This is a genomic window from Enterococcus sp. LX10 (genome assembly GCF_023539285.1).
Lineage (GTDB): Bacteria > Bacillota > Bacilli > Lactobacillales > Enterococcaceae > Enterococcus > Enterococcus faecalis.
Genome location: NZ_CP092784.1, coordinates 860,172 through 1,321,544, shown reverse-complemented (window position 1 = coordinate 1,321,544; position 461,373 = coordinate 860,172). Strand labels below are relative to the sequence as shown.

The following is a 461,373-nucleotide window of genomic DNA, read 5'->3' as shown; positions in this document are numbered from 1 at the left end:
GCGGTTTTCAATTGAAAGCCATAGTTATTTAATGCTAATTGATTAGCAATCGTTAAAATAGGAAAAGCGGGTAAATGAAAAGATTCATGTAGGACATATTTAAATTCATCATAGACAGAAGTGTAGCCACAATCCACTATTAATCCGCGGACATTCGTTGGTAACTTTTCACCACTTGCCATCATGACAGTAGCCGCTCCCATGGAACCGCCCACTAAAATAATTTCTGCTTCCATATCAATAGCAAGAACTTCACTAATCCAACTTAATAAATCTAACCGATCCAGCCATCCCATCCCAATTTTATTCCCTGAACTTTTCCCGTGTGCACGCAAATCGGGAACTAAAACATTGTAGCCTTCTTCTGCAAAACGTAATGCAGTATATGCCATATCGCGTTTTCCGTTTGAACGATAACCATGCACACAAATCGCCCAACGATGGTTATCTGGATAAGGAGTAAAACACCGTGCATACAATGTTTCATCTTTAATTTTCAACCAACGATCTTCAGCAAAAGACTCTGTCCAAAAAGCTTCGCCTTCTTGTTTTTGTTGTTCTTCTATTTTAGTATATCTTGTTTCTCGTTCTTGAAAATTATCAGGATTTAATAACCGATGCCCTTTTTTATGATACCAAGGGTTGTCTTTAAGCAACGCGATTTTCAAAAAATAATTGGCAATGTAAAAAGAAAAAACAACGCCAATCATTGCAAAAATGATCAGTAACCCGAGGAGCCATTTCATCTGCAAATCACACCCTCTTCTAAAGTATTTCCTTCTTCATTTAATATACTATGGATTTTTCATTTCTGAAAGAAATCACCCTTACATTTTGTTATTTTTTGAAAAAAAAAGCAGCCGGTTCAAAAAGAGACGGCTACTTTTAATCTATCAACAATCCAACGTTGTCATATCTTCATATGTCTCACGACGAGCAACTAATTTTGCTTGTCCATCTTCGACAAAAACCACCGCTGGTCGAGGATTTCGGTTGTAATTACTTGCCATTGAATAACCGTAAGCCCCCGTACTACTAATGGCCAATAAATCCCCTGCTTTAACTTCTGGCAATAAAATATCTCGAAGTAAGACATCTCCTGATTCGCAATATTTACCAACCACTGTGACTTTCTTGACTGAATCATGCCCCTCACGATTCGCTAAAAATCCATCATAAACCGCTTGATACAAAGCAGGCCGTATATTATCACCCATGCCACCATCTACGGAAACAAAATGACGAACACCAGGAACCTCTTTTTGTGCGCCAACTGTATAAATCGTTGTGCCCGCTTCGGCAATTAAACTGCGGCCTGGTTCAATCCAAAGCTCAGGCAGTGGATACCCTAATTGTTCACAATGACCTTTCAAGGAATAAACAATTTTTTCAACAAATGTTGCTGGTGCTAATGGCTCATCTTGCTGCGTGTACTGCACACCAAAACCACCACCCATATTTAAAACATGTGCTGTAAATTGATGGACTTGCCGCCAGTCTTCTAAAATAGTGAACATTTTTTCAACAGCAGCTAAAAAGCCTTCCACAGCAAAAATTTGCGAGCCAATATGGCAATGGACCCCTTGTACATCAAAAGAGGGGTTTGATAAAAGGCGAACGAGCGCTTCTGTTGCCTGGCCACTTGCAACATCAAAACCAAATTTTGAATCTTCTTGGCCTGTCAAAATGTAATCATGTGTTTCTGCATCCACGCCAGGACTCACCCGAAAAAGAACTTTTTGTGTTTGGTTTCGTGTAGCTAATAATTCTTCCAACAAGTCAATTTCGTAAAAATTATCAATGACAATTGTACCTATTTTGTTATCCAAAGCATAACGTAATTCTTCAGGGGTTTTATTATTTCCATGGAACTCAATTTCCGTTGGTTCCATGCCCCCTTTTAAAGCTGTGAATAGTTCTCCACCAGAGACAACATCACAAGCAATATCTTCTTCCTTTAACACTTGATAAATAGCTAAACAACTAAATGCTTTACTTGCATAAACCACTTTATTTTTGATACCTAATTGATTTAACGTTTGTTTAAAACCACGTGCCTGCGCGCGAATATGAGCGACATCATAGACAAATAACGGCGTCCCGAATTTTTGCGCCAACATTACGGTGTCACAACCACCGATTTCTAAATGATTTTCCCGATTCATTTTTGCTGTACCAAATAACATGTTTTCCCGCCCCTTCATTTTGTTTTATTAAAAATCATAGCATAAAACCCAGTAGCTTCCTATAATTTTCCACATTTTTCTCTGACTTTCTCCTGTTGCTTTTTTTCGCCAAATAGCCTACAATAATTGGCATACGAATAAAAAACCTTTATTATCAACACTTTAATCTTTTAAATTAAAATTGGTATATACGAAAAAAGAAAGAAGGCAGATGACTTGGCTACACTGAACCGCGATCAACAAATTGAAGAAATTATTAATTTGGAAGCAATTTTGAATTTACCGAAAGGAACAGAACATTTTGTCAGTGATTTACATGGTGAATTTGAAGCTTTTGACCATATTTTAAGAAATGGTTCTGGGCGAATCCGAGAAAAAGTTCAATTTTTATTTAAACAAGAATTAAATGCCCATCAGATGGACGAGCTTTGTTTTATTATCTACTATCCAGAAGAAAAATTAACACTTTTAGAAAATGAAAGCGCCCTCTCTTATGAATGGTGGCTATTAACGATTCGCCGTCTGGTTGAAATCGTCCGTTCTTCTTCGATGAAGTACACACGTTCTAAAGTTCGCAAAGCCCTTCCTGAAACCTATGGGTATATTCTCGAAGAATTGATTTATCAATATGATGAAACAACAACCAAAAACGGTTACTATCAACAAATTATTGAAAAAATTATTTTACTAGGTGAAGCCAAACGTTTCGTGACAGAATTAGCTTATCTAATCCAACGTCTGATTATCGATCACCTACATGTTATTGGGGATATCTATGACCGGGGGCCAGCACCAGATAAAATTATGGACCGATTAATGTCCTATCACTCCTTGGATATTCAACTAGGCAATCATGATATGATTTGGCTGGCTGCTTATAGTGGTTCACTGGCTTGTTTAGCCAATGTAGTACGTATTTGTGCTCGCTATGGAAATTTAGATTTGTTAGAAGAACGTTATGCTATCGATTTAACCGCCTTAAAAAAATTTAGTTTAGAAACATATAAAGAAAATCCTGCTTTTGCACCCAAGAAAAATCCCTATCGTGCGTTAACTGAAGCTGAAAAACAAGTAGCGATGCGTGTGCAACAAGCCATTGCCATTATTCAAGAAAAACTAGAAGGGCAAATTATTGGTCGACGCCCTGATTTTAACTTGGCACATCGGCTACGCTTAGATAAGATTCAAGGGGAAACTATTACTTTTGACGAATGTCGTTATACATTAATTAACAGCTGTTTCCAAACCGTTTCTGAAGAGCAGCCTTACCAATTAACACGTGAGGAAAAACAGATAATTGATGATTTATTAACGCAATTTCAGTCTTCACCGCGGTTAACAAAACACATGCGCTTTCTAATGGAAAAAGCTTCTCTTTACCTTGTGTATAATCAAAATTTATTGATTCATGGCTGTCTGCCTCTGAATGCGGACGGTACTTTTCAAGCTTATACATTTAAAGGCCACTCCTATTCAGGAAAAGCTTTAGTAGACTTCTTTCAGGAAATGTTAGAACAAGCTTACGCTCAGCCTGCTATTACAGATGACTATGCGACAGATTGTTTATGGTATCTTTGGTGTGGCGAAGGCTCCTCATTATTTGGTAAACGAGCTATGAAAACCTTTGAGCGTTATTTTCTCGCTGAAAAAGAAACACATCATGAAGAAAAGAATCCTTACTACTCTTTGCGTGATACGGTTGAAGTTTGTGAAAGAATCCTAGATGAATTTGAAGTGACTGGTGAAAATCGACATATCATTAATGGCCATACACCAGTTAAACGAACAAAAGGCGAATCGCCAATCAAAGCAAATGGCACGCTTCTCGTAATTGACGGCGGCTTTTCAAAATCTTATCAGACAATTACTGGAATTGCTGGTTATACATTGTTGTACAACTCGTTCGGGTTACAACTGACCGCGCATAAATCTTTTTCTAGTAAAGAAACAGCCATTTTAAATAATCAAGACATTCATTCCATCAAACAAGTCATCGATCGCCCCTTACAGCGGCTATTAGTGAAAGATACCACTATCGGCAAAGAGCTATTAAAGCAATCGCAAGCACTCCAAAAACAAATGAAACAAAACCAGTAGTGCCATTAAAAAGACGCTTGCGCTCTTATCCGAAAAATGATTAAATGGAGGAGTTGAGAAAATATCTATTAGAGAAACGGAAAGGGTTTTACATTGAAGAAACAGCAACTCTCACTTTACGGCACCATTTTCTTTCTTTGCTTTTTCCTAATTGTGGGCTTCTTCTTCTCAAGTCGTGGCGAAGATTATGCCAAAGAATCTGAACAAAAAGTTACAATTGATTCCGCCAAACATGAGAAACATACGAAAGACAAGGAAGAAAATAATTCAGCAAATACAGTATTTTTTGATAAAATAAATGACCTGCTCGTCGCTTCTGTCAAAGAATTTGAAGGAACGGTCGGGATTAGTTATTTAGATTTGGAAACTGGCGAACAACGTTCCGTGAATGGCCAACATGAATTTTATACAGCTAGCACTATTAAAGTGCCACTGACGATGCTAGTCGCCGACACGGTTGCTTCTGGTCAAAAAAAATGGACAGACCTGATTCCCTATAACGCCGAAGAAGATTATGAAGAAGGAACTGGGATCATTGCCTATAATATCCAACCAGAATATCCATTAAAAACGTTACAAGAATATGCCATCACCTATTCTGATAATATCGCTAAAAATATGCTCTATGACACATTGGGAGGTGATGCAAAAGCAAAACGAGAAATGTATCAGCGTTATTTGCACAAGACACCTTCGATTGAAGAGCCACAATTTTCTTCGGAAGATGCGCTTGTTATTCTACAAAAATTATATACTGAAAAAGCAACAAAACCAGATTACCAAGCGATTTATGATTCTATGAAACAAAGTGTTTTCCATGAAAGAATGGAAACTCCCACAACTCAAGGAAAAGTTGCTCATAAAATTGGTTCCTATGATGAATTTATTCATGATATGGGGATTTTAGAAACACCTCACCCCTTTGCTTTAGCAATTTTTACTAAAGGACCTGATAATGCTAAGAGTGCTGCGTTTATTGCTTCAGTGACAGATAAGTTATGGCAATTACAGGTGTCTGAATATCCTAATCAATAACAGTTAAAAAATACCCTTGGTTTATTAAGACGACTTAATAAACCAAGGGTATTTTTATTGTTTGTTATTATTATCCGTTTGTACAGACAACAACTTCGTAAAACGTTCTGCCAACATTTGGTGGGCATCAATTTTTTTGGTTCCTTGTGCTTTTGCTGCAAAACTAGCAAAGTTTAAGCCAGCCCCAAATAGTTGTAACGCACCGTTGCCTAAATCTCCCTTTTTAAGAGCTTCAAGCCCATCTTCGATAAACTGGTTACTTTCATATAAATGACACTCAGGAAGATATTTCACGCCGTGATGATATCGTTTTACATTCAGAATGATTTGCTTCGCGGCTTCTTCTGAAATAGCCGCTCCCAAGTTTAACAGTAGCTCATTGATTGGTTCCACCAAGTGAGCATAGTCACTTTCGTATTTTTGACAATTCAGTGCAATCGCTTTGCGGCGTTCTTCATTTTTCATTTTTTCCACTCCCTTTTTTATTAAAAACGAGCACGAAAGCTACCAACTGGCTTCGCACTCGTTCTTTCTAACCATTAATTTTCTTTGTTCATGCTTTTAATTTTAATTAGACGTGTAATTTCGCCACGTTCATTTTCTTCTAATTTCATTTGAATGTAGTAAATTGTTTCTTCTAATTGTGGAATCGTCATATACTCTAAAGCATTGACACGACGACGCGTTTTTTCAATTTCTTTTGATAATAATTGGCACGTCTTTTCAACATTTGCAAGTGCTAATAATTTCGGTAAAATGCTTGAAATTTTAGCAAAAGCTTGATCAAGCTCGCTGTTTGAATTTACGTAGCCATAATCTAAGGGTGCTTCTTGAACCGATTCATCGTAATCAAAAATCATTTTAGGAACTGGCACACTTAAGATGTTCTGTTCAATAATTTCTAATTCAACTTTTTCTGCTGGAATTGCCACTAACTCTTCAATAAAGGCTTCGTTCAACGTTGCGTTTGCCAATACAAAATTTGATAACGCATCCGTCACTTCTTGTTCAACCTGAATACGTAACTCATTGTTTTCTTTGACTAGCGCAATAAACCGTCGCATCAATTCATCTTGTTTGTCTTTCAGCAACTTATGACCTCTCGTGGCCGTAGTTAACTGTTTTTTCAATCGGGAAAGTTCCATACGGGTTGGATTAACATTTAATCGAGCCATTTTTCTACTTCCCTTCAGTTAAGTATTGATCGAGCATATCCTCTTTAATTCGTTTTAGTTCTGTTCTCGGTAGCATACTTAATAGTTCCCACCCAAGATCTAACGTTTCTTCAATCGAACGGTTTGTATCGAATCCTTGATTGACATATTCTTCTTCAAAACGTTGGGCAAAAGCTGCGTAAATTTTATCGACATCGGAAAGAGCTGATTCTCCTAAAATGACAGCTAATTCTTTGGCTTGTTTCCCTTGTGCATAGGCTGAGAACAATTGATTCATCGTCGCTGCATGATCCCCGCGCGTTTTGCCTTCGCCAGTTCCTTTGTCTTTAAGACGGGAAAGTGATGGCAATACATCAATTGGTGGTTGGATACCGCTCTTATATAGTTCCCGGGACAAGATAATTTGCCCTTCTGTAATATAGCCAGTTAAATCGGGAATTGGATGTGTTTTATCCTCCTCTGGCATTGTTAAAATAGGAATCTGTGTTACGGAACCTTTTGAGCCACGAATTCGTCCTGCCCGTTCATACAACGTTGCTAAGTTCGTGTAAAGATAACCTGGGTAACCACGACGTCCTGGAACTTCACGGCGTGCTGCTGAAATTTCTCGCAACGCTTCGCAATAATTGGTCATATCCGTCATGATAACTAAGACATGCATGCCCTTTTCATAAGCTAAATATTCAGCAGCTGTCAAAGCCATTCTAGGTGTTGCAATCCGTTCAATGGCTGGATCATTCGCTAAGTTCATAAACAAGACTGAACGATCAATTGCGCCTGTTTGACGGAAATCTTCCATAAAATATTCCGCTTCTTCAAAGGTAATCCCAATGGCCGCAAAAACTACGGCAAATTCTTCTTCACTATTTAACACGTTGGCTTGTCTGGCAATTTGTGCTGCTAATTCTTTATGAGGTAAGCCAGATGCTGAAAAAACAGGTAATTTTTGACCACGAACTAAGGTATTTAAATGGTCAATCGCTGAAATCCCTGTTTGGATGAACTCATCGGGATAATCACGAGCGACTGGATTGATAACTTCGCCGTTAATATCTAATTTTTTCTCAGGTAATAATTCTGGTCCATTATCTTTTAAGCGACCTAAGCCGTCAAAAACGCGCCCCATCATATCTGGCGAAACCCCTAATTCTAAAGGATGTCCCAGAAAGCGAACTTTTGAATCACGAATATTGATGTTACTCGTTCCTTCAAATGTTTGGACCATCGCTTTATCTCCATTGATTTCTAAAACTTGCCCTTGGCGAATTTCGCCATTTTGCATGCGTACTTCAATTAATTCTTCGTACTTTACGCCTGCCACTTTTTCAACAATCATCAGAGGACCAACGACTTCATTGATTGTGCGATATTCTTTAATCATTCGTCATTCCTCCTTCAGCAATGATTTCTTTTATCGTTGTTTTAATTTCTGCTTGTAAACGATCCAATTTTTCTAATTCTTCTTCTGGTAAATACTTGCTACGAGCAATGCGATCACGGATTTCAACTGTTCCCGCCATTAACTCAGAGAAATAAGTGCCTAAACTTAAGGCTTTTTGACCTTCTTCACCAAAAGTTAGAATCAATTGCAACATTTTCGCTTGTTTGGTTCGAGAAGTGAACGTATCCACGTCATCAAAAGCATTTTGTTGCAAATAGTCTTCCCGTAATGATTTGGCCGTTTCCAACGTTAAACGGTCTTTATCCGACAAGGAATCAATCCCAACCAAGCGAACAATTTCTTCCAGTTGAGATTCCTCTTGTAAAATCCGCATCCCTTCAGCTACCATAGCGGCCCAGTTTCCTTGCAATTCCAAGTCTAAATATTGCCCTACTTCTGTGGAGTAAAGAGAATAACTTTGCAACCAGTTAATAGAAGGAAAATGACGCTTTTGTGCTAATTGAGAATCTAAGCCCCAGAATACTTTAACAACGCGTAACGTATTTTGGGTGACAGGTTCTGATATGTCCCCACCAGATGGCGAAACCGCACTAATCGCTGTAATGCTTCCTTCACGATGATCTTTTCCTAACGCGATGACTTGTCCTGCTCGTTCATAATATTCAGCTAAACGGCTACCTAAATAGGCTGGATAGCCTTCATCACCAGGCATTTCTTCTAACCGGCCACTCATTTCTCGTAACGCTTCTGCCCAACGAGAAGTAGAATCCGCCATAATTGCGACTGAGTAACCCATATCACGGAAATATTCTGCAATGGTAATCCCTGTATAAATCGAGGCTTCCCGTGCCGCTACCGGCATATTTGACGTATTCGCAATTAAAATCGTCCGATTCATCAAAGACTCACCAGTTGTTGGATCAATTAATTCTGGAAATTCATTTAAAACATCTGTCATTTCATTCCCGCGTTCCCCGCAACCAACGTAAACGACTAAGTCGACATCGGCCCACTTAGCAATTTGGTGCTGAACGACTGTTTTTCCAGCGCCAAATGGTCCTGGAACTGCTGCCGCTCCGCCTTTCGTAATTGGGAAAAAAGTATCAATTACGCGTTGTCCGGTCACCATCGGTACTTTGGGACTTAGTTTTTCTAAAATGGGACGTCCCCGCCGAACGGGCCATTTTTGCATCATGCTAAAACTTTCTGTTCCTTTAGCCGTTTCCACTGAATAAACTGTTTCATCAATGGCAAAATCCCCTGCTTTAATTTCGGCAATCGTTCCTGAAACGCCGAAAGGCACCATAATTTTATGTTGAATAATCGCTGTTTCTTGAACCACACCGACGATGTCACCTGCCGACACTTCTTCACCAACTGCCACAGTCGGTTCAAACGTCCATTTTTTCTCACGATCTAACGCATCAATTTTAACGCCACGGCCTAAAAAGTTACTGTGGGTTACTTCTTGAAATGTATCCAATGGTCGTTGAATACCATCAAACATTTCGGCAATTAAACCTGGGGCTAATTCAACAGATAATGGTTCTCCTGTTGAAATAACTGGTTCTCCTGGTCCAATGCCTGTTGTTTCTTCATATACTTGAATCGAAGCGACGTCGCCTCGCATTTCAATAATCTCTCCGATAACGCCTAAATCTCCTACATGACAAATGTCTTGGATACTAGCATCTGACATGTTTTCAGCTAAAATCAAAGGACCTGAAACTTTGACAATTTTTCCAATTTGCACGCTCATTCTCCTTTGCATTATAAAATATTTTGTCCAATTGCTTTTTCAACATTTTTTTCAATCTCACTTAAACCGATTCCGATTGTACCATTATGACTTGGGATTAAAATAATCGCTGGTGTCACTTGTTCTTTGTATCGTTCAATCGTTTCTTCTGCTAAAGTAGAGGCTTCTTCCGTTATGAAAATGACCCCAAACTTATTTTTTGCCATAGTTTCAATGGCTTCTCTAACTTGCATTTCTGAAATGGCATGATGGACCTCAAAGCCAAACAGTTTAAATGGTAAGATTGAATTTTTGTCTCCAATGACACCAATTTTATACCCCATTGACTTTTCGCATCCTTTCTCGAATTTTTTCATTTGAAAACCCACTATGTTTTCCGACCAAAATTAAACGTAGATTTTTCCATTCAACCTCTTTCGCATTCAAAAAGGCTAGTAATGGGAGCGGCCCAAAAGCAACCGTTCGACCGTTTTCATACATTGAGGTCAGGTAATCATCTTTGAGTTTTTCAAAAGCCAATAAATTTAATTCATTGGTTTCTTTATTGATAATCTTTTCTAATAGTTGTCCGTAATTCGTTGTTCTGACAAATGCTGTAAATTCTACAAGTGACTTTTCCGCATAGGTCAACAGTTCTTTCTTTGAGATACTGCCAGCGCTAGAAAGCACGGTTGATAAAAAGTTACTGTTTTGATGTTGAACAATCCCTCTAGCCATCGTTGATAGATTGGTTAAATCAATAAAAGCGATGACTTCCTTCGTTAACTCTTCATAGCCCAATTCATCCGCTAATTTTCGCTGTTGCTGTAAAAATGCTCGATCATAAAGGATATCAATTGCTTGTGGCAAACCGCCTTCTTCCAGATAGGCAAAAACATCACGGATCACTTCTAATAATGCTGGCTCAAGTTCGGAAGAGTTTTTTGTATGAATGGCACTTTTGACTGTGTTTAGAGAATAACGACCATCCTCTAAATAAAGATAATCAAAATCTTTACCTGTTTGCTCAGCTTTCGTCAAAATTTTCAAGTTATGGAAGGTAAAACGCATCGTATACAACGTTACTACAGCTGGTTCTGGAGCCATTTCATATAACCAGCGATAAAGATTTCCCAGCGCTTCAGAAGAATGGTAGTCAAATTTTTCTTCAAAAGTTTCGGTTAAATAAGGTTGATAAACCGTACTTTTTAACATATTTTTAACGTCTTCAACTGTTTCCGCTTCTAAAAGTTGTTGAAACTGTTGCTCAGAAAGCAGCTCCGTTTCTTTTAAACGAATCAGCGGATTAATTTGATGATACGTTGGTTTTCTCATGCTACGTCCTCCCTTCTTAACTGAAAAGTTTTTCTGCTACTTTAAAGCCTTCTGTTTTTTGAATCTCTTCAACTAATGCTGAAAAGAGAAAATTATAATCCAAACCGTCTTTTGCAACGATAAAGCCACTTTCTTTTGGAACAACTTCCTCTGAAAGCTCCCATTGAACAGTAGCATCAGAAAGAGCGGTCAGCCATTCTTGCGTCACTTTCGTTTGAGAATACTCGCCTAAAAGAATGGTTGCTTTTCCTGTTAATTCAAGTGAGCCTAATTGTGCTTTCATAAATTGTTGAAATTCTTCCGCTGACCATTCACTCATCTTTAAGACCACTTCGTCAAATAATTGGTTAAGATATGCTTGTTTTTTATTTAATGCATCCTGACGAATTTCTAGTGTTTGCCGTTGTTGGCGTTGTTTAAATTCTTTTAATAATTGTTGTTGTCGTTTTTCTATTTCATGTTCTTGCTTCAGCAAAATTTCTTGTTGTGCTGCTTGGAATTCTTGATCGATGCGCGTTTGTTCACTGGTGACATAGGCTTCGACTTCTTGCTTTCCTTGCTGCTTAATTTCACTGATGATTTTTTCAATGGCATCCATCCATCTGCCTCCTCAATTATTTGACGTTCAATACAAGTAAGAAGGAAATTACGAACCCTAAGATGGCATAAGTTTCAACCATGGCAGCATAGATAATTCCTTTTGTTGCATGTTCTGGTTTCTTCGCTAAAATTTGGATCCCCGCAGCGGCTACACGACCTTGGGCAATCCCAGAGAACAATCCAGCAAAGGCAATTGGTAAAGCTGCTACAAAATAGTTCAATCCTTGAACCATACTCATATCGTTTCCTAAGTTAATATAAATTAAGAAAGCAATAACGAAACCGTATAGTCCTTGTGTACCTGGTAATAACTGTAAAATTAACGCTTGACCAAATTTTTCTGGCTGCTCCGTCGTTAAAGCTGCTGCTGCTTCCCCAGTAAAGCCAACCCCTTTGGCTGATCCAATCCCAGCAAAAATTGTCGCCATCGCCATTCCTAATACTGCAAAAACAATTCCACCATTATTATTAATTAAGTAATCCATCATCTCTATTTTCCTCCAATAAATAATTTTCTATTTTTTCTCAACATTGACATACTTTTCTTTTGTTTTTAGCGGATTAAACGCCCGGCCACCGCCTGTGTAAAATTTTCCAAAGAACTCAACATATTGCAAACGTGCGCCATGAACATACGCACCTAATAACGATAAGAATATGTTTAACGCATGTAAAACAATTAACAGCAAGATCCCCACGCTAAAACGGGCAACTGGCGGCATGAACTCAACGAGCATATTAAACGCTGAAGCAATACTTCCCCCAGCAATTCCTAACGCCATCAAACGTGTATAACTAACTAGGTCACCGACATAACCTGTCACACCGTATAGTCCATACAGTCCTTTGGCTAAGCCTTTTAATTTGGCCTTCGATTGAATCATTGGAATCACAATAATTGCAATGGCAGAAAGACTAGCTAAAATCGCACCTGCTGTAAATAAGCCTTCATTTTTAACCACTAATTTACCAACGACTAACAATGCTAAACCAAACAAAATCCCTAACCAAGCGTAACTTTCGTTAATACTATCTAAATAGCGCTTTTGTTTTGATAACTGAATCCCATTAATCATTAAACCGACAACCAATTGGATAAACCCAAAAATAACCGATAAAATAAGAATCGTATTTACATCTTCGGTCGTTGATAAAATCGGAAATGGTGATTTGATTCCAAATATTGTTGGCGGTAATGCTGCACCGAAAAACGAACCGTAAATGAAACCCCAAATAATTGTTGGAAATGATAAAATCAAGAAAAAGTCGGCAAAACGTTTCATGCCTCTCGGTAAAACAAATGCTTTCAACGCAATAATAGACAAGAGTAGCATCAGTAAGCCATAGCCAATATCCGCTACCATCATGCCAAAAAAGACTAGATAAAACGGCATCATCGCAGGTGTCGGATCAACTTCTTCATATTTTGGTAAGCTATACATCTCTGTTAACATTTCAAACGGCTGCACCAATTTATTATTCGCTAGTTTAACCGGTATATCTGTCTCAATTTCCGCCTTCGTAGGATTTTCAAAAGTAAGAGCTATTTCGTCCTTAGGAACTTTTTCTTCAATCGCTGTCAAAATTTCAGCTTTTTCTTCGACTGGAATCCACGTTTGCAAGATGAAAAATGACGAAGCATTTAACAAATGTTGACGTGCTTGTTCTCTTTGGATAACCGCCAATAAGACTTCTTCAGCCAAGCAAAACGTTTCATAGAAATCATGATAAGAAGCCAGTTGTTGCTTTAAGGTTTTTTCTTCTTTTTGTAAAATTTCATATTGTTCTTTGACTTGTTGATATGCCTCTTTAGGCGGAACATCATAACGGTATTGGAGTGGTTCAAAACTATATTGGTTTAATAACTCGGTTACACTCTGCTGATGTTCCTTCAGGTAAACGAGTGTAAAATAACTATGATGCATACTTTGATAAATTTCTTCAAAATAAACCGTTGGCCATTGAGACAAAGCGCTCAAGAAACTGGCTTTATTGGCTAGATTTATCGAACCATGAACGACATAACTACTTTTTAACTGCTGTTTATGCGGTAAAATATCCAGATATTGCCAGCGGCCTAATAATTCTTCTTCAGCTTCTAATCCTTGACGATCTGTTTGAATTTGTTTCAAAGATTCTTGAATATTCTTTAATTCCGTCAAATAGCTTTGTAATGTTTTTTCATCAAAGGTTTGTTCCAACTCTTCTAAGGTATAGACTTTTCTTTTTATCTTTAACCCTTTTCCTGAAGAGCGTGTCAAAAATAAAAGAAGCTCTTGCAATTGTTGTAGCATCGTTTCATATTTACGTAGCTGTTCAGTTGACTGTTCTGCTTGTAAAAAAGAATATTGACTCTTTAAGGCTTGTTCTTCTTCAGGCGAATGAAAAATCCGTTTTACTTCGACAATTTGCAAGCCTTGAATGGCTTGTAGAATTGCTGCTTCTTTTTCGGCAGCGGCAATTATTGTCATTTTTTCCATTTTACTAACTGCCATAAACGTCTTTCACCCTCTCAATAATTGAATCAATGACTTGTTCTTTGTTCGCTTCATAACGTTCGTGAAGCGCTTGTTCAGTGCGCTTTGTTTCATCTAAAAGTTGTTCTTTTTCAAGTTGTAACATCTTTTCTTGCGTTGCTAGTGAATCCGTCAGCACTTTTTCAACAGCTTCTTCACTCTCTTGACGTAGTTCAGCTAAACGTTCTTGCTTCTGTTCTTCATATAAACGACAATTCATCTTAGCTTGTTGCCGATGCTCTTCCACCGCATCCTCCGCTGCCTTGATTTGCTCTAGTACTTCTTGTACCATTGTCTCCACCTCCTTAGTTTTTACACCTTTAGCATATAAGAAAAAGGACTAGCGAAATAGAGATACGCTCAGCCCTTTTGTTTTAGGTATGCAAAAAGGCGCAAACTCAAAAATTGTTCTTCTCACCCCTTGAAGAACTGAATCCTTGAAGCTTTCGCCCAACCATTCTTTATTCAATACTCTACCATCTTAGCAAAGTTTTTCGCAAAATTCAATACTTACCCAAATGAATTAAAATAACAAATTTTCACTTTTATAATAGGTAATAAAAAGGCATTATTTTTTTCGCTTTATAATTATTGATCTTGAATTTTTTTCACATAGATGTGCTATACTTACGTAAACAATTAAATTTATTTGGAGGGATCTCTGATGAATATACGATATATTTCAATCTCTGGTAATACACGCTCATTTGTTCAACATTTAACAGCTTATGCCGAAGAGCAACATCAGCACAACGAAAAAAATCCTACGATTACTTTCAAAGAAATTTCGGAAAATTCTCCGTTAGAAGTAGAAACAGAACCATTTTTTACTTTTGTGCCTACCTATTTAGATGGTGGCGATGGCATCAACAACGGCAATACCGAAATTTTAACAGAAGTCATGCGAGAATATCTTACTTTTGAAAATAATTATCGTTATTGCTCTGGCGTGGTGGGCAGCGGCAATAAAAACTTTAACCACCAATACTGCCTGACAGCTAAACAGTATGCGGAACAATTTAACTTTCCCTTCTTAGCTGACTATGAATTAAGAGGTACTCAAGCGGATATTGAACGAATTTATGCTATTTTAAAGAAAAACCAATAAGCAAGTTTCATTACTAAAAAGCTCACCTATGATAGACTACATTTTGAGGTGATGAAAAATGAGAAATACATGGTTAGCAGAACAACTTCAGTCAATCAGCGAAGAACCCAATTCTTTTATTATCGAGGAAACCATCAAATATATTGAACAATTAGAAGATGATAATGAAAGTCTTCAAGTTGCATTGGAAGGAACTATTTGGAGTCCTAAAAAATGGAACGAACCATTGGAAAAATAATTTAAACAGAAGAAAAGAGCCAGAAACACTTACGTTTCTGGCTCTTTTCTTCTGTTATTTACAAATTATAGGCGTGCATTTAAATCTTTTGCTAATTCTTCAAAACCTGGTTTACCTAATAAAGCGAACATGTTGCGTTTGTAAGCTTCAACACCTGGTTGGTCAAATGGATTAACCCCATTTAAGTAACCTGAGATGCCCACCGCAATTTCGAAGAAGTACATAACATAACCTAATGAATAAGCATCCATTGTTGGCACTTTAACGATCATGTTTGGCACACCACCATCTGTGTGAGCAAGCAACGTACCTTCGAACGCTTTTGTATTGACGAAGTCAATTTCTTTTCCTTGTAAATAGCCTAGGCCATCTAAGTCTTCATTTTGTTCTGGAATTGAAATGCTATGGCGTGGATTTTCAATTTTAACCACTGTTTCAAATAAGTTACGCATACCTTCTTGAACATATTGACCCATGGAATGTAAGTCAGTTGAAAAGTCTGCGGCTGCTGGGAAAATACCTTTGCCATCTTTACCTTCTGATTCACCGTATAATTGTTTCCACCATTCAGAGAAATAGTGCATGCCAGGCTCATAGTTAATTAACATTTCAGTTGTTTTGCCTTTACGATATAAAATATTACGTAACGCAGCATATTGATAGGCTTGGTTTTCTTTTAAGTCGCTCGTTGCGCCGTATTCTTTACGTGCATCATTTGCACCTTCCATTAAACGATCAATATCCGCGCCGCTAACAGCGATTGGTAAAAGACCTACTGGCGTTAAAACAGTGAAACGGCCGCCCACATCATCAGGAATCACAAATGTTTCCCAACCTTCCGCATCAGCTTCAACTTTTACTGCTCCTTTAGCACGGTCAGTTGTCGCATAAATACGTTTATTGGCTTCTTCTTTGCCATATTTATTAATTAATAACTCTTTAAAGACGCGGAAAGCAATCGCTGGTTCTGTCGTAGTTCCAGATTTTGAAATAACGTTGACAGAAAAATCACGATCACCAATCACATTGATTAAATCAGCTAAATAAGTTGAGCTGATGCTATTTCCAGCAAAGAAGATTTGTGGCGCTTTCCGTTCTTCTTTTGATAATAGATTATTAAATGAATGTGTCAAAAATTCAATTGCTGCACGGGCACCTAAATATGAACCACCGATACCAATGACTACTAATACCTCAGAGTCAGATTGAATTTTTGCTGCTGCTTTTTTAATGCGCGCGAATTCTTCTTTGTCATAGTTTTCTGGTAAATCAATCCAGCCAGTAAAATCATTACCAGCTCCTGTACCTTCACGTAATGCTTTGTCCACTGCAGTGACTTGTGTTTGCATGTATTCCAATTCATGGTCAGCAACAAATGGTGCTAATTTGGAATAATCTAATTGAATGTGTGACATTCCTTTTCCTCCTCGAAAGTAAACTTACTACATGTATACTTTACGTGTTTTTAGACATTTTTTCAAGCAAATTCTTTTGGATAGACCAATTGTTTAATTTTAACTATTTAATTAGAGATATTTATTCTCTTAATCAAACAAACCAATAAAAAATGCTAGGAAATCCTAGCATTTTTTGTTATTAAACGAGTCCTTGACTTAGCATCGCTGCCGCTACTTTTTCAAAGCCAGCAATATTCGCACCTAAAACAAAGTTATCTCGTGCCTGATATTCGTTAGCTGTATCACGACAAGTCTCATAAATATTTTGCATAATTTGATCTAGCATACCATCAACTTTTTCAAAGGACCAAGCTAAACGTTCAGCATTTTGGCTCATCTCTAATGCAGAAACCGCAACACCACCTGCATTAGCGGCTTTACCTGGACAATAAATTACAGCTGATTTAGCAAAAACGGCGACTGCTTCTAGTGTACAAGGCATATTTGCGCCTTCTGCCACGACTTTCACTCCGTTTTTCACTAAAATAGCAGCTTGCTTTTCGTTGATTTCATTTTGTGTTGCACATGGTAACGCAATGTCATACGCTGTTTCGAAATCCCAAACAGATTCTTTATCATAATAAGTTGCGCCTTTACGTGTTTCAACATATTTTGAAATGCGTTCACGATTTTTTTCTTTTAGTTCTTTTACTAACGCCACATCAATTCCTTCTGGATCATAGACAAAACCAGACGAATCGGAACATGTGATTACTGTGGCACCTAGCTCAGTTGCTTTTTCCATGGCATAAATTGCGACATTCCCGCTACCAGAAACAGCAACTTTTTTGCCTTCAAACGTATCGTTTTTATCTGCTAATAAATGTTTAACAAAATAAACCGTTCCATAACCCGTCGCTTCTGTTCTTGCTTGGCTTCCCCAGTATCCTAAAGGTTTGCCAGTCAACACTCCTGCATCATAGTTGCGCAAGCGTTTATACATGCCAAACAAATAACCAATTTCACGAGCGCCTACGCCAATATCGCCTGCTGGAACATCTGTACTTGGACCAATATGTTTTTGAAGTTCGGTCATGAAACTTTGACAAAAGCGCATCACTTCAGCATCTGACTTACCTTTTGGATCAAAATCACTACCGCCTTTGCCGCCACCGATTGGCAAACCAGTTAAACTATTTTTAAAAATTTGTTCAAAGGCCAAAAACTTCATCACACTTAAATTCACACTTGGATGAAACCGCAAACCACCTTTGTATGGTCCAATCGCTGAATTATATTGAACACGATAGCCTCTGTTCACATGCCAGTTGCCCTGGTCATCTTGCCACGGCACACGAAATTGAAAAATACGTTCAGGTTCAATCAAGACACCTAAAATATTTGCTTCAATGTATTGAGGATTTTTTTCTAAAAAACCTTCTACGGTTGGTAAAAACTCATCGACTGCTTGTAAATATTCTGTTTGACCTTGGTCTAATTGGTGAATCTTTTCTTGAATATTTTTAACATATTGTTTTGCGTCCATTTAATCATCCTCTCATTGTTATAGGTTTATTTTAACTGAAAATTCAAAAATTACCATAGTCAAACGTTTATTTTTTCCTTAAATCCAGAAAAAATCCCGTAATTATGGTACACTACCTATTGAATTGGAGGAGAACTATGAAGAAATTTGATGTAATTATTGTCGGCGCTGGGACGAGTGGTATGATGGCCACGATTGCGGCCGCAGAAGCAGGCGCTCAAGTATTATTGATTGAAAAAAATCGCCGTGTTGGGAAAAAATTATTAATGACTGGTGGCGGCCGCTGTAATGTAACCAATAATCGGCCCGCAGAAGAAATCATTTCATTTATTCCTGGGAATGGAAAATTTTTATACAGCGCATTTTCACAATTTGATAACTATGATATCATGAACTTTTTTGAATCCAATGGTATTCACTTAAAAGAAGAAGATCACGGACGCATGTTCCCTGTTACAGATAAATCGAAGTCAATTGTTGATGCGCTATTTAACCGCATTAACGAATTAGGAGTCACTGTTTTTACAAAAACACAGGTCACAAAATTACTACGAAAAGACGATCAAATAATTGGCGTTGAAACCGAACTGGAAAAAATTTATGCACCGTGTGTTGTATTAACAACTGGCGGCCGCACTTATCCTTCCACAGGAGCAACTGGTGATGGCTATAAACTAGCCAAAAAAATGGGGCATACCATCAGCCCTCTCTACCCTACCGAATCGCCTATTATTTCTGAAGAACCTTTTATCCTTGATAAAACGTTGCAAGGTCTCTCTTTACAAGATATTAATTTAACTGTTTTGAACCAAAAAGGAAAACCTTTAGTTAATCATCAAATGGATATGCTGTTTACACATTTTGGCATTTCAGGACCTGCCGCGCTCCGCTGTTCTAGTTTTATTAACCAAGAATTAACTCGCAACGGCAATCAACCTGTCACGGTAGCCTTGGATGTGTTTCCGACAAAATCTTTTGAAGAAGTGCTGAAAAATGTTGATTACATGATTGAGGAACAGCCAAATAAAGTGGCAAAAAATGCCTTTCATTCTTTAATACCAGAACGTCTGCTTACTTTTTATCTAGAGAAACTAGCAATTGAAGAAGTGCCTGCCAAACAACTGACAGAAAAGCAACGTCTTTCCTTTGTGGAACTACTGAAAGACTTTCAGTTCACTGTTACGAAAACATTGCCCTTGGAAAAATCTTTTGTCACAGGCGGTGGGATTTCCCTCAAAGAAGTGACCCCTAAAACAATGGAGAGCAAATTAGTCAATGGTTTATTTTTTGCTGGTGAACTTTTAGATATTAATGGCTATACTGGAGGCTACAATGTTACAGCTGCATTTGTCACTGGACATGTTGCTGGCTCCCATGCCGCAGAAATTGCAGAATACACCTATTTACCAATTGAAGAAGTCTAAACAAAAAGTCGCTAAAATAGCGACTTTTTGTCTACTTTTTTTATTTATCAATAATTTTCCCGTTTTCTAAATAAATAGTGCGGGTGGCTATTTTTTCCACAAACGTTTCATCATGCGAGGTGAAAATTACTGTTCCTTGATAGGCACTTATAAATTCTTCAAGTGCTTGGATTGTCTCTAAATCAAGAAAATTGGTGGGTTCATCCAATAAGATGATATTATTTGGTTCTATAAATAATTGAGCCAAAGTAATTTTTATGGCTTCGCCACCACTTAGAGAAGATATCTTTGTCTGTAAATTTTCTTGTTGAAAACCTAGACGATATAAAAGTGAACGCACAATCTTTTCAGAATAATTTGTCCGCTTCAATAAATAAGTCAACAGTGGTTCATCATTTTTTAATCGATAATCTAATTGATGATACGTTCCTAACCGGACTTTGGGAGAAAAGTAAATGGCCGGGTGACGGGCTTCAATTTGTTGAAGGAAGGTACTCTTCCCAGCACCATTTTTTCCACAAAGTGCTATTTTTTCGTTTAAAGGAATTTGAACGTTCACTTGGTTAAGAATTGTTCGATTCTCATAAGCGAAAGTTAAATTTTCAATTCTAATTGGATATGGATTGTATAAAGAGAACTGATTATTAGTAGGAAAAATAATTTTTCGCTCTTGTTTTGCTTGCGCAACATCGGGTAATCTGTCAATTCTGGCATTAATCGCTTTCGCTTGTTTTTGGAGTGCTTTTTGTACGGTATCTTTTTGTTTAGAACCAGCTAAACGACTAGGTTTAATTTGCTTTTGTTTTTGTTTTTTTGAAACATGACTAGATTTTTGCGCTTGTGCTTGTTTCTTTGCGTAAGATTCCTGTAATTTTTTCTTTTCCTTTTGATATTGATGATAGACATTATATTGTGTTTGCTGTTCCAATTCTTTTTGACGACAATACGCATCGTAGTTCCCTAAATATTCTTTGACATGTCCATCCGAAACTTCCCAAATTTTCTCTGCTAATTGATTCAAGAAAAAGCGATCATGACTAACAAACAAAACGGTCCCATAATAATACGTTAAATCTGCCACTAACAACTGACGATGTTCTTTATCTAAATGTGTGGTTGGTTCATCTAAAATAACCCCTGTTGGATACTCTGAAAATAATGTTGCTAAGCGTTTTTGGACTTTTTCGCCACCACTTAGTTTTTGATTTTTCTGATTTAGCAAACAGTTTTTGTCAGTTTTCTCTGATTCATTCGTTATTTCTTCAGCTACTTGTGCCAAGTAATGAAAGTCGTTCAATCTTTGAACTTTTCCTTTATCTGATTGAATCTTACCCATAATTAAATTGAGCAGTGTTGATTTTCCTGCGCCGTTTTTACCAATAATCCCAATTTTTTCATTTTCATATACAAATAATTCATCAATTTCTAGAATTGGTTTTCCCGAAAAGTGAATACTTACTTCTTTCAGATGAATACTTAATTTTTTCATTTCGCCCTCTTCTTTCATTTCTGAAACGAAAGAATCTTGGGTACGCAAAAAAGGATAGCCTAATCGCTATCCTTGTAGTTTCGTATAAAAGTACACACGTCACCCATGAATTTTAATTTCAGACTTTTTGATAAGATTTATTCAATTTATTTTGTCAAAAAGTCAATCCAAATTCTGATAGATGCCAACATACAATTATACCTCCTCGTTTAATTACTCCCACATTAACACCTCTGCTTCCTTTTGTCAATTCTGACCCTAAAATCAGAGAATCGGACTTTAGTAGGATACAATTTTACCGAAACTATGGCAAAATAAAGACGGAGGTGAAAACCATGAAGATTACATTGACACGAAAAACATCAGCTTGGGGCGCGTTACGCTATTTTACATTTTATAAAAATGGTGTGCATCAAGGGAAACTTTTTACTAATGTACCTATTGAAATTGAGGCTGATCCTGGGGATGTTTTAACGTTCTATGAAGGCTGGTTCCAATTTTATCGGCGCATTGAAGTTACTGAAGATACCAAAGAAATCACGATTATCAATTCTAAAAAATTGCAACACGTTTTTTATACCTGTGTCGTCTTATTTTTAATTTTAACGCTATTATTCCTTTCCGCACAGAAACTTTCGACATTTATTATTGCTGAAATTTTAATTTACTCTGGTATTCAGTGGCTGTTCCGGCAACAAACCTATCATTTTACTGTCAAGAAAAAAACGGAACCCTTTGCTTCCTATTCTAAAAAAAGTATCGCACACTAAACGAATCTTTAGCGTGCGATATTTTTTAATTACTTTTCATTAATTCGGCCACATATGTGACTGTTTCTGGTTGTGTTTCTTCAATTTTATTAATCGCATCTGCAAAATTCGGTAAATGTGCTTTGTGGGCAATTAATAATTCGTCCAACAAGGTCTTCGCCATGACGCCGCCAGGAACTAATGGATTAATAGTGAAAGCATGCAATGCTGCGCCGTAATCACCATTGATGGCTGCTCGAATAACCGTTTCTTCCATAGCTTTCATATTTTGAATAATTCCTCGTGCTGCTGGCGGAAAGGCCCCCCAGTTGTAAGGTTCATGGCCATGTGCTGTTACAGGTCCAGATACTTCTACAACACAATCATACGGTAAATCAGTAATTGTCCCATTATTTTCAGTAGAAACAACCATATCCGTTCGTTTATCATTATAAATTGATGCGATCATTTCACAAGCTGCATCGCTATAGTGTGTGCCGCCCCGTTCTTCTAATTCTTTTGGTTTGTAATCTAGTTTGGGATCTTTATACAATTCAAACAGACGACCTTCCGTTTCTTTAACCACTTGTGCTCTTGTTTCGCCCCGTTCATACTCTTCGATGGAATGCTTCAACATCTCATCTTCAATATAATAATAGCGATGATAACCACATGGTAACATTCCTAAATCTTTTAACTGTTCATAATGGAACGGCGCATCAAAAATATTTTTCAAATGACTTCCTTGCTCTTGCTTAGGTCCGTAAATTAAATCAATGAGTTCTTGTGTTCGCTCTTGTCCTTCTTTGTCCCAAACGCGGTGCCAATGGAAATGATTAATTCCAGCAAATTTAAAGAATAAGTCTTCTTCTGGAATTCCCAGCATTTCGGCCGCTTGTTTTCTATGACCAATCGGCACATTACATAAGCCAACTGTTTTTTTCCAACCGCCATGTTTAATTGCGGCTTCCGTAACCATTCCAGCTGGATTGGTAAAATTCACTAACCAAGCATCTGGGCAAAGACGTTTCATATCGTCAATAATAGCTAAAATGACAGGAATCGTTCGAAATGCTTTAAACATTCCTCCCGCGCCATTTGTTTCTTGGCCTAATACTCCATGGGACAAAGGAATCCGTTCATCTTTAATGCGAGCATCTAATAATCCTACACGAAACTGTGTTGAAACAAAATCCGCCCCTTCTAAGGCTGCTTCACGGTCCAATGTTAAATGAACTTCCCAATCTAAACCAGCAGCTTTAATCATGCGCTTCGCCATTGCCCCAACGATTTCCAATTTTTCTTTACCAGCTTCAATATCGACTAACCAAATTTCCTTAATTGGCAGTTCATCTTTTCTTTTAATATATCCTTCAATTAATTCAGGTGTATAACTAGAACCGCCACCAATTGTTGCAATTTTTAATGCTCCTCTTGTCATCCGTCTTCTTCCTCCTTGATTAAATTGTTATCGTTTACATCTTTAGGATAAATTATGGGAATGTTCCCATGTCAAGCACTATTTTCAAAAAAATGTATGCTATACTTCTTATAAGAATACATTCCACTTTGGAGGTAAAAAATGACGTCTATCATTGATGTAGCAAAAGTTGCCGGTGTCTCGAAATCGACTGTTTCTCGCTTAATTTCTGGAAAAGGATATGTGAGTACCGATAGTCAAGAAAAAATTCTCAAAGCAATGAAAGAATTAAATTATACTCCGAATTATGTGGCGCGGAATTTACGAGCAGGTGCCACAAAAACCATTGGCTTTTTAGCCCCTAGTTATTTAGGTTCCTTAGGCATTTTCTTGAATCGCTTTATTTCAATTGCCAAAAATTACAATTATTCCGTAACCTTATTTTTTACAGATGGCGATCAGCAGAAAGAAATTGATGCCTTGAACCAATTAAAATACAAACAATTAGATGGCTTGTTTTTATTGACACGAACAAATGAATGGTCGGTGATTGAGCCTTACAGCGCATATGGTCCTTTAGCAACCTGGCATCGTATCGATTCACCTAATATATACTCTTCCTACATTGATCATTACTCTGGTTACTATCGTTCCTTAGAATATTTACAACAACAAGGATACCAAAAAATCGGTCATGTCCTCGGTAATCCCGAAAATTTAAACACGCAAGCACGAAAACGTGCAATGAAAGATTTTTATGAAAACACTCAGGCACCTTGGCAAGCTGAGTGGCTGATTAATGATCAGTATACTAACCATTCTGGTCGCAAAATTGCCCATTACTGGCAACAATTAACCGAAAAGCCAGAAGCTTTGGCCTTTTATAATGATCACGTAGCAGCTGAGTTTATTTCAGAACTTGAAAATCTAAATTATGCCGTTCCTCGAGATGTCGCTGTCATTGGCTTTGATAATAGTTATGTCAGTGAATTGATGCATATTACGACTGTTGATTATGCCATTCAGTATCAAGCCGAAAACTCATTTATTTACCTATACAACCAATTAAATCAGACGAACATTCCTGAAAAAAAATTAACCGTTCGTCTAGTTGAACGACGAACGGTGCCTAAAAAAAAACCGGCAGATCAGTCACTTTGACTGATTTACCGGGTCCTTTTAGAGTTAAACAAAAATTATTTATGCTTTTGTTCATTTTTTAAAATAGAAATTGACTGTTTTAAGGATTGAATCATGCCGCCTTCGCTGTATACAAGAACGTTTGATTTGTATAAACGAGCAGAGAAGATTGTTAAAATAATTCCAAAGACTGCCAAAATCACTAATGAGACAATTGCTTCCATTGTTGATGCCGTTTCGGTCGCCAAGCGTACTGGCATAATGTATGACGAAATCAGCGGAATAAAGGAAGTCACTTTCACCACGATATTTTGTGGATCATTCGTCCCAAACGTAATGCCGATCATATAACCGATTAAACCAATATACATGATAGGCTGAACTGCTTTTGCTGTATCCTCTGGTTTGGAAACAAGAGAACCACAAAGTGCTGCCAAAACAGCAAAAACGAGAATACCAATAATGAAAAAGCCTAATGTAAAAATAAAGGTTGATGAAAAAATATTTTGTGGTGAAATACCACTTAATAGACTTTTCATAAAATCAAGATTTTTCAATTGAGAATAGCCGAGAACAAACGCCACTCCGTAAATGAAAATTTGTGTTAAAGCTACTAGAATAACCCCAGTTAATTTGCCATAAAAATGGGTTTGCGCTTTTGTACTAGAGAGAATAACTTCCATGATTCTAGTGCCTTTTTCAGAAGCAATCTCTTGGGCAATAATTGAAGAATAACTGCTGATGAAGACAAATAACAAAATTGTTATCCCCATTGCTAACGCCATTTGAATCCCTGTGTTATCTTCTCCTGTTTTTATTTTGCCATTTTCATCAAAACTAATTTTGGCTTTTTTAAATGTTGCTTGTTGATTCAACATGGCAACTTGCTCAGCCGTTAGGTTTAAACGATTGGCATTCGCCATTGTTTGTAATTGGTTTAACATTTGAGGGATTAGCATCTCGGTTGCATTTCCTAAAGAGCGTTCAGAGTAAAGCTGACCAGAAATCTGATTATCTGTAGTGTCCAAAAGTAAATAGGCATCAATTTTCTCGTCTTTTAATTGTTCTTGGGCCTTTTTCTCAGAAGAAACAGCTTTAAAAGAAAAGTCCTCTGTTTTATTCTTTGTCAACTCTTTAACCAGCGCTTGATTTTCCGAAACCAGACCAATGGTAGTATCTCCTGAAAAACCGCTAGCTAGAGAGCCCGCTAAGTAAACAATTCCTACAAGAAGAAATGGCGCTAAAATCATGATTAAGAAAGACAGCGACTTCACATTTTTCTTATAGACATCAGTCGCAATAATCCAAAATTTACTCATCTCGCCCACCTACTTTCATTTTGAAAATTTCTTCCAATGTTGGTGGTTGTTGATTAAACATTGGAATGTAGCCGTTGGCTGTCGCTTTATCAAACAACACTTTGCCCACTTCAGCGTTTTCTAATGTCGCTTCTAAGACGCCATCTTGTCGCAAGTGTGCTTCTTTCACACCTGCTGTAGCAGCAACTTCCTCAACAGATAACGGTGATTCTAAAAATAATTTTGTTCGACCAAATTGTTGTCGAATTTCATGAACCTGACCATCTAAAACCATGCGTCCATTTTTTAACATGACTAAATGGTCACAGATTTTTTCCACATTGTCCATATTATGACTGGAAAAAATGACACAAGAACCTTGATTTTTCAATTCAATAATGCCGTCTTTTAATAATTCTGCATTAACTGGATCCAAGCCACTGAATGGTTCGTCTAAAATAATTAACTTCGGTTCATGAATAAGTGTCGCAATCAATTGAACTTTTTGTTGATTTCCTTTTGATAAAGATTTAACTTTATCCGTTTTTTTGCCTTTAACTTGAAATTTTTCCATCCAAAAGTCAATTTTAGGTTCAATTTCTTTTTTAGTTTTCCCCCGCAATGAAGCGAAATAAATTAGTTGGTCTTCAATCGTAATTTTAGGATATAAACCCCGTTCTTCTGGTAAATAACCAATAATATTGTATTCTTTTTCGTTTAATGGTTGACCATTCCATAAAACCGACCCGCTATCTTGTGTTAAAAAATTTAAAATCAAGCGAAACGTAGTTGTTTTTCCGGCACCATTTTGGCCAATTAATCCTAAAATTTTCCCGTCCGGTATCGTAAAGGATACATGATCAACTGCTTTAAAATCCCCAAAGGTTTTGACTAACTCTTTTACCTCTAACACATAAACGCCCCCTTCACTTTTTCTAAACCGCTGTTTAGTTACTCATATCGTATCTTTCCTGTGTTGGCTTGTCAATCACAATTGTTATGAAAAGATGTTGCACTTTAATCAGACGCTTTATTTTCTGCTAAGCGAAAAAGGCCATCCGTCTCGGCAGAAATATGCACTTCATTTGCGGTCAAGCCTGTGCTTTCATAAAATTTATTTTTAAATTCCTTTGCCGATTTTGATGATTGGCAGGCCCAAATTCGACCTGTACGATTCAGCCACGTACCCAATTCATTTATTAAACGCTCATCAATCAGTAATTGATTTGGTACTTTTTTAAATTTTATTTGATAAACGGGTGTTAGTATTTTCATGATCAGACGTCCTCTCTTTTAAGTTAGTATTAGTATATCACGAAAGAAATCGTTATCATATTTTCTTGAGAGTTCAACTTTTCATGAAAAAATTGAATAAAAAAAAACAGAGCCTGGGACAAAAATCACTTTGGATTTTTGTCCCAGGCTTAAAACCTTATAAACGGCGGGAACAGAACCAACACTAAGCGTTGCTCCGATCTCAATAACTTCTAAGGTGTTTTCTCGACATGCGTCTCGTCACAGTACAGCCTTCAAAAGAGCTACAGCTCTAAGAGTTGCGATGTTTCACTGTGAAGCATGAACAGATGAAATCATCGTACCTACTTGGTGAAGGTTCTTCGGAACTTACAAGGATAAAACTGTGACGAGCCTTTGGCGAGAAAACAATAAGCCGAAATTGACTTTCTCACACAAGTGTTCGGCGTATCTTAATCCTTCCAAGTGTTGAGAATCACGAAGAACGTAGTGATTCGATGATGAACAATACCTACTTCGCAGAGCTCCGATCTCATCAATCTCTAAGTGATAAATCACTAAGAATTGAAGGACTTGGTCTCCAAAAATTAAAGAACACCGGGTCCTTCAATTCTAGCATGTTCCATGCGTAGAAATTGATGCGAACGAAACGGAGTGTAGTGTATCATGCAACATCAACTCGTACCTCGTTGTGTTTTATGACAATTTTCGGAAATTTCTTCTTATTGCTGAGAAACACTATTTGCAAAGCAAATAGATGTTGAACAGTACCTACTTGGTTCTCGGAGCTAAACGTTTCTGTCCCGACCTCTGGCTTGTTTTCATTTATTTTTCTATCTCAGAGGTTGTTTCTTGGTGCAAATGACGATACACATTCTTTGCGACAGTTTCAGGTAACCCAGCTTTTCTTAATTCTTCAACACTGGCTGCCGTAATATTTTTAAGCGATTTAAATTCTTTTAAAAGATTTTTTTTGCGTTTCGGTCCCAAGCCTTCAATGTTATCTAATTTGGAAGCAAAACTATTTTTACTACGTAATTGACGATGAAATGTGATTGCAAAACGATGGACTTCATCTTGGATTCGTTGCAACAAGAAAAATTCTTGTGAGTTTCTTTCCAATGGTACAACTTCTAAGTCTGGACCAAATAAAAGTTCACTCGTTTTGTGCTTGTCGTTCTTGGCTAATCCAGCTACAGGAATATCGACTCCTAGTTGATTGGCTAACACATCTTTGGCAACATCGACTTGACCTTTACCACCATCGATTAAAATTAAATCAGGAAAAGGCAAGCCTTCTTTTAAAACTCGTGAATATCTGCGATAAATGACTTCTCTCATAGAAGCGTAATCATCAGGACCTTGGACGGTTTTTATTTTATATTTTCGATACTCATTTTTAGCTGGCCGTCCGTCAATAAACACAACCATCGCAGAAACAGGGTTTGTTCCCATAATATTTGAGTTATCAAATGCTTCAATTCGAATGGGCGCAGGTATGTTCATCGCATTGCCTAATTTTTCAACTGCGCCAATTGTTCGTTCTTGTTTCCGTACAATCAAATCGAATTTTTCATTTAAAGCAACTGCAGCATTTTTACTGGCTAATTTAACCAGTTTTTTCTTTTCTCCCCGTTGCGGCTGCAAGACTTTCGTAGCTAATAACGCTTCAACGCTTTCTTTATCAATGTCATCAGGAATCAAGACTTCTTTTGGCACAAAATGCTCATTCTCTTGATAAAATTGTCCAATAAAAGTTAAAAATGCTTCACTGGCATCATCATAAAATGGAAAAATCGATACATCACGTTCGATTAATTTTCCTTGTCTGACAAAGAATACTTGGACACACATCCAGCCTTTATCAACAGCATAACCAAACACATCACGATCAATTAAATCTACATTCGTCATTTTTTGGCGGGTCATAACTGTTTCAATCGCTTTAATTTGATCGCGAAATTCTGCAGCTTTTTCAAATTCCATATGTGCAGCTGCATAAGCCATTTTTTCTTGTAAGCGGTCCTGAATTTCTGTATGTCCACCAGAGAGAAACCCTTTAATCTCTTCCACCATATCTTTGTAGACTTGCGGATCCACATCAAAAGCATAGGGACACAGACATTGTCCTAAATGATAATACAAACAAGGTGTTTTTTGCGACGGATTACATTTTCGCAAAGGAAAAAGCCGATCTAACAGTTTCTTTGTTTCATTCGCTGCATTTACATCTGGATATGGCCCGAAATATAACGCTTTGTCTTTTAAAACCTTTCGAGTAATCATTAAACGAGGATATTTTTCGTTTGTGATTTTGATAAAAGGATAGGTTTTATCGTCTTTTAACATGATGTTATATTTGGGATTATTTTTATGGATTAAATTAATTTCTAATAAAAGTGCTTCAATATTCGATTCTGTCACAATATATTCAAAATCATCGATTTCACTGACTAATCGTTCTGTCTTAGTATCATGGCTACCACGAAAATAAGACCGGACACGGTTTTTCAAAATTTTGGCTTTCCCAACATAGATAATCGTGCCGTTTTTATCTTTCATTAAATAACAACCAGGTTGATCAGGAAGCAGTGCTAATTTATTTTTTATTCGTTCGTTCATACGATACTTCCTTTCTAACAAAATACTTCATCTATTATACACCTCTTTTTGTAATTAAACAAAAAAAGCCGCTACTTTATGTACGAAAGAAACAGCCTGAAAAGACAATCGCTAATGATTTCTCTTCAGACTGAATCAGACTATTCGTAATGACTAATCAACGTTTATAAGTGTTTGGCAATCATTGCTTGCAATTGATCTTTTGTATGAACACCGACTGCTTTTTCAACAACTTCGCCATCTTTTTTCAATAGCAATGTTGGGATGCTCATGATTCCAAAACTTGCTGGTGTTGCAGGATTTTCATCCACATCCATTTTGACGATTTTTACTTCGTCTTCATCATATTCTTCAGATAATTGTTCTAAGATGGGTGCTTGCATACGACAAGGGCCACACCAAGTTGCCCAAAAGTCGATTAAGACTAATCCTTCATCTGTTTCTGTTGCAAAATCTTTATCGGTAATTGCTTGTGTCATTTCACAAACCTCCTACTCTTTACTCTTACTACATGCTTAGTATAACACGTCATCTCTAAGATAGCGAGTGTTCTGCTTACTTATTGTAAGTCCTTGTTTATTGGAATTTCACGACAGTCGCACCATTACCGCCTTGGTTTTGTGGCGCAAATTCATAGCTTTTCACACTGCGGTGATTTTTTAAAAATTCCGTTATTCCGGTTCTTAATGCACCTGTTCCTTTACCGTGAACAATGGTTACTTGTGGATAGCCCGCTAGAATCGCAGCATCAATGTATTGGTCAACTTCTGCCAATGCTTCTTCGTAGCGTTTGCCACGTAAGTCTAGTTGTGTGCCAACATGACTGCTTTCTGCAGAACGAACCGTTGTAACTCTTGGTTTTGCTTCTTTTTGTGGAGCGACAGGCGTCATATCCTCTTCAGATACGTTCATTTTTAAAATGCCTAATTGGACTTGCCATTGTCCTTTGCCGTTGTCTTTTAATAATGTCCCTCGTTGGCCGTAAGTATTGACAATTACTTCATCGCCAGCTTTTAATTTTTTCTGTTCTTTCGCCTTCTTCAGCACTTTGTTTTTAGCAAGCTTGGTTTCTTCGTGGTGTAATTGAGAAAGCTGTGTTTTCGCATCAATTAACTGATGTTCTTTGACACCACCTTGTTGGCCACTTTCCAATTGCATTTTGCGAATATCAGAAATAATGGTTTCTGCGTTTTCTTCCGCTTCTGCAATAATTTTATTTGCTTCTTTCCGCGCTTTTTGTAATTCTTTTTCTCGTTCTTCAAAAAATACTTGATAGGCTTCTTTCAGTTCTTTATGCAAAGCGGCCGATTCATCAACATAGTGGCGAGCTTCTAAATATTCAGTTTCGGCCATTTTGCGACGGTTTTCCAAGTCTTCAATCATTTCGTTTAAATCTTGACTTTCACCGTCCATTATTTGTTTTGCAGCTTCAATAATACTATTGTCTAATCCAAGACGTTTCGAAATTTCAAAAGCATTACTTCGGCCAGGCACGCCAATTAATAAACGATAGGTTGGACTCAAGGTATCTACATCAAATTCCATACTGGCATTGATTGTTCCAGCTCGATTATAGCCATACACTTTTAATTCAGGATAATGGGTTGTTGCCATCACATAAGCTCCTTTAGCGCCCAATGAATCTAAAATGGCAATCGCTAAAGCGGCCCCTTCTTGCGGATCTGTCCCAGCACCTAATTCATCAAACAGTACTAAACTTTGATGATCGACTTTCTTTAAGACAGACACGATATTCGTCATATGTGAAGAGAAAGTACTTAAACTTTGTTCAATCGATTGTTCATCCCCGATATCCGCAAATACTTCTGTAAAAATCCCCATTTTACTCTCTTCTTCAACTGGAATAGGTAGTCCAGCTTGGCCCATTAATTGTAAAAGACCTAACGTTTTCAGAGTAATGGTTTTCCCGCCGGTATTAGGCCCTGTAATCACAATTGCTTGATATTCTTCACCAATCACAATGTCATTGGCTACAGCTTTTTCTGGATCCAATAGCGGGTGCCGAGCTTGTTTAAAAACTACATGATTTGCTTGACTAATTTCTGGAACAACTGCTTTTAGTTCTTTTCCTAGTCGCGCCTTAGCATTAATAAAATCAAGTTTACCGATGACATAAGCATTATGCGTAATTTCACGGCGATAAGGGACCAACTCGGCCGACAGTTCTGCCAAGATGCGAGTAATCTCATTTCTTTCGGCAATTTGTTGTTGTCGCAAGCGATTATTCATTTCTAAAATTTGTTTAGGTTCAATAAATAAGGTTTGACCTGAAGCACTTTGATCGTGAACCACGCCACCAAAAATATTTTTATATTCTTGTTTGACTGGAATCACGTAGCGTTCATTTCGCATAGTAACAAGGGCATCACTCAGATAACGTGCGTTTTTCCCACGAATAATACTATCTAGTTCTTCTCGAATGGTCTGCTCACTACGACGAATATTTTGCCGAATTGCCTTTAAGGCTGGCGAAGCTTCATCTGTGACGTAGCCATCATCATCAATGGCTTGTTTGAGTTGGCGATTTAATTCAGGCAAAACTTCTAGTTGCTCTCGCCACATATATAAACGTTCAAAATCCACTTCATTTTCACTTAGCTCATCAAAAAAACGAGTCAGTTCTGAAGTAGTCGACAAGACACGGCCTACTTGTGCTAATTCTACACCATTTAAATCCGCACCAATTTCAATCCGTTTCATGTGTGGTTGGATATTTTCTAATTTAGGAATGGGGATTCCACCACGTAATCGTTGAACTTTTAAACCATCCTGTGTTTCATTTAGCCATGATTGAATTTTATTTTCATCAGCAATCGGTAATAATTCCGAAACTTCGTTTGTCCCCTGAGCTGTCACAATAAATTGCAACAACTGTTGTTTTACTTTATCAAACCCTAATGTTGATAGAATGCGCTGATTCATTTTTCCACCTACTTTTCTAACTTTTTCATTTGTTGAAAAGACTGAGACATAACATAAGAAGTTTCGCTTTGCTCACTTACTTCTTATCTCTATCTCAGTCCCATTCAGCTTTATTTCGTAATTGGTTCAACCCATAATTCATATGCTTGTTTTGTTAGAATTGGGGTATTTTTTACAATGCCTCGTGCCAAGCCACTTGACCGAAACTGATTTTGGACAATATCTGACGGAATCATTGACGCCGTAGCTAACACTAGAAAAAGACCCACGTATAATACAAGAACACTTAATACGCCACCTAATAGTCCATTTACCTGTTTCAAAACTGGAATAAATGTTAATCCATGTAAAAAGATAGCTAAAAAACGAACGACTAACCAGCCTGCAAACAGCAATAATAGAAACGCAACCGCTGAATAAAAGGCTTTGTCTAAGTCTAAAGAAATCTCTTGATTAAAAAAGACAAGCTTTGACGTTGGCGTAACCGATGGATATGGAATATACAATTCTAAATGAGAGGCGACCTCTTTGTAATAGGTTCGAGCAACAAAATATGAAATTAAGTAACCTACCGAATAGAGCACTTGTAAAATCAAGCCTCGTTTAGCTCCTGTATAAAATCCAAAGGCTAAAAGTAATAAAATAAGTATTGTTAACATCTTGTCATCCTTTCAGGAACTACTCCGAAACACCTTTATTTTGAATCTGCTGTTTTCGATTTTCATTCAAAATTTGTTGGGCTTCCACATGATTATGAATTTCTACATCTTCTTGTCCATTCTTTTTCAAAACATCCCGTGCTTCTTCTTCGATAATTTCCATTCGGCGCACACGATTCTCTAATTCAGCCAAACGAATGGTTTTCTGTTTTAAATCTGCTACTTGTTTTTCCAATTTTAAAGCATATTCTTGTTTTTTTAGTTGATCTGAAATTGCATTAATTGCTAATAAAACAGAAGCTTGTTCCGTATCAGTTTGCGGAGAAAGATGTTTAATTTCCGCCAGTTGTTCGTTGACAATTTTTGTGACTAAATCCATATGTTGTTTTGACTCTTGGCCAATAATTGTATACGTATGGTCTGCAATGATTGCTTTATATCGTGTTTTTTCATTTGATGCCATGTTGAGGTTCCCTCCTGTAAATCAATCCATTCTTGCTTATTGTACCATGAAAAAAAAGCGAAGCGCAATTTTCGTACAAATTCTCTCTTATTATATGCCACAAAGCGAAAAATTTAAAGATTTCTTTACAAGAACTCTGGCAATTTAAGAACGAATAGAAATTGTGTAGGAGAAAAAGCGTGGAACAAAAAGTCAAAGTGATTTTTGTCCCACGCTCAAAACCTGATAATCAGCTAAAAATGTTTGTTTCAGCTGTACTTTTTAAGGCTTAGTTAGTATCTTTCATCTTTTCTACACGTAAACAACGCATAGCATTTAAAACAGCGATAATAGTTACACCAACATCAGCAAACACTGCTGCTTGCATTGAAGCCAAGCCTAATGCACCTAGTACCAAAACAATGATTTTAACAGCAATCGCAAAGATAATGTTTTGTTTAACAATTCTCAATGTTTTTCTTGATAATTTAATCGCAGAGGCGATACGACTTGGTTCATCATTCATAATCACCACATCTGCAGCTTCAATTGCCGCGTCACTTCCTAAACCACCCATGGCAATCCCAACATCAGCCCGGGCTAAAACAGGTGCATCATTCATGCCGTCACCAACAAAGGCAACTTTGTTTTTAGGTGAAGATGCTTTTAACAACTCTTCTAAACGATCCACTTTGCCATCTGGTAAAAGTTCTGCATAAACTTTGTCAACACCAACTTCTTTTGCAATAGCTTCTGCAACTTGTTGATTGTCTCCAGTCAGCATAACAGTTTGTTTGACCCCTTCAGCTTTTAATTCTTTTATTGCTGAAATGGCATCTGGTTTCAATTGATCCGCAATCACTAAGTAGCCTGCAAATTGATTATCAATAGCGACAAAAATTAAAGTTCCCGCTTCCTTCACTTCTGGTGCTTCGATACCAAATTGTTTCATTAACTTCGCATTACCGACTAAAACTGTTTTGCCTTCAATTGTGGCTTTGATACCGTGTCCGGCAACCTCTTCAATTGCTGTTGCTGGAACAGTTTCTTTGCCATAGCTTTCTTTAATAGAAATAGCAATAGGATGAGTGGATAATTGTTCTGCTGTTGCTGTTAAACGTAACAACTCTTCTTCAGGTAAAACAACACTAGTTATGTTTTGAACCACAAAATTTCCTTTTGTTAGCGTACCAGTTTTATCAAAAACAATCGTTTCCGTATTCGCTAAAATTTCTAAATAGTTGCTTCCTTTAATTAAAACACCTAGTTTGCTGGCTCCGCCAATTCCACCGAAGAAACTTAAAGGAACAGAAATGACTAAGGCACATGGACAAGAAATAACCAAGAACGTTAATGCCCGATAAACCCATTCATTAATAGAAGTATCAGGGAAAATAAATGGTGGAATCACTGCCAATAAGACAGCTAAAACAACGACAACTGGTGTATAGTAACGAGCAAATTTAGAAATAAAGTTTTCTGCAGGGGCTTTTTTACTGCTAGCATTTTCAACTAAATCTAAAATTTTACTAACTGTTGAATCCCCAAATTTTTTTGTAACATTAATGGTCAAGGCCCCATTTTTATTGATAAAACCACCTAAGATTTCATCGCCGACTTTGACCGTTCTTGGAACGGATTCACCAGTCAACGCAGAGGTATCTACCATACTTGAGCCATCAATAATTTGACCATCTAATGGAACTTTTTCACCTGGTTTCACTAATATTTGTTGCCCAATTTCAATTGTATCTGGAGCGACCGCTTTTATTTGTCCATTTACTAAAAGATTTGCTGAATCCGGACGAATATCCATTAATTTGGCAATTGATTTTCTGGATTGATCAACCGCAGCACTTTGGAACCATTCGCCGACTTGGTAGAACAACATTACTGCCACAGCTTCGGGATATTCCCCAATAAAGAATGCCCCGATCGTTGCCACAGACATTAAAAAATTTTCATCAAACACTTCCCCACGAAAAATATTCGTTACCGCTCGTTTGACAATGTCGCCACCAATTAAGACATAAACGACTAAATAAGATGCCAAAGCAACCCAATTATTACTTGGTTTAATGATAATAAGTGCTAAAAATAAAACAAATGCAATAATGATACGAATTAAGCGATTATTATTTGGATTACGTCCTTCTTCTTCTTTGACATCTTTTAAAGAAATAACTTTGACATCTGGTTCTAACTTACCAATCACTGCACGCGCTTCATTTTCGACTTCTAAATCATGTCCTGATTCAACTTCCAGTGTCATTTTTTCAGCCATGAAGTCCACACGCGCTTTTTCTACTCCGTGAATTTTTTGGACAGATTTTTCAATTTTGTCAGCACAACTTGCACAATCAAGTCCTTCTAGTTTATAACTCTTTTGCATTTAAACACCTTCACTCCCTATATAATAGCGATTATTCCGTTTACATGAATAACCTTTCATGAATATATTATAAATGAAGGTGCAATCATATGTCAACCGCTTCACGTAATCTTTTTCTATTTTATAGACATAATGGCATAATTGCTGTAGGTGGAATGGATAACTGAGTAATAACTTTCGGATTGAGTCTATTGCTGCCTTTCCACCAAATTTTGGTTTGTTGGTGTTGAAACCAAGCACTTTGTTCAAAAGGTGCTGACAATGTTTGTAAGTGATGCACTTCGATTTGATTGGTTGCCTGCGGTTCTGTTGTGAAATCATGGGCCCGAATACCAATAGAATGACAAGAAATAGGAACTTCTTGTGTAACCATTAGTGTTTGTTGCCAACCAATCACTTGGACTCTGTGCGCATCTATGCGTTTAACAGGCCAAATATTTTTACAACCAGTGAGTTTAGCTGCTTCAATCGTTTGAGGTTGGTTAAATAATTGATTTGTTGCACCAAAAAGTGTTTTGCTTTTTGTGATTATCACTAAACTCTGACATAACTTATACAGTTCATCTAAACTATGACTCACGATTAAGGCATGTTGATTTAAATTACTTAATCGCTGTTGAAGTTCAATTTGCAGCTCTTCCTTTAAGGGTGCATCTAATGCGGAAAATGGCTCATCTAATAACAGGTAAGCCGGCTGAGCCGCTAGCATTCGCGCAAAAGCCACTCGTTGTCTTTGTCCTCCAGAAAGTTGACTAGGATATTGTTGTTGGACTTTAGTTAAGTGAAAAGACGCAAGCAATTGAGTGACCAATTGTAAATCTTTTGTCACGCACGTGAGATTTTCTACTACCGACAAATGAGGGAACAACGCATACTGCTGAAACAAAAGACCAATTTTTCGTTGTTGCGGCGACAAATTGATCTTTTTTTCAGCATCGAATAAGACTTGATCATTTAAAACAATCTGACCTTTATCCGCAGTCTCAACACCCGCAATACATTTTAATAACATACTCTTGCCACAACCAGAAGCACCTAAAATTCCTGTTGTTTGCGTCTTTGTTTCAAACTGAATTTGCAAAGTATGACTTTTCAATTCTTTTTGAATATCAACAATTAATCTCATTCCGACCTTCTCCAAGCGCGCTGACTAAAAAATTCCGTAAAAAATAAAATAATCAGGCAAAGTAATAACATAATCACAACATATTGATTGGCTAAGCGCCAATCCCCACTTGCTACAGCAGAGTAGATAGCTAAAGGAAGCGTTCTTGTTTTGCCAGCAATATTCCCTGCTAACATTGTCGTCGCTCCAAATTCGCCTAACCCACGGGCAAAGGCTAACACGCCACCGGCCAAGAGACCGTTCATCGACAAAGGTAGCGCAATTTTTCTAAAATATCGACTTTCCGAAAACCCAAGTGTCTGGGCTACCGCCAACAATTCACTATCCATTTGTTCAAACGCCGTTAAGGCTGAACGATACATTAAAGGAAATGAAACAGAAACGGCAGCAATAACCGTAGCTGGCCATGAAAAAACAACTTGAATGGCAAAAAAATCAAGTAAAAACTGACCCACTGGTTGCTGAACACCAAAAATAGTTAAGAGGAAAAAACCAAAAACAGTCGGCGGTAAAACTAATGGCAACGTAAATAAACTATTCAAAAGAATTTTTAATTTACGATTTTTCAAACGAAAAACAATATACGCAACGCCTGTTCCTAAAACAAAAGTAAATAAAATGGCGATTATTGCTGTCTGAAAAGATAAAAGAATTGGTCGAACATCCATTTTCCCACCTACTTTGTTAACTTAAAGCCAATATTTTCAAAATATTTTCTGCATTGTTGACTCTGTAAAAAATTTAAAAAAGCATCCGCTGATTTTTGTTTCTTAGAGGCGGCAACTTTACCAACTGGATAGATGATTGGCTTTTTCAAAGCAGCTTCAGGCATGGCCGCAACAATCGCTACTTTTGAATTGGTTGCTGCATCTGTCGCATAAACTAAGCCAGCTTCTGCACTTGCATTAGCTACCCATTCAAGGACTTCTGTTACATTCGTGCCAAAGCTTGCGTGTTTTTCTACATAGGACCAAGCACCTAAAGCTTTTAAGCCTTCTTCGGCATATTGACCAGCTGGAACACTCGCAGGATCACCAATTGCTATCATTTGGGCCTTTTTTAAATCAGAAAAATCATGCCACTTTGCTTGATCTTGATTAGGTACGATTAGAACGAGCTGGTTTTCCAATAAAGGAACGACACTTTTCTTATTAATTAGTTTTTCTGCAACCAATGCATTCATTTGTTTTGTCGAAGCCGAGAAAAATACATCGGCTTTTAGGCCTTTTTCAATTTGCATCTGTAATTTTCCAGAACTATCATAGGTTCCAGTTACCTGAATATCTGGATGCTCTTTTTCAAAGGCAGGAATAATTTTCTTCTCCATGACTGATTCTAAGCTAGCTGCTGCCGCAAGGGTTATTTCTTCTTTTTTTGTTGAAACTGTTTCTTTTTGCGGCTGATTTGTACATGCAGCAATTAGGGCAACTAAACTGAATAAACTAAGCAGGAACACAGCCTTTTTTTGTTTAGACATTTGAACGCCTCTTTTCTTTTATAAATACCCGCCATAACTCAAGTCAATAATTTCAGATTTTTTTATCACTTCTTTGGCCATTAATCTTGGTAATAACAAATCAAAAACCGTTTTTTCTGAAAATAAAACACCACCTGGTAAGCCAATGATCGTTTGCTCTCCTTTATAAGCCAGCAAAAACATTGAGCCTGGTAAGACTGGTGTCCCATGGGTTACGATTTCAGCACCTGTCTGCTTAATTGCTAACGGTGTCAAGTCATCAGGATCTACACTCATACCACCTGTACAAACAATCAGATCAAGCCCTTGTGCTAACATCTTTTTGATCGCAACAGTAATTTTTTGCGGCTGATCATCGACAATTTCTTGCTTGACAATCGTAACTAAAGGATACGCGGAGAACTTGGCTTTTAACACAGGGTAAAAAGCATCCTCAACCAATCCTGTGTAAACTTCACTGCCAGTAGTTACAATCCCGACCCGTATTTTTTTGAAAGGTTTCACAGAGATTAGTGGCTCAGACGTGCTGAGCTGGCGTGCCTTCTCTAATTGGCTTTTAGAAATCGTTAGTGGAATCACTCGAAAGGCTGCAACTTTTTCATCTTTCTGAACTTCTATATTGGTAATTTTAGTTGACAAGGCAAGACCTTCAATTTCATTTAAAGCAATTAATTTTTCTCGATTGACTTTTAAAAGACCTCTCGTGCTAGCTTTAGCAACAATTTTTCCTTCATGGACTTCACTCGGCTGACATGAGTCATCTGTTAACAGGTTATACAAAAATGTTGCTGCCTCTTCTTCATGTATTTCTGCTGGATCCAAGGAAACAAACAGATTTTTTTTCCCTAATGATAAAAGAATTGGAATATCTTCTTGAACAACTATATGTCCTTTTTTAAAACACACTTCCTTGGTCTTTCCATAGTCAATTCGCGTAATATCATGACTCAACGGAAGGCCAACTGCCTGTTCTGTTCGAATTGTTTTCATGGTTTATTCCTCATCATGTATGATTTTTTTATTTGTGATTAAATCCAAAGCGTGGGGCAAAACAGGCAACAAAAAATGCAAATGTTCTGTTACACTTTTTGGGCTACCAGGCAAATTAACAATGAGCGTGCGTCCTCTTTGAACAGAAACGCCTCGACTTAACATAGCAAATGGTGTTTTTTCCAAGCTAAGTTGACGCAAGCCCTCACTGATCCCAGGAATGATTCGCTCTGCTACACGTAAGGTAGCTTCTGGGGTCCGATCCCGTTCACTCAACCCTGTGCCGCCTGTCGTTAAAATCAAATCACAGGTCTTAGACCACTCTAGCAATAGCTCTACTAATTGATTTTCTTCATCTGGTAAAATGGTTTGTTTGGTTACCTGGTAGAGCACAGGTAACTGTTCACGAATCAAGGGACCCGATTGGTCGACAGCAAGTCCTTGAAAGCAACGATCACTTAATGTTACAATGCCCACTTTAAACAACGTCTAACTGGTCTCCTTTTTTAATATGACCTTCTGTCACAACAACTGCAAAGATTCCTTCTCTAGGCATGATGCAATCGCCCACTCGCGCATAAATCTGACAGTGTTTATGGCACTCTTTCCCAATTTGAGTAACCACCAATTCGGAATCGCCTATTTTCAATTTCGTTCCAACAGGTAATTGACGTAAATCAATCCCTGAGACGATTATGTTTTCCCCGAAAGCACCATTGCCAACCCGAGCTCCTTTTTCATTGAAAGCCGTTATTTCTTCAAAAGATAACAAACTGACTTGTCGATGCCAATTCCCGCCGTGCGCATCATTTTCTAATCCAAAGCCTTTAATTAAGTTGACTTCAGGAATTTCCTTTTTCTGTGTGCCTCTTCGTGGGCTAATATTTATTGCAATAATTTCTCCTGTTTTCATACTTACCCTCCTATTTGTGACATAAATCGTTGTTCTCCTTGTTGTTCCAAGAAAAGATGTTTTTCAGGCTTACAGGCAATGCCACTCTTGATAATCCCTAACAATTCTGCTGTTTGTTCCTTAGCTAAAGCTTCCTTTAACGAGTAGCCGTCTGCAGAATGCAGGCACGTTTTTAAATGGCCGTCTGCAGTAATTCGGATTCGATTGCACGTCTCGCAAAAACAATGCCCTAATGCACTAATAAAACCTATTTTCCCTTTAAAATCTTTTAAGGCGTAATAACTAGCAGGGCCATTGCCCAATGGTTTTTGGTATGGTTGCAACATTCCATAATGTTTGGTTAAAATGGCTTCTACTTCTTCTTGCTGCTTACCCGGATGCTCCTTTCCTAATCCAATTGGCATCATTTCAATGAAACGAAGATGGACAGTCTCTTTCTTAGCGATTTCAGCCAGTTCTACAATTGTTGCTTCACTTAGCTCTTTCCTAGCTACAGTATTAATTTTGATATTAGGTAGTCCCGCATCAATCGCTTGTTCTAAGCCCGCCAGAACATTCCTTAACTGACCAACTCTTGTTATTTCTCGAAATTCTTCTGGATCCAAAGTGTCTAAGCTAATATTAATGCCGTCCAAGCCCGCCTCTTTTAACCCTTGAGCCTCACGAGCTAACTTCATACCATTAGTTGTTAGGGTTACTTTTTCGATGCCTGAGATTTGCTTTATCCTTTTAATTAAAGAGAGTAAATTCGGTCTAACAAGCGGTTCACCACCTGTTAATTTAACTTTTTTGATGCCTTCTTTCGCTAATATCCTCAGTAAAAAAATAATCTCATCATCTGTTAGAAGCTGCTCTTTTTTTAAAAAGCAAAGACCTGTTGCTGGCATGCAATACGTGCAACGTAAGTCACAACGATCTGTTAAAGACAAACGAACATAATCAATTTCACGGTTAAATGCATCTTTCATGCTGTTCACTCATCACTTTCCTTTGATTTAATTGAAGAACGAATGAAATGACCACTGCGTCCACCATTTTTCTCTAATAAACCAATGTTTGTCATTGTCATTCCTCGATCAATTGCTTTACACATGTCATAAATTGTTAAGAGTCCTGCCTGCACACCTGTTAGCGCTTCCATTTCAACGCCAGTTGAACCCACTGTTTTTGTAAAGCAACGTACTTCTAAACAAGTTTGATTGCGCCAATTAAACTGAATTTCACACTTTGTCAAAGCAACCAAATGACACAAAGGAATCCATTCAAACGTTCGTTTTGCGGCGGTAATCCCAGCGACTCTTGCTACCTGTAATACTTCACCTTTTTTAATCATTTGGGTCTGGATCGCTTCTGCTGTCGCTTCCAACATGTGAATTTCTCCATAAGCGAGGGCTGTTCTTTCAGTGTCATTTTTTTCCGAAATATCAACCATATGCACTTCTCCTTGTGTATTCAAGTGCGTAAATTCCTTACTTTGAACCATTTCTCCACCTCACATTTGACATTTGTTAACGTTTACACAATACTTCTTTTTCAAGTGTATCACTCTTGCATCAAAAAAACAATCTGGCATCCATAATTTTTTTTAGCGAGAAATCGAAGTTAAAAAAGTTAAGCGACAAAAATTACGTGCTTTGCTTAGCCTGACCAGACTTTTGTCTAAGTCTTAAAACTTGATAAGCAATAAGAGGTCGGGACAGAAGTGCTTAACTCCGAGAAATAAGAAGGAATTTCCGAAAATTGTTCTATAATTTTTGGAGAATTTCGGCTTATTTCCGAAGGAGTTGCTTCTGTTCCCGCCGTTTATCAATTTTTAAGCCTGGAACAAAAATCCAAAATGATTTTTGTTCCAGGCTCTTACTTTCATACTAATCTTAGGTCAGGTTGTCATCAAGTTTGCCAATAATAGACTTTTACAAGCGCGCCTTTTTTGAGTAGTACACCAGCTGGTTGTTCTAGCAGGCAATTTGTTTCTAAAGTATTTGATAAATTGGATGAAAGATGACTTTTTGTCACTAAATTTACTGTGCCATCTATTTCTTTCGCTCGGTAAAATCGACGTAGTCTACTGGGGGCTAATTCATGCGCTAAAATTACTGTTCGTTCCTTTAGATTTAACTCAACACAATTAAAAAAAGTAGCTAATAATGTCCAGTAAAAAAGATGTAAATTAACCATTGCCGCAAACGGATTGCCTGAAACGCTTAAAATGAGTGTTTCTTGAAATTGACTTCCCATAACTGGGGTTCCAGGTTTCATATTTACAAAATGAAACAACTCTGTTCCTCCGATACGTTTAATCGCTAAAGGTAAATTGTCCTTTTCACCTACCGAAACACCACCACAAGTAATTAATAAATCAAGTTTTGGTGAAATCTCAATCAGCCTCTTCGCTAATTCTTCAGGGTCATCTGAACAATGGTCTAGGTGGATTACTTCATTACCACTCGCTTTGACAAAAGCTGCTAACATGTAGAGATTACTATTATAAATTTTCCCAACTGACAGCGGTTCTTCCAAAGAAACTAACTCACTACCGGTCGCTAAAATCCCCACTTTCATGCGCTTCAAAACAACAACTTTATCAATCCCTTGCATTGCCAACAAACCAATCATACGACTATTAATCTGTTGATGTTTTGCTAAAATTTTTTGCTGAAAAGCAATATCTTCTCCAATTTCCGCATAGTTTTGGCCCGCAGTGACAGAGCGAAAAATTTTAACATGGTCCTGCCCAAAATCCGTCCATTCTTGTGGCACTACAGCATCAAAATCGGTTGGAATAAAAGCACCTGTCGTTATTTTAATCGCACAGTTATTCGTCTGATTACAATAAAACATGGAATCCCCTGCCACTAAAGAACCAACGACTTTTAAACAACTTGGGCTTTCAGCAGTCGCACCTCGTGTTTCTACTGCACGAACGGCATACCCATCCATCCCGGCACGAGGAAAATGAGGAATCGCTGTCTCTGCAAAAATGGTTTCTCCGCTAATCCGCCCCAAGGAATCAAGCAGCGCCACTTCTTCTGTTTCACATTGACTCTTCATATGTTGGGTCATTTTCTCTCGTGCTTCTTCCAACTCGATCATGTTTTAACCATCCTTTTTTATTTATTCACTGGTTTAATCGCAACGGCACAAACTTTATATTCAGGAATTGTGGCGATATCATCAAATACAGCATTGGTAATTTCGTTAACATTCCCATCTGGAAAGTGGAATGTCATAAAGACTTCTTGCGGAAATACTCGATTTCCGACAGCCGCATAAGTTTCAATTTTGCCACGGCGAGAATGTACTTCCACTTTGTCACCTTCTTGGATTCCCAGAGCTTGTGCATCGACGGCATTTATCTCAATATAAGAGTGATTCGCTATTTGGTTAATCCCTTCCGTTCGTCCTGTCATTGCTCGGGTATTGTAATGGTAAAGCATTCGGCCTGTCGACATTAAATACGGGTACTCTTCATCTGGTAATTCTTGTGCTTGCTTATACGGAATTGCTTTAAATAAACCTTTCCCACGAGCAAAACTGCCCACATGCATAATCGGCGTACCTGGATCTGTCAAGCTCCGACAAGGCCATTGTAAGCTCTCCTTCTCTAAACGTTCATAATTAATTCCACCAAACGAAGGCGTCACAGCTGAAATTTCTTCCATAATTTCTTTTGCAGATTCATACGCACAAGGATAGCCCATCCGTGTCATGACTTCACAAAAAATTTCATAGTCTTCTCGCGCTTGTCCCCTTGGTTCAACAGCTTTGCGGACTCTTTGCACGCGCCGTTCTGTATTTGTAAATGTCCCGTCTTTTTCTGCATAACTGATGCCTGGTAAAACGACATCCGCATAAGCGGCCGTTTCGGTCATAAATAATTCTTGAACGACTAAAAAGTCTAAACTTTCTAAAGCTTGGCGAACATGTCCTGTGTCTGGATCCGTAACAATTGGATCTTCTCCAAAAATATAAAGGCCTTTGACGTTTCCTGCCGTTGCTGCTGGTAAGACTTTAGTAGAAGTTAAACCTGTGTTTCGATTTAACGGCACATGCCAAGCTTTTTCAAATTTGTCGATTACTTCTGGATTATTGACTTTTTGATAGCCTGGGAAATCATAAGGCATACAGCCCATATCACAGGAACCTTGAACATTATTTTGACCTCGCAAAGGATTGACACCACAGCCTGGTTTTCCAACTTTACCAACCAACATTGCCAAATTAGACATACTCATAACACCCTCAGTTCCTGTCGAATGTTCCGTTACGCCTAAACAATAAATGATTGGTGCTTTCTCTGCTTTTGCATACATGCGTGCTGCTTGAATTAGATCTTCTGGATGAATATGACAAATTTCTGCGACTTTTTCCGGCGTATAATCAGCCACCATTTTTTCTAAATCTGAAAATCCTTCTGTCCGTTCTTCAATAAAGTGGCGATCTGCTAAACCTTCTTTCAAAATCACATGCATCATGCCATTAGCAAATGCGACATTCGTTCCCGCCTGAACTTGTAAATGCAGTGCACTATCCTTCACTAAGTTAATTTTCCGCGGGTCAACAACAACAACTTGCGTTCCTCTTTGGATGGCTTGGCGAATTTGCGCACCAATAACTGGATGAGCTTCTTCTGGATTGGAACCTACTAATAAAATCATGTCGACATCTTCAGTGATATCAGCAATAGGATTGGTCATCGCACCAGAGCCTAAGGTTTGGGCTAAACCATGGACCGAAGCCGAATGACAAACACGGGCACAGTTATCAACGTTATTGGTACCAAAAGCAGCACGCACCATTTTTTGAAAGACATAATTATCTTCATTTGTCGCTCTAGAGCACGAAAAACCGGCAAGAGCATCCGCGCCGTTTTCTGCTTTAATTTCGTTAAATTTTGACGAAACAAGCGCTAAGGCTTCTTCCCAAGAAGCAGGTTCAAAAATCCCATTCCGTTTAATTAATGGCTCCGTTAAGCGATCTCCTGACCCAACAAATTTATATGAAGCAAATTTTCCTTTCACACAAAGTAAATTTTTATTAGCTGGTCCATCCAGGGGTTCAACACCCACCAAACGATTATTTTTAACGAGTAAATTCATCTGACAGCCTGTCCCACAATGCGGACAGGTTGTAGGGATTTTCTGGGTTTCCCATTTGCGGTACTCTTTCGTATCTTTTGCTGTTAACGCACCTGTAGGACAGGAAGAGACACAATTGCCACATGATTCACAGATAGATTGATCAAACGGCTGCCCATAACTTGGCATCATTTTTGTTTCAAAGCCACGATTAGCAATACTAAGTACATCTCTTCCCTGCCGCAATTGACAGACACGGACACAACGACGACACATGATACACTTTTCTGGATCATAAGAGAAAAATGGATTACTGGTATCTTCTTGGTGGCAAGGCATTCTTTTCCCCTCGGTAAAGCTAGTGGCATCAATCCCATAATCTAGCGCATACTGTTGTAATTGACAATCCCCGTTTTTTCCACAAGAAAAACATTCTAATTTATGATTACTCAATAATAAATCAAGAATAAAACGTCTGGAATCAGCAACTTTTTCAGAATGCGTTGACACAACCATGTCCTCTTGACAATGTGCCGTACAAGCAGTTGTTAAGCCACCACGTCGGCCGCCTTCCACCTCAACCACGCACATCCGACAAGAACCATCAGGCGCTAATTCTTTTAAATGACAGAGCGTTGGGATTTCAACACCTAGCCCTTTCGCTGCTTCGAGAATGGTAGTCCCTTTAGGCACAGTTACTTCTTGGTTATCAATAGACAACGTAACTGTTTGCGTATGCAACTTTGTTTTCATTTTTACCAACCTCCTTTGCTGGTGGCATAGATTTCTGTTTCAGCAGTCGTTTCAAATTCTTCTGGAAACAAAGCCAATGCACTCTTCATTGAAGTTGCGACGGATTGGCCCAAACCACAAGCTGATAATCGCGTGACATGCGTGAGCATCTTTTCCAATCGTGGCAAATCACTAGCTGTTGCCTCTTTCCGATTGAATTTACTCAATAATTCCAAAATCCTAGTTGTTCCCAATCGACAAGGGGTGCATTTACCACAGGACTCATGAGCAAAAAAGGCCGCCACGTGTACTAAATAGTCCACAACATTGACTGAATCATCCATTACTACAATTGCACCAGAGCCGACAGATAAGTCATGGGTCCATAAATCTTCGTAGGAATACAAACAATCCCTTAACGTTGCGACAGCACCAATTGGACCGGATTGTCCACCGAAGTGAATAAATTTCAATGCTCGACCAGTTGCAGAGCCTCCGCCGTATTGCTCGCCATAAATTATTTCTTCTAATGGTGTTCCAAGGTTGACCTCGTATAAGCCCCGATTTTTAATATGTCCAGACAAACAAATTAGCTTTGTTCCGCCGCCATCGGCAGTACCCATCTCTAAAAAGGCTTGTCCACCTTCTCGTAAAATTACAGGAACACTTGCAAATGATTCAACATTATTCACTAATGTTGGTTGCAAATATAAGCCAACATCTGCTAAGTGTGGTGGTTTGACACGCGGCCGCCCCGTTTTTCCTTCAATTGAATTTAAAAGTGCTGAATTTTCCCCACAAATATAGGCGCCAGCACCAGAAATAATCGTAATATCATAATTAAATCCTTCAATTCCTAAAATGTTTTCCCCTAAAAAGCCAGCTTGTCGTGCATTATCGAGTGCTTCTTGAAATGTTTTTTGGATTCTGCGATATTCTCCTCGCATATAAATATAACCTGCTTTTGCTGAAAATAAATAGCCAGCAATGATCATTCCTTCAATCACACTCAATGGATCTTCAGATAAAAGTACTTTATCCTTAAAGGTCCCTGGTTCGCCTTCATCAGCATTACAAACAATGTACTTTGTGGTTCCTTTTGCATGATAAAGATGGCGCCATTTTTTTCCTAAAGGATAGGCTGCTCCACCGCGACCTCTTAAGTGCGCAATATCCAGTTCGTTTAAAATTTCTTCATCCGATAGTGAAATTGCTCTTTTTAAACCATCAAATCCATCGTATTTACAATATTCAGCAACATCGGTCGCAGATTGCATTTTCCCCATTCTCTCTAATAACATTGGTTGGTTTCTCTTAAGCATTGACTCACCTCCTACAATCCTTCATAGCAATCATTTTGCAAATGTTGAATTAATTGATAAATTTTCTCTTCTGTTAGTTGGCTAAAAACGGTGTCCTTAATTTTAATTACTGGACCTAAATCACAAGCCCCAATACAAGGAATACTGTGATACATAAATAAGCCATCTGGGGTCGGCTGATTCTCTGGCACTTCTAAAATGGTTTCTAAAACCTCTGCAACCATCGCTCCACCAGTATAATGACACGGCGTACTGTTACAAATCTTCAAGACATACTTCGCTTGCGGTTCCGTCTTTAAAATGGCATAGAAACTGACGATTTCATAGACTCGCGCTTCCGTTAAATGTAGATGCTCTGCAACTAATTGAGCTGTTTCCTGATCGATATACCCTTCCTCTGAAGCAAATTGTAATTCAATTAAAATATTTAAAATTCGTTGTGGATCAGCATCGTTTTCTAGAATAATCGCTTCTTTTTCAATTAAGCTTAATGCACACATTCCTTTTTATTCCCCCTTTTTAGTGAAACTTGAAGTTGTTCTCCTTGATAATAGATACGCAATTCTTTTGGTATTTCAGCAGATAGTAAACAAAAATCGGCTTTATCTATGACTTTTTTTGCTGATTCTTTTTGGCGATTCTGGTTATTCATCATAAGAAATAGTCCTGGCTGCACAACATTACGTAATGAATTTGATTCACAAATGATTAATGCTTGGGCCGGCACAGCTTTCAGAAATTGCTGAATGGCTTCCGCCAAATTTTCTTGAAAAACTTTCAATAGAAAAACTTTTTGACAACCTGCAGCTAATAATTTCATGGTATCTTTATTGCCAATCGTCTCTTGCTCTTCTACTAATTCATAACCAGCTGTAATACTGGTACAAATTCCGCATCCTTTTGTGCCTCGTTGACACACCCCTCGTTGACCACTAATCGTAATAATCTTCAAGCCATAAATTGGATAGACTTCTTGGTACTGTTTAATAAGGTCTTCGGCTAATGTCGTTTTGCCACTATTCCGACCAGTAGATCCAATTTGAATCATGTTTGGTACCTCAATTGCCATAGAGCTCCTCCGTCTGAATCGTTTTCTCAACTCTTGGTTTGACAGTTGCTGGTTTTGTCATAAAGATCAATGGTACGGCCATAAAAAGACTGCCCCCTACCGCATTGCCTAAAAATACCCATAGTGTATTTTGCAAATAATCCCACCAACTGATTGTGGTGCTTTGTGAAAAAATTGCCGCTGGAATAATAAATGCATTGGCGACCACGTGTTGAAACCCACAAACAACGAAAACCATGACAGGAAACCATAAGCCAAACATTTTACCTAAATATGATTTTGCCAACGCTCCGAGATAAACCGCTAAACAAACAAAAATATTACAGCCAATCCCTGAAACAAAAGCAACTAGCGGTGGATCAGCAATTTTCGCCTGAGCAACTGCGACTGTTTTATCCAGAAACGCACCTTCAGTTAACCCAACAATATGGCCAAATAAATATGCCACAAGAAATCCGCCTAGACAATTGGTCAATAAAACAACTATCCAGTTATAACAAAGAGCGCCCACTCGAACCTTTTTTTGTAATACGCCTAATGTCATTACCATCATATTGCCTGTTGCTAACTCACCACCAATAAAAGTAAGCGCTATCAATCCAACTGGAAATAAAGCTCCACCCAGAAAGTTGTTAAAACTTCCCCATTCTGTGGGGGCAGTTCCAGTGATACGAATAAACGCCAAGTAACCCAGTGCAATACAAAAACCAGCCATGATGCCTAAAATACAGAGCCGAACAAACGATAATTTCCCTTTCATTTCTGCCTTATCACCTAAGCTTGCAACTATTTCTTCACTACTGAAAAAATCCATTACGATTCCTCCTTTTTATCGATACCACTGAGACAATTCTTCTTTTCGATTGACATTTTTAAGTTGATTCTCTTTTGATAGTTGCACCGTTTTTACAGATAGATGCTCAAATTCTTGCCGAATCTGATAGTTATTTTGCGCAAGCTGTTTTTGAAATGTTGGTAAACAAGAACATCGATAAAAGCCAAATAATGGTTCTTGACGACCTTCAAAATCAAAGATTGTTACTTGATTTTGTCCACGCTTAGAGGCTAACTGATACACAAGTTTAGGAGAAAAAGTTGGTATATCACAGGCAATTACAAACACTTCAGCTTTCTGAGTATAGTTCATTGCTGTCACAATCCCACCTAATGGCCCCTTTCCAAGATACATATCTTGAATGATTGTGCATTTTCTAAACGCCTTAGGAAATTTTTGACTATCATTCGTTACTAAAATAACCTCTTCGAACAGTTCCATTAACTTTTCAGCTGTTTGCAAGATCACGTATTGGCCTTGAATTTTCAATAATGCTTTATCAAATCCCATCCGTGAACTTTTCCCGCCGCATAACAGCACTGCTGTACAATCAGCAATAATTTTCGCCACTCCTTTACCATAATTTTTATTAGTTCAAAAAAATATTTTTTAGTCATGTATTAAGTCTATTATAAGACATCCCTCGTACAAGTCAATTCCTTTTAAAAAAAAGAACGAGAAAAAGAGTCTCTCTTTTTCTCGTTCTACCTTATTCATCTGTTTGACGTTTTATTTCTTCAATCTCAATGCGTAATGATTTTCGTTTCTCAATGGCGACATAAACCAAGCCAATCAAAAAGGGTAACACAAAGCTACCAAATCGATACAGTAAAACAGATGCTACAGCATCAACATTGCCGACCAATGGTTTAAACAACAATAAGTAAACAAATTCAAATGGACCAATGCCAGCAGGTGTCGGAATAACTCCTGAAAGAATAACAGCAAAACTGGTAAAGGACATCACTAATAATAAATCAATATTCGGGTGATTTTCTACTAAAACAATGTAAGGAATAATGTACCAAAATAATAATTTAAATACATTCCATGAAAAGATTCGAAGCAACGCTGAGCGATCTTGTGTAATTGTTTGGACAGCCGCCCGCAAGGAATAGATTTGTAAATTACAATTATCCACCCAATCTCTTAGTTTTGGTCGTTTAAACCAACGATTGGCAAACTTAACCAATAAAACTTGCAACTTTAAGCTACTAGATAAAATAAGTAATGCTGCAATTATTACTAATGTTAAAATAACACCTGCTAAAATGAATGGAATCATCTTAGGCGCATTTTCATAAAACAGGGAAAATTGAATAATCAAACCAATAATTGCTAAAAAAATCACGGCTGCTTTGTACATAATCATATGTAATGCCGTTATCCCCACACTTTTAGAAACAGGAATTCCCTTTTTCTTATAAAAATAAATTTCTGAAAGCAAGGTTCCCGTGCCAAATGAAATAATCCGATAAAATGCTACATAACAAGAAGTAAAAAAACCATCCACTGTCGTAAAGTCTTTGTTAAAATAACGAGCTATTTCCTTGATTGAGCGCCCTTCTGCAAATTGATAAACTACACCAAAAAAAATAACAGCAATCAGCACCAGCCAACTTGTTTCCATCAGTTGAGCAAAAATATCACTTAATGAATTATCCATGACATAAAAGATTACGCCTAAAACGATAATCATTAACAACATATTTAAGCCAATTTTTACTTTTCCTTTCATCGCTTCTCCTTTTTTGTTCTTACTTAAACGTTAGATAGATGCAACTAATCATCGCGATTACGCCAATTGAATAACACAATGCAAAAACTGGTTTTTGGGTTTTATGATGAAATTTCTTTTGTCCCATTAGCCCACCTAAACCGCCACCGACAAGTCCTATCGTCAATAAGCGGCGTTCTGGAATACGCCAGTTCCCACGTTTTGCTTGTTTTTTATCATAACCCATCATACTAAACAATACTAAATTAATGACGAGGAGATAAATGATTACTATCCACTGAAGCATTCTTTCTGGCCTCCTAACTAGTTACTGTACTAGGATACCTTGTTCTGATTCTAATTGCAAAAAAATTTTCAATGACTCATGAAACTACAACAGGAAAGTAAGCTCTCGGTTGCCCGTTTTCTTACTTTCCTATTGAGTGCCTCATTTATTTTGCATTTAATTCAGCAATTTTAATAATCACATTGGTCGCTTTTTCCATGGCTTGTAATGAAACAAATTCAAAACGGCCATGCATATTTTCGCCACCAGCAAAGATATTTGGTGTTGGAATCCCTAAATAAGAAATTTTTGAGCCATCCGTTCCACCGCGAACAGGTTCAATAATTGGTTGAATTGACAATTCTTCCATTGCTTGTTTAGCAATTTCGACAATGGACATATCTTTTTCAATCACTTCTCGCATATTATAGTATTGATCAAATAAATCAACTTTAATTCGTTCTTCATCAAATGGTGCATTCAATGTTTGCTGAATTTCTTTAATTTTAGCTTTACGTGCTTCAAAAATCTCGCGATTGTGATCGCGAATAATATATGTCATTGTAGCTTCTTCTGGCGTTCCAGCAAACGCTGCTAAATGATAAAAGCCTTCTTCACCTTCTGTTTTTTCTGGAACTTCGTCAGCAGGTAAGGCATTATGGAAATCAATTCCTAATTGTAACGCATTAATCATTGTATTTTTTGCTGTTCCTGGATGAACGTTTTTCCCTTGAATTGTAATTTCTGCTTGCGCCGCATTAAACGTTTCAAATTGTAATTCACCTACTGGTCCGCCATCCATTGTATAAGCAAAATCCACGTTAAATTGAGCGACATCAAATTTGTCGGCACCTACACCAATTTCTTCGTCAGGACCGAAAGCCACACGAATGGTGCCATGTTTAATTTCTGGGTGATTAATTAAATATTCCATGGCTGTCATTATTTCCGCAATACCTGATTTATCATCAGCCCCTAATAAAGTGGTACCATCGGTTGTGATAAGTGTTTCACCACGATAATTTTTTAAGTTAGGAAAGTCTTTCGTATTTAAAGTGAATTTGCCTTCTTTATCTAAAGGAATCGTTGATTCTCCGTCATAGTTCTCAACAATTTGCGGAGAAACATTCACTGCATTAAAATCAGCGGTATCCATATGGGCAATAAAGCCGATTGAACGAACGTCTTTCTCCACGTTACTAGGTAACGTAGCAATTACAAAACCATTTGTTTCGTTATAAATAACATCGCTCATTCCTAATTCTTCTAATTCTTTTTTTAAGGTTTGTGCAAAGGCTACTTGTGTTTGTGTTGATGGTGTCGTTGTGCTTGTTGCATCTGAGCGTGTTTCTGTTTTCACATAGCGTAAAAAACGAGGTAATAAATTTTCATACATAAAAGAACACTCCTTTAATCTTCATTTTTTATTTAAAACGAAATGGATTGGTATTCGCTTCTGATTCAAAAATGGATACAGCCCACTCATTTTCTTGTTTCCATTGATTCATTAATTCCACAAGTTTTGGCTTACAAAGCGCTTCAATGTAATGACCAGGATCGATGACTGGTAAATCTTCAGCAATCATGTCATGTGCCGTATGATAGTACACATCACCAGTAATATAGACATCGGCTTGTTTACGTAATGCATCATGATAGAATTTTTCACCACTTCCACCACAAATGGCTACCCGTTGAATCATTTTAGTATCATCTTTTGCAATGACCCGCAAGCCGTCCAATTGGAAAGCTTCCTTGACTTGCTGTACAAAATCAGAGAATCTCACAGGCTTGTCTAATACTCCAACCCGACCTAAACCAAATTCTTTTGATTGATTTTCAATGGTATAAACATCATACGCCGGTTCTTCATAAGGATGCGCTTGTAACATAGCTGCAAGAACTTGTTCCTGCTTAGTTTCAGGGAAAATCACTTCGATTTTTGCTTCTTGGACGACACTTTCTTGACCAATTTCGCCAATCGTGGGATTTGCTCCTTGTGTTGGTGTAAAACGTCCTGTTCCAATTAAAGAGTAACTTGTTTTAGAATAATCACCTTGAGCTCCAGCGCCAGCTAGACCTAAAGCTTCTCTCATTTGCGGAGCTTCATCAATTGGCACAAAAACGGCTAATTTTTTATAAGGAACAGTATGTGTTTTAGTTAAAAAGGTGGTCTGTTTAATTCCCAATAATTCACAAAACCAATCGTTTAAGCCATTGTCAATAATATCCATATTAGTATGCGCTGCGTAAACAGCAATATCGTGTTTTAATAAATCAGCGTACATTTTTTCTTGAAAATTATCTGTGGTTAATCGCTTAACTGGGCGGAAAATAGGTGGGTGTTTCGCAATAATTAAATCAACCTGCTTCTCAATTGCTTCTTCAACGACCTCAGGACGAACATCTAAGGTAACCATCACATTTTCAATTGGTTTATCTAACGTACCAATGTGCAAGCCCACAGGATCTCCCGTTTCAGCTAACCACTCGGGACAATAGTCATTGAAGCATCGAATCAATGTCTTACCGTTCACAGCCATTGGTCAGTACCTCCTCAATTAATTGTTGGTCTTGCTGTAGTTTCGCTTGTTTTTCAATATGTTCTCCACTTGCTCTTGCTAGTTGTGCAAGAACAGTTTTGCGCTGTTTTAATTCTCGTTGCCATTTTTTAGTAAAAACCGGTCCTTGTTTTTTAATTAAAACTGGCCCAAATAGTAATTCTTGGTCCGTATAAGAAACGGATTGCTCTGTTTTTTCGGCTACGATAATTTCATACAATTTACGGTTTTCTTCCACGATTGTTTCATCAATAATACTGTAGTCGTTTACCATTAACCAGCGGCGTAAAGTTGGTTCACCAATATTCGGTTGTAAAACAAGGCGTTCCTTCCCTGTTAAACGATTTTTTTTGCGTCCAGCTTCTAAAATATCTCGGATTAATGTGCCGCCCATTCCACAAATACTAATGACGTCTATTTGATCTTCAGGTTCAATTGCATCTAGCCCGTTCGCTAAACGTACGATAATTTTATCCGTCAAATTGGATTTACTGACTTGGGTTTTGGCAGATTGATAAGGGCCTTCTACCACTTCCCCAGCCACAGCAAAATACAGTTTATTTTCTAACATTAAAGCAACTGGTAAATAAGCATGGTCTGAACCAATGTCTGCTAAGCGACTTCCTCTAGGGATTAAATCACCAACCGTTGCGAGGCGTTTTGATAATTGATTTTCATTCATATTTTTGATTCCTCCGTTGCTTATTATACCATTGTCAATTGAAGATGAAAACTTACACATTCGTGCAATCTACTGTTTTCTCTCCCTAATCACTTATAAAAAAGAACCCCCTTCAAAATCAATTTCATAACTTTGAAAAGGGCTGTCATTATTGCTATAAAGAGCATTCTCCTTATATAAATAATAGGGAAAACATTTTTAATTAGGCATTTGCCAACCAGTTTTCAACTTCTGCTAAGGCATCCGCAATCCCTGCTGGATTTTTCCCACCAGCTTGAGCCATATCAGGACGACCACCGCCGCCACCGCCAACTTTTGGCGCAATTGCTTTGATTAAGTCACCGGCTTTTAGGCCTTTTCCGTTCATGTCTTTTGTCATAGCCGCTAACAAGCTTACTTTTTCATCTTGCGCAGTTGCTAGAACTAGTACATCAGACAATTCTTTTTGTTTCCATTGGTCGGCCAATTGGCGTAATTGATTCATGTCTTTAACATTGACTTGAGCGGCAATATAACGAACACCGTTGACTTCTTTGACATCTTTGAAAATGTCACCAGCTTGTTGGTTCGCTAATTTGCCAGCCAATTGTTCGTTTTCTTTTTGTAGATCACGTAATTGTTGTTGCAATTGCTCTGTTTTCGTAACCACTTCTTTTAATTGAGGTGATTTAACTAATGTAGCAATCTCTTTCAATTGACGTTCTTCTTCTTGTAAAAGTTGATACGCTTCTTTACTCGTCACTGCCTCAATACGGCGTACTCCTGCACCAATCCCAGATTCGGAAACAATTTTGAAAATTCCGATATCTTCTGTATTAGCAACGTGTGTTCCACCACATAATTCGATAGAGTAATCCCCAATATTAACTACACGGACTTCTTTGCCATATTTTTCGCCAAATAACGCCATTGCGCCCATGTTTTTCGCTGTATCAATATCTGTTTCAATTGTGACAACAGGAATAGCTTCCCAGATTTTTTCATTAACGATGGCTTCCATCCGCGCTAGTTCTTCTGATGTAACTTGCCCAAAATGAGTAAAGTCAAAACGTAGATGTCCTGGTGCAACTAATGAGCCTGCTTGGTTGGCATGCTCCCCTAACACATCTTTTAAAGCACGATGCAATAAATGGGTTGCCGTATGGTTTTTCAAAATACGTGTCCGCATCCGTTCGTCCACTTGCAATTGATAAATTTGGCCTTCAGCTAATGGCGCCAAAACTTCTACTTTGTGTAAAAATTGACCATTTGGTGCTTTTTTCACATCCACCACGTTGGCAACGACTTCCCCTGCGGTATTTTTTACATAGCCGCGGTCAGCAATTTGTCCACCCATTTCAGCATAAAATGGTGTTTCAGCAAAAATTAATTCGGCTGTTCCTGCAGATGCTTCATTTACTAGTGCGTCACCTTGAATAATAACAAATAATTCACTATCATGTGTTAATTCTGTATAGCCAACAAATTTACTTTCTACTTTAATATCTGTTAATAAAGCAGATTGAACACCCATTGAAGTTTCTTTACTGCGGGCAGAACGAGCACGTTCACGCTGTGCTTCCATTTCTGTTTCAAACCCAGCATGATCGACTTTCAAGCCTTCATCTTCCGCAACTTCTTCCGTTAATTCTACCGGGAAGCCAAAAGTATCATAAAGTTTGAAGATAATTTTTCCATCTAATGTATCGCCTTTTGCATCTTTAACTTCTTTAATAACCTCATTTAACATGCTCAAACCTTCATTGATGGTTTCATGGAAACGTTCTTCCTCTGTCCGAACCACTTTTTCGATGAAGTCTTTTTGTTGTAATACTTCTGGATAGTAACTTACCATGATTTCGCCAACAACAGGCACTAATTTGTATAAAAAGGCTTCATTAATGCCTAATTTTTTCCCGTGCATTACCGCACGACGTAATAAACGACGTAACACATAGCCACGACCTTCATTTGAAGGAAGCGCACCATCACCAATTGCAAAGGATAATGCACGAATATGGTCAGCAATCACTTTAAAGGAAACATCCGTTTGTGGTGCATCTCCATATTTTACGTTGGTTCCTAAAGCTTCTACCGCATGAATGATTGGCATAAATAAATCAGTTTCAAAATTTGTTGGTGCATCTTGAATGATAGATACAACACGTTCCAAGCCCATGCCCGTATCAATGTTTTTATGTGGTAATGGTTCATACGTATCTTCTGGTGTATGGTTAAATTCAGAGAACACTAAGTTCCAAATTTCTAAATAGCGTTCATTTTCACCACCAGGATAATTTTCTGGATCATCTTCTGGAATATCTAAAAATTCTTCGCCGCGATCATAAAAGATTTCCGTATCTGGACCGCTTGGACCAGCACCGATATCCCAGAAGTTATCTTCTACATCAATAATATGGTCTTCAGATAAACCAACTTCATCACGCCAAATGCGTTTTGCTTCTGTATCTTTCGGATAAACAGTCACATATAATTTTTCTGGGTCAAAAGCAAGCCATTCAGCACCAGTTAAAAATTCCCAGGCCCAGTGAATCGCTTCATTTTTAAAATAATCTCCAATTGAGAAGTTCCCTAACATTTCAAACATTGTATGATGACGAGCCGTTTTCCCAACATTCTCAATATCATTTGTACGAATAGATTTTTGAGCATTCGTAATTCTTGGATTTTCTGGCACAACAGAGCCATCAAAATATTTTTTCAAGGTTGCAACACCAGAGTTAATCCATAATAATGTTGGATCGTTTACTGGTACTAAAGAAGCGCTTGGTTCTACTGAATGTCCTTTAGACTTAAAGAAGTCTAAATACATTTGGCGAACTTGACTACTTGTTAATTCTTTCATTGATTTTCCTACTTTCTATTAATAATTAACTATTTATGTTTTGTACCCTCTTAAGTGGCAGATTGTGAACACAAAAAACACCATTGCAGTCAAGGACGATTGCTCGCGGTACCACCTTGATTGCAATGATGTTGGATCATTACCTCTTAAGCTCTATAACGCAGAGTCGCGTTGATATTTCTATCAAGTCCATCTAAAGGGAGCAAGTAAATTTATCTGATGCCCTTCTCTCAGCAATGAACGGCTTTCTGTGATCCAAATAAGATTCCTCATATCCTTTAGCTTATAGTCAAAAGTATAAGAAAAATCTACCGAAAAGTCAATTGTTTTCGTAGGAATCTTTCCTTACTAAGCTGTTTCAAACAACGTTTGCTCTAAATAAGGCAAAATTTTTTCATTTATTTGATACCCTTTTCCCCAAGAGGTCGTAATAATCTCTTCATTCATACCTGCATCACTAAATTTTTGTTTCACTCGTTTACATACAAAAGACAGCTGCGATTTTGTAGAAGCATCTGGTTCTTTCTGCCAAAGCAAGCGACAAATTTGATCACGATCCAACCCTTCGTGGGCATGCTGATACAAGATTTTTAAAAAGCGTTGCTCGTTTTTTGTAAAGCGAATCTTTTTTACTTGGTCATCAAGTAGCTCGGCTGTTGCTTCGGCAAAACTTTGATCCACCGTGTCAATTTTTTCACGAATCTCTTCCAATGAATCTTTGAGGCCCAACCACCGGATAATGCCTCTTTCCTGCCAAATCTCCGCTTCACGTTTGTTACACATCGATTGTGAACGTCGATAAATCGGCTTCTCTAATGATGAAAGACTTCCTAATAATCTCAAGCAATCGTTCTGAGAAAGTGTTTCGCTTAACACAATTGCATCAAAATAATTAAAAAAAGTTAACTCGTGTTCTACAGTTTCTTCAAAGCAGTTTGTACAAAAGACTTCATAATTTAAATATTGTAATTGCTGCTGAAATGTTTGCTCAACTAAAATGTTCTTTGTTAATACCAAAATCCTTCTCATTTTTTCTTTCCTCCTAGAACTTCTTTCTGTTACCCATAACTAAACGCACCGATCAAAATACGTTACCAAATCGCGTGTTTCCTCCAGCGATTGATTAATAAATACCTTTTTATCTTCATCTCTCTTCGCTCCTTTATTCTTTATTTTAGTGGTTATTTATATTATATTAGAAAATGCATTTTTTTGTGTGTGAAATTTTTTTATCCTCCGTAAAAAAAAATGAATTTCCTTTAATATCAACTAATAAAACCGATTTTTTTACAAAAAAAAGGCCGAAACTTCCTACTTTTTGCTAAAACATGCCAAAAAATCTGTAATTTTATCATTTTTTTCTTGAGAAAACATCAAAATGTTGGTTCTAAACACTAACATTTTGATGTTTTTAACAAAAATCTTTACAATTAATCGGTAAATTTCTCTACTTTTAGCAATAGTCACTTTAAAAAAAGAGTTATTTTAAAAGTGACTTAAATATTTATCATATAAAAAAGTAAGGGACGAGAATCTTAAAGATTCTCGTCCCTTACTTTAAATAATCCACAACGTTTTTAGTTAGAAGAATTCTTTTTTGCTTTTCTAGCAGAACGATCTTTCTGACGACGTTCAATTTTACGTTTTTTCTTATTGCTGTCTTCAATTGCCCAATTAATTTTTTTCTTGTATCCTGGTTTAATTTTTTTCTTTTTCTTTTTCACTAAACCAATTAACGTTGGGTCTAATTCTTCTCGAGATTTTTCTCGTTTTGTTCGACGGTTGCGATCATACGTCTCTACAATCTCACCATTTTTAATTTCTTTTGGTTTGAAAGAAACACCTAACTGCTCAATCTGAGTAATCGCTTCATCATCTGCTGGTGAATATAATGTTATGGCAGTTCCATTCAATCCATTACGTCCTGTGCGGCCAACCCGATGAATAAAGAAGTCCAATTCATGTGGAACTTCTGCATTGATGACATGTGAAACCCCTTCAATATCAATCCCACGTGCGGCTAAATCAGTAGCTACCACATATTGGTAGTCAAGATTTTGAACTTGACGCATCACACGTTTTCTTTCGCGTGGTGTGATGTCTCCATGAATTTTGGCAACTTTTAGGCCCTGATCTTTTAAGTAATCGGTGATTTCATCAACTCTTTGTTTAGTATTTGCAAAAACAATCGCTAAATAAGGATGCCCGATAGTCAATAATTGATAAATTATTTGATTGCTGTTTTTTCCTTTGGTGGAAATCAACCAATTGTCAATTGTTTCTGAAATAACTGCTTTTGGTTTGATATGTTCAATCACTGGATTTTCTAAATATTTTTTTAAAAATGGTCGTAATTTTTCTGGAATGGTTGCAGAAAAAACGAGCATTTGTAATTTTTCTGGCAAACGACCTGCAATTTGATCGACTTCTGCTAAAAAGCCCATATCTAATGTCATGTCTGCTTCATCGACAACAAAGGCAAAAGCCGTATGCACTTTCAAAGCTTGTTCATTCATCATATCTAAAATCCGCCCTGGTGTACCAATCACCACATGAGGTTGCTGATGCTTTAATTTAGTTAATTGACGTTGTTTATCTGTTCCGCCAACAAAATTTGACACGCGAATTTCTGGTTGACTGAAACGAGCCAGTTGCTGCGCTTCTTGATAAATTTGATTGGCTAATTCACGACTAGGCGCAGTAATCACAATTTGCACTTCGTCGATAGTTGGCTTAACTTTATCCATTAATGGAAGTAAAAAAGTATGCGTCTTTCCACTTCCTGTTTGCGATTGTCCAATGACACTTTTCCCTTTCTTAATGATTGGGATTAATTTTTCTTGGACTTCTGTTGGTTCTTCAAACCCTTTTTCTGCGAGTGCTTCGTTGATAAAAGGTTGAAATTGAAATTGTTTAAATGAAGGCACTTGCCTCACCTCTTCTCGTTAAATTCTTTATGCACTTTGGCATTATAACACAAAAACAACTTTTACTCACCTGCTGATTCCTTTGTTTTCGCAACTTCTAATGTACTGACTGTATAAGTATGGCTGGCTTTTTCATAAAACAAACGCCGTTTTTTACGAATCAAGGTTAACAAAACGTTGATCAAAAATAGTAAATATAAAATTAAACAGAACAAATACAGAAGCAGTGACACCATTTGCAACATCCGATTAGAAGAATTCAATAAATCAGCGGCATTAGCTAGATAAATACTAATTAAGCCATATACAAAATACAAATAACCGTAGCGAACAAACAAAGCTTTTAAACGAATTTTTTCATGTCCTGTTTCAACCACCCGAATGCGCACAACTTTTTTCCCTAACGTTTGACCATTTGTCAGTTTCATCATGACGATAAAGACCGCAAACACCATGATAAAGAACCACATCCGATCTGAAAAAATCGGATAATTGGTTGCCCAATTTTTATAAGCTGGAATGAAATTTAGTCCAAAAACGAGCAGGCCTTGCACAAAGCCAATCACCAACCAATCAATCCCCCATGCAAAGAAACGTCTTAACAGGCTAACTGTCTGCCCTTTTTCATAAGAGGTGGCATCAATTTCTTCTCTTGTTGGCAATAAAAAGGTAAAGAGTGGCGTCAACCAATAACCGACCATGCCTCCGACGGTATTATTAATTAAATCATTGACATCCGCCAGGCGATACGAACGTGGATAAATAAAATAAAGGCCAGATAACTGTGTTAATTCAAAAAATAATGACAATAAAAAACTTGCAAGAACTGTTTTTAAAAATGAACATTTGAAATAATACCGTAAATACACACCAAAAGGTAAAACTAATAAAACATTAAACAGTGGTTCTAAAACGGCATGCTGTTTTAATGCTGGCAAATACGTACTAGGATCTTTGAGCGAAAAAACAGTTTCGTTTAAAATCCCTGAAATAAAATGAAAAGGCCGCAGTTCCATTGTTGGTCCTGTGTATTGAGCCACTTCTGCCCGAGATGGCAACGGTAAAATCACCAAGAAATAGGCACATAATAAATAAAAAACAAATGAATACAAAATCATTGCTCGTGTCCAAACAAATGAACCATATTTGCGGTATTCATAGATTAATAATGCCCCAGAAATAAAAAATGCTAGAAACGGGAAAATAATGATTGCCCATTTAATTGGTTCGCTATATACTGCCATAAAAATTCCTCCAAGATAAACAATTTCAAGTATGAATGCCTCAATAACACTATACTTGTTTCTAAAAAAATGTACCAACAATAAATTTTATTTTGCAAATCCTCTCCTTTGCAGTATCATTAAGAAAAAGGAGGACGTTCTCATGTTACAGCCATATTTCGCGTTTGGAGTGCCGCTATTCTTACTTGTGCTCTACTTACTCTTTGCACTGATTCACCGTCAAACAACGATTCATTATTTACGGTTTATTTTGTTACTTATTTCAACATTTCTCATGGTTTTTAGTTTCCAAGTATTGCAAGAATCATGGACCATCAACCCTGAAACGTTAAAAGATGCCGCTTATTCTCCGCAATGGTTATGGATTCCTTTAGGTATCGGGTTAATCCTCACACTTTACAACGCTTGGCACGGCCTTCGTACAATGATAAAATACAAGACCGATAAACATTAGTAAGAGTCTAGGACGATGGTTGTGTCCTAGACTCTTACTGTCTCATCATTCAAATGAAATTTAATTTTTCTTAACAAACTCTGATTTTAACTTCATTGGACCAAAGCCATCTACCTTACAGTCGATGTTATGATCGCCTTCCACTAAACGAATGTTTTTCACTTTTGTGCCTTGTTTAATTGCGCCACTGGCACCTTTAACTTTCAAATCTTTGATTACAGTAACACTGTCACCATCCGCTAAAAGATTGCCATTTGAATCCTTAACTACTAAGCCTTCTTCTGCAACTTCTTCCGTTGGTGACCATTCATGACCGCATTCTGGACAAATAAATAATCCGCGATCTTCATAGGCATATGCCGACCCACATTCAGGGCAGTTTGGTAATTGCTCTGTCATTAACGTTCTCCTTTGTAAAAAATAATTCTTTTTCATTTTACCTTATTTTCTAGTGAATGAAAAGTAGTCCTAATGATTTATCAACAACCGATAACTACTTTCTAATTACTTATTTATTTTTGAGCCCACTCTTGGCAAGCTGCCTGAATTTCTTGGTAAATCACTTCAATTTCAGCTGCATCACGGGCATTAGCGCCACTTGCCAAAGGATGGCCGCCGCCATGATGTTTTTTAGCAATTGTATTAATGATTGGGCCTTTGGAACGTAACCGAACGCGATAATAACCTTCCGGCTGTTCAACAAAGATTGCCCATGAGAGAACATCTTCAATTTTTCCTGGCATTGAAACAATGGCTGCCGTTTCAGAATCGACAATATCATAACTGTTTAAAATACTTTGTGGTAAAACGACACGAGCAGCGCCATTTGCGTCGATTTCTAAATTTTGATAAATATAACCCGCTAATTTAGCAACCTTTAAAGGCATTTGGTCTAACTCACGATTTAAGTCTGCGGCATTAAAGTTAAACGTACGCAATTGCGCAGCGACAGCGAGTGTATGCGCCGAAGTGGAAGGATAAAGAAAACGCCCTGTATCCCCCACAATCCCAGCATACAATAAACGAGCTGCATTATCTGTCATCGTTAATTCTGCTAAATGCTGTTGCCAAAAATCAACAATAATTTCACTACAACTACTTGCATTTGTATTCACCCAAACTAAATCTCCATAAGGTTCATCATTCGGATGATGATCGATTTTAATTAATTGATCGCCTAAAGAAAAACGCGCATCACTAATTCGTGGAGCATTTGCAGTATCTGTTACAATGACTAATGCACCTCGATAGACATCGTCAGTAATAACATCCATTTCAGCTAAAAACTCTAAACCTTCCACTGGTCCGCCTACCTGATAAATATTTTTTTCAGGAAAGCTCGCTCTTAAGAGTTCTGCTAACCCAACCTGTGAGCCAATCGCATCTGGGTCGGGCCTTTGATGTCTATGAATAATAATTGTTTCATATTGTTTAATTGCTGCCATAATTTCTTTTACTACGTCCATTCTTTGTAGCCTCCTACGTTCTCTCCATCACTTGGCAAACAACAATTGCTTTTGCCACAATGACATTTTCTAAATAAACTTCAATATCTAATTTTGCAGAGCGACGACCAATTTCTAAAATCCGTGGACGAATGTCCAATTCACTTTCCAACTGGATTAGCCGCAAATAATGTAGATTCACTTGTTCAATTAGTACATTTCTTTTTTGATTCATCAACATTGTTCGTTGTGTCACGTTAGAAATAATTTCACTTAGGACACCGAACGAGATGGTACCAACACTGTTAACCATTTGGGGCGCAACCGAAAAACGAAAACGGGTTGTTTCTTTGCCATTTTCTTCAACAGGCATCACTTCCCCGGAAATTTGATCTGAAATTGTATCTGCAATTTGTGGTTGTCGTTGCACCAATTGCATGGCTTTCATCACATCTTGGCGAGAAACAATTCCAACAAGCGCTAAATCATCTTCCACCACCGGCATGACTTCTAGACCATCCCAAATCATTTGATGACTGACACTCGCTACACTCATCATCTTTTTCACAACATTGGGATCCTTGGTCATGACTTTATCCACGGTTAAATGTTCACTTTTACCAATGACATCTTTGGCTGTGACAATCCCCACTAAACGTAATTTCTTATTTACTACTGGGAAACGAGAATGATGGGTACTTTCAGATAATGCCTGATAATCTGCAATCGTTTGAGTTGTCAACAAATAATTGGTTTTTTCAAGCGCTGTATAAATATCACTGACGAGTAAAATGTCTTTTTTAATCAGCTGATCACTTAAAGCACGGTTAATCATAGTAGCCACAGTAAATGTATCATATGTGGTTCTCAAGACAGGCATACCCAGACGATCTGCTAACTGCGCAATCTCTTCAGATGTTTCAAATCCACCTGTAATTAAAACGGCTGCCCCATTTTCTAAAGCAAGCTTTTGCACGCCTTGGCGGTTACCAACAATCATTAAGGATCCGGGAGTAATATATCGCGTCATCGCGGTTTCTGTCATCGCACCAATTACAAATTTATTAAGGACTTTGTCTAGACCAGAGCTACCGCCTAACACATCCCCTTCAATAATACGGACCACTTCACCAAATGTTAATTTTTCAATATGTTTTTTTAACTTCCGCTCAATTCGTATCGTACCAACACGTTGAATGGTGGAAACAAGCCCAATATTTTCTGCATCTTTGATGGCCCGATACGCTGTTCCTTCACTAACACTTAAACTTTTGGCAATGCTTCGAACAGAGATTCGATCGCCAATCGGTAATTCTTCAATATGTTTTAAAATTTGATCATGTTTCGTCGCCATAATTTCCTCCTAAACTAGGATCGTCTCTCCTGGGTTTAATACTTTCCCGCCAACTACTTGCTCTACGAATATTGCTGGATTTTGTTGGATAACAGGAAAGGTATTGTAATGAATTGGAATGGTTATTTTGGGATTTAAGTAAGAGACTGCTTCTAGCGCATCCTCTGGTCCCATCGTGTAATTATCGCCAATTGGTAAGAACGCTACATCAATGGATTTGTCTTTTGCAAAAAGGCGCATATCTGAAAACAACGCCGTATCACCAGCGTGATAAATTTTTTTATCTTCTGCTTCTAAAATAATCCCACTTGCTTCGCCCATGTAGGTCATTACGCCGTCTATTTCATAACCGGAACTATGCAAAGCTGGCACAAATTTAACCGAACCAAAAGGAAAGACATAACGCCCACCTAGATTCATTCCATGCGCTTTTACCCCTTGCGACTGCGCATACGTAGCCACTTCAGCTATCGCAATAATTGTTGCCTTGTTGGCTTGAGCAATTGCTAGCATATCGCCAATATGATCGCTGTGTCCGTGAGTGATTAAGATGTAATCAGGGTGTAAGTCTGCAAGTGAAACGTCCGTTAAAGGGTTTCCATTAATAAAAGGATCAAATAAAAGGTTCGTGCCGTCGTTTAGACGAATTTCAATACATGAATGTCCATGTCCTATCAGTTCCATTTGTATTCCTCCTAAGGTATTTTCTACACAATCTTATGATAATTAATCGTCAAATTCATTTTTAAAAGTAGTACAGTTTAGTACAGTTTACTTTCTTTATTGTAACAGAGAATTAGAAATATACAATCGCATTTGCTTATTTTCTTAGCTAGTAAAGAAACAGACGAGAAAAATCATGAATCTTTCTCGTCTGTTTCTTTTTACTTATTTGGTTGTTTTCCGAAAACGTAAAATCGTTAATATAAAGGCCGCCACACATAATAGAAAGGCGACAAAAAAGGTTTCACGCATTCCCACAATAAATATATCTGGGCGATTAGCCAGATACGTGGTTACTCGTTCACCATAGGCTTCGCTCATGCCACGATATAAAATGGTCGTTGACAACGCAATCCCAATGACCATTCCTAAGTTTCTAGCAAAAGAATTCATACTTCCTGCTACACCTAAATCTTGCTTTTCAACACTGCTCATAACCATTGTATTGTTTGGAGACTGGAAAAGTGCATTTCCCAATCCCATAATGGCTGTTGCAATCACATAATACCAGATGGGGGAATTCATATCTAAAAACATATACATTAACGACGTACAGCACAAAAGCAACAATCCGCCAAACGTTAAAATACCTGGGCCAATCTTATCCGTCAAATAGCCACTCAGAGGAGCCCCAACCACCATCAATAACGGAAATACCATCATTAATAGACCAGCATAACTAGCACTTAGTTTGCGTGCATCCTGCAAATAAAATGGAATGACAACATTTACAAAAAAGTTTGAGGCAAAAATTAAAACGGCAGACAATAAACTTAAAGTAAAAATTTTGTTTTTAAAAATTGCGAACTTAATAAGTGGGCTTTTTCTTTTTCGTTCAACCATTATAAATAATCCTAATGCGATTACTGCAATAATGAACAATAAATAGGATTGTAACGAGCCAAACCCGCTCTCTTGTCCGAGGAAAATCCCGCCGAAGAACGTCATAATCGCAATGGCAATACAAGCAAATCCTGGAAAATCGATTTTTTCTTTTGTTTTTGTAATATCTTTTGGTAGAAACTTTTCGCCAATTAAAATTGTAATTAGCCCCACGGGAACATTAATCCAAAAAATATACGACCAAGAAAAGTTTGATAAGATCAATCCACCAATCCCAGGACCAGCAATCGCGCCTAAAGAGACAAAGGCACCTACTGCACCAAGCGCCCGCCCTCTTTCATTTAAAGGGAATACTTCCGTAATAATTCCTGAATTGGTCGCCATGGTCATGCTAGCACCAATACTTTGAACGACTCGCGCAAATAATAGAAAGCTCAGCGATTGATTAAAGCCACAAAGTAACGAACCAATCGTAAAAATAACCGTGCCAATTCGATAAACTTTTATTTTTCCAAAACTGTCGCCAATTTTTCCAAATAATAATAAACAAGCACAGACAACCATTAAATAAATAGATACGACCCATTCCGCTTGATTCATGGGTACGGACATTTCTTTTGAAATAGTCGGTAAAGCAATATTTACAATGCTGGAATCTAATGTAGACATGAAGGTAAACATAGCCACAGAAACTAAGATCCACCAACGATTTTTCTGCACTTCAGAATCCTCTTGGTAACTTTTAATTTTCTCCATTGATTCATCCCCTCTCGCTCCAAAACAGTTTACTTACTAATAATAACTCTATTTCTTCTTTTTTTCATCGGAAATTTTCTAAAAAATCACTCATGAGATGTTCACCTTCTTATTACACGCTCGCAATTGACAACCATTCGCTTTTACGCTAATTTAAAATTAGCAAACGGAAAACGCAAGGAGGACTTGAAATGACCTTAATTTCTCGCATTAAACAACTAGCTCAGTCAAAGCAATTAACCCTCGCCCAATTAGAAAGAAACGTCGGCATTTCCAATGGACAAATTCGTCGTTGGGATACCTCTTCGCCTAAAGTAGAGAATCTTTTAAAAATAGCAGACTATTTTTCGGTTTCCTTGGACTATTTAATGGGCCGCACCCAACAAACAGAGATTAATCATCAGGCACCTATGACAAGCACACAAAAAGAGTTACATATTCACATTACTACGGAAGAGTTAACAGAAGAAGAAATTACTCAGTTAGAGGAAGAAGCAAATCGTTTCTTGCGGTTCCGTAAATTTGAAATGACAAATTCTTAAGTAATACGACAGTCAGCGGCTCTGTGTTGTTTGTACTTATTAATTTATTCGACAACTAGCGTATTCATTGTATAATAAACCAAATAAATGCCAGAAGGAGTCACCTTCTGGCATTTATTTGGTTTATCTTCTTTATTTATCCTTAATTATAAAATAATCGATTCACCATACTCGATAATTTTGTCTAAACTTGTGTTCAATCGTAAACCAATTAGAATTATTCGTTGTTCCCAAATACGTCCATCCATTCGCAGAATAACCATTACGCACATTGATTTTCCCATAAACATATCCATGTAAATTTGGCGCCCAGTTCCCTGTTGCTCGAGTTTGATATTGATGGAAATACCTCACGACCCAACCAACATAAGCTCTGTTTCTTGGGTTAACAGATTGACTACCAATTTCGTTTTGCAATTCAACTAACGCATCATTTTGAATGACTTCTTCTGCCTCTACTGGTGAATTAAACACCAAACTAACACCCAACAAATTTGTTAGAACACAACCATACATAACTTTCTTTTCTATTGTTTCTACTCCTAACATAATATATACTTTCACTATTTATAATTTATACCATCAAATAATCATTCGAAAAACAACCTTTCTCTTTCTTTAATTTAATGTTAACATAATCTATATAACTAATTTCTAATAAAAGGAGGGAAAAATTGAATAATTCAATAGAAATAACCAAGATCTGCGTAGCATTGAACAATAAAAACATCTTGAATAACTTGTCGCTTACATTAAATACGGGATCAATCACATGTATTGTTGCCCCAAATGGTACAGGAAAAACGACTTTTTTTAAATCAATCGTCCAACTTATCCCGCTCGAATCTGGTGAAGTAATAGTTGACAAAACATCAATCAAAAACAGAACTGACTACAATAAAAAAATCTTTTTCATAGAATCCGCGAATCAATTATTTGCAAATCTTACCGTTTACGAGAATATGCAAGTAGCGGCCAAGTTATGGAAACATGATGCTAATTTTGAATCAATCATTAACTTAGTCGGTGTTAACACGTACATAAACAAAAAAATTAAACACCTTTCTGCAGGTATGAAGCAAAAAGCCTTGCTCTCAGTCGCCATCGCTAGTGGTGCGTCTTTTCTGATTTTTGATGAGCCATTAAATGGTCTCGATATTGAAAATGTTGAGTACCTAGCAACCGTCTTTCTTACTTTAAAAGAGCAAGGAAAAACATTACTTTTGTCATCTCATAATATTTTCGAAATAAGCAAGCTTTGTGATGCAATTTATTTTTTAGATAGCGGTATTCTGAAATCAGCGTCACTAGACTATCTACAATTAAAAGAAGAATACTACGAACTATATGCAACGAAAGGTCGTGCCTAAATGATAAAATTTGAACTAATTAAAATTTTTCGAGAGAAAACCACTTATTTTCTGTTTGCATTATTCGTTCTCGTTATTAGCGTTCCTTTTTTTCTAGGAAATGCCAATTTTAATTATGTAAAATATTACGAAGATAATTACTATGCCGGCATAACAACGATTGAAAGTATCAAAGATGACCCAACTGCAACAAAAATCGTTGAAGACATCAAGGAAACAAATGGTTATTTAAAAAAACTCATTGATTCTCTAAAGAAAGGAGATCAAAAAGCGATTGTTGAAAATGAGTATAACTTGGAAAAAAAAACGCTAGAAGGAATTCTAGATGGTAGTTTGCAAGCTAGATCAATTAGTGAACAAAAAAGTATAGTGGCCGTACTGGAGTATTTAAAAAACAATGGGCTAAATAAAACGAGTGATAATCCAAAAAAGATGGGCGTGATCCAATATCTAAATTTGGTTTTTTCTTCTCCTCAATTAATGCAAATTATTTTAATTCTGGTTAGTTTCCAGATTGCTTATTTATTTAATTTAGACTATAAAAAACATAATTTCATTTGGTATTGTGTTTCTCCTAACTCTTATGTACGAACATATTACACCAAACTTTTTGCCATTGTTTTGTCGCTCTTTGCAAACCTACTCAGCGCATTTCTCCTTGTACTTGCATTTGTCTTTCTAAAAAATGGACTGGGTGTGTTTAATTACCCGATTGCCACCAGTTCGAAAAATACGGAAGTCAATTTGATAGCAACAGGTGACTTTGTCGTTAAAACAATCTTCTTTTTTATATTATTTCTAGCATTTCTAGCATTGTTAAGTTTAGTATTCAGCATTCTAACAAGTAATTTAATTCTAAATCTCTCTGTTTTAATTATTCCATTAGTGATCGGACAATACGATGTACTCAATACGTTACTTAACGAGAACTTAAAACCTTACATTCTCTTAAGCTACTTGGATATGCCTCATATTCTATTAGGTGGTGACATTATGAGACCTTTGCGAAATCCATTGTTAACCTATCAAAACGGTATCTTAATAACTCTTCTCACCATTCTCGTACTTGTCATAACCTCTCTAACTATCTTGCTCTGTCCTTCTCAAAAGTTGATAGCAAAAAAAACTAGAACCTAAACAAAAAAAACCACCACGACCGTCGTCTGTGGTGGAAATGAAGGTTGTTATTTACTCTTGGTAGGAGTAAGTATGAAAAAACCAATTCGGGATAATTGGCATAACGTAAGTATAGTAGTTTGTGCCTTTTTTATCATGAGTTTCAGCTATATTTTTTATAAAACTTTTATTAGAACACCATTAACAGTCCTTTATTTAGATTCTTTAAAGCGTTTTCTTTTATTGAACATATTGTTTTAAACATTCGATTTCCTGTGCTACACTTACTTTTAGAAGGGGGATTTTATTATGGCAAATCAAAAAAAAGATAGCTTATCAACATTATTTTCTGAAGAAGTTCATGGACCGTTTGTTACCTTCTTGTTTAACACCCATGTCGCTCACCAAAACGTAGAAAAAGATTCGCTTGTTTTGAAAAATTTTGCAAAAGCGGCAAAAACACGCTTTGAAAAAAAATTTCCTGAGGAAAAATGGGCTGTTTTTCAAGAAAAAATTGACGCACTTCTAGCTGATGCTTCCTTCTGGCGCAACGGCACAGCAAGTGTTTCAATCATCTTATCTCCAGAGAACACCTTTGTTCAACGATTAGATGTGCCCGTTGACGATCAATATTACGTGGACACGATTCCTTATTTACTTGGACTAGTCAAAGACAAACAATTTAACTACCATTATTACCTACTTGCTCTAAATCGCGATTCAATGAAACTTTACAAGGTCGATCATACGACTGTGACTCCTGTTGAATTGCCTAAAGATGCACCAACAGACGTGGTCACAGCTTTAGGTGATGAATTAACGGGTGGTAATTTAAACTTTTCAACTCAAGGTAGTTCTAACGGTTCTAAAGAAGGTGTCGCTTATCATAGCATCAATACTAAAGATAAAGAAGTTGAAATTGATTGGGTGAACTACTATCAAGCAGTCGATACTTTCTTAAAAGATCAACTGGATAATCCTGAAAAATTACCGCTTTATCTTTATGCTTTACCAGAAAACCAAACACTCTTTAAAAAGATTGCTAAAAATCCTTATTATGATTGCTCAATTTCAGTTGCTGCTTCACCTGCACAAGCAACCATTCAAGATATCCGCAGCGCTAGTGAAAAAATAGCTGCAGAGTTAACAGAAAAAGAAACAGCTTCTTATAACAAATTACTAGATCGTAAATTCTTAGATCAATTTACAGATATTTCGCCAGCGGCAGCTGACGGCAAAATTTCCCATCTCTTTATTGCAACGTCACTCTTTGTTACTGAAAACAATGAAATGTCATCTGAAGAGTATGATCGTCGCAAACTTTTAAACACCATTGCTTACCAAGTTATTCAAAACGGCGGTCAAGTTTTTGTTTTAGACCAAAAAGCTGCACCAGATGAAAAGTCTTTAGCGGCTATCCTCCGTTATTAAAAACAGGCAAAAAGCCCATTGTAAGAAAGTGCCTTACAATGGGCTTTTTTTCTGAGACTTATTGAAACAGCACTATAACAGCCTTATCTTCACTTTCTAGTTTTTAAAAAACATCCGATAAAAAAGAAAATAAGGTTATCGCTATACAAAAACCAGTTAGTATGCTATAGTAATAGATGTAGTTTTTGTTCGGTAATATGGGTAGCTGTTTCAAATAAACATCTTCCACATTTTTCACCTTTCAAGTAATTGCAAAATATGAATGTGTTATAACACACATCTAGGAGGATATTTATTATGGAAACAGGTACAGTAAAATGGTTTAACTCAGACAAAGGCTTTGGCTTCATCACTGCAGAAAACGGAAACGATGTATTCGTACATTTCTCAGCTATCCAAGGTGACGGCTTCAAAACTTTAGAAGAAGGTCAAGCAGTAACTTTCGAAATCGAAGAAGGTCAACGTGGCCCTCAAGCAACTAACGTTACTAAAGCTTAATTAAACAATACTGACTCAAAAACCTGACGTTAATCGTCAGGTTTTTTTTATAAAAAAAGAACAAGAAAACTTTCTGAAACTAAGTGCTTCCTCTATTTTTTTTGAAGAGTTTTCGTTATACTGAAGAGGAAAAATGTTTTAAAGGAGTTTATTTATGCAATTTTATGGTGATTTAACCTTTTTAGGTGTTTATTTATTGGGTCTCTTTTTCATTCCCTCGTGGCGGAAAAAGAAAAAAGAACACGATTGGTTGCCGTGGATGTTTGGCTGGACCGTCTTTATGTTCTTCTCATATGTTTTATATTTAGAAATCATTCGTGGCACAGCCTTCTTTTTAATTCCCATTGCTTTTTTTGGCTTGTTTGCGCTCTTCTACTTCAAAGAAAAAAGGCGTTTACTGAATGGAACATTATTTAATATTTTTCTTGTGGTTCTAGCGACTTATTTAGGGATTACTGCGATTCGTACAAACAACTACTTTCTAATCACCTTAGCAATTATTGCCCTGCTGGCAATTTTTATCGCTTTGGCTTTAGGACTCTATGCCTTAATTATTTTCCTTTATTGGAATGCGGTCGTTGTTATGAGAAAAGAAGGTCGGTCTCTAGGGAACTTGTTGACGTTGTTGCTGGCAATTGGCTTAACATTACTATTAATCTATAATTTCTTTTTTCAATCGTTGTTACCAACGTGGCTCTCCTTACCCTTAACTATTGCGCCATTTATTTTGACTTATTTCGCGTTTGTTTTTTATAATTTTTTAACTGTTTCTACGTTGTATCAATTTAATCAGCCAAAATATACACAGGATTATATTGTTGTGTTAGGTTCGGGGTTAATCAATGGTGAGATTGTGCCGCCGTTATTGCAAGCCCGCATCAACAAAGCCATTCAATTTTACAAGGCTCAAAATCGCGCAACGTTAAATCCACCAAAAATCGTCATGTCTGGTGGCCAAGGTCCCGATGAATTACTTCCTGAAAGTGTCGCGATGAAAATGTATGCTTTGACACAAGGTATTCCTGATGATGATATTTTAGTAGAAGCTCATTCAAAAAACACCCTGGAAAATATGCGTTTTTCCAAAGAAACAATGATTGAGGATTTTGGAAATGCTAATTTCCAAGCCATTTTTACTACAAACAATTATCACCTTTTCCGAGCGGGTCTTTTCGCTCGAATGGCTGGCTTAAAAGCTGATGGCATTGGTGCAAAAACCGCTTTTTATTTTTTACCTAACGCGTTTATTCGAGAGTTCATCGCCATTGTAGTGATGTACAAACGTCGCCATATTATTGTTTGCGGCCTAGCTGCCATCGGTATGGTTATGTTATTCTTAACAGGATTGATTATTCAGTAAAGAAGGAGTTTCCCCTATGAGTTTGTATCAAAAATTTATTCAAAATGAACGTTTGCGACGTTTTTGCGTCCTTGCTTTGATTATTTTTGTGCTTTATTTATCCAGAAGCATGATTACAACAATTCTTTTAACATTTATCTTTACCTATTTAGCTGTTCGTTTGGTCCATTTTGTTCAACGCTATATGAAAATCCCGACGATTGTCATCGTTCTCTTAACCTATGCATTGGTTGTTTTTCTAATCTATTTAGCGATTACTAAATATGTTCCCGTTCTAGTTAACCAAACGACTCAAATGATTAATTCTGTAGTTGATTTTTATCAAAGTCCACATACAGATACAAATCAAGTATTGCAATTTATTGATCAATACTTGGAAAAATCTAACTTACTCTCTCAACTCCAGAATGGCGCTTCAATGATTTTACGCTACATTCAAGATATTGGCGCTGTCGGTTTATCATTTGTCATGTCCTTTATTTTAAGTTTCTTCTTTATGATTGAGAAGAAGCAAATGGCTGATTTTTCTAAGTTATTTTTAAAAAGTGATTTTGATTGGTTTTTTCAGGATATCTATTATTTCGCCAACAAGTTCGTTAACACATTTGGTGTCGTAATGGAAGCTCAGTTTTTCATTGCTGTGGTGAATACAGTCATTACTACCTTGGCCTTGGCGATAATCGGCTTTACTCAGTTACCTAGTTTAGCCATTATGATCTTCATTTTGAGCTTAGTCCCAGTTGCTGGTGTGATTATTTCTTGCATTCCGCTAAGTTTCATCGCTTATTCCCAAGGTGGCTTGAACGATGTGATTTATATCTTAGCTTTAATTACAATCGTCCATTTATTTGAATCTTACGTGCTAAATCCTAAATTCATGTCTAGTAAAACAGAGTTACCAATCTTTTATACGTTTGTCATCTTATTAGTTAGTGAGCGTCTCTTTGGTGTATGGGGACTTATTGTAGGAATCCCTGTATTCACTTTCTTCTTAGATGTCTTAAAAGTAAAACCGATTCGTGGCCTGAAACGGCTACCTAATGTGAAAAAAAATAGTTCAGCAGAATAATTTCTGCTGAACTATTTTTTATTGTTTTCTTAAATCATTTAAAATAGCCAAGGCTCGGTCTTGGTTCATCGTTTTTTGACGTTTTAATTGTTGAGCGACTGCCTCAACTTCTTTACCAGTAGCTCCGACCGTCATCGCTAAAGAACGTGCTTGTAGAGCCATGTGTCCTTTTTGAATTCCTTCAGAGACTAAGGCCCGTAACGCCGCTAAATTTTGTGCCAAACCAACAGCCGCTACTACTCGACTTAGTTCTTTTGCATCCGTCACTGCTAACAAATCAGCGGCTGCTTGAGATTTAGGTAAGACTTTTGTGGCACCGCCAACCGTGGCTAAAGCAAGCGGAACTGAAATTTCACCAATTAGTTGTTCGCCATCCAGCGTCCAACTAGTCAAGCCTTGGTAGCGACCTTCCTTCACCGCAAAAGCATGACAAGAAGCGCTAACAGCGCGTGTATCATTTCCTGTAGCTAAAACTACAGCTTCAATGCCATTCATGATTCCTTTGTTATGCGTGACTGCCCGATAAGGATCTAATGAAGCATAGCGTGAAGCTAAAACAATTTTTTCAGCAATTTCCCGGCCATTGCTCCCCTTACTTAAACGTGAAACTGGAATAGCCGTTTTCATCGTAACAACCGACTCCGTGGCATAATTACTTAAAATACTGAATAAAATCTTTTGCTCCGCAAACCATTCACGGAACAACTCGGCCACACCTTCCAACATAGCGTTAACGATATTTGCCCCCATTGCATCCTTAACATCTACTAAAAAGTCGACAGATACAAACGATTCATCAAAAGCACGATATTGCAAATCTCTTAAGCCGCCGCCGCGTTTAACGATAGATGGATAACTTAACTCTGCTTGTTGAAAAATTTCCGCTTCTCTTACTTGTAGTTTATCAATCAACGACTCGGGGTCTGCAACATCGTAAAAAACGATTTGTCCACGCATTAAGCGTTGTTGACTCACTGTTTTAAATCCTTGTGCTATTTTTGCACCATTACTCAAAGCCGCAATCACTGAGGGCTCTTCTGTCGCCATTGGTACCAAATAATCAGTTTCGTCCACTGTTAAATGTAAGCCAACGCCCATCGGCACTTCTGTTTCACTGATTTGATTTTCAATCATATGATTGGCAATCTGCGAAGATAAAGCCGTATTTTCAAATTCTTTTTTTGTATCAGCAGAAATCCGGCCTTCATTAAGAAGAGAAGCTAGGCGTTCCTCAGGACTCATTTGATAAAATCGGCTGTTTTTTTTTTGCTGAGGTCTCTCTAGTAGCATAGCGAGTCCTAAGCCACCGCCGATACATAAAGAAGCCACGCCATATTTCTTTTCTTTTTGATTTAATTGATAACTTAAACTCGTTAATAAACGAGCACCTGTGGCACCAATCGCATGACCTAATGAAATACCACCACCATAAATGTTAACCTTTTCCTCTGGTAAAGCCAGTTCTCTTTGGACCACGATTGAAGTTGCTGCAAATGCTTCGTTGATTTCATACAGATCAATTTCTTCCGTAGTAAGTTGATTCCGTACTAACAGTTTTTGAATGGCTTTAATCGGCGAAATTCCCATATAGGCTGGATCAATACCGACTTCCACACTGTCTCGAATAATAGCTAAATAAGGAAGACCGTTTGCTTCGGCATATTCTTGTGAAGCAATAATCAAAGCAGAAGCCCCATCATTAATGGTTGATGCATTCCCTGCTGTCACAGTACCGTCTTCTTTAAAAACAGTTTTAAGCGTTCCTAGCTTCTCAACGCTCGAATTAGGGCGAATCCCTTCATCTTTCTCCACAAGCGTTCCTGATACTTCTAAGGGGGCTATTTCGTCAGCGAATATCCCTTCTGCTTGTGCTTGAGCTGCTTTTAATTGTGAATGTACAGAAAATTGATCTTGCTCTTCTCTGGTTACATGATACTTTTCGGCCACATTTTCAGCAGTTAAACCCATTGCTTGACCACTAAAGGCATCCGTTAACCCATCGTACATCATACTAGAAAAAGGCGCATCGTAGCTTTCTGTTTCGTAATTAAATCGTTGTAATTTAGGTGCTTGGGACATATTCTCAATCCCGCCAGCAATTAAAACTTCCGCTTCCCCTAATTGAATCAATTGTTTCGCCAAAATAACGGCCTTCATTCCTGATCCGCAGACCTCATTAACCGTCATTGCGGGAATTTCATGAGACAAACCGCTGTTTATTGCTATTTGTCGTGCGGGATTTTGCCCATTTCCAGCTTGTAAAACATTTCCAAAGATTACTTGATCAATTTCTTCAGAAATAGTGGAATGTCTTTTTAAAAGTTGTGTTGTAACATGTGTTCCTAAGTCTACGGCACTTACTTGACTTAAGCTGCCTTTATATTTTCCAATTGGTGTTCGTAATGCATCAATAATAACTACTGTTTTCAACTAAATGCACCTCCATCTTGAAATATATCATAAAATCCCAGAATCACAAGTGCCAATTACTGAATGTTAACAGACTTATAAGATATTTTTTAATAATCTATGAAGTTAATACAAAAATTCCCCATTTTGGTTCATTTCGTGCTATTTTATATAATGAATCTATTTATCGTAAAGGAGTTAAAGAAATGACAATTGGGATTGATAAAATTAGTTTTTTTGTGCCCCCTTATTATATTGATATGACGGCACTGGCTGAAGCCAGAAATGTAGACCCTGGGAAATTTCATATTGGTATTGGGCAAGACCAAATGGCGGTGAACCCAATCAGCCAAGATATTGTGACATTTGCAGCCAATGCCGCAGAAGCCATCTTGACCAAAGAAGATAAAGAGGCCATTGATATGGTGATTGTCGGGACTGAGTCCAGTATCGATGAGTCAAAAGCGGCCGCAGTTGTCTTACATCGTTTAATGGGGATTCAACCTTTCGCTCGCTCTTTCGAAATCAAGGAAGCTTGTTACGGAGCAACAGCAGGCTTACAGTTAGCTAAGAATCACGTCGCCTTACATCCAGATAAAAAAGTCTTGGTTGTCGCGGCAGATATTGCAAAATATGGCTTAAATTCTGGCGGTGAGCCTACACAAGGAGCTGGGGCGGTTGCAATGTTAGTTGCTAGTGAACCGCGCATCTTGGCTTTAAAAGAGGATAATGTGATGCTGACGCAAGATATCTATGACTTTTGGCGTCCAACAGGCCATCCGTATCCTATGGTCGATGGTCCTTTGTCAAACGAAACCTACATCCAATCTTTTGCCCAAGTCTGGGATGAACATAAAAAACGGACCGGTCTTGATTTTGCAGATTATGATGCTTTAGCGTTCCATATTCCTTACACAAAAATGGGCAAAAAAGCCTTATTAGCAAAAATCTCTGACCAAACTGAAGCAGAACAGGAACGAATTTTAGCTCGTTATGAAGAAAGTATCATCTATAGTCGTCGCGTAGGAAACTTGTATACGGGTTCACTTTATCTGGGACTCATTTCCCTTTTAGAAAATGCAACGACTTTAACCGCAGGCAATCAAATTGGGTTATTCAGTTATGGTTCTGGTGCTGTCGCTGAATTTTTCACTGGTGAATTAGTAGCTGGTTATCAAAATCATTTACAAAAAGAAACTCATTTAGCACTGCTGGATAATCGGACAGAACTTTCTATCGCTGAATATGAAGCCATGTTTGCAGAAACTTTAGACACAGACATTGATCAAACGTTAGAAGATGAATTAAAATATAGTATTTCTGCTATTAATAATACCGTTCGTTCTTATCGAAACTAAGTATTTATATCCCCCGATTCAATCAACAAAAGAGCTAGACATTCAAGTTTTTGCTTGAATGTCTAGCTCTTTTTATGAAAGCCAAACTTCTTTGACCCCGTCTGTCACTGCGATACCATCTGTCAAAGCTAAACGTTGTGAATAAGAAACGTAGCCATAATAAACATCAACACCGCCGCCATTGTTCCAAGTAACAGTGATTTTAACATTTGGAGTAATCGATTTTGTAGCTGGTTGGGTCGTCGGGCGATAATTAGTCGTATCATAACTTAAAATAGTGCCCGAAGCTCCACTTATTTCGGCTTTTCCTGTGTAAATTTCGCCATTCGTATTCGTCTGCGTGACCGCTCCATTCGCTTCAATGATCAAACCCGCTTGCTTTTGATCTCCTCGTGGATAATAAAAAAGATACGTGGTTGCCCATTTAGCAAATTCATCTGGAATTGGTTTAAGTGATTCCGTTGGTGCCGGACTCGACTTCGTTTGCTTTTCAACCGCGACTTCTTCTTGTCTTTTTAAGCCTTCATTATTTTGATTATTTAGTTTCTCAACCGTTTCTTTAACGATTGAATAATGAGGTTTCCCTAAATCGCTAACAGGAATCGTAGCTAATTTTTCTTCTGATTCTTTATATTGCCCCTCTGCCGTTAACTTTTTAGCTTCTGTAATAATGGCATCATACTTGGTTTGGTCTACGGAAGAGGATGTGCTTTGTCCCGTAGCTTCGACTTGTTTTGTGACACTGGTTTTTTCCGTGGTCACGTCTGACGAACTTCCACAAGCACTTACAAACATTGAGCTAACGATTAATAAACATCCCACAATCACATGCTTTTTCATCTTTAAATCCCCCATTTGTTTATCTTTGTTATTTTTTGTTACTTAAATTATCCCATAGATGAACAAAAGAAACCATTATTTATAAAAAAGTTTAGCAAGCGCTTCAAGAGAGGCACTTGCTAAACTTTTTTCTCACTGTTATTGATTGATTACTTTGACTAGTTCTTCAAATAATAATGCACTAGATGCTGCGCCTGGATCAATATGACCAATTGCTCGTTCCCCTAAATAAGAGGCACGTCCTTTTTTCGCCACCCAATCTTTTGTTGCTTCAGCAAATTGTTCAATTTTTTCTTCATTAAATTGTTCCGTTCCAATTACTTCAGCAACAGGTGCCCAGATATCAACCATCGTTTTATCTCCTGGTTCAGCTTTGCCACGCATCTGAATCCCAGCTAGACCTTGCTGAACAATTTCTTTTAATTGCTCTGGCGAACTGATGGTTTCCAAATCTTTTGTCGCTTTAGTCATATTCATAAACGCAGTACCATATAAAGGACCAGAAGCTCCGCCAACTTTTGAAATCAAAGCCATGGATAGGACTTTAAATGTCTCCGTGATTGTTGTTGGTACTTTTTTGTCAAACGCAATTTTGTATTCAGCCATACCACGAGCCATGTTGTTACCGTGATCCCCATCACCAATCGGCGTGTCTAATTCACTTAAATAGTCTTTTTTTTCTTCAATAACTTTTGAATAATTGTCTAACCATGTTTGAATGTCTTTTACTGTTAATTCCATCTTTTATCACCCTTACCAAGAAATTGTTGTTACATTGCTTTCTAGCGCTGTTTGCCAGTCTTTTGTCGCCAAGTCAATCATCGTTAAAGATAATCCTTGCATGTCAATAGACGTCATATAGTTACCCACTTTATGGAAGGTCACTTGAACACCTTTATCTTCTAATAATGTTAGCACGTCGTTCATAAATACAAATTGTTCCATTAATGGCGTGCCGCCCATGCCATTGACAAGTACCCCCACTGTTTGTGGTTGTTGCTCATAGCTACTTAATGTTTTTTCAACTAATTCTTTCGCTAACTCTTTCGATGGTTGGATTTTTTCACGACGATAGCCTGGTTCTCCGTGAATCCCTACGCCAAATTCAATTTCATCTTCTGGTAAAGTAAAACCTGGCTTGCCAACTTCAGGCACAGTGGCTGCTTTTAAAGCCACTCCAATTGTTTTCGTGGCTGATACAATCTTTTCTCCTAAAGAAACGAGCTCTTCTAAAGAAGCACCTTGGCGGGCATGATGTCCTAAAATTTTATGGACAAGAACAGTCCCGGCAACGCCGCGTTTTCCAGCGGTATAGGTGCTATCTTCGACAGCAATATCATCATCGACAACGACCATTTCTACATGAATGTCTTCCATATCAGCCATATCTTTGGCCATTTCAAAGTTCAAAATATCGCCTGTATAATTTTTTACGATTAACAGAACACCGGCCCCTTGGTCTGCCGCTTGGATCCCTGTTAAAATTTGATCTGGTGTTGGTGAAGTAAAGACATCACCTAAAACTGCGGCATTTAACATTCCATCACCAACAAACCCAGCATGTGCAGGCTCATGACCACTTCCGCCACCAGATACTAACCCAACTTGTTTGTTTGAGTCGTTGCGAGCAATCACGCGAGAATCTTCGACTTGATGAACAAGGTTTCCATAGCTTTTCACAATTCCTTGGAGCATTTCTTCGACAATTTTACCAGGTTCATTAATAATTTTTTTCATTTAGTTCCACCCTTTCTTACCAGCATTTTGAGCTTCTGCTAAAATTTGCGTCAAATCATCTGAGACACCTGCAGTAATTGCTGCCGCAAAGGCACCTTCAACCAATGGTGCATCGACTAAATGATAATGTTTCTGTTGGTCTTCTTCTAGCATATCAAAAGCTAATTCTGAACTTAAAACGGCACTGCCTAAATCGGCAAAAATTAAAAATTCTCGGTCAGAGTCCGCTTCGTTAATCGTGTCAATGATTTTCATTGGATCTGAACCTAATGAACCATCTGATGTGCCACCAAGTGAATGAATCGTAATTTCTTCACTGGCATTCATCTGTTCAATCATCTCTTTAATACCATCTGTAATCATTTTGCTATGTGAAACGAGTAAAATATCTGCTTTCATGTGGACACTTCCTTAATCTAATTTATGTCTTGTTTTATATTCTTGTCCGACTTTATCTGCAACAATGATTGCATTCGCTACTTCTTCAACGACAATTGGGAATGGCATTGAATGAATTGATTCTTCTGGAATGCAAGCAATTTTGGCTACTTCCAATGCTTCTTCATAAGTGATTTCATCGACACCAATGTCTGAAAGCGTTAATGGTAAACCTACAGAAGCGCTAAAGTCTAAAACAGCTTCTAATTCGTCTTTTGCTGCATCTTCTAATACAAGTTGTGCAATCGTTGCAAAGGCTACTTTTTCACCATGTAAATAACTGTGCGCACCAGGTAAGACTGTCATACCGTTATGAATCGCATGCGCTGCAGCTAAACCGCCACTTTCAAAACCTAAGCCTGAAAGTAAGATATTTGTTTCGATAATCTTATTCAATGATTCAGTAACCACATTTGCATCACAAGCTAATTTCGCTTTTAACCCATCTTCCTGTAGGTTTTCCCAGCAAAGTTTTGCCATGGCCAAAGCTGCATATGTGCCGCTAGCAGCAGGCGTTAAGCCTTCTCTTGAACCCATTGGCAAACTAGCATTAACCCGAGAATATGAATTGTGTGTTGCGCGTGCTTCAAAATATGTGGATAAGGCATCCCCCATTCCAGCAACTAAAAATCTAGTTGGCGCTTTGGCAACCACTTTTGTATCAACCATAACGACGCTTGGACTTTGTTTAAAGTAAGCATAATCATCAAATGAGCCATCTTCATGATATAGTACAGCTGAATGCGAAGTTGGTGCATCTTGAGCCGCAATCGTTGGTACAATAATTAAGTTTTCACCTTCTGCTACGACTTTTGAAGCATCGATTGCTTTACCGCCACCTAAACCAATGATACAGTCTGCTTGTTCTTTTTGTCCAACGTTTTGCAAGCGCTTTGTTTCTTCACGCGTTACTTCTCCACTAAAGCCACCCTCTACGAAGGTAATGTCAAACTTTTTCGCTGTTTCTTCCAATTGTGGACGTACACGATCAACGTCAGCAGGATTTGCAATTAGTAACGCTTTTTTTCCAAAAGTTGAAACGAAGTAACCTAAGTTTAGTAATTCATCTTCCCCTTGAACATATTTCGTTGGTAAAATCAATGCTTTTCTCATGTTGATAGCCTCCTATATTTTGTTTACATTCATAGTATAAAACGCTTTCATCCAAAAAGCATTGAACTTTTGGTATCGTTTTCTTGCAAAAAATGATAGAATTATTTTGTGAAATAATAAAATATTATGATTTTTAAACTTTAGATTGAAGGATTGCCTTATGACTGTAGAATTAAAAAATATTTTAGATTTAGAAAAGTGGGAAAAATTGCAAGAATCATTGGCCTTAAGCACTCGCTTAGCCATTATTTTAGTCGATTATAAAGGTCGACCTGTGACGAAACATAGTCAAGTTCAACCCTTTTGCCAACTGGTACGCCACTCCCCTGAGCTCTCGAAACTTTGTGAAAAATGTGATGCTCGTGGTGGCTTGGAAGCTGTTCGCACTGGTCAGCCTTTTATCTACCGTTGTCACTTTAACATCGTTGATATGGCCATCCCCATTATTGTTGATAACCAGTATGTAGGAGCCATTATGGCTGGTGAAGTTTTGCTCGAAGATCACCAAGAAGAGTTAGAACAGGTTTTAACCATGAATGATGCCTTCATTCAAGAATTTTTAGTAACACACCAAGAGCTGTATCAACAATACCCTGTTTTAGAACTAGCAGACTTAGAAAAGAGCGCGACATTAATCGCTGATCTAAGCCAATATATTATTTCTGAAGCCATCAAAAAAGATTATTTAATCAATACGTACAAACAATCCTTACAGATTAGTTCGCGAAAAGAAGAGCTGGAGCCATTGAATATGATCCAAAAAGATATTCAACAAACTTTATTAACTGCTCAATTAACTCCTTCAAGTGCCTATCAAACTAAAAATAAGCAATTACAACCGGTTTTAGATGCCCTTTGGGAAAACAAATCGCTGCGTTTAAATTTACAAGAACTGGCAGACCTTGTTCATTTGACACCGACGTATTTAAGTCGTTTATTAAAAGAGGAGTTTGGTATTCCCTTTAGTCAATTTTATCGACAATTAAAAATCACATGGGCTAAACAGCTTCTTTCGGAGACAGATAAAACAATTGCCCAAATCAGTGAAGATTTAGGGTTTGTTGAAGATAGCTATTTTGTCCGTATCTTTAAACAAGAAACGGGTGAAACACCCCTTAAATACCGTAAAAGAAAGAACAGAGCATAAAAAAAACAACGACTCCTAGAAGTCGTTGTTTTTTTACACCTTTTGCTCTTGCTGTGGCTAATGCAACAAGTGCAAAAGGCGCATTATATCTGTCGTGCGACAAAGTGATACTATTAAATATGAATTGGTAAACCTAAAGCCAATTCAGCTGTATCCATAGTAATTTCGCCCAATGATGGGTGTGGGTGGATTGTTAAAGCAATGTCTTCTGCATTCATGCCAGATTCAATAGCTAAAGCTAATTCAGAAATCATGTCACTTGCACCGACACCGGCAATTTGTGCACCGATGATGACATTGTCTTCTACAGTTGTAACTAAACGCATAAATCCTTCAGTTTTATCTAAAGAGATTGCACGGCCATTACCAGCAAATGGGAATTTGTAACCTTTTGCTTCGATTCCCGCTTCTTTTGCTTCTGCAACAGTCATACCAACGCTTGCCAATTCTGGATCAGTAAAGGCAACAGCTGGCATTGCTTTGTAATCAACTGCAACTTTCTTACCAGAAATTGCTTCAGCAGCAATTTTTGCTTCGTAGCTTGCTTTATGCGCTAACGCAGCACCTGGTACGATGTCGCCGATTGCGAAGATGTTTTTCACGTTAGTACGTCCTTGGTTATCAACTGGGATTAAACCACGTTCGCCAATTTCAACGCCCGCTTGTTCTAAGCCTAAGTCGTCTGTGTTTGGACGACGTCCAACAGTAACCATTACGTAATCTGCTTCAACACTTTCTTCTTTTCCGTTAACTTCATATTTAACAGTGACGCTATCGCCATTGTCAACAGCTTCTTTAGCCATTGCTGAAGTCACGATTGTTACGTTTTTCTTCTTGAAGTCGTCTGTGACAACTTTAACCATATCTTTTTCATAAGTTGGTAAAATTGATGGGCTACCTTCTAAAATTGTTACTTCTGAACCTAAGTTAGCATAAGCGCCACCTAATTCAGCACCGATGACACCGCCACCGATAATAACGAATTTTTTAGGAACTTCTTTTAAGTTTAAACCACCTGTAGAATCTAACACGCGTCCGCCAAATTTGAATCCTGGGATTTCAATTGGACGAGAACCTGTTGCTACAATAGCATTATTGAATGAGTAAGTTTGTGCTGAGTCTGGGTGAATAACACGCAATGTATTTTCGTCAACGAAGAATGCTTCGCCTTCAATAATTTCTACTTTGTGTTTTTTCAATAACATGCCAACGCCGCCTGTTAATGATTTAACAACTGTGTTATCTTTCCAGTCTTGTGTTTTGGCAAAGTCTAATTCGACTCCTTTAGCTGTTACACCAAAAGTTGAAGAATCTTGTGCTTCTTGGTAATGATGTCCAGCAGCAATTAAAGCTTTTGAAGGAATACATCCAACGTTTAAACAAACGCCTCCGATGTATTCACGTTCGATAATCGCAACTTTTTGACCCATTTCTGCGGCACGAATTGCAGCAACGTATCCTCCAGGTCCAGCTCCGATTACGACTGTATCTAGTTCAATGGCGAAATCTCCTACTACCATTTGTTAATCATCCTTCCATTAATAGTAATTCTGGATCAGCTAATAAGCGTTTAATGTTGTTCATTGCTTTTTGAGCAGTTGCGCCGTCAACGATACGGTGGTCAAAGCTTAATGATAATTTCATCATGCGTCCCACAACGATTTCGCCGTCTGCATTAACAACTGGTTCTTGTGCAATTGTACCAACGCCTAAAATAGCAACTTCAGGGTAGTTGATTACTGGTGTAAACCAGCCGCCACCGACTGAACCAATGTTACTAATTGTGATTGTACCATCACGCATATCTTGTGCAGTTAATTTACCTTCGATAGCCAATGCTGCTTTTTCGTTGATTTCATCAGCGATAGCAAACATGCTCTTCGTATTAGCATTTTTAACATTTGGTACATATAAGCCATGATCTGTATCAGTAGCGATACCAATGTTAAAGTAATTTTTGTAAACAATTTCTTGTGCTGCGTCATCAATTGATGCATTCAAGATTGGGAATTTTTGAACAGTTGAAGTCAATGCTTTTACAACGTATGGTAAGAATGTTAATTTTGTACCATTTGCAGCAGCAACATCTTTAAATTTCTTACGGTGATCCCATAATTTAGAAACTTCTACTTCATCATGTAATGTTACGTGAGGAGCAGTGTGTTTGCTGTTAACCATTGCTTTAGCAATTGCTTTACGTGTTGGTGTCATTTTTTCACGTGTTTCCATTTCGCCTAAATCAGAAGTAAAGGCTTTTGGCGCTGCTTTAGGTGCAGCGGCTTCCGCTTTAGGTGCTGCTTCTGTTGCAGCAGCTTCAGTAGCTGGTGCTGCTTGAGAACCACCAGAGACAAAGGCATCAATATCCGCTTTAATGACACGGCCACCTTTACCAGTTGCAGTTACTTGTGTAATATCAACGTCTTTTTCACGCGCATACTGACGAACAGATGGCATTGCTAAAACGCGTTTGTTTGGATCAGCGGCTGCAACTACGCCTGTTGAAGCGGCTGGAGCTGATGCTTCCGCTTTAGGAGCGTCAGTAGCTGGTGCTGCGGCTGCTGGTGCTGCGGCTGCTGGTGCTGCTGAATTATGACCAGGTGCGTCAATTTCAACTAACACGTCACCCACATTGGCAACTGTTCCTTCTGGTACAACGATATTTTTTACAGTACCTGTTACTGGTGATGGAATTTCTTCTACTGATTTGTCATTTTGTACTTCTAATAATGAATCATCTTCATTAATTGTGTCGCCAGCTTTAACGAACCATTTAACGATTTCGCCTTCGGCAATTCCTTCACCGATATCTGGTAATTTGAATTGGAAAAATCCGCCAGCTGCTTCGGTTGTTGGTACAGCAGCAGGTTGTGCTGGTGTTTGTTCTTGTGCAGGGGCTGCTGGTGCTGCATCGTTATCTTCGTGACCAGGTGCGTCGATTTCGATTAACACGTCACCAACGTTTGCAACTGTTCCTTCTGGTACAACGATATTTTTTACAGTACCTGTTACTGGTGATGGAATTTCTTCCACTGATTTGTCATTTTGTACTTCTAATAACGTATCGTCTTCGTTGATTGTATCGCCAGGTTTTACAAACCATTTAACGATTTCGCCTTCGGCAATCCCTTCACCGATATCCGGTAATTTAAACTGATAAGCCATTTTTTAAGTCTTCCCTTCTTCGTTGGATCTGTCTATTTTCTTAGGAGCAAAACGCGGGGAAACGACTATAGTAGCTGAACATTTCATGCCTATAGCCGTATTCCACCTGTTTAATTCTTCGTTTATCTACTTCGAATAACTATTAAAATTCGACGATTTCTCTAGCTTTTGCTTCGATATCTTTCGCATTTGGTAACCAGATATTTTCTGCTTGTCCGAATGGGAAGATTGTATCTGGAGCAGATACACGTCCGATTGGTGCTTCTAATGATAATACGGCACGTTCAGAAATTTCAGAAACAACCATAGCGCCAACGCCAGCTTGTTTTTGTGCTTCTTGAACGACAACCACACGGCCAGTTTTTTCAACAGAGTTAATAATTGTTTCCACATCTAAAGGAGCCACTGTACGTAAGTCAATGATTTCTGCTGAAATATTGTCTTTCGCTAAGCTATCAGCTGCTTTAATCGCTTCACGAACCATAGCGCCGTAAGTGATGATTGATACGTCTGTTCCTTCACGAGTTACAGCCGCTTTATCTAAAGGCACTTCATAAGCTTCGTCTGGCACTTCCTCACGGAATGAACGGTATAATTTCATGTGCTCTAAGTAGACAACTGGATCGTTGCTGCGAATAGATGAAATTAATAGTCCTTTTGCATCGTAAGGGTTTGATGGAATAACAACACGAACACCTGGTGATTGTGCGATTAATCCTTCTAAGTTATCTGAGTGAAGTTCTGGTGTATGAACACCACCACCAAATGGGGCACGAACAGTAATTGGCATATTACGAGTTCCACCCATACGGTAACGCGTACGAGCCATTTGACCAACGATTTCGTCAAATACTTCAAAAACGAAACCAAAGAATTGGATTTCAGGAACTGGACGGTAACCTTGCAAGGCAAGACCGAAAGCCAATCCACCGATACCAGATTCAGCTAAAGGTGTATCGAAGACGCGGTCTTCACCAAATTTTTCTTGTAAACCTTCAGTTGCACGGAAAACCCCACCGTTGTTACCAACGTCTTCACCGAAGATTAAGACATTTTCGTCTTTCTCTAATTCAAGAGCTAAGGCATCTGTAATTGCTTGGATCATAGTTTTTTGTGCCATTTTTATTTCGACTCCTTCGCTTCATAAAATGCAATTTGTTCTTTAATTGTTTGAGGTTGAACTTCAAACATATTTTTCAAGAAATCAGAAACTTTTTGTTTTGGCGCTTTATCCGCTTCTGCAATCGCTACTTTGATTTCTTCTTTTGTTTTTTCAATAATTTCTTCTTCTTTTGCTTCAGACCATAAGCCTTTATCTGTTAGATATTTACGGAAACGAGTCAATGGATCTTTTTGTACCCATTCGTCATCCATTTCTTTTGAACGGTAACGTGTTGGATCGTCTCCAGATAAAGTATGTGGACCATAACGATAGGTTAATGTTTCAATTAAAACTGGACCGTTTCCTGCAGCTGACCAATCACGTGCTTCTTTTGCAATTGCGTAAACTGCTAATGGATCCATACCATCAACTTGAATACCAGGAATTCCTGCTGCAACAGCTTTTTGAGCTAAAGTTTTAGCCGCTGTTTGTTTTTCACGAGGTGTAGAAATCGCAAAACCATTGTTTTGGATAATGAAGACACCGTTTGCTTGGTAAGCACCAGCAAAGTTAATTGCTTCATAGAAGTCCCCTTGTGAAGAACCGCCGTCACCAGTATAAGTGAAGACAACATTTTCTTTTCCACGTTTTTTCAATCCTAAAGCAACACCAGCTGCTTGGATGTATTGAGCACCGATGATAATTTGTGGTGGTAATGCATTTAAATCTTCCGCGTAGTAGTTCCCTGCTACGTGACCACGAGACCATAAGAAAGCTTCTCTTAATGGTAAACCATGTTGTACTAATTGAGGTACATCACGGTAACCTGGTAATAAGTAGTCTTCTTTTTCCATTGCAAATTGACTTGCCAATTGGCTTGCTTCTTGTCCAGCTGTTGGCGCGAAGAATCCTAAGCGTCCTTGACGGTTTAATGCAGTAGAACGTTGGTCTAACACACGAGACCAAACCATGCGTGTCATTAATTCAACTAATTCCTCATCCGATAAATCAGGTACTAAATCTTCATTCACAATTTTTCCATCTTGATCCAAGATTTGGAAAGTTGGGAAATCAGCGTCGACTTTAGCCATTAGCTCTTTAAAGTCAATAGGTTTTTGTTTCTTAGCCTTTGCCATTTTGTCACACAATCCTCTCTATTACGTTTCTTTAATTTCGACAAAAGTAAAACAGAGTGCGAAACTGTATTACTTTTTATCGACTACACTTAACAAATTATCACTAAATTCGAAAAAGCGCAAGAAAAAAACTCTAATTTCTTCATTTTTTCACAAAAGAGCAAAACCGCATGTTTTTGCGGTTTAGTGATAATTTTCACAAACAAGAAAACGGTTTCTGTTCCACACTTCTTCTGTACTATTTTCCCTCTAACTGTTATATTCTATTTTGAAAATATTATATAACAGTTCTATTAATTCGAGCCCCCCCATCCCCGAGCTGGCTAGTAATCTGATTTCCGAACTTTGCTTTTTCATGAAAATTATCTTGAAAAAACCAAAAAATAAAAACCGTCAGCCGAGTAACCTACTCAGCATGCGGTTTTTTATTTTTTAGAGAACAAAGTTTTTTTCGTTAATTTTTATTTTTTTTGGCTCGTTTTTTTGCCAAATACTTTACCTTAGGTTTTATCACGAACATTCATTGCTTAAAATCACCAAATTTTCGCAAAACGAGTAATACAGCTTAGCAAATTCTTTTCTCTTTCAGTAGATTTTACTAAATCCATTCCTTGGTAATTTTAATATATAAACGTTTAGCTACTTCAACAGTTAACATGTACGCAATGATGATTCCAAAGAACCATGGCCAGTAGTTAGCCGGAAGTTTCACAAAGTCAAAAACCTCTCTTATAGGCGTTGCTACAATCAGGAAACCGAGTAAAATTGCGCCTAAACTACTTAACATCACAGGCATTGACGCACGACTTTGAATGAATGGTATTTTCCGCGTCCGGACCATATGAACAACTAATGTTTGACTAACAAGTCCCACCATAAACCAACCTGTTTGGAATAAATGTTGAGTTGCCAAACTATTGGCGCTAAACACAAACCACATGACAAGATACGTTAGAATATCGAAAATACTACTTACCGGGCCAATACATACTGTAAATTTCGCTAGGCCGTTTGTTTCCCAACGAACAGGGCTTAATAACTCTTCTTCATCGACATTATCCCAAGGAATTGTCAACTGAGCCACATCATAAATCAAATTTTGAATCAAGAGTTGTAAGGAAAGCATTGGTAGGAATGGTAAAAAGGCACTGGCTACTAAAATTGAAAAGACATTCCCAAAATTAGAACTGATAGTAATTTTAATATATTTCATCATATTGCTAAATACTTTTCGTCCTTCAATCACACCAGATTCCAGTACATTTAAACTTTTTTCCAGTAAAATAATCGAACTAGCATCTTTAGTAATATCAGCTGCAGTATCTACTGAAATGCCCACATCAGCTTTTCGTAATGCTGGTGCATCGTTAATCCCATCCCCCATAAAACCAACCGTATGACCTTTTGCTTGTAGCAATTCAATAATTTTAGATTTTTGCATTGGATTTAATTTGGCAAATAAATTAGTTTCTTCTACTTGCGCCCGCAACTCTTCATCTGTCATTGCTTCAATTTGAGAACCTAATAACACATGGGAAACTTCAATGCCTACATCTTTACAGACTTTTTTGGCGACAATGTCATTATCGCCCGTTAGCACTTTCACGTTGACACCATGTTCATGTAAGGAGCGGATAGCGCTGACAGCTGACTCTTTTGCTGGATCAAGAAAACCCATAAACCCAATCAATGTCATCTCTTTTTCATCTTCAACTGAATAAACTGCTTCTTTATGGACATCTTTTTTAACAGCTACCGCTAACACACGCATCCCTTGTTTGTTCATTTGAACATTCACTCGGCGTAGTTCTTCTCGTACAGCAGTGCTTAATGGTACAATTTCGCCATTAATTTGCGCATGCGTGCACACTTCTTCCATTTCTTCCACGGCGCCTTTCGTAATCATCAATTGATGATCATCTGCATTTACGACAACCGTTAAGCGGCGTCTGGAAAAATCAAAAGGAATTTCATCAATTTTAGTGACATTTTTAAACGGCGTTTTCCATTGATGCTCTTCATAAAAATTAATAACGGCAATATCCATTAAATTTTTCCAACCTGTTTGATAAGAAGAATTTAAGTAGGCTAAATTTAGAACCTCGTCACTCAAATCACCTAATGGATTCAAATGTTGAACCAAAACTACACGATCTTCGGTAATCGTTCCAGTCTTATCTGTACAGAGCACATCCATACCACCCAAATTTTGGATAGCCGCTAATTCTTTAACAATGACTTTATGTTTCGATAAGGATAATGCACCCTTGGCTAAGTTACTCGTAACAATCATTGGCAACATTTCTGGTGTCAAACCAACTGCAACGGCAATCGCGAAGAAAAACGCTTCGCCCCAAGCACCTTTAGTTAAACCATTAATCAAGAAAACGATTGGAAACAAAATCATTACCATTCGTAATAAAAACTTACTGACTTTTGCTAAGCCTAAGTCAAAACTGGTTTTTCCTCGTTGTGTTGTAGCATTTTTAGCAATATCACCAAAAAATGTATGCTGCCCAGTTTTTAAAATAATCGCTTTTCCTTGTCCACTCAAGACATCTGTGCCCATAAACACTAGGTCTTGCATATCTAATGCAGAAACCTCTGTTTGTTGACGATCCACACCTGCATCCACAAATTTTTCGACAGGCATGGATTCGCCTGTTAGCGACGATTGATTAACGAATAAATCTTTGGTCCAAATCAACACGGCATCTGCAGGAATCATGTCTCCTGTAGCTAAAGTTACAATGTCTCCTGGAACAATTTCGTCCATTGGAATTTCTTTCGTAATCCCTTCCCGTGTCACTGCAGCGGTGTTTTCAATTAATTCTTTTAAATCCAAACTCGCTTTTTGCGAACGATATTCTTGTATAAAAGCAATCAAGACACTGGCTAAAATCATCACGCCCATCACGATAGCGGCTTCGAAATCTTTCGTTAAAGTTGAAACGACCATCAATAAGGCTAAGACATAGACAAATGGATCTTTGAATGCACTTAAAAATAAAATAATTGCTGGGGTTGGCTTTTGTGCAGAAACTTCGTTTGGTCCAAATTCCTCTAATCTTTTTTCGGCATCTTCATTCGAGAGTCCTTTTTCAGATGTCCGTAATTCCATCATTAATTCCCGTTCAGAAAGCAATGCCAATTTACGTAATTCTTGATCTTTGGTGGCTTTTCTCATATCCATTGTTTTTTTGTTCATCATTTTCTTTTCCTCCAAGGTTGTGGTCACCTCCCGAAAAGAGTGCTAAAATCTTCTCCTTTCGTTGGTGACTGTATTTTGTTTCTCTGTTCACTTCCAGGGTCTTCCATGACAGTCATCCTTTCTTTTTCTTATTTATACTTCCAGTGAATAATTGCTTTTTTGCCAAACACACAAAAAAGGACCTACTCAACAATAGAGTACGTCCCAAAATACCATCTTTAAATAAGATTCTCTATCGTTGAGCTTTAGCACTATAGGGCGTAGATAACATGTATCAGCTACATTATGAATAACCTTCACGATTATTCCTGTTCAACCAACTAAGGGTCTCTCGATCCTTTCGCGGCAGCAGCATTTGTCCAAATAGGAGCCTCACCTAACAATTATTCAGTTTTTATCCACTTCTTATAATAGAGGAGTTTGACATTCTTGTCAAAAGATTTATGACTTTTTTGTTATAAATAAAAAATAACTACTTTAAAGTTTCCTTTATTTCTGCTTTTCGCTCAGGAATAAACCACATGACTAAAACAATCGTATCAATAATCAGAACAGCGATTGGCGCTACCAGTTTGCCTACAATCAACGCAATAATATTCAACACAATCGAAAGCGTTAATTTTGGATAGTGGCCAAACAAACGTTGTACTTCGGATTTGGGCCCATTTGCCTGAATCAATGCCCGCACCACTAGATAATAAGCAACATCAGCTCCTAATACTACTAAACCATATAAAGCTTGTGGCGGCCAAGAAAATGGATGTTCACCTACCCAACCAGTAACAAACGGGAAAAACGTCAACGTCAAAATTAAAAAATTATTCATCCAAAGGACACGTCCATCAATTTTACGGACACTTTGAAATAAATGATGATGATTGTTCCAATAAATTAATAAAGTAACAAAACTAATTAAATAAATAATGATTTTGTGTCCAGATTGGGTCAGAGCAGACCAATCTGCTTTTTCAGGAATTTTTAATTCTAAAATTAATAACGTTAAAATAATCGCAATGACTGCATCTGTAAATGCTTCTACACGTGTTTTCGGCATCATTTCCCCTACTTTCATAAAATTAAATAACTTACCCAAAGTAAGTATAACGCATTTCTGTAAAAATTCAATTATTTATGAAGTCTCTCGGTTGTTGAAGTTCCTAAAAACGAGTGCAAGAGCCCTACTTAAAAGTAAGCCTCTTGCACTCGTTATAGAACAAATCAGTTATTGGAAGACCCCTGCCTGATAAGGTGCTAACTGCATCCGTTTCTTCACCGTAAAATCTTGATTCCCTAATAATTGTTGCCACTTTCTGCCCAGTAATTTATTCGGCAAGTCAAATTGGCACTTTTCTCCACTTAAATTGACAATCACTAACGCTGTTGCCTCAGTTGTTTTTCTTAAAAAAGCAAAAACAGACGGATGATTGGGCGCTAATAGTTCAAACTGTCCATCTGTAAAGACTGGATTGTCTTTCCGCAGCGCAATTAACTTTTTATAATAATTCAACACGGATTGTGCATCCGTTTCTTGGTCAGCCACATTTATTTCTTTGAAATTGGGATGAATTGCTAACCACGGATGCCCCGAGGTGAATGAACTTGCCTCTTGACTCGTCCATTGCATAGGCGTACGCGAATGGTCCCGCGTCCAATGCGCCACTTCTTTTAATGCTTGTTTCGCATCGTAGCCACTTTCTATAAGCAAACGATAATGGTTATGAGAATCTTTAGCATCTAACTCGTCAATCTGTTGAAACGGATAATTAACCATGCCGATTTCCTGTCCTTGATAAATAAACGGCGTTCCTCGCAAGAGCAAGGCGATTGTTCCAATCGCCTTAGCAGAATGAGAGGTTTCATTGCCTAAAATCGAATTGATTCTGGGATTATCATGATTTTCTACATATAATGCATTCCAGCCTTCTGTCCCTAAATGCTTTTGCCAGCGAGCCATTACTTTTTTATAGCCTAAAATATTTAACCGTTCTTCTCCTGGCTTTCCTTCTCGAACATTGTGCTCTAATTCAAAAATCATATTCAGATAGCCCGCATCATTGGTCCATTCCACCGCTTTTTTACTTGAAACGCCACTAGCTTCCCCCACTGTCATGATGTCATACTCAGCAAAAATAGCTTTCAAATCCAGCATATAGTCTTCAATGCCTTTTACATTCATAAAGGGAGCCCATGGATTCGTGGTAATTTTAAAATCCCAAGGTTCTTTTTGGATATGACTAATCGCATCCAATCGGAAACCATCAATTCCCAAATCTAACCACCAGCGAATCATCGCATAAATCTCTTCACGAACTTTAGGATTTTTCCAGTTCAAATCAGGTTGCTCTTTTGCAAACACATGAAAATATGCTTGCTTTGTACCCGCGTCATACGTCCAAGTCGAGCCACCAAAAAAGCTTTGCCATTCATTCGGCATACGTTCTGGTGTCGCATCGGCCCATAAATAATACTCACGATACGGATTATCTAAACTTTTTTTCGCTTCAACAAACCACGGATGTTGATCACTGGTATGATTGACTACCAGATCAAGAATAATCTTCAAACCTAATTGATGCGCTTGATCCAAAAGTTCTTGAAAATCTTCCATCGTACCAAATTCTGGCTGAATCCCTTGATAATCCGCAATATCATAACCATTGTCAACGTTTGGCGAAGTGTAAATCGGATTTAACCATAAAAAATCGACCCCTAGTTCTTTTAAATACGGTAATTTCTCAATAATTCCCTGCAAATCACCAATGCCATCCCCGTTGCTATCTTTAAAACTCCGAGGATAAATTTGATAACCGACAGCATTTTTCCACCATTGTTCCATCTTATTGACTCACTTTCACAACAAATGCTTGCCAAGGCGCTAACGAATAGTCTGCTAAAGCAGTGACATCTGTCGGCATATTTTCAATCATTACTTGTTCTACATGAACGTCTGCAGAAAATGGCTGAACTTTGTCAGAAAAGTTCGTTACAACAAGCCAGCGTTCCTCACCATAGGTACGATAAAAACTGATCACTTCCTCCACTGTTTCCAGCAATTCAAAGTTGCCCCAAACAATTAAAGGATGTTCTTTTCTCAAACGAATCATTTCTTGGTACGTATAGAATAGTGAATTTTTATCTGCCAAAGCAGCAGCGACGTTAATCGTTTGATAATTGGAATTAACATCAATCCAAGGTGTACCAGTCGTAAAGCCCGCATTTTTTTCAGCGGTCCACTGCATAGGCCGGCGTGCATTGTCGCGACCTTTAGTATTAATTTTCAGCAAAATTTCTTCTTTAGAATATCCTTTTTCTAGATACTCATGGTACATGTTAATCGTTTCGATGTCCCGCGCTTCACGAATATCTGTAATCGGCGTATTGGTCATACCAATTTCTTCCCCTTGATAAATATAAGGTGTGCCTTTCATCATGTGCAGTAAAATAGCGAATAACTTACTACTTTCCAACCAATGTTCCTGATCATTTCCCCAACGCGAAATCATTCTCGGTAAATCATGGTTATTCCAAAATAAAGAATTCCAGCCATCATTTCCTAATTCTGTTTGCCATTTTGCAAAAACCTGTTTCAACTTGGCAACTTCCATTGGCTGAAGGTCCCATTTTTCTTTACCTGGTTGTTGATCCAAGCTCATATGTTCAAACTGAAAAATCATAGATAATTCATGACGCTCTGGACTAGAGTACATTTTTGCAATTTCAGGTGTGGCCCCCCATGTTTCACCTACAGTTAACAGCTCTTTGCCTCCAAATGTCGCGGCGTTCATTTCTTGTAAATAACGATGTAAATGAGGTCCATTCGCGGTGATCTCTTCTCCTGGAATTTTACCCACTAAGTCAATTACATCTAAACGGAAACCGCCAATTCCTTTATCAATCCAAAAATTCATCATCTCGTAAACCGACTGACGCATTTGTTGGTTTTCCCAATTTAAATCTGGTTGTTTTTTACTAAACAAATGCAAATAGTATTGCCCACTCGCTTCATCAAACGTCCACGCCGAACCCGAAAAGGCAGATTTCAATCGGTTAGGCACACCGCCATCTGAAGCAGGATCAGCCCATACATAATAGTCTCGGTAGGGGTTCTCCTTGCTTTTTTTCGCTTCAATAAACCAACGATGTTCATCTGACGTATGGTTAACAACTAAATCCATAATAATTTCAATCTTTCGCTTTTTCGCTTCCTCAATTAGACGATCCATATCCGCCATCGTCCCAAACTCTGTCATAATCGCTTCATAATCAGAAATGTCATAACCATTGTCATCATTGGGTGATTGATAAACTGGTGATAACCAAATAGCCCCAATGCCTAACGTTTCCAAATAATCCAATTTTTCAATAATTCCTGGTAAATCTCCAATGCCATCTCCATTGCTATCCTTAAAACTGCGAGGATAAATCTGATAAACCACGACTTCTTGCCACCAATGTTTTTCCATTCTTCTTCACATTCCTTTGCTTAATTATTATGCTTGATATAAAAGAAAACCTTTTGGTAAAACCATTATCTGTTCTGAAGCAATTTCGATAGAAGAACTTAGCAAAACTTCTCGATCAGTTCTATCAACAAATTGTGTCTCTTGGCCAGTATTAAAAGTCCCATAGATCGTCTGTTCCTCCAAACAACAAGCGAGTCTAATCAACCCCGTTTCAAAAGAAGTTCCTGTCCAATCGATTGTTCCACCAGAAAAAACAGCCGCATACTTTTTGCGAAGGGCAATCAATGATTTTACAAATTCCTTCAAATCCAAATCTTGCTGATTTTCCTCCCAAACCATACAACGACGACAATCAGGATCCATATCACCTGTCATACCAATTTCATCACCATAGTAAAGACAAGGGACACCTGGTTGAATATACGTAAACGCTAATACTTGGCGCATCAACTCTTTATCCTCTTTCGTTTCATGCAATAAGCGTGGTGTATCGTGGGAATCTAAAACATTAAACTGCATTTGATTCGTTTGTTGGCGATAGAGCATTAACTGGTTGTTCATTTCAGAAAGCATCTTTTCCAAGGACAGTTCTTGCTTGACAAAGTAGCCCATAATCGCATCTGTGTATGCATAATTCATCACTGCATGAAATTCGTCTCCTTGGAGCCAGCTTTGCGACGAGTGCCAAATTTCTCCTAAAATATAAAAATCTTCTTTTGCGTCATCACATGTTTGCCGGAATTTTTTCCAGAACGCATGATCCACTTCGTTTGCCACATCTAAACGCCAGGCGTCAATATCATATTCCTCAATCCAATAACGAGCAATTTCTAAAAGATAGGCTTGCACTTCTGGATTTGCTGTATTTAATTTAGGCATATGCGGAGTGAATGCAAAAGTATCATAGGTAATGTTGCTTGCTTCTTCAAAATCAGCACTTTCTTCATAGCTAGCTGGAAACTCATTTACGTGGAACCAATCGGCATAAATTGAGTCCTGGCCATTTTTTAACACATCTTGCCATTGAGGCGAAGTGTCCCCCATATGGTTAAAAACGGCGTCCAACATAATCTTGATGCCCCGTCGATGACACTCTTCGACTAAACGCTTAAAGGTAGCGCCATCACCAAAAGCTGGGTCAATTTTTAAATAATCAATCGTATCATATTTGTGATTAGAAAACGCTTCAAAAATCGGGCAAAAATATAAGCCATTAACACCTAAATCTTCAATGTAATCAAGATGATCTAGCACCCCTTGCAAATCCCCACCAAAAAAATCTTGTCGATCTGGTCTTTTAGATCCCCACGGCAACGTCCCTTCAGGATCATTGGCGGGATCACCATTTGCAAAACGCTCTGGAAATATTTGATACCAAACCGTTTCTTTTACCCATTCAGGTGCTTTAAAACGATCGATTTCATGAAAATACGGCATCCGAAAATAATTATTCGCCATCGCTAAATACTTTTCTTCTAAAGGATAAATGCCGTGTTCGCCATAAAACGCCGTCAAGCCATCCGTCCCTACTAAAGTAAAAGCATATGAAAGGCGTTTAAATTTTGCACTTAATGCAATAAACCAGTAATCATATAACTCCGTAGATACTAACTTCTCCATGGTTAACGACTGTTGGTACCACTTTTCTTTTCCTAAAAGATAAGGATCTCCTTGCATTAATTGGACAGAGGCAATGTCGCCTTTTGCCGTACGCAAACGAATATGCATGGTTTCTTCTGTATAAAGATAAGCAAATTCACTTTCTGGACGATGGTAGATTGCAGCAGTGTTCATTTAATTCTCTCCTTTAATTGTCGCTTTTCGTGTATTTTCTAATACTCGAACACATTTTAGCGCAAACGATTGCATTTGTATACCCTTTTTTATTTTTTTATTTAAAATGCTTAATTAGTGGTATACACCACTTTAAATAAACAGCATGTTATTTATAACAAAAAAACTTTTTTAACTTTCTCGATGAAAAACACTTGATTATTTCCGCAATCGGTTGCATAATAAGACTTGTAAAAAATAATTTTTGGAGGGTTCAAAAATGAAAGCGAATTGGAAAAAGATTTTAATGGGCGGTATCCTTTTAAGTGCTTCCGCGGTTTTACTTACTGCCTGTGGTGGTGCAGAAAAAACGAAAGCTGAAAATGAAAGCGGTTCAGCAAATAAAGCAGCTGGTGACGTAAAATTATGGGTTGATACTGAATATATGGGCGTCTTTAAAAAAGTTGTCGCCGATTTTGAAAAAGAAAACCCCGATATTAAAGTTAACTTAACTGCTGGAAATTCGGCAGATGCTAAAAAAGACATTGCAAAAGATCCTAAAGCTGCCGCAGATGTTTTCATGATGCCACATGATCAAATTGGTCAAATGGCAGAAGCTGGTCTGATTTACCCTAACACAAAATATGAAAAAGAAGTCAAAGAAAACAATATCGACTCAGCAGTTGCAGGGGTCACTTGGAAAGACAAAGTCTATGCCTACCCTTATGCCGTAGAGTCACAAGTTCTTTATTATAACAAAGATACGTATTCTCCAGAGGAAATCAAAACTTGGAAGTCTTTAACTGAAAAAGGCAAAATCGGTACCAATTTTGGCGAAGATGGCGCAAATTATATCTTCGGTCCTCTATTTATGAGTAACGGCGATTACTTATATGGTGAAAATGGCGAAGATCCAAAAGGTACCAACTTTAATAACCAACAAGGTATAGAAGTATTACAATGGATTGCCGATCAAAAAAATAATCCTGGTGTGATCCAATCAAATACAGAAGCATTGTCTAATCTAGGTTCTGGCAAAACGGATGCCTTCCTTTCTGGTCCTTGGTCTAAAAACGATGTAGAAAAAGCTCTTGGCGACAAAATGGGGGCCGCTGCCTATCCAACCATTGATTTTGGCAATGGAGAAAAACAAATGAAAGCTTTCTTGGGCGTTCGTAGTTTTGCTGTCAACCAACAAACACAAGCACCATTGGCCGCAATGACATTAGCAAACTATTTAACAAGTGAAAAATCACAAATGACTTACTTCAAAGAAATCGGTTTTGTCCCTTCAAACAAAAAATTACAAACAAACGAAGAAATCACACAAGATACTGTTGCAAAAGCTATCTTAGAAATGGCGCAACCAACTCACTCTGTGGTAATGCCAAAAATCCCAGAAATCGTTTCATTCTGGCCTGCGATGGATGCAGTGATCAATGATACGTACAAAGGCAATATCAAACCTGCGGATTATCAAGCAAAATTAGATAAATTAGTCCAAGACACATCAAAAGAAGCAAAAGAATAAAAAGAGTAAAGAAATGGGACGAGCTTCAATCTGCTGTCCCATTTCCTCTATCTTTTTTATTTAAGTAGAAAGTGAGTGAACGAAGATGTTCAAGAAAAAGAAAGCCCAGACGTCATTTCGAGAGGTCTTTAAAAAAGGCGACTTCGCTACAAAACTATCTTTTTTAGTTATGGGTGCTGCAAACTTCGCCAACAAGCAGTGGTTAAAGGGAATCATCTTTTTAACAGCTGAAATTGGCTTTATCTATTGGTTAATCCGCAATGGTTTCCACGCATTAATGATGCTAGGAACACTAGGGACCCAACAGCAAGGATTAGTATATGATGATTCTTTAGGGATTGAAGTTCTAAAAGAAGGCGATAATTCAATGCTCTTATTATTATTCGGAATTGCAGCAATTTTAGTCTGTTTATCGCTAATCATTTTATATGTAATCAATTTAAAAAGCGCCCGTCACCTATATGAATTAAAGACAGCCGGCAAAAAAATTCCAACAACTATGGATGATTTACGTAGCTTGTTAAACGAACGTTTCCATGCAACTTTAATGACGATTCCCTTACTAGGCGTTCTTTTCTTTACCATCTTGCCGTTGTTATATATGATTTCCATTGCCTTTACCAACTACGACCATAACCATTTGCCACCGAAAAACCTTTTTACTTGGGTTGGATTGGCAAATTTAGGTAATGTAATCACAGGCGATATGGCTTCAACGTTCTTTCCAGTACTTGGCTGGACCTTGATTTGGGCTGTTTTTGCAACCGCAACTTGTTTCTTTTTTGGAATCATTTTAGCCTTGCTTATCAATACAAAAGGCTTAAAATATAAAGCATTTTGGCGGACTATTTTTGTCATCACGATGGCCGTACCTCCGTTTGTTTCACTTTTAATTATGCGAAACCTCTTAAATGGTTCCGGACCTATCAATGCTCTGTTGTTAAACTGGGGCTTAATCGATTCTTCTATCCCCTTCTTAACAGATCCGAATTGGGCAAAATTAACCATTATTGTTGTCAATATGTGGATTGGTATTCCTGCTACGATGTTAATTTCTACAGGGATTATCCAAAATCTCCCTGAAGATCAAATCGAAGCTGCTAGAATTGACGGCGCCAATAAATGGCAAATTTTTAAAAGTATTACGTTTCCACAAATTCTATTTGTGATGACCCCGGCGCTAATTCAACAGTTTATCGGCAACATCAATAACTTCAATGTCATTTATCTATTAACAGGTGGTGGGCCAGCCAATTCTAACTTCTACGGTGCAGGCTCAACTGACCTTTTAGTTACCTGGTTATACAAATTGACTGTCGATACAATGGATTACAATTTAGCCTCTGTGATTGGTATTTTAATCTTCATTCTCTCCGCAGTCTTCAGTTTAATTGCCTATACACGGACGAATTCATTTAAGGAGGCGTAACTTATGGCTAAAGCAAAAAGTTACCAGAAAAAACAACGCACTGCACTTACCAGCGTTTACATCATTTTAACCATTTTAGCAGTTTTTTGGATGTTCCCTATTGTGTGGATTATCTTAACAAGTTTTCGTGGCGAAGGCGGTGCATTTGTTCCCTATATCATTCCCAAGACATTCACTTTAGAAAACTATAAAGTATTATTAACAAATCAGACTGGCAACTTCCCCTTTGTCCGTTGGTTTTTGAACACCTTGTTCGTTTCCATCGCAAGCTGTCTGTTATCAACTTTTATTACAATCGCAATGGCTTATGCGCTGTCACGGTTGCGTTTCCGCTTAAGAAAACCATTTTTAAAAGTGGCGCTCGTTTTAAATATGTTCCCTGGTTTTATGAGTATGATTGCCGTTTACTATATTTTAAAAGCCTTAAATTTAACTGAAAGTTTATTCGCTTTAATTCTGGTTTACTCTGCAGGCTCGGCGCTAGGTTTTTACATCGCCAAAGGGTTCTTCGATACCATTCCGATGGCTTTAGACGAGTCGGCTATGATTGACGGTGCCAACAAGTGGCAAATTTTCACAAAAATTACGTTGCCATTGTCGAAACCAATTATTGTCTATACTTCTTTAACCGCCTTCATGGGCCCTTGGATGGATTTTATTTTCGCAAAAGTTATTATGGGTGATAAAGTTGAAAATTACACCGTTGCGATTGGTCTCTTTTCGATGATGACCAAATCAACAGCTAATTCACTATTCATGGCTTTTACAGCTGGATGTGTGCTAATTGCCATTCCAATTACTATTTTATTTATATTAATGCAACGTTTCTATGTAGAAGGCGTGACTTCTGGCTCTGTCAAAGGCTAGAAAAAACATCGTTTGGTTTATAGCCAAACGATGTTTTTTATTTTTTGGCGTTGTTTTCCTTACACGTTTTTCTTCGTAGCGCTTGATAATTGGACAAAATTTTCATGACCGCCAAAAAGTGTTGATTGACTTCTTGATAATCCTCTAACGAAAGAACACTAAGTGTTTCAGATAGTTGCTGTTTTACTTGATTTTCTTTTTGCTTAAAGAGCTTCTCGCCTTCTTTTGTCGTATAAACATTAACCACGCGGCGATTTTCCTGATTATGGCGACGTTGAACAATCGCTCGTTCTTCTAACCCCGCAATAGAGCGACTCACTTGAACTTTCGACGTTCCTACTTGGTTGGCTAACTCTGTCATACTGATTCCTTCATTCGTTGCCACAATTAATAAAATTAACATGTCTAACTTTGTTAATTTTAGATCCTCCAAGTCTAGGTCTTTAAAAAGCAATTGGCTCATATATGAAAAAATTTCAGTAAAGACACTAATATCTAAATTTGATGAATGCTTCTCTTTATCCATATGTTCTCCCTCGTTTCCCACCTAGTGTATACTAAATTCACTTGATTATCAAATGGTAATGATTGATTTTTGTTAACTATTATGTTACGTTATACACTAACTTAAGGTTGTGTTGTTGATAAATTGGAAGAAGGATGCGAAAAATATGCTAGAACTCAAAGAGATAAAAAAATATTATACTGTCGGCGGAACGACCACTAAAGCTTTAGATGGCGTCTCTGTCGCTTTTCGAAAACAAGAATTTGTAGCCATTCTGGGTCCCAGCGGCTCTGGTAAAACGACGATGTTGAATGTGATTGGCGGATTGGACAATTACGATTCTGGTGACTTAATCATTAACGGCAAATCAACAAAAAATTTTAAAGAAGCCGACTGGGATGCTTATCGGAATAACTCAATTGGTTTTATTTTTCAAAGTTACAACTTAATTAGTCATCAAGGGATTTTGGATAATGTCGAGCTTGGTATGACACTGAGTGGTATTTCAAAAGCAGAAAGACGCCAAAAAGCCGAAGATGCACTCATCCGTGTCGGTTTGAAGGACCATATCCATAAAAAACCTTCCCAATTATCTGGCGGTCAAATGCAACGGGTTGCCATTGCTCGTGCTTTAGCTAATGATCCCGATATTTTACTTTGTGATGAACCAACTGGTGCATTGGATTCAGAAACCAGTCTGCAAATTATGGCACTTATCCAAGAACTTTCGAAAGAAAAATTAGTCATTATGGTGACCCACAACCCTGAATTAGCTCATGAATACGCTGATCGAATTATTGAATTTTCAGATGGCCAAATTCGTCATGACTCGCGTCCTCATATTGAACATGAAAAAAAAGAACCTTTCGAATTGAAACGCACCAAAATGAAATTCACGACTGCGCTGCGTTTGTCTTTTAATAATATCCGCACTAAAAAAGGGCGAACTTTTTTAACCGCCTTTGCTTCAAGTATCGGAATTATCAGTATCGCGATTGTCCTTTCTCTTTCAACAGGATTCCAGAAACAAATTGATAAAACTCAGTCGGAAACGTTAGCGCAATTTCCGATTACCATTTCTAAAATAGCGACAGATCAAGATCCAGAAAGTTTCAATAATCAGGACAAAAAAGGGACCTTCCCGAAAGAAAAAGAAGTGACTGCTAAAATTAGCGATGCGGACCGTGCGCAACACACGAATTTAATTGATCAAAAGTTTATTGACTATGTCAATCACATTGATCCTGAATTAAGTAATAATATCGGCTATACTCGTCTAGTCAATATGAACTTATTAAGAGAAATCAACGGGAAAGCACAAACTGTCAAATTTTCAAACGATGCGCCCGACGGCCAATCAAACGCGATGGCTTCTATGATGGCTGCCCAAACTGGCGTCGGCGTTTCTGCTTTTCCTAAACAACTAGAAAATGGAAAAAACAATTTCTTAAAAGACAATTACTCGTTGCTTGAAGGAAATTATCCAGAAAAAGAAACCGATGTCGTTTTAATCGTCGATAGTAACAATACCACCAATATTAATGCTTTAAAAAATCTTGGCTTTGACGTGAAAGATAATCAAAAGATTGCCTTTTCAGACATTGTTGGCACAAAAATGAAATTAGCCAATAATAATGCATTTTACACCAAATTACCGACAGGCAACTTCATTCCTAACCAAGATTTGCAAGCTGTTTACGATAACCCAGAAAATACTGAATTAACAATTTCAGGGATTTTGCGAATTAAAGATTCTTCAACAATGAATCTATTAGCACCTGGAATTGCTTATAGCGATGCACTTTCAACTAATATGATTGCCAAAAACAAAACCTCTGACATTGTTAAAGCGCAAGAAGCCAGCAATACTAACGTTATGACTAACGAAACATTAGATGCTTCCGCGAAAGAAAACCTGTTGTCTTATTTAGGAGCGAATGAAATTCCTTCAAGTATTATGATTTATCCAAACGATTTCAAATCAAAAGATAAAATTCTTGATTATTTAGATGCTTATAACAAAGGAAAAGATAAAAAAGACCAAATCATCTATTCTGATTTAGCTGGAACAATGACCCGCTTAACAGGTGGTTTAATGGATGCCATCACCTATGTGCTGATTGCATTTGCTGGGATTTCCCTTGTTACAAGTATGATTATGATTGGAATCATCACCTATACTTCTGTCATTGAGCGAACCAAAGAAATCGGTATCCTGAAAGCGTTAGGAGCTCGTAAAAAAGATATTACCCGGGTGTTTGATGCCGAAACTGCTATTTTAGGTGTTGCCTCTGGCATTCTTGGTGTTGTGATTGCTTTTCTCGCAACATTTCCGATTAACGCAGTACTCTATAACCTGACTGATTTAGAAAATGTTGCCACCTTAAATCCAATTCACGGGATTATTTTGATTGTAATTAGCACAATCTTAACCATGATTGGTGGCCATATTCCTGCCCGAATGGCAGCGAAAAAAGATGCGGCAGTTGCTTTACGTGCAGAATAAATAACAAAAAAACAATCCTTTAATTTCTCTTAAAGGATTGTTTTTTATTTGTATTTCTTATAAAACCTCCGTATACTAAGTGATTGTGAATACTTAATAAAAGGAAACGAGGTAATTTCATGTTAAAAAAACCATTTTTACTATTTTTTTCACTTTTAGGAGCTATTTTTATTTTAGCTAGTTGTGGCATAGGAAAAGATGCTGTCACAGATACTAAGTACAAAGTTAGTTTGCAGCAAGCTGCTGAAATCTACGAAAAAGAAGCTGGCAACAGCAAACCATTAGTAAATGTCCAATTTGATACAAAACCAGAAAGTGACTACAGCTATATCTTTACCAACGATACAGAAACACTTTACGTGAATCCTGAAACAGGAAAAGTCACCAAAAATACTGAAGCAAATCAACTTGGCAAAAACGAGACAGCCTTTTCAGCTGCTGAAGTCAAAGAATTAGGCGCTGTTAACGACGTCTTAGCCAAAGCAAAAAAAGAAGTTGGAGGACTTTCTCCACGTATTTTGACTTGGAAGTTAACCAAAAATAACAACAAACTTGTTTATACAGTAGATGTTAAAACGACTACGGCAGATGAAAAAGTTACCTTAGATGCCAATAAATAAGTACAAGCGTATAACTTATCACTAAATAACCAAATCTTAAAATACTCTTCGGGACAGAACCTACGCTTTCGGAAAGCTTAACATTTTCTGAAGCCGATCGTTCTGTCCTAATTTCATTCTTTTAAGCAATAATAATTGTTCGTTACCCCTGCTACCGTTATACTTAGTTTAAAAGAAAAGATGGGAGTATCAATTCATGGTTTATACAGTTGATTTTAAAGAAGTAGCCACTCTTGGTTTAGAAAGTTCACCAGTGGCACCTGCTCTTGCTGGACTAAGAGCGAATGAAGCTCGCTATTTTTGGAATAAATACAAACATCGCTTTACGACCGTCCCTGCCTCTGAAGCTCCAGAAACATTGGCCTGGATTGAAAAAATTTTATTAGAACGAGAATTACATTTCCCTTACAAGCCACTTGAAATTTCTTCTTTCACTTTAGATGGCATAAAAATGGCCTATGTATTTTATGAAAACGGCTTAGCAGTTAACGTGATGTACACATTAGCTGATGAAGGCAAACGCGCCGTTGGGTTTAAACTTTCAGACGGTATGGCAATTCCTGCAGAATTTGAAGGAAAATTCAAATTTGCTCGTCAAAAATCAAAATTAGCTGGAACCATTCGCGGCTCTTATTTTGGCATTAAAGGAACCTATTAAAAAATGCTTTTGCCTTTATTATTAAAGGCAAAAGCATTTTTTTATTTTAATTCTTCAATATAGTTAAATACTTGTTGTCCAGCAATACCGCCTTCACCGACCGCTGTCGTGATTTGACGCAATGTTTTTTCACGGACATCACCAATGGCATAAACACCAGGAATTTTTGTTCTCATTTCTTGGTCTGTTTCAATCCAACCAGCCTCATTCGTAATACCAGCTTTTTTAAATGGTTCTGTTAATGGATCTAGCCCCACGTAAATGAACACGCCGTTTGCTTCAATTTCAGAAACTTCATCTGTTTTGACATTCCGGGCTTTCACACCTGTCACGACCATTTCATTGCCAACAATTTCTTCGACAACTGTATCCCAAACAAAGGAAATCTTTTCATTTGCAAAGGCACGATCTTGAATGATTTTTTGCGCACGCAATTCATCACGACGGTGAACAATCACTACTTCAGAAGCAAATTGCGTTAAATAGATTGCTTCTTCAACTGCAGAATCGCCGCCGCCAACGACTACTAAGCGTTTATTTTTAAAGAAAGCACCATCACAAACGGCACAATAAGAAACACCACGGCCAGCAAATTCTTCTTCGCCTTTTACACCCAATTTTCGGTGTTCACAGCCTGTTGCAATAATTACCGCTTTAGCTTCATAAGATTTGTCATCACAAATCACTTCTTTATAGGATCCGTGGTCTTCAATGCCCATCACAATACCATACGCATTTTCCGTACCAAATTTTTCTACATTTTCATACATTTTATAGGCCAATTCTGGACCCATAATAGAATCAAAGCCTGGGTAATTCTCTACCTCAGCAGTGTTGTTCATTTGCCCACCAGGCGCACCGCGTTCAATCATCAATACAGAAAGATTGGACCGTGATGCATAAAGTGCTGCCGTCATCCCAGCAGGACCGGCACCAATGATAATTACATCATACATTTTATTTCCCCCAAAATTTTAAGTAAGTTTACTTTACTCCTTAAACAATTTCTTGTCTACTTTTCTGCCCTTTTTTGACATTCGGAGTAGGTGTGTCTATTACGTAAGTTATTGTACCATGGTTTTGTGTTTTCTAGGAGGGGGAATGAAGATTAATTTAGCTATTGTATTTAAACCAGAATTCTTCAATTTTTTCTTTGAATGCTATCGTTGGATAATTCCCTCTTAAATCAAAAGTGTGTCTATCACCATCACTAAATTTTATTTGATAATTATAAATAACCTCCCTTTCCATTTGTCTGAAAAGTCCTACATCAATGACCTCCGACCAACTACGCACTATTAGAAATCCCTTTTCATGATATGACAAACCATGACTGTCCATTCTATATAAAATGCCACCATATTTTCTGATATACTTAGTCTCATCAATCCCGGTTTCGATTATCAAAAAAGCAAACATACATATTAATTTAAGTAAGGATAAAGCACTGATTAGTATAGCCACTACTGTTAAAAAAACAAAAAAATTATATTACTTGTCACTGGATTTTTATAGAGTGGAAAGTAAAACCATACCAAGCAACTAAGTGTGACAAAAATAACACCTAGCCCTATACCAATTTTTTTGTACCCATCTGCCTTAGTCAGTCTCACTTCAAATATCTCTTCCTCATTTATAAGCAAACTCAAACTTTTCTCTCCTCTTTCCTTACAACAAAACTCTAATCAGTTCAAAACTATTTAACACCAATCATCAAATCAGTGTATACCTTATTATCTATTACTTGCGGACAATAGAAAATTGGTGAAACAATTGTCAAATCTTCCTGAACAACTATAGTGATTAACTCTTCTAATGCTTTAGAGAATTCAGATAGCTTATCGCCTTTTGCTCTAGTTGCTAACATATTGTTCACCTGAAAATAAGATTGGAAACGATATTCTGCTGGAAGATTCTCTTGCCATTCTTCATTGACAGGTAAAAAAACTTGAATCAGCAATTCTTCTTCACGAATGTCAGAATTCATTGAATAGAAAAAGCTGTCTGATAAAGAATAATCTGCTTCAAAAATTGTTTCCAAAGCATCTTCTAAACAACGACCCATCTCCTCTGAAGTCGTTACATAATAACGACTGATGACATTTTGATAATGTAATGATTGTTTATAGCCAATTGTTTTTCTCATTTTTTCACCTACTCTTTTGTTGGGATTAAAACATCTACCCAATATTCATCATAAACTAAGGTCATTACCAACAATAATTTATCGTCAAATTCAATCTTTTGTTCCAGCAAGTAATCCGTCATTTCCTCAATATTAGCACCAAGTTCATCATCAAAAGGAATTCTTTTACGAACTAGATGATCATAATGAATATTTTCTACAGTAAAAATCTCGCCACTTTCAACTGGCTCATTCACAGGAATATAAAATTTATACGTTTGTTGTTCTTCACTTAATTCAGTTGGTTTTAGTTCAATCATTGTTGGTCCATTTTTATAAAAACCTTCTTCATAAGTTAATTCTTCTGATTGTAAAATTAAATCCACTAATTGATCTGTTGTTGCTCGTTTTTCAATATACACTAAATTGTTCATTTCCAATGATACTTTTTCAATCATCTTTTTCCCTCTTTTCATTAAATTAATTTCCTAAAATCGATCTATTTTTAAATTTTTCAATCCCTACCAATTCCTTTGACTGAATCTTTGAAGGCTGGTTTTAAGCCTCCTTGCGTGCTTGGAGTCAAGTAAAGTCTTTGCCTTTTCTCATATCGTTATCAATGCCAGTTAATTTATCAAACTTACTCAACCATTTCCCGGCTTTTTTGATGACTAAAGTGCCGTCTGACATTCGTTTAATTCTGGAAGAAATATAGTTATTTTTTGGTTCTCTTGTTCTTCATCATTTCAATTGAATTCCCATATACAGATGTATTTTCATTTTTTTCTGATTCTTTTTTCCAATATTGTAATATTCTTGGTATTTGAAAAGTTAAAGCAAATTGCAAGGCTGATACCATTACTACCAATGCTAAATAAAAAAGATTAATATTATCCAATGCAGTAGAAGCCATGGCACCTATTATAGCTAAAATGGATAAACAATTGATATAATAGTTTGCATACTTATCTCTGATATCAAAATTATTATTTTTTAGGGAGAGATACACTAATATACTATTGATGATTATCCCTAATATCCAAAGTAATAAAACCATTAATTCACCAACAATAAATTTTTCAACAGGATTACTTAGTAAGATCGAGAAATATGATACTGTGAGAAGTAGCAACATTACCAATGAGATATACGGAATTATTACTATATACTTTTGTTTTTGATTACTTTTAAATACGACTGTACCCGTTACTATTAATACAACAAAAAATATAAGTATCCCTAATTGAACATTAGCAAAAATTATTGTATGACGATTATATATTTTTTCTTTATTTCCTGACCAATAAGTTAACAAAAAAATTGTGATAAACACTATATAACAAACCAACATTGACGAAAAAGACTTTATAGTATATTTCTTTTTGCTATTTTTTTCATAAAATTTTGGTATAAAATTAGATATTATTTGAACCATCCAGATACTCCTTTTATCATAGAGTTAACTCCTGATTTTATATTTTTTGTTATATTCATTTGTTTATCAGCCCAGTTTAAACCTTGGCTAACTATTATCCCTGCCCCCACAACAGCCCAAACTGGTGCAAATGTAGCTACACCCGCCGATACAGCTCCTATCGCCGCCGTTGTCACTGCTACTTTCCCGACATCCACCAATGCACCACCCACTTTACTTGCGGTAATTTCTTGCCCTTTCAATCCGTCTTTTCTGGCCTGTTTTTCACTCTTGCTTATTCCTTGCACAACCTCCACAGCACCTGCCGCTATGTTTAATCCGGGAATAATTTTTCCTGCACCTTTTGCATTAATTAATGCTTTGGCATCTTTCACAACACCGTTAACGCCAAAAGATAATCCTTTCTTTAACGATTTCCCCATTGATTTTAGAGTTCCCTTTGCGACCCCTTTAATACTTGCTTTACTAAAAGCTTCACCAGATTCTCTTAGAATAGACTTCTTATCTACTAAATCTAATTTGCCTAATAATTTATCTCCTAGTTTAGTAAATTCCTTTGCGGTCCCCGATGCAGTGATACTTAATGACCGATGACCTTTTGGCACATAATCATCAATATCTGCTAATTGATCTAATTTTTTTAGCCAGCCTTTTGCTCGTCTCATTACCAATTTTCCATTTGGCAGACGTTTGATACGACTAGAAATGTATAATTTTTTCATATGGTTTATATATTTTTTTCCTGAAACAACGCCTTTTGCTATCGCATGATTAATTAATTTATCTAGTTCGTCTAACTTTTCTTCTGTTAAATTACCATCCATAGCCATTAAAATTGGATGGTCTTTTTCAAAAGCAAGTCTATCTTTTTCTTCTTCCTGGACTTTTTTATGCGCTTCTTTTATTTCATTTTTAAATGTTTTATCCGTAAATATTTCCAATGATTTGGGATTGCTATAGCTTAATCCTCCGACGTTCGTGATTTGGCTGGATTGTTGGGCTAGTTTGTCTTTGACAGCACTGCCTGCTTTGCGTCCGTTAAAAGTGTCCATGCCTTTCAGCGTTTCCGTCAAAATTTTCTTAGCCTCTTCCATTTTTTTATTAAATTGATTGGATGGTGCGGAAATAGGGACGATATGTGCTACAGAACTGTAGATGTTGCTAATTTTCTTATCTAATTTCGCAAAATTTGATAACGGTGTTGAAAATTTTCCTTTTGCTTCATTTAAGGCATCTGTATCAATGATGGCTGATTCACTATTTTCCTTCACACTAGCTTTAAAATCACTAATTGTTTTTTCCATTTCTTGTGCTATTGTATGTAAAAGATCATAATAATTGGTTAGCATCGGTAGTTGGTAATTACCAATTTCACCATTAATAGCTGTTTTGACTTTTCCAGATAAAGCATCACTTCCTTGGACTGTTTTCCAATCGCTTTTGGCACGATTGATTTCTGCTTGTAGTTTATTTCTGGAAGAAGTAATTTTGTTTTTAGCTTCCATTACTTCACGCATATTAATTTTCATTTGCCCACCTCCTCATTAGACATACGTACACGAATATTTTTCATCTTGCACCAATTGTTTTCTCAAAACTTCAAAAGTAAACTTTTCCTCATATGCATTAGTAGGCCCTTCTGAAATAACTCGTTTTACCATGACCGAGTTAAAATAAATTGGCTCCACCTCTGCTTGTAATCCAAATGGCCATAAAGTTCCTACGTAATCAATCATCATTTGCGTTTCTGGAATGGTTAATTTTCTCCCTTGAACAGAAACAAATAAACCTAATTCATCTGTAGTAAAAAGCGCTTTAACATCTTCGGTTAATAATTCTTCATCTAATTCGACAATGGTTCCAATTGGATAGATTTCTGTAAAAATTGTATCAACGAAACCCATAAATCGTTTAAATTGTGGCACGGTCAATACAACTTGTTTTTTTAACCAAGCAAAAGTGACTCTTTCCTCTTCATAATCAAAACTAATATGAATAATCGCGCCAATTCTTGGTTTATGTTCATAACTTGTGGTTTGATTGAGGAAACTTTGATAAATATTTTGAGCTAATTGGGGTTGACCGCCCAAAATTAAACCGAGTTCGTTTATGGTGTCCTTTGTTATTTCTCCAGTCAGGTTACTACTTTCTATAGTAGCCACCCACAACTCCTTTTGTTGTTGATTCATTTTTCTTCACTCCTTATTGACTAATTTTCATAGTAGCAGCTCCCGCTTTATCATCATTGGCTTTATTTTTTCCGGCAGCAATCATTTTATTGGTGCTTCCTTTTGCAAATTCTTTGTAACTTTCTAGAGAAGAATTGATTTGCTCTATCATTGTTTTGAATTCTGTAAAAGGTCGCGCATTTGTTTGAGAAAAAGATACAGTTTTCATTTTGCCAATTCCTGAAATTGTGCTGTTTGCTTTATTGACAGATTGCATCCATTCCGATAAATTTACACCGCTTTTCATTATTTTTTTCACTCCTTTATTAAGAATCCAAACTCATTGCTATTGATAATAGTGCCGAAATTTGTGAATTTAATGAACTGATTGTCATGGCTTCACGTTGCGCTTCTTCTTGTAAGTTAGACAATTTCCGTTGAAATGTTTGTAAATTTTCTTGATTTTTTGTGGCATATTTTGATAAATCACTATCTACTTTTCTAACTTTTTCATTATACTTATTCCGTCGTGTGCCTTTAAAATTACTTCCAGAAATACTCTTTAACTGACTAGAAACGGTTGATTTCAATTGATGAATACTAAGAATCTCTCGACTTAATTCACGAATTGCTTTTTCTAATTCTCGAATTTTCTGATCAATTTGATTTTTGTTGGCTTGTGCCGTGTTGACCTGACTACTTAAATGACTGGCTTCAGCACGCTTTCCGGCTGCCAGTGCTCTTTTTTGCGCTTTTATTGCTTCATCACTCATGAGGTTCCTCCTTTACCGAATCCCTAAAATCGTTGAAATCACTTGAGCCAATACACCACTAGCGGTATTTAAAAATAGATTAGACGTAAAAATTTTCCGATTCATTTTAATGATTGTCTCAAATTGTTTTGCGTCTTTTTCTTCAACAGCTTTTAGCACTTGCCTGTTGACTTGTTTTGTTTCGTCTTCATTTTTCAATGAAGTGATGACTGCTTTAAAATTAGCTTCAAGTACCGGCCAATCATAAACAGATTGTTCATTTTTTTGATGATTCTGGTTGCCAAATGTCGAATGATGAATAGTACTATCTGTGATATCCCCAACAGTAGTTGACGAATGTTCTTCATGATTATTCGAATGCATTGTATTGCCTTGTTGAATCCCTGTGTTTAGGTTGGCCTGGTTGCCATGAATCACATGGTGATTTCCTTGAATAATTTTTTGTTCCGCAATATTGATTTCTGAATACACATTTTTGTGATTGAATGCTGCTTCAACTGCATTACGGACTTTGTTTAAAAATTCAGCATCTTGAAAATAAAGGGAGTAATTATCTCCAGAATTTAGTTGAAAGATTAAATATTCTTTATTACTTTGATGTCTTTGATAAACCATATAGATATACAATCCTGTCAATCCCATAATAATTAAACTAATCCAACGTAATCCTTCAAACCGAATAGTTCCAAAAGCTAAAACAAAAATGCTTATCGCCATCACAGGAATTCTCATCCGCTTAGTTCCAGCATATATTCTGGAAATGTTACTTAATTGTAAAGTTAGATGATCAAACCTTAAAATGTTATCTTTGATAATAAAATGATTTGTTTCAATTTCTTCTTCGCTCTTTTTCATATCAATTAATTTTGACAATTCATTATTCATAATTCCACTCCTTTTTATTCACTTACTAACTTCACCCGCATTGCTGTTCGACCTTCAAAGAAATGAGATTCATCCAATTCCACGGCAGGTTCATTATAATCACTTTTCGTTTTAACAAAGCTTTGGTCTGCGAGTCTGGTACCAACCATACCTGCTGGGATATTAGCACGTAATAATTTATCGGCATCATTAAAACTGTTTTCCAATAATTTTTGATTGGTTTGGAAAATAAAATACATCGCGACTTGGCTACCTTTTTTCAGTAGGATATTTAGGTTTTCAGCACTAATAAAGGATTTTTCAACAAATTGTTGTGCTTCGGGAATATAAATCAACATTGGTTCATACTCACTAATCATTTGTCGTTGTTCAATTTCCTGTAATAATTCATTGACAAAGCTTCCATATTCAGTTCCTGCGATCACTGTATCAAAGCTATCTGCATAACCGCCAAAACGGTCACTATGGTTAAAGATAATCCGTTCGGCACGCCCTCTAAAATGCTTCATGTCTTCGATAATCACTTTTTCAACAGATTCATTTTGTTGTGGTGTATCATCACCAATCACAAAATAACCATGTTCCGTTGGTTTGAAGCCCACTATGTTAGTCGTTTCTTTATCAAAGGCAATAGGGAACTCCATATTTTCCAGCATTTGTTGAGCGTGTGGATGATTGTATAGATTCGCCATAGCGATTGTTTTCGGTAACATTGGAATTGGTAGCGGTCGTTCACCGCCCCATTTTTGGTTCATCTTTTCAATTTCTTGTTCTAAACGGTTTAAACGAGCGATATCATTTTCCCCTTCTGTTGGTAGATAGATTTGAATTTCTTGCGGCTGTTCTAATTTCACTTGTGCACGTCCCATAATTTCTTGTGGAATCAAAGCTTCTCGTCCAACAACATCACGAATCGCATCTTCTTCTACTAAATACAAACCGATATGTGTTGGGATATTACTTGTCATACTCATTTTAAAGCTATTTGTTCTTAAGACCGCAATAATGGTGTACAAGCCAACACTTGCTCCTTCTCGTAGCAATTGATTTAAAACAGATTCAATTGGATCTTCTAATGGGCTTTCTTTGACTGCATCAAACCCATCTACAATCGTAACAATCACTGGTAATTTCTGTCCTGATTTTTCTTCGTATTGATTTAAACTAGCAACACCGTATTCAGTAAAGGCATCTTTACGCTCTTGAATTTCTTTACGAATTCGTTTTAAGAATTTAACCAATTTTTCCTCTTCTTCTAAACGGACTAAATCAGCAACATGTGGTAATTTTTTCAACGGTAACAACCCATTTGTACCAAAATCAAACAAATTAAATTGAACTTGTTCTGGTGTATTTTTACGAGCAAAGTTCATTACTAGGGTTTGCAAAGCTGTTGATTTACCGAACCCCGGTGAACCATATAAGGCAGTATGATTTAATTCGTGCAAATCAAAATTGAAATTGACTTGTTCTTGTTTTGCTGGAATATCCATAAAACCAAAAGGAACAGAAAGTTCTCGTTGTTCTTGCCATTGCGTTTTAAAAAGTGGTGAAACAATTTCTGTTGCTAATGGAGGTAACCAAGGTTTCTCTGGTAAAACTGCTTGACTTTCTTTCGCATACTTGGCAATTGTTTCAACAATTGCATCTAATTGTGTTAACTCATCCTCTGTTTTAACAGAAATTTCTTCTTCTTCGGAAAGGTCGGCAGTTAATAATTCATATTGTCCCAATTGATTAATTAACCAAATCCGTTCATCTACTTTTTCTTCTCTGGTAGCAAATGGATCATAGTTAGCACCACTCCAAGCCGATTGGAATAATTCGTAAATTTCATTATTCCCTACTTGTAAATAGGCACGACCCGGTTGAGTAATACTAGCAGCGTCTGGGGTTTTAATGATCTCATTGGAATCATTGGCATCGGCAACTTTTAATGCCAATTTAAACCGTGAATTAGACCAAATTTGGTCGTCGACAACGCCACTTGGTTTTTGGGTTGCTAAAATTAAATGCACACCTAGAGAACGACCAATCCGAGCGGTTGAAACTAATTCAGCCATAAAATCCGGTTCATTGGCTTTTAATTCAGCAAATTCATCGCTAATTAAAAATAAATGGGGTAAAGGCTCACTTGGATAGCTTTTCTTTTCTTCTGGATCAGTAATTTCTTTTCCTTGTTTATATAATTTCGTATAACCATTGATGTGGTTAACCCCGTATTCTCCAAATTTTCGTTGTCGTTTTTGTAATTCTGCACGAATACTTTGTAATGCTCTAGCTGAACTAGCTCCATCTAAGTTAGTAATCGAACCCAACAAATGAGGTAATTTTGCAAATAAGTTAGCCATTCCGCCTCCTTTAAAATCAATAGGTAAAAAACCTACATCTTCTGGAGCAAAATTAACAGCTAATGACAACATATAACTTTGAACGATTTCAGACTTACCAGAGCCAGTCGTTCCTGCGACAAGTCCATGCGGTCCATGGGCACGTTCATGTAAGTTCAAGTAAACAATGTCATCTTTGCCACGAACACCAAGAGGAACTGCTAAAGACTTAGAAGTATCGGCTCTTTGCCAACGGTCTGTTACATTTAAATCCTTTATTTCCTTTACATCATATAATTCTAAAAAGTCAATTGCTTCAGGAATAGCATTCTTCTCCACTTCCACATGCTGCAAATTCGCCAAGCGCTGAATCGCATAAGCAAGCGGATAAACAGTCGGTAAATGATTAGGAACGAAGTTTTGGTTCACATATTTATTATTTTGATTAATTAAAGTCGCCGCTTCACTACTTTGATACTCAATCAGTGTAGTTGTCGTTTCTGGTAACATATTTAAAGCATCTTTTCCCCAAATAACTGTCACACCATATTGACTCATATCTTCAGCTAAAAATTCATTTAAGCCATGCCCTGACAACCAGCTTTCCTCTAAAATCGACAGAATATACTGTGGTTGAAAGTGAACTTTTTCATTACCGGCTTCGCGCACTTGTTGACGACGTTTCGTAATCATTTGATAGAAAGAATTTAAAACCATATCCCTTGTTTGAGGATCGTGAACAATCCCACGCAAATTCAGACTGCGGATTTTGACGTGTGGCAACCAACGCCAAGAATGCCAATCTTTCTGATAATCTTCCTCTGGTACTAAAGTAATAAACTCTACGTCACGATAGGAATGTAAAACAGAAACTTGAAATAACAACGTTTGAATGGCTGTCCTTAAAACAGCAGGTGTTCCCGCCAATCCTAAGGTTTGTCCCATTAGTGGTACAACAATCGGCGCCTTTTCTAATTGTTTATATGGCCATACTAATTGTTCTTCAGCTTCTTGACTTAGTGAATCATCTTCCATTGACTGATAATTTGTCGTAAAACTTGAAGAAATTTCACCAACCCCTAAGCGAACTGTCAAAAAATCTTCATTAGTCATCATGCGTTCATATATCCGCGCATGATACTCTTTTGTCATTAAGGCTAATTCGTTCATGGCAGGATTCATATATTCCAAGGCCTCTTTTTGTTCTTGTTGCAAGATACTTAAACGAGCTTTCTCTTGTATTAAATATTGTTCGTAGCTATTTGTCCGTTCGATATTCTTTTGCTTTGTTTCTTTTTTATTGGTGAAATAACTAGAGACTGAAAAACCAGCCGTCAATAAACTCGCTCCGCCCATACTAAGCATCATAATTGGATTGCCCCCACTTAAAAAGCTTGTTGCGCCACTCAAAACTACCATTCCTAAAGGTGGGACAATCGTCCGTAACAGTTCATTTTTCCCTTCTGTTTGTTTGGCTTTTGGGGCAGCAATTTCTATTTGTTTTTTTGGCTCCTTCAAGTGGATCCGTGGACTTCGTCGAAATGACGGGAAATCGACAGGATATTCTGGAATAACCTCCTCTTCTACAATTTGCCAAGGATTCAGGGAATATGTAGCTCCTAGACTTGTTAACTTTAATTGTTTTTCCCGAACTTCAATGATTAAGCCATTGACAACTAATTGATCACCGACTGCAAAAGCATAGCTTCCTTTTTCAACTAAATAATGATTGTAGTAAATCGTATCTTCTCCGGGATAAATCGTTGCTATATATTCCCCAGTTTCTGGTGCTAGTGTAATATTGATGATGGCATCTGTTTCTAATGAAATCGCAGCATTTTTGGCAGAGGCAATTAAAAAATCTTTCTGTGGTTTATTGGTGGTGACAGTAATCAATTCTTCGTGGGGAAAAACAGAAAAATTTTCAGCAGAATCAAAGGTTTCACCATTACAGAATAATTCTTCATTTTCGTAAAAAAATAATTGTTGATTGATTGAAACACTTGGGTTTTTAGCCGTAATTTGACGGTGAAGAAGTTGGGGACCAAAATAAAAAATGTCAAAATAAATCATGCTAGATGTATGAATTTGATCATTCACAGAGACCAATTTTTTAATGATTTTCGTTGTCATCCGTTTTTCCTCCCAAGATTTTCATGTATTTATTAATCGCTTCTTCATATTTTTTTAACAATGCTTGTTTTTTCTCGCCGTTCATTTTGTTATTGGCTTTGGTTGCATCATATAATTTTGTATAGGCATGTAATATATATTGGTTATCGCCTAAATTTTGGGCAATATCTAATGATTTTTCAAAGTCTCCTTTGCCAATATAAATCCAATAAAGTAAGGTATTTTCACTAGATTTTTGAGATAAATTATTTAAAATTGCTGTTTTTTGTTCATTTGATAAATTATCTAGTTGGACAGAACTAACAGCAGCAACATACTTAGCTCCTATCGGTAATTCTTCTGGTGTATCTTCTTTTAATGTTTTCGTAACACTTGCATAGTCATTAGAAATATACTGCGCTTCTGCCAAACTCACTCGCTCTTGGGCTGGTAATTTTTTTAAGACATAAATCACTGTTGTAGTTGCAAAAAGTAGCGTTAAAGCCAATAACACTAAGCTGGCCCATTTAAAGGTTAAATAACTTTTTTTACTCACTAATTTGGTTTCTGCTTCACGCTTGGCTTTTTGACGAATGACTTGTTCACCAATGATTTGCTCAATTTCATTGATTGTTTTCGCCTCTTGTAATTGTTTAGATAGCGTATCTTTCAGGGTGCCATTCCCTTGAATCAATTGTTCATACTCATACTTTGGATGTAAGATTGCTAAAATCAGCGCTCGATATTGTTTAAAAAATTCTCTTTCATCTGCTGAATAAGGCACAATGACCTGCATAAAACCACGATGAGCAATTAATAATTCTTCTCCTAAGATATAGATGTTTTCTGGATGAATAAAGGGTTGGACCGGTGTACCTAAGAAATCAACCAAATAATGAACTCTTTGCGCTAACAATAATCGCTCATATTGATCCATTTTTTTATCGCTTGTAAAATGGATTGCATATATTGATCCTTATGGTATTGAATCACTAACGCTTCTTCCGTTGCTTGTATTATTTTTCCCGATAAAAATCCACGACTTGATTTTAAAAATTGTTGAAACTGTTCTAGTTTTTCTAACTGATATTGATTTGCTTGTAATGTCACTTGAACATATTCTTTTGTTGCTTCTAACGTGATTGTCTCTGAAATATCCTTTAACTCGCTCATCCATGTGTCTCCTTTATAATTTCTTTTACTACTAGTTGGTCGCCATTCCCTAATGGATAATCTGCAATTAATTGATTGTCAGCTAAATGAATTGGTTTATTCAAAACAACCAATTCAAATGATGCTGGCAAACGGATTGGCAACAACTCAAACGATTCGCGTAACAATTCTTTTAAACGTGCAACTGATACCTGATTAGGGATTTGCAAATCAATAATTTGATTCGACACATGTAAGCCGATACCAATCGATGTTCTTTTGTTCATGTTTCTTTCACTCCTTAATTTCCGCTTTGTGCACGATGATATGAAAAACGGTTTCCTAGAAAAACACCAACGAATAAAATAACTATACTTCCTAAAAAAATACCACTGTACAACCAAAAGTTTATGGATATTTCTCGGTGAACCCCAAGAGATTCAACACTTTCAGGAGAAGTGACCGTTGCCGTCTCTTTGAACAGAAAAGGCCTTACCTTTTTATCAACTGCTAATGTTTTTGCATTCTGTTCTGTCCTAAATACATCATTTTTTGCTTCGTTGACAACCCTCGCTTTACTTTGATTGACTTCTTTTTCTCTCTCTGCTTTTATCGGTAAAAACAAATCTGGGATAATGAAATTCACTTCTACGTTTTTTTTCTGCTGATTGTCTTGGTAGAGCACTTGATTATTTATTTTTAAAGTGCCTACTTCTTCTGCTTTTGTTTTTGTTGATGTCAATGACAAATAGAGCATACTAACACTTAGAACAATCACTATTTTTATTATTTTTCTCATGGCTATTCCTCCGGTCGTACAAATAAGTTAAGGACAATACCTAAAACAAGTAAAACGATTAAAATAAGGTAACTAACCCAACTAATTTGTACGCCATTTACTAAAGCAGTAAAGCCATTTTGGATATTTTGAAGCGGCGATAAACGATAGAGCCAATTGCTTAATGAGCCTACCTTTGTTGCAATGCCTAATAAAGGTGTCAACATGAAAAATAACCCCAGCATAGCTCCATAAACATATAAAGTAAGTTTTTTAAATTGGCGTAAACAAGCACAAACCAAAAGGGAACCGCTAGCAAATACTAAGAAACTATAGCTAAACCAAGCGAATCGATTTATTTGAGATACATTGAACACCAGTAGAAGTGAAAAGACACTCCCAAACAAAATAACCGTAATCAAGAGTAATAACAGATTTGGTATATTTTGCCAAACTCTGGTTGGTTCAACCAACGCATCCGCTACAGTAACTGTTCTTTTCTTCATAAAGCCTTGGAAAGTTAGCGCAATAACGAATGTTAGAATACTAACAATCAAGGTAGCGTAATAGGGAATTAAAGAGACTTGTCGTGTTTCGCCAAAGATTCCTTCTCCTTGAATTGGGCTCGCAAGGAAACTAAATACCCGTGGATTATCAGCACCGCCGTCTCTTGTATTAGCCAATACTTTTTCAAATGTTTTGGCATACTCTTCATTTTCTTTGGTTGTTTTCTTTGACTCATCAATTGAATCATTTAAGTTTGCTAAGATATTTTGCGCATGATCTTGAACTTTGGTTGTTGAGGCTTTCAATTCTTTGATAGTCGGGGCAACATCTTTGACTTTGGCTGCTGAATCAGCTGTTGTTAGACTAGTTTCTTTCGTTGTTTGCATTAACGTTTGCATCATTTTAACTAAATTTTCTGTTTCTACATCTAAAGTGGTGGTTTGATTTTCTTCTGGATGTGGATTTCTTTCATCAATTACAGAAGTAGCTCCCACTTTTCCAGCTTCTTGCCAAGTAGCATATGTCGCATTGACTTGTTTTGTTGCTTCATCAAACCATGTATTTAATTTCTCCGCTTCTCGTAATAATTTTTCAGGGACTGTCATTAAATTTAATGTTCCGTAAAGTGTTGTAGGTCGTCCGTCTGCATTTTGATCTGTCTCAGTACCAATTAATTGTTTCAATTGATTAATTTGTTCATCTGTTTCTCGATATAATTGATTTCCTGTTTTTTTATATTCGTCTAATAATTTATCTGTAATCATCATGGTTTGCTCGTTTTCAGTGATATTGTCGTACATCCAGTAAATGGATGTCTCACCCGCTAACTCTTCAATTGTTTTATCCTGATTTTCAGGAGCGGTTAACATTGCTGCATACTCTTGAATAGATAGACTTTGATTAGGCGTACCATATAAAGTCACAATTTGTTGTGATACAGTATCTAAAAGTTGAAATTGCTTCATGATTTCAGGAATATCGGTTACTAATGGTTGGTCCATTGCAATATACACAGCAAACGAACGTACATTTTGAAGCTCATTATTTACCCACCAAGAATAATTGATCTGATTAAATGCTGTTTTTTGTTGTTCTGGTGTCAGTTGCCAAGCCATTGGTAAGTCAATTGTTAAAGAAAGTTTTTCTGGAAGTGAGAGCAAATCATTTGCTGGCTCAGTTACTTTTTCAGATTCTTCTTCGGATTCTTCTGCCAACTCTTCTTGCGTATTTTCTTCGTCCACTTCATCATTCTCAGGAATCTCAGCTTGTATTTTCACTGGTTTGGTAATTGTTAGCTGTGTTGGGGTAATTGCTGAAATATCAATGCTGTAACCTGCACCTGCTAACTGCTGATTCAAAGATGTTTTAATTGTTTGAACTTTTGAATCATCTAAAAGAAATGACAATTCGCCATTTTGTGTATTGGTTTGTCGTAATGAAATAACCGACTCTTGATTTGTCGCTAGTGAAAAAGTTACTTTTTCTTGTGGAATCGCTATAGTATCTTCATGAAGTTGTTTAGGTTCCAAATACATAAAGCGGCTTGAATTGGTGAAATCAAGTTCATGCTGTTCTGCATATCGCTGAATAATTTGTAACTCATCACGGAAAAGATTCCCTTGTTCAACTGAAATCCTATTATTCATTTCTAATTCACTAACGAGTCTTTCTAAACTTACAAAAGAAATTTCACTTAGTGATTCTTCCAATCTTTCCTGATAATTTTTATCTAAGTTAGGTATATTTTCTTTTTCGTTCGTAATTAACTGAATAATCGCTTGCTTAATTTGAGTGTCTGTTGCTATCTCAGGTGTTGCTTCAAGATCATTATAATATGTAGCCGCAATTTGCTTTTTTAACGCAGTTAATTGTTCTACTTGCATATGTAGTTCTGCTATTTCTTTTTGTAGTTCGCTAATGCGATTGCTTTGTGTTTCTTGAAATAATTTAGATTCTGATAAAAAGTCAACATAAATCCCTGAGCTTCCTTGTTCACTTGGTGTATAGAAGGAGCTAAACTGATTGATTACCATTCCATTTAGTTGATCGAATTGTTGTTTGTATACTGTCGTGTCACTTTCCCATTGATTAGTCAATTCTTGTTTTTGTCTCTCAAACTGTTCATTAAATTGTGCAATTGATTTTTTTATTTTTTCATTTGCTTCTTTCGAATACTCGCCCACTGATTTTTTCGTATCTTCCGTTGTTTTACTAGTTGATTCTAAGCTCTGATTATTGCTTTCTAATAAGGTTTGTACTGATTTTACAAACGCTTCTTGCTCGGTTGTAAATAATTTATTGTCCTCATCTAAAATACTAGCCGTACTTAATACTGTCGTATAATTCATGGGAATTTCTTTAAATGGTTGCTGAATTGTTTCTTCTAATTGATTTTGATACAGCAACTGCGTATCAGTAATTTGGTTAACGTTTTGTTGTGCGATAACCAAATTTCCAACAATACTGGAAAAATACATCTGAATTACGCGTTGGTTAAAATCTTTTAAAATAGTATTTACTTTGTCTTGAATTGCTTGATTGGTCAATTCATTTTGCCCGTCTCGCACTTGGTATTCAACAAAAGCCTGTTCTGGACTAACAGCTTGCAGTGACAATAGTTTCTCCGAAAAATCTTGCGGAATAATAATTTGAGCATCGAATTGTCCATTTTCAACACCAGACGTTGCGATATTCCGAGTCGTTGTTTCCCATCGATTAGCTGTATCTTTGTTAATTAATGTGACAAAATCAGAACCTAATGCATAACGTTTTCCTTCAAAACTTGCGCCTTTATCTTCATTAACTAATGCGTACTGCATCTTTGTTGTCTGATCTTTGCTACTTCGAGTCACGTTCTCATCTTTAAACCCTAAATGAATGAAAAAAAGTAATAACAAGAAAGTTGCTCCAATTGCTAAGGCAAAAGGGATACCTTTTTTTATTTTCCCTTCCATTATCTTCTCTCCTTTAGAAAAAGCGCTAGTGCAATTCATTGCGCTAGCGCTTCAATCTTTGATCAATTAAAAGCCAAATGATCCTGCATCTTGACGGTCACGTTCTGCGACAGTATCTGCATATTTGTTTAATTGTTGATTAATACTAATCAATAATTCTTCCATCTGTTTGACATTACCTTCTAATTGATTGTACTGTTCCAGATACGCTTGAAATGCTTGCCCTTTCCATTGTTGTGAGATTTGTTGGTTCATTGAATTCACTTTACGAATTGCATCTTGAATTTGAGACGATGCTTGCGAATATACTTTCGCTTGTGATTTCAGTTGTTCTGGTGTTACAGCAATTGATCCTGCCATAAGTAATCCCTCCACATTTTTTATAGTTTTATTACCTGTTACAAATATTATAACTATATATAAAAAATATAGTCAACAACTATTTAAAAATATACGTATTCGCATAAAAATAAATATAACAATAAAATAAACAAATAAAAACTCTTAAAAACAACATTAAAAACCCGTCCAAATCAATATCCATCAAAATAAAAACAAAAACAACTGATAAACAAAAATTATTCAAAAAATATTTAAATAAAATTTTAAAAAATAAATAAATTCTGTTAAATTGTTATTTTTTAACGTCAGATAAATTAACAAGTAAACATGTATTTTATTAAAAAAACAATTTATTTCTTTAGCAAAAAAAAAATTAAAAGATAGGAAAACTTATCACATTGATAAGTTTTCCTATCTTTTATTCATTCTTTTTCTCTACTTCTCTAAATAAAACTCAAATCGACTTCCTGCATACTGCGTACGAACATATTCAAAAGGTAGTCCGTTTTCAAAATAGGATACTTGGCGCACACGCAGAATCGCATCACCTCGTTTAATCTCTAAGTATTCTGCGATCTGTTCCGATGCTTGAACAGCAGAGATTGTTTGGTTAGAATGGCCAATTTTGTGGCCAGATTTAGCTTCAAGTGTTTTATAAAAAGAGTTCGTGATTTCAGATTTGCCATATTGCGAGACCAATGAATAAGGAATGCTCGCCACCTCAAAACAAATCGGAATGTCATCCGCAAAACGAATTCTTTCCATTCGTAAAATTGAATCTTCTGGACCTAGTTGTAATTTTTCCATCTCACTAGAACTAGGTTTCGCTACAAAATAAGACACCGTCCGACTAGAAGGAACGCGATTTTGAGACAAGGTAATTTCTGTAAAACTAGTGGTACCTGTCATTGTTTCTTGAACTTTCTTACGTGCTACATACGTTCCTGAACCGATTTTTCGTTCTAAAATCCCTTCGTCTGCTAACGTCTGAATGGCTTGGCGTAAGGTCATTCGACTAACATCAAATTTCAAGGCTAATTCTCGCTCAGAGGGCAAACGATCCCCGATACTCCAGACACCTTTTTCAATATCTTCTTTGATTTTATCGTGAATTTGAATATAAATTGGTATATTTTGAACCATTTACGCTTCCTCCTCTTCGTTCATCTCCTCTTCTATTATAACTGGTATAGACCGTATAAACAACCAAAAAATGATAAATAAAAGAGGAATTGGAATTTTTATCAAAGTTGGTCTAGTTGCATGCTTTCTTTTTATAACAAAAACATTTGGCTTAGTCAGTAAAAAGTGACCAAGTCAAATGTTTTTAAACGAATTTCTATTAGTTATTATCTTTTTACATTTTCTTCTTTCAACAACTTGTTCGCTGTGGCCATCATCAAACGGATTCGGTTCAACTGATTGACCAAAGATACCCCTGGATCATAATCCACCGCCGCAATGTTTGCTTGCGGATATTGACGTCGTAGCTCTTTCACGACCCCTTTTCCAACAATATGGTTCGGTAAACATCCAAACGGCTGCATACAAACGATGTTATTCACCTCATGTTTTAAGAGCTCAATCATTTCAGCTGTTAAAAACCAACCTTCACCCGTATGATTGCCAATTGATAAAATTTTACTTGCGTCTGCTGCCATATCATAAATGGAATGAATGCCATCAAAACGGACCGACTTTCTCAATGCCTTATCCATTGGTTTTTCTACCAATTCAATGATTTTTATCGCAAATTCTGCTAAACGTTTGCTTTGTTTTGACATGCCCATATTTTCGTATTTCCAAATTTGATTGTACAAAGAATAGTTCATAAAGCCAACAATATCTGGCACAACTGCTTCAGCACCTTCTTCTTCTAGCAAACGCACAATATCATTATTCGCTGTCGGCGAATATTTCACTAAAATTTCCCCGACCACACCGACTTTTGGTTTTTTTATCTCTTGTAAAGGAATTTCATCAAACGTCCGAATAATTTTTTTCATGAAGTGATTAAATTGTGTCAGCGAACCATTCCGGACATTGGCTTCCACTCTTTTTAGCCAATCTTGGTGCAGTTGATCCACCATTCCTTTTTCTGTTTCATAAGGTCTTGTTCGATAAACTACTCGTTCGAATAAGTCACCATATAAAAAGGCAACTACTAAGCGTTTGATCATTGGCAACGTAAATTTAAATCCTGGATTGGATTCGACCCCTTTATTACCCATCGAAACTGAAACTACAGGAACTTGAGAAAAACCAGCATCATTTAAGGCTTTTCTTAATAATGGAATGTAATTCGTTGCGCGACAACCGCCCCCCGTTTGCGTCATTAAAACACTGACATTATCCAAATCATATTGACCACTTTCCAAAGCTTCGACTAGTTGTCCGATAGAAATAATTGCTGGGTAACATGCATCATTATTGACATATTTTAACCCGACATTCACGGCTTCTTTATCCTGCGCAGGCAAACAGACGACATGATAGCCAGAAGCTTGTAATGCTACATCGACTAATCCAGATTGATGAATCGGGCTAAGCATTGGTAACAGTAAAGTATGTGTTTTTTTCATTTGTTTTGTAAACACTATTTTCTCTGGCTCTTCCATTTGCATATGCGGAACAAACTGTTGCTTCTCCCGCTCATTGACAGCCGCTTTCAAGGAGCGCAACCGAATACGAATTGCGCCCAAATTCGCGCCTTCATCGATTTTGAGGACTGTATAAATTTTGCCAGACCGATCCATGATTTCTTCTACTTGATCGGTTGTCACAGCATCTAAGCCGCAACCAAAGGAATTCAGTTGGACAAGTTCTAAATTTTTCGTCTTAGCCACTACTTTAGCCGCCGCATATAAGCGAGAATGATAGACCCATTGATTCACCACACGTAAATTCTGCACGTCTCCAAGATGCGAGATACTGTCTTCTGTCAAGACATGGAATCCTTCCTGTGTAATGACTTCGGCAATGCCGTGATTAATTTCTGGATCCAAGTGATACGGTCGTCCCGATAAGACAATTCCTCTCTGGCCTTTTTCGGTTAACATGGCTAACGTTTCTTCGCCTTTTTCTTGAATTTCTTTTTTAAAAGCTGCTAATTCTTGATAACCATGATGCAGCGCTGTTTGAATTTCTTCTAGGGAAATCCCTAAATCAGCAAAATTTTCAGCTAAAACTTTGGCAACTGCAGCTTCATTCGCTAAATTAAGATAGGGATTTCGATAATCCACTTGGCCCTCTCTGATGGCATCCACATTATTTCGAATAACATCTGGGTAGCTTTGCACAATTGGACAATTAAAATGATTATCTGCTTCCACTGTTTCTTGCTGTTCAAAAACAACACCAGGATAAAAGATAATTGGCACTTGCGCATCAATTAATGCTTGAATATGTCCATGCGCCATTTTCGCTGGGTAACAAACCGTATCACTTGGAATCGTTTCAAGACCTTGTTCATAGATTTGCTTATTAGAACGTGGCGATAATTCGACCCGAAAGCCCAAGTCAGTAAAAAATGTATGCCACAAAGGATAATTTTCATACATGTTTAGGACTCTAGGGATACCCAAACGCCCACGAACCGCTTTATTTTCCCGCAAAGGTCGGTACTTAAATAACTTACGGTACTTATAATCAACCAAATTCACTTTGCGTTCTTCTCGTTTAATTTTAATTCGCGCACCACGTTCACAGCGATTTCCCGTAATAAATTGGCGCCCATCTGAAAACACTGTGACCGTTAATTGACAATTGTTTTCACACAAGCCGCAATGAGTAAATTCCTTTTCAGAGGTAAATGCCGCTAACTCTTCTAAAGAAAGAAGCGTGGTTTCTTCCCCAATTTCATAAGCGTCCAAAGCAATCAGCGCTGCCCCATAGGCCCCCATCAAACCAGCAATAGAAGGACGAACCACTTCACGACCGCTAATTGTTTCAAAAGCTCTCAAGACCGCTTCATTGTAAAATGTTCCTCCCTGGCAGACAATCTTTTCTCCCAACTCTTCAGGTCGGCGAACCTTAATTACTTTATAAATGGCATTTTTGATGACTGAATAAGATAGTCCAGCAGAAATATCGCCGACAGAGGCCCCTTCTTTTTGAACCTGTTTCACTTTTGAGTTCATAAAAACAGTACACCGAGAACCTAAATCAACAGGCGCTTGCGATTCTAAAGCCGCCAAAGCAAAATCCTTCACATTATATTTTAAAGATTGCGCAAAGGTTTCGATAAAAGAACCGCACCCAGAAGAACAAGCCTCATTTAATTGAATGGAGGAAAGCACGCCATTTTTAATGGTCATCGCTTTCATATCTTGTCCTCCGATATCCAAAATAAAATCCACACCTGGCTGAAAATGGTTGGCTGCTTTGTAATGGGCCATCGTTTCAACTTCACCAATATCGACTTTTAACGCATTTTTTATTAGCTGTTCTCCATATCCTGTAACAGCCGCTTTTCCGATAAAAACTTCTTCAGGCAGTTGTTGATAAAGTGATTTCAGTACTGTCATGGTGGTTTCTAAAGGTTGCCCTTGGTTATTACCATAAAAAGAAAACAACAAATGACCATCTTCATCAATCAATGTGACTTTTGTCGTTGTTGAGCCTGCATCAATCCCTAAAAAGGCCACGCCAGTATGTTGAGATAAAGGTTTCTCCGTTGCTTGGGCTTGCGCGTGTCTTTCTCGAAAATCTGCTAAATCTTCTGCGCTGTTAAATAACGGTGGTAACGTGTCGCTCGGCTGTAAATCAGTAGCCTGGCTGTTCACTAAGCGCTGAATTAATTCTTCCAATGTACATTCGGCTGCATCTTCTGAATAAAGTGCTGCTCCCATTGCTACAAACAGTTGCGGTTGTTCTGGAAAAATAACATCTTCTGGCTGAATTGCTAAGGTTTCAATAAACCGTTTTCTCAATTCTGACATGAAAAATAAAGGTCCCCCTAAAAACGCTACTTTACCTTTAATTTTGCGACCAGCAGCTAACCCGGCGATTGTTTGATTAACTACCGCTTGAAAAATACTCGCCGCGATATCTTCTTTCGCTGCTCCTTCATTGATTAAAGGTTGAACATCCGTTTTAGCAAAAACCCCACAGCGGGAAGCAATCGGATAAATAGTTTGATAATTCTTCGCCAATTCATTCACTCCATTGGCATCCGTTTTAAGTAAAACAGCCATTTGATCGATGAAGGCGCCTGTCCCACCTGCACAACTACCATTCATTCGTTGCTCTAAAGCACCATCAAAAAAAGTGATTTTTGCATCTTCTCCGCCAAGTTCAATAGCAACATCCGTTTCTGGGATTATTGTTTCAACAGTTCGTGTACACGCGATAACCTCTTGAACAAAGGGAATCCCTAATACCTCAGCCAGCCCCATACCACCAGAGCCAGTTATGCTCATTGTCACAGGTTGGTCTGCACCGATCCTTGCTAGCCCTTCTTTTAAAATGCGTTCCGTTGCTGCTTTGACATCTGAAAAATGGCGTTCATATTTTGTAAAAATAGGCTGATTTTGCTTATTTAAAAATACTAATTTTACTGTCGTTGACCCAACATCAATCCCTGCTCTCATAACCATCAATTAAAATACCCCTTCATTTTTCAACAGTTTGTTGATTATTATACAAACTGTTTGTTATAATAGATATACCTATTTTAGAAAGGTTCTAAATGATTTGCAACAAGCAATTTACCCTATTTTGTGAGATAAACAACAAAGTTTCCACGAATGTTGACTATCTCGAAAGGAATTTATGATGGCAAAGAAAACAGACCTTAGAGTACAACGAACCAGAAAAATGATTATTGAAGCTTTTTTTAAACTTGTAGAAACGAAAGGCTACGAAGCGGTGACTATTCAAGATATTGCTGATGAAGCTATGATTAATCGTGCGACTTTTTATGCTCATTTTAAAGACAAACAGCATTTATATGATGCAATCTTCACCTTTACGCTTAGTGCTTTCACCGCTATTCTTGATTCGCAACAACTGGTTAATGGCAACCGTGTCCGCGTGAAGCACATTGAAGAACTTCTGACGCAGCTCTACATTAACATTCAAGAGAACAAATCTTTCTTCTTAACTATCATGGACAATAATTTCAACGAACACTTTCGAAAACGCTTAGCTGAAATTATCGAAGAAAAATATGCGACGATTTTTTCGCAGTTGCGTATTACCGAAAATGATATTGACGTACCGATAGATTTTGTTATTGAATACATGACCTCTATCTTCATCGGTACCCTTCATTGGTGGATTACTAGCGAAACGGATATGACACCCAATCACTTAGCCCAATTAGTTATCAAATTAGTTGGTAATGGTCATTTAACTGTCTTAGGCATCGAATTAGAAAAATAAAAACACCGGAGTAGACAATAATGTTGTCTGCTCCGGTGTTTCTGTTAAAGACGAGTTAGTTTTTTGAACGCCATTTGATATTGTGGGCTGTATTTCTCGAAGAAGTGACTTTAACACCACTTTTGATGTTGCCTTTTTTACGAGGAATTAAGTCAACTTTGACATCATACTTACCATCGCGTGCTAAATCGTAAACATTTTCAACCATTTCTGTAATTTTTTCTTTAAAGTTCATTCTTATCAACTCCAGACTATTCTTTCTTAATACTTTAGCATATTCTTATATAAATGAAAACTTTTCTAGCCTGTACATGAGGAAAATCTTACCTCATTTTTGTTATATAATTATACAAAAAAAGAACATCTCTCTACCAGAAATGTTCTGAAAACTGGGGTAGCTGGATTCGAACCAACGCATGACGGAGTCAAAGTCCGTTGCCTTACCGCTTGGCTATACCCCAAAAAGAAAATGGAGGAAAGTGGATTCGAACCACTGAACCCTAAGGAACGGATTTACAGTCCGTCGCGTTTAGCCACTTCGCTATTCCTCCAAAAAGTCATTGTCGCTGTAACGACCTGACTTAGTTATAATACAATCTTTTCCAGAAAAAAGCAACCCTTTTTTTAAAAAAATTGTTATTTATTTTTTATTCACTTAAATTCCATTGACGAATAATTGTTTCAAAGGCTTCGTCCAGATTTTTTGCTGTACCTTCTTGCTTACCATCAATTTCAATGATGAATTTTTTATCATTTTGCGGAATGACACGACCGATTTCTTTTTTACCAATAAATAATTTGTTCATTAAAACGTTCGCTCCATTGTATTGGGCTTTTTCTTCTTCAACACGTACTTCAATATCTTTATTCTTTTTTGACATCTCTATCCCTCCAAGAACTCTATGTTATCAGAATCTTTGAAACAAAACAAGCACTCGCTATTTCTCTGTCAGATTGTTCGTTTATCGTTTCAATGCAGCATTAAGGAGTAACGAAATGCGATTCGCTACTCCTTAAAGGCTGATTTCTATTCTTTTTCTGAACCTTCTGCTGCATGATAGTTCACGCTATTTGAGGTACCTTTTTTAGAAAAGTTTTCAATTAGCTCTTTCACGTCAAGGCCCGTTGTTTCTTTTAGTGTTTCTTGTGTACCAGCCAACAAGTTTGTTGCATAATTGGTAATACGGTTGGCGCCAGAATTTTCGCCACCTGCGCCTGTATCTACCACTGAAATCTTGTCGATGTTGCCCAATGGTTGTGCTGCTTCTTTCATTAATTGTGGCAACATTTCCATCACCATACTTAACACAGCTGCTTCACCATATTCTTTGAAGGCATCAGCAATCTTTTGTTTGGCTTCGGCTTCCGCTGCACCACGAGCTAAAATAGCTTCGGCTTGCGCTTGACCTGTTAAACGCGTTTTGTTGGCTTCCGCTTCGGCTAATGCTTCAACTTTGAAGCGCTCTGCTTCGGCTTCTGCCACTTCACGTGCTTTTTGAGCAAGAGCTTCTTGTTCACGTGCATAACGATCTGCATCGGCTTTTTTCTTCACTTCTGAGTCGTATTGTTTTTCACGACGCGTAATTTCTTTTTCTTCTAACTCAATTTGTTTTTGACGTTCAACGACTTTGACTTCCATTTCTTGTTCCACCACGTGTTGTTGTGCACGCGCGCTTTCCAAGTTATAGGCTTGGTCTGCTTTGGCTTTGGCAATGTCTTGTTCTTGTTTGTATAACGCTAATTTCAATTCTTTTTCTTTTGAAGCTTCTGCAATTTCTGTTTGACGTTGCAATTCCGCTTGTTGTGATTCTTTTTCTGCTTCCGCTTTTTTGATGCGAGTTTCTTTCAAGGCTTCTGCTTCAGCAATATCTGCATCACGTTTAACTTGAGCGATTCTTGGTTTCCCTAATGAATCCAAGTATCCATTTTTATCACGAACTTCTTTAATTGTGAACGACACAATAACTAAGCCCATTTTAGCTAAGTCAACACTGGCAACTTCTTGTACACTTTGGCTAAATTTATCACGATTTTGGTAAATTTCTTCCACTGTCATTGAACCTAAAATCGAACGTAAATGTCCTTCTAATACTTCACGTGCTTCATTTTCTAATTCTTCCGTTGTTTTTCCTAAAAATTGTTCCGCTGCTGTCGCAATTTCTTCAACTGACGAACCAATTTTAATGATTGATGTCCCATCACACATCACAGGAACCCCTTGTTCTGTGTACACTTCTGGTGTAGAAACATCTAATTTACTTGAAAGCAAACTAATTCGATTTGAACGTTGGAACACTGGTAAGACAAACGCACCACCGCCACGAACGATTTTAATTTTGTTGCCACCTTCGTCTACATGAACATTTTTAGAGCCTAGATAGCTCCCGCTGATAATTAACGCTTCATCAGGTTTGGCTGTCTGATATTTAGAAACAAACACAATTAATAACATTAATAATACTAAAACTGCAATAATAATCGGTAACAAAATCCCCATTTTCTTCTCTCCTACTCTATATTTTTAGACTGCCTTCGTAAGGAATGACATAACAAACCCGTTCTTTCAATTCAATAATCAATACCTCACTACCTCTTGGCGCAGCCACTTCTTGTGGCACATAAAATGCTGCTGGTCGACTTAACGAACCTGTGACACTCTTCAATTGAATCTCGCCCATTCCTTGGACAGGAATTGGGGTAATCACAGTAGCAACACGACCCTCCATGTCTTTTTCCGAAATAGAAATTGTGGCCTCCGAATTTTTCAAAGGGACCAACACATAAAAATTTAGGAAGAAAACAATAATGGTTGAAAGAATACCACTGACAATTAAAATAAGCCAACTATTCACCGCTGTTAATTCTTCCCCAAGGTACCCAAACAGCGAGGTAAAAGCAATCCATGGAATAATCAGCATTGGGTCCACCGGTCCATCAAAATTAAAAACATCCCCAAAAATAATTAGTAAAAAAGCGAGGACCGCGCTCCCCACTAATGCATAAAAATAAACCGTTTCCAATGGTAGACCTTCTAACACTTTTCCCACACTCCTTTCTGTGCTATAACCTAGTAATAGTGTACCAATTTTTAAATAAAAAGAGTAGTAATTTCCAAATAAATCTCAAAAGATACATCTTAAGACCTATTTTTTCTTAATAAAAGAAGCAGCAATAAACGAGCAGTCCTAGAATTATCGAACTTCTACGGACTGCTCGTTTTTAAAATGTGCTATTCATTTGATTTTAACGCTTCAATCATATTGATTTTCTTCAATTTCCGATGCATAATGACCATCACAAACAACGTGAAACACATGGTGATGACTGCGGAATACAGATAACTTGGCCAATGAATAATTGGCGAAAACATAATTAAATCAACTTCAACGGTTGCTAAAATATATTGATGCAAAATTTTCCCAAAGAAGCAGCCAACAATAATACCAATGAACGTTAAAATAATGTTTTCACGGTAAACATAGGTGGTGACTTCACGATCGTAAAACCCTAAAACCTTAATCGTGGAAAGTTCTCGAATCCGTTCAGAAACATTAATGTTGGTTAAATTATATAACACAATTAACGCTAAAGAACCAGAAACAGCAATTAGTACCCAAATGACAATATCAAGGCTTTTCAGCATATCATCAAACGAACCTTTCATCGCAGTTAAAAACGTAATGTTCAACACTTTCGGCTGTTTTGTCAACGCCTCTCCGATTGAGGTTTCTTGTTTTGAGGATAACTTTTTGTCAAAAAGTAGGAATTCTGTATTATACTCCGGCTTCTGTTTCATCATCGTCTGGTAGAGTTTCGGCGTCATATAGACAAAATGACCCGTGTAGTTTTCTGCAATCGCGGCAATTTTCACGTGATAGGTTTGATTATCACTATTTTCTAAATTTAATTGATCTCCGACTTTATAGCCAAATAATTTAGCTAATTTTTCATTAATGATTACACCGTCATCGTTGAGGGAATATTTTTCTCCAGTGACTCGATCATTAAATAACTGAAAATCAGCCATTTTCGAAGGATCTTGTGGCACATAAAGAGTAATATTTTGAGTTGGTGCACCTTGGCCCTTCGTTTTAAAGATTTCTGAATATAACGGAATTGTTTTATTCAAACCATCCAGTTTGCGCAACGTTTCTTGATACTCTTTTGTCTCTTCAGGTGTTGTTTGCTCTTTAAAAGTCACGACTGCTTGGTAATGCCAGATTTTATTAAATTGAATTGTAGCGACATCCACAATTGAATCGCGTAAACCAAAACCAACAATTAACAGCCCCATACAACCAGCTATTCCGATAACGGTCATCAGCATCCGTCGTTTATAGCGGAACAGATTTCTAGCGGTCACTTTTTGAATAAAGCTCATGCGTTGCCATAAAGGGCGGATTCGTTCTAGTAAAATCCGTTGGCCTGCTTTCGGCGCTTTGGGTCTTAGCAAGGTAGCTGGGGTACTTAATAAATCGATTCTTAATGTCACTAAGGCCGCTCCCACAGTACAAGCTAAGGCTACAATAATGCCCCATAAACTGTAATTTAAGTACCACGGTGTAACTAAATCAGGAATATTGTACATTTGACCGTAGGCATCAAAAATTATTTTAGGGAATAGATAATAGCCAACTGCCAATCCTAATAATGCACCCGTTAGGCTAGCAACCGTTGCATAGGTAATAAAAATCGAAGCAATTTCACGATTACGATAACCTAAAGCTTTCAAACTACCAATTTCCATTCTTTTTTCTTCCACCATACGTGTCATGGTAGTTAAGCTGACTAATGCCGCAATTAGGAAAAAGAACAACGGGAATAGCGTGGCTAAAGAAGAAATCCGATCAGCGTTATCTTGATATTCAGAAAATCCTGGATTGTCTTCCCTGGTAAAATAATAATACGTTGGGGCTTTCAAATTGGCTAGCTCTGTTTCTTTTTCAGCCAACAGTTGTTCCTGTTTAGCCAATTCGTCTTTTTGCTTTTCAAGCATCTCAGCTGGAATTCCTAGTTGTTGCTCCAACTGCGCAAGCGCTTGTTTTCCCGTTTCTAGCGCTTGTCGACCTTGGTTAATGTCCGGCTGAGCCGAATCACGTAGGGCGGCAACCTGTTCTTCTGGCCGATTTTTCAGTGCCTCTTTTACCTGATTCAAGGCCTGCTCTCTTTTCTTTTCATAATCAGAGGAATACGTATTTTGATGTTTTAATGAACGAAATAAGATTAGCAATTCTGGATACCGTTGACTGTCAAAGGCTTTTTCCGAAACCACGCCAAAAAAGTTTAACGTTCCAGACCCGACCGTTGTGGTTCCCCTGGATGTATTATCAATATATTCTGGTGAATTGATAAATCCAACAACAGTAAAATGAGTTTGTGTCAGCCCTTTTTCTTTAATCGCTGCATCGTTTAAAGTGATTTTATCACCCATTTTATAGTCATATCTAGTTTTCGCTAATGTATCTAATGCAATTTCATTTGTTTGTTTAGGTAACCGACCGTCAACTACTTGATAGTTAACCGATCCTGCTTGATTTTTTCGATAGCCAAACAATTTTACTGCATTATTTTGCGGCCCAATCGTGGCATCTATTGTATACCGCGGCACAACTGTTTCGACATCTTTTAAAGACTGTAGTGTTGTTAAATCTTTCTTTTCCAGTCCCATTGTAGAAATTATTCGCGCATCTGGAAGCTGCTCTTTCTGGTAATAATTATTCGCGGTTTTAATCATATCTGGGCCAGTAGCTTTCAAACCAACAAAGACCATTACACCAAGGAAAATAATCCCCATAATCGATAAAAACCGTGTAGTAGATTGTCTAATTTCACGTAAGCTTGTTTTAATTAGCGCTGTTTTCTTCATTTTAGGCACCTACCATTCAATTTCAGCAACCAATTTAGGCTGATCATTCACAGTCATTTCACGAACTTTCGCATCATTAATTCGAATTACCCGATCGGCCATTTCTGCAATGGCTGAATTATGGGTAATAATTAAGACGGTCGTTCCTGTTTCACGAGCAGTGTTTTGTAAAATGGTTAAAATTTGTTTCCCTGTTTCATAATCCAGCGCTCCTGTCGGTTCATCACATAAAAGTAACTTGGGCTTTTTAGCAATCGCACGGGCAATGGTTACTCGTTGTTGTTCACCACCAGAAAGTTGCGCTGGAAAATTATCTAAACGTTCCCCTAAACCCACCGATTGTAAAACATTGGTCGAATCCAACGCATCCGCAACGATTTGCGAAGCCAATTCGACATTTTCTTTTGCTGTTAAATTTGGGACTAAATTGTAAAATTGGAAAACAAACCCGACATCATTGCGTCGATAAGTGGTTAATTGTTTCTCTGAAAACTGAGCGATATCTGTGCCATCAATAATAATTTCCCCTTCATCACAGCTGTCCATTCCACCAAGAATATTTAAAACAGTTGATTTTCCAGCACCGCTGGGGCCTAAAATAACCGCTACTTCTCCTTTTTCCACTTCAAAAGAAATGCCGTCATTCGCAGTAATAGTTGTCTCTCCCATTTGGTAACGCTTGTATTCATTTTTGACTTCAATATAGGCCATCCACTATCCCTTCCCTTCTACATTAAAATAGTAACATATCTGAGAAAACAAGTCTTTCAAAGAAAAGCCTTTTTTGATTTTTTAGCAAATTTACGTATAATAGAAAAGATGGTCCACTTAAATTTGGACTATTGCAAGTATAAAATTAGAGGAGCACGTTATGGCAAACAGAAAGAAGAAACCACCATTTAATTCAACCATCATGCTGATTGGCGCATTAATCATTTTAATTTTAGGCGCGGTTGGCGTTAAAGTTCCTGATGCTTTACAAGATTTATTTAATGTTCAACCACAAACAACCACCCCCTCAAGCACACCAGCACCAAAAGGAGATAATCCTGGACCCATTGAAAATGGTAAAGCCACATTTTCAGCAGAGGAATTAAAGGATAGCTCAAACGGCTGGATTACTTATCATTCACTAGATCGTCTAAAACGAGCGACAGGCGCTGATGCGCTATTAAAACCCGCAATGGTCAATACAGGAACTTCCGCTAATAAAGATATTCGACCAGCTGGTTTCATTTCAGGAAAAGCTAATCATTCGCGTGGCCACCTAATCGGCCGTCAAATGGGAGGCAGCGGTGATGATCCACGTAACTTAACCACCTTGTATCAGAATCCTGTCAACACTCCTTATATGACGAAATATGAAAATCAGATTCGGGCAGCTCTTGATCGCGGCGAAACCGTTCGCTATCGCGTGACACCTGTATATAACGGAAACGATTTGTTGGCTGAAAAAATCATCTTAGAAGCCAAAAGCCTTAAAACAAATTCACCCATTGATTTTTCAGTAACTATTTTAAACAAACAATAAGGAGGAACTTTCATTGGATTTTGAACAGCTAAAAGAAACATTACCCGATGCAAAACCACAAACATTTTTGCAAGCAATCCTCTCTCAACCTCAAGAAGAGGATGCTGAATTAACTTTCAGTGAAGAAATTGATGAACAGTTTGTCGAAAATTGTAAATTTTTAGCCTCTCCGGAAACCATTTCTGAAACAGATGTGGAACATTGGCGCGAACAAGAATTTTTAGTTGTCGCCCAAAGTTTAGATGGCGATTATCTAGCAGGCACTCTGGAGCAAACCTTTGTGATTCCTAGCTCCCTTTACAAAGAGGATATTGAGCAATTTGACAAGCAATTAATCGATTTTTTTATTGCCTACGAGAACAAAGAAATCACTTCTGCGATTTTACCAAAAGAATTATAAAAAAAGCTTGCGGATAAATTTCCGCAAGCTTTTTCTTGTGTCTTATGCTCGATAACGTTCAACGCCATCTAAATAAGTAGCTGCTAATTCCATGGTTGGTTCTAATACGATAAAGTCAGCATCACGACCATTTGCAATCATGCCGCATTGATCATCAATTTTACAGCTGATCGCAGGAACTAATGAAGCCATCATAATTGCTTGTGCAGGTGTTGCAATACCCCAATCAACTACATTTTTAATTGCTTCTTTTAGTTTTAAAATACTACCTGCTAAGTTCCCAGTATCCAAACGAGCCGTTCCTTCTGCTACCACAACAGGAAATTCACCTAAATTGTAGTTGCCATCTGGCATACCGCCAGCCATCATGCAGTCTGTAATTAACGCAACGTGATCATTGCCCGCTTTTTCCATCAATACTTCAGCCGCTTGCGGATGTACATGGTGTCCATCACAAATTAATTCAGAGAAAACGTGTTGTAACGTTAACAATGCACCAACCATCCCTGGTTCACGGTGATTTAAGCCACGCATCCCATTATATGCATGAACAAAAACGCTAGCGCCTGCTTCAACTGCCACATCAGCTTCTTCTAAGGTCGCATTACTATGGCCTAAAGCAACAACGACACCTTCATCTGTAACGGTTTCAACAAATTCTTTCACACCATTACGTTCTGGTGCCAACGCAATTTTCTTAATAATTCCGCCTGAAGCTTCTTGCCATTCGTGGAATGTATCAAGGTCTGGATCTCCAAAATAACTTGGATTTTGTGCGCCTTTATGTTCTTCAGTAAAGAAAGGTCCTTCAAAGTAAATCCCTTGAATTTTTGCACCAGGCACTTCTTGGTAGACTTGACCAATCGTACGTGCAACGTCTGTTAAACGTTCTTTACTTGAAGTTAACGTTGTTGGTAAAAATGAAGTTACACCACAAGATAATAAGCCTTCAGACATCACTTTAATGCCTTCTGCATCGTTATCCATTACGTCATGATTCATGTAACCATGAATATGAGTATCCACTAAACCTGGGGCAATCCATTTGCCTTCCTCACGAATAATTTTTACGTCCCCTTGCGGTTCATCTTTTGTATAATTACCAAAGATACCATCCGTAATTTCTAAATAACCAGGTCCTTTAACATCGCTTTTTAAAAAGAACTTGTCTGCAAAGATAAATGTTTTCATCTTCATCCTTCTTTCTTTATTTTACTTACTTCAAAAGTACTCTTAATCAGTACAAAAGTCAAGAAATGGTGTAGACCTTTTAAGCAATTCTGAGGATTTTTTAAAGATTGCCACTTTCCACATTTTTCATTTGTTGTGCTAAGTTTAGATAACGTTCTGCTTCTTCGTGTTTATTCTTTCTCATTAAAACTAAATATTTTAGATTTAATAATTCACTTAAATAATAATAACTATTTTTTTTGCGGGCCCAAGTAATTCCTTGATCCACATAAATTTCGGCATCTTTTTCTGTATAATTTTTGAATAAGAAATCAGCATAATTAAAAAATATTTTCGTTAACTCTGCATTACTGCGTTCATTTGGCAATTGATTAAAATAATGAATACTCAAACTTAAAAATCGTTCTGCTTCTACTCGATTGCCCATGTAACCATAAGTGGCACCTAGACAACTAATTAATTGAATCTCTAAATCAGAAACATTTAATTTATCGGCTTTATAGGTGAAAGATAACCCTTTACGCAAGCTAGCAATAGCTTTTTCATAATCATTTAGAACAAACAATTCACAACTACCTAAATAATAATAATATTTTTGCCAGTCCGTATCTAAATACAATTGTTCTTCAATACGATTTTCCTTTAAATAATTTAATAATAATTGATATTTTTTATGGCGAAAATATTCAGCCATTTTTTCAAATGAATACGTAACAACATGCACATCACCAGATTTGTAACGCATAATCTGATCAACAGTCACACCTAAACGATCACAAAGTTGTTGCATTACGAGGACGTTTGGCAACTCTTCATTGTTTTCAATGCGACTTAAAACACTTTGCGAACAGATGTCTTCTGATAACATTTTCTGTGTCAATTTTCTATTTTTTCTAATTTCTTTAATAACTGCACCTAAAGAATTCATCACAATAGCTCCTATTTATATCGGCCATTTTCCTTGCAAAATGGGGATTTTGTCAAAATATGCGAATTCGCATTATGCTTTTATTGTACTTTATTGCATAATATACTGCAAGAACATTATCTAAGGTTTTCTTAGAAAATAAATAGGTTCATTTTTATTAAAAAGGAGTGTTATTGTATGGCCGAAGAGAAAAAGGTTCACTTCATTTGGGAAAAAACAAATTATTCAGGCTTTGTGGAGAAGGAGTATGAAAATTCTTATCTCATCGTAGTAGCAAATCCTAGTCCTGATATGGAAGAAAAATATACCAACCGAATGATTATTAGTAAAAAAGCATGTGAAACCGCAGAATAGTATTGTTGATAAAACAAGAACTACCAAAAAATAGCTTCGTTAGAGGCTATTTTTTGGTAGTTCTTTTATTTTTGTTTGTAGGTACTTAAAAATTCACGCATTTTATCTGCTGTAGTTTTTAAGTCTTCCATCTTCGGTAAATAAACAATACGGAAGTGATCGGGTTGTTGCCAGTTGAACCCACCACCATGGACTAATAAAATATGATGTTTGTGTAAGAAATCTAAAACAAATTTTTCATCATCATAAATGTCAAATTTGGCCGTATCAATTTTCGGGAAAATATAGAAAGCTGCTTTAGGCTTCACGGCTGATAAACCAGGAATATCATTTATCGCATTGTAAATAAATTCTCGTTGTTCGTAAATTCTGCCACCTGGCAAAAGTAAATCATCGACACTTTGATAGCCACCTAATGCGGTTTGAATGATTTGTTGTGACAACACATTTGAGCATAACCGCATGGAAGCAAGCATATTTAGCCCTTCGATATACCCTTTTACTCGTGATTTATCTCCACTTAACACCATCCAACCGCATCGGAAGCCTGCCACTCGATGTGATTTTGACAAACCATTCAATGTTACGACAAATAAATCAGGTGCTAATGTAGCAATCGGTACATGAACCAAACCGTCCATGACCAAACGATCATAAATTTCATCGGAGTAAATAATTAAATCATTTTGACGTGCCACTTCGACAATTTCTAGTAATAACTCTTTCGGATATAAAGCACCAGTCGGATTATTTGGATTTATAATAACGATTGCTTTTGTATTCGAAGTTATTTTTGATTTTATATCATCAATGTCTGGATACCATTCTGCTTGCTCATCACAAATATAATGAACAGGTGTACCGCCCGCCAAAGAAACAGAAGCAGTCCATAAAGGATAGTCTGGCATTGGCACAAGTACTTCATCGCCGTTATTTAACAAGCCTTGCATACACATGGTAATTAATTCACTCACGCCATTACCAGTGTAAATATCATTAATCGTTACATTAGGAAATTTTTTTAATTGGCAATATTGTTCAATCGCTTTTCTTGCAGAAAAAATACCTTTTGAATCGGAATAACCTTCTGAATCGCGAACATTCACAATCATGTCGCGCACAATTTCATTTGGGGCATCAAAACCAAATGGCGCTGGATTCCCTGTATTTAATTTCAAAATACGTATGCCCTCTTCTTGCATGCGTTCTGCTTCTTCTAAAACAGGACCACGGACATCGTAACTTACGTTATTTAATTTATCGGATTTTTTAAAATTTCTCACACGGACTCCCTCGCTTCACAAATTTATACTCTAAAGTTACGCCAACTATAATGAAAAAGCAATAATAAATATCAGAATTTAATAAAAAATTGATGGTTTTTCCGTAATAAACAAGAGCGTGGGACAAAAATCACTTTGGATTTTTGCTCCACGCTCAAAAACTGATAAACGGCGGGAACAGAAGCAACTCCTTCTTATTTCTCGGAGTTAAACACTTCTGTCCCGACCTCTTGTTATACTAGTTGATGCAGATGATGGGACTCGAACCCACACGGACATCTGTCCACATGACCCTCAATCATGCTTGTCTGCCAATTCCAACACATCTGCATTTTAAGAGCACTTATTTATCCTAAAATAATTACTGGTCTTTGTCAAGATAACAAAGACCAGAATCGTTAGATTTGTTCTTTTTTCACTTGCCAGGACAAACGCCCATGACATTTTCCGCAGACATATCGTGTCGTATCAATTCGTCGTTTTCTGAGGATGACTTCTCCACAAGACTGACATTGGTACTGATGGAAAACTGCTTTTTTCCGTTCTACTAGAGGCGGTGCATAACGGGCACCGCCAGTCTTAGCCAATAACTCTTTAAAGTCCTTATCTTTATGCTGATAGCCTTTGCCAGCTAAATGTAAATGATAGTGACATAACTCATGCTTAATGACTTTTTCCAGTTCCTCTTGTCCATACTTTAAAAAGACAGTTGGATTAAAATCCAGGTGATGCGAAGCTAAATGATAGCGACCGCCCGTAGTTTTTAACCGCCGATTAAATGTAGCTTGATGCAGAAAAGGTTTCTGAAAAAATACGATTGAAATTTTTTCCACTAGCGTTTGAAGCGCTTGATCTGTCATCAAGACTGGTTGAGACTCTTTCATTGTTACTCTTTTCTATCAGCCCGAGGCAACATGGTTAAACTAATACGCCCCTTTTTCAAGTCAACATCTTCTACCCAAACTGTGACTACATCACCCACCGCAACAACATCCGTTGGGTGCTTAACAAATTTAGGACTTAACTTAGAAATGTGGACTAAGCCATCTTGCTTCACACCAATATCGACAAACGCACCAAAGTCAATTACGTTTCGAACAGTCCCTTGCATTTCCATTCCTGGTTTCAAATCTTCCATCGTCAACACGTCTTTACGTAAAAGTGGCGCTGACATCTCATCGCGCATATCACGACCTGGTTGGATTAAACTAGCAATAATATCCGTGAGTGTTTCTGAACCCACTTCTAACTCAGTAGCTAATTGATTCACTGGTAACTGTTTCAATTTTTCGATAGCTTCTGCTGTCCCTAATTCTTTAGAAGCAATCTCTGCTTTTTCTAAAATTGCTTGTGCTACTGGATAACTTTCTGGGTGAATGCCAGTGTTATCTAACACATTTTTGCCATTAGGAATTCGTAAAAAGCCAATTGCTTGTTCAAATGCTTTTGGTCCTAAACGAGGTACTTTTTTGACTTGATTTCGTGCTGTAAAGACACCATTTTCATCACGATAAGTGACTAAGTTTTGCGCCGTTGTTTTATTTAAGCCAGAAATATGTTGTAAAAGTTGAGCACTCGCTGTATTCACATCAACACCAACTTGGTTTACCGCAGTTTCTACAACAAAATCCAATTGCTCGGCAAGACGTTTTTGCGATACGTCATGCTGATATTGACCAACCCCGACTGCTTTGGGATCAATTTTTACTAATTCTGCCAACGGATCTTGTAAACGACGTGCAATGCTGACCGCACTTCGTTCTTCGACTTGTAAATCAGGAAACTCTTTACGAGCTACTTCACTCGCAGAGTAAACGGAAGCCCCTGCTTCATTAACAATCACGTAAAAGACGTCACGCTTCACCGCTTTTAATTGCTCTGCCACAAACAATTCAGATTCACGACTTGCCGTTCCGTTTCCAATAGCTACCATGTCCACTTGATAGTCTTCAATGATCTTTTTAAAGGCTGGACCAGCGGCTTCACGTTTCGCAGCAGTCGCTGGTTTATGTGGATAAATCACTTGAATTGCTAAAACTTTACCCGTTTCATCGACAACTGCTAATTTACAGCCTGTCCGATAAGCCGGGTCAAATCCTAGAACAACTTTTCCTTTAAGTGGTGACTGTAATAATAAATTACGTAAATTTTCACCGAAAATTGCAATCGCTTGTTCATCAGCTTTTTCTGTTAATTCATTGCGGATCTCCCGTTCAATCGCTGGTCCAATAAATCGTTTATAGCTATCTAAATAAGCAGCCTCAATGTATGGAGCAGCAAAACTTGTTGCTTGTTTGCCGATTAGTTGACGTTGGAAATAATCATTAATTTTTGTTTCATCAGCGACAAGCGAAACCTTTAAAATGTCTTCTTTTTCACCACGATTCGTTGCTAAGACACGGTGCGGCACCATTTTGCTAACTGGTTCTGCAAAATCGTAATACATTTCATAGGTCCGCTTTTCGTCTTTTTCTTCATCCTTAACTACGCTAACGTATTGTGCATGTTTAACCATATAATCACGTAACCATGTTCGGTATTTTGGTTCATCGCTAATACGTTCTGCTAAAATTTCATGAGCACCTTGCAAGGCTATCTCGGCGGTTGCAACTTCTTTTTCTTCATTAATAAAAGTAGCCGCTTTGGCTAAGATATCCGCGTTTTCAGGTAAAGAGAGCAACCAATCTGCTAATGGTTCCAACCCTTTTTCTTTCGCGATAGTCGCTTTGGTCCGACGTTTTTGTTTATATGGTCGATACAAATCTTCCACTTGTTGCATTTTTACTGCTTTTTGAATATCTGTTTTGAGTTCTTTTGTTAGTTTTCCTTGCTCTTCAATTAAACGGAGAACTTCTTCTTTCCGCTTTTTCAAGTTTTGTAGATAATGATAACGTTCTTCTATTTCACGGATTTGGACTTCATCTAAACTTCCAGTCATTTCTTTCCGGTAACGGGCAATAAAAGGAACTGTATTTCCTTCATTTAATAAAGTTAAAACCGTTGTTATTTGTTTTGAACGATACGTTGTCAATTCTTTTTGAAGTAGCGCTACTACTTCTTCGTTATAAGCTTCTGCCATTAACTAGATACCTCTTTTCTTATGCATACTTATCTATTTTAGCATATTTTTGCTTCTAAATATAGAAGTGAGGTAACTGATTCGTGCGATTAAGGAATCAAAATTCTGGTTGCCACGCAGGGGTGCGTTTTTGATATTCGATATCTTGGACAATGCCTTTTTCATTAAAAATCACACCATGCACAGAGCCGCCAAAAATAGCACCACCATCTATCCCAATTTTTCCATCACTTTGCCAAAGGTCCGTGGTCTGCATATCACCATGTAACATCGGAGTAATGGTATGCCCAAAAACAATGGTCTTGCCTGTATTATTTTTCCCTTGATGAAAGGGTTCGCGAATCCACAAAAAATCCTTAGGTGCCGTTTGCCGCCAATCTTCCATCGTTAAATCAACCCCAGCATGCACAAATAAGTAATGCTGCCATTCAAAATAAAGTGGTCGTTTTGTTAAAAAATCAATTAACTCTGGATAGCGACTACGGATCATTAAGGCCATTTCTGTTGGTGAGTATTCTGCAGTAGCTCCTGGATGCAAGAGACTTTCAATTGTTTCCTTGCCACCATTGCGAACATATCCTGCAAACCAGTCCTCTGGATTTTGAAGAAACTGCAAAAAATATTCTTCATGATTGCCTCGTAAATAAACAGCGCCGTGTTGCTCGACAAGTTCTTTTCCTTTGAGAAAACAGGCTTTAGAATGCGGACCACGGTCGTTTAAATCACCAATTAAAACTAGCTGATGCTCGACTGGGTCATAGTCTGTGAGTAAGGCATCAAACAAATCTGCTTGTCCATGAATATCACTGATTACATAAACATATGGTTTCATAAATAAGCCCTCCTAACTTGCTTATATTAAGTATACGCTAAATTTTAAAATATTCTCGTAAAATGTTTGGAAATAAAAAAGCTCTTAAAAGTTTACTTTTCAATAAACTTTTAAGAGAGTCAGCTTATTCTGTTAATATCTACGATCTACACCTGCAGATTTACTCTTGTCATAAATACTATCAAACGCTAAAATTCCTAAAGTCAGATAACTAACAGAAATAATAATAAATAATAGATATTCTCCACTAGAAATTGCTTCACCTTGAATCAAGGTTTGACTAATTTTGATTCCTTTAGTAATAGGTAGTAATTGACCTATTTTTTGAAGCCAATTAGGTAATAATCCCAGAGGAAAAATCGCACCTGATAAAATCATTATTCCATATGAAATAATCGACTCAAAAGAAGCTGTTTTAGTAAACTTTAACGTTAGGCCACACAAAAGCATCGTAAACCCAAGAATTCCGAGACTTGCAATAAAAAAAATAGGAACCAAGAGCATATGGAAGCCTAAAGTTAAATTTAAAATCACTTTTAAAATAATAAGTGCTACAAGAACTTTCACTAAATTAACGACACCCCAAATACTCGAACGAATTAAAATTAGTTTTTTCAAACCGATTGGTTGAATCATTAATTGTTCCAAAACACCCATTTGTTTTTCACTAGAAGTTGAAACTGAGGCTTCGCCAATTAAACTACTTAATAAAAACCAATAGACAAATCCAATATAAAAAGAGCTTTCCGACGTGTTTCCGCTCATTAATCCCATACCAATAAAAATAAAAATCGTAATCACTGTACTCACAATTTGGTCAGGGTAATACATTTTAATTTCAAGTAAATATTTACGAAGTTCACCAACGAATGCTTGTAGAATTTTCATGATAAACCTCCCTTAAAATTTCTTCAATGTTTTTCTTACGTTTTTCAAATCTATTAATTTGGTACCCTTGTTTGATTAAATTTTGTAGTTCTAGCTGTGCTGTTTCCTCTCCTTCAAGAATTATTTCTTTTGAGGGTTCTCCTAAAAAATTAAAAACTATTTCATACATATCAGATTCAAATTGTTTTATAAAGGTCGAATAGCTACCATAATATAATTGCTTACCGTTATTTAACAACAAGACTCGATCTGACAAGGTTTCTAAAACATCCGCTTGATGGGAGGTTAAGACAATTGTTTTTTGCTCTTGGTGCGCTAATTCTTCAATAATTTCCATAATTTCTTTATTTGACTGAAAATCTAAACCTAAGGTTGGTTCATCTAAAAATAAAATATCTGTTTCTTTAACTAACGCACAAATAATGGCTAATTTTTGTTGCATACCTCGTGAATAAGCTCCTGCCGGTTTGTGAATAGCTTGTTGCAACTGAAAGCGTTGGACCCATTGATGAACTTTTTGTTTTTCCTTCTTGTATGATTTTCCAGATAAACTTAGAAAATAACGAATATTTTCTATCCCAGATAAAAAAGGGTAGATATTGTCTACTGATTCCAAAACTGCTCCCATTTTGCTATATAGCTGAGCAGAATTATTTTTTTTAATTCCAGCATATTTTACTTCCCCCTTGGTCGCATAGATCATTCCCAACAGAATTTTAATCAAGGTTGATTTACCTGCGCCATTCTTACCAAGAATCACAAAAATTTCTCCTTTATTAATTGCAAAAGATAAATCTTCAAAAATGAGTTCTTGTCCAAATTTTTTAGTGAGGTTCTGACATTTAATCACTTCTTCCATTAAGATACATCCTTTCTGAAAATTCATGCACTAGAGGGATAGAATTACTCTCAAATGAATTTTTGGGGCATTTAAACGTTTTACTGAATCTCTTATAATAGCAACCCCCATCACAAACAGGTAAAAACTTACATTCTATACAGTCCTCTAAAGATTCATTTTTATTAATCTCTTGCGAACGGATAAAATCAAACATGAATTCACCATATTCTCTTACATGTACTTGTTGAAATTGTTTTAAACCTACTGCTTCTATACATGAATAAAGATAACCATTTGCTCCAATAATAAAATTATTTTTTTGAAACATGCTACATCCTAAAAATATATCTCTATAAAATGGTTCGTATGTATATCCCTCTTCCAGTGCTATTTTGTGTACTTCGTACCAATGAGTATCTTCTTTTAAAGTATATTCATACTGTTCATCTTTAGTATCTATGACATCACTAAATATAAGTGGATAGGTAATATTTTGTACTTTTAATTGTTGAATTAATTCAGGAATAGAATCTACATTTTCAGCATTTAGATTACAATTAATTTGAATGTTAATATCTGGATATTTTTCATTTAATAATGCTATGTTCTCCAAAATTTTATCAAAGCTACCACTTCCGTGTTTCGAAACACGAAAATTATCATGTATTAACCTCGGACCATCTAATGTAATCATAAGCTCTTTCAGACCTAAATCGTACAATCTTTGGTATTTTCTCCCCATTATAGTACCGTTAGTAACCATATTGAAATGAGTTCGCTCCCTAGGTACACTCAAAGTTTTCATAATATTTTCAGTTGATTTTGAATGAAGCATGGGTTCCCCTCCGATAAAACAAATATCCACTTGTTCTGGTTGGATGTCGTTTACAGAAACATTTATAAAATTAACAACCTCGTTAACTGTAACTTCTGTCATTACTTCTTTCTCTGAAATAACATTCTGATAACAATAACTACACTTTAAATTACAATCATAATTTAAATGAATGACATATCGTGCAACTTTGTCTGAAAATAAATATGAATTTCTTACAGGATTCAACAGTTCTTCTTTGTCAGATTTACATGTTTTATTCATATAAAACTGATGTTCTAATTCTGGATACATGGAGTCTCTATTTTCGTTATCAATGAGCATATGTTGTTTTGTTAACATATTGTAAAGCGCAGTCTGACTTTTATTTATCCTAGTTTTTACAACATACTTACTAAGTCTTTCCAATTTATTCATCCCTCTCCAACACAGCTTTATATTCATCCCTTATATTATTGTATATTGATATTTTACTTTCATTAAATTCTTGACAAATATCTTTATTGCTAAGCATAGTTTTGAAAAAGCCAAACGTTACTTGCAATGAAGGAAACATACCAAATAAAAAAAGTAATTCCTCAGGGTAATCATGTATTTGCTTGCAGTCATTATATTTTTTTACAAAAAAATTTTTATTGTTTTTCAGTTTTAATGTAGAACTATTTCTGATAAATAGATTAAAGTTTTCAAAATGATATTCATCAGTTTCAAAAGTCATTTCTATGCATATATTTTTATATAAATTATATGTTTTACAAATTTTATTCAATTCTTTCAAATCATTGATATTTTCAATTTTTATGAAATAATTATTTTCAAAAAAGCGAGAATTGTATATGTACTCCAAATAATTTTCTTCTTTATATTTTTTTTGAACTAATATACCATTTGCAACTAGCTTCTCCACTAATTCCAAATCATATTTCACCCAATCATCAATTCTATTCCATAGTTGATAAGGAACTTCAAAAACAGTGAGAGAAAAATAATTTATTATTCTTACAGTTTCTTTTCCTCTTTCTACAAATATATAATTAGATTTTTTCAACATGAGAAGCCCTCATTTCTATTATAGACAAAGTGTCATAAATATTATCACAACTTAATTCATCGCTATAACGTAACACTTCATTACCTTCTTTAGGTATAACAAATAAAGAAAAATTTTCTTTTCTAAAAAATTTTCTTTTCTCCTCCAAACCACCAATTTCTTTGACATTTCCCCTCAAATCAACATCTCCAGTTACTAAAAATGTAAAATCGCTATTTATTAGCTTCATTTTGGTGTGATACTTCTGATAATATAATATTGCCATAAAAATCCCAAGAGACGCCGAAGGTCCATCTTTAAATATATCATTATTAGTAAAATGGATATGAAAGTCTTTTATTTCATTTAAACCAAACTTCTGTTTATTATTTTTAAGCAATGTTTTCGCTATAAATACTGAATCTTTTATTTGCGAACCTACTAACCCTGTAATTACAGTAGTATCTGACTGGGCAATCTGAATTTCAAAATATTCTACAAATCTATCTTCAGAAATTGCAGGAACATAAAACATTTTTAATTCCTCCTTTTAAAAAAAACTCACTATAAAATAAAGATTTTATAGTGAGTTTTTTTATTAAATGTGTATATTTACTTGACGTTGAGTTTTTGCGCAGCAAGAATATACTTTCGAAAGATTACTTACCTCTTTCTTGACTTTACTTTTTGTGTTTTCCATCACTTTCTTTTCTACCATCGAAATTTCTGACATTTTTTTCATTACCCAATCCTCCTAAAAAAATATATTTTAATTAGGTTAAATACCTAATTATTCAATGTATAAACAATCCACCATTCATTTCCCATAATAAATCTCCTTTCTTTGTAACATAATACACAAGAATGATTTAATTAAAAATGACTTTTTTGTTCTTGACTATAAACACAATTTAAGGCATAATTATTTTTTTGTCTTTCTCCCATTCATCTAATATTTTTTCTTTTAATAGGTAATCACTTAATAACTCAGCTATATTTATTGCAGTCAAGTATTTATTATCAGCTTTGCCCAAATTTTTGTTAACAACTACTTCATATTTTCCTTCTAACATTTCCCATATTGCCCAGTTATTTAACCAGTGAGCCTGCTTTCTTATTTGCTTAGAAAATTTGATTATATTGTATAAATCCTCATATCTTTTTTTTCTAAAACAAATACTAGCAACGGAAGTGAAAACTCCATCCAAAATAACAAGCTCTAAATCATACAAGTAATTGATACTACAGATTAATTTTTTTAATATTTTACTAAATTCACCTTCATTCCATCCGTAACTATGGAGCATCTCAAAATATATCTTTGAAAGTAATAATTCGTTAATACCATAAACTTCAGGTTCTATTAATCTTTTAAAATTATTTTTCAAAAGATTTTCCATGTAGTCTACATTTTTAGTTACTACAGTACTTATTATTGAACTTTCTAATTCAATAGTTAGTTGTTCTTCTAACGGAAGATCAAAAAAATACTTTTCATATATTAACTCTAAAATCCCTTCTTTATATTTTAACCTTTCCAAGCTACCTATCACAGGGTACGTTTTAAAAACTTTATGTTTTAATTTTAAATAGTCTCTAGGCAGTTCACTTTTTTGTTCAATTAAATTTACTACAGCCACATTTAATTGCTTCGCTATAAAGTTTAGTACACTAATCGTAGTGTTTGCGTTTTCATTTTCTATTCTAGTTAATTGCCTGACAGAAAGTTTACTTTCATCTTCACAGAGGGATTCTCTAGATAATCCTTTTTTACACCTCAACATCTGGATATTTTTACCAATATCTAGCACCATAATATTCACCCTTTTTTCTCATCGTAATATAACTTTATTCAAATGTAAAGGAAAAATAAACCCAGCAAGCCACGAAATATTCATGACTTACTGGGTTGTCTCTTTTATTTTTTCTTCTTACCGCCAAACGCATCTTTCATTTTATCAAAGAAGCCTTCTTCTTGTTGTTCAGTTACATTTTGTCCGCCAGCTTTTGCAAAAGCTCGTAGGGCATCCTTTTGTTCTTCATTAAGATTTTTTGGTGTTATTAATTTCACTTTCACGTGTTGATCACCATTGCCCCCACCACGTAAACGTGGCGCACCTTTGCCTCTTAAGCGGAAGTTTGTGCCAGTTTGTGTTCCAGCCGGAATTTTTAATTTCACGTCACCATGAACAGTTGGGACAGTTACTTCGTCCCCTAGAGCCGCTTGGACGAAACTTACTGGTAAATCGTAGTAGATTTCTGCGCCATCTCGATCGAAAATATCACTATCTTCAACACGAAAGACTACATATAAATCACCATAAGGTCCACCATTGGTACCCGCTTCTCCTTGGTTAGCTAAGCGCATTTGTTGACCGTCTTCTACTCCAGCAGGCACATTTACTTTGACAGTATGTGCTTTTTTCTCATGACCTGTGCCATGACAAGTTGGACATGGTTCTTTAATTTCTTTCCCTGTGCCATGACACACATCACAAGTTTGACGACTCATCATACGACCTAATGGCGTTTGACGTTCAACATTGATTGTTCCAGAGCCATGACATTTATGACAAGTTTCTGGATGTGTGCCTGGTTTGGCGCCATTACCGCCACAGGTTGCACAAGTATCTTCTCGATTGTACTTAATCTCTTTTTCGACACCGAAAATAGCTTCTTCAAATTTCAATTGAATTGTATATTGTAAATCGGCGCCTTGTCTTGGTGCATTTGGATCAACAGAACGGCCACCGCCGCCGCCAAAGAATGAATCGAAAATATCTTCGAATCCACCAAAACCACTACTACTAAATCCACCGCCACCGAAACCGCCAAAGCCACCAGCGCCGCCACCGTAATTAGGATCAGTTCCTGCATGGCCATATTGGTCATAGGCCGCTTTTTTCTGTGGATCACTTAATACTTCATACGCTTCAGAAACTTCTTTAAATTTTTCTTCCGCATCGGCTTCTTTGTTAATATCTGGATGGTACTTTTTGGAAAGTTTGCGGTATGCTTTTTTAATTTCATCATCTGAAGCACCTTTTGCTAATCCTAGCACTTCATAATAATCTCTTTTCGTCGCCATTGACTTCCCTCCAACTTTCTTCAAACTTTACAATGTGTTTAGAACCAGCCAAATTCATCGATTGCTTTCGGTCTCTCTGGTTGGATTATCTGTCACACCTTGAATCAGTGTTACTAGCTGTGAATAGGTATTTTCAGCTTGTTTAACATCGTTGTAATCATACCACAGTTCTTTCAAAACCTAAATAGTTTCTTGCTAACTTGATTGTGGTTGATTTTCTCACAAAAGACAAGGGACTGGGACATTAGTCATTGTACTAATGATCCAGTCCCTAAAATCAATTGTTATTGATTATTTGTCATCACCATTTACTTCTTCAAAATCAGCATCAACAACATCATCAGCGCCACCTTGAGCAGCTTCAGGATTTTCTTGTGCTTGTTGTTGCGCAGCTTGTTCGTAAAGTTTTACTGTTAAGTTTTGGACGATTTCATTCAATGAATCACGTTTTGCTTTCATTTGTTCGATATCGTTTGCTTCGATGGCTGCTTTTAATTCATCACGCGCATCTTCTGCTTTTTTCACTTCTTCAGCGTCTACTTTGCCTTCTAATTCTTTCAATGTTTTATCAACAGTGAATAATAAAGCATCTGCATCGTTACGTAAGTCAACTTCTTCTTTACGTTGTTTATCTGCTTCAGCGTTTGCTTCAGCATCTTTCACCATACGTTCGATTTCATCATCAGATAAACCTGAAGAAGATTTAATCGTGATTGTTTGTTCTTTTTGAGTGCCTAAGTCTTTCGCACGAACATTTACAATCCCATTTTTATCAATGTCAAAGCTTACTTCAATTTGTGGCACACCACGAGGAGCCGCAGGAATATCTGTTAATTGGAAACGCCCTAATGTTTTATTATCAGCAGCCATTGGACGTTCACCTTGTAAAACGTGAATATCAACAGCTGGTTGATTGTCAGCAGCAGTTGAGAAAACTTGTGATTTACTTGTTGGAATCGTAGTGTTACGATCAATTAATTTTGTAAATACGCCACCCATTGTTTCAATACCTAATGACAACGGTGTTACGTCTAATAAGACAACGTCTTTAACATCACCAGTGATTACGCCACCTTGGATAGCAGCACCCATTGCTACTACTTCGTCAGGGTTAACTGATTTGTTTGGTTCTTTGTTTGTTTCTTTGCGAACAGCTTCAACTACAGCTGGAATACGTGTTGAACCACCAACTAGGATAACTTCGTCGATTTCAGAAGGATTTAATCCAGCATCTTTTAAGGCTTGACGTACTGGTACTTTTGTACGTTCAACTAAATCACTTGTTAATTCATCAAATTTTGCACGAGTTAAGTTCATTTCTAAGTGCAATGGTCCTGCTTCGCCAGCAGTAATAAATGGCAAGCTGATTTGTGTGCTTGTTACACCTGATAAGTCTTTTTTCGCTTTTTCAGCAGCATCTTTCAAACGTTGTAACGCCATTTTATCGTTAGCTAAGTCAATGCCATTTTCTTTTTTAAATTCTGCAACCATGTAGTCAATGATCTTATTATCAAAGTCATCCCCACCTAGGTTGTTATCACCTGCTGTTGATAATACATCGAAAACGCCATCGCCTAATTCAAGGATTGACACGTCGAATGTACCACCACCAAGGTCAAAGACAAGAATTTTTTCATCTTTGTCTGTTTTATCTAAACCATAAGCTAAAGCTGCTGCTGTTGGTTCGTTAACGATCCGTTCTACTTCTAAACCAGCAATTTTACCAGCATCTTTTGTTGCTTGACGTTGTGCATCGTTGAAATATGCTGGAACTGTAATAACTGCTTTTTCAACTTTTTCACCTAAATAGTCTTCAGCAAAACCTTTTAAATATTGTAAGATCATTGCAGAAACTTCTTGTGGTGTATATGATTTTCCTTCAACATCAACTTTGTAGCCAGCTTCACCCATGTGACGTTTAATAGATGAAATCGTGTTAGGATTTGTAACAGCTTGACGTTTTGCTACTTCACCCACTTGAATTTCACCGTTTTTGAATGAAACGACCGAAGGAGTTGTGCGGTTACCTTCTGGGTTTGCAATAATTTTTGCTTCGCCGCCTTCTAGCACTGCGACAGCTGAGTTTGTTGTTCCTAAGTCAATACCAATAATTTTACTCATAGTGAATATCTCCAATCTGTATTAGTTTTCTATAATAATATATTTTTAATTAACGTTTGTTATTGTGCAACAATGACCATTGATGGTCGTAACACACGATCTTGTAATTTGTACCCTTTTTGTAGAACTTCAACAATAGTATCTGCTGGGGTTTCTTCAGAAGCAGGGACTGTTTGAACGGCTTGATGTAAATTTGGATCAAAGGTTTCACCCATTGCTGGGATTTCTTCAATTCCTTCTTCTTTTAAAGCCACAGTAATACTTTCTAGCACCATCGAAATACCTTTTTTCAAGCTTTCGCCTTGTTCATCTGATACTTCAATGGCCATTGCTCGTTCTAAATTATCAATAGATGGTAAAATCTTTTTACCTAAATCTTGTGAGCGGTAACGAACTAATAATTCTCGTTCGTTTTTATTTCGATTGCTCATATTAGCAATTTCGGCTCTTGCCCGCAAGAACTTGTCTTCCATTTCGGAAAGCTCTGCTTTAAGATTTTCAATCTCTGTTGCTTCAACTTCTACTTCAGAAACGCCAGCAGCATCAACAGCTTCCATTTCTTCTTGTAATTCTTCTTGCTTCTCTTCTTTTTTACTCACTTCAGCAACTTCCTTTCTCTTTATGCATCTACTTCTTATCCTAACAAGGTTTGCTTAATTACCTAAAAAACGGTAATAGTCACCTAGTTGTGAAGCTAGCTCATGTCGAAACGTGTCTACCAAACCGAATATTTTTGAATACGGCATACTGGTTGGTCCTAGCAGGGCAATTGTTCCTTTGCCATGTCCTGATACTTCATACGTAGCAGTGATCATGCTCATATCTTCTAAGAGATTGTTGCCAATTTCTGAGCCGATACGAAAAACAATTGGATTTTCTGTTGTTGCAGAACCATTTAATAAATGCGTCAGCTCATCAGAATTTTGCATAAAGGAATAGACAGATTTCAATTGTTCAATATCTTGTTTGATGCCAAAATCTAACAAATTCATGCGACCACCGACAAAGACTTTTTCTTCAAAGGCATGTCCTAACATCTCATCGAATAAGTTCATCATTCCTTCTGGCGTTTGGAAATAGCGATGTAAAATCATCGGAATCTCCGTCCGCAAACGATGATAAACGGTCAACAAAGGTTGTCCAACCAACTTATCATTGATGATTTGTGTCATTTTTTCAAGATCTTGGCTAGAAACAGCGGCAGGAATGGCAAATACTTGGTTTTCAACATTGCCTTTATCTGTCACTATAATAGCAAGGACTTGCCGATCATTCAAAGGAACCATTCGAAAGCCGGTTAATTTCCGTTCTTTCACTTCAGGTCCTAATGAAAAAGCAGTATAACTTGTCAATTCTGATAGAATTTCAGCTGATTGTCGAATAATATCATTAATCTCATGAAATTCTTTTCCAAAAGATTGACGGATCCTTCTAAGTTCGTTCTCTTCTACTTGTGTTGGTTGTAAAAGATGATCCACGTAGTAACGATAACCAGCCATTGAGGGAATCCGCCCTGAAGAAGAATGGGTCTTAGCTAATAAGCCGTATTCTTCTAATGCTTTCATATCATTACGAATTGTGGCAGAACTAGAGGCAATGCCATCCTCCATCAATTTCTTAGAACCGACAGGTAAGCCCGTGTTCGTGTAATTTTGGATGATAAGTCTCAAGATATTTTGTTGTCTTTCTGTAATCATCGTTATTACCACCCTTCATTAGCACTCTTAACATCTAAGTGCTAACTACATATACTAATATAACAAGTCCTTACCTTTTTGTCAAGGGAAATACGCAATTTTTTAGCACTCTTCACACAAGAGTGCTAATCGCTGCAAACCACCTTCAAAAACCATCAATACCAACTTTTGTAATAAAAAAATCATCGAAATGCTTTGTCACACTTCGATGATTTTTTTATTTTTTTACTCTTTTTCACTTAACAAAAATGCTTCAAAAACATTATTCCCCACAAATAGTCCTTTTTTCGTTAAACGTAAGATATCTGCTTCTTCAATTAATAATTCTTCTTTGATTAAGCGTTGAATGACCTCTCCATAAATCGCTTCAATTGGTTCCTGAAATTTTTGTTGGAATTTTTGTTTAGAAATACCTACTTTTTTACGTAAGCCTAAAAATAGCTCCTCTTCTATTTGATTTAGACGAGTTAATTCTTCAGTCTCCACAATTGGCAATTGATTTTCTCGCAAGGGTTTCAAATAATGTTGGATTGGACCGTGATTTTTGTAACGAGTTTGCCCAAGATAGCCGCTGGCACCTGCGCCAAATCCATAGTAGTGGTCATTATTCCAATAAGCCAGATTATGCTGGCTTTCTTTTCCTGTTAAAGCAAAATTACTGACTTCATATTGGTGCCGTCCTTTTTTCTCCATTGCTTCAATCGTTTCGTCAAACATCTGTGCTTCGATTTCTTCTTCAGGCAGCTGTAATCGTCCTTGACGAACCCAGTTCATGAACATTGTTTTATTTTCAAGAATTAATGAATAAAGCGAATAGTGCGGCAAATCCAATGCTAAGGCTCTTGTCAAAGTATCGCGAAAACTTTCCAATGTTTGTCCAGGTAAAGCATAGATTAAGTCAATACTGACATTGGTAAAATTTTCTTTCTCTAAAAATTTCATTGTTTCATAAACATCTGCGGCGGTGTGCTTGCGGCCGATTTTTTTGAGCAAGCGATCATCAAATGTCTGAACGCCCATCGAAAGACGATTGACGCCATAGTTTTTCATGACTTGTAATTTTTCTTGGGTTAAATCACCAGGGTTTGCTTCCACCGTAAATTCATTTCGGTCATCAAATGTTAGCTGTTCGCGAACCCCTTTTAGTAGCACATCTAACTGTTTCGCTGATAATGAAGTTGGCGTGCCTCCGCCAATATAGATGGTTTTCATTTCTTGTTCTGGATACAATGCTTGCGTAAGTTGAATTTCTTTTAATAAACTCTGAATATATTCATCAACTGGTTGACCTTCTAAAAAGACCTTATTAAAATCGCAATAATAACAAATATGCTCACAAAATGGAATATGAATATAGGCCGACCGATCGAACATCGGCGTTGAAGTTGAAAGTTGGTTTGTTTTGGTCATTAGCTCGTTTTATCTCCTTATTACCAAAAAGCTCGTTCTTTTTGGAAAGTCTCTACTAGCCATACTAACTGTAAATGACAAATAAATCCATAAAAAAATTCGCACAGTCACTTAAAACAACCACGAGGAGCTGTCATAAAAACCGACACCTCCTCAACCTTGAAAGAAAAGTAAAAAAATTTTTCTATATATAATAGTACAAATCAGTTACAGTAATTGACCGTAACGTTTGACGTATAAAACTTTAATGAACGCAACCAGTGCCAAATAAGCAACAATTGTCGGGATTAAATACAAGAAATAGCTTGGTGATAAACCGACAAATCCTAGTTCTGCACCGAAAGCGGTAAAGGGTAAAACAGTTCCGAGAACAATCCCTGCTGTAGTGACTAACGTCATAATTCCAGAAGCACTACTTTGAAGGAAAGGCATCTTTTCTGTTCGTAGGAAATGCAAGACGAGCATTTGGGACCATAAGGACTCAATGAACCACCCTGCATGGAAAATACCAATAAAGAGCAATTGATCTGCTCCATTTAATTCAAAGAATGAGCCACCTAGGATAGCCGGACACACAATGAAATACATAAATAAATAGGTAACAATATCAAAAATAGAACTCGTTGGGCCAAACCAACGCATAAAATTACCAATTGATTTTGGTTCCCATTTTTTTGGTTTTTCTACGTATTCTTCATCTACTTTGTCCCAAGGAACTGACATGCACGAAGTATCGTAAATTAGATTTAATAATAGCGATTGAATCGGAGCAATCGGTAAAAATGGTAAAAAGATACTTGCTGGGATCACGGAAAAAACATTGCCAAAATTAGAACTTGCTGTTAATTTGACGTACTTCATCGTGTTCGTAAACACGCGCCGTCCAGATAAAATTCCTTTTTCCAAAACCATTAAATCTTTTCTCAATAAAATTACATCCGCCGATTCTTTCGCCACATCGACAGCTGTATCAACAGAGATTCCCACATCAGCAGCACGCATTGCTCCAGCATCATTTATTCCATCACCTAAAAAGCCAACAGTTTGACCATTTTCAGTTAACGCATTTACAATACGAACTTTTTGGTCAGGCGTAATTTTGGCGAAAATATTATACGCTTGAACGGTTTTTCTTAATTCTTCTTGGTTTAATTGTTGAAGTTCATTTCCTGTAATAATTTTTTCGCCAGCCAGACCAACTTCTTTACAAACAGAATGCGTCACATATTGATTGTCCCCCGTTAATACTTTCACAGCTACATTATGTTGATGCAAGGCGTGAATAGCTGCCGCTGCTGTTTCTTTTGGCGGATCCAAGAAGGCAAGATAACCTTGTAAAATCAACTCTGATTCATCTTTAGTTGTATACTCCCATTCAGCCGCTTCGACTTTTTTATCGGCAATTGCTAGAACGCGCAAACCATCTCGATTTAAAGCTTCAACGTCTTTGGTAATTTTTTGACGTAGCGTCTCTGTTAAGGGCACAATTTCGCCATTTAAAAGTACCTGTGTGCAGACCAAGAGCATTTCTTCAACCGCACCTTTGGTAATTAAGCGTGTTTCTCGCGTTTTAAACTCTTTGATAATCACGCTCATTCGACGTCGATTGAAATCGAAAGGAATTTCATCTACTTTATAAAAATCATCTGATCGTATATCACTTTCTTGCGTCGCCGCTTGAATAACGGCGTTATCCATTAAATTACGCAAACCTGTTTGAAAATAACTGTTTAGAAATGCTAAATCCAAGACTTTTTGATCTTCTTGGCACCCAATATTATAGTGGTATTCTAAAATTACTTTATCTTGTGTTAAGGTACCTGTTTTATCCGTACAAAGTACATCCATCCCGCCAAAATTTTGAATGGCATTGACATTTTTCATAATCGTGCCTTCTTTAGCCATTTCTCGAGAACCTTTGACTAAATTGGTTGTTACAATCATGGGTAACATTTCTGGTGTCAAGCCGACAGCTGTGGCAATCGCGAACATTAATGCTTCCACCCAATCGCCTTTTGTTAACCCATTAATTAGAAAAACAGTTGGCGTAATGACCAACATAAAGCGAATCAGCACCCACGTTGTTTTATTAATTCCTGTTTCAAAACTCGTCTGCTGCTGCTCTTCTCCGTTATCAGAAGCCATCCGTCCGAATAAAGTTTGATTACCAACTTTAATGACAATGCCCAAACCAGTGCCACTAATTACATTTGTTCCTAAAAACAAAAGATTGTCGTATTCTGTATCAATTTGATCACTATCTTTTTGATGAGTCGCGTGTTTTTCAATGGGAAAACTCTCTCCAGTCAAGGATGATTGGGAAACAAATAAGTCCTTAGATTGGATTAAACGTAAATCGGCTGGAATCATATCGCCAGCGGATAGTTGGACTAAGTCGCCACACACAACTTCCTCAATTGGAATTTCCATTTGCTTCTTGTCACGAATGACTGTCGCTGTAACTTTAATCATATTTTGTAATTTTTCAACTGCATTGCTTGATTTGACTGATTGGACAAAACTCATCGTGCCGCTTAAGATGACCATCGCTAACATAATTAACACGCCAGTAACATCTTTTTCCTCTGGCGCAGCATAGACATATTCTGTAAAGAATGAAATCGTGGCTAGTGCTAATAACACCAAAGTAAACGGCGTGATATACGATTTTATAAAAAGTCGCAGCCGTGAAGCTTTTTTTTCATTCATAATTTTGTTGCGGCCATAACGTTCTTGTAATTCCTCAATATCTTGGTGTTTAATGCCATCCCAAGTTGAGCCAAAACGTTGTAAAACTTTTTCTACTTCTGAATGGGCAAACTTTTTGTAACTATAGTCATGGCCCAAGTGACGCATTTTCTTTTCCATTTTCTTTCACCTCATTTATCTGTTGTTGACTTGAATTGACGAGCGGTTCATCTTCCATTTTCCTCACCCTTTCCACAAAAAAAGACACGCTGAAAACTCAACGTGTCAAAGAATAATCGTTCTTATCGTTGAGCTTTAGCACTATACAACGTAAAAAGCGATTGCTTTTAGCTACCTTAAGAAAAGCCTTCATTCGACAGTTCCTGTTCTACCCATTGGCGTCTCTCGACATTTTTGGGCAGTAGCCTATGTTTGTATAGGAGCCTCACCTAACAAATCTTATTTAATTACAACAGCAAGTATAATTCTTCCATGAAAAAATAACGATATAGAAAAAGTTTTTAGTAGATAACTTTTTGTCCATTCAGTAACAAAAAGAAAAATAATCCGCTTATTTACTATGGTTTTCTGGTATGATTCGTATTTATTCATAGAATCATAACTGGTTAAATTAATCTAAAGACCGTCAGATAGCCTTGTCGAGAAGCTCTTCTTCTGCTATTTTTTGTATAGTTAAAGAAACGGCGGTGAGGAAAATGAAATTACAACAACTAGAATATTTTATGGCAGTTTCAAAGTATGCGAGTTTTACTTTAGCTTCTCAAAAGCTCCATACGAGTCAACCTTATTTAAGTACCCAGCTCAAGGAGTTGGAACGTGAATTAGGTGCTTCATTAATTTTAAGAGACAAGAAACATTGTCGGCTTTCTCCAGCAGGCGAAGTCGTCGCCAAGCGAACAGAGATGATTTTTGCACTCATTAAGGAAGCGCAAGAAGAGATTAATGAATTAGTGACCCAAGGATCGACAACGACCATTCGGATTGGAACAAACTTAATTGATATAGATAAAGCATTTGGAGAAGTCTTGTTGTTATTTAATCAATCCTATCCGTATGTAAGTATTGATTTTAAGTATTATTACGATCTTGAAACAGCCTTGGAAACAGATTTAATTGACATTGGGATTGGGATATTTTTGGATACCTCGATTCCATTAGAGAAAGAATTAATTTATACAGAAAGCTATCTCCTTTGTGTCAATAAAAATCATCCTTTAGCCCATGCCGATAGCGTAACGATTGACGAAATTCGTTCTTTACTTTTTGCTGCATATTCCGATCAAGTATATGAAAAAAAAGTGTTTAAACGTTGGGAACGTAAAATCAATTGGGAAAATCGGCAAATCGTCATCGAACTCCCTTCTCTTCATTTAGTCTTAGACATGGTCCAACGAGAAAAAGCCTGTAGCATCCTTCCCTATTCACTCACTGATGAACTAAACAGACGTAACTTAGTTGGTATTCCTCTGGAAGATAGTCCAGAACGAGCCATCTATTTAGTTCAGAATAATCATCACGGACATTGTGAAGCACACCGTTATTTATTCGAACAATTACGTTATTTATTCTAGGAATAGAAAAAGGAGGAATTCCCATGGAACTATTTCGTTTACATTATTTTTTAGAGTTATGCAAAGTGAAACAATTTACTAAAGCAGCCGAAAATTTAGCAATTTCTCAAGCTGCATTAAGTAAGCAAATAAAAATTCTTGAAGCAACGTTAGGCGCTGAACTTTTTAATCGCCAAGGCCAAACTACCACCTTAACACCAGCTGGATTAATTTTAGAAAAATATTGTTGGCGCATCACCAATGAGTTGGTCTCAATTGAAGAAGAGCTAAAAGAAATTAATCATTCTTCCAACCATATTTATGTAGCCACTTATCTCTGTGATTTAGAATATAAATTGAATGACTTACTAATGACAACATTAACGGATCGTTCATCCAACTTACAAGTCCACACTATTATTACAGAAAATATTCTTCAATCCTTGGAAACAATGGATGCAGATTTTGGTATTTCCTTTGCTGACCTACCATTACCTGAACATATTGGTAAAATTGATTTATTTACAGCAAATTATCAATTCATTTTAAGAAACGATCATCCAGCTTTGGCCAAAGCCACGACGGAAGAAATTTTAAAAGAACTAACAATGTACCCCTTCGTCCGTTTAAATACCGAATTTTCCGAGCAAAACAAATTAACCAATTGGCTAGATACTACGTTTTCTAATTTTTCTCCAGAGAAAGTCATTCAAGTGGATACTCTTTCACTTATTACTCACTTGGTGTCTCATTCCGATAGTTTCGCTATTGTCCCCGAATACACAAATATTCAACTTTTAGACAATTCGATTCATACACTGACTTACCAAGAACTACCTAAACGAAACATGGCAGTTTATTATTTAAAAGAACGTTACATGAGTCGACAACTTCAACAACTTTTGGCTGAATGCCAAAAACAATTTCAATAGTAAAAACCAAGACTAGAGCTTGTCGGCAAGCGAGTTCCAGTCTTGGTTTTTATTTGTGTTTTCAGGTAGCGGCTTCTCTTCCTTTGACAAATCCTAAAGAAGTGATAGCCATCACTAACGAAGTGCCTCCTTGACTTAAAAACGGAAGCGGAATACCTTTTAACGGCAACAGTCCAATCACCGCACCGATATTCTCCACCGTTTGAAAAACCAACGAAAAAATGAGGGCGACACAGATGTACATACAAAAACGCGAATTGCTCCGCAAGCCAGCTACTAAAACTTGATAAAACAAGTAAAAATAGAGAAAAACAACGGTGGCACTGCCCACAAAGCCCCAGGCTTCCCCAATAAAAGTAAAAACCATATCAGACTCACGAACAGGAACATACACTTCAATCCCATGTACACCCTTGCCGAATAAACCACCCGAACCGATTGCCAATAAGCCTTGTACTTGTTGATAGGAGATTTTATCGACATAATCATAGGGATGAATCCATGCTAAAATTCGATCCAATTGATATTGTTTAAAATGTAAAAAGAAGAGTACTTTGTGCCCCCACTCTGTAAAGACTAACAGAATCAAGACCACGCCTAACGTTGCTAAAGCGCTGAAAATAATGATTAAAATTTTGCGATCAATTCCTGAAATAACTAAAAGAGATAGGATAATCGTTACGAAAACAAGGGATGTTCCAAAATCTTTTTGTACCGCCATCAAGAAAAAAACAGGGACACTAACCGCAACGATTTTTTTTAGAAGTTGCTTGTCTGAACGCCATTTATCAGACCAGTCTTGTTGCTCGTGTTGGACAATAATTTTTGCCAACATTAAAATAAACGCAATTTTCGCAATTTCTGATGGCTGAAATTTAATAAACCCTAAATCTAACCAGCGCTTTGTGCCCGTCAATAAATACATTCCTTTATCATAGGAAAAATACAAAGCGCTCATCAAGATTAATGAAAACCCATAGAAAAAAGGAGCTACTTTCCAAATAAACTTCTGTGACAGCCGACTAGCTAAAAACATGCCTGCATAGCCAACAAAAATAAAGAAAAGTTGTTTTAATGCTGGCACAGTTCCATCTTTTCCTTCATTAACGGCAATCCAATATTGCACACCAGAAGATAAAAGTGTGAGTAAAAAAATGGGCAATAATAAATCATAATTAAGATGTAAGTTGAATTTTTTTGTATTGACCATTTAACTGCCGCCTTTCGTTTGCAATAATTTTAATGACGATTCCTAATGCCACTGAAAAGATTAAATAGCTTGTCCCACCGTAACTAACAAACGGTAAAGGAATTCCTGTCATTGGAATCAAACCCAAAACGCCACCAATGTTAATCGCCGTTTGAGCTAAAATCAAGGTCCCGACCCCTAACAAAAACAAGCCGTAACAATGATTTTTTATTACACAACTACTCCGCAAAATCGAGGCCGCTAAAAATAACAAAAGAAATAGCAATAGTAAGCCGCCAATCAGACCAAGTTCTTCCACAATCACCGCAAAAATAAAATCGGTTTGACCTTCTGGCAAGCCACCTTTTTTTACCATACCATTGGCTAGTCCGGTGCCCCAAAACCCACCGTTATACATTGCTAAATAGGCCATTGAAGGCTGAAATCCGCGATCATGAAAGGATAAAAACGGATTTTTCAAAACAACTAAGCGGTCATACACATGCGCAAAAAAATGTGGTAAGTACTGGTGATCCCCTAGAAAAATAATTATTTTAGAAAGAAGCGCCGCGCTAGCAACGACAATCCCCGCAGCAATTACACTAAATTTTGCATGAATACTTGCTGAGAAAATCAAGACACTGCCAATAACTAAAATAAGAATAGCCCCGCCAACTTTGGGTTGGATCAAAACTAAAAATGCAACGACCAACACAAACAGCCATTGTTTCCTTAACTGCTTCGTTGTCAAGCCATTTTCTTTTTCACCTAAATAACAGCTCAAATAATAAATAATCGCAAAATTACAAAGTTCTGATGGCTGAAATTGGATTCCAAAGAGAGAAATCCAACGTTGTGCGCCATTCGCTGCTACACCAAAAAAAGGTAGTCGAACCATTAACAGTAATAGTACCGAAACTAAAAGCAGTCCAATCGCAATTTTTTTATTAAATAACACTTCTAGTCGAACTTTGTAAATCACGAACATTAGCACCCAGCTGAGACACATAATAATGCCTTGTTTAATAAACACAGCAGTGGGCTTCACGCCTTGCATCAGCAAGTCATAGCTACTGGCGCTATAAATCATTAACGCGCCAATAATACTTAATATAATAAAGGTCAAAAGAATTTTTGTTAGACCTAAAGTACGTAGATTCATTCTCTCACCTCTATCTTTTTCTAATTAAATCAATCTTACCAGTCTGAATTAGAAAACAAATAGAGAGTTTTTTATAGAACTATTACTAAGCTTACATAACAAAAAGTAGCTAGACTTGGTTCATTTCACCTAGTTTCGCTACTTTTAAAAAAAACATTTATATAATTTTTGTGTGTTGCTCACATTTCTGATAAATTTTTCCAAACTTATCTCTTTCTAAATACTGATAATCTACTAAATACCGTCTCAAAAGTGCATAATCTTCATAGATTTCTCTAAGTCGCTGATTGACTTCTTTTTCCGTATATTCTTTCCCAAATTCAAATTGGTTGGCCACACGTTGAAACACTTGGACTTTTTTCGCATTTTTCTTGGGAATAACCAGCAACTTTCCTTCTTTAAAAAAATTTTCAACCATGTTTATTCTCCTTTTTTGTTTTGACTATTGTTTAGAAAATTGTTGATTCAGTTTTTCTTTCTGTTTATCGGTCCATTTGCCAGCGACTTCATTGACAATTGTTTCAGCAAAATCGCCTACTTTTTCTCCCGTAATATTTTTGATAGGTGTTCCGTTAGCAGCTCCTTCTTCAAACAAATCAAGTAAATCAGTCAACGCATTGAACATATTGGCTCCGCTATGATCTGAAAAATGCCATGCATATTTTTCAATTTCTTGAAATACTTGTCGATACTCTGCTGGTAATGCTGCAATCCGTCGTTTATATTCTTTGTACTCTTTTTTATCCCCAATAACTTTTTTGATCAACGCTTTAAAATCTGACATGCTCTATCCCTCCATTTTTTTCATCTTGTTTACTTGTTTTGAAAGCAACGTCCAACGCTGCCAAAAATCAGCGAGTTCTGCTTCTCCTGATGAGGTTAAGCGATAGAACTTCCGCATTGGTCCTTTTTCTGAAGGCTTTTTTTCAGCTATAACCCATTGATTTTTTTCTAAACGCAGTAAAATCGTATAAACGGTTCCTTCAACAATTTCAGTAAAACCTTGGTCATTTAAAATTTTTGTAATTTCATAACCATATGTTTCTTTCCTTTGGATGATGGCTAAAACTAAACCTTCTAAAATGCCTTTTAGCAACTCTGTCTGCTTCACTGCTTTTCCTCCCCAAACTACTATTTAGTACTATGTACCACTACATAATAATACTGAGTACCGGTTCTGTCAACTACTTTGTAATAAAAAGTAGTAAAGGAGCGTGGGACAAAAATCACTTTGGATTTTTGCTCCACGCTCAAAAACTAATAAACGGCGGGAACAGAAGCAACACTACGCGTTGCTCCGATCTCAACAACTTCTAAGGTGTTTTCTCGACATGCGTCTCGTCACAGTACAGCCTTCAAAAGAGCTACAGCTCTAAGAGTTGCGATGTTTCACTGTGAAGCATGAACAGATGAAATCATCGTACCTACTTGGTGAAGGTCCTTCGGGAATAAGCCGAAATTGTTGAGAATCACGAAGAACGTAGTGATTCGATGATGAACAATACCTACTTCGCAGAGCTCCGATCTCATCAATCTCTAAGTGATAAATCACTAAGAATTGAAGGACTTGGTCTCCAAAAATTATAGAACAATTTTCGGAAATTCCTTCTTATTTCTCGGAGTTAAACACTTCTGTCCCGACCTCCTTATTATTCTTTATTCATTTATTCCGAGGTCTGCTTCAAAGGCTTCTAATTCTGCAAGGTGTGTTTCTGGATAAGCAAAGCATGTTGAAAAATGCCACTCCCCACCACTTGTACCAAAATAACCTGGCAGTAATTCCAAAGCCAATAATGCTTCTGATGTTTCTTTTTCCGGTAACGTAATCTGAAAAGTAGTCGCTGGAACAAAACCGAACTTCTTATAGTAAGTTGGATGGCCCAAGATAATCAATCCGCCGATGCCTAATTCTTTGGCCTTCTGCACAGAATGCTTAATTAACGCGGAGCCTACGCCCGTGTTCTGAACTTCTGGATGGACACTTAGCGGCCCAACGGTCAAAACAGCCTTTTCTGTATGATCAGGTAATCGTAGTTTGGCTTTTGAAGACATAATATGACCCGTTAATTTTCCTTGATCAGTTTCTGAAACTAAGGACAACTCCGGAATAAAGTCGGCACTTTCTCTTAATAAATGCACGATAAAATGTTCTGTGGGACGCCAGTTTTCGGTCAAGTTTAATCCCTTAAACGCTTGATACGTTAAACGTTCTACAGCTTGATACTCTGCAGGTTTTTCTTGACGAATCTTCATTATTTGTCCTCTGATTGTTGGAAATAGTCAGCCGTATCTCGTTCATCTTGTTTTAATTGGTCGATCAAGGCTTCAGCCCCATTGAATTTCACTTGGTCACGTAAATAATGATTCCAACGAACCACCACTTGTTCACCATAGATGTCTTGATGGAAGTCCAAAATATAGACTTCCACGGTTAAATCGCGTCCTTCTCCAAAGGTGTCATTATGACCAATTGAGCCCATGCCGACATACCATTTGCCACCAACTTCGATTTGCACAGCATAGACGCCAATTCTTGGTAAGCGCACGGTGCTTTTCACTTTGACATTAGCGGTCGGGAAACCCAATAAACGGCCCCGAGCATCGCCATGGACAACTGTTCCTTCTGTTTCATAAATATATCCTAACAACTCCGTGACCTCCTCCATTTCGCCGGCTTCCATTTTTTCGCGAATTCTTGTTGAGCTAATTTTGGCACCAGTCATTTCTTCTTTTGGTACTGTCACCACTTCAAAACGGCCTTGCGCATAAGTTGGTAACTGTTTGACTCCAGCGATTTCTTTAGGACCATACGTATAATCAAACCCAGAGACTGCCACTGCACTATTTAAATTAACGATATACTGATCGACAAAATCTTGCGGTTTTAATTGAGCAAACGCTGAAGTAAATTCGACAATATATAAAATATCAACGCCCAAGTTGGCCATTAGGCGTTCTTTTTGTTCCAAGCTAGTTAAATATTTCATATTTTCTGGTAAAACTTTTTGAAAAACGATTGATGGGTGTTGGTTGAAGGTCATCACAGCTAACTTCAAGCCTTTTTCCTCCGCAATCTTTTTGCCTGTTTCAATTACTTTTTGGTGGCCTTTGTGAACACCGTCAAAAAAGCCTAGGACCATCACGACTTCTTCATTAGGAATTTGATTGGGTTCATAGGGATGATGTAGTTGAATAACTTGCATGTGCAAAAACTTCCTTCTTTTTTATTTAATTGTTCCGTAGAACTTTACTTGGTTTCAATAATTTATCATGCGTTGGGTGTGGCATGTATAAACTAACCACTTGATTTTGGTAAAATAAGGCAACTAAGGATTCTGGCATTGCCTTTATTCCTAATTCTTTTTTGTGCAAACGCATGCCATTTTTTACTTTTTGATACAATTCATCTGATAAATCAATTCGTGGGAATTGTTCTACTGCTGTCTCAATGGGCAATAGGCATTGATCGATTGTTTCAGCAGCCATTTGTTTGGCTACTTCTTCTAACGTTAAGCATTGCGCAGCTTGCAAACCGCCACTTGCCGTTCTCGTTAAATCCGACATATGGGCAGGATAGCCTAATTTTTTGCCAGTATCCACTGATAGTGTCCGCACATAGGTTCCTTTGCCACAGACCACTTTAAACCGCCAACTTTGTGTATGAGCGGATTCGTTAAAAATTGGTTCACTAGTGCGTTCAAATGAATAAATCATAGCTTTTCGTTGGGGCCGTTCAACTTCTTCCCCGTTCCGCGCATATTCATATAAACGTTTACCATTGACTTTCACCGCAGAAAACATCGGTGGGATTTGTGTGATTTCACCTGTCATTTCGGCCATTGCTTGATCAATTTGTTCAGTTGACAGAGGTGTTGTAACTGGTTTTTTTTCAACAATTTCGCCACTAACATCTTCGGTTGTCGTAGCAAATCCAAGTGTAATTTCACCTTCATAGGTTTTGCCAGAATCTACCATGTATTCGATCACTTTCGTTCCTTTGCCAACGCAGATGGGTAAGACCCCTTCGACATCTGGATCTAACGTACCACCATGACCAATTTTTTTGGTATGTAAAATTTTTCTCAATTTAAATACGCAGTCATGACTTGTCATGCCACGTTCCTTCCATAACGGTAAAATGCCGTCCATTATAGTTCCTCCAGTTCCGATAATACTAACTTTGTCATTATAGCATAAAAGTACCTAGCTTCGCAGTCTCCATTGCTTATTCCCTTTGGCAAAATCTCTGCTAAATGCAAAAAAAGCCACAAACTCTGATAAAAGCAGAGTTTGTGGCTTTTTTTAGCTAGTAAATGATCCCCATGTATTCTGTGCGTTGCCATCGTTTGGTCCGATTGGCAAATAAATTCTCGCGCCTGTCGTATCTGTTCCACCAATGAAAACATACCCATCTGCAATATAAAACACATCGTAATAAAAGCGAGTATTTTTGGGCCAGATACCATAAATGGGTGCTGACAAACTAGGTTGTCCTGCTCTTAAAACAATGCCTTCGTCCACACCAATTAGAAATGATTTCTTCGTTTGCGGGCGCCAAAGTTCAGCAATGTCGCCGTCGTTCACATAACCTAACAAATGTCCGCTATTTTCAATACGGTAAAGGTTTTGTCGGTCCGGTAATTTCGCTGTAATTGTTCCTACCTGTGTCCAAAGTGCCTCTGCTGATAGATGTTCATTGATTAAAGCATCTGGTGTTGGATAGATTGAAGTGAAACGAATTGCTTGTCCTACTTGATATTTTGGTGCATTAGGTTTACCCGGCTGAACAATGACAGTCTCACCTGTTTCAGAAACGCCCGTTTGTAAATCTTGTGCCAACTGCGCTTTACTAATCCCCCAACGCGCTAAATAACCATAAGGATCTGTATGATCTCCCCACCAATTTTTTGTAATCCAATCATGAGTGACTATTCCATAACCTGTTCCATCGTCCAGCGAAAAATCAGCACCAATGTTCTGAGCTAAATCACGGGCCAAATTAACATAGGCAGCATAATCTTTTTTAAACGTCGCCGCATTATTCGTTCGAGCCAATTCGATTTGCGCATATGCTTTTTGGTTAGCTAAAGCACCTGCGCCATATTGAATTTGACCAGCAGGAGCTAATTGTTTCACTCGTCCACCAGATCCGACAAAATATGAGACATAAGCATTTGACCAATTTCGTTTCATATAGGCTACTTCATTGTCTAAACTGTGTGGTCCTAGGTTCCGCTCGTTTCCTGATTCATGTAAAACAATTAATTCATTGGTTGCAGAGCCTGGAAAATAAGTAAAGTTGATTGGATCCGCTTCGATGGTGTAAGCGCAAGCTGTCATCGGAATCGTTAAACTTAAGCCAATCACTAAAGCAAGTTGAATCATTAATTTTTTAAACATAGCATGCTCCTTTCTTAAAAAAGCCATGAAAGGAAAGTCAAAATAACTTCCCTTTCATGGCTTAACCCTGCAGATAAATGGCGAGACAGAAGTAATTTCTTCGGCAATCAGCCGAAAGTTCTACGTTTGTCCCGACCACTTCTACTTAATCATCTTTATTTTTTAACTGAATAAATAACTCTTTTAACTTTTTCGGCATAGGAATAAAGGTCGCAATGTTTTCAAAAAAAGAAAGTCCTTCGTTCGCAATGTAAAAAATCAGAACCATTTCCCGAATTGGCAAATTGTTCCCCACAACTTTTTCAACACGAACCGCTACGGCAACCACAAATAACATCGTCACTTTTTTCGCAATTCCGAGCATACCAATCCGACTGGACAATTCTTTTGTGGCGATTGCCTTAATCCAACCTGTGATGAAATCGACAATAATTAAAAAGAGGAAGACATCCAACAATTGATCTAATCCGCCTAATAAACGTACGACAATCCCACCGAAAATGCTTAAAAGCATTGTTATTGTGTTGAGATAACGTTCCATAAAAAGTCTCCTAAACTAGTTTGTTATTTTGTCGGAAACGGATCGTCCGTATACCAACTTCCTTGTAGGTAAACATTTCCGGCTCTGCTTGAGGCAAAAATTATCCCTTGATTTCCGATTTCATATAGTGCATTACAATTAGGATACGGAAAAACGTAAGGTGCAACTGAGAGCGGAATATTCCAGACACTAGCACTTATTTTTGAGGACATTTTGTACCCAGTTGGTATGTTAAATACTTTGGGCATGTGGTTATTCAATTTCGTTGGATCACTCAAATTACATCTTACAAATGCATCGACACGATTTCCTACCCTAATTAATACAAATTTCATATTGTCTTTATTAAAGGCCGCCTGATATTTTGCCTCGACTTCACCGACTCCACTAGCTTCATAAATGGCCATTTTAGAAGATTCAAAAGGCACACCATTGACGGTTGGCATAGTTACAAAATTCTTCACCCCAGCAATCTCTTGATCACCTGTTTGTGTCACAGCTTGACCTTTAATCGCTTCCGCAACGTTTTTCGGGTGCATATATTTACTCGTTAAAGTTCCCGCGACTGCTTCGCTGTCTGACGCGAAGCCATAATTTTCTACATTGCCTAGCCCTACTTGTTCAGCGGTTACTTGGTGCGGATTATCCTGATTTTCCACATGGGTATTGAGTTGCTCTGCTTGAACAAAACCACTCTTCGCTAAAACCGCTTGGGCATCAACAGACAGACCAATATGAAGTCCCACGTAATCAACTTCTACGCTGGCTGGCGTCACCCCATTCGATGAATCTGTATAGCTCATTAAATAAATGAACCCTTCATCTGTGATAAAATTCTGATCATTGATTTGAATTGAAAAATCGCCGAACTCTTTTGCTGATTCTTGGATTTGAGTTACCCAATTATCCGTAGTTGGTAAATACGTAGCGATTTTAATCGTTTGATTATTGGGCGCAGCGGCTTTCACACGTTGATTAATCGTAAAAAATTGAACGTTCTGGCGAATAAATGCCACCGCCTCGTCAGTTGTGAATGTTTCAAACATTTGTGGAATTAATTTTTTAGCGGCTTCAACGAGATTGAAGGCCGCTAACTGTTGTGGAATTACACCACTTTGGGTGGAGCCTGTTTTCACACCCTCATCATCACGGCTGGCCATTTTATTGTAGTCCGCTTGGGAAACTTCCTCCCAAACATCTGTTGGCTTCTTAAGAATTTTTGCCGTAAAATCAGTGGAATAACTGTTTGCATTGGTGGCTGTATTGCCGGCCGTTTTACCGTTAAAGTCTAACTTCAATTTGACAGTGGTTGGCTTAGCCAACAAAGAAATGCCATCTGCTTTTGTCATACGGTCATTCAAATCAATTTGAAGACGATTCGCTAAGGTAGCTTGTTTGATGCCTTGTGTATCTGTGCGTGCTTGGACAATTTCTGGATTACTATCACCTGCTTCTGCTACTAATTGATCGAAATCATTTCGCAAAGTATCAAATTCTTGTTTATTATTATTTGCCGTTGAAACTGCATTTCCTGCAATCGTGATTGCTGTTTTGGCATTGTTCATCGCTTGGTTAGCTGTTTCATTTGCTTGATTGCCTGCATCGGTGGCAATTTGTACGGCTTCTTTGCCAGCTTCATCTGCGATGTTTTTCGCTTCAGAAATTCCATTCGTTAACTGGACTTGGTAAGCATCAACTTTCTCAGCTGATGCATTCGACTGATCCAAGATTGCATTGATTTTAAGGCGACCTTGATTCAGGGTATCTAATTCTTCAATATGTTCTACTGACATTTCGTCACACTCCTCTAGTTTTCATTATTTTATTAAAACTGGCCACCCAATTGGGATTGAATATACACACGACAGATGACCGAAGCATCCAACCATAGTGGCTGATGAGAGAAAAATTGAAGCGTGTGATTGCCGCGTTCGATTTTTCCATCTGTTGTTTTTCGTAAATAACTCAAAATGTTTAGCCGTTGTTGTTTCAATGATAGTTGGGGTAATTTTTTGCCATCCACTACCAAATCAATGTTCGTTACAGAATGCGAAGGTCCTTTAGCAGTTGCCTTGAACGTTAATTCTGCGGTGTTTACATAAAGAATGTCCTCGTCAAAGTATAAATTCAGCTCCACTGGCTGTGTCTTGCTAAGTACTCCTTGTATTGAACGATTTAAAAGTGTCGTCGCCCCTTGTGCGTAAGTTTCGCTAATCTCTTGTTTCCGACTGAAAGCTGTCATGGTACTATGAATTGTTTCTTGCAGATTTCCCAACTCTAGCTGAATGTCTTGGGGGGCACCAAAGACATCTTTTTTACTTTCTTTTTTGATACGAAGGTTGACACTCCCAAATTCATTCGTATTAATCATGATAACCGTACCCAACCGCAAACGATCGATTGCCAAAGGTTGATCTGTTAATTTAATTAAATCAGCTGCAGTCACTACCCAAGAAACTTGTGGTTTGGTCCATTCTTCTAACATTCGCAAAGCATTTTCCTTTAATGCCTTGGGATCAGAAAAACGCTGTTCTACCCAAATTGACTCCAATAAACCATAGCGGTCAATTGCGGCCTTGTTCTCTAAATACGGAACCCCTTGATTGACCGAGCGAATATTGACTTTGTTAACACCTTCGCCTGAACCTAATGGATAAATCCGATTGATTAGCATCTTGGGATTACGTTCTATTTCAAATCCTTGCATGTTGTAACCTTCTTGAATTCGCGCAACTGGTTCTGTTGGCGGTTTGACTAATGAAATTTCAAAAGGATAGACCTCTGTATTCCATTGCCAAAGATATTCCTCTTCGAAATCGGCTGGGATGCTAAATAAAGGCTCGACTAGCCCGTTTTCATTCTCCCATTTATAGGTTAATTTCCTTGAAAAATCACATTTTTTTAGGACCCAATGCTTTGTTTTTTGTTTATTCAATAGAAATTGAATGGCCTCTTTCGTTGTTTTGTTTTTAATTTCGTGACAACCAAATAGGACAGTATCGCCTAAGGTACATAATGCTTCTGTGGCAGAGTAGTGAATTTGATTATTGTTCGCATCTTTCTTAATTGTGGTTGGCATCACGCGATATAAACCAATATATTCATTCTCATTGTCGGTCAGTTCCACCCATTGCATTTCTGCAATAAATTCATTTTTAGGATCATCTAGTGGCATGGTAAAATCTAAACTGCCAATTTTATTCTCTATTTTTTCATAACTGACTTGATAGGCATTGTCCAAAATTGCCGTATATGTTCTTTTCAAATCCAGCGCCATTAACATTTAATCACCCTCCTACACAAATCGGTTAGGATAGCGAATCGTCAAGCGGAAGTCGCTATCTTTGGCTTGAATATACAGCGGTTCATTAGGATATAGATAAAAATCGTTCATTGGTCGAATCATCGGTGCACCATTTTTTGTCAGATAAAAATTTTCAGTATCAATGATAATTTCCGAACGATCAAAGTCTCCTAAGTTAATTGTATCGTTCCGTGTTTTAATCCAAACACCACGTCCGGTTCCTGTTAAAATAATGGTCGGTTTGACTTTTAATCCTTCGACCGTAGGATAAATTTCAATTGGCCGAACTTCTTTGCCTAAATCCCCCATCGTGTAAGCCCGATTTTGAAAGGTAATCATAGTTGATCCCCAATAAGCCCCGCCTTCAATTAAAATTGGAAAATCAACTGCACCTGAGCCTGTATTCCCCATTAAGTAATTCGCTTGAAATGTAATGGTTGGCGAACCCCACATCACACTAGTCGCATCACTCCGTGTGTATTTATACGGATCAGAAAGCAATAAAGTAAAGGTGCCTGTTACTTGGTTAACGCCTTCGGGTACATCACTCACTGAAGACTTACTGCCAAACCACAGCATTTCCGGTTCATCGTTAAACCAAATAGAAACGTCTTTTTCCGTAAACAAAGCAACGTTTAAATGATTAAATGCATCTCGAAACGCTTCATTATTCACAGCTGAAAGCCGATATTTGACTGTTAATTCTCGTTCTGGAATCCGCGCATAAACGTGACGTTTACCATCACGAATCCCTAATTGATAGCTTTCAATTTCGCTTGGAACTAATTCTCGTCCTGAAACTGATAATGTTTGATAACCAGGGATGACTTTTTCTAAAAATTGGCCGTTAAAATTCAACGCTTCTGAAGGAAGAGGCGTTGAATGAGTTGCTTGATTGGTATCAACAAATTTATACATATTATCCTCTCCTTCCTAAGCGGTTATTTTGTTTCACTTGTTGTCGTTGTAACTCTGTTGCTAAATAAGGCGCCGTAGTTGCTGCAACAACTTTTCCATCTAACGTTGACTCTACTGTCACAAATAATGGTCGATTGTATGCATCATTTTCTAAACGATGGTCAATCGTTGCCGTGAAGTTTCCTCGACCAGCTAAGTCCAAGGCAAAATCATTTAACAGCGGTAAATCTAAAATAGAAGCCATTGCTCTACTAACGGCTGTTTCGCCTGCATAAATCCCCGTGGCAATCGTGCCGCCGAAATTCAATTTATGCAAATCAGATAAGGGACCTTCTTTTGCTGGTGAAAATGGTAAAAAGTTACGAATTTTACTGACGACCCCATCGATTGCTTCTTTGGCTTTTCCAATTGCGCCTGTAATTCCATCAGCAATCATGCCGACAATATTCGCACCGGCATCGGTGAATTTTGAAAACCAACCTTGGATTGCTTGCCAAGCACCTTCAATTACAGAACCAATGGCAGTTTTTACCTGATCGGCTGCATTGGTAACCCCATTTTTGATATTTTCAACTAACTGTCCGCCCGAAGCTAACAGTTGACCAAAATAAGAACCAATCTTCGTGATCATTTGTGAGATTAATGTTCCTGCTGCGGACAGCAAGGCACCCAATAGACTGAGTACACCATTAATTAAGGCTTGAATCAGTTGAATCCCAGCACTTAACAACTGTGGCAACGCATTGATTAACGCACCCATTAAAGCGGTAATTAGCGTAATTGCTGCAGTAACCAGTTGCGGTAAAATTGAAATAATCCCTTGGATCAAAGCCATTAGCAATTTGACACCTGCGCTGATGATTTGTGGTAAGGCACCAATTAAGGCATTTACCAATGTCAAAATTAAGGTAATAGCTGCTGCAACTAAGGTTGGTAAAATCGAAATAATCCCTTGAATTAACGCCATTAACAATTTGACACCTGCGCTGATAATCTGTGGTAAGGCACCTATCAACGCAGTCACTAACGCTAGAATAATCGTCAGTGCTGATTGAATTAACTGAGGTAAAATCGTCATAATCCCAGTGATTAATGCCATCAAAATTTGTAAACCAGCAGTCAAAATCAACGGTAACATAGTAACAAATGCATTAACTAAGGCCGTGATAATTGAAACACCTGCTGTAACTAGCATTGGTAACGCTGTGACAAAAGCTGTCACTAATGTAGTGATGATATTAATCGCTGCAGTTGTAATTGTTGGCAAGGCGGTGACAATCGCATTAACTAAAGTCATTAATAAGCTCAAACCAACTTCTATCAACATTGGTAAGACTGTTGTAATCCCCTGAATCAACGTAGTAATAATTTGTGTTGCCGCTTCAATTAAGACGGGCAAATTGGCAACGATCGCACCAACAATTAACGTAATTAAACTAGATAACGCGGTTACGATGCTTGGAATAGCTTCTGTTATTTTCCCGAGAATACTGGTTAAGACGGTTGTAAAAAGTTGTATAACTTTCGGTAGATTAGCCGCAAACATTGTTGTAACCGATGTAATCGTGTTACCTAAATTATCAAAGACTTGGGTAATACCACCCGCACTCAAATCACCGGTTTTCATCCAGGCCGTCACGAATGAAACAATCAAGGAAATAATTAGACCAAACGGCCCAGAAATTCCTAATGCAGCCAGTGCAACTTTTGTCAGAACTTTTACCAAAAGACCAACCGCTAAACCAGCTTTGTCAAAGGTACCACCAAATTGCCCTAATAAGTTACTACCTAATTGCAAACCGCTGGCAAAAACGCCCGTTAGCACACGACCAATTGTTGAAAAAATAGTCGCCATTTTCTCTAAGCCTACTGCAAAAAATTGTTTAAAAACTGCCATTACTTGCTGAAAGGCCGGCTGGATCTGTTGTAGCAATCCTACCAATTTGCCAAACGCCGCTGAAACAGCTCCTTGAATGGCACTAGCTAAGCGATTGATACTATTTCTAAATGTTTCATTGGTTTTATAGAAATAAACAAACGCTGCTACAGCTGCTAAAACGGCTGCTACAATTAAAATTAATGGTCCTCCACTTAAGGCACTAAAACTAGCACTTAGTTTTGATAAGCCACCACCTAACTTCCCAATGTTTCCTTGTACAAGAGCCAAACCAGCACTAAACTGTTGAAATTTTTGCTGAGCCATCGTTACCATAATCAGCATGGGCCCAATGGCGGCTAAAATGCCCATAATGGCAACAATAAAAACTTGGACGGGTTTTGGTAATTTGATAAATAAATTCACCAAAGCTGTAATGCCTTTGACGACTGTGATAACCACTTGAACCAAAATTTCCATTCCTGGAGCCATCACGCTTTGAATCACTTGTGCCGCCGCTTCAAATGATTGATTCATCTGAGTCAATGCCCCTTGCAACTCGCCTTGCAATGAATCAGAAATCCCTCCTGCACTGGCCATAATCAGTCCTTGCATTCCTTGAAATTCGCCACTGACCCCAGCACCGACGCCCATAGCTGTTTTTAAAACGTTCAGCATAGGTAAGGAAACGGCACTAGTCATGGCCGTCCCAAAGCTCAGCATATTATTTTGTGCATTAGTAAAGCCATCAGAGGTTTCTTTCCCCACTTTTTTAGCTGCTTCACCAGCTTGTTCAGCAGAATCTGTTAACGCTGTGTTCATTTGATCTGCTGCCTTTGCTGTTTCGTCTCCTGTTTTTTTCACTGTTTCTCCAGATTGTTGCATGACGGTTTTAAATGTGTTCATGACAGTGGCTGACTGATTGACACCCGCACTAATTTTCCCTAAATATCCACTTAATAAGGCATACTCACCGCTCATACTTTTTAATGCTTGTTGGACGCCTGCAAGGCTTTTCTTTGCCTCCGATAACGGCGTTTTTTCTTTGTCATTCTCCATCTACTCTCCTCCCTTCTCGATAGCGGCGTAGACGCTCTGCCACAGTGGCAAGTTGCGTTTTTTTCCGCTCATTTAATTTTGTTCGTTGTGGCTGGTTAGCTGCCAGAACTTCAGCAACTCGTTTTTCATAATCATAAAAACTTTTAAAGCTTTCAAAAACGGGTTTTCCTTTTTTGTTTGTCGCTTGCGCTTTAACATTTAAGTAGGCAAGCTCGTGCCTTTTCCGCTCTTCATCTACTTCTGCTAAATTAAAAGCAATCATTCGTAATTCAAATTCAGACATGGTCATCCGATCCACTTCTTCAAATGAACGACAGCCTAAGTAGCGAAAAGCAGAAAGAGCGATGTCGTGATACACGTCATCGCTCGTTTTAATTAGTTGGTCGCTTGCGCTTCTGCTTTCTTCGCTTCTTTGCTGAACTGATCGATCATTGGTTTTGTAAGAGGTTGCTTTCCCATTTCTTTAAGCAAATCATCTGAAAGTTTTTTGACATCTTGGGTCATTAACCATGCTTCAATTTCCGACTTACCTATTTTTAATTGCCCACTTTGTAAAGCTTCCATGATGTCAACTAAGATTACTGGATTGTATTGGCGTAAATAAATCATTGCTGAACTGATGCCCATGCCGAATTTGGCAGCGCCATTTTCAATTTGGTAACGTTTATCTAATTCGCGAATCGCGCCAATCGTAAATTTCACTTCAATTGTTTTTCCGTTAATCTCTAAATTCATTTTTTATCCTCCTAAAATTCAACACTTTTTTTGATTATGCGCCAGGTTGTGCTGCTTTCTCTGGAACGGTATCTTGGAACGCATATTGTGCTTCCGCAATAATATCTGCTTCTACTGTTGCAAAGCCATCTTGTGGCTTGCCATTAATAGAGGCTTCTGTTTCGATTTCTACTAATTCTTCTACATTGGCTGGTAAACTCCATGAATTTACATAACCTTGGGCATAAATTGCTGGATATTTACCTTCCGCATTTTTTTCACCTTTTAAATCAACGTCCCAAAATTCCATTAAGATGCCATCTTCGACTGCGTCTTTCATGTATAAATTTTCATCATCTCGAGAGGCTAAACCGCTTAACGATAACGTAACTTCTAAACCAGAAACAGCATTCGCAACGCCATCTTTTGTTTGCGTACCGCTCGATTCACGTGAGAATTCCCATTCATGTTCAATTTGAAATAAGGGTTTCATTGCTTTCTTTGTCGCTGCTTCATCCAAGCGACGAACTAATAAAATACGGTCTTTTCCTTGCATAACTTCTCCCATTGATAATTCCTCCTAGTAAAATTGCATGTGTAATGGTAGTACAGCATGCCAAATTGTTTTTTTCATTTGTTTGGTATCTTTTACCATTTGTGCTTTGACTTCTTGATGTTTGATACCCCAATTAAAATGAGCCGTTCGTTTTAAGTTACTAGTTGCCTGCCGTAAAATCGTTCCTTTAATTGTAGAAATTTGTTGTCGTTCAGATAACGCACCATAAACATGCATTATTAATTCAATCTCTCCCAAAATAGCTGATTTAGTTGGCTTAGGTAATTCTTTACTATCACCTAAGTAAACAAATGGCTGATCTGGTAAATCTGTCGGCAGTTCCTCTAGCAACAAAAATCCTGACGTCTGGCAGATTGCAACAAGGGCTTCATATAACTCTTGTTCCGCTTCATTCATTTTTAGCGCCACCTTTCCATTCAAAAAATTCAGGATTGGTTAACAAATTGGCTCTCTTCTAGTCAAAATGAAGGATCTTGAAAGTAGCCGGCATTTTCTGCTCCTTCATAGCTGACACAAGAAAGCAGTCAAAATCATAGAATTCCGTGTCTTCATTTTTTTTGATTGCCTCACGTTTATCTATCTCTTTCGACACTATTAATTTACCATGTTGACACCTGAAAAAATTCCACGCTTTTTCCATGTTTACATCCCTAGTTCATCCGCCACCGCTTCAAAGAAATGATTTCTTAATTTATAGGCTTGGCTTTTACTAATAAATAATTGCTGGGCAAGTCCAATTAATGTTAAAGAGGGCCGTTTTTTCATATATAGTTCTTCAATAATCACGCGCGTTTGTTCATCCGCTTCAGCTAAACAATTTTTGATAATGTCTCGATTTCTCTCTAAATTCCACAGACGACGATCCATAGCTATCGTAATCGCCATTCGTTCGGTCACTACAGAGTGAAGTCCTTGTCCTCTAATACCCGCATTTAAATCTGCTTCTTGATAAGGGTGCCGTAGTTCTTCTTCCCGTTGACGGATATATTCATCTGTTTTATAAAAGTCTGCTAAAATATCTTTGATATAATTAAATGTTGACGTACGCATTGGTTAATCTCCTTTACTTTTATTCATTTAAAAGTGTTAATCGATAAATAAAATAACACTCTTTCGACATTTCTAAGCCATGACGAATCGCTTCATCTGAATAACCGAGCCAAATTAAATAGAGATACTCGCTTTTTGTAAACGATGCGGCCTTGATGGATTGGATGGGTCTTGATTGATCCATCGACCAATTACCGATTGCTTGTCCTAATTCTTGAATTTCCTGCATAATAAGTTTATTTTTTTGACTTGCCCAATCGGGATATTGATTCATTAGTTGTAAGAGTCGTTTTCTTTTTTGTGCTTTTTCGCTTTGTTGCTTTGAAATATCTTTAAATACAACGCTTTTCATTTCAAATAAATCTTTTTTACGTTTTGTTAAATTACTCATGTTTACGGCCTTCTCTTTCACCAATTAGATAACCTAACATCAGTGTCATTGTCCAAAAGATAAACCCAATAATAATTGTTAACATATTTATTTCACACTCCTCATTCGTTTGTCTGTTGTGTCTTTATATTGGAAAACATAACCACTGGCGTGCTTCATTAGACGAGAAATAATGCGTGTTCCATAGGCCTCCACCAGTTGTCTTCCAGAAAAATTAGTAGTAAAAATAGTTGCTTTATTCTGTCTAGCTTCTAAAATTCGGTTTAAGATGTCATTGTTAAAATCCGTACTAACTTTATTTTTAATTCCTAATTCAGCACCTAAATCATCTAAAACCAAAACGTCTGCTTTTTTCATTCTAGTAATATACGCTTGAGCCTTTGCTTGACTTTTGGCCGACTCATTCATGGACATTTTTAGTTTTTCTAATAACTCAGAGTAGCTGACAAATAAACAATACTTTTGATATGCAGAGCGTTCTAAGACTTCAACTAAAATACTGATAGCCAAATGACTTTTACCAACACCAGGTTTCCCTGAAAAAATAACGTGGATTGGCTTTCCTTCAACAATCGCTGAAACTGCTGCTAAGGCCCGTTCTTTTGCTTGTCTTGTTTCTAATTCAGTGGTTTGGTAATTGGTTAAGCGACATTGCCGTAGCGCATCATCAGCAATTAAGGACCCTTGATGAAAAAATTTTTGTGTACGCGCCATAAAACTCTCTTGAGAACGTTGCTGAGTGGCTTCGTGTTCATGTTTTTTTAGCATTTTATACCCACACGACCAACAAGTTGGGGCACAACGTTCTGTGCCATCTTTATTTTTTTGTTGCCAAACATATTGTTCACTGCCACATTCAGGACAACGGTCTTCAACTTTTTCTAACAATTGACTCAATAGTATTTGAAAAGTTTGATCTGTCGCATGCATACTGATTTCCTCCTTTCTTTAAAAACCTAACTCTTGATATTCTTCTGTCATTTGCAGCGCATGCTCCGACACTTGTTTTTTATCATTTACTAGAACTTCATGTACGGATAAATAATTTTGTTGCTCCCAACTTTTCAAAATAGCATTTACATAGCCATAATTCCGTTTATTTCGATCGATGGCAATTCCTAAAGCATGCAAGATTAATTGGCATGCTTCCTCTTGGCTAGCCCCTTTTTGCATAAAATCTTGCAACCAATACTTAAAATCTTGGCTTGTTTTTGAGGCCAGTGTACCAAAGCCGTTTTCCTCATAAAAATGATAAATCATCTTTAAACAATCGTTTTCTGAACTACTACCTTGACTCTGACCTAACTTAGACTGGATTATGCTTTCCTGTGGTAACCGTTGGTAGTCAGCTGGTTGACCACTGACAGACGATTCTGCTTTAAACGTATAAGCTTTGCTATTTTTTTCAACAATCTGATTTTTCTCTTCTTGATACAAGGTTGGTTTGTAACGATCACTGCGAATATAATTATGAATTTTCCAATGTTTGATAACGATCACACCACTTTCAAATACTAGAATAAATTTTTTAACCATTAGCAATTTTAGATCGTCTTCCCCACAACCGACCATTCGCTGCAATTTTTTGGGATTATTGATAAATCCATCATCATCGGCACGCATCGCTAAATGAAAATACAGAGCCTGACTTGATAAGGGCATATCTAAAAACGCATCACTATCAATAATCGTTTTTGCAAACATGCGTCGTTCTGCCAATCCGCTTCTCTCCTTTTAACTAAATTATTGTTACTCTGTCAGTAATTCCATGAGGCCAATCATACCAATCACGATGGCCCCAATTTTTATTGAGACACTGCTTATTAATAAAATAATTGCTAAAAGTAACATATCCGACAACGTTTTTTTATAGTTCCGACTCATTTCTTCACCCTTTCTACAAAGATACGGTTTTCCGAACAAATTGCTTAAAAAAATTTGTTCAGTTAACCGAACATTTGAATGGCTCTATCTTAGCACCAAATATTTTCACTGTCAACTCGTAAGTTCGGTTTTATGAACCGGTGATTTTAATTGCGATTGTTACTTGCCTTCTCTAAACAGGTATAGTATACTTTGAGGCAATAGGAGGTTCGGAAATATGAACATTTTTGCTATCCGTTTAAAAGAGGCTTTAACAGCCAAGAACATCAAACCTAGTGATTTAGCGAAAAAAACTGGCATCGGTAAATCTTCAATCAGCGATTGGCTAGCTGGTCGTTACGAAGCAAAACAAGACAAAGTTTATCGCATTGCAGATGCATTAGACATTAATGAGGCCTGGTTGATGGGGCAAGAAGTTCCCATGGAAAAAAATGCCTCAACTATCGACCGCATTTATAAAAAATTAGAGCCCCAACGACAAGCCATCGTTTATCAATTTGCCGAACAACAATTACACGAACAACAAACGCAAGCAGAAATTCTCTCATTCCCTCGCCGTGACGAAATGACACTGGCTGCCCACGCTGGGGATCCAGAAAAGATATTTTCAAAAGAAGAAATCGAGAAAATTCACGATTACTTGGATGAAATTGATGCCAAATATCAACAATCGATTTCTTCTGACAAAAAAGAGGATTAACTTCCCATCTACTCTTTTTATTAAGTAATGGCAGGTGAATGGTAAAGTGAATGATTATGAAAAACTCGTCAGTTCCATTCAAAAGGATGTGACGGTTTTAGAAATTGATTTATACAATCAAACAGGTTGTTATGGGTTGTATCGAAATGGCAAAATTTATATTGAAAAAACATTGAGTACCCGTCAAAAGAAGAACATTTTAGCCGAGGAATACGGGCATTATCAAACATCCGTTGGCACTATTTTAAATCAAAATTGTACAGAAAATCGGAAGCAAGAGTTGAAAGCTCGCAATGTGGCCTTAGAGCAATTAGTTACATTAGACGATTTAAATCGTTGCTCTGAAGCTGGCTTAAGTAACCATTATTCTTGTGCTGAATTTTTGGAAATCGATGTTGAAACATTAAAAAATGTGATTACGTACTATCGACAAAAGTATGGCGCCACTTATCTTTATAAAGGACGGATTTTTGAATTTAGGGATTATTCTGTGATGGTATTAAATACTGGGTTAACTTAAAAAGCATGGAACAAAATCAATAAGGATTTTGTTCCATGCTTAAAAGTATTCTGGAAAATTCAAGAGCGGTTTTTGTACCAATGGTTAATATGTCCGACGCCAAGCATAAGATTTGGGACAAGTATGAGGACGAATATAAATGACGGCCAAAATCCGATGAACTGAATAATATGTTCCCGCATACTATGTAGTACAAAGAAGAAAAGAAAAAAGTACAGGGAACTCTTGCCTGAACCCATTTCTTTTAAATAACGATCTCCATTTTTATAGAAAACAACAATTCTTTTCATCTTTGCACCTCCATGACTATTTTATCAAGAAATCATGAAAAGAAAAAGCACACCATTCGTCTGGTGTGCTTTTTCTTTTTAATTATTCACCTTGATTCAACTTACGAATCAACTCATCAATGTGATTTCCGTATTGGACAGATTCGTCTCTTTCAAAAATCAACTCTGGTGTTTTATACAAGGTTAACCGTTGTCCTAATTCTTTACGAATCAGTCCTTTGGCTTTGTCTAAGCCTTGTTGAGCTTTTTGTTGTTCGGAAGCTAAATCAGATAACAAGCTGTAATAAATCGTTGCTTGTTGTAAATCACCGGTCACACGAACATCTGTAATAGTGATGCCTTGGACGCGTGGATCTCTGATGCGTTTGTTCAAGATATCATTCACTTCACGCATGATTTCTTGACCTACACGACGGTCACGATAATTTGCCATAGTGTCTTCCTCCAATTACTAAAATTATTGTTTGATTTCTTCCATAATGAAGCCTTCAATCGCATCATCTACACGTAAATCATTGAAGTTTTCAATCATAGCACCACATTCAAAACCAAGTTTGACTTCTTTCACGTCATCTTTAAAGCGTTTCAAGCTTGCTAATTTACCTTCATAAATAACAATACCATCACGAATGACACGCACGCCACTATCGCGGCGAATAAAGCCTTCTGTAACATAACAGCCAGCGATTGTGCCAACTTTAGATACTTTGTACAATTCACGAACCGTCATTTGACCCGTAATTTTTTCTTCAAATTCTGGATCTAATAACCCTTTCATCGCTGTTTCGATTTCTTCTAGGGCTTTATAGATAATACGGTGTAAACGAATATCAACTTCTTCTTGTTCTGCTTGTTGTTTTGCTTGTGGTGTTGGGCGAACGTTAAAGCCGATAATAATCGCATTACTTGCTGCGGCTAAAGTTACGTCGCTTTCATTGATGGCCCCAACTGCCGCGTGAACAATTTTCACACGAACGCCTTCTACATCAATTTTTTGTAAACTTGCTGAAACGGCTTCGGCAGATCCTTGTACGTCTGCTTTGACAATGATATTAACTTCTTTTAATTCGCCTTCTTTTAGGCTTTCAAATAAGTTATCCAATGTCACACGGCTACTTGCTGAACGTTGTTCAAGCAACGCACGTTTAGCCCGTTCTTCCCCTGCTTGACGTGCTGTTTTTTCATCTTCAAAGACCACAAAACGATCACCCGCTTGAGGAACATCATTTAATCCGGTAATTTCCACAGGAGTTGCTGGTCCTGCTTCTTTATCACGGCGGCCCATGTCATTGGTCATCACACGAACACGTCCATAAGTATTACCAACAACGATTGGATCACCAACATGTAAAGTTCCTTGTTGAACGAGTAATGTCGCAACCGGGCCTTTACCTTTATCTAAGCGCGCTTCAATCACTGTTCCAATTGCTTTTTGCGTTGGATCAGCTTTTAAGTCTTCTACTTCAGCAATCAGTAAAATATTTTCCAATAGTTCATCAATGTTTTGATTGAATTTCGCTGAAATATTGACGAAAATCGTATCTCCGCCCCACTCTTCAGGAATTAATTCATGTTCACTTAATTCTTGTTTCACATGATCAGGGTTCGCACCAGGCTTATCAATTTTGTTAACTGCTACAATAATTGGCACTTTTGCCGCTTTGGCATGGTTAATCGCCTCGATTGTTTGTGGCATTACTCCATCGTCCGCTGCAACAACTAAGATGGTAATATCAGTGATGCTGGCACCACGCGCGCGCATACTAGTAAAGGCCGCATGTCCTGGTGTATCTAAGAACGTAATTGGTTTGCCATCAATATCTAACTGATAGGCACCAATATGCTGCGTGATTCCGCCCGCTTCACCTGAAGTCACACGAGAATGACGCAATGTATCTAATAATGTTGTTTTCCCGTGGTCTACGTGTCCCATGATTGTGACAACAGGGGGACGTGTGGTTAAGTTTTCTTCAACAACTGCTTCCGGTTCGAAGAATTTATCAATGTCCGCAATATCAACTTGGACTTTTTCTTGCGGTTCCATGCCATAGTCCACAGCTAATAATTCAATTGTATCTTTATCTAAGGCTTGGTTTTGGTTAACCATGACACCCATCATAAATAATTTTTTGATGATTTCCGCTGGTTCGCGGTGGATTTTTTTCGCAATATCCGCCACATTCATACCTTCTGTATATTCTAAAACATCTGGTAATTCACGGAATTTACGTGCTGGTACTGCTGGCTTCGCTGATTCTTGTTGATGTTTGCCTTTTTTCCCTTTTTTATTGAAACGATTGCGGTTTTGGTTATTAAAGTTATTCCGGTTATTACGATTTTGACCGCCACCAAAATTGTTGTTACGGTTTTGGCCGCCACGGTTTTGGTTGTTCCCGCCATTGTTATTTTGGCTTGTCCGATTTTGATTCGTTGTAGAACCGTTATTGTTTTGGGTATTGCGGTTTTGATTGTTTGTATTTGTTTGATTGCTACGGTTTTGTGTGTTGCTTTGGCCGTGACGATTTTGGTTGTTGTTGTTTCTTTGTTGTCCATTCGTTGATTGGTTTTTTGGACGATTTTGGTTATTTCTTTGTTCACCAGGTTTATTGTTCATTGGTTTCTTATTGGCTGGTTTATTTTGTGTTGTTTGTTGCTTTTGGTTGTTTGTTGCTTTTGATTGAGTATTTACGGTACTTCCTCCTCCGAATGCTTGACGAAGCTTTGTTTCTTGCTCGGAACTAATTGCGCCCATATGGTTTTTAACATCCATACCTAATTGATGCGCTTTATCGACAACGTCTTTGCTTGCTTTATTCATTTCTTTTGCTAGTTCATAAATTCTTTTTTTTCCCATGCAATCACCTTCCTAACCTTTTAGTAATTCCTTGATTTTGGTGGCAAATCCTGCATCAGTTACTCCGATAACCATTCGTGGTCGCCCAATCGCTTGGCTGAGCTCGAATTGACTGAACAGTTCGCTAACAGGAACATTATAATAAGAACTTTTGTCCTTGATTTTCTTTCTAGTATTCTCACTGGCATCTTGTGCAACAAACACAAATTTCGCTTTGTTTGCACGAATATCTTTAAGGGTTAATTCCTCACCTGTGACTAATTTACCGGCGCGCATTGCTAAACCTAAAAGGTTCAAAATTTTGGTTTTATTTTCCATCGCCAAACAACTCTTTGCGGGCTTTTTGATGTGTTACATAATCCAATAGTTCTTGATAAAATTCATCACTTAATTTTGTTTCTAAGACACGATCAAGAATTTTTTTATCCCAAGCTTTTTGGACTTCCGCAGGATCCAAATCAACGTAAGCGCCACGTCCAGGTAATTTACCAGTTGGATCTAAGGCCACTTCACCTTCTTTGGAGCGAGTAATTCTGACTAATTCTTTTTTCGGTTTCATTTCGCCTGAAACAACCGATTTACGCATTGGAATTTTTCTCTTTTTCATTTTTTCACCCTCCAAAAACGTTATTCTTGTTCAGGTAATTCTTCTGTAATTTCTGCTTCAACAACTGCTTCTTCAGTAGCCAAGTTTTCGTAATCATCTGCCGTCATATCTGAATGGATAATTGCTTCATCCATTTCTTCTGCCACTTCGGCAACTTCTTGATTGGCTTGTTGTTCATAAAATTCAGCCATATCAGATTCTGATTTGATATCAATTTTATGGCCCGTTAATTTAGCAGCTAAGCGCGCATTTTGACCACGTTTACCAATTGCTAATGACAATTGATAATCAGGTACAACGACTGTACATGCTTTGCTATTTTCTGGATCAAAAATAACATCTAATACTTGAGCTGGATTCAAGGCATTACTAATATAAATAGCTGGATCTTCGTTCCATTCCACAATATCCATATTTTCGCCTTTTAATTCATTCACAATCGCTTGGACACGTTGGCCTTTTGGACCGACACAGGTACCCACTGGATCAATATTAGGATCTGTTGAACGAACAGCTACTTTTGAACGATCGCCAGCTTCACGAGCGACACTTACGATTTCAACAATTCCATCATAAACTTCTGGAATTTCTTGTTCAAAAAGACGTTTTAATAAATCTGGGTGACTACGGCTTACAAAAACTTGTGGGCCTTTTGATGTGTTTTCAACACGTGATACGTAAACTTTAATCCGATCATGCGGTTGGTAAAATTCATTTGGCATTTGATCTTGTTTTGATAAGACTGCTTCGATTTTACCCAAGTTTACATAAATATAACGACGATCTTGACGTTCAACAATTCCTTGCATGATGTCATTTTCGTATTCGCTAAATTCATTATAAATAATTGTTCTTTCTGCTTCACGGACACGTTGTAAAATTACTTGCTTTGCTGTTTGGGCAGCAATGCGGCCAAAGTCTTTTGGTGTAACTTCAAAACGAATTTTGTCGCCGATTTCATATGCCCCATTTAATGCAACCGCATCTTTTAATGAAACTTCCAATTGTGAATCAAATACTTCTTCTGTTACTTCTTTGACAGCATACACGTGAATATTGCCTTTTTTTGGTTCAAATTCAACTTCGACGTTGCTTGCTTGTCCATAATGTCTTTTATATGCAGAAACTAAAGCTGCTTGTAACGCTTCAATCACCGTATCTTTAGGAATCCCTTTTTCAGCTTCTAATACGTCTAATGCATTTAACATTTCTTTGCTCATTGTTTTTCTTTTCCTCCTATGGATTCGTTAAAGCTGAACGAGTGGTTCTTCTTCCAAGGGAAAAACTTCTCGTTAAAACTTGTCACAGGCCTAGCTAAAAGTAAAACTTTTAGTGGACCCTTTTTTACATTCGAGTCTGTTGATTAAAATTGAATGGCTAAACGAGCTTTTGCGATATTTTTACGTTCAAAAGTCATTTCCTTCACTCTGGTTTTAATTTTTACACTTAATGTTAATTGTTCTGAATCAAGATGGACTAAGGTACCCTCAATCTGTTTTTCTCCATCAACTGCTTGATAAAGAGAAATATGAATGTACTTGCCTACCGCTTGTTCATAATCGCTTTCTTTCTTTAACGGACGTTCTGCTCCCGGAGAAGAAACTTCCAGAAAGTACGCTTGCGGAATTGGATCTGGATCCATTGCATCTAGTTTTTCACTTAATTTTTCGCTGACAAAGGCACATTCCTCAATATCAATGCCACCTTCTTTATCGATAAATACTCGTAAAAACCAATTTTTTCCTTCCTTAACAAACTCTACTTCCACAAGTTCAAAATTTTGTTCTTCTAAGATTGGTGTGACTAACTTTGTTACAGTTTCCACAGCACTACTCAAAATTTTCGCCTCCTTCGAGATTGATGTAACGAACCGTGTCCTGATGACTTTTCCATCAAAAAGAGTGAGCAGAAATCCGCTCACTCCCAACTAGTATCATTACGCTAAAGATAGTATAGCACAGAACCATTCCAAACTCAAATGAACAAGCTAAATCTCTCGAAATTTGCACATTTTGTCTCGATTACTGAAACTATCTAAGCGATTATTTTTTCGTTTTAAAATAGATAGATACTCCTTGAATCAAAAGAAGGCTACCTAAGAAAAGAAACGCGTTTTCTTTTGTTTCTCCTGTTTTTGGCAATTCTTTATTACGAATCGCCTGTTTTTCAATGGTTATCGAAGTAGTTTCTGTGGTTGAATTCGTGGTAGTATCTGTTGTCCCACTCGTTGGTGGCGTGGTACTTTCTATAGGTTTTTCTGGCGTATAGTGATTAGTAAATACTTGACCTCCATCATACTGAATAGTCGCCACGAGATTTCCTAAAAGCGCCTCGACGGTTACTTGAACTTGAAGGTTGTGCGTATCGTAGGAAACACCTGCCTGTTGCGTGTTTACTTCCCGAATGGTGTATTGATAGTTTCCAGGAGTTTCAAAGGTTAATGGTGAAAATTGAATTTTCCCTAAAGTATCGTTACTAACCGTTTCTAGTACTGTGCCTTTCTCATCTAACAATTCAAATTGAAATTCAGCATCCTTCAGTGGTTTTCCTAAAAGAACTTTTCCAGCTAAAAATGAAGCAGCGACTGGTTGATATGAAATCTTATGATTCACAACAGTTTTCAGTGCAACTAAGTTTTTACCAAAGTCTTCAGGCGTTATTGGAATCTTGTTTTGCGAAAGTTGGTAACCGGTAGGTGCTTTGGTTTCTACTAAAGTATAGTTATCTTTTAACAAGCCTTTAACAATCGCTGTTCCGTTTTGATCTGTTGTGATTTTGGCCACTGTTTGATTGGTTGAGTTACGAATGAGTTCAAATTCTGCACCTGCTAAACGCTGGCCCGCTTCATCTTCTTTATGGATTTCAACAACATATTGTTCACCATTAGCTTCTCCACCACCCGTTTGTGAGACACGACTCACTTCGACTTCTTCCACCACCGTTTGATTTTCTGTTAATTTTGCATAATTTGTGAAGGTTTCACCTTTTTCGGGAAGATGATCGATTTTGGTTTTATAGGTGATACGATATTCGTTAGTCCCAATATTGCCAAAATGTACCGAAAAATTACGGTCATCAGGACCATACTGGACAGCCAACTGACCAGTTATATCTTCCTCTGGCGTGAACTGCCAAATAGCATTTCCATCCAGTGTCCATTGTCCTCGTTCAATTTTCATAGTGTCTTTCATATAACTTAAACTTTCTGTTTTTAGCACATCTTCCACTTCTAAATCAGTATACGTTTGCCCTGTTGGATTAATCCGTAGTACATTGTAAATTTCGGTTGGATCGTCTTCAATAAACCACGAATACTTGCTAAATTTTTCGTTAACATCATCGCCTTCACCTTGGTAATCAAGATCGCCAGCAAATATTTTTTCCCCTTCAACCGTGACGTAAATAGGAATCTTGGATTCATTTTCAACATTTTCGAAATCAATCAAACTTGTAAAATATAAAGACCCACTAATATTGGCATGGTTTTCTACGTAATCTGTATACGTTAACGTGACCGTTTTATTTGCTACATCGGTCTGTGCAATTGCAACCACAGCACCTGTATCATCTACTACATTAAAGGTCATATTTTTCTCGAGACGTAGCTCTTCGGGTAAAGTAATCACACTCGTATCCCCACTATTAACGGTATTATCCGGTAAGTTGAACTCAATTCGGAGGTAGATGTCTGTATATTGATTAATGGTCCCAAGTGGGTTTCCCTCTTTATCCGTTAGCTGAATCGCTGTCACAATGTTGCCCACTTGCTTACGCGGTACTACGTTTGGCGTAGCAGAAATTTGATTGGTTTCACTGGTACTAGTTGGTTCCGTTTGCGCATATCCTGTTTCAAGTTTCAGAAAAGGCGTTATCAGCGTCGACAAAAGAATGAAAAACATTCCCCAATAGACAAAACTTCTTTTTTTCATTTTTATTCAATCCTTCCTATCTAAAATAATTGGTTAGGTTTATACTATCAAGGATTAACTAGGTACAAGTGTTTTTATTTTTCCCAACAATAAAAAACAAAAAACACCGAACCAAAATAATTTTGGTTCGGTGTTTTGCTCCTAATGTCTTTTCTTATAAAACCATAATTGAACTTTTTCAGAAATGGTTGATAAATGTTGGAAAGTTGAGTCTGCTGCAAAGAAAAGAATGGCTAAAAGTAACAAGGCTGTTGGCGATACCGAAGTTAACGAGAACAAGTTTTTCATGGAAATACTTGTAAGAACCATTCCGATTAAACAGCCAATCATTACGCGCTTGCGGTAACGATTCATTGGTGAACTAATTTTATAAAGAACCATAAAGCCGACTGAAACTAGCAACAATGTTGCAGTCGTTGAAATGTCCGTTTTTTGAAGTGCAAGAATATCACCACAAATTAGTAAGGCACCGACTACCAACATATCCGTTAACCCACCAGGAATTGCTTTTGATAACACATTGAAAAGAAATTTTCCTTCAATGCGACGATGATTTGGTTCCAAAGCTAGAAATGTCGAAGGAATACCAATTGTAAATAAACTAATCAATGTGACTTGTGTCGGTTGTAAAGGATATGTCACGGCAAAAATCATAGCAAAGACAGACATTAGCAAGGAGAAAATATTTTTTACAAGGAATAAACTTGAAGAGCGTTCAATGTTATTAACTACTTGGCGGCCTTCAAAGACAACCTCCGGCATCGTTGAAAAATCAGAATCCAACAACACAACTTGCGAGGCTTGTGCTGTAGCTTGATTTCCTGAAGCCATGGCAATACTACAATCTGCTTCTTTCATGGCTAAAATATCATTGACTCCATCCCCTGTCATCGCCACTGTATGATCTAATTTTTTCAACAATAGTACAAATTGTTTCTTTTGTTCTGGCGTGACACGACCAAAAACGGTGTATTTTTCTAAAGCTTCTGTCTGGGCTTCCATTGTAGTTAATGTTCGCGCGTCCACATAATTTTCAGCACCAATAATGCCTGCCGCTTGTGCTACATTGGATACTGTTAAAGGATTATCGCCAGAAATGACCTTAATGGCCACATTTTGTTCAGCGAAATATTCAAAAGTTGCTTTGGCTTCTTTACGAATCGGATTCCAAAGAAGAATGTAGCCTAGAGGTTGAACCTCTGCTGCCAACGTTTCCTGAAATTCTCCTAAATACTTTCCAAACACCAATAAGCGATAGCCTTGACTTGTATAATGTTCCACTTCAGATTGATACATTTCATAATTGTCTCTCAAAATCATCTCTGGCGCCCCAAGAATATACGTCGCTTCCGGGAAAGTCACGCTACTAAATTTTTCGACAGACGAAAACGAGGTATAGCTAACGGCTTCCCTCTGATTATTAGTAACAAAAAATTCTTTCATAGCTTTCATCGTATCGTTGTCAGCTGACATTGTTCGACAAAAATCGCCAATTAATTTTTCGACATTGGTTAAGTCTGTACCATCATTTTCGATACTCACCACAGGAACCAACTCTTGGACTTCCATCGTGTTTTCAGTAATTGTTCCTGTTTTATCTACACATAACACATCGACACGTGCTAAGGATTCGATACTTTTCATGTTGTGCAATAAAACGCCGCGCTTCGCTAAGCGCATTGTGCTGGCAGCTAATGCAACGGTTGTTAAAAGGTACAACCCTTCTGGAATCATCCCAATCAAGGCAGCTTCCATGGAGACAATGCTGTCATGAAGCCCTTGATGGTTGATGAAATAACTTTGGAAAAATAGAACACAGCCGATTGGAATAATAATAATCCCTACCCATTTCACCAAACGGTTAATGGAACCGACCATCTCTGATTGTTCCCCTTTTTTAATTGATTTCGCTTCAAGCGTTAATTGATGAACATAGGCCTCAGCGCCAATTTTATCAATTCTTGCATAACAAGAACCTGACACAATAAAGCTACCTGACAAAAGTTGGCTATCTGCTACTTTGGTAATCTCATCAGATTCCCCAGTTAACAAGGATTCATTCACACGGACTTCACCAGATAAGACAATTGCATCCCCAGAAATCTGTTCACCCGATTTAAAGAGCACCACATCATCCAAAACCAGCTCATCTGGCGAAATTTCTTGTTCTTGGCCATCCCTCACAACGGTTACTTTTGTAGCGTTTAGAATATTTAAGCTATCTAATACTTTCTTCGACTTAATTTCTTGGTAAATTCCAATGACCGTATTAATGATTACTACTGGCAAAAAGGTCATATTTTTATAAGATTGTACCAGCATTAATAACACGCCTAGTACCACAAAAATTAAGTTGAAATACGTAAATACGTTATTAATAACAATCTGTTTCGTTGTGATAAACTCTGTATCGACGGCGGCATTGACTAAGCCTTTTCGCTTTCTTTCTTCAACTTGTGCGGCCGTCAAGCCTTGTTTATCTTCTGGATAATAGCGTTCCGCGTTAGCAGTCACTGCTATTGGTTCATTTTCTTGCATTTCTTTTTTTCTTCTCAAACACATCACCCCTTGTTCTAGTCGACTCTTTCATCGTCTCCTTCTCTCCCACAGTATAGCACTGAATAAAAATTTAGATAACAACTAGCGCCCAACTATAGAAAAAAATTATACATTTCCTAAACATTGTCATTTTCAGGAATAAGCTAACGCAAAACCTTTTCATTTACTTGTTTTTCCTTTACTATAGTAAAGAAGAAATATCAAGAAATGAGGAACAATTGATGGCACAGAATCACGTAATTAAAGTTAGTAAAAAAACATTAGCAGAGATGACCACTGTTTATCAACCCAATCGTTTAAATAAAACGGTCCCTTATACTGTCTTTGTGGCCAAGGTTGGCACCACTACTATCACCGCTTATCAATCAGGTAAAGTCATGTTTCAGGGACCTCAAGCTGAAAAAGAGGCCGCTCGTTGGGAAGGAACGAGCACCACACCAAAGAAAAAAGTGTCCCCCCAGACTACAACGCTGCCTGCTGATTTTGGCAACTGGTCTGTGATAGGTTCCGATGAAGTCGGTAATGGTAGCTATTTTGGTCCTGTAACTGTCTGTGCTGCCTATGTTGACAAAAGCATGATTAGCAAACTAAAAGCATTGGGTGTTCGTGATTCCAAAGAATTAACCGACCCACAAATTATTCAATTGTCACATGTCATTAAAGAACTGATTCCTTACAAGTTATTAATCGTTGAACCAAAAAAATACAATGAGATCCAACCAAACTACAATGCTGTACACATGAAAGTCGCTTTGCATAACCAAGCGATTTATCTGTTGCTACAAGAATTGGCTCCCACAAAGCCAGAAGGGATTTTGATTGACCAATTCACCCCTGAAAATAACTATCGGAAATATGTTCGTAATGAAAAAAATCAAGTCACTGAAAAATTGTTCTTCGTCACTAAAGGAGAGCAGTATCATGTTGCCGTTGCTGCCGCCTCTATTATTAGCCGCGCTGCTTTTTTAGAAGAGTTAGACAAAGAATCTGCAGAATTGGGTTTCTCTGTGCCCTCTGGTGCTGGCAGCAAATCAGACCAAGTAGCCGCCCGTATTTTGAAAAAAGGCGGCCTAGACTTATTAGCGAATTACGCGAAGCTGCATTTTGCAAACACCCAAAAAGCCCAAAAGTTACTATAAAATAAACACCAAGCAAAAGTCCCAATGCCGATTAGCGGCGCTGGGACTTTTGCTTGGTGTAAAAAATTATTTTTCAATTTCGATAAACAGGACTTTTAAGTAATTACCTTCTGGAAAATTAGGATTCACTTGAAAGTCTGCCGGTAATTGATACGTGTCCGTAATCTTGTAACGGACATTTTTCTCTTGCAAGGCAGTAATCACCATTTTTTGATATTTGGCCAAGGATAAATTTGCCGCATTGGTTGAGGCAATAAGCGTTCCCTTATCCGTTAAAATATCAATAGAATCTTTCACTAGCTCCCCATAATTTTTAGCAACGGAAAAAACTTTCTTTTTGTTGCGAGCAAAACTTGGCGGATCCAAAATGATCACGTCATAACTCAAGCCTTTACGTGAAGCATATTTAAAGTAGTCAAAAACATCCATGACAATAATCTTTTGCGCGGCAAGATTTAAATGATTGACTTCAAATTGCTCAGTCGTTTTCGGTAAGCTTCGTTTAGCTAAATCCACACTAGTGGTGGCTACGGCACCTCCCATAGCGGCAGCTACTGAAAAAGCACCTGTATAACTAAACATATTTAAGACTGTTTTACCTACTGCAAAACCATCTACTAATCGACCACGAACTTCTTTTTGATCTAAAAAGATGCCTGTCATTAATCCTTCGTTTAAATAGGTAGCAAATTGAACGCCATTTTCAGTGACAAGTAATGGCTCGGGTGCTTGTTCGCCATACAAAAACTGTGATTCGGGTAAATTTTTTGTGGAAAAACGAATCTTTTCGTAGGCACCAATAATGTCAGGGTAAACTGTGCGAAACGCCGTCAAAAGTTCGGCTTTTTTCTGATAAAGGGTTTCATTATACCATGAAAAAACGGCGTAATCTGCATAGCGATCGATGATTAGACCCCCAATGCCATCTCCTTCTCCATTAAATAATCTATAAGCGGTTGTCAGCGAATCCTTTTTAAAAGATGTCCGCTTCTCACGACTTATTTCAAAGAGTTGTTGAAAAAAAGATTGATTAATTGGTCCATGCCATGACAGCAACCAACCAATTCCTTTATTTTGTTCGCCTAAATATCCTTCAGCTAAACACTGGCCTTTACTATCAATCAAAGTAAGCCAATCTGTTGGTAACGGCGCTGGCACTTGTTGCAAATCTTCTTTCTGAATTAAAGGATATCCTTTTTTAAATTTATGTTCTGCTTTTTTAGTTACTTGAAGTTTCATTCTGTACACCTACTTTTCAAAGTCCTATCTAGTATAGCAAAAAAAGGCCCATCTGTCTTTAAAGGATTCAAGCTTCACGTCATTTAACGAACTAAAAAGTTTAAGGAAATAGTAAGTTTTCTTTAACATCACCATTCCTCACTTCGGTAAGAATTGACATAAAATTTGTGAAAGAGTAAAATTAAAGCGATATTGTAAAATACGAAATTTACCTAATTTTACTTTTATAGAATCATCGTTTAGAAAGGACGTTTATTTTGAAAAAATTATTTAAAACAAATATTTTGAACACGCGACTGGGGTTATTCTCGCTAATCGCCATCTTATTGTGGCTAAAAAACCTCTTTGCGTACGCCGTTGATTTCCATTTACGTTTGGAAAATATTAACGAGTATTTCATACTCTTAATTAATCCAATTGCCACAACGGTCTTTTTATTAGCCATCGCTTTGTATGTTCGCCGTAAAAAAGCTTCTTATATTACAATGATGATTATTTACTTCTTGATGAGTTTACTGCTCTTCTCAAATGTCGTGTATTATCGAGAATTTACTGACTTCATCACAGTTAATACGATGCTTGGTGCTGGCAAAGTAGCTAGCGGTCTTGGCGAAAGTGCCTTACGTCTCTTTAGACCTTATGACGTCATTTATTTCTTAGACTTCATTATTATTGGCGTATTATTATTAACGAAAAAAATTAAAACAGATGCGCGTCCAGTCCGCGCACGTGTAGCAGTCTCTGTCACACTCCTTTCTGTTGTCTTTTTCTTATTCAATCTATTTATGGCTGAAACAGAACGTCCCCAATTATTAGGACGTCAATTCTCTCGTGACTATATCGTGAAATTCTTAGGCTTAAATGCCTTTACCGTATACGATGGCATTACAACTTACCAAACAAACCAAGTCCGTGCCGAAGCTAGTGCTAACGATATGAAACAAGTTGAAGATTACGTGAAACAACAATATGCGGCACCCGATGATAGTAAGTTTGGTATTGCAAAAGGCAAAAATGTAATTTATATCCATTTAGAAAGTTTCCAACAATTTTTAGTTAATTACAAATTAAAAGATGAAAATGGCGTAGAACACGAAGTCACACCATTTATCAATAGTCTTTACAATAGTAAAAGTACCTTTAGCTTTGATAACTTCTTCCACCAAGTTGGTCAAGGAAAAACAAGTGATGCCGAAACGTTACTTGAAAATTCACTATTTGGTTTAGACCAAGGTTCACTCTTTACACAAGTTGGTGGGAAAAATACGTTTGAAGCAGCACCCGATATTTTAAAACAAACGCAAGGATACACTAGCGCTGCTTTCCACGGAAATGCCGGTAACTTCTGGAATCGGAATGAAACCTATAAACGTTTAGGCTATGACTATTTCTTTGATGCTAGTTATTATGATGTTAATTCAGATAACTCATTCCAATATGGGTTACACGATAAACCATTCTTTAATCAATCCGTTCAATATTTAGAGCATTTACAACAACCGTTCTATTCTAAATTTATTGCTGTATCCAATCATTATCCTTATTCTCAATTTACAAACGATGAAGCAGGATTCCCAATTGCAAAAACCTCTGACGAAACAATTAATGGTTACTTTGCAACAGCGAATTATTTAGATAAAGCGGTCGAAGAATTCTTTAACTACTTGAAATCTTCAGGTCTCTATGAAAACTCAGTCATTGTTCTTTATGGCGATCACTATGGGGTTTCTAATTCAAGAAACCAAAACTTAGCAGAGTTAGTAGGTAAAACCAAAGCAGATTGGAACGATTTTGACAACGCCAATATGCAACGTGTTCCTTATATGATTCACGTTCCTGGTCAAGAAAATGGCGGTGTGAACCATACGTATGGCGGCCAAGTTGATGCCTTACCAACCCTTCTACACTTGCTTGGTGTCGATACGAAAAACTACATTCAGTTAGGCCAAGATTTATTCTCTAAACAACACAATCAAATCGTTGCTTTCCGCAACGGCAATGTTGTAACACCTAAATATACTATTTTAGGTTCTAGCATTTACGATACTAAAACAGGCACTTTAATTACAGAGCCAACCGAAGAAGTTAAGAAAGAAGTCGCTGATTTAAAAGCCAAAGCGACGAAACAATTAGAAACGTCTGACCAAATTACTAACGGTGACTTGCTTCGTTTCTATACCAATAGCGGCTTAAAACCAGTTAATCCAGAAGACTATGATTACAAGAACCAATTGCAACAACTGGAAGCAATTGAAAAAGAAAAAGGTGAAAAATCAACGAGTGTTTACAGTAAAAACAATAATAAATCAACCGTTGATGAATATCACACTGACAGTTATCAAGGCTATCAAAAAACTGGTAAATAAATCTTCAAAAAGCTTGAGCAATTTGCTCAAGCTTTTTTGCTACTTTTTCATAATTAATTCATATTATTTCACTATACTAAAGATAGTTTAGAGAGGTGAAAGTTGATGAGAAGTGTCCGTTACGCTACAGCTAGTAGTTTTTATCATAAAAAAATCACATTAACCACTGCACTCTTCTTCTTCCTGTTCTCTTTCTTATTGACTGGGCTGTTTAACTTAATTGATTTTGAAAAAGAGTTTTTACGAACGATGCCAGACTTTGTCGATATTGAAAAACAAACTAGTTACCATTACCAACTGATTCAATACTATTGGCACCTCTATCTAGGTAGTGTCATTTTCTTTGGTGTTACTTTTCTTCTGTTGATGTATGTGACATTACGCATAAAAAAGGAAGAAATACATACATGGTATCACATGCACTTTTCAAATATGTATGTCACCAAACAGCTCTTACTAGAGTTGTGTTTACCGGCTCTATTAGGAATTTTCAGTTTTTTACTTTTCACTTTAATGTTTCAAGAAACGTATAATACTGTTCTTTGGGCTGCCCGTGATGCTATTTTACAGTGGTCTCATTTGGAAACTCCAGCATTTTTAGCTAAAAGTACCGACCAGGATGTCACGATTACAAATATCCAGCATTTAGGGATTCAAACGATCCAAGCGTTTTCTTTTGATTTTAAAAGTATGCAGTCGCTTTATACAATCCGTAATTGCTTTGTTAACTGCTTAATCTTGCTTGGCATTCCTCTTGTTTGCGGGACTCCTTTCACGTTGATTTATTTACGTACACATCAGAAATAAGGGAGGGATTTTCTATGAATGTCACACCATCATTCAAAAAAACAACCGAAAAAAAATCCTCATTCGACGCGTTAGCTTTGCGAGAAGTTTATGGAATCATTTATTCTGCTCCAGAACAAGAACTCGCATTGGCCGATTTTTTCCAAACAAACCAATTAACCATTACTAGGCTTTCTTCTAGTGAAACCTTTCTGCCCTACTTGCCATTAGAAGAAAATTTATTTATCGCTAGTACGATCAAAGAACGGGATCGAAAAGTAGTTCTAGCCGAAGCTTTCCAGGTGTTCCAATTAGAACCTGCCTTACTTGGTCGTTCCTTTACTTCTTTTACGACTTTTGAAAAAATTAAAATGCGCATAATACAACTTTTGCTTTCAAAAACAAGTACGTTAGTGATTGATGACATCTTTTCTTCATTAACGATTGGACAACGTCAAGAAATTTTACCTCAATTAAAAATAGCAGTTCAAAAAAGAAACAAGCGCTTGCTATTTCTGACAAAGGATCCACAAATTATTGATAGTCCCTATGTGCACCCCCTGTCTCTACATGCGTTATTAAACTAAAGAAAACGTCTGGCACTGATTGTGACCAGACGTTTTCTTTAGTTTTCAGTGATTTCAACATCAGGAAATGAAATAATAAACGTGGTGCCTTTACCAAGTTCACTCTCAACATTGATTTTTCCTTTATGCAAGCGGACCAATTGTTGAACGATTGGTAAGCCTAATCCTGATTCTCCATATTTCGTATTTTTACGGGATGGATCTACTTTGTAATAACGATCCCAGATATTCAGAATTTGTTCTTCCGTCATGCCAATTCCTGTATCAGAAATACGGACAATGGTTTCTAAATAGCCTTTTTCTAAAGCAATATGAATTTCGCCATTTTCAGTAAATTGGATGGCATTTTGAACAATATTGACAACAACTTGCACGAAACGATCATAATCGGCATACACATCAATTGGTTCGGTGGTGTCTAAATACAATTGATTACCGGCGGCTTCAGCTTTGGCCGTTAGTTGAGTCACAATATTTTCTAAAGCTTCTGTTCCGTTGAACTTCTTCACAACAATTTGAATCTGGTTGGTCCGAATTTTTTCATAATCAAGATTTTCATTGACTAAGCGAATCAAGCGAGCGGTCTCATTTTGCATCAGTTTAATCGCATTCTCTTTTTGATTTTCAGGAATAGCATTATACTGCAATCCCTCTAACAAGCCATTAATAGTTGTTAAAGGCGTCCGCATTTCATGAGAAGCATCCGCCATAAATTGACGACGGCGCTCTTCTTGCCGATTGATTTCTTCTTGTGATTCTTTTAAAGACGCGGCCATTTTATTAAAATCTTCTGCTAGGTCATCAAATTCATCTTTGTCATGAACCGGTAATTGAATATCAAAATTTCCACTAGTAATTTCTTTGGTGGCTTTACGCATCCGATTAATTCGTTTCACTTGGAAAGTCGCAAATAGATAACTTAGTAACAAGGCAATCACACCAGAAAAAATAAAGCCTTTAATCAAGTTTTGTGTCACGTACTGGACACTTCGGTCAACGTTTTTGGCAGGTTGTGTAATAACGAGTGAACCAATAATCACTTTTTTATCAGAAGACTGATTTGATGCATACACCGGTAACATTACATAGGACGAAGTATTTCGGGCCCCATAAATATCAATGTTTTCTGTTGCATAAACACGATTGCCTTTCATGATTTGATCCCAATTTTTATCGATTAAGGAAAAGTCTAATTTTTTTGTGCTATCAACTGGTGGGTACTGCACTTCGCGGTCCTTGTTAATAAACACAAATTGCACATCTTGCTTCTGGAGTACGCGCTCAGTCAACTGAAATGAATAGGATAAAACATCTCGATCCGAAACGCCTGCGACATTAATAAAAAAGTCACGTGTTTCTAAAGCCGATTCTGCATAACCATATAGCTGTTCATAGTTATTTTCTTGCATTGTGCGCTTGGTCAATTGTGTGAAAGACGTTCCGACAATGAGAATAATCAGAGCAATCACACCTATAAAAGCAAGTAATTGTTGATACAAATACTTCATTAAGCAACACCTGAATCGTCGAATTTATACCCTACGCCCCAAACCGTTTGGATGACTTGAGGACCCACTTTTTCAATTTTTTGTCGTAATTTTTTGATATGGGCATCAACTGTCCGTTCATCGCCAAAGTATTGATAGTCCCAAACCAATTCTAGTAGTTGTTCGCGTGAAAAGACTTGGCGTGGTTTTTTTGCTAAAGTGTATAGCAAATCAAATTCTTTAGGTGTTAAGCCTTCAATTAATTGATTATCTAAATATGTTTCTCGTGTTTTCGTATTCATTTTAAAATGATCCGTAATCACATCAAACGTTTCATCTGTATTCTCAGACGTATCATGCGCAGCCTCTGCCACCTCGGCACGACGATGTAGAGCTTTCATCCGTGCAATCAAAGTTAATGGACTAAATGGTTTTGTCACATAATCATCCGCACCCATTTCAAGGCCAATTACTTGGTCACTTTCAGAATCACGAGCAGTCAACATAATAATGGGAACATTGGCTGAAACTTTGCGAATTTCACGACAAACAGCCATCCCATCCATACTAGGTAAGTTTAAGTCTAACGTAATCATGTCCCATTTTTCTGGCGAAGCAAGAAACGTCGCCAATCCTTCTTTGCCATCATCTTTAAAGGTAGCTTCCCACCCTTCATTTAAGAAAAACATTTGCATCATTTCTGAGACGGATTCATTGTCTTCAATCATTAATATATTCATTTCATTCACTCCTTATTCACTTTTCATAAAACTGCTCTATTGTAGTATACTCTAAAATTGAATTTGTACCAACCGATTCTATATTTCTTCAAAAATCCTTTACAGAACCATCAAAAATCACTTTTTTTCCTGCTCTTTTAAAGAAAACGAAGGGAACCCATTGTCTTTTCAGAAAAGTTTGTTAAAATAACAAGCGTAGAGAGGATGTTAGGGTATGGATAAAATGAAAGCTATTGCTTTTTTTGATTTAGATGGAACTTTGTTAGATGGAACCTCGCAAATTACTCCTGAGATTACCGCAGCAGTGGCGGCCTTGAAAGACAATCAAATTTTACCTTTAATTGCGACAGGACGGACCTTGTGTGAGATTCAGCCAATTATGAAAGCCAGTGGCATTGATTCTGCGATTGTAATGAACGGGCAATTTATTCATTATGAAGGAAAAACGATTTATTCAGATGAATTTACAACAGAGGAATGTGTTTCACTGCATGAACATGTCAAACAGCGTGGTCATGAATTGGCTTTTTACAATGAGCGCCGTATTTTTTGTACAGGGCATACTGGCACAGTGAAACAAGCCTATGACTATATTCATTCAGCTGTTCCAGAAATTGATCCCACAGGTTATGAGAATGATGCCGTCAACATGATGTTGGTCTTAAGTCAACATGGCGATGATGATGAATATTACTATGAGCGGTTTCCTGAATTGACCTTTTATCGCAATGGTCCTTTTTCAATAGATATTGTTCGTAAAGGGGTCTCTAAAGGCTCTGGTGTCAAAAATCTTTTTAACACCTTGGGATTAAACGGCATTCCCACTTATGCCTTTGGTGATGGCATCAATGATTTGGCGCTGTTTGAGGCCTGTGATTATGGAATTGCCATGGGTAATGCGCGTGAAGAATTAAAAGAAAAAGCCACCTTTATTTCAACTAAAAATACTGAAAATGGCATTGTTAATGGCTTGAAAAAATTTGATTTACTATAAGAGAAAACTACCTTCTTCTATTGATGTACTTTAGAAGAAGGTAGTTCTTTTGTATGTTCATTTTTCTTTTTCTGCTGTGCACAGAGAGCTACTCCCACTACTTGAATCAGCAAAATCGCTCCCAACAAACAACTTAATACGATGTTTCCTGATAGGATTGTTCTTCTGATTAAAATAATTAATACGACACTGCTAATTCCGTAGAGTAACCATTGGTTGTCCATTTTTATTGACCCCTTTGTTTTTCTATGTTTAGGATAGGATGTTTCCTACTAAAATGCAAGGAAAGATCCTAGATTCTTACAACTAACCCATAATTTTTATTAATTCCTTATTTGTTTTCATTTATTCTTAAGATTCGTTTCATTTTTGTAAAAAATCACACTTTTTTTCTATCTCTGTTTTAAATTGCGTACAGTTCTTAAAAAAAATGATACACTAAAAGTGAACTCGAAATGAAAGGAGCCATTCCTTTGGTTAATAGCGAAAAAAGAAAACAATTAATTATTGATACATGCATTTTAGCTGGAAAAATTATGCTGGAAAGCGGATCTGAAGTATATAGAACCGAAGATACAATTACTCGGATTGCAGCAAATGCTGGCGAGCCAGAGAGCGTTTGTTACACGACGGCTACAGGGATTTTCGTGGGCTTTCGTTCCAGTAATTATACGCAATTAGAAAACATCCCCCAGCGCTCGATTAATTTGGAAAAAGTTAGCCTTGTCAATCAATTATCAAGAGAATTTGCACAAAAAGAGATTACTCTACCAGAGCTTTATCAGCGCTTAACTCTATTAGAAACAGATACCCCCACTTTTTCAATTTCGTTACGCTTGTTAGCAGCTGGGATTGTTAGTTGTACGTTAATGTACATTTTTGGTGGCACTTGGCAAGATTTTATTGCAACTTTTTTTGTTGGCGTGATTGGGTATACCAGTTATCTTTTTACCCAAAAGTTATTCCAAGTTCCTTACCTCGATTCATTCGCAGCCGCTTTTGTCATTGGTTTGTTGGCCTATTTGGCTGTGCATTTTCACTTAGCGGTCAACATTGATAATATTATTATTGGTGCGGTAATGCCGTTAGTTCCAGGTGTGGCGATTACGAACTCTTTTCGCGACATTTTAGCCGGCCACCTCATCAGCGGGACGGCGCGAGGGACAGAAGCTATTTTTATTGCTGGGTCTGTTGGCCTGGGAATTGCCTTGATTTTTAAATTATTTATGTAAGGAGTGTTCAAATGGAACTAATTTTTCATCTTCTCTTTAGTTTTTTAGCGACTGTGACGTTTGGTATTATTACGAACATTCCTCGTAAAGCACTGGTGGCTTGTGGCATTACTGGCATGACAGGCTGGATGATTTATTATGTCTTAACGCAAACTTTTGATGCTAGTCAAACCTTTGCAAACTTTTTAGGAACGGTCGGGTTAGGGATCGCTAGTATCTTTTTTTCTCGTTACAAAAAAATGCCGATGATTATTTTTTATATTCCTAGTTTGGTTCCTTTAGTGCCAGGAGGCCCTGCCTATCAAGCGGTTCGGAGCATTTTGTTAGGAAACATTGATGACGGGTTGCAGTTGATTTTAAAAGTTGTCTTTACTGCTGCAGCTATCGCAGCGGGCTTTATGGTGACATCGTTACTGGAACGAATTGTCAAACGTTTTTTCCCCAAGCGACTCTTCCGATTGGTCAAAAAATAAAAAAAAACAAGCTCAGAAAATGTAGCGACCCCAAAAAGTTAGACTTTTTATAGAGTGGATTTTTCCACTCTATTTTTTATGCAGTTTTTTGATTGAATTGTCGAAATTCTACTGGGCTTTTCCAGTTAAGTTTTTCTTTGATTCGGTGATGATTGTAATAATAAATGTAGTTCTCAATTGCTTCTCTCAATTCATTTTGACTTTGATAGATTTTTCCATAGTACACTTCTTGTTTTAGGATACTGAAGAAATTCTCCATAGGAGAATTATCTAAACAGGTTCCTTTTCGAGACATACTTTGAAAGATATTATTGTCCTTTAATGTTTGTATATAGACATTCATTTGATAAGCCCAGCCTTGATCAGAGTGAAAGGTGCGCCGATAGGGACAATCATTTGTTTGAGAAATTGCTTCTTTCAGACCTTCCATAACTGTTTTACCATTTGGTTGAGTAGAAAGGCTATAGCTTAGAATTTCACTATTATACATATCCATAAATGGATCTAAGTATAGTTTTTTCTGACGAAAGATGCCTGCGTTATCTGCTTCAAAGTACTTAAATTCAGTTGCATCAGTTGTAATTTTTTGATGAGGAACAGAGGTTTTAAATCGGCGACGAATCAAATTTTTAGCGATTTTACCAACGGTTCCTTTATAGGAATTATATTTTCTGGATTTCTTAGTAAAAGCTTTGACTTGTAACTTTAACTTTTGTATTAATCGCTGGACTTTCTTTTTATTCACTTGAAATCCACGTCGTTTCAATTCTTGGGTCATCCTTCTATAGCCATAATGTTGATGTTTTTTACGAATCGCTTGAATTTCTTCTTCAATGATTTGTGTTGAAGCTGTTCTGTCGAGGCGTTTTTGCCAGTACATGTAAGTAGATTTTGGAAACCTTAGGGTTTCCAAAATATCTTTTAATCGAAAGTGTCTTCGGAGACTGTGAATGATTCGTGCGATTCGTTCATTTTTTGTTCGTCCTCTAAACGCAGTCTCCTCAATTCTTTTAAATAGGCATTCTCAATTTTTAACATTCTATTTTCTTTTTCTAGTTTCTCTACTTGAGATCGTTCACTTGGTAATGGTTGGCTTTCCTTTTGTTTCTTCTTAGGCATGGTAGGTGGACGTCCTTTCTGTTTAGAGAGTCCCTCTATACCAAACTTCTGATACGTTCTAAGCCAATTCGCAATCAATGATGGATTGTTCATTTTTAGAAGATTAGCTACTTCTTGATAGGACAACTCTGTTGTTAAATATAACTCTATCGCATCTAGCTTAAATTGAACAGAGTAATTCTTATTTTTTTGACTGCGAAGTAGGCCTTCTTCACCAAGTTCTTTATAGACATTTATCCATTTGCTTATTTGAGAACTATCTTTAAACCCATACTTCTTTGCGAGAAACCTTAGACCTCCTTGACCAGATAAGTAGTCATGAACAAGTTTAAGTTTAAATTCAAAACTGTATTTTGCCATACAAAAAAACCCCCAAAAGTTAGATTTCTAGGTCTAACTTTTGGGGGTCGGCTCAAAACGAGCTTGTTTTTTATTCTACTTCTTCAAAGAACAGCAACAAATCTTGTAGCGTTAATTGTGCTTTTTCAGCAGCGTTTAAATCTTGAACAATTTTACCTTTTTGTAAAACAATTAAACGATTGCCATATCGTAAAGCATCTTCCATTCGATGGGTAATCATCAAACAAGTTAAGTTCCCTTCTTCAATCCGTTGTTCCGTTAAGTGCATCAACTGCTTGGATGTTTTGGGATCTAAGGCAGCAGTATGCTCATCTAAAAGTAATAATTCTGGTTTTGTGATAGTGGCCATTAATAAACTTAAGGCTTGGCGCTGACCGCCAGAAAGGTTACCTGTCGGTGTATCCAGATGATTTTCCAAGCCATTGCCAACTTCTTGACAGATTTTTGTAAACAAGGCGCGTTGCTCATTTATCTTCCGTAATGTTAAGGGACGTTTTTGTCCGCGTTTCATGGCAAGCAATAAATTTTCTGCCACAGTCATTCTTGGTGCTGTCCCCATTTTAGGATCTTGAAAAACACGCGCTAGAGATTTGGCCCGTTTGACTTCAGAAAGATTGGTGCGATTGACTCCTTCAATTAAAAATTGTCCTTCTGTTAGCGTCAAAGTTCCTGCTAAACTATTGAATAGCGTACTCTTGCCTGCGCCATTTCCACCTAAAACAGTAATGAAGTCCCCAGGATAAATGGCTAAGTTCACATGATCCAAAATCACTTTTTTTTCGTTCATCCCATTATCAATGATTTTTGTCGCATTTTTTAATTCAACAACTGGTTTCATTTCGTTCCTCCTTATCAGAAAAGCCGTGTAGTCGTAATGCTTTTTTCAATTGTGGGATCATTAAACAGATTGCTAAAATCACTGCTGAGAAGATTTTCAAATACGTCGTATCAAAGCCTAATTTAATCACTAATAAAATCAATAGTTGATAAATAATACTCCCTACAACAATCGCCATCAGCCGTTCACCAAATGTTAATTCTCCAAACAGTACTTCACCAATAATGAGTGAAGCCAAGCCAATCACAATGACACCGGTTCCTTTACTTACATCCGCATATCCATCATTTTGGGCAATCAAAGCGCCAGATAAGCCAATCAAGCCATTCGATAAAACCAATCCTAAAATTTTCATGCGATCCGTTTGAATGCCAATCGAGCGAGCCATTTCTTCATTGTCACCTGTCGCAATATAGGCTTGTCCTAAACTAGTGTTAAAGAAAAATAACAGTAAAATCATTACCACAGCCAAAACACTAATCCCTAAAAAAATAGTATCATAATAATCTGGTAAGGCCATTTTTTGAAAAACATCTTGAATCTTCGGTTGGTTTAATAAAGACTTATTTGGCGATTTCATCACAAATAAAATCACGGAATTTAAACCAGACATCACTAAAATTCCTGCTAAAATAATTGGAATTTTTCCTTTTGTAAATAGTAAACCAGTCACTAAACCGGCAAGCATTCCTGCTCCGACCCCTAAAAGAGTCGCTACAAATGGTGAAATCCCTGTTGTAATGGCAGTTACACAAACCGCCCCTCCTAACGGAAATGAACCTTCTGTGGTCATATCTGGAAAATTTAAAATACGATAAGTCATAAAAATACCTAGTCCTAACAAGGCCCATAACATTCCTTGTCCAATTGCTGAAACAATCATCGCTTCTCCTACTTTCTTTGATAATTAGTTAATCAATTTCGATTTTTTTGCTAACTCTGCGGGAATCGTAATTCCTAACTTTTGCGCTTGTTTTTCATTGATAATTGCGTCGCCTGTATTAAAGGTATAAATGGGTGTAGTTGCTGGTTGACTTTTTCCAGACAGAACCTCTGCTGCCATTTTGCCGGCTTGTACCCCCAACGCATGTTGATTAATCCCAACAGTTGCTAAACCGCCTTGTTCTACCATTGTATCCACCGAAGGAATAATCGGCGTCTTGGTTCGATTTGCTTCTCCGACTACCGTTTGCATGGCGTTAGCAATCGTATTATCAGTTGGTATATAAATCACATCTGTTTCCTTAGTCATTACTTGAACCGTTTGTGCAATTTCATTACTTGATGGCACAGCATATGTTTTCACTGTCAATCCTTTGGCTTCAGCTGCTTTCTGCGCTTCAGCTACTTGGTATCGAGAGTTTTCTTCTGAGGAAGCATAGAGAATACCTATTTTTTTGGCAGCTGGTACCAATTCTTTTAGTAAATCCATCTGGGCTGACAAAGGTGATTGATCACTAACACCCGTGATGTTACCGCCTGGCTTTTGATTGTCTTTCACCAATCCTGCGCTAACAGGGTCCGTAATGGCGCCTAAAATGATTGGGATTTCTTGGGTAGTGTTGGCTAACGCTTGCGCAGCTGGCGTGGCGATGCCAATTAAAACGTCTGCCTTTTTTTGTACTAATTGTTGACTCATGATTGCTAACTTACTCTGGTCGGCTTGACCATTTTGAAAAATAATTTCTAAGTTTTTGCCTTTGTCATAGCCATTTTCCTTTAACCCTTCCTCAACACCTTTATAAATTTCATCCAATGCGGGGTGACTGACAAACTGCAAAACCCCTACAGTAACTGTTTTTTTCTTTGAATTCGTCACTTTTTGATTCACAAAAAAAGCACCAATTAAATAAATAGCTAATAAAGACACGACAAACGTTAAACGTTTATTTTTCATTTTGCATTCTCCTAACTGCCCTTTTGTTTGGCAACTTTTTCTTTTTAATAATAAAACCATTATCTATAGGGCGTTTCTTCCGTTGAAAGTGAAACTGAGATTCGTAATCCTCTGCTTAGTCAAAATCCTAGGAACACTTTTTTACAAATGTCAGGATTTAGCTGCGACGAGGATCGCAATTTTGGTGAGAATCGCAGGAGTACTTTTTCTACGAATGGGACAACGTTCTCTTCGTTCACCTTGTGCTACTCATCACTCTTGAAGGCCAAACTGCGGCGAGTATGCGCAGCCTGCATCTACTCTGTCACTTTGTGCCAATCGTAGTGCTTGTCAGGATTTAACTGCGACGAGGATCGCAACTTTGGTGAGAATCGCAGGAGCACTTTTCTACGAATGGGACAACGTTCTCTTCGTTCACCTTGTACTACTCATCATCTACTCTGTCACTTCGTGCCAATCGTAGTGATTCGTAGCAAAAAAACAACGACTTATCCTAAGTGTTTAGGAGTGGTCGTTGTTTTTATGCAAAACAAAAACCACATAGATGGGTCCTCTATGTGGTCGTTTTTTCTTCTTGAATATAACCAGCATAGATACACTTTTTAGAATAAGTCTTCTAAAGTTGTATCTATGAAAGAATCATACATACAACTATCTACGCCAGTTTTGCCATGATTGGTGCATTTCTTTTACGTTAGATAATTGTGTCATGTATTTCCCCTCCTAGTTATGTTGTTAAAGGTAGTCTACACTATATTGATTTTGTTCGTCAAGAAAAAGTTTTTATTTTCTTGCATTTCTTTTACTTCTAAAAAACGAGCCACTCTTATGAGAGGCTCGTTTTTCTTTATTTCAGCATATTTACCACTTAATTGTTTCGGTTTCTTTCAATTTTCACGGGAACTTTAACTGCTTGTTTTTGCGATTGAATCAGCCATAAACTTACTAAAATCGTCATTGAAATTACTAATGCCATCGAAAATCCCCTCTTTCTAATTCCTTAAAACTTTCTACAATCTAAGTTTAACATAGCTAGCTATTATTCACCAGTTTCTGGTACTGTATCAGTGCTTTCTGTCGTCGTTTCAGTAGATTGAGCAACGCCAGTCGTGCTGGTCGTCGTCTGTGTTTCAGCGTTCTTTGCTGCTTCTTTTTCAGCTTCTTGGGCTGCCTTTTGTTGGTCTTTCAAAACGCCAGCCATCGGTAATCGATTTAATTCTGGTATTAATTGTGTTTTTAAATCCATAGATTTTTCGACAACCGTCCGTGTCTTTTCTTTGCCATTTTCAAAGAAAACAAGCGTAATCTCATCGCCGCTAACATTGTATTGCTCTTGTGCTTTGCCAGCATTATAAATTAACGGATAGATATACAGCGAACGATGAAATTCATTCATTTTATCTGAATTAAACAGCTTCACCATTTGATCGTATTGCTTGCCAGATGGTTTAGCAAACATGACTGACATGGCTCCTGTTTCTTGGATTTTCTTATCTGCTGTTTTGTAATCTAAGACACTGACTTTCTCTGATTTGATGGGTCCTGCGACTAACGATTCAACTTGAGCAGCTCGAATATTTTTCTGCATCGTTGGAATAAAAATGATTGAGCCAATTATTAATACTAATGCTACAATAGCGGTAATCATTAACAGTTTTCTTTGTCTTAATTCATAAAATGCCTCTTTTAGTTCTTCCATAAAATTATTCAACTTCTAATCGCTCCTCGCTTTTAGTTCTTATCTATTATACTAATCATTTTCTTTCTTGCCTACCCTTGCGCTTTAATTACTAAAAAAACCAGCAAACTTCCCCAGCTTTCTAAGGAAAACCCAACTCCTTTTTAACAAGCTTCTTTCTTAAATTCAAAAACTCCGCTATAATAAAGCTATTAGTCGGAAAGAAACGAGGGATTTATTATGTCATTTGATGGCGTATTTACTCATAGCATGGTTCATGAGTTGACAGAAACACTCGTAAGTGGCCGGATTTCAAAAATCCATCAACCTTATGAAAACGAAGTCGTTTTAGTCATTCGTGCGAAAGGTAAAAACCATAAATTATTATTATCAGCACATCCTAGTTATGCGCGCATACAACTATCTACAATTACCTATAGCAATCCAGAAACACCTCCTAATTTTGTGATGATGTTACGAAAATTTCTGGACGGTGCCATTTTAGAAACGATTCAACAAATAGAAAATGATCGCGTGATTCACTTCACCTTTTCAAAAAGAGATGAACTAGGTGACTTACAAAATATTGTTTTGATTGTTGAATTAATGGGACGTCACAGTACAATCGTTTTAGTTAACCAATCTTCTGGAAAAATCTTAGATGCGATAAAACACATTGGAATGAGCCAAAATAGTTATCGTTCGTTGCTTCCTGGAGCAACTTATATTGAACCGCCAAAACCAATGGGACTTAATCCGCTCACGGCTTCAAAAGAAGAAGTCTTTGCGCTTCTTTCTACAGCTCCTGAATTAAACGGACGCTATTTACAACAGCATTTCCAAGGTCTAGGCAAAGATACAGCAGACGAATTAAGTGCCCGTTTACTTGCACAACCAAATGAAAAAATGGCCATCTGGACGGAATTTTGGTCCTCAGTCACTGAAGCTGTTGTACCGACATTAACCGTCACTGAAAAAAAGGAATATTTTACGCCCATTCCTTATCAATCATTAGCTGGTGAACAAACAACGTATCCGACACTCAGTGAATTACTAGATGCCTTTTATTCTGGTAAAGCAGAGAAAGACCGTGTCAAACAACAAGGCGGCGAACTAATTCGCAAAATTGAAAATGAACTAAAAAGAAATCAAAAGAAACTTAAAAAATTACAGCAAACCTTAGCCGATACAGAAAACGCTGAAAATTACCGTCGCGACGGAGAACTATTAACAACCTTCATGGCACAAGTCCCAAAAGGAGCCACCGAGGTGGAATTACCAAATTATTATGAAGAAAATGCACCGTTGCGTATCTCACTAAATCCTGCACTTTCACCTAATCAAAATGCACAAAAATATTTTCAAAAATATCAAAAATTGAAAAATGCTGTCCGAGTTGTTAAGACACAAATTCAGCAAACGCAACAAGAAATTTCTTATTTAGAGTCAGTTGTGGCACAACTTGAAATTGCGACACCAATGGACATTGAAGTGATTCGTGAAGAACTGATTGAGCAAGGCTATTTAAAACGTAAAAAAAATAAAAAACAAAAACAGCCGAAAAAAAGCCAACCCGATCTTTTTTATGCCACAGATGGCACACCTATTCTCGTTGGAAAAAACAATTTGCAAAATGATCAATTAACTTTACGAACCGCTAAAAAAACTGATTATTGGCTCCATGCCAAAGATATTCCTGGATCTCATGTAATTATTCGTGACGCACATCCTAGCGAAGAAACCCTTACTGAAGCCGCACTTCTAGCAGCTTATTTTTCAAAATATCGACTTTCTTCACAAGTGCCTGTTGACTATGTCCAAGTAAAACATGTGCATAAACCCAATGGAGCAAAACCAGGTTATGTGATTTATGAAAACCAACGAACGTTATATGTGACGCCAACAGAAGAATCGATCAAAAAAATCCAGCAAAATAAGGATTCTACTTCCTAATTATATTAAACTAAAAAACAACGTACTGCCGATTGATCGTACGTTGTTTTTTTGCATTGGCAAAAACATTTATCAAGTGATAAATAACACAAGTAAGCTCAATTAGTTTACAAACTAGCTATTTCTCTCTATACTGACTGTTGGAGGTGAAATTCATGGTCTTTTTACACATTATTTTTGGGATGTTTGCCTTTATTGGCGCTTTAGGTTTAGGTGTCGCCTTCCGCGATAGCTTTACAGAACTTTCAACACCAAAGAAAGCAGCGATTATTTTATCTTACGTAGGTGCGATTGGTTCAACAGTCCTAGGGTTCACATCAGCAACAAAAAATCCATTTGTTTTAGCTGCAACAGTTGTCTTAGTTGTCGCCTTTTCTGTTGCTCTTTTCAAAAAAAGCAGTAAAGAAACAAGCAAATAACAAAACCTTTGAAGAGCGGCATAGCGACAAGCTACCCTCTTCCTTTTACATACTATTTAAAGGAGTGAGGCAAATGTCTCTGACTATTTCTGAAGAAGTAAAACAACGTTTAGCCCCTTTCTTAACTGAAACGAACACCTTCTTGTTGGTAGCAAATGATGGCTCTAATCCTTATTCTTCCGCAGAAGGTTGTTGTATGATTGGCGATCGTTTCATTATCGTTCCTGTTGATCAAGCAGAAGCGCCTTATACCGAAACAATTGCTAATGATTCTTTTCACGTCTATACTTCGACGTATGACCAAATGTTTTTAACAGGGCATTTACAGCTAGTGATTCATCCGAATGCGGGAACCATTACTTTAAAAAATGAAAGTGGCATATTAGATAGTAATGTGGACATTTATCAACACTAAAAAAGCAAACAAAACGTTTACGCGTTTTGTTTGCTTTTTTAGTGTTGAAAGGCTTGAAAGGTAGTAATGATTACGTACATCATGCCCGATGCAATAATCGGACCAGCTGCAATTCCTTTTAAAAAAACGACGCCAAGAATCGTTCCAAAAACTAAGGCCACCGTAATCTCAGGCGATTGATTAATTAAACCTACTCCTTTTGAGGATAAAACAGCCACCAGAATTCCACAAAGTATCCCCAACCATCCCATCGGTGTTTTGAATGATTGGATTAAATCCTTTAAGCCAATTTGTCCTGTAGCAATCGGGACTAAAATAGTAATTGAAATAATTGTGACGCCTAAATTAATGCCTTTATCTGACAACCACGACATGATTTTCGCACTATTTGGTAAAGCCTTTAAAGCAAGCACAACAACTGACGCAATTAATAAACTTTGATTTTTTGCAACAAACGCAATCAAGGCAATCAGTAGTAAAAAAAGCCAACTTTCCACTGGTTGTCCTCCTTTCTGATTTGGTTCTTTCGTTAACCAAACTTTCTTGTCTTTCCTATTTTAGCAAAGAACCTCTTTAATTACCATTCAGCTTCAGTAATTATTGTCTTTTTCACCCGAATCTTGCTTAGAAAAAACGAGTTAAAAATTAATTTTTTCTCATAACAAGCCTTTTTCTCTTTGAAAAATTATTTTATGAAGTATACTAATATTAACTATAAAGTAGTTTACTTGCATTTATACTGGATATTCGATATCCTATTTAAGGCTCTTCAATTGAGCGAGCATCACAAAAGACATTTTAGTAGCAATTCTTGGGGAAGTAGTGCTACTAAGATGTCTTTCCTTTTTTTATTTTCACTAACAACATACGTTTCTTATATTAAAATTCACAACTCTTTATAAATAAAAGCGCCTGCCCCACAGTTGTCTGGACTGTAGGGCAGGCACTTTTCAAGTCATTTAAATACGTTTTAGTTTTCTTTCAAACGATAAACACTTGGACTTGGGTTAAGGAAACCTGCTTCTAAAATTTCGATGTTAGTTAATGCTTGCTCTTTAGTTACTAGTTGCGGTGCACCATTTCTCAACGTTTCATAGACGGCATCATAATAACGACCGTAATCACCTACAGGCGTTTTAATTTGTTTTTTAATCCAGTCGCCATTGCCATTACGGTAGGTCACTTCTCCATAATACATTGGTGAATCTTCTCCAAAGCCTGGTGCATCCGGCATGATTCCGGCTTTTAAATCATTTTCTTGTTGATCTTCGCCATATTTGATGAACGAGCCATTGCTACCATGAACAATAAAACGTGGATACGGACTAGCGACAGAATGATTCGTTTTAACTTTTACTTTTAATTTTGAACCATAATGTAAATCAACGTCAAAATAATTATCGACTGCCTCACTCACTTCATTATTACGAATATCATAAGTGACTTGATCTGGACGCCCGAAAAGAGCAATCATGCGATCCATTAAATGAATGCCTAGTCCGTAAAACGAACCATTTTCTTTAGGTCCTTGTTCCGTGATACTTCCTGGTCGATAATAATCAATATGTGTTTCCACTTCATTGATTTCTCCTAAAAAGCCTTGCTCTACTACTTGCTTCATCGCTAGGTAATCGCCGTCGAAACGTCGATTTTGATAAGGCATCACTACTACCCCTTTTTCTTGCCCTAAAGCAAATAATTCCTCTGCATGTTCTAACGTATCACAAAATGGTTTTTCCACAATCACTGATTTACCAGCTAAAATGGCTTGTTTGGCTAAATCATAATGTGTATGCGCAGGCGTACAGATTGTGATCAATTCAATTTCTGGATCCGTCAATAATTCATTAAGGTCAGTGGTAAAATTTACGCCTTTTTCTTTAAAGGGCGCTGCTGCTTTTTCATTAACATGTAAATCGAAAATCGTTTTCACTTCTAGTGTTTCTCGAATCATTACGTAAGGTAAATGGTAACGGTTGGCACTTTTACCAAATCCAATAAACCCCATTTTTACTGTCATATTTTCCACACTCTTTTCTTATAATTAGATAAGTCCATTTGTTTCAATGACTTTTTGATACCAATAATAACTGTCCTTCGGGATTCTTTCTAAGGAACCTTTTTGTGTTTCATCTTGATCCACATAGACAAAACCATAACGCTTTTGATAGCCGTTAAGCCACGACAGTAAATCGGTGTAACTCCATGTACAATAACCAATAACTGAAACGCCATCCGTAATCGCCTCTTGAATCGCTTGGATATGGCTTCGCAAATAATCAATGCGATACGTATCGTGAATTTGTTTATCTTCTGTTAAGGTATCATATTCGCCTAACCCATTTTCAGTAATTAAAATAGGCACTTGATAGCGACTAGCTAATCGTCGTAAGGCAATTCTCAAACCTTGCGGGTCAATGGCCCAATCCCAATTCGTTCGTTCAACATATGGATTATTTACTTTTTTAAATAAACCCGGTACCCCAGATTCCGTTTCAGAACCCTTTTCACCCGTTGTATTCATCTTCCCTATTCCAACACCATCTAATGGATTAGCAGCAACCGTATCCGTCCGATAATAATTTATACCTAGAAAATCAGGTTTGGCTGAACGTAGTAACGCTAAATCGCCCTCTTTTATCGTTGGGGCCACACCTTGCTCCTGTAAGTAATTTAATGCGGCAATTGGGTATTCTCCCCAAAGATAGACATCTAACCAAAAATGCGACAACAAATCTTCTGCATTTTCTGCCGCTAAAACATTGGCAGGATGCGCATCAACGGCATAAACAGGCGTATAAGCAAAGCTAGGGCCAATTTTGCCAGGCATTTCTAATTCATGAAACGCATTAATCACTGCTGCATTGGCTAAATTAGCAATATGATTGGCCTCATACATCCGTTTATTGTCTGTTACGCCGGGAGGATGCACGGCTAATTGATAACCTAACGAAGTAAACACATTTTGTTCGTTTAAACTAATCCAATAGCGAACTTTGCCACGGAAAGCGTCAAATAAAATTTTCGCATAGGCCACAAAATCAGCAATAATTTTTCTTGATTCCCAGCCACCATATTCTTTTTGCAAAACAGCTGGCAAATCCCAATGATATAAAGTTACCATTGGTTCAATTCCTGCCGCTAATAACTCATCAATTAAATCTGAATAAAATTTCAGTCCCGCTTGATTTATTTGACCACGCCCTTCAGGTAAAATTCGTGTCCATGCAATCGAGAAACGATATGCTTTTAAACCTTGTTGTTTCATTAAAGCCACATCTTCTTTGAAACGATGATAATGATCGACGGCTAAATCGCCAGTTGTCTCTTTGAACGTTTTTCCTGGTAGCCGAACAAATTCATCCCAAACAGATGCGCCTTTGCCGTCTTCATTCCAAGCACCTTCTACTTGATAAGCTGCCGAAGCAGAGCCCCATAAAAAATCTTGCGGAAATGCTTTTAGTTGATGATGTTCCATTGTCATTCCTCCCTCTTTTCTGTGCTGCCTTTTTATTGTAAAAGGTTTTCACAAAAAGTACCAATTAGATCAATAAGTTCTTCTGTTTACTTTTAAAACTATATAGTTTTAAAAAGAATAAGTCAACTACTTTTATTTAAGTACTTGATTATTAAGTGGTTACGTTAAAAATAAATATATAGTTTTAACATGTTAAATTCATGGTATAATGAAAGAAATACTGGTGATAAAGGAGGACTCTGATGCGGACAAATACACGTTATAAAGAAATTTATGCAGCTATAAAACAGGATATTGAAGCAGGTGTTTATCCCATTAATCAAAAGTTACCCCAAGGTCGTCTTCTTGCAGAAAAATATCAGGTCAGCGAACTAACCATTACAAAAGCCTTACATTTGCTTGTGCAAGAAGGTTATGTTGTCAGACGACGTGGCTCGGGCAGCTTTGTTCAAGACTTTCAAAATCGAACCATTACTAAATTTTCTCCGTTAACCGGCACTTACTCAACCTACGATGGAAAAGTTGAATCCGTGGTTTTAGGCTTTGCAACAGAAGTACCTGAGCCTTGGGTGACTGAAAAATTAAGTATTACAGAAGAAGAGTTAGTCTACAAAATTATTCGTTTACGGATTATCGAAGATGTGCCCTCAATTATTGAATATACTTGGATGCCCGTTGCCCTAATTCCGAACTTGACAATGAAAGAATTGAAAGTCTCCATTTATCAATATATTTCGGAACAATTGCATCAAAAAATTCAAAGTGCGCGGGTCAGCATTTCTGGGATTCGTCCTTCTGCGTTGGAAAAAAAATATTTAAACTTAACCGATAATGATTTCCTGATGCGTGCAGAACAAATTGCTTACCTAGGCAACGGGCATATTTTTGAATACTCAATTGCGAATCATATTCCTAGTGAATTCACTTTTGAAACTGTCTTAATTGCAGAAAAATAGGAAACTTTTATGTTGCCATTTCTCATTTCTAACAAAACGATCTCTTTACTTTGAGCCAATACTTTTTGTTAGAAATGTTTTTCTGCTAGTTAAAAATATTTTTCAAATTATATTTCCAAACATGAATTTTGATAAAAGTATTGCTATTTACTAGAAGTACGATTAAAATATTGCTTGTAGCACTCTTTTTAATACAGATACAAGCAATTTATTTTTTACATAGTCAATCAACCAAAGCGAGGACTTTATATGAGGAAACCCTACATTTTAATGAGCTTACTCGTTCTAAGTACCTTATTAAGTGCTTGTTCAACTGTAAGTGGCAGCCCAGCAAGTCAAAGTGCGCCCGCACCTGATGAAGTGTTGGCGACAAGTATTGGGACGTATGAAAATCGAACATTGTTGGTTCCAGATGGGCGTTTAGCCTTAACTGCCTTGCATAAAGGAAAAGATTATCAAGGCAAACCAATGTTTTATGTCCTGTTTGAATTAACCAATACAACCGAAAAAACACAAAATATTCAGCTAATGATTCAAAGTTTTATGGAAGTTAGTCAAACTGTCCACGGAAAAGCCCAAAATTTACAATATGCAGTCTTAACAGATTCACCTTTCCAAGACAAATTAGATCGTTTAGCAGATGAAATCAATCCTGGTGAAACAATCCAAGGCGCTTACCCGTATGAATTTATTAATGAGAACAAGCCGGTCCATTTTAAATTTAGAGATCGCCTTCTCAGTCTGGATGAACCCATTGCATCAGAAGAAATTACCATTACAGAAAAAAGTTTGGTCCGCTAGCTTAGCTAGCATTGGACCAAACTTTTTATTTATTATTCAGATGGAAAAGATTCTCCTTCTATAAAACGTGTGTAAATGTGTTCGCTCTCAGCAGCTTCTCCCCGCATTAAATGAATAATTTTCTCTGCAGCCACCATGCCCCATCGATGTTTAGAATAGGCAATTGTTGCTAATCGCGGTTGCACAAACGCACCTAGTTCAGAATTATCAAAACCAATCATCCGAATATCTTTCCCCATTTGGTAATTTGTTTCTGCAACATATTTATAGACACCGATCGCCATTTCATCATTAAAAGCAAAAACATCGACTGGTTCTGTCTGTGGTTGACTCAAAATTTTTTTAGCAGCCGCATAGCCAGAAGGTTCGGTAAAATCGCCTTGGATAATTTCATAAGGTATCCCAAAACGAGTTAATTCTCGTGTACTAACAGCCAATCTTTCTTGGCTATCATAACCTTTTTCTGGTCCAGAAAGCAGAAGAACCTTTTTTGAACCCACATTGACAAATTGCTCAATTGCCTGCGTGGCACCGCCACGATTATCCAAGAGAACTTGCCGAATATTCCTATGCTCAGTGGTTCGATCAAGGACAACGATCGAATGGCCACGTTCAGCAAACTTTTCAATTTCTTTTGTTGGAAATGTCCAATCTAAAATAATTGCCCCATCCACCATTTTTTCAGGAATGAAAAGATGTGACTTTTTACCGCTGCAGACAATCATCTCATAATCAAACAGTGCTAAGCCTTTCTTAATTCCCTCCAACAATTCACCATAAAAACTACCGCCATAATCGGCCAAATAGACACCAATAATATTAGTTTGACGACGTTTTAATGTGCGAGCGGCCATGTTAGGAACATAGTTTAGCTCTTCAGCAATTGCTTGGATGCGCGTTCGTGTTTCTTCAGTTACCTTTGAACTACCATTCAATGCGTAAGAAACGGTCGAGATTGATACGCCTGCTTTTTTTGCAATATCTTTAATTCCTACCATGGACTACTCTCCTTTCTAATGGTAAATTTCAATAACACTTGCTTCATTTAATAATGAAAGCACCTCGTCTTTTTGAACTTCCATTCCCCCTTCTCGATAAGGGTTTTCTTCAAACTTAAACGGAACTTCTTGACCATCGATAACTATTTTCGCTGACTGATTTGGATAAAATTTATATGTGACAGGTTTATCAAACAATTGGTAAGTTAGTGTTAAACCAGACAATTTTTCTGGTAACATGGGATCAAAAACCACGCTTTGTGCCTTTTGCCGAATCCCTAAAACAGCTGTAATTAATTGATTTAAATAAATTCCCGGCCCGCTTGAATAAATTCGCCAGCCACCTTTTACCCCAATACTTCCATCTTTTAGTTTACCAAAATTTTCTTGTGATTCATACCTTGTTTTAAAATCGCCATCGGAACTACTAAAATAGGCATTGGCTTGACGTAACTCTGCATTGTGAACCACTTCTTTTAATTGAACTGGATTGATTTGCATTAATGCTTGCCAGGTTTTGTCTCGCTGACCAATTTTCGCCATCGCTTCTGTATAGCGAATGTGCGCATGAACATACTGTAAACCAATTTCGCGACCAAAATTAGCCGCCTGTTCTGCTCGTTTAAAATTAGTGCTCACACCGCCTCGATAGTTCGCTGGTTTGTTCATTAAGCGCACGCCATCAGGAAACGTTAATTCTTTTTCAATAATTTCTAAATGATGACTTACTTGTTCCGGTGTTAATAATTCAGCTAACATACTACGAGTCATTGGCAATAATCGATATTGAATCCCTGTTTTTTGGTCATTTGGGTGAATCATTTGTTCAAAAGTTTCTGGCGTTTCCATATAAATAAACCCTGGAATCGTTTCATCCGCCAACATATATTTTTGAAAATCGTTCTTTATTCCTGCGACTAAAATTGTTAAGTGCTGACTATAAGTAGCATCAATTTCCGTAATTAAAGCCGCAAATTTTTTCAACACTTGATACGTTAAGGCAACGGTCCAACTACTAGCCATTTGCTCTTTAAGACGATTATCGTAAGGTTGTAACGTGTCATCCCAATCGCCGTCACCATAACAGGATAGAAAAGTTTCTGGTAAAAAATGTTGTTCAATATAATTTATTTCTTTTTTCAAATGTTCAAATAAAGATGCTGTTTCTTTTGTTTTGTGATTATCTTTGCGACTTGTATAAGGGATTTCCGTAGCTAAGATTGAATAATCTGCGGTTTGTTCCAAATAATCAGTCACTACTTTCAATGGCCAGACGATAATATCGCCATGGCTTTCACTGGCTTTTTGTTCTTCGTATCGGTCAAACATAAACCATTGCGGCCAGTTGCCGTCGTCCTCAAATTGATTTTCAAATAGATGCTGAATAATGGAGGCCACGATCTTAGGCTGTTGCGTCGCAAAGAAAAATTCTGTCGGTCCTTGCGACACATCTCGTGTGCCCCAAGCTGCTCCACCATATTGTTCTAAGCCATGTGGCGACAAATAATGAACGAGCATATTATGAGTATACCAACGAGTTAATTGATTCATTTGCTGCACACTTGAGTCTGTGTGTGTTAACTCAAAATGATGCAACAAGCCATTAATGAATGCCAAATATTGACTTTCTGCTTTTTCAAAATCTAATGGTGAATTGACTAATGATTGGTCCTCTATACTGCCCGTAATAAGTAGTGAAAATTTTTGGGTCTTTTCGATTGCCAAGACTAATAAGTCTGCTTCAGCTCCACCAAATAATGTGCTATCGGTTACTTGAAATGATTTATCAACTGTCAATGCATAGGTTAGTTCTGGGTAATAATTTTCTGTAGCAGAATGATTTCCCGTCACTCGAAGTGTTTTGCCAGTTTGTTCTAATTGATAGGTTGGGACTTCTTCAGGTCCTAATAACAAATGGTTAGAAACAGCCCACATATATGCATCCTTTTGACTGGTCACTTCCAATTGAATCACTCTTGAATCAGGCGAAGTGAAGGTGCGTACTCGAATTGTATCCTTTGGCAACTTATAATACCACGTAGCAGAGTTCAACCCCATTTCAAAAGCAGAAGGCATTGTTAGTAAGCGCCATAAGCCATTCTCTAAAATGTAGATTCGTTGACCAGAGCGTTTCATAACGTTTAAAGCGTTTCGGCTATTACTCATTAATTTGTTCATGGTCGTATTTCCTAAAACTACTTGTGAATTGAAAATGCCATACATATACACTGTCGTACTGAGCAAAGGTTCGTCAACCGTTAAGCCTTTACCACTTAATAAAATGTGGCCATGTGCTCTTTCCATGGCAATTTCTTTTTCTTGAAGAACAACGTGATGGTAATTTTCCGTGAAAAAGGAATACGTCTGACCTGCTACTTTTTCAATTTGTGTCTGAATGGGATAAAGTGCGGCCAACTCTTCTTCTGTTAATGGATTTCCTGTGATAGGTTCTCCTAAAAGTTTCGGAGGAAAGTCCTGTGTTTCTTCTAATGAATCGAATGTCACAGTTTCATAAATAGCTTGTAAGTCTTCTTTCGATAAAAAAGGTTCAGCTAATGCTTGCGGATGTGTTTCTGTTACCGCACCATAAAAAACAAATTCCTTACTTTCATTCGTTAATTGGATGGCTTCCGTTTGTAAAGCGGTGTAAGCAAATTCATATTGATAGACTTCATTTGCTAAATATCTTTTCCCCAATGCTTCTGGTGTGTTTGTTTGTTTAAATGAACGTCCGAAAAATTGATAGCCGTCCGTTGAGTAGCCTACTAATTTTTGAAAACTCCCTTGAATAAGGGCTGGAAACTTCTCATTTTGCGGTTGATTTTGTCTTGATAAAACAACAAGCTCTTCGCCCTCTTGCCAAATGTGATGATCAAGATACTGCGACACATACGCTTCATTTGACTGAACGGCTCCTTTTGTCGCTAAGCCAATATCTTGACCATAAACAATATCTACTAAGCCAGTTCCAGTGACATTAACCCGCCAGAACCATTGATTGCTTGGCCCCAAACGAAAGTCAACTTGGTAACGAACCGCTTCAAATTCGCCCTGCCATGTCAATTGGTTATCTGAAAGATAAAAATCACTTTTACTGTTGGAACCAATCATTGGTCGATAATTAATTGTGTCCCCTGTAATTATCCGCAAATAGAGTTGATTCATACTGCCGTCTAAAGGATTTCCTTCTAATTGATTAATCATCATGCCACAGCTATTCAATTCTTTTAAATCACCTGTCTCTAGAAATGTAGCGACTGTGTCTGCTTGCTTAAGCTTCTTTATCTGCATAACTTATCCTTCCCATCTTATTCATTTAACGTGACTGTTGCGGTTTGTACATCGCGACTATTTCCACCAATCATTACGATAAATTCACCTGCATCACTGGTTACCTGATTGTCTAAATGAACATAGCGCACCATATCCTCTGAAAGAAGAAACTGAACTTCTTTTTCTTCCTTTGGTTCCAGCCAAACTTTTTGGAAATCTTTTAACTCTTTAATTGGGCGAACCACTTGTCCCACCAAATCACGTACATAAAATTGCACGGTTTCCTCTCCAGCGATTGGACTGTCATTTCTTACTAAAACAGAGACCGTGATTGGTTGTTCTTTGGTAAATGTTAATGCACTTAGTTGAATTGGTTGATAAGAGAAATGACTATAACTTAAGCCAAATCCAAAGGGATATTTAGCGTAATTAGAGACATCTAAATATTTAGAAACATATTTTTCTTCTGGTGCTGACTCATAAGGACGCCCCGTATTGTCGACATTGTAAAAAATTGGCACTTGACCAACCGTTTCTGGAAACGACATACTTAAACGACCACTTGGATTGTACTGTCCCCACAAAATTTCTGCTAGCGCATTGCCCCCTTCTGTTCCAGGTTGCCAAGCTTGCACAATTCCTTTTGCAACATCTATCCCTTGTAAATCTAAGGGCCGGCCACTGTAGACCGTGACAACAACATTGGGATTTTTCTCAATAATTTGTGCCACTACTGCTAATTGTTTTTCGGGTAGACGAATATCACTGCGACTGGCAGCTTCCCCACTCATCCAATCTGTTTCGCCTAGTGCCACTACTACTTTATCTGCTTGACTAGCTAACGTTAAAGCCTCTTCAATGGCCGCCGCGGTCGGTTCAAAGTAATCAAAGGGTTCTTGGGCAACTAGGAGATTTGTGGTTAATTTTTTGGCCCCAGCCATGAGGGAAATGGCTTCTTCTTTCTTTCCTTGCCATGACCAAGCCCCTAAAATATCTTGTGATTGGGCCCCTGGGCCGACAAGCGCGATTTTTTCTTGCGGTGTAAAAGGCAAAATATTTTCATTTTTTAAAAGAACCATTGATTTTTGAGCAATCTTTTTAGCTATTTCTCGATGTTCTTTGCTTAAAATCACTTCTGCTTCCGCTTGTTCATCCGCACCACGATAGGGATTTTCAAATAAGCCTAGCTCATTTTTTAGTTTTAAAATTCGCATAACTGCTTCATCAATAAGTGTTTCAGCAATCCGGCCTTCTTCAAGTAATTCTTTTAAATAATCTGGATAACACGTGGTCATCATTTCAATATCTACACCAGCTTTGATAGCCAATTCTGCTGCCTGTTTTTCATCTTTGGCAACACCATGAGGAATTAATTCTTTAATCGCTCCCCAGTCTGAAATCACAACTCCTTCAAAGCCAAATTCATTTCGTAATACGTCTCTAAACAGCCATTGGTTGCCTGTAGCAGGAATCCCATCCACTGTATTGAAGGACGTCATGACAAGTTTTGCACCCGCATCTAATCCAGCTTTATAGCCAGGTAAATACATTTCTCTTAGCTGCCGTTCAGACATATCTACCGTATTATAATCCCGACCAGCTAAGGCACCACCATATGCCGCAAAGTGCTTCACGCACGCGGCTACTCGCCAATTGTCCTCTTTTAAATTTTCTCCTTGGTAACCTCTAACCATTGCAGCAGCTAAGCGACTGTTGAGTAATGGATCTTCACCTGTTGACTCCATGACACGTCCCCAACGTGGATCGCGCACTAAATCAACCATTGGTGAAAAGGTTACATGTAATCCTGAAACAGCAGCTTCTTTTGCTGAAATCTCCGCCATTTTTTCAACCGCTGCTTCATCCCAAGTGCTTCCTAAAGCCAAAGGAATCGGAAAGATGGTTCTGAAACCATGAATAATATCCGCCATTAAAAGTGTTGGAATATTTAATCGATGATTTTGCATATATTCTTTTTGAACACGTTTTGCTTCATTTGCACCAGAAACACCCAATGTTGTCCCCGCCGTATCAATCGTTTCTTGACTTAGTCCTAGCTCTGACATAGGGCCGGTCTTTTCTTCTGCTTTATCTGAATAAAACGCTGCTGCTAATTGTAATAATTGATTAATTTTCTCATCAATTGTCATTTCTTCGACTAATTGAATCAGTTGATTTTCTTTCATACTCTCACCTTTCTTCAATACATACTTCTGCTTCTAAAGGAAAATGGTCGGAGGGAAAACGTCCATCGATACTATCTGTTAAACTTGCGGTTTGCTGTACTTGCCAACCTTTTACATAAATATAATCAATTTCTTCTAATTCCGCCCAAGGTTTTGTATAAGTAAAATTTTGAAATGTTCCTCTTGGTCCATAATGAGTAGCTAAATTTTTGCTATCTTGAAATTTTTTTTGAACAAGTTGATGAACCTCTTCCCCCGACTCTGCATTAAAATCGCCCATTAATAAAGTTGGATACTGTGCAATTTTGTCATGTAACTCCTCTAAGATAACGGTCATTCCTGCTAAACGAGCATGAGCTGAAATATGATCCAAATGAACATTGATGACTAAAAAAGGCGTATTTTGAGTCGTTTCCTTAAATAGTCCCCACAAAGCAATTCTTGGACAGCCAGCTTCAGGATGGATACTTGGCTGCTGAGGTGTTTCAGATAACCAAAAATACCCTGTATCAATAGCCTGAACTTTTTGTTCGTTATAGAGAATCGCTAGTCCTTCTCCTTGACCATCCCCTTCTCTTTCCGCAGAAAGACAGGTGAATGTTGTATACGCCTTTAAATCCCTGACTTGATTCGGTCGTACTTCTTGAATACAACAAAGGCTCCAATCATGAAAATTGATTAACTGACAAACAGCCTCTTTACGAAAAGACCATTGCCAATCTTGGTCATACTCTGTATCTACCCGGACATTATACGTAGCTATTTTCATTTTTAACCTCCTGCAATAGTTGTTGAATTTGACGCATCTCTCGACGGATCTGGGTTGTTTCACCGCCACCATGGCCTTTTTTCCAATACACTCTGACTGCTTTTCTTGCCTTTATCTGATGATAAGAAGGGAAAAAATCTTTCATTGGACATATCGGATCGTGACTCCCAACAGAAGCAAAGACTGGATTTTTAATTTGCGAAACAAAGTGGCGACTATCAAAATAAGGAAGAACCTCGGCAATTTTTTCATGCGCTTGGGGATGCTCTTGTAAGTACTGATGAATAATTTGATACGACCCCGTTCCTTCTGCTACTCGATTTTCTAAACAAGAATGACTTGGAACATCTGCAAAAGTAGCTAAAATCGGGAAGTCGACTAAACTGTTCACCATTAACACTACGCCGCCCCCTTGGGAACCACCACGAAGAATGATTTGGTCCTGATTAATTTCAGTAAAGGTACGCACCACTTCTACGCTACGTAAATGGTCGGCAAACAAGCGGCGTTGGTACCAATCTTCTTTGTCTAGAAATCCTCGTCCCATTGGTGCTTCATGCCAAATTGTTTGATATGGCACGCGATCTTTGGTTAATCCCCCTTGACCTCGATTATCAATGACAAAACAAGCACAACCAATTTGTGTCCAATGAGCAAATTGCCAAGGTTCTTGAATATGATTCATATAGCCTAAACAGTCAATCACTATTGGCTGTTTCCCCGCCGTTTTAGGAAGTAACAAATAGCCAAAGATGCGCTCACCTAGGAAACTTAAAAAGTCGACCTGTTCCACTTGAACATTTTCCAATGGATAGTCAATGACCCGCCGATGGATATCTAGCGGTATTTTTTGAAGTTCTTCCTTGGTCTTTTGCCAAAACTCAAAATACTCATTCATGTTCCACACCTAACACTTTCTGAAAAAACGCAACTTGAAGAAAAGCCGTTGTCCCGAATCCTAACGCAATATATAAAAACAAATTAAGCTTATAGAAAAAAACAAACGTTAAAAGAGGTAAAATAAACAAAATAATCGCATTTGCACTATTACTTAAGACCACATAAACCGTCTCACCTAGTGTCTTTTTAACGGACCAATTAAAAACGGAAAAGAGAAAAAGAAAACTCGTCAAAAATAATGCAACAAAACTTAATAGAAAAATAGCTAAGAAACCTAAACTAGTGGCTATTTTAAATAAACTTGTTACGACAATACCGCCCAGTAAAAAAGCAACGAACAAGACACCTGTTAAAATAAAACCTCGCATGATGTTATTTTTTAATGCTGTCCAAAACGTTCGCAAAACAGGAATATCTTTTTCACGATACAAACGATAGATCGTTCGATACAACGCAATTAAGCCGACACCGCTAAAGATGCCTGTTATACAGGTAATTAAAAAGAGAAAATTAATAATGATCAAGTTGGCAATAAAAGAAAAAATCCGATAATACCAACCTTCATATGCAAATAGCTTATTCATATTAAAAGAGAAAAGCGGATTTCTCGTTGCTTTATCCGCTTTTCTCTCCTCCTCTCTTACTTAAGTTTGTCTCTGTTTTCCGCCATTTTCTCAGATTTTATTTTTTCAATTGCATCCCATTTATTTGATTTTAAGAATGCTTTGTAGTCTTCTAAAGATTTGTCAAAGGCTTTATCATCTTTCGCACGAATCATTGAAATAACGGTTGTATTTAGTTTGGTTTCAATCGCTTCATTCGCACGAGCTTCCGGCGTTCCTGCATCTGGATTAATATTTTCAATTACGAAATGTGGGACTAATTTTCCTTTGCCCCATTCTTGCATTTGCGTTAAAGCACTTTCCATTGGCACTTTTAGTTTATTGACACGGTCGTTGTTAAAGTATAGGAAACGACTAATGCCATATTTTTTGTTATAGGCATCATTGTCTGTTTGTTCTAATTTTTTCACTTCTGGTAAATAATCAATTTTCCCTTGATCATTGTACGCATAAGTAACTCCTTCAACGCCATATTTTGTTAAAATTTGTCCTGGTTCATCAATTAAATATGTGAATAGTTGAGTGACTTTCGCTGGATCTTTCGCATCCTTCGTAATGTAATTACTTAACCAACCTGAAATGCCGGTTTGATTTAATGTTGGTTTTCGGCCAGAAGTACTACTTGGTCCATCAATGGCTATATAACGTGTGCCAGATTTTTTCATAAATTCTGTAAAGTTCCCACCTTGACCACTGGTTCCAGCAACGAGCATGGTTGCATAATTTCCTTGTTTCACTTTTTCATCAAACGTCGCTCCATCATCTGTGAAGCTATCATCACTAATATTGCCTGCTCGGTAAACATCATTAAATGTTTTTAACCATTCTAAGTATTCTTTATCTAAATTTCGATCATAGTATTTCCCATTTTTATCCTCTAAAGGAACACCTAAGAAGTCTTGTAATTTGTCTAAAAATGGTCCTGCACCATCGCCCACTGTGGTGAAGCCCATTGGGGTCATCTCAGGATATTTTTCTTTAATCTGTTGCATGACTTTTTCAAAATTTTCTGGTGTTGAAACGTCTGGCTTGCCTAATGCATTATAGACATCTTCACGAATAACAAAATTATCATTTACTGGGATATTTCCACTTTCATAATCCGCTTTTGTATTAGAGTAATTAGGGTAACCATATGTTTTTCCATCCTCTAAGGCATACCATTTAAACGTATCTTGGTTAACAACTTTCATTAAATAGGGGTCATATTTTTTAGCTAAATCGTTTAAAGAATAGGCCCAAGAATCTGCTTTCAATGCTGCTTGTCCAGTTTTTTCAGTTAATGTCACGATATCAGGCATATCTCCACTTGAAATCATGGCATTTAATTTTGAATCATCGCCGGAAATAAATTCAATATCCACATTTAAATCTTTTTTAATCTGCGCAGTGGTCACATCTTTTCCAAAAGGCAATGCCGTCCAATCTGAGTTAATATACCATTTAATCTTGGTCGGTTCTTTCTTCTTATCTAACTTCCAAGCAGGCGTCTTTTCATCTAATTCATACCGATCCTTAATTGAGACATCTGAGCTAGCTTTCTTTTCCCCACCGCTACATGCCGCTAAACTAACGACCGCCGTTGCCACCAATAAACCGCCTAAAACTTTTTTCATATTGTTCCCTACTTTCTTTATTCTTTTACTGCACCGGCCATCATACCGCCGATAAAGTGTTTTTGTAGTAATGGATAAATGATTAAAATTGGTATCGTTGTAATGACAATTGTTGCCAGCTGAACACCACGTGTCGTTGCCTGCACCACCATATCTGTACTGCCGCTCTCTGTCATGGTACTCAAGTTTGATTGAACAATAATTTCATAAATTTTCATCTGCAATGGATACAGATATTCTTTGGTAATATATAATTTCGTGGTCATAAAGTCATTCCATTGACCAACCCCATTAAATAAAATAATGGTGGCTAATGCCGGTTTTGTTAAAGGTAAAAAGATTTTATAAAAAATTTGAAACTCACTGGCGCCGTCTATTTTGGCGGATTCTTCTAAAGATGGTGGAATTTCTCGGAAAAAGTTCATTAAGATAACTACATCATAATAGCTAAATAAAGCTGGAATGATATATACCCAGAAGGTATCTAAGAGTCCTAATGACTTAATCAAAAGATACGTGGGAATCATGCCCCCACCAAAGTACATTGTAATAACACCCATCGTTGTATAAATGTTACGCCCGACTAGTCTAGATTTACTAAGTCCATAGGCGACAATTGCACAGAACAGCGTATGCGTCGACGCACCGATGACTGTTTTTAAAACAGAAATCAAAAACGCTCGCGGAATGCTACTATCCGAAAAAACTTTCCGATAATTTTCTAGCGTAAATCCTTTCGGCCATAAAACCAAGCCTTTACCGGCTAAACCCGAACTTGACGAAACTGAGGAAACTAAAATATTCCAAATTGGCACGATAATTAATAAAGAAAACAACACAAGAATTAACGTATTGAAAAAGTAAAACCATTTGTTTTCTTTTGATTTTCTTTTAATCACAGCTGTTGCCTCCTTTATAAAATAACCGACCGACCATTGTTCATTTTTCTAGTAATGCGATCTGTAATGACTAATAAAACAATTGAAATAACGGAAATCCCTAAACCAACTGCCGTCGCATAAGAAAAGTCCCCTTGCGTTAGCCCCATACGATAAACAAATGAATTAATTACTTCTGATTTGTTTTGGTTTTGAGCATTCATTAAAACCAACGTTTGATCTAAGTTCGATCCCAATAAACCACTAACATTTAGAATTAAGTTCAACGAAATAATCGGCGCTAATAAGGGCAAAGTAATCGTTCGGATTTGTGTTAATTTGGAAGCACCATCAATTCTCGCCGCTTCATAAAACGTTGGATCAATGCGAGACATGCCAGCAAGATAGAGAATCGTGCCCCAACCTACTTCTTTCCACAAATCAGAAAGAACAGCAATCCACCAATACTTATCAGGATCTAACAAATGATTGACGCCCTGATTCATTAAGCCTAACGACATCATGACTTGGTTGATAAAGCCATTTGTTGAAAGCCACGAAATCAACATCCCGCCTAAAACGATCCAAGAAAAAAAGTGCGGAATATAAGAAATCGTCTGAATCACTTTTTTTAAATGTCCATCTCTCATTTCAAAAATCATTACTGCTAAGATAATCGGAATAGCGAATCCTAAAAAAAGTTTCATTAAACTAATCGCTAAGGTATTACGAACTGCTTCCCAAAAAAAACTATCTTCCATAATGATTCGAAAATTTTCAAGTCCAACCCATGGTGCAGAAGAAACCGTGTCAACAATCGTATAATTTTTAAAAGCAATGATAATTCCATAAATTGGAATGTAGTTAAAGACAATCATGAATGCTACACCCGGAAGTACCATCCAATGCAATTGCCGCTGATCATAAAACTTTTTTAGTTTTTTCATAAGCAGGGTTCCTTTCTTTTTAGTGAAACGTTTCTACAAACAGATTATACATTCACTTCAAACAGTTGTAAACCCTTACATTATGGTTTTATTTAAAAATAACAGCATTAAAAAGCGCTATAGACCATTTATAAAGAAATTATTTTCCCTGCTTCTTTTTCCATAAAAATACTCTTTTATAGATATTTTAAAGCATTTTATAGAAACGTTTCACCAAAATATGAACATCTTTTTCTTAAAAATAATTCTGTTAAATAACAGAAAAAAGTCTGGTCAATCCGACCAGACTTTTTAAATATAGATAGTAAAATGTGTAATTTCAGGGATCACTCCAAAACGGGCATGAATGGCGGTCGTTCCTAAGCCTGTATTAACATATAGTTGCGTTTCTTGGTCCAACTGATACAATCCTCTGGTATACTTTTCTGCTAAAACATTTATGATTGGATAAAAAGGAATCCAAATTTGTCCGCCATGGCTATGTCCTGCTAAAACTAACTGTGTACCCGTACCAATAAATGCATCCGCGACATCTGGTTCATGGGTCATTAATAACGCATAGTCATACGTTTCTCGATAGGATAATGTTTCTGAAACGGAAGGATTTCCTAATAACGAGTCATCTAAACCACCAATAAAAAGACGGCGTCCATCTGCTAGGGTTACTGTTTCTCCTTGGTTTTTCATAACGGTAAAGCCACTGGCCTCCATGACTTCATCATACACCCCAGAAGCACCGCCACCATAATCATGATTTCCCCAAACTGCATATTTTCCAATTGTCGCTTGCAACTGTTTTAATTTTTCAATCATCGGTTCTTTTTGTTGCGGATTTTTGGCATAATTGTCAAATAAATCACCTGTAAAAACGATAATATCTGGTTTTTCACGATTGACTTTTTTTATGACTTTATCTAACCGCTTCGTCTCATAAAATTCTGAAACTTGTATATCCGAAAGTTGCACAACATTCAATGGTTCTCGTTGATTTTTCTTTCCCAAAGTCACCTGATTAACGTGAACTAAATTCGGCTCAATCTTCCACGCATAGATTGGGAGTGCGATAATTAAGAAAAAAAATAAGAGCATTATACTTAAACCAATTTTTTTAACCACATCACTCGCTCCTTTCTTTTCTTTGATTTCCGAAGACTTAGTATAGAGAAAAATCTTCTTAACCACAATCTAAAACAGAGGAAATTAAGGCTTTGTTAAACAACCTAAAGAATTTCCACAATCTCTTATCCTTTTCTTAGCTTTTTTATAAAAAAAGCTAGATAATTTCATCTGTCGATGAAATTATCTAGCTAGAACATTCTTCTCTTAATGATGATGTTTTCGAAACGTTTGATAACCAATTAAGCAAAATAAAATCCCCAATAAAATCATTCCAGTTACTGAAAATAAGCCTGCTAACATCTTTCGCATCCTCTCTGTTGCTAAACTTCCTTATTTGTAGTCACTATTTCTTGTTGTAAAATTGGTTGAAATAGACGACGTTCTGCTAATTTTCTTGCTAAAATTGCTTCACTTTTTTTCGTAAAGATACCTAAGTTATGACGCTTGCCTTTCAAAGAGATATAAGCCAGCCATTTCCCAGAAGCGGTCTGGCTCACTCCTTTGTGTCCGCTGCTATTATTTTTGGGGCGTTTACTTTGCAACTTCCCTGGAATTACACCAGCAACTCTTTGTCGGTAATCCTTCTTTTTACGATGACCGCAGCTTTTGGTATGGCCATTCAACAAATTTTCACAGCGAACCCAGCAAGCTTGTCCGCACGAACACAGACAATACGCTTTCATTGTCTGTTGAATACTTTCGATCCGTACCACGACTAATTCATGATAGTTTTTTTTCAACATTGTTTGATAGCGATGGTGCGCACATTTGGTTCGATACCCACGAATTAGTTGTCTTCTTGAAGCTTCTGTATAGCTCCCACAAGAACAGCGACAGGCCCAAACAATCATCCCTTCTTTTCTTTTTGCCGTTGGTGCTACTACTGTCAACTCACCAAACTTTTGGCCAGTTAAATCTTTATAGTTACCTGCTTGTCTCAATTGACTATCCTTCGTATTCTTGTTCTCGCCACATCTCGATTGGGTCTCTCCCATAGTGCTCATTTTTCTGAGTCTCTCCCTTTCTTAGTTCTCTGACCACCTCAGCAAATACTTGCCAATCTTTTGTTTCCGGCAAATGACGCCATGTCAATTGACGACACCGTACTTTCGAACTATAAAAATCGGACAAATACAAATCGGTTTCTAAGGTTAATTTGTGATCAATCATCACATCCATATAATTGAAAGAAGCAATAATTTTTGCAATAAAGCGGTTATAATCCTCCCCACCAGAAAAATCAACAAATACATGAATCGTTTTTTCAATTGCGCAAAAAGACCGATCATTTAACAAACAAAACATAAAATCATAATATAGATGCACGCGTTCATACATTAAAAATCGTTTTTGATGCAGCGACTCTGTCTTTTGTATAAAACCATCTAAGGCGCGATGAATTTGAGGAAACCGCTCTTCAAAGAAACTGCTCTGCTTGGCGGGAATAAATGCAGCCACTGAAAAGTATAGGCGGTCCCAGCGATAACAAATCAACTTTAATTTTTCTTTTGTTTCCACCGTAATTCGCTTTTCAAAGAAAGGAATAACACTATTCATATGATCAATAAATTCGTCTAACATGGTTAACTTATCTGGAAAAACAATCGGACTATCAATGTATTCATTTAAACTTAAAAAAAGAAAAATATATGAAGTCTCTTTGCCAAAATCCTCTTTAAAAAGAGGGGTTTCGCTTGTATAGATTTTTTCAAACGCATGCTGTAAACAGCTAGGCACATGAACTTCCGTAAAAGAGTCCACTACATGATCAGAAAACACACGAAAACGTTGGATCGTTAAAAGAATAAATAGTTGTGCGCTTTGATTAAGACTAAACGTTCTTTGATACATCAGTTGTAAATCGTTTATAAATCGCTTAATGCCAGGACTATTTTCCAGCAAAATGTTAGGCAGCCTTTCTTGATTACTTCCATAAAAATAATACAAGCATTGAAAACAAAAACTTCGGATATTTTTCTCTTCTCCAACCAAGCCTGTTGACTTTAATTTAATACGCCAATTAGCTAAAATCAGATTTAGTTTATACGAGAAGGCATAAATTTTGCTTTTGCTCATAAAATGAATTTGAGAAAATTCTTGAATCGTGTGCTTTTGATAGAGGCCCACATCAAGAAGCAACTTGGCCATTAGTGATTGATCAAAATAATATTTTCTTAAGGCTTGATAATCAATTTGCGATAATTTTTGCGCACTAATCAGTCCTTTAGCTGGAAAAAGAATTTGACTCCTTGAAGAAATCTGTGTACATTCATAATTTATTTGACGGCACAACGATTCTAACTTTTGAGTGGATAAATCAAAATATCCATAAAATTCTTCTTTTAATAATGGACCTTCACTATTCATAAAAGTTTGATAAATAAGTAATTTATCTCGGAATTCTTGGTCTAATAATTCATCTAACAAAGTAGTCACATTTTCAACTCCAAACTATCACGCCTTAAGTATCTATTTTTTTAACAAGACGTGAGTGTCAATCTTGCTTATTTTTTCCACAAATTTAAAAATGATTCTTTCAATATTTAGGAATCTTCATAGAAAAGTATTATTTTAACCAAAAAAAGCCCCCTTGCGTCACCAAGGAGGCTTTTTTTGTTATTTTTTTACTTTAAATTTAAAGAAAAGCTGATTTGTTTGACTAATTTTCTGTTTCTTTTCTAGCCTATTCGTCAAAAATGATTGAAACTTTTGGTTCGTCTTCTATACTATCTTCCTATAAAGTTCTTACTCTTTTAAGTATCAGCTTCTGTCAATAAAAGTCCTCATTTGGCATTGCTAATCTGAATACAGTATGACTACTTGTTGCCGCTATTTTTTACTGTTATTTTACTCTTTAATTGAAGCGCTAGAAACGCTGTCAACTGTTGGCTTTTCGGTCGCTGACTCTTCTTCATGGACTGATGCACTTGATACACTATCTGCCGTTTCTGGCGCTTCTTTTTTGGAGGCACCACTGACTGCATCGACGTTTTTTCCACCGACTAATTCTTGCCCAGTTTGTTTTAAATACCAATCAACAATTGGTTTAAAGTCTAAAATATACTCATTAATTCCCGCGTAATTTCCATTATCATCATACATCGCTTGATAATTATGCACTACATAGGTATCTGGTCCGTGCATTGGAACATGAACGCGAATAGCATCTGTTTTTCCTGACCGTAATTGTTGAATCACCCATTCTACATTTTTCAATGCTTTTGGCGGATGGCAATTCGCTAATGGATTACCAACTTGTCCTGGTTGCCGTTTAGCAAACATTTCTTCAGCAGCCATTTTTTTATTGTAATATAAAAATTGATTATTACTGTCTGCGTAAGTCAATTCCATTGGCATTGATTTTAAGAAATAATTTAGCTGATCTACGGTTAAAATGCCTCGATCTAATTTTACGTATGTGTCGCCTTCCACAGCCTGAACCGCTTCTGCTGCTTGTTCTACCCAATCATCTGCTGCCATATCAACCCCTTCGATCGTTGTTTCAATGGTTCCTTTTGCATGTAAATCTTCAGGTAAGTCTTTTGGCTTAGCCCCTTCTAATTTTGAAATCACATCAATGAATTCCACGAATTTTTGTAATGTGCTTTCTAAAAATTGACGTGTTCCCTCCGCAATTAAGTTGCCGTTTTCATCAAATGCTTCTTTAGCTTTCCCTAATAAAAACTCGTTTCCAGGCATCACAATCGCATTGACACCAGGTGCATCAAGAATTTGACGGAGATGTAATTGCGCACGTGAGGTTCCTTGATCATAATAAGAGCAACCAACAATCATTACTGGTTTATTTTCCAGCGGATGAATTTTGAAAGATAACCATTCTAACACACTTTTCAAACCGGCAGGAATGGTATGGTTATGTTCGGGAGTCGCAATAATTACGCCGTCTGCTTGTAAAATTTTGCGATTCATATTCTGAATCAAGACACTGTTCGTTTGATCCTTACTTTGATTAAACATTGGAATATCTTTAATTTCTAAAATTTCCAAGTCGAACATTTTATAAAACTCTTTGCCAATATATTGCAGCAGTAACCGATTATAAGAAGAATCAGCGTTTGATCCGACGATCCCAATTAATTTCATTTTATTCACTCCATTTCGTTAAATCGTTTCCCATGAGAAATTTTCTGCTTCTTTTTTGTTTTGCGCATGCGCATGTTTCAGCTGTTCTGTAATTTCAATAAATACACAAAAATCTGCAAACAAACCAGCTAGTTTATCTATTTGTTCTGAATCTTTTAACGCATTGTTTTCATCAAAAGCTTGTAAGGAATGCGCTAATAGAAATTCAGAGCTTGGCATAATTCGTGCTTTCAATTCAGGAGCATCTAAAATTTGACGCAGATGCGCTTGTGCTCTAGAGGAACCTAACGTGCCATAGGATGCACCAGTAATCATAACTGGTTTATCAACAAACGGAAAAATCCCGTAAGATAACCAACTTAGGGCATTCATCAAAGAAGCCGGCACCGCATGGTCATATTCAGGCGTACTGATAATGACGCCATCTGCTGCTTCAATTTTTTCAGCAACCGTTTTAACTATTTCTGGCAAAACTTTGTCTTCTGGCTTGTTAAACATAGGAAAGTCAACAATTTCAACTAGTTCAATGTCAGCCTCCTGCGCAAAATAGTGTTGCATAAATTGCAAAAGTTGACGATTGGTTGATTGCTCTGAGTTCGTTCCTACTAAGCCGATAATTTTTTTCATAATGAGCTGTCCTTTCTTTTTCGGTTCTATGAATGGATAATGTGAAGAGTATCTGCTAACCCACTGCTATATAAAATTTGCTGGTCTTGTGTAATGATGACTCCTTCAATCCCATCTAGTTGATTGAGGATTTCAAGCGCTTCTGGAATTGGATAACCAAATAAACGCGTTGTCCAAATCTCACCATCCACTGAAGCATCCGAGATAATTGTGATGCTGGCCATTTCAGTTTCCAATGGGTAACCGGTCGTCGGATCCAACAAATGGTGATAGACTCGCCCAGCTTCGGTTAAACTTCTTTCATAAATGCCCGACGTCACAACCGATTGATTAGCCACTTCGACAAGTAAGCTGATTGTTTCTCTTGATTCTTGCGGATTGCGAATACCAATTCGCCATTTTTTGTTTTGATGCGTAGAGGGCCCCAACGTCACAATATTGCCGCCCAGATTAATCAAAGCAGACGTCACATGGACTTCTTTCAAATAGGTAATTAGTAAATCAGCGATATAGCCTTTTGCTAAAGCCCCCAGATCTAATTTCATTCCTTCTTCTTCCAAAAAAACCGTTTGTTTTAAGGGATTTAAGTGAATCTTTTCTGGATTAATTTTTTTCAAACAGGCTTTTATCTCCTTTTCTGACGGGACACGGGCATCTTTAAAACCGATTCGCCACGTTTGAACTAACGGGCCAATGGTAACATTCAAATGACTAGCTGGATCACAACTATGTTTTTTCCCTAATGCAATTAATTGATACAACTCTGGATGAACGCTGACTGGTTTTTTCCCAGCTTGTTGATTGACAGCCATCAGTTCCGAAGTTGAATCATTTGCACTAAAGCGTTGTTCATAAGTGATCAATCGTTGATGCACTTCTTCTAGAATTTTTTCAGGTTCTTCATGGTCTACAAATACATCTATTACTGTGCCCATCAAATAAATAGTTTGACTTTGTTGCACCTCAAGACTTCCTCTCCACGAAAGATTGTGTTTTATTTCACATTTATTCACAAATGAATCATACGCCTTTATTTGATGCCAGTCAAGTCGTTTATATATTTTTTTATATAAAATAACGACCTTAAAATTTTCATTTAAGGTCGTAACGTGTCTTGAACTCTTTTAAAAAACGCTTTTTTTATTATATTTTGAAAATAAATATATAATTTTCTATATAAACTAATTATTCTTAGATAAAATTGTTTCTTTCAATGTTTGAATTGCTTCCAACAAGATGCGATTTTTATTGATTTTTGCATACGCGCGGGCATCTTGTAGTAGTTCTAAAATTTGCTCTTGCGGCTTTTCTTCAGCTAAGGCATTTTTTGCAAGCTGGAAAGCTGCTCTTGCCAAGTAATACGTGACGTGATTATCAGAACAGATGGAAATCGCATACTCTAACAAAGCATCACTTGTTTCTAAATCGCCTTTTTCTGCATAAAAAACACCACAGTGAAAGACAACATTTAATACTCGCCAAGTATCTTCCATTGATTGAATAGTATAGAGATAAATTTCCTTGAAGACCTTATTGAAATAAAATTCGGCTTTCTCAATTTCGCCTTCTTTGGCATAGGCCATGCCAATTCCAGTAAAAGCTAACAAACGGTAAATATCGCTCGTGTATTTTTGCTCTTCAAACAGAAGTTTTTCAAAGGTAAATAAGCAATCCATCAACGAAGCATTTTGAAAAATCATGACAAAGCCTTGTAAATAATAATATTCTAATAACAGTTGGGAATCTTTGATTTCATCAAAAGGAATATTTTTTAAAATTGTTTGCAATTGGTCATGTTCGCTGGTAATCAAGAAGAATTCTGCTTCTTCCATTTTTTCAAGAATTTCAGGTTGTTTAATCCCTACGCGCGGGAAGAGCTCTCCCAAAGGTAGCTCTAAACGATTACATAGTTGGATCAATATTTTTAAAGTTGGGACTTGACCATTCTTTTCAAAGCGACTAACCGTAACTTGCGTACAAATCCCTTTAGCCAATTCACTTTGTGACAAACCACGTGCTTTGCGTTTTTCTATAAACCGTTGTATATTCATTGCTTTTCCTCTCATTCTCATCTTCTCAAACTTACTATAATACAACTTACCTTAAAAATATATATAGAAAAAGAAAAATGTTTATAACAAAAAAGAACACAGACAACTCTTTCATTAAAAGTTTGTCTGCGCTCTATTAGAACCTAAATCACTAAACGTCAATCCAGCGTTATTTAATCAATCCGATACGTCATACTTGCTTTGTTTAGAGAGCAGCTCTTTTTTTAGCTTCTTTCACAAACGTATTCATGGCCTGATATAATTTTTCCTTGATTTCTTTGAGATTAGCTTGTTGTAATTCTTTATTGGCAACTAACTGTTGACCGTTCACCCAAACGGCTTCAACATTGCTAGCATTTGCTGAATAAACCAACGCTGAATAGGCATCAAAAATCGGAAACATATTAACTGATTGCGTTTCAATTAATGTTATATCCGCTTTTTTGCCCACTTCCAATGAACCGACTTGCTCCGCCAAACCTAACGTTTTAGCGCCCCCCATCGTTGCCAGATAAACAATTTCTTTCGCAGGAAACAAGGAGCGATCTTGGTGTGCTGTCTTATGAAAATTCGCAACCATGCGCATTTGGGTGAATAAATCTAATGTATTCCCACTACTAGGTCCATCCGTGCCTAAACCGACAATAATCCCTTGATCAAGCATTTGCTTAATCGGCGCTACGCCTTTGGCTGATTTAGTATTCGCACCGATACAATGAGCGACACGCGCTTTTCCATTAGTAGCAGCTAAACTCGCAAGATCTTCATCTGTTGCCAAAATACAATGCGCTAAAATAAACGGCTCGCCCAAATAACCCAGTTCTTCTAAGAAAGCAATTGGTGTTTTTTGATAGGCTTTTTCAAACTCAGCCATTTCATAAGTCATTTCAGCAACGTGCATGGTCACAGGAACTTGGTATCGCCGACTAAGTTCAATAATTTTTGCTAACACTTCTGGTGAGTTGGTATTCGGTGCATGCGGCGCAAGCATAGGCGTAATCAACGGATGTCCTTGCCACTTGCGAATAAAGGTTTCCGCGTAAAAAAGACCGCCTGAAGGTTCCGGACTATCACAAGTGGGCATGTCAATAATCGTTTCTCCGAGCAAAGCGCGAACACTCATTTTTTCGCAACTTTTAGCAATTTCATCTTCAAAATAATACATATCACAAAAGCTCGTAATACCACTCAGTAACATTTCAGCAATTGCATAATCACTACTGCATCCTACTAATTCTTTTGTCATGAATTGTTCTAATGGAAAAAGAAAACGCCGGAGTCGATCTGGCACATCGTCCCCTAACGAACGAAATGGAATCATGCCTACATGGGTATGGGTGTTAATCATCCCAGGCATTAAAATTCCATTTTGACCATCGATTACTTGATTTGCAGCCATTCGCTTTTCATCAAGTGTGGTCATTGGTGCTAATTCCACAATTGTGTCTTCTTCAATCACTAAATAGCCGGCTTTGATTTCTGAAAATTGCTCATCCATTGTTAGTATATGCACATTTTTAATGAGTGTTTTCATGCAAAAGAACTCCATCCTCTGGAAAAACTAATGGATAGAAACGTTGTGACTTCGTATCCATCATCCCAAAATCTGTCACTTTAATGGCTGGCGAGACAGGCAATGATAGTGTGGAAAAGGACATGATTTCATTCATATTTTGATAGCCTAACGCTTGCATAGCTTGTCGGACTTTTTGCAAAGCAGCGCCTAATTGTTCAATCGGTGCTTGCGATAAAATCCCACCAATTGGTAAAGGACAAGTTGCCATCACTTGCTGATCCGAAGCAACCAAATAGCCGCCTTGCATCGCTAATAATTCATTCTGCGCTAATAAAATATCCTCAATCGTATTACCCATCACCATTAAATTATGATGATCATGGGCCCAGGTTGTCGCAATGGCTCCTTTCTCGGAAAGGGGTTGATCCATTAAAGAAAAAGAAATATTGCCATTTTTTCCGTAACGTTCCATCACAATTAATAAGGCACAGTTGGCTTTTTGCCATTGCAACAACCCATTTTCAACAGGAATTTCTTTTGTAATTCGCTCTGTAAATGTGCCAATCTCTTGTTTTTGAATCACATTACAACGAACTGTTTCTTTTGTTGTAGCCACCTTTAAAAGTAAATCTTCTTCTGTTAACTTTTTACATTGGATGGTTTGTTGGTACGCGGCTGGAAACTCTTCGATTTTTTCTGGATAATGGAAGGGCTCGCCTTTTTCAAAAACGACCTTTCCAGATTTATAAACCGTATTAATATCAAAACTTTCTAAGTCATTTAATAACAAAAAGTCAGCTTTTTTACCAGGTGCAATTTCGCCGCGATCATGGAGACCCATTCGTTTGGCCGGCGTATAAGTTGCCATATAAATGGCTTTTTCGATAGGCAACCCTGCTTGAACGGCTTTTTTGACATTTTCATTTAGATGACCTTTTAGCAAATCATCAGCCATCACGTCATCCGTGATAATACTTGCATAATTGTAGAAGTCATTGTCTACTATCACCTGAATGTTTTCAGGAGTGATTGATTTATTTTGAAATTGAATAAAGACGCCCGCTTCAATTTTTTCTTTTAACGTTTTAGGAAATTGATGGGTATGATCTGAAGTGATACCACTATATAGAAAATCTGCTAACTCTTGATCTTCGATTTTAGGACAGTGGCCTTCTAAAGGCATGGTTGGTCGTTGTTTTTGACACAAATCGATAATTTGACGAATTAAAGAATCTGGCTCATAGGAAATCCCTTTAAAATTCATGGCTTCCCCTAAACAAATCACTTTTGGCTCTTTGAGTAATTCTGCTACTTCTGCTAAGCCGATAATCCCACCAGTTGTTTCTAATTCGGGAGTAGTCGAAGGAACCGAGGAAGGAATTGCGTGAAAGATATCTAGTTCTGTTTCAGCGGCCATAAAAGCTTTTAAGCCTTCTAAGCCAAATACGTTAGCCATTTCATGGGCATCGGCAATCACCGTTGTCACACCGTAACGCACTACTGCTTTGGAAAAAATAGTAGGTGTCGTCATGGAACTTTCAATATGCATGTGTGCATCAATTAAGCCGGGAATCATCCATTGATTCTCGGCATTAATTGTTTTTTTGGGCTGCAAATTGACGTTCTCTTCTTCATAAATGTAATAAAATTTATCATTTTTAATCGCAACATTTCGTTGAACGAATGTTTGAGTGACTGTTTGATACAGCCACACATTTTTTAGTAATACATCGACGTTCATTTTGTCCCTCTTTTCTAAAACTATTGATTCATCGTCCGATTCCATTGATCAATCCAATCCGCTAGTTGACTATTAATAAAATTAAAATCGACTGTTTTGGCACGTTCGGCAATGGCACCATATGTTTTATTTTTCGCTTCTTTTTCGCTTAGCGTTACTTGTTGATTTGTAGGTCCTTCATTTAACGAAATCGCTTTGGCCTTTTGTGATTCTTCACTAATCCGTGCGTTAACAAATTTAAAGGCGATTTCTTTGTTTTGTGCTTTTTTAGGAATATTGACTGTATTATAGTTGGCATACGTGCCGCTTTCTGGGACGACATACGTCACGTTTTCTGCTGCGCCTTGAATAATATCAACCGCAAAATCAGCAACCACAGCTGCTTCAATTTCACCAGATTGGAACATATTAGCTAAGTCTGACGATTTTGAATACGTTTTAACAACGTTTGGTTTTAATTCTTTCATCGCTTCAAAAGCGGCCTTCCCGTTATCTTTTGTAATATCTTGACCAGCATGTTCACTAGCAACGTATAACATTAAAGGACCTGCTGTCGTGGCAACGTCTGGAACAGAAATTTTACCTTTCAAGTCAGCTGACCATAAGTCATCCCAGTTCTTAATTTCTTTGCCTAATTTTTCTTTGTTGTAAACAATCCCGATACTGTTTACAGCAATTGGTACGCCAGCACCACTTTCAAAAACCTCTTTTGCTCCCGGCGTTAACTGACTTAAATTAGGTACTTCTTTTTCTGTAATTTTTTCAAATAACCCTTCTTTTCCACCTTGTGCTGCATTTGCTTGTGCTAATTCAATAACATCAATTCCCGCATTGGGATTATTTTTTAATTTCGTAAAGCGGTCTGCGCTATTGCCTACTTCTAAGGTAACTTTCGCTTCATTCTCTTTTTCAAACGGAGCGATAATGTCTTTTTTGACAATATCTTCACTTAATCCGAAAGTTGAAACGACTAAAGCATTACTTCCACCTTTGCTCTCGCTTTTCGTAGTTGCTTCGCTGTTTCCACAAGCAGTCATTAATAACGTTGCAGCGACTAATGTCCCTAAAATTACGCGTTTTTTCATTTTTTAATCTTCCTCCAAAATGGTTTTTATTTTTCTAAAATAACTAATTTCTCAGCTGGAAAAGCCAAGTGAATGGTTTCGTTTGTTTCATATAACTGTTCACTTGTTCCATTAACCAGCAATGTACCTAACGCTGTTTCCACTTCATATTGATAGCTTTTCCCTAAAAATGTTCGGACAGCGACAGTACCTGCGACAGTATTAGTAGCAGCTTCTGAAACAATCTCGATGTCCTCTGGACGAATCGTTGCCACTGTCGTTGTAACATTTGGTTCAGGATTAGTCGTTTTCACTATTTGATCTGTTTGTGTCCGATAATGACCAGCTTCCATTTTTTCAACAGAGAAAAAGTTTTCAAAACCGATAAATTCTGCAACAAACTTAGTACGAGGCAAACGATAAATCGTTTCTGGTGAATCATATTGTTCAATCACGCCATTATTCATAATGGCCACTTTATCTGAAATAGAAAAGCACTCTTCTTGGTCATGTGTGACAAAAACTGTCGTAATGCCTAATTGTTGTTGAATCCGTTTGATTTCAATCCGCATTGCCACACGTAATTTTGCATCTAAATTACTCAACGGTTCATCTAGTAGTAATAGTTTAGGTTCGATAATCAGAGCCCGTGCTAGCGCAACCCGCTGTCTTTGACCACCAGATAATTGTTTTGGATAACGGTCTCCCAAGCTTTCTAAACCACATACTTTTAGCATTTCCGCGACTTTTTGGTCCATGGTTTGTTTGCTTTCTTTGCGTAATTTCAGCCCAAAAGCCACATTTTCTGCAATCGTTAAATGGGGAAATAACGCATAGCTTTGAAAAACCATCCCGAAGTTTCTTTTATGGACAGGAACCTTTGTTAGTTCTTCTTGGTCAACGAAAAACTGTCCGTCGTTTGGCTTAATTAATCCAGCAATCACTCTTAGCGTAGTCGTTTTACCACAACCACTCGGTCCTAATAAAGAAACTAACTCTCCTTTTTCCATTGAAATATTTAAATCTTTTAAAATATCTTGTTTTCCGTCATAGCTGACGCGAATATCTTTTAAATCCACAAAAGTCAAAATTTTCTCCTCTTTCTATCTCGTGCTTCTTCCATGTTTTAGGCAATGGAAGCTAGTCCCAACGTTTTTTCAATTAAAAACATTAAGCCCATTGTTAGTAGCATCAACAATACAGAAATTGCTGAAACAGTTGGATCATAATTGTATTCCATATAACTTAATAAAGAAGTAGGCAGCATCGTCACACCGGGACCTGATAAAAACATCGATACAGGAACATTGTTAAACGAATTGACAAATGCTAACATAAAGGCTGCAAAAATTCCTGAAGACACATTGGGTAAAACAATTTGAATGAAAGCTCGCAATCTTGTACAACCTAATGTCCAAGCTACTTCTTCCATTGAATAATCTAGTTGTTCCATACTTGACCCAACCACTCGAATAATATAAGGCAAACTAATTAAAAAATGCCCCATTAATAATCCTTGAAAGACAGGCAAACCTAATTTAATAACAATATATTGAAATAACGTATACCCGACCACAATTCCTGGAATCACAGTTGGGGATAAGAAAAAGCTTTTAATAAAGTTGCGCCCGCGAACGGAATAACGTGCCAGCGCGTAGGAAGCCGGAATCCCTACTATTAATGCTAAAACAGTCGCTAATACCCCAATCAACAAGCTTAACTTAAAACTGTCCATAAACGTTTCCGATTGTAAGGCTTTGGCGTACCAATCTAAAGTAAATCCTTTAATCGGAAATTGAATCGCTGCGGCTGTTCCAAAAGAAGTCACCACAATCAAACATAATGGTAAAAATAAAAATAGAAAAACTAGAATTGCAATAACAGATAGTCCTTTTTGCTTACGCATGATTTGCTTCTCTCCGATCTACTTTCTTAGCGACCATGTCTAGGCCTTTCATCACAATTAATGTTGTTAAAATCATAATAAATGCAAGAACACTCGCCGATTGCCAATCACCTAAAGTATTAGCCTTTTGATATAAGAAGGTCGACATCATCATTTTTTGGTTACCACCTAACAGCTGTGGCGTCGTATAAGCCGTTAAAGTTCCTGTAAACACTAATATACTTCCTACGATGGTGCCTGGAATTGATAAAGGTAAAACAATTTTCCGAAAAGCCGTCATTGGATTGGCGCCTAGCGTCTCAGCCGCTTCTAGCATTTCTCCTTCAATGTTTTCCATAACCCCAACTAAGGTCATAATCATTGTCGGTAAAAATAAATACACTGAACCGATAATAATTGCAAATTCTGTATACAATAAATTCAGCGGTTGCTCAATTAAGCCTGTTTTTAATAACAACGTATTCACTACACCGTTTTTTCCTAAAATGTTAATCCAAGCAAAACTTCGAATAACTGAGTTGGTTAATAGTGGAAACAAGGTCATAGCCATTAAAAAGCCACGCCATTTTTTGGAAACTCCAGCAATAAAGTATGCCGTTGGAATGCCCAACACGATTGAAATCCCCGTCACAATTAACGAAACTCTTATCGTTCGCCAGAAAATTGAAACATTATAGTCATCTTTAAAAAAAGTAACATACTGATTTAGTGTCAAGCCATGATCAGTAAAAATGGTTGGCAAAATGCTAGTAATTAATGGAATCATTAAGAAAAATAATAATAGTACTAGTCCCGGTGCCACAATTAAATAAGGAACTTTCTTGTTCATTCGTACACTCCTCGTTCGTTTTTTCACTTCATCAGTATACGCAAGGAAAACGTATATTTCAACACATTTTCATCTTTTTGTTCGTTTTTAAACCCGAACGTTCGTATATTTTTTCGGAAAAGGTTATTAAAAAATAAAACACGAACATTAAACAAAAAAACACAAACAAAACTGTTTGTGTTTTTTGTCAACTTTTTTATTTATCACTTAATTTTCTTGGAACGTTTGATCCTTTTCCATCATTTTCACTATAATACCATCTTGATACACCTGATAATATCCGAACAATTCATTCTCTTTCGAGACACTATTCTTTTCAGATCTAATTTGAACAACATAACTTCCTTTATTTGACTGCTTAAACGTATAATGAAACGCCGAGTCATTCGTTGGTATCCCTAAACCATTTTGTAAAAATTCAATCGCTTCCTGTTTAGTATAAGATTCTGCTTCTAATTGCGTTCCTAAATGCGGATTTTTTTGATCGACAAATTGTCTTACTTTGTCATTATTAGCAGACTTTTCTATAACGACTTCCTGTTGTGAATCCCTACTTCCTGAACAGCCAGATAATACAAATAAAATCATCAACAACCCTAAACACTTACTCAAAGTTTTCTCCTCCTCTCCCTTTTCATTAGTGATACCTGATGATTTCTTTTATATTTTAGCATGCTTGATATAACGAATGGTGCTCAAAAAAGACAGAATCAACAAGTAAAAATTGTCGACTCACCTTTCTCAACTAATATTAAAAACTATTTGTCTCAATATTTTCGAATTCCCTGTAAATTACTGATAAATAAAAACAGCTCTTTTTGCGTATACTTATATTATCAGCACCTAAAGGAGGAACTTTCTTGAATAAAAAAAATCTACTCACTTATCAATCAATGACAGTCTTGTTTCTAGTATTCAGTCTCTTTACTTTTGACCCATCGGTTTCTTTTGCCACTCGTTCTGGAAAAACGCCTGTTTCAGTTGAGCTAGAACTTGGAGGGCTGCCTGGCGATGAATCGGTTGACGATACCGTTGATCCTGATTTAGAAAATCCTAACACTAGTTTTGACTTGCTCTTCATTCCGAAAGAATTTACTTTTGAAACCCAAGCGATTTCTGGTGATTTAACAGCAGTTCCTATACGACCTTCTGAAGGTAATACTCATACAATGAGACACTTCGGGATGGGGGATGTTCGCGGAGCCTTAACTGGTTGGCATGTCACTGCTGAAATCCCACACATGCGAAACGAAGCTCATTCTTTACTAGGCATCATTACGTTTCAATTAACAGGCGGCTATGCCCGCTATGACAAAACGTTAAGGCGTTTCTTTATGACAAATACAATGTATGGACTGGATTTTTCAGAAGATCCTGCTGCACCCGACTTCCCGACCAACCCAATTATTATCGGTAACGGTGCGACTTTAATGAGTAACGCTGGTGACAGAAAAGGACAAGGCATGTGGAGTGGCCGCATGACCGATATTTCTCTTGCAATTCAAACCCCTGTTTCACAATTATTTCCTGGCGCATATACAGGTTCGATTATCTGGAATTTAATCTCTGGACCTGCATAAAATAAAGAAACGCTTAGAAAACTAGCGAAATCACTACTCTTCTAAGCGTTTCTTTATATCATAAGGACTATTTGCTCCTTCTATTCGTCTAAACATACTTTACCGCTTTTCGTTTAACGAATCACTTGGCCCCAGCGGTAATCAAACTGATACTCTTGGTTGCCATTATTCAAATTAATTTTGTATAAATAACGCGGGACTTTAATAAACAACGCATCCTCTACTTGAAAAGCTTCAATAGGTACATTTTCTTTAGTTAAAAGCAACGGTGTTTGCCACTCGTATGTTTTTTTCTGCCAATTGTATAAGCCAACTATCGCTTGAATACTTTGTCTTTTCTTGTATGACAGAACATAATAATTTGCTTCATCTTTCTTGCCTAGTAAAACTGGTGCTATTAGTTGCTCTTCTAGTTTTCCTTGCACTGTTGTTCGCTCTTCCGATGACAGCTCTTGACCAATTTGACTCTCATTTGAATCTACCGTCCATTTAGGCGCTTCTTGTGTTTGAAAGACTTCTTTGAAAGTTGGGTCTTGTTTTAACTGCCAATTTTTCAAATCTAATTGATAATATCGATTGTTTAATCCATAAATATAGAGATAGCGATTATCCATAAAACGATAATCAACGAAATCAGAGCTTAAATAGTCTTTTAATTCAGGGAATTTCTTCACTAAATCCGCTTCGGAAAACTGTTTTTTCCCTGTTTTTGTATCGAGTAAGTAAATGGCCTCGTTATCAGCATTATTCAAAACCACATATTGATCCGTTTGACCAATTAAATAATCACGCCAGCCTAAACGTTTACTCCACATTCGTTCGCCCGTCTGACTATTAACAGAAATCACTTGGAACAATGAGTTACTGGTGCTAATGCCATTCGTTCGTCCATTTGGGATAATCATTCGCTCAATTGAAGTTAAGCCTTTCGTTTTTTCAGAATAAAACGTCGCACTTTTCTCTTCAATCGTTACTGAACGAAACATTCCGAAAAAGATTAAACCAGCAAAATGTACCACTGCAAGATAAACCAACAAAATTAACGCATAGGGAACCAGTCTCCTTGTACTCCGCCTTCTTATTAAGGAAATAACCAAAATACCACTAATTACTATAAAAATAATTGCTACAATGATGACAAAAATATCATGATAGAGCCAACCAGATAATTGCCAACTTCTATAAAGTGTGTCCATTACGCCATCCTTTCCAATTGTTATTTGCTTATTATAAAAAGGATACTATTTTTTTTTGAAAAATAACAACAAAAAGCGACGAACAGCAATAAGCCCATTCAAGTTGACTAACTAGGTCAACTTGAATGGGCGTGGAGAAATGTGCCTTGTTATTCAGTTATTCCGCTTCTTCAATTGCAGACAAAGCTTTTGCAATATCAATTTCTTTATTCCGATAATCAGCATCATGAACTGGAAAATGCTGCCGCAATTCTGCTGCTTCCATCCAAGAAACAGTCCCTTGTTTAATGCCAAAATCAAGAATGTGCCCACCAAATTGGTGATCCTCACTGATAAAGTGCAAATGAAATCCTGCAGCAGAAGCACCATGAAATAATTTAGGTGTAAAGAACCCTACAACTGTTCCCTGAATATTCTCCGCTGTAAATTCAGGTTGATTGCGTGCTGCTTCTACAAATGGTGGATATGGTTTTTCTTGTTTAGGTGCCACACGGACATGCATCTTCGCAAAAAGACCGCTAATTTTAATTGCCGCAAAAAAATTAGGACTAATTTTTTCTAAAATTTGTGCTTTAATATTTTCATCGGTTTCCGTTGATACAGGGAATGCGCCATCTTCTTGAAAACGAGTAACTGCGGCATATGGCGTTAATTCTTCGCCTTCTAAAATAGTAATTTCGCCAGTTTGATTCGCATGATACAATATACCGTCCAATAAAATAATTTCGCCATTTGAGCCTTCTAATGTCCCAATTCCAAAATCACCTTGCGTGAGTAACGTACCAATTTCTGCCGTTCCTGCCATCAAACTTTCCATTAAACCGCCTAGCGTACCATGTTGATAAACATATTGTTCGCTCATTTTTCCATCTCCTAATAAAGTTGATCTGGTAACAATGTTTTACCTAATTCTTGATTATCTGAATAATCCACAGGAACATCAATAATCACTGGGCCTTCTGTTTGCATTCCTTCTTCTAAAGCTGCGGCAAATTCTGCTTGTGAATGAACTCGAACCCCTTTGGCTCCAAAAGCTTCAGCATACTTCACAAAATCAACTGGACCAAAATCTACGCCAGAGGATCGATTATATTTCATTTCTTCTTGGAATTTAACCATATCATAACTACCATCATTCCAAATAATATGCACGATATTTTGCTTTAAACGAACCGCTGTTTCTAATTCTTGCGCCGAAAATAGGAAACCGCCGTCCCCAGAAACAGAGATAATTTGTGTATTCGGACGAACCAGCGCAGCCGAGATTGCCCAAGGCAAAGCGACACCTAATGTTTGCATACCGTTACTAAATAATAAATGACGCGGTTCATAACTTCTAAAGTGGCGAGCCATCCAAATGTAGTGACTCCCTACGTCAACAGTAACTGTCATTTCATTCGTGGTTTTTTCTTGAAGCGTTTGAACAATTTCTAATGGATGTAATCGATTTTCAATTGTACTTGTTTTTACTTCTTTAATCGTTAATTTTTCTTGAAGCGTTTCTAAATAATCTTGCGCATCTTCTGTTAATATTGGTTCACTAAATGCTTCTGATAATTTCAAAATATTTTTAGACATATCACCAATTAGCTCTTCTTCCGGTTGCATATATTGATCAATTTCCATTTGAACTTCATCAATAACAATAACGCGCGCATCTTTTTCTGCGTTCCAATTACGTGCTTCATATTCAATGGGGTCATAACCAATCGCAATCACTAAATCACTTCTTTTTAACAAACGGTCCCCAGGTTGGTTTCGAAATAAACCAACACGCCCAAAGAAATGTTCTTCTAATTCTTTTGAAATAATTCCTGCTCCTTGGAACGTTTCCACGACTGGCAAACCAGTTATAGCAACCAATTCACGAATGGCTGCGGTAACTTTTCGTGCAGAGGCCCGCATTCCTAAAAGTAAAACAGGTAATTTCGCTTGCTTGATTCGTTCAGCTAAAGCTACGATTGTTTCTGCTGATGCATGGCCCAGTTTCGGCGCCGACAAAGGCTTAATTGCTTCGCCTGTCACCGGACTATCTGTGACATCTTGTGGGATCGATAAGAATGTTGCGCCTTTTTTCGCTGTTTTGGCGATACGGTAAGCATTGGCAATATTTTCAGATAATGTTTCTGGATCTTGAATTTCTGTACTGAATTTTGTTATTGGACTAAATAATGCAGCATTATTCATGCTTTGGTGAGTTAATTTTGACAAATCGGACCGTTTCACCTGTCCAGCCAATGCTAAAACAGGGTCCCCTTCTGCAGTCGCAGTTACTAACCCAGTTGCTAAATTGCTGGCACCAGGTCCACTAGTTGCAATAACTAAGCCAGGCTCTCCCGTCAAACGACCAATCCCTTGTGCCATAAAGGCAGCGTTTTGTTCATGTCGAGCTAAAATTAATTCTGGGCCTTTGTCAACTAATGCATCAAAAACCCCATCAATTTTTGCACCGGGAATCCCAAAAATATAGGGCACTTCGTGATTGATTAAACTTTCTACTATGATATCTGATCCTTTTTTACTCACTGTTATACCTCCAATTAAAATCTGTACTAATTACAAATACAAAAATACCACTAAAATTCTAATTAATCAACAATGAAACACCTTGAAAACGTGTAATATACTAATTCGCATATTTTAATAGAATTGAGATATTTCAAAAGATTAAGCAAAAATAATGCAAAATACCTTAAAGTTTTATAGTCTTTCAACAATTATTATATACTTCTTCACTAAAAATTAGTAAGATTAACCTATAAGAAAAAAATCACAACCTGTGATAAATTATTGGAGGAAAAATATGTCAAAAGGGAAGAAAATTTTTGCCATTATCTTTGGGATTATCTTGGTTCTATTTCTTGCAGTTGTTGGAATGGGAGCAAAACTTTATTGGGATGTTTCTAAATCAATGGATAAAACCTATGAAACAGTAGAACGATCTAAAAAAAGTCAGGTCAATTTAAACAATAAGGAGCCTTTTTCTGTTTTATTATTAGGGATTGATACAGGCGATGATGGGCGTGTCGAGCAAGGTCGTTCGGATACAACAATTGTTGCAACAGTTAATCCTCGTGACAAGCAAACAACCTTAGTCAGTCTTGCTCGCGATACCTATGTTGATATTCCAGGTCAAGGAAAACAAGATAAATTGAATCACGCCTATGCTTTTGGTGGCGCATCTTTAGCAATGGATACAGTTGAAAACTATTTAAATATACCTATTAATCATTATGTTTCAATTAATATGGCTGGTTTAAAAGAATTAGTCAACGCGGTTGGCGGAATCGAAGTGAACAATAATCTGACTTTTTCCCAAAACGGATATGATTTTACGATTGGTAAAATTTCATTGGATGGTGAACAAGCACTCTCCTATTCAAGAATGCGTTACGAAGATCCTAATGGTGACTACGGCCGCCAAGAACGTCAAAGAAAAGTGATTGAAGGCATCGTCCAAAAAGTCTTAAGTCTTAACAGCGTAAGCAACTATCAAGAAATTTTAACAGCTGTTTCTGATAATATGAAGACAGATTTAAGTTTTGATGACATGAAAAAAATTGCCTTAGATTATCGCAGTGCCTTTGGTAAAGTGAAACAAGACCAACTTCAAGGTACTGGTTTTATGCAAGATGGTGTTTCCTACCAACGTGTGGATGAACAAGAATTAACTCGTGTCCAACAAGAGTTGAAAAATCAATTGAATAACTAAGTAAAAGCATGTATCAGACAATAAAATACGTCTGATACATGCTTTTAAAATCTTAAATCGAACTATCCTTACTCAAAAATCAATTCGTAGTATTTTCCAATGATTTATTCCGTATAACACTAGTATGCTTACTAAACAATAAAATAATTCATTCATCGTTCCTGAACCCATTCCTAAAAATGTTAAAATGTAAAAAGGAGACTGCAAAAGAATGCCCAATCCGATGGTTGATGCTCCAATATTTATTAAAATAGGAACAATCATCACAAAAACTAAATTAAAGGTCGTTAAAGCTACTCCCTTTATATGAAAGAAAAAATAAACCGTTATAGCTAAAAATAAGTAGAACAACGGTAACAATACATAAGAAGCTAATAGAACAGTCAACACTTTCCATGAAATAGCTACTGAAAGAACCATGCCTAAAAGAGCACAAACACCGATTAATAAAAATCCTGCTAACAAGCCCAAACATAGTCCACAAATCAATAGCGAGAACAAATAAAGATGCCGACCTTGCCTTGTTTTAAAATAATAATCACTAATTCGTGAGCCTTGATCGTCAACAACAAAGGACACTACTAAAATCGGTAATAGTAAGCTGTTAATAAAATTCATCGCACTGATATAATCATTTACATCAAACATATCGCCAAAAAAATAATTTAAAAATGGTGGGACTAACCCTAAAATGGCAAACATCATGAGATAGCTAACAGAAAATCGAAAAATTCTGCGCCGAATATCTTGTTTTAAAACAGCTGTTACTTTCATCTCTTACTCCCCTTCTGCTAATGAAAAATAAACGTCCTCTAAATTTAGCGCATGCTTTTTCATTTCTAGTGGAATGACGTCGTTTAAAACCAACTCTTTTAGGAATAATGGATAATCTGCTTCCGAAATTAACCAAAGAGGATGTCTTTGTTCTACGCCATCAAAAAGAGCACTAATTTCACTCACTTTGTCTTCGTTTTCTTCATCAAAGGTAAATTGATAGACTGATACTTCTTTTCCTAAAGTGACTGTTTGAATAATTGCTCCATTTTTAATAAAATACGCTCGATCGCACAACTTATCTAGATCCCCTAAAATATGACTGGAAATGACAATCCCTATATGTAACTCTTTTGCTAAGTGCTTTAGTGTCTGAATGGTCGCTTGTACGCCATCTGGATCTAAACCGTTCATTGGTTCATCTAAAATAAGCAGCTCATTTTTGTTAATTAAAGCTAACGCCATTCCTAAGCGCTGCTTCATACCTAAAGAAAAATCTTTGACTTTCTTTTTCCCGTAATTTTTCATATCAAATAGTGATTCTACATAATCAACTGAATAACTCTCTTTTGAAAGAGCACGAAAATAATTAAGATTTTCTCTTGCTGTTCTATTCGGAAAATATTTAGGTCCATCAATTAAAACACCAATCCGTTCTTGTCCAACGACTTTACCTTGAAAATTAACCATTAACCCACCCATGATTTTCATTGTAGTCGTTTTACCTGCACCATTTGGACCAATTAAACCGACAATTTCACCTGGTTCTACAGTAATTGAAATATTTGTTAGAATTTCTTTTTTATCAATGGTTTTTGAAATATTTTCTAATTGCATTAGCAACACTCCTTAACTACAATTTTTTTCAGCCTTTAGTTCGTAATAGCAAAACAAGCCAATCCCTATTAATTTAACACTAATTACTACCATACCAAATGCAACCATTACTACCCGCTCCTTTCTATACTTTCAATTACTAGCATAGCAAGAAAAATAATCATTTTTTAGTGTAAAAAAATCCGCTATTTGGAAAAAAAATAAAAGAAACAGCGCCGGCAATTATCCTTCAGCGCTGTTTCTAAACTGACTAAAATTTTCTGTTAGCCAATGTTGCTTTTGTAAGTAAACAAAATTAATAGTAGTCGATATGTTATTAATTTAAAATGTAAAGCTCGCAAAAAAGTAGCTTTATTTATCATTGCAGTGGGTTATTTTATAAAGAATTTTCTCTAAATTCCGCCAGTTGCGTTCTGTTGGTATATTTTTCATCAGTAGTAAAGTCGTTCCTTTTGTATCAAAATAATAGTTAGAAATCACTAAATCGACTTCAGATGCATCTACTTCATAATCATAAAAAGCCAAGGGATAAGCTTTACCAAAATAATTTTTTATTTTATTCATCAACCATAATCGATGAGTATGATGTAAATCGTCTGCAATTAAAATCTTAATGGGCGTCAATTTCTTTAACAATAAATCATAATAATCTAAAACATAGTAATAGTTTAAGAAAAGTTGTTCCCAATTTTTTAAAATTTCTTTGACCTCTTTTGTTGCCTGCTCTTGCAAATCTCGATGAAAGTTCTCCATCAGTTGGGCTATTTCCGTATTTTGTCTTTTAATTTCATTAATATAAGACTGATTGAAAAATAAATCAGTATTACCGAAAAAGAATTGACTTCGCTCGTGGAATGCCACAAAGTTAAAAATTAATTCAGAATCTGACAAATCCAATTGAAATTGATAGTCTTTTTGCGTGAGGTTATTTAATAGCAATACAGCTTGGTAAGACGTAGTATGATGCAATTTATGTGCTAATGCATGACTAACTTCATAGCGAGGATTACCATCAATCACTCCAAACGAGTAGATAATTCGATATATAAAATAGATCTCTTCTTCAGGCAGCGATAAGTTACACTTCTTCAGCCACATTTTTACTAAAGGAAAAGCTTTATCAGAATCAGCTACCTGTTTAATTTCATCTAAAAGTTCCACTCTTTTTTGTGGTGCACGTTCTAATACAATTGCTAGCCAATAAGAAAAAATTCGTTTCGGCAAACGTAACAATTCAATATCGTATACCTCTTCAAATTGTTCAATATATTGTTTAATCAACTTTTCAGAAATCGTAAATGGCCAGTCACCTGTACGTGAAGATTGCCAATAAAAATAATAATAAAAAGAACGACTCATGCTTTCTTGATTCTCTAGTTCTAAAGAGAACGTATGAAAGGTCATTTGATATCTTTTAAAATATTTTACTAATAATTTGGCATACCGAAAAACAGTCGAAACACTTGTAAATTGCGCATCTGCATAGTCTTCTAAATTTCTGTCTGGGTATTTGTACATATAATCAATCAAATTGAAATTATAAGATTGACGATAGTAATGCAAGTAAACATTATAGATAGGAAAATTAGCATCTTTATACATATAAAATCGTTGATTATTTTCATTTTTCAGTACAATTTTCCCATTAAATTGTTTAAAAATGTCTGATAATTCTTCTACATACAATAGAATAGATTTTGAAGAAACATTCAGTAAGTCTTTTAAATCTGCAATGGTTCGCCACTTGTTTTTTTCTAAGAGATAGTTAAATAGACGAATTTTCTTTTGAGAAGATTTCGTTAAAAATGTATGCACTTTATCAACCTCCTGTATTTCTAAATTTTTATAAATAACTTAGTCATATTAATTATACGACTTTCTTTTTGCAAGAGGTAAATTTTTGCCCCCAAAAAAACAGGTGCTAAAGAAGTTCCTTAGCACCTGTGCTTGATTTCAATTGATTCAATTGTTAAGTCATGTTTAATGGAAATTTTATCTAGGTTTAAATAGGGGCATCTTCTAAGTTCCAAACTAATTGACCTTGATAGCTACCCGCGACATCGCTTGGAACTAAAGTTAATTCAAATGTATTTGCTAAATTCAACATTTGACTTCCACTGCCACTAGCAATAGTTTGTTCGACGTCATTAATCGGTGTCCGTTTGCCCTCTTTAATAAAGCTTAAACCTTTTGACAATGTTTGATTATTTTGATTTTTCATCATTTGTTGCATTTTAACTTTGACTTTCCATTGACTTTTATCTAACTGGCTTTCATCAGTGATAGCCAGTTCTGCTTCTTGTGGCAACTTGACATAGCTATCTTTTACAGGGATTTCTTGTTGTCCAAAAGAAAGAACGTTAGGTAATTTTAATTGCGGCCCCTTTTCCAGACTGACTATCTTTTTTTCATTATTTGAAACTTGTCCAGTTTCATTCATTGCGTAAAATTCAACTTCTTGGTCAAGCCAATTATCTGGTATCATCATTTTCACTTGATCGCCAACAGTCTCTGGTGCTGTTGGATACTCTTTTACTAATTGTTCCTCTCCACCGAAACGTGCCATTACGCGAATCGTTTTTCCTGCTTCGTGTTTTAAAGAATACGCCACCTCAGCTTCTTTAGTAAAGCGAGAAACCGGTATTGCCTCTCCTGAATTTTTCAATTGAAATTCCAAATTTTTACGATACCGATGAACGATTGTTTGTTCTTCTTGTTTAAACGTTCCTTGATCTTGTTCCACTGGATTTTTAACTGGATAATATCCAGGGATTTCAGGATACTCAGATGATACATCAAATGCTTGTGTTAAAATACCTGGCTGACTCATTGGCTCTTTCAATGGTTGATTATTTTCGTCGACAAAAAGAAGATTCACTTTGCTGTTATAATTCACTTTCAACATGCCTTCGGTCGCTTGATTAAACACTTTATCTCTATTGGTGGCCTTTGTTTGGATTGTATAAGGTAATGTCAGATTTCCTTCTGTATCAATGAAACGATTATCTACTGCTTGGGCATCTTCACGCCATTTCACGGCGACTGTATAAAGTAAAGTCGTGGCAGTTAACCGGCTATCTTGTGGTTGTAAGGCAGTCAATACTAATTCTTCGCCTTGCATCTCTTGTGAGAACAAAGCCGTTACATCTTCACCATTAAAGTTTTGAATGTTGATATTACCTGGCTCGTATTGCTGTGATTGCAAGAGATTTGTTAAGTTAAAACGTACTTCTAAATTACTTAATTTACGATCCTCTGCAACATTCGGCATGATTTGTTGGGCCTTTAATTCACTAACAGGTTGCGGCTTCTCTAACGTTAAAGAATTTGCTAAGGCCCCGCCAAACTCAGGTTTTGCCACAAAGTCTGTACGATAAGGAATTTCTAATGGCTGATTGTTATTCCAATTTCGATAAATAAAGGTTAATTTTTCTTTTGGTCGAGTTAAAATTTGTAGCTGTTGCTTTTGACTATTGATGGCATCGGTTTCCGTTTCGTTATGATAAGTTACCCAATAACCACCACTTTCATCATTCCATGTTCTAGAAAAAATATTGGTTGGATTAGATGAATAGAGTGATTGAAGAGGAAATTGTACGCCAAAATAGTATTTTTTACTCAAGTCATAAGTATTTACTGCTGTTGTTACTTGTATCGGTTGATTTTCTTCGTCAAAAAATTCATATGTCACTTTCACATCTCCAAGGAGAGATAGTGTTAAGAAACGTTCTTTTTCAAAAAAGATTGTTCCCCCCGCTCGATTTGACAAATTTTTCAACAGTGAAACTTTAATGCTGACCTTTTTCCCTTGATACCATCCCACATTACGAATCATGGCACTCCCTGCAGGAGAATTTTCATCAACTGTTAATTGACTACTGTTCACATTGCCTTCAAGTGGAATGACTTCTGTTTCTGCCCCAGATTGCATGACAAAAGTATGGGAAGCTGGCGTATAGACACCTGGCAAGGCCTTAAAGTAACCATAATCAGACAATTTTGTGTGATTTGAAATTTTCTTGACTAACTCAGTTGCTTCACCAATTTGCGGTCCTAAAGCAAACCCAATCAACGTGATTATAAAAACGAATGAGGTTTTAGCAATCTTATTCATCTGCTTTCCATCCTTTCTTTCGTCTTCGAGCCACTACAAACAGGATGATGCTTATAAGAAGTAAACCGATAGTTAGTAATTCCAATTGCTGTTTTTCTCCCGTATTGGGTAAAAGTTGATTGATTAATCCTTTATCAGAGTTAATCGTTTCTCGATTGGGTTGTTTGGCTTCATTAACTGGGGTTATTTTTTCAAAAGGCACTACCTGATCCTTATAATTTTTCTGATAAAATGTTATGCCTACTTCTGAATCTACTTGCTGCGCATGTACACTATTAGCACTTGCTAAAAAAAAGAGTGCTAGCATGAACACAAGATACCCACTTCTTTTTTTCATTTTAAAGCCTCCCTATTTATGATTTATTTTGGCGTAGTTTTAAAATATAAATAAATAACGCCAAAATAATTAAGATACAGCTTCCTATCACAAGATACAGAAGAATATTCGAAGCAGGTCGGGTGACTTTGACTGCCTCCTCATTCAATTTTTCATCTTCACCTTTAATTTCAAACGCTTTTTTCAATGTCCACTTTTTACTGTTTTGATCTTCCAACTGAATCGTCAACTCATATAAACCTTTTTTTAAGGCTTCATCATTCCAACTAATTGGAAGTTCAAATTGACTACGTGGTGCCACAGAAATTTGTTTTGATAACTCACGAATTTTCTCACTTTTTCCTTTTTTAGTAACAAAGGCGTTCATTTTCAATTGGCTCATTAAAACTGGTTCTGTATTTTCAATTGTCGCGAACAGTGTTAAATAACCATTTTCTAAACCTGGTTTCACCTTTGTTAACTGAAATGCTGGTTCCATTTTTTTATTTTCAACAACAAGTTTTGCTCCGATTGTGTAAGCAAATTTATTCGTTAAACTAAATCCTTTTATTTCCTTCTCTTTTCCATCTGTTAATTCATAACAATAAAATCCACCTAAAATCGTTCCTTCAAAACCATTTTTAGGGACATTTAATTGAAATGAAACTTCTTTTGTTTCTTTTCCTTGTAATTCGACTGTTTGTGACGGCGAAATCAATTCTTCAAATGTAGGACTACCTAATAATTTTTTTCCATGTTGCGAATAGTCTAAAGCGCCATTTTTATTGGTCAGCCCATTATTTGCATCGACACGCACTTTAATCGGTTGATCACTTACATTTTTCAAGCGTAATTTAAACTCTTGTGTGCTTCCAGGGGAGACTTTCAAATCGTAATAACTGACGGAAGATTGCTGGGTTTCTGGTAAAATAGCTTCTGCTTCAAAATTAATCTGATTTTCCTCAGCAGAAGCCGGTGCAGACCACAGAACCAACCAGCTAACTAAACTAAGAAAAAAGATGGGAATAAAAGTTCCCCATCTTTTTAAAGTCTTACGCTGGCGCATCAGATAAACCCCATGTAATCGTTGCTGTGTAGGCTTGTGCTTCAACACCTGCACGTGGTACAAAAAGTTTTACATTTTCATTTTTACCTTTTTCCCCTTGGAATAAGGCAGCCCAGGCGCCTGCACCTTTGCCTTTTTCAGCTGACATTACTGGTTGTAGTGAATCATTTAGTGTTAAACTATTTGATGCAATTGTTGGTGCTTCTGATTGGTTACTTTCTGTAGTTACTTGACCATTTGCCAAGGTTAATTGTGCACCTTTTAAGACGTTTTGATTTGTTACACCTTTAAATTCTGATATGGATGCGGATAGTGCCCAGCCTTCTGCACCTCCACGAGTATCATTAACTTGGACAAATGGTTTTTCATTTTGTGCAAAGTAAGTGGCATCCCCTTGTTGGATTTCTTGTTCACCAAAGCTAATACTTGAAGCGTATGGGATTGATAACGCGCCTTCTGCGCCCGTAGCTGGATTTTCATCTGTATCGCCTGTTGGATCAACGACAGGTTTGACATCTTTCCCAGAACCTGCTTTTAAAGTTACATCAGCTTGCGTGTCTTGTAAGTTTGCTTCATTTGCATAAACTGCTTGTCCCGCAATACTTATTGCTAGTGCACTTAATGCAACACTTGCTATAATTTGTTTTTTCATTCTAAAATTCCTCCTAAAATTTCTTGGTCACTTGCGACCTGCTTTTATTTTTACATCATTTTGAAATTTTAGTAAGAGTAAAAAAATTCTTTGTTTTAGAAAAAAAGTAAAAGTGCGTTGTTATTTTTTTGAAAATATACAAAAAGAACGATACTATTTTTCAGCATCGTTCTTGTCTGTTTTTATTAACGTTCTTGTTTCACCGCTTCTAAAGCCGCTGTATTAATAATGTTCCAAGGTTTGTCAAACGCTGGTTGGAAGAAGAAGTCCGCATAGGCTAAGTCTTCAATCGTCATTTTGGCTTGAATCGCTAATGAAATAGCATTAATGTTTGCAGTTAAATCTGCTTTCGACATTAATTGAGCGCCTAAAATTTGTGTTGTTTCAGGATCATACACTAATTTAAACCAAGCTTTTTGTTTGTCTGGATTAAAGTCCATCAAGTAGTCTTCTACTACTGTCACCGCTTTTGTTTCTTTTCCTAATTTTTGAGCCATGACTTCGTTAATCCCTGTTGAAGCAAATTTATATTCAAAGACGGCCAAGCCAGAAGATCCTTGAACACCAGGGAAAGGTTTAACTGGTTCCTCTAGGTTTTTCACAGCAAAGCGACCTTGTTTACGAGCATTCGTTGCTAAAGCAATATTTACTTCTGTGTCTGCAGGATTGTATTTAATTAACGTAGCATCCCCTACTGCAAATACATCTGGCTCACTTGTCCGCATGTATTCATCCGTCTTGATTAGGCCATTCGGATGTAATTCTAAGGTACCTTTTAACCAAGCAGTGTTTGGACGGACGCCAACTGCTACAACGACCAAATCAGCATCGTACGCATTTTTATCTGTAACGACTTTTTGCACACGACCGTCGCCTTCGTAACGTTCAACTGTTTCACCAGTTGCAATGGTAATATTATTAGCTTCCATCTCTTCTGTTAAAACATCTGTAAATTCTTTATCTAGATATACCCCTAATGGACGATCTAAAATGTCAATAACAGTAACCTTTTTACCGGCTTTTGCAAATGCTTCGGCAGCTTCAATCCCAATATAACCACTACCAATCACAACCACATTATTGACTTCTGGATCTACTGTTTTTTGTTTTAATTTAATGGCCCATTGACGACCACGCATCAAGTAAATATTATCCAAATCTTTACCTGGAATATCTAATTCAAATGGGACAGCTCCGGGACTGATGATTAATTTATCATAATTTTCAACACGTTCTTCACCTGACACTAAATCTTTCACTGTCACTTGGTGTTCTTTTGGTTGAATCGCTGTAATTTCAGTATTAGAAAAGACATTCACACCACGACTCTCCATTTTTTCGCCAGTCATATAGCGAACAGAATTAACATCTTTCACTTTTCCTTCTAGGTACAACTGCATGCCACAAGACAAGAATGAGATAAAATCACCTTTCTCATACCATTGAATTTCTGCATCAGGATGAAGATTTAGTAATTCCTCTACCGCTTCATAACCTCCATGTGATGATCCTAAAACAATAACTTTCATCGCTCGTTCCTCCCATATAATATTATTTCTTACATAATAAAGAATATCATATATTCTCAAAAAATAACAAGTAATATCCTCTTTTCCATTCTCAATTAAGTTCTTTAAATGAGAATAAAAAGGAGTATCCGCTGTATTTAGCCTCTTTTCAATTACTTTTTTATTTACTAAAAAATAAAAAATACTAAATTCTCCGATACGATTGATAGGGACGCCCCACTTTTAAATAGCTATTTTTACTTTCTAAAAGGTTATTTTTTTCTAGAAACAACACATATTTGCGAACAGAAACATGTGAAAGCTGACTCGCTTCTGATAATTCTTGAATCGTAAAATAGTCGGTAAATTCGTCTATTTTTTTTAACAATAGTTGTAATGTTGCTTGTGTTAGTCCTTTTTCTAAGGATAGGTTTTGAAGATCTTGTTCATTTTTACGTGCGTTTGTCTGTGAAGAATGAAACAATTGGTCCACTTTTGTTTGCGAAAGCTCCTCCGTTTCCAGCGTGAATTGAGCAGCTTTTTTCTGATAGTTTTCGATACTTTGTTGAAATCGTTCAAAAGAGAAGGGTTTAACTAAATAGTCTAAAACGCCTAAATGTAAGCTTCGTTTAACATTTTCCAACTCGTTGGCAGCCGTAATCAGGATAACTTCTGTGTCAATTTTTTCATCTCTAATTGTTGCCAGATAGGTCAAGCCATTGCCATCTTTTAAATGAACATCTAATAAAACAAGTGCTGGTTGTTTTTCTTTCGTTAGTTGTAGACCTTCAGCAATTGTTGCAACCGTAAAAATAGTAGGTTGGTGAATTAATTTTTCAAGATATTTTTGATGTATATATGCAACCATAGGATCGTCTTCAATAATCAATAGGTTCATTTTCCTCTGCTCCTTCGTAATGAACATTTATGCGAATGACAAGCCAATTGTTTTGTTGGTTTTCCCAAGTCAATGTCGCTTCCGCATTCTCTAATAATCTTGCCAAATAAGAAGTGAAAAACTCTTGTTCAAAGCGTTCCAGTTGTTCTTTTGGATAAGCAAACGAATAAGTCGTCGTCAAACTTCCTGGCTGATAATCAATGGTTTCAATGATCTCTTCTGGTAACAGTTGTTCCATCAGGAAACGATGAATATAACGGTAGATAGCAATCAAATTTTGTGTATCTTCATCTCGTTTATTTGGTGGAATTTCTGGATAAATTTCAATAGCTAATTGTGTTTTAATTTCTGCAAACTTGATTCTTTCCCCACTTAAAAAACCTGCTAAAATAGGATTCCTAACCAAAATAGCTAAGCGCTGTGCAAATTCCTTTTCTGGTTTCAATAAATCGGCCAGATAATGTTTTAGCGCCTCATAATCTTCTAAATCGACTAAGCCATAAATAACATGCATCTTATTCATAAATTCATGTGATTGACTTTGTAATGCCGAAGCATATGTCGTTGTGCTGACAAGCTGTTCTGCGACAATAAACGTTTCCGTCGCATTTTTCAGAAAGATAACATGCCCAATTGTTTTTTTACGGACATTAATCGGGGCGATTGAGACGAAATAATCCTGGCCATTTTGACGATAGAATTGCTCTGTTTTTGAATGTACGACTAATTTTTCAGGAGATAAAACCAATGCTGAAAGTTTCTTTCCTAGTAAATTTTCTTCACTATTTGTTATATTATGATACATTTTAGTCGCCTCAATATTTGCTAATAAAATATTTTGATCGGTATCAATCACAAGGATTGCGTCTTTCGTTTCCTCAAGCATGGCGTTTCGCTCTTCTAATAGACGAGCAATTTCTCTTGGCTCTAAATCGTGAAGTTGTTTTTTTAAATAATAAGAAACCACGATGGCTAATATAAAGCCAAAACCAACACTTAAAAGGACACTCACTGTGTAATCATTTTTTGTTCGTTCAATCAATTGTGAAAGCGAGGTCATTTTAATGCCCATTGCCACAACCCCAATTTGTTTTCCTTGATCATAGACTGGGACAAAACCTCGTAATGATTCTCCTAAACTCCCTTGACTAACAGACAAATGTTCCTCCCCTTTTAATGCTCGCACTTCATCGCCACCTTCAAAATGCTTACCTATTTTTTGGCGATCAGGATGTGTTAAACGAATCCCCTGCATATTCATAATCACGATAAAATCCAACTGATGGATTTCACCTAAACGAACCGTATACGCTTCCAATTCATCTGAATAGTGATCATTCTTTAAGGCTTCAATAACATTCGGTTCAATAGCCAACTGTTCCCCGACGGCTAAAAGTGCTTGCTCTTGGTTTTTACGAACTTCTTTAATTGTTTGGACCGTCGTTACTCCGTAAAAGAAAGTAATCATAATAATTAATGTTGCAATAAAAATCACTGATAAGAAGCACCATAATTTCCCGCCACGCTTCATTCCATCCCTCTTTTCTCTTCAAATAAAGTATAGCATAGGAAGATTTGGTTAAAAAACTTTTCTTTAGTTAAATTAATTAAATAATCTACTCCACAGAAAACGTTTACATTATGATGAATATAGATTAAAGTTATAGGAGGAAATAGCATGGAAAAGAAATTGCACGCAACAGCTGCTAACGAAACAGATTGGCGCAACAAATTAACCAAAACGAGGATTGGTTCGGTTACGTTACCTGTTTATCTTGTAACAGCTAGCATTATTCTTGTTACGGCTCTATTAGAACAACTACCAGTCAATATGTTAGGTGGTTTTGCCGTAATTTTAACAATGGGTTGGTTACTTGGAACAATTGGTGGAAATATTCCTATTTTGAAACATTTTGGCGGTCCCGCAATTTTATCTTTATTAGTACCATCTATTATGGTCTTTTTCAATTTACTCAACCAAAATGTCTTAGACTCAACAGATATTTTAATGAAACAAGCAAACTTTCTCTATTTCTATATTGCATGTTTGGTCTGTGGAAGTATCCTTGGAATGAACCGCAAAATTTTAGTCCAAGGTTTAATGCGCATGATTGTCCCGATGGCATTAGGAATGATTTTAGCAATGGGTGTTGGGACCCTTGTTGGAACGCTGTTAGGTCTCGGTTGGAAACATAGCCTTTTCTATATCGTCACTCCTGTTTTAGCTGGTGGAATCGGTGAAGGTATTCTTCCTTTATCCCTTGGTTATAGTGCCATTACTGGATTGCCAAGTGAACAATTAGTGGGGCAATTAATTCCCGCAACCATTATTGGTAATTTTTTTGCTATTATGTGTTCTGGTTTACTTAGTCGTTTAGGAGAAAAACGCCCTGAACTTTCTGGACAAGGTCAGTTGATTAAAATTACCAATTCAGATGATTTAAGTGATGCTTTAGAAGAAGACAAAGCACCAATTGATGTAAAATTAATGGGCGCTGGTGTTTTAATTGCATGTACCTTATTTATTACAGGCGGTTTATTGCAACACTTAACAGGCTTTCCTGGTCCTGTTTTGATGATTGTTGTCGCAGCCTTTTTAAAATACTTAAATGTAGTACCGAAAGAAACCCAACGCGGATCAAAACAGCTTTATAAATTTATCTCTGGCAATTTTACGTTCCCGTTAATGGTCGGCTTAGGTATGTTATATATTCCTTTAAAAGATGTCGTAGGAATGCTTAGCTGGCAATATTTTGTTGTGGTAATTAGTGTCGTTTTCACTGTTATTGCTACAGGATTTTTCGTTTCACGCTTCATGAATATGAATCCCGTCGAGGCTGCCATTGTCTCCGCTTGTCAGAGTGGTATGGGTGGGACTGGCGATGTGGCTATTTTAAGTACAGCCAATCGAATGAACTTAATGCCGTTTGCACAAGTTGCGACACGTTTAGGCGGTGCCATTACAGTAATAACAATGACTGCTATTTTTAGAATGCTTTTTTAACCATAAGTGAATTATTTAGGAGGAAAATGATATGTCAACAAAAGATGTAAAAGAATTAGCGATTGAGCAAGCAAAAAAATTTGGGGGAAAATTAGAAGTCTGTCCTAAAGTTCCGATTGAAACAAAAGCAGATTTAGGAATTGCCTACACACCAGGTGTTGCAGCTGTTTCTTCTGCCATACATGAAAAAAAAGAACGCGCCTACGAATTAACAACAAAGAAAAACACCGTCGCCGTTATCAGTGATGGTTCAGCAGTTTTAGGTTTAGGTAACATTGGTCCTGAAGCAGCGATGCCTGTCATGGAAGGAAAAGCTGCATTGTTTAAACGCTTTGCTGGTGTGGATTCGATTCCCCTTGTTTTAGATACACAAGATACTGAAGAAATCATCCAAACAGTGAAATTTTTGGCTCCAACCTTTGGGGGGATTAACTTGGAAGATATCAGCGCTCCTCGTTGTTTTGAAATTGAACAGCGTTTAATCGATGAACTAGATATTCCCGTTTTCCATGATGATCAACACGGGACAGCGATTGTTGTTTTAGCGGCTTTGTACAACAGCTTAAAATTAATCAACAAGAAAATAGAGGACATTCATGTGGTAATCAACGGCGGTGGCTCCGCTGGTCTTTCAATTACAAGAAAATTTTTAGCTGCTGGCGTAAAACATATTATCATTGTTGACCGTACAGGGATTCTGAGCGAAACAGATACAGCTCTGCCACCACACCATGCAGAAATTGCGAAGCTAACCAATCGGGAACATCGTACTGGTGATTTAGCTACTGCTCTTGAAGGCGCTGATGTCTTTGTTGGTGTTTCAGCACCAGGTGTTTTAAAACCCCAGTGGATTCAACAGATGAATGAGCAGCCAGTTATTTTTGCAATGGCTAACCCAGTTCCTGAAATTTTTCCTGATGAAGCTTTAGCGGCAGGCGCTTATATTGTCGGAACTGGTCGTAGTGACTTTCCGAATCAAATTAATAATGTGTTGGCCTTCCCTGGTATCTTCCGCGGTGCCTTAGATGCTCGGGCGAAAAAGATTACGATTGAAATGCAAATTGCCGCTGCCAAAGGTATTGCAAAATTGATTCCCGATAATGAACTCACGCCGACCAATATTATTCCCGATCCATTCCAAGAAGGAGTCGCAAAAGTCGTCGCCGAAAGCGTCCGTAACGCTGTCAAAGAAACAAATTAAAAAGAGAAAAAGGAACAACCTAACTCCTCTGAAGTTAAGTTGTTCCTTTTTAAAATCTGAAACGCTAATCTATTATTTAAAACTGATATTAAACTCTTGCATATCTTTTTCAATATAAGCAAGTAATTTTTTATTTTCAAAGAAACGTGTAAAGTAGTACGCAATACGATAATCTTCAACAGCATCTAGTCCTAGCATTTGTTTATTAAACGCTTTTTCGTATAATAAGCAATCTAAAGAGTAAATAGAACTGTGTGTCCGATTAATTTCGATTCCTTTATCACTTAATTCAATACTCTTTGCATAGTCTTTAATTAATGAATAGAATTTTGCGGTATTATAATAAATACGGCATTGCTCTAATGGATAATCTAATTTGAATTCGCTTAGCAATTGTAAAGATTTATCGTAATAAACTTTTGCTTTTTCAATATCATCTTCTAATTCATATAAAATACCAATCGCATTCATGCTCAAAATATTATAAATATTAATATCACGACTAATTTCAGAACCACGATGTAAATAGAACAATGCTTCGCTATTATTTTTCTTACCTAATAAACTCGTAATTCCTTTATAATAGAAAAATTTTGTTTCTAAAATTCTGTTTGAACTTTCGATATCATCTGGATAGTCTTTCAACAAATCATAGGCTTCATCGTGCTTAAAGTAAAAGCATAATTCTTCTACTTTATTTAATAAGCTTTCGAGTTTTTTCTCACTAGAACCTTCGATACATTCTTCCACTTGTAAGTCTAAACGTAGACATACAGATGAGAAAATGTCTAAACTGTCACACACATTTTTGTTTTCAATGTTACTAATTGTTGCTTGTGTACAAATTCCTTTTGCCAATTCAGCTTGCGATAATTTTTTCTTTTTACGCGCTGTTTTGATTTTTTCTCCCGCTACTCTCACAGTCAAAACTCCAATCTTTCTATTTTTTTTGTATTAAACATACCATCATTTTACAGATAATGTTATAATGAAGCTATCATAATAAAGGAGGTGAAATATATGTTTGATTTACTTGCTTTATTAACTGGAATTTCAGTTCGTGGCAATGCGCCACACCAATAATTACGTGTTTGTTTAACTGAATTTCTGACGGCTCTACCTATGCCAGTAGGTGGAGCCATTTTTTATTTAATATTATAAAATTAACAGTATTTCTGAAACCTCACACTTAGTATAACACAAATTATAAATTATGCTAGATAGTTACCAAATTAACGTCATTACAAGGATGTTACGTTTTTACAACATCTTGTAAAACTAGACAATGCTGTCCTTCTTTATCCACCACACTCAATGATAGTGATAGTATCTTATGATAGAAACAACATGTACATTATAACAATTATTATTAAGAAAGCTACTTCTCAATAGGAGAAGTAGCGCTTCTCTCGTTACAGTTTTACTCTTCTTCTTCAGCCATGAATGTATTGAAAACTTCTTCAATCATATCCCATTCAGCGTCTGTTTCGATTTGCTGTAAATCACCTTCTGTACCTTCTGCGTTTTCCACATATGAGTAAGCTTGCAATTCAACATCTTCATCCTCAGGAATTCCTGCTGGATATAATAAAACATAATTTTTACCGAATTCTTCTTGACCGTCAACAGTTAGTAAGATCTCGTATAATGTTTCATTTCCTTGTTCGTCTACTAAAGTAATGTGTTCATGTCCTTCGTGATCATGATCGTGGTTGTGTTCTGTCATTCTTCTTCTCTCCCTTGATGTATTCAAAGCTCGATAATTATCGGCTATGTGCATCTAAATAATTTTGTAGAATCATTACTGCCGCTAGTTTATCAATCACTTTTTTTCTTTTGGCTCTGGAAGTATCTGCTTGCTCCACCAAGAAACGCTCTGCTTGGACAGTTGTTAATCGTTCATCTTGATAGTCAACAGGTAATTGAAATAATTCTTGAATCTTATCACCATATGCCATAGATGCTTCAGCTCTAGGACCGATGGAATTATTCATGTTTTTCGGTAAACCTACGACAAATTTCGTGACTTCGTATTCTTTCACCAATTCACCTAATCGCTCAAAGCCGAAGTTCTCTTCCTCTTCATTGATGCGAATAATTTCGATGCCTTGCGCTGTCCAACCTAATAAATCACTAACAGCCACACCGACTGTCCGTGAACCTACATCTAGCCCCATGATCCTCATTTGATATCGATTCCGTGGTTCGCTAAGTAATATTTGGTTAATTCTTCCATGATTTCATCACGTTCATGACGACGAATTAAGTTTCGAGCATCTTGATAACGAGGAATGTAAGCCGGGTCCCCAGAAAGTAAATACCCTACTATTTGGTTAATAGGATTGTATCCCTTTTCTTCTAATGCCCGATATACGGTTTCTAACGTTTCACTGATTGCTTTTTTTCGATTATCATCAAAATCAAAGCGTACTGTTTCGTCTGTAAAACCCATTTTACTACACCTCACTTCTACTTTTATACAATTTCATTTTACTAGAAAAGAACCGAAACTACAAACAAAATTTCTTCTCCTTCTCTCTTTTTTGTTATTTCTTAGTCTTTTATTAATAAAGGCTTCGTAAAAAAATGACAGCCATCGATAATTTTAAAATTATAAAAACAAATACACAACTTTATAAAACAAGAATAAAGCTCTGCTAAATCGCCAGAATATCACCTTTCCCTTCAATTCATTTTGTGAAAAAATCGACGTTTTTCTTTTGAAAACTTTTAAATATCTATGATTAAATAATATCAGCCTTTTAATGTTACAATTCGCTAACAATCTGTTTACGATGTAAATTTTCGATTGCAGCTGTTATTTATTTCCTCTTTTTGGTTCGTTTGTAGTACACTAGAAGAAAATACATAAAGTGAGGCTTGCTCAATGACTCCTGCTCATTTGGATTTACTTTTAGAAACCTGTTTGTTAGCTGGTAAAATTATGATAGAAAGCGATGCAGAAATGTACCGTGTTGAAGATACAATGAGCCGAATTGCGCTTGCTTCTGGCAACTATCGAATGGTTAGCTATGTGACACAAACTGGGTTATTTGTTGGCATAGATGGAACTTCCACGATTCGTATGGTTCAAGTAATGAAACGTGGCATTGATTTAGAAAAAATCTCTCGTGTGAATCAGCTGTCTCGTGCTTATGTGGCTGGTGATTTTTCTTTAGAGGAGTTACTGAATAAACTAAAAGTGATTGATAGTGAACACCGACATTTTCCAATTAGCGCACGCATTGTTAGTGCGGCCGTTGTCAGCGCTACGATTATGATTCTTTTTGGTGGCGTCTGGTCCGATTTATTCTTGACTTTTCTGATTGGTGGTTGCGGCTATAGTCTTTATTATTTTAGTTTAAAGTTTCTCAAGATTAAATTTTTATCTGAATTTTTAGCTTCGCTGTTCATTGGTGCAGCCGCTATCCTTTCAGTCAAATTGGGACTCGGACAATCACAAGATTTAATCATCATTGGTTGTGTCATGCCTTTAGTGCCTGGTGTGCAAATTACCAATGCTCTTCGCGATTTGCTAGCCGGACACTACTTATCGGGTGTTTCTCGTGGGACTGAAGCATTAATGACTTCAGGAATGATTGGTTTTGGCATTGCTTTTGTCTTTCAACTTTTCTATTAAAAGGAGTGACTTACTTGCTAGGAATCGTTTTGGTACAATTTATCTTTAGTTTTTTAGCTTCTGCGGCGTTTGCGATTATTATTAATGTTCCTCGACGATCACTGGTGGCTTGTGGTCTAACTGGTAGCGTGAGCTGGATGCTTTATTGGGTAATCGTTGAAGTTTTTAGTGGAAATGCGGCATTAGGTTCCCTCATCGGTGCTGTCGGTGTTGCGGCAGTAAGCTACCTATTCTCAAAAATATTGAAAATGCCTGTCACGATTTTTAATATTCCTGGTATTGTTCCATTGGTACCTGGTGGCTTAGCTTATCAAGCTGTTCGGAATATCGTAATTGGCAATTATGAAAAAGGCGCCTATTTTACCGTGCAAGCTGTAATGATTGCTGGGGCAATTGCGTTAGGCTTAGTCGCTTCTGAGGTTTTCAATCAGAATATCCGCAGCTTTCGGGAAAAAAGAGAATCTTTGGGTTTTATTCGTCGTAAGCGCAACAAAATTAAAAAATAGATAGCAAAAAAGTTGGTTGCTTCCATTTTGATAAGGAAGCAACCAACTTTTTTTAAAAGGAACGATAGACATATTGATTTTTTGGTGCTTGATCTGCTTTGACTTTCTCCACTTGCATAGTTGGTATTTGTCGTTTAAACGGTGGATAATAGGACAACTCAACCGTGCCGGTAATCGTTACCCAATCATTGTTTTGAAATTGCGTATGTTCAGGAAAATGAACCAACAAGCCAAAAACGCCAGAATCAGCGACACAATGAATAATCCCAAAACGGAAAACAAATTGGTCAACACTTTCTTCTCGTTTTGAATTATAGACAAAGCCTTTATAAGAAATCCTTTTTCCTGCAAATTGACTTGGATAATTATAGATTAGTTCCATAATTTCCAAATAGTTTTCATCCGTAATTGAAATCACAGATTGGCCATCATATTGTTTCATGGCTTTTGCCATCTGCTTATCATAATCCGTCTTATTGAAATACATACTTGTATCAGGTTTCAAATATTGCGTTTGCATATCAGGATCCCCTACTGATTCTTTACTTACCGGAAAGTTAAAGCCTTTTGCTTCAACAATTGTTGTGTCTAAACTAACTGTCGGAAATAATAAGCCAACAATCAACGGTAAAGAAAGTAGTAAATAGGCAAGCCCTCTTTGGCTGGGTTTTTCCAAATTATGCTGATGGCCATGATGTTCATGTCCCCCATGATGGTGCATGTCTTCATGTTTTTTTTGCATTGATGGATCTGCTTGGTTCCACAAAATCAATTGAACAATCGCCATAATAAAAGCTAAAACCATTGATAAAACAGCTAAGTAATTATAATGAATATTGATATATTGGTTCAGCTCACCTGAAATTTGAAGATACATCATCAACCCCATATATCCAATTAAAATAATAAATCGTATCATCGATTGTAGGCCTCCTTTCTAAACTACTGCCGCATAAATAGTTACGACAAGCGCCACTATCAAAACAAATTGTACAATGAATGACATTTTAAAATAACGTTTCATCATCAATAAATTTTTAATATCTACCATTGGACCAAAAACTAAGAAGGCGACAATTGGTCCTGTGCCAAACAAACTCAAAAGAGAAGAACCAATAAATGCATCTGCTTCTGAACAAAGTGATAAAGTAGCAGCGATGACTAGCATGACTAGAATCGCTAAAATTTTTGAATGGCCCAGTTGCATAAGTGCACCAGTTGGAATATAGGTTTGCATGATTGCTGCCAACAAGGAACCAAAAATTAAATAACGACCCGTATCAAAAAATTCATCAATACTATGGGTTAACGCTGACCAGCCGTTTTTCCAAAATGAACGAGCTTCATCAACGTGTTCATGCGTATGAGCAACCTGCTCTTCTTTAATCTGCGCCAACTCTTTTTCTGTTAAAATTGATTCTTTTCGAAAATAAGCTAACCAAATGCCGATAACCCACGCGACAATCATACTGCCTAAAACTCGCCAAATCACAAATTTTGTTGCGCCACTAAAGGCTACGTATGTTGAAAATAGCACAATTGGATTAATGATTGGTGCCGTTAACATAAAAGCAAAAGCGGTATGTGTTGGTACATCTTTTTTAACAAATTGATGCACAATGGGTACGATCCCGCATTCACAAGAAGGGAAGAAAAACCCTAGGAAACTCCCTACACAAATTGATAAAAATTTATTTTTAGGTAACACTTTTTTTACTCGTTCTGGTGTTAAAAAAACATGTAAAGCGCCTGAAATCAAACAACCTAACATGACAAAAGGCAATGCTTCGATAATAATCGAAAGAAAAATAGTGCTCATCTGTAAAACAGAGTTTGGTAAAAATTGAAACATCATAGACCTCCCACTAGTAAAAATCTAGTTAACTATACTCCTAACACCAGACAAACACAAGTATTTGTCAAAAAATTAACTAAGAGTTTAAAAGTATTATCACCAATGTCTCTGTCAAACCAACTAGATAAAAGAACAAAAAATGAGCATGGGACAAAAATCACTTTGGATTTTTGCTCCACGCTCAAAAACTGATAAACCACCATTATTCTAAATTTGAAATAACTCTGAGGCTGAATCGGGGTCTGTATCATATACCTTAAATGCTTCACCGACGCCTAAATCCTTTTGCTTCAAAGTAGACTCCATTGCCATTCGCGCATGAAGTTTCGTATTATTTTCTTTGCTAAGATGACCTAAATAAATGCGTTTTGTTTTATCACCTAACACATCCGCCATTACAAGAGCACCATCATCATTGGATAAATGGCCTTTATCTCCTAAAATCCGCTGTTTAAGACTCCATGGATAAGGTCCTGCTCGCAAAATTTCAATTTCATGATTGCTTTCAACTAAATAAGCATCTGCATTTTCAATCGTACCACGAATATGATCGCTACAATAACCTGTATCCGTTAGAACAACAAAGGAACGATTATTGCGATGAAAACGATAAAATTGAGGCGCAATCGCATCATGTGAGACACCAAAACTTTCAATGTCCATATCTCCCAAGGTCAAAACTTTGCCCATTTCAAAAATATGTTTTTGAGCGACATCGACTTTGCCAATCATGGGATCCATCGCTTGCCACGTTTTTTCATTAGCATAGACATCTAACTTATATTTTCGCGCTAACACGCCAACGCCGTGAATGTGATCCCGATGTTCATGTGTAACTAAAATCGCATCTAAATCTTCTGGTTTGCGATTGACTTCTGCTAACAGTGAAGTGATTTTTTTGCCACTTAAACCCGCATCTACTAATACTTTCTTTTGGTTGGTTTCAATAAAAAGGGAATTGCCTGTACTGCCACTGGCAAGAACACTGATATTAAAAGCAAACTCTGAATCCATTTAAAACTCTTCCCTTCTACATTACAACATTAACGTGTTTCATTATACAACGGACCTTAATGTTTTTCCACCTTTGGCACAGTATTATTTGTGATGATGGTATTACTTACGGCATTCACCTGTTCAATTTCAACTGAATCTTCACCAGTAGAAATTCCTACAAACCAGACTGGAACGTATACATTTTTCTCACGAATTTTATAAATTCTTGAATAGGCCAATTTAATGAATGTTATTTTGGAATTACTAGGAATCCGGTTATTCATATAGAGCGTGTCTATCGCATCACGATTGGAATATAAATCCGTTTTGTCTCGTAACTCTTCAATATTTTCAATGTGCGTTTGCGAATATTTACTAATTTTCCATAATTCACCTGACGTATCTGCTAAAATACTTAATTTTGCCGTGTCGTCTCTAAAGGGAATTCCTTTATATGATTGTGCAGCCACAATTTCTGCCGTCGGCTCTTTTAAATGAGAAAATTCTGGTAAGTATTGATATTCGTCTCCGAATAATAAAGCATTTTTTTCATTTAAAAAGGTACTTAAATCTTTATCAATTTTCTTAGGATCAATAAAATAGTTTTTACTAGGCACACTCGTTAAAGTATTATCCGCAATTTGCAGCCCATTTCTCAAAAAGTTTTTATTCTTTTCACGTTGGATTTTTAAAGCAGCAGAAAAATTGGTTTGTTCGCCACTTAAATAATAGCCTTCCAATCGTTCTGAAGAAAGTGTCCCTTTATACGAGATGTTATCTTTTTCCAACCGACTTTCAATCGATTCTGTTTGGCTGGAAGAAGAGACGTTGCTCTCCTCTTGTTGACCTTCCCGATAAATTCCAAATAAAAAGATATTTAATCCTAAAAATGCTAAGAAGAAAATCCACTCAATTCGTTTAAAATCCATTAGCCCACCTCCAAGCTTGGTAATTGTTTTACCAAGTCCGTTGCAGTGTACCAATTGTTGTTATAAAGGACATACCATTCCGGACTTAAATCAACGACTTGTTTGACTTCTTCAATTGTCTGCCACGTATAACCGATAACAGCCGATTGGATTTTTTCCTTTTTAGCACCAGCCGTTTCTAAACGCTTAATCAATTTTTCCGTGCTTTCCAGCGTCACTTCTTCTTCTGAAGGAATCGGCACTTGGATCGTATTCACACTTGTGTTAATGGTTACGCTTGGCGCAGCACCATCGTTGTTCGTGATGCGAATATCCACTTGGCCTTTTAAATCATTACTGAACACTGGGAAACCTTCCACAAAAGTCCGATAATTGACACTATCTTTCGTTCGATCAAAGTAACGTAAATTCCCCATATTGGTTCCTAAACGTTTTACATAAGAAAAGCTTTGATTATAGATTGAATCCCGTTTATTCTCTTCTGGCAAGGTCCCTTTAAAATCGATTTTTCCCAGTTTTTCTTCTGCAAACAATCGTTCTTCTTTACTCGTATAGGTTAAGTCTTGACTGTCTTCATTGGTTTGGATATCTTCCGTTTCATTGAAAAAAGCATTCCTAAAACGAGTAACTGGTTGCGAAGCTAAAATATAACTGTACTTTTTCAACTTCATATCATTGGTTAAATAACATTGCCCTTGTTTGGTTAGCGTATTTTCGGAAACGTCTTGATATTGCAATCCCTCTTTATTGATAATTCCCAGTAAGCGCGCCTTATTGACAGTCATGGGCGCTTCATAGACGTTGGCTTGGTCATAATCTAAAAAACGTATCTTATTTTCGTTAAAATCCAATTGAATTTTCGTAAAATACTGGTCCGTCAACTCATTAAAGTTAGTAAAATTAATGGATAGATTATAAATCGAAGCATAGTCCGAGATTAAAAAGGGACCTTGATAAAGAAGTTCAATACCTTGGTCCATTTGATTGTAGCGCTTAAGTTGCTCTGCATTTTTTGTCACAACTTGTGTCAATTTACCAAACGTAGCCATTTTAATATCATTTTGAACATTACTAATTAATGTTTCACGATTACTTTGCATCGCTTTTCCATCAGTTATTCGAATCAATTGCAAAGGTAAATAGACATCGCCAATGGCTTTTTCATTGACAGCTGTTGTGACTTGGCTTCCCGACTTCATTTCTGGTATTTTTTTGGCAGAATTCAGCCAGATATTGACTGAAAAATATATACTTAAAATGACCATCAAAATCAAGCCAATTCTTGTAATCCATTCTGATAATTTCATCATTCCCACCAATCCTCTTCATAAGGTTCATATGGTAGTGAAATATAGAAAGTCGATCCTTCACCTTCTGTACTTTCCACCCAAATACTCCCGTTATGGGCCCGAATTACTTCTTTAGAAATTGCTAAACCTAAACCAGTCCCACCTTGTGCTCGTGCACGTGCTTTATCCACACGATAAAAACGCTCGAAGACTTTCCCGAGATCTTTTTTAGGGATGCCCAAACCTTGGTCCGAGATACTAAAGACGACATTATTATGTGTTTCAACTAGTCGGCAGGTAATGACGCCACCATCTGGCGAATACTTAATCGCATTGTTCAAAATGTTGTCTAAAACCTGAATTACTTTGTCTGTATCTAACTCTACCCATAAATCGCGTTTAGTAAATTCACGGCGAATTTTGTAATTTTTTTGCTCATTTTCAATCATCATATCAAAGCGATCCAAGACAAAATTAATCAATTCGTTAAAATTCACATACTCTAATTGAAGATGTGTATTCCCAGAGTCCATCCGAGATAAATTTAACAAATCATTAATCATACGAATCATCCGGTCGGTTTCTTCTAACGTGACTTTTAAGAAATTCGGCGCAATCTCAGGGTTTTCCCAAGCCCCTTCACTTAAAGCCTCTATATAACTACGCATACTTGTCAAAGGCGTTCGCAACTCATGAGAGACATTGGAAACAAATTCCCGTCTTTCCCGTTCGTTTTTTTCCTGTTCTGTGACGTCATGAAGTACGCAAACTAAGCCAGTAATAAATCCTGATTCCCGACGAATCATCGTAAAGTCTACCCGGATAATCATTTGGTCTTCTTCACGATCAGACGTTGAGCGATCAATCAGCAGTTCATCTGGCTCTTCTAACAGCTTCCGTAATGTGTAGTCTTCTTCAATATCTAACAACTCTAATAACGAGGTCCCAATCACATTTTCATTTTTTACATTTAATAATGAAAGGGCCATTTCATTAATCGTAATCACCTTTCCGCGGCGATCCGTCGCAATGACGCCATCTGTCATATGCGTTAAGACACTATCTAAACGATTTCTTTCTGCTTCCATTGTTTCTTGTGCTTCTTCAATCCGTTCTGATAATTGATTAAATGTTTCTGCTAATTGGCCTAATTCATCTTTTCCATGGACTTCTACTTTTCCAGCGTAATCACCACGAGCGATTCGAAGGGCTTGCTCGCGCATTTCCCCAATCGGCTTCGTGATTGATCGTGCAATCAGTAAGGTCACAATAATCGAGATTGCTGCGGCAATAATAGAAGCAGTGAAAAAGATACTTGCTGTGTTGGTAATTTCTTGGTATTTATTTTCTAAATTACTTTTCACATAAAGGACACCAATCACTGTTTCTCCAGTAGGCGATTGAATCGGCTGGACATTCACATACACGCGTTTATCATTATCTAAAGCTTGATATTTTTTACTCGTAAAGTCATTTAAATCACGATAATCATTCTTTTTCCCAATAATATTTTGTTGATTTAAATCATTGGTTGCCCGAATAATCCCTTTATCATCGACAATTCTCGCTTCAGAAATATCTGCATTTGAAAAATCCGATAACGCTTTTTTTAAATTTGCATCAACATCACTACGTTCGAGATCTTTGTTGCTCATCTGCGTACTTAACGTATTTGACAATTGGACAACCTGAGAATCCATATTTTTCTTAAAATCGGAAATTGTAGTGGCTTCCAATTCACGAATGAAATAGCCACCAATGATTTGAATCGCAATCAGTAACAGCAGAATAAATGATAAAGCAATCTTAAAATTAACAGATTGAAAAAAGTGAACTTTTTTCTTCATACCTGATTACTCCTGTTCAGGATTTCTTAGATAATAACCAACCCCACGACGAGTAACTAAATACGTTGGATGACTTGGACTATCTTCAATTTTTTCTCTTAAACGACGTACGGTTACGTCCACTGTCCGCACATCCCCAAAATAATCATAACCCCAAACGGTTTGTAATAAATGTTCACGAGTCATGACTTGTCCGATATGTTTTGCTAAGTAATAAAGTAACTCAAATTCACGGTGGGTTAATTCAATTTTTTCACCCCGTTTTGAGACCATGTATGCATCAGGATGAATGGTTAAATCACCAATCGTTAATTCAGATTGCGTTGTCACCTCGGCTTCTTTCGCATTGGTTGCACCTCGCCGTAAATTGGCTTTTACACGAGCAACTAATTCACGATTTGAAAATGGTTTCGTTACATAGTCATCAGCGCCTAATTCTAATCCTAAAACCTTATCAATTTCAGAATCTTTGGCAGTCACCATAATGATTGGCATGTCATGTGTTTTGCGCACTTCTCGCGCGACTTCTAAGCCATCCATTTTAGGGAGCATTAAGTCTAAAATAATTAAGTCTGGTTCCACTTCTTCCACTTTTTCAAGTGCTTCTTCTCCATCATAAGCAGTAAATACTTCATATCCTTCTTTAACCAAATTATATTTAACGATCTCTGAAATTGGCTTCTCGTCATCAACTACTAAAATTTTCTTCACAAAGAGACACCTCTTTTTCCTTCTAATCTTATTTGATACTTTCCTATTATACCTTATTTTGATGATGTTTTCATCTTTAGCTAAAAATGCGCCTTCAGGTTCTCCTAGTATAACAAAAAAAGAATCTCTGACAACAATTGACGCTTGTTATCAAAGATTCTTCTTCCGCTAATCTATTCTTCCGTATCTAAGACGAATTTTGCTACAAGAGCGGCTAATAATCCACCAATTAATGGCGCAACGATAAAAATCCACAACTCAGATAACGCTGAACCACCCGCAAAAACGGCTGGCGCGATGCTACGAGCTGGGTTGACAGAAGTTCCTGTCAAAGGAATGCCGACTAAGTGAATCATTGTTAGTGTTAACCCAATTACGATTCCTGCTAATGAAGCATTGCCTTTCTTAGCACTTGTAACTGTCATGACAACTAAAACAAAAATAAATGTTAAAATAATTTCGACTGTCAATGCACCAGCAACACTTAATTCCCCTACGCCATTTTGACCTAAGTTCTCAATACTTTTACCAGCACCTTTTAGAATGCTTAATAATGCAAATGAGGCAATCAAGCCACCAACAATTTGTCCCACTACATAGTAGATTAGTTCCATTGTTGTTATTCGTTTATTAAGCCACATTCCTAAAGAAACAGCTGGATTTAGATGTGCACCTGAAATTGTGCCAATACTATAGGCAGCAGCAACGATTGTTAAGCCAAATGCTAAGGCAATCCCCGTTGTTCCAATCCCTTCCATACCATTTCCTAGAACGGCTGTTCCTGTCCCAAAAAAGACAAGAATAAATGTTCCTAAACATTCTGCTATTGCTTTTTTCACAAAAAATTCCCCCTTTGTAGATGAATTGTAACACATTCGTGAAATTTTCAATATAATTTTCGTTGTTTTTCCAGTAAAATGATATTTCTATGAAAAAGAGAAATCTTAAATGAAAAATCCCCTCAAAAAAATTTGAGAGGATTTTTCATTTAATCAATCATTTAATAACTGTATGCCAACACCTAAAAGTCCTGGTCCTGTATGAACAACTAATGCCGGACTAATCGTTCCAAAGTAAATTTCTTCTGCTTGTGGAAAAGCCGCTTTCAAGCGTTCCATCATTGCTTTTGCTTCTTCCTCTGCCGCACCGTGAGCAACTGCCAAACGAAAACGGGGCGCTTCACCTATAAAGTTCGTCACCAACTCAAACGTTTTATCAAGACTTTTTTTACGGCCACGAGACTTAGCCACCGTATAATAAATGCCTTCTTCATTACAAGAAATAATAGGGTTTAATTTTAGCGCATTGCCTAAAATAGAAGTGACTAAACCAATTCGTCCACCTTTTTGTAGATATTCTAAAGTGGCTACATTAAAAAATACTTTTGCGTTGGCTACTTCTTCTGTTAATTTTTGTTGTAATTCTTGCCAGCCTAATCCTGTTTCAATTAATTCTGCTGCTCGAATCGCTTGAATGCCAGCCCCGATACCAATGTTCTTTGTATCTAAAACAAATACATCTAGTCCTTCGGTTTGTTCTCCAAGCAAGCGAACCACATTATAGGTTCCACTTAAACCACTAGAAATGGTCACCGCTAAGACTTTTTCGTAACCCGCTTCTTTAATTTTGTCAAAAATAGCTTGGATTGTTGCGCCATCTGGTAATGAAGTACTAGGGATTTCTTTCTCTAAACGTTGATACACTTCTTCTGGTGTAATATCTACCTTATCTGTATAGGTTTTTTCAGGATAAATAATCTGTAAAGGCAAGACATACATGCCGTATTGTTTGACTAATGCCTCTGGAACATCTGTCCCAGAATCAACCAGTAGTGCGATCTTTTCTTTATTCATGTGTCATCTCATCCATTTCTTTTAAGTATTCTTGTTCCAATTCAATCACTTTTTCACTAAACATTTTAGTAGCAAAAGACATTGTCGCTGCTTTTACAGCCAAATATTCAATCCCCATAGGTTCTTGTGATTTGGCCTGAACTTCTTTTTCTTGCGCTTGAGCAGCAATCACATAAATCGCTCGTTCCTGTTCTTGACAAAATAAATTGTACGCTTCACGAATACCAACCGTAGCTCCTTGGAATAAAATGCCTTGCTTAATTTCTGGCAATGTTAACACTTGTTTCAACAACGTAATCGCAATTAAAAACGCTAAATGCTTTTGATTGTAGCGCTTTTTCACCGGGGCCGGGATTAACCCGTGTTTGACATAATTATTAACCATTGAGGACGTTAACAAAGTATGTTTTTCCAGTGTAATCAATGGGGATAAGTATTTTTCTATCAGAGTAATCACTTGATCCATATATAATTCAATATCTGGTAACTCATGCCATCTTGGCAAATGAACATTTTCCAATTGTTGGCCCCAATCTTGTAGTGATTTTTCTATCTCGTCCATAAAAACCCTCCTAACCATTTCTAAAAAAGAATATCATACTTTTGACAATTATTCAATCTAGTTTTTAAAACTAGATTGAACAAAAAAGAAAAGCGAGCAATTTTGGAATTGTTCACTTTTCTCTCTTTATTTTTTTAAAGAACGTTTTCCGATTAAAATACCTATCAAAAACAGGCCTTCTAATAAAACAAAAAACAAGATAAAACAATGCATAAAGTAGGCTTCAGGTAAGGCATTGATAATCGGATCAGTCAGCGGATTAAATAACCAAGCATCGTTGTTAAAAAATAATCCATGAAACGCAATAAAAAATTGATCAAAGCCAATCAGCATGAAAAAGCCAAAAAGCACAGGCAAAAACATTCCCCACTGAAATGGCCGTATCAATGTCCATAAACGCTGATTTTTTACCAAATATTTTAAATAAAGGACACTAGGCAACAACGTAACTAGTAATACGCCATAGCACAATAAAAACAATTTTTTCACTTCATAAAAATGAAAAGCCGCGCTATCAGACATTGGAAAATCAGGAAATACTAATGTTTTTTCAAAAGGATTGTTTAAGTACATCATTAAATGATCGTAATTTTTAATCAAGGTCACACGATCAACCTCTACGTCTTTTAAAATATTTAAGTGTTGGATATCAAAAAGATACAATGGACGAAAATTAATCGTGATCGTGATACTTAAAGCCACAATCGTTAAAAACAAACAAATGAGTCCAAGTGTTTCCCTTAAACGCAATTTCGACCTCATCATACTCAAAAAGTCCATTCATCTAAGGAATCAACAACATAGGTTGGCGGCGTTGGCAAATTTGGAACAGCGGACTTAGGGGTAAAACCTGATGTAACTAACAAGCTATCAATACCATTTTGAATCCCTGATTGAATATCGGTTTCATAATTATCTCCAACCATAATCACTTGCTCTTTTTCCACGCCTAAATGCGCAATGGCTCGTTCCATGATAATCGCTTTTGGTTTGCCAATATAAACTGGTTTTGTTTGAGTAGCTGTCTCCACAAACGTCACAACTGAACCTGCACCAGGTAATAAGCCTCTTTCTGTCGGAATGTTCTTATCTGGATTGGTCCCAATAAACAACGCCCCTTTTTGAATGGCTAAGGTAGCTAAAACCACTTTTTCGTAAGATAATTCTGTATCAAGTCCCACGACAACATAATCAGGATTTGTTTCATCCCATTCAAAACCTGCTTCTAAAATTAAGTCAATTAAACCAGCCTCGCCGATGACAAAGACTTTCTTGCCTCGATTGGTTTCTTTCATGTAATCAATCGTCGCTAAAGTCGCTGTATAAACAAGGGATGTTGGGACATGAATATCAAATTCATTTGCTAAACGTTGTGCCACTGTTTCAGGAGATTTAGTGGTATTATTCGTTACAAATAAAAAAGGCAAATCTTTTTCCTGTAACTGCTCGACAAAACGTTTTCCGGCTGGAATTGGTTCTTTTCCTAAATAAATCGTTCCATCTAAATCAATTAAATATCCTTGATAGTCTTTTTTCACTCTGTTTACTCCTCACGTTGACGAATCGTAAAGCCTTTGCCAGATTTTTTGGAACTAGGCTGTTTGGGTGTAGTCGTTTTTTTATTTTCTTCTTTTCGTGTACGAATCACTGGCTTGCTATTTTTATTAGCGGGCGCACTCTTTTCCTCGACAAACGCATTAGAACGATTATTCTTTTTATGGCGACGACGACGATGCGTTGTTTTTTCTTTACGTTCCCCTGTTCGTTCAATTACAAAATAGGCACAGCCAAAATTACAATATTCATACAAATAGTCTTCTAGTGTATCAATGCGTTGATCCGGCGCTGCCCGACGATTAGAAGTATCAAAAAAGCCACGCAAGCGTAACTGTTCATAGCCCCAGTCTCCTACGATATAATCATAACGCGCTAATACTTCACTAAACCGTTCACCTAAGCGTTCAGGATCAAAGGCATCACGATGATTTTTAACAATTCGGTACTCTCTTTCACCAATTTGAATATCTGTTTCATTCACAATGGTGACAATTTCCCCTTTTTTCTTTTCTTTTACAGGTTCTTCTTTTATTTCTTCAAGAACTGCTGTTAGTTCTTCTGTAAAGGTTGCAGCAGTTTCTGTTTCTGTTTCTTTTTTTTCGGTTGTCTTTTTGTCTGTCATTTTTTCACCACCTAGTTTTTATTATACCTTGTTTTTATTTGATTGGATAGTGGGCATGCAGATAGTTCGCCACGACAGTTCTTAAAACGTCTGGAAATAAAAATTCGACTTCTCCAACTAACTCAATCGTTGGGAAAAACGGAACAAATTGAAAGTGATCCACTGTTGTCAGCGTATATTTCTGCTCTGACTGAATAGGTTTCCCTTGCCAAAAAACGGTCTGGCTATTTCGCTCAAAACGAATCCCATCATAACATAATTCGCCAAAAATTTTCCCACGGAAGCCCATCCCGCGAATCGGAAATTTCCGCAGAAATTGACGACTTTTTTCCATTTCACGAATCAAGCGGCTCATGTCTGACCCTTTCAAGGTAACCTTGATTAAATGCATTGGATGAGGCAAAGCCTCATGTAATTGGTCTGCATTGATTATTCCTTCTGGTAAATCTGCTAAAAATAACCCGTTGTTCAACACAGCCGCTTCGGTCTGCCCCGCTTCTTTTAACGCCTTCAAGGCAACAGTTATAAAGGCATGTGGTTGCCGTAAGTCCGTTGACAAGGTTTCAGGGATTTGTGCAATTTGCTGCGCTTGCAATAGTCGATGACCTTCCGTTAAGTAACCCGCAATTTCCTTGGCATCAGTTGCTTGCTCTTCTAAACTTGCTGTTTCAATGGTTTTCGCATAACTTGTAACTTGCTTCGTGTCGGCATCCACAAACAGATGCACTTCACCAATATACTGTCCATATTTGCCAGCAGCTGCTAGTTGTACATGATTAATTTTTTCACCATCTTTAAATAAATGATGTGTATGGGAACCTAAGATCACTTGAATTTCAGGATAATTCGCCGCAATCATAAAATCAGTATCTATCCCCAAGTGACTAAGCAAAATGAGAACATCACATTGAGGCGCAACTTCTGTAATCAGTTGAGGAAGGACTGTTTCCACTTGTTTGATTGTCCAGCCATTAGGATTATACGTTAAAGGAAATGGTGCGGTTAAGCCAATAAACCCTAACTTTGTGCCTTCTTTAGTTGTCATAATTTTATATGCTTGACAAAAATCTGGTAACGTTTGGGTTTTTGGGTCTTCTAAATTAGCTAAGACCACTTCAAATGTTGCCTGATCATATAAATGCTCTAATTGTTTCTTTGAATTGCCGATTCCTTCATTATTTCCAATTGTAACCAGGTCATACGCTAATGTATTCATTATAGCTACATTTGCTCGACCATCTGTTGCTTCGGTCAAAGGATGACACCGATCTGAAAAGTCACCTAAATCAATGGTTACGACTGTTTTGCCCTCTTTTTGGTACAGCGAACGTTTGGCTTTAACCAGACGCCGTATTTTGGGCCAATTTTCAAAGTGAGAATGAAGATCATTGGTATGGAACAACACAATCTCTTCCACTAAAATCGCCTCCTTTATTCAGCGCTCTGATTAATAGTACCATATTTATAGAAGAAAGTTACAAAAAAGAACAGATGACTTTAAAAGAATTTCTCCTAAAATCACCTGCTTTTATCAGGACGAACTATGCGTTATTTTTGGGACGCTTGCGTTGCGTCGCTTCCATGATAACTGGTAAGATCACAGGACGACGTTTGGTTTGTTCAAATAAATAACGGCTTAAATTTTCGCGGATTTCTTGTTTCAGTTTGCTCCATTCAAAATCGTCACTTTCTAAATGTTTTTCAACAATTTCTGTAACAATATTGCTACTTTCTTTCATTAGGTCTTTACTTGTTTTAACGTAAACAAAACCTCTAGAAGTAATTTTAGCTGGTGAAACAATTCGTTTTTCTCGGCGATTAATTGTCACGACAGCCACAAAAATACCATCTTCGGAAAGAATACGACGATCCCGTAAAACGATATTACCAATATCGCCGACACCAATCCCGTCAATCATAATATTTTCGGCCGTTGTGCTGCCAGCTACCGACATTCTACCTTTTGTATACTCTAGAATGTCCCCACGACCTGTAATAAAGATATCTTTATAAGGCATGCCAATTTCGTGTGCTAAGTCCGCATGCGCAGCTAACTGGCGGTATTCACCTTGGACAGGAATGAAATATTTGGGTTTCATTAAGTTCAACATCAATTGCAAGTCATTCGGATTAGCGTGACCAGACACACGTAAATTGTCGGAAATTTGCTTCACCGTAGCACCGGCCCGATAGACAATATCCTCTGTTTTAGCAACCGTTGTTTCCATGGCCGTTGTCGGCGTTGTCGTAATATAAACTAAATCGCCTTCTTCAATTCGAACGACACCATGTGTATTATTAGCCATTTTTTGAAGTGACTTAATCGGTTCTCCCATTCGGCCTGTTTCTAAAATTAATAACTGTTCGGGTGCATATTTTTTCATTTCTTTTGGTTTCACTAATAGATCTTCGCTTGGCAATTGTAATTTTTCCAATTTCATCGCCGTCCGAATAATCCGTTCAAAATCTTGGCCTGTCAAAACGACTTTACGACCAGAACGATCCGCTGCATTCAATACTTGTTGGACCCGTTGCAAATTACTTGCCACACATGCCACGATGATTCGTCCTTCCCAATAGCGAATCGTGTCGAACACTTCATCAGCGATTTGGGCTTCGGAAGCAACTTGGACTGGGTTTTCAGCATTTGATGAATCACTAAGTAGCGCCAAGACGCCTTCTTTCCCAATTTCAGCTAAGCGGCCGTAATCGGTTTGATACATCTCAATCGCACTTTGATCAAATTTAAAATCACCAGTATAAACAATGTTACCTTCTTTTGTTTTGATACTAACGCCAATCGAATCTGGAATGGTGTGCGTTGTTTTAAAGAAGCTCACCGTTGCTTGACCAAAATCAATTTCTGTATGCGGGTCAATCACATGGAAATCTTTAAATTTCTTCGTTTCCGCATGACTGTTGACACTTAGTTTTGCTAGTTCAATCGTTAATTCTGTCCCAAAAACAGGCACTTGAATTTTTGAAAGCAAATACGGTAAGGCCCCAATTGCATCTGCATGGCCATGTGTTAAAAAGACCCCTGCAATTCGTTCACTATTTTCTTCTAAATACGTAAAATCCGGAATGACGACGTCAATTCCTAAAAGTTCGTTCTCTGGATATTGTAATCCACAATCCAGTACAAAAATTTCATCTTCCACTTCAGCAACGTACATATTTTTTCCATTTTCACGAACGCCGCCTAATGGAACGATTTTTATTGTACTCACTCTTTTCACCTCTCTATGATTACACGTTCTTTAAATCTCTAACGTGCGAATAATTCTTTGCTCTTCTTCTGGTGTACAAGCAACTAGAGGTAACCGTAAATTTCCAACAGGAATACCTAAATGATTTAAGGCCGCTTTCACGGGTGCCGGCGAAGGCACTGAAAACAACGCGTTCATTTTTGGTAATAACTGTCGTTGAATTTTAGCCGCTTCCGGCAAGTTCCCCTGATCCAGCGCTTGATACATCTCATACATTGACGAACCGAAGACATGACTGGCTACCGAAATAACCCCTTGTCCGCCAAGTGCCTTGGTGGCAAAAGCCAACCCGTCTTCTCCAGTATACACTAGAAAGTCTTTTGGCGCTCTTTCAATCAACTCAGTAATTGCATCTAACCCTGCACATTCTTTAATCGCCACAATTTTTTCCAATTGTGCTAAGCGCAAAGTAGTTTCCACTTCTAGACATGCAGCCGTTCTACCAGGAACATTATACAAAATAATTGGCAGTTCACTTGCTTCTGCGATGGTTTTAAAATGTTGATACATACCTTCTTGATTTGGTTTATTATAATAAGGAACAACCGCCAAAACAGCATCGATACCAGCGATTGTCGCTAACTCTTTCACAAAAGCGACAGAGTCACGTGTATCATTCGTACCTACACCACAAATAATCGGAATACGTCCATCGATCAGTTCAATAATTCGCTGGAATAATTGTAATTCTTCTTCATGAGTCAACGTGGGTGATTCACCAGTTGTTCCTGCTAAAATAACGCCTTCTGTATGATTGGCCAATAAATAGTCTACCAATTGCGGTAGTTTATCAAAATCTATTTCTCCCGATTCTTGAAACGGCGTAACCATTGCCGTAATAATTGTTGCATTCGTTAAATCCATCCTATTCCCTCCCGAGTATACAATACAAACCTTCTAGTCGTTTTCAGGTACACGAAGCAAATTCATTTCGTGTAGCGTTTCAGCAATTTGGACCGAGTTCCAAGCAGCTCCTTTTAATAGGTTGTCTGACACAATCCATAAATGGAAACCGTTCTTCACGTCAACGTCTTGACGAATACGGCCGACAAATGTTTCTTTCTGGTTGACGCTATTTAGCGCTTGTGGATATAGTTGTTCACTTGGCTCATCTTGCAAAATTACACCTGGAGCTTGCGCCATTAATTCTTGGATGGCTGAGACCGATGCATCTGCTTGTTTCACTTCTATATAAACAGATTCAGAATGTCCTGAAATTACCGGAATACGGACACAGGTGGCAACGACTTTTAGCTTGTTGTCTCCCATGATTTTTTTTGTTTCATTCATCATTTTCCATTCTTCGTAGGTATACCCTGCTTCTGAAAAAACATCAATTTGAGGCAACGCATTAAAAGCAATTGGATAATGTTTTTCGTCACTGCCAGCTGGTAAAATTTCAGCTGACCATTCGCTGACAGGTTTTCCCTCTAAAAAATCTTCGGCTTGTTCTTTTAGCTCATTAATTGCACGGATACCTGCGCCACTCACAGCTTGATACGTTGAAACGATGATTCGTTCTAAGCCAAAAGCTTGCCGAATCGGTTCCAAGGCCACCATCATTTGAATCGTAGAACAATTGGGATTTGCGATAATTCCCTGATGATTTTTCAAGGCTTCCGGATTCACTTCTGGAACAACTAAAGGAACATCTTTTGCCATTCTAAAATGGCTAGTGTTGTCAACAACGACAGCTCCGCGCTTAACTGCTTCTGGTGCAAACTTTTCGGAAATACCCCCACCAGCACTAAATAATGCTAAATCGATTCCTTCAAATGATTCCGGGACTAATTCTTCCACGATAAGAGGTTGTCCTTTAAACTGAATCTCTTGTCCAGCAGAACGCTTAGACGCCAATAACCTCACACTGGCAATTGGCAAACTTGTTTCTGCTAACAATTCAATCATTCTTGTCCCGACAGCACCTGTTGCTCCTACCACGGCAACATGATATTCTTTTCCCATATTTTCATACTCCCCTCTTACCTTCTTGTAAAAGCTACTTGTCCTATTTTACCATAGTATTGAAAAAACCTACATAGTCAAAAAAATGATTTTTTTATTTTCCCATGATATTTTAAAACTATTACCCATCAAAGGACTATCCATTGACTTTTGACTTAAATTTGTTATAGTTAAAACGAATTTAATTATAAAGGGAGCGAAATTTCATGGCACGCGTAGAAAGTTTTGAATTAGATCACAACACAGTAAAAGCACCATATGTTCGCCTTGCTGGCACAGAACAAAATGGTGATGCGTTAGTCGAAAAATATGACTTACGTTTCTTACAACCAAACAAAGATGCCCTACCAACAGGCGCATTACACACGTTGGAACATTTATTAGCAGTTAACATGCGTGATGAATTAAAAGGAATCATTGACATTTCGCCAATGGGTTGCCGCACTGGTTTTTATATGATTATGTGGGATCAACATTCACCACAAGAAATCCGTGATGCATTAGTCAACGTTTTAAACAAAGTAATCAATACAGAAGTTGTTCCAGCAGTCTCTGCAAAAGAGTGTGGAAACTACAAAGATCATTCTTTATTTGCAGCGAAAGAATATGCAAAAATTGTCTTAGACCAAGGAATTAGTTTAGATCCATTTGAACGTATTCTGTAATCTTTAGCAATTAACGACAGAGAAACCCACTATTAAGCTGTGGGTTTTTCTGTTCTCTTTCTTAATTTAAACGGAGGTTTTTTATGAATCAAACAATCGAACAATTACTAAGTCACCGTTCCGTTCGTCATTTTAAAAAGCAAGCGTTAACGGACAAGCAGAAACAACAGTTAATTACTGCAGCTCAAGCAGGATCAAGCTCCAATTTTTTACAAGCTTATACAATTATAGAAATCAAAGATCCTGAGCTACGCAGAGAATTGGGACGTTTAGCGAATTGTGAAGACTATGTCGTTAACACTGGTGTGTTCTATGTTTTTGTTGCTGATTTGTATCGTCATGCAACGATTTTGTCAAAAGAGGGGCAATCATTAGAACCCTTAAAGACACCAGAATCATTATTAGTAGCTGCCGTTGATACAACGATTGCTGCGCAAAACATGGCCATTGCGGCTGAATCTATGGATTTAGGGATTTGTTATATTGGCGGCATTCGAAATGACTTAGACACAGTAGCCAAACGCTTATCTTTGCCTGAATTAACTGTACCACTTTTCGGATTAACAATCGGTGTACCAGAAACGTTAAATGGTGTAAAACCACGGATGCCTTTTGAAAATATTTTAAGCGAAAATCACTACCAATCAGACAAATTGACAGATATGCACACATATGATGAATTATTAAAAGATTATTATGCCAGCCGCTCAAGTAACGCCCAAACAGCGGATTGGTCACAGAAGTCTTTGTCCTATTTTTCTTATAATCGTCGCCCAGAAGTAAAAACATTTTTACAGAAGCAAGGATTTGATGTCTAAACAAAAGAGCGTGGGCCTACGTTATTTCAACGTAAGCCCACGCTCTTTTGTTAATTTTTATTTATCTTTACTAAATTTGTCTTTTAAGTCTTCAAAGCCTTCTTTAACTTTATCAGTTAATTTTTCAGCGCCTTCTTTAAGGTCGTCGCCGGCATCACGTGCTTTGTCTTTTACGTCAGCAAAGGTTGATTGAGCTTTTCCTTCAAGTTCTTTGCCTTTATCATCCGTAACTTTGCCTTGCGCTTCTTTTGCAGTACCTTCTACTTTATCTTTTGCATCGTCAAAACGTCCTTTTAAATCTGCCATGCTAATCCCTCCTAAATAATTAATTACATAATAAGAGTATCATTCTTAGCCATTTCCTTCAAATATAATGCATGAACTGCGAGTAAATGGTTATTTTTGAGCTATTAAAGCTTTTTTTGCCAAGGCAAAGCAACCAATTGTTCCTGGATTATCTTCTAAAAGAGGCGTCACCAAGTATTTTTCTAAAGGCGGTGTTTCCACATATCCATTGACTAATTCAGCAAATTTTTCACGAACTTTCGGCATCAAATGACGTTGTTTCATGACGCCGCCGCCTAAAATGATCACTTCTGGCGCTAATAATAAAGTAGTATTGTACGCCGCTTGCGCTAAATAATAAGCTTCTAGTTCCCAAGTTTTATGATCCTCTTCCAATAAATGTCCTTTTTTACCAGAACGACCTTCAACTGCTGGTCCTGCTGCAATCCCTTCTAAACAATCTCCATGATAAGGACAATTTCCTGCATACGTATCTTCAGGATGACGACGGACTAACGCATGCCCCATTTCTGGGTGGCTAAAGCCTTCAATAAACTCACCGTTTTGAATCGCTCCAGCGCCAACACCAGTTCCAATTGTATAATATACACAACTAGATGTATGTTGCCCATTTCCAGCAACATACTCACCATATGCCGCAGCATTCACATCCGTTGTCCAAGCCATTGGCACATCAAAATGTTGTTTCATAATTCCTAACAAGTCAAAGTTACGCCAAGCTAATTTTGGTGTAGAAGTGATATAACCATACGTAGGAGAATCAACGTGAATATCAATCGGACCAAACGAACCAATCCCAATCGCTTTTAAAGGATATTGTTGGAAAAATTCTATTACTTTTTTCATTGTTTCTTCTGGGGTTGTTGTGGGAAAACTGACACGTTCCACAATGGTCAAATCATCTGTCCCAACGCCACATACAAATTTTGTGCCACCGGCTTCGATACTTCCTAAAAGTTTTTCTGTCATTGCAATATGCTCCTTCGTTTCCATTTTATAAGTAAGCGGATACATTACTTTTGATTAAATAACTGACATACACGTTTAGTTTACCACTTTTTTGTCGTTTCGACAGAACAATTTAACAATTTCAGTCAGGTTGCCCAATGAAATCTGGCAAGTTGCTAAAGAGCATTTTCCTAAAACAAAAAAACGAGCATTCACGGTTATCTAACAATGAATGCTCGTTTTTTGTTTATTGATTCTTTAGCGAAAAATATAACAATAGTCCGATTGCAATCCAGCCACCACTAAGTAAAAGCATTAACCAACTTAAAAGCGTTTCTTTTAGAATACTTCTGGGTTCTTTTGCATGCTGAATAAAACTCATACTAGTCAGCAAAGAAAAGAGGAAAAACATAAAACAAATGACCGCTAAACCGCCAGACAACCAAAACCAACTAGCCATTATTCTCACTCTCCTTTTCGCTTGTTTTTTGATAATTATTGAGCCAAATGACACTACAAATTGCCCCGATTGTGATTACTAACAATGTGTAGAAAGTCGGTAACCACCATGTGGGTAGGACCCATTTGACCGTAGCTTCTTGATTCAATTTTTTTGCTTCACGAGTGTTAATCGTAAATTCTTGTTGAAAAGGCCAAGACTGTTGTTCATCTTGTTGTAAAATAGCACGTCCTGTAAATATATAAGTCCCAGCATCTAGCGGTTGTTTACCCAAATCAAGATGAAAATTCATGGAACTATTTGGGGCAAAACGAACATTTTTTAGTGTCCGTTGTGCAATTTTTTTAGAGGATCCTTTTTTTATCACTTGACCTTCTAAACGAACTTCTGGAAAAATAGCAGCATACGGATTTTGAATGACCGCCTTTAGTGATTTGGCCCCTAAAGCAATTGTAGGTGTTACTTTCGTTAATTTCAGTTGGTTCACTTCTGTTAAAGGAGCATTCTCAGCACTCCTCATGGCAATCGCAACATTAAACCCGTAGCGACTAGTTAAGCCCGTTGTTTGGGTCTCTTCCTCTTTTTCATCTTTGAGATGCGCGTAAACCCCGCCTAAAACAACTCCTTTGATAGGCTGATCAAGTCCCTTCACCTTCATCTTTGCTGATACTGTTTGATGAGGCGGCACACTCACTTCCTCATTTTCTAAAGTAACTAAGTCTGTCAGCGGAACCTTTAACGATGAATCAAGTGGTTTATCAAAATCATTGTACACAATCAACCCATTATCATTTGTTGATGCATTTGCTAGAGTCAATACGATGGACAATTTTTCGTCTGTCTTATTTTTTATGTCTAAGACAATAGTGGAAGATTGCTTTGGTGCCAGAATTAAATCATAATAACTAGATGTTCCTGACACTTGATTTTCTGGTAAAACAGGCGTTACTGTAAATTTAGTCTTCATTTCTTCTGTAGCTTCTACTTTTGGAACAATAATAAAAAATGTAAAAAACAGAAATAGACAGAAAACACCGACTTTTTTTCTACTCATTTCTTCAAGATCTCCTTTATAAAGCTGAATGTACTTACTAGTCTAACAAATCAGCGAAACAATGATGATCAATCTTTGACCTTTGGGAAGGATAATCTTGAAAAGAAAGAGGAAAAGATTGGTAAGTTGCTTTATTTCTTTTCTCTGAATTAAAACTACATATTTAACGCAAAAATAGAGGTTTCCCACCACAGTGGAAAACCTCTATAAACCTTGTCATAACAATGTTTTGAAAGACTATGCGTCTGGATTTGCGTTTTCGTCTTTGAGACCGTATTTTTTGTTGAAACGGTCCACACGTCCGTCGGCTTGTGTGAATTTTTGACGACCAGTGTAGAATGGGTGTGAGTCTGAAGTAACCTCAACACGTAATAATGGATAAGTGTTGCCATCTTCCCATTCAACAGTTTCTGAAGATCCTTTAGTTGAACCTGAAAGGAATTTGAAACCTGTTGTTGAATCCATGAATACTACTGGTTGGTAATTTGGATGGATATCTTGTTTCATACGTTTTTTCGCTCCTTTGCCCTGATCCATTTGCTGTATCAGAGTTATTTTGTCGGTATACAACAATGCTATCTTACCATGTTTTCAGTTGGTATGCAATTATCTTTTTGGATTTCTTTTAATTTGTTTACCAAACGAAACATCATGGAAAACTTCAAATAATTGTTGATTATTTTGGGTCCGTTTTAACATTTTTATGAATTGATCCGTATATTCCAGCGAGTCTCCTGACATATTATTTCTCAATTTCCACGTTTCTTCTAGTTGTTCTGGTGTCATTAGCAATTCTTCTTTTCGCGTACTTGATTTTTTAATATCAATTGCTGGGAAAATACGGCGCTCTGCTAATTCACGAGATAAATGGAGCTCCATGTTGCCTGTGCCTTTGAATTCTTCATAGATGACATCATCCATTCGGCTACCTGTATCCACCAATGCCGTGGCTAAAATAGTCAGACTGCCCCCTTCTTCGATATTTCTGGCAGCACCAAAAAATCGTTTAGGTTTGAAAAACGCAGCTGGATCTATTCCGCCACTTAAGGTTCGACCACTAGGCGGGACCACTAAATTATAGGCCCTTGCTAAACGAGTGATGCTGTCCATTAAAATAACTACGTCCCGTTTGTCTTCAACTAAGCGCATTGCTCGATCCAGAACCAATTCAGCAACTCGCGTATGATTTTGTGGTTGTTGATCAAAAGTTGAAGAAACCACATCGCCTTTAACGCTTCGCTCTAAATCAGTCACTTCTTCAGGACGCTCGTCAATTAACAACAGAATCAATTCCACATCAGGATGATTTTCTGTAATCCCATTAGCAATTTCCTTTAAAACACTTGTTTTCCCGGCTTTTGGCGGCGCTACAATTAAACCACGTTGCCCAAAACCAATTGGTGCAAACACATCAATCATTCGTGTTGATAATCTGCCAGCCGTTGTTTCTAACGTTAATTGTTTTTCAGGATACAACGGTGTTAGCGCTGGAAAATGTGGCCGCTCTTTCGCTTCTTCAGGATCTTTCCCATTGACACTTTCAACATGCATGAGTCCATAGTAACGTTCTGATTCCTTTGGCGGACGCGCCTTGCCAGCTACTTTGTCCCCATTTCTCAATCCGAAACGACGAATTTGAGAAGAAGAAATATAAATGTCTTCTGCACTTGGTCCATAATTAATTGGCCGCAAAAAGCCATAACCATCCTGAGAAACAATATCTAAAATTCCTTCCATGAAGAAAAACCCTTGCTTCTCAGCTTGTGCACGAATCACAGCTAAAGACAATTCTTTTTTGTTCATTTGGCTATAATAAGGAATTTTAAACTCTTTCGCGTACGCATAAATATCTTTTAACGTACTGTTTTCCAATTCAGCCATTGTTAAATAGTCGCTCATTGATCCACCTCAAACGGACCTTCTTGTTCTTCGGTTTCTAGCATTTGAATATCAGCGCCCAAAGCAGTTAACTTTTCGATAATGTGGTCGTACCCACGTAAAATATATTCTACATTATAAATTGTGGTCGTACCTTCAGCCATCAAGCCGGCAGTGACTAAGCAAGCGCCTGCCCGTAAATCAGAGGCGACTACTTCTGCACCGTGCAATTGATTTGGACCATTTAAAATAATCATATTGCCTTCAACCGAAGCATCAGCCCCCATCCGCACTAACTCAGGGATATGCTTATTTCGTTGAGCATAAATCGTATCAATAATTTCACCAGTTCCTTGCGCTTTTAAAAGTAATGGCGTTAACGGTTGTTGCAAGTCTGTGGCAAAACCAGGATATGGATAGGTTTTCACCGTTGTCATTTTCAGATCATGTGACGGATGAACTTCAATCATGTCTTCTTCAATTGTCATCTTAACGCCCATTTCTTGCAATTTCGCAATGAAGCTTTCTAAATGCTCATAAATAACATTTCGAACTTTGATTCCTTCACCCATAGCTGCTGCCATAGCTAAATAAGTTCCAGCTTCAATTCGATCTGGAATAATCGAGTGACGACAACCATGTAATTCTTCGACACCTTCAATCCGAATAACGTCCGTTCCAGCTCCTCGGACTTTTGCACCCATGTTATTTAATAATGTAGCAATATCAATAATTTCTGGCTCACGCGCAGCATTTTCAATAATCGTTTTGCCTTTGGCTTTAACTGCGGCTAACATGACATTGATTGTAGCACCAATAGATACCATATCCATAAAAATTCGTGTTCCTTGTAAGCCAGCTTCGTCTGTTCTCAAGTACATCGCCCCATGTTCGTTGGTTACATGAGCGCCTAATGCTTCAAATCCTTTGATATGTAAATCAATTGGACGAGGTCCTAAGTAACAACCGCCAGGTAAGCCGACAACGCCTTCCCCAAATCGACCAAGAAGTGAGCCCATAAAATAATAGGACGCACGTAAGCTATTGATTTTTCCTTTTGGCATTGGCACAGAAACAACTTCTGTTGGGTCAATAATTAATGTATTATTTTCAAAAGTAATTTTAGCACCCATAATTTCTAAAATTTCAATTAATGAGTGAACATCCTGAATGTCAGGAACGCCATCTAAAGTCACGGGCGAATCTGCTAAAATAGCAGCTGGAATTAAAGCGACCACACTATTTTTGGCGCCGCTAATGGTTACTTCGCCCTTTAATGGACGATTCCCATTGATTACGATTTTTTTCATTTATATTCTCACCTATCTGTAATATACGTTTTCTAAATAAACTACCCAATCATTCTATCATAATCAAGCTTAAGAAAAAAGAAAACTTCTCAGGTATTTTAATAGAATGAAAAAATAACAAAAAATAAAAAAGACAGCCACGTGCTGTGGCTGTCTTTAACGTAACTAGTTGATTAAGCTTTGTTAGCTGAACCGAACCAATCAATGTGTTCTTCTGCATCTTTGATGATTGCAGCTTTACCTGGTGCTAATAATTTACGAGGGTCAAATCCTTTACCTTCTAAATCTTTACCAGCTTCAATATATTCGCGCGTTGCTTTAGCGAATGATAATTGGAATTCTGTATTTACGTTAACTTTTGAGATACCCATTGAAATTGCTTTTTCAATTTGTTCTTGAGGAATACCAGAACCTCCGTGTAATACTAGAGGTACATCAGAACCGACAGCTTCAGCAATTGCTTGTAAGTGATCAAATGCTAAACCTTTCCAGTTTTCTGGATATTGACCATGGATGTTACCGATACCACATGCTAAGTAGTCAATACCTGTAGCAACCATTTGTTTACATTCTTCGATATCAGCTAATTCGCCAGTACCGATGATTCCGTCTTCTTCACCACCGATTGAACCAACTTCACATTCGACAGAAATACCTTTAGCGTGAGCTTTTTCAACTACATCTTTCGCTAATTTTAAGTTTTCTTCGAATGGTAAGTGAGAACCATCAAACATGATTGAAGTATAGCCAACTTCGATACATTCTAAAGCAGCTTCGTAGTCACCGTGGTCTAAGTGAATTGCTACTGGAACTGTGATATTCATTGAGTCTACTAAATTAGTAATCATGTCTTTAGCTACTTTGTAGCCGCCCATGTATTTAGCAGCGCCCATTGATGTTTGGATTAGAACTGGTGCTTTTTTAGCTTCTGCTGCTTCTAAAATCGCTTGTGTCCATTCTAAGTTATTTGTGTTATAGCCACCTACTGCATAGCCGCCTTTACGTGCTGCTTTTAAGAATTCTGCTCCTGATACTACTGGCATAAAAAATTCCTCCTAAGTTTTTAAAAACTTTATTTGTTAGGTGTTCCCTAACCAACGGTTCTATTTTAGCAGAATTCCTGACACTTTTCTAGTAAAATTCCCTTTTTCAGAAAATTTTTGTCTATTCTTTCACATAACCTTCATTTTTATAAAAAAACCTCCAGTTTTCCCGTTATCACTTTGGGATCTGAAGGCCGACTTGCTATTTTAATTTTTTCTTTGGTGGATAACGTTTCACCTTGTAAGATTGAAGCTCAGGAAATGTTCCTGTACTATGAAAAATCCGTTGTTCATCTTCATTGGCAAAACGCCCTAAAACCGATTGTGTTGGTAAAATATTTACAAAGGCATTCTCATCGATACTGTAAACTGCTTGTTCTAAATCATAGAGTTCGTAGCGAGTAATGACCATCATAATCATCCGACCTTCTGCACCTGAATAGCCGCCGATTGAAGGCAACAAGGTCATGCCACGAGCGATTTGTTGAGAAACTTCTAAGGCAACGGCTTCTGGTCTCGTGGTGACAATCATTGCTGTGACTTTTTGGTGACTGGTATGAATCATGTCGACCACCTGACTCAAACAATAAATAGAAATAATAGTATACAACGCACTTTCCCAGTTAAATACAAAACCAGCCAACAGCACAATAATACCATTTAATAAGAACATAAAATTACCAACTGTTTTCCCTGTTGTTTTTGAAAGAATCAGTGAAATAATGTCCATGCCGCCAGTGTTAAAGCCCATTTTCAATGAAAGCCCTGCACCAACGCCGACTAAGACACCACCCATAATTGCGTTCATCAAAGGATTCGTAGTGACTGTTACGATTGGCACAAACATAGTCACAACGGAAATGCCAATAACATTGATGAAACTAAGAATCGTTGATTGTTTCCCTAATTTTACAAACCCTAGAATGAAGACGGGAATGTTTAAAAATAAAATGAAGATCCCTGTATTAATATGGATTCCTAAATTTGTATATAATAATGTAGCAATGATTTGCGCAATTCCGTTCATCCCTGCCGAAAAAACTTTTGCCGGAATCAAAAAGAAATTCAAACCGACCGCAGAAGTCAAAGCGGTTATCGCCATCACTGCTATTTTTTTTATCGATTCATTTCTTTGGTAAGTACTAACCAATCGACTCATTTTTCTTCGCTCCTTCGCTATTCTTCTGACTTAGAATAACAGGTTCTATCCTAAAAGAAAAGGGGCTAAAAGCGAACATTGAAAATTTTTTTTGCAACGTTTCCATGAAAGAATGCGGGAAGATATCCCTAAAAATTGATCTTCTTATTTCTCTATTCAAAATGATTCTAGCCTAACCTTTTTTACTATTTCATGATATGATGAAGCAAAGAATATTTTAGGAGGTTTTTACATGGCTGCAAAAGAAGCAAGTTTTGATGTAGTTTCAGAGGTCAATATGGAGGAAGTCAAAAACGCAATTCAAATTGCCTTGAAAGAATTGAAAAATCGCTTTGACTTTAAAGGGTCAATTGCTGATATTAAATTGGAAAACGATAAACTAGTAGTCGTAGCTGAAGATGATTATAAAGTCGAGCAAGTGAAGGATATTTTATTTGGAAAATTAGTCAAACGCAATGTTCCGATTAAAAATATTCATTTCTCAGAAAGTGAAAAAGCCTTAGGCGGTACTGCTCGCCAATATGGTGATTTAATCAGTGGTATTGATAAAGAAAATGCAAAAAAAATCAACACAGCTATCAAAAACTCTGGGATTAAAGTTAAGTCACAAATCCAAGAAGACAAAATTCGGGTAACTGGAAAAAGTCGGGATGATTTACAAAAAGTCATGGCTCTTTTACGAGAATTAGATTTACCCATGGCTCTTGAGTTTAATAATTATCGCTAAAAAAATCCTTCAACTGTTAATGAACAGTTGAAGGATTTTTTGGTTTTGGTACCGGCCATTCTTGATTATTCAATAAAACGATTGGTCGGCGTTGAATTTTTTCTGAAAAAGCGGCAATTGCTTTGAAGACCTTTGGCATAAAATAAAACGCATTTAATTCTTCTAAATCCAGTTCTTCTTCTGCCGTAAACGAGACACAAACCTCTTGTTCTGAAAGCATAATTTCAATTTTCTTTAAAAATTGAAGTTGCCGCATTCCCGGCACGAAATAACCAGCCTTTGCAACACGAGAGGTTGTAATATCTAATTTATCACTAATGATTAGCGCTAGCGTCATTAACTCTTCCGAATCAAAGCCATTACTATGATTTTCTATAGAAGATAAAATTTCTTCTTGATAAGGCAAACAAATCTTTTGCTTACGAAAATATGCTTCTGCAAATTGTTTCCCCCGAAGCGCATGTCCTGCTTTTCCTTGTAGCGCACCCACATCATGGAGCAGTGCCGCAATTTTTGCCGCTTCTAAATACTCCTCTGAAACAGCAAGTTGTTTCAAAATCATTTCCGTCATGGCTACGACATTGTTTACATGAAGCCAATTATGGTATGCCCACCCAGCTTCTTCATCTTCCATTTGACCAATTGCATCATAAATTTGTCGAATTTCAGTATCTTGATGAATGCGTTCAAACAGCTTCATTTATTTTCTCCTTAAAATTAGTTACTGTTCCAAAAATTCTTTTAACTCTGTAGGATTTTTTTCGCTGTTTAAACCAACAATTAAACGAATCCGCGCTTTCGGTCCGTTTAAACCACGGGCAAAAACGACCCCCATTTTTTTCAAGCCAACGCCACCACCAGCATAATCATAGATATCTTCAGCAATGCCATTGGAACAACGAGAAACTAAAACGACTGGAATCCCGTTGTCTAGCATCTTTTGTAATGCTGGGAGAGTTTCTGGCGGTAAATTACCCGCGCCTAGCGCTTCAATTACTAACCCATCCGTTTCTGGGGTGTTTAATAATTCAAACATCCGTTCACCCATCCCCGCATAGGCCTTCACTACGTGGACATTTCCTTTCACAGAAGAAACATCGCAGACTTCTTGCGGTAAGACCTCTTTCGCAAAAAAAGCACGTTCTTTCGCAATGGTTCCAATTGGTCCAAAAGTTGGCGTCCGAAACGTTGCTACGTTCGTTGTATGTGTTTTTGTCACATAACGCGCCGTATGAATTTCATCATTCATCACGACTAAAACACCTTTATCGTACGATTCGTCTGAACAAGCAGTCCAAATAGCACTGATGAAATTATACAAGCCATCACTACCGATTTCGTTACTTGACCGCATTGCTCCTGTTAAAACAATGGGGATTTTTTTCTCTAAGGTTATATCTAAAAAATAAGCTGTTTCTTCTAATGTATCTGTTCCATGCGTAATAACCACGCCATCAATTGGTTCAGAATAAGCTTTTTGAATCCGTTCTTTTAATTGAAACATCCGTTCTAAGGTCATGTGTGGTGAGGGAATATTAAAAATATCTTCGACAACTAAATGAACCTTGCCAGAAAATAATGCTTCTTGTTCCATCAACGGATTTTTTTCATTCGGGGCAACACTTCCTCCTGCTACTTTCGACATGGAAATGGTTCCACCTGTATGAAGGACTAAAATGGTCTTCATTTGTTTCCTCCTTTGTTTTCTTTATTTTTTAACCAAAATTGTTTCACTTGTTGAATAAGTTGTTCATTGGTGTTTGCCTTTCGATGCGCCAACCAATGCGGCGGAAAGAAACGCTGGACACTTGGTAATTCAAATCGTTCGTCTAATAACAACACAAAGCCTTTATCTCGCGCATCTCGAATGACACGTCCAGCCGCTTGCAAGACTTTATTCATGCCAGGAATTTGATACGCAAATTGAAACCCTTGCCCTCGCTCTTCTTGATAAAAAGTGCGAATCAGTTCTTGCTCCGGATTCATTTGTGGTAGCCCGACACTAACAATTATCGTACCAATCAATCGGGTACCTTTCAAGTCAATTCCTTCTGAAAATATACCACCTAAAACACAAAAACCGATGAAAGTTTCTTGAGGATTCTCTTTAAATTCAGCTAAAAATGCTTCTCGCTCTTTTTCGTTTAAGTCCGTTCCCTGAATTTGAGTTTTTACTTGCGGGTAGCGTTGGCTAAATACTTGATAGACATCATCCATATAGGCATAAGAAGGGAAGAAAATTAAATAATTACCTGTTTTTGTTTCACTTAACTTCCCTAAAAGTTCACTAATCTGTGGATAACTTTTTTCACGGTTTTTATAGGTTGTTTGAAGATGACTACCAATCATCAACAATTGATTTTCTTCTGGAAAAGGATACGGAATCCGATAACGTAGGCTTTCTTCACCTCCACCAAGCACTTCTTGATAATAATTCAGAGGTGTTAAACTTGCTGAAAATAAGATACTCGCTTTCCCTTTATCTAATCGTTGTGACAATAAATAAGCCGGATCGACACAAAATTGTTTCACAACGCAGTCATAGTTTCGCAAAGAAATAGACGTATAAAAGCCGTTGTCGTAATACTCGCTGATTCGAAGATAACTTAAACAATCAAAATAAAAACTGAGAATCGACGCCAATTCCTCAATGTGTTGATTTTCTGGCAACCATTCTGCAATTACTTCTGTTAATCGATGTATCTGTTTAACTAATGAATCAATTGGCGCGCGTTGGGCAAAAAAATCCGTGTCTTTTTCTTCGCAGATTGCTTCAATATCATCAAACGTAGTTAAGACTTTTTGACAAGCTCTTTTTAATTGAACAGATTCTTTTTGCAATCTTTTTTGAATTTGCAAAACCGCATTCCTAGAAATAGCGGCCGAATACATCTCCCGTGAACGATTAACCAAATTATGGGTTTCATCCACTAAAAAAATATTCTCTTCTGCACTTTGGGGTTCTTCAAAGAAGCGCCGCAAATAAACCGTTGGGTCAAATAGATAATTGTAATCGCCAATAATTAAATCACACCAAAGACTTGCATCTAGCGACAACTCGAATGGACACAATTGGTGCTTTTGTGCATACCGTTCAATAACCTCTCTCGTTAAATGATTTTCATGTTGTAATAAATCCCACAGTCCCTCATTTAAACGATCATAATAGCCGTCAGCAAACGGGCAATGTTCTGGCGTACAATTTCGTTCAGTTAAAAAACAAATTTTATCTTTTGCTGTCAACGTAATACTCTTAGTTTGCGCTTGTTTTTCGGACAGCGCTTTGACGGCATCTTCAGCCACTTGCCGCGTGATGGTCTTAGCTGTTAAATAAAAAATCCGTTCACCTTCTTCTTCACCAATTGCTTTCATTGCTGGAAAAAGAGTGGACATTGTCTTGCCTGTTCCAGTTGGTGCTTCCACGAAGAGCCGCTGTTTACTAAGAATTGTTTTATAGACGGCTACCGCCAATTCTCGTTGCCCTTTGCGATACTCCCCGTAAGGAAAACTAAGATTTTTTAATGATTTATTTCTCAAAATACGCCACTCTTCTTTAAAAATTACCCACTGTTCATAGCGCTTCATCAAATCAGTAAAAAACTCCGCTAATGCAGCTTCTGTAAAATGGCGTTCTTGTCGTGTGATTTGTTTTGTGATGGTCTGATAATAAGTGAGTTGAAGCGTTATTTCAGAAAGTTGTTCTTGTTGGCAATACATGTGACCATAACACATCACTTGATACCAAAACAATTCGACCTTTTCTGGCGGCAATTCTTCAAACGCTGGCTCGGATGTTTTAATTTCATCAATGACCACTTGCCCAGTTTCTTTCACAAAAATGCCGTCTGCACGACCTTCTACACAATAATTATGGCCATTTAAAGGCACCTCAATTTTTAAAGATACTTCCTTTTGATAAAGGCTCCCCGCTTCCTTTTGCAACATTCGATGAAGGCGACTACCTTCTTGTGGTGTATGTTCACTCACATGGCGAGAATCGATACTTCCCCGCCTTAAAATAAATTCGACCACTTGACGAACCGCAATTTTTCTCGTTGATTTCACGTAATCCCACCTATCTGCCTCCCTATTATAGAACATACATTCGCTAAACAAAAGCAAAAAATCCAAAACGAACACAATCATGCGTTCATTCTGGATTTCTCTTTAGATTATCAACAATTAAAAACAACTCGTTTCTTCTAACTGTTTGGTTTCTTTTCCATTTGCTTTTGCCACGACCAATTGCGCCATTTGTTTAAACGAATTATTTAAACCAATGCCACCCTTTTTGGGCATCTTCACAATTGGCACTTGCTGATAATAGTGACTGACTGCTGGATTTTCTTCTGCCATCGCTGCAATTGCAGGAATGCCCGCAGCATTAAACTTACAAGCTAGACGAGCAGCCATTTCTCCAAAATTAGGATAATGCATGGCTGGTCCGCAAAGAACCGCATCGGCATGAAACTTTTTTGCAAAGCCAATAAATTTCTTTGCTACCTCTTCCTCGTTTTCCAAATAATATTGGTCACCACAATAAAGTGTCGCAACAATTTCCGCTCCTTGCTTCTGTAAAAATGGTAGCAATGTTACCCCTGGACCTAAGGGAGCTTTTTTACCACTTGGTTTCAGCTGAGCTTGTTCATCACTGCCAAATCCTGCTAAACTGTGGTTTAAGACTAAAAGGATTTTTTTCACGCCTATTTCCTCCTTATTTATAAATCATCAAAGTCAAAGGAATCAAAATCAATTTCTTCACTCTCTTCTTCTTGTGCTTTCCATTCTTCACGTAAATATTGGTCATCCATAACTCGAATAAAAGGATAGTAAATGAACATTCCTAGTACCAATAAGAGAGCTTGCAGAATTGATCCTTGCCAACCGCTGACTAAAAATCCTGAGATAATTGGTGGGGTCGTCCACGGCAATTGAATACCATTCGTCAATGGAACTAAGCCCCAATCCATAGCAAAATAGGCAATAATAATATTAATTGCGGGTACTAAGACAAATGGAATTAAAAGGATTGGATTTAAAACAATTGGCAACCCAAAAATGATTGGTTCGTTAATCCCAAAAACACCAGGAATTAGTGAAAGTTGCGAAAGCTTTTTAATTCGTTGACTTTTACAGAATAAGACCATCACAATGATTAATGAGAGTGTGGAACCGGCGCCACCAAATGTTGCAAACATATCTTGAAATTGTCCAGTGATGATGTTGGGAATTTCATGGCCGTCTTTGAATGCTTGTAAATTTTCAACAGACAATGCCCGCAAAACAGGATTAAAGACTGCGCCAACCACGCTACCTCCGTTAATGCCAAAGAACCAAAAGAAGTGTAAAAATAAATAAGCAATGCTCATTGCACCTAAGGTATTACCAAGACTCAATAAGGGCGTTTGTAGAAATTCAAAAATAACATCTTGTAAATTACCATAAGGAGTTAAAGCAGCCAGCCAATTGACTAAAAACATGAGAGTAACAACTAAAAAGCTCGGGATCAGGGCCTCAAAAGACTTAACCACTGTTGGTGGCACTCCTTCTGGCATTTTTATTGTCCACCCTTTACGAACAATGGCCACAAATAAACGAGTCGCAATTAATGCGACAATCATTCCTAAAAACAAGCCACTGGAACCCATCCATTTTAAAGGTAAACTAGTAACTTCATAAACCTTTGAACTATTTTCCGGTGTAAATAATGTTTGATAAGGCGTTACAATAAAAAATGAAACCAATGCGATAATTCCTGCTTGCATTGCATCCACATTGAATTGTTTCCCTAAACTATAGGCAATACCGACAACGGCCAGAATGGTCATTACATCAAAACTAGCACTAGCTGGAACAGACATCATTGTCGCCCAGTCTTTACCAAGCAAATGAGACATCCAAGTATCCCATTGTGGCAAAGGAAAATTAGCAATTAATAAGAAGACCGAACCAACAATCAACAAGGGCGTTGATAAAAGGAAGCCATCACGAATCGCTACTAAATACTTATTTTCTCCTATCACTTTTGCCAAAGGGGTCAATACGCGCTCTAACCAATCCAAAAATTTTTGCACGGTCGTCACTCCTATCTATTATTTTTTATTTTGCTTAATTAACCGCAGCGCTTCTTTCAATGCTTTTTCGCCATCCATCATGCCATAAATTTCTGGCGCAATTGCAGCGACAGGAATCCCTTGAGGAGCAAATTGTTCTTTTGTTTTTTCTAATAAAAAACGGACTTGTGGTCCTAATAAAATAGCAACAGGCTTCTCTGCTTCAACCACTTCTTGTGCTCTTGCAATAGGAAAAGCAGTAATCATTAAAGGCATTTGATGTTTTTCAACCACTTCCATCATTTTATTCACCATAATACTTGTAGACATTCCTGCATCACAAAAAAGATAAATTTGTTTTTTACTCATGTTCCTTCACTCTCCTCATTTATTCAATTGGTGCTTTGATTCTTTTTTCATAGGCAGCTAACCATTCTTGTGAAATCGGCTGAATCTCTGTGGTATGATTCTTGCCTGGATTTGCAATATAAATTTCTGGTTGCTGCATATCAGTACCAACCGTAAAAGTAAATTCCACATTCGTAGCTACGCCCCAGTCTCCCTGTTTGTTCATGGCCACCAGTGAAAAAGCTCCTGCTTTCCCATAACGTTGGATCAATTTTTCGTGAAAAGCATAGACCGCTTGATCACATGCTTGTTGTGGCGAGCGCCCTTCCCCCATTAAACGGACGATTTCATAAGAAAGACAGCCTTTCATTAAATCTTCACCTAATCCTGTAGCCGCAGCACCACCAATTTCGCTATCAACATAAAAACCAGAACCTGACAGTGGTGAATCACCAACACGTCCTGCTTTTTTCATGAAGAGTCCCGAACTGGAAGTGCCAGCTGCCATTGATCCTGTTTGGTCTAACGTAATAGCGCCGACAGTATCATGCCCATCATAGGGGTTCAACTGATTTTCCTGAATTTCTTTTAAACGCTTTTGCCACCATTGATTAGCGCGTTCTGTCAACATATTCTTTCTTTCAAAACCGTGCAACATTGAATATTTCGTTGCACCTGCGCCAACACGAAAACTATTAAACTTCTCTTTACTTAATGCTTTAGCCACTGAAATCGGATTTTTAACATCTGTAATTCCTGCCACAGCACCAATTGCAAATGTGTCTCCATCCATATAGGCAGCATCCATTTCTAAAATCCCTTCCTCATTAGGTAAACCGCCGTAGCCCACTGACTTATAAAAAGGATAGTCTTCTACTTCTTTAATTAATTGTTCCACGGCCGTGCCTGCAGCACCTCCTTGTTGTAATTCTTCTGTAGCTTTTAGTAACCCATCATGTGCCATCCGCCATGTCGCAATTGCACCCCAAGTCATTTTCCATCCGCCCTTTCGTTAACGCTTACATTTCTCCACCATTATAAACTAGTATATACTGTTTTGTATATACTGAAAATGAAATTTTATACAGAAAAATAGAAGATACACGTATGCGACCTCTACGAAACACATTGGCTTCTTCTCATACGTGTATCTTCTATTGGTTTTATGCTTCTGTTAATGCAATCATCGCTTGCATATAGATTTCCAGATTAAGCAGTAAATCTTTTTCATCCATATATTCATCTTGGTTATGCGCAATGCCTTTTTGACCAGGAAATGATGGACCAAAAGCAACGATATTCGGCATAAAGCGAGCATACGTAGCACCTGTAGTTGTGACTGGCGTCCCATCTAAGCCAGTAATTTGTTCATAAACCTTGGTTAGTTTTTGAACATTGCGCTCATCTTTTGGAAACAGCGTACTAGGGAGGCGGCGGATGACGGTCACTTCACTTTCTGGAAATAGTGCCTTCGTTAGCTGCGTGGTTACTTCGTTTTCTGTAATAGAAACAGGATAACGCACGGCCAATGATAACACCAATTGCTGTCCTCGTTTTTCCAACGCATAGGGCGTTAAAATCAATTGCCCGCTATCCTGATCCTTAAAGTCCAGAGCTACTCCTTCGCCATAGTGCTTTTCGTGAAAACTAGCGGTTAACCAGTCGAAATACTGTAATAAATTTCCTTTGACTAACTGTTCCTCGCTAATTTTCTGTGCCAATAAAGTAATCGCGTTCTTGCCTAGTTCTGGCGCATTGGAAGGAGCACGTTTTCCCGTGATTGCCGTTGTTTTTCCCGCAATCACCACACTTAATTGATCAGGCACATGGTCTTTTGCTTGATCACCCATAATCTGACCAATTTGTTCACTTGAATCATCTGGGATGGTCGTTGTGATTTCATAATTAACAATCCCTCGCTCCCCATAAACTACTGGATATTTACAATCTGGAGTAAATCCAAAAACGGGTGCGTTTTCCTTCTCTAAATATAAGGGGATATCTCCACTCCCACTTTCTTCATCCGTGCCAAACATTAAGCGAATGGTTTTCTTTGGTTGGTAACCAAGTTCTTTCAGTAATTTCATTCCATACAGGCAAGCCAAGATAGGACCTTTATTATCTAGAATTCCTCTACCATACAAACGTTGATTTTTTTTCGTTAATTGAAAGGGTGGCACTGACCAGCCAGAACCTTCTGGTACTACGTCTAAATGACCAATAATCCCCAGATATTCTTCCGCTGTTCCCCATTGCGCATAGCCAACTGCGTCATTGACAATCTCAGTTTGAAAGCCATAACGCTCTGCAAGTTTCAGCGTTTCTTCCAAGGCTCTTTTCGGTCCTTCGCCAAAAGGTGCCTCTTTTTTAGGCGACCCTTTCACACTTCGAATCGCCATAATTTTGTTTAAGTCTTCATAAAATAAATCTTTTTGAGCGGCTATTTCTTCTTTTATCTTCATTCGTTCCAAGAACCTCCTAGCTCCACTTGGTTGTTTTCAGACGGGCTATAGCGGGTCAGTGTGTTTTTAAACGTGTACCGATCTGCTCGATATAAAGAGACATCATATAAAATGGGGGTTGCATCAAGCGCATAGGTGATAGAGTGGACTTGTAAAAGTGGTTGGCCCACAGGAACATTCAATAATTCTGAAATTTCCGCTTCAACTAAAATTGCTTCAATTTCTTGATGCGAATAAGCAATCTCGACGTTTTTCTCGATTAAGCAGAAAAGAGAGCCCTCGAAGTCTTGCTTCGTATGGCCTTGTACGTATGCCTGTGGCAAATAAATTTTTTCAACTGTCATTGGCTCGCCGTCTAACATTCGGCGGCGAATCAGTTCATAAATTGCCTCATTTTTGCCTACTTGGAGCGCCTCCCGAATTTTCTCATCGGGATGTACTACTTCTTCAAAGGAAATGACTTCTGTCTGGCTTTTTTTCCCGTAAGCTTTGGCTGCCTCAGTAAAACCTTGTAAGCCAGCGCGACCACTTTGAATTTTCGCTTGTGACATCACATAACTACCTTTACCATGTCGTTTTACCAAAATATTTTTGCGAATCAAATCATCAATCGCTTTACGAATGGTCAAGCGACTGCAGTTGTATTCTTTAGCTAAATCATACTCTGAAGGTAATTTTTGTGCACTTACATACAGACCATCTCGAATTTTCTTTTCAATTTCTGCAGAAATTTGCTTAAATTTAGGTGCATTTTCTGTCATTTCATCGCCTAACTTTCTTCAAAAAATAAATTCCCTAGTATATACCACACTGTCTATACTAAATCAATTTTTAAGAAACCGCAATCATTTGTTGTGTTTCTTAAAAATCAAAAAAGAAAGCGAGCCACAAGTCGGTTGGACTTGTGGCTCGCTTTCTTAGGAAAAAATATGTTATTTCCCTTTCATCCGTTCTTTGCCTTCTTGACACATATAGAGTAGCGGACAGGCTTCACATTTAGGCGCTCTTGCTAGGCAGTGATAACGCCCAAAGAAAATCATGGTATGGTGCGTTTTCACCCAGAGTTCTTTCGGAACTTTACGCATTAAGGTTTGCTCAACTTCAGTAACATTCGCATTTAGCTTACAAATTCTAAGGCGCTTGGACACTCGTTCCACGTGTGTATCTACTGCAAAAGCCGGTTCACCAAAAGCATCTCCCATTACTACATTGGCTGTTTTTCTCCCCACGCCAGGTAAACTGACCAGTTCATCTCTGGTTTGCGGAACTTCTCCATTGAAACGTTCTAAAAGTTGTTGTGCGCACGCTTTAATATTTTTTGCTTTATTGCGATATAAGCCAATGGTTTTTATTTTAGCAATAATCTCCTCCACCGGTGCAGCTGCTAAAGCTTCTGGTGTTGGAAAAGCTGCGAATAAACCAGGAGTCGCTTTATTTACCGATACATCGGTTGCTTGCGCACTTAAAATCACAGCAATTAATAATTCAAAAGGATTCTTATGTTTTAATTCACATTCTGCATTTGGAAACATCTCATACATAATTTCAATAGCTTCCATTGTTTTCTCTTGTGATAGCATGGCCCACCTCCTTTTTATTCACTGTCTTCTGGATTTAACCAATTGTGTAATGTAACCTTTGGTAACGATTCTTGTGCCTGACCTTGTTGTTCAATCTCATTTTGAATCATAGAATCTTTTCGTTTTTTCTGATCAGCAGCCACTTGTTCTTTGGTGGTAATATTTTTACGCTCCCACGCAAGTAAAATACGATCAATATATTTCAAACTATACGCCTGATTTAAAACGGCTTCTCGCAACGCTAACCGGATTAATTCAGGGGAATAATGGTCTGTGTTCAACCACTGACCAATCATTTCTAATTCAATTGGTGAAAGTGGACGTCCGAATTCTTTTTCAAAGCCTTGGTAAAGCTGTTTAATTTCATCTTCGTGGTTTGCGACAACTTGTTTTTCTTTGCTCGTTTGTAAAAATAATTGAATCTTTTGAAAAACAGGCAGTAAATCATACGTATCCATCATTTGACCTTTTTGGTTTTGTTGTGTTTCAATTCGAATAAAACCGCGAGAAACCAATTGATTTAATAACTTATAAATCGTATCTGGCGTTTTACCCATCGTCTCTGCAATCGCCATTAAGTCTGGAAATAAATCGCCTGCATTTTGCGAACGAAAAAGTTGCAGTAAAAAGAGAAATTCATCATCTTTCAAACCAATTTTTTGGTAATGATCAAATAGTAAGTTTGAGATCGTTGTTTCACCAGCTTCTAAATATTCACGAATTGATAACATTGTTGTTGTCCACTTCCCCTTGCTTGTTTCACTTATTGCACATGATAAACATCAAAATAAATAGCTTTCATATAATCAATTAAATAACTAGGATTCAATTCTTCCCCCGTTGCATCATAAATTAATTGATTTGGTTTACGTGAAGCGCCGTACTGATGAATATGTTGTGTTAACCATTTACGGATATCAGAATAATCCTCCGAAGCTAAAATTTCATCAACAGATAATTCTTGTTTCATTGCGTGAAATAGTTGCGCGGCGTACATATAACCCAAGGCATAAGATGGGAAATAACCAAAGCTACCTCCAGACCAATGAACATCTTGAAGGACACCTTCTAAATCATTTCCAGGTGAGACGCCTAAGTACTCTTGGTATTTTTCGTTCCACACTTTTGGCAAATCAGCGACTTCCAAAGAACCATTAAATAACATTTTTTCAATTTCATAACGAATAATGATATGCAAAGGATAGGTGAGACTATCGGAATCAATCCGAATCAAACTTGCTTTCGTTTCTTTTAAAGAAGCATAAAAATCTTCAAAAGTAATATCATCAAAAGTGCCTTCTGCGCATTCTTGGAAAAACGGGTATTGTTTTTGCCAAAAAGCCCGGTTGCTACCAATGATAATTTCATTAAAGAGCGATTGTGATTCGTGAATCCCCATAGAGGCACCTTCGCTTAGTGGCGTAAAGTCAAATTTAGGATCAAAATTTTGTTCGTACATCCCATGACCCGCTTCATGAATCACACCAAATGTTGCCATTGAGAAATTATTTTCTTCCCAGCGCGTAGTAATCCGCGCATCATTTCGATTTAGAGCTGTCATAAATGGATGAACTGTATCATCTAATCGGCCTTTTGAAAAATCATAGCCTAATTGTTCAACCACACCAATCACAAAACGGCGTTGTTGTTCTTTGGTCATTTTTCTAGATAAAAAGTCAGTTCTAGGCGGCGTACCTTTTTCCGCTAAAACGGTCCGAATTTCTTGAATCCCTTGTTTTACTTGGTCGAATACTTGGTCTAGCTTCTCAACCGTCATCCCCGGTTCAAATTGATTTAATAACACATCGTACGGTGTTTTTTCTTCTTTTTGCCAATAAGGAATGAACTCCTTTTGAAACGCAACGACCTTCGTTAAGGTTTCTTCTAACAAGCCGAAATCTTGTGCAGCGCGTGCTTTTAGCCAATCTGTATGTGCTTGGTTTAATACTTTAACATATTCTTGCATACGTTCAGCTGGAACATTTTTATTCAAAGCATATTCTTCTTTTACTTTTTCAAAAACCAGTTTCCCTAATTCAGATAATTCTTCAGGGCGTGTCTCAAAATAGGCCAATGCTTCTTGAATAACTGGGCCAATACTTCGTTCAAAATATAATCCGGTTAAATACCCTTCTACTTCTCCTCGAAAAGGACTACTTTTTTCTGGCATCCCAGTTGATGAATCCCAGTCTAATAATGTCAAGGCATTTTTTAGTAATTGAATTTCTTTCACTTCTTGTAAAAATACAGCTTCCTTCATTTTTTACACCAGCTTTCTTAGTCTTCCCGTGGTTTTCTTGGTGGACGTGTTCCCCAGTATTGGAATAAATCTGTTCGTAAGGCTCCGTTGTAAAGCTTCCGTTTTTTAGTAGCTTTGGCACCATAATATTCTTCAAAAGCAAGATCACTCGTCAGTATATACTTGCTCCAAGTAGTTAACGGACGGAAAACATGGCCCATTTCTTTATACAAACGGCGAACACTTTCCTCTTCTCCTAAACGCTCACCATAAGGCGGGTTAGCTACCATTACACCATATTCCTTCTCGGTTGTAAAATCTTTTAAGGCCAATTGTTTAAAGGTAATTGAATCACCTAAACCAACTTCCTCAGCATTCGCTCGTGCGACTTCAATCATTCGCCCATCAACATCTGAACCACAGATATCTAATTCAACATCGTAGTCTGCCTTTGCCTCGGCTTCGTTACGTACTTTTTCAAAAATTGCTGGATCAACCCAATCCCATGTTTCACAAGTAAAACTACGATTAAAGCCAGGGGCAATGTTATGGCCAATTAATGCTGCTTCAATACAAATCGTTCCAGAACCACAAACTGGATCATAAAAAGGACGATCTTTGCGCCAATTGGTCAACATCACTAAAGCAGCTGCCATGTTTTCCTTAAGAGGTGCGCCCCCCTTTTCAATGCGATAGCCTCGTTTAAATAAACTTGGTCCAGTCGTGTCCAACGTCAACGTCACTTTATCTTTTAGAAGAGCCACTTCTAATTTAAACAAAGCTCCTGTTTCGGTTAAAGGCACCGTCGCTGGACGATGGTAAACTTCTCTTAAACGGTTAACAATGGCTTTTTTGGTGATGGCTTGGCAATCAGGAACACTATACAATTTTGACTTAATTGATTTACCTGCAACTGGAAATTCTGCATCTAAAGGCAAATAATCTTCCCAAGGAAGTGCTTTAACTTTTTCAAATAATTCATCAAAACTATAGGCGTTAAATTCGCCAACGACGATTTTAATCCGATCTGCTGTCCGTAGCCATAAATTGGCAGTAGCAATTGTTTCAACAGTGCCTTCAAAGACGGCCCGGCCATTTTCTACTTCACAGGGAATCCCTAAATCACGCAATTCTTTTCCAACTAATGCTTCTAAGCCACTAGCAGCTGTTGCAACAAGTTTGAATGTTTTTTCTTTCGTCATAAAAACTCCTTCTTGACTCTTTTTTATTGTCTGAAGCTAACAGTCCTGCCGACTACTGCTCCGCTTGTTTTTTGTAATTGTCCGCTTTCTCTGAACTAAACGGTCCTGTCCCGGCCTCTTTAGAACAGACAGCTTACTACTTTTATCTCAGTTTCTTTATTTTAACATTTTTTTATTCTTTTCGTAAAAAAAGCCTTCACAACTACGTTGGAAGGTCTTCCTGAATTACTTGTAATTTTCTATAAGCCATGTTCTGTATCACCAATTCTTCAGGAAAAATTGGTGACGGTCATCATCTATCTGCAGAGTAAACTCTGCCTCTTCTACTCGTTCATTTCCTTTAGAAGAGCGCCCCTACCATTGTTTGGGTTGCTCGCTCGAGGGGTTTACCGCGTTCCACCGATGGAGTTTCCCACATCGCTTCGTCACTGTGGCACTTTCAAGGATACTTTGACATAGTCGAAACCTTAGTCATTTTTCCTGCCGTTACTCTAAAAGAGTACCTTAGCTTATGATTTCGCTAAGCACGAACACTACAAGCATCTCAGCTTGTGCGAGCATGGACTTTCCTCAGCTTGCAAAAGCAAACCGCGATCACCCGAAAATTACAAATCTGTTTAGACGAACAGCAAAAATTTATACACTACAACAAGTGTCCGCTATTCTAACAAATGCTTTCTGTTTCTCGTGAAAACTTGACTTAAATTGTCTTGTTAAAATTGACGTGTTTGTGCATTATCAACATCATGGTTCGCTGGTTCTGCAGTCATTGACGGTGCAGAAGGCGTTACAGGTGTTGAAGGTGTTTCATCTAACTTTTTACCAAAAACTTCACGCTCTAAGTTTGATAAACGTTTTAAAATATCAAAGTTGGTCACTGCTGCACTTTTTGGTACTTCTTGAGCAACACGAGGCGTTGGTTGGGCTTTTGATAATTGGTCTAATTTTGCCATTAAGCGGCTGTTTTCTTCTTGCAAGCTTAATAATTCTTTATTATAAGCTTCGTAGTCTTTAATGACATTGTCTAAAAATTCGTCTACTTCAATTGGGTCATACCCGTTCATCATTTTCGTTTTAAATTCTTTTTGTAAAATGTCTTTAGGACTATATACTAAATTTGCCATGTTTACACCTCATTTGTTTATTTACGATAGAAAATTTCATAGTTCCACAAATACTATTGTAACGAAAAATAGCTAGAAAATCAAACAGATTCTCTAATCAATCACCGAGTTTTGTAAATCATTCATTGTAATTAAGCGAATATCATAGGGTTCTCGTTCCGAAAAATGTTGTGCATCCTTTAAAAAATACTCCGTTTTGCCAGGGTACTCTTTGTCATAAATAAGTAAGCTGCCCCCAGAATGTTCCAAAAGAAATTTTGTATGCATTTTTAATTGTGCTGGCGATTGATAGGGCTGGTGACTTACTGAGTTGATATAATCAGCCAAACTTTCCGCTTTCGTTAACAGTTCTCGATTTTGTTCATTCCAATTATTGCCAAAGTCTTTAAATGGATAAAGCAAACCTAGCTGGACTTCTGGATATTCCGTTTTTAATTCCCCAACTACTTCAGCTGTCCAAAGTTCAACACCTAAATTGCCAGAAATCAAAATCCATTCTACTCCCGCTTCAATATAACTGGCTAACTCTTTTTTTAAGACATTTTTAATAACTGTGATTTTCGGGTCTTTTCCTTGAAATATCCCCAATTCAAAGCTGCGATAACCGGTGACATAGAGGGTTTTTATCATTTCCATAAGTCATCCCTTTTCTTTCAGGTCTTTTTTTTGGTATAATACAGGCTAGGAGTGTGATAAACGTGACGTTCCATTATCCTAACGGAATACCTTATAATCATCATGAAGCACAATCACCAAAAAAACAAGTAAAAAAGAAACGCCCCGTTGAATTTGGTAATCGCGGGATGGATTTCGAAGAAGCGATCAATCAAAGCAATCAATATTATCTATTGAATAAGCAAGCAGTCGTTCATAAGAAACCCACTCCTGTTCAAATTGTTAAAGTAGATTATCCCAAACGAAGTGCGGCTGTTATTAAGGAGGCCTACTTTAGACAAGCTTCAACGACTGATTATAACGGTGTATATCAAGGCCGTTACATAGATTTTGAAGCGAAAGAAACGAAAAATACCACGTCCTTTCCCTTTAAAAATTTTCATCAACATCAAATTGATCATATGGAACAATGTATAGCACAACAAGGGATTTGTTTTGTGCTATTATGGTTTTCAAGCTTAAAACGCTGCTTCTTTTTTAGTGGTGAAAATCTAATAACGCATTGGAAAAACCAAACAGTTACTGGAAAAAAATCTATGCCGCTTGCACTCATCGAGAAAGAAGGAATTGAATTATCTTTTGGAATCGCACCGCGAATCCCTTATCTCGACGCAGTGGAACAATATATTCAGACACACTAGATTCATAAAGTTTTGAAAGTATAACAAAGGAGTTGCTATTTATGCCAACCGCAAATTCAGGCTCGCGAGCTGCTAGACATGCATCCAACACCTCATCGAAGTCGAGTTACAAGAAAAAGACACAACCGCCGAAAAAGAAAAAACGGCTTGTTTTAAAAATCTTTCTTGGCTTACTTATCGCTGGGATGGTCGCTTTTTTAGCAGGCGTTGGTCTTTTTTGGTTCTATGCACGACAAGCCCCAAAATTAGAAGATGACAAACTGAATGCGACAGTTTCATCGAAGCTTTACGATATTAATAATGAAATTTTTGAGGATTTAGGCGCAGAAAAGCGTGAATTAATTCAACCAAATGATGTGCCTCAATTATTAAAAGATGCCATTGTTTCTGTCGAGGACCGTCGTTTCTATAAACACATTGGTGTGGATCCGATTCGGATTATCGGTTCTGCCCTTTCAAATGTCAAAAATGGTGGATTACAAGGCGGAAGTACCTTAACCCAACAATTAATTAAATTGTCCTACTTCTCTACAAAAGAATCTGACCAAACCTTGAAACGGAAAGCACAAGAAGCATGGATGGCTGTTCGTTTAGAACGTGAAAAATCAAAAGAAGAAATTTTAACTTACTACATTAACAAAGTCTACATGGCGAATGGTTTCTATGGAATGGAAACAGCGGCTGAAAATTATTATGGTAAACATTTATCTGAACTTGATTTACCACAAACGGCCCTACTGGCAGGAATGCCACAAGCGCCAAACTCATATGATCCCTATACAAAACCAGATACTGCTAAAGAACGCCGGGATGTCGTACTCTACACAATGTACGACAATAAAAAAATCTCGAAAGCAGAGTACGAAAAAGCCAAAGCTACCCCAATCGATGAAGGCTTAGTTCCATTAAAAGCCAGTGATGACAATCGAAAAGTCGTAGATAATTACGTCAAAGAAGTAATCAATGAAGTGAAAGCAAAAACTGGTAAAAATGTTTACACAGACGGACTAGATATCTACACAAACTTAGATATGAATGCCCAAAAACAACTTTACGATATTGTCAACAGTGATCAATACGTTGCGTTTCCAGATGATAAAATGCAAGTGGCTTCAACCGTTATTGATGTTGCCTCTGGACAAGTCCGAGCACAGATTGGTGGTCGTCACATTCCTGATGATGTACAATTAGGAAACAATTTAGCTGTTAACACCCAACGTGATGTTGGTTCAACCGTGAAACCAATCATGGATTATGGTCCCGCAATTGAGAATTTAAATTATTCGACAGGTCGCCTCATGGTGGATAAGCCAACGAAATATCCTGGTACCGACATTGATGTCTTCAACTCTGATTTAACATATCAAGGCGTCATTACTATGCGCCGTGCGATTATGGGTTCTCGTAACACGACCGCAGTCCAGACGTTTGATGAAGTTGGTAAAGAAAACATCATGCCTTTCATTAAAGGACTAGGAATTGACTATAAAAACTTAGAAGCGTCGAATGCCATTTCAAGTAACACAAGCGACGTAGATGGCGATAAATACGGGATTTCCTCATTGAAATTAGCAGCAGCATATGCGGCTTTCGCCAATAACGGGATTTACAACAAACCGTATTACGTAAACAAAGTCGTTTTCAATGATGGAACTAGCGTTGATTATCAACCTGATGGCAAACGTGCGATGAAAGACTCTACCGCCTATATGATGACGGATATGTTAAAAGATGTTTTAAACGGCGGAACAGGATTTAACGGTGCCATTCCAGGCTTAATCCAAGCGGCCAAAACAGGGACTTCTAACTATACTGATGAAGATTTAGCGCGAATGGGCACAACAGAAAAAGGAATTGCCCCGGATAGTACCTTTGTTGGTTATACAACACACTATGCCGTTTCTGTTTGGACTGGATACAATGATCGAAATACACCAATCTATCAAGAATACTATGGAATTGCCTCGGATGTTTATCGTGAAATAATGAGTTACTTGTCTCAAAATGTTTCAAACGATGACTGGGTGCAGCCAGACAGTGTTGTGCGGGTAGGTAATGAATTATACGTGAAAGATGCCTATGAGGTACCAAATGTACAAGTTTTACCAAGTACTACCTCTTCAGCACCACAGCCGGAATCTAGCAGTACGGTGGAATCCTCTTCCACAAAAGAAGCGGAAAGTTCATCAAGTTCTAGTTCAGAAAGTGCGCCTTCTTCCTCTGAAGCGCCACCATCAACCGAACAACCGGCAAGCTCTTCCTCAGCAGAGCAACCGGCAACATCGGAACAACCACCTGAACCATCAAGTTCTAGTTCACAAGAACCACCGCAACCACCTGAAAGTAGTTCTAAACCAGACGAAAATAAAGCAGCATAAAAAGTACGGGGCTCATCATGAGCCCCGTACTTTTTTAGATTAAAAATGGACGAAGTGAACTGAATCACTTCGTCCATTTTTACTTATTTACTTTCTTTATTTGCCAAAGCTGCACCAACGAATCCTTTGATTAAGCGTTGTGGGCGATTTGGACGAGAAATTAATTCTGGGTGGAATTGACAAGCCACAAAGAATTGTTTTTCAGGAATTTCAACAATTTCAACTAAACGATTATCTGGTGAAACTCCAGAGAAGACTAAGCCATTTTCTTCAAATAATTGACGGTATTTGTTGTTAAATTCATAACGATGACGGTGACGTTCTTGTACAACATCTTCATTTCCGTATGCTGCCGCAGTTTTCGTTCCTTTTTTCAATTTACATGGATATAAACCTAAACGTAGTGTACCACCTAAATTCTCGATGTTTTCTTGATCTGCCATTAAATCAATAATGTTATTTGTCACGTCAGGATTAGTTTCTGCAGAACCAGCATCTTCTAAGCCCACAACGTTACGACCAAATTCTACACAGGCCATTTGCATACCTAAGCAAATGCCAAGGAATGGTACGTCATTTTCGCGAGCAAAACGAATCGCTTCAATTTTTCCTTCAATTCCACGATCACCAAAACCACCAGGAACCAAAATACCATCTGCTGAACCAATTCTTTCAGCGACATTTTCAGCAGTTAATTCTTGTGAATCAACCCAATCAATTTCGATATCTGAATCAAAATCAAACCCAGCATGTTTTAATGCTTCTACAACAGAAATATAGGCATCTGGTAATTCAACATATTTACCAACCAGCGCAATTTTTGTTTTCTTTTTCAAGTTAAGAACTTTTTCTTCTAATGCACGCCACTCAGTCATGTCTGCAGCCGGTGCGTCCAATTTTAAATGATCACAAACAATTTGATCCATGTTTTGTGCTTGAAGTGCTAATGGAATGGAGTACAATGTTTCAACATCACGAGATTCAATTACCGCTTCTGGATTAACATCACAGAATTGTGCTAATTTGTTTTTAGTGTTTTGAGAAACAGGTAATTCTGTACGGACCACTAAAATATTTGGTTGAATCCCTAAACTTCTTAATTCTTTGACACTATGTTGTGTTGGTTTAGTTTTCATTTCACCAGCCGCTTTTAAGTAAGGAATCAAGGTTGTATGGATGTACATTACGTTGTCACTACCCATATCAGCTTTCATTTGACGCAATGCTTCTAGGAAAGGTAATGATTCGATGTCGCCGACAGTACCACCTACTTCTGTGATAATCACATCGGCATCCGTCATTTTCGCTGCACGCATGATTTTTTCTTTGATTTCATTGGTAATGTGTGGAATAACTTGCACTGTTGCACCTAAGTATTCCCCTTTACGTTCTTTACGTAAGACTTCTGAATAAATTTTCCCAGTGGTTACGTTTGAGTATTTATTTAAGTTAATATCAATAAAACGTTCATAGTGACCTAAGTCCAAGTCTGTTTCGGCACCATCATCTGTGACAAAAACCTCTCCATGTTGGTAAGGACTCATTGTCCCCGGATCCACATTAATATATGGATCGAATTTTTGAATCGTTACTTTTAATCCACGATTTTTTAATAATCGTCCTAAAGATGCTGCGACAATCCCTTTTCCGATAGAAGAAACCACGCCACCTGTAACAAAGATGTATTTTGTCATAATAGTTAAAAACCCTTTCTTTGATAATATTTTGTAGAGAGAAGTAAAACAACTTTGAAACTCTTACGTTTCTCCAAATAAAAAAGAAACAAAAATAGAAAAGCTCCCTATCCATTACGAATAGGGAGCTTGTAAGTTCGTTCAAACTTCTGACCTTCTTAAAGGTGCCCAAGTAGTATAATACAAGCAAACGGACATCAGGTCAAGTACTTCTATTCAAGAAAATAATTTTTTCTATTTTCTCATTTTTCTTGGACATTCAACTAAAAAGCTTGACTCCTTCTTAGGAATCAAGCTTTTTGGTTTCTTACTCTTCAGAATATTCGTCATCAAAATCGTCTTCATCTTCAACATCATCGTCATCAATGATTGTTAAATCTTCTTCGATTTGTGGAATGTCTTCTTCATCATCGTCTGAATCTGCACCAATCTCTTGTAAGTCAGAGTTGTATGCTTTGATTTCTTCATCTTCATCTTCTTCATCATCGTACAAGATGTCTTCTTCATCATCATTTGTTAATTCAGCATCTTCTGGATCGTCATCGTTATAGTCAATTACATCTTCATCGTTTGGATTAGTGATGAAGGCATTTACTTTTTTACGTTTTCTACGACGTGGTGCATCTTCTTCGTCTTCTTCCAAGCCATGTGTAACTTCTTCATCGATTGAATCGATTGGATACCATGAACGTAAGCCCCAACGATTGTCTCCCAATGAGATAAAGCTACCGTCGATGTTTAAATCTGTATAAAATTGTGCTAATTGGTCACGAATTTCACTATCAGACTTGCCAAGATAATTTTGGATTTGGTTAACTAAATCAGAAAAATCCATTACATCTGCATGTTGTTCTAAAATAGCGTGTGCTACTTCAATCATGGATAATTCTTTTTTGTTTAACCCTTCAAATACATTAATTTCCAAGAGGTACACGTCCTTTCACAGTCTACTCCTTATCATACAAAAACATTGAAAAAAAATCAATTCTATTCTGCAATATTTATGCAGTAAATTCTAATTCTAAATGATATTCTCCGATTCGCTCTGTTTGAGAGTATAAATCATAATCAACTAAAATCTTACCAGACATTGGTTGGTCTTTTAAACTAACACGCAAATTATGGGTAAACGTACTAATCTGTAGCAAGCCATAAGGGGTTCGATAACTTGTATCTAATTTTTCCTGATAGCCAAATCTTAAACGCATCCGTAATTCACCGGCACGAATCAACTGAACATGCCCGTCTGGTTCAATTTTAATGGTTACGGGGGTTGGTTCTGTATCCTCTAATAATTCTTCTTTGTAACGAATGTATAATGTATCACCCATTTTTACTAATTGACCTTCTAAGTCAAAGAAAAAATCTTTTTGTTCGTTGCCTTGTTGGACAATCGTTTTTAGTTGAATCGATACAAGAACGCCTGTTGATAAATCCATAATGGTCACTCCTTTTCCAAAATATAACTTTCTTATTGTTGACTTTTTCAATGTATTTGTCAACTAAAGTCAATTTTCCCTTGCTTATGTACCTTTTCTTATTGTATAAGCTCTTTTCACGGGTTGCAAGCATTTGTTTCATCTATTTAATAAGAAAACCGTTTACTATTTTAGAGAATTCCTTCAGAATTCGTTTATATAACATGCTTTTTTGCGTTTTTTGTATATAATATAAGAGAGAGTAAGAAAATAAACGTATTAAATGACGTAATTATAAATAGACAGGACGTTTTTTATGAGCACAACTTTTCCCCTTCACACCGAATCATTTATGCTCCTTGATTCAGGTTGTTTAACAAACAGTGACTATTTTTTACCTTTTGCTTTGACCGATGTTTTAACTACTTTTTCAGGAATGCAGCACCAACCAATCATTCATTTCTGGCAATTGGATCAAGCAATGATTCTTGGCATGAAAGATACCCGTGTACCACATCTAAAAGAAGGCATCGCTTCTCTGCAAGAAAACGATTATTCTGTAGTCGTTCGCAATGCCGGCGGTTTAGGGGTGATTGCCGATTCGGGTATTTTAAATGTTTCACTTATTTTACCAAATAATTCTGAACACAAATTAAGTATCGATGCGGCTTATGAATTAATGTGGGCTTGGCTCCGTCAGAGTTTTCCGGAGAAAGAGATTGACGCCTTTGAAATTACTACATCCTATTGTCCCGGTACTTATGATTTAAGTATTGGCGGTCAAAAGTTTGCAGGGATTGCCCAACGACGCGTCAAAGACGGTATTGCTGTCATGATTTACATCAGCGTTAACGGCAATCAACTTGCTCGTGGAGAAGTGGTTCGAGACTTTTACCTTGCTGGCTTACAAGAACAATTTGGTGAAAATGGCTATCCACCCGTTGATCCAGCAGTGATGGCAAATTTAGAAACGCTGATTGAGACTCCATTAACAATAGACGCCGTAAAAACCCGTTTAATCGAAGCATTACCTCAACAATTTGAAAAATCTATTGATCCAAACTTAACCGAACCAATTATAACCTCAGAATGGTTCCAAACAAATTTAACTGTCCAGCTGGAAAAAATGGCGCAACGAAACGCCTTAATTAAAGGAGAGATCGTATGACGATTCCGTATAAAGAGCAACGATTACCAATCGAAAAAGTTTTTCGTGATCCCGTCCATAATTATATTCATGTCCAACATCAAGTGATTTTAGACCTTATTAATTCTGCCGAAGTGCAACGATTACGTCGCATTAAGCAACTAGGCACTTCTTCTTTTACGTTTCACGGTGCCGAACATAGTCGTTTTTCCCATTCTTTGGGTGTTTACGAAATTACACGTCGGATTTGTGAGATTTTCCAACGTAACTACTCTGTGGAACGATTAGGTGAAAACGGCTGGAATGACGACGAGCGCCTGATTACGCTTTGCGCAGCTTTATTACATGATGTCGGTCATGGTCCTTATTCACATACATTCGAGCATATTTTTGATACAAACCATGAAGCAATCACGGTCCAAATCATCACCTCACCAGAAACGGAAGTTTATCAAATTTTAAATCGTGTTTCGGCAGATTTTCCTGAAAAAGTCGCCAGCGTTATTACTAAACAATACCCAAATCCTCAAGTGGTGCAAATGATTTCTAGTCAAATTGATGCCGATCGTATGGACTATCTGTTACGTGATGCTTACTTTACAGGGACGGAATACGGAACTTTCGATTTAACTAGAATTTTACGTGTGATTCGACCCTACAAAGGAGGCATTGCCTTTGCTATGAATGGGATGCATGCGGTGGAAGACTATATCGTTAGTCGTTATCAAATGTATGTCCAAGTCTATTTCCACCCTGTTTCTCGTGGGATGGAAGTGATTCTTGATCATTTATTGCATCGGGCGAAAGAATTATTTGAAAACCCTGAATTTGACTATGATTTACAAGCCTCTCTGCTTGTACCATTCTTTAAAGGGGACTTCACCTTACAAGAATATTTAAAATTGGATGATGGCGTCCTCTCTACGTACTTTACACAATGGATGGATGTGCCTGATTCAATTCTAGGTGATTTAGCCAAACGTTTCCTTATGCGTAAGCCTCTGAAGTCAGCCACCTTTACGAACGAAAAAGAGAGCGCAGCAACGATTGCTTATTTAAGGGAATTGATTGAAAAAGTTGGTTTCAACCCTAAATATTATACTGCCATTAATTCAAGCTATGATTTACCTTACGATTTTTATCGTCCAAATAAAGACCGTCATCGTACACAAATTGAATTGATGCAAAAAGATGGCTCATTAGTGGAATTGGCAACGGTCAGTCCCCTAGTTGCAGCACTTGCTGGTCAGAGTCAAGGAGATGAACGTTTCTATTTCCCTAAAGAAATGCTTGACCAAGGAAATAAAAAACATTACGATTTATTTGATGAGACGTATCGTGAGTTTTCAAGTTACATTCATAATGGTGCGTTAGTTTTAAAAAAATAGGTTTTCTAGGAGGATTCTATGTCAATTAAGTTAGTTGCTATTGATATCGACGGAACATTGCTAAATTCACAACACAAGATTACCCCACGGGTCAAAGAAGCGCTCCAAAAAGCAAATGAGCAAGGCGTTCGTATTGTTTTATGTACAGGCCGTCCTTTGCCAGGCGTGAAAGAACAATTGGATGAATTAGCCTTATATGGTGAAAATGATTTCGTGATTACCTACAACGGTTCGCTTGTCCAAGCAACCAAAGATAATACGATTATTTCACGCTATACCTTGAGTTATGAGGATTTTTTAGAAATTGAAATGTATTCTCGTAAAGTCGGCGCTCACTTGCATACAATTGATGATTCCGCTATTTACACTGCCAATCGCAATATTGGTAAATATACGATTCACGAAGCATCTTTAGTGAACATGCCTTTGAAATATCGTACGGTGGATGAAATGACACCAGAGATGAACATTATTAAAATGATGATGATTGATGAGCCGGAAGTTTTAGATCCTGCCATTGCAAAATTACCATTACATTTTACCGAAAAATATACGACTGTTAAAAGTACGCCTTTTTACTATGAAATCATGAATAAAAATGCTAGCAAAGGCAATGCTCTAGCAAAATTGGCAGACCATTTAGGCTTAAATAAAGACGAAGTGATGGCCATTGGTGACAATGAAAATGACTTATCCATGATTGATTACGCTGGGATTGGTGTTGCGATGGGCAATGCGACAGAAAATGTTAAAACAATTGCCGATGTGCATACCACTAGTAATGACGAAGATGGTGTCGCTCAAATTATTGAAAAAATGGTTTTAATTTAAACATTCTTTTCAATAACAATAACCCTCAATCTAATCAACATAGATTGAGGGTTATTCGTTATTTTATGATGCTGCCGCTAGCCATTTTTCAACGGCCCAGCGGTGGCTTCCTCTTTTTAATAAACGGACTGCTTCTTCTGGTGCAACCCAGTGTAAAGTATTGGTCCTTTCTAAGGGTTCGCTAAGTTGCCGCCAAGTATTCGCTACATAAAAATATCCAGGATTATAATAGGCCGTTTGGCGATGATTCGAATAAAAATATTCATCGGCTTCCCCTAAATAACGGCCAATTTCTACACTAATTCCTAATTCTTCTAGCACTTCTCGATGGATTGCTTCTTCTTTCGTTTCGGTGCCTTCAATTTCGCCTCCTGGTAAAAAATAAGCTCCATTTGGCGCTTGTACCAGAACCATTGTGTTATTTTCTGGCTTTGAAACAATAATGTATGCAGCATATCTTGTTTGATAGGTCAATGTCTCTTCTCTTTTTCCAAACGTTGGCGTTTTCATTGGCGCACCTCTTCTCTTTTCATCTATTTTACCTGAGAAATTCCTTTAGAACAAGTCAGAAACCAAGCGTTTTTCTCTACATTTCACGTTTATCTATGCTACTATTAACGTTGGAAATATAATTAAGTTTGAAAGGGAGTTTTTAACTATGAAAATGGCTCATACATGTGTGCGTGTAAAAGATTTAGAGGCATCATTAGATTTCTATCAAAAAGCCTTCAATTTTGAAGAAAGTCGCCGTCGTGATTTTCCAGAAAATAAATTTACTTTGGTTTATTTAACTTTACCAGGAGACGACTACGAACTAGAACTAACTTATAATTATGATCATGAAGCATACGATATAGGAAACGGTTATGGTCATATCGCCATCAGTACAGATGATTTAGAAGGATTACACGAAAAACATCAAGCGGCTGGCTTAACTGTCACTGACTTAAAAGGCTTACCTGGAACTGCACCATCTTATTACTTTGTTGTCGACCCAGATGGGTATAAAATCGAAGTCATTCGTGAACGTTAAAAAGTTTCACTTGTTCACTTACTGAGTTTTTTGTGTTTGAGAGCTGTCCGAGACAAAACTTGTCTCGACTTCTTCTCAAACACTTTTTTCAAAAAAAGTGCTACAATAGAACGTATGAATTTATTGAGGATGTGATGTTATTATGATAAAAAAAATTATTGGAATCGCTGGCAATCAACTTTTGCAGGCAGCTGAAGTGTTTCACGGTAACCAAGTGACTTACACCCCACAAGGTTTTGTTAGCGCTGTTCAAGCCGCAGGTGGCGTTCCTCTCGTTTTGCCAATTGGCCCCAAAGAATTAGCCGCTACGTATATACAACAAATTGATAAACTACTTTTAGCAGGCGGTCAAGATGTTGCCCCTGAATTTTACGGACAAGAACCCCATATAAAATTAGAAGAAACGAATCGTGATCGTGACGAGTTTGAGTTAGCCCTAATTGAAGAAGCCTTAAAACAAAACAAACCTATTTTTGCGGTTTGCCGTGGAATGCAATTAGTCAATGTTGCTTTAGGTGGCACATTATATCAAGATTTATCGATGTATCCTCAATGGTCAGTTAAACACGGACAACAACCCACTCAACCAATCTTTGCGACGCATCGTATTGATGTTGAACCAGACAGTCAATTATCAAACATATATGGTACAACTGGTCAAGTCAACTCGTACCATCACCAAGCACTACATACTTTAGGAAAAGATTTACGCGTTACTGCTTGGTCCTCTGATGGCCTTGCAGAAGCAGTGGAATCAACAAAGGAACATCAGCCTTTATTAGCTGTTCAATGGCATCCTGAACTAATGTACGCACGTGATGCCAAATCCCAAGCACTCTTTAACTACTTTGTTCAAAAATTATAGTAAAAACGGAGGGACGTCTTTCGCCCCTCCGTTTTTGCTTGCTATCATACTTAAAAATCAAAATTATCTGGATCTGCACCAAAACGATGATCCTTATTTAACTGATTAATTGCGGTTATTTCTTCTGGCGTTAATTCAAAATCAAAGACAGCAAAATTTTCCTGAATTCTTTTTTCGTGAACAGATTTGGGAATCACGATAATATCATTTTGTAAGTGCCAACGAATAATCACTTGGGCCGCTGATTTACCATATTTTTCACCAATTTTCACTAGTACTGGTTCAGATAATAAATTACCTTGTCCTAGAGGAGACCAAGCCTCCACGGCAATCTTATTTTCGGCTAAATATTTTCGTAGCGGTTCTTGTGTTAACGTAGGATGTAATTCAATTTGATCCACCATTGGCACAACATTTGCTTCTGTTAATAAATCTTCCAAATGATGTTGATGAAAATTGGAAACGCCAATTGCTTTGGCACGACCACTTGCGTAAATTTCTTCTAATGCTTTCCATGATTCTTTATATTTACCAGCGACAGGCCAGTGAATTAAATATAAATCAACATAGTCTAACCCTAATTTTTCTAAGCTTTTATCAAACGCTTTAATCGCATTTTCATAGCCTTGATCTTCATTCCATAATTTCGTCGTCACGAAAATTTCTTCGCGGGGAATACCCGATTGACGAATGCCTTCGCCCACCCCTACTTCGTTTTTATAAACGGCTGCCGTATCAATCAAGCGATAACCCGCTTCTAAAGCCCATTTTACTGAATTTGTTGCTTCTGAGCCATCTTCTACACGCCAAACGCCTAAACCTAGGCGTGGCATTTCATTGCCATTTGCTAATTTTTTTGTTTTATCCAAAGTCATGTGTTTCTTCAGTCCCTTCATTTTCATTACTTTTAGTATACTATGCATTCTTCTTTCACGAAACAATCACGACTCGTCAGGTCATTTTCTTTATTTTTAATAAATAACGACGCCAATAGGTCAGCACTCCGATTAGTGCCACAACTACAATTGTTCGACCGCTAACGCTTCCAATCCACAGTTTAACTGCAAGTAACCAGATACAAAAGAGATAAACACAGGACCAATTAAAGGAAACTTTCAATGTACATGATTCCGCAATTTCGATTATCTGACTACTAAAAAAACGACTTCCTAATCGTAAAGCGACTGGATTATGGAAGATGAATGTTCGTCGCTTGTCAGCCGTCAAGCGAGTGGCACATCGTTCATCAATAAAAATTGTTACAGGTAATTTAGAAAGTAAATCATTTTTTGCCCATTCAATTGAAACTTTCACGCAGCACTCACAACCTTTAACAAAATTATAAAATATATTATTTATTTACAAAATTATAACATTCCTAAATAAACATGTTAAGTCTTTAAAAAAACTTTCTATTTTCTTCCCCTTTCGCCGAGAGATTTAGTATACTAAAAGAAGAAATTTTAGAGAAAGTTGGATTTTTATGTTGATACTTGGTTTAGCCAGTACTGAAACAGTCGATTCTTCTGCTCCTGATTTAGCAGAAGCGACCGTAAAAAAAGTGAGCGCGCTACAACGCTTTTGGAACAATATTAATTGGGATGCCATTGTCGCTACCTTAATTGAAAAAAGTTTATCAATTTTATTTTTAATTTTTCTATTTTTTATTATTCAGCGAATTGGGAAATATTTAATTGATCGCACCTATGCAAATTATAGTAAAAAGCAACATTTTAGTGAAAGCCGTTTAAAAACGTTACACACTTTAATCATTAATGCATTTCAATATACGCTGTTCTTTTTCTTCATCTATTCTCTTTTGACCATTGTCGGTGTGCCTGTTGGCTCATTATTAGCCGGAGCGGGAATTGCCGGTGTTGCCATTGGTTTAGGGGCTCAAGGATTCATGAATGACTTAATTACCGGATTTTTCATTATTTTAGAACAACAAATGGATGTAGGCGATTATATTCGCTTATTGGCGTTAAATATTGAAGGAACTGTTACTTCTGTCGGATTACGAACCACTCAAATTAAAGCGGTTGATGGAACTGTTCATTTTATTCCAAACCGAAACATCACCACAATCAGTAACCTGTCTCGTGCCAATATGCAAGTATTAATTGATGTCCGCATCAATCCTGAAGAAGGTTATGAAAAAATTTGTGAAGTGATTACAGAAGTCAATGAAACGTTAAAAGAAAAGTATATCGAAAGTATTCAAACTGGGCCAGATATTTTTGGCATGGTCGATTTAGGCAATGGCAACTTTGCGGTGCGAACGACCATGTATGTACTAAACGGCAAACAATTTGCGGTCAAAGAAGAATTTCTAGCTCAATATATCAAAGCATTAACAGAGGCCGGCTTTACGATTCCCAATACGCCTATTATTGCAAAATAAAAAACAGCCACCAGATATTTATTAGTTATCTGGTGGCTGTTTTTCTAATTGTCCAATGATTTTAAAAAGCCACTAACTGCCTCCACTCCAAACAATAACGCCTCTTCGTTCGGTTCAAACTTGGCAGAATGAAGGCTATAGGGACTTGCCACGCCTAACCAAAACATCGTGCCTGGGACTTTAGACAATAGATAGCCAAAATCTTCACCTGTCATTGCAACCGGCGCTTGTTGAAATTGAACTGTTGCTTGTTTGCTCATGTATTCAATAAAATTCGTGGTACATGCGGGCTCATTCACTACAGGTAAATACCCTTTCTGATCAAGATGAACAGTTACTTCACATTGAAAAGATTGCGCAATACCTTCACTAATTTCGCGAATTCTTCGCTGCGTTTGTTCATTAGTTTCTGCTGTCAATGTGCGAATTGTACCAGATAAAGTTGCTTCTTCGGCAATCACATTGCAGGCAGTCCCTGCATGAAAAGTCCCAAAGGTAACGACTGCTCCGACCACAGGATCAACATTTCGACTAACGATCGTTTGTGCTTGCTGAATTAAATTTGTGGCCGCCAAGACCATATCATTTGCTTGATGTGGAAAAGCCGCATGTCCACCTTTTCCTTTTAAGGTAATGTTCACTTCACAAGTGGCAGCAAACAACGTCCCTACTCTGGTACTGATAGTTCCGACTGGCAAATCAGGATTAACATGAAGCGCATAAAATTCATCAGGTAACCATTCACCAAACGCGTGATCTTCATACATCAGCATCCCCCCTGCTTCATTTTCTTCAGCAGGTTGAAATAAAAATAAAAAGTTATTGTCTGGTTGCTGTTGACTTAATTCTTTCAAAACCCCTAAACCGATTGTCATGTGAAAATCGTGTCCACAGGCATGCATAAACCCTAGTCGTTTTGATTGAAAAGCAGAAACCACTTCCTCTTGAATAGGCAAACCATCAATATCAGCACGCCAGCCGATGGTTTTCTGAGGATTTTTGCCTTCTATGAAGACTAAAATCCCCGTTTGCCATGTTCGAACTTGCAGATAAGGTTGCTTCATTTTATCAATTTCATTAAGTAAAAAGGCTTGTGTTTCCTTTTCTTCTAAACCGATTTCAGGTATTTGATGTAGTTGCCGTCTAATCGCAATTAATTCTTCTTGCTCCACAAAAGCCACTCCTTCATTTTTGGGGTAATCGAAAGCCGCCATGAAGAAGTTTCTTCATCGCGACTGACTAATTTATTTTTAGAGTTTACGTAATTCTTCTAAAATCTCTGTTTTACTCTTGGTTTTATCATCAATTTGTTTAATTACTTTTGCTGGCACGCCTGCGACAACGGTATGCGCTGGAACGTCTTCCACAACTACTGCCCCAGCAGCCACAACGGCACCTTCACCAACACGAACCCCTTCTAGTACGACCGCATTCGCTCCAATAACAACCTCGTTTTCAATAACCACAGGTGCGGCACTTGGTGGTTCAATGACACCAGCTAAAACCGTTCCTGCGCCAATATGACAATGCTTCCCTACAGTTGCACGACCGCCTAAAACAGCGCCCATATCAATCATAGTCCCTGCACCAACGACGGCGCCAATATTTAGAATAGCCCCCATCATAATCACCGCTTGATCGCCAATTTCAACTTTTTCGCGAATCAAAGCACCTGGTTCAATCCGAGCATTAATGTCTTTCAGATCAAGAAAAGGAATTGCTGAGTTACGTGCATCGTTTTCTACAACATAATCCTCAATTTTTTCTTTGTTTGCTTCTAAAAAAGGTTTTACGTCAGCCCAATCGCCAAACAATGTCCCAGTTTTACAATTATTAAAGACCTTAATTGTTTCCGGAAAAGTGACTTCTTTTAATTGCCCTTTCAGTGTTACTTTAACAGGCGTTTGCTTTTTGGCATCGCCAATATACTGAATAATCTCATATGCGTCCAATCACAGCACTCCTTTACTTCGTGTTATCATACAGAATAACGCATTTATGAGAAAAAAGTAAAGAGTTTCTTGCGTTTTATTTAAATTACTTTCATTTCTTCTTCTGATTTAGGCAGAACAAGATGATGTTTTTCTAATTCATGCGCCATATGATTGACCGCTTTTAAAATTTCTTTGCGTGTAATGATGCCTTTAAAGCGTTGATTATCATCAACCACTGGTAAAAAAGAAGCATCTACTAATAAATGTAACACTTCTTCTAAATCCCACGATTCACCAATTACAGGAACATTGACTTCCATTACATCGGCCACAGTAAATTCATTCAATTTTTCAAAATCCACTGAAGTCAAATCAAACATTTTATCTACAACGTCTGTCAAGCCGATTAAGCCAACAAAGCGATCTCCCTTATCTAACACAGGAATCTTGGAATAGCGAACTTTCGATAAGACTAATGCCGCGTGACTTAACGGATTTAAACACATTACATTGGCGACATTTTCGGCAGGTACTAAAAACGTTTCTTGTTTTTCTAATAATAATTCTTTTACAGCAGTCCCTATCATGATTGGGTTGCCTCCATTTCTAATTCTTTAACACGTAACTTATTGTACCTAATTCTGCGGAAAAAGTCTTGGAATTCGCAAATTCTTCATAACTTAACAAACGAAAATTAACGTTTTGTTCTATTCTCCCCCAAAATAAGAGAACGCTTTCTTAAAAAAATAAAAACTTAGTTGTCCCATCACAGACAACTAAGTTTTTATAAAGGACCAATTAATCAGTCAATTATCCTTCTTTTTCACACGATTCATCACAGCCATCACTGACCATAATAAGCGGAAATCCCATGTTTTCTAAGATAGTGTTTATCCAATAAAAAATGATCAATTGGTTCAACATCTGGGTTAATTGTTTCCGTCAAACGTGCCATTGAACAGATTTCATCTAAAATCAAACTGTTTTCAACTGCTTTTTCCGGAGTCATTCCCCAAGTAAATGGGCCATGTCCATAAACTAACACTCCTGGAACTGCTAAAGGATCTAGTTCTTGTTCATGAAATGTTTCAACAATGACTTTGCCAGTCTCTTCTTCATAGTTTTCTTTAATTTCACTTTCAGAGAGCGCTCTTGTGCAAGGTACAGCGCCATAAAAAGCATCCGCATGGGTGGTACCGTAAGGAGGTAAGGCTCGCCCTGCTTGAGCCCACGTAACACTATTCAGGGAGTGCGTGTGCGCAATCGCTCCAATTTCTGGCATTTTTTGATAAAGATAAAGATGCGTGGGTAAATCAGAAGACGGCTTTAAAGCATTGGTTTCCAATAGTTGTCCGTTTAAATCAGTCACTACCATCTGTTCCTTGGTCATTTCTTGATACTTGACGCCGCTTGGTTTAATTACGATAATCCCTAATGACCGATTGATTTCACTAACATTGCCCCACGTTAATTTGACTAAGCCCAGTTTTGGCAAAGCCAGATTCGCTTCATAAACACGTTGTTTCATTGCTTGGATGATCGCTTTATTGTTCATAATAACCCACCTCTGCTAATTTGGGATAGAGATACTGCTGCGCGGCTTGAATTTTTTCTTGAAAATTCAAATCCGTTTCATTCCACATTTCAATTAAAAAAGGACCACTATAGTTTAACCGCTTGAGTGTTTTCAATAAGCCTGTAAAATCAACACAGCCTTCTCCAAAAGTAACTTCCCGAAACTTGCCTTCAAATGTGTCTGTTACAGCGAAGGTATCTTTTAAGTGAATAGCAGCGATTTCAGCAATTCCCTTTTCAAGCTCAACCGCCGGATTATTTTCCGGCCAAGCAGACAAATTACCTAAATCAGGATAAACATGCAAAAAAGGAGACGGAATTTGTTCCTTAATTTCTAGAAATTTTTGTATGCTATTCATAAAAGGGTCATCCATAATCTCAACAGCCAGAATGACACCGTATTGTGCAGCTTCCTCAACGCCCTTTTTCAGACCTTGAAGAAAAAATTCCCTTGTTTCGGCAGTTTTTTCTTCGTAAAAGACGTCATAGCCAGCTATTTGAATCACCCGTATGTTTAATTGATGAGCCAAACGAATCGCTTGAGATAAAATTTCCCGTCCTTTTTCACGTGTTTCTTTATTTAAAGAGCCTAAAGGAAACCGCCGATGACCACTTAAGCACAAAGAATGGATAAAAAAATCTTCTTTCACCATTAATTGAGAAAGTTCTTGTAACTGGCTTGGTGTCCAATCCAATCGTGCTAAACGTTCATCGGATTCATCAATTGACATTTCTAAAAAATCAAACCCTAACTTTTTGGCCCATGTTAATCGTTCTGCCCAAGTTAAATTTTGCGGGAGTGCTTTTTCATACAGTCCAATTCGTGCCATTTTATCACTTCCAAATCTGATCGATTTTTTTTTGAAAATCTTTGGCTGCTTGTTCAGGATTTTTTGATTCAGTAATCCCACGGCCCGCAATAAATGTTGCAACTGCCATTGTTTGAAATAATTCAAGCGTTTCGACAGTTAAACCACCTGTGACGGACACTTCAAAGCCTAAGTCAATTAGTTCTTGAACTTTATTCAAATCTTTCTCTCCCCAACTGCCGCCAGCTAAAAGAGCATCTCTACTTTGATGATAAATCACCTGATTAATCCCTAATTCTCGCCATTGTCGAGCTTGTTGCATTGTCCAATTTCCATATAGTTCTACTTGTAATTCTCGGACTTCTTTTTGAGCTGCAGCCATCGTTGGTAAGGTGGCGCAACAAATGACCGTCATGAAATCAGCGCCTGCTTGTGCGACATTACGAGCAACTGTACCGCCCGCATCAGCACATTTTGTATCAGCAACAATCGTTTTATTAGGAAACATGCGTTTTAAACAACGAATTGCTTTTTGGCCTTCTTGTAAACACAAAATAGTGCCAACTTCGATAATATCGACAATTTCTCCGACTTTCATACAATCTGCTAAAGCGTCTTCTAAGCTATTATGATCTAAAGCGATTTGTAAGTTTGGTCTTTTCATCTTTCTCCTCCTTTTATTCAGATTTTTGATAACGCTCTGAAGCCATATATTTTTCTTGAATTTCTTTTGCAGACATTACATTTTTAATGCCAATCACTGTGACTCCACGTTTTTCTGCTTGCTGAAACATTTGTAAAAAATTGACTGGAGTAAAAACAACGTCGTATTGGCTAGCAGAGCTTTTTCCTTCTGAAATGGCGCAATGATGAATTTTTGTAATCGGTACACCTAATTCTTTCATTGCTTTTTCAACACTCTGCATCATCATTAGACTCGTGCCAGAACCATTGGCACAGGAAACAAGTATTCTCATTTCAAATTCCTCCTTTAATTCTCTTGAAATTTTTTAGCATATTGTTCATAATCATTGACAATCATAAAGTAACCTTCTGGATTTTTCCGATACTGAAGTTGCGGAATTATTAGTAACCCAATCACCACCACTGCTACGCCAACATAGCCTAGAACTTTCATAATAATTGTAAATAACGGCCAAGCTGTCGCCCAATCGAACATGCCCAAATAACCGCCATATTGAGATAATCCAATCCATGTAGCAAATAAAGCTGAGCCACCTACTTGGATTAAACCTGAAAGGAAGGGGAATAAACAAGCAGCTTTTACTCCGCCACGATTATTTGCATAAACAGCTATGACAGCGTTATCAAAAAACAATGGGATAAAACCCGCAATAACGATTGTCGGAGACTTTAATAGAATCAGTAAGCCAATCATTAAAAACTGGCCTAATGCGCCAAAGAGAAACCCAATTGTTACTGCATTGGGCGAGCCAAACCCGAAAGTCGCTGCTACGTCAATCCCAGGAACAGCACCTGGTAAAATGGTATTTGAAATCCCTTGGAATGACTGCGTCAACTCGTCGACAAAGGTTCTAACGCCCAATTGTAAGATAGCTAAATAGACAGCAAAATTTAATGAAGTGGTCATGATATAAAAGAAGAAACTCTGCCCTTCTTGCATAAATTTAGCTTGAATTAAATAATCTTGTCCCAAAACAAGCAAGATAATGCCAAAGAAAAAGAGCATCAAAATGGACGTAGCAACCATATTTTCATTAAAAATGGATAGAAATCCTGGTAATTCGATATCTTCCAATTTTTTATCGACCTTCTCTGAACGATGTTTCTTTTGATCACGTTTTTTCAACCATTCTGCTAATTTTGCAAAAATAAATATGCCAAACATTTGTTGATGGGCTACCGCAAAACCAGCACCTTCTGTTAATTCCTGCGTAATCCCTACCGTTAAATTTGAAGCAACTGCCCAATAACACCCAAGAATTAAGCCCATAAAAATTAGTACTTCGATTCTACCTAAGTTAGGAAAACAAAAGAGTAAAATCCAGAAAGCGGTAGCTGCTTGTTGAATCTGAACATTCCCTGTTGTAAAAACGGCTCTCAATTTTGTATATTTTTGAAAACGAACCAACAAAATATTCATAATAAATGCAATCAATAACAAAATCATCACATCACCAAAGGTTCGTCCAAAGGTTTTCATCAATCCTGCATCGACTGCATTTTGCCCGAAATATGGATCGGTAACCATCGCCTGTAAATTAAATCGCTCTTTCAATCCTACTAGAATAGGGCGAAAATTATTAACCAAACCACCAGAACCAACACTCAAAATAAAATAACCAACTGTCGCTTTCAGAAAACCTGCTAAACATTCATAAAAGGGCCTCCGTAACAAGAGATAACCTAATAACACGATGAAACCAATCAAATATGCTGGCTGTGTTAAAACGTTCGTAGCAAAATAAGTCCAACTATTTAACAAGAACTCCCCCATTGATTTTTCCCCCTATAATTGATATTTCTCCATAACTTCTTTAAAATCCATTAGCGTGTTTGTTTCTAACAAGTCAGCAATCACGCCATCCGTCATCAATAAATCCATCAATTGCTGAATATTTTCCAGATGTTCGGCGGGATTTTGGGCTGCCAATGTAAAAAATAATGTTGCTGTTTTTGCTTCTTGATCGCCAGCAAAAGTGACTGCTTGCTTAAATTTTGTAAAAGAAATGGCCGTTCCAAAAACGCCTGCGCTTTCCTCTGATGAATGTGGCATGGCTACTTCAGGAGCAATGATGATATAAGGTCCAAACGTTTCGACACACTGGATAATCTCATCGACGTAACTCTGATCGATGATGTGTTTTTGGAGTAAAATCAAACAACTTTCCTGAATCGCCTCTTGCCAACTAACCGGTTCTTTATCAGAGTAATGAATAAGCTCTTGCTCCCAAAAATAAGTTAACATTGTACATCCAGCCTTTCTTACAAGAATGAAGGAAATGGTGTATCATTTTCTTTAACAAAAACATCATCAAAGCCACGATCAAAGTTAAATTCTAAGTTGTCTTTGTCATCTGGATAAACAAATTTGCCACCCACTTGCCAAATATATGGTTTAAATTGATAATGTAAACGATCTTTTTTAAATTTCCAAATTTCCATGATTTCTTTTGGATCCGCCATAAAATTAGACCAAATATCATAATGAACGGGAATGACTACTTTCGCATTTAAAGATTCTGCCATTCTCAACATATCAACAGAAGTAATTTTATCCGTGATACCGCGAGGATTTTCGCCATATGCTCCTAAGCAAACATCAATTGCATATTGATTACCATGTTTCGCAAACAAGTTAGAATAATGAGAGTCTCCGGCGTGATATACCGTACCACCTGAGGTTTCAAATAGATAATTGACAGCTAGTTCATTCATGTCCTGAGGCATTTTACCTTTAAATGTATTTTCAGAATCATCAGAAGTAACTAGCGCGGTTCGATCAAAAGCTTCCAAGGCCACTACATTCACATCATTCACTTTTATTTCTTGACCAGGCTCTATAACCCGTGTTTTTTCTGCCGGAACACCCCAACGCTGCCATGTTTTCACTACTTCTTTTGGACCAATAAATAGAGCCTTAGGACAATTTTGCTGAACAGCAGCAGCTGTGTGAATATCCAAATGGTCTGAATGAATATGTGTAACAACTAAAGCATCTACCTCTTTTATTTCAAAAGGATCAATCACAAAAGGTTGTGTTCTTAAATTAGGTTGCATTTTTTGGCAACCACTCATGCGCATCATTTGATGGCCATTTTTCATTAAGCCGTTCCCGTGCGTTTGTTTTCCTGTTCCACACCATAAATCACATAAAATATTCGTGTTCTCATGCGTTTTCAGCCAAATGCCTGTACAACCAAGCCACCAAAGTGCAACCGTTCCTTGAAGCACATTTGTCTGATTAATTTCTTCGTTTAAATAAGTGCCCCATTCTGGAAATGTCGCCTTCAACCAACTTTCTTTTGTAATTTCATGAATCGATTTGCTCATGCTACCACTCCTCTTCTCAAATGATTGTGTTATGCTTTATAAGAAAATCATAGCCGCAAAAAATCACAATGAAAACCCTTTTATATGATTGTTTGCACTTTTAATGATTCTTTTACGTGTTTTATTTTCCTATGAGTTATACTATTTCATGGGGGACCGTGTCCAAAGAAATAACTAAAGGAGGTTGTATTACTTGAAAAGTTCATTAGAAACCATTGAAAAAAGGCAACAAAACATTCTCGCGCTGCTGCAAAAAAACAAACAAATGACTACCTATAAATTAGCAGATGCTTTAAATGTTTCCTTAAGCACAATTCGTCGTGATTTAAATGTCTTAGAAACTAAGAATGACATCATTCGAAAATATGGGTATTGTATTTACAACGACCAAAATCAGAAAGACTTTGATCAATCAGGACCGGAGTTATTAAAACAAGCCATTGCTCGTGTTGCTTGTAGCTATCTAAGTGATTATGATACCGTTTTTATTAATTCAAGTTCCACTGCTTTGAATATTCTCCATTATTTAAAGGCCGACCATCTGACCATCGTAACGAATAATTTAAAAATTGCCACCAAGCCTCATGTTTCTCAATACAATTATATTTTGACCGGAGGCGAATTACGTTTTCCCAAAGAAGTTCTGGTAGGAGATATTGCCATTAACACAATCACCGCAACGCATGCCGATGTTTGCGTAATTGGCTGTAGCGGGGTCAGTTTAGAACATGGCGTCACTACAAAAATTTTCAATGAAGCAAAAATTAATGAGCTTATGATAAAACAAACAACAAAAGTAAAAATTCTGGTCGCGGACCATCGAAAAATCGGCTTGACATCTAAATTTAAAATTGCTGATATTACTGCTTTTGATTGCTTGATTACAGACAAACATTGCTCATCAACTTTAATTACAGAACTTCGTAAGACCGGCTTAAAGGTTATCCAAGTCGACTAAAAAAAGAGCGTAGGACAAAAATCCAAAAGAGATTTTTGTCCTACGCTCAAAATCTGATAAATAAAAAAGGAGCACTTATTTCTTAACATTCACTTACTTCGTAAACGTTGCCTTTAATCGTTCCAACGGTTGGTGCTCTTTGTTATAATACTGAACGAGATATTGTTCAGGTGTACTTTCAATTATGGCATATGTTTTCTCTTGAACTGGTCCACGAGGTAAACGAATACTTCCCGGATTAACAAAGAGAATGTTATTGTGTCGCTCTGCGCCAAGTACATGAGTGTGACCAAATAAGGCAATTGTCGCTCCTGCTTCTTCCGCTTGTAAAGCAAGTGTCGTGAGTCCCATTCTAACATTGGCTAAATGACCATGTGTCATATAAATAACTTGATCCCCCACTTTTTTAGTCACAGTTTTTGGAAATTCATCATAAAAATCACAATTTCCTTGGACTACAATTAATTTCTGCCAAAGTTCATCTGTCGGTTCTAATTCAGAATCACCACAGTGAAAGAGTGCATCGACTTGTCCTTCATAATGATTCACTAAGTCAACTAAACAGTCACGGTCGCCATGATTATCGCTTACTACCAAGATTTTCATACGTTTCAACTCCTATTTTTTTAGCCATTCTTCCCATTGTTCTTTTAATTTTGCCACTGCTTGTCCACGATGACTAACTTTATTTTTCTCTTCTCCAGACAATTCAGCTGCCGTCTTACCAAGCTCTGGGACATAGAAAAGTGAATCGTACCCAAAGCCTCCTTCACCACGAGGAATCGTGCCGACTTCTCCGGGCCATTCAGCTTCGACCACCAGACTTTCTTTCTTTGGTTCAGCAAAAACCAATGTACAATGGAAACGCGCTTGTCTTTTTTCTTTTGGCACGCCCGTTAACTCATGCAATAGTTTCGCATTATTTGAAGCATCGTTAGTTGGTTCACCAGCAAAACGAGCAGAATAGATTCCTGGCATTCCCCCTAACGCATCAACAATTAATCCTGAATCATCTGCTAATACTGGTTTCTGTAAAATTTCTGCAATTGTTTCAGCTTTTAGACGAGCATTTTCTTCAAATGTTCGACCAGTTTCTTCTACATCTGGCAAATTCGGATAATCTAATAACGTCTTAACCGTATATCCTTTTTCACCAAAAATTGAACTAAACTCTTTCGCTTTACCAGGATTTCTAGTTGCAATGACAATCACTTTCTCTTCTGAATCTTGCGAAGGGACTTCTTCAGAGGCTAAAGCATAAAGCGCTTCTTTCTGATACGCAATTAATTCCTCAATCCCTGTTTTTCCATAAAAGAGCATGGCATTTAACTCATCTCCTGAGAAGGTAGCTTCTTCACCCGTTCCTTGAATTTCCACAAATTCACCAGACTCGGTCATCACGATGTTCATATCCACTGCAGCATTCGAGTCCTCTGCGTAATCTAAGTCCAGCACACAATAACCATCGGGTAAAATACCCACGCTGACAGCAGCTAAATGCTCTTTAATTGGGTCTTCCGCTAGCGCACCAGTCATCAATAAATGATTGACTGCTAAGCGTAGAGCAACAAAAGCGCCTGTAATACTAGCAGTACGGGTTCCACCATCTGCTTGAATCACATCACAATCGACAACAATGCTCCGTTCCCCTAACTTTTCTAAGTCAACAACAGCTCGCAATGACCGCCCAATCAAACGTTGAATCTCCATTGTTCGCCCTGTTAATTTTCCTTTCGCACTTTCCCGAATATTTCTTGTGTTCGTCGCGCGAGGGAGCATGCTATATTCAGCTGCTACCCAACCTGTTCCCCCGCCTCGTAAAAATGGGGGAACCTTTTCTTCGACAGTGGCTGAGCAAATTACTTTGGTATCACCAAACGAAATAACCACCGAACCTTCTGGATGTTTAAAAACATTGGTTTCAATAGTGATCTTTCGCAATTCTTTTGGTGCACGACTATCATGTCTAATCATTTTCGTTTCCTCCTAAGTGAATCTGTTGTGCTTTTAAGTTCTCTATACCAAGCCAACTGCTTGCAATCTCTTCAAACATTTTTGCAGAACCAGTTGTATAAAATTCATGGGGCTGTGTAGGCGCTTCAGGCGTATGGGCAATGTCAAAATAATCGAGAAGCATGCTAACTTCGCCAACTGTTTCGGCTCCTGAGTCAATTAATGTCACATGACTCCCCATCACATTTTGAATCACCGGACGTAACAACGGGTAATGGGTACAACCTAAAATCAACGTATCAAGTCCTTTTAATTGTAGTGCTTGAAGTGTTTCTGCCACAATTTTTTTTGCTACGGAAGAACGATATTGATTACTTTCAACAATGGGGACAAATTTAGGGCAAGCTAAACTAGTCACCTCAATTGCTGGCGCCTTACTTTTAATGGCGATTTCATAGGAAGCACTTTTGATTGTCCCTAACGTACCTATGACACCAATTTTGTTATTTTTTGTGACTTTAACGGCTGCTCGTGCGCCAGGTAAAATAACACCGACAACTGGAATTGGCAAGGCAGCTTTAATTTCTTCTAATGCGACAGCCGTCGCGGTATTACATGCGATTACTAGCATTTTTATTCGTTTTTTCAATAAAAAATCGGCCATTTCCCAAGTAAACTGAACGACTTGTTCGGCTGGTCGTGGGCCATATGGGCAACGGGCTGTATCTCCTAAATAAATTAATCGTTCATTTGGTAATTGTTTTAGCGCTTCCTTTAAAACAGTTAATCCACCAACGCCAGAATCAATTAATCCAATGGCTTCTTGATTGCTCATTCTCATCCTACCTTTGCCTTTTATTCACTGCCTTTATTTTCTACTTTTTAAGGACTATTGTCAATTTTTCCTGTTTTGCTCTCATTTATTTCTTTTTTTGAAGGAAATCTTTTTCGATTAAAAAACTAGTAATTCATTTTTTTGTATGTTATAATTCCTAACATTGAGAATACAATTAGAAATACATTTGGTTAATTTAATTTAAATAACACGTTTCTCACCGAATCCTCTGTTATCTTTTCTACCAAATGATTGCAAAGGAGACTGCCTATGATTTCTTTAGAACATGTAAATAAGTATTTTGGGGAGCATCACGTTTTAAAAGATATTACTTTAAATGTAGAACAAGGAGAAAAAATTGTCATTATCGGACCCTCTGGCTCTGGCAAAAGTACATTAATTCGGTGTATGAACCAATTGGAAAAAGTCAATGATGGTTCCGTCGTAATTGATAACATTGACATCACCAAACCGAAAGCACCGATTCAAAAGGTTCGCCAGAAAGTTGCCATGGTCTTTCAAAATTTTAACTTATATGCTCACAAAACGATTATTGATAATTTAACGTTAGCACCGATTAAAGTGATGGGCGTTTCCAAAGACGAAGCGGTTCGTACTGGCATGGAGTATTTAGAACGAGTCGGTTTGGCTGATAAAGCTTCTGCTTATCCTTCGCAGCTTTCTGGCGGGCAGCAACAACGGGTCGCTATTGCTCGTGCCTTAAATATGCATCCTGAGATTATCCTTTTTGATGAACCGACTTCGGCACTTGATCCAGAAATGATTCAAGAAGTTTTAGATGTAATGGTCGATCTTTCAAAACAAAATATTACCATGGTTTGTGTCACACATGAGATGGGCTTTGCTCGTCAAGTGGCTGACCGTGTAATCTTTATGGATCAAGGACAGATTATTGAACAAGGAACACCTGAACATTTCTTTACAAGCACTGAAAACCCTCGTGCAAAAGAATTTCTAAGCAAAATTATTCATAACGGGTAATGAATAAAAAAACAAAAAATTGGAGGAATGAACAATGAAAAAACAAAATAAATGGCTAGCTGGACTCTCCTTACTTGTATTAGCAGGCATCATTGTAGGCTGTGGTAGCGGCAACAATGACTCAACTTCCAAAAGTGCTTCATCAAACAAAACGGTCACAGTAGAACAATTAAAAAAAGCGGGGAAAATTAAAGTAGGTGTCAAAGAAGACATTCCTAATTTTGGCTATATGAATCCTGATACAAATAAAAATGAAGGAATGGAACCAGATATTGCACGCTTGATTGCGAAAGAAATTACTGGCAGCGAAGAGAATGTGGAATTTGTGGGCGTGACAGCGAAAACGCGCGGTCCCCTTTTAGACAATGGTGAACTAGATATGGTAATTGCTACATTTACAATTACTGATGAACGTAAAAAGACTTATAATTTTACAACTCCCTATTATACAGATGAGATTGGTTTCCTTGTGCGCAAAGAGGATAACTTCTCCAGTATGAAAGATTTAGACGGAAAAACAATCGGCGTTGCACAATCTGCTACGACAAAAGAAAACTTAGAGAAAAAAGCGCAAGAGGAAGGAATCAAATTTACTTATCAAGAATTAGGTTCCTATCCAGAATTAAAAACAGCGTTAACTTCTAAACGAATTGATGCATTTTCAGTGGATAAATCAATCCTATCTGGCTATGTGGATGGCAAGACAGAAATTTTAAAAGATGGTTTTTCGCCACAAGAATATGGAATTACCACAAAGAAAGCAAATACTGAATTAAATGATTATCTAAATGGTTTAATTGAAAAATGGGAAAAAGACGGCACACTAGAAAAAATTTATCAAGACTGGGGCTTAAAAAATTAATCATTCCTAAGACTTGAAGAATCAAAAATTTTAGGAGGGATTTTTATGTTTTTGTTAGCCAATATTTCCTGGCTTGAAGAAGGGCCATTTGCCTTATATCGTTGGGAGGCTTTATTTCAAGATTGGCGAATTTTTGGTCAGGCTTTTCTCTATACTATTCTGCTTTCTTTAGGAGCGATCTTAGTTGCCTTTGCTTTAGGCATTTTCTTTGGCAGTTTATCAGCGACCAAAAGTAAACTTTTACACGCAATTAGTCGTGTCTATGTGGAATTTTTTCAAAACACACCTTTGTTGATTCAATTTATCGTTGTCTATTATGGCTTTCCTCTGCTAAGCCCGCTGCTTTCATTTTCTATTACTACGATTGCAATTCTGTGTGTAGGCTTCTATCACGGCGCCTACATTTCTGAAGTGGTTCGCTCAGGAATCGGAGCTGTCCCAAGAGGGCAATTTGAAGCGGCTTACTCCCAAGGATTAACGTATGGTCAAACGATGCGGTATGTGATTTTACCACAAGCATGGCGGATTATGTTACCGCCTTTAACTAATCAAGTCGTGAATCTAATTAAAAATACGTCAACAGTTGCCATTATTTCTGGCGCTGACGTAATGTTTGCTGCCAATAGTTGGTCGTCTGTCAACTTGAACTACATTCCCGCCTTTGCGCTCGCTGGTTTCTTATATTTCATTCTTTGCTTCCCATTAGCGAATTTGGCTAGAAAAATGGAAGAAAAAAATAAGAAAGCATATAGTAGATAGGAGGAAAACAGATGCCTTTTTCAGAAGAAATGCGTCAATTACTGACAGCAAATAATTTTCAATTTCTATTTAACGGCTTAAAATTGACGCTCTATATTTCCTTCGTCTCAATTATTTTGAGTACGATTTTTGGCACCATTCTAGCCGTTTTGCGAAATCAAACCCATGGACCACTGAAGTTACTTGCCAGTATTTATGTAGAAGTGGTGCGTAATATTCCAAACTTATTGTGGATTTATGTTATTTTTTTGATTTTCAAAATCAAATCCACACCTGCTGGAATTGTGAGTTTTACTGTGTTTACCACCGCTGCTTTAGCGGAAATTATTCGTGGTGGTTTAAATGGTGTTGATAAAGGACAAATTGAAGCGGCACGTTCTCAAGGGTTTTCAAATTGGCAAATTCTTTATCATATTGTTTTGCCTCAAGCCATTCGCAATGTTTTACCAGCGATCGTTTCTCAGTTTGTTACTGTCATCAAGGATACAAGTTTCTTGTATTCCGTAATTGCTTTACAAGAACTCTTTGGCAAATCTTATATCTTAATGGGGCGCTACGCACAAACAGGACAAGTATTCACTATTTACGGAATCGTCGCCCTAATTTATTTCATTATTAACTTTAGTATCTCACAATTTTCACGTTGGCTATCACGAAATTGGGCGAAAAGTTATTAATGTAGTTAAAAACAGGAGGCTGAGACAAAAGTGTTTAGCTCCAAGAAATAAGAAGGAATTTCCGAAAATTGTTCTTTAATTTTTGGAGAATTTCGGCTTATTTCCGAAGGAGTTGCTTTTGTTCAGCTGATTATCTTAAGATTTAGAAAGTGGGGCATAAGTCATTTCGACTTATGCCCCACTTTCCTGTTTTTATTTTATCTTACTTCTACTTGATGTTTTTCAATTAGCGCTTTTTCAACTTTTTCCATTGAACGGTTAATTTCTTCATCCACTAATGTCGCTTCTGCATTAACGAAAGTTAAACTATACGCCATCGATTTTTTGCCAGCGCCTAGTTTTTCACCTTGATATACATCAAATAAATGAATCTCTTTCAAATATTTACCTGCGTTATCTGAAATAGTTTTAACTAGTTCTTGATTGGTAACTGTTTCATCGACTAATAAAGCAATGTCTCGAGAAACTGCTGGGAATTTAGAAACTGCTTCATAAGTAACCCCGCCTGCTTCTGTGGCTACTAATTGTTGCAAGTTTAATTCAGCAACATATGTTTCAGGAATATCGTACGCTTTTGCTGTCGTTGGGTGAACTTGTCCGACAAAACCAACCACTTCATCTTCTAAATAAATCCATGCTGTCCGGCCTGGATGCATTTCTGGAATCGCCGTTGTCGCTTGGTAGCTGATTTTTTCTGTTAATCCTAAAACAGCTACAATACTTTCCACTAAGCCTTTTACTGTATAAAAATCAACGGCTGTTGCTTTTGTTTGCCAATCTTTAACCATTGTATTACCAGTTAAAGCAAGTGCTAAGTGATTTTCTTCTGTAGGTAAATTTTTTGTTGGATCTTCTGTTTGGTAGAAAACGCGTCCTACTTCGTAGAAGGCGATATTATTATTTTTACGTGCCACATTGTATGCGACATCATCTAATAAACCAGAAATTAAGTTCATACGTAACACAGAACGCTCTTCACTCATTGGCCATTGCAAACGTGTTGTTTGACTTTCTTTCATCATAAATTGACGGGATTTTTCTTCTGTTGTCAACGCATAGCTGATGGCTTCACTCGTACCATGACCTTCCAGTAAGCTCTTTAATTGGCGCGTAACATGTTGTGCTTTGGTTAGACTTCCAGCAACTGTTTCTCCACTTGGCAATGTTGAAGGTAAATGATCATATCCATAAATGCGCGCCACTTCTTCAATAATATCTGCTTCAATCGCAATATCCCAACGTCTTGGTGGAATCGTAATTTCATAGGCGCCTTGATTTACTTCATAAGCAAAACCGAGTGCTTCAAAAATTTCATTCACCGTTGCTTCATCTAATGCAGTGCCTAAATATTGGTTGATTCGTTCTAAAGTCACAGCTACCTGTGCTTCTTTAACGGCCACTTCAGAACCAACTGCAGTGCCTGAGACCACTGTTCCGTTGGCTAACTCTGCAATCATCGCGGCTGCCACATCACAAGCTAGCCCAACTGTCGCTTGGTTGATGCCTTTTTCAAATCTACTTGAAGATTCACTCCGTAAATTGAATTGTTTAGACGTTTTGCGAATAGACAATGGATTGAACAATGCCGCTTCTAAAGCCACAGTTGTTGTTTCTTGACTGATTTCAGAATTAGCCCCACCCATTACACCGGCTAAGCCGACAGGCGTTTTTCCATTCGTAATGACGATATTTTCTTCTGTTAATTGACGTGTTTCACCATCTAATGTAATTAGTTCTTCTGCTGCTGTTGCTCGACGAACCAAGATTTCTTTGCTATCTAATTTTTGGTAGTCAAATGCATGCAACGGTTGACCAAATAATAATAAAATATAATTTGTCACGTCGACCACATTGTTAATCGGACGGATTCCTTCATTCATCAATCGATTTTGCAACCACTGAGGACTTTCTGCAATCGTCACATCTTTAATAACACGAATTTGATACGCTGGCGCATCTTGTGAATCTTCAACAGTTACTGTTACGTAATTTTCCACGTTATCTGAAGCATCTTCTTTGAGTTCGGGATCATTAAACTGAGGCGTTTGACGATAAATTGCGCCAACTTCATAGGCTACCCCTCTCATACTTAGTGCATCTGCACGGTTTGGTGTAATTGATAATTCAATAATCGCATCATCCATGTCTAAATAAGGGAAAACAGGTGTCCCATTCACTGCTTCTTGAGGTAAATAATAAATTCCTTCAGCGTAGGCTTTTGGTACGACATTATCTGAATATCCTAGCTCTTCTAACGAACAAATCATTCCGTTAGAAACTTCGCCACGCATTTTACCTTTTTTAATTTTTTGATTTCCTGCAATTCTTGAACCAGGTAACGCTACGATGACTTTAATTCCTGCTTTTACATTTGGTGCTCCACAAACAATTTGTGACAATTCTTCTTCACCGATGTCTACTTGGCAAATTGATAAGTGGTCAGAGTTTGGGTGAGGAACACATTCTTTTACTTCACCGACAACAATTTTCTTTAAGCCTTCTTCAGGTACAGCAACGCCCTCAACCTCGATACCTGTCACAGACATTTTGTCCGCTAATTCTTGCGGAGTAACGTTTGAAAGATTAACATATTCATTTAACCATTTATAAGAAACTAACATTTTTCAACTACTCCTTTACCTTGAATTGATTTAAGAAACGTAAATCATTTTGATAAAAATTACGGATATCATTTACACCATAACGTAACATAGCAACGCGATCTGGTCCTAAGCCAAAGGCAAAGCCTGAGTACTCTGTTGGATCAATCCCTGACATTTGTAACACATCTGGATGAACCATCCCCGCACCTAAAATTTCAATCCAACCTGTATGTTTGCAGACGTTACAACCTGCGCCGCCACATTTAAAACAGCTAACATCTACTTCGACTGAAGGTTCTGTAAAAGGGAAATAGCTAGGACGTAAACGAATTTTACGATCTTCACCAAACATTTTTTTCATCATGACTTCTAACGTCCCTTTTAAATCACCCATTGTGACATTTTTATCGACAACAAGGCCTTCAATCTGATGGAATTGGTGACTATGTGTCGCATCATCTGTATCACGACGGAATACTTTCCCAGGAGAAATCATTCGTAATGCACCTTTTGAAAAATCGTGTTTTTCCATTGTTCGAGCTTGAACTGGTGAAGTATGCGTACGAATTAACATCTCATCTGAAATATAAAACGTATCTTGCATGTCGCGTGCCGGATGATCTTTTGGTAGATTCATGCGTTCGAAATTATAGTGATCCGATTCTACTTCGTATCCTTCCACTACTTGATAACCCATGCCTAAGAAAATATCTTCAATCTCTTCCATAACTTGTGTCAAAATATGACGTGTACCTTGAGGCATTTGTTTTCCAGGTAAAGTTACATCTAAACTTTCTTCTTTTAGTGCCGCATTTAACGCTTCGTTTTCTAAAACAACTTTGCGCGCTTCAATTGCTTCGGTTAATAAATCACGAATTTCATTTGCAAAGCCCCCCACCACTGGTCGTTCTTCTGGTGAAAGGTTTTTCATGCCTCTTAGTACTTCGGTGATTGGCCCTTTTTTCCCTAATGTTTCTACGCGAATTTGGTTTAATTCTTTTAAAGTAGCAACTTGTGCGATTTCTTTGAGCGTATTGTCTCTAAGAGCTTCTAATTGCGCTTGTAATGTCATTATGCGTTCCCCTCTATCTTTTATTTAAACTAAAAAAAAACGATAACCCATTCCTTTCAAAGGAACGAGCTATCGTGTTACCATCCTAATTCATAACAAATTGTTGTCATGCACTCATTTCATTTAACGGCAATTACCGGTTTGCTTTCTTCTTGAAAACAAACAAACTCAGGAAGTGAATTTCGCTTGGTGACTGTGTAAATCAGCTTCCAGTCTCTGGCTGACTCTCCCTAAAACACGTCAATTCAAACTACTTGTTTCCATCACTGTTTTTTTAATTATTTAATTACGTTTAGTTTACAAGAAGTTTTGCTTGCGGTCAACTGCATTCTTCGTCTTTTACCCATTTTTCTGCCCAATGTTGAATTTGTTCCATTGCTAATTGCAAGTCTTCGCCTTTTTCGGTTAGGAAATATTCTAAGCGATTTCCTTCACCGCAACGAACAGCTTTGGTGATAATTCCTTCAGCTTCTAGTTCCTTCAATCGCTCTACTAAGACACGATCACTTAACATTGGAATTTTTTCTTTTAATTCGCCAAAACGTTGAGGACCTCGTTCTAATAAAACATCAATAATTAAACCATTCCATTTTTTACCAAGTATTGAAAATGATTTTTCAAATTTGGGACAAAGTACAAACGATTCTGTTTTTACTTTTTCCATCTTCCTCACCTCTTCAATGAGTATAGCACATTCCTTACAAAATGTAAGTGTTTCTGCTTCTAATTTTTTCTACTTTATAAAATCTACAACATTTCCTGTCTGCATGTCAATAATTACTCCTCCATTTAATAAAATTAAATAGACGTGCGCCACCTCTTTATGCGTTGCCTCTTGTAGCGCTCTACGATAAAGATTCATCTGTCCGCGATACCGTTCGACAATTTCAGAAATTGCTTGGGGAGAGGTGCCTTTTACATGATCGGTTTTATAGTCATACAAAATGCATTGATTGTCTAATTCGATATAGCCATCAATAATCCCATGAATTAATAAATCATCTTGTGTCGTTTCTGGATAATTTTGAATGAGCTCTTCTGCTTCAATCAGCATAGAAAAAGGTTGTTCCCTTCTAACGGTTTGATGGTGTTGAATCAATTGTTTTCCTAAGGCGGTGTCAAAGAAGGCTACGATTTGTTCCAGATTCATTTTTTCAGCAATTGCTGGTAAAATCAATTTATTTTCCACTAAACGTTCTTGAACAGCTCGCACTTCTTCATAAGAAGGTTGTGTACTTAAATCAATTAGTTGTAATAAATAATGAGTTGCTGTCCCAATTTCAGCTGCTGAGGGCGCTTGAACCGTATCTAAAAATTTAGGCTTACTTAAATCTCCTTCAATCATTCGATTGACAATCAACGGTTGCGCTTGAATAGTATTGTCTTCCCGAACCTCAATTTTACCAATTTCTTTGTTATCGGGGTCATCAAATACTCGCTTGATTTCAGAAACAGACTGATAACTGGTGGTCCGAGTAGCCACTTCAAACGGATAGTTGAAACTTAACCGTGCAAGGCCACGATTGATTTTGTCAGCAGATAATTGCGCTTTTTCGGCTAAATCCTCTGCTTGTCTTTCTGGCAATTGTAATTGCTGAATGGCTGCTCGTAGTTGTTCTTCGTTGAACCACTGAATATGAAAGTTAGCTGGGTGCTTTTTAACTTGCGGAACGTTACTTACTACTACTTCTTGCTGATATTCAGCGGCTTTTTGATGGCGTACCAATGTCATCCCAACCCAATTCATTAAACTACTTTTACTTTGCAAGCGATTTTCAGCTGGTAGCACTAGTGTTTCTACATCGCCAACTTTCAGCCACTCTTTCCACATCGCCGCTTGGTCTTTATAGGAGCCCACCAGAAAAAGTTTCTGTTCTGCACGTGTCAACGCCACATATAACTTCCGCATTTCTTCGGATAGTAATTTTCTCAATCGTACTTGTTTAATCGCCAAAAATGGTAAAGTATCGTACATAACTCGTTCTTCAGGTTGTAAATAACGAATGCCTACCCCTAAATTTTCTTCAAAGATATAGCGTTCATTCAAATCACTGACATTAAATTCTTTGGTCATATCTAAAACGAATACCACCGGAAATTCTAACCCTTTACTAGCGTGAATCGTCATGACGCGTACGGCATTCTCTTCACTTAAAACGACTGGTTCTGCTAAATCTTTGTCTTTTTCTTGCATTTTTTCGATGAAGCGAACAAATTGAAATAATCCGCGGAAGGTTGTTTTTTCATACGCCGCGGCCCGATCCACCAACGCATATAAATTGGCTTGGCGTTGTTTGCCAACAGGCAACCCGCCAACATAATCAAGGTAGGCCGTTTCCCGATAAATCGTCCACAGCAAGGTGCTAATCTGGTTGCGTCGAGCCTGTTCCCGCCATTTTTCTAATGATTCAGCAAAACGTATAGTTTTTTCCTGAACAACTGCTTCCTCCATGGTTGGTTCCATCTTTTGATTAAACGTTAAAAATGCTTCGTAGTAACTGGTTTCCTTATTAGCCAAACGAATAAGCACTAATTCGTTTTCTTTTAATCCAACAATTGGTGAACGTAACACAGCTGCCAAAGGAATGTCTTGATAGGGATTATCAATCAATTGAAGCAAGGCAATCATTGTACGAATTTCCGTTGCTTGGAAATAATTTTGAGCATCATTGACTTGAACTGGAATTTCTAATGATTTAAAAACATCTAAAATAGTTAAATTATTTTTCTTTGTAGGCGTTAATAAGACAATATCTTGATAAGTAATCGGTCGATCCGTTTTCAGCTTTTTATCATAAATTAAGAAATTTTGGTCAATTAATTCACGAATTTTCAAAGCAGTAACGTAAAGTTCCCCTTCTGTCTTATCTTCAATCAACAACTCAGGGGATTGTAATTCTGGAAATTCAACTGATTCTGTTGCTTTTTTTTCATAAATTAGCAATTCGGTTGAATAATCAGCCGCCTCCGAAAATTGATCAAAACCATGAACCAAAGCGGCTGACTCATCGTAAGCAATTTGGCCCACTCGCTCATCCATTAATTGACTAAATACTAAATTCGTAAAGTCTAAAACGTCTTTGCGGGAACGAAAATTTTCAGCTAGAATAATTCGTTTGCCCTCTTTGCCTTGCCCATACTGATTGTATTTTTCAATAAACAATGTAGGATCTGCCAAGCGGAAAGAATAAATAGACTGTTTCACATCTCCTACCATAAAAAGGTTTCCTTCTGTGCTAAGCGGACGGCGCAACCAATACAAAATAGATTCTTGTAATTGATTGATATCTTGGTATTCATCGACTAACACTTCATCAAATTTTTCGCGATAGTAAAGAGAGGCTTCTGATGCTTGCCAGCCATCTGCCTGATTTTTCGCTAAAATAGCTAACGTATAATGTTCTAAATCGTTAAAATCCACTAAATTTTTAAGCCGTTTTTCTGCGCCATAGGCCTCCATAAATTGTTTCCCCACGTGAGCCATTTCTTGAACAATGGGCGTGGCCTCTTTCAAGACTTGTTTCATGGCATCTGGAGAAAGTGTAAACAGTTGCTTTTTCAAATCATTTAACGCTTTTTTATTTTGTTCTCGCAACTGTTTGGCTTGTTCCGCGGTTAGTTTCAACTCTTCGGCACGAACCGTTGGGTAGCGGTCAAAGCTCAACAATTCAGTCAAATTATAGGCGCTCTCTAAATCATTTCTCTCTAAAAATTGTAAAAATTGTTTTGTTTGTTCCTTTTCATTTTGAGCTAAATACCAAATCTTTTGAAGTTTCTCTTCGCCCTCTGTTAAGGTCACCATTTCTTCGTAACGCTGAAGAGTTCGTTGTAACGTCTCAACGGCTAGCGGTTTTAAATACGTCTGAAATAACGTTGATTCGCCTAGCTGATCCCCTACTTCGTAGGCTTGTGTTAAGCCATTAATCCACGCCTCTGGATCAGGATTGGCTTTGGCAAATTCATAAAAAGAAAAAATTAAGTTAGTGAGTCCGTCATCACTACGGTCATTGGAAAAATTCGCTGTTAATTGGTAAAACGCTTCTTGATTTTCCGCAAAAAATTGTTCACGTAATGCATCCCAAACATCTTCTTTTAATAACAATGTTTCTGTTTCATCTGTTAACATCCGAAAAACTGGATCTATGTCAATTAAATAATAAAAACGACGAATAACAGTTAAACAAAAGGCATGTAACGTGCTGATATTGGCTGTTGGCAAAAGAGCAATTTGACGAGAAAAATGCCGTCTTCTTTCTGGATCTTGTTCTTCATTCATTGCCTTTTGTAAAGCCACTTGGATCCGTTCTTTCATCTCACGGGCGGCGGCTTCAGTGTACGTCACAATCAAGAGACGATCGATATCGACGCCGCTTTTGACTTTTTCAATGACACGGCGGACTAAAACAGTGGTTTTTCCTGAGCCAGCCGAAGCAGAAACTAAGATATTTTCATCGCCATCAAACACCGCTTGCCATTGACTGTCGGTGAATTGCTCATTGGCTGGACGTAGTGGAATTGTTTTACTCATCTTCGGTTGCTCCTTCCTCATCTTTGTTTAACAAGCGCGCCATAATTTCCTCTTTGGATAAATTCTCAATACGATGATAATTATTTTCTTTTAACATCACATCAAAATCACAGACACTTCGAAACGGACAATAGCGACAAGCAATCCGTTCCTTGCCTTGATAAGCGGGATTAAGTTGAACTTCGCCGCCAATAATTTGGTTCCCCGCTTCAATAAATTTATTTCGGTTATGGGAAAGCAACGCGCCTAATTCTGGTTCTGTCACAAATTTATCTTCTTGGCGACGACCAGGTTTAATTTGTTCTTTGGCGGATTCTTCAATTGGAAACAGCAACGAACTTTGTTTGGCTTGCAGACTCGTATCTAAATGATCCAATAAATCTGGGTCTTTCATCAAAAGACCATCAAACTGATATTTTTTAAGCATTTGTTGTTCAATGTCGTCTTTGCCTTCATAAGATAACGTAGGATTGTGTACATGCAGATAAAGTGAGCCAGCAGGTTTAGCTTCTTGACCAACTAATTGCACAGCATCCATTAAAGCCACATCCAAGTACGTCAGCATTTGCATGGCTAAGCCGTAATACGCTTCTGTCATATTAAATTTACGGTGACTCGATTTATAATCAATCACACCTAAATAGGTTGATTCGGGGGTAACCAATTGATCAATCCGGTCGATTTTTCCCCGAACATGAATCTTCCCTTGATTTTTTAATGGTAATTCCAAACCAGAAATTCCTTTTTTAGCGGCAATTTGGCCAAATAACACTTCCGTTTGAACAGTCGTCATGCCACTTCGTTGGCTTTGGCGTTTCAGCGCCCAACTGACTTTTTTAATTGTTTGACTCAATTGATAGCGAATATAGTTCATGCGACTAGAGGTCGTTAATACAGAAAAACGCGCATCACCTAAGATGCTATTTAGTACTTCCTCCGCCAATAAATTGACTTCCTGATCGGTTAGCTCAGATAAGTTCCGTTGATTCATAATCAATAATTTAAAAAACTGATCCAATGCTTCATGGAAAAATTCCCCTGTAGCTGCTGGCGAAAGCCCAAAGACATCTCTTTCTTTCAACCGTAAGCCATAGCGAGAAAAGTATTGATATTGACACCGATAAAAACTCTCCATCCGAGAAACGGATGTATAAATATCTTTACCATATAAAGGTTCTGCTAAGACCTCATCAATCTTTTCAGGAATATTTTGATGCGTTAAACTTTCGAAAACTTGCTTGGCTAGCGGCGCAATTGATTGGTTCATTAGCGCTTTTTCCATATTTAACCAGAAAGGCAACAATCCTTCTTGTGTTTCTTTCCGTTGTCTTTTCAAACGCGTTAATTCACCGATTAACGTCCGATACGTACTAATATGGGCTAAACTGGTCGTTTCATCATCGAAAATGGTTGTTTCATTTTTTTCAAAAACGGGCAAGTTTAAATCTTTTTGGATATTTTTAAAATAAGGAGACGGTTTGACTTCTTGAGCGGTGTCTTTAACACTTGGATAGGTTAAATATAACCGTTCTCGCGCTGAAGAAAAGACGAGATACGCAACAAACGGTTCTTGCGCAATTTTGCGTCCGGTTGTCCCACGTAAATATTGGTTTTCCGTTAACGTATCATTGATTGTCTGCCGTTCTTCATCAGACAATAGTGTTTTATTTTCAATCTTTTGTGGAAAAATTTCTTCCGTCATCCCAATAGCAAAAGTAACCTTGGCAGCGCCAGGTCGAGTTAAATCCATTGCGCGAACTTGTACTTGGTCAATCGCTGTCGGCACTTTACTATAGTGCAAACCTTCCAAGCCACTAACAAATATTTCTTGAAACGTTGTAAAATCAAACGAACTTTCTCCGTAAACAGTGACGTATTCATCTAGTAACGACATCAATGCATCCCAAGTCTGTTCATGGTTACGAGCTGTTTCTAATTGACCGGCTTCGATAGCTTGTAAGCGCCACATTTTTAATTGTGTTGCCACACCACTTTGCAGTAAAAAGTGATAGAAGACGGTCGCTGCTTCCAAACCAGTTTTGGCACTTATCATTGCTTGAAAGTAACTAGGTAGCAGCCGTTGAAGCGATTGACGAATCGCATTTGACTCTTCTTCCATCGTAGCGACATCTTCTTGCTCTTCCGCTTCAAAATCATACCGAATAAATTCCCAATCTTTTTCTTGCGACCAATAATAACCTTCATAGCCGTATGCCAGGACTACATTTTCGGTAATATCAACTTTTCTGCGCCAAGCGTTCCGTTGGTTTAACCAATCAGTCAAGCTTTCTTCAGAAGTAGCGAGTTGATTCATTGGCATAAATAATTCCGTTCTCAAAAAACGGAGCACATCGCGATAACGATAATTGTACGAATGAATAGCAAATAAAGATTCAATCCATTCGACTAAAGGATGCCGATCCATAGCCATATCTCGGTCGACATAAACAGGAATCTCGTGTTCCGCAAAAATCGGTTCTAATAAATTTTCATAACAATCTAAATCACGAGTCAACACCTGAATTTCTTTGTACCGATACCCTTCTTCCACTACTAAACGGCGAATTTCGGTTGCAACATGTGTTAATTCTTCTTTAACGTTTTCAGCACGCCACAGAAATAAGCCATCGCCACTCCAGTCAGATGTGCTTAATGGAGGCAGGTGTTCTTGTGATTGAATCCAATAATCGTTTAATCCTTGCAAGTCTGGATTTGTAATTAATACCTCTTTCTTTTCCACATAATCTGAAAGAATCGGGATTTGCTTCTGCCTTGCTAGTTGATAAAGCTGATGATAGGTTTGTCCCGCTTCATAAAATAACGACCGCGGATCAGGTAAGTCATGCGGATATTGTTTGTCCAATAAAAGGGCTACTTTCACAGAACCTGCTTGCGTCATTAGCACTTCAATCAACTTTAATTCTCTGGCAGTAAACTGCTGATAGCCTGAAATAACGAATTGAACATTCGACAAATCAACCGTTTGTAAATACTCGCTTAAATGTTGAATAATCTCCGCTGATTCATAGCCATACTGACTCATTTGTAATTGGAATCGCGTAAAAATTAACGTTAAATCTTGAAACTTAAGTTGTAAATCTTGTCCTTCAGGGTTCTCCGTTTGTTTTTCTAAAAATGGATAAAGCTCCGCAATCTCAATATTGCCTTCGCGCATTTCTTGATAAAGCTGAAATAGTTGCTGAATAAAGCCAGGCTTGTTAATTTCACCTCTAAAAATTTGTAACTCTTCTTCTGCTTCTACTAAAATTTTGCGAAAAATCATCGCAGCACCTGCGTCAGATAAAACATCTGCCGAGTAAAAAGGTGTATGTTGTAAATAGTACCAAGCCAAACGATAAAAACTAAAAACCTGCAGACGGGTACTGGTTATTGAATCAGACGTAGTTGTCTGTAATTGACGTAACTTTTGCAAGACTTGAATTTCTTGCTCAAACTTAATATGGTTCGGGACTAAATAGAATACTTCATGCTGTGCGTCTTCCTCTAGCCATTGTTTTGTCGCCTGTATAAGTGGCGCTTCTAAATCTGCCACAGCGGTTCCTCTAATAAACTGCACACTCATGGTTTCACATCCTTTTCCTTTGCACTGCCTTTATTTTACCACAAAAGAAGGACGGAAACATGTGTTTGTTTTTACACATTTCCGTCCTTCTCTTTTACTCATTGTCTCTTTTATTGTTTTGACACTTCTGGTATTGGACCAAACCGTGAGAATGGCCACATCACAAATTTCACTTCACCCAAAATATCTTTTTTATGAATAAAACCAATGACACGACCGTCTTTTGAATTCCGTCGATTATCACCTAAAACAAAGTAGCTATCTGCTGGTACTTTTTCTTTTAATGAAAAATCGCCTGTCAAAGGTTGACCATCTGTTAAGGCTTTTTTAAATTCATCTAAATAGGGTTCGTCAACTTCTTTTCCATTGATGTACAACGTATCATTCTTGTACGCAATTGTATCTCCAGGTAACCCAATCACACGTTTAATATAATTTTTATCTGGTTCATCTGGCGCTGGGAAAGTAATAATATCGAAACGATTAATTTCTGTGTTTTTTAACGTAATTACCCGTTCACCATCTGCTAACGTTGGATCCATTGAATGACCTCTCACTACGACAGGCGTAAATACAAATTGTCTCAGTAAAAATAGACCCAAAGCTAAACAGGCAAAAAAGACTACTGTTTTAATTAATTCTTTTGATTTCAAACTCATTCCTCCAAAAACCTTATTATCTTATGTCTCATATTCTACCACAAAGTAAATCAATCCTATAGTGCTTAACACCCAATTAATTTTTATGTACGCTTTTTTTACAAAATGGTCAGAAAAAAAACGTATTTCTTTCAAATTTGATTCTTACTTTTTTGATCCTGCTCATAAAAAAAGCATAATCAATTCTAAAAAGGGCTGAATTGATTATGCTTCTAGCGTTTTAGCGATCCATCACAACCACGTAACAAACTTCTAAAGGACCATGCAACCCGACAACCAGTTGCATTTCAATATCTCCTGAATTAGAAGGCCCTGAAATAAAGTGAATCGCTGAGCCGATTTTTTCGCCTTTTTCTATTTTTTCTGTATAAAAAGCTGCTGGCTGAGTCGAACGTGGAACGAGTTTGCTAAACGGTATAATTGAAATGTAATGCTTCGGTAAAAAGTGTAAAGCTCTGCCTTGCCCCACATTGGACTCCACCACAATCGTTCCTGATTCAGCTAGTAAAAACTCAGCAAAGACAATCGCGATATTTGCCTGAGCAGCTGTTTGAATATTCGCTTCTCGTTGCTCACTTCCAGGTTGCCATTGCTTAACAGAAACAGCCTCTAATGACTTAGCTAAATCAGCTAATCCATAAGCTTCAAAACGTGCATCTGTTGGCAATAAAAGATTGCCTCCACCGAACTCAGCAACAATTTGCTGAATCGTCGTCAGTAAATTTTCTTGTGTAGTTTCCACTAAGTTCGTGTGAATCGTTTCCACACGTTCTTTCACAATCGTTAATAGCTCTGCTGGTGTTTTATCTGCCAACTGTTCTTCTGGTAAATGATTAACTGGCTCAAATGGATGAGCTGAAACAGACTGTTTTTCTACGCCTAATTTTTCTCGTAGATTTTGTAAAAAAGGTTCTCGATTTTGAATCGCTTCATTAGTCATTTTTTTCACCTTCTTGATGTTTTTTGAACCAACTTCTGAAGTTTTCTGAAGATTTTGGTGGTCTTGGCAAATCACGAACATCGGTCCAACCTTTTACTAACCCTGGTCCTTTATCAAGGTAGCCCCCATGATTGTACATGTTTTCAACAGTAATTTCTTTTTGTTTACTTAAAATGCCCGCTGCAGCATGATCGACTTTCATGGCTGCTTTAAACATTGCTGGTGAACCAGTGGCTTTGCCTACCATACGCATTTGGAAATCTTCAAATCCATGTTTCATTTTCAGATCATCGGTCATCACTTTACGATGTTCAATTAATAATTCGTGCAATGGAATTTTCACAGGACACGTTTCCGTACATGCCCCACAAAGACTAGACGCATAAGGCAATTCCCCAAACTGTTTATATCCACCCAAAATTGGAGAAAGCACAGCACCAATTGGGCCTGGATAAATAGAGCCATAACCGTGCCCACCAATATGGCGATAGACCGGACAAACGTTCAGACAAGACCCACAACGAATACACTGTAAGACTGGCTGAAAGGCTGTTCCTAACGCTTTTGAACGCCCGTTATCCAAAATGACCACGTGAAATTCTTCTGGACCATCGGATTCATCCGCATTTTTTTGCCCGGCAAACGTCACATACGTTGTTAAATTTTGACCAACGGCACTTCTGGCTAAAAGGTTATCTAAAACCTCTGCTTCACGCATTGTTGGTACGATTCTTTCCATTCCCATTAACACGATTTGTGTCTTAGGAATACTGATGGTCAGATCAGCATTTCCTTCATTTGTATTTAAGTTAATTAAGCCGCTATCCGCAATAGCGAAATTACAACCTGTAATGCCAATCTCCGCTTCCAAAAAGAATTTGCGCATCACTTCTCGTGCACAGCGTGCCAAATTTACCGGGTCATTATCCCCTTGATATCCTAATTTTTTCGCAAAAACCTGACGAATCTGTTCGCGATTTTTATGAATACTTGGGAAAACAATATGTGACGGTTCATCCCAGTCATCCATTTGTAAAATGAATTCCGCCAAGTCTGTTTCCATCACACTAACATCGTCTAATCCCAATAACATTGGATCTATATCGACTTCGGTCGTCACCATTGATTTAGATTTCACAATTTTTTTCGCCTTTTTTTCTAGAACCACTTGTTTCACATATTCATTGGCCTCTTCGGCGGTTTGAGCAAAAAAGACTTTGCCACCTCGTTTGGTAACGTTATCACTGAACTCTTCTAAATAGTCAGGCAGATACTTAATTGTATGTTGGCGAATTTGTTCTCCCAGTTCACGCCATTGTGGCCAATTGCCTAAAGCTTCCCGCGCACCTTCTCGTTTCTCCCATTGGGCATCTTGTGCTTTGGCGACAGCCTTTTGCATAAACACATCTTTTTTACTTTCTTCAATTCGTTCACTTAACGGCTTATTGCTCGTTGATAATCCCACAGTTCTTCCCCCTTACCCTACCGATATGATTTGTGGTTGGTCCATGCGTGCTTCATCCACTTCGTGATTAAGGACTTCTGCAATGTGCATAATCTTAATCTTTTTCCCATCACGATTGAATTTACCCCCGATATTCATCAGGCAACCCATATCCGCACTAATTAAAATTTCTGCGCCCGTATCAATCACATCGTTCATTTTTTCCGTCACCATTTGTTCAGAAATAGCTGGCATTTTCACTGAAAACGTTCCGCCAAATCCGCAACAATTTTCAAGATGTCCTAAAGGAATCATTTCTAATCCTTTCACATGATCCAACAAAACAAAGGGTGATTCTCGTTCATTTAAAATTCGCGTCATATGACAAGAACGATGATAAGTGGCTTTCCCATATAACGTTGCGCCAACATCTTTGACCCCTAAGACACGATAAAGAAACTGACTAAACTCGTAAGTTCGCTCAGCTAAACGTTGTGCTTTTGGCCCATAAATAGGATCATCTGCTAAAAATTTGTGGTATTCTTTCATCATGCCGACACAAGACCCCGCAGGTCCCACCACATAATCGGCACCGTCAAAACTATCAATTTGATTCTTAAGCGTTGTCGTGCTCTCTGTCACATAACCACTATTGTACGTTGGCTGACCACAACACGTTTGGCTTGTTGGTAAAACCGTTTCACAGCCATAACGTTCCAAAACCTCTACCATTGCTTGCCCTACATTTGGAAAAAGTAGATCCACCACGCATGTCGAAAATATACTCACTTTCACGCAAAATAACCTCCTCGTTTTCTACGAAAAGGCTCCATGAAATTAATTGGGCGGCTGTCATTAAAAGTCACTTGGCTGTCGTCTCTAACTACTTCACAGTGCCTTTTCAACAAATACGTTATTTGTAACAAAAATCGTTTTTTAAAATGATTCTTATACAATAATTATTTTACCAGTATCTGGTTTTAACAGCAAACGATTCCAGAAATTTTGTGCATTTTCACACAAAAAAGGAGGCTTTTTTATAAAAGTTTCTTTTAACCCCTTTGAAATTCGTTTTTTCTGAAGAAAAGAGTGACGAAATTTTGAAATTTTGGTAAACTAAGAAAAAACGAGAAATGAGGGCCATGCATGTTCATTTCATTTAACATGTTTATTCTATTAATTGTTGCAACGATCCTAATGATTTTTCTGATTATCTATTTGACAGTCACTGGAAATGATAAAAATAATAAAAAGAAACAAAAGAAAGAAACAAAAAGAACTACGCCAACTTTAAACAAAAAAACAGCTGTTCCCCCATCTCAGAAGCCAAATGTTGTGACTGATGTTGCAAAAAATAGCGAGCCGGAAAAGCAAGCCGTGCAACGTACACAGCAATCAACCACTAGAGAAGACGAGACTTCTCAATTTACACGAAGCCAACGTCATAAATGAAAATGGGACATAAGTCGAGATGACTTATGTCCCATTTTCTAATTCTTAAGATAATCAGCTGAACAAAAAATCCGCTAGTTATTTCACTTTTTCTTTTAATTAATGATAGTTTATTCTTCTTTTCAGGTGTATACTAAATGATTGAAAAGAGACTTTAACTAATTAGGAAGAGGTGATTTTTTGTCTGCAAAGCGGTTTATTCAATTATTCATTTGTTATGCTATTTCAATGATTGTCGCAATACTTTTAACGGACTTATTTAATTTCTCGAGTCCTATAGCTTATTTAGTAGTGGCTAGTATCATCGGCTATGTAGTCATTACTGTTCCATTAACAATTATGACTCTATTAAAAAATAAAAATTAATAAAAAAATTGAGCGATTTTAATCACTTAAATTGCTCGATTTTTTTATTTTCATAATATTTTTCACTTATTTTTTCATTTTAATTGACAGAATAGTTGTAATCGTCAGAAAATTGTATATAATAAAGAAAGTTATTTTCATATTATTTTTTTTCAATTAAAGGAGAATCCTATGAGTGAAACACAACAAACAACCTTAAAAAAACAATTAAGCTCGCGCCACATTACGATGTTAGCCTTAGGGGGAGCGATTGGCGCAGGTCTTTTTAAAGGAAGTGGCGAAGCAATTGGTATTGCTGGTCCTTCTGTTTTAATCGCCTTTCTAATTGGCGGTGCTGTTCTCTTCATCGTCATGAGTGGTTTAGGAAAACTTGTTTTAGATGGCGGAGACACACATCATGGTTTGTCTGGCTTAGTTCGACCATTTTTAGGTACACATTCTGCTGATTTTATTGATTGGGTTTATTATTCCATGTGGACAATTAATATTATCGCAGAAGCGGTTGCCGCAGCTTCCTTTTTACAACTTTGGTTTCCTAATATTCCTGCTTGGTTTTTTGTTTTTATTTTAGCTATTTTAACGACGCTCATTAATCTTTACTCGGTTCGTTTATTTGCAGAAACAGAATATTGGTTGGCGTTTGCTAAAATTAGTGTCATCATTTTGTTAATTATTTTTGGTGTTTATCTGGTGGGACAACAAATGCTAGGCAGTGGTGTCTTCCCTACTTTACAAAGCATCACCGATCATGGTGGCTTCGCCCCACAGGGCATGAAAGGTATTGTTAATTCTTTATTAGTAGTTATTTATTCTTATGGCGGTTCAGAATTAATCGCGATTACTGTCAGTGAAGCAGATGATCCTAAAAAAGCCATTCCTAAAGCGATTCGTGGTGTGATGGGACGGATTATTTCCTTCTATATCATTCCATTATTCTTACTTTTGATTATTTTCCCTTGGAATACATTAGCAGGCACAACGGTGAGTCCATTTGTTATGGTTTTTGAAAAAATGAATATTCCTTTTGCTGCTGACATCGTAAATTTTGTGATTATTTTAGCCTTGTTTTCTTCTATTAATTCTGGGGTATACGCCTCTTCTCGCCTTTTATATTTTCGCTTAAAAGATAAAAAAGGACCTATGAGTAAACTTGCGGTTTTAAACAAGCACCAAGTACCTCAACGTTCAGTTTTCTTCTGCGCTAGTGTTTTATATCTGGGCGTTATTCTTTCTTATTTTGTTGGCGATGAATTATTTGGTTACTTAGCCGGTTCTCTCTCTTACACTGTCTTGCTAATTTGGATTTTAATTAGCGCTGCGGCGTTTGTTCTGTCTTTAAAACGAGGGTCTCTCTTTGAAAAAAGTATTAATCTCCTTGCTTTAATCATTTTAGGCCTCATCTTTATTGGCATCTTATTTACGAATTCGTTAGGCGTCACTCTTTTAACAGGCCTATTGTACTTTGTTATTTTCTTTAGTTATCGTAAGAAAAATGATTCCTTTCTACTCTCTGATGAAAGCTAAATAGACAAAAAAACGAACAGTTTTGTAAGACAACTGTTCGTTTTTTCGATGTTCCATCTCCTTCTTCTTTTGCTATGCTATTTTTGTAAATTGTTAGGAGGAGAAAAAATGAAAAAAATCGGCGCTATTTTATTTATTGGCTTATTCATTGTTGGTGGTTATACAGGCTATCGTTATTATGCAGATACATATAAGGGTGAAAAAGCCTATGCACAAGTTCCTCTAGAAATTCCTGAACGAAAACAAACAGTAGATGACAATCAAAAAAGCATAGATGGCCAATATTCTTTACACTATCGACTAACTTTTGTTAAAAGTAATGGAAAAACACAAGTCATGGATTACGAACGGACAGACAAAAATCCCCAACCTTTGGAACCAAATGCTTACATAGAAGCAACCATTAGTAAAAAAAGAATCATCCAATCTCCTGTCAAAATTGATAAAAAAGAGATTCCAGAAAAAGCTTTCGCACAATTAAATAACCGAAAAACAACCAGCGATAATTAGTAATCGCTGGTTGTTTTTTTACATGGAATAACAATTAATTCATAAATAATGGTACGCTGATTTTGCTTAATTTCATGAGAACCAAAAATTTCTTGTACGCGTTGTTCTAAAATTGGAACTGACCATTGTTCTTCAAAATAGTTGCGGAAAAAGTCTTTTGAAATAGCTTCTGATGCTTCAAAGAAAAATTTTTTTGTGAAAAAAGGTCGCTGTTCTTTTTTTAGAAATGCTTTGTATTGTGCCATCCAATTTAACTGCGGGTTGCTCTCTTGCTCAAAAGGAGAAAACAACGAATCTTGCTCTTCCACTAGCCGAAATATAAGACACCATTCCTCACTTAATTGGCACAATGCATTAACTTTTTCCGGCGTATCCAAAGCAGGATTCATGGCTGAAAAAACGACTTGAAATTTTTTCCCAGTCTCAATCAGTCTTTCTTGGCTTTGGTGAAGAAAAACAACGTTGCTTTGTGCTTTTGCTTCCGCAATCTCCAACATTCTCTGAGAAATATCGGCTAGCGTATACTCCGTGACTTGCTCTTGAAAAAAAGGTAAGTATCGTCCTGTCCCACCTGCGATATCCAGAAATGTCTGACACGGAAAAAGACCTTCTTGGACCAAGAAATCACGTAATTCTCGGGCAATTGGAAATGGCGATTCTTGTTGAATTTCTTCATATTCTTCTGCAAATTCATCCCAAAATTCCGCTAATTCTTGCTCATTATTATTCATCAACAGTTGCCCCTTTCTCTCAATTCTTATAAAAAGCGTAGCAAAAGATGTGCCAAACAGCTAACAAGTTCACTCATTTAAATCAATAATTTCATCTACAAATCGCAGGGTTTTAGGTCGATGAGTAACCAAAATAGTCAACTTATTGTGGGTAAATTTTTGTACTTCTTGTAACACTTTTTCTTCGGTCTTTTCGTCCAATGCGGAAGTCGCCTCATCTAAAATAAGAATCTCTGCTTGTGTAAATGCTAAGCGTGTGAAAGCAATCCGTTGTTTTTCACCACCAGAAAAATTCATTCCTTTTTCACTCACAATAGTGTTTAAACCTTCCGGTAACCGTTCATAAAGTTCCCCCAACTGAAAACGATACATAGCTTCAATTACTTGTTCATCAGAAATTTCTTGATTCAATACAATATTTTCTTTCAACGTTCCTTGAAATATTGGCACATCTTGAGATAAATAAAAAACTTTTTCATAATAATCTTCCAAATTGAATTGTGTTAGAGGAAATTGATTCACATAAACTTTCCCCTCTGTCGGCTTCAATAATCCTAAAATCAATTTAATCAGGGTAGATTTGCCTGTCCCACTTTTTCCAATCAAGCCATAAGTTTTATTCATTGAAAATTGTCGATTTTGTTGGGACATAATCGTTTGACTATCTACGCTAAAACACACATCTTTTAATGAAATTGTTTGAATTTCAGGTAACGCTTTGCCTGAAACCGCTAAGTCAGGATCATCTTCTTTTTTATAAAAATCTTCCAAGCGCTGATAGGCTACTTTATCCAAATTATATTGAACAAATAAAACATTAAATATGGCTATCGGCGTATAAATTCGATCAATATACATCACTATCGCTACAAGTCCACCTAAACTTAACGTCACGACGTTAGTAAAACTAAGTACGACAATACTTACTTTGATAAGTGCGACTAACAAGGCAAAAAAGCCAAAGAAAAATTCATGGATCATAGTCATTTTTGTTATATTTTGACTATTTTCCTCTGCCATTAACGCGTAATTTTCAATCTCTTTTTTATATTTTCGATTAATTCTAAAAGTTACTAGTTCGGTCATCCCTCGTATCAAAGTAGCATTCATTGCTTCTTCAGAAATAAGTGTTTTTTCTTTCATTTTTTGTAGCGTTTTCAAAAGTATTTTGGTTAAAATAAATACAATCACATAACCAATTAGAATTGCTGGCAGTAATTTTTTATCAATCAACGCTATAAAAAATAAATTAAATAACGTCTCTGGAATTAGCTCTCGAAATAAGCGTCCATAAAAATTCAAGTGGATATTTCTCCCAGCTGCTGCACCAACTTCTACTTTTTGTAGTAAAGCTCCCGCTCCCAGTTTTAGATATTCTTCATAGGAAATCTTGCTCATTTTTATTAAACTTAATTTCTTCAAATAGAAATAGATGCCATTAGTTAAGTAAGCTTTCGGTTTCTGTTCACAGTAAGACAATAGCGGAATTAAAATAATTGTCGTTCCATACGCTACTAACAACCCTAGTTGGAAACTTTTTTGATAATGATCTAACAACTGTTGAAAAAAATAAATTGCTAAAGCACTACATAATGAAACAATCACACCAATCAAAATGTACCAAGTGAAGCTTTTCTGAAAGTGCGACCATATTTTTTTAGTCATTTACTCCCTCCTTTTCGAGCAGTACATACCTTACTGTAGCATAGTTTTTGATTGGCGCCTATCAGCAATTTATCTCCAGATAATAGAAAAGCCCCCAGCGAAAGCTGGATGGCTTTTCTATTGTTAATTCTTTCTGATTTGTAGATAACTTACACCTAAAACGGCAAATGTACTTGCCAGTGTTCCTGCTATTAGCATAAACGGTGTTTTTGTTGTGCCTGTTTTGGGAAGTTCTCGTTTCCCGTTTTCTTCATTTAATTTTTGAATTGGTTCACTAAGCAGTTGGGGAGCCAACTGTGGGCTTCCTTCATTTTTCAATGTGTTTAATGGAGCGTTTAGTATTTGTGGTTGATTTTTTGATGTAATAGTTTTATTTGTCTCCACAGTTGTTTCTGTGGATGGCTGTTTTTTCTCAGTTGTAGTAATTTCTTTTGTTGGCGAGACATGAACTTCTGGTTGGCTGCTTTCTGCGGTTTCTGTTGTGCCATTATCTTCAGTTGTTACGCTTGGTTTTTCAGGTATGATTGGTGCAATCGTGCCTAGTGTTTCACTTTCATCTGGATTTTCTTCTTCCGTTGGCGACACATGAACTTCTGGTTGACTGCTTTCTGCCGTTTCCGTTGCGCCATTCTCTTCAGTTGTCACACTTGGTTTTTCAGGTATGATTGGCTCAATCGTGCCTAGTGCTTCTCTTTCATCTGGATTTTCTTCTTCTGTTGGTGAGACATGAACTTCTGGTTGGCTGCTTTCTGCGGTTTCTGTTGCGCCATTCTCTTCAGTTGTTTCTGTTGCCTGTTCCGAAGTAGGTATCTTTGGTTCCCATTCTTCTATTGTCTCTAAAGGAATGTCTAGACTTTCTTCTGTTGGCATTTCCACATTTTGATTGCCGCTTGCCTCACCGTCTACAAAAACATTTTTAACCTGTGATGTATTTTTTTCATTCGTTGCTTCTTGATTGTTTAGTCGATAATTGATGTCATAACTATTTTCAAATGTCGCTTGATGTTGCCCCGCTTTCGTGATTGTCGAAGTGTAACGGACGATAAAGGAAGTAAAGCGTGCTTTATCTCGATAAAAACGTAAATTAAAGTCATTATCCGTCACGAAGTCAATTTTGCCATAACCTTGTTGCTCAAACTCGGCAAGTGAAATATATTTAGTTTCTTTGTCATTCACAATATCAAATGTAAAACTCTCTTTATTTAATTGTTGACCACTTCCTTGTCGATCCGCAATTGAAATATCTTCTGTGACATCGGATTTATTGAGGTTCACATTTAAAAACCAACGTACTTGATTTGACTCTCCAGCCAAATCGCCTACTTTATAAAAAAACGGATAGTCTCGCTCAATTTGGCCATTCTCTGTGCTAGTCATTCCTTCAATTGTCAAACGTTGAGTCGCCGTTGCAGTTCCGAAATCCGTTTCTATCACGTTCGGTTGCGAACTATTGGTGATAAGCGTTTTAATCCCGAAAGAAAAATGCCCGTTCACATTATGTAAAGATTCAACTTTTTCGTTAAATATTGCTACAACATGATCTTTATAGATGAAGACTTCCCCTAAACCATTTAAATTGATTTTTCGTGGTGAACCATCGTTCTCGGTCATTCCAACTAGTGCGTCTGGTAAAGTTAAAGTAATTGTATCTCCGGGTTTTATTTTCTGATTTTCTTTGTCACTAAAAGATACTTTAATGGAGGTCATCTCCCCTTGATATAAAGTAGTGTGATCTAATTCTACTTTGTCAACGATTGGACTTTTGCTCAATTCGGCGCCAAACGAAATTGGACCTATCAATAACGCCCCCGCAATTGGTAGAATCATTACCAACAGTAACACTAAAAATTTTACACTTTTTGTCATAAAAAATTATTCACCCTTCTTTTCTCTTATTTTTTCCACTTAGTGGTCTTTTTCAGAAGTTGACAATAGCAAAAAGATATGTCTCGTACAATATTAATGCTCATTTAAGTAGCCTTTTTTTTAAATTTCTAATTCACTTCCTAAGGAAAACGTTTTATTATGGTAGTTACATTAGATAACATTTGTTACAAAATATCTAGTGCTTCCAATATTGAGTTGTATAAATAACATATTTCGGATCAATAATGAATAAAAATACTTAATTCATCCACATTTTGTTTCCAAGGACATTTATTCTTGTTATAATAAAATTTATAAGATAAGGAGGAAAAGAATGAAAAATTCATATTTTGATGGTGGTTTAGCAACGTATATCGGGACTTCAATTTTAGCAACCTTGATTACTGTCTTTACATTAGGCATTTGCGCACCTTGGGGAATTTGTATGATGTACAACTGGAAAATCAAGCATACCGTTATTGATGGTAAACGTCTTTATTTTGACGGTACAGCTATGCAATTATTCGGACATTGGATTAAATGGCTTTTATTAACTATAATTACTTTAGGCATTTATGGTTTTTGGTTGAATATCCGTTTGCAACAATGGATTACAAAACATACCCACACACTTTCATAAAAAGGAGGAAGGATGAACTGAGTTGCGGTCCATCCTTCCTCTTTTTATGAATATCTGACAGAGTGTTATCCTACTCTTTGAAAAAACAAGGAATTTATGCTATACTTTGATAAGTATCAAGGGATACTTATGTTATTTCGGGGGCGTTACGGATTCGACAGGCATAGTTGAGCTTGAATTGCGTTTCGTAGGTTACGGCTACGTTAAAACGTTACAGTTAAATATAACTGCTAAAAACGAAAACAATTCTTTCGCTTTAGCTGCCTAAAAACCAGCTAGCGAAGATCCTCCCGGCATCGCCCATGTGCTCGGGTCAGGGTCCTAATCGAAGTGGGATACGCTAAATTTTTCCGTCTGTAAAATTTAGAAGAGCTTACCAGACTAGCAATACAGAATGCCTGTCACTCGGCACGCTGTAAAGCGAACCTTTAAATGAGTGTCTATGAACGTAGAGATTTAAGTGGCAATATGTTTGGACGCGGGTTCGACTCCCGCCGTCTCCATTTTTAGAAAAGTAGAGAAAAACAAAAAAGAGCTAAAACCTTATAAAATAAAGGTTTTAGCTCTTTTTTTCTATAAGCAAAAGAAGGCTCGTTACCTCCCCTTACACTTCCTATCACATTATCTTTCTAAAACCACTTCATTTTCTTTTTCTATTGGTGATTTTGGGTATTGCATAGAACATGGCTAAAAATATTATTGTTATCAAAAGAGTTTTTAAGATTTCAATTTTTCCTGAATCTATCCAAGTATACACAAAAGCGATGATAAAAGTAATTACTATTTCCGTAACATGATCTTTTAAATTCATTAGCTTAGCCCACATTGAACTGCCCATAAAGTTAGTTGTCCAGCTACAATAATAGCATTCGTCTTTAAACCATTGGCTTTAGCGAAGCGTAATACAGTCACTGCTAATTCTTTCCAGGCTTTCTTTTGTGCAGCTTTTACAATTGCACTGATACTAATCATTGCAAAAAACTCATCTTTGATTTTGTTAGCAACGCAACTTCCTAATGCATTCCAATTAAAACGTGCTTGAACTACTGTTGAAGCATCAGAAATATTTACATTTAACTCTTCCTCAACTGAAGAAATCTCTTGCTGAGCAAAATTATTTTTGACATAGTTTTTAAAGTTATCTTCCGTCACTCCATTCGCATACATTTCTTCCAGTCCTTTTGCTACAGCCTCAACTTCTGAATCCTCTAGCTGGTCAGATGCATAAACACTTGTACCAGCGCTGATAAAAATACCTAATGTCATTAGTAATGCCATCGCCAAACAAAAAAATTTAGCCTTTTTTGTCACCTGTAATTCCATAAATAAATCCCTACTTTCTTTTCCTTGTTATAATCATAACAAGGAAAAAGATAATTTATCATCAAAATCCCTATTTGATGCTTATATTTTCCTATATATCCTAGAGCTGATTTTTCTCACTAGTGATCACATCAATTTGAACTAATGATTCAAAAAAAGACACAGGTTATTTGAGGTACGTTCGAGGTAATGCTAGGTTCTATTTTGAAAACAACGCTGCTCTCTTGAAATATTTTTTGAGCTTGTCTAAACCTTCTGAAACGAATATAGAAAATAAAAAAAGAGTCCCCTTTCTCAAGGAAACTCTCAATTGCTAAGTCAAAATAACTTCACGTTATCTAAATCTTTTAAATCAATCCTATGGTTCGCGGAACAAAGGAGCTAAAAACTTAATAGAATAAATCGCACAAATTCCGACAATAATATAGATAATTTTTGCTAATGGTGTGGTTGCACCACCACTAATTGTTGCAACTAAATCAAAATTAAATGCACCAACTAATAACCAGTTTAAACCTCCGACAATCAATAAAATTAAAGCAATAATATCCAGATATTTCATTTTTAACACTCCTTCCAAATTTGATAAGTCAAGAGTAACACGTTTATTCTTTATTTACGAAAATAATGATTCAGGAAAAAAACTTTTTTCAATTATTTTCTCGAATCATTTTTTCATTATTAATAATTTTATGATATAACTAAAGAGTAGACAAAAACAGATTCATTATCTCTGATAAGAAATGATGGTTTATTATGCGTGCTAAGTTATTTTTAATTTTGCGGAATCGAGTGTTATCACGTGTTGTCTTTGTCATTCTATTTTTACATGTGTTTTTTACCACAAATGATTTCACGGTGTTGCTGCTCCTCTTACTATTGAATTATTTACTCACGCTTGAAGATAGCGCGAAAAAAACAGAAAAATCCAAACTTGGCAGGAATTTAAACAGTCGATTGATTGGCCCTTTGTCGCTTTTTATTCAGGGCTTGCTCTTTTAGTTATTTCGTTAATACTTCTGTTTCTCTGGTTCAATTATGCACGATAAGGAGGATTAAAAATTGAAAAGCTATTTTTTTACTCTTTTTTTTAGTATGTTTAGCCTTTTCGTCATACTACTTTGGTTTTCTGGATATGATAGTAAGGGATTTCTATTGGCCCTTACAGATTTTCTAGGTTTTTCTATTATTCACCAAACGCCTGTGCTGGATACTTATTATTCCCAGCAGCCTTTAACAACCAGAATGTTGATTTCTTCTGGACTTCATTTTTGTACTTATTTTTGCTTAGGTTTGGTCATTGATTTACTACGTAAAGGGTTTAAAAAAATAAAAACATAGTCACTTTTATTATACGAATCTTTAATTTCCATGCTTTCTGGTCGTCTTTTTCCGTCGCTTGTACCAGATAATGAAGCCGCTAATAATTAACGCACAGGCAATTAAAAGTAATGTCCATAATAGTAAATTTTGTTGTTGTGCCACTTTTTTCATTCCTGCTGCTGCTTTTTCTGGTTGATATGGGATACGATGCCCTCGAACTAATAACCGATGACTGTTTATCATATACGGTGTGCAAGTTAATAAAGTGACGAGATCTTGGCCAGACTCAATGTGTAAATCTTTTGTATCAGTTGGTTCAACGGTTTTTATTTGATCCACTTGATAAGCGAGCGTCTTCCCATTGACTTCGATATAAAATTCATTGCCTTTTTTTAATTCTGGCAAATCTGTAAATAATTTGGCTTGAGGGAGACCACGATGGCCTGAAATGACCGCATGTGTATTCGCACCACCTGTAGGATAGGAGGTTCCTTCTAACAAGGAGCTTCCTTTTTCCAATAGCAATGCATTCGTTTTATCAAAAATTGGTAAACGGACATTTATTTTTGGAATGGTTAAAACACCAATCGTATGACTTTCAAAATAGGATTTGTCTGGTTTTTTCGTTGTTTTTTGCGTTTCAGAAAAAGGATCTAATCCAGGATTGCTGCCTTTTTTCGCTAATTCTTGGTTTTTCTTTTCCATTTTTTCTTGAAGTTCAGCCATTTCTTTGGTGTTTTCTTGGCTTGCTTTTGCTTGATAATGAGCGATAATTTGTTGATCCAGATAGTTATTTAATGCATCGCTAACAAAAGGATACGCAAATGCACCTATTCCAATAATCAGTAAAAGAATCATAAAACCATCAATGATACGACGTTTCTTTTTTGACTTCATTGCTTCCTCCTTAAAAATAAAGCATGAAAGCCTGGGACAGTGATTGGCCCAGGCTTAAAAACTGATAAACGGCGGAAACAGAATCAACACTACGCGTTGCTCCGATCTCAACAACTTCTAAGGTGTTTTCTCGTCAAAGACTCGTCGCAGTTTTGTCCTTGAGAGTTCTCGGAGCTAAACACTTCTGTTCCGACCTCTTTGTTTTTCTAAAAATTTCTTCGGTGACGCTAGAAATTAAGCATTTTCTTTTCTACGTCTAGCAAAGTAGACTCCTGCAATAAGTAGCAAGACTGCGCCACTTCCTAAGTAAACGTAGATTCCTTTGCCACCTGTTGAAGGTAAGGTACCTTTGTGTTTGTTTGGTACTTTTTCTGGTGAAACTAGGTTTTCTGTTGTGCCATATGATTGTTCATTGACCACAAATTCAATCCGATTTGTTAACAAGACATAATCATCAGGAGCTACAGTTTCTTCTAAATAATAGGTACCGTATTTAAGCCCTGTGATATCAACTAATCCATCAGCCGTTGTTGTAAAAGTAGTTGCTTCGGCTTTTGTTTTCACCCAAGTTGCTGCTTTCGTTGTTTCATCGATTTTCAAATAATTTGCTGTGTCACTGTTTTGATCACGAACGACAAAGGAAGCTCCCGCCAAGGCTTGTGTCGCTGTCACATCGCCATCGACTTTAATGAAACGTTTCCCACCTGTCACAACTTCAACAGTTGGTGGTGTTTGGTCGTCGGTATGACCGTTATCAACATTCGCCTCATTTTTAAAGCCTTTCGTAGGATCTGCTTTTTCATTTAAATGCATAAAGTAAACGAATTTTAGTGTGCCGCCTGGCGTTAACGTAGGAATATATTCTGGATTAACGGCGACAGTGAAGCCATTTGCTTGTTCAGTCACTTGATAATTTTCAGGAGCAATCACTGTATCCCCATCATATAACGCATAGGCATACTCTCCAGAAGTCACGTTATCAAAAGTTAAGGCTGCATCATGTTTATCAACTAAATTGAATTTGACGTATTTATTAGCGTCGCCTTCTTTGTCTGCAATCCCCAATGGAATATTTACAGAAATTTGATATTTAATTTTTTCGCCAATTGCCACATCTTTACCATCTAAGTTTGGTGTTGTTTTATCAACTTTAGAGGTATCATTTTTGACTGTTTTTTCAACAGGTATTTGATTGTTTGCTTCAATTGTAAATGGTGTTTTTGTTTGATTTTCAATTAATTCTGCATTATTTGGCGCTTTTACTTCTTCTAAAATATACGAACCAACCTCAAGATTTTTAACTGTTAATTCTCCCGTTCCATTCTCTGCTTCTGTGAAATCATTTTCGCCAATTTCATAACTTTTCCCAGTAATAAAGCGTTTTGCTTGTTCTTTATCCGTTGTCCATGTATATAATCCATCTTTGACTCCTTGGATATATTTTACTGTGCCTGGTGAGCCTTCGCTTTTGGAAATAACAAATTCTGCGCCATTTAATCCTTCATTTTCAGCAGTTCCTACTTTTTTCACATGTAAACTACCATCATTGGCTACCACATTTTTAGGATAAATATGAACAACCGCTAATTCTTCTGTTCCATATTTATAGGAACCATCTGCTTGCTTGATCATTTCGTAAACTGGGAACGCCACCACCATATTCGTAGCAGCAACTACACCCTCTTTTGGTTCTTCTTTAATGGTATACACTGCATCTTTACCATTTTGTTTTTTAGGTAACTGAACAGTGACATTCCCATTTGCATCGGTGGTTCCTTGAGCAACAGGTTTCCCAGGAGTTAAACTTTGGACAGCTTGTTTAGCTGCATCGACGCTTGCGCCTGCCGCTCGTTGCTCGTAAAATTCGCTCGTCACGTTATAAATACTAAACGTCACATCTGCAAGTCCTTGATATTTATCAAATTCGCTCATTTCTTTCCCGCTATTTTGAATAAGCGGATCTGGTAAATCCGTCATTTTCTTTTTGTGAATCACGAGCTGTGCGCTCTCCCCATTTTCTTCTGCAAATGCAGTTGTTGTCCCTAATACACTCGTGAAAAGTGGCAAAATTAGTAACAAGGTACTAACGGTGTACCAAACTTTTTTTAATTGCTTCATTTTCTCTCTCCTCTTTTTTGTTTTTGATAAAATAGCCAAATGGCTACCAGCCCAATGATTAGCAGGCCTGCAATCGTCAACCAAATAGAACGTTCTTCATTTGTTTTTGGTAAGAAGCCTGACTCTTTTACTTTTTTATTGATTACATGTAACGGTGCTGTTCGTTGTCCGTTCGTTGCATAAGAATTTTTTTCCACCGTAAAAGGAATTTCTGTTTGATTCAGAAGATAACCTTTTGGTGCAGAGATTTCTTCCAAGAAGTACTGGCCATCTTTTAAGCCTTTAACTGAAAATTCGCCGGCTTGATTAGATGTGATCTTTTTAGCTAATGCTTTTTCTTTCTGCCAACGATACCCGTTTGCTGTTTCATTGAGGTATTCCCCCGCTTGATTTTTGACGATAAAAACAGCCTCTGGCAAGGTGATTTTCGCATTTTCACTATCAACTTTGACAAAAGACTTGCCACCTGTACGAACTGTGGCTCTTTTAGTCAAGGTATGTTTGTCCGTGACTAATTGTCCTTCGTTGTTAATCGCAGTGTCAGGTTCAGCGGTCTTTTCTAAACGCATTTGATACGACACAGTCATTGTTTGATTTGCAAAGTTTTGTAAGTCTTTAATTGAAAAATCAAGCGTAAATCCATGCTTTTGCGTCGTCAGTGTGTAACCTGTAGTAACTGTTTTTCCAGCCACTTTTACCTCAATTGATTCTGGTAAAAGTGTCAACGTTGTATCCGCCTTATCTGACAAACGGAATTCCTGATATCCTAAAATATTCGCTGGAATCTGAGTCGTTAACTGATAGTTAATGTGCTCTCCTTGATTAAAGCCTTGTTGCTTATCGAGTACCGTTTTTTCAAGTGGTGGTAAGTCATAGGCATTTTCTTCATTTTTTGGATATAAATGAATATGCGTTAACGATTGCCCTTGTGGATCTTGAACAGGCAAAATCACTACTAGGTTGCTAGCTTTTTCCTTTACCACTTCCGGTGCTTCCACTTCAACAAATAAATAGGCTTTATCTCGTTGCTGCGAATCTTTGCTAGCTAATGAAAAAGAAACCACTCCATCTTCTCCATTTATTGTCTGTGTTTTATCTTCTGCGATCGGTTTTCTATTTGTTGCACCGGTTTCTGCTAATTGACGCTGTGCTTCTTGGACCGTTTTTCCTTCAGAACGAAGCTGATAAAACGGATCCGTCACATCATAGACTTGATAAGTGACGTCATTTAAGCCCCGATAATTTTGAAGCAGCGTTCCCTCTTCCCCTGTGTTTTGCTGCTGTTCTGGTAATTGACCATCAGGGAACAATAATTTGTGCAACGTAACTTGAACGCTTGCTTGCGATGCTTCTGCTAATGCTTGCTGTGAAAACCCGAAAAGAGCGAGTAGCATGACGCAAATACTTAACCAACGTGCGTTTTTCATTGATTACACACTCCCTTCTGGTCGTCTAATAAAGAGATAAACACCCGCTATCACGAATGTACTAATCGCTACCAAGTAAAACCACAAGCGTCCTATGCCACCAGTTTCAGGTAAAGGAACCTTTGCTTGGTTAGTAACATCTAAAGTAATTTGATTATTCTTCTCTCCAGAAATTAAAACATCTGCTACTTTTTCCCCATCTATCGTGACTGAACCATCTTCGCGAATTATTAATTCGATTGGTTCTTTTAACCCCTGATATCCTTCTGGCGTAAAGGTTTCTGTTAGGACATATTTCCCTGGTTTTAAGTTTTCAAAAACAAAAGTATCCGTTTCTTTGCCATCTTTTGGTAATTCAATATCCGTATCTGGTCCTGTTAAACGGAATTTCGCTCCTTTAAGTGGCGTCTGATTATCGGCTTTTTTATGAACCGTTAAGTCAAAAGGTTTCAAATGATTTTGATGTGTCAGTGTCCATTCTGGCGCATTTTCTTCAATATTTTTGCCTGCATAGTGAATTTCCCCATATTTATCAACAGTAAATTCATAATTTCCAGCAAGAGTGTCGTAGCCTAATGGTCCTGATTGTTCCACCATTCGATACTCACCAGGTTCACTAATTTTAAAATAGCTCAATCCTGCAGTATCTGTTTTTTGAGTTGTCACAGTTTGGTAACTTCCTTGAGCATTTTTTCTTTGCAACGCAAAAGTCGCCTCTGCTAAGTTCACTTGTTTGCCATTTTGCATGGTGTATTTTCTAATTCTGATTGGCAAAGAAGAAAATTTATTTTCAATTTCCAATGGAATAACTTGATTTGTGGTGGTCACTTCTTGTCCATCGATGCTTACTTTGCCTTGCTCACTCACCTCAATTTGCCAAGTCGTTTTCTTGCCTAACTCATGTCCTGCAGGTGCTTTTACTTCAGTTAATGTATAGCGTTCCCCTTTTTGTAGGCGCACATCTTTTGGCAAGGAATAGCTACCATCTTTATTGTCCACTAATGTTGTCTGAACATTTTTACCACTCAATTCAAAGACGGCTCCCACTAAGTTTTTCTCACCTGAGGAAGAATTTTTGATTACTTTTAAATCTAATGGCTTGAACTGCTTCGTGTTTTTCCAAGTAGTATCGTCGATTTTTTCTTGACTGTAACCAGGAACTGCTAATTCACGGGTTGTTTGATAATTGAAAGCTTGTCCTTGATTATTATATTGGGGAAGCCCAAGAACTTCTTGATAGCTTTCATCCGCGGTTTTGGAAAGTTGGGTTACATTTTTGCGCTCCCAACTATTGCTGGTATCATTTTCTGGTTTTGATAATTTAATATACCCAGTTTGCCAGTTGGCTGTGTCAGTTACTTGCTTTCTACTAATTTCATAAATCACATTATCTGGCCGACTTGTTGGGTCTTGATCATACTCTTCCCAGATTTTTTTCACGTCTAACTTCACGCCAGGTGCTTTTCCAGAAGGAACCCCAAAATCAACTTTTTCAGGGGCCGTGGCTAATGGCTGAAACGTTGTCCGACCATTCATTTGATACCAAAAATCAGGTTTGAAGTTTTCTGACTCTGTTTGAATACGTACTTGATAATGAATTTGAATTTCTTGCCCTTTACCCAAATAAATCTCATTACTATTAATTGTAGCGCCTGTTAGCGACACTTCTGGTAATGTTTGAACCTGAACAGGACCCACACTTTTCATTGATAATGTATTTGGCTCGTATTTAAAAGGTTCAGCAATTGGATCAACTACTTTTCCGTTTACAACCGTTCCTGAAATCTGAACGGCTTTTTTCGCTAAATAATCAGAAATGTCTGGTGCATAATCCGCGGATTCATAATAAAGGTCTCCATTTTCATCGGCTGACACCATCTCGCGCATTTTATCTTCAACTTGTTGTTTAGATAAATTAGCTCGTGGATCGCTTTGCAATTGAATGCCCAATCCATGTATTTCAATCCCACGTTGTTTTAAGGCCATTGCCTCACCTATCGTGGCGATAAACGTACTGTTAATTCGTTTACTGATATTGTTTTGATCTGGCGCATTATAGCTACCAGAGATATAAGAAGTGCTACCTGGTTGATCTTGTCGATTCGTAAATTGTGTTCCGTAAAAGCGACCATCCGCCTCTGTTTGAACTCGACTCACTTTATAAGAGAAGGTTGGGACGCCATCCGTTAAAAGTACAATGACTTTCTTATGTCCATTTGGCGTTGCTAACATATCACCAGCATCTCTTAATGCTTTTTGAGTGAAAGTTCCTCCTCTAGTGCTACTTGGCGTAATATTTTTAATTGGATTTTTGACTGTATCAAACGGCCCCATTTGAATGGCGTTGTTATTATAACCGTCACTTGAGTAGCCAACATAGCCCATGTTGATGTTATTGGTAATACCGCTATCTGCCAATGTATCAACAAAACGGTTCACTCCTTTTTGTACTTCACCAATCCGATTGTTTTCATTCATACTACCGGACCAGTCAACGACTAAGACCAAATCCAATGGCGTGATTTCTTTCTGAACATTCCCACGCACATTAAGATATACATCAAAAAGCCCTGGTGTTGTTGTTTCTCTAGCATATTTTCGGATGGCATAATCGGCTTGGTCTCCTGTACCGCCATACTCAATATAAGAATTTGTGCGATTAGTAGGGTCCCCATTCCAATTCGTTTGACCATCCCATTGTGTACCACCGTCTTTATTCCCTTGATGGTTTAACACATTTTGATTGCCTGTGGGCTGCCAATTAGCTGTCGGATAAGTACCAGAATTATCCGTCGTGTATTGTGGTGCAATTAAAGGTAGTGCCAGATTCGCTCTCAAAGTGGCTGGCGCCATTCTTGCTTCTGCAAATGGATTGGTTACCTCTTCTGTTGCGGTCGGCTGTTCTGTTTTTTCTGGAGCCGAATCATTTTTGTTAGTTTCTTTCGTATTTTCTGGTACAGTTATTTTTTCTGGTTCAGTTGATTCTTTAGCAGAATCCTCTACTGTTATTTTTTCAGAAGTAACTGAAACATCATATTCGTTGTTTTCATACAATAACTTAGGTGGCTGAGCTGTTTGAAGCGAACTTTGCTCAACAGCTAACGAAAGCTGTACCGGCTTTTTTACTTGTGCGTCCAAAGTCAGATAAAGCGTACCATTAGTCACTTGGTAAGAATATCCGTCTTTTTCAATTACAGCAGTATCCATGAACTGTGCATTTTTCAATTGAATTTCTCGTTGTAATGGCTGCTCTGTTTGGTTGAGAAGATTTAACTCTATATTAATATTCGTTTTATCATTCTCATCTGTTATCATTTGAGCGGATGTAATTTCAACTTCTTTGGCTGTTTCTGCATAGCCAATGAGCGGTATGAAATAGGATGAGACAAGTAAAAAGACTACGCCGAAAACCCCAAATTTCTTTAGTAATTTAATGTCTGTTCTCTCCTTTCTTTTATGAATTAACAGTTAAATTAGAATTGCCTAGCACGTAAAATTTCATTATTCTAATCTGATAATTATTATACAGAGAAGGAGCTCATTAAATCACACCAGCTTTCATACCAAGCGGTTTCATTTCTGAAATTGCGTTATTGTTTCGATGATTGTTTCATTAAAGTAAAGGACTTGGGAGGAAACAATATGATTAGGTTTTTAGAAAAAAATTATCGGAAAATGGAAGAAATCATTCGTGTCTTATCCATTTCTGATAAATGGATGACTAAAAAAGAACTTGCAAAATATATTGGTAGTTCTGAGTCTACTTTTATTCGTTATATTGAGGAGATTAAACAGCGTTGGGGCGAAAGTTTAACCATTAAAACATCGCATAAATTAGGCTATCGTTTAGAAAACTTTAATGTGTCCTTATATTTAAACGTGCTGACGGATATGGCAAAAACGTCAACGACCACCCAATTGCTCCATGAGTTTATCCAAAATCCTGGCAAAACCATCGAATATTATTGCGATACCATCAATATTAGTCGCTCTTCTTTTGCTCGAAAATTGAAGCAGTGTAATCAGGTCTTGGAAACTTACTCTCTTCGCGTTATCGTTGATCAAGGCTATCAATTAACTAGCCAAACAGAAGAATTGCCTTTACGTATTTTTACAACCTTTTTCTTTTTAATGTATTATGGTCATTATGAATTGCCTTATCAATTAGATAAGCAGGAAATCAAACAATTAATGCGTCGTAATCAATGCCAATTAAATATTATTAGTATGGATAACAGTTATGAACACGATTTCTTTATTATGTATTTTATTGTTGATTTATTAAGAGAGCATCAAGGATTTCAACAACGTTTCCAGAAAAAAACAGATAAAAAGAGTCCAATCAAAATGGAAGATTATCTTTTACTCAGTCGTCATTTCACTGGACTCAGCCGTGAAACCTATCGGGAAGTTCTCCGGTATTTTCAAAGAGGCGCTTTTCAGCAATACTACTCCGAAGACCAAGAAGTCATCAGTCAAAGAATACGTGAAAATTTAAAATTTAATGCTTTTTCACAGATTGAACAATTAACAGAAGAAGTCGTCGACTTCGCTGTTCACTTGTTAACCTGTCTTTATTTGTTTTCTCAATTAGTGCCTTTTGACACCTCCGAATTGACACAAAGGGCCACCTTTTTCACTCGACAAATTCATTTTACTCAGCTTCACTTATATGCACGATTAAAAGCAGAATTGCATTTCTTTTCCGCTCTTTTAGAAACAAATCTATTAAACTATTCATCTTCTTATATTTTTTGGTTGCTTAATACTTTTCCAGAAATTAACCAGAGTTTCGACTCAAAAAAGATTTTGATTATTAGCGACATGGGCCTGAATCATAGTCAATATATTGGAAACTATGTCCACGATATTTTAGCTTTGCATCGGATTCGTTCAAATACGTTAGCAATTACGGAAGAACAATTAGGTGACCATCGACTCGAAGAATTTGACTTGATTATTACCAATCAACCAATTATTGAAACCAGTGTTCCAAGTATTTTAATTAATGATGCTATCTTATTTTCTAACAAAAGAGAATTGCTCGATTTATTAAACTTTTAAAGTCTTAATGGTTTTCCCTATCTACCAAAAAGATAGCCCTTTTATCAAGAACCGCGTAATGTGAGGTGCCATCATACAGAAGATATTTTTATTTTTCTGAAATAAAAAAGAAAATAGGACATAAGTCGAAATGACTTATGTCCTATTTTCACTCTTAAGATAATCAGCTAAACGAAACCAGCAAATTAAATTTCTGATTGATTTACTGGCCATCTTGTGTGACTTTTACTTGGCAAAATTAATGTAATGAAGATCACTAAAGTACCGATAAAAGGAAGTAAATAGAATAAAATCCACCAGTTACTGTGGTCGCGATCATGCAATCTTCTTGCTCGAACAGTAAAGTTTGCCAACCAAATTAAAGCAGTCAGCAAGAAAAAGATAATGGTCACCGTATTCCATTCTTTAATGATTGTTCCATCATTGGGTGTTACTTCAATATATCTGTAAACGCCCGTAATTGCTGAATAAATCCCTAACACCAAATAATTAATTAATTGTGGCCACCAATATTGTGCTCGTGTTGCTGACGCATTCATTGTTGTAATATTATTCCAGTATTCTCTATACGCGTTAAACATATTATCACCCCCGCATTAACTATTACAGAAGTCTTTCGTTTTGTCAAAGAATAACGTTATTTTATGCTGCTTAATGACACGTCCATGTGCCTTCCTTAAACTCACACGAAGCTGACTCTTCAGAAGAGGGAGTCAATGAAACTAACGGTTGCTGTTGCTTTTCTTCTGCGAGAATTTTTTGAATAGTTTGGCTGATTTTTTGTTTCGGTACTGCACCATTAATTAGATATTTTTGATTAATGATTAGTGCGGGAACTCCTTGTAAACCATAAGCAGAAGCTAGCGCAAAATCTTCTTGAACCGCCGTCCAAACAGCCTCGGAAGCAACAGCTTCTTTCCATAAAGCAAAATCAATCGTTGTCTCTTTTACTAGCTCCTCAATTACTTCTGGCTCTTCAATATTTAAACTTCTCATAAATAAACCTTCTTGTAACTTATCAAACAGTAACCAATAAGTGTCTTGGTTGCCAATGTATCCAGCTGCTTTTACTGCTAATAATGCATTCTTTGATGTTGGAAAATCAAATCGTTGCTTCCTCATCCCTTCAATATTAAAACGATGCTTTGAATCGTTTTGATTGGCATGCACCCAATGCGTCAAAACTTCTTCTTTTACTGCTGCTCGTGAGCCAAACATTGTTTCAAAATCGTTTGTGGACCACCCCAACGCAAACGACCGATGGATCAATTCAATTTCAGGAAATTCTTGTTGAATCTCATGCATGCGGTCAGACATTGGAAAACAAAAACTACAAATAACATCATGGAAAAATTCTATTTTCATCCTTACCCTCCAGTAACTCTTTTTTCAAAACAGATTGAACTAAATTTACCATTTTACTTACTAAAAGTAAACAAATGAAGCCAATTAAAAGAAAAAGGTGAAACAAAATGCGCTGTGGCTTTTGTCTCACCTGTTCTATCTACTTATTCTGATGCGTCCATTCCATTACCCGCTCACCATTCGTATCTAATTCACCATTAAATACAAAACCAAGTTGTTGATACAACCGAATTGCTGAGCTGTTCGTATCATAAACACTCAAGTATAGCTTGTTTGTTTGGTATTTTTCTATTAGCATTAACATTAAAAGTCGACAGGCTGCTTTCCCATAACCTTGTCCTTGGAACCGTTGATCAATTAAAAAGCGGTCTAGCCAAACGCGCCCATCTTGCCAATGTCCATACATGGCATAGCCGATTAATTTATTGCCGTCATAAATACCTGCCGATTCCCATTCTGGAAATTGGTCTGATTCTTTTAGATTTTCTGCCATTGATTCAATGAAGGTTTGTTGTTCAGCGAAAACTTGTAAGTTTTCCACTGCTTTACGATTATTGCTTGTTACTTTTTCAAAATGTATTTCCATTGTTTTCACCTAATTAGTTGTTATTTTCTGCATACTTGTCTTCTTTCTTGCTTCTTATTTTAACATACTTATTTCCCTTTGCTTTCTCTAACTTTCTGTGATTATACGTTTCTCTTTTTTATGGGAAATCTTCCCTATAAATGGAGACTCTTTTCAAGAGATTTCTTTTTACACCACCCGTTTCAAATGATATAAATGATATATAGAGTGTTTTAACTATGTGCAACATGATTAAAAGTTAACTGTTGGGGAGCAGTTAACTTTTTCTTTTTAACCACAAAAGAGAGGATCCGCTGTGAGAAATAACTGCAGTGGATCCTCCCTTTTGTATATTATTTATTTACTAGCCGATAGTTGAAAGCTTTCCCGTTACTCAGTAGTATCGATTTTGTCTTCTTGACTATCTAAAGAACGGTCAACTTTTTCGTCGTAACTTTCCATAGAATTTTCATTTTTATGTTTCTGCTTATCGACCGTTTTATCGACTTTTTCTTTCTGTCGATCAATTGTTTTTTCCATCTCTTCGCCAGCCGAGGTACAACCACTCAGTAAAAGGAAACTTGTGAATAAAAACGCTGACAAGATAACTGTTTTTCCGATTTTTGTTTTCATAAACTCACCTCTCGTTTAATTTAAAAAAACGCCCCGATAAAACATTGTTCCCTTGATTATTTACTCACAATTAGCGAACAACTAAGACATTGCACAAAGCATGGTTAACCACATAATCTGTAGTAGAACCAATCAAGGTTCGTTGAATAGCACCTCTTCCCGTGGCACCTATCACAATTAAATCTATGGCATAATTTTCAGAAATCGTGTTGGCAAGATAACGTTTTGGGCTCCCAAGCTCAACAATTTTTTTGACTGTTTTTACACCAATTTCACTCGCTTGTTTTGCCTTTTCAGTGAGCATCTCTTCTGACTTGTGTTTTTCTAAATCATACAATTCTTCAAAAGAAAATGGACTCGTCGTAAATTCAGCATCATTAATAATTGTAGCTAAATAAAGAGTGGCTTGTTCCTCTTTGGCAATCCTGACAGCTTCATGAAAAGCTTTTTCAGATTGATCTGAGCCATCAAGAGCAACCAAAATATGTTGATATACTGACATTTTATCCGCCTCCTTAACCAAATTAAGAATCAAAACTAACACAACAGCTGTGTTACATTTTAGTGGCTATCTGTTGTAATTTTTCCACGGTTAATGCTTGATAATTTGTTTCTTCAAGTAGTCCCGTTTGAATTTCAACAGAAACATCTTCCGTACATGTTTCTAAAAACATTGTGGCATAATCAAACTGTTGCTCTAAGAATGTTTCATACTCCCGTCGACAACGTAAAAATTCTTTCGCGGTATCTGAAACATGTAAACACATGCGGCGCTTATTCGCTTTCTTGGTTATCACAAAATAGGTTCCTTCTAAAATCGTGGTAATCTCTTCAATAATATACGCTGCATCTTTTACCATTCCGTCAATCCAGTCCTTTATTTGTTTTCAGTATCGTTGCTTTTTTCTTTGTCGTCACTTAACAGCTCTTTAATTTTTTCACGATTGTCGTATAACTTTTTTCCTACGCCCACTAAGGCACCACCAGCCAATAACTTTGTTAAAAAGCCGCCATTTGCATTTGTTTTTTTGCCATGGTGTCCTTTTAAATGATGTCCCATCCTAGCCACCTCCATAATTTTTATTTCTATTACCTATGAACATTATCTCATATGTTTTCACAAAACGCACGTATAACAATAGTTTTTTAATCAAGGCTCGACCACTTGGTAAACTCATGACTTTTAATATGACGAATATCTTCAAATAAAATATGTGTATTTCCAACTTTTGCATACTCCATTGAACTCATCCCTTCAAAAACACCAACAATTGGCGGTTGAACACGGCCATAATCATCCAATGTATTCAATTGGATTTCTAAAACCTGGTTATTTTTTAAAGACTGCTCTAAGTATTCTTCAATTTCTTCTGTTGTCTGTTGCGGTAAGCGTTCAAACGCTCTCTTAGAATATTCGTCAGAAGCTTCGATTCCTTCTTGTAACTCCCCCAATGCAAAAGCGGTCGCCCATTTCAGTTCAAAGGGCCGATCATGGTACTCATTATAAGGTGTAAATTCTTTTTTTGTTCGTTTCATGATGTTATCCTCCTAAACCGACATTTCCTCCAGCATGTCCACCGACTAATCCTGAACGATGAATTGCCGTCGCGCCTTCCAACAAAGAAGAGGCGTGGATTAAAGCTTGAAAGCCAAATTTTTGTCGGATTTTATCAATCAGATAGTTTAACTCCATTTCACTAATTTGCTCTTCTGGTTCCGAAAATAAATCTAATTGTAAAGATTCATTCCAAACTAATTTTCCATATGAAAGCCCTAATTGCCGGACATCGGTTCCCGCTAGATAATGTTCTCTAAAAAGGGCTAATACATAGGTAATCAAAACTTTTGTATTGTTTGTTGCAGGAATCGTTTGTTGTTTTCGCCAACCAGTTCGTCCTTCACGGTCAATTTGTCCTTTGGAATAACCAACGTAGACTGTGATACATTCCGTTTGACAATGCGCTTTCCTTAAACGAGCAGCCACTTGTTCTGTCAGTTCCTTTAAGACTAGTTCAATCTGATCTCTTCGCGCATAATCTCTCGGCAAAATCTGACTATTTCCAAATGATTTTTCAGCTTTATGTTCCGCTTTTTTCCCTAAAAAGGTACGATCAATCCCCCATGAATGAGCATACAATTGAAGCCCCATCACGCCAAATGTTTCTTGTAAAAGATGCGGATTCGCTTGCGCTAACTCATATACAGAATCAATTCCTAAGCGATTCAGTCGTTTAGCCATTCTGCGACCAATCCCACAAAAATCTGTCAAAGAAGGCAACTGCCAGACAGTATCTGGTACACGATCATACCGCCATTCTGCAATAAAATCTGGCGAATGTTTGGCGCCATTGTCCAACGCCAATTTAGCCAGTAACGGATTGTCCCCTATCCCAACGGTCACATAAATACCCACATGATTATAAACGACTCTTTGGATAATCCGAGCCATCTTATAGGCGGTTTCACAATGAAAATAACTTAAAGAAGCCGTTACATCAAGAAATGATTCATCTACACTAAACACAGAGTGATCTTCATCTGCGACAAACTTTTTATATAAATTATTGATTTCTTGATTTTTTTTCATGTACAAATTCATTCGTGGCGGAACCACATATAAATCAGGATGAGCGGGCACTTGATTTTTACGCGTAACATTTGAAACACCTAAAACTTTTTTTGCCATTGGCGATGCTGATAAAACTAATCCCCCCGCATTTTCGGCATTACTCATCACTACTAACATCGTTTTCAACGGATCTAACCCACGTTCTGCGCATTCTACACTAGCGTAAAAACTTTTGCAATCAATACAAAGAATATCGCGACTAGGTTCTTTTTCATAATCAAATTTCACAAACATCACCTCACTTGCAAAATCATTATACGAACAAACGTTCGATTAATCAAGCGAACACTGTTTATTTTTTTGTTTTTTTCAAGAACGGTTGGCGATCAAAAAAATAGTCCAACAACAAACAGAACCCTGTTGTTAGACAATTTACATATATTGAAAAAGAACTCTCAAATAAAATAATAGTGTATTCAGATTAATACATAGAGGATAAACTTGAATAAATACTATGTAAAACATGATTATTTTAATAGATTGGTGTAGTTTAATATCAAAATCAATATTATAGGTGATAATACACATAGAGAAATAAAAATAATCAAAAAATAGAACCATTTTTTAGAAACTAGCATACCTAATCCTATCGTTCCTAGTGTGTACAGTACTATCAAAATAAGATAGATTTTTGTTCCATTTCCTGAAAAATCCGTCTTGCTCACACTAGTTATCATTCGAAGAATAGCATATATAATCCCCAAAGAGCAAAGCATCCAAATAAAGCTACTAATATATTTAAGGAGATTCATAACCAGACCTACTTTCTATTAAATTACTAAGCTTAGCCTTTCCAAGTTTGTGTGTGCATTGCTCTAACATCAAAGTAATCAGGAAAAGCATAACACACAATTCTAGAAACCGCTATCAAAACTAATAATAACATATCTATATCATACTTTTTTATAGCATATTCTACCTATAAAAAATAAATAACGGCATCAAAAGTTAGAATATTCATCTAACTTTTTGACGCCGTAACACCCTATTATCACTTTTTACATCTTATTTCGATTTAAAAATAACGATAAAAAGCCCGTTCCTAACAGAATTACTGCTGAAACATAATAAGGGAAAAAGTGATTGATATCAAATAAAGCTCCTGCTGCCATTGGTCCTAAAATATTACCAAAACTTGTAAATGTCGAATTTAGACCGTTGATGGTTCCTTGTTGATCTCCAGCATGTTTGGATAAATAAGTAGTTACTGCTGGTCTAAACAAGTCAAACGCTAAAAAGACAATAAACGTTGAAAATACAACAACTAAATTATTTTTTGTAAAGGCAATCACGGCAATAAAAATGGCACTTGCAAAAAAGGTTAATTGGATTAAACCCATTTCACCTATTTTTTGGACGATTGCATCAAAGAAAAACAACTGACAAATCAACGCTAAAATACCACTAACCGTAATCACGATTGCTATTTCACTTGTGGTAAAGCCAAAATTAATAGTCGCCATAATACTATAAATAGATTCGAACGCTTGCAGGCCAAAAGAGGAAATTAAGATAATCACAAATAATGAGGTAAACATTGGATTTCTTAAAATATCCATAAATGAACCTTTTTTCGCTTCAACAGCGGCTAAAATTCGTTTCTCTGGCTCCTTCAAAACAGTTAATGTCAAAATAAAACCAATAAACGCTAAAAATGCGGCCGCAAAAAACGGGGCGCGAATGCCTAAATAAGCAATAAAACCACCAACTCCTGGTCCGATAATAAAACCACCACTAATTGCAGCTGACACAAGCCCCATCGCTTTCGGACGTTCAGAAATCGTGGTCATATCTGCCACAAAAGCTGTCACTGACGGCATTAATAAAGCGGCGGCAATCCCACCTAAACCACGAGAAATATAAAAACCGCTTTTCGCTTGGGCTAAACCAAATAATAACTCAGAAATTGAAAAAACCAACATGCCCGTCGCAATCATTTTTTTCCGACCAATTTTATCCGAAAGGACACCTGCGATTGGCGATGTGATTAATTGGGCAATCGCAAAAATAGAAATCATCATTCCCATTGTGGTACCAGAAAAATGCATTTCTTCTTTTAATTGGGGAATTACGGGAATGACTAGGCCTACGCCTAGAAAAACAAGAAACAAGTTAGAAATTGCTAAGTACATCATACTATTTTTTTTCGTCATAATTTGCCTCCTCCATAAAAAAACAGCCATCAAAAATGGCTATTTCTGTTTCTTTGTATGTACTTTCTTTGACAGTGTTTCGGCTAAAACACTCGTTGAGTCATTGAGATACATTTTACACTAACTCGCTGAAAATTTCACTAGTTTTTACTTATTTTTTTAAAGGAAATTGTTATTTTTAAAGACATAACTTAAGTATCCAAGTATTTAATGAATCGCTTTTGTTTTTTATCAGAAACATAGCCAATGTGTTCATAAAATTGATGTGCTGCTGTACGCTGTTCCCCTGAATTTAAGCGAATCGCAGACAAGTTACACTTTTTAGCTTCCGTTTCTAGTTTCGTCATTAATTGTTTGCCAATTCCACGGCCTTCTGCTTCTTTTGCCACTGCTAACCCCAGAACGTTCAATAACGTTTGGGAATAAATTGTTTCATACAGTTGCGCATGCACATAGCCTAAAATCTTGCCTGTCTTCGTTTCTTCATAAACATATAAAAACTCTCTGTCACTGGCTAGTAGTAATTTCTCAATCTGTTTACAGGTCACGTCAACGGGAACTTCATAGCCCAATTGTTCTTTATTAATGATAGTTAACACCGCTGCATCTGTTGGCTTCATTTTTCTAATCAAGGGTAACAACCTCCTAAATGATATTTATAGAGTATTACTTTTGCTACTCTATAGTTTTTTCGATAAATAAAGAACTAACTCATCATCATTAACACACCGATCGTTTGGTTTCAGCTGCTTATTTTGAAACCAGACTCCTGAACCATCTGGCACATATCCTTGTTTGATATATAATCTTTGCGCTGCACCATAACCAGGATGCAGGCCTACTCCCAAAGAAACAGTATCTGCATAACTTTTGGCAACATTTTCTGCACGATTTAATAATAACCGCCCCACTCCTTGTTTTTGAAATGGCAAGAATACATTGAAATCAGCTATTTCAGGATATAAATTTTTAAAAGGTCCTTCCTTAGCTAATGGCAGTAACGTAACATAACCTAACAGCGTTGCCTTTTTCTCCGCTACAAAAACCGTTCGTTGCCTGACTAATTGTTCTTCTAAATAGTTCATTAAAATCTCTTGGCGACTTGGCCAACCTTGTTGGACAAATTGAGTATCCAGCGCTAAGATATCTTTCTCTTGCATTTCTCTAATAACCACTAGCTCAGACATCAGCCTTCCCTCCCAAAAAACGTTTTCATTTTATACAACGAAGCGAATAATTCTTCGCTCCCTTATTCATTTTCAAAACCATCGAGTTGATGATATTTGGGCAAAACAGCAACACATGTTTTTTCTGAATTAACAGCAATAACGAACCCTTGCCATAAGGACCACGTCACCGCTTCACCTAATTTCTCTTTCACTCGTTGAATCATTTCAGCTTGCGTTAAGTCTCGTGCAGGAAAATGTTGAACTTTATCGTTACTGATTAAAAAAATAAATGATTCTGAAAAAGCTGTCATGACTTCAGGTGGTAAATTTTTTAATCGTTCTTGGTAATCCATTGAAACCACTCCTTCTTTTTTATCATACCACAACATCCATTTCTCTAAAAAGCGCAGCACTTACTACTGAATATCTGCTAAAATTTGCCTGATAATCTGCTTTTCAGACAGTTGTTCAGATAACCGCTGTTCTCCCGCAAGCTCTAAATAATCTTCTGGTAGCCACCAACGTTTCATTTCCACGACACCAAATTCTTGATTCTTGTTTCTCTGGCTATGTCTTTTCAACGTTTCTTCAAAAGAAATATCAAAATAATAAACCTGAACGTTTCCTTCAAAGAGATGGATTATTTCCTGAAAAAAGGAATGATAAATGGCTTTTTGAAAAATCCCTTCAACAATCACATACTGGCATTCTTGATACCCAAAAGCCAGAGGTCGGGACAGGAGTTTTTAGCTTCAAGAAATAAGAAGAAATTTCCGAAAGATGCTTTTCGTCTTTCGAGGAATTTCAGCTTATTTCCGAAGAAGCTGCTCCTCTCCCGCCGTTTATCTTAAGATTCAAGTCTAAGAAGGTAAGTCGTTTCGACTTACGTCCAAAAGACTGTTTCATCTTTAACACGAAGCATTTCTCTGCGCACCACATCTTGAGAAATCAATAACGATTGTTCTTTAAGACACTGATGAAGCGCGTTAGCTATCGTTGTTTTACCACTACCAGAATTACCACGTAAAATAATTAATTTTGGTTGCATCTGTTTCCCTCCATTTTCTTGATTGTTGAAAACCAGCACAAAAGAGCAAAAAACTTGGAAAAAACTCTCCAAGTTTTGCTGTTATTTTGATGAATGTTTCGTTGAATCTCGCTGAATGAATTCCGTTCCGACAATAATTTTTCTAGGAACTGGTGGGGTATTCAAGCATAACTCTTTCATTGTCTCAACGGCTAGCTCACCCATCCATTCAGTATGAACTTTAACTGTTGTTAATGTTGGTGAAACATATTTTGCGACACTAATATCATTAAAACCAATGATAGAAATATCTTCTGGCACACGAATGGCTGCTTCTTGTAACGCCCGCATCGCACCAATTGCCAACGTATCACTTGCAGCGAAAAAAGCGGTTGGACGAGTGTCCGCTTTTTCAATAAAGTCTTTCATCGCTTGATAGCCTTCTTCAACAGAAAAAGCTGCTTCGACAACCCATTCTTGATGATAAAGGTCCAGATCTTTTAAGGTTTCTTTAAAAGCGACAAAACGTGGATCAACCAATGCCACGCGGGACTCTTTCGTATATTCTTGCCCAGAAAGCATACCAATTTTCTGATGCCCTTGCGCCAAAAATTCTTGCACAATTGTTTTAACACTTCCAGTAAAATCAACAACAATGGAGTTTTGGTCAAAAGCCATTGCATCAAAGTCTACAAATAGAAGAGGTGCGCCTAAGGCGGCTAAGGCCGCCACTTGCTTTTCATCAAATTTTCCTAGGGCAATTGTCCCATCAAATCTTTTTTGAGAAAGGTTTGTCAGAGATTCTTTGACTAAAAGAAAACCCAATTCCTCTGCCCGCTTTTCAACACCTAAACGAATCGATAAATAGTAAATATCATCCAGTTCTTCTGGATCGCTGAACCATTGGACAAACCGAATTTTCTTTTTGCCTGCTTGTTTTTTTCTGGCTCGCTTTTTATAATTTAACGTTTCTGCTGTTTCAAATATTTTCTTCTTCGTTTCATCACTAACTGATAATGTTTCATCATAGTTCAAAACTCTCGAAACTGTCGCTGAAGAAACACCGACTTGCTCTGCTATATCTTTAATGGTTACGATGTTCCTCACCTCAAATTAATCATTTTCAATACATTGAATAAATCGTTCAAAAGCACGACGACCTTCTTCGTCACGTTTAAAGACGCCGGCATCTGTTAAAATTTGAACAAAAATTGTCCCAATTCCTTGTTGGATCACTTCTTTGACATTGGCTTCAGTGATGGTTTGCTGACTGAGTTCATCCGCCCAAGCTCGATGACTTTCAGCAATTTGATTGGGTTGCTTTAATAAATACTTTTCGACTTCTCTTAATTCTTGTGCCAGCCTTGGTGGCAAAATAGCTAGTCCCATTACTTCAATTAAGCCAATATTTTCTTGCTTAATATGTTGTACTTCTGGATGTGGATGAAAAATGCCATCTGGAAATTCCTCCGAAACATTATTATCTCGTAAAACTAAATCCAATTCAAATAATGACCCTTTGCGTCGAGCAATTGGCGTAATCGTATGATGCGGTGTACCATCTTCTGAATAGGCCCGAACTGAGACACGTTCATCAGAATAATTGCGCCATTTGGTCAAAATTAATTCGGCTGCCTCAACTAGTTCCTCTTGATGATCACTTTGAAGACGAATCACAGACATCGGCCATTTTAAAATACCAGCAGTTATCTCAGGATATTTTTTCAAAGAAAATCTTGTTTCCATTGGTGCTAAATCCATTGGAAATGTATGACGTCCTGCTTGGTAATGATCATGAGATAAAATAGAACCACCAACAATTGGCAAATCTGCATTAGAGCCCACAAAATATTCAGGGAATAACTCCGTAATTTTAAGGAGCCGCTGGAACGTTTTTTTCTCGATTTTCATTTCTCGATGTTGTTGGTCCAAGAAAATCGCATGCTCATTATAGTAAGCATATGGCGAATATTGAAAGCCCCAAGCTTCGTCCTCTAAATTTAGTCGGATAATCCGATGGTTTGTCCGTGCTGGATAATTCACACGGCCATAATAGCCTTCATTCTCCATACATAACATACACGCTGGATATTTTTTTTGACTCATTTTCTTTTCAGCCAAAATTTTTCGAGCATCCTTTTCTGGCTTCGATAAGTTAATGGTAATTTCTAGTTTACCATAGGGTGAGTCCATTGGGAAAATAATATTTTTGGCGATTGCTTTCGTTTTAATGTAGTTATTTGTTTTACATAACTGATAAAAATAATCCGTTGCTTTTCGTGGAGACTCTTGATAATAATCCATAAACTTTCGATTAATGATGGTTGGGGTCGGCGTAATAAAATCCATTAACTCCGCTTCTAGTTGTTCTGCTTCCGTAATTGAGTCATCGATTTGGTGATTGGCTTGTGCAATGTTTAAAAGCTGTTCCACCACATGCAACGGTTCTTGTTCACAAGCAACTGCTTCTGGTTGTTCAAAAAAATCACAGCCAACTAGTTTGGCAATCCGATTCGTCAAATAATAGCGGTCTGTTTCCGTCCAATCGCCATTTTCTATGATTATCTCTACAAATGCAGCAATCCATTTACTACTTTCTTTCATCATCTGATGTTCTCCTATTCATTATAGCCTTGAGGATGTTTCACATGCCATTGCCAAGCGGTGGCGATAATGTCCTTGACCTCAGTTACTTCTGGTTGCCAGCCTAAAACTCGTTTGGCTTTTTCACTAGAAGCAATTAATGTACTAGGATCCCCTGCTCGGCGTGGCGCGATTGTCGCAGGAATTTCTTGGCCTGTCACTTCGCGAGCAGCATCTAACATTTCTTTAACAGAATAGCCGTTGTTGCTTCCCAGGTTAAAGACGTCACTTTCGCCGCCATTTTTCAAGTATTCTAAAGCCAAAATATGTGCTGCAATCAAGTCTTCAATATAAACATAATCTCGAATGCACGTGCCATCTGGGGTATCATAATCATCCCCAAAAATACTTAGCTCTGCTCGTTGGCCTAATGCCACTTGTAAAATAATTGGCACAATATGCGTTTCTGGCGTGTGATCCTCACCAATTGAGGCATCTTTTTTTGCTCCCGCAACATTAAAATAACGCAAAGCAACATATTTCATTCCATAAGCGTTGTCGCACCATTTCATGATTTTTTCCATCATTAATTTACTTTCCCCATACGGGTTTTTAGGATTCGTTGGGGTTTCTTCTGTAATAGGCATTGCTTTTGGTTCGCCATAAGTGGCCGCTGTGGAAGAAAAAACAATATGTTTCACTCCAAATTCTTGCATGACTTCCAAGGCAATTTGCGTGCCGTGAACATTGTTATTGAAATACATTAACGGTTTCTCCACGGATTCTCCTACTAAAGAATTGGCCGCAAAGTGCAACACCCCTTCAATTGATTCCTTTTCAAAGACACTACGTAAAAAAGCTTTATCACGAATATCGCCTTCATAGAAAGTCGCTTGTTCATGAACTGCTGAACGATGTCCCGTTAATAAATTATCAACAACCACAACGGCATACCCTTTTGAAATTAATTGATCGACGGCATGTGAGCCAATGTAGCCTGCGCCACCTAATACTAAAATAGACATTTAAAGCCTTCCTTTCTAAAATAACTTTCTGGCACCATCATCAATTGATGCAGGATAAAAATCAGCAGCATAGCCAATTTTATCTTGATAACTCTGGCCAACAGCTTCAATAAATGCATCTATATTTTGCTTTGGTACCAAAGCAATACTACAACCGCCAAACCCTGCACCAGTCATCCGTGCGCCCAAAACGCCTGGTTGTTCTTGTGCACAAGCCACTAAGGTATCTAACTCAATGCCAGTTACTTCGTAGTCTTCTTTTAGCGAACGATGTGAAGCATTTAATAATAAGCCAAATTCTTCCAAATCCCCTTCAGTTAGTGCTTGTTTTGCCAATAAAGTTCGTTCATTTTCTGTGACGGCATGACGCGCTCGTTTAATCAACGTTGTATCTCCAATCAATGCTTGATATTGTTCAAATGTCTCGCTGTCTAATTCACCTAAAAATTCAATAGATAACTCTTTTTGAAGCAAACGAACGGCTTCTTCGCATTCTGCACGACGTTCATTATATTTTGAATCTGCTAATTCACGACGTTTGTTGGTATTCATAATGACAATCGTATACTCACCTAATTTGGCGGGAACCATTTCATAGTGCATATTATTGGTATCTAGTAGAATAGCTTGATCTTTTTCTCCCATCCCTACGGCAAATTGGTCCATAATTCCTGAATTAACGCCAATAAATTCATTCTCCACTTTTTTACCGATTTGCACCAATTCAAGCATTGGACAGTGTAAAGCATATAAATCATTACAGATCGTTCCCATTAAAAGTTCAATAGAAGCAGAAGAAGACAAGCCAGCACCATTAGGAATCGTACCGTAGAAGAGCACATCTAAGCCAGAATCAATATTGTGTCCGCTTTCAATCAAGTAATTTAAAACGCCTTTAGGATAATTTGCCCAATCATCTGAATCTGAATAGGTTAAATCTTCTAATGAAAATTCGATGAGACCAACCTCTTTAAAATTATCAGAAAACATTCGAATTTTTTGGTCGTCTCTTTTTCTTGCCACACCAAATGTCCCTAAAGTAATAGCCGCTGGGAAAACATGACCGCCATTGTAATCTATATGTTCACCAATCAAATTAATTCTTCCAGGGGCAAAATAACAGGCTGTCCCTTTCTCACCAAATATTTCTACAAATCGATTCATTAACAGTTCTTCCATCACTAATCGCTCCTTTCACTAGTAAACAAATTGTATAATATTTACTAAACTTTTGCAAATATTTACTTAACATTTTCTTAATTGTCATTTTGATTGAAAACGTGTACAATACAATTAAATAAAGATTTATTTTCTTAGCGTTTCTTTTTGACTATTTAAATAATCTAAACAACAAAGTTAAATTTACTAAATATTTACTTGAAGGAAGGATTGATTATTTTGACTATTTCAACTGAATCATTTGGACAAGGAATGCTTCTTTACACACTGACGAATAAAAATGGTGTGACTTTAAAAGCAACAGATTTTGGTGCGCGAATTGTTGCGCTTGACGTTCCTCTTACAAAAAATGAATCCCGATCACTCGTGCTAGGCTTTCCCTCAGCAGATGAATATTTGTCTAAAGACTTATATTTTGGTGCAACAATTGGTCGAACAGCTGGCCGAATTGCCGATGGCTCCTTTGAACTAGCGGGTAAAACGTATCAAACGATGATTAATACTCCTACTCAAACAACACTTCACGGCGGCACACCTGGGTTTGAAAGTAAAAAATGGCACAGCGAAATCCAAGAGGCACAAGCGAATCCTTCTGTGAAATTTTGGCTAGAGAGTCCTGCTGGTGAAAATGGTTTTCCTGGAAATCTCACTGTTTCAGTCACGTATACATTGACTGAAGAAAATGAATGGCAAATTGAGTATCAGGCAACTACAGATGAACAAACACTTTTTAATCCAACCAATCATGTCTACTTTAATTTAACTGGAAATCCCGCAATCCCCATTGATGCGCATGAGTTGCAAATAAATGCCCAAAAGTATGTCCCGCTTGATGAAAGAGTTTTACCACTTGGAGAATTAGCTTCCGTCGACCAGACAGCTTTTGATTTACAAAAACCTAAAAAATTAGCTGAGGTTTTTTCAAGTAACGATGAACAAATCCAAAAGATGAACGGCTTCGATCACCCTTTCATCTTAACCAATCATGATTTAATTAACCCAGATGTTATCTTAAAAAGTCCTACTAAAGATATCACCTTAGAAATGTTCACTGATCAACCTTCAGTTGTTATTTTTTCAGCAAATTTTGCTGATAACGGTCCCGATATTCAAGGGCAAAAATTAGTCAATCACGGAGCGCTCACATTTGAAACCCAAGTCTGTCCTGGTGCTGAAAGATTTCCCTTGTTCGGTTCTATCACCCTCTCACCTGAACAGGAATTTCACTCAACGACCCGTTTCAAACTAATTTATTAAGTGAAATGATGCTCTTAACCAAGCTTATCTTCGAACTAAAAAAGATAAGAATGGTTAAGAGCACTTCTATTATTTGACATTTTTAATCGCTCCATTTACACTATTTTCAATTAGAAAGGTGGTGATGTCTATGTATGCAATCAAATTTTTTCATGGCTATTTAACTGCAGATGGTAAACGTACGCGAGATAAATCAGGTTGTTTAGTTTACCACTCTGAAAAAGAAGCACAAAAATTAGCAGATAAAATTGGCGGGAGAGTTAAAAAAATTGGATAACCTTAGGTAAAGGATAGATAAGCAAGGCTATTTTGCTATCTGTCCTTTTTTATTTTACATATTCCTCGACTTATTGTATTGATTTGATACAATAGAGAAAAAGCCTAAAGGAGCGCTTACATGAAACAAAATGACTTTGATTATATGCAAATGTTAAAAGGTGAATTATATTACGCCCCCACCATTTTACCCGAAAATAAATCAACAAAAGGCAAGGTGTTAGCTCAAAAAATCAATCAACTTCCTATCGATAATGTGAAAGAAATTGTGGCCCTAGAAAAAGAATTATTAGGAAAAACTGGCAATGAGTTATATATCACCCCACCCCTCCATGTAGATTACGGTCGCCATATTGAGGTAGGAGAAAATTTTTATGCAAATATGGATTGCATTTTTTTAGATGTAAACAAAATCATCTTCGGTGATAACGTCATGGTTGGCCCTCGTGCTAGTTTTTATACTGCCGGCCATCCAATTGATCCAACGATTCGAACTGCAGAATTAGAATTCGGTACGCCAATTATTGTTGAAGATAACGTGTGGATTGGCGGCAGTGCCACCATTTTACCTGGCGTTACAATTGGAAAAAATGCTATTGTCGCTGCTGGTGCTGTGGTTACAAAAGACGTTCCTGCCAACACGATTGTTGGGGGTAATCCAGCAAAAGTCATTCGCAAAATTGATGAAAACGATCAGCAATTTTGGACAGAAAAGCAACGGCAGTATCAAATCGCTAAGAAGCAATTCTTTCATGAATAAAAAATCCCCAATCCAATGAAAATAACGGATTGGGGATTTTTTATTTTAATCTTCTTCATAATAATTAAACATCCAATGGATGCCAAACTGATCTTTTAAGGAACCATACTTTTTGGACCAAAAAGTTTCAGACAATGGCATTGTAACAGTGCCACCTTCAGATAATCGTTTAAATAAGCGATCAATTTTTTCATCATCATCTGTGCTAACCACGAGCGAAAGGTTATTTCCTTCCGTAACTTCAAAACCAAACATATCAGGAACATCTGAAATCATTACATAGGTTCCTTCAATAATGATACTTGCGTTCATCACTAAATCCTTTATCTCGTCGTTTATAGGATGCTGAGGATCTTCAGGTGCTTCGCCAAAAGTCATTAAATTTTGACATTTTGTATCAAAAACATCTTCATAGAACGCAATTGCTTCTTTTGCTTCACCTTTAAAATTTATATACAGCTCTAACAAATGACTCACCTTCTTTCATGATCAAATTTTATACTTTATTTTCTCATGATTTGTCAGAAAGCAAAAATAGTCTGCTTAAAAATCTGATTTTTCTAGTAACAAGGTAACAAATTTTTCCAAATACAGTTGGTCAACCGCATCATAGCTATTTGTTACACCACTATCAATATCTAAAACACCGACCAATTGATGATTTTTTACCATCGGTACAACGATTTCAGACATCGCAGCTGAGTCACAAGAAATATAATTGGCGTGTGTCTTCACGTTATCAACAATCAATGTAGCTTGTTTTTCCGCGGACTCACCACAGACACCTTTGCCCATTTTAATTCTGGTACAAGAGACTTTCCCTTGAAAAGGACCCAAAACTAATTCTTCATCTTTATATAAATAATACCCAGCAAAAACGGTATCTGGTAATGTTTGTGCAAGTAACGCGGACGAGTTTGCTAAATTTGCAATAGCATCCGTTTCTATTTCTAACAAACCGCTCAATTGTTGTAAGCACAATTCGTAGGCTGCTTTTTTGTTTTCTCTCGTTTGTTCAGTCATGCTTGGTTCATCTCCTTCATTTTGTCTTATTATAAAGGAAGATACGCAAAAGTGCTATGTTAAAGTGAGTCAAACAAACTTGAAACGCTGATACACGTTGTGAGCAGAAGCACTTTATAAGGATTAAACTGTGACGAGTAACCGCTAGACTGACACTATGCGTTGCTCAGAGCTGAACCTTGTTTCCTCTGTTTGGCTTTTTAGCATTCTATTTCTACCTAATTTTAAAGCAAGTTAAACCCATTGTCCTTTCAACATAATCTTGCGTTTCTGCGGTTTTCTAGCAATCACTTCTGCTGTAGAAGCTGCTTCTGTAAAGATAAAGTTTGCTTCGTCGCCTTCTGTAAACCAAAGACGTTCTTCTTCAAATGAAAAAGGTGCTTCTTTGCCACAGCCATGGACGTAAGCTTGAGTAAGTTGCTCTTCTGTAATCTTTCCTGTCATTTCACAAAAATTACGTAATTTTTCAAATAAATCACCTGAAACATTAGAACTCCAAGAGTCAAAAAAGCCATCACTACCTAAATGAACCGATACACCAGCTTGGCGTAACACATCAATTGGTGGCAATAAATAACGAGGATCATAGGGAATTGTAGACATAATCGCCGTTTGATGCGTTGCCAAGCGTTGGTATAGTTTTTCTTTTTCTGCTGGTCGTACATCTAGCAGCGCAAAGGCGTGACTGATAGCGGTTCGCTGAGTAAATTTTCGTTCTTCTAAAATGTCTAAAAATTTATCAATTGTATAAACGCCAACTTCCCCCGTATCATGCAAGTGGATATCGATTCCTACTTGAAATTCTTCTGCCAAATCGAAAATAGTTTCTAAAGATTCTTCAATTGCATAATCAATGCCTGCAGGATCTAAACCGCCAACCATTGTTCCACCATTTTTTAGGGCTTCTCTCATGAGTAAAACCGTGTGGGGATTTTTTAATAATCCATGCTGTGGAAAGACAACAATATCATAATCAATCACATGCGCATATTTTTCTAAGGCTCTTTTGACGCCCCAGAAGTTTTCTAGTTCTACATAAGGATCAATGTTGACATGTGTCCGAATATAAGAGGCTCCATAACCAATCAATTTTTCAATCATGGCCGTCGCTCGTTGTTCTGTTGACGGCGCTAACAATTTAAGTTCACTGGCTTCGTCTGCTAAACGCTCTTTTAAATTCTTAACAGGTTGGCTAGCACGCCAGCCTAATGAAAGGTAGGTTTTATCTAAGTGATTATGGCTCTCTTGAAAAGCGGGAATAGCCAGTTGTCCGTTTAAATCAGTGCCTTGTTGTTTTTCAGTGACTTGATTTTGCGGAATAATCGCTTGGATTTTCCCTTCTTGAATCGCTAAAGTATAGCGTGCGGTTTTAGTATACGTTAATTCGTGGTGGTCTTTAGCAAAACCAGTTTCTAAACGAACATTATTCAAATAAACAATGGATGCTGTCATTCTCTTTCCCCCTTTTGAACGGCTTCAACCAGTTGTCCTTTTAGTATCAGTTGTTGGATTGGCTGTTGGCGTGCAATCACGTGAGCAGTGCTCTCAGCATTAAATAGTAGGAAATCTGCAGAATCGCCGACATTAGGCCAAACTCGCTGCCCGTTAGGATCAAGAGGCGTTACAAAATTACTCGCTAAGCCCCATAAACGATTCAAGCGATACTCATCGCTAATTTTAAATCTTTGAGCGGCTGTATTTAATTTTTCTATTGTATTGCCACTGCCAAAAGGCGACCAATGATCCGTCAAACTGTCATGAGCCACGGAGATCTTAACACCTTGTTCAACCAAGGTTGGAATCGGCATGGTGGGCATTCCAATCGGTACAGTCGAAGTCAAATCAATACCTGTTTCGATGAATTTTTGCGCAATGTCTCTAATTGCTGCTTCTTCTAAGCCCCCTAAGGCTAAAGCATGACTTAAAGTGACTTCGCCAAACATTTTTGCTTGTTCTGTATAATCAACAAATTTATTAAATTCATAAAGTCCCAAAGTATCACGGGCGTGTAAATGAACATCAATTTTTTTATTAAATGTGGTAGCTAATTCAAATATTTTTGCGATTGAATGATCCACATGACGATCCACAAGGGCTGGATCAACGCCACCGACATGAGTTGCCCCCATGCGTAAGGCTTCGCGCATCAAAGGTTCGACTTGTGAGCGGAGTAATCCGTGTTGAGGAAAAGCCACAATTTCATGAGTAACGTATTGTTCATATCGACTAAATGCTTCTTTAGTAATTTCAATATGTTTCGTTCCAATAGATGGATCTACATTACAATGACTGCGAATATGATAATGGCCTTGTTGAATATACTGCTCAATAACTTGGCAAGCACGTTCTAAACTAGTTGGTAATTGTTCAGGTAACAGCCAAGTTTCTTCTTCAATACGTGTTAAAATTCCTTTCGTTAGTGGACGACAGGCCTTCCAAGGTCCCCCAAAATACGTTTTATCAATATGAATATGCATTTCTCTTAGAGCAGGTAAAACGAGTTGCTGATTCACATCGATAACTGTTTCGCTCTCTAAAGGCCTTAACTGCGGTGCGACCGCAGTACAGACCTCGTTTTCAATTCGAATATCATAGCTAGCTGTTTCTGTCGCAACAATTCGCTGATTCACAGTAGAGAATCCTGTTTCTAATTTACAGTTTTTTAAAAGCATGACAAACCCCTTCCTACCTTCATTCAATTAGTTAACATAGGCCCATTTTAAACTGTACGTAGGTCCAAATGAATGCCAATACAGATCCTTGATTTTTTGATTAGCTAATACAGAAATGCTTCGATTGTAGATTGGTGCTAAAACCGTTTCCTGATTCACCAAAATATCTTGTGCTTGAGCAAAGTCATTTAAACGAGCCTCTTGATCAGCCGCATGTGTTGTTCTAGTCTCTTGGATTAATTGATCATACGTATCACTCTTGAACGTTACGCCGCCCAAGGTACTATCCGAAGTAAAGATGCGCATAACTGTTAATGGATCACGATAATCGGTTCCCCAACCAGATAATTCTAAATCATAGTCTCTCGTTTGATCACGATCAACACGAATAGTAAAAGGTACTTGAGTAACATTCACTTCTAATCCGTCTAGATTTTCTTCCAATTGAAATTGGAAAAACTCAGCAGCTTTTTTGGCGCTGTCTGTATCATCTGTTAAAAATTCTAATTTGATTTTATCCAGCCCAATTTCTTTTTTCCCTTTTTCCCAGAATTCTTTTGCTTTCGCTGTATCGTAGGTTAAGTAGTTATTTTTCTTAGCAGCTAGTTTTGTGAAATCTGTTCCATCTGGCGCAATCGTTTGTCCCGGTGGAATTACTTGATCTGTAGCCGTTGATTGATCTTGCAAAACTTCTTTTACAAAACTTTCTTTATCAAAAGCTTGTGCCAACGCTTTACGAATATTGTTGTTCGCTAAAGCCGGATTTTCTTTTCCATCACGAACACTGTTCATTTTTAAAAAGTATGTGACGAATTGAGGAATTGAAAGAAAGGCTGGATTATCAACATAACCAGGAATAAATTCACCACTTAGCTTATTCACTACATCCAATTCATTCGAGTCAAACAAATTCACCGCTGTCGTTGGGCTCTTAATTACTGAAACTTTTGCTTCTGTTAATTTAACTTTTTCAGCATCCCAATACGTATCATTTTTTTCGTAGGTCCAGTCATCGGAAGAGGCATTATCCCATTCTTTCAATTTAAAAGGACCATTATAAATCAAATGTTCTGCATCAGTGGCATATTTATCCCCTTGTTCTTTGATATATTTTTCATTTTGTGGAAACAAAACAGGAAACGAAAGTAATGATTTCAAATAAGGGGTGGGCCGTTCTAAAGTTATTTCTAACGTTTTATCATCTAGCGCCTTAACCCCAAGAGTATTCACATCTGCGCCTTCTAAAGCAATTTCCTTAGCATTTTTAATGACATCAAAAAATAACGCTTGATGAATCGACCCTGATTTAGGGGAAGCAACTTGTTGCCATGCATAAACAAAGTCGTTTGCTGTTACTGGATCATCATTCGACCATTTGGCATCTTCTCTAATCTTAAATGTATAAACGGTTTCATCTTCAGAAATCGCTGGTTCTTCGGCAGCGACCCCCAACTCTAATTCATCTTCTTTACCTAAAACATAGAGTCCCTCATAAACTTGATTCATGACTAAAGTCGAGGTCGTATCCCCCGCTGTGTGTGGTTCCATTGTCGAAATAGCCGCTTCAGAACTAATTGCAATTTTTTGTTCCGCTGCTTTATTACTATCAGCCGAGTTTCCCGTTCCCGCCTGACAAGCCGTTAAAGCTAAAAGCAAACCGACGCATCCTAACATTTTTAATTTCTTCATACCGATCCCTCCATTTTACAAACTATAACCTTCAAAGTTACCAGAATTTTCTGATAAAATATAGAAAAAGAAGCATATCTGATAAGAGTCTCAAAAAACTTACAGATTATAGAAATACTTGAGACATTTAAAGTAGCTGAAACAATAGTAAAAGCATTAAAAATTAAGTATACTATTGCTATATCTTTAAACGATGCGTTTCTATAGGTTGTAAGCGCTGATTGTTCTTATTTGGTCACTTGTGACTACCAATCACGTGATGACTTGGAACTTTTTTCTATTAGTATAAGGATACCTTATTTTCCCTAAAATAGTTTTGTAACATCTTACAATAAATACACTTAATTTTTAGATAATTCATACAAAAGGAGGCCTTGCTAATGATGACGGTCAATGATCTACTCCATGCAGAAGAACTACCTGGTTTAACCTTATTGACACACGAGACCAATTTAGATGCGCCAATTCTACAAGCAAATATTTTAGAAAATCCTGATGCTTTTGACTGGTTAACGCCAGGAGAAATTTTATTAACTACCGGCTATATTTTCAAAGATCAGCCTTGCTTGCAAAAACGTCTTATTCAAGAACTAGCAAATATGAACTGCGCTGCCCTAGGCTTTAAAGTCCAACGCTATTTCAATGAAGTTCCACAAGAGATGATCCAATTAGCGAATGACGTCGGATTACCAATTCTCTCAATCCCTTATAATTACAACTTTTCTCAAATTATTTCATTGGTCAATCGCCGAGTCAATCAACCTGACGAAACGATTAGCCAACATTCTGTTCATATGCATAATAAATTTTATACAATTATCAAAGCTGGCGGAAAAAGTACCCAATTACTAGAAGTATTAAGTGCCGCGATTCAAGCGCCTGTAATGCTTTTAGACGAGCGTTTTCAGATTATGAATCATTTTGATTTACCTGATGCGCCAACAAGAATCACCAGTATTTTAAACAACGCGACTCTCAAAAAACAGTTTGAGACAGCTTTAAAAGCCCAGAACAATGAGCTCCTATTATTTTATAAAGAACCATTGACTGTTGAATTTTCCTTAGCGAACCATCAGTTATCTTTGCGAATTTTACCCATCAAAAAGAAAAATCTCAGCTTATCTTACTTAGTGATTTGGCAAACTACCAAAAAATTACAGACGATTGATTTATTATCTGTGGAGGTCTGTGCTCACTACCTTTTACCACAACTTCAATTAGAATCTTCGGAAAATTTAACAACGAGGCAAAAGATCGGGGCGCTGTTTCAAGACCTTATCCAAGAAAAAAATACCAATCCTCAAGCTTGGCAAGAATTTAGTAATTATCTGCAATTAAATGAAAAAGATACATTTAGTCTCTTGCTTGTAGCCATTGAACAATTGGAACAACTGTTTAATCCGACTATTCAAATGAATAGCATTGGCCATCAATTGAATCATATTTTAGAAGGATATCGACAAAAAATTACTGCCTTTCCTACACAAACTGGCTTTATTTTATTACTAGAAAATCCAGCACAAGAGGAAGCCACCTATCTTGTACAAACCACTCATCTTGCCAAGAATTTACTAGAGCAACTAATGAAACTGAATCCAAAATTATCATTTAAATTAGCGATTGGTCCAACTGTCAAAAAAATCACCGATCTGTGTGATTCTTATAAATTAGCACAAGAAACATTCCACTTAGCACAAGCAAGTCAAGAATTACAACAACGAACTATTTTGAATTATGACGACCTCTTTTTTTATCGTTTAATGATCGAAACCCTGACCAAACAAGCCAAACAAAAAATATATCAACGATTGATTGAACCATTAGAAAAAGAAGATCAAAAACATGAAAGTTCCCTACTAGAAACCATCAACACCTACTTTCAATCGAATAAAAATATTTCGTTGACTGCCACAAATATGTATGTACATCGTAATACAATTATTTACCGCTTAAAAAAAATAGAAGAGATTCTTCACTTAACTCTAGAATTTCCTGATAGTTCGCTACAACTAAGTTTGGCTGTGTATTTATATAAACAAAAATTACTATAAAAAAGCCACCACGAATAGTAAATCGTGGCGGCTTTTTTAACTGTTTCAATTTTTGTTAGCGAATAATCATTACAGAAATTGGGGCATATCGAGCCATATAAGCTGCTTGGCTACCAAAAAAGCTTTTTAATTTGCTAGTTGACTTGGAGCCAATAATTAACAAATCTGGTTTATTCAAAGGAATAAGCTTATTAATAATTAATTCCCCTGGGTTTCCTTCATTGACAATTACACTTACTTTATCGATGCCATTCGCTAACGCTTCTTGTTGATATTTTTCCGTTTGTTTCTCTAATTTCGCCAACTGTTCTTGCCAATAATTTTTATCTAACGATTGGTAAACATTAATCTCCTTCTCTTCTAAAATCGAAACAATAACCAATTCAGCTTGTTCTTCTTTTGCTTTTTGGATAGCATAATGAAATGCTTTTAACGCATCTGGCGACTCTTCAACACCAACCATAATTTTTGAAAATTTCATTATTTAACCTCCTCTACTTGTTGCTCCATAGCTGCAAGCTGCTGTGCGTATCGTTTATCGCCTTTATATAATTCCACAACCGTCCAAACTAACAAGAGGATGACGAGTGCTATGATGACATAAGCAATATTATCGGCTAACGTAATTTGACTTGCTGTCGGATTATCACCGAAGAATCCTTCAATTTGATCAGGTAAGCCTTTCATATTGAGGTAAATTAAGCCAATGACAGAAACCCAGCCTAATAATTTAATTAACCACGAGTTTTTAAAATGTTCACCCATTTCAACACGGCTATCTGTAAACATCAGTAAAGGCAACATCGAAAATGGCAAAGCAAATGCTAGAAAAACTTGTGAATTGTTCATTAAATTATTAATCGCGATATGCTCTTCCACTGTACTTTTCCCGCTGGTCATTAAAACACAGATTAAGACAGGAATAACAGATAACAAACGTGTGACCATCCGACGTAACCAAATTGGCACGCGCATATGAATAAAGCCTTCCATAATGATTTGACCAGTTAACGTTCCTGTAATTGTTGAATTTTGTCCTGATGCCAATAAGGCTACCGCAAATAAAATCGATAAAATTCCAGAACCTGCAATATGCGCTAAAATAGAATTACTCATAACCGCTGGATTTGATAAAGCATCAAACAAACCAAAGAATGAAGGATCTTTGACACTGCCGGATTTAAAAACGGCCACACCCATAATCAATAACAAAGAGTTAACAAAAAATGCCATCGTTAATTGAATATTAGAATCCCAAGTTGAAAAGCGTAAAGCGCGTTGAATATCGGTTTTATCTTTACGATCAATTTTACGACTTTGTACAACAGAAGAATGTAAATACAAATTATGAGGCATCACTGTTGCACCAATAATCCCCAATGCACCTGTCAGTGGCGTTTGCCCATTCACCGCATGTGATGTAGAAAAAGCTTCTGCACTAGGAACCAGCCCTTTAATTACATCTCCCCATACTGGATTTGACAATGCCACTTGATAAGCAAAAATCACAAAAATAACAACAATTAAAGCAACAACAATAGCTTCAATTTTTCTAAAACCAATTTTTGTCAATAACAACAAAAGTAAAACATCAAATACCGTAATGAAGACAGCCAGACCTAAAGGAATATGAAATAATAAATATAAGGCAATTGCGCCCCCGATAACTTCAGCGATATCTGTAGCCATAATTGCTAACTCTGTTAAAATCCATAATACAATACCTAACGTCTTACTAGTTCTAGCACGAATCGCTTGTGCTAAATCCATCTGTGAAACAATGCCTAATTTAGCCGCCATATATTGGAGCAACATTGCAATCAAACTGGAAATTAAAATAATCGACATCAATAAATATTGAAAATTTTGTCCCCCAGTAATTGAAGTAGACCAGTTTCCTGGATCCATATACCCCACTGCTACCAATGCTCCTGGACCTGAGTAAGCAAATAACGTTTTCCAAAAACTCATATTTTTAGGCACGTCGATGGTGCCATTAATTTCTTCAAGCGAAGGACCATTTGCATATTCAATCAAATGATGTCTTTGCTTTGGTTCATGTTCTTCTGAATTTTTCAATTCAATTCCTTCTTTCGTTTTGCAATAATTTTAAAAGGCCCTTCCCGTTAGAAGGTTAACCTCTAATATATTTTAGGTACACCTAAAATATACTGCTAAAAATAACAAAATGCAAGACTTGAAAGAAAATTTTGACAGTGTAAAAATAGATTGTCGTAAATGTGCGGTCTTAAAGTTTGAAGAAATTAGGGTAGCTGGTAGTTGATTATCTTAAGAAGTAGAAAATAAGGGACCTAAGTCATTTCGGCTTAGGTCCCTTATTTTATTTTTATTCGGTTATTCTATTAAGAATGGATGCTACAATTTCTGTCGTGTCAGCTGAATGATTTCTAAAAATCTCGGTAAACTGAATCTGACGAAAACCTTCAAGTACTTCGGGCAACTTATTTTTCCCCCATTCAAAAGTTCCATCATTTCTTTTCAATAATCTTTGTAAAATTTCTTCTTTCTCGACCGCTAACAAAAAATGATAAACGTCAATGCCTGCTCGTCTCAAATATCCAATCAGCTCTTCTTCATATTCTTTTTTATAAAGGGTCATTGGAACAATAATCGGCCGTCCAGACTCTTTGGACATTCGTTTTAATAAATGAGCATTCCAGCAACGCCATTCCTGATACTCTTGAAAATCATTTTCTTTCATTTCTTCGGGAACTAGCTCCATCAATGCACTACCAATAATTTCTGGATCATAAATGATTGCATTGGGAAGTTTTTGTTGTAACTCATGTGCAATGGTCGTTTTTCCGGCTCCAAACGCACCGTTTAACCAAATAATCATCATAATTTCCTTTCTTCTGAACAAATTTCTTTGTTGTTTAATTTAGGTGCTAGATTACTTTTAATTTTTTTATCCATTCACGTATAGTTACTACTTACATCTTTAACAGTAAACGAAACAAACTAAAAATACAACATCCTATGCTATTCACCTTGCGTTACATAACATACTCATCTGATAATTTCTCCCTAAAAAAACAGAATGTGGGCAATCTTTTTAAGAATCATTGAATAGAATAACAACAAACAGTAATTCAGGTATAACTAGCTAGAAATTGTTTTATTTTTAGTCACGAGTATGATAAGCATGTAAATCAAATAGAATCATATTAGGTGAGGTTACTCTGAAGAACACAGGTTATCGCTCGGAAATGTCGAGAGACAGTAACGAGTAAAGCAGGGATTGTCGAATTAAGGCTTTCCTAAGATAACTAGAATTTTTTTCTTACGTCTCAGAAAGCCAAAGCTCAATTATTGTGATTACCCTATAATCTTCTTCTTTTATTCGGCGACCTCTTTAATATGATTAATTGGAGGTTTTTAAATTGAAAGCTGTCACTGCATCATCTAAGAAAAATACCCTACTTGCTAAAAGTATCGGGAATCTTACCTTGCTCATCATTTTAGGCATTTTCATTTTTATCATCGTCTTCTCTTGGCTAAAAATGAATCGCCCTCTCCACACCCTTCCCTCAGAAGAATTCCTCGCAACACCAAGTAAAACAGATGATTTCTTATCTCCATCAAATCTTTTTTACTTTTCAATTCGAACCATGTTCCGAATGATTGTGGGGATGGCTTGGTCCTTCCTGTTTTCCTTTGTTTTTGGTATTTTAGCCGTAAAATATAAAACGGCACGAAGAGTCATTTTACCATTAGTTAATTTCCTTGAATCTGTTCCATTGCTAGGTTTTTTGACCTTTACAACTGCTTGGTTACTTGGTTTATTTCCAGGAAATGTGATGGGCGCAGAAGCGGTTGCTATTTTTGCCATCTTCACAGGTCAAGCTTGGAACATCATGTTGACTCTTTATCAAATAATGGAAGTTATTCCTTCAGATCTAGTCAATGTGACCGATCAGTTCAAGTACAATGCTTGGGAAAAATTTTGGCGTCTTGAATTTGTTTACTCAATTCCTGGCTTACTTTGGAACGTTATTATTTCTCAAACTGCGGCTTGGTTTGCCTTGGTGGCCAGCGAGCAAGCTTCTGTTGCCTTTCCTAAAGAAACCAACCTTTATTTACCAGGAATTGGTTCTTATATCCAAGTAGCATTAAATCGAGCCGACTTTAAATCCTGTTTATGGGCTGTTTTTGCCTTATTAATCAATGTGGTGATTTTAAACTTTTTAGTTTTTCAACCTTTAGTTCGAGCCACTTATTATTTTAAATATGAAACAGATGTCGAAAGTACGACGCCACCTAAATCCATCATTTATCATTTATTAAAAAAAGCAACTTTAACGAAATACTTTTCAAAAGCTTTTGTGAAATTCAGTCATTTTTGGATTTACGATTTACCAAAAGTTTGGTACTTTTTCAAGCTAGACTATCTCTATCGATTACTAGCAAAATTACGCCATTTCTTCAAAACATTATGGTATGTCAGCTTAACCATTATTGGGGTTTATTGTTCTATTAAGCTCTATCATTTCTTGCCCCATCAAGATTTCAGCATGATTCCTAGATTAACCCTTTATACTACACTACGGGTTACCTTGGCTATGGTCGTTGCTGGCATTATCTTTACTCCCTTAGCAATCTGGGTTGCGAATGATAATCGGCGCTTAAGTATCGTTCAACCGATTGGACAAATTTTAGGCTCCATTCCGTCAAATGTTTATACTCCATTCATTGTGTTGATTATTAGTATGGGCTTCAACAAATTAGAATGGTGGATTTTACCACTCATCATGGTTGGTTGCCAATGGTATTTTTTCTTTAATGTAATTGCTGGCTACTTAGCCATCCCTGATGATATTCGTGACGTAACCAAACTTTTTAAATTATCTAAATGGCAATGGTGGACAAAATTTTTGATCCCTTCTATTTTACCTTACCTCATTACAGCAATTATTAACGCTGCTGGTGCTGCTTGGAACGCTGATATCGCAGCAGAAAGCATTCAATGGGGCAAAAAATCAATAGATGTTACTGGCCTAGGACAATATATTGCGGCAAACGATGGCGTAAAAGATAAATCTGCCTTAGGAACCTTAGCGATGTGTTTCGTTGTTGGTTTATGTATTGCCTTTGTTTGGCAACCTTTATATCGAGCAGCAAAACAAAAATTTCACTATTAATAGCTGGACGACTCAACTCGACTAAATTTTTAAGATAAACTAGAGAGGAGAACGATAGGTGATTTCCCTTTACCTATCTAATAAGACGATGGAAAATAAAGAATTATTAAGCATAAAATCAGTATATAAAGAATTTGAAATTGAAGGACATTCAGAACATTTAAAAGTCCTTGAAAATATTGATTTAACAGTTAAAACGAATGAATTTTTAAGTATTATCGGACAATCAGGAACAGGAAAATCAACGTTGCTCAGAAGTATTGCTGGACTTCTTCGTACAACTAGAGGTGAAATTACTTTTGAAGATAAAATCATTAATGAGCCTGATGCCAATATCGGCATGGTTTTTCAACATTTTGCCCTTTTTCCTTGGTTGACAGTTGAAAAAAATATCAGCTTTGGCTTAGAAAACCGTAAAGAAATTTCTCGCGAACAAATAAATAAAAGAGTCAGTAATCTCATTGAAATGATTGGTTTAACTGGTTTTGAAAAAGCTTATCCCAGAGAGTTATCTGGTGGAATGAAACAGCGTGTAGGCTTTGCTCGTGCTTTAGCCATCGAACCTAGCTTATTGCTCTTAGACGAACCTTTTTCAGCTTTAGATATCATTACAGCCAGCCAATTATCTAACGATTTATTAGAAATTTGGCTAAACAATCAAATTGCGACTAAATCAATTGTAATGATTACGCATGACGTTCAACAAGCAGTCCAACTTTCTGATCGGGTTGTATTAATGGATGCAAATCCTGGTCGTATTGCCAAAATTTACTCAATCGATATCCCCAGAAATCAACGTTCGCCAAAAACAACCATTGATATTGTAGAACAAATAACAGAAGAAATGGTTCGTCGCATTCATTTATAAATAGAACTATTTTGACTTCTGCTTATGTCTTGACAAAGAGTTACTTAAAAGACTATTATTTCTTTGTAATAAGTTAGGTGAGGCTCCTATACAAACATAGGCTATTGCTCAGAAATGTCGAGAGACACCAATGAGTAGAACAAGACTGGTCGAGGAGAAGGCTTTTCTCAAAATAGCTAAGAGTGATCTTTACGTTGTATAGTGCTAAAGCTCAACGTTCATGTTGATGTATATTTTTAGTCTCTAGTCAATCAGTTAAGTACTTTTATTTAAAATTAAGAGAGGAGTGAAAGTATGACTACTATGTTAGCAATCATTGGAACTGTTGTAATCATCACAGTTCAAGTTATTGAATATAATATGACAGAAATTCATATTCCCACTGCAGGAACATTTAATGACGATGATGCAGAACCCCCACATTCTTCTGTAACCCTTGTATTTATTCGCACTATACTTATCACTCTCTCACTTAACTTTCCATCTCATTTTTTTGAGATGGTTTTTTTATGTATTCGAGAAAATAATAAACAAAAAAGACTGTTAAATCATTGATTTAACAGTCTTTAGTATACCGGCGGCCGGAGCTTGTTTACTAAAAATACCGTTAAATACCTTATAAAGACTGTCAATTAAGTAATTTACTTTAAATACTTTTAACTGTTTTTCTTTTTCTCGCACCATCTTTGCACCAGCTATCTTAGTATTAAATAACAAACTAAAAGAGCGAATTCATCAATCCTCGCGTTTTAGATCGTGTTCTTACTTCATATTCCTGAAAGACATGATAGTATGTTTTTCTTATTTCTTCTGGTTTATCTCCAACAATTAAAGCAACTTCTTCTACTGAATAGCCTTGATAGATTAGAAAAGAAACAAAGGTATGTCTGCAACAATGCATAGAAAATTTTGGTTTATCAGTTATACCACACGTCACAAGAATTTTTTTAATCTCAATATTGGCCTTTCGGTTGTCACAGACACCTTCTTGCCAATCAAAGAAAATTTGTTTACGTGGATTTTTAATTTGATGAAACTGGCATTTTTCCTGTTGATATTGCCAAAACTCTTTCAATAGTTCAGCCAAGTTCTGTGGCATTTCTACCTTACGATAGCTATTTTTATTTTTACAGGGAAGCCAATCGCTTGAATTAGACGGCGGATTCATATAATCGTACGTTTTGTTTATATCTACAAACCCTTGTTCAAAATTTAAATCATCGATTGTAATCCCAACTATTTCAGAAAAACGGCACCCTGTAAGTAGAGAAAAGATAATTACATAATAAATAGAAGATTCTTTATCTCTATGTTGAACAACATACTGTAAAACTTTTTTATATTGAGTATCATCAATATACTTTTGATAAATTGGTTTCTCTTTAGACTTATCTCCAAGCCCCCTCAAAGAACTACCAGAAGTAAATTCAACAGGAATATGCCCCAGTGCAAAAGCCTGTTTGACACAAGCACGCATATGAGTATGAAACTTTTCTAAAGTAGCTGGCGAATAGTCTTTAGAAAACTGATTTAACAATTCTACGTACTTATCATTTGTTAAGTCAGATAATGGAGTATCACCTAAATACTTTTTAATATATTTTTTAGTGTGCTGATAGTGTCCTTGCGTTTTTTTGGAACGGGCTTCTTTTTTATATTTTTGAAAAAACCATTCAAAATACTCATAAAAAGGGACTGTAAACGCCATACGTCGATTTTTTGAAGCGACGGATTGCGCATGTTCCACTGCTTTTACTGCTTCAAATTTGGTATCAAAACTACCTAAGGTCTTATTTCTGTATTTTCCACCTTCCTTTTTTACGCTTACAAAAGCACGCCACTTTGTTCCTCGTTTACTAATTCCCATTTAAATCGCCTCTTTTAAAAAGAGCTTTTAAATAGCTATGGTCAAGATAATTATACCGCATCTATCTGAAAACTGGTAAAAATCTCGGAAAAATACTCTTCAATAAACGTTAACATCTTACTTTCTAATATATAATATTTGCCAGCACTACCACCTTTTGGATACGAGACACAACCATTGGGATTTTCTCTTATATCTAAGATTTTTTTTAATCTCGGATTTAAAAGAATTCGTTCATTAAACATTGGTCGACTTAAACAAGTATGTTTTTTCCTAAACGCTTCTACAGAAATACAGTTTCCTTTAAAACCTGCTCTTTTTAAATGATCGTACTCCTCTCTTTGAATTAGAATGAAATTTTTTGGTAAGATTATCTGAGCACTATATTCTATCACTTGTTCCAATTTTTTCACTTCTTTCATCCATTCAGTTTAAGTTGTTTATTTTTCTTTCTATTAATAAATATCTCTTTAAATCTATCAGCTGCTTTTGTCAGAAGCATCATAGGAATTTCACCTCTCCCCTCATTATGGCGAGCCTCACGGAAGTATCATTAGTTCATTTACGAATCTTGGCCTTAATTGACAGTTAAGTTGCTTTAGAAATTATTCGCTCAAAGAATTTTTTTCTTTGTCTTGGCGTAGCTAAAACATGCTCCTCGTAGATGGAAGGTACTGGTAGATTTTTATTTAGTTGTCAAAGAACACAAGCAGGAAATTTAATGTTTTTTTCCTGTTTCATATCTATAACAACCCAGAAGGGAGGATTTTCAATATATAAAAATAAGTTTATACAAAAAAGTCAAGTATCAAACTAAAATACACCTCGATATTTGCCTATAATAACCGTGTTTCTTACTTTATCAAAGTTATAGTTCTGTAGTTTTTAAGACAACTTCTTCACTATACGCTTTATAAATTCTCAATAACAATTTCACTCACTTGATTTTCTTCTTTAGTACTTTTAAAAATAAATCCAATAATATTTTCTATTTCTTTCTTTTTCTATATTAAAAGTATTTTACAAGAATTCCTAAAAACAAAACAACTTTTAAGATCACTATCAAATTATTACTCAATTCTTTTAGCTCTTTATTTTATAACTTTAATATAAAAATCCATGGTATATTTTAAACAAATACTTCATCTTAAACGGAGTAAATTTAAAAAGATGATACCTTAACTGATCAGTTGAAAAAGTTTCATCTATAGTAATATTTTAATTTTATATTAAAAAATCTTATGCGAAATCCATTCCATCTACAAACGTTAGAAATTTGGTATTCTGTATACCAATATAAATATTCTTCACAAACAAATTATATAACTACTTCAAAACAAATAACTAAATTCTATTTTTATTCTCTTATGAGTGGTTAATTTTTCGTCATGATTAATCTTAATGGAAATAGCTTTCTACACGTATAAATTTTCTGATGACAATCTTTCTTCTCCGTTTATGCTGCCATAACTTGTAGGATGGGTGGCAACTACTTGCCCTCTTTCATTTAGTAAAGGCAAGCCAGATCGACCTGCTTTTATATCATATTTAATAACCGGTTTATTTACGTCATCTGATTGTTTTTTTGAAAGCAAATTATTTTGTTCCCATTGATAATAACCTAGTCTTGGGACTGGATATCCAACAAGAGTTAGTAAACTAATAATATTTTCAAATTGCTTTAATTCAACAGGTATAACGATAAAACCATTAGGATTATTATTTTGTTTGCTAACTTTAACTACGGCTAAATCAAAACCTCCTTCTGATAAGCCTAAATTTTTTAAATAAAAAGTTCCATAAGGTAATTGATTATCTTGGTCTCTTATTTGTGAGGTCCTAAATTACCCAGTATATCCATTATCTGTCTTTACTGCATTTTTGCCACATGCCTATTAGTAACCCTATAATCTTTGCCTACAACAATACCTATACTAGATCCTATTCCGGTTATTCTCCTCACGAATGAATATTTGTGAAAGTCTTTGACTCTAGTACATCGATCATTTCCTAGAGAAATAATTCCACGTATGGATCTTAATCTTATAGGATTCTCTGAAGTTAATGAGCCTGTTTTTTTCAATATCCTATAGAGAAATTTGCTTGCTTAACCCAATCTCATCATTAACAAAAACAGATACTCCAACTGCTGTGACACTTGCGACAATTCCTTTCAATAAAATTAATGAAGCTAGGAATGAATCATTTTTTCGAGAGGAGATTGCCTAGATGTATCTAAGAAAAAACTAACAAGTATTGTAAACACACCATCAGTATTTGACAAAATCATTCTACTATAATAGAATAATTCTACATTTATAGAAAGGGTGAATTTTATTGATAGACAAATTAATCGGAAAGAGACTAAAAGCAATACGTGAGGAAAAAGGTTATTCTTTAGAAGATGTTGCATTAATGACTGGTGTCAGTCGTCCAAGTTTAAGTAATATTGAACGCGGCATTACTTCTACTTCTATCAATAATCTGTGGAAAATCTCAAAAGGGTTATCCATTCCAATTTCTTATTTTTTTAGTGAAAAAAATAGTACCTATGAATTAGTCTCTTTAGGAGATACTACAAAAATTGACTCACAGGATGAACTAATAAACATTTTTTCAACTTTTACATGGCGACCATCTGATAATTTTGAAACATTTTATTTAGAATTAGACTCTCATGCTGATCGTCTTTCCCAACCTCATACTTCGGGCGTGCAAGAAATAATTATCGTTTTAGAAGGGGAACTTCACCTTATTATTGACAACATTACCTTAATAGTTACTCCAAAACACATAGTTCGCTTTGATGCTGATAAAATCCATCATTATAAAAATAATACGAATCATCTTTGTAAATTTATAAGTATGATGTGTTATCCCGCTAAAGGAGAGTTATAATGGCATTCATTTTAAGTATATTTGCTTCATTCTTCTTCTCAATAACATTCGTATTAAATCAATTGATGTCAGTAGAAGGTGGCTATTGGCTTTGGACCGCATCCCTTCGCTTTCTATTTATGATCCCCTTTTTTTTAGTTATTGTAAGCTTTAAAAAAAATAGCTGTCTTTCTTCAATCTTGATAGCAATAAAAAAAAAATAGTAAGTCTTGGTTTTTGTGGAGTCAAGTTGGCTTTGGACTTTTTTATATTCCTTTGTGTTTTGCCTCAACTATAGCTCCTGGTTGGCTAATTGCAAGTACTTGGCAAGTGACTATCATTATGGGAAGTGTACTTGCCCCATTCATTGAACCTAATCTTAGTATTGAAAAAAATATCACAAAAAATGATTGGTTTCTTTTTGGTCTTATTTTATTAGGTATCGCAATCATTGAATTACAACATCTTTCTTTTCACAATGTAGAAAGTATGATATTTGCTTTTTTTGCTGTATTAGTTGCTGCGGTTGCTTATCCACTAGGTAATCGAAAAATTATGATAATTAATCATTTAACTGATAAATTGAATACAGACGAAAGGATTTTGGGTATGCTTTTGTGCAGTTTACCAACCTGGCTGATCTGTTCATTAATAGGTTTAGTAAAAAGTGGACTTCCTTCAATTAGCCAAGTACATTCTTCATTTTTGATTGCTTTGTTTTCAGGTGTTATCGCAACCTATCTATTTTTTTTAGCTACACAGTATGTTCATAAAAATTTAAAGAAATTAGCAGCTGTGGAGGCAATTCAATCATTAGAAGTCATTTTTTCTATTATTCTAGGAATCACATTGCTAAAAGATCCTTTTCCAAATATTCTAACATTGTTTGGTTTAACACTAGTCATAGTAGGAATCGTTTTTAAAGTTTTGAAAAGTTAATTAAATGAATTTAAAATAAGAAATAACAATTTTTAGAGTAGACTAGTTTTATTAGGATTTAAAAATGATAAAACTGGTCTGATTATTCTTGTGTTTTTCTCTAAGAGAAGTTATCGGTAAAAAAAGATCATTAAAAAAATTATAAACATATTATTTTTTTAGTCAAATATAACGCCAGTCTTTCAATCAAATGAATTGGGATAAATAATAAGATCAATGTATTTTAACAAATTGAAACTGCAGTTCCTGTTGGAAAGTTGTCGTATAACCATTTTGAGTCTTATAGAGGAAAATCGGATACATCCTAGTAAAGCTTCTTGTCCTAATTTAATAGCTTCTTTATAGTTCTTGTAATTAGGAATGAACCACGCATTAATAAAGTCAACAGAACAAAAACTATAATTTTTTATTTATTTCAAGTTTTTAATTCCCCAACATAGCTTAGCTATATACTTGAAACTACTATTACTTTATCTCAATTAAAATTTATTGCTATAAAACTAATTTCTATGTAGTAATTTTCTTAAATAAATGAGAGTGATTTATCCTAATTATTATGCTTATTTACCATTTCTACTAATGTTGTATCACAAACCTAATTTCTAGTCTTATGCTAAAAATCTTAACATTAAACACTGTGTCTTGATTTTTATTATCTTGAACTCATATGAAATTAATCCCCAGTTTAGAACATCAAAATAAATCCATCTCAATTTGTTATACAAAAGTTAAGATGGATTTATTAAGATTGATAAGATAGTTTAAAACCAAAAGATATCTTGATTATACTCTAAGCGATCGCTAAACTTCCTTTATCTATCGAATTAATTTGTAGTGAATTTGGAAAGAAATGCAACTTCATATGATGTTTACAAAGAATCTTATAATTTACTAATTACTAAATAGTAGAATGATTGTTTTCTCTCATAACTTAAATACTAAAATATTTATTTTTATTTAGTAATATATCTTGTAATTTAAATATCTAAAAAGTACTAATGCGGGTAAAGATGTCTTTATTTTTTTAATAGAATTTAAAGAGACTTAATCGTTGTTTATCAATGGAATTACTAATTTTTCATATTTCTGATGACTCTTAGCTACTGGTTGCACAACTAGGCTTGTTGCCTCTGCGGGGATATGATTCAAGTAGCTGTCTTCACTATTAATTCGGGTAATAAATGTTCCATTTGGTGCCGTTACATCATAGTATAAGAGGTCATCTGCCATCGTCGCATGTACAAATGCTTCGCCACTATCTTTCAAATAACGGTCAACTACAAAAATTGGAGTCCCTGCAACTTGCTTATTCTTTGGAACAACACCCAACTGACCTAACAAGATAGATTTTTTACTAGTATTTTCAACCGACACTGAGATTTTGCCAATTTCCCGATCTTTGTAGGCCGCTAAATCAAGCGTTGTTTCTTCCCATTGATTACTATTTCTAATTGATAACGCCACGGGATTTGTTAAATCATCTTTAAAGTAAAGAAGAACTTGTGCTTTAGCTCCTTCAGGCACTATCGTTTCCAACGTTAGTTCTTCTTGCCCTTTTAGTACATTATCCATTTTGAATAGGTGAACAATCGCTTGTCCCTCCATGTTTTTAATTTCTAAAGAACTTCCCCCGTTCCATGCATTACTGTAATTATAAGCAATCTCTGCTTGTCCTTCTTTCCACCATTGCCAAGTTGGTAATACGTCTTGAATACCAATATTGCTCCATTCTCTAGTTGAAACAGCTTGCCCTTCTGTGTAAAAACCTAATCCATGCCCTGTATTGAAGTTTGTTACAAAAGGAATACTTTGGACACTTGACTTTTCAGCAATAAAATTGGCTACACCATCCCAATGAGCGGCATTATTCGCATCATTTGGTTGCCCACGATCAGGATACGGAGAACTATTTTCTTCCGTCAATCTGCCTGTGGTGGTCGGATCTTGCTTAGGTCCAGACCAGTACTCCCGTTCCCGCGTATTGATAGCAACTTGATTGCCATTCGCTAAATTGTCTCCAGGGTAACGGGAATAGACAAAATCCGAACCAAATAACGCCCATGAAGCCAATGGATTCGTTTTATCTGCAAAAATTTGTCGTGGATCATACGGTGGATTAAACCCATATTTTTGATTTTCAGTTCCAGCAAACATGACTTGTAGCGGATCTAACCCAATGCTCTTCGCATATTGATTGCCTTTTTCTAAGCGATTTGTATTCCAGGCATAATTCATAAAAATACTATCTGAAGCAGAACCATTTGCCGCTTGTACCCAATAACTATTCGTTGTATCAAAGCCATTGACATAGTGCAATTGACCATCTTTGGTTAACGAATCGTAGAATTGGATATATAAGTCAGGCGCTTGCTGTTTAAAGTAAACTAGCATTGCCTGTAACTGATGGGCATTTTCTTTTGAAATGGTCGCCTCCTGATTAATGAAATAGCCATCAAAGTTCATGTAATGTGCTAACGCAATCATCTTATCTGCAATAGGGAAACTGCCGTCTTCCTTTTGAACCACCCATTTTGAAAACTCTTCCTGACGTGGCCAAAACCAGCTTCCTAAACTTTTCACCCCATTGCGGTGGGCCGCATCCGTATAGGCTGGATTAGGATAATTAACAACTCCATAGGTCAAACTATGATTACTTTTAATGTCATCATAGTTGGTTCCTTCGATTGGCACCCCATTCCATGATGCATAATAGTCAACGTATTGCCAGAATTGAAACACATTGCGGGCGTAAGCGTCCACTGTTCGTGTGAAGTCAGGAATTCCTTTTTCCACACCATAGCCCGGATCACCATAATCCCCAGATAGCGTTAATAATGCTGCCTCATTTTTTAATTGCGGTTGTGCCTGCGTCGCTGTATAAGGAGCATTTCTTTTTTCCAGTGGTGTACTTGAACGGAAATACTTAGCCGTTGTATCCGTCTCAGGGGACCAATTCAACATTTGTTCCGCATTAAATCCATGAAAGTAAGGTTGATTTTCCCCCTTAACAGAATAATTATCGGCAGCTTGACCGGCTTGTGGAACTCCTGCAACAACCACTCCAACAACGATAAAACAAAATAACAGAAAATAGCTCTTTTTCATTCGTAGTTCCTCCTGTTCAAAACAAATAATCGACAGCCAACAATAATGAATCTATTTTTTGTCTTCTCCCCTTCTTTATTCCTAATTTTTGCTACTTTTACGTAATGGTTATTGATGTAAAATTCGTTCTGACTCAATCCACTTTTTCACAGAATCCGCGTACAAATGAATATAACGTTCATAAACCATGTCTAATTGAATAAGAATGGGAATCTGTGGCGAAATGTTCCCTAACGCTTCTTCTCTGGTTAATATTGCTGTAAACAAGGTTACATCAGCGAATGGCAGCAGTTCGGATTGTTGATTAGACGTGACTAATAAAACCGACAAGGATTTTTTCTTGGCTTCCCGCATAGCTTGGCGCATTTTTTCGTCTTGTCCTCTAAGGCTGGACACAACAATGAGCTCATCAGATTCTGCAAATTTTGATGCCATTGAAATAGAATTCTCATCAGAACTAATTCGAATATATTTCCCCAAACGTGAAAACTTAAATTGAAAATCTAAACCGGCAAAAGAGTTGAAGCCTTTTCCGTAAAAATGAATCATTTTGTGCTGATGGATATATTCACAAAATTTGTCGATTTTTTGTTCCACATAAATATTCTCGCTTCGTGTCGCCAACGAGTGATAAGCGGCTGTAACCACAGAGGAAACCGACAGTTCTTTTTTTGTTTTGTCTAACGATAACTTGTAGAGAAAAATCAGTTCTTTGTAATTGTTTAAATCAATTTTCTTACAAAAGCGGGTAATTGATGCTTTTGAGACCGCTAAGTGTTTCGACAATTTATCAATCGTAATCGGCTGTTTCTTCGCTAAAAAATAATCCGCGATTAACTGCTCAACATACGTCATTTCCATTCTGTATGATTCAATCAACAGAAAAATATCTTCTTGCATGTTCTTCACCCTTTGCTAAATAATGTGAATGGTTCTAATTTCACCAGGAGCAAATATGCCTAAATTGATTTGATTTCCTACTTTTCTTGATGTTGTTGGGATTCCCTTTAAATTAACCCACTCATATGCTACTTGTTGATTAAAGGTTAACATACCGCCCGGCACCTGAACATTCTTAGGGTTAAATACTCGTAAATCAAACCCTGTCAATGTCGTAGATTTTCTCAACGAACGAAAGACTAATTCTTGACTGATTAAGGCCATACCCAAGGTTTGGACGGCTGGTTTCGGCAAAGGATTAGAAACAAAATATTTTAATGGATTCGTAAAACGGTTCAGCTCTTGAATTTGATAATACGGTAATGAGACCGCATAATCTAAATAGCTCTTCTCAATTTGTGCTGGTTGATATTCACTATCCCACTGTAACGCAAACTTGAATACCAGCGATTGCTGTAATTGGCTGTCTGGCGTGGGAATGTACTTAAATTCATTCCCAGAGGCAATTCCCGGACGTCTTAATAAGTCCGGTCTGCCCAGATATCCCACTGATCGAAACAGCGTAAGTGCTATTTGGCGAAATTCCTGTCCGACAAACTGATATTCTTTAATTCCTTTCGTAAATACCGTCAAACTCCCCGTTGTATTGTGTGCGTTGACATAGTGAAGCATCGGGAAAATCGTAGTTGGTTCTTCTTTCCAACCTAACTCCCGCCAATCAACCAAGTGAGGTTCTACTACTGCCCGTTTAGCGACGCCAAATGGTGTATCGGCGTAAGAATATCGGTTCGCAAACGGTGTCTGAATATGCACTCGCATTCGATGATCTATCGCTTGATTATCAATAGTCAGCTGACACTGAACCTGTCGAGACGCTTTTTTTAGGATGATACATAAAGTATATGCAATTTCTTTCGTTACACATTTTTGTTTTCGTTCCTCTAAATTTTGTGCCACCAGCCAGACACCAGAGAGCTGTAGTCTCTCTTCCAAGTGGTGTCGAATCACATGTACTTTAGCTTCACGAAAATCATGTAACGTCGTGAAATCCTCATAAGGTGGGGAATAATCATATGTATCGCCTTCATCCCCACTGTCTTCAATTTGAAAGATATCCTCTAACCATAGTTGCTGTTCTTTCACCAGTAATTGAATTTTCCCATTCTTCATTTTCACTTGATAATAGCTATTCTCAATCTGAGAACTGGTATCCTTCACCTTCGGCACTACAGCAGTTTCTGTTGCCTGCTCTATCAATTGATATGTTTTAAAGCTAAACGCAGGTACATTTACTTCAACTAATAATGTATGGATGTAGTAAAACTTCGTTTCGTCTTGTTCTTCGAGATTTCTACGAATCGAACCACTATATTCTTTAATGGTCTTACACTGCTCTATCTGAATTTCTGAGCTATTTTCCAGAATAGTAACGCTAGGACTTTTTACGGAAACCTCAACGGTTATTACTTGCTTCATAGCCCAAGGCAACGGGTTATACACGGTTATTTCATTTTCTTGTACTTCCGTGCGAGATTCCGCTATTTTTCTCGTTAGATAGTCCACCAAGGAAGCAGAGAGTTGCTCGGCTTCTGTATACCGCTCTGAAATAATCTGGTTGGTTCGATCACTGTTACAACCACCGGCACTGTCGTGGGCTTGGTTTTTAGTCAATAATTTCCAAATTCGATCCAATACACCTTTTTTATAGGGAATGCCGACTTTTTCTGCCATAACCATTAGCGGTTCGACTTGATAAATCATTCGCCGTTCCAATCGGTCATTCATATATTTGTGGTCATAGCGAGACGAATATATTGATCGATGGATTTTTGACACTGAACTAGCTATAAACTCTCCTGAAATTGTTTGTAACTTCTGCTCATTCAATGCATCAAAAAAGTCATCGTAGGTGCTTTCTACTAGTTCATACTCCGGCAAATGTTGATTGTATAACGCAATTCGTTCACGCAAGTTCCGATCGACATATCGCTGATCCCCACCTACTGGCAAAACTAGCTGCTCACTGGTAGCACCTGCCTCAATCTCTGTCATCAATTCTTGATAGTTTTCCTCACAGATCAGACCTACACCAACAAAGTAGCCATTTTTAATATTGGACACCCGAACAGTGGATCCATCCTGACTCACCCAATTAAATTCTCGATCCGCTAACTGTTCCTCCGATAAGCCTCGCCAAAAAACAGCCCGATGAATCCCAAAACCATTATAAATTTTCGGCATGTCCTGACTTTGACCAAAAGAATCCGGCAAATAGCCAACTGCCATATATCCCCCTAAATCATCCGCTAATTCAATTCCTAAATTCAAATTGCGAATAATCGATTCTCCTGAAACGATGAGCTCATCTGTCTGTGTATACCATGGGCCAATCTGTAACCTTCGGCTTTGAACTAATTTGTTCAATCGTGGCTTTTGCTCTGGAAAACTCTGTAAATATTCATCTAAAATGCTCATTTGTCCATCTAGTAAGTAGTAATCAATTTGATTAGTTTCCAATGCATTTATTACTTCATCTAAATGGTAGACTAATTGCACAAATGATTCGTTGTTGGTAAAATACCACTCAAAATCCCAATGGGTATGATGAATAACATGTACCTTTTTTTTCATTGCCAAACATCCCTCTACTATTTTTTCGTCCGCCTCATTTATCGATCGTTAAAAATCAATTTGATTTACAATTGTGGCTAATTTTTTTGGCTCTGTTTCTGTTAAAATTCCTTCTCTAAATGTTTGATCGATTAACTTGCGCGCAATTAAACTTAGTAATTTCAGATGTTCGGTTGCTCCTTCTTCTGGAATCGTTAAGGCAAAGGCAACCTTTACCGGCTGACCATCCAACGCTTGCCAAGGAATTTTGTGGGCAAATTTAACCAAAAACATGCCTGGCTTTAACACCGCTGGATTCTTACTATGAGGAATCGCCAATTGGTCCTTAAAACCTGTTGTTGCTTTTGCCTCTCGTTCTTTTAATCCTTCAAAATACGCTTGTGCATTAGTTACAAAACCCATTTCGTGAGCAAATTCGGCAATCACTCGAAATGCCTCTTCTTGCGTGGTTGCTGTTTCATCAAATAAAATATGTTGTTGATTAAATACTTCTGCATTCATCGTGGTTTCCTCCGATTACATCTCCGTCGTTTGTTGTTCCAAAATTTCTTCCGTTAACTCTCTGTGATCTTTACGCATAACACCAATTAGAATGGCCGTAGTCAAAATCCCTGCCGAAACGGAGAATATCCATGTAATAAATGGGATTGGCTGCTCGACATAGCCAATAAAGGTGCCTAAAGGTGAACCAATGCCTCCAAAGAATTTACAACCCGTCGCAGCCGCCATGCCACCAGCGACCGCTGAACCAACTACATTAGCAAAAATCATTCGAACTGGATCAGCCGCTACAAAAGGAATCGCTCCTTCTGTCACACCAACAATTCCCATACCAAATGCTGCACTTGCCGCTACTTTTTCATCTTTTGAAAATTTCTTTTTAAATATTATAGTTGCTAACCAAACGCCTAAAGGCGCCACTGAAATAGCCGCTTGCGTCGCTGTTTGAGGAACAAAATTTGTGCCTTCCACCCCATATTTTGCTAACGTATCGGTGAATATGGCGGTGCCAAACACCAACGCGGTTTTATTAACTGGCCCACCTAAGTCAAAACCAATCATCGCGCCACAAACAGCTCCAATAATGACAGGCGCTCCAGCATAATTATTATTCAAAGCAGTTAAACCGTTATACATAGCATCCATGCCATTGGCAATTGGTGAACCAATAATGTATAGAACGATTAATGAAATCACCGCGGTTGCAATAAATGGAATAATCATAATAGGTACAATTGGTTGCAATAATTTGGGCCATTTTATTTTTTTCAAGCCCTTAACCATATAGCCGACAACAAACGCAACAATGATCGCACCAATAAACCCGCCACCTGCATTAGCTCCTAAGAATTCTGGATCGTTCGCTAAATATGCACCAATCATAGCTGGTGCAATTGCTGGTTTATCCGCAATTGAATTTGCAACGAACCCTGCAAATAATGGAATCATTAATTTGAAACCGACTTGACCGACATAAAAAAGTTTTGACATCAAGAATCCTAACTGAGTATCTGTATCAAATCCCCATTTAACGATACGACCTAAATCGTCTTTTTGAAATGCATATAAATTAGCAATTAAAAGAATAAGTCCTGCTGCAATAACCATAGGAATCATATAGGAAATTCCACTCATTAAATGGGTAAATATCGTTGTTTTTTCTTTGTCATTTCCTATTTGGATTTTTCCAACTTTGGATCCTTTCTTCCCAAATACTTCAGCTTCTGAAAAAGCAGTCGTGATTAGACCTTCTGCATCTTCAATCGCAGGAATGGATTTCGTTACATATAATGGTTTTCCAGAAAAGCGAATTGGGTCTATCTTAATATCTGAAGCAATAATTACTAAATCAGCCGCTTCAATATCTTCATCAGTTAAAACATTTTCTGCTCCAATTGCGCCATTGGTTTCCACTTTCATCTGATATCCTAATTTTCCAGCCGCACGTTCTAATGACTCTGCTGCCATATACGTATGCGCAATTCCAGTTGCACATGCTGTTACCGCAATAATTTTTTTCATACAATCCCTCCTTTTTATAAAACGCTTACAATTTTAGTTTACAATCTATTTGTTGGTAAATCTAGTTTACCTCGTCATTTTGTTTTTGGTTTCAAGAAAAAGCATAGTTTCGATACTTTTTTCAAAGCTTATTGCAATCCTGTTATTTAGCAGAAATATACTCAAGATTTTAATTTAAATACACATACTATTCTTTTTATAGACCTATAAGTAGTGTTTATCAAATGAATTTAACTACTCAGAAAGCTAAAAATGATAATTGATACAAATAACAAAGCTACTTACATAGTGATTGTTTTTATTTGGTTAGAATAAATAATCCTTATATGGTATTTTTTTATCTTTTTCCTTAAATATATACCGCTCTCCATATCAATTATCTAATAAAGCGTCATTGCATGTTTTTTCCTGCTTAAACAGTTATATCCCTCATATCGCTTAGTCAATGATATGATAAATTCTAATCGCTGACTACCTTACTTTCAAAAAACTAAGAAAAAGTAACAAGCTTGATGTAGTGAAACCCAAAAATTAGACTGAATATTGCCAGAGAAAGCTGGGCAGTACTTTTATAATACGAACCGTTCACGAAATTGAACGGGCCTACACTCTGGTGGTATCTTGACTCTATTGTATTTATAATAGTCAAACCATTTCTTAATTGCTTAAAACTAGAATAAATAATACTACAATAGGTTTCTTATTTTAGTAAATCGAAGAAATTTCCTATACGAGAATTGTCAAAACAATTTCCTTTACCTTTTTCGTGAATGCATAATTATATTTTGCCCAATTTAAATACGCCCCCAAAGTTAGACTTTTTGATCTAACTTTGGGGGCGTACTACATGAGACTTATTCTTTTTTTTAATTTATCTGTCTAATTTTTCATCACTAGCAATATCTTCTGCTCTTTGTTTGTAGTCATCAGTCACATTTTCTACGACTTCCTTTGTTTTCCCAGATACCTTCTCAGAAGTGCCTGTTCCTGCAATACCTGATATAGATTGTTTTAAATCCTCTAAAACTTCTTTAGAAGCTCCGATAACTTGATCCAAAGTTCCTTCTGCCTGCATTTGTTCATTTCCTATCACTTTTCCAGCGACTTCTTTTGCTTTTCCTTTAACAGAATCTTTATTAGTATTCATCTTCTGCATTTTATTAACGACAGCTAAACCAAAAGCTGTAGCTAAAAAACCAACGATAATTCCACTTTTTTTCATAGATATTCCCTCCATATTTAAGATGCCTTTATTCTACCAGAAATTGAAGTAAAACACTTGTATTATACATTTCAAAGAGTGAGGCAATTCGACTATGTTAAATCCTAAAGCCACTAGTTTTATTTCCTTGATTATTGTGCTACATTTCATCACTCTATTCACCTAAATCGCTTGATAACGAATTTATTGCAATGGTACCATCAGGTTACAATCGTTTTAGCTTTTTCTTAATGTGTATTCCTACTCACTTCTTTCAATAAATTACTTTGCTAAAAATATATATTATTTCCAAAATAATTACTAAATGGTATAATTATTCTACTTTCTTGGGAATTTTATATCTGAAATAAATTTTCTCTCTTTCTAAAATAACTGTTGATAAACGATTGTCTCTATCATATCAGTTATTCAGACAGTGGTAGGCTGACTATTTTTTGTTAAAAACTTCTGGATATGGGGATAGTCCCAAGAGAAACAACCAGATCATAAAATAATTGTGGTTTCTACTTTTATTAGTCCAAAATGTACTATTTATATATCAAAATTAGGCAATTGAACTCTAAAAGTTACAGAAAACAGGTCAAAAATTTAAAAGTTTCTGACCTAGGAATTTTCCTAATCTCTTAAATAATTTGTTGAATTTAAAAAAATGTAAAGAGCAATCTATGTGTAGTCCACCCCCAAAAGTTAGACCAAAAATCTAACTTTGGGGCCGCACTACAATGTTGACTTGCCCTTTACATTTATTTACGTTAGAGGATTAAAATGTTAGCTGATAATTATTCACTAAGATTCTTTATTTCAAATTCTACATCATATCCCAAGTCGTTGAGACGCTTAATATAACTTTTATATTTTTCTTTTTCATCTTTATCACTATCTACCATAATTTTAGTAGCTGAATTAGTTGCTAATTCGCTAATTCTAATTTTAAAATATTTACAAATCCTCAAAATTAGACATCGAAACTCATTTGATATGATTCTAAAAATTTCTTATTGATGTGATCCCGTACATTAATCGTTACATGATTATCTTCTACAACTACTTGATATCCAACTCCATCGACATGTACTTCCCCATAACTTGTATACCAAGGACAAGGAACATCAACAACATACCCATAATCTGTTTTATAAGCTTTCACTAAATCCAGACCATTGTGTACATGTCCTGTGAATATAACCGTTTGTGGGTATTCTCTTAAAATGTCTTTTAACGCTTCTTCGTGATTAAATGTTTTCTCTTCTTCTGTTGCATTTGCTGGGTATTGCTTTTCATCATAGATAACATCCTGATCAATTTGATCAGCTGTTCCTTTGAAGGTTTGGTGAATTGAAACAAAAATCGGTTTTTTTGTCTCAGCATTTTCTTTCACTTTTTCAGAAAACCATTGTAGTTGCTTTTTTGATAAATGAGCATTGTCTTTTAAATCCATTTCGGTGTTTAAAACAATAAAATGATAGCCGTCTACCCAATGATCAAAATACAATTGTTCCTCATTTTCTCGACTCCCCATATATTTCTCATTATATTTGAGGTATCTCTCTTTATATACTTTGTGTAAAGCGCTTGAATCAGGACCTTCTAACCAGCGAGCATCATGGTTTCCTAGCGCTAGCATAGGAATAATATGGTTTGGTAAGTTTTGTTCAAGTATTTTGTAAAATGTATTATACTCTGCTTCACTTCCATTATTTGTAAAATCTCCTAGATGCAATAATACTTTACTGTCTAAAAAGTTTTTTCTGATATCTTCAAGACTTTCTTTCCAATATATACTGGGAACGTCTGTTTCTGACTTTCCAACATGCGAATCACTAATAACATTAGCCAGTCGGCGGAAAACGACTGGCAATTTATCTGGTAACTTACAAAGCAAAGAGACAATCAATCAGTGGTCGATCGATTGTTGTAGCTGCTCAAACGTATAATTGAAATCGAGATGGGTTATGAGAAAAGAGGAACCCTTAGTTTAAAGGATTCCTCTTTTTTAGTCACTACAGTCCCCGAAGTAATTATTTTTTTATTTAAAATTCATTTTCCCTTTTCCACCTGGCGTTTCTCATCTGAGTTATTTTTGACATTCCTTTTGAAATTAATTTGTTAAGACTTAGGTTTAAACCCAAACAGCTTCATAAGAAGTGTACCAAAAACTAACAGTCCTCCCAATAATGAAAGTAAAATCGTATTACTTTCTCCCGTGTGAGGCAATTTATTTTTCTTATTACCAAAGTCTTTTTCTCCATCATAGCGCGGAATAGATTCCTTATTAGACGGATTCTTATTACCACTGTTATAATTTTCTTTTAATAATTTTTCTCGAATTTCATTTGGTTTTCTTTTACTATTTTCTGTATTTGTGTCTGTATTTGTGTCTGTATTTGTGTCTGTATTTGTGTCTGTATTTGTGTCTGTATTTGTGTCTGTATTTGCTTTTTCTATTAAATCTTTAACCAATTTTTCTGCTGCTTTTGCCGCCGCTTCTAATTCATCGGCTTTTGTTTCCGCTGCTTTAGCTGCTGCTTCTAATTCATCGGCTTTTGTTTCCGCTGCTTTAGCTGCTGCTTCTAATTCATCGGCTTTTGTTTCCGCTGCTTTAGCTGCTGCTTCTAATTCATCGGCTTTTGTTTCTGCTGCTTTTGCCGCTGCTTCTAATTCATCGGCTTTTGTTTCCGCTGCTTTAGCTGTTGCTTCTAATTCATCGGCTTTTGTTTCCGCTGCTTTAGCTGCTGCTTCTAATTCATCGGCTTTTGTTTCCGCCGCTTTAGCTGCTGCTTCTAATTCATCGGCTTTTGTTTCCGCTGCTTTAGCTGCTGCTTCTTTCTCTACTACTTCTTTTTCTAACTCAGCTTTTTTTACTGGGTCCGTTTCAGCTTCTGCGTCTTTCTTCGCTTGCTCTGCTTCTGCTCGTTTCGCTTCTGCGTCTTTCTTCGCTTGCTCTGCTTCTGCTCGTTTCGCTTCTGCGTCTTTCTTCGCTTGTTCTGCTTCTGCTCGTTTCGCTTCTGCGTCTTTCTTCGCTTGCTCTGCTTCTGCTCGTTTCGCTTCTGCGTCTTTCTTCGCTTGTTCTGCTTCTGCTCGTTTCGCTTCTGCGTCTTTCTTCGCTTGTTCTAAGTCTGTTGATGGTGTCACTTTCCCTGCTTCTTCTGTTGCTTTTACTCCCGCTTCTTTCGCTGCTTCTACTTTTGCTGGATCTGTAGCTTGATCAATTGTTGCTTTTGCTTGCTCTGCTGCTTGATCAACTACTGCTTTTTGCTCAGCTTTTTGTGCAGGCGTAAGCTCTGTGCTGCCATCAATTGCTTCCTTCGCCTTAGTAGCGGCTTGATCGATTGCCGCTTTCGCATCTTTCTTCGCTTGTTCTAAGTCTGTTGACGGTGTCACTTTTCCTGCTTCTTCTGTTGCTTTTACTCCCGCTTCTTTCGCTGCTTCTACTTTTGCTGGATCTGTAGCTTGATCAATTGTTGCTTTTGCTTGTTCTGCTGCTTGATCAACTACTGCTTTTTGCTCAGCTTTTTGTGCAGGCGTAAGCTCTGTGCTGCCATCAATTGCTTCCTTCGCCTTAGTAGCGGCTTGATCGATTGCCGCTTTCGCGTCTTTCTTCGCTTGTTCTAAGTCTGTTGATGGTGTCACTTTTCCTGCTTCTTCTGTTGCTTTTACTCCCGCTTCTTTCGCTGCTTCTACTTTTGCTGGATCTGTAGCTTGATCAATTGTTGCTTTTGCTTGTTCTGCTGCTTGATCAACTACTGCTTTTTGCTCAGCTTTTTGTGCAGGCGTAAGCTCTGTGCTGCCATCAATTGCTTCCTTCGCCTTAGTAGCGGCTTGATCGATTGCCGCTTTCGCGTCTTTCTTCGCTTGTTCTAAGTCTGTTGATGGTGTCACTTTTCCTGCTTCTTCTGTTGCTTTTACTCCCGCTTCTTTCGCTGCTTCTACTTTTGCTGGATCTGTAGCTTGATCAATTGTTGCTTTTGCTTGTTCTGCTGCTTGATCAACTACTGCTTTTTGCTCAGCTTTTTGTGCAGGCGTAAGCTCTGTGCTGCCATCAATTGCTTCCTTCGCCTTAGTAGCGGCTTGATCGATTGCCGCTTTCGCGTCTTTCTTCGCTTGTTCTAAGTCTGTTGATGGTGTCACTTTTCCTGCTTCTTCTGTTGCTTTTACTCCCGCTTCTTTCGCTGCTTCTACTTTTGCTGGATCTGTAGCTTGATCAATTGTTGCTTTTGCTTGTTCTGCTGCTTGATCAACTGCTGCTTTTTGTTCAGCTTTTTGTGCAGGCGTAAGCTCTGTGCTGCCATCAATTGCTTCCTTCGCCTTAGTAGCGGCTTGATCGATTGCCGCTTTCGCGTCTTTCTTCGCTTGTTCTAAGTCTGTTGATGGATTTTCTTCATTTTTTAGTTTATCAAAAATATTTTTTACCCTTGTTAACTCGTCACCATCGTTAGCTTTATCTACCTCTGATTTTAAATATTCTTTAATCTCAGGTGACAATTTTGACTGTTCAATATTCTCTTTTAATTTTTGCTTATCAGCTTCCAAGAGAGGGCGTAATGCCTCATTCACAACATCTCTTACTTCTTGAGGAGTTTCGGCATTTTTAATTTTTTCAATAGCACTACTCTTGTCTTCTGGGCTTAAAGAAGAATGATTGATTTGTTCAATCCCCTTATTTTTTGCACTGACTAAAGGTGAATTCTCTGCTCGTCCAACTTTATCTTTTAATAAGTCTTTACCTGGTCCTTCTTCTAAAGCTTCAATTTTTGCTTTTACCTGTTCAATTCGCTCACTGGTTACGCCATCTTTATATCCTTTTGAAGGATCAGATGGATCGAGTAATATTTCATTTAAAGCTTTGTTAGCTTCATCAAATTTTACTGATTCTTCATTAGCATCCGGTTTTAACTTTAATTGGTTAAGTGCATCATCATTTGCTTTTACTTGTTGTTTCGCTTTGTTCTTGTTAAAGGACGGTGTAGATAGTAAAGATTCGGTATCTGAAATTGCCTTATTTAAACTTACTAATGAATCATCTGTATATTGACCTTCTGATGCTTTCTTTTTCATGTCAGTAATTTGTTTATTTAATGTCTCTTTTAATTCTGCGGTTGTTTCATCATCGGTAAACAACTTGGCATTTTTAGAACCTAATTCAACTACTGTAGCATTACCTAACGTGTCAACTACTCCAAAGTTCATATTATAAAAACCTTTTTCAGCTTTTGGCAAGTCTACTAAGCCTAATCTATCTAAATCAATCGTTAAATAATAGTAATCAGGCGTTTGAATCGATACTTTTGCTACTACTGTATGCTTAAAAGTAGCTCTATTCGGGTATCCATCTGGACCAAAAGTAATATCTTTATCATTAAAAGATGTCCAATAAGGAATACCTATTCCACCTACACCCAAAATATTTGTGTAAGTATATGCACCAACAGCTCCTTTCTCTCTAATATTCGCCCAACCACCAAGCTTGGATAACAACTCTGGATCAATATCAAAAATGACATCCTCACTACCTACTGCTTGAACTTTAGCAAAAGAAGTAGCCATACCTGTAATTGTTAATACATTTTCTCCTTCAAAACGTCCAGTTGGATCTTTATCTACTCCCGCCTTTGTGTCCAATTGTTTTACCGCATTAATATCAACAGCATAAGCTTTTTCTGCACCCAAGCCTAAAAAGTCTATTCCAGAGATAGTAGCAGTTGCACCTCCTAATATTAGCGACGACATAAGCAACCCTTTGGCAATGTTCTTTGAAAATTTGTAATTCATTTGTTCCTCCTCCTAAAATTTTTTGTATATTATACATTCTTTTTTTTATTTCCCTGACTATGTAAAGTAAACAAATGTATATGTACATTCTTTTTTAAGCAAAAAAAGAAGATTTCATTGTATGAAATCTCTTTCGCATCAACAATTGGTATATTGTTATTTTTCATTGACATAATGTAACGTTTACATTAGTATATTTTACATAAAAAAACATTAGTAGTATACTATTATAAATAAATAAAACAATCCAATTTGCGTACAGATCTATACGTAAATTGGATTGAAAATGAGAGGGGTGTTGTTATTTTACTACGCAAAAAAACGAAAGATAAGTTGTTAATTCTTTACTTACTAAGTCATCCAAATTGGACTACAGATAGTTTAGCGTTAAAATTGAACCAATCAAAAAGATATACAAAAGATTTACTAAAGGAATTAAAAGACGACATAGTTTATCACTTAGATTCACCACTAAATATTCAAGTAGGATTTAGTGGTGAAATTACTATTACACCTCACACACCAAATGACATTTTACACTTATTCTATGCTTTAAAACTTGCTTATTTGGAACACACAAATGAATTTAAGTTATTGCACTTACTTTTACAGAAACAAACACCCTCTATTGAGGCCATAGCTAATTATCTATTTGTATCTCCTTCTTATGTTCGAAAGATAATAAATAGAATGAACGCTTTTTTTCAGCCCTTTCAGTTTCAGATATCCGAAGAAAAAAAAGTCTACGAATTAAAAGGAAATGAACTTTCTATTCGCTTATTTTTTTATGTAATTATGAATGACACTTACCAATCTATCCCTTGGCCTTACAAAAGTAAAGACTTTCCTGATTCTATTGATTACCGGCAGTCACTTCATATTATGCTCACTATTCTAAACAGTCGAAAAAGTCATAAGGTTCGTGTGCCTGCACTAAGTAAAAAAAGTGCTTGGATTATCGCTCACATGAAAGAAACGTATAATTTTATTCCACATTTGAAAAGTCAAAACATTTATTTTCATAATAGTTTAAATCAAGCTGCTATAGAAGAATACTTCATTTTTTTTACACATATTTGTGCCCCGCAGGTCATTCCGAAAGAAGTCAAAATTGTTTTGGGCGAGACATTTCTAAATGCCACTACTGACATTACTTTTTCAAGGACACTTTCTTATAAAATCATAGACCATTTTCAATTGGACTATGAAGAAGAAAAAAAATATTTACTTGCATATTACTTAACCGTTCTAGAAGGTTTTTATGACCTTATGCAAGAAACTACTATTTTATTTGAAAAACTTGTATTCCCACCTTTAGAATATTCTTTACTTTTTGAAAAAAAATATATTAAAGAAATAGTGCAGGTTTTTCAATGCTTCCTATCAGAAGAATGCCATGAAGAATTACTAAACAATTATAAATTGCAACAATACTTTTATGGCTTAATTTACACTATTTTACAAATTGAGAGACCTCCAGTTGTACGTATCTTTTTATATATAACAAATGCCCTTACAGCTCAAGATCTTATTCGGACACGTTTAGAGACAATATATAATTCTAAAACTGTCTTGTTTGTCCCATACTTTGAACAAGCAGATTTAGTTGTAACCGATTCGCTAAATTTTGGTCAAGATATTGACACAGAAATTTTTTCTTTCAATACCATTTTAAAAGAAGACCAATGGTCGCTTTTATTGCAAAAAATAAATCAATTGATTTTAACTAAAATGACTATACAAGAAAGGGATTATGAATGAAAATAGTTGGTTATGCTAGAGTTAGTACCACCCATCAACAACTTGATTCGCAAATCTATGCGTTAGAAAGTTTTGGTTGTGATATCATTTTTAAAGAACACGAAAGTGGACGCCTGAACAATCGTTCCCAGTTATCTCAGGCTTTAGAAAGTCTTTCACCAGGAGATACATTTGTTATATTCAAATTAGACCGACTTTCTCGAGGAACAAAGCACTTACTTTCCTTAATGGAGTTCTTCAATGAGAATCAGATTAATTTCATTAGCATTCAAAACAATATTGATACAAGTACATCAATAGGAAAATTTTTTTTTACTATTATGAGTGCTTTCGCAGAAATGGAAGCTGATTTAATTAGAGAGCGAGTTATTTCTGGATTACAAGCTGCGAAAGAAAAAGGTGTTACTTTAGGTAGACCTGTAAGAAACAAAAATATTGAGCAAGTAATTGATCAATACCTATACACTGATAAGTCAATTACACAGATTGCCACAGAAAACGATATTTCTCGTCCTACTGTGTACCGCTATTTAAAAACTAGAAATGTGCCTCTCAGACCCACTAAAGAGAAACAAGATACTAGGATTAAATAGATCTATATCTCCCCCTGGGTATTGGAAAGTTAGTAAAGTATTATTGGCATCTTCTTTACTTTTATGTTATAAATGTTGCATAAGAAGCAAAAGTCTCACTTCTTTACAAATCTATCTCTTTGACCAGTCGGCGGAAAACGGCTGGCTATTTATCTGGTAAAAATGAAAAAGCAATCAGTGGTCGATTGCTTTTTTCCCATTGTCCTAATGTAATTCTTTGCACGATAGATACAGCAAATAGTTTGTTTTTTCTATGAATTGATAAAGAGCCAGTTTTATTGAAACACTCAAATCCATCATCTTGTCTATTCTACTTTCTATCTCTTCCTTGTTATAAGTAAAAAAATTATCTTCCCATACCAACGCTATTACTAATTCTTCTTCATGAAAACTTATAAAGTACATACGTCCATAAGAATTTCCTCTTTCGTGTGCGTAAATTAGCATTAAAATTGTAACTCCTTTGTGTAAATTGACTTTTAATTCAATTAACGACGGTTTTCATATTACCTAAAAATTTTCTTTAGGAACACCATTTCCGCAATACTCAAAGTCATTGCTCAATCACCGTAATACAACAGTATATTTGGGCTGAGTGAATGCCGTTTCTAAATAATTCAGTTGATAATTAGACAAGGATATATAAGAAAATACTAAAATAGAACGCCTCAACAAGTTTACTTACCAACTTAATATTTAAGGTGTGTTGTAAGCTTTACTTTTCAAGTATTTTGACAAAAATTCAGTCCATTTCAAAAATAAAAACACCTCTAAATAAATTTTTTTAATTTTCAGAATTTGAATTTTTAGTTAAAATCGATATATATTAAAACTTACAACACAATCTTTCATCTCTCCTACCAAATATTCCATCATATAATTTTTTCTCTTGTAATAAACCTAAATTTATATACATTTTAATCTTTTTCATACGAAAAAATAACAGCTTTAGCAACTTGCTTTTCTTAAGAAAACAAATATCATACTTCTGTTACTGTAATTTATTTCAGGTAAATTATCCATAAGACTATACGCAACCCAAAAATTTGTTTTCTTATTTAGTGATATACCAAAAAACAGCAATCATCGCTATAACGATGACCCAAAAATACCATTTTTTGTAGTTCTGTTTCTTTTCCATTACTGTTCCCTCCTGTCATTTTGAATTCGTTCACTGTCGATAATTTAGTACAAAAAACTAAGGGTACCCATATTAACATCACTTATTTTTTAATAACAATTTTCTCTGGCTCATCTGGTAAATATTTAATAACCAATTCAGTTCCTTCTGTTATTTTAGAAAGATCTAATAACGAGATAATTGATTTCGTTACACCTGTCATATCTTTCCCATTAACCTTGTAAGAAAGTGTCAGTTCAATTTCTGGTTGCTCATTCACGTAAGTTCCTGTTTGTCGTGCAGATATAATTTTGCCTACTGTATCTACACCATTCTTTTGAATTCTCTTTCTTGACATTCCGTTATATAAAAATTCTCCCAAAATACCAACAACCTCTAAGCCAATACTTACAGTTATAGCTATAGCAAGAGTATCCATATTAGACCATTTGCTCATATCCTGCTGAAATATATATAGCGTATAACCAAAACCGGCAACCATAATTAAAACCCCTAGTATCCTAAACATTTTAAAGACTATTTTCACCTTGCTCTCCACCTCTTGAAATGTTATTTTGTTATTTAACCCGTTAGTGTACATAGTGCTTTATTAAATAAATGACTGTTTAAGTTTCTCAAATGAATATTCCAAGGGTACTATCAAGTATCGTTTTAATTGTCCAACTCCATAAACACTTTTCACTTTGGTTTCATATATTTATGAAATTTAGCATGCTTTCTATTTAATTACCCTCACTATTTAAGAAATTTTTTTCATGCATACAAAAAGCTGTTTTATTTACACCCTTTTCAAAAATATTAATTACTTTCACTGTTGTTGAATATTTCAATTCTGATATCAAAACTATCTGATCTTTTCTATTTAAATTTTCTCCAAAATCATCTGCATATAATGATTTAAGTTTTTCTAAAGATACTATTTTACCCGGATGCCCCATTAAATATTTTTCTAAATAATCTAAACATTTGCTCATTTAAAACTCCTTTCTAGGCTAAAAATTTTTTCTTAGCTTATAAAGCTTTATCGTGGTAAAATTTCACATAATAATGAATCAATTTCATGATATTTTTTAACTTTCTTTTTCTTTACAAGTCTTCCTCTTTTGAAAACCATGTCAATATTTTCAAGATTTCTAATATTTTCCAATGGGTTTTCAGATAAAATAATTATATCTGCAGTAAACCCTTCCTTAATACAACCACATTTTGTCTCAATGCCAAGCAGCTTGGCATTGTTTTGGGTAGCAATTTTTAAAACTTCTATAGGATTCATTTTCCCGTATAAAACAAAGTAATCTAATTCTCTCCAAAAATCGTAATGAGTGACATAAGACATTGATGAGTCGTTACCTATAGCTAGCTGTATATTGTTTTCTATAGCTTGTAAAAAACTTTGAACCATGTCCTCATAAATAGTTTTTCCGTTACTGTAAACAACATCTGAAACACTCGTCTTTTCTAAATTAAGCAAAGCTATAGGTGCAACAGCTTGAAATGTTGGAACCAATACTGTATACCCTCTGTAAGAATTTGGATTATTTTTATATAGAGATATAATATGTTCGTCCATAGGCGCACCGTGTTCTACTGAGTCAACGCCACCCATCAATGCGAGTCGAACTCCTTCGGTACTTTCGGCATGAGCAGCTACTAATCTCCCAACTCTATGCGCCTCTTCACATATTGCGCTAATTTCTTCTAGTGTTAACTGTAGTTCTCCGGCTTCACCAACCTTTTCGGCATCTGTCACCCCGCCCGTTACACAGATTTTAATCCAGTCGACTCCGTTGTGTAGATTTTTGCGCACGTTTTTCCTGTGCTCCCAAGGAGAGTCCCCTTCCAAAGCAAGATACGGTGCTCCGTGTCCTCCGGTAATTGTCAAAAAGTAACCTGCTGTAAATATATCTGGCCCTAATTTATCTTTTTTATATCTATTACTTAGTTTCACGTCTTGATAAAAAAATTCACCTAGAGTTCGAATAGTAGTAATACCTGACTGGAGCTGTGTATAAGCATGCTTATGCATTCTAATTCTCAATAACAATCGTCCAAGCGACGTTCCAAGAATCTTATAGAGTATCGTTTTAGCACTATCATATCCTGGAGAATTAAAAGGTTTTCCAGTTGAGAATAAGTGAGCATGGGCGTTTATTAACCCAGGTAACACATACTTACCTTCACAATCAACTATATTTATAGATGAATCACACACTATTAATTCCTCTGTAATTTTTTCAATATTTCCTTCTGTATCTATGAGAATGTTTTTCTTTAAGGGAACATTTCTATTTAAATCTATAACTAAGCCATTTTTCAATAGTGTCTTTTTCATACGCTTCTCCAATTATTGAATTTTTGTAGTGCCCTGCGCTTCAAAATATTTAGCAATATTAAATACCTGGTCCGCTGTATCTTTTTAATTAAATTTTTTTATTAAAACAATACCCGAAAAAGAAATAACTACTAATCCTAATATAGATAAATATTTATTTTTCTTATTCTCACCAGTTTGTGGTAATTTCTTACCTAAAGATTTATTTGTTAGTGTGTGCATACCATTGTTATATATTAGATTGTTCGTGTTTACTTGAAACGTTTTTTCTTCTATCGTTTCATCTCCATAGCTACTAAATGTGTAATCGATTTTCGTTACCAAAGATTTTTCTCTTTCATATACATAGACTACTTCTTGCATACTCTCTGTAAAAATACCTGTAGCATTTTTAGGTATATCTTTTAGCTTCCATTCTGGTATTTCTTTAGCACTTGTATTGTACGGCTCTCCTAACTTGCCTTGTAGCGTTTCGTTTGGAGATACTTCTTGCCCGTCTTCATCTACATATCTAATGTGTATTTGCTTTTCATTCTCAACTTTTTTTTGATATACTCCCACAATATAATTTCCTACAAGCAGATTGTTTAACGGAGTATCTAAAGGCACTTCTTTGTACTGTTTTACACCGTCTGCTTCAACTGATATATATCTTTTATATCCTACAAAATCATATCCTTCATACTGAGTTTTATTGTATCCTAACGAATTTAAATAAGACTCTTTTATTCCAGAATTATTCATGTGTACCTCAAAACTATCCATATCTACGGGCGATATACTATTAACAGCTTTTTGAAATCCTGTAATATCTAGTTCCGCCTTCAGCGCCGTATCATCTGATGGGAAAACTCCCACCCCGATTTCATCAAAATAGTTCAAATTCATTTCCACGTTCTTAACATGATATAAAACTGAAACAAGAGGATCGCCTTCAAACGGTACTATTTCATCTGCAACATATTCTTTAGAAAGTTTAATTTCAATCTTTACATTATTTGTAATATCGCTACTAACATGAAATATTTTAAAATCTATACCGCTTTCCCTAATACCGTTTAGATTTATAACGCCATCAGTCACTTCAATATCCATATATTCATTTGAAGTCATATTTTTCAGTTCATTCAGTGAATTTGGATCGATATCCTTTGAGGGTATGGATATCACTTGTTCCTCTTCAAATTCAATCGGTTCTGACAATACCCCTTCTTGAGCATTAGGCTCAAAAGTAGGTTCAATTTCAAGGTAATATTCATTTTCGTTTTTAACAACTACGCTACTTTTTATATATCCATTGTATCTTTGTCCAATTACAATTTCTTCAGAATTTCCCCGTAACTCATCAGCAAATGATTCTTCTACTGATAGCAATCCTGCACCAAAAACTATTAAAAAACCTGACATAATTTTTTTATTTAAGCTATTAAATTTCATCACTTATTGTCTCCCATTGTTTTTGTTCTAACTTCGTAAAAAAATCTTCATTAACATCCTTCAAATCTACCCATTCTATTAAATGTGCTACCGTCCCAATAAAAACTGATACTATATATTCAACCGGCCACTTTTTGATTGCTTCATTCTCAATCTCTTTAAAAATTCTATGAAAGACTGGTAACAGACCATTTAGCATATATTGCTTATTTTCATCACTTATATAGTAATTTTCATGATGTCTTAGCAAAAATCTCATAGTATCTCTATTCTCTATTGAAAATAGCACGATTCTTTTAAATAATTCCTTATGAATTTCTCTAAAATCCATAAAATCTATATATTTAATTATCGGTTGTACACTTTCTATCAGTTCCTCTGCAGAATTTATATATAATTCATTGATAATATCTTCTTTATTTTTAAAATAACGATATATATTTCCCACGCTAATACCTGCACTATCAGCTATTTGAGGAACTTTTGTTCCTTCGTAACCAAATTTTAAAAACAACACCTTAGCTTCATTCAATACTTTGGGCTTTATATTCTCATTTCTATTCATACATTCTCTCCTAATAATTATATTTTTTCATCAATAAACTGGGTTATTGATAACTCAAAGTCTATTGGATTATCCTTAGGTACGTCATGTCCACATTTAGGAACTCTTTCATAAGTAGTATCTAAATTTTCATCATTCAAATAAGGCTCCACATCACTTATTACACTAAACTTATCCATATCTCCTTGAATAATTAAAATAGGTATCTTCTCATTTCTAAGGCAAGTGCTCAATTCTTGTTCAAACATCCAATCCGAAACTTGAGCAATATGCCTAGGTTGATAACCTTTTTTTCCTAAAAATTTATATATTATTTTTAGCGGGATAGAGTCAAAGTTTCTTAATGATAAATGATTTGAGATAAAATTTTTAAAAATACTATTCCCAGAGAACTCTTTTACCATTAAGTTAAATTTATTAAGACCTTCTTTTTTATTCTTATAAACAAACGGAGAACACATTATAAGTCCAGAAAGATTTTTTGTAACATTTTTATCTTCAATTGCTAATAAAGAAATCAAACATCCGAAACTAGCAGCAAATAATATGATTTTTTTGTCTGGGAACCTTGCAAAAACACTATCAATCACTATACTAAGCTCATCCACCAACTGGTTTTTAGCAATTTTTTTTTGAGCAAAACTTACGATACATTGGTCATAATACGCAAATTGATAGTACCTTTCTATTTCTTTAATTCCTTCCATATTTCTTAAATGTACAACTCCTGCTCCAGGCCCCCCGTGAACCATCACAAACACGATGTCAGAATTGGGGTTTCCTGTATAATATAAATTTTCTATCAGACTATTTTTTTTCATATGCTAGATCTCCATTTATAAATACATTTTCTAAATTTAATTGCTTATCCACTATGATGAAATCTGCAGATCTATTTTCTGTAATCGTTCCATAAAAATTATCAATATTTACACTTTTAGCTGGAATAGAGGTAACTAAAGGAATTGCCTCTTCTAAGCTAAATATCTTCCATTCAACAATATTTTTTAAAGATTTTAATAAGGTGGTTGTGCTTCCGGCGAGATTCCCATCAGAAGTTCTACATATTCCTCCTGAAATTTGAACCGAAATGCCTTCTATATCATATGTTCCATCTGGAAGACCAGCTAACTTTGTATTATCTGAAACAAGAACTATTTTATCTTTCGGCTTAATCTTTTTAAACAGTTTCAGAACATTGTGATGAATATGATATCCATCACAAATCAATTCAGCATATACGTTATCATTAATCATTATTGCTTCTAATAATCCTGGGTCTTTCGAGTTGAACTTTCTCATTCCGTTAAATGTATGAATACCTATTTTAGCTCCTTGAGCAAACGCCTTGTCTGCTTCTATAAAATTTGCATCACTATGTCCTAATCCAACAACAATATTATTGTCTAAACAATAATCAATAAATGCTTCTGTATACTTTAATTCAGGAGCAATAGCTATTTTTTTGATTAACCCAATTTCATCTTTTGTAAGATTTTCAAAATATGATGTATACGGATGGTTAAAATACTCGTTATTTTGAGCTCCTTTATACTTTTCAGAGAAGAACGGTCCTTCTAAAAAAACACCTGGAACTTTCGCTCCTTTAATGTCTCTTTTTGCTTTGTAAATATCGTGAATAACATTTTCCATTTTATTCTTACTAGTTGACATTAAAGTTGGTATGAATGTGGTAACCCCTACTTCTAACAGTTTTTTACTCAGTAGAACAATATTGGTGTGTGTGTCATCCATTATATCTAACCCATTATATCCATGGATATGCGTATCTACTAAGCCCGGCAACACGTAAAAATCTTTATAGTCAATAATGTAGTCATCTTCACACACTTCTTTTTTAATTTTTCCGAATTTGCCATTATTTATTTCTAAATAAGCCGGCCCAACCATTTTCCCTTGGAAAAAAATTTTTTCTGCATATATGTACATAGCATTTCCTCCTTTTCACTATATCAATTTATATTAAATATCGTATAGTGAATGAATGTTCATTCACTATACGATATTTTTAATGATACGTCAACCAAAATATACTTATACAGAGATAGTATCGTTTAGTCTTTGTTCTTCTTATACAATAATCTTATATCATATTTCAAGGTCCACATAAAAATGCTAGTTTTGGGCCTTTGAAAATGTAGGTAATTGGTCCTATTATTTGTTTTTTATCTTTGTTTAACTATAGCTCTTCATTTGGTACAAAGGTCCAGTAATTTGTATAATCTTAGAATGATGGACCGACCAGTTCTGATGCAAATTTTTCTAAAAGGTTCACTTTAAGGACATACAATTTCAAAAAGATGTGATTGTTTTAACCGTAGACTACTATCTTCGCTATAACCTCGGCTATATTGAAGTTCAATAAATTCTTTATAAACTTGTAATTCATGTCTCTCATACAACCATTTATCATTGGGTAAAAGGGTACGATAAGATTTTCTATTACTTATGAAAAAAGAATAATAAACAGTCTTTTTATTCGCAGAATATGGACCAAACCTATATCAGAATCAAAGGAAAGTGATATTAATTGTATCGCGCCAGCGATGCCGATGGCTTAACGTAGGATATTAGATTGTTCAAAAAACAGGATACACAAACAGTCTGTGCTTTTTTTAAACTATTAGAGAAACAATTTGGCAAGCCAAAAATTCTCGTAACGGATAAAGCGCCATCTATCCGTAGTTCGCTTAAAAACTACAAAAATATGGTCTCTATATGAAGACATAACAACGATTCGAGAAATATACGATAAAAGTCGAAAAGAGAACATCTCTTCGGCTTTTCAGTTTATACTGAAATCATGGTATTGTTAGATACTCCAATTTAAAAATCAGTCAAAACGGAATATAAAAAAACAACAAGGATTCCCCCGTTGGCACTGTCGTAGATTTTTATGATTATCAAAAATTAATTTTTACTCAAACTCTTCTTTTATAGTTCAACCTCTTAAGTCTGAACTATAAAAATAAGAACCTGCATGTTGAGTAATACTTGCATAGTTATTTGCATAGCTATTAGCTCTTCCAATATCCTTATACCCATTTTGCCCCCAAGGCAACGTATGAATAGTCATGTTAGTATCTAAGATTATTAAAAGACAAGCAATACAAACCAAATAAAAAAAACAGAGGATTTTCTCCTCTGGTTTTGACGTGATTCTACAATTTCTCTTTATAAACATTATTTTATAAAGAATCAAATAAGTTAGAAATTTTTCAATTATGATTTTGTCTAACTATTCATGATAATTATTCTTTTGCTTTCGAAAACGTAAAACAGAAGTTATAAAAACAAGTACTAGAAGCACTGTACCTGTCCCAATACTTATCAACGTTAGCCTTTTATTTTCACCAGTTTCGGGCAAAGTATATTGTGATGGTGAATATGTTTTTATATGATTAGATTTATTATCTGATTTTGGGCTAGGATTAATTTTATCTCTCATATACACATAAGTTACTGTCTGAACTTGGTCTGTAAACTTACCCACAGGATTTCCTTGAGCTTCTTTGAAAGTATAACCATCAATCACTTTTTGTTCAGTGGTGTAGCAATCTCCAACATTACCAAATTTCACTACTTCATCTGAAATCTTGTTTCCATTTGTATCAACATATTTGGCTGTCACTTCTGCTGTTTTTACTGGGTTCTTCACGTATACATAAGTAACCGTTTGAGGTTGATCTGTGAACTTACCCGTAGGATTGCCTCGAACTTCTTTGAAAGTATAGCCATCAATCGCTTTTTGTTCAGTGGTGTAGTCATCTCCAATATTACCCGTTTTCACTACTTCATCTGAAATCTTATTACCTTCTGTATCAACATATTTAGTTGTCACTTCTGCTGCTTTTACTGGATTCTTCATGTATACATAAGTAACCGTTTGAGGTTGATCTGTGAACTTACCCGTAGGATTGCCTCGAACTTCTTTGAAAGTATAGCCATCAATCGCTTTTTGTTCAGTGGTGTAGTCATCTCCAATATTACCCGTTTTCACTACTTCATCTGAAATCTTATTACCTTCTGTATCAACATATTTAGTTGTCACTTCTGCTGCTTTTACTGGATTCTTCACGTATACATAAGTAACCGTTTGAGGTTGGTCTGTGAACTTACCCGTAGGATTGCCTCGAACTTCTTTTAGAGTATATCCCTCTATTTCTAGCCTATAATCCGGCGTTGTTGCATCAAAAGATTCACCAATATTGCCACTAATCTTTTGAGAAGGTTTCAATTCATTCCCGTCCGTATCAATATAATTCACCGTAACATCTGCAGCGGCTTCTTGATGATTGATCGAAAATTGGTGCAAGTAGGTTCCTGATGAAATGGCATAAAAACTATAACCATCCGGTTGTGCATATGACCCAGCTGGATTATTATAAAAAGCATTGTATTCCATTGTTTCAATATTTTCAAATTCACTTTGAGTAACCCCAGATACAGTAATCCCATCTTCAGTAATAGTTAATCTTGAAGAAGGTATCTGCACACCATTCAAATCAAAATATGTCTGACTAGTACTATTTGATGTTGTAAAAGGAGGCTGATACCCATCAAAGTTTGTTAATCGATTAGGCATAAAGGAAAACGGAACAAAAAATGATTGATTATTGGAATCATAATTTAACTCTTTTGCTGATAGTGAAGTAACTGCGTCATTTCTTCCTGTATTTTGACCATATGCGGCCAGACTTGATAATTTGGGGAAATCATTTATCACAGTAAAATCTGTCACACCACAAGTCTGAATTCTTAATTCTGTTAAATTTGGCAATGCAGTCAACGGTGCAATAGTCGTAATATTCATATTAGACTCAAAGCTTAGCGACTCTAGTCCTTTCATATTAACAATTTTTGAGAACACTGCATCGGTTACGTTTGCGGAACTAAGATTTAGTCTAGTTACATTGTCACCAAAGTTTGGTACATTATCATCGGTTACATTTGCTCCCATTAAATATACATAAACTAACTTATTTAAAGACTTCAAAACTGAAAAGTCAGTAATCTGATTTTGCCCGCTCATATAAAACGATGATAAATTTATTGCAAATTCTAATCCCCTCAAATCAGCAATAGCGGAATCTGCAGCGTATATATAAAGAGTCTGAAGCTTGCTCATCTGTTCCTTCGTGATTTCGGATACATCTATCCCTAGTGATTTAGCAACCACGGATTGTAGCGTTGGATCTGGCATCCAAGTTGCAAGATCTTCTGTATCATTAGCCATAGTGATTTCAGATTGATCTTTAGAAGCTTGTCCTGTTGCTTCATTTTTGACTTGATTATTTCCATGAGTTTCACCGTAATATTTTGCGCCGTTAGTAGAGTTTTCCGTAGTTGTTTCTTCTGTAGATTCATTTTTGTCTTCTGTCGAAGAATCAGAGGATTTGTCTGACGTTCTTGAAGAATCCAACGTTATATTTGCCTTATTCATTTTTTCAGAATCTTCACTAGTTGTTTGCTCTAAACTCTCTTGCTGATCATCTGCTCGAACATTCACAATAGGAGTCAAAAAAGACGTCACTATTAAACTTGCTAAAGATATATAGGAAAAAGCTTTCTTTTTCATTGTCATCTCCTTCTAGCGATTTTAAAACCACCGAAATGTATTAGTTTGTTTATCTGATACATTATAACAATATTGGGCTAAATTAACAATTCTTTAATGTACATTTACTCACAAAACTAAACTAGCTATTAGTGTAGTCCCTACAAGTATGATTAAAAAGTTTTTAATAATAAAATATAGGAATTACTAAAAATTTACAAAAATGAAATATGCCCAACTTTATTGTCCTACTACGTACCTAGTAACAATCGGATTATAAAAAAGACCAACAAGGTATACTCCAATGTCATTAAGTTAAGAGATACCCAGGTAAACATTATTATGTTTAAACAAAATAAAATTATAGTTTAGGACTTTTGTATGATTTTTTTTAACTTTATTTATGTTTTAATATAATTAGCTGTAGTTAGTAGTCATTTTGATGTGGAGGGCATTTTTATGGAAAGTTTTTGGAAGCAGAAGCATAACTTATGTTTTATTGTAGCAATATTAAGTTTAATTACTTATTTTATTAGACAGAACTCTAATAATACTATATGGTTAGTGTTATTTTTTGCATGGTTAAGTTTTGGATTTACGGCCATGGCAAGAAATAAAGATAAGGAAAAAAATAAGAATAGTAATAAATAGAGTTTGCTAAATTATTCTAAAACCTTAAGGATATGGTTGTTATTAATCTCTCTCATGAAGAATTAGATAGATTAGTTCAAGAATCTCCTTCTAATACCATTAAATCAGGGTTTTTGTCTAAAAGAATTGTTAAGTTAGTCACCTAACTATAAAATTAGATCAGTTTACCAAAAATTCAATAACATAGAAAAAAACAGAAAAATATTTAAATTTCCCTGTTTTTTTCTATGTAAAAGGACACACTCTTGATACAATTATTTTAATAATAATAATAATAAAACGTCATAGCGTTACGTATTCTGGAGGTTCCCTTATTGTCTAAGAATATCAAAAAATCACAAACACTTCAAACTTCTCACGAAATTAAACAAAATTTAGAACATCATATTCATTTTATTACAAATCAACCTGAAATTTTTGCTCAATCTCCGCTTGATTTTTCACGAAATAGAAAATTATCTTTTGAGACAACTCTCAAAATTATTCTCTCTTTCGGTGGACAAAGTTTTTCTAGTGAATTACTCTCTTACTTTGATTTTACACTTCAAACGCCAAATGCTTCCGCATTTATACAGGCTCGAAGTAAAATAAAGATTGAAGCTTTCAAACACCTCTTCTACCGAACCATTCCTTCAAGTAACCAAAATAAGCAATATAAAGGGTACCAACTATTGGTTCATGATGGATCCGATATTAATATCCCTTATGATGAAAACGATCCTGAATCTCACTGCACCATCGGAAAGTTTGACAAACCTGTAGAATCTTTTCATATCAATGCTTTATATGATCCATTAAATAAATACTATGCATCGGTAAACTTCCAAAAAATTAGACAGCTAGATGAACGGAGCAGCTTGTGTCAAATGGTTGATGAATTTACTTTTGAAAAGCCGACAATTATTATTGCAGATCGTGGTCATGAGTTATTTAACGTGTACGAACATATTAGAAAAAGTTGTCAAAAATTCGTAATTCGAGTAAAAGATACCAAAGGTAATGGTTTTCTTAAAGGACTTGGATTACCTCAAAAAGGAACATTTGATAAAGAGGTTAACAAGAAGACAGACCAATAAAATCAAAGCTGACAAAAGCTATCAATTTTTGCGTAAAAAAGCCAGCTTTGATTATCTCCCTTATGATTCAAAAGATAGTTATCCCGTTAGTTTCAGAGTCGTTCGGATTAAGTTGAGTGAGCATAGTTATGAATCTTTAGTCACGAATCTTGATTCCTTCACTTTTAAAAGCGAAGATTTAAAAGTACTTTATCACTTACGCTGGGGAATTGAAACTTCCTTTAGAGAATTAAAATATGCTTTAGGTTTAAATCAATTCCACTCAAAGAGACTAGAGTTTATTTGAGTGGAATTTACGCTCGTCTCATTATATACAACTTTTCAATGGAAATTGTTCAGGTAGTGGCGTTATCAGCTCCTTTAAAGCAGTTCTATCAGCTTAATTTCACACAAGCTATAGGTATTTGTAAAAGATTTTTTCTTGATTAAACCGTCAATGTAGAAATTTTGATAAGAAGATATCTACTCCCCATACGACAGAATCGGAGTGACCAGCGGAATATAACCAAAAAGAAATTTGTTGGTTTTTTATATCGTATTTCTTAACATTATAAATTGGACTATACCATATAGTTTTTTTGTGTTGCTCAAAAATATAAAATTAGTCAAGTTAATAAGAAAAAAGCGATATACTTGAGACTATTATTTACTTTTTTTGCCTTACCTCAATGACATTGAGGTACACCGTAGAATCAAAAGTCACTTCTTTACAAATCTATCTCTTTGGCCAGTCGGGGGAAAACGGCTGGCTATTCATCTGGTAAAAATGAAAAAGCAATCAGTGGTCGATTGCTCTTTTCCCATTGTCCTAATGTAATTCTTTATACGATAGATACAGCAAATAGTTTGTTTTTTCTATGAATTGATAAAGAGCCAGTTTTATTGAAACACTCAAATCCATCATCTTGTCTATTCTACTTTCTATCTCTTCCTTGTTATAAGTAAAAAAATTATCTTCCCATACCAACGCTATTACTAATTCTTCTTCTTGAAAACTTATAAAGTACATACATCCATAAGAATTTCCTCTTTCATGAGCATAAATTTGCATACGAACCTTTTCCTTCCCTTTTCATTAGTGGACACCAAAGGTTATTTTAACACTATTTTTTATTATTTATCTCCCCTTAATTACTTCTTGTGAGCTAATTCTAATTCATTCGCTGTTTGCCTTAACCATTTGAACTAGTCCAACTGTATCAAAGGTTAAAGCTGCTTTTTTCGTTCTATTTCTCTCGTGTGTTCCTTTTTTACTAAGTAGAATAATACTTGACCATTCTACTGATACATCAGGGGTTGCAATTACAATTGAGCCGTGGCACCCTCTTTCTTCATTTAATGAATTCAATTCTTAATTCATTAATTACACCCCATTATATAATTCCTCAGGATACAAAGCTTTCTTTTTGTATATAATCGGATATATATGTGATTTTTACCATATGAACAATTCCTATATAGGAAAGTATTTATTCTGAACACAAATTTTTCAAAACTATTGAATCCAAGTACAGCAAGATAAAACAAAGAGGTCAAAACTTTTATGTTTTTGACCCCAAACTTTATTATCTATAAATATATTTAAATCTATTACAAAATACCTATTCTTAAACAAATACTTTTATTAAAATGTAGCTTCGACTCAATCAGAATCAATCCAATTTTTTATTTCTTTAAATAGCTTCTGACTATTAGAAAATTGTATAATATCTTGAGTATTTCTATCTAACATCGATAAATCTACATAATAATCTGGCGGGACAGGTTGATTGTTAAACAACCATTGGCCCTTTATGGGCTTTATCGTCTCATAATAGCCAACAGTGTATACTAACCACCAATAATTATCGGAATTTTGATTTGTTAAAAAACGTCCTAAGTTAACTGAAGTAAACCCCGCAGAAGGCATACCAAAAACTTTTACATTTGGATTGTTCTTTAACGCTAAAAGTAAACTTTCAGCGGCACTTGCTGTGTTATTGTTTATTACAATTGCAACCTTTTTTCCTAGTTTCTTTTTGTGTAATGATAATTTATAAAGATTCAGTTCGTTAATCGTTCCTGGAATTCCACCAAATAATTTACCATTTTTTAAGTAAACAGGATACTTTTCCTTTTTATTATTAATATTGCTAAAGAGCATACCATCGGGAATTAAAGAACTCGCACCAATAATCATAGGTTCTTTCAGTCCGCCATAATTATTTGATAAATTTAAAACAATATTGCCAGAAATATTTTCGATTAAATCTGTCAACTTTGATGCATATTTAATTGAGAAGTTATCATCATTGCTATAGACACCTGGAATATTAATAATTGTAAGATCCTCATACTTTGAAATACTTGGTAACTTAAGAGTTTCCATATCTTCCATATCTTTGTCACTACTTATTTGTTTTACAGAACTATGTTTGTTAGCACCATATACTAATGTATTTAAATTATCCACATTAGTTACTTTTTTACCGTATCTTGTTAATTCTAAAATATTTCTCCACTCATCTTTATTAGTAATTACTCCATATTGAGATATCGTATGAAGTACTTCATAGCTTCTAGAATCAATCGATTTTAGAGGTAAAAAGAAAAAAATAAGAGCAACAAAAATAATGACACATGTGCTAATAATATAAAAAAGTAAATATTTTTTGATACTCATCCTGTTCATCGTCCTTAAAAAGTAATATACTTCAATATTTCACTATACATGGCTGTTCTAACTAATTTTATTTTCACCAACGTACTTCTTCCTTTATATCTATAAATTGATTCACTAGCTTCTGGTACTCTTTTAGTTGTTCCTTTAAGCAAATCGTAAATATTCCACCCATGAGACTACCAAAAAACAACGAGCCTATTAATGAACCAAAAATAATAAATTCTTTTCTTACAAAAACTTGATGAAAGTTTGTTAGCATAACAAACATGAATAAGGCATTACATATAAAAAGGTTAAGGAATAGATGAATACTAGAAAAATCATGTTTTTCATCAAGAACAATTGGTTTAAAGAAACGATACATAACATAATATTCACTGATCAATATTCCCATTAATAATATACCTTTCACTATTATCAGCCAAGAAAAATCGCTTAAAATAAGATCAAAAAAACCAAGTACTGGTATAAACACAAATAGCCATCGAAATTGATAAACATACTGGTAGAAATTATGTGTCTTAAAAAAATCCATCTGTTTTTGAAACTTTTCTTTATCCGTTATATCCATATTAGCCTCTCTCTTCTTTAACGATTACTATTGCTTATTCTATCGACTTTTTGCCTATTATTTACTTTGAATGAATCCTCTTTTTATTAGTATTGTTAATATAGACGAAGTACGACATAAAACAGCGCTTTCATATTAGACGAATGATCTCCACATGAAATCATAGTTAACTTTATTAAATGATATATGCAGTTAAAATAAATCACACAAAAATCCTAAATCATATCTTATCTTAAGCTTCTGACCTTGATTTTCCATATTTTTATCTGATAATTTAAATTAAAACCTATTTTAATATTTAAAGTAATATTGAACAAAAGTGTTAAAAGTAAAATTTACTCAAAATATACAAAAAATTTAAATCAAATTATTGACTAGCAATATAATATTTTAGCTGAAAATTTTAACAACTCCTTATTCATCAACTATATCAATATTGTTAGGGGAATAAAGAACTTCTGCATGGTTCACTTTAATTAAGGTTCGATTGATTAAAGTATTATTATTATCATAACAGTATTGATATATTTTTCCACATCGGTATACTTTATCATCTTTTTGTACAAATTTTTCTTGTTCTATTTTAACTTCATATCTTAAATTCTGAATATCAGAACTATACAGTTCACCATGAAGGTAGTTATCACTTACGAATGTTACCAATTGATAAGTACTTTTAGTAGTGTTTTTAAATCGGTAATCCAGATAATTAAAAACAATTGATGTACCACTACCAAAGGGGACTTCCCTTTTAGCATCAGGAAACATATCTATCTGCTCATGATGATGTTTTTCTACAATCTCTAAAGGTGTGTGCAATATCATCCAATGAATTAGGTTACTAAACTGACATAGTCCCCCACCTGTTCCTTTTTTTAATTCGCCATCATTGTGTATCATCAGCCCCATTTGGTATCCTTCTTTTTCTGTACATCTACCAATTAAATTCCAAAAAGAAAATACTTCTCCTGGCTTAATTATTATATTACTAATCTTCGGAGAAGCGATTCTTAGGTTTGTAACTTTTGCCTCTTCTATTTGAATAGGCACCTTGTGTAACCCACGTCTCATCAATGATTTATGGGAAAATACCTTATGCGGAAGTAATTCTTTACTTTTTTCTGTTGCAATATTTCCTGTGATTAAATCATGTACTTTCCGCTTGAAAACATGTAATTCATAGGATATTTTATAAGTTAATGGTGATACTTCACAAAATAGTTTTCGTCTAATTATCATACATTCCCCCAAAATTATTTTTTTACTTGAATATAAGCTATTATCTGAAACATATTCACAAACTTATTATTTCAGAATTAACAACGAGTTATGTTAATTTTATCCCAAAGAAAGTTGTTATACCAGTGTTTCCAAAATAAACTATGGATTTCTTTGAATTTTACACATAATTTCTACTAGTCTGTGTAACTGCTAAATAATTCACACAAACGTTTTACAATCTATTTAATCAAATAAAATATAAAAAATGACAAACTTTGTAGGTCTGTCTTTAACAGTATTATTTATCCAGTTTTTCTTTTACGTCCTCAACAACATCTTCGACTTTGTCTTTCGCATCAGAAGCGACTTCTTTTACTTTGCCAATGGTTTGATCTAAGAAGCCTTCTGCTTTTTGCTGATTATCGCCAGTCACATTTCCTGCCACTTCTTTTGCTTTTCCTTTGATTTTATCTGTCGTTCCTTTATCTGTCATAATTAATTCCTCCTGATATTTTATTTTTGTTAGTTGTTTGTATCTGAAGACTCTAATTCTCTACTAGCACCTTCAATGGCTTTACTAGCTTTTGTTTTACCTTCTTCTACTTTTTCTTTGCCTTTTTCAACTGCTTCACTGGCTTTTGTCTTTCCAGTTTCAACAGCATCACTGGTTTTATCTTTCGCTTCATCAAGCGCGCTGCTTCCTTTTTCCTTTGCCTCTTCTACTTTAGAAGAAGTAGCTGTAGAATTCTCTGTTTTCTTTTCTTTACTTCCGCCACACGCAGCTAATGAGAATACAGCTACTCCGGCAGCAATTGTCAATACAATCTTTTACAACTTTCATCGACCTCCGTGTATTAATTTTTTATGGAACAAACTAATTATAAAACAAATGCATAAAAAAATATAATAGTCTAAAGTCTGATTTTTTACCTTAAACACTAAAAAAGTGTTGTGTTTGAAAGTTCTCAAAAACAAAAGTCAAGTCCAATTTTTATATTAATCGTTAGGCATCCATGAGTAGGTGGTCAATTTCATCCCAAGGGGGAAGTACAGCTGTAATCCCTGTAAGTATGTGACAGCCTGTCTAATTATTCTTTGGCCTTTACCTTAATATATCGATTAAATCTTTTTTTGCTGCTTCTGATGCAGGCATTACAGAGAAAACTAAGCCAATAACTGAAGAGACGCCAACTGCTAATAAAATAGTAAATAGATCAACTGATACGTGGACCTTTATCAAGGAGCCAATGCCATAAGCAAAAACCATTCCTAATAAATAGCCAATTATTCCTCCTGAAATAGTTAAAATTAAACCTTCTAAAAGGAATTGTAACATAATAGATTTTCGAGTAGCTCCTAATGCTCTTCTTATACCAATTTCTTTTGTTCGCTCAGATACAGAGATGTACATCATATTCATGACCCCTACCCCCGCAATAAACAATGATATTCCTGCTACAGCTGTTATAAAATAAGTAATTGTACTGAGAATCTGACCAATTCCTTTCGTCAACATTGCTGTATCTAATACTTCATATTCTCCCAGATGTCTCAAACTACCCTTATCTTTTAATTGTTTTATTACTTTTGAAGTCACCTTATCGGGTTTAACTCCTTCTTTTAAGGTTAATGTTAGAGAGGAAGTATTTTTATCTGATTTAAAATAATAGTGATACGTATCTTTTGGAATCTCAATATTTGTATTTGACAAGGAAAACAAATTATCTTGCTCTTCTCCAGGGAAAACCCCTACCACTCTAAATAATTCTTGCTCAATTTCAATCCCTTTACCCAATGCTCGTTCTGGTGTATTAAATAACTCTTTGGCTGTAACTGAATCAATTGTTGCTACTTTATTTAATAATCCACTATCTTGATCTGTTAAATTTCTGCCAATAGAAACTTTTTTTCCTTCAGAATCTATAAGTTTAATCTGTTTATTTTTTTTATTTCCTCTAATAAACAAATCTTTGTAGATCTGCTCTTCATCAATTTTAGAATAGTCAGCTTTTTTTACCCCTTCTACATTTCTTACTGTAGATAAGTCTACATCTTGAAAAAATTTTGTATTTGTATCATATAAGGACGTATCACTCGGTGTAAAATTTAATTGAATTTCCACATTCTTAGAATCACTCTTAGTAAGATTTTTTACGGTGTCTTTCTCGAATCCTCTTCCAATAGCTAAAATTGTAATAACAGACGATATTCCTATAATAATTCCTATCATGGTTAATACACTACGTTTTCGATTATTTTTAATTGCTTTCCAAGCAGAACGCATGTTTACATAAAGATTCATTGCACCAACTCCTTATCTTCAATAATCGCACCGTCTCTAATAGTAATCAACCGGTGACAATAAGGAACGACTTCAGGATTGTGCGTAACCATAATAAGCGTTACGTCATCTTCTTTATTTAAAGTAGTAAAAAGCTGCATAATCTCCTCTGAGGTGTGTGTATCTAAAGCACCTGTCGGTTCATCTGCTATAATAAACTTAGGGTGATTAATCAATGCTCGGGCGATGGCCACCCGCTGCTGTTGGCCACCAGACAACTGCTTTGGATATTTATATTCTTTTCCTTTTAAACCAACTCTATCCAATACGGAAAAAACTTTTTCCTTCGTTTTAAAAGGAGACACCCCATTATAAAGAAGAGGTAGTTCTACATTTTCATAAACTGTGTTACTCTCAATCAAACTAAAGTTTTGGAAAATAAAACCTACTGTTTGATTTCTTACTTTAGAAAGAATGTCATCTGCTGTATTAACCAAAGATCTGCCTTCAAACAAGTATTCTCCCTCAAATTTACGATCGATAAATCCCAAAAGATTAATTAATGTCGATTTGCCAGATCCTGAAGGGCCCATGATCGCTATCATTTCCCCTTTTTTGATGGATAAATGAATATCTTTTAATACATGAAGTGACTCCTCTTCATTTGCATAGTATTTATTTATCTTATTGAGTTCAATCATTGTTTCACCGTCACTTTTTGGCCATCTTTCAGACTAGTATCTGGTTTTTCAACAATTGAATCATTTTCTTTAAGTCCAGTCTTTACTACGTATTTATCATTATCATCTTTTACTTCTATTTTCTGTTTAACAACTTTTCCATCTCTGTAAATAAAAACGAATACCTCATTATTTTTTTCTTTAACTGTATTCTTTTTAGACAACTCTAAATTATTCATTGGAACACTGATTTGGACATTATAACCATAATGAATAGGTTCTTTAGGGCTAACTATAAAGGAGAATGTTGAAATTGTACTGTTTTTAATTGATGATGTATTTTGTGGACTGACAGCCATATCTTCAGGCAGTGCATTAATTTCAGTAATTATTCCGTCCGTTGCTTTTTCTTCATTGATTTGACTAATCGTTACAGGTTGACCCACTTTTACTTTATTATAGTCATATTCTGTGACAGAACCTTTTATAACTATCTCTGGACTCACAATAGTCGCATATGGTACTGTTGCGTCTACTTTCCCTTTATCATTAATATAGACAATTCCTTTGAATGGTGCTGTTACGGTAGTGGTAATTTTCTTTTTTGTTTGTTCAATAGTATTATTGGCACTGGATAAATCAACATTCGCCGCATCTAACGCTTGTTGTGCTTGTAAAACTGCCTCTTTTTGTGCATCTAACGCTTGTTGTATAGTTTCAATTTTATTATCAGCTTCAGCTTTTTCGGCTTTTTTCATTTCATCATCCATTTTTTTATTTACAATGGTGGTTTGTTCGTTTTTAGCAACAGTTAAGCGATTTTCTAATTCTTGTTGTTTTTGTGTTGCATTATCTAGATTTATTTGAGCATTTGTAACTGCCAGATTCAACTTTTCTAGAGATTGGGTTTGTTCTTCCGCTTGATCTTCAACAGTTGTATTTTGATAAGTAGCCACTACATCATTTTCATTTATTTCTTGACCATTCTTCACGGAAATAGTATCGATTTTCCCAAGGGATTGATCAAAGTTTAAATAACTAGTTGTTTTAGGTTGAACAATTCCTTTTAAAATCAAGGGATCACTCTTTTTTACCTTGATAATTTTATAGGATTCTTCTTCTTTTGGTTCAGTGGCGTTCAATTTATAAATAAGGGTCGCGCTGATTAATAGTACTCCAACAAGACAGCCTATGATCGTTAAAGAAACTTGTTGTTTTTTAGTTAACTTTTTCAATATCATTCTCCCCTGTATTTACTTTGAATAAGTAGACTAAAACCATAATTACTGGTAATTTGAACACTAACATGAAAATAATAATTGTAATTCCGATAATTAGTCCCATAGATTGCATTTCTGAAGTATTTGTAAAACTAGGCGTTGTTAACAAAGAAAATATAATGGACACGACAGTCCATCCCAAATTTAAATAATAAGGATATTTTAGTGGAATTTGATTCTTTTTTACCTTCCTGTGTGAAATAAAAAAGAAAATCACAAAAGTAATTGAAAAAAGAACATTTAAAACTGTAAACACTTTTACTGGCATACTGCTTAATTGATTATAAATGCTCATCCCCTCTGATCCCAAATCTGTGTATAGTGTTTTATCTGGATTTAATGCAGCAGGTAGCCCAATAATTGAAAAAATTGTTCCAACTGAAGTCAATACTAGAGCAATTAAATTCCATACTTTAATTTTTTTTACTTGTTTTTTATAATTGTCCATGAACTTTAAATCCTTTCTTATCATCACTTAAAAAATCTAATTTTTAAAAATCTAGGGCGTGTTTGAAAACTATCAGTCGTTCATGTTAATCTCTATTCAGAGGTGCCTTAAAATGAGAAAAAAACGTGAATTTTCTGATGTACAACGGCTTCAAATTAAAGAATCATTTCCACCTTATAGAACTGGCCGACCCCAAAAAGATCATCGATTAATGTTTGAAGCAATCCTATGGATTGCACGGAAGGGCACACCATGGAGAGCTCTACCAGCATATAATGGACCGTTTGAAACCGTCTATTCTCGTTCTAAAAACTGGCAAAAGTCAGGACTATTGGAGCAGTTATTTCTTAAATAATCAAAAGATCCGAATACAGAAAATTTTAGTATTGATTAAACTTCTATAAAAGTCCATCAGCATAGAGTTGGTGCAAAAAAAAGGCTGAAAATTCAGAAGTGAATCAGTACATTGGTTTAAGTAGAGACGGGAAAATAACAAAATCCATGCAATTGTTGATGGATTGGAGAATCTGGTATCCTTTCAGCTCTCTTCAGGAAATATTTATGATGGTAGTTATGCCATACACACGCTATCTAATATCAATATCAACGGCTACAATATTCTAGCAAATAAAGCCTATAATTCTTCTGCAATTCGTGAGTTTATCAAACGCGAAGGAGCGACTTACACCATTTCCCCAAAGTCTAATGCAAAAGAAAAATGGACTGTCGATTGGAACATTTATAAAGAACGACACTTAATAGAACGTTTCTTTTGTAAAATCAAGCAATTCCACAGAATTGCCACAAGATACGAAAAATTAATGGAATCTTTCATAGGATTTATTTATCTTGTCACTATATTTATTCTAAAAAAATAAGTTTCAAACACGCCCTAAACTAAATTAGATTTTTTCAAAATATATTAAGATTGTAAATTTATAATCAATTTAATCTTTTATTAGAAATTTATTTTACTTTTTAATAAGTTTAAGTCTTTTTATAAAGTTTCATTTGTCATCCCTCTAAATCTACCTGGTTTGCCTGCATGATTGGCTTCATAAACAACAATTCATTTTTTTGATTACTTGATTAAATGAACTTTTTTGTCAAGATTACTTCAGTACTACCTTCCTTAACAACTAAATTGTACAATGTTGTTTAAATATTTCTTCATATTTCATTGAAATATCTACCTCGACTAAGTTGTAGTAAACTTTTAGTATCGGGCTCCTTACACCATAGGACTGATTTGTTTAACACACTAACATACGACGTTGCGGATTTAATGGCAGGGTACATGTTTTCAATATATGTTATGCATTCATCTTATAACTAAATTCAATAATCAAGACTATCTATAAAATATAGTAGGTAGTTTCAAAAAACATAAAAATTTTTAAAATTATAATTGTATAGCTTTTTTAATTCCTTGTTTCGCAATAGCTGCTTTTACAGCAGCGAATACACCAGCTAAACCAGCGGTTGCCCCACCAATAATCGAAATTATAGATCCAACTGTCAATCCTGCGTTAATTAAACCCACAATTTTTTCAGCTACTCCCTGCGCAATACCATATGCTACTAAGTCATATACCATGAATATTCCTCCTTGTTTATACATGTACCCTGCTATTAAATCCGCAACTAGTTATTACAATAAAGCTATTAACGAAAAAGAAATAATTAATATTACTTTACTCTTCAAGGACACGCTAGATATCCGGCTAAACAATTTGAAATTAGTAAGGCCAATCACTATTATCAAGAATAGTGTAACAGCCCAACTAGAAATCTGATACTTACCAACTATTAATATCAAGTTACTCACAGTGAGAACAATTAACTTGATAGAATAGTCAACAAAAAAAATTCTTTTGAATAAAATTAATGCTTCTTCTTGAAATATTTTTTTATATAAGTATTTTAATATAATATATTCTAATAGAATTATTACAATTAAAGAAACCATAGAGAATATGGCACCTAATATTATTACTCCTGTTAGTTGTTGTTGGTCGATTGACACCGCTTCTAAAGTATTTTCTGGAAGTTCAATTAACTTCAATATAAGTGTCACCCCATATATAAATAAGCTAATATAAAAAAATGTTTTAAATAGATTTTTTTCTATCTTTTGCAACGTTTCTCCTCCTAAATAAAATTAAAATATATTAATGAAGATTCTATAATCGAACTCAGTAGCAATAAAAATATGACAAATATGAAACTAACTGTAATTTTTTTCCCCTTATCATTATAAACATAATTTGATTTGTCTTTTAAATAAGCCATTAAAATATCTGATATATAATATGAAATTGCTAAAGAAATGATTATTGCAGGTAATTCTAAAATGGAATGAGGATATTTAGTAAGGGTATTCTGAATTCCATTTTGAATGGTGTTTATGGTAGCCGAATAACTAAAAATGTATAAATTCACAAAAGTTAACAGTGTTGCTCCGCTATAAAATGTTATGCTTAAAACAATTGTAATTATACTAATCCGAAGGTTATTCATAAATATCTCATATATATTATCCAAAAAATTATAACTAGTTATAATTTGAACTATATTCTCTGAAGAAGATTGTGTTTGAAAAAGCAATCCTAACATGATACCTGAAATAATACCTATAGATGATACAAAAGCTGCATATGCAATTTTGTTAGACGGAATAAAATACTTTTCAATGTGATTCAAAATGTATTTCACCGTCCTTAACTATTAATTCTTCGTTAGATAGTTCGTGAAGTATTCTTGTATGTGAAATTAAAAATATAAAATGATTATTTGACAAATCTGTAAGTTTTCTTTTTACAACTTCCATTGCATATTTATCAATATGCTCAAAAGCCTCGTCAAACAATATAATTTCACTATTAGTTATAATTGTAGCAATAAAAGCTAATTTTTGTTTATTTCCTTGAGAAAGATCTTTTATTAATTTATAATTGTAATCTATTAATTCTAGTTCGGATAATAAATTTGTTATCATCAATTCCGTAACTTTTACATTGAAAAGTAATGATATATAAACTAAATACTCTTTGACCTTTAAAAATTCATAACCCACAAATTCATCATTTATACAAACTATTTTGTCTGACCTTTTTTTAATAATAGTATTATCTATATCTACTTTGTGTACCTCAACATCGATATCTCCTAGTAAACTTTTAAATAATGTTGACTTACCTGAGCCGTTTCTTCCACTTACAAAATAAAGTCCATGTTTATTTAATTTAATGTCTACTTTTTTTAATATTATATTTTTTTTATCATAGCTGCTGTTTCTAATTTCTATCTGTAAAAGACTCATAGTTTCTCCCCATTATAAATTCATTAATTGTAAACAAGCCCCTAGAACAATCAAAAATAAAACAATAACAAATATATAGCTCAACCATTTATATTTAGACTCACTTGTTTTGTTGTACATTGTCCTAAATTTCAGTATCAAATGTATTGAATATCCTATAACGATAATATCAAACAAATAATTAAATGTGGTCATATAGTTTCCTCCTCATTTTCAAGTTAATAGTTAGCAAACACATTTTAAAACATGTAAGAACAATTAGTAGTAGAGCAGTAAATAAATAAAAGTAATCTAAATAAATTGAATTTCCTGTTCTAATAATTTGATCAACAATTGCTCCGCATAGAACTAAAACCATAATGATTAGAGCATCAAAATTAACGCTGTATTTTATTTCACCAACTATAGATACTGTTTTCCAAGTAACTATTACTAATTTTTCATCTAAGACTGGCAAAATCACTCCCAGAAATACACAAATTGCTAAAAAAACTGAATCTTTTAAAGTTATATTATTAAAACTAAAATAATACGAAAAAAATATAGTACTCATATATAAGCTTTTAGCATATAATAAAAGTTTGATTTTCCATGTGAAAATCTTCAAGTTATTTTTTTGTATTTTTTCAAACGAAATCCTTTCCCTCTCGTTAACAAAAAAGTGAAAAAAATAAGCATATTGATTTAAAAATTGTTTAGTACTCAATATAGCAAATGAACAAGCAATCATAGGGAATACAGCTTGCTTTTCTGAGTAATTCCATAATGTCAAGATAAGTATTATTACTAATAAGTCCGATGGAAAGAAAATCATTAATTTTTTTGTTGCAGGCAGGGTTTTTACGTAATTAATAAAGGATGTATATCCTCTATCTAGACCAAAATGAAATTTTTTTGTAATAGATAGACTTTGTCTTGAGTATAAAATATCTATTACGAATATTAAAACAGCCGAAATAATTACTATGCCTGTAAAAACCGGTAAAAAAGCTTCAGCATTCACATTAAGATACAACAAATATTTATTCATGTTAACTGCATCGGGAATATTCAACATATGATTTTTAATGAATATACTCAAGCTTACAATAGTAATACATAAAATAAGATATATATGCTCTTGTTTACCTTCCATCATAAAATAAATAGAAATGACTATTGATAACAGCATAAACAGATCGCTAATTGACATGAATATAATCGTTCTAGATAAAAAAAACACAATGGTTAATAAAAAAAATAATATGTCTAAAACGGTTACTACCGATAAAATTTTATATATATTACTAGAAGTCGCTCTTTTAATTTTCAAACTATAAAAACTTTCAGGATGAGAAAATTTAAATACAGAAATTTTATTTCCAGTAATGAAAATTTTCCAAAAGACAACTATTACTAATGGATATAATAATTTATTTGTTGAAAGTATTAATAAAAAAATTAACGGAACAATTGACATGCATAAAAAGAAAAAACTTATTACAAGTGATAACAGTTTAATTTTTTTATCCCCCAAATAGATTAATAACCCCGGTAAAATTTTGTTATAGTAACACTCTATCTTTCTCCTGTAGCAATTCAATAAGTAAAAGAAACTAAGTAACAATTTTTTTAAATAAAAGTAATATGTGTGATTATCAATGACAAACATCCTCCTATTCGTGTTATGGCATCTTCCAAGCAATATTTTCGATTAACCTTTAATATAATTAATTATGATAAAAATTTTAATTAATCAATATTTCCTTAAAGTGAAGTAGCTATTAATTTATTAAGCGTAGCAACATATAGGAAGATCCC

At 36.7% G+C, this 461,373-nt stretch carries 419 protein-coding genes, 3 tRNA genes, 2 other RNA genes, 7 pseudogenes, 4 riboswitches and 2 other annotated features (1 of these 437 cut by a window edge); of the genes and pseudogenes, 90 read left to right on the top strand and 341 right to left on the bottom strand.

Translation table 11 applies throughout. The features are described from left to right. Positions 1–746 carry the 5' portion of an alpha/beta hydrolase gene (locus tag MKZ30_RS06300; RefSeq protein ID WP_033600698.1) on the bottom strand. The gene continues 247 nt to the left of window position 1, outside the view, so the window shows 746 of its 993 coding nt (coding positions 1–746); it begins with the start codon at positions 744–746; its stop codon lies off the left edge, out of view. A 147-nt stretch (positions 747–893) separates the two neighbouring features. Further along, the gene (gene lysA / locus MKZ30_RS06295; RefSeq protein ID WP_033600695.1) at positions 894–2,204 is read right to left on the bottom strand and encodes a diaminopimelate decarboxylase; all 1,311 of its coding nucleotides are present in this window, start codon (positions 2,202–2,204) and stop codon (positions 894–896) included. A gap of 198 nt (positions 2,205–2,402) precedes the next feature. Here lysA and MKZ30_RS06290 point away from each other — a divergent pair, with 198 nt between their 5' ends. Next, positions 2,403–4,283, top strand: a complete 1,881-nt coding sequence (locus MKZ30_RS06290) for a fructose-bisphosphatase class III (RefSeq protein WP_010816502.1) — start codon at positions 2,403–2,405, stop codon at positions 4,281–4,283. A 153-nt stretch (positions 4,284–4,436) separates the two neighbouring features. Beyond that, positions 4,437–5,318 (top strand): serine hydrolase, encoded by an 882-nt coding sequence (locus MKZ30_RS06285; protein ID WP_002374908.1) that lies wholly within the window; start codon positions 4,437–4,439, stop codon positions 5,316–5,318. Between the two features lie 54 nt (positions 5,319–5,372). On the opposite strand, the gene MKZ30_RS06280 is transcribed toward MKZ30_RS06285, so the two are convergent. The 10 genes from MKZ30_RS06280 to MKZ30_RS06235 form a co-directional block, all read right to left on the bottom strand. Beyond that, positions 5,373–5,783: a hypothetical protein gene (locus tag MKZ30_RS06280; RefSeq protein WP_249958801.1), complete on the bottom strand. Its 411-nt coding sequence runs from the start codon at positions 5,781–5,783 to the stop codon at positions 5,373–5,375. Positions 5,784–5,857: 74 nt separating this feature from the next. Then, the gene (locus MKZ30_RS06275; RefSeq protein ID WP_002357673.1) at positions 5,858–6,493 is read right to left on the bottom strand and encodes a V-type ATP synthase subunit D; all 636 of its coding nucleotides are present in this window, start codon (positions 6,491–6,493) and stop codon (positions 5,858–5,860) included. 4 nt (positions 6,494–6,497) lie between these two features. After that, the gene (locus MKZ30_RS06270; protein WP_033600697.1) at positions 6,498–7,874 is read right to left on the bottom strand and encodes a V-type ATP synthase subunit B; all 1,377 of its coding nucleotides are present in this window, start codon (positions 7,872–7,874) and stop codon (positions 6,498–6,500) included. Next, entirely contained in the window at positions 7,867–9,648 is a 1,782-nt protein-coding gene (locus tag MKZ30_RS06265; RefSeq protein ID WP_010713426.1) for a V-type ATP synthase subunit A, read from the bottom strand. Before MKZ30_RS06265 ends, MKZ30_RS06270 begins: the two co-directional genes overlap by 8 nt. Before the next feature lie 17 nt (positions 9,649–9,665). Further along, entirely contained in the window at positions 9,666–9,977 is a 312-nt protein-coding gene (locus tag MKZ30_RS06260; RefSeq protein WP_002357676.1) for a V-type ATP synthase subunit F, read from the bottom strand. Continuing rightward, positions 9,967–10,968, bottom strand: coding sequence for a V-type ATPase subunit (locus MKZ30_RS06255; RefSeq protein ID WP_002366645.1), 1,002 nt, complete (start codon positions 10,966–10,968; stop codon positions 9,967–9,969). The genes MKZ30_RS06260 and MKZ30_RS06255 overlap by 11 nt, the downstream gene beginning before the upstream one ends. Before the next feature lie 16 nt (positions 10,969–10,984). Beyond that, positions 10,985–11,566 carry a V-type ATP synthase subunit E gene (locus tag MKZ30_RS06250; protein WP_002365627.1) on the bottom strand — a complete coding sequence of 194 codons (582 nt, stop codon included), beginning with the start codon at positions 11,564–11,566 and terminating at the stop codon, positions 10,985–10,987. A 16-nt stretch (positions 11,567–11,582) separates the two neighbouring features. Then, positions 11,583–12,056, bottom strand: a complete 474-nt coding sequence (locus tag MKZ30_RS06245; protein ID WP_002363905.1) for a V-type ATP synthase subunit K — start codon at positions 12,054–12,056, stop codon at positions 11,583–11,585. Between the two features lie 27 nt (positions 12,057–12,083). Then, positions 12,084–14,063, bottom strand: a complete 1,980-nt coding sequence (locus tag MKZ30_RS06240; protein WP_010715175.1) for a V-type ATP synthase subunit I — start codon at positions 14,061–14,063, stop codon at positions 12,084–12,086. Continuing rightward, positions 14,053–14,376, bottom strand: a complete 324-nt coding sequence (locus MKZ30_RS06235; protein ID WP_002381927.1) for a V-type ATPase subunit F — start codon at positions 14,374–14,376, stop codon at positions 14,053–14,055. Before MKZ30_RS06235 ends, MKZ30_RS06240 begins: the two co-directional genes overlap by 11 nt. 116 nt (positions 14,377–14,492) lie before the next feature. Beyond that, positions 14,493–14,540: a sequence feature (sodium ion sensor (DUF1646 type); this cis-regulatory element may regulate processes involved in with the transportation of sodium ions), on the bottom strand. Positions 14,541–14,748: 208 nt separating this feature from the next. Between MKZ30_RS06235 and nrdI the strand changes: the two genes are divergently transcribed. After that, positions 14,749–15,192 carry a class Ib ribonucleoside-diphosphate reductase assembly flavoprotein NrdI gene (nrdI, locus tag MKZ30_RS06230; RefSeq protein ID WP_010816499.1) on the top strand — a complete coding sequence of 148 codons (444 nt, stop codon included), beginning with the start codon at positions 14,749–14,751 and terminating at the stop codon, positions 15,190–15,192. Between the two features lie 58 nt (positions 15,193–15,250). Continuing rightward, complete coding sequence (locus MKZ30_RS06225) at positions 15,251–15,430, top strand: hypothetical protein (RefSeq protein ID WP_002357684.1); 180 nt, start codon at positions 15,251–15,253, stop codon at positions 15,428–15,430. 65 nt (positions 15,431–15,495) lie between these two features. Here the strand turns inward: MKZ30_RS06225 and MKZ30_RS06220 are convergent, their stop codons facing one another. After that, positions 15,496–16,845, bottom strand: coding sequence for a glucose-6-phosphate isomerase (locus tag MKZ30_RS06220; protein WP_002357685.1), 1,350 nt, complete (start codon positions 16,843–16,845; stop codon positions 15,496–15,498). 181 nt (positions 16,846–17,026) lie between these two features. Beyond that, entirely contained in the window at positions 17,027–18,373 is a 1,347-nt protein-coding gene (gene gdhA, locus MKZ30_RS06215; RefSeq protein WP_002366640.1) for an NADP-specific glutamate dehydrogenase, read from the bottom strand. A 137-nt stretch (positions 18,374–18,510) separates the two neighbouring features. Here gdhA and MKZ30_RS06210 point away from each other — a divergent pair, with 137 nt between their 5' ends. Continuing rightward, entirely contained in the window at positions 18,511–19,797 is a 1,287-nt protein-coding gene (locus tag MKZ30_RS06210; RefSeq protein WP_002361770.1) for a BaiN/RdsA family NAD(P)/FAD-dependent oxidoreductase, read from the top strand. 40 nt (positions 19,798–19,837) lie between these two features. Here the strand turns inward: MKZ30_RS06210 and abc-f are convergent, their stop codons facing one another. After that, entirely contained in the window at positions 19,838–21,304 is a 1,467-nt protein-coding gene (gene abc-f / locus MKZ30_RS06205) for a ribosomal protection-like ABC-F family protein (RefSeq protein WP_249958806.1), read from the bottom strand. A 245-nt stretch (positions 21,305–21,549) separates the two neighbouring features. Between abc-f and MKZ30_RS06200 the strand changes: the two genes are divergently transcribed. After that, on the top strand, positions 21,550–22,056 hold the full coding sequence (locus MKZ30_RS06200) for a hypothetical protein (protein WP_002366637.1): 507 nt from the start codon (positions 21,550–21,552) through the stop codon (positions 22,054–22,056). Positions 22,057–22,081: 25 nt separating this feature from the next. Here the strand turns inward: MKZ30_RS06200 and MKZ30_RS06195 are convergent, their stop codons facing one another. Beyond that, on the bottom strand, positions 22,082–23,476 hold the full coding sequence (locus MKZ30_RS06195) for a 6-phospho-beta-glucosidase (RefSeq protein WP_002419307.1): 1,395 nt from the start codon (positions 23,474–23,476) through the stop codon (positions 22,082–22,084). A 141-nt stretch (positions 23,477–23,617) separates the two neighbouring features. Here MKZ30_RS06195 and MKZ30_RS06190 point away from each other — a divergent pair, with 141 nt between their 5' ends. After that, positions 23,618–24,616, top strand: coding sequence for a LacI family DNA-binding transcriptional regulator (locus tag MKZ30_RS06190; RefSeq protein ID WP_016613969.1), 999 nt, complete (start codon positions 23,618–23,620; stop codon positions 24,614–24,616). A gap of 35 nt (positions 24,617–24,651) precedes the next feature. On the opposite strand, the gene MKZ30_RS06185 is transcribed toward MKZ30_RS06190, so the two are convergent. The 33 genes from MKZ30_RS06185 to MKZ30_RS06025 all read right to left on the bottom strand — a co-directional run bounded on the left by MKZ30_RS06185 (position 24,652) and on the right by MKZ30_RS06025 (position 62,009). Beyond that, complete coding sequence (locus tag MKZ30_RS06185) at positions 24,652–25,914, bottom strand: ABC transporter permease (RefSeq protein WP_010715169.1); 1,263 nt, start codon at positions 25,912–25,914, stop codon at positions 24,652–24,654. Next, positions 25,907–26,806: an ABC transporter ATP-binding protein gene (locus tag MKZ30_RS06180; protein ID WP_010816496.1), complete on the bottom strand. Its 900-nt coding sequence runs from the start codon at positions 26,804–26,806 to the stop codon at positions 25,907–25,909. Before MKZ30_RS06180 ends, MKZ30_RS06185 begins: the two co-directional genes overlap by 8 nt. Before the next feature lie 104 nt (positions 26,807–26,910). Next, positions 26,911–27,168, bottom strand: a complete 258-nt coding sequence (locus tag MKZ30_RS06175; RefSeq protein ID WP_002360406.1) for a DUF3884 family protein — start codon at positions 27,166–27,168, stop codon at positions 26,911–26,913. A gap of 804 nt (positions 27,169–27,972) precedes the next feature. Further along, positions 27,973–29,769 carry an excinuclease ABC subunit UvrC gene (gene uvrC / locus MKZ30_RS06170; RefSeq protein WP_002371199.1) on the bottom strand — a complete coding sequence of 599 codons (1,797 nt, stop codon included), beginning with the start codon at positions 29,767–29,769 and terminating at the stop codon, positions 27,973–27,975. 164 nt (positions 29,770–29,933) lie between these two features. Next, positions 29,934–30,248: a thioredoxin gene (gene trxA, locus MKZ30_RS06165; RefSeq protein WP_002357703.1), complete on the bottom strand. Its 315-nt coding sequence runs from the start codon at positions 30,246–30,248 to the stop codon at positions 29,934–29,936. A gap of 97 nt (positions 30,249–30,345) precedes the next feature. Beyond that, complete coding sequence (locus tag MKZ30_RS06160; RefSeq protein ID WP_033600560.1) at positions 30,346–32,712, bottom strand: endonuclease MutS2; 2,367 nt, start codon at positions 32,710–32,712, stop codon at positions 30,346–30,348. Positions 32,713–32,822: 110 nt separating this feature from the next. Further along, positions 32,823–33,371, bottom strand: a complete 549-nt coding sequence (locus tag MKZ30_RS06155; RefSeq protein WP_002357705.1) for a CvpA family protein — start codon at positions 33,369–33,371, stop codon at positions 32,823–32,825. A gap of 19 nt (positions 33,372–33,390) precedes the next feature. Beyond that, on the bottom strand, positions 33,391–33,834 hold the full coding sequence (gene zapA, locus MKZ30_RS06150; protein WP_002357706.1) for a cell division protein ZapA: 444 nt from the start codon (positions 33,832–33,834) through the stop codon (positions 33,391–33,393). A gap of 268 nt (positions 33,835–34,102) precedes the next feature. Continuing rightward, the gene (locus MKZ30_RS06145; RefSeq protein WP_033600561.1) at positions 34,103–36,205 is read right to left on the bottom strand and encodes a heavy metal translocating P-type ATPase; all 2,103 of its coding nucleotides are present in this window, start codon (positions 36,203–36,205) and stop codon (positions 34,103–34,105) included. A gap of 121 nt (positions 36,206–36,326) precedes the next feature. Further along, positions 36,327–37,331 (bottom strand): ATP-binding cassette domain-containing protein, encoded by a 1,005-nt coding sequence (locus MKZ30_RS06140; protein WP_002419761.1) that lies wholly within the window; start codon positions 37,329–37,331, stop codon positions 36,327–36,329. Then, positions 37,328–37,999: a molybdate ABC transporter permease subunit gene (gene modB, locus MKZ30_RS06135; protein WP_033600562.1), complete on the bottom strand. Its 672-nt coding sequence runs from the start codon at positions 37,997–37,999 to the stop codon at positions 37,328–37,330. Before modB ends, MKZ30_RS06140 begins: the two co-directional genes overlap by 4 nt. Before the next feature lie 8 nt (positions 38,000–38,007). Beyond that, complete coding sequence (gene modA / locus MKZ30_RS06130; protein ID WP_002360416.1) at positions 38,008–38,808, bottom strand: molybdate ABC transporter substrate-binding protein; 801 nt, start codon at positions 38,806–38,808, stop codon at positions 38,008–38,010. Between the two features lie 18 nt (positions 38,809–38,826). Continuing rightward, a complete protein-coding gene (locus MKZ30_RS06125; RefSeq protein ID WP_010816491.1) occupies positions 38,827–39,798 on the bottom strand; it encodes a molybdopterin-binding protein in 972 nt (323 codons plus the stop codon). Positions 39,799–39,801: 3 nt separating this feature from the next. Beyond that, positions 39,802–40,284 carry a MogA/MoaB family molybdenum cofactor biosynthesis protein gene (locus MKZ30_RS06120; RefSeq protein ID WP_002410705.1) on the bottom strand — a complete coding sequence of 161 codons (483 nt, stop codon included), beginning with the start codon at positions 40,282–40,284 and terminating at the stop codon, positions 39,802–39,804. Further along, entirely contained in the window at positions 40,277–40,711 is a 435-nt protein-coding gene (locus MKZ30_RS06115) for an MOSC domain-containing protein (RefSeq protein WP_002410706.1), read from the bottom strand. The genes MKZ30_RS06120 and MKZ30_RS06115 overlap by 8 nt, the downstream gene beginning before the upstream one ends. Positions 40,712–40,713: 2 nt before the next feature. Continuing rightward, complete coding sequence (gene moaA, locus MKZ30_RS06110) at positions 40,714–41,688, bottom strand: GTP 3',8-cyclase MoaA (RefSeq protein WP_080120437.1); 975 nt, start codon at positions 41,686–41,688, stop codon at positions 40,714–40,716. Then, positions 41,685–42,194: a cyclic pyranopterin monophosphate synthase MoaC gene (gene moaC, locus MKZ30_RS06105; RefSeq protein ID WP_033600564.1), complete on the bottom strand. Its 510-nt coding sequence runs from the start codon at positions 42,192–42,194 to the stop codon at positions 41,685–41,687. The genes moaA and moaC overlap by 4 nt, the downstream gene beginning before the upstream one ends. A gap of 407 nt (positions 42,195–42,601) precedes the next feature. Then, entirely contained in the window at positions 42,602–43,804 is a 1,203-nt protein-coding gene (locus tag MKZ30_RS06100) for a molybdopterin molybdotransferase MoeA (RefSeq protein ID WP_002384572.1), read from the bottom strand. 17 nt (positions 43,805–43,821) lie between these two features. After that, positions 43,822–46,542 carry a formate dehydrogenase subunit alpha gene (gene fdhF / locus MKZ30_RS06095; RefSeq protein ID WP_033601179.1) on the bottom strand — a complete coding sequence of 907 codons (2,721 nt, stop codon included), beginning with the start codon at positions 46,540–46,542 and terminating at the stop codon, positions 43,822–43,824. Between the two features lie 2 nt (positions 46,543–46,544). Continuing rightward, entirely contained in the window at positions 46,545–47,843 is a 1,299-nt protein-coding gene (locus MKZ30_RS06090) for a complex I 51 kDa subunit family protein (RefSeq protein WP_033601181.1), read from the bottom strand. A gap of 11 nt (positions 47,844–47,854) precedes the next feature. Beyond that, complete coding sequence (locus MKZ30_RS06085) at positions 47,855–48,343, bottom strand: NADH-quinone oxidoreductase subunit NuoE family protein (protein WP_002357722.1); 489 nt, start codon at positions 48,341–48,343, stop codon at positions 47,855–47,857. Further along, entirely contained in the window at positions 48,331–48,912 is a 582-nt protein-coding gene (locus MKZ30_RS06080; RefSeq protein WP_002419767.1) for a hypothetical protein, read from the bottom strand. Before MKZ30_RS06080 ends, MKZ30_RS06085 begins: the two co-directional genes overlap by 13 nt. After that, complete coding sequence (locus MKZ30_RS06075; RefSeq protein WP_010816487.1) at positions 48,902–49,726, bottom strand: formate/nitrite transporter family protein; 825 nt, start codon at positions 49,724–49,726, stop codon at positions 48,902–48,904. Before MKZ30_RS06075 ends, MKZ30_RS06080 begins: the two co-directional genes overlap by 11 nt. A 15-nt stretch (positions 49,727–49,741) precedes the next feature. Next, on the bottom strand, positions 49,742–50,317 hold the full coding sequence (gene mobA / locus MKZ30_RS06070; RefSeq protein ID WP_002361748.1) for a molybdenum cofactor guanylyltransferase: 576 nt from the start codon (positions 50,315–50,317) through the stop codon (positions 49,742–49,744). A 139-nt stretch (positions 50,318–50,456) separates the two neighbouring features. Further along, positions 50,457–51,485 carry a lysylphosphatidylglycerol synthase transmembrane domain-containing protein gene (locus MKZ30_RS06065; RefSeq protein WP_002360426.1) on the bottom strand — a complete coding sequence of 343 codons (1,029 nt, stop codon included), beginning with the start codon at positions 51,483–51,485 and terminating at the stop codon, positions 50,457–50,459. A 19-nt stretch (positions 51,486–51,504) separates the two neighbouring features. Beyond that, positions 51,505–51,771: a DUF1294 domain-containing protein gene (locus MKZ30_RS06060; RefSeq protein ID WP_002384578.1), complete on the bottom strand. Its 267-nt coding sequence runs from the start codon at positions 51,769–51,771 to the stop codon at positions 51,505–51,507. A gap of 145 nt (positions 51,772–51,916) precedes the next feature. Then, the gene (pepT, locus tag MKZ30_RS06055; RefSeq protein ID WP_002384579.1) at positions 51,917–53,146 is read right to left on the bottom strand and encodes a peptidase T; all 1,230 of its coding nucleotides are present in this window, start codon (positions 53,144–53,146) and stop codon (positions 51,917–51,919) included. 28 nt (positions 53,147–53,174) lie between these two features. Beyond that, positions 53,175–54,293: a Nif3-like dinuclear metal center hexameric protein gene (locus MKZ30_RS06050; protein WP_033601182.1), complete on the bottom strand. Its 1,119-nt coding sequence runs from the start codon at positions 54,291–54,293 to the stop codon at positions 53,175–53,177. Next, entirely contained in the window at positions 54,277–54,993 is a 717-nt protein-coding gene (locus tag MKZ30_RS06045) for a tRNA (adenine(22)-N(1))-methyltransferase (RefSeq protein WP_033601183.1), read from the bottom strand. The genes MKZ30_RS06050 and MKZ30_RS06045 overlap by 17 nt, the downstream gene beginning before the upstream one ends. A 202-nt stretch (positions 54,994–55,195) precedes the next feature. Then, positions 55,196–57,838 carry an alanine--tRNA ligase gene (alaS, locus tag MKZ30_RS06040; RefSeq protein WP_016633515.1) on the bottom strand — a complete coding sequence of 881 codons (2,643 nt, stop codon included), beginning with the start codon at positions 57,836–57,838 and terminating at the stop codon, positions 55,196–55,198. Between the two features lie 348 nt (positions 57,839–58,186). After that, the gene (locus tag MKZ30_RS06035) at positions 58,187–58,867 is read right to left on the bottom strand and encodes a helix-turn-helix domain-containing protein (protein WP_002389199.1); all 681 of its coding nucleotides are present in this window, start codon (positions 58,865–58,867) and stop codon (positions 58,187–58,189) included. Between the two features lie 548 nt (positions 58,868–59,415). Then, on the bottom strand, positions 59,416–60,774 hold the full coding sequence (locus MKZ30_RS06030; RefSeq protein ID WP_002419772.1) for a DEAD/DEAH box helicase: 1,359 nt from the start codon (positions 60,772–60,774) through the stop codon (positions 59,416–59,418). 53 nt (positions 60,775–60,827) lie between these two features. Continuing rightward, positions 60,828–62,009 (bottom strand): VanZ family protein, encoded by a 1,182-nt coding sequence (locus tag MKZ30_RS06025; protein WP_033601184.1) that lies wholly within the window; start codon positions 62,007–62,009, stop codon positions 60,828–60,830. 55 nt (positions 62,010–62,064) lie between these two features. Here MKZ30_RS06025 and MKZ30_RS06020 point away from each other — a divergent pair, with 55 nt between their 5' ends. Then, positions 62,065–62,463: a hypothetical protein gene (locus MKZ30_RS06020; protein ID WP_002382283.1), complete on the top strand. Its 399-nt coding sequence runs from the start codon at positions 62,065–62,067 to the stop codon at positions 62,461–62,463. Between the two features lie 60 nt (positions 62,464–62,523). On the opposite strand, the gene MKZ30_RS06015 is transcribed toward MKZ30_RS06020, so the two are convergent. The 5 genes from MKZ30_RS06015 to MKZ30_RS05995 all read right to left on the bottom strand — a co-directional run bounded on the left by MKZ30_RS06015 (position 62,524) and on the right by MKZ30_RS05995 (position 67,584). Next, a complete protein-coding gene (locus MKZ30_RS06015; protein ID WP_002357741.1) occupies positions 62,524–62,862 on the bottom strand; it encodes a zinc ribbon domain-containing protein YjdM in 339 nt (112 codons plus the stop codon). 113 nt (positions 62,863–62,975) lie between these two features. Continuing rightward, the gene (locus MKZ30_RS06010) at positions 62,976–63,929 is read right to left on the bottom strand and encodes a DHH family phosphoesterase (RefSeq protein WP_002357742.1); all 954 of its coding nucleotides are present in this window, start codon (positions 63,927–63,929) and stop codon (positions 62,976–62,978) included. Positions 63,930–63,942: 13 nt separating this feature from the next. Then, the gene (locus tag MKZ30_RS06005) at positions 63,943–65,262 is read right to left on the bottom strand and encodes a DRTGG domain-containing protein (protein ID WP_002357743.1); all 1,320 of its coding nucleotides are present in this window, start codon (positions 65,260–65,262) and stop codon (positions 63,943–63,945) included. Between the two features lie 9 nt (positions 65,263–65,271). Next, positions 65,272–65,946 (bottom strand): metal-dependent hydrolase, encoded by a 675-nt coding sequence (locus tag MKZ30_RS06000; RefSeq protein ID WP_033601185.1) that lies wholly within the window; start codon positions 65,944–65,946, stop codon positions 65,272–65,274. Positions 65,947–66,150: 204 nt separating this feature from the next. Further along, positions 66,151–67,584, bottom strand: a complete 1,434-nt coding sequence (locus MKZ30_RS05995) for an MFS transporter (RefSeq protein ID WP_010715153.1) — start codon at positions 67,582–67,584, stop codon at positions 66,151–66,153. Between the two features lie 191 nt (positions 67,585–67,775). On the opposite strand from MKZ30_RS05995, the gene MKZ30_RS05990 reads away from it, so the two are divergent. Further along, positions 67,776–68,126, top strand: coding sequence for a helix-turn-helix domain-containing protein (locus tag MKZ30_RS05990; RefSeq protein ID WP_002357747.1), 351 nt, complete (start codon positions 67,776–67,778; stop codon positions 68,124–68,126). A gap of 162 nt (positions 68,127–68,288) precedes the next feature. On the opposite strand, the gene MKZ30_RS05985 is transcribed toward MKZ30_RS05990, so the two are convergent. Beyond that, complete coding sequence (locus MKZ30_RS05985; protein WP_010816484.1) at positions 68,289–68,675, bottom strand: hypothetical protein; 387 nt, start codon at positions 68,673–68,675, stop codon at positions 68,289–68,291. Positions 68,676–68,800: 125 nt separating this feature from the next. Between MKZ30_RS05985 and MKZ30_RS05980 the strand changes: the two genes are divergently transcribed. The 6 genes from MKZ30_RS05980 (at position 68,801) to MKZ30_RS05955 (ending at position 74,970) form a co-directional block, all read left to right on the top strand. After that, on the top strand, positions 68,801–69,496 hold the full coding sequence (locus MKZ30_RS05980) for an ATP-binding cassette domain-containing protein (RefSeq protein ID WP_010816483.1): 696 nt from the start codon (positions 68,801–68,803) through the stop codon (positions 69,494–69,496). Further along, a complete protein-coding gene (locus MKZ30_RS05975) occupies positions 69,497–70,633 on the top strand; it encodes a hypothetical protein (RefSeq protein WP_002419780.1) in 1,137 nt (378 codons plus the stop codon). Between the two features lie 288 nt (positions 70,634–70,921). Then, a complete protein-coding gene (locus MKZ30_RS05970; RefSeq protein ID WP_002357749.1) occupies positions 70,922–72,043 on the top strand; it encodes a baeRF6 domain-containing protein in 1,122 nt (373 codons plus the stop codon). A gap of 297 nt (positions 72,044–72,340) precedes the next feature. Further along, positions 72,341–72,541, top strand: coding sequence for a cold-shock protein (locus MKZ30_RS05965; RefSeq protein ID WP_002357750.1), 201 nt, complete (start codon positions 72,341–72,343; stop codon positions 72,539–72,541). A gap of 154 nt (positions 72,542–72,695) precedes the next feature. Next, on the top strand, positions 72,696–73,901 hold the full coding sequence (locus tag MKZ30_RS05960; protein WP_002382277.1) for a YdcF family protein: 1,206 nt from the start codon (positions 72,696–72,698) through the stop codon (positions 73,899–73,901). Between the two features lie 16 nt (positions 73,902–73,917). Next, positions 73,918–74,970, top strand: coding sequence for an AI-2E family transporter (locus MKZ30_RS05955; protein ID WP_002357754.1), 1,053 nt, complete (start codon positions 73,918–73,920; stop codon positions 74,968–74,970). 18 nt (positions 74,971–74,988) lie between these two features. On the opposite strand, the gene MKZ30_RS05950 is transcribed toward MKZ30_RS05955, so the two are convergent. Then, entirely contained in the window at positions 74,989–77,400 is a 2,412-nt protein-coding gene (locus MKZ30_RS05950; RefSeq protein ID WP_010715151.1) for a hydroxymethylglutaryl-CoA reductase, degradative, read from the bottom strand. A gap of 185 nt (positions 77,401–77,585) precedes the next feature. Here MKZ30_RS05950 and MKZ30_RS05945 point away from each other — a divergent pair, with 185 nt between their 5' ends. After that, positions 77,586–78,737 (top strand): hydroxymethylglutaryl-CoA synthase, encoded by a 1,152-nt coding sequence (locus MKZ30_RS05945; RefSeq protein ID WP_002357756.1) that lies wholly within the window; start codon positions 77,586–77,588, stop codon positions 78,735–78,737. Positions 78,738–78,809: 72 nt separating this feature from the next. Here MKZ30_RS05945 and MKZ30_RS05940 read toward each other — a convergent pair whose 3' ends face one another. From MKZ30_RS05940 to MKZ30_RS05920, 5 genes are all read right to left on the bottom strand, one after another. Continuing rightward, entirely contained in the window at positions 78,810–79,592 is a 783-nt protein-coding gene (locus MKZ30_RS05940) for a peptidylprolyl isomerase PrsA family protein (RefSeq protein WP_033601144.1), read from the bottom strand. A gap of 123 nt (positions 79,593–79,715) precedes the next feature. Next, the gene (gene dhaL, locus MKZ30_RS05935; RefSeq protein WP_033601146.1) at positions 79,716–80,318 is read right to left on the bottom strand and encodes a dihydroxyacetone kinase subunit DhaL; all 603 of its coding nucleotides are present in this window, start codon (positions 80,316–80,318) and stop codon (positions 79,716–79,718) included. A gap of 12 nt (positions 80,319–80,330) precedes the next feature. Continuing rightward, positions 80,331–81,314, bottom strand: a complete 984-nt coding sequence (gene dhaK / locus MKZ30_RS05930; RefSeq protein ID WP_002363860.1) for a dihydroxyacetone kinase subunit DhaK — start codon at positions 81,312–81,314, stop codon at positions 80,331–80,333. Next, on the bottom strand, positions 81,315–81,713 hold the full coding sequence (gene dhaM / locus MKZ30_RS05925) for a dihydroxyacetone kinase phosphoryl donor subunit DhaM (protein ID WP_002357762.1): 399 nt from the start codon (positions 81,711–81,713) through the stop codon (positions 81,315–81,317). 12 nt (positions 81,714–81,725) lie between these two features. Further along, positions 81,726–82,865 (bottom strand): glycerol dehydrogenase, encoded by a 1,140-nt coding sequence (locus MKZ30_RS05920; RefSeq protein WP_002363858.1) that lies wholly within the window; start codon positions 82,863–82,865, stop codon positions 81,726–81,728. A 160-nt stretch (positions 82,866–83,025) separates the two neighbouring features. Between MKZ30_RS05920 and MKZ30_RS05915 the strand changes: the two genes are divergently transcribed. Beyond that, positions 83,026–84,012 carry a PocR ligand-binding domain-containing protein gene (locus MKZ30_RS05915; protein ID WP_033601147.1) on the top strand — a complete coding sequence of 329 codons (987 nt, stop codon included), beginning with the start codon at positions 83,026–83,028 and terminating at the stop codon, positions 84,010–84,012. A gap of 113 nt (positions 84,013–84,125) precedes the next feature. On the opposite strand, the gene lpdA is transcribed toward MKZ30_RS05915, so the two are convergent. The 9 genes from lpdA to MKZ30_RS05870 form a co-directional block, all read right to left on the bottom strand. Next, entirely contained in the window at positions 84,126–85,532 is a 1,407-nt protein-coding gene (gene lpdA, locus MKZ30_RS05910; RefSeq protein ID WP_002357765.1) for a dihydrolipoyl dehydrogenase, read from the bottom strand. Between the two features lie 7 nt (positions 85,533–85,539). After that, entirely contained in the window at positions 85,540–87,174 is a 1,635-nt protein-coding gene (locus tag MKZ30_RS05905) for a dihydrolipoyllysine-residue acetyltransferase (RefSeq protein WP_129226092.1), read from the bottom strand. 142 nt (positions 87,175–87,316) lie between these two features. Beyond that, on the bottom strand, positions 87,317–88,294 hold the full coding sequence (locus MKZ30_RS05900) for an alpha-ketoacid dehydrogenase subunit beta (RefSeq protein ID WP_002357767.1): 978 nt from the start codon (positions 88,292–88,294) through the stop codon (positions 87,317–87,319). Positions 88,295–88,296: 2 nt separating this feature from the next. Further along, the gene (gene pdhA / locus MKZ30_RS05895) at positions 88,297–89,412 is read right to left on the bottom strand and encodes a pyruvate dehydrogenase (acetyl-transferring) E1 component subunit alpha (protein WP_002357768.1); all 1,116 of its coding nucleotides are present in this window, start codon (positions 89,410–89,412) and stop codon (positions 88,297–88,299) included. Between the two features lie 598 nt (positions 89,413–90,010). Then, entirely contained in the window at positions 90,011–92,623 is a 2,613-nt protein-coding gene (gene mgtA, locus MKZ30_RS05890) for a magnesium-translocating P-type ATPase (RefSeq protein ID WP_002388982.1), read from the bottom strand. A gap of 223 nt (positions 92,624–92,846) precedes the next feature. Further along, a riboswitch (M-box (ykoK) riboswitch) is annotated at positions 92,847–93,014 on the bottom strand. An 81-nt stretch (positions 93,015–93,095) separates the two neighbouring features. Then, on the bottom strand, positions 93,096–93,677 hold the full coding sequence (locus tag MKZ30_RS05885) for a TMEM175 family protein (RefSeq protein WP_016617274.1): 582 nt from the start codon (positions 93,675–93,677) through the stop codon (positions 93,096–93,098). 168 nt (positions 93,678–93,845) lie between these two features. After that, the gene (locus MKZ30_RS05880; RefSeq protein WP_033601348.1) at positions 93,846–95,459 is read right to left on the bottom strand and encodes a glycoside hydrolase family 13 protein; all 1,614 of its coding nucleotides are present in this window, start codon (positions 95,457–95,459) and stop codon (positions 93,846–93,848) included. A 1-nt stretch (position 95,460) separates the two neighbouring features. After that, entirely contained in the window at positions 95,461–97,086 is a 1,626-nt protein-coding gene (locus MKZ30_RS05875) for a glycoside hydrolase family 13 protein (protein WP_010715143.1), read from the bottom strand. Between the two features lie 27 nt (positions 97,087–97,113). Then, positions 97,114–98,880 (bottom strand): glycoside hydrolase family 13 protein, encoded by a 1,767-nt coding sequence (locus tag MKZ30_RS05870; RefSeq protein ID WP_010816476.1) that lies wholly within the window; start codon positions 98,878–98,880, stop codon positions 97,114–97,116. A 259-nt stretch (positions 98,881–99,139) separates the two neighbouring features. Here MKZ30_RS05870 and MKZ30_RS05865 point away from each other — a divergent pair, with 259 nt between their 5' ends. From MKZ30_RS05865 to MKZ30_RS05855, 3 genes are all read left to right on the top strand, one after another. Then, a complete protein-coding gene (locus tag MKZ30_RS05865; RefSeq protein ID WP_002395113.1) occupies positions 99,140–100,390 on the top strand; it encodes an extracellular solute-binding protein in 1,251 nt (416 codons plus the stop codon). 85 nt (positions 100,391–100,475) lie between these two features. Then, entirely contained in the window at positions 100,476–101,819 is a 1,344-nt protein-coding gene (locus MKZ30_RS05860) for a carbohydrate ABC transporter permease (RefSeq protein WP_002357775.1), read from the top strand. 3 nt (positions 101,820–101,822) lie between these two features. Then, positions 101,823–102,686, top strand: coding sequence for a sugar ABC transporter permease (locus MKZ30_RS05855; RefSeq protein WP_002360454.1), 864 nt, complete (start codon positions 101,823–101,825; stop codon positions 102,684–102,686). Between the two features lie 37 nt (positions 102,687–102,723). Here MKZ30_RS05855 and MKZ30_RS05850 read toward each other — a convergent pair whose 3' ends face one another. Further along, positions 102,724–103,233 carry a MarR family winged helix-turn-helix transcriptional regulator gene (locus tag MKZ30_RS05850; protein WP_002365578.1) on the bottom strand — a complete coding sequence of 170 codons (510 nt, stop codon included), beginning with the start codon at positions 103,231–103,233 and terminating at the stop codon, positions 102,724–102,726. 124 nt (positions 103,234–103,357) lie between these two features. Between MKZ30_RS05850 and MKZ30_RS05845 the strand changes: the two genes are divergently transcribed. The 3 genes from MKZ30_RS05845 (at position 103,358) to MKZ30_RS05835 (ending at position 106,975) form a co-directional block, all read left to right on the top strand. Next, a complete protein-coding gene (locus MKZ30_RS05845) occupies positions 103,358–105,697 on the top strand; it encodes an ABC transporter ATP-binding protein/permease (RefSeq protein WP_010715140.1) in 2,340 nt (779 codons plus the stop codon). 119 nt (positions 105,698–105,816) lie between these two features. Continuing rightward, positions 105,817–106,317: a plasmid sex pheromone cAM373 precursor gene (gene camE, locus MKZ30_RS05840; RefSeq protein ID WP_033601346.1), complete on the top strand. Its 501-nt coding sequence runs from the start codon at positions 105,817–105,819 to the stop codon at positions 106,315–106,317. A gap of 196 nt (positions 106,318–106,513) precedes the next feature. Continuing rightward, complete coding sequence (locus MKZ30_RS05835; RefSeq protein ID WP_010816474.1) at positions 106,514–106,975, top strand: DUF8821 family protein; 462 nt, start codon at positions 106,514–106,516, stop codon at positions 106,973–106,975. A 41-nt stretch (positions 106,976–107,016) separates the two neighbouring features. Here MKZ30_RS05835 and trxB read toward each other — a convergent pair whose 3' ends face one another. From trxB to MKZ30_RS05750, 17 genes and pseudogenes are all read right to left on the bottom strand, one after another. Further along, on the bottom strand, positions 107,017–107,931 hold the full coding sequence (gene trxB / locus MKZ30_RS05830; protein ID WP_002357780.1) for a thioredoxin-disulfide reductase: 915 nt from the start codon (positions 107,929–107,931) through the stop codon (positions 107,017–107,019). 740 nt (positions 107,932–108,671) lie between these two features. Further along, the gene (locus MKZ30_RS05825) at positions 108,672–109,121 is read right to left on the bottom strand and encodes a DUF5085 family protein (protein WP_010712385.1); all 450 of its coding nucleotides are present in this window, start codon (positions 109,119–109,121) and stop codon (positions 108,672–108,674) included. An 8-nt stretch (positions 109,122–109,129) separates the two neighbouring features. Continuing rightward, the gene (locus MKZ30_RS05820; RefSeq protein ID WP_025189366.1) at positions 109,130–109,576 is read right to left on the bottom strand and encodes a hypothetical protein; all 447 of its coding nucleotides are present in this window, start codon (positions 109,574–109,576) and stop codon (positions 109,130–109,132) included. A gap of 239 nt (positions 109,577–109,815) precedes the next feature. Next, a complete protein-coding gene (locus tag MKZ30_RS05815; RefSeq protein WP_002361726.1) occupies positions 109,816–110,535 on the bottom strand; it encodes a hypothetical protein in 720 nt (239 codons plus the stop codon). Next, positions 110,523–112,064: a T7SS effector LXG polymorphic toxin gene (locus tag MKZ30_RS05810; RefSeq protein ID WP_033601345.1), complete on the bottom strand. Its 1,542-nt coding sequence runs from the start codon at positions 112,062–112,064 to the stop codon at positions 110,523–110,525. The genes MKZ30_RS05815 and MKZ30_RS05810 overlap by 13 nt, the downstream gene beginning before the upstream one ends. Positions 112,065–112,079: 15 nt before the next feature. Continuing rightward, entirely contained in the window at positions 112,080–112,724 is a 645-nt protein-coding gene (locus MKZ30_RS05805; protein ID WP_002407018.1) for a DUF4176 domain-containing protein, read from the bottom strand. Positions 112,725–112,737: 13 nt separating this feature from the next. Beyond that, positions 112,738–113,010 (bottom strand): hypothetical protein, encoded by a 273-nt coding sequence (locus MKZ30_RS05800; protein ID WP_002407019.1) that lies wholly within the window; start codon positions 113,008–113,010, stop codon positions 112,738–112,740. Positions 113,011–113,029: 19 nt separating this feature from the next. After that, positions 113,030–113,476, bottom strand: a complete 447-nt coding sequence (locus MKZ30_RS05795) for a YwqH-like family protein (RefSeq protein WP_002361714.1) — start codon at positions 113,474–113,476, stop codon at positions 113,030–113,032. 12 nt (positions 113,477–113,488) lie between these two features. After that, on the bottom strand, positions 113,489–114,361 hold the full coding sequence (locus MKZ30_RS05790; protein ID WP_002407020.1) for a DUF6232 family protein: 873 nt from the start codon (positions 114,359–114,361) through the stop codon (positions 113,489–113,491). A gap of 14 nt (positions 114,362–114,375) precedes the next feature. After that, positions 114,376–118,824 carry a type VII secretion protein EssC gene (essC, locus tag MKZ30_RS05785; RefSeq protein WP_033601344.1) on the bottom strand — a complete coding sequence of 1,483 codons (4,449 nt, stop codon included), beginning with the start codon at positions 118,822–118,824 and terminating at the stop codon, positions 114,376–114,378. Beyond that, positions 118,805–119,976: pseudogene (essB, locus tag MKZ30_RS05780) on the bottom strand (type VII secretion protein EssB). The gene essC and the pseudogene essB overlap by 20 nt, the downstream one beginning before the upstream one ends. Beyond that, entirely contained in the window at positions 119,973–120,242 is a 270-nt protein-coding gene (locus MKZ30_RS05775; RefSeq protein ID WP_033601342.1) for an EsaB/YukD family protein, read from the bottom strand. The pseudogene essB and the gene MKZ30_RS05775 overlap by 4 nt, the downstream one beginning before the upstream one ends. Positions 120,243–120,256: 14 nt before the next feature. Next, a complete protein-coding gene (locus MKZ30_RS05770) occupies positions 120,257–120,754 on the bottom strand; it encodes a hypothetical protein (RefSeq protein ID WP_033601341.1) in 498 nt (165 codons plus the stop codon). A 2-nt stretch (positions 120,755–120,756) separates the two neighbouring features. Continuing rightward, positions 120,757–124,233 carry a type VII secretion protein EsaA gene (gene esaA, locus MKZ30_RS05765; RefSeq protein WP_033601340.1) on the bottom strand — a complete coding sequence of 1,159 codons (3,477 nt, stop codon included), beginning with the start codon at positions 124,231–124,233 and terminating at the stop codon, positions 120,757–120,759. A 27-nt stretch (positions 124,234–124,260) separates the two neighbouring features. Then, positions 124,261–124,554, bottom strand: a complete 294-nt coding sequence (locus MKZ30_RS05760) for a WXG100 family type VII secretion target (RefSeq protein ID WP_002357798.1) — start codon at positions 124,552–124,554, stop codon at positions 124,261–124,263. 417 nt (positions 124,555–124,971) lie between these two features. After that, positions 124,972–125,679, bottom strand: coding sequence for a GntR family transcriptional regulator (locus MKZ30_RS05755; protein ID WP_002357800.1), 708 nt, complete (start codon positions 125,677–125,679; stop codon positions 124,972–124,974). 206 nt (positions 125,680–125,885) lie between these two features. Then, the gene (locus MKZ30_RS05750) at positions 125,886–130,133 is read right to left on the bottom strand and encodes a 2-hydroxyacyl-CoA dehydratase (protein WP_033601339.1); all 4,248 of its coding nucleotides are present in this window, start codon (positions 130,131–130,133) and stop codon (positions 125,886–125,888) included. Between the two features lie 175 nt (positions 130,134–130,308). Here MKZ30_RS05750 and MKZ30_RS05745 point away from each other — a divergent pair, with 175 nt between their 5' ends. Further along, complete coding sequence (locus MKZ30_RS05745; RefSeq protein WP_002357803.1) at positions 130,309–130,920, top strand: TetR/AcrR family transcriptional regulator; 612 nt, start codon at positions 130,309–130,311, stop codon at positions 130,918–130,920. 55 nt (positions 130,921–130,975) lie between these two features. Here the strand turns inward: MKZ30_RS05745 and MKZ30_RS05740 are convergent, their stop codons facing one another. The 8 genes from MKZ30_RS05740 to MKZ30_RS05705 form a co-directional block, all read right to left on the bottom strand. Beyond that, on the bottom strand, positions 130,976–131,155 hold the full coding sequence (locus MKZ30_RS05740; RefSeq protein WP_002357804.1) for a hypothetical protein: 180 nt from the start codon (positions 131,153–131,155) through the stop codon (positions 130,976–130,978). Positions 131,156–131,309: 154 nt separating this feature from the next. Then, a tRNA-Gln gene (locus MKZ30_RS05735) sits at positions 131,310–131,381 on the bottom strand. A gap of 9 nt (positions 131,382–131,390) precedes the next feature. Next, positions 131,391–131,471: transfer RNA gene (locus MKZ30_RS05730), tRNA-Tyr, on the bottom strand. Positions 131,472–131,567: 96 nt separating this feature from the next. After that, entirely contained in the window at positions 131,568–131,801 is a 234-nt protein-coding gene (locus MKZ30_RS05725; protein ID WP_002357806.1) for a DUF2969 domain-containing protein, read from the bottom strand. Between the two features lie 146 nt (positions 131,802–131,947). After that, positions 131,948–133,417, bottom strand: a complete 1,470-nt coding sequence (gene floT / locus MKZ30_RS05720; protein WP_002365565.1) for a flotillin lipid rafts scaffold protein FloT — start codon at positions 133,415–133,417, stop codon at positions 131,948–131,950. 16 nt (positions 133,418–133,433) lie between these two features. Continuing rightward, the gene (locus MKZ30_RS05715) at positions 133,434–133,958 is read right to left on the bottom strand and encodes an NfeD family membrane protein (protein ID WP_010713462.1); all 525 of its coding nucleotides are present in this window, start codon (positions 133,956–133,958) and stop codon (positions 133,434–133,436) included. A 191-nt stretch (positions 133,959–134,149) separates the two neighbouring features. After that, the gene (locus tag MKZ30_RS05710; protein WP_113792499.1) at positions 134,150–136,786 is read right to left on the bottom strand and encodes an FtsX-like permease family protein; all 2,637 of its coding nucleotides are present in this window, start codon (positions 136,784–136,786) and stop codon (positions 134,150–134,152) included. Positions 136,787–136,795: 9 nt separating this feature from the next. Continuing rightward, on the bottom strand, positions 136,796–137,497 hold the full coding sequence (locus MKZ30_RS05705; protein ID WP_002363831.1) for an ABC transporter ATP-binding protein: 702 nt from the start codon (positions 137,495–137,497) through the stop codon (positions 136,796–136,798). A 160-nt stretch (positions 137,498–137,657) separates the two neighbouring features. Here MKZ30_RS05705 and MKZ30_RS05700 point away from each other — a divergent pair, with 160 nt between their 5' ends. Then, complete coding sequence (locus MKZ30_RS05700) at positions 137,658–138,317, top strand: DNA/RNA non-specific endonuclease (protein ID WP_002363828.1); 660 nt, start codon at positions 137,658–137,660, stop codon at positions 138,315–138,317. A gap of 13 nt (positions 138,318–138,330) precedes the next feature. Continuing rightward, entirely contained in the window at positions 138,331–138,717 is a 387-nt protein-coding gene (locus MKZ30_RS05695; protein ID WP_002357813.1) for a hypothetical protein, read from the top strand. 42 nt (positions 138,718–138,759) lie between these two features. Here the strand turns inward: MKZ30_RS05695 and nagA (MKZ30_RS05690) are convergent, their stop codons facing one another. Together nagA (MKZ30_RS05690) and MKZ30_RS05685 are read right to left on the bottom strand one after the other, a co-directional pair. Beyond that, complete coding sequence (gene nagA, locus MKZ30_RS05690; RefSeq protein WP_249958800.1) at positions 138,760–139,908, bottom strand: N-acetylglucosamine-6-phosphate deacetylase; 1,149 nt, start codon at positions 139,906–139,908, stop codon at positions 138,760–138,762. Positions 139,909–140,008: 100 nt separating this feature from the next. Beyond that, a complete protein-coding gene (locus MKZ30_RS05685; RefSeq protein WP_002381942.1) occupies positions 140,009–140,836 on the bottom strand; it encodes a helix-turn-helix domain-containing protein in 828 nt (275 codons plus the stop codon). Between the two features lie 177 nt (positions 140,837–141,013). Here MKZ30_RS05685 and MKZ30_RS05680 point away from each other — a divergent pair, with 177 nt between their 5' ends. After that, the gene (locus MKZ30_RS05680; RefSeq protein WP_002357816.1) at positions 141,014–141,190 is read left to right on the top strand and encodes a hypothetical protein; all 177 of its coding nucleotides are present in this window, start codon (positions 141,014–141,016) and stop codon (positions 141,188–141,190) included. Positions 141,191–141,255: 65 nt separating this feature from the next. Here the strand turns inward: MKZ30_RS05680 and MKZ30_RS05675 are convergent, their stop codons facing one another. The 19 genes from MKZ30_RS05675 to mgtA (MKZ30_RS05590) all read right to left on the bottom strand — a co-directional run bounded on the left by MKZ30_RS05675 (position 141,256) and on the right by mgtA (MKZ30_RS05590) (position 161,162). Next, complete coding sequence (locus MKZ30_RS05675) at positions 141,256–142,473, bottom strand: pyridoxal phosphate-dependent aminotransferase (RefSeq protein WP_002357817.1); 1,218 nt, start codon at positions 142,471–142,473, stop codon at positions 141,256–141,258. Between the two features lie 246 nt (positions 142,474–142,719). Then, positions 142,720–142,803, bottom strand: a tRNA-Leu gene (locus MKZ30_RS05670). 68 nt (positions 142,804–142,871) lie between these two features. Then, positions 142,872–143,333 carry a SprT family protein gene (locus MKZ30_RS05665; protein ID WP_033600782.1) on the bottom strand — a complete coding sequence of 154 codons (462 nt, stop codon included), beginning with the start codon at positions 143,331–143,333 and terminating at the stop codon, positions 142,872–142,874. A 26-nt stretch (positions 143,334–143,359) separates the two neighbouring features. Then, positions 143,360–145,552, bottom strand: a complete 2,193-nt coding sequence (locus MKZ30_RS05660; protein WP_002381943.1) for a Tex family protein — start codon at positions 145,550–145,552, stop codon at positions 143,360–143,362. A 97-nt stretch (positions 145,553–145,649) separates the two neighbouring features. Beyond that, the gene (locus MKZ30_RS05655) at positions 145,650–146,384 is read right to left on the bottom strand and encodes a metallophosphoesterase family protein (protein ID WP_002377683.1); all 735 of its coding nucleotides are present in this window, start codon (positions 146,382–146,384) and stop codon (positions 145,650–145,652) included. A gap of 132 nt (positions 146,385–146,516) precedes the next feature. Then, the gene (locus MKZ30_RS05650) at positions 146,517–147,272 is read right to left on the bottom strand and encodes an ABC transporter permease (protein ID WP_002419805.1); all 756 of its coding nucleotides are present in this window, start codon (positions 147,270–147,272) and stop codon (positions 146,517–146,519) included. Further along, positions 147,244–148,131, bottom strand: a complete 888-nt coding sequence (locus MKZ30_RS05645) for an ABC transporter ATP-binding protein (RefSeq protein WP_033600781.1) — start codon at positions 148,129–148,131, stop codon at positions 147,244–147,246. Before MKZ30_RS05645 ends, MKZ30_RS05650 begins: the two co-directional genes overlap by 29 nt. Then, positions 148,115–149,365: a radical SAM/SPASM domain-containing protein gene (locus MKZ30_RS05640; protein ID WP_033600779.1), complete on the bottom strand. Its 1,251-nt coding sequence runs from the start codon at positions 149,363–149,365 to the stop codon at positions 148,115–148,117. The genes MKZ30_RS05645 and MKZ30_RS05640 overlap by 17 nt, the downstream gene beginning before the upstream one ends. Continuing rightward, positions 149,358–149,999, bottom strand: a complete 642-nt coding sequence (locus MKZ30_RS05635; RefSeq protein WP_033600778.1) for a hypothetical protein — start codon at positions 149,997–149,999, stop codon at positions 149,358–149,360. The genes MKZ30_RS05640 and MKZ30_RS05635 overlap by 8 nt, the downstream gene beginning before the upstream one ends. Then, positions 149,983–150,513, bottom strand: coding sequence for a S16 family serine protease (locus tag MKZ30_RS05630; protein WP_016615759.1), 531 nt, complete (start codon positions 150,511–150,513; stop codon positions 149,983–149,985). Before MKZ30_RS05630 ends, MKZ30_RS05635 begins: the two co-directional genes overlap by 17 nt. A 63-nt stretch (positions 150,514–150,576) precedes the next feature. After that, positions 150,577–150,720, bottom strand: coding sequence for a hypothetical protein (locus MKZ30_RS05625; RefSeq protein WP_002384628.1), 144 nt, complete (start codon positions 150,718–150,720; stop codon positions 150,577–150,579). A 169-nt stretch (positions 150,721–150,889) separates the two neighbouring features. Then, positions 150,890–151,792, bottom strand: coding sequence for a helix-turn-helix domain-containing protein (locus MKZ30_RS05620; protein ID WP_033600777.1), 903 nt, complete (start codon positions 151,790–151,792; stop codon positions 150,890–150,892). A 104-nt stretch (positions 151,793–151,896) separates the two neighbouring features. Beyond that, positions 151,897–153,066, bottom strand: a complete 1,170-nt coding sequence (dnaJ, locus tag MKZ30_RS05615) for a molecular chaperone DnaJ (protein ID WP_002357822.1) — start codon at positions 153,064–153,066, stop codon at positions 151,897–151,899. A gap of 54 nt (positions 153,067–153,120) precedes the next feature. Next, complete coding sequence (locus tag MKZ30_RS13320) at positions 153,121–153,243, bottom strand: hypothetical protein (protein WP_002357824.1); 123 nt, start codon at positions 153,241–153,243, stop codon at positions 153,121–153,123. Positions 153,244–153,357: 114 nt separating this feature from the next. Next, positions 153,358–155,187, bottom strand: a complete 1,830-nt coding sequence (dnaK, locus tag MKZ30_RS05610) for a molecular chaperone DnaK (RefSeq protein WP_002357825.1) — start codon at positions 155,185–155,187, stop codon at positions 153,358–153,360. Positions 155,188–155,246: 59 nt separating this feature from the next. Then, positions 155,247–155,786 (bottom strand): nucleotide exchange factor GrpE, encoded by a 540-nt coding sequence (gene grpE, locus MKZ30_RS05605; protein WP_002357827.1) that lies wholly within the window; start codon positions 155,784–155,786, stop codon positions 155,247–155,249. Positions 155,787–155,840: 54 nt separating this feature from the next. Then, complete coding sequence (gene hrcA / locus MKZ30_RS05600) at positions 155,841–156,884, bottom strand: heat-inducible transcriptional repressor HrcA (RefSeq protein ID WP_002357828.1); 1,044 nt, start codon at positions 156,882–156,884, stop codon at positions 155,841–155,843. 225 nt (positions 156,885–157,109) lie between these two features. Next, entirely contained in the window at positions 157,110–158,258 is a 1,149-nt protein-coding gene (hemW, locus tag MKZ30_RS05595) for a radical SAM family heme chaperone HemW (protein ID WP_002360468.1), read from the bottom strand. Between the two features lie 243 nt (positions 158,259–158,501). Continuing rightward, on the bottom strand, positions 158,502–161,162 hold the full coding sequence (gene mgtA, locus MKZ30_RS05590) for a magnesium-translocating P-type ATPase (protein ID WP_033600776.1): 2,661 nt from the start codon (positions 161,160–161,162) through the stop codon (positions 158,502–158,504). Between the two features lie 113 nt (positions 161,163–161,275). Continuing rightward, positions 161,276–161,446, bottom strand: a riboswitch (M-box (ykoK) riboswitch). Positions 161,447–161,698: 252 nt separating this feature from the next. Here mgtA (MKZ30_RS05590) and MKZ30_RS05585 point away from each other — a divergent pair. Continuing rightward, positions 161,699–162,574, top strand: coding sequence for a LysR family transcriptional regulator (locus tag MKZ30_RS05585; protein WP_033600774.1), 876 nt, complete (start codon positions 161,699–161,701; stop codon positions 162,572–162,574). Positions 162,575–162,597: 23 nt separating this feature from the next. Further along, positions 162,598–163,485 carry a LysR family transcriptional regulator gene (locus MKZ30_RS05580; RefSeq protein WP_002357832.1) on the top strand — a complete coding sequence of 296 codons (888 nt, stop codon included), beginning with the start codon at positions 162,598–162,600 and terminating at the stop codon, positions 163,483–163,485. Positions 163,486–163,546: 61 nt separating this feature from the next. Here the strand turns inward: MKZ30_RS05580 and rodA2 are convergent, their stop codons facing one another. The 23 genes from rodA2 to MKZ30_RS13315 all read right to left on the bottom strand — a co-directional run bounded on the left by rodA2 (position 163,547) and on the right by MKZ30_RS13315 (position 183,550). Then, on the bottom strand, positions 163,547–164,695 hold the full coding sequence (gene rodA2, locus MKZ30_RS05575; RefSeq protein WP_002357833.1) for a peptidoglycan glycosyltransferase RodA2: 1,149 nt from the start codon (positions 164,693–164,695) through the stop codon (positions 163,547–163,549). Continuing rightward, positions 164,661–165,836, bottom strand: coding sequence for a peptidoglycan glycosyltransferase FtsW2 (ftsW2, locus tag MKZ30_RS05570; RefSeq protein WP_002377695.1), 1,176 nt, complete (start codon positions 165,834–165,836; stop codon positions 164,661–164,663). The genes rodA2 and ftsW2 overlap by 35 nt, the downstream gene beginning before the upstream one ends. 157 nt (positions 165,837–165,993) lie before the next feature. Further along, complete coding sequence (locus tag MKZ30_RS05565) at positions 165,994–166,254, bottom strand: DUF2087 domain-containing protein (protein ID WP_002360471.1); 261 nt, start codon at positions 166,252–166,254, stop codon at positions 165,994–165,996. 24 nt (positions 166,255–166,278) lie between these two features. Beyond that, positions 166,279–166,620: a DUF1048 domain-containing protein gene (locus tag MKZ30_RS05560; RefSeq protein ID WP_249958799.1), complete on the bottom strand. Its 342-nt coding sequence runs from the start codon at positions 166,618–166,620 to the stop codon at positions 166,279–166,281. A 3-nt stretch (positions 166,621–166,623) separates the two neighbouring features. Further along, complete coding sequence (locus tag MKZ30_RS05555) at positions 166,624–166,947, bottom strand: PadR family transcriptional regulator (RefSeq protein WP_002357837.1); 324 nt, start codon at positions 166,945–166,947, stop codon at positions 166,624–166,626. Positions 166,948–167,492: 545 nt separating this feature from the next. Next, complete coding sequence (locus tag MKZ30_RS05550; protein ID WP_002419810.1) at positions 167,493–168,089, bottom strand: GNAT family N-acetyltransferase; 597 nt, start codon at positions 168,087–168,089, stop codon at positions 167,493–167,495. Then, positions 168,089–169,039, bottom strand: coding sequence for a riboflavin biosynthesis protein RibF (gene ribF, locus MKZ30_RS05545; RefSeq protein ID WP_002363808.1), 951 nt, complete (start codon positions 169,037–169,039; stop codon positions 168,089–168,091). The genes MKZ30_RS05550 and ribF overlap by 1 nt, the downstream gene beginning before the upstream one ends. Positions 169,040–169,064: 25 nt before the next feature. Further along, positions 169,065–169,985: a tRNA pseudouridine(55) synthase TruB gene (gene truB / locus MKZ30_RS05540; RefSeq protein WP_002419811.1), complete on the bottom strand. Its 921-nt coding sequence runs from the start codon at positions 169,983–169,985 to the stop codon at positions 169,065–169,067. A 153-nt stretch (positions 169,986–170,138) separates the two neighbouring features. Then, a complete protein-coding gene (locus tag MKZ30_RS05535; RefSeq protein ID WP_002419812.1) occupies positions 170,139–171,263 on the bottom strand; it encodes an SH3 domain-containing protein in 1,125 nt (374 codons plus the stop codon). A gap of 118 nt (positions 171,264–171,381) precedes the next feature. Further along, the gene (locus MKZ30_RS05530) at positions 171,382–171,777 is read right to left on the bottom strand and encodes a phage holin family protein (RefSeq protein WP_002357842.1); all 396 of its coding nucleotides are present in this window, start codon (positions 171,775–171,777) and stop codon (positions 171,382–171,384) included. Between the two features lie 23 nt (positions 171,778–171,800). Continuing rightward, on the bottom strand, positions 171,801–173,570 hold the full coding sequence (locus tag MKZ30_RS05525; protein WP_033601140.1) for a hypothetical protein: 1,770 nt from the start codon (positions 173,568–173,570) through the stop codon (positions 171,801–171,803). A 32-nt stretch (positions 173,571–173,602) separates the two neighbouring features. Next, a complete protein-coding gene (locus MKZ30_RS05520; protein WP_033601139.1) occupies positions 173,603–175,060 on the bottom strand; it encodes a phage tail protein in 1,458 nt (485 codons plus the stop codon). 12 nt (positions 175,061–175,072) lie between these two features. After that, positions 175,073–175,999, bottom strand: a complete 927-nt coding sequence (locus MKZ30_RS05515; protein ID WP_002365553.1) for a distal tail protein Dit — start codon at positions 175,997–175,999, stop codon at positions 175,073–175,075. A 1-nt stretch (position 176,000) separates the two neighbouring features. Then, positions 176,001–178,934 (bottom strand): phage tail protein, encoded by a 2,934-nt coding sequence (locus MKZ30_RS05510; RefSeq protein WP_033601138.1) that lies wholly within the window; start codon positions 178,932–178,934, stop codon positions 176,001–176,003. Further along, positions 178,924–179,292, bottom strand: coding sequence for a hypothetical protein (locus MKZ30_RS05505; RefSeq protein WP_002361692.1), 369 nt, complete (start codon positions 179,290–179,292; stop codon positions 178,924–178,926). The genes MKZ30_RS05510 and MKZ30_RS05505 overlap by 11 nt, the downstream gene beginning before the upstream one ends. Before the next feature lie 17 nt (positions 179,293–179,309). Further along, positions 179,310–179,669 carry a tail assembly chaperone gene (locus MKZ30_RS05500; RefSeq protein ID WP_002357848.1) on the bottom strand — a complete coding sequence of 120 codons (360 nt, stop codon included), beginning with the start codon at positions 179,667–179,669 and terminating at the stop codon, positions 179,310–179,312. Between the two features lie 34 nt (positions 179,670–179,703). Beyond that, entirely contained in the window at positions 179,704–180,216 is a 513-nt protein-coding gene (locus MKZ30_RS05495; RefSeq protein ID WP_010715124.1) for a phage major tail protein, TP901-1 family, read from the bottom strand. Positions 180,217–180,228: 12 nt separating this feature from the next. Next, on the bottom strand, positions 180,229–180,645 hold the full coding sequence (locus MKZ30_RS05490; RefSeq protein WP_002382237.1) for a hypothetical protein: 417 nt from the start codon (positions 180,643–180,645) through the stop codon (positions 180,229–180,231). Positions 180,646–180,867: 222 nt separating this feature from the next. Continuing rightward, positions 180,868–181,275 carry a RinA family phage transcriptional activator gene (locus MKZ30_RS05485; protein ID WP_002360491.1) on the bottom strand — a complete coding sequence of 136 codons (408 nt, stop codon included), beginning with the start codon at positions 181,273–181,275 and terminating at the stop codon, positions 180,868–180,870. 19 nt (positions 181,276–181,294) lie between these two features. Continuing rightward, a complete protein-coding gene (locus MKZ30_RS05480) occupies positions 181,295–181,687 on the bottom strand; it encodes a hypothetical protein (protein ID WP_016614156.1) in 393 nt (130 codons plus the stop codon). Positions 181,688–181,753: 66 nt separating this feature from the next. Continuing rightward, on the bottom strand, positions 181,754–182,596 hold the full coding sequence (locus tag MKZ30_RS05475; RefSeq protein ID WP_016614157.1) for an ATP-binding protein: 843 nt from the start codon (positions 182,594–182,596) through the stop codon (positions 181,754–181,756). Between the two features lie 18 nt (positions 182,597–182,614). Next, positions 182,615–183,370: a DnaD domain-containing protein gene (locus MKZ30_RS05470; RefSeq protein ID WP_249958805.1), complete on the bottom strand. Its 756-nt coding sequence runs from the start codon at positions 183,368–183,370 to the stop codon at positions 182,615–182,617. Between the two features lie 45 nt (positions 183,371–183,415). Then, positions 183,416–183,550, bottom strand: coding sequence for a hypothetical protein (locus tag MKZ30_RS13315; protein WP_002360495.1), 135 nt, complete (start codon positions 183,548–183,550; stop codon positions 183,416–183,418). A 217-nt stretch (positions 183,551–183,767) separates the two neighbouring features. On the opposite strand from MKZ30_RS13315, the gene MKZ30_RS05465 reads away from it, so the two are divergent. Next, positions 183,768–184,250 (top strand): helix-turn-helix domain-containing protein, encoded by a 483-nt coding sequence (locus MKZ30_RS05465; RefSeq protein WP_002371257.1) that lies wholly within the window; start codon positions 183,768–183,770, stop codon positions 184,248–184,250. Between the two features lie 34 nt (positions 184,251–184,284). Then, the gene (locus MKZ30_RS05460; RefSeq protein ID WP_249958798.1) at positions 184,285–184,770 is read left to right on the top strand and encodes an ImmA/IrrE family metallo-endopeptidase; all 486 of its coding nucleotides are present in this window, start codon (positions 184,285–184,287) and stop codon (positions 184,768–184,770) included. 372 nt (positions 184,771–185,142) lie between these two features. On the opposite strand, the gene rbfA is transcribed toward MKZ30_RS05460, so the two are convergent. The 8 genes from rbfA to MKZ30_RS05420 all read right to left on the bottom strand — a co-directional run bounded on the left by rbfA (position 185,143) and on the right by MKZ30_RS05420 (position 195,012). Then, complete coding sequence (gene rbfA, locus MKZ30_RS05455) at positions 185,143–185,493, bottom strand: 30S ribosome-binding factor RbfA (protein WP_002360497.1); 351 nt, start codon at positions 185,491–185,493, stop codon at positions 185,143–185,145. A gap of 24 nt (positions 185,494–185,517) precedes the next feature. Further along, positions 185,518–187,914, bottom strand: coding sequence for a translation initiation factor IF-2 (gene infB, locus MKZ30_RS05450; protein ID WP_002419823.1), 2,397 nt, complete (start codon positions 187,912–187,914; stop codon positions 185,518–185,520). Between the two features lie 12 nt (positions 187,915–187,926). Then, the gene (locus MKZ30_RS05445; RefSeq protein WP_002357860.1) at positions 187,927–188,232 is read right to left on the bottom strand and encodes a YlxQ-related RNA-binding protein; all 306 of its coding nucleotides are present in this window, start codon (positions 188,230–188,232) and stop codon (positions 187,927–187,929) included. Then, positions 188,222–188,521, bottom strand: coding sequence for an RNase P modulator RnpM (rnpM, locus tag MKZ30_RS05440; protein ID WP_002363794.1), 300 nt, complete (start codon positions 188,519–188,521; stop codon positions 188,222–188,224). Before rnpM ends, MKZ30_RS05445 begins: the two co-directional genes overlap by 11 nt. A gap of 20 nt (positions 188,522–188,541) precedes the next feature. Continuing rightward, complete coding sequence (gene nusA, locus MKZ30_RS05435) at positions 188,542–189,741, bottom strand: transcription termination factor NusA (protein WP_002360499.1); 1,200 nt, start codon at positions 189,739–189,741, stop codon at positions 188,542–188,544. A gap of 143 nt (positions 189,742–189,884) precedes the next feature. Then, a complete protein-coding gene (gene rimP, locus MKZ30_RS05430) occupies positions 189,885–190,358 on the bottom strand; it encodes a ribosome maturation factor RimP (RefSeq protein WP_002357863.1) in 474 nt (157 codons plus the stop codon). Positions 190,359–190,563: 205 nt separating this feature from the next. Continuing rightward, positions 190,564–192,450 carry an Ig-like domain-containing protein gene (locus MKZ30_RS05425; protein ID WP_033601203.1) on the bottom strand — a complete coding sequence of 629 codons (1,887 nt, stop codon included), beginning with the start codon at positions 192,448–192,450 and terminating at the stop codon, positions 190,564–190,566. Between the two features lie 141 nt (positions 192,451–192,591). After that, positions 192,592–195,012, bottom strand: a complete 2,421-nt coding sequence (locus MKZ30_RS05420; RefSeq protein ID WP_002419826.1) for a cation-translocating P-type ATPase — start codon at positions 195,010–195,012, stop codon at positions 192,592–192,594. A 218-nt stretch (positions 195,013–195,230) separates the two neighbouring features. Between MKZ30_RS05420 and rnhC the strand changes: the two genes are divergently transcribed. After that, complete coding sequence (rnhC, locus tag MKZ30_RS05415; RefSeq protein ID WP_010816463.1) at positions 195,231–196,148, top strand: ribonuclease HIII; 918 nt, start codon at positions 195,231–195,233, stop codon at positions 196,146–196,148. Positions 196,149–196,214: 66 nt separating this feature from the next. Here the strand turns inward: rnhC and MKZ30_RS05410 are convergent, their stop codons facing one another. Beyond that, the gene (locus MKZ30_RS05410; RefSeq protein ID WP_033601202.1) at positions 196,215–197,387 is read right to left on the bottom strand and encodes a class I SAM-dependent rRNA methyltransferase; all 1,173 of its coding nucleotides are present in this window, start codon (positions 197,385–197,387) and stop codon (positions 196,215–196,217) included. Between the two features lie 257 nt (positions 197,388–197,644). Between MKZ30_RS05410 and MKZ30_RS05405 the strand changes: the two genes are divergently transcribed. The 3 genes from MKZ30_RS05405 to MKZ30_RS05395 all read left to right on the top strand — a co-directional run bounded on the left by MKZ30_RS05405 (position 197,645) and on the right by MKZ30_RS05395 (position 201,126). Continuing rightward, positions 197,645–199,753, top strand: coding sequence for an LTA synthase family protein (locus tag MKZ30_RS05405; protein ID WP_002357869.1), 2,109 nt, complete (start codon positions 197,645–197,647; stop codon positions 199,751–199,753). Between the two features lie 105 nt (positions 199,754–199,858). Further along, entirely contained in the window at positions 199,859–200,560 is a 702-nt protein-coding gene (locus tag MKZ30_RS05400) for a hypothetical protein (RefSeq protein ID WP_033601201.1), read from the top strand. A 14-nt stretch (positions 200,561–200,574) separates the two neighbouring features. Beyond that, positions 200,575–201,126 carry a hypothetical protein gene (locus MKZ30_RS05395; protein WP_002360506.1) on the top strand — a complete coding sequence of 184 codons (552 nt, stop codon included), beginning with the start codon at positions 200,575–200,577 and terminating at the stop codon, positions 201,124–201,126. 38 nt (positions 201,127–201,164) lie between these two features. On the opposite strand, the gene MKZ30_RS05390 is transcribed toward MKZ30_RS05395, so the two are convergent. Together MKZ30_RS05390 and MKZ30_RS05385 are read right to left on the bottom strand one after the other, a co-directional pair. After that, complete coding sequence (locus MKZ30_RS05390; protein ID WP_249958797.1) at positions 201,165–202,634, bottom strand: ATP-binding protein; 1,470 nt, start codon at positions 202,632–202,634, stop codon at positions 201,165–201,167. Beyond that, entirely contained in the window at positions 202,634–203,353 is a 720-nt protein-coding gene (locus MKZ30_RS05385; RefSeq protein ID WP_002381953.1) for a winged helix-turn-helix domain-containing protein, read from the bottom strand. The genes MKZ30_RS05390 and MKZ30_RS05385 overlap by 1 nt, the downstream gene beginning before the upstream one ends. 214 nt (positions 203,354–203,567) lie before the next feature. Between MKZ30_RS05385 and MKZ30_RS05380 the strand changes: the two genes are divergently transcribed. Beyond that, complete coding sequence (locus tag MKZ30_RS05380) at positions 203,568–204,347, top strand: Cof-type HAD-IIB family hydrolase (RefSeq protein ID WP_002382217.1); 780 nt, start codon at positions 203,568–203,570, stop codon at positions 204,345–204,347. Between the two features lie 17 nt (positions 204,348–204,364). Here the strand turns inward: MKZ30_RS05380 and MKZ30_RS05375 are convergent, their stop codons facing one another. After that, positions 204,365–204,571 carry a hypothetical protein gene (locus MKZ30_RS05375; protein WP_002357875.1) on the bottom strand — a complete coding sequence of 69 codons (207 nt, stop codon included), beginning with the start codon at positions 204,569–204,571 and terminating at the stop codon, positions 204,365–204,367. A 231-nt stretch (positions 204,572–204,802) separates the two neighbouring features. Between MKZ30_RS05375 and MKZ30_RS05370 the strand changes: the two genes are divergently transcribed. Together MKZ30_RS05370 and MKZ30_RS05365 are read left to right on the top strand one after the other, a co-directional pair. Further along, the gene (locus MKZ30_RS05370) at positions 204,803–205,579 is read left to right on the top strand and encodes a threonine/serine exporter family protein (RefSeq protein ID WP_002382216.1); all 777 of its coding nucleotides are present in this window, start codon (positions 204,803–204,805) and stop codon (positions 205,577–205,579) included. Between the two features lie 11 nt (positions 205,580–205,590). Continuing rightward, complete coding sequence (locus tag MKZ30_RS05365; protein ID WP_002357877.1) at positions 205,591–206,052, top strand: threonine/serine exporter family protein; 462 nt, start codon at positions 205,591–205,593, stop codon at positions 206,050–206,052. A 76-nt stretch (positions 206,053–206,128) separates the two neighbouring features. Here the strand turns inward: MKZ30_RS05365 and MKZ30_RS05360 are convergent. From MKZ30_RS05360 to MKZ30_RS05340, 5 genes and pseudogenes are all read right to left on the bottom strand, one after another. Further along, positions 206,129–207,531 (bottom strand): annotated as a pseudogene (locus MKZ30_RS05360) (IS3 family transposase). A gap of 70 nt (positions 207,532–207,601) precedes the next feature. Beyond that, positions 207,602–208,369 (bottom strand): ABC transporter ATP-binding protein, encoded by a 768-nt coding sequence (locus MKZ30_RS05355; protein WP_002357878.1) that lies wholly within the window; start codon positions 208,367–208,369, stop codon positions 207,602–207,604. Beyond that, entirely contained in the window at positions 208,353–209,252 is a 900-nt protein-coding gene (locus MKZ30_RS05350) for an ABC transporter permease (protein ID WP_033601325.1), read from the bottom strand. Before MKZ30_RS05350 ends, MKZ30_RS05355 begins: the two co-directional genes overlap by 17 nt. A 24-nt stretch (positions 209,253–209,276) precedes the next feature. Next, a complete protein-coding gene (gene trpX, locus MKZ30_RS05345) occupies positions 209,277–210,266 on the bottom strand; it encodes a tryptophan ABC transporter substrate-binding protein (RefSeq protein WP_080280021.1) in 990 nt (329 codons plus the stop codon). A gap of 1,039 nt (positions 210,267–211,305) precedes the next feature. Next, positions 211,306–211,965 (bottom strand): hypothetical protein, encoded by a 660-nt coding sequence (locus tag MKZ30_RS05340; protein WP_002419831.1) that lies wholly within the window; start codon positions 211,963–211,965, stop codon positions 211,306–211,308. 219 nt (positions 211,966–212,184) lie between these two features. Between MKZ30_RS05340 and efbA the strand changes: the two genes are divergently transcribed. The 3 genes from efbA (at position 212,185) to MKZ30_RS05325 (ending at position 214,731) form a co-directional block, all read left to right on the top strand. After that, on the top strand, positions 212,185–213,897 hold the full coding sequence (efbA, locus tag MKZ30_RS05335) for a fibronectin-binding protein EfbA (RefSeq protein ID WP_002416118.1): 1,713 nt from the start codon (positions 212,185–212,187) through the stop codon (positions 213,895–213,897). Positions 213,898–214,052: 155 nt separating this feature from the next. Continuing rightward, positions 214,053–214,316, top strand: a complete 264-nt coding sequence (locus MKZ30_RS05330) for a hypothetical protein (protein WP_002382208.1) — start codon at positions 214,053–214,055, stop codon at positions 214,314–214,316. A 73-nt stretch (positions 214,317–214,389) separates the two neighbouring features. Continuing rightward, positions 214,390–214,731, top strand: a complete 342-nt coding sequence (locus MKZ30_RS05325) for an iron-sulfur cluster biosynthesis family protein (protein WP_002391631.1) — start codon at positions 214,390–214,392, stop codon at positions 214,729–214,731. A 38-nt stretch (positions 214,732–214,769) separates the two neighbouring features. On the opposite strand, the gene MKZ30_RS05320 is transcribed toward MKZ30_RS05325, so the two are convergent. From MKZ30_RS05320 to MKZ30_RS05310, 3 genes are all read right to left on the bottom strand, one after another. Beyond that, complete coding sequence (locus tag MKZ30_RS05320) at positions 214,770–215,228, bottom strand: DUF441 domain-containing protein (protein WP_002357887.1); 459 nt, start codon at positions 215,226–215,228, stop codon at positions 214,770–214,772. A 473-nt stretch (positions 215,229–215,701) separates the two neighbouring features. Continuing rightward, on the bottom strand, positions 215,702–216,751 hold the full coding sequence (locus MKZ30_RS05315; protein ID WP_002382206.1) for an oxidoreductase: 1,050 nt from the start codon (positions 216,749–216,751) through the stop codon (positions 215,702–215,704). Between the two features lie 24 nt (positions 216,752–216,775). After that, positions 216,776–218,209, bottom strand: a complete 1,434-nt coding sequence (locus MKZ30_RS05310) for a glycoside hydrolase family 1 protein (protein WP_002382205.1) — start codon at positions 218,207–218,209, stop codon at positions 216,776–216,778. Between the two features lie 242 nt (positions 218,210–218,451). On the opposite strand from MKZ30_RS05310, the gene MKZ30_RS05305 reads away from it, so the two are divergent. Together MKZ30_RS05305 and MKZ30_RS05300 are read left to right on the top strand one after the other, a co-directional pair. Next, complete coding sequence (locus MKZ30_RS05305; RefSeq protein ID WP_002366529.1) at positions 218,452–219,165, top strand: GntR family transcriptional regulator; 714 nt, start codon at positions 218,452–218,454, stop codon at positions 219,163–219,165. 270 nt (positions 219,166–219,435) lie between these two features. Beyond that, positions 219,436–219,966 carry a DUF5067 domain-containing protein gene (locus MKZ30_RS05300; RefSeq protein WP_002384665.1) on the top strand — a complete coding sequence of 177 codons (531 nt, stop codon included), beginning with the start codon at positions 219,436–219,438 and terminating at the stop codon, positions 219,964–219,966. A gap of 32 nt (positions 219,967–219,998) precedes the next feature. Here the strand turns inward: MKZ30_RS05300 and MKZ30_RS05295 are convergent, their stop codons facing one another. From MKZ30_RS05295 to MKZ30_RS05185, 23 genes are all read right to left on the bottom strand, one after another. Continuing rightward, complete coding sequence (locus MKZ30_RS05295; protein WP_002382203.1) at positions 219,999–220,964, bottom strand: LacI family DNA-binding transcriptional regulator; 966 nt, start codon at positions 220,962–220,964, stop codon at positions 219,999–220,001. Between the two features lie 15 nt (positions 220,965–220,979). Next, positions 220,980–224,255, bottom strand: a complete 3,276-nt coding sequence (locus tag MKZ30_RS05290) for a GH36-type glycosyl hydrolase domain-containing protein (RefSeq protein ID WP_033600707.1) — start codon at positions 224,253–224,255, stop codon at positions 220,980–220,982. A gap of 17 nt (positions 224,256–224,272) precedes the next feature. Further along, complete coding sequence (locus MKZ30_RS05285; protein ID WP_033600708.1) at positions 224,273–226,423, bottom strand: glycoside hydrolase family 3 N-terminal domain-containing protein; 2,151 nt, start codon at positions 226,421–226,423, stop codon at positions 224,273–224,275. 4 nt (positions 226,424–226,427) lie between these two features. After that, entirely contained in the window at positions 226,428–227,192 is a 765-nt protein-coding gene (locus MKZ30_RS05280) for an endonuclease/exonuclease/phosphatase family protein (protein WP_002365532.1), read from the bottom strand. Next, a complete protein-coding gene (locus tag MKZ30_RS05275) occupies positions 227,173–228,090 on the bottom strand; it encodes an acetylxylan esterase (RefSeq protein WP_033600709.1) in 918 nt (305 codons plus the stop codon). Before MKZ30_RS05275 ends, MKZ30_RS05280 begins: the two co-directional genes overlap by 20 nt. Then, complete coding sequence (locus tag MKZ30_RS05270; RefSeq protein ID WP_002357898.1) at positions 228,083–228,676, bottom strand: DUF624 domain-containing protein; 594 nt, start codon at positions 228,674–228,676, stop codon at positions 228,083–228,085. The genes MKZ30_RS05275 and MKZ30_RS05270 overlap by 8 nt, the downstream gene beginning before the upstream one ends. A 56-nt stretch (positions 228,677–228,732) precedes the next feature. Continuing rightward, positions 228,733–230,331 (bottom strand): ABC transporter substrate-binding protein, encoded by a 1,599-nt coding sequence (locus MKZ30_RS05265; protein ID WP_002357899.1) that lies wholly within the window; start codon positions 230,329–230,331, stop codon positions 228,733–228,735. Positions 230,332–230,348: 17 nt separating this feature from the next. Next, positions 230,349–231,230 carry a carbohydrate ABC transporter permease gene (locus tag MKZ30_RS05260; protein WP_002357901.1) on the bottom strand — a complete coding sequence of 294 codons (882 nt, stop codon included), beginning with the start codon at positions 231,228–231,230 and terminating at the stop codon, positions 230,349–230,351. A gap of 14 nt (positions 231,231–231,244) precedes the next feature. Beyond that, positions 231,245–232,156: an ABC transporter permease gene (locus MKZ30_RS05255; protein WP_002382199.1), complete on the bottom strand. Its 912-nt coding sequence runs from the start codon at positions 232,154–232,156 to the stop codon at positions 231,245–231,247. A gap of 291 nt (positions 232,157–232,447) precedes the next feature. After that, complete coding sequence (locus MKZ30_RS05250) at positions 232,448–233,338, bottom strand: metallophosphoesterase (RefSeq protein ID WP_033600710.1); 891 nt, start codon at positions 233,336–233,338, stop codon at positions 232,448–232,450. A gap of 257 nt (positions 233,339–233,595) precedes the next feature. Beyond that, positions 233,596–234,270 carry an AP2/ERF family transcription factor gene (locus MKZ30_RS05245; RefSeq protein WP_033600711.1) on the bottom strand — a complete coding sequence of 225 codons (675 nt, stop codon included), beginning with the start codon at positions 234,268–234,270 and terminating at the stop codon, positions 233,596–233,598. Continuing rightward, positions 234,221–235,711, bottom strand: coding sequence for a helix-turn-helix domain-containing protein (locus MKZ30_RS05240; protein ID WP_002366520.1), 1,491 nt, complete (start codon positions 235,709–235,711; stop codon positions 234,221–234,223). Before MKZ30_RS05240 ends, MKZ30_RS05245 begins: the two co-directional genes overlap by 50 nt. 411 nt (positions 235,712–236,122) lie before the next feature. Beyond that, positions 236,123–237,379 carry an NADPH-dependent oxidoreductase gene (locus MKZ30_RS05235; RefSeq protein ID WP_002360528.1) on the bottom strand — a complete coding sequence of 419 codons (1,257 nt, stop codon included), beginning with the start codon at positions 237,377–237,379 and terminating at the stop codon, positions 236,123–236,125. Positions 237,380–237,397: 18 nt separating this feature from the next. Then, positions 237,398–238,006, bottom strand: coding sequence for an NADPH-dependent FMN reductase (locus MKZ30_RS05230; protein WP_002357907.1), 609 nt, complete (start codon positions 238,004–238,006; stop codon positions 237,398–237,400). Positions 238,007–238,032: 26 nt separating this feature from the next. Beyond that, a complete protein-coding gene (locus tag MKZ30_RS05225; protein ID WP_010715111.1) occupies positions 238,033–238,968 on the bottom strand; it encodes an FAD:protein FMN transferase in 936 nt (311 codons plus the stop codon). Positions 238,969–239,187: 219 nt separating this feature from the next. Continuing rightward, a complete protein-coding gene (locus MKZ30_RS05220; RefSeq protein WP_002382193.1) occupies positions 239,188–240,078 on the bottom strand; it encodes a helix-turn-helix domain-containing protein in 891 nt (296 codons plus the stop codon). A 184-nt stretch (positions 240,079–240,262) separates the two neighbouring features. Beyond that, a complete protein-coding gene (locus MKZ30_RS05215; RefSeq protein WP_033600712.1) occupies positions 240,263–241,591 on the bottom strand; it encodes an amidohydrolase in 1,329 nt (442 codons plus the stop codon). Continuing rightward, complete coding sequence (locus MKZ30_RS05210; protein ID WP_002382191.1) at positions 241,575–243,359, bottom strand: adenine deaminase; 1,785 nt, start codon at positions 243,357–243,359, stop codon at positions 241,575–241,577. Before MKZ30_RS05210 ends, MKZ30_RS05215 begins: the two co-directional genes overlap by 17 nt. Then, positions 243,335–244,399, bottom strand: coding sequence for an ABC transporter substrate-binding protein (locus MKZ30_RS05205; protein ID WP_033600713.1), 1,065 nt, complete (start codon positions 244,397–244,399; stop codon positions 243,335–243,337). The genes MKZ30_RS05210 and MKZ30_RS05205 overlap by 25 nt, the downstream gene beginning before the upstream one ends. Before the next feature lie 26 nt (positions 244,400–244,425). Beyond that, positions 244,426–245,466: an ABC transporter ATP-binding protein gene (locus MKZ30_RS05200; protein ID WP_002382190.1), complete on the bottom strand. Its 1,041-nt coding sequence runs from the start codon at positions 245,464–245,466 to the stop codon at positions 244,426–244,428. Positions 245,467–245,504: 38 nt separating this feature from the next. After that, on the bottom strand, positions 245,505–246,284 hold the full coding sequence (locus MKZ30_RS05195; RefSeq protein ID WP_002357916.1) for an ABC transporter permease: 780 nt from the start codon (positions 246,282–246,284) through the stop codon (positions 245,505–245,507). Then, positions 246,277–247,113, bottom strand: coding sequence for an ABC transporter permease (locus MKZ30_RS05190; RefSeq protein WP_002382189.1), 837 nt, complete (start codon positions 247,111–247,113; stop codon positions 246,277–246,279). Before MKZ30_RS05190 ends, MKZ30_RS05195 begins: the two co-directional genes overlap by 8 nt. Positions 247,114–247,320: 207 nt before the next feature. After that, positions 247,321–247,701 carry a hypothetical protein gene (locus MKZ30_RS05185; RefSeq protein ID WP_002382188.1) on the bottom strand — a complete coding sequence of 127 codons (381 nt, stop codon included), beginning with the start codon at positions 247,699–247,701 and terminating at the stop codon, positions 247,321–247,323. A gap of 230 nt (positions 247,702–247,931) precedes the next feature. On the opposite strand from MKZ30_RS05185, the gene MKZ30_RS05180 reads away from it, so the two are divergent. Next, positions 247,932–248,693 (top strand): WxL domain-containing protein, encoded by a 762-nt coding sequence (locus MKZ30_RS05180; RefSeq protein ID WP_025187497.1) that lies wholly within the window; start codon positions 247,932–247,934, stop codon positions 248,691–248,693. 113 nt (positions 248,694–248,806) lie between these two features. Here the strand turns inward: MKZ30_RS05180 and MKZ30_RS05175 are convergent, their stop codons facing one another. The 3 genes from MKZ30_RS05175 to alsS form a co-directional block, all read right to left on the bottom strand. Further along, positions 248,807–249,889: a PA2928 family protein gene (locus MKZ30_RS05175; protein WP_016614177.1), complete on the bottom strand. Its 1,083-nt coding sequence runs from the start codon at positions 249,887–249,889 to the stop codon at positions 248,807–248,809. Positions 249,890–250,046: 157 nt separating this feature from the next. Further along, a complete protein-coding gene (budA, locus tag MKZ30_RS05170) occupies positions 250,047–250,751 on the bottom strand; it encodes an acetolactate decarboxylase (RefSeq protein WP_002366507.1) in 705 nt (234 codons plus the stop codon). Positions 250,752–250,762: 11 nt separating this feature from the next. Then, complete coding sequence (gene alsS / locus MKZ30_RS05165) at positions 250,763–252,415, bottom strand: acetolactate synthase AlsS (RefSeq protein WP_249958796.1); 1,653 nt, start codon at positions 252,413–252,415, stop codon at positions 250,763–250,765. A 277-nt stretch (positions 252,416–252,692) separates the two neighbouring features. Here alsS and MKZ30_RS05160 point away from each other — a divergent pair, with 277 nt between their 5' ends. After that, a complete protein-coding gene (locus tag MKZ30_RS05160; RefSeq protein WP_033600715.1) occupies positions 252,693–253,601 on the top strand; it encodes an LCP family glycopolymer transferase in 909 nt (302 codons plus the stop codon). A 72-nt stretch (positions 253,602–253,673) separates the two neighbouring features. On the opposite strand, the gene MKZ30_RS05155 is transcribed toward MKZ30_RS05160, so the two are convergent. From MKZ30_RS05155 to MKZ30_RS05110, 10 genes are all read right to left on the bottom strand, one after another. After that, positions 253,674–254,375 carry a hypothetical protein gene (locus MKZ30_RS05155; RefSeq protein WP_033600716.1) on the bottom strand — a complete coding sequence of 234 codons (702 nt, stop codon included), beginning with the start codon at positions 254,373–254,375 and terminating at the stop codon, positions 253,674–253,676. Between the two features lie 3 nt (positions 254,376–254,378). Further along, a complete protein-coding gene (locus MKZ30_RS05150; protein WP_033600717.1) occupies positions 254,379–255,212 on the bottom strand; it encodes an ABC transporter ATP-binding protein in 834 nt (277 codons plus the stop codon). Between the two features lie 351 nt (positions 255,213–255,563). Continuing rightward, entirely contained in the window at positions 255,564–257,027 is a 1,464-nt protein-coding gene (locus MKZ30_RS05145; protein ID WP_002382182.1) for an AcpB/EbpR/MafR family transcriptional regulator, read from the bottom strand. Positions 257,028–257,214: 187 nt separating this feature from the next. After that, complete coding sequence (locus MKZ30_RS05140) at positions 257,215–259,326, bottom strand: MucBP domain-containing protein (RefSeq protein ID WP_002382181.1); 2,112 nt, start codon at positions 259,324–259,326, stop codon at positions 257,215–257,217. Continuing rightward, on the bottom strand, positions 259,319–259,663 hold the full coding sequence (locus MKZ30_RS05135) for an EF2685/EF0750 family sortase-dependent surface protein (RefSeq protein WP_002366500.1): 345 nt from the start codon (positions 259,661–259,663) through the stop codon (positions 259,319–259,321). The genes MKZ30_RS05140 and MKZ30_RS05135 overlap by 8 nt, the downstream gene beginning before the upstream one ends. Before the next feature lie 16 nt (positions 259,664–259,679). Then, positions 259,680–260,708 carry a WxLIP family cell surface protein gene (locus MKZ30_RS05130; RefSeq protein WP_002382180.1) on the bottom strand — a complete coding sequence of 343 codons (1,029 nt, stop codon included), beginning with the start codon at positions 260,706–260,708 and terminating at the stop codon, positions 259,680–259,682. After that, positions 260,695–261,360: a WxL domain-containing protein gene (locus MKZ30_RS05125; RefSeq protein WP_002419172.1), complete on the bottom strand. Its 666-nt coding sequence runs from the start codon at positions 261,358–261,360 to the stop codon at positions 260,695–260,697. The genes MKZ30_RS05130 and MKZ30_RS05125 overlap by 14 nt, the downstream gene beginning before the upstream one ends. Positions 261,361–261,545: 185 nt before the next feature. Beyond that, positions 261,546–262,889: an NADH peroxidase gene (locus MKZ30_RS05120; protein ID WP_010816435.1), complete on the bottom strand. Its 1,344-nt coding sequence runs from the start codon at positions 262,887–262,889 to the stop codon at positions 261,546–261,548. Positions 262,890–263,073: 184 nt separating this feature from the next. Continuing rightward, positions 263,074–263,766 (bottom strand): response regulator, encoded by a 693-nt coding sequence (locus tag MKZ30_RS05115; RefSeq protein WP_002419173.1) that lies wholly within the window; start codon positions 263,764–263,766, stop codon positions 263,074–263,076. Further along, on the bottom strand, positions 263,747–265,297 hold the full coding sequence (locus tag MKZ30_RS05110) for a Spo0B domain-containing protein (protein ID WP_033600718.1): 1,551 nt from the start codon (positions 265,295–265,297) through the stop codon (positions 263,747–263,749). The genes MKZ30_RS05115 and MKZ30_RS05110 overlap by 20 nt, the downstream gene beginning before the upstream one ends. Before the next feature lie 147 nt (positions 265,298–265,444). On the opposite strand from MKZ30_RS05110, the gene MKZ30_RS05105 reads away from it, so the two are divergent. Beyond that, entirely contained in the window at positions 265,445–266,770 is a 1,326-nt protein-coding gene (locus tag MKZ30_RS05105) for a 2-hydroxycarboxylate transporter family protein (RefSeq protein WP_002357930.1), read from the top strand. Positions 266,771–266,801: 31 nt separating this feature from the next. After that, the gene (locus tag MKZ30_RS05100) at positions 266,802–267,971 is read left to right on the top strand and encodes an NAD(P)-dependent malic enzyme (protein WP_002382174.1); all 1,170 of its coding nucleotides are present in this window, start codon (positions 266,802–266,804) and stop codon (positions 267,969–267,971) included. A 72-nt stretch (positions 267,972–268,043) separates the two neighbouring features. Here the strand turns inward: MKZ30_RS05100 and MKZ30_RS05095 are convergent, their stop codons facing one another. The 4 genes from MKZ30_RS05095 to ireB form a co-directional block, all read right to left on the bottom strand. Continuing rightward, positions 268,044–268,892, bottom strand: coding sequence for a helix-turn-helix domain-containing protein (locus MKZ30_RS05095; protein ID WP_002382173.1), 849 nt, complete (start codon positions 268,890–268,892; stop codon positions 268,044–268,046). A gap of 499 nt (positions 268,893–269,391) precedes the next feature. Next, entirely contained in the window at positions 269,392–269,697 is a 306-nt protein-coding gene (locus tag MKZ30_RS05090) for a DUF1292 domain-containing protein (protein ID WP_002357933.1), read from the bottom strand. A gap of 37 nt (positions 269,698–269,734) precedes the next feature. Beyond that, positions 269,735–270,157 (bottom strand): Holliday junction resolvase RuvX, encoded by a 423-nt coding sequence (ruvX, locus tag MKZ30_RS05085; protein ID WP_033600719.1) that lies wholly within the window; start codon positions 270,155–270,157, stop codon positions 269,735–269,737. After that, the gene (ireB, locus tag MKZ30_RS05080; RefSeq protein WP_002357937.1) at positions 270,154–270,423 is read right to left on the bottom strand and encodes a regulatory phosphoprotein IreB; all 270 of its coding nucleotides are present in this window, start codon (positions 270,421–270,423) and stop codon (positions 270,154–270,156) included. Before ireB ends, ruvX begins: the two co-directional genes overlap by 4 nt. A 435-nt stretch (positions 270,424–270,858) precedes the next feature. Here ireB and MKZ30_RS05075 point away from each other — a divergent pair, with 435 nt between their 5' ends. Both MKZ30_RS05075 and MKZ30_RS05070 read left to right on the top strand, forming a co-directional pair. Next, on the top strand, positions 270,859–271,611 hold the full coding sequence (locus MKZ30_RS05075) for a threonine/serine exporter family protein (protein WP_002357938.1): 753 nt from the start codon (positions 270,859–270,861) through the stop codon (positions 271,609–271,611). Between the two features lie 5 nt (positions 271,612–271,616). Next, complete coding sequence (locus MKZ30_RS05070; RefSeq protein ID WP_002382172.1) at positions 271,617–272,117, top strand: threonine/serine exporter family protein; 501 nt, start codon at positions 271,617–271,619, stop codon at positions 272,115–272,117. A 52-nt stretch (positions 272,118–272,169) separates the two neighbouring features. On the opposite strand, the gene MKZ30_RS05065 is transcribed toward MKZ30_RS05070, so the two are convergent. The 17 genes from MKZ30_RS05065 to MKZ30_RS04980 form a co-directional block, all read right to left on the bottom strand. Continuing rightward, positions 272,170–273,036, bottom strand: a complete 867-nt coding sequence (locus tag MKZ30_RS05065; RefSeq protein WP_033600720.1) for a TIGR03943 family putative permease subunit — start codon at positions 273,034–273,036, stop codon at positions 272,170–272,172. Positions 273,037–273,054: 18 nt separating this feature from the next. Continuing rightward, on the bottom strand, positions 273,055–273,969 hold the full coding sequence (locus MKZ30_RS05060; RefSeq protein WP_002357942.1) for a permease: 915 nt from the start codon (positions 273,967–273,969) through the stop codon (positions 273,055–273,057). A gap of 210 nt (positions 273,970–274,179) precedes the next feature. After that, on the bottom strand, positions 274,180–274,986 hold the full coding sequence (locus MKZ30_RS05050) for an MBL fold metallo-hydrolase (RefSeq protein WP_002357943.1): 807 nt from the start codon (positions 274,984–274,986) through the stop codon (positions 274,180–274,182). Between the two features lie 56 nt (positions 274,987–275,042). After that, on the bottom strand, positions 275,043–275,897 hold the full coding sequence (locus MKZ30_RS05045) for a two-component system regulatory protein YycI (protein WP_002365516.1): 855 nt from the start codon (positions 275,895–275,897) through the stop codon (positions 275,043–275,045). Then, positions 275,897–277,207 carry a YycH family regulatory protein gene (locus tag MKZ30_RS05040; RefSeq protein ID WP_002382169.1) on the bottom strand — a complete coding sequence of 437 codons (1,311 nt, stop codon included), beginning with the start codon at positions 277,205–277,207 and terminating at the stop codon, positions 275,897–275,899. Before MKZ30_RS05040 ends, MKZ30_RS05045 begins: the two co-directional genes overlap by 1 nt. Further along, the gene (gene walK, locus MKZ30_RS05035) at positions 277,204–279,033 is read right to left on the bottom strand and encodes a cell wall metabolism sensor histidine kinase WalK (protein WP_002419179.1); all 1,830 of its coding nucleotides are present in this window, start codon (positions 279,031–279,033) and stop codon (positions 277,204–277,206) included. Before walK ends, MKZ30_RS05040 begins: the two co-directional genes overlap by 4 nt. 6 nt (positions 279,034–279,039) lie before the next feature. Then, positions 279,040–279,744, bottom strand: a complete 705-nt coding sequence (gene yycF / locus MKZ30_RS05030) for a response regulator YycF (protein WP_002357947.1) — start codon at positions 279,742–279,744, stop codon at positions 279,040–279,042. A 173-nt stretch (positions 279,745–279,917) separates the two neighbouring features. Continuing rightward, on the bottom strand, positions 279,918–280,619 hold the full coding sequence (locus MKZ30_RS05025) for an MIP/aquaporin family protein (RefSeq protein ID WP_002382168.1): 702 nt from the start codon (positions 280,617–280,619) through the stop codon (positions 279,918–279,920). Positions 280,620–280,736: 117 nt separating this feature from the next. Beyond that, complete coding sequence (locus MKZ30_RS05020) at positions 280,737–281,597, bottom strand: DegV family protein (RefSeq protein WP_002357950.1); 861 nt, start codon at positions 281,595–281,597, stop codon at positions 280,737–280,739. Further along, the gene (locus MKZ30_RS05015) at positions 281,590–282,159 is read right to left on the bottom strand and encodes a DUF1836 domain-containing protein (protein ID WP_002361647.1); all 570 of its coding nucleotides are present in this window, start codon (positions 282,157–282,159) and stop codon (positions 281,590–281,592) included. The genes MKZ30_RS05020 and MKZ30_RS05015 overlap by 8 nt, the downstream gene beginning before the upstream one ends. 126 nt (positions 282,160–282,285) lie before the next feature. After that, positions 282,286–282,939, bottom strand: a complete 654-nt coding sequence (locus MKZ30_RS05010; protein WP_002382167.1) for a TIGR01906 family membrane protein — start codon at positions 282,937–282,939, stop codon at positions 282,286–282,288. Next, complete coding sequence (locus MKZ30_RS05005; protein ID WP_033600721.1) at positions 282,927–283,697, bottom strand: TIGR01457 family HAD-type hydrolase; 771 nt, start codon at positions 283,695–283,697, stop codon at positions 282,927–282,929. Before MKZ30_RS05005 ends, MKZ30_RS05010 begins: the two co-directional genes overlap by 13 nt. Positions 283,698–283,702: 5 nt before the next feature. Next, on the bottom strand, positions 283,703–284,338 hold the full coding sequence (locus MKZ30_RS05000) for a YutD family protein (protein WP_010712313.1): 636 nt from the start codon (positions 284,336–284,338) through the stop codon (positions 283,703–283,705). Positions 284,339–284,372: 34 nt separating this feature from the next. Then, positions 284,373–285,755, bottom strand: a complete 1,383-nt coding sequence (locus tag MKZ30_RS04995; protein WP_033600722.1) for a bifunctional metallophosphatase/5'-nucleotidase — start codon at positions 285,753–285,755, stop codon at positions 284,373–284,375. A gap of 124 nt (positions 285,756–285,879) precedes the next feature. After that, positions 285,880–287,568, bottom strand: a complete 1,689-nt coding sequence (locus MKZ30_RS04990) for a ribonuclease J (protein ID WP_002375145.1) — start codon at positions 287,566–287,568, stop codon at positions 285,880–285,882. 30 nt (positions 287,569–287,598) lie between these two features. Next, entirely contained in the window at positions 287,599–288,471 is an 873-nt protein-coding gene (dapA, locus tag MKZ30_RS04985) for a 4-hydroxy-tetrahydrodipicolinate synthase (protein ID WP_002382163.1), read from the bottom strand. A gap of 33 nt (positions 288,472–288,504) precedes the next feature. Continuing rightward, positions 288,505–289,572 carry an aspartate-semialdehyde dehydrogenase gene (locus MKZ30_RS04980; RefSeq protein ID WP_010713505.1) on the bottom strand — a complete coding sequence of 356 codons (1,068 nt, stop codon included), beginning with the start codon at positions 289,570–289,572 and terminating at the stop codon, positions 288,505–288,507. A gap of 206 nt (positions 289,573–289,778) precedes the next feature. Here MKZ30_RS04980 and MKZ30_RS04975 point away from each other — a divergent pair, with 206 nt between their 5' ends. Continuing rightward, a complete protein-coding gene (locus MKZ30_RS04975; protein WP_002357960.1) occupies positions 289,779–290,237 on the top strand; it encodes an S-ribosylhomocysteine lyase in 459 nt (152 codons plus the stop codon). 83 nt (positions 290,238–290,320) lie between these two features. Beyond that, entirely contained in the window at positions 290,321–291,055 is a 735-nt protein-coding gene (gene nfsA, locus MKZ30_RS04970; protein ID WP_033600723.1) for an oxygen-insensitive NADPH nitroreductase, read from the top strand. A 57-nt stretch (positions 291,056–291,112) separates the two neighbouring features. On the opposite strand, the gene MKZ30_RS04965 is transcribed toward nfsA, so the two are convergent. The 9 genes from MKZ30_RS04965 to MKZ30_RS04925 all read right to left on the bottom strand — a co-directional run bounded on the left by MKZ30_RS04965 (position 291,113) and on the right by MKZ30_RS04925 (position 299,213). Then, on the bottom strand, positions 291,113–291,361 hold the full coding sequence (locus tag MKZ30_RS04965; RefSeq protein WP_002357962.1) for a YtxH domain-containing protein: 249 nt from the start codon (positions 291,359–291,361) through the stop codon (positions 291,113–291,115). Positions 291,362–291,451: 90 nt separating this feature from the next. Then, a complete protein-coding gene (gene scrK / locus MKZ30_RS04960; RefSeq protein WP_080279963.1) occupies positions 291,452–292,330 on the bottom strand; it encodes a fructokinase ScrK in 879 nt (292 codons plus the stop codon). 226 nt (positions 292,331–292,556) lie between these two features. Next, positions 292,557–292,769, bottom strand: a complete 213-nt coding sequence (locus tag MKZ30_RS04955) for a hypothetical protein (RefSeq protein WP_002382156.1) — start codon at positions 292,767–292,769, stop codon at positions 292,557–292,559. Next, on the bottom strand, positions 292,762–293,823 hold the full coding sequence (locus tag MKZ30_RS04950) for a WxLIP family cell surface protein (protein ID WP_010816429.1): 1,062 nt from the start codon (positions 293,821–293,823) through the stop codon (positions 292,762–292,764). The genes MKZ30_RS04955 and MKZ30_RS04950 overlap by 8 nt, the downstream gene beginning before the upstream one ends. A 237-nt stretch (positions 293,824–294,060) precedes the next feature. Continuing rightward, positions 294,061–294,330 (bottom strand): type B 50S ribosomal protein L31, encoded by a 270-nt coding sequence (locus tag MKZ30_RS04945; RefSeq protein WP_002357967.1) that lies wholly within the window; start codon positions 294,328–294,330, stop codon positions 294,061–294,063. Between the two features lie 99 nt (positions 294,331–294,429). Then, positions 294,430–295,722, bottom strand: a complete 1,293-nt coding sequence (gene rho / locus MKZ30_RS04940) for a transcription termination factor Rho (protein ID WP_002357968.1) — start codon at positions 295,720–295,722, stop codon at positions 294,430–294,432. Continuing rightward, a complete protein-coding gene (murA, locus tag MKZ30_RS04935; RefSeq protein ID WP_002357969.1) occupies positions 295,719–297,011 on the bottom strand; it encodes a UDP-N-acetylglucosamine 1-carboxyvinyltransferase in 1,293 nt (430 codons plus the stop codon). The genes rho and murA overlap by 4 nt, the downstream gene beginning before the upstream one ends. Before the next feature lie 173 nt (positions 297,012–297,184). Then, the gene (locus tag MKZ30_RS04930) at positions 297,185–298,054 is read right to left on the bottom strand and encodes a class II fructose-bisphosphate aldolase (protein WP_002357972.1); all 870 of its coding nucleotides are present in this window, start codon (positions 298,052–298,054) and stop codon (positions 297,185–297,187) included. Positions 298,055–298,256: 202 nt separating this feature from the next. Next, entirely contained in the window at positions 298,257–299,213 is a 957-nt protein-coding gene (locus tag MKZ30_RS04925; RefSeq protein ID WP_002381974.1) for a YitT family protein, read from the bottom strand. Positions 299,214–299,445: 232 nt separating this feature from the next. Between MKZ30_RS04925 and MKZ30_RS04920 the strand changes: the two genes are divergently transcribed. Continuing rightward, positions 299,446–299,940: a YajQ family cyclic di-GMP-binding protein gene (locus MKZ30_RS04920; RefSeq protein ID WP_002357974.1), complete on the top strand. Its 495-nt coding sequence runs from the start codon at positions 299,446–299,448 to the stop codon at positions 299,938–299,940. Positions 299,941–299,956: 16 nt separating this feature from the next. On the opposite strand, the gene MKZ30_RS04915 is transcribed toward MKZ30_RS04920, so the two are convergent. From MKZ30_RS04915 to MKZ30_RS04840, 16 genes are all read right to left on the bottom strand, one after another. After that, positions 299,957–300,640 carry an HD domain-containing protein gene (locus MKZ30_RS04915; protein WP_010715106.1) on the bottom strand — a complete coding sequence of 228 codons (684 nt, stop codon included), beginning with the start codon at positions 300,638–300,640 and terminating at the stop codon, positions 299,957–299,959. Positions 300,641–300,661: 21 nt separating this feature from the next. Continuing rightward, positions 300,662–301,627 carry an asparaginase gene (locus MKZ30_RS04910; RefSeq protein ID WP_002382144.1) on the bottom strand — a complete coding sequence of 322 codons (966 nt, stop codon included), beginning with the start codon at positions 301,625–301,627 and terminating at the stop codon, positions 300,662–300,664. Further along, the gene (locus tag MKZ30_RS04905) at positions 301,624–304,086 is read right to left on the bottom strand and encodes an ATP-dependent DNA helicase (protein ID WP_033600724.1); all 2,463 of its coding nucleotides are present in this window, start codon (positions 304,084–304,086) and stop codon (positions 301,624–301,626) included. The genes MKZ30_RS04910 and MKZ30_RS04905 overlap by 4 nt, the downstream gene beginning before the upstream one ends. A gap of 36 nt (positions 304,087–304,122) precedes the next feature. Then, entirely contained in the window at positions 304,123–304,641 is a 519-nt protein-coding gene (locus MKZ30_RS04900) for a GrdB-related putative oxidoreductase (RefSeq protein WP_002361637.1), read from the bottom strand. A 17-nt stretch (positions 304,642–304,658) separates the two neighbouring features. Further along, positions 304,659–306,014 (bottom strand): PTS cellobiose transporter subunit IIC, encoded by a 1,356-nt coding sequence (gene celB / locus MKZ30_RS04895; RefSeq protein ID WP_002384702.1) that lies wholly within the window; start codon positions 306,012–306,014, stop codon positions 304,659–304,661. 18 nt (positions 306,015–306,032) lie between these two features. After that, positions 306,033–306,362, bottom strand: a complete 330-nt coding sequence (locus MKZ30_RS04890) for a PTS sugar transporter subunit IIB (RefSeq protein ID WP_002357981.1) — start codon at positions 306,360–306,362, stop codon at positions 306,033–306,035. A 19-nt stretch (positions 306,363–306,381) separates the two neighbouring features. Next, complete coding sequence (locus MKZ30_RS04885; RefSeq protein WP_010816425.1) at positions 306,382–307,335, bottom strand: glycosylasparaginase; 954 nt, start codon at positions 307,333–307,335, stop codon at positions 306,382–306,384. 169 nt (positions 307,336–307,504) lie between these two features. Next, positions 307,505–308,803, bottom strand: coding sequence for a Sapep family Mn(2+)-dependent dipeptidase (locus MKZ30_RS04880; RefSeq protein WP_002390091.1), 1,299 nt, complete (start codon positions 308,801–308,803; stop codon positions 307,505–307,507). After that, positions 308,800–309,564 (bottom strand): GntR family transcriptional regulator, LSA1692 subfamily, encoded by a 765-nt coding sequence (locus tag MKZ30_RS04875; protein ID WP_002361633.1) that lies wholly within the window; start codon positions 309,562–309,564, stop codon positions 308,800–308,802. Before MKZ30_RS04875 ends, MKZ30_RS04880 begins: the two co-directional genes overlap by 4 nt. Before the next feature lie 171 nt (positions 309,565–309,735). Beyond that, a complete protein-coding gene (nth, locus tag MKZ30_RS04870; protein WP_002384704.1) occupies positions 309,736–310,383 on the bottom strand; it encodes an endonuclease III in 648 nt (215 codons plus the stop codon). A 14-nt stretch (positions 310,384–310,397) separates the two neighbouring features. Beyond that, positions 310,398–311,114: a DnaD domain protein gene (locus MKZ30_RS04865; RefSeq protein ID WP_002382137.1), complete on the bottom strand. Its 717-nt coding sequence runs from the start codon at positions 311,112–311,114 to the stop codon at positions 310,398–310,400. A gap of 32 nt (positions 311,115–311,146) precedes the next feature. After that, a complete protein-coding gene (locus MKZ30_RS04860; RefSeq protein WP_002419861.1) occupies positions 311,147–312,643 on the bottom strand; it encodes a carboxypeptidase M32 in 1,497 nt (498 codons plus the stop codon). 17 nt (positions 312,644–312,660) lie between these two features. Beyond that, complete coding sequence (locus MKZ30_RS04855; protein ID WP_002357989.1) at positions 312,661–313,824, bottom strand: THUMP domain-containing class I SAM-dependent RNA methyltransferase; 1,164 nt, start codon at positions 313,822–313,824, stop codon at positions 312,661–312,663. A 237-nt stretch (positions 313,825–314,061) separates the two neighbouring features. Beyond that, an RNA gene (gene rnpB, locus MKZ30_RS04850) (RNase P RNA component class B) lies at positions 314,062–314,430 on the bottom strand. Positions 314,431–314,537: 107 nt separating this feature from the next. Beyond that, entirely contained in the window at positions 314,538–314,948 is a 411-nt protein-coding gene (gene gpsB, locus MKZ30_RS04845; protein WP_002357990.1) for a cell division regulator GpsB, read from the bottom strand. Between the two features lie 93 nt (positions 314,949–315,041). Next, entirely contained in the window at positions 315,042–315,584 is a 543-nt protein-coding gene (locus MKZ30_RS04840; protein ID WP_033600788.1) for an SLOG family protein, read from the bottom strand. Between the two features lie 62 nt (positions 315,585–315,646). Here MKZ30_RS04840 and recU point away from each other — a divergent pair, with 62 nt between their 5' ends. Both recU and MKZ30_RS04830 read left to right on the top strand, forming a co-directional pair. Further along, the gene (gene recU / locus MKZ30_RS04835) at positions 315,647–316,264 is read left to right on the top strand and encodes a Holliday junction resolvase RecU (protein ID WP_010816424.1); all 618 of its coding nucleotides are present in this window, start codon (positions 315,647–315,649) and stop codon (positions 316,262–316,264) included. Positions 316,265–316,305: 41 nt separating this feature from the next. Further along, entirely contained in the window at positions 316,306–318,642 is a 2,337-nt protein-coding gene (locus MKZ30_RS04830) for a PBP1A family penicillin-binding protein (protein ID WP_002360569.1), read from the top strand. An 83-nt stretch (positions 318,643–318,725) separates the two neighbouring features. Here MKZ30_RS04830 and pyrG read toward each other — a convergent pair whose 3' ends face one another. From pyrG to MKZ30_RS04815, 3 genes are all read right to left on the bottom strand, one after another. Next, positions 318,726–320,336: a CTP synthase gene (gene pyrG / locus MKZ30_RS04825; protein WP_002357995.1), complete on the bottom strand. Its 1,611-nt coding sequence runs from the start codon at positions 320,334–320,336 to the stop codon at positions 318,726–318,728. A 307-nt stretch (positions 320,337–320,643) separates the two neighbouring features. Then, the gene (rpoE, locus tag MKZ30_RS04820) at positions 320,644–321,261 is read right to left on the bottom strand and encodes a DNA-directed RNA polymerase subunit delta (protein ID WP_002357996.1); all 618 of its coding nucleotides are present in this window, start codon (positions 321,259–321,261) and stop codon (positions 320,644–320,646) included. A gap of 76 nt (positions 321,262–321,337) precedes the next feature. Then, positions 321,338–321,775, bottom strand: a complete 438-nt coding sequence (locus tag MKZ30_RS04815; protein WP_033600789.1) for a YwiB family protein — start codon at positions 321,773–321,775, stop codon at positions 321,338–321,340. A gap of 331 nt (positions 321,776–322,106) precedes the next feature. On the opposite strand from MKZ30_RS04815, the gene MKZ30_RS04810 reads away from it, so the two are divergent. From MKZ30_RS04810 to yidA, 3 genes are read left to right on the top strand one after another with little or no spacing between them, the layout of a single operon-like run. After that, complete coding sequence (locus tag MKZ30_RS04810; protein ID WP_002390086.1) at positions 322,107–322,922, top strand: lipoate--protein ligase family protein; 816 nt, start codon at positions 322,107–322,109, stop codon at positions 322,920–322,922. Further along, positions 322,919–324,289 carry a dNTPase gene (locus MKZ30_RS04805; protein ID WP_002357999.1) on the top strand — a complete coding sequence of 457 codons (1,371 nt, stop codon included), beginning with the start codon at positions 322,919–322,921 and terminating at the stop codon, positions 324,287–324,289. The genes MKZ30_RS04810 and MKZ30_RS04805 overlap by 4 nt, the downstream gene beginning before the upstream one ends. A gap of 18 nt (positions 324,290–324,307) precedes the next feature. Then, entirely contained in the window at positions 324,308–325,120 is an 813-nt protein-coding gene (yidA, locus tag MKZ30_RS04800) for a sugar-phosphatase (RefSeq protein ID WP_002377829.1), read from the top strand. A gap of 63 nt (positions 325,121–325,183) precedes the next feature. Here the strand turns inward: yidA and MKZ30_RS04795 are convergent, their stop codons facing one another. After that, the gene (locus MKZ30_RS04795) at positions 325,184–325,630 is read right to left on the bottom strand and encodes an NUDIX hydrolase (RefSeq protein WP_002363716.1); all 447 of its coding nucleotides are present in this window, start codon (positions 325,628–325,630) and stop codon (positions 325,184–325,186) included. Positions 325,631–325,778: 148 nt separating this feature from the next. Here MKZ30_RS04795 and gloA point away from each other — a divergent pair, with 148 nt between their 5' ends. Next, complete coding sequence (gloA, locus tag MKZ30_RS04790) at positions 325,779–326,153, top strand: lactoylglutathione lyase (RefSeq protein ID WP_249958795.1); 375 nt, start codon at positions 325,779–325,781, stop codon at positions 326,151–326,153. A 142-nt stretch (positions 326,154–326,295) separates the two neighbouring features. Continuing rightward, positions 326,296–327,018, top strand: a complete 723-nt coding sequence (locus MKZ30_RS04785; RefSeq protein WP_033600790.1) for a gamma-glutamyl-gamma-aminobutyrate hydrolase family protein — start codon at positions 326,296–326,298, stop codon at positions 327,016–327,018. 50 nt (positions 327,019–327,068) lie between these two features. Here the strand turns inward: MKZ30_RS04785 and MKZ30_RS04780 are convergent, their stop codons facing one another. Then, positions 327,069–327,941 (bottom strand): aldo/keto reductase, encoded by an 873-nt coding sequence (locus MKZ30_RS04780; protein ID WP_271550482.1) that lies wholly within the window; start codon positions 327,939–327,941, stop codon positions 327,069–327,071. A 28-nt stretch (positions 327,942–327,969) separates the two neighbouring features. After that, a complete protein-coding gene (locus tag MKZ30_RS04775; RefSeq protein ID WP_002358008.1) occupies positions 327,970–328,332 on the bottom strand; it encodes a hypothetical protein in 363 nt (120 codons plus the stop codon). Between the two features lie 169 nt (positions 328,333–328,501). On the opposite strand from MKZ30_RS04775, the gene MKZ30_RS04770 reads away from it, so the two are divergent. Then, positions 328,502–329,422: a mechanosensitive ion channel family protein gene (locus MKZ30_RS04770; RefSeq protein ID WP_002382128.1), complete on the top strand. Its 921-nt coding sequence runs from the start codon at positions 328,502–328,504 to the stop codon at positions 329,420–329,422. A 44-nt stretch (positions 329,423–329,466) separates the two neighbouring features. Here MKZ30_RS04770 and MKZ30_RS04765 read toward each other — a convergent pair whose 3' ends face one another. The 10 genes from MKZ30_RS04765 to ulaG form a co-directional block, all read right to left on the bottom strand. Continuing rightward, positions 329,467–330,636, bottom strand: coding sequence for an N-acetyldiaminopimelate deacetylase (locus MKZ30_RS04765; RefSeq protein ID WP_025192212.1), 1,170 nt, complete (start codon positions 330,634–330,636; stop codon positions 329,467–329,469). Between the two features lie 36 nt (positions 330,637–330,672). Continuing rightward, the gene (gene dapD / locus MKZ30_RS04760) at positions 330,673–331,374 is read right to left on the bottom strand and encodes a 2,3,4,5-tetrahydropyridine-2,6-dicarboxylate N-acetyltransferase (RefSeq protein WP_002358012.1); all 702 of its coding nucleotides are present in this window, start codon (positions 331,372–331,374) and stop codon (positions 330,673–330,675) included. A gap of 80 nt (positions 331,375–331,454) precedes the next feature. Continuing rightward, a complete protein-coding gene (gene cbpB / locus MKZ30_RS04755) occupies positions 331,455–331,943 on the bottom strand; it encodes a cyclic-di-AMP-binding protein CbpB (RefSeq protein ID WP_002382126.1) in 489 nt (162 codons plus the stop codon). Between the two features lie 257 nt (positions 331,944–332,200). After that, on the bottom strand, positions 332,201–332,911 hold the full coding sequence (locus MKZ30_RS04750) for an L-ribulose-5-phosphate 4-epimerase (RefSeq protein ID WP_010816422.1): 711 nt from the start codon (positions 332,909–332,911) through the stop codon (positions 332,201–332,203). Then, positions 332,901–333,761, bottom strand: coding sequence for an L-ribulose-5-phosphate 3-epimerase (locus MKZ30_RS04745; protein WP_010827301.1), 861 nt, complete (start codon positions 333,759–333,761; stop codon positions 332,901–332,903). Before MKZ30_RS04745 ends, MKZ30_RS04750 begins: the two co-directional genes overlap by 11 nt. Positions 333,762–333,765: 4 nt before the next feature. After that, the gene (locus MKZ30_RS04740; RefSeq protein ID WP_002381985.1) at positions 333,766–334,404 is read right to left on the bottom strand and encodes a 3-keto-L-gulonate-6-phosphate decarboxylase UlaD; all 639 of its coding nucleotides are present in this window, start codon (positions 334,402–334,404) and stop codon (positions 333,766–333,768) included. A 13-nt stretch (positions 334,405–334,417) separates the two neighbouring features. Beyond that, positions 334,418–334,717, bottom strand: a complete 300-nt coding sequence (locus MKZ30_RS04735; RefSeq protein WP_033600791.1) for a PTS sugar transporter subunit IIB — start codon at positions 334,715–334,717, stop codon at positions 334,418–334,420. Positions 334,718–334,731: 14 nt separating this feature from the next. Beyond that, on the bottom strand, positions 334,732–336,219 hold the full coding sequence (gene ulaA / locus MKZ30_RS04730) for a PTS ascorbate transporter subunit IIC (RefSeq protein ID WP_002366460.1): 1,488 nt from the start codon (positions 336,217–336,219) through the stop codon (positions 334,732–334,734). A gap of 12 nt (positions 336,220–336,231) precedes the next feature. After that, complete coding sequence (locus MKZ30_RS04725) at positions 336,232–336,690, bottom strand: PTS sugar transporter subunit IIA (protein ID WP_002382120.1); 459 nt, start codon at positions 336,688–336,690, stop codon at positions 336,232–336,234. A gap of 17 nt (positions 336,691–336,707) precedes the next feature. Beyond that, positions 336,708–337,775, bottom strand: coding sequence for an L-ascorbate 6-phosphate lactonase (ulaG, locus tag MKZ30_RS04720; RefSeq protein ID WP_033600792.1), 1,068 nt, complete (start codon positions 337,773–337,775; stop codon positions 336,708–336,710). A 193-nt stretch (positions 337,776–337,968) separates the two neighbouring features. Between ulaG and MKZ30_RS04715 the strand changes: the two genes are divergently transcribed. Then, on the top strand, positions 337,969–338,733 hold the full coding sequence (locus tag MKZ30_RS04715) for a DeoR/GlpR family DNA-binding transcription regulator (RefSeq protein ID WP_002382117.1): 765 nt from the start codon (positions 337,969–337,971) through the stop codon (positions 338,731–338,733). A gap of 93 nt (positions 338,734–338,826) precedes the next feature. On the opposite strand, the gene MKZ30_RS04710 is transcribed toward MKZ30_RS04715, so the two are convergent. The 3 genes from MKZ30_RS04710 to racE are packed head-to-tail and all read right to left on the bottom strand — an operon-like array spanning position 338,827 to position 341,527. Further along, positions 338,827–339,339 (bottom strand): metallophosphoesterase, encoded by a 513-nt coding sequence (locus tag MKZ30_RS04710; RefSeq protein WP_002381991.1) that lies wholly within the window; start codon positions 339,337–339,339, stop codon positions 338,827–338,829. Positions 339,340–339,351: 12 nt separating this feature from the next. Then, positions 339,352–340,707, bottom strand: a complete 1,356-nt coding sequence (rph, locus tag MKZ30_RS04705; RefSeq protein ID WP_002369622.1) for a ribonuclease PH — start codon at positions 340,705–340,707, stop codon at positions 339,352–339,354. After that, positions 340,700–341,527: a glutamate racemase gene (gene racE / locus MKZ30_RS04700; RefSeq protein WP_002358027.1), complete on the bottom strand. Its 828-nt coding sequence runs from the start codon at positions 341,525–341,527 to the stop codon at positions 340,700–340,702. Before racE ends, rph begins: the two co-directional genes overlap by 8 nt. 264 nt (positions 341,528–341,791) lie before the next feature. On the opposite strand from racE, the gene MKZ30_RS04695 reads away from it, so the two are divergent. Genes MKZ30_RS04695 through MKZ30_RS04680 form a run of 4 tightly spaced genes read left to right on the top strand, consistent with a single transcriptional unit; the run spans position 341,792 to position 344,821 of the window. Beyond that, positions 341,792–342,523, top strand: coding sequence for an amino acid ABC transporter ATP-binding protein (locus tag MKZ30_RS04695; protein WP_002360585.1), 732 nt, complete (start codon positions 341,792–341,794; stop codon positions 342,521–342,523). 34 nt (positions 342,524–342,557) lie between these two features. Then, complete coding sequence (locus MKZ30_RS04690) at positions 342,558–343,385, top strand: transporter substrate-binding domain-containing protein (protein WP_002360586.1); 828 nt, start codon at positions 342,558–342,560, stop codon at positions 343,383–343,385. A gap of 45 nt (positions 343,386–343,430) precedes the next feature. Next, complete coding sequence (locus MKZ30_RS04685; RefSeq protein ID WP_002366455.1) at positions 343,431–344,144, top strand: amino acid ABC transporter permease; 714 nt, start codon at positions 343,431–343,433, stop codon at positions 344,142–344,144. Positions 344,145–344,155: 11 nt separating this feature from the next. Then, positions 344,156–344,821: an amino acid ABC transporter permease gene (locus MKZ30_RS04680; RefSeq protein ID WP_002382114.1), complete on the top strand. Its 666-nt coding sequence runs from the start codon at positions 344,156–344,158 to the stop codon at positions 344,819–344,821. A 197-nt stretch (positions 344,822–345,018) separates the two neighbouring features. Here the strand turns inward: MKZ30_RS04680 and pheT are convergent, their stop codons facing one another. The 9 genes from pheT to MKZ30_RS04635 all read right to left on the bottom strand — a co-directional run bounded on the left by pheT (position 345,019) and on the right by MKZ30_RS04635 (position 360,445). After that, positions 345,019–347,442: a phenylalanine--tRNA ligase subunit beta gene (gene pheT / locus MKZ30_RS04675; RefSeq protein ID WP_002366454.1), complete on the bottom strand. Its 2,424-nt coding sequence runs from the start codon at positions 347,440–347,442 to the stop codon at positions 345,019–345,021. Between the two features lie 7 nt (positions 347,443–347,449). Next, positions 347,450–348,496: a phenylalanine--tRNA ligase subunit alpha gene (pheS, locus tag MKZ30_RS04670; protein WP_002358034.1), complete on the bottom strand. Its 1,047-nt coding sequence runs from the start codon at positions 348,494–348,496 to the stop codon at positions 347,450–347,452. A gap of 57 nt (positions 348,497–348,553) precedes the next feature. Continuing rightward, positions 348,554–348,772 (bottom strand) — a binding site (T-box leader). Between the two features lie 43 nt (positions 348,773–348,815). Beyond that, positions 348,816–349,160: a winged helix-turn-helix transcriptional regulator gene (locus MKZ30_RS04665; RefSeq protein WP_002358035.1), complete on the bottom strand. Its 345-nt coding sequence runs from the start codon at positions 349,158–349,160 to the stop codon at positions 348,816–348,818. Positions 349,161–349,229: 69 nt separating this feature from the next. Next, the gene (gene addA / locus MKZ30_RS04660; protein ID WP_033600793.1) at positions 349,230–353,024 is read right to left on the bottom strand and encodes a helicase-exonuclease AddAB subunit AddA; all 3,795 of its coding nucleotides are present in this window, start codon (positions 353,022–353,024) and stop codon (positions 349,230–349,232) included. Then, the gene (locus MKZ30_RS04655) at positions 353,017–356,607 is read right to left on the bottom strand and encodes a PD-(D/E)XK nuclease family protein (RefSeq protein WP_033600795.1); all 3,591 of its coding nucleotides are present in this window, start codon (positions 356,605–356,607) and stop codon (positions 353,017–353,019) included. Before MKZ30_RS04655 ends, addA begins: the two co-directional genes overlap by 8 nt. A gap of 110 nt (positions 356,608–356,717) precedes the next feature. Further along, positions 356,718–357,266, bottom strand: a complete 549-nt coding sequence (lepB, locus tag MKZ30_RS04650) for a signal peptidase I (RefSeq protein WP_025191108.1) — start codon at positions 357,264–357,266, stop codon at positions 356,718–356,720. Positions 357,267–357,486: 220 nt separating this feature from the next. Further along, on the bottom strand, positions 357,487–358,206 hold the full coding sequence (locus MKZ30_RS04645; protein ID WP_033600796.1) for a LutC/YkgG family protein: 720 nt from the start codon (positions 358,204–358,206) through the stop codon (positions 357,487–357,489). Beyond that, on the bottom strand, positions 358,199–359,671 hold the full coding sequence (locus tag MKZ30_RS04640) for a LutB/LldF family L-lactate oxidation iron-sulfur protein (RefSeq protein ID WP_002419849.1): 1,473 nt from the start codon (positions 359,669–359,671) through the stop codon (positions 358,199–358,201). Before MKZ30_RS04640 ends, MKZ30_RS04645 begins: the two co-directional genes overlap by 8 nt. 12 nt (positions 359,672–359,683) lie before the next feature. Next, the gene (locus MKZ30_RS04635) at positions 359,684–360,445 is read right to left on the bottom strand and encodes a (Fe-S)-binding protein (protein ID WP_002360596.1); all 762 of its coding nucleotides are present in this window, start codon (positions 360,443–360,445) and stop codon (positions 359,684–359,686) included. A 369-nt stretch (positions 360,446–360,814) separates the two neighbouring features. Here MKZ30_RS04635 and MKZ30_RS04630 point away from each other — a divergent pair, with 369 nt between their 5' ends. From MKZ30_RS04630 to MKZ30_RS04615, 4 genes are all read left to right on the top strand, one after another. After that, on the top strand, positions 360,815–361,102 hold the full coding sequence (locus MKZ30_RS04630) for a hypothetical protein (RefSeq protein ID WP_033600815.1): 288 nt from the start codon (positions 360,815–360,817) through the stop codon (positions 361,100–361,102). A gap of 180 nt (positions 361,103–361,282) precedes the next feature. After that, positions 361,283–361,468, top strand: coding sequence for a hypothetical protein (locus MKZ30_RS04625; RefSeq protein ID WP_002358046.1), 186 nt, complete (start codon positions 361,283–361,285; stop codon positions 361,466–361,468). A 171-nt stretch (positions 361,469–361,639) separates the two neighbouring features. Then, entirely contained in the window at positions 361,640–362,992 is a 1,353-nt protein-coding gene (locus MKZ30_RS04620; RefSeq protein WP_033600797.1) for an amino acid permease, read from the top strand. Positions 362,993–363,100: 108 nt separating this feature from the next. Next, positions 363,101–363,502: a YxeA family protein gene (locus tag MKZ30_RS04615; protein WP_002358048.1), complete on the top strand. Its 402-nt coding sequence runs from the start codon at positions 363,101–363,103 to the stop codon at positions 363,500–363,502. Here the strand turns inward: MKZ30_RS04615 and MKZ30_RS04610 are convergent. From MKZ30_RS04610 to MKZ30_RS04600, 3 genes are all read right to left on the bottom strand, one after another. Continuing rightward, positions 363,499–364,233, bottom strand: a complete 735-nt coding sequence (locus MKZ30_RS04610) for a methyltransferase domain-containing protein (RefSeq protein WP_033600798.1) — start codon at positions 364,231–364,233, stop codon at positions 363,499–363,501. The genes MKZ30_RS04615 and MKZ30_RS04610 overlap by 4 nt on opposite strands. A gap of 69 nt (positions 364,234–364,302) precedes the next feature. Further along, positions 364,303–365,898 (bottom strand): ATP-binding cassette domain-containing protein, encoded by a 1,596-nt coding sequence (locus tag MKZ30_RS04605; RefSeq protein ID WP_016614201.1) that lies wholly within the window; start codon positions 365,896–365,898, stop codon positions 364,303–364,305. Positions 365,899–366,021: 123 nt separating this feature from the next. Beyond that, the gene (locus MKZ30_RS04600; RefSeq protein WP_033600799.1) at positions 366,022–367,764 is read right to left on the bottom strand and encodes a collagen binding domain-containing protein; all 1,743 of its coding nucleotides are present in this window, start codon (positions 367,762–367,764) and stop codon (positions 366,022–366,024) included. 334 nt (positions 367,765–368,098) lie between these two features. On the opposite strand from MKZ30_RS04600, the gene MKZ30_RS04595 reads away from it, so the two are divergent. Continuing rightward, positions 368,099–368,404: a DUF898 family protein gene (locus tag MKZ30_RS04595; protein WP_002360604.1), complete on the top strand. Its 306-nt coding sequence runs from the start codon at positions 368,099–368,101 to the stop codon at positions 368,402–368,404. Positions 368,405–368,543: 139 nt separating this feature from the next. Next, positions 368,544–368,910, top strand: a transfer-messenger RNA (tmRNA) gene (ssrA, locus tag MKZ30_RS04590). Positions 368,911–369,044: 134 nt separating this feature from the next. Here ssrA and MKZ30_RS04585 read toward each other — a convergent pair. From MKZ30_RS04585 to MKZ30_RS04575, 3 genes are all read right to left on the bottom strand, one after another. Continuing rightward, positions 369,045–369,230 carry a hypothetical protein gene (locus MKZ30_RS04585; RefSeq protein ID WP_002382094.1) on the bottom strand — a complete coding sequence of 62 codons (186 nt, stop codon included), beginning with the start codon at positions 369,228–369,230 and terminating at the stop codon, positions 369,045–369,047. Continuing rightward, positions 369,215–369,727, bottom strand: a complete 513-nt coding sequence (gene entV / locus MKZ30_RS04580) for an enterococcin EntV (protein WP_002382093.1) — start codon at positions 369,725–369,727, stop codon at positions 369,215–369,217. The genes MKZ30_RS04585 and entV overlap by 16 nt, the downstream gene beginning before the upstream one ends. 358 nt (positions 369,728–370,085) lie before the next feature. After that, complete coding sequence (locus MKZ30_RS04575) at positions 370,086–370,289, bottom strand: DUF378 domain-containing protein (protein WP_002381996.1); 204 nt, start codon at positions 370,287–370,289, stop codon at positions 370,086–370,088. 500 nt (positions 370,290–370,789) lie between these two features. On the opposite strand from MKZ30_RS04575, the gene MKZ30_RS04570 reads away from it, so the two are divergent. After that, the gene (locus MKZ30_RS04570; RefSeq protein ID WP_002363681.1) at positions 370,790–371,068 is read left to right on the top strand and encodes a hypothetical protein; all 279 of its coding nucleotides are present in this window, start codon (positions 370,790–370,792) and stop codon (positions 371,066–371,068) included. A gap of 21 nt (positions 371,069–371,089) precedes the next feature. On the opposite strand, the gene srtC is transcribed toward MKZ30_RS04570, so the two are convergent. From srtC to ebpA, 4 genes are all read right to left on the bottom strand, one after another. Then, positions 371,090–371,947: an Ebp pilus assembly class C sortase gene (gene srtC / locus MKZ30_RS04565; RefSeq protein WP_033600800.1), complete on the bottom strand. Its 858-nt coding sequence runs from the start codon at positions 371,945–371,947 to the stop codon at positions 371,090–371,092. A gap of 234 nt (positions 371,948–372,181) precedes the next feature. Then, the gene (gene ebpC, locus MKZ30_RS04560; protein ID WP_033600801.1) at positions 372,182–374,065 is read right to left on the bottom strand and encodes an endocarditis and biofilm-associated pilus major subunit EbpC; all 1,884 of its coding nucleotides are present in this window, start codon (positions 374,063–374,065) and stop codon (positions 372,182–372,184) included. Beyond that, complete coding sequence (ebpB, locus tag MKZ30_RS04555) at positions 374,062–375,492, bottom strand: endocarditis and biofilm-associated pilus minor subunit EbpB (RefSeq protein WP_033600802.1); 1,431 nt, start codon at positions 375,490–375,492, stop codon at positions 374,062–374,064. The genes ebpC and ebpB overlap by 4 nt, the downstream gene beginning before the upstream one ends. 3 nt (positions 375,493–375,495) lie before the next feature. Continuing rightward, positions 375,496–378,960 carry an endocarditis and biofilm-associated pilus tip protein EbpA gene (gene ebpA, locus MKZ30_RS04550; RefSeq protein ID WP_154230835.1) on the bottom strand — a complete coding sequence of 1,155 codons (3,465 nt, stop codon included), beginning with the start codon at positions 378,958–378,960 and terminating at the stop codon, positions 375,496–375,498. A gap of 174 nt (positions 378,961–379,134) precedes the next feature. Here ebpA and ebpR point away from each other — a divergent pair, with 174 nt between their 5' ends. Further along, positions 379,135–380,556: a pilus transcriptional regulator EbpR gene (gene ebpR / locus MKZ30_RS04545; protein ID WP_002382000.1), complete on the top strand. Its 1,422-nt coding sequence runs from the start codon at positions 379,135–379,137 to the stop codon at positions 380,554–380,556. Between the two features lie 185 nt (positions 380,557–380,741). On the opposite strand, the gene MKZ30_RS04540 is transcribed toward ebpR, so the two are convergent. From MKZ30_RS04540 to MKZ30_RS04450, 19 genes and pseudogenes are all read right to left on the bottom strand, one after another. Continuing rightward, positions 380,742–381,137 carry a DUF805 domain-containing protein gene (locus tag MKZ30_RS04540; RefSeq protein WP_002358131.1) on the bottom strand — a complete coding sequence of 132 codons (396 nt, stop codon included), beginning with the start codon at positions 381,135–381,137 and terminating at the stop codon, positions 380,742–380,744. Between the two features lie 70 nt (positions 381,138–381,207). Beyond that, positions 381,208–381,921 (bottom strand): DsbA family oxidoreductase, encoded by a 714-nt coding sequence (locus MKZ30_RS04535; RefSeq protein WP_033600804.1) that lies wholly within the window; start codon positions 381,919–381,921, stop codon positions 381,208–381,210. Positions 381,922–382,060: 139 nt separating this feature from the next. After that, positions 382,061–382,507, bottom strand: a complete 447-nt coding sequence (locus tag MKZ30_RS04530) for a GNAT family N-acetyltransferase (protein WP_033600807.1) — start codon at positions 382,505–382,507, stop codon at positions 382,061–382,063. A gap of 369 nt (positions 382,508–382,876) precedes the next feature. Next, on the bottom strand, positions 382,877–383,119 hold the full coding sequence (locus MKZ30_RS04525) for a hypothetical protein (RefSeq protein WP_002358134.1): 243 nt from the start codon (positions 383,117–383,119) through the stop codon (positions 382,877–382,879). A gap of 70 nt (positions 383,120–383,189) precedes the next feature. Then, positions 383,190–383,621 carry a universal stress protein gene (locus MKZ30_RS04520; RefSeq protein ID WP_010715095.1) on the bottom strand — a complete coding sequence of 144 codons (432 nt, stop codon included), beginning with the start codon at positions 383,619–383,621 and terminating at the stop codon, positions 383,190–383,192. A gap of 52 nt (positions 383,622–383,673) precedes the next feature. Further along, positions 383,674–383,979: a hypothetical protein gene (locus tag MKZ30_RS04515; RefSeq protein ID WP_002375233.1), complete on the bottom strand. Its 306-nt coding sequence runs from the start codon at positions 383,977–383,979 to the stop codon at positions 383,674–383,676. A gap of 17 nt (positions 383,980–383,996) precedes the next feature. Then, positions 383,997–384,194, bottom strand: a complete 198-nt coding sequence (locus MKZ30_RS04510; protein WP_002360617.1) for a hypothetical protein — start codon at positions 384,192–384,194, stop codon at positions 383,997–383,999. A gap of 71 nt (positions 384,195–384,265) precedes the next feature. Continuing rightward, positions 384,266–384,655, bottom strand: coding sequence for a hypothetical protein (locus tag MKZ30_RS04505; RefSeq protein ID WP_002382082.1), 390 nt, complete (start codon positions 384,653–384,655; stop codon positions 384,266–384,268). Between the two features lie 4 nt (positions 384,656–384,659). Next, positions 384,660–385,982 (bottom strand): Y-family DNA polymerase, encoded by a 1,323-nt coding sequence (locus tag MKZ30_RS04500; RefSeq protein ID WP_033600808.1) that lies wholly within the window; start codon positions 385,980–385,982, stop codon positions 384,660–384,662. Between the two features lie 764 nt (positions 385,983–386,746). Continuing rightward, positions 386,747–387,901 carry a multidrug efflux MFS transporter EmeA gene (gene emeA / locus MKZ30_RS04495; RefSeq protein ID WP_002358140.1) on the bottom strand — a complete coding sequence of 385 codons (1,155 nt, stop codon included), beginning with the start codon at positions 387,899–387,901 and terminating at the stop codon, positions 386,747–386,749. Between the two features lie 191 nt (positions 387,902–388,092). Further along, positions 388,093–388,533 (bottom strand): GNAT family N-acetyltransferase, encoded by a 441-nt coding sequence (locus MKZ30_RS04490; RefSeq protein ID WP_010822676.1) that lies wholly within the window; start codon positions 388,531–388,533, stop codon positions 388,093–388,095. 48 nt (positions 388,534–388,581) lie between these two features. Then, a complete protein-coding gene (locus MKZ30_RS04485) occupies positions 388,582–389,088 on the bottom strand; it encodes a GNAT family N-acetyltransferase (protein ID WP_033600810.1) in 507 nt (168 codons plus the stop codon). A gap of 62 nt (positions 389,089–389,150) precedes the next feature. Beyond that, positions 389,151–389,459: a hypothetical protein gene (locus tag MKZ30_RS04480; RefSeq protein ID WP_002382077.1), complete on the bottom strand. Its 309-nt coding sequence runs from the start codon at positions 389,457–389,459 to the stop codon at positions 389,151–389,153. Positions 389,460–389,486: 27 nt separating this feature from the next. Continuing rightward, positions 389,487–389,804 (bottom strand): annotated as a pseudogene (locus MKZ30_RS04475) (P-loop NTPase family protein); the annotation flags it as partial. 160 nt (positions 389,805–389,964) lie between these two features. Next, positions 389,965–390,190, bottom strand: a pseudogene (locus MKZ30_RS04470) (AAA family ATPase); the annotation flags it as partial. Positions 390,191–390,199: 9 nt separating this feature from the next. Then, positions 390,200–391,204, bottom strand: coding sequence for a LacI family DNA-binding transcriptional regulator (locus MKZ30_RS04465; protein ID WP_010827282.1), 1,005 nt, complete (start codon positions 391,202–391,204; stop codon positions 390,200–390,202). A gap of 6 nt (positions 391,205–391,210) precedes the next feature. Further along, on the bottom strand, positions 391,211–392,701 hold the full coding sequence (gene galT, locus MKZ30_RS04460) for a UDP-glucose--hexose-1-phosphate uridylyltransferase (protein ID WP_193363061.1): 1,491 nt from the start codon (positions 392,699–392,701) through the stop codon (positions 391,211–391,213). A gap of 14 nt (positions 392,702–392,715) precedes the next feature. Further along, the gene (galE, locus tag MKZ30_RS04455; protein ID WP_002361578.1) at positions 392,716–393,705 is read right to left on the bottom strand and encodes a UDP-glucose 4-epimerase GalE; all 990 of its coding nucleotides are present in this window, start codon (positions 393,703–393,705) and stop codon (positions 392,716–392,718) included. Between the two features lie 15 nt (positions 393,706–393,720). Continuing rightward, positions 393,721–394,884, bottom strand: coding sequence for a galactokinase (locus MKZ30_RS04450; RefSeq protein WP_033600446.1), 1,164 nt, complete (start codon positions 394,882–394,884; stop codon positions 393,721–393,723). 198 nt (positions 394,885–395,082) lie between these two features. Between MKZ30_RS04450 and galM the strand changes: the two genes are divergently transcribed. The 3 genes from galM to MKZ30_RS04435 all read left to right on the top strand — a co-directional run bounded on the left by galM (position 395,083) and on the right by MKZ30_RS04435 (position 397,177). Continuing rightward, positions 395,083–396,141, top strand: coding sequence for a galactose-1-epimerase (gene galM / locus MKZ30_RS04445; protein ID WP_305741609.1), 1,059 nt, complete (start codon positions 395,083–395,085; stop codon positions 396,139–396,141). 130 nt (positions 396,142–396,271) lie between these two features. Next, the gene (locus MKZ30_RS04440) at positions 396,272–396,418 is read left to right on the top strand and encodes a hypothetical protein (protein WP_002384758.1); all 147 of its coding nucleotides are present in this window, start codon (positions 396,272–396,274) and stop codon (positions 396,416–396,418) included. 120 nt (positions 396,419–396,538) lie between these two features. Beyond that, complete coding sequence (locus MKZ30_RS04435; protein WP_002379300.1) at positions 396,539–397,177, top strand: sugar O-acetyltransferase; 639 nt, start codon at positions 396,539–396,541, stop codon at positions 397,175–397,177. Between the two features lie 45 nt (positions 397,178–397,222). On the opposite strand, the gene MKZ30_RS04430 is transcribed toward MKZ30_RS04435, so the two are convergent. From MKZ30_RS04430 to MKZ30_RS04410, 5 genes are all read right to left on the bottom strand, one after another. Then, entirely contained in the window at positions 397,223–397,654 is a 432-nt protein-coding gene (locus tag MKZ30_RS04430; protein WP_033600444.1) for a VOC family protein, read from the bottom strand. A 66-nt stretch (positions 397,655–397,720) separates the two neighbouring features. Next, positions 397,721–398,200 carry a free L-methionine (R)-S-oxide reductase MsrC gene (gene msrC, locus MKZ30_RS04425; RefSeq protein ID WP_002360627.1) on the bottom strand — a complete coding sequence of 160 codons (480 nt, stop codon included), beginning with the start codon at positions 398,198–398,200 and terminating at the stop codon, positions 397,721–397,723. A 234-nt stretch (positions 398,201–398,434) separates the two neighbouring features. Further along, entirely contained in the window at positions 398,435–399,652 is a 1,218-nt protein-coding gene (locus MKZ30_RS04420) for an amidohydrolase (protein ID WP_002384759.1), read from the bottom strand. Beyond that, the gene (locus tag MKZ30_RS04415; RefSeq protein WP_002382064.1) at positions 399,649–400,899 is read right to left on the bottom strand and encodes an amidohydrolase family protein; all 1,251 of its coding nucleotides are present in this window, start codon (positions 400,897–400,899) and stop codon (positions 399,649–399,651) included. The genes MKZ30_RS04420 and MKZ30_RS04415 overlap by 4 nt, the downstream gene beginning before the upstream one ends. Beyond that, positions 400,900–402,561 carry a peptide ABC transporter substrate-binding protein gene (locus MKZ30_RS04410; RefSeq protein ID WP_002363656.1) on the bottom strand — a complete coding sequence of 554 codons (1,662 nt, stop codon included), beginning with the start codon at positions 402,559–402,561 and terminating at the stop codon, positions 400,900–400,902. It abuts the gene before it with no gap. A gap of 380 nt (positions 402,562–402,941) precedes the next feature. Here MKZ30_RS04410 and MKZ30_RS04405 point away from each other — a divergent pair, with 380 nt between their 5' ends. Beyond that, a complete protein-coding gene (locus MKZ30_RS04405; protein WP_033600443.1) occupies positions 402,942–404,612 on the top strand; it encodes a PucR family transcriptional regulator in 1,671 nt (556 codons plus the stop codon). A gap of 55 nt (positions 404,613–404,667) precedes the next feature. Here MKZ30_RS04405 and MKZ30_RS04400 read toward each other — a convergent pair whose 3' ends face one another. The 3 genes from MKZ30_RS04400 to MKZ30_RS04390 all read right to left on the bottom strand — a co-directional run bounded on the left by MKZ30_RS04400 (position 404,668) and on the right by MKZ30_RS04390 (position 407,475). Continuing rightward, the gene (locus tag MKZ30_RS04400; protein ID WP_002358161.1) at positions 404,668–405,093 is read right to left on the bottom strand and encodes a universal stress protein; all 426 of its coding nucleotides are present in this window, start codon (positions 405,091–405,093) and stop codon (positions 404,668–404,670) included. After that, entirely contained in the window at positions 405,093–406,691 is a 1,599-nt protein-coding gene (locus tag MKZ30_RS04395; protein ID WP_002382010.1) for an Nramp family divalent metal transporter, read from the bottom strand. Before MKZ30_RS04395 ends, MKZ30_RS04400 begins: the two co-directional genes overlap by 1 nt. A 268-nt stretch (positions 406,692–406,959) precedes the next feature. Beyond that, positions 406,960–407,475: a P-loop nucleotide/nucleoside kinase family protein gene (locus MKZ30_RS04390; RefSeq protein ID WP_002382060.1), complete on the bottom strand. Its 516-nt coding sequence runs from the start codon at positions 407,473–407,475 to the stop codon at positions 406,960–406,962. A gap of 314 nt (positions 407,476–407,789) precedes the next feature. Then, a riboswitch (M-box (ykoK) riboswitch) is annotated at positions 407,790–407,957 on the top strand. Positions 407,958–408,001: 44 nt separating this feature from the next. Here MKZ30_RS04390 and MKZ30_RS04385 point away from each other — a divergent pair. The 3 genes from MKZ30_RS04385 to MKZ30_RS04375 all read left to right on the top strand — a co-directional run bounded on the left by MKZ30_RS04385 (position 408,002) and on the right by MKZ30_RS04375 (position 411,197). After that, positions 408,002–409,774 carry an ABC transporter permease subunit gene (locus MKZ30_RS04385; RefSeq protein WP_002384764.1) on the top strand — a complete coding sequence of 591 codons (1,773 nt, stop codon included), beginning with the start codon at positions 408,002–408,004 and terminating at the stop codon, positions 409,772–409,774. A gap of 88 nt (positions 409,775–409,862) precedes the next feature. Continuing rightward, on the top strand, positions 409,863–410,642 hold the full coding sequence (locus tag MKZ30_RS04380; protein WP_002360638.1) for an ABC transporter ATP-binding protein: 780 nt from the start codon (positions 409,863–409,865) through the stop codon (positions 410,640–410,642). 62 nt (positions 410,643–410,704) lie between these two features. Then, positions 410,705–410,872: riboswitch (M-box (ykoK) riboswitch) on the top strand. A 64-nt stretch (positions 410,873–410,936) separates the two neighbouring features. Further along, positions 410,937–411,197 (top strand): hypothetical protein, encoded by a 261-nt coding sequence (locus MKZ30_RS04375; protein ID WP_002382058.1) that lies wholly within the window; start codon positions 410,937–410,939, stop codon positions 411,195–411,197. Between the two features lie 163 nt (positions 411,198–411,360). Here the strand turns inward: MKZ30_RS04375 and MKZ30_RS04370 are convergent, their stop codons facing one another. Continuing rightward, complete coding sequence (locus MKZ30_RS04370) at positions 411,361–412,509, bottom strand: site-specific integrase (protein WP_202563144.1); 1,149 nt, start codon at positions 412,507–412,509, stop codon at positions 411,361–411,363. Positions 412,510–412,559: 50 nt separating this feature from the next. Continuing rightward, positions 412,560–412,931, bottom strand: coding sequence for a DUF771 domain-containing protein (locus MKZ30_RS04365; protein ID WP_025190696.1), 372 nt, complete (start codon positions 412,929–412,931; stop codon positions 412,560–412,562). Between the two features lie 1,915 nt (positions 412,932–414,846). On the opposite strand from MKZ30_RS04365, the gene MKZ30_RS04360 reads away from it, so the two are divergent. From MKZ30_RS04360 to MKZ30_RS04355, 3 genes and pseudogenes are all read left to right on the top strand, one after another. Beyond that, positions 414,847–415,407 (top strand): helix-turn-helix domain-containing protein, encoded by a 561-nt coding sequence (locus tag MKZ30_RS04360; RefSeq protein WP_202563143.1) that lies wholly within the window; start codon positions 414,847–414,849, stop codon positions 415,405–415,407. Then, on the top strand, positions 415,407–415,610 hold the full coding sequence (locus tag MKZ30_RS13395) for a multidrug resistance efflux transporter family protein (protein WP_502799338.1): 204 nt from the start codon (positions 415,407–415,409) through the stop codon (positions 415,608–415,610). The genes MKZ30_RS04360 and MKZ30_RS13395 overlap by 1 nt, the downstream gene beginning before the upstream one ends. A 1-nt stretch (position 415,611) precedes the next feature. Further along, positions 415,612–416,325: pseudogene (locus tag MKZ30_RS04355) on the top strand (multidrug resistance efflux transporter family protein); the annotation flags it as partial. A 1,044-nt stretch (positions 416,326–417,369) separates the two neighbouring features. Here the strand turns inward: MKZ30_RS04355 and MKZ30_RS04350 are convergent. The 8 genes from MKZ30_RS04350 to MKZ30_RS04315 all read right to left on the bottom strand — a co-directional run bounded on the left by MKZ30_RS04350 (position 417,370) and on the right by MKZ30_RS04315 (position 431,974). Then, positions 417,370–419,430: an endo-beta-N-acetylglucosaminidase gene (locus MKZ30_RS04350; protein ID WP_202563141.1), complete on the bottom strand. Its 2,061-nt coding sequence runs from the start codon at positions 419,428–419,430 to the stop codon at positions 417,370–417,372. Between the two features lie 108 nt (positions 419,431–419,538). After that, entirely contained in the window at positions 419,539–420,330 is a 792-nt protein-coding gene (locus tag MKZ30_RS04345; protein ID WP_202563140.1) for a MurR/RpiR family transcriptional regulator, read from the bottom strand. Positions 420,331–420,345: 15 nt separating this feature from the next. Further along, entirely contained in the window at positions 420,346–422,961 is a 2,616-nt protein-coding gene (locus tag MKZ30_RS04340) for a glycoside hydrolase family 38 N-terminal domain-containing protein (protein ID WP_249958793.1), read from the bottom strand. A 48-nt stretch (positions 422,962–423,009) separates the two neighbouring features. Then, entirely contained in the window at positions 423,010–423,462 is a 453-nt protein-coding gene (locus MKZ30_RS04335) for a PTS sugar transporter subunit IIA (RefSeq protein ID WP_202563138.1), read from the bottom strand. A gap of 15 nt (positions 423,463–423,477) precedes the next feature. After that, positions 423,478–424,983, bottom strand: a complete 1,506-nt coding sequence (locus MKZ30_RS04330) for a PTS fructose transporter subunit IIC (RefSeq protein WP_202563136.1) — start codon at positions 424,981–424,983, stop codon at positions 423,478–423,480. 871 nt (positions 424,984–425,854) lie between these two features. Further along, complete coding sequence (locus tag MKZ30_RS04325) at positions 425,855–426,205, bottom strand: CsbD family protein (RefSeq protein WP_242696142.1); 351 nt, start codon at positions 426,203–426,205, stop codon at positions 425,855–425,857. 955 nt (positions 426,206–427,160) lie between these two features. Beyond that, positions 427,161–428,099 carry a metallophosphoesterase family protein gene (locus MKZ30_RS04320; RefSeq protein ID WP_249958792.1) on the bottom strand — a complete coding sequence of 313 codons (939 nt, stop codon included), beginning with the start codon at positions 428,097–428,099 and terminating at the stop codon, positions 427,161–427,163. A gap of 212 nt (positions 428,100–428,311) precedes the next feature. Next, complete coding sequence (locus tag MKZ30_RS04315) at positions 428,312–431,974, bottom strand: DUF1542 domain-containing protein (protein WP_249958791.1); 3,663 nt, start codon at positions 431,972–431,974, stop codon at positions 428,312–428,314. A 252-nt stretch (positions 431,975–432,226) separates the two neighbouring features. Here MKZ30_RS04315 and MKZ30_RS04310 point away from each other — a divergent pair, with 252 nt between their 5' ends. Both MKZ30_RS04310 and MKZ30_RS04305 read left to right on the top strand, forming a co-directional pair. Further along, on the top strand, positions 432,227–433,735 hold the full coding sequence (locus MKZ30_RS04310; RefSeq protein WP_207435164.1) for a helix-turn-helix domain-containing protein: 1,509 nt from the start codon (positions 432,227–432,229) through the stop codon (positions 433,733–433,735). Further along, a complete protein-coding gene (locus tag MKZ30_RS04305) occupies positions 433,732–434,328 on the top strand; it encodes a recombinase family protein (protein WP_202563132.1) in 597 nt (198 codons plus the stop codon). The genes MKZ30_RS04310 and MKZ30_RS04305 overlap by 4 nt, the downstream gene beginning before the upstream one ends. 204 nt (positions 434,329–434,532) lie before the next feature. On the opposite strand, the gene MKZ30_RS04300 is transcribed toward MKZ30_RS04305, so the two are convergent. The 8 genes from MKZ30_RS04300 to nagA (MKZ30_RS04265) all read right to left on the bottom strand — a co-directional run bounded on the left by MKZ30_RS04300 (position 434,533) and on the right by nagA (MKZ30_RS04265) (position 441,753). After that, positions 434,533–434,775 carry a hypothetical protein gene (locus MKZ30_RS04300; RefSeq protein WP_202563131.1) on the bottom strand — a complete coding sequence of 81 codons (243 nt, stop codon included), beginning with the start codon at positions 434,773–434,775 and terminating at the stop codon, positions 434,533–434,535. Between the two features lie 776 nt (positions 434,776–435,551). Then, on the bottom strand, positions 435,552–435,995 hold the full coding sequence (locus tag MKZ30_RS04295) for a hypothetical protein (protein WP_207435167.1): 444 nt from the start codon (positions 435,993–435,995) through the stop codon (positions 435,552–435,554). A gap of 196 nt (positions 435,996–436,191) precedes the next feature. Further along, positions 436,192–436,443, bottom strand: coding sequence for a hypothetical protein (locus MKZ30_RS04290; RefSeq protein ID WP_202563128.1), 252 nt, complete (start codon positions 436,441–436,443; stop codon positions 436,192–436,194). A 47-nt stretch (positions 436,444–436,490) separates the two neighbouring features. Then, a complete protein-coding gene (locus tag MKZ30_RS04285) occupies positions 436,491–437,801 on the bottom strand; it encodes an amidohydrolase family protein (protein ID WP_202563126.1) in 1,311 nt (436 codons plus the stop codon). Positions 437,802–437,885: 84 nt separating this feature from the next. Beyond that, positions 437,886–439,238, bottom strand: coding sequence for a MucBP domain-containing protein (locus tag MKZ30_RS04280; RefSeq protein ID WP_249958804.1), 1,353 nt, complete (start codon positions 439,236–439,238; stop codon positions 437,886–437,888). Further along, positions 439,228–439,803: a TetR/AcrR family transcriptional regulator gene (locus MKZ30_RS04275; RefSeq protein ID WP_010829170.1), complete on the bottom strand. Its 576-nt coding sequence runs from the start codon at positions 439,801–439,803 to the stop codon at positions 439,228–439,230. Before MKZ30_RS04275 ends, MKZ30_RS04280 begins: the two co-directional genes overlap by 11 nt. Positions 439,804–439,820: 17 nt before the next feature. After that, the gene (locus MKZ30_RS04270; protein WP_249958790.1) at positions 439,821–440,624 is read right to left on the bottom strand and encodes a serine aminopeptidase domain-containing protein; all 804 of its coding nucleotides are present in this window, start codon (positions 440,622–440,624) and stop codon (positions 439,821–439,823) included. Continuing rightward, a complete protein-coding gene (nagA, locus tag MKZ30_RS04265; RefSeq protein WP_207435171.1) occupies positions 440,611–441,753 on the bottom strand; it encodes an N-acetylglucosamine-6-phosphate deacetylase in 1,143 nt (380 codons plus the stop codon). The genes MKZ30_RS04270 and nagA (MKZ30_RS04265) overlap by 14 nt, the downstream gene beginning before the upstream one ends. Before the next feature lie 355 nt (positions 441,754–442,108). On the opposite strand from nagA (MKZ30_RS04265), the pseudogene MKZ30_RS04260 reads away from it, so the two are divergent. Continuing rightward, a pseudogene (locus MKZ30_RS04260) lies at positions 442,109–442,654 on the top strand (IS6 family transposase). Positions 442,655–443,062: 408 nt separating this feature from the next. On the opposite strand, the gene MKZ30_RS04255 reads toward MKZ30_RS04260, so the two are convergent. Continuing rightward, complete coding sequence (locus MKZ30_RS04255; protein ID WP_242696144.1) at positions 443,063–445,402, bottom strand: MucBP domain-containing protein; 2,340 nt, start codon at positions 445,400–445,402, stop codon at positions 443,063–443,065. Between the two features lie 438 nt (positions 445,403–445,840). Between MKZ30_RS04255 and MKZ30_RS04250 the strand changes: the two genes are divergently transcribed. Both MKZ30_RS04250 and MKZ30_RS04245 read left to right on the top strand, forming a co-directional pair. Further along, complete coding sequence (locus tag MKZ30_RS04250; RefSeq protein ID WP_202563121.1) at positions 445,841–446,032, top strand: hypothetical protein; 192 nt, start codon at positions 445,841–445,843, stop codon at positions 446,030–446,032. Positions 446,033–446,346: 314 nt separating this feature from the next. Then, a pseudogene (locus tag MKZ30_RS04245) lies at positions 446,347–447,654 on the top strand (IS4 family transposase). 262 nt (positions 447,655–447,916) lie between these two features. Here the strand turns inward: MKZ30_RS04245 and MKZ30_RS04240 are convergent. The 10 genes from MKZ30_RS04240 to MKZ30_RS04195 all read right to left on the bottom strand — a co-directional run bounded on the left by MKZ30_RS04240 (position 447,917) and on the right by MKZ30_RS04195 (position 456,251). Then, entirely contained in the window at positions 447,917–448,159 is a 243-nt protein-coding gene (locus MKZ30_RS04240) for a hypothetical protein (RefSeq protein ID WP_202563119.1), read from the bottom strand. A gap of 591 nt (positions 448,160–448,750) precedes the next feature. After that, positions 448,751–449,770: a S41 family peptidase gene (locus tag MKZ30_RS04235; RefSeq protein WP_202563117.1), complete on the bottom strand. Its 1,020-nt coding sequence runs from the start codon at positions 449,768–449,770 to the stop codon at positions 448,751–448,753. Between the two features lie 73 nt (positions 449,771–449,843). Continuing rightward, positions 449,844–450,341 carry a hypothetical protein gene (locus tag MKZ30_RS04230; protein ID WP_202563115.1) on the bottom strand — a complete coding sequence of 166 codons (498 nt, stop codon included), beginning with the start codon at positions 450,339–450,341 and terminating at the stop codon, positions 449,844–449,846. A 414-nt stretch (positions 450,342–450,755) separates the two neighbouring features. Next, positions 450,756–451,574 carry a VanW family protein gene (locus tag MKZ30_RS04225; RefSeq protein WP_202563607.1) on the bottom strand — a complete coding sequence of 273 codons (819 nt, stop codon included), beginning with the start codon at positions 451,572–451,574 and terminating at the stop codon, positions 450,756–450,758. 286 nt (positions 451,575–451,860) lie between these two features. Continuing rightward, a complete protein-coding gene (locus MKZ30_RS04220; protein ID WP_113836570.1) occupies positions 451,861–452,055 on the bottom strand; it encodes a CsbD family protein in 195 nt (64 codons plus the stop codon). Positions 452,056–452,084: 29 nt separating this feature from the next. After that, positions 452,085–452,381 carry a hypothetical protein gene (locus tag MKZ30_RS04215; RefSeq protein WP_202563113.1) on the bottom strand — a complete coding sequence of 99 codons (297 nt, stop codon included), beginning with the start codon at positions 452,379–452,381 and terminating at the stop codon, positions 452,085–452,087. A 283-nt stretch (positions 452,382–452,664) separates the two neighbouring features. Then, positions 452,665–453,864: an ABC transporter permease gene (locus tag MKZ30_RS04210; RefSeq protein WP_202563111.1), complete on the bottom strand. Its 1,200-nt coding sequence runs from the start codon at positions 453,862–453,864 to the stop codon at positions 452,665–452,667. After that, positions 453,861–454,544, bottom strand: a complete 684-nt coding sequence (locus MKZ30_RS04205) for an ABC transporter ATP-binding protein (protein ID WP_202563109.1) — start codon at positions 454,542–454,544, stop codon at positions 453,861–453,863. The genes MKZ30_RS04210 and MKZ30_RS04205 overlap by 4 nt, the downstream gene beginning before the upstream one ends. Then, entirely contained in the window at positions 454,541–455,764 is a 1,224-nt protein-coding gene (locus MKZ30_RS04200) for an efflux RND transporter periplasmic adaptor subunit (RefSeq protein WP_202563108.1), read from the bottom strand. Before MKZ30_RS04200 ends, MKZ30_RS04205 begins: the two co-directional genes overlap by 4 nt. Continuing rightward, on the bottom strand, positions 455,742–456,251 hold the full coding sequence (locus tag MKZ30_RS04195; protein WP_202563106.1) for a hypothetical protein: 510 nt from the start codon (positions 456,249–456,251) through the stop codon (positions 455,742–455,744). The genes MKZ30_RS04200 and MKZ30_RS04195 overlap by 23 nt, the downstream gene beginning before the upstream one ends. Positions 456,252–456,363: 112 nt before the next feature. On the opposite strand from MKZ30_RS04195, the gene MKZ30_RS04190 reads away from it, so the two are divergent. Together MKZ30_RS04190 and MKZ30_RS04185 are read left to right on the top strand one after the other, a co-directional pair. Next, entirely contained in the window at positions 456,364–456,606 is a 243-nt protein-coding gene (locus tag MKZ30_RS04190; protein WP_202563104.1) for a transposase, read from the top strand. 142 nt (positions 456,607–456,748) lie between these two features. Next, positions 456,749–457,129 (top strand): transposase, encoded by a 381-nt coding sequence (locus MKZ30_RS04185; RefSeq protein WP_317095568.1) that lies wholly within the window; start codon positions 456,749–456,751, stop codon positions 457,127–457,129. Between the two features lie 524 nt (positions 457,130–457,653). On the opposite strand, the gene MKZ30_RS04180 is transcribed toward MKZ30_RS04185, so the two are convergent. From MKZ30_RS04180 to MKZ30_RS04160, 5 genes are all read right to left on the bottom strand, one after another. After that, on the bottom strand, positions 457,654–457,848 hold the full coding sequence (locus MKZ30_RS04180) for an uberolysin/carnocyclin family circular bacteriocin (RefSeq protein ID WP_033628158.1): 195 nt from the start codon (positions 457,846–457,848) through the stop codon (positions 457,654–457,656). 54 nt (positions 457,849–457,902) lie between these two features. Next, on the bottom strand, positions 457,903–458,391 hold the full coding sequence (locus MKZ30_RS04175; RefSeq protein WP_202563100.1) for a hypothetical protein: 489 nt from the start codon (positions 458,389–458,391) through the stop codon (positions 457,903–457,905). Positions 458,392–458,402: 11 nt separating this feature from the next. Then, entirely contained in the window at positions 458,403–458,954 is a 552-nt protein-coding gene (locus MKZ30_RS04170) for a stage II sporulation protein M (protein ID WP_202563098.1), read from the bottom strand. After that, positions 458,941–459,573 carry an ATP-binding cassette domain-containing protein gene (locus MKZ30_RS04165; RefSeq protein ID WP_202563096.1) on the bottom strand — a complete coding sequence of 211 codons (633 nt, stop codon included), beginning with the start codon at positions 459,571–459,573 and terminating at the stop codon, positions 458,941–458,943. The genes MKZ30_RS04170 and MKZ30_RS04165 overlap by 14 nt, the downstream gene beginning before the upstream one ends. 181 nt (positions 459,574–459,754) lie before the next feature. Continuing rightward, a complete protein-coding gene (locus tag MKZ30_RS04160) occupies positions 459,755–461,089 on the bottom strand; it encodes a hypothetical protein (protein ID WP_207435175.1) in 1,335 nt (444 codons plus the stop codon). Positions 461,090–461,373 lie beyond the last annotated feature (284 nt).

What these genes read in the sequence shown, in the direction of transcription:
- lysA (WP_033600695.1), bottom strand. Translation starts at nt 2,204, where the DNA reads ATGAAGGGGCGGGAAAACATGTTATTTGGTACAGCAAAAATGAATCGG.
- MKZ30_RS06280 (WP_249958801.1), bottom strand. Translation starts at nt 5,783, where the DNA reads ATGAAAAATGAAGAACGCCGCAAAGCGATTGCACTGAATTGTCAAAAA.
- MKZ30_RS06275 (WP_002357673.1), bottom strand. Translation starts at nt 6,493, where the DNA reads ATGGCTCGATTAAATGTTAATCCAACCCGTATGGAACTTTCCCGATTG.
- MKZ30_RS06270 (WP_033600697.1), bottom strand. Translation starts at nt 7,874, where the DNA reads ATGATTAAAGAATATCGCACAATCAATGAAGTCGTTGGTCCTCTGATG.
- MKZ30_RS06260 (WP_002357676.1), bottom strand. Translation starts at nt 9,977, where the DNA reads ATGGGGTATAAAATTGGTGTCATTGGAGACAAAAATTCAATCTTACCA.
- MKZ30_RS06255 (WP_002366645.1), bottom strand. Translation starts at nt 10,968, where the DNA reads ATGAGAAAACCAACGTATCATCAAATTAATCCGCTGATTCGTTTAAAA.
- MKZ30_RS06250 (WP_002365627.1), bottom strand. Translation starts at nt 11,566, where the DNA reads ATGGATGCCATTGAAAAAATCATCAGTGAAATTAAGCAGCAAGGAAAG.
- MKZ30_RS06245 (WP_002363905.1), bottom strand. Translation starts at nt 12,056, where the DNA reads ATGATGGATTACTTAATTAATAATAATGGTGGAATTGTTTTTGCAGTA.
- MKZ30_RS06240 (WP_010715175.1), bottom strand. Translation starts at nt 14,063, where the DNA reads ATGGCAGTTAGTAAAATGGAAAAAATGACAATAATTGCCGCTGCCGAA.
- MKZ30_RS06235 (WP_002381927.1), bottom strand. Translation starts at nt 14,376, where the DNA reads ATGGTACAAGAAGTACTAGAGCAAATCAAGGCAGCGGAGGATGCGGTG.
- nrdI (WP_010816499.1), top strand. Translation starts at nt 14,749, where the DNA reads ATGAATATACGATATATTTCAATCTCTGGTAATACACGCTCATTTGTT.
- MKZ30_RS06225 (WP_002357684.1), top strand. Translation starts at nt 15,251, where the DNA reads ATGAGAAATACATGGTTAGCAGAACAACTTCAGTCAATCAGCGAAGAA.
- MKZ30_RS06220 (WP_002357685.1), bottom strand. Translation starts at nt 16,845, where the DNA reads ATGTCACACATTCAATTAGATTATTCCAAATTAGCACCATTTGTTGCT.
- gdhA (WP_002366640.1), bottom strand. Translation starts at nt 18,373, where the DNA reads ATGGACGCAAAACAATATGTTAAAAATATTCAAGAAAAGATTCACCAA.
- MKZ30_RS06210 (WP_002361770.1), top strand. Translation starts at nt 18,511, where the DNA reads ATGAAGAAATTTGATGTAATTATTGTCGGCGCTGGGACGAGTGGTATG.
- abc-f (WP_249958806.1), bottom strand. Translation starts at nt 21,304, where the DNA reads ATGAAAGAAGAGGGCGAAATGAAAAAATTAAGTATTCATCTGAAAGAA.
- MKZ30_RS06195 (WP_002419307.1), bottom strand. Translation starts at nt 23,476, where the DNA reads ATGACAAGAGGAGCATTAAAAATTGCAACAATTGGTGGCGGTTCTAGT.
- MKZ30_RS06190 (WP_016613969.1), top strand. Translation starts at nt 23,618, where the DNA reads ATGACGTCTATCATTGATGTAGCAAAAGTTGCCGGTGTCTCGAAATCG.
- MKZ30_RS06185 (WP_010715169.1), bottom strand. Translation starts at nt 25,914, where the DNA reads ATGAGTAAATTTTGGATTATTGCGACTGATGTCTATAAGAAAAATGTG.
- MKZ30_RS06175 (WP_002360406.1), bottom strand. Translation starts at nt 27,168, where the DNA reads ATGAAAATACTAACACCCGTTTATCAAATAAAATTTAAAAAAGTACCA.
- uvrC (WP_002371199.1), bottom strand. Translation starts at nt 29,769, where the DNA reads ATGAACGAACGAATAAAAAATAAATTAGCACTGCTTCCTGATCAACCT.
- trxA (WP_002357703.1), bottom strand. Translation starts at nt 30,248, where the DNA reads ATGACACAAGCAATTACCGATAAAGATTTTGCAACAGAAACAGATGAA.
- MKZ30_RS06160 (WP_033600560.1), bottom strand. Translation starts at nt 32,712, where the DNA reads ATGAATCAGCGCATTCTATCAACATTAGGGTTTGATAAAGTAAAACAA.
- MKZ30_RS06155 (WP_002357705.1), bottom strand. Translation starts at nt 33,371, where the DNA reads ATGTTAACAATACTTATTTTATTACTTTTAGCCTTTGGATTTTATACA.
- zapA (WP_002357706.1), bottom strand. Translation starts at nt 33,834, where the DNA reads ATGGCATCAAATGAAAAAACACGATATAAAGCAATCATTGCAGACCAT.
- MKZ30_RS06145 (WP_033600561.1), bottom strand. Translation starts at nt 36,205, where the DNA reads ATGCAAAAGAGTTATAAACTAGAAGGACTTGATTGTGCAAGTTGTGCT.
- MKZ30_RS06140 (WP_002419761.1), bottom strand. Translation starts at nt 37,331, where the DNA reads ATGAGATTAATTGTTGATATTCAAAAAGAATTGAAAAGTCATACTTTG.
- modB (WP_033600562.1), bottom strand. Translation starts at nt 37,999, where the DNA reads ATGGATGTTCGACCAATTCTTTTATCTTTTCAGACAGCAATAATCGCC.
- modA (WP_002360416.1), bottom strand. Translation starts at nt 38,808, where the DNA reads ATGTCTAAACAAAAAAAGGCTGTGTTCCTGCTTAGTTTATTCAGTTTA.
- MKZ30_RS06125 (WP_010816491.1), bottom strand. Translation starts at nt 39,798, where the DNA reads ATGAAAACAATTCGAACAGAACAGGCAGTTGGCCTTCCGTTGAGTCAT.
- MKZ30_RS06115 (WP_002410706.1), bottom strand. Translation starts at nt 40,711, where the DNA reads ATGAAAACAGGAGAAATTATTGCAATAAATATTAGCCCACGAAGAGGC.
- moaC (WP_033600564.1), bottom strand. Translation starts at nt 42,194, where the DNA reads ATGGTTCAAAGTAAGGAATTTACGCACTTGAATACACAAGGAGAAGTG.
- MKZ30_RS06100 (WP_002384572.1), bottom strand. Translation starts at nt 43,804, where the DNA reads ATGATCGAGTTGGAAGAAGCACGAGAGAAAATGACCCAACATATGAAG.
- fdhF (WP_033601179.1), bottom strand. Translation starts at nt 46,542, where the DNA reads ATGAAAACAAAGTTGCATACGCAAACAGTTACGTTGTCTATTGATAAC.
- MKZ30_RS06090 (WP_033601181.1), bottom strand. Translation starts at nt 47,843, where the DNA reads ATGCTTAAGAGAAACCAACCAATGTTATTAGAGAGAATGGGGAAAATG.
- MKZ30_RS06085 (WP_002357722.1), bottom strand. Translation starts at nt 48,343, where the DNA reads ATGTGTGCATTAAGCTTAATTGAAAAAGAAGCGATTATTCTAGAAAAC.
- MKZ30_RS06080 (WP_002419767.1), bottom strand. Translation starts at nt 48,912, where the DNA reads ATGGCAATTGAGGTACCAAACATGATTCAAATTGGATCTACTGGTCGG.
- MKZ30_RS06075 (WP_010816487.1), bottom strand. Translation starts at nt 49,726, where the DNA reads ATGGATTTTTTCAGTAGTGAAGAAATAGTTGCAAGCTTAGGTGATAAG.
- MKZ30_RS06065 (WP_002360426.1), bottom strand. Translation starts at nt 51,485, where the DNA reads ATGAAAGGAAAAGTAAAAATTGGCTTAAATATGTTGTTAATGATTATC.
- MKZ30_RS06060 (WP_002384578.1), bottom strand. Translation starts at nt 51,771, where the DNA reads ATGCTTCAGTGGATAGTAATCATTTATCTCCTCGTCATTAATTTAGTA.
- pepT (WP_002384579.1), bottom strand. Translation starts at nt 53,146, where the DNA reads ATGTATGAAAATTTATTACCTCGTTTTTTACGCTATGTGAAAACAGAA.
- MKZ30_RS06050 (WP_033601182.1), bottom strand. Translation starts at nt 54,293, where the DNA reads ATGGCTGTGAACGGTAAGACATTGATTCGATGCTTCAATGACTATTGT.
- MKZ30_RS06045 (WP_033601183.1), bottom strand. Translation starts at nt 54,993, where the DNA reads ATGAATGAAAATCAATTATCAAAACGCCTCGCAACGGTTGGTGATTTA.
- alaS (WP_016633515.1), bottom strand. Translation starts at nt 57,838, where the DNA reads ATGAAAGAATTAACAAGTAGTCAAGTTCGCCAAATGTATTTAGACTTC.
- MKZ30_RS06035 (WP_002389199.1), bottom strand. Translation starts at nt 58,867, where the DNA reads ATGAGAAGGATTTTGGTATTAACAAAGAACATTTTAGTTGAGCAAACA.
- MKZ30_RS06025 (WP_033601184.1), bottom strand. Translation starts at nt 62,009, where the DNA reads ATGGCAGTATATAGCGAACCAATTAAATGGGCAATCATTATTTTCCCG.
- MKZ30_RS06015 (WP_002357741.1), bottom strand. Translation starts at nt 62,862, where the DNA reads ATGACAGAGCAATTACCAAACTGCCCTGAATGTGGGTCGGCATATGCC.
- MKZ30_RS06010 (WP_002357742.1), bottom strand. Translation starts at nt 63,929, where the DNA reads ATGGACGTAGTAAAAGAAATTATGGCAGCAATTAAACAATATGAAACA.
- MKZ30_RS06005 (WP_002357743.1), bottom strand. Translation starts at nt 65,262, where the DNA reads ATGGCGACGAAACATGATCAAATTTTAAAACATATTGAAGAATTACCG.
- MKZ30_RS06000 (WP_033601185.1), bottom strand. Translation starts at nt 65,946, where the DNA reads ATGGAACTGATAGGACATGGACATTCATGTATTGAAATTCGTCTAAAC.
- MKZ30_RS05995 (WP_010715153.1), bottom strand. Translation starts at nt 67,584, where the DNA reads ATGGAGAAAATTAAAAGTTACCAAGAGGATTCTGAAGTGCAGAAAAAT.
- MKZ30_RS05990 (WP_002357747.1), top strand. Translation starts at nt 67,776, where the DNA reads ATGACCTTAATTTCTCGCATTAAACAACTAGCTCAGTCAAAGCAATTA.
- MKZ30_RS05985 (WP_010816484.1), bottom strand. Translation starts at nt 68,675, where the DNA reads ATGTTAGGAGTAGAAACAATAGAAAAGAAAGTTATGTATGGTTGTGTT.
- MKZ30_RS05975 (WP_002419780.1), top strand. Translation starts at nt 69,497, where the DNA reads ATGATAAAATTTGAACTAATTAAAATTTTTCGAGAGAAAACCACTTAT.
- MKZ30_RS05970 (WP_002357749.1), top strand. Translation starts at nt 70,922, where the DNA reads ATGGCAAATCAAAAAAAAGATAGCTTATCAACATTATTTTCTGAAGAA.
- MKZ30_RS05965 (WP_002357750.1), top strand. Translation starts at nt 72,341, where the DNA reads ATGGAAACAGGTACAGTAAAATGGTTTAACTCAGACAAAGGCTTTGGC.
- MKZ30_RS05960 (WP_002382277.1), top strand. Translation starts at nt 72,696, where the DNA reads ATGCAATTTTATGGTGATTTAACCTTTTTAGGTGTTTATTTATTGGGT.
- MKZ30_RS05955 (WP_002357754.1), top strand. Translation starts at nt 73,918, where the DNA reads ATGAGTTTGTATCAAAAATTTATTCAAAATGAACGTTTGCGACGTTTT.
- MKZ30_RS05945 (WP_002357756.1), top strand. Translation starts at nt 77,586, where the DNA reads ATGACAATTGGGATTGATAAAATTAGTTTTTTTGTGCCCCCTTATTAT.
- MKZ30_RS05940 (WP_033601144.1), bottom strand. Translation starts at nt 79,592, where the DNA reads ATGGGGGATTTAAAGATGAAAAAGCATGTGATTGTGGGATGTTTATTA.
- dhaL (WP_033601146.1), bottom strand. Translation starts at nt 80,318, where the DNA reads ATGGAATTAACAGTAAAAGACATTCAAACATGGTTAGACAATTATTCA.
- dhaK (WP_002363860.1), bottom strand. Translation starts at nt 81,314, where the DNA reads ATGAAAAAAATTATTAATGAACCTGGTAAAATTGTCGAAGAAATGCTC.
- dhaM (WP_002357762.1), bottom strand. Translation starts at nt 81,713, where the DNA reads ATGAAAGCAGATATTTTACTCGTTTCACATAGCAAAATGATTACAGAT.
- MKZ30_RS05920 (WP_002363858.1), bottom strand. Translation starts at nt 82,865, where the DNA reads ATGAGAAAAGCATTGATTTTACCAACGAAATATGTTCAAGGGGAAGAT.
- MKZ30_RS05915 (WP_033601147.1), top strand. Translation starts at nt 83,026, where the DNA reads ATGACTGTAGAATTAAAAAATATTTTAGATTTAGAAAAGTGGGAAAAA.
- lpdA (WP_002357765.1), bottom strand. Translation starts at nt 85,532, where the DNA reads ATGGTAGTAGGAGATTTCGCCATTGAACTAGATACAGTCGTAATCGGA.
- MKZ30_RS05905 (WP_129226092.1), bottom strand. Translation starts at nt 87,174, where the DNA reads ATGGCTTATCAGTTTAAATTACCGGATATCGGTGAAGGGATTGCCGAA.
- MKZ30_RS05900 (WP_002357767.1), bottom strand. Translation starts at nt 88,294, where the DNA reads ATGGCACAAAAAACTATGATCCAAGCAATTACAGATGCCTTAGCTCTT.
- pdhA (WP_002357768.1), bottom strand. Translation starts at nt 89,412, where the DNA reads ATGGCAAAGGCTAAGAAACAAAAACCTATTGACTTTAAAGAGCTAATG.
- mgtA (WP_002388982.1), bottom strand. Translation starts at nt 92,623, where the DNA reads ATGATGAACAAAAAAACAATGGATATGAGAAAAGCCACCAAAGATCAA.
- MKZ30_RS05885 (WP_016617274.1), bottom strand. Translation starts at nt 93,677, where the DNA reads ATGCCGAAAACACGTGTAGAAGCATTTACAGATGCAGTCATTGCGATT.
- MKZ30_RS05880 (WP_033601348.1), bottom strand. Translation starts at nt 95,459, where the DNA reads ATGGAACAATGGTGGAAAAATGCTGTCGGTTATCAAATTTATCCTCGG.
- MKZ30_RS05875 (WP_010715143.1), bottom strand. Translation starts at nt 97,086, where the DNA reads ATGGAAAAACATTGGTGGCAAGAAGTCGTGGTTTATCAGATTTATCCT.
- MKZ30_RS05870 (WP_010816476.1), bottom strand. Translation starts at nt 98,880, where the DNA reads ATGAACACTGCTGCAATCTACCATCGTCCAGAAAGTGAATTTGCTTAT.
- MKZ30_RS05865 (WP_002395113.1), top strand. Translation starts at nt 99,140, where the DNA reads ATGAAAGCGAATTGGAAAAAGATTTTAATGGGCGGTATCCTTTTAAGT.
- MKZ30_RS05860 (WP_002357775.1), top strand. Translation starts at nt 100,476, where the DNA reads ATGTTCAAGAAAAAGAAAGCCCAGACGTCATTTCGAGAGGTCTTTAAA.
- MKZ30_RS05855 (WP_002360454.1), top strand. Translation starts at nt 101,823, where the DNA reads ATGGCTAAAGCAAAAAGTTACCAGAAAAAACAACGCACTGCACTTACC.
- MKZ30_RS05845 (WP_010715140.1), top strand. Translation starts at nt 103,358, where the DNA reads ATGCTAGAACTCAAAGAGATAAAAAAATATTATACTGTCGGCGGAACG.
- camE (WP_033601346.1), top strand. Translation starts at nt 105,817, where the DNA reads ATGTTAAAAAAACCATTTTTACTATTTTTTTCACTTTTAGGAGCTATT.
- MKZ30_RS05835 (WP_010816474.1), top strand. Translation starts at nt 106,514, where the DNA reads ATGGTTTATACAGTTGATTTTAAAGAAGTAGCCACTCTTGGTTTAGAA.
- trxB (WP_002357780.1), bottom strand. Translation starts at nt 107,931, where the DNA reads ATGTATGATGTAATTATCATTGGTGCCGGTCCTGCTGGGATGACGGCA.
- MKZ30_RS05825 (WP_010712385.1), bottom strand. Translation starts at nt 109,121, where the DNA reads ATGAGAAAAACAATTGGCTATAAACAATCATTACATTATCAAAATGTC.
- MKZ30_RS05820 (WP_025189366.1), bottom strand. Translation starts at nt 109,576, where the DNA reads ATGAAAAGAGGGAAAAAGATGATTGAAAAAGTATCATTGGAAATGAAC.
- MKZ30_RS05815 (WP_002361726.1), bottom strand. Translation starts at nt 110,535, where the DNA reads ATGGTTCAAATAATATCTAATTTTATACCAAAATTTTATGAAAAAAAT.
- MKZ30_RS05810 (WP_033601345.1), bottom strand. Translation starts at nt 112,064, where the DNA reads ATGAAAATTAATATGCGTGAAGTAATGGAAGCTAAAAACAAAATTACT.
- MKZ30_RS05805 (WP_002407018.1), bottom strand. Translation starts at nt 112,724, where the DNA reads ATGAATCAACAACAAAAGGAGTTGTGGGTGGCTACTATAGAAAGTAGT.
- MKZ30_RS05800 (WP_002407019.1), bottom strand. Translation starts at nt 113,010, where the DNA reads ATGAAAAGCGGTGTAAATTTATCGGAATGGATGCAATCTGTCAATAAA.
- MKZ30_RS05795 (WP_002361714.1), bottom strand. Translation starts at nt 113,476, where the DNA reads ATGAGTGATGAAGCAATAAAAGCGCAAAAAAGAGCACTGGCAGCCGGA.
- MKZ30_RS05790 (WP_002407020.1), bottom strand. Translation starts at nt 114,361, where the DNA reads ATGAATAATGAATTGTCAAAATTAATTGATATGAAAAAGAGCGAAGAA.
- essC (WP_033601344.1), bottom strand. Translation starts at nt 118,824, where the DNA reads ATGACAACGAAAATCATTAAAAAATTGGTCTCTGTGAATGATCAAATT.
- MKZ30_RS05775 (WP_033601342.1), bottom strand. Translation starts at nt 120,242, where the DNA reads ATGAACAAAAGAACATCGATTGGTATCGGCTTACATGTGTCGAATCAA.
- MKZ30_RS05770 (WP_033601341.1), bottom strand. Translation starts at nt 120,754, where the DNA reads ATGAGAAAAATAATAAAAATAGTGATTGTTCTAAGTGTTAGTATGCTC.
- esaA (WP_033601340.1), bottom strand. Translation starts at nt 124,233, where the DNA reads ATGAATTGCACTAGCGCTTTTTCTAAAGGAGAGAAGATAATGGAAGGG.
- MKZ30_RS05760 (WP_002357798.1), bottom strand. Translation starts at nt 124,554, where the DNA reads ATGGCAGGATCAATTGCTGTAACACCAGAACAACTGAAATCACAAGCG.
- MKZ30_RS05755 (WP_002357800.1), bottom strand. Translation starts at nt 125,679, where the DNA reads ATGGTTCAAAATATACCAATTTATATTCAAATTCACGATAAAATCAAA.
- MKZ30_RS05750 (WP_033601339.1), bottom strand. Translation starts at nt 130,133, where the DNA reads ATGGTTATGAGAGCAGGGATTGATGTTGGGTCAACGACAGTAAAATTA.
- MKZ30_RS05745 (WP_002357803.1), top strand. Translation starts at nt 130,309, where the DNA reads ATGATGGCAAAGAAAACAGACCTTAGAGTACAACGAACCAGAAAAATG.
- MKZ30_RS05740 (WP_002357804.1), bottom strand. Translation starts at nt 131,155, where the DNA reads ATGAACTTTAAAGAAAAAATTACAGAAATGGTTGAAAATGTTTACGAT.
- MKZ30_RS05725 (WP_002357806.1), bottom strand. Translation starts at nt 131,801, where the DNA reads ATGTCAAAAAAGAATAAAGATATTGAAGTACGTGTTGAAGAAGAAAAA.
- floT (WP_002365565.1), bottom strand. Translation starts at nt 133,417, where the DNA reads ATGGGGATTTTGTTACCGATTATTATTGCAGTTTTAGTATTATTAATG.
- MKZ30_RS05710 (WP_113792499.1), bottom strand. Translation starts at nt 136,786, where the DNA reads ATGAAGAAAACAGCGCTAATTAAAACAAGCTTACGTGAAATTAGACAA.
- MKZ30_RS05705 (WP_002363831.1), bottom strand. Translation starts at nt 137,497, where the DNA reads ATGGCCTATATTGAAGTCAAAAATGAATACAAGCGTTACCAAATGGGA.
- MKZ30_RS05700 (WP_002363828.1), top strand. Translation starts at nt 137,658, where the DNA reads ATGGCAAACAGAAAGAAGAAACCACCATTTAATTCAACCATCATGCTG.
- nagA (WP_249958800.1), bottom strand. Translation starts at nt 139,908, where the DNA reads ATGAAAACATTTATCTTTGCAGACAAGTTCTTTTTAAAAAGCGATGTT.
- MKZ30_RS05685 (WP_002381942.1), bottom strand. Translation starts at nt 140,836, where the DNA reads ATGAATTCTTTAGGTGCAGTTATTAAAGAAATTAGAAAAAATAGAAAA.
- MKZ30_RS05680 (WP_002357816.1), top strand. Translation starts at nt 141,014, where the DNA reads ATGGCCGAAGAGAAAAAGGTTCACTTCATTTGGGAAAAAACAAATTAT.
- MKZ30_RS05665 (WP_033600782.1), bottom strand. Translation starts at nt 143,333, where the DNA reads ATGACAGATCAAGCGCTTCAAACGCTAGTGGAAAAAATTTCAATCGTA.
- MKZ30_RS05660 (WP_002381943.1), bottom strand. Translation starts at nt 145,552, where the DNA reads ATGGCAGAAGCTTATAACGAAGAAGTAGTAGCGCTACTTCAAAAAGAA.
- MKZ30_RS05655 (WP_002377683.1), bottom strand. Translation starts at nt 146,384, where the DNA reads ATGAAACCATATGTTTATGTAATCAGTGATATTCATGGACAAGCAGAT.
- MKZ30_RS05650 (WP_002419805.1), bottom strand. Translation starts at nt 147,272, where the DNA reads ATGAAAATTCTACAAGCATTCGTTGGTGAACTTCGTAAATATTTACTT.
- MKZ30_RS05645 (WP_033600781.1), bottom strand. Translation starts at nt 148,131, where the DNA reads ATGGAAGAAGTGATTAAATGTCAGAACCTCACTAAAAAATTTGGACAA.
- MKZ30_RS05640 (WP_033600779.1), bottom strand. Translation starts at nt 149,365, where the DNA reads ATGAATAAATTGGAAAGACTTAGTAAGTATGTTGTAAAAACTAGGATA.
- MKZ30_RS05635 (WP_033600778.1), bottom strand. Translation starts at nt 149,999, where the DNA reads ATGTTGAAAAAATCTAATTATATATTTGTAGAAAGAGGAAAAGAAACT.
- MKZ30_RS05630 (WP_016615759.1), bottom strand. Translation starts at nt 150,513, where the DNA reads ATGTTTTATGTTCCTGCAATTTCTGAAGATAGATTTGTAGAATATTTT.
- MKZ30_RS05625 (WP_002384628.1), bottom strand. Translation starts at nt 150,720, where the DNA reads ATGAAAAAAATGTCAGAAATTTCGATGGTAGAAAAGAAAGTGATGGAA.
- MKZ30_RS05620 (WP_033600777.1), bottom strand. Translation starts at nt 151,792, where the DNA reads ATGGTGCTAGATATTGGTAAAAATATCCAGATGTTGAGGTGTAAAAAA.
- dnaJ (WP_002357822.1), bottom strand. Translation starts at nt 153,066, where the DNA reads ATGGCGACGAAAAGAGATTATTATGAAGTGCTAGGATTAGCAAAAGGT.
- dnaK (WP_002357825.1), bottom strand. Translation starts at nt 155,187, where the DNA reads ATGAGTAAAATTATTGGTATTGACTTAGGAACAACAAACTCAGCTGTC.
- hrcA (WP_002357828.1), bottom strand. Translation starts at nt 156,884, where the DNA reads ATGATTACAGAAAGACAACAAAATATCTTGAGACTTATCATCCAAAAT.
- hemW (WP_002360468.1), bottom strand. Translation starts at nt 158,258, where the DNA reads ATGTTCGATCGGTCGGCCTATATTCATATTCCATTTTGTGAGCATATT.
- mgtA (WP_033600776.1), bottom strand. Translation starts at nt 161,162, where the DNA reads ATGGAAAAGAAAATGCGTCACTTGGGCCATGACTATAGTTACAAAAAG.
- MKZ30_RS05585 (WP_033600774.1), top strand. Translation starts at nt 161,699, where the DNA reads ATGAAATTACAACAACTAGAATATTTTATGGCAGTTTCAAAGTATGCG.
- MKZ30_RS05580 (WP_002357832.1), top strand. Translation starts at nt 162,598, where the DNA reads ATGGAACTATTTCGTTTACATTATTTTTTAGAGTTATGCAAAGTGAAA.
- rodA2 (WP_002357833.1), bottom strand. Translation starts at nt 164,695, where the DNA reads ATGGTCAATACAAAAAAATTCAACTTACATCTTAATTATGATTTATTA.
- ftsW2 (WP_002377695.1), bottom strand. Translation starts at nt 165,836, where the DNA reads ATGAATCTACGTACTTTAGGTCTAACAAAAATTCTTTTGACCTTTATT.
- MKZ30_RS05565 (WP_002360471.1), bottom strand. Translation starts at nt 166,254, where the DNA reads ATGGTTGAAAATTTTTTTAAAGAAGGAAAGTTGCTGGTTATTCCCAAG.
- MKZ30_RS05560 (WP_249958799.1), bottom strand. Translation starts at nt 166,620, where the DNA reads ATGTCAGATTTTAAAGCGTTGATCAAAAAAGTTATTGGGGATAAAAAA.
- MKZ30_RS05550 (WP_002419810.1), bottom strand. Translation starts at nt 168,089, where the DNA reads ATGAAGATTCGTCAAGAAAAACCTGCAGAGTATCAAGCTGTAGAACGT.
- ribF (WP_002363808.1), bottom strand. Translation starts at nt 169,039, where the DNA reads ATGCAAGTTATTCAACTACATCATCCCTATGAACCCAATCAAATTCCT.
- truB (WP_002419811.1), bottom strand. Translation starts at nt 169,985, where the DNA reads ATGGACGGCATTTTACCGTTATGGAAGGAACGTGGCATGACAAGTCAT.
- MKZ30_RS05535 (WP_002419812.1), bottom strand. Translation starts at nt 171,263, where the DNA reads ATGGCTTTTTTAAGAAAGGAGCATGCTATGTTTAAAAAATTAATGATT.
- MKZ30_RS05530 (WP_002357842.1), bottom strand. Translation starts at nt 171,777, where the DNA reads ATGGAACGTTATCTCAACACAATAACAATGCTTTTAAGCATTTTCGGT.
- MKZ30_RS05525 (WP_033601140.1), bottom strand. Translation starts at nt 173,570, where the DNA reads ATGTCAGTAGAACATATTGAAGAATTAGATACCCTGAATCAAGGTCGC.
- MKZ30_RS05520 (WP_033601139.1), bottom strand. Translation starts at nt 175,060, where the DNA reads ATGTTAATGGCGCTGGATTTGAAAAGAACATATACGGCAATTTTGGAC.
- MKZ30_RS05515 (WP_002365553.1), bottom strand. Translation starts at nt 175,999, where the DNA reads ATGTATAAATTTGTTGATACCAATCAAGCAACTCATTCAACGCCTCTT.
- MKZ30_RS05510 (WP_033601138.1), bottom strand. Translation starts at nt 178,934, where the DNA reads ATGGAGAATGACAAAGAAAAAACGCCGTTATCGGAGGCAAAGAAAAGC.
- MKZ30_RS05500 (WP_002357848.1), bottom strand. Translation starts at nt 179,669, where the DNA reads ATGAATTTAGAGATTAACGGAAAAACAATTGAAGTGAAATTTACGATT.
- MKZ30_RS05495 (WP_010715124.1), bottom strand. Translation starts at nt 180,216, where the DNA reads ATGGGAGAAGTTATGCAAGGAAAAGACCGTATTTTATTAGTTCGTCGC.
- MKZ30_RS05485 (WP_002360491.1), bottom strand. Translation starts at nt 181,275, where the DNA reads ATGCGTACGTCAACATTTAATTATATCAAAGATATTTTAGCAGACTTT.
- MKZ30_RS05475 (WP_016614157.1), bottom strand. Translation starts at nt 182,596, where the DNA reads ATGCATGCGACAGATCAAACTTTTCAAATACTATTGAGTCAATTGTTA.
- MKZ30_RS05470 (WP_249958805.1), bottom strand. Translation starts at nt 183,370, where the DNA reads ATGTTTGCAAAAACGATTATTGATAGTGATGCGTTTTTAGATATGCCC.
- MKZ30_RS13315 (WP_002360495.1), bottom strand. Translation starts at nt 183,550, where the DNA reads ATGAGTCGGAACTATAAAAAAACGTTGTCGGATATGTTACTTTTAGCA.
- MKZ30_RS05465 (WP_002371257.1), top strand. Translation starts at nt 183,768, where the DNA reads ATGAACATTTTTGCTATCCGTTTAAAAGAGGCTTTAACAGCCAAGAAC.
- rbfA (WP_002360497.1), bottom strand. Translation starts at nt 185,493, where the DNA reads ATGGCAAATTATCGTGACCGTCGTGTAGGTCAAGAAATCATGCGTGAA.
- infB (WP_002419823.1), bottom strand. Translation starts at nt 187,914, where the DNA reads ATGGGAAAAAAAAGAATTTATGAACTAGCAAAAGAAATGAATAAAGCA.
- MKZ30_RS05445 (WP_002357860.1), bottom strand. Translation starts at nt 188,232, where the DNA reads ATGGAAAATAAAACCAAAATTTTGAACCTTTTAGGTTTAGCAATGCGC.
- rnpM (WP_002363794.1), bottom strand. Translation starts at nt 188,521, where the DNA reads ATGAAAAAGAGAAAAATTCCAATGCGTAAATCGGTTGTTTCAGGCGAA.
- nusA (WP_002360499.1), bottom strand. Translation starts at nt 189,741, where the DNA reads ATGAGCAAAGAAATGTTAAATGCATTAGACGTATTAGAAGCTGAAAAA.
- MKZ30_RS05425 (WP_033601203.1), bottom strand. Translation starts at nt 192,450, where the DNA reads ATGAAAAAAAGAAGTTTTGTCTATTGGGGAATGTTTTTCATTCTTTTG.
- MKZ30_RS05420 (WP_002419826.1), bottom strand. Translation starts at nt 195,012, where the DNA reads ATGTGTTTGAGAAGAAAAAAAGAAATGCAAGAAAATGAACCAATAGCA.
- rnhC (WP_010816463.1), top strand. Translation starts at nt 195,231, where the DNA reads ATGGCACAGAATCACGTAATTAAAGTTAGTAAAAAAACATTAGCAGAG.
- MKZ30_RS05410 (WP_033601202.1), bottom strand. Translation starts at nt 197,387, where the DNA reads ATGAAACTTCAAGTAACTAAAAAAGCAGAACATAAATTTAAAAAAGGA.
- MKZ30_RS05400 (WP_033601201.1), top strand. Translation starts at nt 199,859, where the DNA reads ATGAGAAGTGTCCGTTACGCTACAGCTAGTAGTTTTTATCATAAAAAA.
- MKZ30_RS05395 (WP_002360506.1), top strand. Translation starts at nt 200,575, where the DNA reads ATGAATGTCACACCATCATTCAAAAAAACAACCGAAAAAAAATCCTCA.
- MKZ30_RS05390 (WP_249958797.1), bottom strand. Translation starts at nt 202,634, where the DNA reads ATGAAGTATTTGTATCAACAATTACTTGCTTTTATAGGTGTGATTGCT.
- MKZ30_RS05385 (WP_002381953.1), bottom strand. Translation starts at nt 203,353, where the DNA reads ATGAATATATTAATGATTGAAGACAATGAATCCGTCTCAGAAATGATG.
- MKZ30_RS05380 (WP_002382217.1), top strand. Translation starts at nt 203,568, where the DNA reads ATGGATAAAATGAAAGCTATTGCTTTTTTTGATTTAGATGGAACTTTG.
- MKZ30_RS05375 (WP_002357875.1), bottom strand. Translation starts at nt 204,571, where the DNA reads ATGGACAACCAATGGTTACTCTACGGAATTAGCAGTGTCGTATTAATT.
- MKZ30_RS05370 (WP_002382216.1), top strand. Translation starts at nt 204,803, where the DNA reads ATGAAAGGAGCCATTCCTTTGGTTAATAGCGAAAAAAGAAAACAATTA.
- MKZ30_RS05365 (WP_002357877.1), top strand. Translation starts at nt 205,591, where the DNA reads ATGGAACTAATTTTTCATCTTCTCTTTAGTTTTTTAGCGACTGTGACG.
- MKZ30_RS05355 (WP_002357878.1), bottom strand. Translation starts at nt 208,369, where the DNA reads ATGAAACCAGTTGTTGAATTAAAAAATGCGACAAAAATCATTGATAAT.
- MKZ30_RS05350 (WP_033601325.1), bottom strand. Translation starts at nt 209,252, where the DNA reads ATGATTGTTTCAGCAATTGGACAAGGAATGTTATGGGCCTTGTTAGGA.
- trpX (WP_080280021.1), bottom strand. Translation starts at nt 210,266, where the DNA reads ATGAAAAATAAACGTTTAACGTTTGTCGTGTCTTTATTAGCTATTTAT.
- MKZ30_RS05340 (WP_002419831.1), bottom strand. Translation starts at nt 211,965, where the DNA reads ATGGAAGAACTAAAAGAGGCATTTTATGAATTAAGACAAAGAAAACTG.
- efbA (WP_002416118.1), top strand. Translation starts at nt 212,185, where the DNA reads ATGTCATTTGATGGCGTATTTACTCATAGCATGGTTCATGAGTTGACA.
- MKZ30_RS05330 (WP_002382208.1), top strand. Translation starts at nt 214,053, where the DNA reads ATGGTCTTTTTACACATTATTTTTGGGATGTTTGCCTTTATTGGCGCT.
- MKZ30_RS05325 (WP_002391631.1), top strand. Translation starts at nt 214,390, where the DNA reads ATGTCTCTGACTATTTCTGAAGAAGTAAAACAACGTTTAGCCCCTTTC.
- MKZ30_RS05315 (WP_002382206.1), bottom strand. Translation starts at nt 216,751, where the DNA reads ATGACAGTAAAAATGGGGTTTATTGGATTTGGTAAAAGTGCCAACCGT.
- MKZ30_RS05310 (WP_002382205.1), bottom strand. Translation starts at nt 218,209, where the DNA reads ATGGAACATCATCAACTAAAAGCATTTCCGCAAGATTTTTTATGGGGC.
- MKZ30_RS05305 (WP_002366529.1), top strand. Translation starts at nt 218,452, where the DNA reads ATGCGGACAAATACACGTTATAAAGAAATTTATGCAGCTATAAAACAG.
- MKZ30_RS05300 (WP_002384665.1), top strand. Translation starts at nt 219,436, where the DNA reads ATGAGCTTACTCGTTCTAAGTACCTTATTAAGTGCTTGTTCAACTGTA.
- MKZ30_RS05295 (WP_002382203.1), bottom strand. Translation starts at nt 220,964, where the DNA reads ATGGTAGGAATTAAAGATATTGCAAAAAAAGCAGGCGTATCAATCTCG.
- MKZ30_RS05290 (WP_033600707.1), bottom strand. Translation starts at nt 224,255, where the DNA reads ATGCAGATAAAGAAGCTTAAGCAAGCAGACACAGTCGCTACATTTCTA.
- MKZ30_RS05285 (WP_033600708.1), bottom strand. Translation starts at nt 226,423, where the DNA reads ATGAAAGAAAATCAACTGATTCAATTAGTCGAAGAAATGACAATTGAT.
- MKZ30_RS05280 (WP_002365532.1), bottom strand. Translation starts at nt 227,192, where the DNA reads ATGAAAATAGCTACGTATAATGTCCGGGTAGATACAGAGTATGACCAA.
- MKZ30_RS05275 (WP_033600709.1), bottom strand. Translation starts at nt 228,090, where the DNA reads ATGAATGAGTATTTTGAGTTTTGGCAAAAGACCAAGGAAGAACTTCAA.
- MKZ30_RS05270 (WP_002357898.1), bottom strand. Translation starts at nt 228,676, where the DNA reads ATGAATAAGCTATTTGCATATGAAGGTTGGTATTATCGGATTTTTTCT.
- MKZ30_RS05265 (WP_002357899.1), bottom strand. Translation starts at nt 230,331, where the DNA reads ATGAAAAAAGTTTTAGGCGGTTTATTGGTGGCAACGGCGGTCGTTAGT.
- MKZ30_RS05255 (WP_002382199.1), bottom strand. Translation starts at nt 232,156, where the DNA reads ATGAAAAAACTAAAAAAGTTTTATGATCAGCGGCAATTGCATTGGATG.
- MKZ30_RS05245 (WP_033600711.1), bottom strand. Translation starts at nt 234,270, where the DNA reads ATGGGAGAGACCCAATCGAGATGTGGCGAGAACAAGAATACGAAGGAT.
- MKZ30_RS05235 (WP_002360528.1), bottom strand. Translation starts at nt 237,379, where the DNA reads ATGAAATTAATTGGGATCGTCGGATCAAACGCTGATTCTTCTTATAAT.
- MKZ30_RS05230 (WP_002357907.1), bottom strand. Translation starts at nt 238,006, where the DNA reads ATGAAAAAAATTATCGGCTTAGTAGGAACGAACTCAGAGCAATCAACC.
- MKZ30_RS05220 (WP_002382193.1), bottom strand. Translation starts at nt 240,078, where the DNA reads ATGAGAATGAGAGGAAAAGCAATGAATATACAACGGTTTATAGAAAAA.
- MKZ30_RS05215 (WP_033600712.1), bottom strand. Translation starts at nt 241,591, where the DNA reads ATGAAAACACTCATTAAAAATGTGCATATACTAACAATGGATGAGCAA.
- MKZ30_RS05210 (WP_002382191.1), bottom strand. Translation starts at nt 243,359, where the DNA reads ATGGAATCGGACGATGAATCAATAGTTTTAGAAAAGAGGGACAAAATG.
- MKZ30_RS05205 (WP_033600713.1), bottom strand. Translation starts at nt 244,399, where the DNA reads ATGAAAAAACGCGTAATTTTAGGGACATTAGTCGCTGCAACGTTATTA.
- MKZ30_RS05195 (WP_002357916.1), bottom strand. Translation starts at nt 246,284, where the DNA reads ATGCGTAAGCAAAAAGGACTATCTGTTATTGCAATTCTAGTTTTTCTA.
- MKZ30_RS05190 (WP_002382189.1), bottom strand. Translation starts at nt 247,113, where the DNA reads ATGAACAAGAAAGTTCCTTATTTAATTGTGGCACCGGGACTAGTACTA.
- MKZ30_RS05185 (WP_002382188.1), bottom strand. Translation starts at nt 247,701, where the DNA reads ATGATTTTATTTGTATTATCTGGCTGTTCAGGAAGTAGGGATTCACAA.
- MKZ30_RS05175 (WP_016614177.1), bottom strand. Translation starts at nt 249,889, where the DNA reads ATGGACACACTTTATAGAAGTTGGCAATTATCTGGTTGGCTCTATCAT.
- budA (WP_002366507.1), bottom strand. Translation starts at nt 250,751, where the DNA reads ATGAGCGAACAATATGTTTATCAACATGGTACGCTAGGCGGTTTAATG.
- MKZ30_RS05160 (WP_033600715.1), top strand. Translation starts at nt 252,693, where the DNA reads ATGTCAAAAGGGAAGAAAATTTTTGCCATTATCTTTGGGATTATCTTG.
- MKZ30_RS05155 (WP_033600716.1), bottom strand. Translation starts at nt 254,375, where the DNA reads ATGAAAGTAACAGCTGTTTTAAAACAAGATATTCGGCGCAGAATTTTT.
- MKZ30_RS05150 (WP_033600717.1), bottom strand. Translation starts at nt 255,212, where the DNA reads ATGCAATTAGAAAATATTTCAAAAACCATTGATAAAAAAGAAATTCTA.
- MKZ30_RS05140 (WP_002382181.1), bottom strand. Translation starts at nt 259,326, where the DNA reads ATGAATAAGATTGCTAAAACCTCATTCGTTTTTATAATCACGTTGATT.
- MKZ30_RS05135 (WP_002366500.1), bottom strand. Translation starts at nt 259,663, where the DNA reads ATGAAAAAAAGAAGTGGGTATCTTGTGTTCATGCTAGCACTCTTTTTT.
- MKZ30_RS05130 (WP_002382180.1), bottom strand. Translation starts at nt 260,708, where the DNA reads ATGCGCCAGCGTAAGACTTTAAAAAGATGGGGAACTTTTATTCCCATC.
- MKZ30_RS05125 (WP_002419172.1), bottom strand. Translation starts at nt 261,360, where the DNA reads ATGAAAAAACAAATTATAGCAAGTGTTGCATTAAGTGCACTAGCAATA.
- MKZ30_RS05120 (WP_010816435.1), bottom strand. Translation starts at nt 262,889, where the DNA reads ATGAAAGTTATTGTTTTAGGATCATCACATGGAGGTTATGAAGCGGTA.
- MKZ30_RS05115 (WP_002419173.1), bottom strand. Translation starts at nt 263,766, where the DNA reads ATGAACCTATTGATTATTGAAGACGATCCTATGGTTGCATATATACAT.
- MKZ30_RS05110 (WP_033600718.1), bottom strand. Translation starts at nt 265,297, where the DNA reads ATGAAGCGTGGCGGGAAATTATGGTGCTTCTTATCAGTGATTTTTATT.
- MKZ30_RS05105 (WP_002357930.1), top strand. Translation starts at nt 265,445, where the DNA reads ATGGAAAAGAAATTGCACGCAACAGCTGCTAACGAAACAGATTGGCGC.
- MKZ30_RS05100 (WP_002382174.1), top strand. Translation starts at nt 266,802, where the DNA reads ATGTCAACAAAAGATGTAAAAGAATTAGCGATTGAGCAAGCAAAAAAA.
- MKZ30_RS05090 (WP_002357933.1), bottom strand. Translation starts at nt 269,697, where the DNA reads ATGACAGAACACAACCACGATCATGATCACGAAGGACATGAACACATT.
- ruvX (WP_033600719.1), bottom strand. Translation starts at nt 270,157, where the DNA reads ATGAGGATCATGGGGCTAGATGTAGGTTCACGGACAGTCGGTGTGGCT.
- ireB (WP_002357937.1), bottom strand. Translation starts at nt 270,423, where the DNA reads ATGGGTTTTACAGACGAAACAGTACGCTTTGATTTTGATGATAATCGA.
- MKZ30_RS05075 (WP_002357938.1), top strand. Translation starts at nt 270,859, where the DNA reads ATGACTCCTGCTCATTTGGATTTACTTTTAGAAACCTGTTTGTTAGCT.
- MKZ30_RS05065 (WP_033600720.1), bottom strand. Translation starts at nt 273,036, where the DNA reads ATGATACGATTTATTATTTTAATTGGATATATGGGGTTGATGATGTAT.
- MKZ30_RS05060 (WP_002357942.1), bottom strand. Translation starts at nt 273,969, where the DNA reads ATGTTTCAATTTTTACCAAACTCTGTTTTACAGATGAGCACTATTTTT.
- MKZ30_RS05050 (WP_002357943.1), bottom strand. Translation starts at nt 274,986, where the DNA reads ATGGATTCAGAGTTTGCTTTTAATATCAGTGTTCTTGCCAGTGGCAGT.
- MKZ30_RS05045 (WP_002365516.1), bottom strand. Translation starts at nt 275,897, where the DNA reads ATGGATTTTAAACGAATTGAGTGGATTTTCTTCTTAGCATTTTTAGGA.
- MKZ30_RS05040 (WP_002382169.1), bottom strand. Translation starts at nt 277,207, where the DNA reads ATGATGAAATTATCAGAATGGATTACAAGAATTGGCTTGATTTTGATG.
- walK (WP_002419179.1), bottom strand. Translation starts at nt 279,033, where the DNA reads ATGAAGAAAAAAGTTCACTTTTTTCAATCTGTTAATTTTAAGATTGCT.
- MKZ30_RS05025 (WP_002382168.1), bottom strand. Translation starts at nt 280,619, where the DNA reads ATGTGTTACAATTCATCTACAAAGGGGGAATTTTTTGTGAAAAAAGCA.
- MKZ30_RS05020 (WP_002357950.1), bottom strand. Translation starts at nt 281,597, where the DNA reads ATGAATAAAGAAAAGATCGCACTACTGGTTGATTCTGGGACAGATGTT.
- MKZ30_RS05015 (WP_002361647.1), bottom strand. Translation starts at nt 282,159, where the DNA reads ATGGACGAGATAGAAAAATCACTACAAGATTGGGGCCAACAATTGGAA.
- MKZ30_RS05010 (WP_002382167.1), bottom strand. Translation starts at nt 282,939, where the DNA reads ATGGACTTTTTGAGTATGATGAGGTCGAAATTGCGTTTAAGGGAAACA.
- MKZ30_RS05000 (WP_010712313.1), bottom strand. Translation starts at nt 284,338, where the DNA reads ATGACAGACAAAAAGACAACCGAAAAAAAAGAAACAGAAACAGAAACT.
- dapA (WP_002382163.1), bottom strand. Translation starts at nt 288,471, where the DNA reads ATGGATTTAACGAATGCAACAATTATTACGGCAATGGTTACGCCGTTT.
- MKZ30_RS04980 (WP_010713505.1), bottom strand. Translation starts at nt 289,572, where the DNA reads ATGGGAAAAGAATATCATGTTGCCGTGGTAGGAGCAACAGGTGCTGTC.
- MKZ30_RS04975 (WP_002357960.1), top strand. Translation starts at nt 289,779, where the DNA reads ATGGCACGCGTAGAAAGTTTTGAATTAGATCACAACACAGTAAAAGCA.
- nfsA (WP_033600723.1), top strand. Translation starts at nt 290,321, where the DNA reads ATGAATCAAACAATCGAACAATTACTAAGTCACCGTTCCGTTCGTCAT.
- MKZ30_RS04965 (WP_002357962.1), bottom strand. Translation starts at nt 291,361, where the DNA reads ATGGCAGATTTAAAAGGACGTTTTGACGATGCAAAAGATAAAGTAGAA.
- scrK (WP_080279963.1), bottom strand. Translation starts at nt 292,330, where the DNA reads ATGACAGAAAAACTTTTAGGAAGTATCGAAGCCGGTGGCACAAAATTT.
- MKZ30_RS04955 (WP_002382156.1), bottom strand. Translation starts at nt 292,769, where the DNA reads ATGGCTAGTTGGTTTTGGTTGTCTGGCGGTTTAGCGGTCATTTGTTTT.
- MKZ30_RS04950 (WP_010816429.1), bottom strand. Translation starts at nt 293,823, where the DNA reads ATGAGTAGAAAAAAAGTCGGTGTTTTCTGTCTATTTCTGTTTTTTACA.
- MKZ30_RS04945 (WP_002357967.1), bottom strand. Translation starts at nt 294,330, where the DNA reads ATGAAACAAGATATCCATCCAAATTACCAACCAGTAGTATTCATGGAT.
- rho (WP_002357968.1), bottom strand. Translation starts at nt 295,722, where the DNA reads ATGAGCGACTATTTAACAATGGCTGAATTGGAAAACAGTACGTTAAAA.
- murA (WP_002357969.1), bottom strand. Translation starts at nt 297,011, where the DNA reads ATGAAAAAAATCGTAATCAATGGGAATCGTCCATTAAAGGGCGAAGTA.
- MKZ30_RS04930 (WP_002357972.1), bottom strand. Translation starts at nt 298,054, where the DNA reads ATGCCAGTAGTATCAGGAGCAGAATTCTTAAAAGCAGCACGTAAAGGC.
- MKZ30_RS04925 (WP_002381974.1), bottom strand. Translation starts at nt 299,213, where the DNA reads ATGAGTCGATTGGTTAGTACTTACCAAAGAAATGAATCGATAAAAAAA.
- MKZ30_RS04920 (WP_002357974.1), top strand. Translation starts at nt 299,446, where the DNA reads ATGGCTGCAAAAGAAGCAAGTTTTGATGTAGTTTCAGAGGTCAATATG.
- MKZ30_RS04915 (WP_010715106.1), bottom strand. Translation starts at nt 300,640, where the DNA reads ATGAAGCTGTTTGAACGCATTCATCAAGATACTGAAATTCGACAAATT.
- MKZ30_RS04910 (WP_002382144.1), bottom strand. Translation starts at nt 301,627, where the DNA reads ATGAAGACCATTTTAGTCCTTCATACAGGTGGAACCATTTCCATGTCG.
- MKZ30_RS04905 (WP_033600724.1), bottom strand. Translation starts at nt 304,086, where the DNA reads ATGATTGTGTTCGTTTTGGATTTTTTGCTTTTGTTTAGCGAATGTATG.
- MKZ30_RS04890 (WP_002357981.1), bottom strand. Translation starts at nt 306,362, where the DNA reads ATGAGTAAAAAACAAATTTATCTTTTTTGTGATGCAGGAATGTCTACA.
- MKZ30_RS04885 (WP_010816425.1), bottom strand. Translation starts at nt 307,335, where the DNA reads ATGACTTGGGGTGCAATTGCGACATGGCGGATGGCACATGATGGGTTA.
- MKZ30_RS04880 (WP_002390091.1), bottom strand. Translation starts at nt 308,803, where the DNA reads ATGAAGATAAAAGAAGAAATAGCCGCTCAAAAAGATTTATTTTATGAA.
- MKZ30_RS04875 (WP_002361633.1), bottom strand. Translation starts at nt 309,564, where the DNA reads ATGACAGAAAATGCACCTAAATTTAAGCAAATTTCTGCAGAAATTGAA.
- nth (WP_002384704.1), bottom strand. Translation starts at nt 310,383, where the DNA reads ATGCTATCACAAGAGAAAACAATGGAAGCTATTGAAATTATGTATGAG.
- MKZ30_RS04865 (WP_002382137.1), bottom strand. Translation starts at nt 311,114, where the DNA reads ATGTTATCAATTCGTGAATATTTAGAAGCTGGTGAAACAACGATCTCA.
- MKZ30_RS04860 (WP_002419861.1), bottom strand. Translation starts at nt 312,643, where the DNA reads ATGAAGGAAGCTGTATTTTTACAAGAAGTGAAAGAAATTCAATTACTA.
- MKZ30_RS04855 (WP_002357989.1), bottom strand. Translation starts at nt 313,824, where the DNA reads ATGACGAAAGAAAAAACATTCAAACTTGTTGCAACAGCTGCTAGTGGC.
- gpsB (WP_002357990.1), bottom strand. Translation starts at nt 314,948, where the DNA reads ATGGCAAATTTAGTATATAGTCCTAAAGACATTTTACAAAAAGAATTT.
- MKZ30_RS04840 (WP_033600788.1), bottom strand. Translation starts at nt 315,584, where the DNA reads ATGGAAATGATAAAAACCCTCTATGTCACCGGTTATCGCAGCTTTGAA.
- MKZ30_RS04830 (WP_002360569.1), top strand. Translation starts at nt 316,306, where the DNA reads ATGCCAACCGCAAATTCAGGCTCGCGAGCTGCTAGACATGCATCCAAC.
- pyrG (WP_002357995.1), bottom strand. Translation starts at nt 320,336, where the DNA reads ATGACAAAATACATCTTTGTTACAGGTGGCGTGGTTTCTTCTATCGGA.
- MKZ30_RS04815 (WP_033600789.1), bottom strand. Translation starts at nt 321,775, where the DNA reads ATGGATTTATCAACAGGCGTTCTTGTATCGATTCAACTAAAAACGATT.
- MKZ30_RS04810 (WP_002390086.1), top strand. Translation starts at nt 322,107, where the DNA reads ATGCTCCTTGATTCAGGTTGTTTAACAAACAGTGACTATTTTTTACCT.
- MKZ30_RS04805 (WP_002357999.1), top strand. Translation starts at nt 322,919, where the DNA reads ATGACGATTCCGTATAAAGAGCAACGATTACCAATCGAAAAAGTTTTT.
- yidA (WP_002377829.1), top strand. Translation starts at nt 324,308, where the DNA reads ATGTCAATTAAGTTAGTTGCTATTGATATCGACGGAACATTGCTAAAT.
- MKZ30_RS04795 (WP_002363716.1), bottom strand. Translation starts at nt 325,630, where the DNA reads ATGAAAACGCCAACGTTTGGAAAAAGAGAAGAGACATTGACCTATCAA.
- gloA (WP_249958795.1), top strand. Translation starts at nt 325,779, where the DNA reads ATGAAAATGGCTCATACATGTGTGCGTGTAAAAGATTTAGAGGCATCA.
- MKZ30_RS04785 (WP_033600790.1), top strand. Translation starts at nt 326,296, where the DNA reads ATGATAAAAAAAATTATTGGAATCGCTGGCAATCAACTTTTGCAGGCA.
- MKZ30_RS04780 (WP_271550482.1), bottom strand. Translation starts at nt 327,941, where the DNA reads ATGCATAGTATACTAAAAGTAATGAAAATGAAGGGACTGAAGAAACAC.
- MKZ30_RS04770 (WP_002382128.1), top strand. Translation starts at nt 328,502, where the DNA reads ATGTTGATACTTGGTTTAGCCAGTACTGAAACAGTCGATTCTTCTGCT.
- MKZ30_RS04765 (WP_025192212.1), bottom strand. Translation starts at nt 330,636, where the DNA reads ATGGCGGCTTTCGATTACCCCAAAAATGAAGGAGTGGCTTTTGTGGAG.
- cbpB (WP_002382126.1), bottom strand. Translation starts at nt 331,943, where the DNA reads ATGATAGGGACTGCTGTAAAAGAATTATTATTAGAAAAACAAGAAACG.
- MKZ30_RS04750 (WP_010816422.1), bottom strand. Translation starts at nt 332,911, where the DNA reads ATGAACAATAAAGCGATCATCCAAGCAATGAAACAACGTGTTTATGAA.
- MKZ30_RS04745 (WP_010827301.1), bottom strand. Translation starts at nt 333,761, where the DNA reads ATGGCACGAATTGGACTGTATGAAAAAGCACTCCCGCAAAATTTAACT.
- MKZ30_RS04740 (WP_002381985.1), bottom strand. Translation starts at nt 334,404, where the DNA reads ATGAAAAGACCAAACTTACAAATCGCTTTAGATCATAATAGCTTAGAA.
- MKZ30_RS04735 (WP_033600791.1), bottom strand. Translation starts at nt 334,717, where the DNA reads ATGAGAATACTTGTTTCCTGTGCCAATGGTTCTGGCACGAGTCTAATG.
- ulaA (WP_002366460.1), bottom strand. Translation starts at nt 336,219, where the DNA reads ATGGGGGAGTTCTTGTTAAATAGTTGGACTTATTTTGCTACGAACGTT.
- MKZ30_RS04725 (WP_002382120.1), bottom strand. Translation starts at nt 336,690, where the DNA reads ATGTTAACTTATTTTTGGGAGCAAGAGCTTATTCATTACTCTGATAAA.
- ulaG (WP_033600792.1), bottom strand. Translation starts at nt 337,775, where the DNA reads ATGAGCAAATCGATTCATGAAATTACAAAAGAAAGTTGGTTGAAGGCG.
- MKZ30_RS04710 (WP_002381991.1), bottom strand. Translation starts at nt 339,339, where the DNA reads ATGAAAATCTTGGTAGTAAGCGATAATCATGGCGACCGTGACTGTTTA.
- rph (WP_002369622.1), bottom strand. Translation starts at nt 340,707, where the DNA reads ATGATTAGACATGATAGTCGTGCACCAAAAGAATTGCGAAAGATCACT.
- racE (WP_002358027.1), bottom strand. Translation starts at nt 341,527, where the DNA reads ATGAGAATGAGCAATCAAGAAGCCATTGGATTAATTGATTCTGGCGTT.
- MKZ30_RS04695 (WP_002360585.1), top strand. Translation starts at nt 341,792, where the DNA reads ATGATTTCTTTAGAACATGTAAATAAGTATTTTGGGGAGCATCACGTT.
- MKZ30_RS04690 (WP_002360586.1), top strand. Translation starts at nt 342,558, where the DNA reads ATGAAAAAACAAAATAAATGGCTAGCTGGACTCTCCTTACTTGTATTA.
- MKZ30_RS04685 (WP_002366455.1), top strand. Translation starts at nt 343,431, where the DNA reads ATGTTTTTGTTAGCCAATATTTCCTGGCTTGAAGAAGGGCCATTTGCC.
- MKZ30_RS04680 (WP_002382114.1), top strand. Translation starts at nt 344,156, where the DNA reads ATGCCTTTTTCAGAAGAAATGCGTCAATTACTGACAGCAAATAATTTT.
- pheT (WP_002366454.1), bottom strand. Translation starts at nt 347,442, where the DNA reads ATGTTAGTTTCTTATAAATGGTTAAATGAATATGTTAATCTTTCAAAC.
- pheS (WP_002358034.1), bottom strand. Translation starts at nt 348,496, where the DNA reads ATGACATTACAAGCGCAATTAGAAGCTCTTAGAGACAATACGCTCAAA.
- MKZ30_RS04665 (WP_002358035.1), bottom strand. Translation starts at nt 349,160, where the DNA reads ATGGAAAAAGTAAAAACAGAATCGTTTGTACTTTGTCCCAAATTTGAA.
- addA (WP_033600793.1), bottom strand. Translation starts at nt 353,024, where the DNA reads ATGAGTAAAACAATTCCACTACGTCCAGCCAATGAGCAATTCACCGAC.
- MKZ30_RS04655 (WP_033600795.1), bottom strand. Translation starts at nt 356,607, where the DNA reads ATGAGTGTGCAGTTTATTAGAGGAACCGCTGTGGCAGATTTAGAAGCG.
- lepB (WP_025191108.1), bottom strand. Translation starts at nt 357,266, where the DNA reads ATGAGTTTGAAATCAAAAGAATTAATTAAAACAGTAGTCTTTTTTGCC.
- MKZ30_RS04645 (WP_033600796.1), bottom strand. Translation starts at nt 358,206, where the DNA reads ATGACTAATGAAGCGATTCAAAATCGAGAACCTTTTTTACAAAATCTA.
- MKZ30_RS04630 (WP_033600815.1), top strand. Translation starts at nt 360,815, where the DNA reads ATGTTTATTCTATTAATTGTTGCAACGATCCTAATGATTTTTCTGATT.
- MKZ30_RS04620 (WP_033600797.1), top strand. Translation starts at nt 361,640, where the DNA reads ATGAGTGAAACACAACAAACAACCTTAAAAAAACAATTAAGCTCGCGC.
- MKZ30_RS04615 (WP_002358048.1), top strand. Translation starts at nt 363,101, where the DNA reads ATGAAAAAAATCGGCGCTATTTTATTTATTGGCTTATTCATTGTTGGT.
- MKZ30_RS04610 (WP_033600798.1), bottom strand. Translation starts at nt 364,233, where the DNA reads ATGAATAATAATGAGCAAGAATTAGCGGAATTTTGGGATGAATTTGCA.
- MKZ30_RS04605 (WP_016614201.1), bottom strand. Translation starts at nt 365,898, where the DNA reads ATGACTAAAAAAATATGGTCGCACTTTCAGAAAAGCTTCACTTGGTAC.
- MKZ30_RS04600 (WP_033600799.1), bottom strand. Translation starts at nt 367,764, where the DNA reads ATGACAAAAAGTGTAAAATTTTTAGTGTTACTGTTGGTAATGATTCTA.
- MKZ30_RS04595 (WP_002360604.1), top strand. Translation starts at nt 368,099, where the DNA reads ATGAAAAATTCATATTTTGATGGTGGTTTAGCAACGTATATCGGGACT.
- MKZ30_RS04585 (WP_002382094.1), bottom strand. Translation starts at nt 369,230, where the DNA reads ATGTGGGCTAAGCTAATGAATTTAAAAGATCATGTTACGGAAATAGTA.
- entV (WP_002382093.1), bottom strand. Translation starts at nt 369,727, where the DNA reads ATGGAATTACAGGTGACAAAAAAGGCTAAATTTTTTTGTTTGGCGATG.
- MKZ30_RS04575 (WP_002381996.1), bottom strand. Translation starts at nt 370,289, where the DNA reads ATGAAATATCTGGATATTATTGCTTTAATTTTATTGATTGTCGGAGGT.
- srtC (WP_033600800.1), bottom strand. Translation starts at nt 371,947, where the DNA reads ATGAAGTCAAAAAAGAAACGTCGTATCATTGATGGTTTTATGATTCTT.
- ebpC (WP_033600801.1), bottom strand. Translation starts at nt 374,065, where the DNA reads ATGAAGCAATTAAAAAAAGTTTGGTACACCGTTAGTACCTTGTTACTA.
- ebpB (WP_033600802.1), bottom strand. Translation starts at nt 375,492, where the DNA reads ATGAAAAACGCACGTTGGTTAAGTATTTGCGTCATGCTACTCGCTCTT.
- ebpR (WP_002382000.1), top strand. Translation starts at nt 379,135, where the DNA reads ATGATTAGGTTTTTAGAAAAAAATTATCGGAAAATGGAAGAAATCATT.
- MKZ30_RS04540 (WP_002358131.1), bottom strand. Translation starts at nt 381,137, where the DNA reads ATGTTTAACGCGTATAGAGAATACTGGAATAATATTACAACAATGAAT.
- MKZ30_RS04535 (WP_033600804.1), bottom strand. Translation starts at nt 381,921, where the DNA reads ATGAAAATAGAATTTTTCCATGATGTTATTTGTAGTTTTTGTTTTCCA.
- MKZ30_RS04530 (WP_033600807.1), bottom strand. Translation starts at nt 382,507, where the DNA reads ATGGAAATACATTTTGAAAAAGTAACAAGCAATAATCGTAAAGCAGTG.
- MKZ30_RS04525 (WP_002358134.1), bottom strand. Translation starts at nt 383,119, where the DNA reads ATGAAAACAAAAATCGGAAAAACAGTTATCTTGTCAGCGTTTTTATTC.
- MKZ30_RS04520 (WP_010715095.1), bottom strand. Translation starts at nt 383,621, where the DNA reads ATGTCAGTATATCAACATATTTTGGTTGCTCTTGATGGCTCAGATCAA.
- MKZ30_RS04515 (WP_002375233.1), bottom strand. Translation starts at nt 383,979, where the DNA reads ATGGTAAAAGATGCAGCGTATATTATTGAAGAGATTACCACGATTTTA.
- MKZ30_RS04510 (WP_002360617.1), bottom strand. Translation starts at nt 384,194, where the DNA reads ATGGAGGTGGCTAGGATGGGACATCATTTAAAAGGACACCATGGCAAA.
- MKZ30_RS04505 (WP_002382082.1), bottom strand. Translation starts at nt 384,655, where the DNA reads ATGAAACGAACAAAAAAAGAATTTACACCTTATAATGAGTACCATGAT.
- MKZ30_RS04500 (WP_033600808.1), bottom strand. Translation starts at nt 385,982, where the DNA reads ATGTTTGTGAAATTTGATTATGAAAAAGAACCTAGTCGCGATATTCTT.
- emeA (WP_002358140.1), bottom strand. Translation starts at nt 387,901, where the DNA reads ATGACGAAAAAAAATAGTATGATGTACTTAGCAATTTCTAACTTGTTT.
- MKZ30_RS04485 (WP_033600810.1), bottom strand. Translation starts at nt 389,088, where the DNA reads ATGTCTGAGCTAGTGGTTATTAGAGAAATGCAAGAGAAAGATATCTTA.
- MKZ30_RS04480 (WP_002382077.1), bottom strand. Translation starts at nt 389,459, where the DNA reads ATGTTGTGGTATGATAAAAAAGAAGGAGTGGTTTCAATGGATTACCAA.
- galT (WP_193363061.1), bottom strand. Translation starts at nt 392,701, where the DNA reads ATGAAAGAAAGTAGTAAATGGATTGCTGCATTTGTAGAGATAATCATA.
- galE (WP_002361578.1), bottom strand. Translation starts at nt 393,705, where the DNA reads ATGTCTATTTTAGTATTAGGTGGCGCAGGCTACATTGGCTCACATGCC.
- MKZ30_RS04450 (WP_033600446.1), bottom strand. Translation starts at nt 394,884, where the DNA reads ATGGAAGAACTGTTAATGAATCGATTTGTAGAAATATTTGGTGAGAAA.
- MKZ30_RS04440 (WP_002384758.1), top strand. Translation starts at nt 396,272, where the DNA reads ATGTATGCAATCAAATTTTTTCATGGCTATTTAACTGCAGATGGTAAA.
- MKZ30_RS04435 (WP_002379300.1), top strand. Translation starts at nt 396,539, where the DNA reads ATGAAACAAAATGACTTTGATTATATGCAAATGTTAAAAGGTGAATTA.
- msrC (WP_002360627.1), bottom strand. Translation starts at nt 398,200, where the DNA reads ATGACTGAACAAACGAGAGAAAACAAAAAAGCAGCCTACGAATTGTGC.
- MKZ30_RS04420 (WP_002384759.1), bottom strand. Translation starts at nt 399,652, where the DNA reads ATGACAGCATCCATTGTTTATTTGAATAATGTTCGTTTAGAAACTGGT.
- MKZ30_RS04410 (WP_002363656.1), bottom strand. Translation starts at nt 402,561, where the DNA reads ATGAAGAAATTAAAAATGTTAGGATGCGTCGGTTTGCTTTTAGCTTTA.
- MKZ30_RS04405 (WP_033600443.1), top strand. Translation starts at nt 402,942, where the DNA reads ATGATGACGGTCAATGATCTACTCCATGCAGAAGAACTACCTGGTTTA.
- MKZ30_RS04400 (WP_002358161.1), bottom strand. Translation starts at nt 405,093, where the DNA reads ATGAAATTTTCAAAAATTATGGTTGGTGTTGAAGAGTCGCCAGATGCG.
- MKZ30_RS04390 (WP_002382060.1), bottom strand. Translation starts at nt 407,475, where the DNA reads ATGATGATTATTTGGTTAAACGGTGCGTTTGGAGCCGGAAAAACGACC.
- MKZ30_RS04380 (WP_002360638.1), top strand. Translation starts at nt 409,863, where the DNA reads ATGGAAAATAAAGAATTATTAAGCATAAAATCAGTATATAAAGAATTT.
- MKZ30_RS04375 (WP_002382058.1), top strand. Translation starts at nt 410,937, where the DNA reads ATGACTACTATGTTAGCAATCATTGGAACTGTTGTAATCATCACAGTT.
- MKZ30_RS04370 (WP_202563144.1), bottom strand. Translation starts at nt 412,509, where the DNA reads ATGGGAATTAGTAAACGAGGAACAAAGTGGCGTGCTTTTGTAAGCGTA.
- MKZ30_RS04365 (WP_025190696.1), bottom strand. Translation starts at nt 412,931, where the DNA reads ATGAAAGAAGTGAAAAAATTGGAACAAGTGATAGAATATAGTGCTCAG.
- MKZ30_RS13395 (WP_502799338.1), top strand. Translation starts at nt 415,407, where the DNA reads ATGGCATTCATTTTAAGTATATTTGCTTCATTCTTCTTCTCAATAACA.
- MKZ30_RS04350 (WP_202563141.1), bottom strand. Translation starts at nt 419,430, where the DNA reads ATGAAAAAGAGCTATTTTCTGTTATTTTGTTTTATCGTTGTTGGAGTG.
- MKZ30_RS04345 (WP_202563140.1), bottom strand. Translation starts at nt 420,330, where the DNA reads ATGCAAGAAGATATTTTTCTGTTGATTGAATCATACAGAATGGAAATG.
- MKZ30_RS04340 (WP_249958793.1), bottom strand. Translation starts at nt 422,961, where the DNA reads ATGAAAAAAAAGGTACATGTTATTCATCATACCCATTGGGATTTTGAG.
- MKZ30_RS04335 (WP_202563138.1), bottom strand. Translation starts at nt 423,462, where the DNA reads ATGAATGCAGAAGTATTTAATCAACAACATATTTTATTTGATGAAACA.
- MKZ30_RS04330 (WP_202563136.1), bottom strand. Translation starts at nt 424,983, where the DNA reads ATGAAAAAAATTATTGCGGTAACAGCATGTGCAACTGGAATTGCGCAT.
- MKZ30_RS04325 (WP_242696142.1), bottom strand. Translation starts at nt 426,205, where the DNA reads ATGAAAAAAAGTGGAATTATCGTTGGTTTTTTAGCTACAGCTTTTGGT.
- MKZ30_RS04315 (WP_249958791.1), bottom strand. Translation starts at nt 431,974, where the DNA reads ATGAATTACAAATTTTCAAAGAACATTGCCAAAGGGTTGCTTATGTCG.
- MKZ30_RS04305 (WP_202563132.1), top strand. Translation starts at nt 433,732, where the DNA reads ATGAAAATAGTTGGTTATGCTAGAGTTAGTACCACCCATCAACAACTT.
- MKZ30_RS04300 (WP_202563131.1), bottom strand. Translation starts at nt 434,775, where the DNA reads ATGCTAATTTACGCACACGAAAGAGGAAATTCTTATGGACGTATGTAC.
- MKZ30_RS04290 (WP_202563128.1), bottom strand. Translation starts at nt 436,443, where the DNA reads ATGAGCAAATGTTTAGATTATTTAGAAAAATATTTAATGGGGCATCCG.
- MKZ30_RS04285 (WP_202563126.1), bottom strand. Translation starts at nt 437,801, where the DNA reads ATGAAAAAGACACTATTGAAAAATGGCTTAGTTATAGATTTAAATAGA.
- MKZ30_RS04280 (WP_249958804.1), bottom strand. Translation starts at nt 439,238, where the DNA reads ATGAAATTTAATAGCTTAAATAAAAAAATTATGTCAGGTTTTTTAATA.
- MKZ30_RS04275 (WP_010829170.1), bottom strand. Translation starts at nt 439,803, where the DNA reads ATGAATAGAAATGAGAATATAAAGCCCAAAGTATTGAATGAAGCTAAG.
- MKZ30_RS04270 (WP_249958790.1), bottom strand. Translation starts at nt 440,624, where the DNA reads ATGAAAAAAAATAGTCTGATAGAAAATTTATATTATACAGGAAACCCC.
- nagA (WP_207435171.1), bottom strand. Translation starts at nt 441,753, where the DNA reads ATGTACATATATGCAGAAAAAATTTTTTTCCAAGGGAAAATGGTTGGG.
- MKZ30_RS04255 (WP_242696144.1), bottom strand. Translation starts at nt 445,402, where the DNA reads ATGAAAAAGAAAGCTTTTTCCTATATATCTTTAGCAAGTTTAATAGTG.
- MKZ30_RS04250 (WP_202563121.1), top strand. Translation starts at nt 445,841, where the DNA reads ATGGAAAGTTTTTGGAAGCAGAAGCATAACTTATGTTTTATTGTAGCA.
- MKZ30_RS04240 (WP_202563119.1), bottom strand. Translation starts at nt 448,159, where the DNA reads ATGCAAATTTATGCTCATGAAAGAGGAAATTCTTATGGATGTATGTAC.
- MKZ30_RS04235 (WP_202563117.1), bottom strand. Translation starts at nt 449,770, where the DNA reads ATGAGTATCAAAAAATATTTACTTTTTTATATTATTAGCACATGTGTC.
- MKZ30_RS04230 (WP_202563115.1), bottom strand. Translation starts at nt 450,341, where the DNA reads ATGGATATAACGGATAAAGAAAAGTTTCAAAAACAGATGGATTTTTTT.
- MKZ30_RS04220 (WP_113836570.1), bottom strand. Translation starts at nt 452,055, where the DNA reads ATGACAGATAAAGGAACGACAGATAAAATCAAAGGAAAAGCAAAAGAA.
- MKZ30_RS04210 (WP_202563111.1), bottom strand. Translation starts at nt 453,864, where the DNA reads ATGAATCTTTATGTAAACATGCGTTCTGCTTGGAAAGCAATTAAAAAT.
- MKZ30_RS04205 (WP_202563109.1), bottom strand. Translation starts at nt 454,544, where the DNA reads ATGATTGAACTCAATAAGATAAATAAATACTATGCAAATGAAGAGGAG.
- MKZ30_RS04200 (WP_202563108.1), bottom strand. Translation starts at nt 455,764, where the DNA reads ATGATATTGAAAAAGTTAACTAAAAAACAACAAGTTTCTTTAACGATC.
- MKZ30_RS04195 (WP_202563106.1), bottom strand. Translation starts at nt 456,251, where the DNA reads ATGGACAATTATAAAAAACAAGTAAAAAAAATTAAAGTATGGAATTTA.
- MKZ30_RS04190 (WP_202563104.1), top strand. Translation starts at nt 456,364, where the DNA reads ATGAGAAAAAAACGTGAATTTTCTGATGTACAACGGCTTCAAATTAAA.
- MKZ30_RS04180 (WP_033628158.1), bottom strand. Translation starts at nt 457,848, where the DNA reads ATGGTATATGACTTAGTAGCATATGGTATTGCGCAGGGAGTAGCTGAA.
- MKZ30_RS04165 (WP_202563096.1), bottom strand. Translation starts at nt 459,573, where the DNA reads ATGAGTCTTTTACAGATAGAAATTAGAAACAGCAGCTATGATAAAAAA.